The organism is Bordetella tumbae (assembly GCF_054780995.1).
In genome coordinates, this window is the sequence record NZ_BAAGVG010000023.1 from 1 (window position 1) to 458,580 (window position 458,580).

Here is a 458,580-nt window from a genome sequence, read left to right on the forward strand (position 1 = left end):
ATATAAATGGAGACTTATGCTCATCGATACGCCCTAACGTATCAAGATGGGTTGCCCGGACGCTAACCATACGTGTCCATCATTTTGAACTGCACCCCAAAAGCTGCAGGTCAATCCGGCTATTCAGATGCGGGGGCAGACGCTGCAGAATGTCGCGCAGGCAGTCGCACGGATTTAAGCATTGAGTTTGGCGGCTTGGATCACGCTCATAATGCATAGCAGCCGCGCGTTTTCCGGCGCGCAACGAGACGCAAAACCCAGTTGGCTCTCCCAACGTTAACTGGCTTGATTCGCTGTTCGTAAGCACGGATCGCAAGGGTATAGTCGAGCGATACGACAGAAATAGAACACAGTCCGCTGATGGGTTCGAATCTCACGCTGGCAAGTACGTTGGAGCTGAAGGGTACATATGGAGCTTGTAACAAAATAAATGGGAAGAAACTTATGGAATTTTGGTACAACTAGAAAACTTTTGACGTCGTCAGACTATTCTGGAGTTGACCATGATCCGATTTGTAGCTTCGAAAGGTTATACAGTGGAGCCTGGGGAAGATGGCCAATACACTGTCATCCACGCTTTCACCCCCGACAGCAACAATTATCTCCAAAGCGAGAATGAGCAATTCTTTATAGCGGGCGAGCGCGTCCGGATGTGGGGATTCGACGGCGGCGAATTTACAAATGGCACGATCACAGGTTTCGTCAACGAGGGCGTAATTGTTTACTTTGTTGACGACGCTGGTTGGCGCGGCCATATGTTGTTGACGACCAATTCCGTCGATGACTACGTTGTCGGCCAAGCGTTCCCGTACAATACGGATCCATTTCTGGGCAGTCCTCCCTGCTTCGTCAATGGAACGTTGATTGAGACAGATAGTGGCCCAGTTGCCGTTGAGTCTTTGGCCGTTGGCGACAAAGTAATGAGTCTCACGGGCTTGCGGACGGTTAAGTGGATAGGCTGGCGCCACTATCAGGGCGCCGTATTACGCACTCATGAACAGCGAGCGGAGTCACTACCAATACGGATTTTGACAGGGGCTCTAGGGGCTAATCTGCCTAGCCAGGACTTGCGTGTTTCTCCCTGGCACCACTTATATATCGATGAGGTGCTGATTCGCGCAAAGGACTTAGTTAACGGTAAATCGATTTTTCAGGAAACTAACGTAATTGATTTTAGTTACTACCATGTAGAGCTGGATCGGTTTGATGTGATCCTTGCTCACGGGGTCTTATCTGAATCTTGGGCGGACGGCGGGAATCGCAGTTTCTTCCAAAATGTGGATGTCACTACTCTGCGTCCCAAAGACATGCAACGCCGCAGGGCGCGCAGACCGGGGTTTAAGGTGCTGAGAGAAGCCGATGAAATCGCCGTCATTCACAAACGAATTGCGGCGCGCGCCGAAGGCTTGTTTATCGAGCTGGCCTCAAAGGCAGCATGAAATCTATCAAGAAAACTTTGCTGAGAGCTCGAAGGACTTCGGACTCACCGCGCTCGGCACGGCAATGAATTGCGTCGCGGCATCACGGTGGATCGTCGTCGATGTTGCGCTGACATCGAGATGACCATAACGCTCGTGTTTCTGGAGTCAGCGGCGAACAAGATTAGCGTTGACGCCGTGATCCCGAGCAACCGAGGTCACGGAGATGCGACGCTGCTAACAGTAAGCAACGAGTCCAGCTTTGAATGGGGGGATCATATCGCCGGCGCCGTTGCACCGAATTTGATTCAAGAGGGCCTGATGGTCTTACGATCGTCGGCCTACCTCAAGGTGTGTTCCCCGAGCGCTTACTCATATGGTTCGTCAACATGGTTTTACCGGCCGCTTACAGCTATACGACAGAAATAGAACGCTGTTCGGTGGTGGGTTCGAGTCCCACGCTGGCAAGTGCGGTTGGGAGCGGACGGGCACACGTCGAACGTGTAACAAATAAACAAGTCGAATATTAAAAAAATTTGGTACAAAGAGAAAATTTTGACGTCAACCAACCGTACCGGAGTTGATAATGATCCGATTTACCGCTTCTAAAGGGCACGCATTGAGCATTGGTGAAGATGGGCAATTTACCGTCGAGCACCAGTTCACCATCGACCGCTACAATTATCTTCAAAGCGAAAATGAGCAGTTCTTTATCGCGGGGGAGCGCGTCCGGATGTGGGGAGTGGTCGGCAACGAATTTGAATCTTGGACGGTCGTAGGTTTCGTTAACGAGGGAATGATCCTTACCTATCCTTCCGAGGAGGGTGACACCTTGTATACAATGGTCACCACCAGTTCCGCCGATCAATATGCCGTCGGCCAGACGGTTCCATACAATACGGATCCATTTCTGGGCAGTCCTCCCTGCTTCGTCAATGGAACGTTGATTGAGACAGATAGTGGCCCAGTTGCCGTTGAGTCTTTGGCCGTTGGCGACAAAGTAATGAGTCTCACGGGCTTGCGGACGGTTAAGTGGATAGGCTGGCGCCACTATCAGGGCGCCGTATTACGCACTCATGAACAGCGAGCGGAGTCACTACCAATACGGATTTTGACAGGGGCTCTAGGGGCTAATCTGCCTAGCCAGGACTTGCGTGTTTCTCCCTGGCACCACTTATATATCGATGAGGTGCTGATTCGCGCAAAGGACTTAGTTAACGGTAAATCGATTTTTCAGGAAACTAACGTAATTGATTTTAGTTACTACCATGTAGAGCTGGATCAGTTTGATGTGATCCTTGCTCACGGGGTCTTGTCTGAATCTTGGGCGGACGGCGGGAATCGCAGTTTCTTCCAAAATGTGGATGTTACTACTCTCCGCCCGAAAGACATGCAACGCCGCAGGGCGCGCAGACCGGGGTTTAAGGTGCTGAGAGAAGCCGATGAAATCGCCGTTATTCACAAACGAATTGCGGCGCGCGCCGAAGGCTTGTTTATCGAACCGGCCTCAAAGGCAGCGTGAAATCTATCAAGGAACTTTGCTGAGAGGAGCTCGAAGGACTTTGGATCGCGTTTTGGCGCAGGATGCCGCCATACACAGGAATGACTGCGGCATGCCTATCCGTCAGTATCCTCCGGTAGCCTCCACTAGGTTAGGATTCGGCTAACTTCCACCGTCCCTCGAAACCATCTATGGTAACGATTCCGATGCTCACCGGACCCAGCGCCTGAAGCTCGCGCAACTCGATCGGGTTGCCATCCAGCCAACGGTTGATTGCCAATTCGGTCAATTTCATGTCTGGCACAATGTCCGAGATATAGCGAAGCGCGACCGCACGCCCACATAGGATGGCAGCGACGGCCCACTCATCGCCGTCATGGGTGTCCTCTAGGCATTCAGGGATGGGGTAGGTTGCCATGCCGGAATGATACCCAGCATTTCAATCCCTATTCGGATAAATGATCGGCTCCCTTTGTTTCCGCCATTCGGTAAGGAAGGGCTCTTCTCCAATCTCGGATTTCAGGCAACTCGCAATCAGCCGCTCAGCGGTGACACGGGTGATGCTCATAGATCGGTCCCAAAGTCCAGGTTCTGGGAAGGAGGCTCCCGAAGAGCGCGGCCATCAGACAATAAGCCCCACTTTAGCCCGGGGTAAAGCCCTTGTGGTCGGCCTGCTGGTGGTTTAGCACAGTTAACCCAATCCAAATCGAGTCCGGATTTCATCACCGCAATTGCGCCCGTTCAACGAGTAGCGGTCTCCGATTTCGGCGCATTCTTCTGCTATCGACAGGGCGAATGCCATCAAGGCTGTGGGTTCAATTTCCTCAATCCCGGCAGCTTCCGCGAAAGCCGCCAGCTCATCGGCGCTTAGGCCCAATTGATCGGAATCCCGCGTTTTGTCATCGTTCTGGTCCATCGTCGTGTCCTCACAAGGAATCTACGGCGTGCTCTACGAGGAGCGCAGCTTCGGTGCTCCACATGAGTCTTTTTGTACTTACAGTGTACGCGTTCAGGCGAAAAACGGGGCTTTTCATGGGCCCCGCATAATTTTATTTTGTCTCCAACGCTGCTACGCGCGACTCCAATGCATCCTGAGCTGCCACGATGCCCCGCATGATGAATGCACCAAGCTCATCCCAACGGAATGAATAGACATCACCAACCGGCCGAGCAGGGCGTACGACGATATCTTTCCCGGTCTCGTCATCGGCATACCTCACCTCAGGCTCAGCCTCATACTCGTCATAGCAGATCGCTCCATAGGCAAATGGATCTAGGTCGTGGGATTTAAACACCTCAATCGCGCGTTGAACTGTCATGCCGAAATGACGGCGGGCGGCGGACCCCTTGTCAGCAACTTGTTGGAGCCATTGATACCACCCGATTTCGCGAGCCAGCGCTTGTGCGCATGTGATTTCTGCGGAGGAGAGCGGGGCCACCTCCGTCTTTAACCGCGCATCTGATGTATTGATCGCACCTGTTGCCGCGTATACCTCAGACCAGCGGTAAGTCGCGGATCCCAGTTGGCGGCTGTTGTCCACGCCAGGGCGAAAGCCTCCCCCGGTTATACGAGCGATTTCAAATACTTCGTCTGTTGCGATGGTCGACGAATCTGTTGCCAGAAAAGCGATACCAGTCTGGCTGGCGTTGGCGCCATTCTGTACTGAGGCGATCGCGGCTTTACGGCGCTCCACGCCGATACCTCGAAATGAAATCGACCCTCCATAGTTGCCTTGGCCGGTCGTGCCGGCGCAACGCAGCGCCAAGGTTCCTAGGGACCCTCCGCCATTACCTGGCACAAAATTGTTCAGATCGAGAACCGCCATGCGATTCACTAGCCCAAGATTCTGTGTCGCGTCTTTTGCCAGCAGGCTTACATTGACGCCAGGAGTGTTGTTTATGTTGTTGACGTAGGTATTGTTGGTTCTGGCTACTCCATTGACCGAGATAGGCCCGGTAAGAGGAGAGGGGACGTCTACGGTAATGATGTTGCTGGCGGGGGAGTCGATGTCCGAACCGGAGACGTGGATGTTTCCTATGCCGATATCCGCGCTGTCGCGGACGTTGATGCAGGCGCCAACCGAGTTCCGGACGGTGAATCCGTTGAAGTAGATGTCGTGGCAAGGGACGGGCGTCGAGATTCCGGTTTCCTTGTCGACGACGAGTTGAGTCGCAATTTCCGTTCCATTCACTGCAGGAGTGTCAACGTAAAAACCATTGATGTAGACATTCGTGGATCCGGCTATTACTGCGCCGACGTTGCATGATTGTGCCTTCAGGGTTTTCATAACGCGATAGCCCGAAACGAGCACATCCACGCATTGCTCTAGCCGCAGGCCATCCTCGTTTGAACCCGTAAGGTTGCCGGTCGCGCAATCATTGACGACGATGCCGTTGATACTCAATGCGTGGTATCCGCGGACCTTTATCCCACATTGACCAGTATTCTCCAACGTGATGTTGCTGATCCTGAGCCCGCGAGGTTGCGCAGCGGGATTTGAGAAATAGATCCCATGTTCACCAGATTCGTTAATGTAGATATCCGAAATACTGCACCCGTTGCCGGGGGCTCCACCAATGGCGTTGTAGCCTGGGTTTGTCTCAGCGTTAGGCGATTTACCAACAAGCGAACCAGAATGGATGCGTGAATTGGTCACACTCGAAAAGATGATGCCCTTCCCATACGACGTAATCTTGAATCCTTCAATCTCCACATTGTCCGGGATGAAATCAGGGTGGTAAAGCCTGATAGGAAGGTCCCAGTTATGGATCTGCAAGTTGCGCAAGCGGACGTTATTGCGGAATGCCCATATGCACGCGTCTTGGTTCTTCTCGCCGAGAGGCTGTTGATCTGCACTGGAGATAGTGAGCCCATCGGCTGAGGCCCCCTCGCCGAATGTCGCAAATCGTCGAATGACAAATCCGCTAGGAACGTGGAGGGTCAGGTTGAGCACACGCGTGTAGTCGCCGAAACTGAATTGGGTGTTTTTGCTCGCGTCGGACCGTGCGTAAGTAATGGTCGAACCGTTACCGTAGAGGGTCACACTCGGAGGTAACGGGACAAGCTGTTGCGTAATGAGGTAGTTTCTACTCTGCTCAAGCCATAAGGGGCGAGGGGCCGTAGCCAGGGCAGCATAGGCAGCTTGAAACGCGGCAGTATCGTCCGTAACGCCGTCACCTACTGCACCGAAGGCCTCGATTCTTAAGGGAGTACTGCCCAATTGGGCAAACACGGTGTCATCGGGCGACGACCCGGTGCCTCCGTAATATCCAACTAATGCAGCACCCTTCGTCGGATCGGTAGCGTTAGCAAGATCGCCGCGCAGTGCATCATCTGCCATTTAAGTCTCCCAGTTTGAGGTGGTTGCACTATGGTGGTTAAGTTACGATCATCCGAGACAGTTCCGCCCACTGGCTGCCCGTGCTACTTACGGATATCAGGGTGAGCGTGGAGCCCGGAGCTGCATTGTTATACGCTCCGTTTAAACGAATTGTCGGTGGGTTGTTCGCCACAGTGAGTGTTCCCGGCCCATCGTTTCTCAGAACAATAGTCTGAGAGCGTCTGCCAGACGATAGCGAAGTAATGTTCGCGTTAGTCGTAGGGTTGAGATTTATCATCCCCATCTCGCCTTTGATGTAAACAACCAATTGTCCGTCCAGATTGCCGCGCGTTACGCTCGGACTCCAGGTGTTGTTCGACTCCCAGAATACCGCCCGTTGTGGATCGCTGTGCAGTCCGCTCACTTTAGTCGCGGTCTCTTCGCCAACATGCACGCAGTTAGTCACGCAGCACGACTCGTCGAATAATGTTCCTTCGCCCCTGACGTAGTATGTATTGACGTCCTTGAACGTTACACCGTCAACGCGAACATTCGAGATGATTCCGCCCGGTTGAACACCCAGGTGCCAAATGGCCCGATTTGTACCCTCTATGGTTCCGCCTTGGATGAGGATGTTGCTAGCCTCTATTGGGGGAGTATTACCCAAGCCAAAGCAGTAGCCACCATATGTTGCGGTAGGATCTGTGCCCTTGAAATTCGCGGTGATCTTTACATTGGATAAATACTGGCCGAATGCGGACAATGCGTTGCGGGATTCGATATACGCGTCGCACTGAAAGCGATCCCAACTAGTGGTGGCATGAACTCCACGACTGCCGGCGATTAGCCGTGTGGTGGCATCAATGATGCAATATCCGGCGTTGATTGGATATTTCCACGTGCCTACGTCTTCAAGGCCGGATGAGCCTAGGCCAAGGACCACACCAACTTCTTGTACTTGGAAGTCGCAGCCTACAAGGCGTGTGTTCTTACCTCGATTGTGCAAGCCCGTACGCGTGTTTCTGGCAATGCAGCCGATCGCGGTGACGCCATGTGCCATGTGTCCACCAAAGGCGGTATTGGCATTTCTGCTTATGCCACCGAGGATCTGGATATGTTCGGTTTGCACTTCTTCGCGGTTGTCCGTACCCCAAGGGCGATACGAGCAGTCCCAGTCCTGCATGCGACGCCCAAAGGCGAAGTCCCCGTTGATGTATGCCGCGTGACGAACGCTGAATATTCGATTGCCTGCCCAGACAGATCGATAGACGTTATTTTGCAGAGTCACGCTATCGGCGAAGTGTAGCTCGGTTCCGCTGGTCTGGAAGGCTCTAATATTAAGACCAGATTCGCGGTATCCGTGTAAGTATCTTCCGAATAGAAAACCGGGACCAGCTATTGAATCGGGTTCGAAGTCGATGTTCTCTTTGGGGCCGATGATGGTTAGATCACAAATAGATAGCGCCTCGAGCATTCGAAGTGCACGGACATTAACGGTGTACGAGATTGCGTCAAACACGTCGTAGTTGGAACTTTCGTCGAGTGCCATATGCGTACTGTCGATGATCTTGAGAACGCGACGCAAACGGCCTCGACCCACTGAGCGAAAACCTTGGCCAGCGCTACCACCCCAGTATTCGTCGCTGGTAATAGTTACGTGGTCTCCTGCGTTAAAGCCTGTCGTGGACGCCACCGTGATAGCGATGTCGGAGCCGTCTGGGTTGTACGTTGTACTGTCATCCCAGTTCTCGGTGAGTGTGGTGGCTGCCCCCGTAAAGCCCGGGCCTTCGGCCCAGAGCAGGAAAGTCCCATCGGTCATAGGCATACCCGAGCAATCCAGCGTTCCCCGGCCACATAACATGACGTTGTCGCGCGTGAGGATTACGGGGCAGGGTTGCGTGAATCGGTAGTAGCCATCAAAACGGACGACACATCCAGAGCTGCGGCTATTTAGGTAGGTAATCAGGCGTTCGAGTGGAGCGTTGTCAGTGGTGGAACTGCCTGCACCGAACTGTTCGAACGTGACTACATCACTCAGGTGTTCTCTGACGGTCTGGTACCCGTTATACGACACTAATGTCGCGCCCTTCGTCAGGTCAGTAGCGTTAGCAAGATCACTTCGCAACTCGTCGTCGGCCATAGAGACCTCCCAGTTTTGGTGTGTCGTGGATTGGATAGTCAGTAATTACGCAGATTGTGAGGTGCTGCCGCTGCAGTTGACGTTGCAGTTGACGCGCATTGCACGTGGAGGAGGATAGTCGACATTCCTCCCTAATAATATTCGGCTAGGTCACGCGAATTTTGATAATGCTATCTGTCCGGTACAGACTGCCAATTGCTAATCCGCCTGCACTGGCAGCGGCATCATCGGCATACTCAGGCACTCCATTGGGAATGCGCCATGTTTCGCTGGAGGAGGAGTATAAAAGCTTAACGTTGGCTTGAGATTGAAGAGTGATATCTCCGGTTGACCGCATAGTTAAGGCATTGGCAGTCCTGCTTCCCCCAGGCATAGGGAAGCAGAGTGTCGAATCCCACCGGGTATTGGCAGCGTTCCAAACAGGGTTCGGCAAGTCGCGCATATCTAGGACACGCGGGAATGTCGCTTCGTTGATGGAGTTTATTCGAGCCTGAATATTGGCAAGGCCGGATGTTCTATTTGGCCCGCCCATAATGTTTATCTCGTTACGAGCCGCAGATCCATTGTTAGAGAACAGCCACAAACCGCTGTTGTCGTAGCGGGAGATGTTGAATTGTTGATCTGGAGAGCCGCTATAAATGGCATTGGCATCAGCTGGTGTGTCGTGAATTACCAAGTCATATGTACACCGTGTGTTGAACCCCGCAATTGCCAGCGCACCGCTTGTCCCAGAGCCGCACCCAACCATAGTGACGGACGCATAAGTCCCACTGGCCTTGTTCGTGCTCATGGCCGCACCGCAGTTATACGCCGTTCCCGTAATTCTGGAGTTCTTGGCGCCAATACCAAAACCACTACTGCTATCGTCTGATAGCACAACGGCAATTCGGCAATTTGTGGCGATGAAATCAAGGATGGAGCAATTGATGCAATTGTTTTTCAGGTCGAACGTATAGGCAGTGTCGTCAGAGGTCCCGGTGTTGTTCTTTGCTGTCGGCCGAATCATCATGGAGTCGGAGAGGTTCGCAAACAAGAACGATGAGCTAGCAACTCCTGCTCCATCGGTGCCGCAATCGATGATGAGGTTATTGCTGCAATCTGTAGCGGAGTCTCGGTTATTGTTGTACCAGAGGAGAGCAAACCCCCTTGTGTCTGTAAAAAATAGTCTATCGGCAATACAGTTTTTAGGACTTGCGAATGAGATACCCTGCCCATCTGTCGCGGCAGCATTGCCTGTTAACCCAAGCTGTCCGCCCTCAATCCTGAAGTTGCGAAGTTCTACGTCGTGGGGATTGGCACCGTTGATTAAATTGGCAGTTCCGCCGTATCTACGAAATCGTAGAACGCCACCATCTCCGATGAAGCGAATGCCTTTCGCATTAGAGCCAAATGACAATACATTTTCGCCGAATACGTAGATCGAGTCTGTGCCTGGGCAATATATAGTCAGGCCTCCCTTTGTCTTGCCCAGATTCAAGGCAGCCTGGAATGCCGCCCAATCTAGCTCATCACTCAATGCGGTGGCATGCGGATAGACTTGCTGGGCAAGTGCTAGTGTCGCGAATATGGTTGACAGTGGACGGCTAACACCATCACCGATAGCTCCAAAATCAAGAACACTAACTCGTTCAAGGAGTTTGTCGGCGGTCATACGCCCGGTCGAGCCGTTGAGTAGGGGAATATATCCCACCAATGCTGCGCCCTTGGTGGGGTCACTAGCGTTTGCGAGATCACTGCGTAGACTGTCATCTGCCATTTTTCAATCTCCCAATTTACGGCCGCTATGGTGTGGCGGTTAATTATTGCGCTGAAAAAATGATCTTGAGGTGACTTTACGGTGACGCTGTTGTTACCGGGAAGCTGATGGACTTGGCAGTTAAGGGTCGCAACTGATCCCATATGCACGCATGCTTCTTTCATGAACGGTTATATACCGCGGAGTGAAGTTAGGGCAAACTACTGCAAGAATTGAATCACTGTCCGACGAGGTCGTCTTGCCTTGTTAAATGGGCTTCGCGACTTCTAAAGTGTCACGATACATTAGGAGAGCATCAAATGGTGGACGATGCATTACGAGGTGACCTTGCCAACGTTTCCGACGCTGAAAAAGGCGCGGCCCTGGTAGGGTATTTGTCATCAGGGCAGGGGGCTATCGGCAATACGGTTTCCGACAAGCTCAACGAGTGTATCTCCGTTCTGGATTTTGGCGCGCGTCCGAATAATGCTCTTGATCCTGTATCCGTTTGGCTGAGCGGCACGGAGCCTCGCTTTGCCTCGTTTGCGGATCTGCAGGCTGCATATCCCCACGTGACGTCGCTCACACAGAGTGTCAACTGGGCTGCCTTCCAAGCCGCGGCAAACTATTTCAATCAGCGTGGTGGGTATGGCGAAATCATCATTCCTGCGGGCCGCAATGGATACCTCTATCACTTGGACGACGAGGTAGTGATCCATGTCAGCGGGGTTACCGTGCGTGGCACAGGCGGAAAAATCATTACGCGATTTCCAAACACCAGCCAAAAAGCTTTTTTTCGGTTTGAGTCTCCAGTTGCACCCGGCGAATGGTCTGAGGTGAATGCTGTTCCAGCTCTATCTAACATTTTCAATGAAGGTCGCCGTACGTTGACAACGGCGGTAGCCACGGCTCTTCAACCGGGCGACCAAGTTGAGATTCTCTCGTCGAACTACTTCAGTGGAATAGCCGGGCAGTCAGGATACGCTATCAAGCCGAAAGGCGAGCATAGTGTTATTCAATCAGTCTCGGGTAATACGGTGATTCTGAGTGAGTACTTGAAAGACACGTATGTAATAGGAGACGGTGAAACCTTAAGGATCAGGAAGGTAACACGCATCACCGATTGTGCTATTGTCGGATTGAAGGGTAAAGGGAGTGGCGTCACGCCCGAGCATCAAACGCAGAACGCCTATGGCGTTCGTTTTTTTTATGCAAACTATGTTGATAGATTCTCCGTCTGCGACAACGATGGCGAGGGATTTAGTCGATTTTTTGGTCAAGCAAACAACTGCCTGAACGTCATAGGGCACAACAACAAGATGCATGGATGGAATTTGACGCTCGAGGGAGATCGCCCAGCGGGAACGGTGTGGTTTACCGGTATAAATCTGTCAGGATGTGAATCCGTTTCCATCCGAGGCAACACGGCTACCAACATGCGCCGTCCATGCGATATGGATAGTGCGATGGAGGCCGGAGTGGGGTATACGATGCCGACGCGTTCTATCACCATTGAAGGCAATACATCGGTGCGCTGTCAGAACGTGATTGGCGGACATTTCGCCGTCGACATCACGATCATAGGAAATACCGGGGTTGGTTGTGTACACGGCATCGGTTCACGTGGGTACAACGTAACCATCATCGGGAATACCGTTGGTCGAGTGTATGGCACGGTCATTGGTGTCGGTCAGGCCCCTGACGATATGACGTACACAGAGAGTCCAACCGCCGGGAGAGTGACGATTATTGGCAATCGCGGTTCCGGGGCCAACGGGGTGTCTGTCAGCGCTCAATTTGATTCGATGCTTATCAAAGACAATACATTTTCCGACATCTATGAGTACGCAGTCGGCTTTCATTCAAAAGTGATTCGAAATGCGCTCATTACTGGCAACGTGTTCACTTCGAATGCCAACGTTCCAAACGCTCAACTGGGCTTCGCTCAGTACAATCCGTTCTCTGAGGCAACGAGAGAAATTCGCGGGCTGGTGATTGCAGACAATGTTTTTAACGGGTTTCCGAAGGCCGTCATCATATCGGGCTGCGCCAAATCATCCCCTGCCGAAGATGTCATCATCGAACGGAATCACTTTAATGACACGGTAAATCAGGACATAGAGCTTGGAACGAGCCAGGCTGGCGTTGGCGGGTGGTTCGGGCGGAACGTACGTATTACGCGCAACTATCTATCCAAGTCTGTCTTTTCAAGTGGAATAGGCATCAACCGGGTCGCCTCCGACAATAGCCTCAGATTCGCTCTTGAGCCCCGATTAGAAGAGAACATCGCACGTCGAGATAACGACAACGACATTACGTTGGCCGGATTTATCCAAGCTACGACTATTGGTTTCGCGAATGCCACGTATCCGCGAGGTGCCCGGCTGCGTGCGTCCAATCCGGCTGCCGGTGGGGTAATCGAGCAAGTCTGCGTTATGGCAGGTACTGTGGGAGCGCTTGCGGCTACGACAGGGTCGATTTCTTCAGGAAGTAATCAGCTTACATTGAACAATCAGGCCTTATCCATCGGAAACCATATTTCCATTGCAGGAGCAGGAGCCAGCGGCGGGATCCTGAACACGCGTGTTCTTGCCGCGGCAGGAAGCGACGTAACGGTCGCCAATAATGCGTCAACGTCAGTCACTGACGCAGAGGTATCATTCATCGCACCTGTATTCAAGTCGGCGGGGACGCTCGAAACCTGATTGAATGTGGACTTCCTTAGTTACATAGGACTGACAGATAGCGCGCCATTTGAAATCGTCACTCTGTATTACTGTGGGAATCCGGCGGCTATCGGGCAGGGTTGGGGGGGCTGCGGCTATACCGCCGTTCGGACGATGCGGTATTGATCCTTTATCTGCAGCTTTTGTTTCAAGCTTGGGATCAACCTAGCTCTACGGGATTCAAAAGTTTGTCACGGCAACGTGGGCCGGATATCTTGCTGACGATCGAGTCGCCGCAGACGCGGCGTTTCCTGCTCCTGGATCATGAGCAATTTAGGGTGGGTACGTTCGAACTCGCGCCAGAGCTTGAGGATTCAGCGTTAGCGGTGTGCTTCGGGCGGTTTTTGTTGGGTTAGAGTCTCGTATCGCCTGAAACTCTCTCGTTCAGACAGCATGCAGTCCAGCGAAAATAGGATACAGAGTCCCCCCCAAGTACCGAGTCGAATTGATTGATTGAGAATCGCGGTAAAGACTAGGGCCAAACCTAGAGCGATGAGCATAGCGCTAACGATCCAAAGACGCAGCCCCAAGATGTTTTTCATCGGATCGCGGAACGCCCTTGTCATTGTCGCCCAAATTATCATCACTGCAGTGGTAGCTATCCACAATGACACTGCAGATTGGACTGTTTGAGTGATGGAGCTGCTCGGCCAAAAGCCCAGCCCAATTGCAAGTGCGGCCGCAAAAATGTAGGCAATAACCCGTTCACGATAGATGCTCACATGTTCTCCTATGTCGGAATGCGCTAATGAGAGAACGTCGCTCACGGGCATATCTCACGAGGATTATCGATTCGGGGGGACGCTTTGCTACCCAGGTCCTTACAACCGACGCCAACAAGAGCTGCCGCAGCTGATCCCAACAAGGAGTTTCCCGACAGGCCGGTGACAGTAATGCCGATACCCGTTGTGGTCATGAAGCAAGCTAGGCCCACGCCTGTGTTGTAACTCCAGACGGCCTGTCCTGAGCTGCTCAGTAGGAAAATGGTGGAAGACCCATTGGGCTCATTAACAAAGTCCAGGTACATGTCCGATCCTGAGGCGCTCGGGTGCTGGAAATACTGTTGAAGCTCTGCTCCATACACAGCAGAGAGTTCTGAGGTGCTCAGTGGGCGCATAGTCAATCCTTTGATAGTGAGGCTCGCAACAGCACGAAAAGTCGGATCAAATCGACTTCTTGAGGCTCGAACCGTAATAAAAATTCATCGCGTCTTCGATGGTTGGATATCTTCTCCATTGAGAATCGGACTACTTGCCGGCGATATCACGCGTCAGATTAGACCTTTGATTGCGTTGAGCGATGTCAACTCAAACTAGCCCAACCGCAAATCGAGTGCGGATTTCATCACCGCAGTAGCGTCCATTCAACGCGTAACGCTCCCCGATTTCGGCGCATTCCTCTGCTATGGACAGGGCGAATACCATTCGCGCGCTCAGGGTGTATTGGAACGAAATTTTAAATTACGTCACTACACCCTCAAGCCAACCCCCAGCGCCACCAGTGCGCACAATCCCCATGCGCAAATCCGATTTCGCAAAGGCTGCCTTACTACCCCCATATCGAGCCACCCGCTGGTACCACGCCGTCGAACAATCCATGATGGAGTTCGGAATCATCTCACCCCTCCGCGCCGCGATGTATATCGCCACCCTGGGCCACGAATCATGCGGCTTCACCTACACCCGGGAAATATGGGGTCCCACAGCGGCGCAACGGCGCTACGAGGGACGGGCAGGGCTGGGTAATACTCACCCCGGTGACGGATTCCGATACCGCGGGCGCGGCCTGATCCAGATCACCGGACGCGCCAACTATCGTGCGGTGTCGGACGGATTAGACGTTGACTATATTACCCACCCTGAATGGCTGGAACGCGCCGTGGACGCGGCCAGAGGCAGTGGCTGGTGGTGGCTGAACAATGGATGCAACGAGATCGCCGATAGCGGCGATTTTTTGCGTCTGTCCATACGAGTCAATGGCAGGAACGCCAGGGGCTTGCCTAATGGATGGAGTGATCGTAACCGCAGGTATGCCGCGGCGTGCGCTGCGTTGCGAGTATGACTCTGCTCGTAGCATCATCCGGTGCAAATCACCAAGGAGGTTTGCGGCAACTACGCATGGACATAAGCATTCACTGCATCTTTCGAGAATCTGTACTGAAGCCGATAGTAGAGGGCTTATTTGATTGCCCTGATGGACCTGCTATATGGCGCGACGCGCAGACTACGACAGTGCGTGGAAAGACGCATTGTCTGCGTACTTTCCGGAATTTTTGGGGATGTTGCACCCCTGTGTGCATGCGCGGATTGATTGGACGCATATGCCGAAATTCCTGGATAAGGAATTGCAGGCGTTGATCCGCGGTACGGTGCGCGGCCGATTGCTCGTGGATAAACTGGTTTCGGTACGATTGCTGGATGGCCAGGAGGCATGGCTGTTGATCCATGTAGAGGTGCAAGCGCGATGTGACTCGGAATTCACTCGCAGGATGTTTGACTATCACGTTCGATTGAAATCGAATTATCCCGAGAGCCGGTTACTGAACATGGCAGTATTGACGGGCAGAAACAGCCACGGCCTGGATCGTCTGCAGGCAGGCGTGGGCGCGATGTGTTACGCCTACGATGAGGCCGGCTGTGAGCTGCGTTTCACGTTTCCGGTCATTCGTCTGGAATGGTGGCGCTCGCGTATGGCAGAGTTGAGGGAGTTGGCCGAAAATAATCTTTTTGCCGTGGTGGTATTGGCGCAACTCGAAGCAACGGCAAATGGCCATGCTCGAGATCGTCTGTTACGCAAGATTGAGTTGGTGCGGCATTTGGAGCAATGGAAGGTGCCGCGCGATAATAGACGGACGTTATTTCGTGTGATCGATGCGATGTTGTATCTGCCGGAGGAACTGGAACCGGAATTTGATGCTGCCATCACGACAATCGAAGAGGAACAGAAAATGGCTTATGTAACGAGCATCGAGCGAGTCAGATCGAAACAGGCGCGCGCTGAGGGGTTGAAAGAGGGGTTGGAGCGGGGGCGGGAGCAAGGATTTGAGCAGGGTCAGCGCCAAGGGACTGCTAAATCTTTGACCACGCTCGTCATGGCGAAATTTGGTGCACTGCCCGATTGGGCTCAAGTTCGTATCAACGAGGCCGACGAGGCATCGTTGCAAAAGTGGATGCTGCGTCTATTGGATGCTGAACGCATCGAAGACGTGTTTATTTGACCGCTTTCTGGAATGCGGCCCATAAGCGACGCCCTATCGAGTTCGCTCAGGATGCCGCAGCGTGCGCGGCCTTGGGGGTGTGACACCAACCTGGTTGGCACGCAGAGTCGGCACGTTGCCTACCTGCAAGGGATGGGCTTTTGGTGGACAATGGAAAGGACGGCGTAGTGCCGGACGGCTCCCGCCCGACACATGTCTCTCGCCGGATTCGCAGACGATTTCCAGGAAAGCCCGTATGACGCTCTCGATAGGAATAACGGCAATCCTCGTAGGTATCATCGCCTACGGCATGGGCAAGCTCAGCGTTTACGTCCAACAGGACAACGAGCGCGATCCGGCGCTGCCCGACGACCCTGCGCTGGGCTGGGGGCAGCGTCAGTTCGAGCTATGGAGCCAGGCTCAGGAAAATGCTGTGGCGTGGGAACGGGAATTGGCAAAACTGATCTCGACGCTGTCATTGGCCGGTATCGCCGGGGTGGTTGCATTGGGCGAACTGAAAATCATCGGCACTACGGGTATCCGTGTGTTGATTTCGGGCTTTCTGCTGCCGGTGTTTTGCTGCGTTGCCAATTTGCAAATGCGCCAATCCTGGTTCCACAAACGCGCACGCCGGATCCAGGAGGCCCTCGATCAGGGGCAACCGGCACATCGTTTGCTGCGTGATAGAGTGGGGCATCGTATCGCTTCTGCGATGTCGACGATTGGAGCGCTCCTGTTCGCTATTGCGTTGGTGTCGATTGCACTGATCGTGGCCGCTGGCAGCACTGATTGTGCGGGTCCAATCGCCAAGTACAGCCTGGAGCCGCTGTATTGCAGCGTTCCCATTCAGGAATTGGTGCACAAGGACTGATGGCACTTTGCTGGTGGCGTTGGCGCGTGCCTTGACTGTGTTGGGGACGCGGATGGAATTTATGTTGGCTCGCCGAGCAGGTCAAGACCGACTCGGACGAGACCGCATCGCGTCAGCCGCCGCTACTCAAGCTTGATTCCCGCATCCTTCACCACCTTCAGCCATTTCTCAATCTCCGCTTGCAGCGAGCGATTGAATTCCTCTGGTGTACTACCCACGGTTTCGATGCCGTCCTGAGCCAGCCGTTCCTTTAATGCCGGATCGGCCAGGACCTTGACGATAGCGGCTTGCAGCGTCTGTATGACTGGCTCGGGCGTGCCGCGTGGCGCCAGTACGCCATGCCAGGCAGAGGCCTCGTAGCCGGGAACGCCTGCCTCGGCCACCGTAGGCACATCAGGCAGCAGTGGCGAGCGGCGCGCGCCCGTGACTGCCACGGCTTTTACGTTACCCGCCTGCGCCTGTTTCGACGCCGAAGCGGCGTCGCCGAAAGTCATGTCCACGACACCGCCTACGACATCGAGCAGGGCAGGGCCTGCGCCTTTGTAAGGCACGGGAATCAGCGAAATGTCAGCTTGACGCATAAAGAGCTCGACTGCCAGATGTGCAGAGCTGCCTTGGCCTGCTGTAGACAGGGTCAGCGTACGAGGCTCACGTTTGGCGAGTTCGATCAGTTCTGCCAAGTTGTTGACGGGCAATTGTTTCTTCACCGCCACGACATAGGGATAGCTGGTCAATTGCGTGATGGTCGCAAAATCCCGGCGTGCGTCATAGGGCAGTTTGCTGTAGACCGAGGGGTTGATCGCATTGGGGCCGCTTTGCCCCAGCAGCAGGGTGTAGCCGTCGGGGGCGGCTTTGGCGACGGCATCGGTGCCGATGATGCCGCCGGCGCCGCCGCGGTTGTCGATGATGAAGGGCTGGCCCAGCTGCTCGCTGACGCCTTTGAATACCAGGCGCGCCACGATGTCTGCACCACCGCCGGCGGCGAAGGGTACGATGACCCTGACTGGGCGGTCAGGGTAGGCAGCCTCGGCGTGGGTAGCGCCGAGTGCAGCGAAACATATAGCCAGCGTTGGCACGAATGCCTTGAGAATGCTGCGCATGAGGAGTCTCCTGTGTTGTTCTTGTAATGTGATGGCTTATGGCCTGCTGGTAGCAGGAACGCCGCCAGCATAGGTGCGATAGCTGACACCGCTGTTCCAGCCGGCATCCACTGGCAAGAGCACGCCGGTGATCAGGCTGGCCTGTTCCGAGCACAGAAACGCGACGGCGTTGGCGACGTCGTCTGGCACGGGTAATGCCGCTAATGCATGCACGGACATCATCTGTGCCAGGTCGCGCTGGCCGCCGTCTATTCTGGCCTGCAGGGCAGGTGTCATGACATAGGTGGGGGCAACGCTATTGACGCGTACGCCGTGCGGCCCGAGCTCTTGTGCCAGGATTTGCGTCAGGCGGGCGATCGCTGCCTTGCCTGGGTTGTAGGCGGGCAGGGGCAATGGATGCAGGCTGTTGATGGAGCCGATGGTCACGATGTTGCCATGTCCCTGCGCACGCATGCGTACGCCGAAACTGCGGCATGCGTGTACGGTGCCGTGGTAGTTCACGCGCCACATGCGGTCGTGCGCCGACAGATCCATGTCCAGCACGGATTCAGTGTTGGGGATCAACGCGGCGGAGGTAACCAGTACTGTCGGTTCACCCAGGTCCGCGCTGATGGTATCGGCGCAGGACTGCACCACACCGGCGTCGGCGACGTCGCAGGGATAAAAGCGGGAGCGGGCGCCCTGGCCGCGCAGTTCGGCGGCGAGTGTTTCGCCAGTCTCGTGCGTGACGTCCAGGATGGCTACCGCGAGCCCCTGGGCGGCAAAGCGTCGTGCGCATGCGGCGCCGATACCGCTGGCGCCTCCCGTGATGACGGCAACGCCGGTCGCTGTGCTCATGCCTGGCCCGTCGCCGCTTTGCCGCGGACTTGTACGCCTGCGCTGTCTTCGACGTAGCGAATGATTTCGGTCAGGTCTGCGTCGCTGCCCAGTTTGTCGCGTGCGTCGTTGAGCAGTTTGCGCGCCGCGTCGCCGACTCGCAGGGGTACGCCGAGTTGCTCGCTTTCTTCGAGGCAGAGGCGTACGTCTTTGGTGGACAGGCCTATTGCAAAACCGAAGTCAAAGCTGCGCGTCAGCACAAATCGTGGGATTTTGTCCTCAGAAGCGTTGGTGCGGCCCGAACCAGAGTTGATGATTTGCACCATGACGTCTGGATCCAGACCGGCCTTGACGCCCATCACCATCAGTTCGGAGGTGATGCTCAGCGCGGTCACGGAGATGAGGTTGTTGATGACCTTCATGGTCTGGGCCATGCCAGGTTTTTCACCAACGTAAACGGGCTTGCCCAGCACGTTGAAGACGTCCTGCAACTGCTCGAAACGCTCGTGCGGACCGGAGATCATGAGCGCCAGGGTGCCGCGTGTGGCGCCTGTGACGCCGCCGCTGACAGGGCAGTCGATGCTCTGGATATTGGCTGCGGCCAGGCCATCGGCCAGGGTACGTGCAGCCGCCGATCCGCTGGTGGATAGATCGATCACGGTACGTACGGCTTTGCCGCGCGCCAGGCCCTGTTCGCCCAATGCCACGACAATGACGATATCGGGGGTGGGCAGCGATACCAATACGGTGGTGGCGCTATCGGCCACGGCTTTGGGAGACTCCGCGATGATCGCGCCTTTGTCTTTCAGGGCCTGCAAGGCTTCGGGCTGGGTGTCGTAGATGGTCAGGGTGTAGCCGGCATTCAGCAGCCGTTCTGCCATCGGGGTGCCCATGCGGCCGATGCCGACAAAGCCTAGATGTTTTTCCGTCGTCATGATGTCTGTCACTCGTACAAAAGGGGGGAAAGGGTTCAGGCGGCTGTCCAGCCGCCATCGATGGGTAACGTCGCGCCGGTGATATCGCTGCCGGTATCAGCGCAGAGAAAACAAATCAGGGCAGCCACGTTTTCCAGGGCCACAAAACGGCCGGTGGGCTGGCGTGCGGCGAGATAGTCGCGCTCGGCGTCCTCGACGCTTTGGCCGGACTGTTTGGCGATGGCGGCGATCTTGCTGACGATGGCTGGAGTGGGGGCGGTGCCGGGCGCGACGGCGTTGCAGGTGATGCCGCTGCCGGCCGTCTCGATGGCCAGGGCGCGGGTCATGCCCAGCAGTGCCGTCTTGGTGGTGATGTAGCCGACACGATTGGGCGCCGCGCCGCTGCCATAGACCGAGGATAGATTGATGATGCGGCCCCACTGCTGGGCGAGCATGCCGGGCAGGGTGAGGCGTGCCAGGTGAAAGGGGGCAGAGAGATTGACGGCCAACCCTTCGTCCCAGTGGTCACGAGGCAGTTGATGGGCCGGCTCGAAATGCCGGATCACGGCGTTGTTGACCAGGATGTCGATGCGGGGAAATCGTGCCAATGCCTGGGCTGCCATGGCCTCGATCTGGTCTACGTCGCGCAGGTCGGCTTGCAAGAGCTCGACGTGGGCGCCATGGCGGTCTGCGATGGTGTCGCGGGCCTGGCGCGCTTGGTCGTTGGCTGCGAGGCTATGCATCACGACGGATGCGCCGGCGGCTGCCAATTGATCGGCAATGGCGTATCCCAGGCCGGCCTCTGCGCCTGTCACGAGTGCGTGGCGGCCCTTCAGCGGCAGGCTCATGCGGCGTCCCCGGCAGCCTTGGCCGGCATGACGTCGAGCTGTGCGATCTGGCCTGCCAGCTCAGGCGAGGGCGCGGGGTAGCGCTGCATGACCTGCGGATCGTGTCCGGGAATGATGTGGTCTTCGGAATCCGCGAGGCTGCGCACGATGCGATAGCCCTCGAGCATGTCGCCTACGTTAAAGACGATGGGAAAGGGGGCGTTGTTGCCGATGTTTCCGTATAGGTGGGTGGCATCCGAGGCCAGCACGACCCATCCGCGCTTGGTCCACACGCGCACGATCTGCAGGCCGGCAGTGTGTCCGCCTACCAGGTGCACGGATAAACCAGGGGCGAGTTCGCTGCTGCCTTGGTGAAAGGTCACACGGCCTGCATAGAGCCGCCGCACGTACTCGACGATGTCCTCGACGTAGTAGGGGTGGCGCAGTGCGCCATGGCACATGCAGCGCCCGGTGGCATAGGTGGGCTCTGCGTCTTGGACGTGAAAGGTCGCGTTGGGGAAGTCGGTCAGTGTCCCCGCGTGGTCGTAGTGCAGATGGGTGAGGATGATGTTGCGGACTTGATCGGCATTTATGCCGAGCAGCTTTAGCCCTTGGGCCGGACGCATGAAGAGTTCGCGTCCACGTTGCTGTGCGGCTGTTTCGCCAAAGCCGGTGTCGACCAGGTAGATCTCGTCGTCACGGCGCAGCACCCAGACGTAATAGTCCAGATCGGACTCTGCATCGTGAAAATCCACGGGGCCTAGATAGTTGTCGGCTGAAGTCCGGCCGGAATGGTGCGCGTAGCGAATCGCGTACACGCTGAAAGGGGCGTAATCCATGGTCTGTCTCCTCCTGATCGAGGTGTTGGTCTTGTTCAAATACAATAGGATTGTATTATAGTAATACATCGTGCGGTGGCAAGAGGATGGTCCGGCGCCGCATTTAATCCCTGGAGAAAAAATATCATGGCATTGAGGCCCGAATTCCAATCCGAGCAGTTCCAAAAGGGGCTGGAGGTGCGTCGAGCTGTTGTGGGTGACGCCTATGTCGAAAAGTCGCTGAATGGGGCTGACGACATGAGCGCCCCGCTGCAGAAGCTGGTGACGGAGTACTGCTGGGGGGATGTGTGGACCCGGCCCGGGCTGGAGCGCAAGACCCGTAGTTTTCTCAATCTGGCGATGCTGATCGCATTGAATCGGCCGAACGAGTTGCGGCTGCATATGCGTGGCGCGGTCAATAACGGCGTGACGAAGGAAGAGATCGTCGAGGTGATTCTGCAGGCCGCTATTTATTGCGGTGTGCCGGCTTCGTTGGACGCGATGAAGGCGGCGCGTGAGGTGATCGCCGAGATGGAAAAGGAAGGCGCATTACGGTGAAGCATAGTCGCTGATGCAGATTGCCAGATGCGTGCCGATGGCGACGGACTATCGGCATGCCATAACGAGGAGACGTGGATATGAAGAATGAATCGATTGCGTTTATCGGTCTAGGGGCGATGGGCCTGCCGATGGCGCGTAATCTCGTCAAGAACGGGTTTGCGGTGACGGGATATGACTTGAATCCGCAGGCGCTGGATGCGCTGGTGCAGGCGGGCGGCAAGCGCGCGGCGAGTGCGAGGGAGGCTGCGGCCGGTGCAGGGTTGGTGATCACGATGTTGCCGACGGCGGCTCACATTCGTGCCGCGCTGGAGGGCCCCGATGGCGCGTTGCAATCGCTCTCGGAGGCGTCGTTGCTGATCAATATGTCGACCATCTTGCCGCATGAGACGGATGGCATTGCTGCGCTGTTGGCGGCGCGTGGCCTGAGGATGCTGGATTCCCCGGTGGGACGCTCTGCGATGGAAGCAGAGCGAGGGACTCTGCTGATTCTGGCCAGTGGCGCAGCCAACGACAAAGCCCGGGCAGAGGAGGCATTACTCTGCATGGGCAATCAGATCATTGATTGCGGCGAGGTAGGGGGCGGCTCCCGAGTGAAGGTGATCAACAATTTCATGGGGATCTCACTCAATGCCTTGACGGCGGAGGCGTTGACGCTGGCCGAAGCCTGCGGGCTGAGCGTGGAGCTGGCGTTGCAAGTGATGCGCGGGACCATCGCGGGCCAGGGCCACATGAATATCACGTATCCGAACAAGGTGTTGCGTGGCGATTTGTCGGCGGGTTTTCAGGTCGATCTCGCGCATAAAGACCTGGGCCTGGCCCTGGAGCTGGCGTCGCGCAGCCGTGCGTGTGTGCCGATGGGTAGTGCCGCGTATCAGTCGTATACCGCGGCGCGGGCGCAGGGCAGGGGCGCGCAGGATTACAGCGCTATTTATCCCTTGATGCGCAGCCTGGCTGGACTGCCTGAGGCCTTGCCGTATACCGTGGATACCCCGGTGAATGCCGATCCCTTTGGAAAGTCGGCGGCGTGCTGAGTGGCGCCGACGGTTTTTAGGGCGATCATCGTCCGTGGGCTCTGATCGTTATCGGCTCTGTTAATCCGCTTGGTTAGTCCGCGCTCTCGGACTGTAGCGATTCCTGCAGGATTTTGATCGCGACGTCGGCGGCATTGCGTACGTGACGTCGCGCCGCTGCGCGTGCGGCCTTGCCGTCACGCGCCTCTAGTGCCTGCAGCAGCTCGGTGAGCTCGGCGATGCTGTGCTTGGATCGTCCAGGAGCCTGGATCGAGGTCGAGCGCAGCAGCATGACGCGGGAGTTCAGCAGGTGCAGGCTGTTGGTCAATGCCTCGTTGCCCGCCCCATCCAGCAATTGCTGATAAAAGGCGTTTTTCGCGGCCAGCTGCTGCAGAGCGGTGCCACGGGGCAGGGTGCGTTTCATCGCCTCCAGCGCCTTGCGCAGTGCGGTGAGCTGCGCCTGCGTGGCGTGCTCGGCGAAAAGCTCACAGGCCAGGCCTTCGAGTTCTTCGCGTACTTGGTAGATGCCGCGCGCTTGTTCAGGCGAGAGCCGGGCGACGACGGGGCCGCGGTGGGGAATGACGAGGATCAGGCCTTCGGATTCCAGCTGGCGCAAGGCCTCGCGGACCAAGGTCCGGCTCACGCCGGTCATCTCGCACAGGTCGCGCTCGGGCAGTCGTTCACCGGGCCGGAACCGCCCGACCAGGATGGCGTTGCGAATGTTCTCTGTCACGCTGTGCCTCAGTACTGAAGCGACGCGTTGGACCTTGAAATCGTCTTGTGGCTCTACGTGGGCAGTCATGGGCGTAATGCAAAAGGTATCCAGGGTATGTCGAGCGCCCCGGATACCGTTGGGTGCGCCCGTCGATTATTGCGTTTTGCCTAATACCTTTCGTACACGATCAAGGTAGGCAGGGCCATCGAATCCAACTTGCTGGGCACGTTTGTTCCAAGCATCGTACGCGGATCCTATGTATTGCGGCTGCATTAGTTTAGCCCTTTCTTCATCCGGTGCGACCCAGAAGGTCACGCCGTTCTTTTCCATCGCCTGGCGTGCATTGGTGACAAACTGGTCGTATTGGGTAAAGGCGTCGTGTTGTACGCCGTCCATGGCGCTTTGGACCTGCTTCTGGACGTCGGGTGGCAGTTTTTCCCAGCTGTCGGGGTTGACGAGTATGGCCCAGCCGTTGATTGGGCCCAGGCTCCAGTTCTGGACGTTCTTGGCGATGCGCCAGAATTCCAGCGATCCGCCTACGCACATCGAGATGAACAGGCCGTCGATGACGCCACGCTCCAGCGCGGGGAAGATCTCGGTGGTGGGCATGGCGACCGGCTTACCGCCCAGTGCGTTGACGACTTCGGCGGTCTGGGGGTTGTGCACGCGCAGGCGTTTGCCCTTGAAGTCCTCGATTTTGTGGATGGGATCCTTGGAAAACAGCTGTTGTGTGCACCAGGTGCCCTCGGCGAGCACGATGGCATTCCATTTGTCTTTCCAGATCTTGCGGGTGTCTTCGCACCAGAAGGCGTCGCAGACCTGTTTGTACTCTTTGATGTCGTTGATGAGGCCCGGCAGGTTAAAGATGCCCATGCGCGGCTCGTCGGCCGCCAGGTAGGTGTGCAGGGCTGCGCTCATGTCCACGCGGCCTTCGCGCACGGCAGTCGCCATTTGGGCGGGCGGCACCAGTGAGTCGCTGACGGTGACTTTGACTTTGCCGTCGGTGGCTTTGGCGACGCGATCTGGCACTGACGCCGTGAGAATGGAATAGCCGTCGCCGGGCGAGGTGATGACGGCCATGGTCAGGTCATAGGTCTGTGCCTGCGCTGCGCCGGCCCATAGGGTGACACCGATGGCGGCCGAGAGCGCCAATGACCGTAGCCGCGAGGGCGGGCGAGTGGGGTAATGCATGTTGTGCTCCTCCTGGATGGTGCGCGGTGCGCTGTGTGAAATTATGATCATTCGATCATACAATATGCCTATAATATCGTCATAGCATTTCTCTGGCGTTAGCTCTCGATCAGGGAAAACACCATCGCGCGCACAGCGCCGAGGAGACAAGAATGAGCAGCATTGATATGCCGATGCAGGCGCCGGCAGAGGCCGCCATATCGCCAGGCGCATCGCCTTATCCATTGGGCGGCAGCGCAGACTTCAGCCTGATTCGGGGGATGGTTGGTATCACCCGGTGTTCCGGAGCGCTCGCGACGGCGGCGTTGCTGTTGATGGCGTTGTCGATGTGCTACGAGATTTTTTCGCGCTACGTCTTTAACTCGCCGACGTCGTGGGCTACGGAAATCTCGGGTTATCTGTTGGTGGCGACGGTGTTTTTCGGATTGGCCGCGGCGCAGTCGGCGAATGCGCATGTCCAGGTGGAACTGTGGATCGACCGGGTGTCGTCATCGACGCGGGTGCAACTGGAACTGTTGGGCCAATGGTTGGCGTTGCTGTTCAGTGTGGTGCTGGGATGGCAGATGGCCAGCTTTAATTTTCGCGAGTATGTGAACGACACGCGGGATTGGGGTTTGCTGTCGACGCCGCAATGGATACCGCAGTTGTCTGTGTCGCTGGGCATGCTGACTTTCTGCCTGTCGATTCTGGTCGATATCTATCGGTTGCGTCCGCCCGCAGAGCATTGGCGTCGTTGGTTGGCGCCCGTTGTGTTGGCCGTCATGGCGCTCGCGCTCGTGGCTTTGGGACCCAACTCTGTTTCTATTGCCGGCAGCCGGATCGACTGGGGAATGGCGGTGATCGCCGTGGCGTTCATCATCGCGATTGGGGCGTGGAGCGGCAAGGCTACGCTGGTGCAGTCGCTGATTCTCGTCGGCGGATGCGCTGCCTTGTATGCCTTGGCACGCGGACAGTCGTTGGGTTGGGTGGCCGCGCTGTTGGTCGCCAGCATGATGCTGTTGTTATTTCTTGGTGTGCGTATCGGTGTGGCGTTGGGGATGGTGGGGTTGCTGGGCGTGTACTTTCTATTGTCGCGTCCACAGCTTTCATTGCTGGCCGAGCGAGCCTGGAGCAGTACGAATACGTTTACGTTGACGGCTGTTCCCATGTTTATTTTCATGGGCGGGCTGTTGCTGCGTAGTGGGATTACGTCCGGCATGTTTGACGCATTGGTGCGCTGGTTCGGCCGTGCGCCGGGTGGCCTGGCGCATGCCTCCGCGGGGGCTTCGGCGATCTTTGCGGCGGTGTCGGGATCCAGTCTGGCTACGGCTGCGACGTTGGGGAAAGTCGCTTGCCCGGACATGATCGAGCGTGGCTACAGCCCGCGATTGACGTATGGCGTCGCGGCGGCGGGCGCTACGCTGGGCATTCTGATTCCACCTAGCATTCCGATGATCATCTATGGGACGACGGTGGGGGCTTCGGTGACTCATCTGTTTCTCGCGGGGATGATTCCGGGCCTGTTGCTGATGGGCGTCTTTATGCTGGGAGCCCTGGTATGGGCGCTGACGGTGCCGGGGTCGGCTCCGCCTGCACGTGCCTACACCATGCGCGAAAAGCTCTCGGCCTCGCGCGGCATGGTGCCGTTTGTCGTGATCATCGGTGCGGTGCTGGGCTCTATGTATGCGGGGATCGCCACGCCGACCGAGGCTGCCGCTATTGGCGCCGTCAGCGCGTTCGTGCTGTGCTTGTTGCGCGGCAAACTCACTTGGCGCGCGCTGATGGAGATCGCCTATGACTCGGCCAAGGTCACCGCCTTGTTGTTGCTGATCGTGGTGGGGGCGGGCATCTTCAGTTGGGTGTTCGACTATCTGAGGTTGCCGCGCGAAGTCGTCAACCTCATTCAGGGAGCGGATTTCTCGCCCGTCGTCGTGATGGGAGCGATGGTGTTGATTTATCTGGTCCTGGGCATGTTCGTAGAGTCGATCGCGATGATGCTGATGACGCTGCCGGTGACCTATCCGATCGCCATGGCTCTCGGGCTGGATCCCATCTGGTTCGGGGTTTTTCTGGTGTTGATGATCGAGGTGGGCCTGATTACACCGCCTGTCGGCATGGTGCTGTTCGTGTTGCGCAGCATGAATGATAAGGCCCGGTTTGGTGACATCCTGCGCGGCGCGCTGCCGTTTGTGGTGATTATCCTGCTCTTTTTGTGCCTGATTTACGCTTTCCCGCAGATCGTAATGTGGCTTCCTCAACAAGTGAAATGACATGAATCAAACTGCTGTTTCCGACGCAATTTCTCCGTCTATTCAACTGTCGCGTTTCGTCGCCGAGTCGCGGTGGGAGGATGTGCCGGCAGAGGTACGGCATGCCGCACGCCGGGCTATTTTGAATTTTTTCGCCGTGGCGATCTCTGCGGCACGTACGCCGTCGCTGGATATTGCGGTGCGCACGTATGCGCGGTTTTCGGCGGGACCGCAGGCGAGCCTGGCGGGCCGGCCGGATCGTGTGGATGTGTTGAGCGCTGCCGCATTGAACGCGATGGCGGCGAATGTGTTCGACTTTGACGATACGCATCATCCGACCATTATCCATCCCTCGTCGCCGATTGCGCCGGTCTTGTTCGCCCTGGCCGAGACCCGGCCCATGAGCGGGCAGGAATTGCTGCATGCCTTTGTGCTGGGTGTTGAGGTGGCCTGCCGTATCGGCAACGCGATCTCGCCGGAACACTATGCACGCGGCTGGCATATCACTTCGACGTGCGGGGTGTTTGGTGCAGGGCTGGCGGCGGCGAAGACGCTGGGCTTGGATGCGCGGCAGAACGTTCATGCGTTGGGTATCGCTGCCGTGCAGGCGGGTGGCCTGGTGGAGGCGCTGGGCACCGGCGCCAAGAGCGTCAGCGTGGGCAATGCCGCGCGAAATGGACTGCTGTCGGCCTTTCTGGCTGCAGATGGTTTTGATGGACCGGCGCTGCCGTTGGAAGGAGAGCGCGGGTTCTTGAGAGTCGTCGGCGACAGTCCGCGGCTGACTGCGATGACAGAACGGCTCGGGGATAGTTGGGAACTGTTGAATAACGCCTACAAGCCGTATCCCTGCGGCGTGGTGTTGAATCCGGTCATCGATGCCTGCCTGGAGCTGTCGTCGGATCCTCGTATTCAGGACGGGGGATGGGGCAGTATTTCCCGTATCGAGCTGACGGGGCATCCCTTGTTGCGCCAACGGACAGATCGTCCCGATATCAACAGCGGGCGTCAGTCTCAGGTGTGCGCGCAACACGCTGTGGCAGTGGCATTGGTACGCGGCCGCGCCGGACTTGCTGAGTTTTCTGATGAGGCAGTGGCGGATCCTGTTCTACGCACGCTCGGTGCACGGCTGGTGTTCACCGACGATGCGGCCATGTCAGTTGACGCGGTCAAGGTGCACGTCGAGTTCAACGACGGCGCAACGTTGCAGCGTGAAGTCACCGCGCCGCGCGGCTCGTTGGCCCGTCCGCTGGAGGACGACGCTATCGAACAGAAACTGCGTGACCTCGTGCGTTATGCCGGCGTGGACGTCGATGCCGGTCGTTTGATTGATTCGGTCTGGTCATTGGAGACAGCTGGCGATGCCGCGCTGCCTATGCGCCTGGCTGCTACTCGTAAATAGGAGACATTGCGTGAAAAAGAAAATCATCGGGGCCATGATGGCTGCATTGTTGATGGGCAGCGCCGCTCAAGCGGAATTTCCCGACAAGGCGATACGCATCGTTGTTCCGTTCGCGGCTGGTGGCGGTGTGGATACGCTGGCCCGGCCGTTCGCAAAGGAACTGGGTGAGATTCTCGGTCAGAGTATCGTGGTCGAAAACAAGGCCAGCAATACCGGCCAGATCGGTGCCATCGATGTTGCTCGATCGGCTGCTGATGGCTATACGTTGCTGTTGAGTTCGGCGGCTTTCGGTACGACACCCGCGTTTTATCCGCAGGTCCCGTATGATCCGATCAAGGATTTCAGTCCAGTGATGATCATGGCGGCTGCACCGCAGGTGCTGGTGGCCAGCAACAAGTTCAAGGCAGAGTCCCTGCAGGATGTGTTGGCTCAGGCCAAGCAGTCTGACAAGATCAATTTTGCCTTGTCCGCGAGCACAGGGATTCAGGCGTTGGCCACGGCAATGCTGGCCAAGCAGGGTGGTGTGGATTTCACGAAAATCCCGTACAAAGGGGCTGGCGCTGCCTTCGTCGACCTGATCAGCGGCGAGGTGGATCTGATGATCGATAATCCCGCGTCGTCATTGGTGCATGTGCGTTCGGGAAAGCTGCGGTTGTTGGCCACCACGGGCGCACAACGGATGAGCATTTTGCCGGATGTACCGACTGTGGCGGAAACCCTGCCGGGCTTTGAGGCCCGCAATTGGTTCGTGCTCGCGGCCCCGGCGGGAACGCCACCAGCTGTCATCGACAAGCTGAACGCAGCCTCGCGCACGGCGTTGAATACGCCGGCGATGAAAGAGCTATTGGCGCGTGACGGGGTAGACCTGGTCGCGAACAGCCCAACGCAGGCATCAGAGTTCCTGCAGGCGGAAGCCAAAAAGTGGGGCGACCTAGTCAAGGAGTCGAATCTGCAGGTGCAATAGGCGTGACGGTCTATTCACGATGCGGCAATTGGGTCTCGCCGTCCGGCCGGGCCCACGGCTGACTGGCGTAGCATTGCGCGAGATAGTCGATGAAAGCTTGCACGCGGGCAGGGCGCTTGCGTCCGGGCGGGGTCAGGATATGCAATGCAATGGGTTCGACCTCCCATTCGTCCATCACGGTTTCCAGCCGGCCTGCCTCGATATCCTGCCAGACCAGAAATTCCGGCTGTAGTGCCAGGCCGAGGCCGGCTGTCAGCGCGTGCGTCAGGGCTTCGGCGTTGTTGACGCGCAAGGGTATGTGCATGGTTTGGCTGAATTCGCCGTCGCGCTCATGCCGAAATCGCCAGCTTGGTCCTCTGGGGGAATAGGCATACTGCAAGGCACGGTGCTCGACGAGTTCGCTCGGGTGCTGTGGCCGGCCATGACGCTCGAAATAGCCGGGCGAGCCCACCAGCAGGATGCGTACGTTGCATAGACGTTTGGCCAATAGGCTGGAATCAGACGGATTGGAAATGCGCACGGCGACATCGAATCGGTTCGCAACGAGGTCCTTTTGTTCGTCGCTGAATTCGATGTCCAGACTCACATCGGGGTGGGCTTGCATGAATGGAGGCAGGATCGGCGCCAGATGCGAGAGCCCGAAGGACATCGGGGCGGTAACGCGCACGAGACCGCGCAGGGCGGTGGCCTGTTCGGCGAGGTCTGCCTCGACGGCTTCGCCTTCCTCGAGAATGCGGGTGGCGCGCTCCAGCGCGGCCAGCCCGCTTTCGGTCAAGGTCACGCGGCGAGAGGTGCGGTGAAACAGCATGGTTTTCATGCGTGCTTCTAGGCGCGTGATGGCTTTGGACACCGTGGCCTGCGACAAGGCGAATTCGCTGGCGGCGCGGGCAAAGGATCCTGTTTCGGCGACCTTGGCAAAGATGGCCCAGGCTTCGAGGTCTGGCAGTCTATTCATGTGACAGGCGAATGAGTATGTTGTGCTTGATTCTACTGACCACATGGAGGTGGGGGCAATGCGTCGCAGCCCGTTTGCCCGGCTGACAGGTATCTACTGATTGCTCAGCAAAGAGGCTGTTCCAGACGCGTGTGAGGAACGTGGCCTCGGTGTAGTGACTCGTCCATATCAATTTTGGAAAGGATGCTTTTCCAGTTTGCCCCTTCTGATGACATCGTTGGAGTCCTACACTGCTGCGCTGCGGCACTTTATTCGATCATCAATGAAGGGAGCAATGCGATGTCCAAGTATCTCGAAGTCCTGACCCCCCAGAATAGCCAGATCATTTTCATCGACCAGCAGCCGCAGATGGCCTTCGGTGTCCAGTCGATCGATCGCCAGGTGCTAAAGAACAATGTAGTCGGCTTGGCTAAAGCTGCGAAAGTATTCGATATCCCCGCTACCATCACCACGGTCGAAACGGAAAGCTTCTCCGGCTTTACGTATCCGGAGCTGTTGGCCGTTTTCCCGGATCACTCGATTCTCGAGCGCACGTCGATGAACTCGTGGGATGATCAGAATGTGCGTGATGCGCTGGCCGCGCATGCTGCGCAAGGCCGCAAGAAAATCGTGGTTTCTGGCTTGTGGACCGAGGTCTGCAATACGACTTTCGCATTGTCATGCCTGCATGACACGGATTATGAGATTTACATGGTGACCGATGCGTCGGGAGGCACCTCGGCCGATGCGCATAAGTACGCGATAGACCGCATGGTACAGGCCGGTATTGTGCCGGTGACGTGGCAACAGGTGTTGCTGGAATGGCAGCGTGACTGGGCCCGCCGTGATACGTACGACGCGGTGATGGAAATTGTCAAAGAGCATTCCGGCGCTTATGGTATGGGTGTGGACTACGCCTACACGATGGTGCACAAGGCTTCCGAACGTGTGAAGCACGGCGAGCGCATTGGTCCGAATCCGGCCAAATAACTCGACGCCGGCCGAGAGTAGCCCCAGGCCTGTGCGTCTGGGGCGCCGCTTATGCCTGCCGTCGCTCATCGGCGGCCTCAAGAAAAGCTCCACAACGAGGAGAAAAGCGTGACAATGACAACTCGTCGAAAGATTCTCGGCGCGGCCACCACGCTGGCTGCCACGGCAGCGTTCAATGGCGCATTGGGCCGCAATGCAGCGGCCGAGGCACTCCGGAAAGGAACGTCAACCGTGTCCGATGCTAGTCCCGACATCATTTTCCATAACGGCCAGATCACGACGCTGGATCGTGCCAAGCCGGTGGTCAACGCCGTCGCGATCAAGTCCGGCCGTTTTGTCGCCGTGGGCACCAACGAAGAGGTCACACGGCTGGCGGGATCGAATACCCGCCTGGTGGACTTGAAGCGCCGGCATGTACTGCCCGGGCTGTTCGACAACCACACGCATGTGGTGCGTGGCGGTTTGAACTACAACATGGAGCTGCGCTGGGATGGCGTACGTTCGCTGGCCGACGCGCTGGAAATGCTAAAACGCCAGGTCGCCATCACGCCCGCACCGCAATGGGTGCGTGTGGTGGGCGGGTTTACCGAGCAGCAATTCGTCGAGAAACGCCTGCCGACGATCGAGGAGATCAACGCGATCGCGCCCGATACGCCGGTCTTTCTGTTGCATTTGTATGACCGTGCGCTGCTCAACGCAGCGGCGTTGCGTGCGGTGGGCTACACCAAAGATACGCCGGATCCGTTGGGCGGGCAGATCGTGCGCGATGCCAATGGGAACCCCACGGGTTTGCTGCTGGCAAAACCCAACGCCACGATTCTCTATTCCACCCTGGCCAAAGGCCCGAAACTGCCGCTGGACTATCAGATCAATTCGACGCGCCATTTCATGCGCGAACTGAATCGCCTGGGCGTCACGGGGGTGATCGATGCGGGGGGCGGTTTCCAGAACTATCCCGAGGACTACGAGGTCATCCAGAAACTGGCCGATGCCAACCAGATCACGGTGCGGCTGGCCTATAACCTGTTTACGCAAAAGCCCAAGCAGGAAAAGGAAGATTTTCTGAACTGGACCAAGTCCGTCAAGTACAAGCAAGGCGATGACTATTTCCGTCACAATGGGGCGGGGGAAATGCTGGTGTATTCGGCCGCGGATTTCGAGGATTTCCGTGTCGAGCGCCCGGATATGCCGCCGCAGATGGAAAGCGAACTCGAAGAAGTCGTACGCGTATTGGTGCAGAACAAGTGGCCATGGCGTTTGCACGCGACGTATGATGAAACGATTTCACGTGCGCTGGACGTGTTTGAAAAGGTCAACCGGGATACGCCGCTGGAGGGAATCAACTGGTTCTTTGACCATGCGGAGACGATTTCCGACAAGTCCATCGATCGTATTGCGGCGCTGGGCGGTGGTATTGCCGTGCAGCATCGTATGGCCTACCAGGGTGAGTATTTCATCGAACGCTATGGCGCAAAGGCCGCCGAAGCCTCGCCGCCGGTCAAGCGTATTCTGGAAAAGGGCGTCAAGGTGTCGGCTGGCACTGACGCTACGCGGGTCGCTTCCTACAACCCCTGGGTGTCGCTGTCGTGGATGATCACGGGCAAGACCTTGGGCGGTACGCAGATGTATCCGCAACGCAATTTGCTCGATCGTGAGACGGCATTGCGCATGTGGACAGAGAATGTTGCGTGGTTTTCCAACGAGGAAGGCAAGCGTGGCCGGATTTCTGTCGGTCAGCTGGCGGACTTTATGGTGCCGAGCAAGGATTTTTTCAGCGTGTCGGAAGACGAGATCTCGTTTTTGACGTCGCACCTGACGGTCGTGGGCGGACGGGTGGTTTATGGCGAGGGCGAGTTTGCCCAGCACGACGATAATCCGCTGCCGCCGGCGATGCCCGACTGGTCGCCCATGCGCTTGTTTGGCGGCTATGCGGCCTGGGGAGATCCGGAGGGTGCAGGCAAAAATTCGCTGTCGTCCTCGTCGTATCGGCGTTATCAGGCGGTGGCTGGTTGCGGTTGCGCCAGTGCGTGCGGGATGCATGGGCATGACCATGCAAATGCCTGGGCATCGAACGCGCCTGTGTCGGATTTGAAAGGCTTTTTCGGCGCGCTGGGTTGTTCGTGCTGGGCCGTCTGATCGTCGATATGAGAGCACCCATGCCTACGCCTGATGTTGTGACGGGTCACGGTGTGACTGCCGCGGTGCGGCCGGTGTTTGCGAGCCGCGCCGCGCGTTTTCTTGCTTATCTGGCCTTGTGTTCGGCCTATCTGCAAGGCGGGCTCGTGAAGCTCACCGATTTTTCCGGTGCTATCGCCGAGATGAACCATTTTGGCCTATCGCCGGCTCCGCTGTTCGCGGGGGCGGTGATTGTGCTTGAATTGGGGGCTTCCATGATGATTCTCACGGGCCGGTTACGGTGGCTGGGAGCGCTCGCCCTGGCAGGGTTTACCTTGCTGGCGACCGGTATGGCCCTGCGGTTTTGGGAGTTGCCGGCCGGACCAGCGCGTTTCATGGCCGCTAATTCGTTTTTTGAACATCTGGGTTTGGTCGGCGGCTTTTTGCTGGTGGCCTGGCTGGATTTGAGGGAGCGGCGGGCATGACGCATACAGACGAACCCCCATCAGGCAGTTTTGCGCCGCTACGGCAGACGCTGTTTGCGGTGTTGTGGGTGGCAACGGTCATTGGCAACACCGGCAGTTTCGTGCGCGATGTCGCCAGCGCGTGGCTGATGACTGACCTGTCTTCATCGCCCACTGCGGTGGCGATGGTGCAGGCTGCGGCGACGTTGCCTGTGTTCTTGCTGGCGATTCCTGCGGGTGTGTTGGCCGACGTGCTGGATCGACGCAAGTTTCTGGTTGGTATTCAGTTCCTGTTGGCAGGCGTCAGTGTCACGCTGATGCTACTGTCGGCTGCGGGTCTGCAATCGGTGGCATCGCTGGTGGCCTTGACGTTTTTGGGCGGTATCGGCGCGGCGCTGATGGGGCCGACCTGGCAGGCCATTGTTCCTGAGCTGGTTCAAAAGAAAGATCTCAAAAGCGCGGTGGCGCTCAATTCGCTGGGCATCAATATCGCGCGTGCCGTGGGCCCCGCGTTGGGCGGTTTGATTCTGGCCAGTTTCGGCGCAGCCTTCACGTATGGCGTGGATGTCATCAGCTATGTGTTTGTGGTTGCCGCGCTGTTGTGGTGGCCGCGGCCGCAGGCGGCGGACGATGAGCTGTCCGAGCGCTTCGTCGGCGCTTTTCGTGCCGGACTGCGCTACGTTCGCGCCAGCCGCGAGTTGCATGTGGTGTTGCTTCGGGCGTTTTTGTTTTTCGCGCTCGCCAGCTCGATCTGGGCTTTACTGCCTTTGGTCGCACGCCAGTTGTTGGGCGGCGGCGCGGGTTTTTATGGCATTTTGCTCGGGGCGGTCGGCTTGGGCGCGATTGGCGGTGCAGTCGTCATGCCGAGCTTGCGTGCGCGCCTGGATGCGGATGGATTGCTGCTGGTGGCGGCGTTGGTCACAGCGGCGGTGATGACGTTCCTGTCTTTCGCGCCGCCACAATGGGCTGCGGTGACTGCGTTGCTGGTGCTGGGAATGGCTTGGATCACCGCGTTGACGACGCTCAATGGGGTGGCTCAGGCAATCTTGCCTAATTGGGTGCGTGGACGGTCGTTGGCGGTGTATCTGACCGTGTTCAACGGTGCGATGACGGTGGGTAGCCTGAGCTGGGGCGCGGTCGCGCAATGGACCTCGGTACCGGTAGCGCTGTTGGCCGGCGCGGCAGGACTCGTGTTGGTTGGCCTAATCGCGCACCGTATCAAGCTGCCTGCCGGTGAGGCTGACTTGGTGCCGTCGAATCATTGGCCCGAGCCGCTGACCGCGGCACCCATTGAACATGATCGCGGGCCGGTGCTGATCCAGATCGAGTACCGCATTGCTGCGGCCGATCGTGCTGACTTTCTCAAGGCGCTGGCGCGGCTCTCGGCAGAACGCCGGCGCGATGGCGCCTATGCATGGGGCGTGGCAGAAGACTCCGCCAATCCCGAACTGATGCTCGAATGGTTCCACGTCGAGTCGTGGGCCGAGCATCTGCGCCAGCACAAGCGGGTGTCCAAGGCGGACGCCGACGTTCAAGGGGAGGTCCTGCGTTTCCATCAAGGAGACCAGCCGCCTGTCGTGCGCCATTTCCTGGCGTTTAATCGTCCGCATCAAGGGCGGGCGTAGGCCGGGGCGGCGAGCGTCAAAACTCGGATATACGTCATTGACGTATATAATCGAGCATTCCATGTATCGAAAGCGCAGTGTTGCGTCGATTGGCAAAGGAACTGCGACGATGAAGAAGGACAACGCTGTATTTGACGAGTTGCAAACCAGTCTGAAGCAGGCGGCTGCCATTCGTAAAGGCGCGATGAAGCCGTCGCGCGTGTTCAAGGTCGATGTGATCGATGTCAAGGCGACACGTGAGAAAACCCATTTGTCTCAGGCCGAGTTCGCCAAGGCGATTCAGGTCAGCGTTCGTACACTGCAAAATTGGGAACAAGGCCATCGCAATCCGACGGGCCCCGCTGTTGCGCTTTTGAAGATCGTAGCGAGTGTTCCTGATGTGGCCGTGCAGGCACTGCTGCGGGCGTGACAGAAGATTTGGCCATGCAGCGAGCCATTGATGACGCTCGTAGTCAGGGAAACGCCGCGATCCGATAGCCGTATCCTGTGCGGACTGGGGATGTCCTGAGCGTTTCCATGATGGTGTTGCCCGTCTACCGATTCTTACGTTTCGCGTAGGAATCCATCTCGGAAATTGGTGTTTCGTCGCGCTCCGCGCGATGAGACACTCTTACGCACAACGAGAACGACGGAGACAACGATGAGGAATGCTGCTTTATGCGTGCTACCTCGTGCCGCTCGCGCCTTTGTGCGCTCTGTGGGTATCCTGGCCGTGGCTCTGGGCGTGACAACGCCTGCCCAGGCCCAGGACTACCCGGCGGGACGACCAATCAAGCTGGTGGTGCCTTGGCCTGTGGGCGGTGTGACAGATGCGGCCAGCCGTATTCTGGCCACACGGCTCGGAGAGCAACTAGGGACCACGATCATTGTCGAGAATCGCAGCGGTGCGAATGGCCGCGTCGGGACGGACTATGCGGCGTCTGCGCCTGCAGATGGCTACACGCTGTTCGTTGCCAGTGCCGAGACGCATGCTATCAATCCGCACGTCTATTCGACCTTGTCTTACGATCCGATCAAGGCGTTTACGGGGGTGGCGCCGTTTGCTCTCAATCCGTTTGCGTTGGTCTCGCGCGCTGATTTAAAGGCCGGGACGCTGCAGGAGGTGATCGCGTTGGCCAAGGCTCGTCCCGGTGAGTTGACCTTTGCGTCATGGGGCGTGGGCAGTACTTCGCAGATCGGTATGGAGATGCTTAAAGGCCAGTACCAGTTGCAGATGCTGCATGTTCCGTTTCAAGGCGAGGCGCCTGCGGTGAACGCGTTGATGGCCGGGCAGGTGGACTTGATGGTGTTGCCCGCGGCGCGCGCCAAGGCGCTGAGTGCGGATGGCAAGATCAAGGTCTATTCGATGATGACCCACGATCGTTTTTTCGTGTTGCCCGATACGCCTGGGATGGATGAGTTGGGGATCAAGGGCATTAATGTGGTGAATTGGTTTGCTGTGGTGGCGCCTGCCAATACACCGGAGCCGATTGTGCAGCGCGTGGCGGGGGCCATCAATTCCATCATTCAATCGCCTGACGCCATCGCGAATTTCCGGGCGCTGGGGGTGGACGTGCACCCTGTGATGAGCCCCGGCGATCTGCAGCATTTCATTGAATCAGAGACGCAGCGTTGGGGGGACGTGATTTCCAACGCCAATATCAAGCTGGACGGCTGAGCGCGTCTGTATTCCTGTGCGTGGTTGCGAGCCAGGCGTGTTCGATATTTCAGGCGCGCTGGGCGTAGCCGTGGGAAGCGTCTGCGCTTCTGGTTCACCTTCAACATCAAACAAGAGAGGATTCGTTTTGAACGCTATTTATCTGGTCCTGGACATGCAGAACGACCTGGTCAACCCGGAGGCGGGAGCCATGCCCAGTCCGTTGGTGCAAGAGGCTCGCGACAGGGATATCGTCGCCCGGACAGCTCGTGCGATAGAGGCCGCTCGTCGAGCCGGCGTGGCTATTGGATTTGTACGTGTGGGTTTCTCCAGTGACTATCATGAGTGTCCAAAGGGCTCGCCGATTTTTGGCGGCGCGCCTGACGCGGGATTGTTCCGTTTGGGTACCCGAGGGACGGAGATCCATCCTGATCTGGGGGCACGTGATACGGACGTGCACGTCGTTAAACACCGTGTCAGTCCGTTTTATGCGACGACGCTGATGGCGCAACTGAGAGCGATGCGGATCGAGCGTATCTATTGCTCGGGCGTGTCCACGCAAGCCGTGGTGCAGGCTACTGTGCGCGACGCACATGACCGCGATTTTGATGTGGTCCTGCTCGAGGATTGCTGCGCCGCGCATTCTGCCGAGGAACACGCTCACTCTGTCCAATCGCTGGGCCGGTTTTGTCGAGTTGTGAACTCCAGCGATGATGTCTTTGGAGCCGGAGCATGATCTTGTCGGCGGAAGTGGCATTGATCACTGGGGCGGCACAAGGATTGGGACGGGCGATTGCGCTGGCCTATGCACACGCGGGTTGTCAGGTGGTGGTCGCGGATATCAATGAGACTGGGGCACGAGAAGTGGCCGTGGAAATCCAGGCCAACGGCGGGCAGGCCGAGGCGGTATGCCTCGATGTGGCGGATGTGCATAGTGGCCAGGCGGCTGTGCAAGCGGCGCTGCGGCGGTTCGGCAGACTCAGTGTGCTGGTCAACTGTGCGGTCTTTGCCAAATATGGTCCGTTGGCTGAGGTGGAGAGTGCGGTTATCGATCGCATGCTCGCGGTGGGCCTGAAAGGGCCGCTGTTGCTGAGTCAGAGCGTGGCCGAGCCAATGCGGCAGGCTGGGCGCGGCGTCATTATCAACATCTCGTCTGTTGTCGCGCTGACCGGAGTGGCATATAGCAGCGCCTATGCCTCGCTAAAAGGCGGGTTGGACGCGATGTCCCGCGCGCTGGCGGTGGAGTTGGGCCCGATGGGTATCAGGGTGAATTCCCTGGCGCCGTCGGCCATCCCTTCAGCGATGTCGAATGCCAATCTCGATGCCGCTGGATGGGAGGAGCGGCGGCGCCGTACTGCGCTGGGACGTATCGGCACCCAGGACGATGTGGCCGCCGCCGCAGTGTTTTTGGCGTCTCCTGCCGCGGCGTTCATGACTGGCGTGGTGTTGCCGATTGATGGCGGTTTCAGCATCGCCGGCATGGTGCCGGGTGTGGATCTGGCGACGGTGGGCCGCACGCGGCGTTGATATGTCGGGGTTAGGTGCAGACCTGTGATTCAGTACCGGGAGAAAGACGAATGATTGAAACTCATGATTTTGATGTGGTCGTTCTGGGGCATGGTATCGCCGGGCTGTCGGCAGCCGTCGCCGCCATGGAGGCGGGCGCGAGGGTAGCTGTACTCGAACGTGCCAGCGAAAGCGAAAGCGGCGGCTGCACGCGGTACACGGAAGCCTTTCTGCGGCTCAAAAGCGAAACCGAGCTGTCGGACGATTTTGATGAGGCGATGGCAGAGGTGGCCAGCGCCAATCCTGATCCTGGGTTGGTCGCCGAGATGGATAGCGCCTCGGAGTCGTGGGGCAATGTCGTGCGTTCGATGCCTGTGACGGATACGGATTACTTGGCGGCGTTGTCGCGCGAGGCTGTTCCGACGATTCAGTGGATCAAGGGGCATGGGGTGCGGTTCATTCCCACGATGCTGCCGCAGATCACGTTGGCGCCTATGACCATGATCACGCCCAGCGGGGGTGGTGCGGCGATGCTCGAGGCGTTGGGCAATGCGGCGCGCAAGGGTGGCGTCCAATTCTTTTACGAAACAACGGGACGCCGTCTGATCGAATCCGAGGGTGTTATCTCCGGTTTGCATGCGGTTGCTCGGGGGAACCGCCCCGTTGATTTTTTGGCAAAGGCAGTGGTGTTGGCCAGCGGTGGATTTGAAGGATCGCCGGAAATGCTGGCTCGTTATGTAGGCCCTGGATCTGCGGGTATTCGTCCCGTTGCGCGCGGCGCGCATTACAACCGCGGCGAAGGCATACGCATGGCGTTTGACGTGGGCGCTGCACCCGCTGGCGATTTTGGCGCCTATCACTCTACGCCTGTGGATGAGAGATCTGCACGGGCAGAGGCCAAGGTGCTGATTTTTCCTTTCGGCATCGTGGTCAATCGACTGGGTATGCGTTTCTGCGACGAAGGCAGCGGCGCCGATTACAACAATTATGACCGGATCTGCTGGGCGATACAGAAACAACCCAATAACGTCGGGTATGCCGTTCTGGATGCCAAGATCAATGATGTACCGAACTACGTCAGAGCCGTGTTGAGTGATTTGCCGCCCATAAAGGCCGACAGCCTGCCGGATTTGGCCCGCAAGCTCGATGTGCCGCTGGGTGCATTGGAGGAAACTGTAGCGGCATTTAATGCGGGATGCCGGGCAGGGCGATTCGTGCCTTCTGAGGCCGATGGTTTATCGACGGTCGGTGTTGTGCCTGCCAAGAGTAACTGGGCCCGTCCCATCGATACACCGCCGTTCATTGCGTATCCCCTTATTCCCTCCGGCATTATTACGTTCGGAGGGGTGAAAACCAACGCCAGTGCACAGGTGCTCAACAGTGACGGCGATGTGATTCCGAATCTGTACGCCGCGGGCGCGATGACTGGCATCTACTATCGGCGTTATCCGGCTGCGACCTCGGTATTGCGTGGCGCTACCTTCGGCCGGATCGCGGGGGTACACGCTGCGGGATTGCGCGGATCGGAGGGGTAGGGGGAAGCAAGGAGAAAGATGTCTTTCAACGGATAGTGGCGTTATCATGCCCGGCATGGACCTCTTTGGCGCGATTCGCACCTTTGTCACGATAGTGGAAGCCGGCGGGCTCGCCCCGGCGGCGGAGCGATTGCAGATCTCTGCTGCTGCGGTCAGCCGCCATTTGGCATTGCTCGAGAATCATCTCGAGGCGCGCTTGCTGGACCGCACGACGCGCCGCCATCGGTTGACCGAGATTGGCGAAACCTGTTTTGAACGGTTCTCGCGTATCCTCGCCGAGCTCGAGCACACCGAGCAACTGGCAACCGCCGGCACGATCGAGGCAAAGGGTGTGTTGCGCGTGGCGTCGACCATGCATTTCTGGACGTGGCGGGTTGCTCAGGTGTTGCCGGATTTCATGCGCCAACATCCCAAACTGGATGTGCAAGTCAACTTGAGCGAACGATTGGTGGATCTGGTCGAGGAGAACTACGACGTCGCACTGCAGTTTCATCCGCCGGTCAGTCAGTCGGTAGTGGGGCGCAAAATCACGACGTTGCATCGCGTGGTGTGCGCGTCGCCAGAGTATTTGCGTCTGCAAGGCGTGCCGCAAACGATAGACGAACTAGCCACCCGTGAATGTCTGTTGTATGCCAGCCGGGACGAACTGGTCGAATGGCGTTTCCGTACCGCTGAAGGCGAGCGTACAGTACGGGTGTCAGGGCGTTTACGATCCACGGACGCAAACACGCTGCGCTTGGCTGGGATGGCTGGCATCGGCATTATCCGATCGCCGTTGTTTGTCGTGGAGAAAGACCTCGCCGCCGGTCGTTTGCAGAGGATTCTGCTGCATGCGGAGTCGGTCGATCCTGACCTGTTGGCCGTCTATCCGAGCCGTCGTCACTTGCCGGCAAAGGTACGAGTGTTTGTTGATTTTCTCTGTGATCGGTTTGGACGGCCTGCGCATGCTGATCACGTAAAAGCCGCGATCCGATAGCCGATATCCTGCGCAGCCTGGCGTATGGTGCGGGCGATTTCGATTGAATCCGGTGTGTCGCTGTGCACCAGGATGGAGTCCACCGGCATGTCGAGATCCGTTCCGTCGATGGCGCGGACTTTGCCTTCTTGCAGTACGCGTTGCACGCGTTCGCGTATGAGGGCGGGATCGTGAATGACGGAGCCTGGTGTTTTGCGGCTGACCAATACGCCGTCAGGCGTGTAGGCACGGTCGGCCAGGAATGACGCGACAATATCCACGCCCAGTTTCTGCGCCACGCGGTATGCGGCGGTATGGGGCAGGGCCACGAATTTGAGCGTCGAGTCAAAGGCCTTTACCGCGCTTAATGTGGCGAGGGAAACGTCCTCGTCGATAAAAGACAGATTGCCCAGTGCACCGTGAAAATTCGCATGGGTGAGCCGGGATCCTGCGTGCTCCGCGATGGCGCTCAGCGCGCCGAGCTGATATATCGTCATCAGCTCCAGTTCCTTGGCGGTATAGGCAATATGGCGGCGTCCAAATCCCTGGATATCTGGATAGCCGACGTGGGCGCCGATACTGACGCCGTTCTTGTTTGCCAGCACTGCCGTCTGATGCATCGTCATGTAGTCGCCGGCATGAAAGCCGCAGGCGACGTTAGCCGATGTGATGAGGCCCAGAATCGCAGCGTCGTCGGCCTTGGCATAGTCGCCATAGCCTTCGCCCAGGTCGGAATTGATGTCGATGGTTTTCATAGTGGATGTTCAGTGAAAGCGTCGGCGCGTCAGCTCGCAACGCAACGCGATGTCGTCCAGGAATTTCTGATGGCGTGTGGTGATCGCTGCAGCATAGGCGATATCGCAAACGGCAAACCGCACGGGCGTGCCGGGTCGCAGTTGGGCGAACATGTGCAAGTCCGCCTCGATCACCGTGGCGATGACGGGATAGCCGCCGCTGGTGTTGCCATCGCAGAGCTGGACGATGGGCAGGCCCGAGGGGGGCAATTGCACGACACCAGGCATGATGCCGTGCGAGCGCATTTCGTGCCGTCTCTCCATTGGCAGCGTGGGGCCTTCCAGCCGGCAGCCGACGCGGTTGCTTTGGGGAGAGACTTGCCAGGTGGCGTTCACTAATTGCTGCTGTGCGGCTGCGGTCAGGTCTGGCCATTGCGCTGCCGGCAGAATATGCACCAACGGAACGACGCTATCGCCGTCTGGGGGACTGTGATCCAGACGGTCTCCCTGATGCGCGTAGGGAGCGCGTTGCATGACGGGCAAACCAAAACCGGTATTGCGGTTGCTCAAAGGAGGCGTGGGGCACAGGTCCAGTGTGTCGCCGTTTTTGAGGGGACGGCCTTGGATACCGCCAAATCCGCCTTTCAGGTCTGTAGAGGTGGATCCCAGTACCGAGGGCACTGCCAGGCCGCCGCGAACGGCCAGATAGCTGCGCACGCCGGCGCTGACTGCACCCAGTTTCAATTGCTGGCCGGCTCGTACGCTCAGCGCCCACCAGTTGGGTAATGGCCGCCCGTCGAGGGTGGCATCGACGGTGGCGCCTGATAACGCGATTTCAGTGTCGGTGTGAAACGTCAAGCATGCATGGCCCATGGTGATCTCCAGGCCGGCTGCGTCAATGGCGTTGCCCAGCATCAGATTCGCGACTGACAGCGCGACGGGATCCATGGCGCCGCTCAAGCCGACGCCGAGATGGCGCCACGATTTGCGCCCGAGGTCTTGTACCGAGGTATAGAAGCCAGCCTGATTGATTTCAATCATGGCAGGACCTCCTGGATTTCGAAGCGCACGGTATCGCCGGGCGTGAACAGGGCGGGACGGTCCTGAGTGTGGTCAAAGCAGTTGAGTGTGGTCTTGCCGATGATGTGCCAACCACACGGTGTGGTGCGGGAAAGGATGGCGGCTTGGCTGCCGCCTACGATGACGGATCCGGCTTGCACACGGGGCCTGGGTACATCGCGTCGTGGCACGGCCAGGCGGGGATCCAGTCCGCCTAGATAGGCGAATCCCGGTTGGCTGCCCAAGGCATAGACCACATAGGTGCCCTGCGCATGCAGGTCGATATAGTCTCGGGTCGTCAATCCAGCGTGACGCGCCACGAGACCGAGGTCTTCTCCATCCTGTCCGCCGTACACCACCGGCACGATAATCTGGCGGCCAGGGGATGCGCTGGCCCCGGCGGTTTCCCACGCGTCGTGGATGAAAGCCTGGCAGGCATCGAAGTCGTGCTGGATGTTGCGAAAAATCACCAGCAGGTTGTTCATGCCGGGCACGACTTCGAGCACGTCTTCGCGAGCCGACAGGCAGGCGGACATGCCCCAGACTTTCTGCTGCACGGTGAGGTCTGCGGTAGACGCGGTGGGCATGCCGAGGTCGCACAGGATGGCGTATTCGCCTTGCCTGGAGCAGATCGGTTTAGCGGCAGGACGGGTCATGTGGGCAGCGTTGGCGTGCGCAGATGCCACTGTGTACGCGATTGATAGATTTCGCCGATGTCGAGGATGCTTTCTTCGCTGTAAGGACGGCCGATGATCTGCAGTGACAGCGGCAGACCGTGCTGTGTGACGCCGTTCGGCACCGCGAGGGCCGCTAAATTGAAGAAGTTGGCAAACCGCGTGTAATAGGCGGGGGTGGAGTTCTGGTCGACTTCCGTCAGCGGCAGTGGTGCGGTGGCGGTGGTGGGTGTCAGCAGGGCATCGACCTGTTCGAAAATGGATTCGAGCTCGCGCTGCATGGCTTGCCGGCGCCGTAGTGCGTTCAGGTAATCTGCCGCCCGCACGGTGCGGCCTTTTAGCAGACGGGGACGCACGTCTTCGTCCAGGGGTTGAGAGGGATCGTCGACGAGTTCGGCGTAGAAACTATAGCCCTCGGCATTCATGATCAGGCTATTGAATTCGGCAACCTCGGCAAAGCCATAGGGCAGCGTGATGTCCACGATGTCGGCACCGGCTGCACGCAACACCTCGAGAGAGGCGTCGTAGGCGGCCAGGACTTCTGCCGTCGCAACGGCGCGCTCGTTATCTGGCAGGCGGGCCAGGCGCAGTCCTTTCAGGTCGTTGTGCCGGCGTGCCTGCACGATCCGTTGTGCATGGTGGGTGGTGTTGGCGCGGCCGCAATCGTCGTGCTCTCGTAATGCGTGATAGAGCAGGCGGGCATCGCTCACGGTACGAGTCATCGGGCCTGGGGTGTCCAGTGTGGTGCTCAGCGGCAGTATGCCCTCGGTACTGATTCGTCCTGTGCAGACTTTCAGGGCGGTCAGGTTGCACCATGAGGCGGGCAGCCGCACGGATCCCCCTGTATCGGTGCCGATGGCCCACGGTGCGAGGCCCGCCGCGACGGCCACACCCGAGCCGCTGCTCGATCCGCCGGGCGTGCGCGGGACGTCCAGATCCCAGGGATTCAGTGGTGTCCCCAGGCGAGTGTTGGTACCCCATCCGCCGGTGGCAAACTCGACGGTGTGCGTTTTGCCCAGGATGATCATCCCTTGTTGCCGAAGGCGGTGCACGAGGGCCGCCGTGACAGTGCTGCGACGGTTCTGGTTGGCGGCGCAGCCTCCCATGGTGATACGCCCTTCGATCTCGATCAGGTCTTTGAGGGCGATGGGAATGCCGTGCAATGGACCGAGGGAGCTGCCCGCTTGGCGGGCGAGGTCGGCGCTTTGTGCGAGCTGACGGGCTTCCGGCGCGTAGGTGTCGATAAACGCGTGCAGGCGGTCGTCCTGGTCTGAGATGCGTTGCAGATAGTGCTCTACCAGGGTTGCGGATGATAGCGTGCCTGCCTCGAGCTGGGCAGAGAGTTCAGTGACTGTCGCGAATGGGTTGGATAATGACATTGCACGGTTTCCCTGTTCAATGTTGCGCCAAGTGCTGTGCGATGATTGCCGAGGTACCGAGGATATCAGGGTATTTCTCGCCGGCATCGACACGTTGCAGGGTTTGTTTTTCCCCGGTTTGCAGGCCGACGGCTTTGTTGGCAGCAAATTCGATGAGTTCGGGCCGCAGGACGAGGACACCGTTTTCATCCGCCAGTATGGCATCTCCGGGGGATACCGCTACGCCGCCGCAGGACACGGGGATGCAGAATTCCCCACCTATGCCCAATGTTTTTACGGTAATGGTGGTGAGTCCTCGCGACCAGACTGGCAAGCCATAGCGTCGCAGTTCTTCGATATCGGTGACGACGCCGTCCACGATGATGCCTACGACCCCGGCCGCACGCGCGGCGTAGGCTAGCGCGCCGCCGAGGCTGGCGTGACGCTGGTCGCCGCAACGGTCGATGACCAGGATATCGCCCGGACGGGCCTGGCCCACGGCGTAATGCGCCATCGCGCCATCGGGGCCGGGGTAGCGCACGGTCACTGCGGTGCCTGCTATACGTTTGGGCGGCAACATTGCGCGGATGCCGCTATCCATGAAACCTGTGTGCAGAAAATGGCCGATCGTGGCAGGCTCCGCGCGACTGAGCAGGTCAATACGTTCGGGGGCGATGGGTTCGGGAAGCGATTTCAACAGGTACATGAGAACTGTCTCCAGATTCAGGTATGGGAAAGCCGATGAGCAGGTTGGTCGAGCTTTGAGAAAGCGAGGGTCTATCGATACCAGAGGACGACTTCGGGCCAGACGATGATGATCCCGACCAAAGTCAGCAGTGCGAGCAAATAGGGCGACACGCCAATGAAAACGTCCATGAGCGAGCCGCGTCCGCGTGTGGCTTGGACGACGTAGCAGTTCATGCCGACAGGTGGTGTGATGAGGCCGGCCTCGGTGACGAGGATCACCATGATGCCGAACCAGACGGGATCAAAGCCCAGTTTGGCCATGATGGGGGCGAGTACGGGTACGGTCAGGACTGTCAGTGATAACCCCTCCAGAAAGCAGCCCAGGATCAGGTAGATGAGCACGACCAGCAGGACTAGCGCGTATGTGCTGAGATTCAGGTCGAGCACAAAGCTCTCGAGCAGGCGGGAAAAGCCGATCATGCCCAGCGCAAAATTCAGCAATGCGGCAAAGATGATGATGATCATCAGAATGGCATTGGTCTTTGCCGTGGCAAATAGCGCTGAGTTCAGAATGCCGAAAGACATCCGGCCTCTGACGAGTGCCAGGACGACGGTCGCAATGACCCCCAGCGCTGCGGCCTCGGTTGGCGTGGCAATGCCAGCATAAATGGAACCCACTACCACCAGGAACAGCCCCAGGGGCGGCAGCAGCTTGGGCAGCGTGGCAATCCGCATGCTCCAGTCGGTCTCGATCGGCTTGCCGCTCCATTCGGGCCGCAGGATGCACAGTATGGTCGTCACCAGCATGAACAGCGCGGTCAGAATCAAGCCTGGCACAATGCCGGCCAAATAGAGCTCGGGAATGGATGTGTTGGTGATGCTGCCGTAGACGATCAGATTAATAGAAGGCGGAATCAGGATCCCCAGCGTGCCGCCTGCGGCAATGCTGCCCAGAAATAGCCGTTCGTTATAGCTGTGCAATTTGATTTGGGGAATGGCGATCGAGCCGATGGTGGCAGCGGTGGCGAGGCTGGATCCCGATGTGGCGGCAAAGATGGCACTGGTGGCCACATTGGTTTGCATCAATCGACCAGGCATTTTGTTGAGCCATGGCGCGACGGCATCGTACATTTCGCCGGCAATGCCGCTGCGCACGAAGATCTCGCCGAGCATGATGAACAACGGCACCGAGATCAGCACATAGTTTTGCGACTGGGCCCAGGCCGTCATCCCGAGCGAATCTACGATAGGGGCTGGAGAGATCAGCCCGACAGCGAGAGCGCCCAGGCCGATGACTGAAAAAATGGGCAGGCCTGCAAAGAAAAGAATGAATGCGCCCAGGATGAAGGCAATGCCGATGGTCATAGCGTGTACTCCCCGGACTGTTCGTCTTCTTCGATGAGGCTGATCGTTTCTTCATACTTGCCTCGCAGGGCAAGACCCAGGCTTTCCAGCAATACCAGCAAGGCGGAAATCAGAAAGAGGAGAACGCCGGCCAGGAAAATGAATTGAGGTATCCACATAGGCACGCGCAACGGTGTGTTTGATACCGCATCAAACGTCCATGAGTCGAAAGCAAGAATCCATATTTGCCACGCCAGGATGCCGATCAAGACGACTGTCGTCAGCACGGCCAATACGTCGAGCCAGGCTTTGGTGCGTGGCTGCAGTGTCATGTGCAGAACGTTCACCCGTATATGACTGCCTTGGAAAAACGCGTACGACAAGGCCCAGCTTGTAGCCAGGGCAAGTGCATAGCCACCGAGCTCGTCGGCGCCGACGAAGGCGACGCCAAATACTTTGCGAACCACGACGTCGGTGCTGACTAACAGCGTCGTGGCAAACAGGACGTAGAGTCCAGCCAAGGCTGCCATGCGAGACAGGCGCTCGAACAGAATTCGGGCACTGGTGAGATAAGACATGTTCTCTCCCGTGCTGGCCGCCTGTCCCGCGTACCTCAGGGACAGGCGGGCAGCGTGTAGGGTTGGGTTATTGTGCTGGAATCGTCATGTCGACGGCTTTGCCGACGGTGTCGTTCCACGCTGTGGCGCAGTCTTTGCCGCATGCCTTGCCATATTGGGGCAGCACTTTTTGCTGAACAACTTCGCGCACTTTGGCCAGGTCTTCTTTGCTGGGCTCGACCAGTTTCATATTGCCCGGCGTGACGCCGGCTTTGCCGATCATCGTGCAACGCTTGTCGGCGGTGTTGCACCAGATGCCTTCCTGGACATTCTTGGTCTGAATGGCGTCGCTGATATTGCGGTAGTAATAATCTATCGCTTTGGTCAGCCATGCGCGTTGGGTCTCGTCCAGCTTGGCCAGGCTCTTGGTGTTGATGACCTGAATGGTGGGCGCCCAGCCTGCGATCAGTGTGAACATGGTGTCGGAGACTTCATAGAGCTTTGCGGTATTGCCGGACATGGTGCCCGTGATCACGCAATCGATCACACCGCGCTGCAGCGCAGGGACCAGTTCGCCGAAAGCCATGGTGACGGGGGCGGCGCCCAGGCCTTGTACCAACTCGGACAGCGTGCTCGAGCTGACACGTACTTTTTTGCCTTTCAGGTCATCGACGGTTTTGATGTCACCCCTGCAGAAAAAGGTTTGTGCGCCCGACATGCCGGCGCCCAGCAGATTGACGCGGTAGCGCTTTTGCAGCGCGGTCTCGGCTGCCGGCTCGTAGGCGGCCAGCACTTTCTTGATGGAGTCTACTGAGGTGGCTACACCGGCCAGATCGAAACCGTCCAGGGTCGGAACATCGCCCGAACCATAGTTGGCGACCATGTTGGCCATGTCGAAAGTGCCCTGAGAAATGAGTTGCAGCGCATCTGACGGTTGGGCGTTGATGTCGGTGACGCTATTGAGCGTCGCAGTGACCTTGCCGGCGCCGAGTTCCTTGACGGTTTCGCTCCAGAAGGGTTTTACGACGAACGACCATTCCGACGTGCCCACTGGTGGCCCCAGCACGCGCATGGAAAACGGTTTCATTTCCTGTGCGAGAGAAAGCAGCTCGGCTTTGGTATCCGTTTGTGCGCGCACGGTTGTGGCAGCCAACGCGGTGACCATCACTGCTACGGCGGAAAGAAGTTGTTTGTGGATCTGCTTCATGTCAACCCTCTGTTGTGTAGCCGCGTGCGCGAGGCGACGCGGCGGAGCCAAGTGAATAACAGCAGGAGCCAAGTGGCTCTTATGCAATCTAGATCAAACGCAATTGTTCGACCGGGACATCGCCGATCAGCATGTGGCCTGGGGCGTGAGTAATCAGGATCGGGGGTTTGGCGAGGAGTGCCGCAGCCTGTGGCGTGACACCACAGCCCCAGAATACGGGGACTTCGCCAGGCAGGATGTCGGTGGGCTCGCCTTCGTCGGGGTGATGGACATCGGCGATGCCGATCTCGGCGGGGTTGCCCATATGGATGGGCGCGCCGTGTGCGCCGGGCAGGCGAGCACAGACTTCGTAAGCGATTCGGGCCTGTTCAGGCGTATAGGGCCGCATCGATACCACCATCGGTCCATGAAATGCGCCGACGCGTTTGGTCTGAATCGAGCTGTGATACATCGGGACGATTTTTCCTTCGTCCACATGCCTGACGCGCAGGCCTGCTTGTTCGAGAGCATATTCGAACGACAAGGAGCATCCCAACACAAAGCCTACGAAATCGTCCTGCCAGAGGCGGGAAACGTCATCGACTTCATCCACGAGCTGTCCATCGCGCCAGACGCGGTAGCGTGGCAGATCGGTTCTGAGGTCGATGTCAGTGCCTAGCATGGGCACTGCAGGATCACCGGGTTGGGTCATCCCGATCAAGGGGCAGGGCGTGGGGTTGGCCTGGCAGTAACCATAGAAATCCTCGGCCCAGCTTCTGGGCAGGATCACCAGATTGCCTTGGCCATAGCCCGGCGCCATGCCGCTGGTGTTGCCGTTGAACAAGCCCTGGCGCGCTTGCGCGCGAACACCCGCTGGTGTGGCGGCCCATGGCGGTAGTTGAGTTTGCGTATCGATGGATGTCATTGGGCGAGGTCCTCCGAGAATAAACGGCCGGTCGGCGTTGCCTGTTCGAGGCTGTCGATGGCATGTAAAGATGCCCATATCGTGGCCTGGTTTGACGTGACGACTGGCACGTTCAACGAGGCCTCCAGCGTCTGTACGCACTCCAGCGAGCGCCAGGCGGTACACGAGCAGAACAGCGCCTGTGCGCTGCCGTCGAAATGTTCGAGGGCAAACTGCGCGATTTCTGCAGGGTCCTGATCATTGATGGCCCGATGGCCGTTTGCGGCAGCCCGTACATCACCGTGCACGCCTTTGACGTCCATGCCTTGTGCGGTGTAGTACTCGGCGAGTTTTCGGTTCGTCCAGTCGGGATAGGGGGTCATGACGGAGATGGCGCGCACGTTCAATGACTGGAACGCTTTTGATACCGCGGTACTGGTGGTCACGCACGGAATGCCGGTGCGCTGCTCGATGGTGCTCCTGACCTGTTCGTCCCAATCTGCTCCGCGGTAAAAGCTGCCCGAGGTGCAAGCGTAGGCAATGACGTCTATCTTTGCGGTGGCCAGCAGCGCGGCTTTTTCCTGCAGATCCCGATTCATCAGGTCTAACGACGCCTCAGTCATCGTGCCATCAGGAATGTACAAGCGTTCGCTGTGCACGGTCACCGCGTCAGATAGCAGCCGCTGAAAATCGGCTTCGACGGATGTGTTGGTCGATGGAATGAGAATACCGATACGCTTTGGAATCATGCCGTTCCTTTCCCCGGATCTGTGTTGTGACCGCTTTGGTACACTTTTATGTCACTGCCACTCCCATCCTATATGGCATGTCAGGGGTGAGGGTAATCAAAATTCCTAAAGGGGCTGCGGTCAATTTCTATCATGGTGATATCCCTTACCCAGATAGAGACTTTTTACTGGGTTGCCCGGCTAAAAAGTTTCCATGCGGCCTCCCGGCATCTGCATTTGACGCAGCCGACGGTGTCTACGCGCATCCACGAACTCGAAGGCGTAGTGGGCTACCGGCTTTTCGAGCGCGACGCAAAGGGCGCGGCTCTGACGCCTAAAGGCGCATCGTTTCTGAACAAGGCGACGCAGTTGCTCAAGCTCGCCGACGATGTGTTGACCGAGGATGTGGTGCCGATGCGCGGTCTGCTGCGATTGGGCACTAATGAGTCCGCTGCGCTATCTGGATTAGGGGCGTTTCTTGCCGGCCTCAGCGAACGCTATCCCTCGTTGCAAGTGGAACTAAGCGTAGACGTCGGCTCTATTTTGCGCGGCAGATTGTGTGCGGGGGGATTGGATTTCGCCATTTCCACCGATCCTGGCGCTCATCCGCATATTCGCGACGTGTTGTTGGGTGATTCTGAAATGTGCTGGGTCGGTGCAAAGGGAAAGGTCAAACAGACTGCGCCCCTGACAGCGGCCGATATTGCGCGCATGCCTGTGCTGACGGTGCCGGCGCCGTCTGCGTTGCATGCGCTGAATATGTCGTGGTTCGCTGGCGCACGCGTTTCGCCTCCACGAGTTAATTCGTGCAATTCATTGGCAGTCATGGTGCGCCTGGTCGTGTCTGGCACGGCAGTGGCGATCTTGCCGCGCGCCATTCTGGAGCGCGAGTTGGCCGATGACAGTATCGATATCCTGACGGTTGACCGGCCAGTGCCGCCGCTGGCTATTTATGCGTCGTTCCCGCTCATCGGCGACATACGTATATCGGAAAGCATCGCAGACATGGCGCGCGAGGCGTTGTTGGATTCGCAGTTGATTCAGAGGGTAGGCTGATTTGCTGCTGTTGCATTATTAAATGTTTGTGGTGCGCGATGAAATTCAGTGCCCGCATATCAGCTGAACTGCCTCTGTCAAAGTCATATCTAGCGAGTCTGACTGCCTAGTCGTTTTGAGACTTCCAGGCTACATGCGCGCACGGCCTTTGCCTGCGGTCCGTTCCAATCCGGGTTAAAGGACTGGGATCGTCCCATGAGGGTGATTCCCAGGACGATGTTACCGGAATAGTCGAATACGGGTGCGGCAAACGAACAGACACCTGGCGTGGGGTTGTTGACCGCACGAGATACGCCATATTTGCGTACGTCTTTCATCATGTCGTGCAGTTCGTCGGGATCGGTTGGTTTGGCAATGTCCGGCCCGAGACGCCGGGCGTCTTCGAGGAGAGATTCCTCTATCAGCTTGGCTGGCAAATAGGCCGCGAACACCCGGCCCGTGGCCGTGCCAGCCAGGGACATGACCGTTCCTGTACGGATATTCGTGTGCAGAGGATAGATGGCGTCAAACAGGAACACCACCGTCGGGCCATGATTGCCCCAGACGGACAACGCGACGCTGTGTCCTGTGTCTCTGGCCAGGGCCTCTGCGAAGGGCGTTGCTTCACGCACGGGATTGAGCATACGCAGTGTCACCAAGCCGAGTTGCATGGCGGTGGGGCCGAGCCAGTAAAAGCCCGTAGAAGCCTCCTGCGTCACCAGCCCCAGTTTGGAAAAGCTCACTAAGTAGGGGTGTGCCTTGCCCGGCGCCATGTTGGCAGCTTTGGCGAGCTCGCGCAGCGGCATTGGACGGCCTTGTGTTCCCAGTGCCAGCAGTAATTGGCCACCCGTTTCTATGGATTGAATGCCGCGGCGTTCTTTTTCCAAGTTCGTGTCGTTGTTGTCTTCATGGGGTGCCTTCATAGGGGTCTCCTGGTCGGCAGATTCTAGCAACTTCGCTATTAGCCAACGTCCTATGAAATTAATCAATATCGATCGAATAATATTAGGGTAAATCATTAGATAATAAATAAAACGTTATCCATATACTAACGTCACAGCGAGACGAGAAATTACAAAGGAGCGTGGGCATGAGTGAGCAGGAGACGGAGTACGACGTTCTGGTGATCGGCACGGGAGCGTCGGGCATGTCGGCAGCCGTGACAGCCGCATATCAAGGGCTGAACGTGTTGGTCATCGACAAGGCTCCGCTTTTTGGGGGCACAACTGCTCGATCAGGAGGGTGGCTGTGGATCCCTGGGACCAAGCTCGCCAAGGAGCAGGGAATCAACGAACCTCCTGGCGCGGCTCGAGCCTATTTGCAGCATGAGGCAACGACGCATTTCGATAGCGCGCGGGTAGATGCCTTTATCGAAAACGGGCCTAAAGCCATCGATTTTTTTACGGAGAAGACCTGCGTGCAGTTTGATATGCCGCCGGTGTTCCCTGACTATCATGCCGAAGCGCCAGGTGGTCAGCCTGGCGGACGTTCGATGGTGACTCGGCCTTTTGACGCCAGGGAGCTGGGAGCGCGAGTCGCGCAATTAGCGCCTCCTGTTCCGGAGTTGACGGTATTCGGGATGATGCTCGGCTCTGGCAAGGAGCTCTGGCATTTCCTGCGCGCGTTCAAGTCGTTCGAATCGTTCTGGTATGTGGTCAAGCGCTTCGGCGGTCACCTCGTGGATGTGATGAAGTATGGACGCGGGATGACGCTGACCAACGGTAATGCGTTGGCAGGCCGGCTTTTTAAAGCGGGCATGGACCTGAATATTCCAGTGTGGCTGAGTTGTCCCGCCAGCCGCCTGATCGTCGAAGGCAATGCGGTCGTCGGCGCATCGGTCATGCGTGAGGGCAAGCCGATCGATATTCGCGTGCGCCGAGGCGTGGTGTTGGCGTGCGGGGGATTCCCCCACGATATCGAGCGTCGCAAGCAACTGTTTCCCCATGCACCTACCGGCCAGGAACATTTCACGCCTTCGCCTGCGTTGAATACGGGTGATGGGTTGCGTTTGGGCGAGTCGGTCGGAGGATGGGTGGATCCCAGTATTCCGAATGCGGCGGCATGGTGCCCGACCTCCGTGACAAGGCGCAAGGACGGTTCTCAAGGGGTCATGCCCCATTTCATAGACCGGGCAAAGCCCGGTGTCATTGCGGTGACGGCAAAGGGGAAGCGGTTTACCAACGAGGCGCTGTCGTATCACGATTTCGTTCAAGAGCTCGTGAAAGCGTGCAAGGACGATGCCGAGGTGGCCTGCTGGCTTATTTGTGATCATGAGCATTTGCGGGAGTACGGATTGGGGGCGGTAGCTCCGTTTCCCTTGCCTATCGGCAAACACCTGAAAAACGGTTATTTGAAGCGGGGAAGCAGCCTTCAGGAGCTGGCCCAAGTCATTGGCGTGCCTGTCACTGCCTTGCAAGAGGAGGTCGAAACATTCAATCGGGATGCTTCGTCGGGTGTCGATACGCAATTCGCCAAAGGCAGCACCGCCTACAACCGTTACCAAGGCGACTCACTGGTCCAGCCCAATCCTTGCATGGCGCCGATTCGCAAGGGACCTTTCTATGCGATCAAGGTTGTGGTCGGCGAAATCGGTACATTCGCCGGTCTCGCGACGAATGCTTCTTGCCAGGTGTTGACGAAGGATGGCCAAGTAGTCAGAGGTCTTTATGCCGTGGGCAATGATGCAGCCAGCGTCATGGGTGGCAATTATCCGGGCGCGGGTATTACGCTCGGGCCGGCAGTCACCTTTGGCTATGTCGCAGGCCAGACTTTGACCAGGCAAGCCGATTTGCAGATCGCTGAACCGCAGCGTGTATCTGCCTGAGCATTGAATGGAAAGGACCGAAGAATGAACATTTCTGAATGCATGGCACCGCAGATTTTGCGTGGACGAATTGCACTGGTGACGGGAGCGGGGCAGGGTAATGGCAAGGCCATCGCCAAGGGCTTGGCAAAGGCTGGGGCTCGCGTGATCGTGACAGACCTGAATGAGACCAATGCCAAGGCCGTTGCCACCGAAATTGGCGTGAGCGCAGTGGCCTATCAATTAGACGTGACATCGCGCGAGGCTTGCCTGGCATTGGCGCAGACGGTGGCGGTTGACATAGGTCCTATCGATATTTTGGTCAACAATGCAGGCATCATCATCCGTGAGGGATTAGACAGTCCTGAAGTGGCGTCAAACCTCGAACGCACACTGAAGGTGAATGTGATGGGGAGTTTCCTCCCCACGCAGGCCTGGCTGGGCGCGCTCAAGGCGACCAAAGGCGTGATCATCAATGTGGGTTCGATCGCATCGAGCGCCGGCATTCCCAATGTGGTTGGCTATTCGCCGTCCAAAGGCGCGGTCAAGCTGATGACACAGGCCCTGGCCGTGGAGCTGGCAAAGGACGGAATCCGTGTCAACGCGATCGCGCCGGGTGTGATCGAGACACCGATGACGTCATACACGCGACAGGCGCCTGAGCGGCTCGAAAAATTCATGCTGCGCACCCCCATGGCCCGTGTCGGCCAGCCTGAGGAACTGGCAGGACCCGTGGTGTTTCTGGCATCGGATATGGCCAGCTATGTGACAGGCGTGACGCTGCCTGTCGATGGCGGTTTCCTGGCGGCCTGATTTCTGGGTCGCCCAGTGGTAGTTCCACATATTGAATGCGTCGAGTTCAACAAAAAATACGAGGAGACATCTATGAGCATTCCCAAGCTCTTCAAGCAGGCGATTCTGATCACTAGTCTTGCCGTTGCCGCCTCGGCGGGCGCACAAGACATCAAGCTGGGATATAACGGCGACTTGTCCGCTTCCCCCTCTGCGCAGAGTGGCCAGGCGGCCGTATTGGGTATGGCTGCTGCGATCGAGGATATCAATGCCGCAGGTGGTGTGTTGGGCAAGAAGCTGGTGTTGATTACCCGTGACGACGTCTCTTCGCCGCCGAAGTCAATCCAGAATATGAGCGAGCTGATCGATAACGAAAAGGTCGCCGTGGTCTTCGGCCCTACGAATTCCGGCAATGCGATGGCGTGGAAGCACATCGCCAATCAAAAGAAGATCCCGGTCATCGGCAACGTGGCATCGGGTTCTGACATCACCAAGCCGATGCGCCCTGGCGCCGATAACTATATGTTTCGTGTCTCGATGCAAGATCGAGAACAGGTTGCGGCATTGATGGGCTATGTGAAGAAAAATGCCGAGGCTTCAAAGGTCATCGGCTTGATGGCCGAGACCACGGGTTATGGTCAAGGCGGCTTGAAGGATATGCAGGAAATCGCCAAGCTGCAGGGTATCGACATTGCCGAGACAGAGCGGTTCGGCGTTGCCGATACGGATATGACGTCTCAACTGAACAAGATGAAGTCGGCCGGTGTGGACACGATTGTGGTCTGGGCACAAGGCACACCGATCGCGCAGTTGGTTCGCAGCATGGAAAAAATCAACTATTTTCCATTGGTGCTGTCGTCTTGGGCGGCCGACAACATCACGTTCTATGATGCGGCCGGAAAGACATTGGCCGAAAAGCCAATTTTCATGCGCACGGTTTCCGATACGTTTACCCCTGCGCAGCAAAAGCTGTTTGATCGTATTGGTTCCAAACTGAAAGCGCCTGGCTCTTTTTCGTTCGCACTGCATGGTTACGACTCGACCATGCTCTATGCTGCCGCTGCAAAGCAGGCTGGCAGCATCGACGGCCCGGCCATTCGTGCGGCGCTTGAGGACCTGACGACTCCCGTGCAAGGTTTGCTCAAGACTTATGACAAGCCGTTCAGCAAGACGGATCACGAAGCATTGCGTGCCAAAGATTTTGTCTGGATCCGCTGGAAAGACGGCAAACTCATGCCCTACACGGATGCGGTGATCGGTTCGCTGGGTGACGCGGATATCAAGAAATAAAGAATGACGCATGGCTTTGACCTGGGATGCTGACGGCGGCCAGGTAAAGCATCTCGGAGGCAATGATGGCAGAGGCGCTTTTGCAGGCGATTCTCAGTGGCCTGGCCGTGGGCGGTGCCTACGCGTTGGTCGCACTGGGGTTCAGTATCACCTTTACGACGACTAAGACCTTGAATTTCTCGCACGGTGAGTTTGTTTCTGCGGGGGCATTCATCGGCATGAGCGTGCTCTTCCTGGCGCTTGGCTTGCCGGTAACGTCGACTTCGTTCGGGCAAGCATTGCCGGGGACGGGAGCCCAACTGTTGGCGCTTGCCGCGGCGCTAGGGGTCATGGGGATATTGGGATGGGTGCTTTACTCGATTGGCGTTCGTCCATTCGCGGGGCGCCCAGGTATGGCCTGGGTGATGAGTACGCTGGGCTTTGGGGTGATTTTGCAAAGCGTTGGCTTGGCCATATGGGGGCCAAAACCGGTTGTGGTCCCCGCGCCTGTCGGCGATGCTGTTATCCGAGTGTTCGGCATCGGTGTTCGCCCGCAAGAGCTCTTGATGTTGGGGGTGGCCGTCGTGGTCATGATCGGATTCGATTTTGTCATGAACCGCACGATGGTGGGCAAGGCCATGCGCGCAGTGGCGGCTAATGGCAGCATCGCCAGCCTGATGGGCATAAATACTAATACAGTCATGATTGGCGCATTTGTAGTGAGTTCCGCACTGGCAGGGCTGTCGGGATTCTTATTGGCCCCGATTGCCCAAGCCTCTATTTTTATGGGGCTGACGGTGGGGTTGAAGGGTTTCTCCGGAGCCATGATCGGCGGGCTCAGTAATCCTCGAGGTTGCGTCATCGGCGGGTTTGTACTGGGCGTTCTCGAATCACTGGTGAATCTATGGCAGGCGCAATGGCGCGAGGTTGCCGTGTTCGTCTTGGTGATTCTGGTTCTGGCCGTACGCCCAACGGGCTTGTTCGGAAAGAAAATGGTGGAGAAGGTATGAAAGACCGCCTACATTTCCCGCTAGTCGTGCTGGCCGCAGCGATCTTGGCTGGTGCGATGTCATTCGTCGGCAACGATTACTACCTGCGCATTGTTTTCATGATGTGTGTCTACTATCTCTGCGCTGCTGGCATGAATGTGTTGGTAGGGTACGCGGGGCAAAAATCTCTCGGCCAGGCAGGGCTGTTCGCCGCCGGCGCCTATGCTGTGGCGCTGATCACCACGGGGACTGAGGTCAACCCTTGGCTCGCGCTGGTGATCGCTGCAGGTATTTCAGGCTTGTGTGGCGTTTTGATTGCCTTGCCATCGTTGAGAGTCAAGGGTCCCTATCTCGCAATGGTGACCTTGGCTTTCGGTATTGTGGTTGAGAAAATCGTCGGCGAATGGACCGAAGTATTTGGCGGAGCCACGGGCATTTACGGCATCAGACCGCTGACGTGGGATGATGAGCCCTTGACGTCGCAGCAGTGGGTGGGATTTGGAATTGTTCTCTGTGCTGTTACGCACTTGTTGTTGCGTAATCTGCTGCGAGGCCGTTTTGGCCGTGCGTTTCTGTCGTTGCAGGCTGATGAGATCGCGTCCTCGTCGGTAGGAGTACGGGTCTATCGCGCCAAGGTGATCGCATTTGTGGTGGCAGCGGTCACCTGCGGGATCGCGGGAGCGCTGGTCGCGCAGCAGAATCAATACATTAATTCTGACTTCATCACATTCCACTTATCGATTTTTATCCTGTTGTTGGTCCTGTTTGGTGGCGCGGGGTCGCAATATGGGCCCTTGGTGGGTGCAGTCATTTTGACGTTGATTGATGCTCTCCTGGCACGTTGGCCTTCGGTACAGCATTTTCTGTACGGCTTCTTGTTGCTCTTTGCGCTCTATGTGATGCCGGGAGGCGTAACGGGATTATTTGCGAAGTGGTTTCGCCGGCCGGCACAGGCACTGCAGACCGGCAGCGCCGGTAGTGAGTCGACGCGAATCGGTCCCAAAGGAGAGGGCGAACTACTGATCGCGCAAGGTGTTACTAAGCACTTTGGGGGAGTGAAGCCCGCACAGAATGTGTCGTTTCAGTTGCAGCGCGGGCATATCCACGCCTTGATCGGGCCAAATGGCGCGGGCAAGAGCACCATGATTAATATGCTCACGGGCTTGATCCCTCCTAGTGAAGGCTCCATTCGGTTTCTTGGCCAGGAAATTTCGGGACGTCCGGTGTATTCGATCTGCTGCATGGGCATGGGGCGGACGTTCCAGAACCTGCGATTGTTCGCAGAGCTTTCTGTGCTGGATAACGTCATGCTCGGCCGGCATAGCAGGATGACGAACGGCTTTTTCGCATCTATGTTGATGCTGCCAAATGCCAGGAAGCAAGAAGTCGCCACACGTGACCGGGCGCTGCAGTTGCTGGATCTGGTGGGATTGTCGCATTTGGCGCATCAACCGGCCGGCAGTTTGCCATATGGGTTGCAGCGTAGAGTGGAGCTCGCGCGAGCATTGGCGACTGAGCCACAACTGCTGTTGCTGGATGAGCCGGCTGCAGGTTTGAACCCGCAGGAGACTGCCGAGCTAGGGCAATTGCTGGTGCGTGTCGGGAAATGCGGCGTGAGCATTCTGATGGTCGAGCATCACATGGATCTGGTCATGTCGATCTCTGATCATGTGATTGTGCTGGACTACGGGGTCAAGATCGCCGAGGGCAAGCCCTCGGAAGTGCAGAGTAACCCTCGCGTGGTGGAGGCTTACCTGGGTGTCGACGAGCCCGAGGGCGCAACTGCTACCGCTTAGCCTGGGAGGCCTAAATATGTTGAAACTCGATTCAGTCAAGATCGCCTATGGTGCGATCCAGGCCGTCAAAGGTGTGTGCCTGGAGGTCCGTGCGGGAGAGGTGGTGACGATCATCGGCGCAAACGGCGCGGGCAAGAGCACGTTGCTGAAGAGTATTTGCGGCCTGGAGCCTGTCGCCGAAGGCAGTATCAAATTTAACGGAGCTGATGTGACAACCGTAAAGGCTCATGAACGCGTGTCGCTGGGCGTGGCAATGTCTCCAGAGGGGCGCGGGATATTTGCGGATCAGACCGTACGCGAGAACTTGACCCTCGGCGGGTATTGCCGGCGCAAGGATCCCGCTGCGGTGGAGGCGGCTATCGAACGGGAGTTCAAACGATTCCCGCGCCTGCGCGAACGTCAGGATCAGCTTGCTGGAACGATGTCTGGCGGCGAACAGCAGATGCTGGCGATTTCTCGCGCGTTAATGAGTGAGCCTCGGTTGTTGTTGCTGGATGAACCCTCGCTCGGTTTGGCCCCGTTGATTATTAAGGACATCTTTAATGCGATTCGTCAGTTGCGTGAATCGGGGTTGACCATTTTGTTGGTCGAGCAAATGGCCAAGCAGGCGCTGGGTGTGGCCGATCGCGCCTACGTGCTGGAAACCGGCTGCATTACGTTAGAGGGCACGGGGCGAGAGCTGCTGAACGATCCGAAAGTCAAAGCGGCGTATCTCGGTACGCATTGACGAATTGATGTGCACGAAGGTGCCGCAATGTATGGTCTTTTGATCCAGGAGCTTGAGTTTTGACTTCTACTGAACCTCTGCTTTTTCAACCGATCAAGCTTCGCTCTCTGGAGTTGAAGAATCGAGTGGTGATTTCGCCTATGTGCCAACATGCGGCGGAGGCAGGCCACGCGACACCTTGGCATTTGGTGCACTTGGGAAAGTTCGCGTTGGGCGGCGCCGGTTTGATTTTGACTGAGAGTACGGCGGTCGACCCTCGTGGGCGCATTGGGACGGCCGATCTGGGGCTGTGGAGAGACAGCCAGATCGCGCCGCTGAAGTCCGTGGTTGAATTTGTCCACGCGAATGGTGCGGCCATAGGGGTCCAGTTGGCGCACGCTGGTCGAAAGGCGGGCAGCGAGCCGTTATGGGAGGGCGGTGCCGCGTTATCGGAATCCCGCCTGGCTGGGGATGCCGAGCCATGGGAGCGGCTCGGACCAAGCGCACTGGCGGCCGGGCCGGGATGGTCGGCTCCGCAGGTGCTCACTGCAGACGGGATCGCCGGGGTAATACAGCAGTTTGTCGAGGCTGCTGTACGCGCGGACCAGGCAGGTTTTGATGTGGTGGAGTTGCATTTTGGCCATGGCTATCTGGTCGCAAGTTTTTTATCACCGCATTCGAATCATCGAGATGACGAATGGGGCGGAGATCTGGCAAGGCGGATGCGGCTGGCACTCGAGATTGCTCGTGCCGTCCGCACGGTATGGCCGCCAAACAAACCTCTTTTCTGCCGGCTGTCGGCCGTTGATGGCAGTGTGGACGGTTGGAGCTTGGACGATTCGATTGCGTTATCTCGAGAGCTCGCAGCCTGCGGCGTCGATGTGATTGACTGTTCGTCGGGCGGCTTGACAGAAGAGACGCGTGCGCTGCCTGTGCCTCGTGGCTTGGGATTTCAAGTGCCGTTTTCAGAGCGAATTCGCAACGAGGCCAACGTGATAACGCAGGCCGTCGGCATGATCGTTGATGCAGATCAGGCCGAAGCCATACTTGCTGAAGGCAGGGCTGATCTGATCGCACTGGGACGCGAGGCACTATTCGATCCGTACTGGGCGCACCACGCGGCATTGACGCTAGGCGTAGATCCTCGTTATGAGCGTTGGCCAGTCAGGCATGGCGTTTGGCTGGCCAAACGTGCACCAGGGCTGGCTCGTGCGCGAGCGGCCGAAACATGAGGTGATCGTTTGCGAAATTACTGTTGCCAGCCTTCTTGAGCAGACGGCAGAGGTTATTTTTGCTCGTTGAATAAAGCTAGGAGTCGCGATGAATGTCAGGATTGGATTAATTCGCAAGAAAACGGATTGGGCTTTTGACGCGTTTGACGCCTATTGGCGCGATAGTCACGGAGCACTTGCGGCACGCGCGCCCGGTCTGCGTGAATATTGGCAGAACCTGGTGGTAGACCGCGAGCAGCGAGGCATTGATTTTGAGCGGGGACCATGGGACTTTGATGGTTTCTCGCAACTCTGGTTTGATGACGTACAACAATCAGCGTTCGCGTTTGGCAACAGTGCTATAGCAGAGGATCTGGTCAGGGATGAACACCATTTCCTAGGGGATCTGCATATCGTTACGGCGCAGCAGTCTGTCGTGATTCCGTTGACCGATCATGAGCGCGCAAGAAACCTGAAACGTATCTCTCTCCTGCGCCGGCTGCCGACGTTGAGCGAAGAGGACTTTAAACGCGAGTGGCGTATTCATGGTGAACTCGTGAAAAAAATGCCCGGCGTGAGTGGCTATCGCCAGAATGTGGTGATAGCGCGAGAGCGCGACAAAGGCACGCCGTGCGATCATGACGCGTTGCCGATCGATGGCATTGTCGAGTTGTGGTTCAAGGACGAACAAACACTGCAGGATGCTTTTGCCTCATCTGCAGGGCAGACCACTATGGCCCATGCGAAAACATTTCTGGGGGACATCACGGCGTTCTTGGTTGCTGAGCGCCGGATTATTTGAGACGCAGCAGGATAGGGTGGTCCGACTGCGAGGCTGGCAGTTCGACGTTAATGCCCGTTTTGCAACAACGCACTCAATGCCGCAACTGTACGCGTGAGTTGTGCTTCGGTATGCAGGCACGAAATAAAGAACCGCAATCGCGCGGATTTTTCCGGCACGGCTGGGTACAGGATGGGCTGTACGTTGATGCCTTGTTCGAACAACGAGGCCGACAGGCGCGCGGCTTTTAATGAACTGGCGGTGATGGCAGGCACGACCGCATAACCCGTACTGCTGCCGGTGTCGATGCCGGCGGCCTGTGCGGTTTCCAGGAAATAACGGCCACGTGCCTGCATTGTGGCAACGCGTTCTGGCAGGTCCTGCATGCGGCGCAACGCGGCCAGCGACGCGGCGGCGACGCTGGGGGGCATGCCCACGCTGTATAGAAAGCCCGGCGCCAGGAACTTCAGGTGCTCGATCAGAGCATGTTCACCGGCAATGTATCCTCCGCAGCCCGCCAGCGTTTTGCTGAGCGTGCCCATCCAGATGTCTACGTCTTTACCGGCCAGGCCAAAATGCTCGCGAATGCCATAGCCGCGTTTGCCCATGACACCGAGCGAATGCGCCTCGTCCACCATCAAGAAGGCTTTGTGGCGGCGTTTGATCTCGACGAAGCGGGGCAGGTCGGGGTAGTCGCCATCCATGCTGTAGATGCCTTCGAGCACAATGAGGACGCGTTCGAATTGGTGGCGTTGCTCGGTCAGAATGTCGTCCAGGGCCGCCCAGTCGTTATGGGGAAAGGACAGGCGGCGGGCGCCGGATAGCTGTGCACCCTGCAGGATGCTGTTGTGGATGAACTCGTCGTGCAGGATCAGGTCGCGCGGGCCGAACAGGTAGCCGATGGTGGATACGTTGGTCGCATGGCCGCTGACGAATGCGATGGCCTCGTCGACTTCGTAGATATTGGCGAGGGCGCGCTCGAGCTCGCGATGGATGGGGCGTTCGCCCGACACTAGCCGGCTGGCGGATACGGAAGTGCCATAGCGCTCCATGGCCTGGCGTGCGGCGGCCTGGACCACAGGGTCGCCGGACATGCCCAGATAGTTGTAGCTGGCGTAGTTGATGTAGGACTTGCCGCCAATCTGGGTGTCGGCACCGGCGGTGCCTTCGTGCAGCTTGAAAAATGGGCTGCGCACGCCCATGCGGGCGGCGCCTTCGTTCATGATTTGCAGCTGACGGTATCCCGGATGCAGATCGAATCGATAGAACTCTTCGGGAATGGCATTTTTGCGCGCGGACGATTGGAATAGCGTCCGCGACGGCGGCTCTTGCCCGGCTTGGCGCAGCTTGCGTTCCAGGGCTTGCTGGATCAGCTTGTCTTTGATGCTGGCTGAGAGGCCGGGCAGGCCTTTTTTAGTGAGGCTCACGGTCAGTGGATCATGCGTTTGCTGTTGATGTTCCCTGATTTTAGTTCATCGGCGAATTTGGCCATGGCTTCGGCCGGGACTTCGTCGGTGTGTTGTGAGACAACTTGCTCGACTTGGGCCAATACCGTGTCCTGTTCGGCATGGTCGCCCTCGCCGCGCAGCAGTTGGATCAAGCGGTCAGCCAGCTTGGACAAGGTGGGGCTTTCGTTGAGCGCCATGACCGGCAGACGGATGCCAAACCGGTTTTCCAGGGCGACGACCAGCTCGACGCCCATGAGGGAATCGAGACCCATGTCGTAGACCGAGACGTCGGGATTGATCTTGTCGGCAGATACACGCAGGATTTCGCTGACTTCGGTCTTGAGCATCTCGACGAATACGGGATGCAAGGCTGCATCGTCCATGGTCGCCAATAGATGCGAGATATCGCGGGCGTCGCCGTCGTCGTCGCCGCTGTCGCTGCTGCGTCGGGCCAGGACGCTGAATTTAGGTGTGTTGGCGCTGGGCAGGAAACGGCGCAGGGCGCGCCAGTCCAGTTCCAGCACGCCCAGGCCGCTGGCGTTGGCCAGCAGCATGTCTTCGAGGGCGTGCAGGGCTGCGTCAGAGGCCAGCGCTGCGCCACCCATGCGGCTTTGCAGGGCGTCCTTGATTTTCTTGTTGCGCGCCAGGTAGCCGACGTCGTCGATCGCGCCCCAGCGTACGCAGGTGGCCGGACGGCCTTGGGCGCGGCGCTGGCGGGCCAGGCCCTCCAGCCACATGTTGGCAGCAACGTAGTTGGCTTGGCCGGGGTTGCCGAACAGCGTGGTGCCGGACGAGAACATGACAAAGAAATCCAGCGCCAGGTCTTGCGTGGCGGCGTCCAGATGCTGTCCGCCCAGGACTTTGGGGGCGAGCACACGCTGGATCTGTTCGGCAGTGGCGTTGCGGATCAGGCCGTCGTCGATGACCATGGCGGCGTGCACGATGCCTTTTAACGGCGGCATGGCGCTTTGGATATGCGTGACCAGGTCGTTGACGGCCTGTGCATCGGTGACGTCGCAGGGCGCGGCGTGGACGGTGACGCCGCGGGCTTGCAGCTCGGCGATGGCCTCTTGTGCCGTCTCGGACGCAGGGCCGCTGCGGCTGACCAGCGCCAGATGGCGGGCGCCTTTGTCGGCCAGCCATTGAGCGGTGCGCAGGCCAAAGCCGCTGAGGCCACCGGTGACCAGGTAGGTGGCCTGCTCGGGCAGTGTCAGTGTGGCGGCATCGGCGGTCGCGGCGGCGGCGTGCGTGTGACGGATGCCGTTGCGATAGGTGATGACGATTTTGCCGATCTGGCGCGCCTGCTGCATATACCGGAAGGCATCGACGATGTCGTTGGCGTCGAATTCCTGATAGGGCAAGGGATGCAGCACGCCCTGGGCAAAGAGCGCCATCATTTCGCCGAACAAGCGGCGGGTCAGGGCGGGGCGCTCGTGCATCAGTTGGTCGGCATCGATGCCAAAGTAGCTGATGTTGTTGCGGAACGGGCGCAGGCCGATGCGGGTGTTTTCGTAGAAATCGCGTTTGCCCAGTTCGAGGAACCGGCCAAAGGGTTTCAGGACACGCAGGTTGCGGTTGACGGCTTCGCCGGCCAGGGAGTTCAGGACCACGTCTACGCCTTGGCCTTGGGTGTCGGCCAGGATGTCGTCGGCATAGGCCAGCGAACGCGAGTCGTAGATGTGCTGCACGCCCATCAGGCGCAGGAAGTCGCGTTTTTCTTCAGAGCCTGCGGTGGCATAGATCTCGGCGCCGCGGGCTTGTGCAAACTGGATGGCGGCAATGCCGACGCCGCCTGCCGCGCCATGGATCAGGACTTTTTCGCCTTCTTCGAGCTGAGCCAGGTGGTGCAGCGCGTAGTAGACGGTAAAGAAGGTGCTGGGGATCGTCGCCGCTGCCTCGAAGGAGATGCCTTCGGGGATGTGGGCGATGGCGCTGGCTTTGGTAAAGACGCGGTTGGAGAAGCTGGCCGGGCCAAAGCCCACGACCGAGTCACCGGGCTGGTAGTCGCCTTCGGCCTGCGGGCCGACGCGCCGCACGGTGCCTGCGAATTCCAGGCCCAGCGTGGGGCCGGCAAAGCCGTTTTCGATGGCTTCGTCCGACAGCAGGCCCAGGGCGTACATCACGTCGCGGAAATTCAGGCCGGTGGCGTGGACGTCGATTTCCAGTTGATCCTCGGCCAGTTCGGCCGCCGGACCGGCTTGCCAGCGCAGATTGCGCAGCTGCCCCGGGAATTCAAAGCCCAGGCTGATCTGGTCTGCCGTGTGATCCTCTGCAGCAGCGTTGGACGGACGCGGCAGGCCGTGCAGGCGGGGCGCGTAGCGCTCGCCATTGGCCGTCAGCGCCGCCTCTTGTTCGGCGTCAGGGTGGCACAGCTCGCGCACCAGGGCGTTGATCAATACGTCGGTGGGCTCGGCATGGGGCAGATCCAGCAGGCGCACGCCGTAGTTGGCGGCCTCGTTCATCATCGTGCGGCCAAAGCCCCACAGCGGCGTATCGTTCAGGCCGGCGGACAGGGCATCGGGCGCGGCCAGATGCTGCGCAGCGCCTGCAGTGATGAGCCAGAGGGTGGCTTTGCTATTGCTGCGTTCGAGCGTCTGAGCGGCGGAGGCGGCCAGGGCGCAACGGCGGACTTGCGTCTGCAGTTCGGTGGTGTGGCTGGCCGCACTCGGAATCAGACCGTCCAGGTGGATGACGCCATGAATGGCGCCCAACTGGCTGGCGGCTTGAGCCAGCAGTACATCCAGATTGGCGCAATCGACGTCGCGTTGGATCAGTGTGCGATGGCCTGCTGCGTTCAGGGCCGTGGTGATGGCCCGGGCCAACGCCATGTTGGTGTCTTGAGATCCCGCGAGCAGCAGCCAGCCCGGCTGTTCGGGCTGTGAAGCCGCTTGCGTTGCGGCAGCCGGAGCAGGGACCACAGGCTGTACGGTGGCAGACGCCGCGGTGGCGACCGCGCTCAGCAGATAGGGGCCCGACAACGACTCGGGAACGAACTCCAGGACCGGGCCGCAGGTATAGCCTTGTTGTGTCAGCATGTCCTGCCACAGGCGGGCAGGATACTGGCATGAGGCACGCAGTCCGTCGGCGTCGGCCGGAGTCCACCAGGTGGCTTGCGCACCAGCCACGAAATCCAGCCACGCGACGGGATGATGGCCGAGCAGCAGCAAGGTGCCGCCGGTCTTCAGATGCACTCGGGCATACTCCAGCGAGCGCAAAGCGTCGTCGGGGCTGGTGGTGTCGGCATGCAGGACGATCAGGTCGTAGTATCCGGATTCATCGGGTTGCGAGGAGCCGTCGATGAGGCCGCACGAGGCATCGGGATACGCATCGAGCAGGCGCTGCGCGTGTTCGATGGCGGATTGCTGCGTGGAAACGTAGCGGTAGTCGGCCAGATCGAAATCCAGCGCTGTGCAGCAATGCACCGCAAAGGCCGGTGCGTAGGCGCTGATTTCCAGTACGTTCAACCGTGTACCGGCAGGCAATTGGTTTTGTGCCTGCGTCAGCAGGGTTTGCAAGCTGGCACCGATGCGCTCGCGAGCCTCGGTGCCCAGGATCTGGTGCGTCAGCGCGCTGGGGGAGGCGTCAGCAGGGCAGACACTATCCAATGTGACCTGGCCCTGCAGGAGTCGGCCCAGATGCAGGCCAACGCGGCCGACGGCATGCACGATGTGCGCATAGTCGGGATATTCGCGCAGCAGGCTGTTCCAGATGTCGATGACATCGGGCGCGTTGTCTTCCTGGACAGGGATGCCCCAGCCCGAGGGCGAGCGTTCCAACAGGCCTGTGTCGGTGGCGCGCGCCAACAAGTGGTCCAGCAAGGCAGCGGCATCGGGCGACGCTTGGCGGCAGCGCTCGACAGCGTCGTTGTACAGATGGTGGCCGTTAGGCGCCAACGAGGTCAGCGCCCGGACAAAGAAATGGTCGCACAGGCTGTCCAGCAAGGGCTCGATTTCGTGGGCGTAACGTATATGCGTCTGGTCCTGCGCGGCGCTGGCGGCCAGGGCAGCCCAGGCCTCCGAAGCCGCGTCGGCATCCAGCGCACTGATTCGGCTGCGCGGATCCAGGGCATGTGGGCGAGGCACGCCTGCGTCGTCGACAAAGTCCAGCGTGTCGCCAGCCGTTTTGGACAGACGGATGCTCTTGAAGCGGGCTTCGCGCACAGCGGCGATTTGTTCGCCCGCGGCGTTGTAAATGTCGAATTCGGCCGTCAGCGAATGCGGTGCACGGCGCAACAGGCGTGCGCGCACGAAATGCGGCACATCGGTCTCTGAGCGCACGGCCAGTCGCCCGATCTTTGCGGGCACGAAGGCGACGCCTTGACCCATGGCGGGGTCGTCGCGCAACAGTTGGATGATCAGCTGGAACGTGCAGTCCAGCAGCGCCGGATGCAACAGGCTGCGTGGTAACTGGTCTTGCAGGACCGCCGCAGGCTGCAGGACAGCCAGCACGGTATCGTCGGATTCTTTCCAGCCATGATGGACGGCACGGAACGCATCACCGTAATCCAGGCCCACCGCGCGAGTCAGCAAGGCATGACTGTCGGTCGTGAAGTCGTAGGGACGCTCGAGTGCTCGCACAGGGGCGCCTGTAATCAGGGCGTCGCTGGCCTCGCGCAGAATGCGGGCCGAGGCGTGCAGGGTCCATGGCTCGGGGCTGCCTACGTCTTTGGCTTGAATCCGCATGCCGCCGTCAGAGGTATCGACCGTCACGCGGGTGCGTTTGGACGGTGAGGCGGCCAATAGCAGCGGGGCGCGGATCTCGAGCTCTTCGATTTCCAGCCATTGGGCCGGCTGCCATTGCTGTGCCGCGGCCAAGGCGATCTCGGCGAATCCGCTGCCAGGAAATACGGTAGCGTCGCCCACGATGTGGTCGGCCAGCCAGGGATATAGCTTGGTATCGAGCTGGTTTTCCCAGATGCCTTCGTGCTGGCTGAGCGGGTATCCCAGCAGGGGGTGGACCTTGGCGCGCTGCAACTGGCCCAGCGAGTCGGCGCTGGTCGGGTGCCAATAGCGCTCGCGTTGCCAGGGGTAGGCGGGCATGATGACGTGGCGGCCTTCCCAGGGGAACAGGTCTTGCCAGTCGATTTGCGCGCCGCTCAGGATGGCCTGGCCAGCGGTGTCATGAATGCGGGCGGGATCGTCGTTGCCGCGGCTGGCGGTCAACAGGACACGGCCCTTGCGTTCGATGCTGTTCAGGGCGTCGTTGACGTACGAGCGCAGCACCGGATGCGGGCCGACTTCGATGTAGACGTTGTCGCCTCGCTCGACCAGAGCGTCGATGGCCTGGTGAAAACGTACCGGTTCACGGACGTTGCGCCACCAATAGTCTGCGCCGAGTTTTTTGCCGTCCAGCAGTTTGCCGTCTACTGACGAATAGAACGGCGTGTGGCCTGCCTTGGGTGCCAGGCCGGCCAGGGCTTGTTGCAGGTCTGCCTGGATGGGGTCCATGGCAGCACTGTGAAAGGCATAGTCCAGATCCAGGCGCTTGTAGAAGATCTGGCGTTCGGCCAGGACAGCCTCTACGGTGCCCAGCGCGGCTGGGTCGCCCGCCAGGGTGGCGCCGCGCACACTGTTGTAGCCGGCGACGCACACGGCGTTCGTGAGCTGCAGTTCGGTCAACAGGGCGAGGGCAGCGCCGCCGTCTATCCCGACGGCAGTCATGCAGCCATGGCCCTTGGTGCTGCCTTGCAGGCGGCTGCGATGGAATATGACCTGAACTGCGTCGGCCAGGGTCAACGCGCCGCATGCCCAGGCGGCGGCGACTTCGCCGACGCTGTGGCCGATAACGCCGGTTGGCAAGATGCCGCGCTGCGCGAGCATGCGGGTGATGCCCACCTGAATCGCGAACAAGGCCGGTTGCGCGACTTCGGTGCGTGCGTATTGGTTGGCGCTGTCGGTGCGTGCGAGTTCGTCGCCCAGGCGATAACCGGACAGGGGAGCAAACAACGTATCGATTTCGTGGACAGCTTCGGCAAAAACCGGATCGGCCAGCAATTGGCGGCCCATGCCGTCCCACTGTGAGCCGTTCCCCGAATAGACGAATACCGCGCCTTGTGCGTCGGGCACGGCGCTGCCGGACGCCACGCTGTAGCGGGGAGCGTCGCCATCGGCGAATTGGGTCAGGGCCTGTGCGACTTGTTCGCTGTCGGTGCCGTAGACGACGGCGCGTTCGGCGTGCCATTCGCGGCGCATGGCGGCGTGGTAGGCGACGTCGTACAGGGCGCGTCCGGGCTGACTTTGCAGGACGCCCGCCAAGTCACGGGCGGCGGCCTTCAGTGCCTCCGGCGTTTTGCCGGACACGATCACGGGCACCGCTGCGGTGTTGGCCAGCTTGTCGGCGGGATCGTTGTCGGCTTCGGGGGCGCTTTGCAGAATGACGTGGGCGTTTGCGCCGCCAAACCCGAACGAGTTGACGCCGATGGTCAGCGTGCCGCTGGCGGGCAGGGCATAGTTCTCGGTGGCAACGGAGATATTCCAGCTGTCGAACTCGATGGCCGGGTTCAACGTCTTGATGCCGATGGTGGCGGGCACGACGCGGTGTTGCAGGCTGTAGATGGCCTTGACCAGGCCGGCGACGCCAGAGGCCGCCTCCAGGTGACCCAGGTTGCTCTTGACCGAGCCGATGGTCAGGGGCTTGCCCGCGCCGCGGGGTTGGCCCAGTGCCGCGCCGATGGCACGTGTCTCGATAGGATCGCCGACGGCGGTGCCGGTACCGTGGGCCTCCAGGTAATCGATGTCGGTGATGTCGATTCCGGCGCGTTCGTACACCTGCTGCATCAGCGAAATCTGTGCATTGGCGTTGGGTACGGTCAGGCCGGATTTGCGGCCGTCGGTGTTGACGGCGCTGCCCGCGATGACGGCCAGGATGTGATTGCGGTCGGCGACTGCCTGGTCGTAGTCTTTCAGCAGCAACAGGCCGCCACCCTCGGAACGGACGTAGCCGTCACCCGCGGCGTCGAAAACCTTGCAGCGCCCTTCGGGCGACAGCATCGAGGCTTTGGAAAACGTGATGAAGCCATAGGGGTGCAAGTGCAAGCTGATGCCGCCTGCGATGGCCTGCGTGGTTTCGCCCGTCATGATGGCGCGGCAGGCCTGGTGCACAGCGACCAGTGCCGACGAGCACGCCGTGTCCACGGCCATGCTCGGGCCGTGCAGATCGAACAGGTAAGACAGGCGGTTGGCCGCGATACTGGACGTATTGCCCGTCGCCATCGAGGCGTCGACAGCGCCCATATCGTCAGACAGGCGATAGGAATAGTCGGCGCTGGCGATGCCGATATAGACGCCGCAGTCGCTGCCGCGCATGCGCGAGGGCGCTATGCCGGCGTTTTCGATGGCTTCCCAGCACAATTCCAGCAGCATGCGCTGCTGCGGGTCCATCAGAGAAGCTTCGCGCGGCGAGATGCCAAAAAAATGTGCGTCGAAACCGGAAATATCCCCCAAGGATCCAGCAGAGAAGGTATAGGCAGTGCCGGGGTGGTCTTTGGCAGGGTGCAGATAGGCGTCTTGCTGCCAACGGCTGGCGTCGACTTGGGTGACCAGATCGCGTCCGGCCATCAGGTCATTCCAATATCGCTCGGTATCCGTTTGCGGAAACCGGAACGAGAGCCCTACGACGGCAACACGTTTTGCCATGAATGAAATTCCTTCAACAACAGCTCTTGAGAGCCTTTTGATTTTGTTTTGCTGGCAGCCAGTAGCCGCACAACTGATACACCAGCCCACGAGGCGCTGGACATACTGGCTGCGCCTGCCAGTAATCGCCCAAGCCGCGCCGATTATCCGACGGGTAAAGCCAGACTATCTGCGATGAAGTGGAAGACGGTGTGCCCGCTGCTTCTCAAGGCAGGGCAAACCGCTAACATACTGATACCTATGCCATAAAAAAGAGGCTCGGCCATTATGAAGGGAGTATCCGTAGAGTTCGAGTTCGCAAATTTTACTGTTTATATTGTGTCTGCAAGATCGTAAGGCGATATGTAGAAAAATATAGATACAATTCGCCCTGTTATCGCCGCTAATGCGGACAAGAAAACAGCTATTTCTCGGGAAATACGGGAAATCCTCTTTGTTATCTAGCCGGTAATTGCTGCATTTGTTATTAAATAAATGAAAATTATGTAACTAAAACAGCGGTTAATTATAATTCACGGCCGATTAGACATTTCTTGTTTCGTGATGTGGTTTCTATACGAAACTTTGAAAATAATTGTCAAGACTGGGGAAATTGTACGGAAATAAAGCAAAACGGGGCTCCGAGAGCCCCGTTTATGTGACCCGGATATCCGGGTTTTTGATACTAATGAGCGCTTGAGTTACCTGATGGCGATCAGGCGATATTACTTATAGGCCGTCTTGCTGCCGTCTTTGTGCCAGGTAAAGACCTGGAATTCGAATTCGTTCAGATCGCCTTGTTTGTTCCATGACGTTTTGCCGATGGGAGTCTGGAAGGTATTGGCGTGCAGGTATTGAGCGACCTTGGTCGGATCGGTGCTGCCCGCGCCCTTGATGCCGTCGGCAATGACCTGAGTGGCCGCATAGGCGGTCAACTGGAACGCGCCGCTGGCGTTGCGCTTTTTGCTTTCGAATGCTTTGACGATATCGGCGTTGGCCGGATTTTGTGTGAAATCGGCGGGCAAAGTCAGCAACATGCCTTCGGCGGCAGGACCGGCGATGGCGTTGATGTCCGGGTTGCCGACACCCTCGGGGCCCATGAATTTGGCCTTGACGCCTTGTTCGGCGGCCTGGCGCAGCAACAAGCCCATTTCGGGGTGATAACCACCGTAATAGACGAAATCCACATTATTGGATTTCAGTTTGGTGATGACGGCGGAATAGTCGCTGTCGCCTGCGTTAATACCCTCGAAGACCGCGACTTTGGTGCCGGCCTTTTCCAGATCGTTTTTAACGGCGGTGGCGATACCCTGACCGTAGGATTGTTTGTCGTGCAAAATCGCGACGGTTTTGGGCTTGAGCGTATTCAGAATGAATTTCGCGGCGGCGGGGCCTTGTTGGTCATCACGGCCTATGGTGCGGAAAATAAACTCGTAGTTTTTGCCGTCGGTCAGGGCAGGAGAGGTGGCCGAGGGCGTCACCATCACCACACCCTCATTGTTGTAGACGTCGGCAGCCGCGATCGTGGCGCCCGAGCAGACGTGGCCGACGACAAAACCGATTTCGTCATTGACAATGCGGTTGGCCGCGACCGGCCCTTGTTTGGGCTCGCATCCATCGTCGATGATGACGGTTTCCAGTTTTTTGCCATCCACGCCGCCGGCAGCGTTGATCATCTCGACGGCTGTATCGACCCCCTCGCGCACCATGGCGCCGTATTGAGTCACCGGACCTGTAGTCGGGCCGACGACGCCAATTTTGATGCTCTCTGCCTGCACGCCTGCAGAGACCGTGAGGCCTGCCGCGAGGCTCAGCGCAGCCAGTACCGGGCTGAGGCGAAATGTTTGTTTCATGAGGGATCTCCTTGGCTTCATATTTCGTATTCAGGCGGGGCAGACCCTGGTCTGTGCACCCGCTCAGTGCACGGCAAGCATACCTGAAACAAGCCCCGCTTTGAGGCGCAAACGGGGGCGTAAGCCCCCTCGCAAAGGGGAGGGAAATCCCGTATCAAAGCACAGGGCCCCGCTGTTTCCGCGCTGCGCCGGGGCAATCGCGTCAACAGAAAACGCGGAACCCAAGGGGCGGATGACGGCCGTTTCTATATGCAAATCCGTATATATACAAAAGACGATTTATTCGTTTGCCATCATAAGACTGCGCGGCATCATATCCGCCATGAGATTCCAACCGATTATCGTTCCGGGCTGGAAGGATTCCGGCCCCGGCCATTGGCAAACGCGCTGGGCGCACTGTCTACCGCATGCGCAGCGTGTGCAGCAGCCTGATTGGGACAATCCCGATCCGGCGGTCTGGCATGCGACGGTGGCGGCCTATGTCGACCGCGCGGCGTGTCCTGTGCTGTTGATCGCCCATAGCCTGGGGTGCCTGGCATCCGTAAGCCTGCCGGTTCCACTGCGAGCCAAGGTCGCGGGCGCGCTGCTGGTGGCGCCGCCTGATGTTGAACGCCACAGTGCGCCGGATGGCATACGCGCATTCGGCCCGGTCCCATTGCATTCGCTGCCATTCCAGTCCGTCGTTGTTGCGAGCGACGATGATCCGTATTGCCGGCTGGATCGTGCCCATCAGTTTGCGTCGGCGTGGGGAAGCCGTATCGAGGTGCTCTCTGGCGCCGGGCATATCAACACGGAAAGCGGCTTTGGCGATTGGCCCTACGGTCTGAAACTGCTCACAGCCCTGCGCCGTCGAGCTATCTGGCGTGTCGCTGCGCCGTTACCCCGGGTATCGCCTGTGCAGGAGTCTGTGGCGTTGCCTTGATGCTGGGATTGAGTGCTATTGGACGTCGAAGCGGGGCAGTGACCGTGTTGGCGCTTCACGGAGTCGGTCGGCCGCCTGCGCGGCCGACACCGCTTCGTCAACCTCGTCGCTACGCTCCTTCGGTTTCCCTCGCTCGACTCCGAGGCGCGCCAACACGGTCACTGCCCCGCTTCGACTCACAGCATCTCTGATTCCCTCGTCGCTGGCACGAGCGGTCTACGTAGGCTTCGTAGGCGATGATTTCTGCAAGGACGAAGATCTTGCAGGGCGGCTATTCATTGGCGCCTACGGGCGCGCCAATGAATAGCGTTCGTGATCTGCATGCGAGGGCTTTGGCGTTGGTGGCAAACAGGAGATCTCTCGAGCAATGGGTTCTCGTAGGCCAGTAGGCGAATCGTTGATTGCTCTGCTAATAACGATCAATTAAGATGGTTTCACACTATCACAGAGCGTCTGTTGTTATTTCAAAATGAGGGTGCAAGTACACATTGCGCCCCTATCGTAGCTGACCGGATCCGGCATCCGCCGGGCATTCCACGAAGGACCTGGAGACAATACGATGAGGAAACACCGCTTACTTGGATGGGCGTTAGCGCTGTGCGCTTTTTCTCCGCTGGCATACGCGGATTGGCCTGAAAGGCCTATCACGATGTATGTGGCGTGGGGCGCTGGAGGAGGTACCGATGCCACAGCGCGCATCATCGCCTCGCTGCTGGAAAAGGAATTGGGCCAACCCGTCAACGTCGTCAACCGCACGGGCGGCAACGGGGTCGTGGGACATGCAGCGATTGCCAAGGCCCGGCCTGATGGCTATACGTTGGGCATGTTGACGGTCGAGATCGCGATGATGAAGCACCTGGGCCTGACGTCTCTGTCGCCCGCGGACTATACGCCGCTCGGGTTGATGAACGTGGATCCTGCTGCGGTTTCTGTCAGCGCCTCGTCTTCGTACAAGACGATGGGCGATTTGATGGAGGCGATCAAGGCGAATCCCGGCAAACTCAAGGCATCAGGCACGGGTCAGGGCGGTATCTGGCACATTGCGATCGCCGGTATGCTCAAGACCGCAGGTCTGGACCCAGCGGCGGTCCCGTTTGTGCCATCCAACGGCGCGGCACCGGCCATGTTGGAATTGGCCTCTGGCGGTATCGATATCGTGCCGACCTCCTTGCCAGAGGCGCGTCCGATGATCGACGCCGGTAAGGCGAAACCATTGGCGGTGATGGCCGACAAGCGCGAGGTGCTGTACCCCGATGTGCCAACGTTGAAAGAATCTATCGGCGTAGATTGGAAGATCGGCGTGTGGCGCGGCATCGCAGGTCCCAAGGGCCTGCCCGACGATGTCACCAAACGGATGGTGCAAGCGCTCGACAAGATCAATCACAGCAAGGAATACCAGGACTTCATGAAGCAGCGCGGCTTTGGCATCGGCTGGGCCGGCGGTGCCGAGTACGGCACATTCATGCAACGTTCGATGGATGATTTCGGGCAAGTGATTTCTGCTATTGGCATGGCGCGCCCCGCGCCGCAGTAGCCAATCGGCATCGTTGCCGCATCGCATTCCCCGGCCTGTTGTGTTGGCCGGGGTGTCGAACCCTCATTTAAAAGAGGTCCCATGAAATTCGACGATATTCGAATTGGGATTGTGCTGGGCGTTTTCTCTGTATTTACTTTCGCCGTTGCGCGCATGTTTCCCGTGATTCCTGGCCAGCATTTTGGCGCGAGTCTGTTTCCGACGCTGATTTCAATAGGTCTGTTTATTTGTTCTGTGTTGCTGGTGATCCAGGGATGGCGTGCGCGCCGTGCGGGCGCTGCGCGCGGCGGCTGGCCTGCGTGGTTGCGCGATCCGCTGGCGGTGCTGCGTTTTCTGATGGTGCCGATTTCCCTGGTGTTTTATTTCATGGCGGCTGATTGGCTGGGATTTTTGCCTTGCTCATTCTTGTTGCTGCTGGTGATGCAACGCCTGTTTGGCGTGCGCTGGGTGCGCGCGTTGATGGTGGCGCTGATTGTCTCGCTCGTCATTCATGTGATGTTCTACAGTGTGCTGCACGTGCCATTGCCGTGGGGTCTGCTCGAACCGTTGGCGTGGTGACATCATGGCATCTGAACATATCTATCAGGCATTGCTGCAGGTAGCCGACCCGTTTGTGCTGGGCGTGATTTTGCTGTCTGCGATATTCGGTCTGTTTGTGGGGGCGGTGCCCGGGCTGAGCGCGACGATGGCAGTCGCGCTGCTGGTGCCCATCACGTTTTTCATGGACCCGATCCCCGCTATCGCGATGATGGTGACGGCCACGGCGATGGCGATCACGTCCGGGGATATTCCGGGGTGTTTGTTGCGCATACCAGGCACGCCGTCGTCGGCAGCCTATACCGACGAGGCCTACAGCATGACGCGGCGGGGCTTGGCGGATCAGGCCTTGGGCGCGAGTATCGTGTTCTCGTGTATTGGCGGGCTGTTCGGCACGTTTGTGTTGATCACGTGCGCGCCGATGCTGGCGGATTTTGCGTTGAACTTTACGTCGTACGAGTTTTTCTGGCTGGTGGTGCTGGGCCTGTCGTGCGCGATATTCATTTCGCCATCGAGCACGCTGCGGGGCTTTGTGTCGTTGCTGATAGGGCTGTTGCTGGCCTGTGTGGGGATGAACAATCCTGCGGCGTATCCGCGTTTCACGTTCGGCAACGATGACATGCTCAATGGGGTGACGCTGTTGCCGATGATGGTGGGGATGTTTGCGGTGTCCGAGGTGCTGCGTTACGCCACGGATATCAGTCAGCGTCCGGTGGATATCAAAGGGCGCATCGGGAATATTTTCACGGGCATGGGCGGATTGATGCGCAAGTATCCTGCCAGTGTTGCGCGCGGCAGTGTGCTGGGAACCGTGGTGGGTATTCTGCCTGGGGCGGGCGCTGACATCGCGGCCTGGATGTCGTATGGCGTGAGCAAGCGTTTTTCGCGCGAGCCAGAGAAATTCGGCACCGGCCATGTGGAAGGGATCGTCGAGGCCGGGGCCGCCAATAATTCCGCATTGGCCGGCGCGTGGATTCCCGCATTGGTGTTCGGGATTCCGGGGGATTCCATTACGGCGATCGTGATCGGTGTGCTGTATATGAAAAATATGACGCCGGGACCGATGATTTTTACCAACAGCCCGGTCGAGATGTATGCGGTTTTCGCCGTGTTCGTATTGGCGAACCTCATCATGTTGCCGTTGGGTTATCTGGCGGTAAAGACGGCAAAGCAGGTGCTGAATGTGCCGCGCAATGTGTTGATGCCTATCATTCTGCTGTTCTGCATCGTGGGGACTTTTGCCATCAACAACAGCGTGTTTGATGTGCTGGTGATGTTGGTAATGGGCGTGCTGGCGTATCTGATGGAGGAGAATGACTTTCCGATCGCACCAGCTGTGCTAGGGGTAGTGCTGGGCGGGATGCTCGAAGAGCATTTCGTTTTCTCGATGATCAAGGCCGATGGGAATTTCTGGGCGTTCTTCAGCCGTCCGATTGCTTGCGGCCTGGGCGTTCTGGCAATCCTGGTTTGGTTGATACCGCTGTGCAAAGGCGTATATCGCATGTCGATGCAGAAAAGGAGCGTGACGGCATGAGTCATGATGAGGTTGGGGTGTATGAAGCTGGCGCGCTACGGGAATTTGCCGAGCGAGTGTTGGTGCAGGCCGGGATGCGTACAGATATCGCGGCTACCGTGGCCGATGTCTTGGTCGAGGGCGATTTACTGGGACATACGACGCATGGCCTGGCGCTGTTGGCCCCCTACGCCGCGGAACTGCAGCAAGGCCGCATGGCCAATGACGGCGAGCCCGAGGTCTTGTCTGACAAAGAGGCCGCGGTGTTGTGGGATGGCCGGCGTTTGCCTGGTCCCTGGCTGGTGTGCCGCGCGATTGATGAATTGCTGCCGCGTGCGCGCCGTTTCGGTTCGGCAACCCTGGTCATCCGGCGCAGCCACCATATTGCCTGCCTGGCCAGCTATCTGTTGCGCGCGGTTGAACAAGACATGTTGATCGTGTTGGCCTCGTCCGATCCAGCGGCACGCAGTGTGGCGCCTTTTGGCGGCACGCAGGCAGTGTTCACACCCAATCCTATTGCCGCAGGCATCCCCGCGGCATCACCGTTGTTGATCGACATCTCCGCGTCGATCACGACCAATGGCATGTCTGCACGTCTGGCGCAGCAGGGCAAGCAGTTCGACGAGCCCTGGTTGATCGATGCGCAGGGTCATCCCACGCGTGATCCGTCGGTATTGTTTGCTCAGCCGCCGGGCACTATCTTGCCCGTGGGCGGGATTTCCGCAGGGCACAAGGGCTATGGCCTGGCTTTGCTGATCGAGGCGCTGACCGGCGGGCTAGGCGGTTATGGCCGCGCCGACGGCGCCCAGGGGTGGGGGGCTACGGTGTATTTGACGCTGCACGACACAACGGGTTTTGGTGGCAAAGAGGACTTTCATCGGCAGATGGATTGGCTGGCTCAGCAATGCCGCGAGAATTCGCCTCGGCCCGGCGTGGACGCGGTGCGATTGCCGGGTGATCGGGGGCTGGCGCTACGGGCGCGGCAGCTCAGTCAGGGCGTGTCCTTGGACCCCACGATTGTGCCGGCGTTGCACAAGTTGTCCGAGACGTGGTCCGTGCCGATGCCGCCAGCGATTCAGGTGCGTGCAGACCGCAGCGTTTAGAGGTTGATCACGCCACGCTGATGGATTCACCGCATCATCAGAGTCGCCGGCCAGTCTCTACGTCGAACCAATGCAAGGCATGCTGGCCGTCCGAGTCCAGATGAATCGAATCGCCGGGTTTGAGCGGTGTGGCGGCCAATAGGCTGGTGGGACAGCGGACGACGATAGGCGATTGACCGCAGCGGGCGTGCAGGAGCTGTTCCGAGCCCAGGGTTTCGATCATTTCGACTTCGGCGGGGATGCCTTGGCCATTGAGATGGATGTGTTCGGGACGTATGCCCAGGATGACGGGTCGGCCACGCACGGCGGCGGGGACTTGGTCTGCGGGGATTTGCAGGGTGATGCCGTCCTGGGTCTGGACGCCGCCGTCGGCGCTGGTGTTGACAGTGATCAGGTTCATGGGCGGTGAGCCGATGAAGCCTGCGACAAAGGTGGAGGCCGGTTTTTCGAAGACCTCCATGGGAGTGCCGATTTGCTCGGGGACGCCCTGGTTCATGACGATCATGCGGTGGGCCAGCGTCATGGCCTCGACTTGATCGTGCGTGACGTACAGGCTGGTGGTGCCCAGGCGCCGATGCAGTTTCATGATTTCCAGACGCATGGCCACGCGCAGTTTGGCGTCCAGGTTGGAGAGGGGCTCGTCGAACAGAAAGACTTTGGGTTCGCGCACGATGGCGCGGCCCATGGCGACGCGCTGGCGTTGGCCGCCGGACAGTTGGCGCGGGCGGCGGTCGAGCAGCTTGTCGAGTTCCAGGATCTTGGCGGCGGCGTCGACGCGTTTGCGTATGTCGTCCTTGGAGAATTTGCGGATTTTCAGGCCGTAGGCCATGTTGTCGAACACGCTCATGTGCGGGTAGAGCGCATAGTTCTGGAACACCATGGCGATGTCGCGTTCGGCCGGCTCGAGTTGGTTGACGACTTTGCCGTCGATCAGGATCTCGCCGCTGGTGACAGTTTCCAGTCCGGCGACCATCCGCATCAGTGTGGATTTGCCGCAGCCGGATGGGCCGACGATCACGATGAACTCGCCGTCTTGCACGTCTGCGTCGATGCCGTGGATGACGGCGACGTTGCCGGCATAGGTTTTCTTGACGTTGCGAAAGCTCAGGGTTGCCATGAGATGTTCTTTGCGTAAGCGGCTGCCCAGGTGGTGGGCGGCACGGTTATTTTTCGGTATCGACCAAGCCTTTGACGAACCACTTTTGCATCAGGATCACGACCAGTACCGGCGGGATCATGGCCAATAGCGCGGTGGCCATGGTGATGTTCCACTCAGTGACACTGTCGCCGCCGCTGATCATGCGTTTGATGCCGATGACCACGGGATACATGTCTTCCTGGGTGGTGATGAGCAGCGGCCAGAGGTATTGGTTCCAGCCATAGATGAACTGGATGACAAAGAGGGCGGCGATGCTGGTGCGCGATAGCGGCAGCAGCACGTCGCGGAAAAATCGCAGCGGGCTGGCGCCGTCGATGCGCGCGGCTTCGACGAGCTCATCGGGAACGGTCAGAAAGAACTGGCGGAACAGGAACGTCGCGGTGGCTGAGGCGATGAGCGGCAGCGTCAGGCCGGCGTAGCTATTGAGCAATCCCAGATCGGCGACGACTTTGTAGGTGGGCGCGATACGGACTTCGACAGGCAGCATCAGGGTGACGAAGATCATCCAGAAAAAGAACATGCGCCCCGGAAAGCGGAAATACACCACGGCAAAGGCCGAGAGCAATGAGATGGCGATTTTGCCCAGCGAGATGACCAGTGCCATGATCAAGCTGACGTACAGCATGCTGCCCACGCCAGCGTTGGTCAGGGCGCGCGTGTAGTTCTCGACAAAGTGCGGGCCGGGCAGCAGCGACATCGGTGCGGCGGCGACTTCCTGGGCGGTCTGGGTCGAGGCGACAAACGTCACATACAGCGGAAAGGCGACCAGAGCCACCCCGCACAGCAGGATGATGTGAGCCAGGATGTCCAGCCAGGGACGGCGTTCAACCATGATGCGTAGCCTTTTTGATCAGTACTGGACTTTGCGGTCGATGTAGCGGAACTGCACGACCGTGAGTGCGACGACGATGACCATCAGCACGACGGACTGTGCCGCCGACGACCCCAGGTCCAGGCCGTTGAAAGCGTCGCTGTAGACTTTGTAGACCAGGATGGAGGTGGACGTGCCGGGGCCGCCTTGCGTGGTGGTGTCGATCACTGCAAACGTATCGAAGAACGCGTAGATGACGTTGACGACCAACAGAAAGAACGTGGTCGGCGACAGCAGCGGAAAGACGATGGTCCAGAATCGGCGCGTAGGTGACGCGCCATCAATCGCGGCGGCCTCGATCAACGAGCGCGGAATGGATTGCAGGCCGGCCAGGAAAAACAGAAAGTTGTACGAGATCTGTTTCCACACTGCGGCAATGAGCACGAGCATCATGGCCTGATCGCCATCCAGGCGCGGATTCCAGCCAATGCCCATTTTGCCGAGTGCGACGGCCAGGATGCCGACCGACGGCGAAAACAGGAACAGCCACAGCACGCCGACGACGGCAGGCGCAACGGCGTAGGGCCAGATCAGCAGGGTTTTGTACAGACCCGCACCGCGGATGACGCGATCAGCCATGACGGCCAGCAGGAGCGAGACTGCCAGCCCGACAAAGGCCACCAGCGCCGAGAACACGGCGGTGACGCGGAAAGATTCCAGATACGCCGTCTGGTTGAACAGATCAACGAAATTGTCCAGGCCTACGAATTCGGTAGATAGGCCGAAGACGTCCTGCAACTGGGTTGACTGCCACAGGGCCTGTCCCGCAGGCCAGAAAAAGAACACCAGCGTGACCGCAATCTGCGGCGCCAGTAATAAGTACGGCAGGGTCTTGTGTCGAAAGACGACGCGTTTTTCCATGAGGCAAGCCCTGGTCAGCTAGCAAAAAGTACTGTCAATGTAATTTGGAAATACGTATAACGGCAAAAAAAAGCCCCCACGCTGCGCCTTTGGCTTGCTGCCCCCCGAGGGGGCGTTTTTACCTTGGGGCGGCCCGGCGGTAAAAAAATACGGCGGCCCTCACCGAGAAAGCCGCCGTGATGACAGGTTTTACTTCACGCTTTTTTCGAATTTCTCGAGCAGCTCGTTGCCGCGCGTGACCATGGTCTTGATGCCGTCCTGGGCGCTGGTCTTGCCGGAAACGATGCGTTCGATTTCCTGGTCTTCGATTTCACGGATTTGCGGCAGGTAGCCCAGGCGCAGGCCGCGGGATTGCGCGGTGGTCTGGACGTTCAACTGCTTGACGCCGACTTCCGTGCCCGGGTTCTTGTCGTAGTAGCCGGCCTTTTTGGTTTGCTCGTAGGCGGCGACGGTGACGGGCACGTAGCCGGTCTGTTGGTGCCAGCGGGCAGCGATCTCGGGGCTGGCCAGGAAATGGAAGAACTTTGTCACTCCCTTGTAGACCTCGGGCGATTTCTTGGCAAAGACCCACAGCGATGCGCCGCCGATGATGGTGTTTTGCGGTGCGCCTTTGACGTCGGCGTAGTAGGGCAGGGTCGAGGTGCCGAATTCGAATTTGGCGTTCTTGGCGATGTTGGCGCGCAGACCGCTGGAACCTGTGATCATCGCGCATTTGCCGCCGATGAACAGCGAGTTGGGCTGGTCGCCGCGGCCGCCGTACATAAAGATGCCTTCTTTGGCGAGCTTGGCCAGGTTGTCCAGGTGGCGCACGTGCAGCGGCGTGTCGATCGCCAGGCGGGCGTCCAGGCCGCCAAAGCCGTTGTCTTTGGTGGCGTAGGGTACGTTATGCCAGGCTGACAGCGTTTCCAGCTGAACCCAGGACGGCCAGGACGTGGTGTAGCCGCATTCTTGGCCAGCGGCCTTGAGTTTCTGACCAGCGTCGGCGAGTTCTTCCCAGGTCTTGGGCGGTTTTTCGGGATCGAGGCCGGCTTTCTTGAAGGCGTCCTTGTTGTAGTAGAACACCACCGTCGAGCTGTTGAACGGCATGGAGATCAGCTTGCCGTCCTGCGACGAGTAGTAGCCCGCAACGGCGCCGATAAAGGCTTTCGGATCCAATGGCTCGCCGGCTTCTTCGGACATCTCCTGGACCGGTTTGACGGCGCCCTTGGCGTACATCATGGTGGCCGTGCCGACCTCGAACACCTGCAGAATATCGGGGGCGTTGCCGGCGCGGAACGCGGCGATGCCGGCGTTCATCGATTCGCCGTAGTTGCCTTTGTAGACGGCATTGATCTTGTAGTCGGGGTTTTTCTGGTTGAATTCCTGGACGAGCTCATTGACGCGTTCACCCAGCGCACCTTCCATCGAGTGCCAGAATTGGATCTCCGTCGCGGCGTATGCCGAGGTCGCGGCAAAGGCCGTCATTAGTGCGGCAAAGGTGAGGGCTAGGCGTTGCGGTCTCATGGATTTTTTCTCCGGGTTGCGTGCGTAGTGTGGCCAATGGTATTGGGCCGCAATGAACACGACACCTTATGTATGGGGTGTGACAGAGTTGTGACTTTTACACCACTGGGGGGCGCTGTCAAATATCTGTAGTAGCTTGAATGACACAGCGCTGCGAACGGCGCCGCGAGGCAGCCGCCGCACGGCGCGAAAGTGTCAGCAGGCTATCGAACGCCGCAGCCCGGCTGATCGCAGCCCGGCCTATCGCGGCCCGGCCGATCCAGAGGCTCGGGCCGGGCTAGATTCCACATGAGTGCGCGGAACGGAGCCAGCATGCTGACGTTGACGACCAGCTTGATGGCCAGGTCGCCGAGCATCCAGGTTATCCACGGCGTCCCGGTCGCGGCAAAGGCCACGCTGAAAAACACGGCGGTATCGAGCAGGGCGCCAACGGTGCCCGACAGCAGAGGTGCGCGCCACCAGCGCTGATCGCGCAGCCGGTCAAAGACCTGGATATCGGCCAATTGCGCGCAGATATACGCCAGCCCTGATGCCAGAGCGATACGGGGCGAGGCCAGCCAGATCGATACGGCGAGTGCGACGGCAAAACCGACCCAGGCGACGCGGCGCGCAGCGCTCGGGCCAAAACGGCGGTTCAGGACATCGGTGACCAGAAACGCGATCGGGTATGACAGTCCGCCCCAGGTCAGCCAGTCGTTGAGCGGCACCTGGACCAGGATGTTGGACCCGACGACGATCAGGCCCATGCAAAAGACGGCCACGGCGAACTGACCCGGCGTCATGGCCTGGAAATGGCGGGGTGTTGGTGAGCCTGGGCTGATGCTGGCCGAACCAGGCTTAGGGGTATTGAGGTTCATTGCTTGCATGGAGGGTATCTGACATCGGGATGTCAGATACCCCCTGGGGCTTATTTGCCGAATTCGTCGGCGAGCTCTCGCGAGCGCTGCGCTGCGGCTTCGAGAGCCTGGCGCACGGTGCCGCGCAGGTCGGCCTGCTCAAAAACCTGCAACGCAGCGGCAGTGGTGCCGCCTTTGGAGGTGACGCGTTCGCGTAATACCGAGGGCGAGTCGCTCGCCTGCTCGGCGAGCTTGGTGGCGCCAGCCAGCGTGCCCAGGGCCAATTGATGGGCCTGGTCGGGGCTCAGGCCAACGGCCACGCCGCCTGCAATCAGGGACTCGAGGAACAGGAAGACATACGCCGGGCCGCTGCCGGACAGGGCGGTGACCGCGTCCAGGGCGGCATCGTCCGCCACCCATACGACCTGGCCTACCGAGGCCAACAGGCTTTCGGCCAAGGCGCGGCCCGCATCATCGACGCCGGGCAGGGCAGCCAGGCCCGAGACGCCGGCGCCGACCAGCGCGGGCGTGTTGGGCATGCAGCGCACCAGGTTTTGCCAGGGCCGGCCGGGCTCGCCCAGCCACTCGGCCAAGGTGTCGGCACGTATGCCTGCGGCCACGCTAATAATGAGGGTGTCGGGCTGTAACCACTGACGTGTCGCGGCGACGGCATCGCGCAGTTGTTGCGGTTTGACGGCATAGAGCCAGACTTTGCTGGCTCGCAATGCCTCGTCCGGCGCGCCTGCAGCTGTCGCACCGCGTTGGCGCCAGGCGTTCTGGATGTCGGCATTGGGGTCGACGACATGCAGGTTGCCGGCGGGGCAGGTTTTCCCGGCGAGCCCGCTGGCCAGCGCCGAGGCCATGTTGCCGCCACCGATAAAAGCGATAGAGAGGTCGTGATTCATGGCGTGATTGTAGCTGGCAGCCAGGAAAATGGGCGCGAAACGTCAGTGTTTTCCAGGAGTATTTATCATTTGCAAGCTTGACGTAAGTAAGTTGATGAATACTTGCCCGCCTCTTTTTCCCAGGGCAGCGGGGGAGTTCGGTCATGAAGCGGCTGCGTGCGCAATGCCTTGCAAATAGGCGGCGCACCATGGCGAGATTGCTGCGATGCGTCCCTGAATATTGGGCATTACACGATATTGGGGATTACACGCAGTGACAGGGTGTCAGGCAGCTTTCAGAATACCGCCCACGCTGTACTTTTGCCCAAGAAGCCGGCAATGCACGTCTCTGGGGCCGCCGGGTATCCCCCGTCGATGCCAAAGCCGTACAACGCTGTCCATCCTATCGCCGGAGAATATCGAATGAAGCTTCTGCATCGCGTTAACCCCATCGCTTTGGCCCTGGGTTCGTTGCTGTTGGCTGGCGCTGCCCATGCAGCCGACACTATCAAGATCGGCATGCCCCAGCCCATGACTGGCCCCAATACTCAATACGGGACGCAGATCCAGGCCGGCGCGCTGACCGCCATTGAAACCATCAACGCACAAGGCGGTGTCAAGGGCAAAAAACTCGAAGCCATCCTGATCGATGACGGCTGCGAGCCCAAACAGGCCGTGCCTGCCGCGAACCGCGTAGTCAACTCCGGCGCCAAGTTCGCCGTGGCGCACGCGTGCTCGGGCGTAACGGTGCCTGCTGTGAACGTCTATGAACAAGAGGGCATCGTCGCCATCACCCCGGGGGCGACCTCGCCGCTGGTGACGGACACGACCAAGCCGCATTTCTTCTTCCGTACGATCGGCCGCGATGACCAGCAAGGTCCGTTCGCTGCGAATTACATCGCAAAAACGCTCAAGCCCAAGAAAGTCGCCGTGCTGCACGACAAGCAGACCTACGGCTCGGGTGTGGCCTCGCAGGTGAAGGCCTCCCTGGAAAAAGAAGGCGTGAACATTGCCCTGTACGAGGGTATCAACGTTGGCGATAGCGACTATTCGGCCGTGATCACCAAGCTCAAATCCGCGGGCGTGGACCTGGTCTATTTCGGTGGTTATCACCCCGAACTCGGCCTGTTGCTGCGCCAGTCGCGCGAGCAAGGCCTGAACGTGCAGTTCATGGGCCCCGAGGGTACCGCCAACCAGGATCTGGTGGCGATCGCCGGCCCGGCTATCGAGGGCTTGCTGGTCACGTTGCCGGCTGACTTTACCAAGATGCCCGGCAACGAAGGCATCGTGAAGGCCTTCAAGGACGCCAAGCGCGATCCGGACGGCGCGTTCCAGATGCCGGCCTATGCCGCCGTGCAGATCCTGGCCAAGAGTATCGAGGCCGTGGGTGAGGATCCCGCCAAGGTTGCAGACTATATGCACAGCCATTCGTTCGATACCGGTATCGGTAAAGTCGAATACGACGCCAAGGGCGACTTGAAAGACTTTGAGTTCGCCGTATTCAAGTGGGACAAGGACGGTAAGAAAACCCAGCTGTAAACACGCGAGGCCTTGGCTATCCGCCGAGGCCTGTCCGCACGCCCAGGTTTCCGGCTCCGGGTTGTTGTTACCGGGGCCGGTGCCATTTGGAGCATAGGTAATTATTCATGTCAGACCTTATCCCTCAACTTACCCAGCAGATCTTTAACGGTCTGTCTCTGGGCGCGATTTACGCGTTGATTGCCATCGGCTACACAATGGTCTACGGCATCATCGGTATGATCAACTTTGCTCACGGCGAGATCTATATGATCGGCGCCTATGTGGGCCTGGTCACATTGACCGCGATTGGTACAGGCAGCGGTTTGCCTTTGCCGTTCATGGTGGCTGCCATGTTGTTGGTGGCGATTGTGGTGACCGGTATTTATGGTTTCAGTGTCGAGCGCGTGGCCTACCGGCCGGTACGCGGCAGCCAACGGCTGGTGGCGCTGATTTCCGCTATCGGTATGTCGATTTTTCTGCAGAACTGGGTCGCATTGGGCCAGGGCGCACGCGATATGGCGGTGCCGTCGCTGGTGTCGGGATCGCTGCAGTTCCACATGGGCACGGACTTTGATGTCACGCTGCCGTATTCGCGCATCATGATCATTGTGGTGACGGTGCTGTTGATGATCGCACTGTCGCTGTTTATCAAGTACTCCCGTATGGGCCGTGCATCGCGCGCTTGCTCGCAAGACATGCACATGGCCAATCTGCTGGGTATCGATACCAACCGGGTGATTTCGTTCACCTTCGTTCTGGGAGCGATGCTGGCGGCGGTCGGTGGCGTGTTGATCGCCATCACGGTCGGCAAGCTCAATCCTTTCATCGGCTTTCTCGCCGGGATCAAGGCGTTTACGGCGGCAGTGCTGGGCGGTATCGGCAGCATTCCCGGCGCGATGTTGGGCGGGGTGTTGCTGGGGCTGGCGGAAACGCTGGCGGCAGCCTATATCTCGTCGCAATACAAGGACATCGTGGCTTTCGCGCTGCTGGTCTTGATTCTGCTGTTCCGCCCGACCGGGCTGCTCGGCAAACCTGAGGTGGAAAAAGTCTGATGGCTAATAACACGCTAAAGAACGCTTTTATGGCGGCCGTGTTGACGGCTGTCATTGTGATGCCGGTGTTTGGGCTGCAACTGATTCGTCAGGGCGCACAAACCCATCTGGAATCCCGCTGGGACTTGGTGGCACTGGCCGCCGCAGTGGTGTTCGTTTTTCAACTCTTGCGCCCATGGTTGGCGGTGCCGTTCCGGCGTCTGAAAACCAGTGTGCCGGTATTGCCGGCAGCACCGACCAAAGGCCGTAAATGGATCTTTGTCCTGCTGATCGCGGCTGCCGTGATCTGGCCGTTCTTCAGCGGCCGCAGCTCGGTGGATATCGCGACGCTGGTGTTGATCTACGTGATGCTGGGCCTGGGCCTGAATATCGTGGTGGGTTTCGCAGGGCTGCTGGATCTGGGCTTTGTGGGCTTTTATGCGGTGGGGGCGTATACGTATGCCTTGCTGTATCACTGGGCCGGATGGGGTTTTTGGGAGGCGCTGCCTTTCTCGGGGGCCATGTCTGCGTTGTTCGGTTTCGTCCTAGGATTCCCGGTGCTGCGCTTGCGCGGGGATTATCTGGCGATTGTGACGCTGGGGTTTGGTGAAATCATTCGCCTGTTGTTGATCAATTTGAATTTCTTCACGGGCGGACCGGACGGGATTTCGGGGATTCCGAAACCGACTGTGTTCGGCTTTGAAATGACGCGCCGTGCGAGCGAAGAAGGCACTCAGACATTTCATCAGTTGATGGGCTGGACGTTCGATAACCAGCACATGGTGAACTATCTGTATTTGATGGCGCTGGCGCTGGCATTGGTGACCTTGTTCGTGTCCACGCGCTTGATCCGTATGCCGGTGGGACGCGCGTGGGAGGCCTTGCGCGAGGACGAAATCGCTTGCCGTTCGCTGGGGTTGAACCCGACGCGGATCAAGCTGTCGGCCTTTACGCTGGGCGCGATGTTTGCCGGTTTTGGCGGCGCGTTTTTTGCGGCTCGCCAAGGCATGGTGAATCCGGAGTCGTTTACCTTCATCGAGTCAGCACTGATCCTGGCGATCGTGGTGCTGGGCGGTATGGGGTCGCAGGTGGGCGTGATTCTCGCGGCGATTCTGTTGACCGTGCTGCCCGAGGTGGCGCGTGAGTTTGCCGAGTACCGGATGTTGATGTTCGGTCTGGTGATGGTGTTGATGATGATGTGGCGTCCACAAGGGTTGTTGCCCATGAAGCGTCCCCACGTGGAGCTGGATAAATGAGCGAAGCCTTGTTGAAAGTATCTGGCCTGACGATGCGGTTTGGCGGGCTGTTGGCCGTCGACAGTGTGGGGTTCGAGGTCAAGCGTGATGAGGTCTTTGCCATCATCGGTCCTAATGGGGCGGGCAAGACGACCGTATTCAACTGCGTGGGCGGCTTTTACAAGCCGACCGGCGGCGAGATCATCATGGATGGCAAGCCCATCACCGGTTTGCCCAGCCACAAGGTGGCGCATCATGGGTTGGTGCGCACTTTTCAGAATGTGCGTTTGTTCAAGCAGCTGACGGTGTTGGAAAACCTGTTGGTGGCGCAGCATACGCAGGTGGAATCGCGTCTGTTGCCAGGGCTGTTGAAGCTGAAATCGTACCGGCAATCCGAGAAAGATGCCTTGCAGCGCGCCGCGCAATGGCTGGATTTCATGGGGTTGCGTGAGTACGCCAATCGTGAGGCGGGCAATCTGGCGTACGGCCACCAACGTCGTCTGGAGATTGCGCGCTGCATGATTACCAAGCCGCGCTTGTTGATGCTGGATGAGCCGGCCGCGGGCTTGAATCCCCAGGAAAAGCGCGATCTGCAGCATTTGATCGACCAGTTGCGTCGGGAGTTCGGTGTGGCGGTGCTGCTGATCGAGCACGATATGAGCCTGATCATGGGCATCTCGGACCGGATTCTGGTGATGGAACACGGCAAGCCCATTACCACGGGCACGCCGGATCAGGTGCGTAACGACGAACGCGTCATTAAAGCGTACCTGGGGGAAGAATGATGCTGAAGCTGGACAATATTCATACCTACTATGGTGCGATTCAGGCGTTGAATGGTGTGTCGGTCGAGGTCAATCAAGGTGAGATCGTCACGTTGATCGGCGCGAACGGCGCGGGCAAGACGACGCTGTTGATGACGGTGTGTGGGAATCCTCGGGCGAAATCCGGGACGATCACATTTGAGGGCGAGGATATTACCCACAAAGAAACGCATCACATCATGCGTAGCGGGATCGCGATTTCGCCTGAGGGCCGTCGGGTGTTCAAGGACCTGACGGTGGCGGAAAACCTGATGATGGGGGGCTTTTTTGCTGACCGTCATGCGATCGAGGCGGGGCTCGAGCATGTGTACAAGCTGTTCCCGCGTCTGAAGGAGCGGGCTGCGCAGCGGGCGGGGACGATGTCTGGTGGGGAACAGCAGATGCTGGCGATCGGGCGGGCGTTGATGACGCAGCCCAAGTTGCTGTTGCTGGATGAGCCTACGCTGGGGTTGGCGCCGCTGATTATTGCGCAGATCTTTGAGATTATCCGGACGATACGCTCTGAGGGGGTGACGGTGTTCTTGGTTGAGCAGAATGCGAACAAGGCGCTGCAGGTGGCAGATCGCGGGTATGTGCTGGAGAACGGGAAAGTCGTGCTGCAGGATACGGGGGCGAACTTGCTGGTTAATGATGCTGTGCGGAAGGCTTATCTAGGGGCTTGAGGTCTTGAGGGCCTGACGTTTGGGTGCTTAATGGTGACTGTCGTTTGAGTTCTTAAACGTGCCTGCCGCGTACCCGAATGGCGTGCCAGCCCGTTCGGCCGGTCTGGACGCCTGCGCGTCCAGACTGCCCTTCGGAGATCACGTCAGACGGGGCGGCTGGGCAAACTCGCTCCGCTTCGCTCCACTCAAACATGCCCAGCCGACTACCCCCCGTCTGACGCAATCTCCTCGGCGGCCTCAACGGGCCGGCACGCCATTCGGGTACGTGGCAGGCACTTAGCGTAATGGCAATACGGCAGGGCGCCCCGCACACATGTCTAACTGACTATCTTCCGTGTGACGTGATTTCCTCGGGGGCTTCAACGGACCGGCGCGCCATTCGGGCACGCGGCACGCAGTTGCAATGTTGCGGGCAAAGGGCAGAGCACGCATCGCGTTTAGCGGTGAAAGATGATGCTCCGCCCATATGTTGCAGCGATGATGAATCGCGCTTCGCTTACAGGCCTTCGGCTTTTAGCGCGGCTTGCACGCCTTTGTCGGCGTCCATGCGGCTCGAGAATTCTGCCAGGTTGTTCAGGCCGGATAGGTCGATGTTTTTGGCCTTGGCCCAGCGCAGGACGACGTAGAGGTAGGGGTCGGCGATGGTGGGGGCCTTGCCTGCCAGGTAGGGCTTGTCCGCGAGTTGGGTGTTCAGGATGGTGAACAGGTTGCGCAGGATGGCGGCGGCGGAGGTGCTGAGCTCTTGTTGGGCGGCCTCGCTGGCGACGAAGCGTTGCGGGCCGAAGACCAGCGAGAAGGTGCGGTGCAGGTCGGAGTTGATGAATCCGAGCCAGCGGCGGACTTCTGCGCGGGATTGGGCGGTGCCGTCGCCCAGCAGGTTGAGCTGAGGGGCTTGTTCGGCCAGGTATTCCAGGATGGAGGCATTCTGGGTCAGCGTGTAGCCGCCGTCGCTGAGGACGGGGACGGCGCCCATGGGGTTGATGCTGAGGAATTCGGGTTGTTTCAGCGCGTCGCGCGCGATGGCTTGGGTCTCGTAGGGCTTGCCGATCCATTCTAGGACGATGTGGGCAGCCAGCGAGCAGGCGCCAGGCATGTAGTACAGTTTCATGGTGTGCTGTTCTCCATTAGAACGATATGGCATATTCAGTGCCATTCGTGTTTGGTATGGTACGCCAGTCTGACATCCTCCCTCCAGCTGATTCATCGAGAGATCCTATGCCGGATTCGTACTCCCGTTTCGCCCAAAAATCTGCCATGCGTGCTGTTGGGTTGCTGCGCGCAAAGCCCGCTACGCTGGCTGTTGCATGGTTGACCACAATGTCCTGGGCGAGCGCGCCCGCTGTGTCGCAGGCCCAAGCGCAAACCCATGTATCTATCGAGGCGCCTGCTTTTACCGAGCGCAAGGCGCAGGTGACGACTGTGGTCGAGGGGCTGGAGCATCCGTGGGGACTGGCGTTTTTGCCTGAGGGCGGCATGCTGGTGACTGAACGTGCTGGCCGGTTGCGTGTAGTGAGCGCGCAGGGGGCGCTGTCTGAGCCCTTGCAGGGAATTCCCAAAGTCTTCGCATCGGGGCAGGGTGGTCTGCTGGATGTGGTGCTGTCGCCCGATTTTGGTAATGACCGTTTTGTGTATTTGTCCTATGCCGAAGCGGGCGAGGATGGCAAGGCAGGTACGGCTGTCGGGCGTGGCCGTCTGGCCAAGGACGCACGTGGCCTGGAGGATTTTCAGGTTATTTTCCGGCAACAGCCGAAGCTGTCTACTGGGCAGCATTTCGGCGGCCGCTTGGTGTTCGGCCACGATGGCCTGTTGTTTATTGCACTGGGTGAAAACAATCAGCGTCCCACGGCGCAGGATCTGGACAAGCTGCAGGGCAAGATCGTGCGGATTGCCGCAGACGGTTCGATTCCCAAGGACAATCCGTTTGTGGGCCGCGCCAATGTGCGCCCCGAGATCTGGACGTATGGAATGCGTAATCCGCAGGGGATGGCGCTGAATCCGTGGACCGGCGAGTTGTGGGAACACGAGCACGGTCCGCGCGGCGGTGATGAGATCAATATCATCAAGCCTGGTCAAAACTACGGCTGGCCGTTGGCGACGTACGGGATTAATTATTCGGGATTCGCGATTCCCGAAGCCAAGGGCAAAACGCTGGAGGGCGGACAGGGACCGCTGTATTGGTGGAAGAAGTCGCCCGCAATCAGCGGCATGGCTTTCTATACGGCGGATCGTTTTCCGGAGTGGAAGGATTCGCTATTCATTGGCGCGCTAGGGGCACAGGCATTGATTCGCCTGCAGTTCAAAGACGGAAAAATCGTCAGCGAAGAACGCCTGCTGCAGGATCTGAGCGCGCGCATCCGTGATGTGCGTCAGGGGCCTGACGGCTACCTGTATGTGCTGACAGACGCGGGCGATGGCCAGCTATTGCGGGTGGCGCCGGCGGGCACCGGCTCTTGAGGGCAGCGCCAAGCGAATGCAGATTGTCGTGGTCAGTGAGGCTCAGGCCGAACGCCATGCTGCCCAGGCCACCAAGGCCCACGCGACCAGGAAGGCTACGCCACCTATAGGCGTCACCGCGCCCAGCCATTTGGTGCCGGTGATGGCCAGCAGATACAGACTGCCGCTGAACATGACAATGCCGGCGAACATGAGGATGCCTGCTGTCGAGAACAGGCTGGAGCCGTAATGGGCGGCTAGCAACGCGACCACGAACAGGCCCAGGGCATGGATCAGGTGATACAGGACGCCGGTTTGCCAGACGGCAAGCAGGTCGGCGCTGATCATTTGTTTGAGGCCGTGTGCGCCAAATGCACCTGCGCCGACGGCGGCGATCATGTTTAGGGCGGCCAGGATGATGAGTTGGCGTTCGGTCACGGGTATATCCTTTTGATCAAGCGAAGGAGCAATAGACCTGCATTATCCACGCGGAGGCACGGATCAAACCGGCAATTGCGCCGACCATTTTTTGCGGAGCGACAGGCTGGCATTATCTGCGCTGCCACGGACCGGCATCATCCACGCGAATGCGCTGGGCGCCGGATCAGGGTGGATTTGCCGAACAGGCTTTGTACCAGCTCGGTTGCCAGCATCGCGGTTTTGTTGCGTATGTCCAGCGCGGGGTTGAGCTCGACAATGTCCAGCGATCCCAGGCATCCGGTGTCGGCAATCATCTCCATGCACAGTTGCGCTTCGCGATAGGTGGGGCCGCCGGGAATGCTGGTGGCAACAGCAGGCGCGATTTCGGGATCCAGAAAATCCACGTCGAAGCTGACATGCAAATGGGTATGTGGCGTGAGATCGGCCAAGGCGGCCTCCATGACTGATCGCATACCGATCTCGTCGATGGTGCGCATGTCATAGACTTCGATGCCGGCCTCGGCGATCAGGTTTTTCTCTCCCTCGTCCACGCTGCGTATGCCGATTTGGCGGATCCATTCGGGGTGCAGCGCGGGAGTTTGGCCGGAGAGCGTGGTTAATGGCTCTGGACCTTGGCCGCATAGGCACGCTACGGGCATGCCATGCAAATTGCCCGACGGGGTCAGCGCCTGGGTATTGAAATCGGTATGCGCGTCCAGCCACAACACACGCAGCGGTTTGCCGACATGGTGGCAGTGCCGGGCGACCGCACTGATAGAGCCCATGCCCAGGCAATGATCGCCGCCCAGTGTGACAGGCAGTCGACTGCGTTGCAGTTCGGCGTAGACCGCGTCATGCAGGGTCTGATTCCACGCGATCACTTCTGCCAGGTGACGATAGCCATTGTCCGGCGGCAGCATGGGGTTCGCAGGGCCAATCAGATTGCCGGCGTCTTCCACGTCGTATCCCAGCGCCTGCAAAGCAGGGCCGAGCCCGGCTACACGCAGTGCCTCCGGACCCATGGACGCGCCGCGCGAGCCTGCGCCGATATCGGTGGGCACGCCGATCAATGTCAAGGCACGGACGGCGGGGGGCGGATTGGATATCAGCACAGAGCAGGCCTCGTAGTTTGGGGAAACGAACAACGTTATGTTGTTATTTACGACAGATGCAGAATGACGGGATTCCCGCTAAAGCATTTGCATCGTAGTCAGCGGTTGCCATGATTGCGTTGATGATTATTATCTGCTGAAGTGACCATAGAGGAAACTGATCGATCCCTCGATCACTGGCGCTACACGTCTATAACAAGTAACATCCGTAGCCCAAAGCCGCCTCTACGGCCGCGCCACGTTGTTTTCACCGGATTCCATGCACTTCAAAGACCAGATCTTCCTCGCTAGCCAATACGCTGCGCCGCACCATTTGGTGTCGCGTTTGATGGGGTTGGCCTCCGATTGCCGCACGCCTGCGGTCAAAAACTGGATGATCTCGCGTTTCGTGCGTCGCTATGGGGTGGATATGACCGAGGCGCTGGTCGAGGATCCGCTGGCATACGACACGTTCAATCAGTTTTTTACGCGGGCATTAAAGCCCGATGCCCGCCCGCTGGACGCCGAACCGCACAGCATTTTGTGTCCGGCCGATGGAGCGATCAGCCAGCTCGGACGCATCGAGCATGGCCGTATTTTTCAGGCCAAGGGGCATTCCTATAGTCTGACTGCATTGTTGGGCGATGATTCGGTCAGGGCGGCGGAGTTCATGGGGGGAGATTTCGCGACCGTGTATCTGTCGCCGCGCGATTATCACCGCGTGCATATGCCGTGCGATGGCACCTTGCGCGAGATGGTGCACGTGCCGGGACGCTTGTTCTCGGTCAATCCTCTGACTGCCGGTCACGTGCCCGAGTTGTTTGCGCGTAATGAGCGGGTGGCCTGTCTGTTTGACACCGAATATGGCCCGATGGCCGTGGTGCTGGTAGGCGCGATGATTGTCGCGTCGATCGAAACGGTCTGGGCCGGATTGGTGACGCCTCATAAACGCAAAGTGCGTACGGTGCGCTACGGCGATTCGGCTCGTGCGCCGATTCAGTTGGCGAAAGGGGCCGAGATGGGCCGTTTCCTGCTGGGCTCTACAGTCATCGTGCTGTTTGGTCCCAATCGCGTGCGTTGGACGGATACGCCGTCGGTACGTGGGCCGGTGCGTATGGGCGAGCTGTTGGCGCTGCCTGCGTAGGTGGTTGCCGTCACCACGGAAAATCAATCAAATCGCCATATAGCTGGCGCAGCTTCGCCTTTACCTCGGGCGATTGCTGATAGATCTTGATGAACTGCAGCAGCCGCGGGTCTTGCGCATGCTCGGGCGTCGTCACCCAGCGAATGGCATAGCGGCGTACGTTGTCGGCATCGGTGTTGTCGAACGCCAAACCGTCTTTTTCGTCGATGCCGGCATGCTTGGCAAACGTGGTGTAGGTGACCGAGGCGGTCACGTCGTCAAACGTGCGCGCGGATTGCGATCCCTCGACCTGAATCAGGTTCAATCGCTTGGGATTCGCGACGATATCCTGCAGTGAGGCCTGGTGATCCGTACCGGGACGCAGGGTGATCAGACCCATCGATTGCAATAGCAGCAGCGCCCGGCCCGTGTTGACCGGGTCGTTCGGGATGGCGATCTTTGCGCCTTGTGGAATAGGGTCGCCGCGTTTCAGCTTCTTGGAAAACAGGCCGATCGTGGTCGAATACCCATAGGCGATCGGCGTCAGCTTTGTGCCGCGGCTCTGATTGAACAATTGCAGAAACGGCGCATGTTGAAAGAAATTGGCGTCCAGTGCACCTTCGGCAACGCCGGTATTCGGCATGACCCAATCGCTGAATTCGACCAGCTTGACCTCGATGCCTTGCTTGGCGGCTTCGGCGATGGCGATCTCGGTAGCCTGATTCGCCACACTGGGAATGACGCCGATGCGCAGAGGCTTGTCCTGCGCGGCCTGTGCGCCGCTGGCCAGCATCAGAGCACTGAGCAAGCCAACCAAAGAGAATTTCAGGAAACGATTCATTGTGGGACGCCTAGTCCAATACCGCGATCAGAAAAGCGCCATTGTGCCGCAGGCTGGCCGGTTTTCGGAGGATGCCCCTGGCGTCGAGTGGGGCTCCTCTTTACGACGGCGGCTTTACTATGGCTTTCCTGTGGCCAGCAATGCCACCAGATGTGGCAAGGTAGTCTGCGGCGGGGTATCGTTTGCTCCCTCCTTGAAGAGCTGCTCGATGGCGTCCGCCGCACCATGCGCAGCACCCGTTTCCTCGGCCATCGTGGTGTAGTACCCCAGGTCCTTGTGCGCATTGGACAAGGAAAAGCGCAGGCCCGAATCGTCGCCGGATTCGATAAAGGGACGCAGGCGCTCCAGAGCGACGCCAGCGCCGCCGCCTTTGGCCAGGATGTCGATCAGGATGGGAGCGTCGATGCCCGCGCGTTGAGCGCAGGCGGCAGCCTCGGCGATGACCGCGGCGCAGCCCAGCGAGACGTAGTTATGGATCAGTTTCATGCGGTGACCGGCGCCGATCGCTCCGACATGGGTGATGTTCTCGGCGTAGCAACGCAGTAGCGGCAGGCAACGATCGAATAGGGCGCGATCGCCACCCACCAGGAGATTCAGCCGGCCTTCGGCCGCCTCTTTGGGCGTGCGGGTCATGGGGGCATCCAGGAACAGGCCGCCGGCCTCGGTGACGGCCTGGGCGATGCGCACGGTCGAGGAGGGGATGGCCGTGGAGCAATCAATCACGATGGTGCCCGGACGCAGGCCTTGCAGCAGGCCGTCAGGGCTGAACAAGACGTCTTCGACCTGCGGGGTGCCAGTGACGCACAGAATGACCACGTTGGACTGCCGAGCCACCTGTGCCGGGCTGGCGACTTTGGCCGCGCCAGCGGCCAGCAGTTGATCAACGGGCTGGTTGCCGGGGTGATCCAGCAGCACCAAGGGGTAGCCATGTTTGACGATATTGCTGGCAATGCCGTGGCCCATGAGGCCGACGCCGATCATGCCTACAGTGTCTTTCCCGGTATTCATCAACGATTTACTCAACAAAAAGCCCCGATGCTTTTGCCGTGGACGGCCCGACAGCAAAAATAGTGACGGAACGGATGCCTGTTCCGAACAGGGTAAATGATGGAATACTGATCATACAAGTTACGAAAATTTAAGTTTTTTGTAAGAATTGCGGTCAGGTAATGTTCAGGTTGTTGTAAGAAATGCTAAAACAACGCTTTGACGATTAATACCAACACGGAGATTGCATGCTCGAGTTTTTGCAGACCCTTAGCTGGGCCGCAGTGTTTCAGATCATTCTTATCGACATCCTCTTGGGTGGCGACAATGCCGTGGTTATCGCATTGGCCTGCCGCAACCTGCCGCCGAAACAGCGCATGCAGGGTATTTTGTGGGGTACCGCCGGGGCTATCGGCCTGCGCGTAGTGCTGATCGCGTTCGCGTTGACACTGTTGACGATTCCTTACCTGAAGATCATCGGTGCGCTGTTGCTGTTGTGGGTGGGTGTCAAACTGTTGATCCCCGAGGAAGACGCCCACGGCAATATCAAGGGCGGCGTTTCGGTGTGGGCCGCAGTCAAGACCATCATCGTGGCTGACTTTGTGATGAGCCTGGACAACGTGATCGCGATTGCCGGTGCTGCGCAAATGGCCGACCCGTCGCATCAGATCGGTCTGGTGATCTTTGGTCTGGTGGTGAGTGTGCCCATCATCATCTGGGGCAGCACGCTGGTGCTGAAACTGATCGACCGTTATCCGCTGGTCGTCACGTTCGGCGCGGCCTTGCTGGGCTGGATCGCGGGTGGCATGCTGGTGACCGACGTGGTTGTGGTTGAGCAGTTCGGCGAAGTCTCCGGCACGGTCAAGGTCGCGGCGGAAGTCATCGGTGCGTTGTTCGTGGTGGGTCTGGGCCGCTTGTTCGCGGCTCGTAAAAAGGCCAATAGCGCCACGCCGCAGATCAGCAGCCAAGAGAGCTGATCGCATCATCTAGAGTGTTAGTCACTGTGGGAGGCCAGCTGAAAAGCTGGGCCTCCCACAGTCATTTAGCGCGGCGCTGCGTCGAGGTCTTCCAGTGACCACAGCTTGCGCAACAGCTCGCTGGCACGTTCCTCCCCGAGGACGGGAATCACCAATTCATTGAATTTGCCGCTCAGATCCGCATCGCTCAACGGCAGTTCCGGATCGCCCTTGCGATGAGGTTGCAGATAGGAATCCTGCGTGCCGTTGGTCAGGCGCATATCGACCCGCGCGGCACGCTGACCTGGAAAGAGGCCATCGAGGGTGGGCTCTACATGCAAACGGATACGCGACATCAGCCGGCGCACCGCAGGGTCTTTCAGACGCGCATCGTCAAAGGCTGCCAGCCGCACGCTGCCATATAGCACCGCAGAGGCGACAACAAACGGAATACTGAAACGCGCCTCGGCCGCGGTGCGCGGATCGGGATTACCGGCCACGTCCAAGGCGGGGGCATAGGTGTGCACGTCGATCCGCTCAATATCGTCCGGTGCAGCCCGGAGCCGGTCTTTCAAGACTAATGCAGCGTCGATGGGAGAAAACGTATGGCCGCAACACGCATGATTCTTAAAGGTCATGCGCGTGATATTGAAAGTCTCGCCCAGCGTCGCCAGGAACGGCTGCCAGTCCGGGCCGTTGCTCATGGCGTGTGCCAGGCCTGCGGCGCCATCCAGCACGTCCAGCGAGCCGGTGACCCCGGCTCGCGCCATCTGGGCGGCAGCCAGGCCGCCCTCGGCTGCACGGCCTGAATGCAGCGGCTTGGACATGGAGTCCATGCGGAAGGCCTGCTGCAGCCCGCTGGCAAAGGTGGCGGCGGTCGCCAGCGCGTGGGTGAATGGTTTGGAGGCCAAGCCATACAGGCTGCCAGCTGCCGCGGCGGCGCCAAAGGTGCCGACCGTCCCGGTGTTGTGCCAGAACTTGTAGTGGGTCCGTCCCAGCGCGGCGCCGATGCGTGTAGAGATCTCATAGCCCACGACCACGGCCCGAAGAAAATCGCGGCCGCTGGCGCCGGTCTCTTGCGCTGCCGCCAGGGCGGTGGCAATGGTCGGTGCGCCAGGGTGATAGATCGCGTCCTTGAAAATGTCGTCGACTTCGGCGGTATGCGCGGCCGTGCCGTTGATGAGCGCTGCCGCGCGCGAGGTGGCGGGCTGGCCTAGTGCGAGACGGGACTGGCCGCGCCCGATGTCCTCTGCGTACGCTTGTTCCAATAGCGTCGCGGGCGGCAGCGCTGCGCCTGGCAGCAGAGACGCATACCAGTCCACGACCGCGCGTTTGGCATGGTGCAGGACATCCTCGGTCAGGTCCTGGTTGCCCAGGCGGGCGCCAAAGGCGGCAAAGGTTTCTAGTGCAGTCATTGCTTTCCTGAGTGTGCGGCAATAAACGATATGGCGATATGGTCGATCTTGCGGCGCGATTTCACCACTGTCTATTTTGCGCGTTGTCATGCCATTTGGTCATGTCAATGCCACCTTTGCAATGACTTTTGGTCATGGCAATGGGCGCAATACGAAGTTTTCTCGGCAGGCCAGGCAGGCGATGATGCATCCATCGACACATCCACCGCAGGAGTAATAGATGGATTTTGAATTGAACGAGGAACACCGGGCCTTTGCCGACTCGGTACGGCGTTTTGCCCAGGATCGTCTGGCCGCGGGCGCACTGGAGCGCGCACACTCGCCCGAATACCCCTGGGAAACAGCCCAGATGTTGGCAGAACAAGGGCTGCTGGGCATCGCGTTTCCGGAGGAGGACGGCGGCCAGGGCGGTTCGCTCATGCACGCGGTATTGGCGATCCAAGAAGTCGCGCTGGTTTGTCCCAAGAGCGCCGATATCGTACAGGCGGGCAATTTCGGTCCGATCCGGACCTTTGTTGAATACGCCACCCCCGAGCAGAAAGAACGGTTTCTTCCCGATCTGCTGGGCGCACGCAAACTGATTTCGCTGGGAATGACCGAGCCGGATGCAGGCTCGGCCGTGACTGAGTTGAAGACTTCCGCGCGCCAGGATGGCGACGATTACCTCATCAACGGCAGCAAGATTTTCTCGACGCATAGCCCGGAAGCCGAACTGTTTCTGGTCTATGTGCGCTTTGGCCCGGGCCTCGATGGCATCGGCTCGGTGCTGGTCGAACGCGGCACGCCTGGCTTTACGGTCGGCAAGCCGGCGTCTTTCATGAACGGTGAACAGTGGTCGCAGTTGTACTTTGAGGATGCGCGCATCCCGGCAAAGAATGTGCTCCTCGGACCTGGCGGATTCAAGAAGCAGATTTCCGGTTTCAACGTGGAACGCTTGGGCAACGCCTCGCGGTCCTTGGCGCTAGGCCGCCACGCGTTCAATATCGCCCGCGAACACGCGCTCACGCGCAAACAGTTTGGCCGCGAATTGTGCGAATTCCAGGGGCTGCAATGGAAATTCGCGGACATGTGGATGCGTTTGGAACAGGCGCAATTGCTGTTGTATCGCGCGGCGTTGGAGGGCGAGCATGGCTTGCCGTCCGCGCAGAGCACCGCCATGGCCAAACTGGCCTGCAACGAAGCGGGCTGGTTTGCAGCCAACGAGGCATTGCAGGTCATGGGCGGCATGGGCTTTAGCCAGGAGGCCTTGGTGGAATACTGCGTGCGCCGCATTCGGGGTTGGATGATCGCAGGAGGCTCTATCGAGATGCTCAAAAACCGTATCGCGGAAGGCGTGTTCGGGAAATCGTTTTCCCAACGCCCGCCCAAACCCAAAGCCTGACTATCAAAAGAGTGGAAGGAGACAGTATGCGTAGTTTGATTTGTGCCGCCGTGGCGACCGTTGGCATGATGACCTGGGCTGGCACCGTACATGCCGAAGACGATGCCTATCCCAGTCGAGCGGTCAAAATCGTGGTCGGATTCCAACCTGGCGGTCCGACCGACGTGGTGGCCCGCCTGGTGGCAAAGGCCTTGCAGGAGGAACTCAAAGGCGCTTTTGTGGTGGAGAACAAACCCGGCGCCACGAGCAATATTGCCTCAGAGTCGGTAGCCTCGGCCAAGCCGGACGGTTATACATTATTGTTCGCGGCCTCGCCCTTGGTCATGAACAAGTTCACCTACCCGATGCAAAAATTCGATCCCATCAAGAGTTTCGAACCCATTTCAAAGATATCCTCCGCACCGGGTGTACTGGCCGCGACCAAAAAGCTGCCGGTCAAGGACTACAAGGCGTTTGAAGCGTTGGCCAAAAAAGAGCCGGGCAAGCTCAACTACGGTTCGACGGGCAACGGGGGCACGCAACATATGGCGATGCTGAAATTGCAGGCATTGACCGGGATCGAAATGGCCCATATCCCATACGGTGGCGGCTCTGGCGCCATGAATGACTTGATCGCTGGGAACATCGACGTCGCGTTCATGACGGCGACGGGCGCGATGCCGGCCCTGGTGGCTGGCACTGTGCATCCGTTGGCAGTCGCGGGTCCGAAGCGTTTGCCGGAGTTGCCTGATGTGCCGACCTTCACCGAGCTCGGTATTCCTGAAATGAAATCTGACTCTTGGAATGCGCTCCTGGCACCCGCCGGAACACCCAAACCTATCGTGGACAAGCTTGCCGCTGTCCTCGAAAAAGCGGTAAAGACCAAAGAGTTCTCGGACGTCCTGGGGCCGCAAGGTGCGATGCTGATTGGCAATAGCCCCGAGGAGTTCAAGGCCGAACTGATCGCCGAGGACGCATACTGGAACGAACAATTCAAAAACGTAAAGCTGGACAAGTAAAGGCTATGTCATCGATCACCACCCCTGCATCCTCCGTCTGTCAGGTATTGCTATATCCCAAGAGTATTGCACTGGTCGGCGCCTCCGACGATGTCAAGAAAACGGGCGGGCGTCCTCTGCAGTTTCTGCGCCGGTCGGGCTTTCAAGGCAATATCTATCCCATCAATCCGAAGCGTGCCGAGGTGCAAGGGGAAAAAGCGTGGCCTAGCCTGGCGGCGTTGCCGGAGGTGCCCGAGCATGTCTTTATCTTGTCTCCGACCGATACGGTAGTACCCGCTGTGCAGGAATGCGCCGACCTGGGCGTCAAGCTCGTCACCATCCTGGCGGCCGGGTTTTCCGAGTCGGGCCCCGAGGGTGTCGAACGCGAGGCTGCGCTGCGCGAGATCAGCCAAAAGAGCGGCTTGCGTATTCTGGGGCCCAGCAGCCTGGGGGTCGTCAACCCTGGCAATGGATTGGTTCTGACGGCCAACGCAGCGTTTGCCGAGCCCGATGTGCCGCAGGGCAATGTGTTTGTGGCATCGCATAGCGGCAGCATGATCGGCGCACTGGTGTCTCGGGGAAAAGCGCGTGGCGTGGGTTTTGCGGGCCTGGTGTCGGTGGGCAGCGAGGTCGATCTCAGCGTCGGTGAAATCTGTATGGCGACGCTGGACGATCCTGCTATTCAAGGGTACGTGCTGTTTCTCGAGAGCCTGCGCCATGGCGATGCCATCCAGGCATTTGCCCGCGAGGCGGCAAAGCGCGGCAAGCCCGTGGTCGCGTACAAGCTTGGGCGGTCGAGCGCTGCCGCGGAAATGGCGGCGACGCACACGGGGGCGCTGGCGGGCGAAGACGATATTGCAGACGCTTTCCTGAAGGACCTGGGTGTCGTTCGCGTGGAAATGCTGGAAACGCTGTTCGAGGTGTTTCCCTTGGCCAAGAAATTGCCGCTGGGGGCTAAGCAGGGCAAGCGCGTCGGGGTCGTGACCACAACGGGTGGCGGCGCCGCCATGGTGGTGGATCAGCTCGGGGTGCGCAATGTGATCGTAGAGCCTGCGTCCGCAGAGACCGTGGCTCAGCTGCAGGCGGCTGGGATGCCCGGCAGTGCAGGGCGAGTCCTGGATCTGACCTTGGCAGGCACCAAATATGAGGTCATGAAAAAGGCCCTGGACATCATGCTGGAGGCGCCGGAATTTGACATGGTCGTCGCCGTTGTGGGGTCGTCGGCGCGCTTTCAGCCCGACCTGGCAGTCAAGCCCATCATCGATAGCGCGGGCCACGAAAAGCCTTTGCTCGCCATGCTGGTGCCCGATGCGCCCAACGCATTGGCGCAGCTCACGTCGGCTCAGATTCCGTGCTTTCGCTCGCCGGAAGCATGCGCCGACGCCATTGCTGCCGTGCTCGCGCGCCGTGCGCCGGGGCAACCGGCTACGGTCAAGGTCGATCACCAGCAGCCCGCCTCGACGATCAGCGAGGCCGATGCCTATGAGCTGCTGGATAAATTGAATGTGCCGCATGCGCCGGCAGCGACTTATCCGCTGGACAACCCGCCCCACAGCCTCCCATTTGATTATCCCGTCGTGGCTAAAGTCTGCTCTGCGCACATCCCGCATAAAACCGAAGTGGGTGGCGTGGTTCTGGGTATCAAGAATGCCGAGGAACTGTCGCGCGCCTTTGCCACCCTGCAGCAGAATCTGCGCCAGAAGGCTCCAGGCGTCGACTGCCGGGAAGTGCTGGTGCAGCCGATGCGCAAGGGACTGACAGAAGTGCTCGTGGGCTATCGCGTAGATGTGGATGCCGGTCCCATCATCATGCTGGCCGCCGGGGGCATCTGGGCAGAGGTCATGCGTGATCGCAGCATCCGTCTGGCGCCAGTCTCTGTGCAAACTGCCAGGGAAATGATCGAAGAGGTCAAGATGCTGAAAACGGTCTCCGGCCTGCGCGGCAAGGAAAAGGGGGATCTGGATGCGTTGGCCGTGGCGATTTCGAACTTGTCCAAACTCGCGGTCACGCCTGATTTGCCTGTGCAGGAGGCGGAGGTCAATCCCCTGATGGTGATGCCCGAAGGCGAAGGCGTCATGGCAGTGGATGCGTTGATTATGCGGTCGTGACAAGCGCATTCGCACAAAAGATGAATATGGGTCAACAAGGTCTGTGATGCAGGAATTTTCTTCAGCAGCGATCGCCGAGGCTGACGCTGCGCTGGATAGACTGGACGCCAGCGCCATCCGTCATGCCTTCGATGTACAGGGCTATCGAATGGTGTGGCGCGAATGGGGCAGCGGGCCTGCCCTGGTTCTGATTCATGGCGGACACGGCTCGTGGATGCATTGGGCCAAGAACATCGACGCATTGGCGCGGCATTTCCGCGTCCTTGCCCCCGACATGCCGGGCTTTGGGGATTCCGAGGATTTCGATATGCCGCCGTACGATCCGGACAGGGTCGAACGCCTGTTGGAGAGCTTGGCGCAAGGCGTTGCCCGATTGGTCGGGACGGCGCCTGTGTACCTGACGGGGTTTTCATTCGGCGGTGCGATCGCGGGCGCGTTGGCGCCTCGTCTGCCCGGTCTGCAGCGACTGGCGTTGTTGGGTAGTGCCGGTCACGGGGGACCGCGTCGAGACAGAGAGTCCTTGTCAGACTGGCGGGCCGTCACCGGAAAGGAACGGGAACAGGCATTTGCGCAAAACCTGCAAGCATTCATGCTGTCATCGCGGCATGCCGTGAGCGCACTGGCGTTGCAGATTCACGCACGCTCGTGCGAAAAGACCCGCTTTCGCAGCAAATCCATTTCGCGCAGATCGTCGTTGCGGGATGTGCTGAAGGATTTCGACAAACCGATACTCATGGCCTGGGGCGAGGACGACGTCACGGTGGTGCCCGAGGAGGCCGGACCCATGTTGGCGCAGGATCATCCATCGAGACAGTGGCGCGTCGTCGCTGACTCGGGTCATTGGGTCCAGTTTGAACAGGCCGATGAAATCAACGGGTTGCTGATACGCTGGTTCGCGCCGCCAGAGGCGGTAGAGGGACGCCTATCCTAGCTGCGGGGATTCTTGTGGGCCACAGGCCAGCGCTTCGCGCTCGCGCGCCGCGGTCTCGAGCAGCCAATCCCGAAAGACGGACACGCGGCGCGAGAAACGCTGCTCCTGAGGGCGCAGCAGATAATAAGACATCGAGCGCTGCAGCGGCCGGCGGAAAGGGCGTACGAGTAGCCCTTTGTTGAACTCGGTCTGCAACAGGACACTTTGGCCAATTGCCATTCCCAGGCCATCCAGCGCCGCCTGCCAGGTCAGGATCGAGGTACTGAATGCCATGCGTTCGGAACCCGCTGCCGTGGCAGACAGGCCGTTGGCATCAAGCCAGTCGGTCCAGTCGGTCTTGCGGTATTTCGACACCAGCAGGCGTCCTTTGAGCAAGTCCTCCAGCTTTCCGTGGCGGGACATGTTCTTGTCCAAGAATTCCGGCGAGCAGACCGGCTCTATTTCGTCGGTAAAGAGGAAATCCTCCTTGACTCTCGGCCAGCCTCCCAGGCCGAACTGGATGGCCACATCGGCGGAGTCCCGATCGAAATCCACCTCGGATACGCCATTGCTCACGATGACTTCGATGTTGGGATGGCGGGCATGAAAGTCCTCCAACCGCGGGATCAGCCACTTTGCCGTAAACGTTGTGTACGTCCTGACCCGCAGCACCCGATGCGACATATTCTGCAATAGGCCGTCGGTGGCGGCAGCGATTTCCGCGAAGGCCGGTGCGACGCGCGCGGCATAGGCCGCCCCGGCCCGCGTGAGCGTCACGCCCCGGTGTTCACGGCGGAACAGCTCCACGCCGAGATAGCCCTCCAGCGTCGCCAGCTGTCGGCTCACCGCCGATTGCGACACGTGCAGCTCTTGCGCTGCCAAAGTGAGGTTTTGCAAGCGGGCGACGACTTCGAATACCCGTAGCGGGTTCAGGGGAGGAATACGCAATGACACGGCGGGAATTCGTGAAAGCAATTGGGCCGGGAGAAATGACTTTTCAGTATACCTTTGCGTGCCGTTCCGGGCCCCGTGGGCTGCATGGACAGCGCATAACGACATATCGACTAAGTATTTTCCAGATGGGCATGAGGAGGCCAGAATGACTGCATTCCTGGTTATATACAGACGGAGCGGTAGTCCCCATCATGACGATTCTGACGTTGGCTGGCAGTCCCTCACAGAACTCGCGTTCATCGGCCTTATTACGTTATGCCGCAGAGAGATTAGCGGCGCGCGGTTTGACCAGCGACGAATTAGGGCTGCGCGATGTGCCCGCCGTTGATTTGATCGAAGGCAATTACGGCGGATCTGCCGCCAGCGCCTTGCGTAAACGCGTCAATGCCGCGCAAGCATTGTTGATCTCAACCCCGGTCTATAAGGCGTCCTTTGCTGGCGGACTGAAGGCGATCCTGGATTTGCTGGATGAAAAGGCGTTGGCAGACAAAATCGTGCTGCCCATCGCCACGGGGGGTAGCACCGCCCATCTGTTGGCGCTGGAATACAGCCTGAAACCCGTGTTGTCGGCCTTGGGCGCACGCCATATTTTGGCCGGCGTTTATGCGACAGACCGGCAGGTCACGGTGCAACAGGGACACGTCGCGATCGATGACGACGTGCGCGAACGGCTGGATACCGCCGTCGATCGCTTGGCCAAGCACGTGTCGACGGCGCCGTTATCACAGGGCTATGACCTCGGCTATCTGGCATTGAACGCCAGATTCAGTGTTTGAGAAATAGAGAGGGCTTGTCATGCAGAGCCCGAATGCCTCACGCAATAACGATCTGCACAACGACTGATACATAGGAGCATCTCCATGCACAGGATGCATTCGCGTTTCCTGAGTTGGTTCCGTTTTTCCCGGCTTGCCGTCGCGGGTGTGATGACCTTGAGCGCTGCGATGCTGACGTGCGCGACGGCATCGGCGCAGGACGCCAAGACCTTGCGTATCGGCTTTCAGAAATACGGCACCTTGACCATTCTGAAAGCATTGGGCTCGCTCGATAAAAAGCTGGGCGAACAAGGCATCGCCGTGAAATGGGTCGAGTTTCCCGCGGGGCCGCAATTGCTCGAGGGCCTGAATGTCGGCTCCATTGATTTTGGCACCGTGGGCGAGGCGCCGCCGATTTTTGCGCAGGCGGCACAAGCGCCATTGGTCTACGTCGGCAATGAGCCGCCAGCGCCGACGAGCGAGGCGATTCTCGTGCCGAAGGACTCGCCGATCCAATCGGTAACCGATCTCAAGGGCAAGAAAGTCGCCTTGAATAAAGGCTCCAACGTGCATTATCTGCTCGTCAAGCAGTTGGAAAAAGCCGGTGTGCCATACAAGGACGTCAACGTCTCGTACCTGACGCCGGCCGATGCGCGAGCGGCGTTTGAGCGCGGTGCGGTCGATGCCTGGGTCATCTGGGATCCATTCCAGGCCGCTGCGGAGAAACAGTTGGGCGCACGTGTATTGGCCGATGGGACTGGTGTGGTCAACAACTATCAGTTTTTCCTCGCGTCTCGCGATTACCTGGACAAGCATCCCGACGTGGTTAAAACCGTGTTAGAGGAAATCCGCAAAGGCGACTTGTGGGCCAAGGATCACCCCAAGGAAGCCGTGGATCTTTTGCAGCCGGTATTGGGGTTGGAGCGGCCAGTGGTAGAGCTGGCGGCGCAACGTCTGGCCTACGGTGTAACGCCAGTGACGCGCGAGGTATTGCAGCACCAACAAGAGATCGCCGATGCGTTCTACGCGCTGAAGCTGATCCCTCGCAAACTGGACGTGCAAGAGGCTGCGCCGGCCGAATTACGCTAACTCTAGATTTATGAAGGCCATTTGCTGATGAACGTTTTCTGGTTTATCCCCACCCATGGCGACTCCCGTTACTTGGGCACCACGCAAGGCGCACGCGCGGCGAGTCATGACTATTTCCGTCAGATCGCCGTAGCGGCCGATACGCTGGGCTATGACGGGGTCTTGTTGCCGACGGGCAGGTCTTGCGAGGATGCATGGGTGGTGGCGTCGAGCTTGATCGATGCGACACGCCGGCTGAAATTCCTGGTGGCTATACGGCCTGGCGTCAGTTCACCGCAGTTTGCCGCGCGCATGGCTGCGACCTTCGATCGCATGTCGGGCGGCCGTCTGTTGGTCAATGTGGTCACCGGTGGCGATCCCTCAGAGTTGGAGGGTGACGGCGTATTCGTCAGCCATGACGAACGTTATGCCGTGACATCGGATTTTCTGAAAATCTGGCGAGGCATTCTTGAGGCCAGTCATCACGGGCAGGCGTATGACTACGCCGGCGAGCATCTGGTCTCAAAGGGCGGCAAAGTCATTTACCCCCCTGTGCAACAGCCGTATCCGCCGCTGTATTTCGGCGGGTCGTCAGAGGCCGCGCACGAGTTGGCAGCCGAGCAGCTTGACGTCTATCTGACCTGGGGAGAGCCACCCCAGGCCGTGGCTGCCAAGATCGAAGACATGCGCCGTCGCGCTGCCCAGCATGGCCGCACACTGAAGTTCGGTATTCGTCTGCATGTGATTGTGCGTGAAACAGATGAGGAGGCGTGGGCCGCGGCAGATGCGCTGATCCAGCATCTGGACCAAGACACGGTGGCCGCTGCGCAAACCGCATTTCAACGCATGGACTCTGAAGGGCAGCGCCGTATGGCGGCATTGCACGGCGGGCAATTGCATGACGAAAAGGGTGGCCGCTCGCATCTGGAAATCTCGCCCAATCTCTGGGCAGGCGTGGGCCTGGTGCGTGGCGGTGCGGGAACCGCATTGGTGGGCAGTCCCGAGACGGTGGCGGCACGCATGCGTGAATATGCTGAACTGGGGATCGAGACCTTTATCCTGTCCGGCTATCCGCATCTGGAGGAATCGTACCGGTTTGCGGAGCTGGTGTTCCCGTTGTTGCCTGGGAAAGCGGTGGCGCAGCCCTCTGGTGGGCTGCTGAGCGGGCCGTTTGGCGAAGTCATGGCGACAGAGATTGTGCCGGGGCGCAGCAACAAACAGACGGTGCCTGCATGACCTCGGCGTCGTTCGGATCCCCGTCAACGTGGCGTCGCCGTGCGCTGCCATGGCTGGTGCCGTTGTTGATTCTGATTGCGTGGCAGGGATCTGCGCAATTGGGGTGGTTGTCCTCACGGGTATTGCCCGCGCCATGGTCGGTGGCCAAAGCAGGATGGGAATTGGCCGTTTCGGGCGAGCTGTGGGAACACCTGCGCATCAGTGCACTGCGCGCGCTGTGGGGGCTGTTGCTTGGGGGCGGACTGGGATTGGCATTGGGACTGTTGAATGGCGCCTCGCGTGTGGCCGAGACCTTGTTGGACACGACGTTGCAGATGATCCGCAATATACCGGTGCTGGCCCTGATTCCACTGGTGATCCTGTGGTTCGGCATTGACGAGGCGGCGAAGCTCTCCCTGCTATCACTGGGCGTGTTCTTTCCTGTGTACCTCAATACGTTCCACGGCATCCGTTCGGTAGATCCGGCGCTGATCGAGATGGGACGTTCATATGGGCTGTCGGGATGGGCACTGTATCGCGACGTGATACTGCCGGGGGCCTTGCCGTCCATCTTGGTAGGACTGCGTTTTGCCTTGGGCCTGGTGTGGGTCATCCTGATCGTCACGGAAACGATTTCTGCGCAGTCGGGTATCGGCTACATGACGATGAATGCGCGTGAGTTCCTGCAGACGGATGTCGTGCTGCTGGGCATCTTGTTGTATGCGCTGTTGGGCAAGGTGGCGGATTGGTGTGCGAAAGGCCTGGAAACGCGATTGTTGCGCTGGAACCCGGCTTATCGACCGGCCTGAGGCCACGACTGTTTTTCGGAGCCGACCATGTATTTGAGTCCGTATAACTGGGAATTGAGTGAGTTCGCGGTGCAACCGTTCGTGCGCGAGACTTATGACACTGAGCCCGTCGCCGAGGCCCAGCCACCCGTGCATGTCACGCTGCGCGACCTGAACAAATATTACGGCGAGCGTCACGTCCTGAAAGGGCTGAATATCGAGTTCGCGCCGGGCGAGTTCGCTGCCATTGTAGGACGCAGCGGTTGCGGCAAAAGCACGCTGCTGCGGTTGTTGGCTGGTCTGGAGTCCGCGACACCCGCCGCAGGGCAGCGAGGCGGCAGCACTGCGATCCGCTTTGATGGCGAGGTGCAAGACGGCGCCGATGACCGTGTGCGCATGATGTTCCAAGACCCGCGGCTGTTGCCTTGGAAATCGATTCTGGACAATGTCGCCATCGGTACGCCGATCCGTCAGCGTGGCGAGGCCGCATCTGTGCTGCGGCAAGTCGGGTTGGGCGAACGGGGCGGCGAATGGCCTGCCGCATTGTCGGGCGGTCAAAAACAACGTGTAGCGCTTGCCCGAGCACTGTTGCATCGGCCGGGATTGCTGCTGCTGGATGAGCCGCTCGGCGCATTGGATGCGTTGACGCGCCTGGAAATGCAGCAATTGATCGAGGACCTCTGGCTGCGCGATGGGTTTACTGCTGTACTGGTGACGCACGATGTGAACGAAGCGATCGCCTTGGCGGACCGGGTCATCGTGATTGATGAGGGCAATGTGATCCTCGACCAGCGTGTAGCGTTGCCGCGCCCCCGTCAGCGCACGAGTACGGCATTTGCTGCGCTGGAGGCACGTGTGCTCGACGCAGTATTGAACAAAAAAGGCCCCCACGCTGCGCCTGCGGCTTGCTTGTCCACCTCGCGGCTGGCACGCCGCTCGGATTCGCCAGGCACGGAACAGTCCGCAGGGACTGTCCCGTGTCCGGGCTCATCCCCCACGGGGGCGCCTTTTGTCTTGGGGCGGCCCGGCGACAAAAAAGATCCCACCCCGGTGGATACCCGTCCGCTGGCTCAGGTTATTTCCATTGGCCATTTGCGGCTGGCAGTCTAGAGCCAGACATTTTTTATACAGGAGCAATATCATGAGCATTCAATCCATCAACGCCCGTAACCAATTTCGCGGCCGTATCAAGGAAATCATCCTCGGTCCGGTACTGTCCGAGGTCGATGTCGATACTCCCTCCGGTATCGTCACGTCGGTGATCACGACACGCTCGGTCAAAGAACTCGATCTGCAGGTCGGTACCGAGGTGCTGGCGTTTGTAAAGGCTACCGAAGTGTCGGTGGCGAAACTGTAAGGTCGAGAGCGAGTAGAGGCGGCACGTTCGATTCGGTCGGCGGATTCGAGCGACGATCGACGACTGCTGTTCCCTCTGGAGTTGGCCGCGGCGGTTGTCGGACGTCCTTGAAGGCCTATATCATGATGGCGGCGCCCCAGTAATGGGGCGTTGCGTTGTCGCGGCCTGCGCTTTAGTGGCCGCACACCGTCTCGTCAAGGAGGCCGCCACGTGGCTTTGCAGATCCGCACCGCCCAATCTCTCGGTATGAACGTCAATCCGGCACTGTCGCGCGCGCGATGGGCGATACCCTGGGTGGTGCAAATATGCTTCGCCATGGCGATGTTATTTGGGTTGTTCCTCAGCCAAGGGGCGCAAGCGGCGGTTGCGATTCCCGGCTTGCCGTCCGCTGCCGACAAACCCGCTGCCGAGGCGCCGGCTGCGGACTTGACGCCTGCCAGGTTGGCAGACCTGCTCGACGATCCCGCTGCGCGCGATAAGCTGATCGAGCAACTGAGGGCCCAGGCCGCAGCGCCAGCCCAGGCGGCGGCCGGTACGGATCCGGCTGCGGCGCGTCCTTCGCTGCCGACGCGCATTGCGACTGGCGCACAGGATTTCTTGGCGACGATGGGCACGAATGCCCAGACGGCCGTCGACGAATTGACGGCCGTGGTGCAGAACCAGGGGATGGCCCCGGAGCGGCGTGAGCGGCTGATCTCGACGCTGGTGAGGCTTGCCATCGTCGCGGCGGCGACGCTGATCGTGTTTGGCGTATTGCGAGCGATTGCGGCCTTTGCCTACGCCCGGATAGACAAATGGGCAGCGCGTCCGTTCTTGTTGGCCCCGGGGCCGCTGCGGTCGGCAGCCAGGGCAATGTTTGCCCGGCGAACAGGAGCAATCGTTGGTGCTTTGCTTATCGATCTGGCCATTGTGTTGCTGGCCGGTATGGCAGGCTATGCCACGGCAATGTATGCAGAGCAGCCTTACGGCTCTGTGACCACGGCGCAATCATTGTTCGTGAATGCGTTTGTGGCGGTAGGAATTACGCGAGCGGTGATCCGTGGGATATTCGCAACGCGCTATCCCACACTGCGCCTTTTCACGATGGCTGACGAGACGGCCCAGTACTGGAATGTCCGCTTGGGACATATCGCCGCGGTCGTGGGCTACGGTTTGCTGCTGGTCGAGCCATTGGCGCAGTCTCTGTTGTCGCCCGCATTGGGTGAATTGCTTGGCTTGGTCATCATGGTGATGGCCTATATCTACGCGGTACGCATCATTTGGCGCAATCGCGCCCTGTTGCGAGACCATTTAAAGCAGCGCGCCGAGCGTGCCTCGATCCATTCATTTGGCACGGCGCTGCGTCTGTTGGCGCGCAGTTGGCATGTCCTGGCAATCGGGTACTTCACGGTATTGCTGGTAGTCAGTCAGGTCGACACGCAAGAGGCCTTGCCATTCATGGTGCATGCGACGGTGCAATCGGTCGTGGCACTGGCCGTAGGATCGCTGGTGATCATGTTGCTGGCCACCATGCTGGCGCAGCGCATCCGTCTGCCCGAGGATGTGCGGCGCAAGCTGCCCATGCTGGAAGCGCGCGTGAACGCCTATGTGCCTGCAGGGTTGCGCGGCGTTGGCGTGCTGGTACGCATTGTGGTGGCCTTGTTTGTGCTGGACGCCTGGCGGGTGTTTGATCTGTCCAGGTGGATTTCGTCGGCCGCGGGAGCAAAGGCCATCGGCGTTGTCGTCCATGTGGCTATCGTGCTGCTGGTCGCGGCCGTCGTCTGGACCCTGATCGCCAGCATCATCGAGCACCGGCTCAGCACGCATGAGGGCCGCAGCCTGCCCACCGCACGCGAGCGCACCTTGTTGGCGCTGTTCCGTAATGCTACCTTGATTGTGATCATCACGATGACGGTGATGGTGCTGCTCTCGCAGATCGGCGTCGATATCGGTCCGTTGATTGCGGGTGCCGGGGTGGTCGGTCTGGCGATTGGTTTTGGCTCGCAAAAGCTCGTACAGGACATCATCACGGGGATTTTTATCCAGCTGGAAAACGGCATGAACCAGAACGATGTGGTTCAGGTCGCGGGGATTTTCGGAACGGTGGAAAAGATCACGATCCGTTCTGTGGGCATTCGCACGCTGGATGGCGGCTATCATCTGATCCCGTTTTCATCCGTGGATGTGGTGTCCAACCATATGCGAGATTTCTCGTATCACTTGGGCGAATACACGATTTCGCATCGGGAAAGCGTGGACGACGCGATACAGCATCTGCGCCAGGCGTTTGATGAACTGATGCAGGACGAGCTGCTGGCCCCTGAGGTTCTGGAAGACGTCAGCATTCCGGGTGTGACGGCACTGAACGAAAAGGGTGCGACCATCCGTGTGCTGATCAAGACCACACCGGGTATGCAGTGGGCGGTGCAGCGCGGCTACAACCGATTGGTCAAGAAACACTTCAATGCCGCCGGTATCGAGCTGCCGTACCCGCACACGGTGCTGTACTTTGGCCAGGACAAGAATGGCTATGCCCCGCCGGCCAATGTATTCATGCAGACAGAGCGGGCCGCGAATACGCACAATGCGCGCGCGGCAGGGCATACGCGCCGTCAATTATCCAAGGAGCAGGGCGAGGCGTCGGAAGACGTGTTGGGTAATGAGCTGGAGCGCACGGCCGAAGCAGACGATGAGGCCGCGGCGGATTCTGCGGCATCGCCAGTGGCGGATGCTGGCCAGCCACCCGAGGTCGCCGAAAAAAAGAAGCCGACATGACATGAGTATCGGCGAGTAGCCATGGCCGGTTAACGTGCAGAGCAAGGCGTTCGCGCACTCGCGTTAACCGGCTGGCGATCCAAGATAGCCGGCGACTGACTATCTGGCAAATGTCATTTTGGCGTGCTGCCTGAGCCCAGGTCCCAATACAGTCCCGTCATCAACGTCAATGCCTCGCGCAACAGCTCCGGTGGCAAATGCTCGTTCGGCGCATGTTGCGAGCATCCCGGGTATGAATGCGGAACCCACACCGTCTTCAAACCCAGCACGTCGGTAAAAATATCGTTGGGCAAGGACCCGCCCAGGTTCGGCAGAATGGCGGTTTTCTTGCCACTGGTTTTTTCGAGCGATGACACGGTCCATTTGACCCAGGGATCTTCGGGGTCGATGCGGGTCGCCTTGAACATGGTTTCGCGCGTGGTTTGTATTTTCACCATCGGAAAGCCTTGGCGATCCAGGTGGCTGCGTAAAGCAGGCAATAAATTGTCGGGATCGACACCGACGACGAAACGTAATTGGCATCGCGCCCAGGCACGTGGCGGGATGGCATTGACGGGGGTTTCCGGATTGCCGGTCTTGTAGGCCAGGACTTCGAACGAGCACCAGCCGAATACGCGTTCCGCGGGCGAGAGCCCGGGTTCTCCCCATTCGGGTTCAATCACAGGGCCGTCCGATCCGCCGTCAACCTCGCAATCCACCAGTGCGCGCCGTACGGATGCCGGCAGTTCCGCAGGTACCCATTCCGGGATACGAATCTGCCCCGTAGGGGACGAAATACTGGCAATGGCGTGTGCCAGCTGGATCCCCGGATTCGATATCAATCCGCCCCAGTTGCCCGAGTGATGGCCGCCTTCGCGCGCCTCGATGCTGAGATCGATATTCAGGCTGCCGCGTGCGCCGAGAAATACCGTGGGGCGCTGCGGACTCAGGCGTGGGCCATCCGAGGCGATGAGCAGATCGGCGCGGAAACGATCCTTGTGCTGCTCACATAGCTCGCGCAGCCCGGGAGACCCGGTTTCCTCGCCCATCTCGATCAGGTATTTGACGTTAAAGCCCAGCTTGCCTCGCGTTTCGAACACGAGACGCAACGCCTCCATGTTGATGCTGTGCTGGCCCTTGTTGTCGGCGATGCCTCGTCCATACCAGCGGCCGTCTCGCTCGGTCAGCGCCCAGGGCGAAAGGCCTTCGTGCCATTCCGGTTCGAGCCCGCGAATCACATCGCCGTGACCGTAGCCCAATACGGTGGGCAGGGCAGGATCTTCGATGCGTTCCGCATATAGAAATGGGGCGCGGGCCTTGGTATGGGTCAAGGTCTCGCAGCGAAAGCCCATTGCCTCAAAGGCGGGTTGCATCTCGGTGGAGAGATAGCTTGCCAATGCCTCGGCGCGATCAGGGTTCTGGCTTTCGGTGGGAATGCTCAAGCGACGGCTCAGAACGGATCGAAAGGCGCCCGAATCAAAACACTGTTCAGCGTTGGCGATGGCTTGTTCACGGCTCACGATGATTTTCCTTGAAAGAGATGGCAACTCCGCACGTTGCTTCGGAGAAGGACCTCAGCTGCGCGCGGCATGGTGTTTGATTCCGAGTTTCCTCAGTTGAGTTTTGTCTGTTCATGGCTATAGTACGCAGTCTTCAGACAACGGCATTTTGTTGCGAATACGACGGATACAGATGGCAAGCGACTTGCGCCTGACCTTGTGTTTGCAGCGCAGGCCGTTGTTGTTTGCACTGTGGCATCGCGTGCTTGCAGCGCGGATGAAACGGACAGCCGGTGGGCGGATTGATCGGATCGGGAAAGGATAGCCCCAGCCCCATATCGGGTATGCCCAGCCCCGGTTCGGGCGTGAGCACCGAGGCGAGCAGGGCTTGCGTATAGGGATGGCGCGGCTCATGAAATAACTCGGCGGCAGGCGCGGATTCGACCACACGGCCCAGATACATCACGGCGACGTGCGTGGCAATGTGTTCGACGACCGCCAGGTTATGACTGATGAACACATAGGTCAGATTGAATTCCTGCCGCAGCGTCATCAACAGATTCATGATCTGCGCCTGCACCGATACGTCCAGTGCAGAGGTCGGCTCGTCACAGATGACGATTTCAGGGTTCATTACCAGGGCACGCGCAATCGCAACGCGCTGGCGTTGGCCGCCAGAGAGCTGTCCGGGCGTGTTGTTCGCCAGCCGGGAGGGCAGGCCCACGCGCTCGAGCATCTCGATCGCTTTGTGCTGACGCGGATTGGCGATGCCGTGCACCTCCAGCGGCAGCGACACGATGGAGGCGATGCTGCGGCGCGGGTTCAGGGACGAATAGGGGTCTTGAAACACGGGTTGGACTCGCCGCGCCAGATCGCGCCGCGACATGCTGTGTATGTCTTGCCCTTCGATGCTGACGCTGCCGCTGGTGGTCGGGATGAGCCCCAGCATCAGGCGCGCCAGGGTAGATTTGCCGCAACCGGATTCTCCGACGACGCCCAGCACGCCGCCGCGCTCCACCTGCAAATCCACGCCATTGACCGCATGCAGCGTGCGGCGAGGCTGAAACATACCGCTCTTTACCGTGAAGCTGCGGCTGACGTCTTGAGCTTGGATCAGTGCGCTCATGCGTGGGCCTCCGTGCGAATGCAGCGCCATTGCCGGCCGGGTGCTTCGTGAACGGGAACGGTCTGGTGGCAAACGGGCTGCGCATAGCGGCAGCGATCATGAAACGCACAGCCGTGCAGATCGCCGACCAAGGCCGGTACGACGCCGGGAATAGTGCCTAACGGCGTGCCGGGCGGGGTGCGGCCCGGGACCGGGATACAGGCCAATAGTCCCTCGGTATAGGGATGGCGCGGTGCCTGAAATAGCTCGGATACGGGGCCTTGTTCGACAATCTGCCCCGCGTACATCACGGCAACCTGGCGCGCGATGCGTGCCACCACGCCGAGATCGTGCGTGATGAGCACCATGGCAATGCCCAGTTCCGCCTGCAAATCTGCCAGCAAACGCAGGATCTGGGCTTGAATGGTCACGTCCAGCGCCGTGCTGGGTTCGTCGGCGATCAAGAGTTCGGGCCCGCACATCAATGCCATGGCGATCATGACGCGTTGGCGCAGCCCCCCAGATAACTGGTGTGGATATTGCCCCAACCGCTGCGCAGCCGAGGCGATGCCGACCTTTTCCAACAGCTCGACAGCACGGTCTCGAGCCTGATTCGCGTTGGCGTGCCGATGATGGCGATAGTGTTCGGTGAGTTGATCGCCGATGGTATAGGCGGGGTTCAAGGCGGTCATGGGCTCTTGAAAAATCATGGCCATCTTGTTGCCGCGCAGGGCATTGACGCGGCGGCGGCTGGCGCGAGACAGGTCTTCTCCCAGGACCGCCAGGCGCGAGGTGCTGCGTTTCGCGGCCCTGGGCAACAGGCCCATGATGGCCAGCGAGGTCATGGATTTACCGCAGCCCGATTCGCCCACCAGGCACAATGTCTCGCCGCGCCGCACCTGGAATGAAATGTCGCGCACCGCATGCAGCTGACCGCGTGGCGTATCGATGTCCACACGCAAGTTCTGTACGTCTAATACGATATCGGAGTCGGTCATTGCGTCAGGCCTTGTCCTCGGGCGTAAGCCACTGGTGCAGGCCGTCGCCTGCCAGATTGATGGCGAAAATCAGCATCGCCAACGCACTGCCGGGGATGGCGATCAGCCAGAATGAAAAGAACATATAGGCCTTGGCCTCGGAAATCATCAGGCCCCATGAGGGCAGCGGCGGCTGCACGCCCAGTCCCAGGAACGACAATGCCGCCTCCAGCAAAATGGCGCTGGCGGCCTCCAGTGTGGCGATCACGATCAGATGCGGCACCACGTTCGGCAGGACCTCGCCACGCACGATGCGCCAGGTCGATGCGCCGGCAGACTGGGCGGCAGCGACGTATTCCAGGGATCGCACCTGTTGTGTGGCGCTACGCATCACCACGGCAAAACGGTCCCATTTCAAAAAGCCCAGCACCAGGATCACGACCCAGAGCGAGCCCCCAACGATGGCAACGGTGGCCAAGGCCACCAGAATCACTGGCATGGACAAACGCGTCGTCACCAGAAACGAGACGAACATATCCACACGACCGCCAAAATACCCCGCGGCCATGCCTAACGCTGTACCGATCAATCCGGAAATAACCGCGACGCTGATCCCGATCAATAGCGAAATCCGCGCCCCATAAAACAGGCGTGACAAATAATCCCGGCCCAACTGGTCCGTGCCCAGCGGATGCAGCCACGTTCCTTTCTCATACCAGACAGGCGGTGCCGTGCGATAAGCCAGGTCCTGAAAATAGGGATCATGCGGGGCGATCCACGGCGCGAAGATCGCAACCAAGATGATCAGCAGCAAGATGCCGCCGCCTACCAGCAGCGCCTTGTTCTGTCGCAAACGCCGCCAGGTCAGACTGCCCGCAGGTGCAGTCACGTTCGGTACTGGCGCATTGGCCGTCATCGGTGAGCTCGGTACAGTCATGGTCTACGACACCCGGATGCGTGGGTCCAGCCACGCGTTGGCAATATCCGCTGCCAATGTCAGCAGCACATACAGTACGGATAACAGCAGCACGATCAACTGCATGACGGGATAGTCTTTGAACGTGATGCTTTGATAGGCCAGATAGCCGAGGCCATCCAGGGCGAAAACGGTTTCGATCACAACCGAACCACCCAGCAGATAGCCAAGCTGCACCGCCGCCAGCGCTACCACGGGCACGATGGCGTTGCGCAAGGCGTGTTTAAAAATGACCTTGCTGGCGGGCAGCCCCTTGGCCCGGGCGGTGCGGATGTAATCGGCGGCCAGGACTTCGATCATGCCGGCACGTATCAGCCGCATGAACGCCGGGGCGACGTAATAGCCCAGCGCGATGGCGGGCATCACGAAATGCTGCCATGTCCCGCTGCCCGATACCGGCAGTATGCGCAGCGATATCGAAAACAGCATGATGAGCAGCAGCGCGAAAAAGAAATTCGGCAGAGCCTGGCCCAGCACCGCCACGGCCAGGCAGATGCGATCGGCAATGCCGCCTTTGTAGAGCGCCGCGATCACGCCCAGCGGAATGGAAATCAGCAAGGCCACAGCCAACGCGCTCAGGCCCAGCATCAGCGTGGTCTGCAGCTTGGACAGGATCAGCGGCCCGGCAGCCGTCTTGAAATACACCGAGGTGCCGAACTGGCCCTGCACAATGTGCCACAGCCAATCGGCGTACTGCACGACGACGGGACGGTCCAGCCCATAGGTTTTGCGCACCATGTCGATGTCCGCCTGGCGCGCGCCTTCGCCTGCCAGCGCGACGGCGGGGTCCCCCGACAGATGCAGCAGCATGAATGCCAGGACGGAGACGGTCAGGGCGACCATCACCGCCAGTCCCAGCCGCCGGATGATGAATGCAAGCATTGAATGGCTCCGTGCACCGCCACGTCGCCGTGGCGGTTATCAGGGTTATTTCCAGCTCATGTCCCAGAAACGGACCAGCTCATCCGGATAGGCTTTGAACTCCACGTCCTGGCTGGCGACGTAATACACCGGCAACGACCAGAGCGGCACGGCGTAGGCGTGTTCCGCAATCATGGTGAGGGCTTCTTTATAGGCCGCATTGCGGGCAGCGCTGTCGATCGTCACATCGCCTTTGTCCAGCAATTCGCGGACCTTGGGATCACGCGTCACGTCGTCATTGCCAAACGCAAAATACACCGGCGTCGACGCCGACACATCGTTGACCAGATTCGAGCCCCACGTTTGGTGTGTCAACGAGGCCTTGCCCGCACGGATCATGTCGCGCATCGCGGCATATTGCAGAAAATTGAGTTTGGCGCGGATGCCGACTGCCTGCAGATAGTTGATGATGGCTTCGGTCTGATTGCGTTCGCGATAGGCGACGATATCAATGTCAAAACCGTTGGGATAGCCTGCCTCGGCCAGCAGTTTCTTGGCCAATGCGGGGTCGTATTTGTAGACGGGTGCGCCTTCGTCGGTGCAGCCGACTTGAGAGGGCGTGCAGATGGTGTTGAGCAGCTCCGAGCCTTCGCCGACGATATTCTTGATAATGGACTCGCGATCGATGGCGTGCAGAATGGCTTTGCGCACGCGCTCGTCTTTGAGTTGCGGGGCAGGCGTTTCGTCGCGGATATTCATTTGCATGAACGCGATCCGCATGGTGTTGCCGCTTTTGACTTGCAGCTGAGGCATGGATTTCAGTTGCTCGGCTTGGTCCTTGGGCACGTGCATGATGAAATCCTCACCACCGGAAATCACCTCCGCCATCTGTGTCTGGCGATCCGGGATGAATCGGATCACGACCTTGCCGATCTTGGGCTGGGCTTTGGGCGAGTCTTTGAAATAGTCCTTGTTGGCCTCCAGCGTGATGGACTTGCCGGGCACGTATTCGACGACCTTGTATGGGCCGGTGCCCACGGGTTTCGCGTTCATCCCCTGCGGGCCGACTTCGGCATAGTATTTTGCGGGGTGGATGGCAACGGTCGTCGACAGATATTCTTTGGCGCCGGGGAAAGGTTCTTTGGTCGTGAGCCGTACTTTGTACTTATCGATCTTTTCTACTTTATCGATCCAGCGCACGTTCTGCTGCGTCGTAGCCTTGTTTTTCGGGTCGGCGACGAAATTGAGCGTATAGACGACCGAGTCGGCGTCGAATTCCTCGCCGTTGTGAAATTTGACCCCTTCGCGCAGCTCGAATTCCAGTGTCTTGTCGTCGATCTGTTTCCAGCTTTTCGCCAACTGGCCCTTGTATTCGTTGGTCAGCGGATCGCGATAGAGCAACGTGTCCCAGACGTTGGCCGCGATGATCACGCCGATGCGGACATTGTTGTAATAGGGGTCGACGCTTTCGGGGGCCTGGTCATAGGCCATGCGCAGCGTGTCATCCTGTTTGTTGGCCAGCGCAGGCGACGTGCTCAGCGCCGTGCCGGTAAAGAGCAGCGCGGCGGCCAGCGCCTTGAGACGAGGCAGGGCTCCATGGTGTTCAGGGCGATTCAAATGCAGCGGTGCAGCCAATCTAACGCGATGTTCCATGATGGGCTCCTGTCGAGCGTAATCGGTTAAGCGGAATACTGCGGGTGATTCGGTGACCCCTGGCTGGGTGTATGTTGTGCCAGATATTTCAGCGCGGCCTCGTATTTGCACTGCAAATGCGTACGCATGATCTCGGTCAGGCGCACGGTATCGCGGGCAGCCAGCGCCTCGGCGATGTCGATATGCTGGCGCATGGAACGGTCCCAGTTTTCGTGATTTTCGTTAGACACGAAACGCAGGTTCTGAATGCGGATGTTTTGGGTCTCGTACAAACGTGTCAACAGCGTGTTGTGAGCGGCCTGATGGATGCGCGCATGGATCTCGCGATTGCAGCGATAGTACGTGGGCAGATCGCGGCGGGCATGGCTGGCCATCATTTCGAACGTCAGCGCGCGGATTTCGGCGATTTCCTGGTCGGTTGCGCGTTCACAAGCATAGTGACAGGCGAGAGTCTCGATACCGCCGATGACCTCAAACGTCTCGCGCACATCGGTTTCTGACAGCTCGACGACTTGTGCGCCTCGATTGGGTTCGATGTGTACCAATCCGTCAAAGGCCAAGAGGCGCAGCGCCTCTCGTAATGGTGTGCGGGATACGCCGAGCAATTCGCCCAGCGTGCGTTCGTTCAAACGGGCTCCTGGTGGGAATTCGCCCTCGATGATGCGTTCACGCAAGCGTTCCGCGACGCTGGCGGGCAGCGTGCCGCCATTGCCCGGCACCCGGGGCGGGCGCCGGGCGGGCAGGGCGTCGGATACTGCGCTGTTCGAAAGCGTAGGGGGATCGCTGCTCACTTGTATACCAAATGGATTTGATCTTTTATTCACTATAAAGCACGTCATCCACGCCTCATCATGGGGGATTACCCTGCAATTTCCCGGTAAAACAAGGGCGTACGGGTAATCGATGATAGGGGGGCTCCGGAGAGGCGTTGCGGCGCGCGAGGTCGTTGCGTATGATTTGAAACAGGAAATTTGCCGGTGGTATACCATTTGGATCGGCTACGTCCGTCATAGGCGCCTCTCGAAAACCGATGAGGCAGTGCGGTCATTGGCCATTCGTTAACGACAATTGGGGGCTTCATGCAAGACGCATTGATGCAGCAGGCGATTCAGTTTGCGCAGGACCACGAAACCACTTGGGACCGCTCGGTCGATGGCGTCTTTGGCGTGCATCAGCAGGATCCTCCGCCATGGAACCGTTTGCTGGGACCGGTGCATGATCGCGGCCCCGTGACAGGGCTGGTCGTGGTCGATGGCAAGACCGTGGCATCCTGGGGCGAACCTCAGCGTGCAGACCTGACGTTCAGCGTGGCCAAGATGTATCTGGCGTTGGTGGCGGGCGTGGCGCACGATCGCGGCCTGTTGCCGGATGTCGACGAGCCGGTGCGCGCCCGCGTGCCGGGGATCGGATTTGATGAGGGCAATAACGCGCTGATCACCTGGCGTCATTTGCTGCAGCAGATCAGCGAATGGGAAGGCGAGCGTTTTGGCGTGTCGGATCAGGCGGACCGGTATCGCGCGGTGACGTTCGGTACGCCGCCCGATGGCAAGAAAGGCGATCCGCGTCCGCTGCAAACGCCAGGGACGTACTGGGAATATAACGACGTCCGCATTAATCAGTTGTCATACGCGCTGCTGCATCTGTTCCGCAAGCCGCTGCCAGAGGTTTTCCGTGAGGCGGTGATGGGCCCGATCGGGGCGAGCGAGACCTGGAACTGGGTTTGCTATGACAATGCCTGGGTGAACATCGATGGGGTGTTGATGCCTTCGGTGCCCGGTGGGTCGCATTGGGGTGGCGGGATGTCGATCAGCAGCGAGGATCAGGCCCTGATCGGTCAGATGCTCTTGAACGATGGCCGTGCATGGGATGGAAAGCAGGTGATCTCGCAGGAATGGCTGCGCGCCATGCGCACGCCCAGCGAGCTGGCGCCATATTACGGCTATCTGATCTGGTTGAACGATGGGCAAAAGATGTTCCCTAGCGTACCGGCATCGAGTTTCTTTGGTGTCGGGGCCGGCAGCTCATTCACCTGGGTAGAGCCCGAGCGCCGCATGGTCGTGATTGTGCGCTGGCTGAATTCGGCCTACGCGGATGGCCTGTTCGGCAGGATACTGGCGGCAGTTGATGGTTGAGTGTGTTTGCTAACGCTCGTACGGCTTTATTCGATAATGCTCCGACACGCTTCGGCCATTTATACCGAGGGGGGAAGGAGCGTGGCCTATGGATGCTGGCAGGATCGGTCCGATTTGAATTGAAGGCTGTGTGTTTATCCAGTAATTTGATTCGGAGCGGATAGCATTTCGGGCATGCAAACTCAACGTGCCTATCGTGTCCGATTCCATCTAGCGCCAGAGCGGACGATAACGCCCGTTCTGACGGCGCGGCCGACCAATGTGGCCTCAGAGTATCGTCCGTGGCGGCGGGCTGCCATCGGACAGTCGTCGCGGCTGTTAATTCGTATTTTGTTAGATTATTCACTAAAATATCTATCAAAAATCTTGACAATCAATCATGAGTACTTCTCGATCCATCCGTGAACGCATCGCCTCGCATCTGTCGGGGGAACCTTTTACTCCCGCCTTGTTTGCGGGCCTAGGGTCGCGCGCCGCCATCGATCAGACGCTAATGCGGCTGACGAAGGCGGGTACTATCGAACGCATAGGCCATGGTTTGTACGTAGTACCCAAGACTGGACGGTTCGGTATCAAATCCATGCCCGCGGCAGAGCAGGTGGCGCGAACGGTTGCTCAGGCCGAAGGGGCAATGATCCAGATACACGGGGCAGAAGCCGCACGACGCCTGGGGCTGTCTACGCAGATGCCGGCACAGGCCGTTTTTCACACCACGGGCTCCTCGCACCAGATCCGGCTGGGCAAGCTGATTGTCCGGCTGCAACACGTGGCTCCGCGCAAGCTCGCATTGGCTGGCCGGCCTGCAGGACAGGCGCTGTCGGCCCTCTGGTATCTGGGACGAGATCAAGTCACACCAAACACCTTCAGGCAGATCGCAAAGAAACTGCCCGCTGACGAGTTCGAAGCACTGAGTCAGGCCAAGGCCTTGATGCCCGCGTGGATGGTGCAAGCCCTCATCAGCTACGAGCGCAGTGAGCCTGCTCGTGTCTGAGTCTGTCGCACACTACTTCGATTTGTCGTCGGCCGAGCAGGCTGAACTGCTGCATGGTGTGGCACCGGTGCTGGGTCGACGCGCTGAGATTCTGGAGAAGGACATCTGGCTGTGCCAAGTACTGGGGATATTGTTCGCGCTGCCAAATCGCAAGCCCATGGCGTTCAAGGGCGGCACGTCTTTGTCCAAGGTCTATCAAGCGATCGAGCGTTTTTCAGAGGACATTGACGTCACCATCGACTATAGGAGCTTGGTCGTCGATGTGCCCGAACTTGCGATGCTTTCCAATACGCAGCGCCGAAAGCTGTCCGATACGCTTAAGAAGGCTCTGATTGAGCATGTCACCGAGGAACTGGTCCCGGCATTGAGAGAGGCACTGACGCAGGCGCTTCCAATGCACCACCTCGACATCGAAATCAGTGACAATGCAGAGAGACTCTGGTTGTACTACCCCAGCGCCGTTGAGAACACGGACGCTTATCTGCGGCCAAGCGTGCTGATCGAATTCGGTGGCCGCAATGCGGCGCTGCCGCAAGACATGATGACAATAGTGCCCGACGTGACCGCGCACGTGCCGCAGTTGGCGTTTCCCAGCGCGCAAGTAGTAGTGTTGTCGCCAATGCGTACATTTTGGGAAAAAGCGACCCTTATCCATGTTGAGTGCCATCGTCCGGACCTGCGCGTCGGTGCGGAGCGCTTGTCGCGACATTGGTACGACCTGGCACGTTTGGCCGACCATGAGGTGGGGTAGAAGGCTTTGGCTGATACCAAATTGCTAGCCGACGTGCTGAATATCAAGGAGACCTTCTATCGCAGTGGATTCAGCCACTATGGTCTCTGTCAGGCTGGTGGTCTGCGGCTGATTCCCGATGAGATGTTGATGAGGGCGCTACAACGAGACTACCAGACTATGCTGGATGCGCAGATGTTCTATGGCGAGAGCCTGGATTTTCAGCGAGTCATAGAGCGCCTGTCCGTATTGGAACGGGATATCAATCGCACCGTATCTATGCAAAGAACGTAGAACAGTTCTGCAAATTTCTGGAGTAATTATTGATGACGATCGACCGTATCATTGGCGTCTCAAAATTTGAATTACTCATGACGCGCCCGTTGTCATAGCCTGCTCTGAGGGCCAGTGTTGCACTGGCCCTGGACTGTGGTCCGCCTCAGTCTGTAATCGGCATGCGGCTCGTTCTTGAGTAGAGAATACCTAGGAGGAGCACACATGCCCAATGGCAAGCGCAGGGGACTCATCGCGCTCGCAGCCAGCACAGCGCTGGCATTCGCGTTTCCTGTTTCCGCTCGAGCGGACAGCGACAAGCCTATCACCATTGTGGTTCCTTATACGGCGGGTGGCACCAATGATAATTTCGCCCGTATCCTGGCCGAGGGAATCAGCAAAGAGCTTGGCCGCCATGTGATTGTCGAAAACAAGCCCGGTGCGAACGGCATCATCGGTGCGTCGTATGTGGCACGGGCCAAACCCGACGGGACGACGCTGCTGTTGGGTGGCACCGGTCCTATTTCGTTGAATGCCATGCTGCGCCCATCGCTGCCATATCGGGTAGACAGTTTCGAGTCCGTGGCGCTGTTGTTCGATGGTCCGCTGACGATTACGGTGCCGACATCGATCGGCGTAAATTCGGTCGACGAATTGATCCGCTACGCCAAGGCGCAGAACAGACCCCTGTTGTACGGCACACTGGGTCCGGGCAGTGTCACGGATCTATTCGGTCTCCTGGTGTCAAAGACATTCGGTTTTCCGATGACGCCTGTCGCATACAAGGACAATAACTCTGCGCTGATCGATCTGATGGACGCTCGTGGCGATATGAACTACGCCACGCCCATTCCCATGATCCAGAACTCCAAGAAACTGAAGATACTGACGCTGACGAGCGACCAACGCGATCCGACCTTGCCCGCCATTCCCACGGTGGGAGAGTTGGGCTATCCCCAGCTGAAATCCACCTATTGGACGGCATTGCATGCGCCCAAGGGAACGCCGCGTGAAATCATCGACAAGATTGCCGCAGCAGCCATCAAAACGGTCAAGACGGATACATTCCACGAGGTGCTGAAGCTCAATGGCCAAACCGAACGGGCCGCGGGGCCAGAGGCGCTGGACGCTCAGCTGGAGGCCGACCGGCAGCATTGGGGCACAGTGATTCGCGAAAACCACATCGTGATCAATTGATATGGCCGAATTGAACCAGGCATGGCTCGGCATCAGTGGCCGCGTCGTCGCGGTCACCGGCGCAAATGGCGGAATCGGGCGCGCGACGGTGCGTGCGCTGCTGGAACAGGGCGCTCGCGTGGCGATGCTGGACAGGCAAGCGTTGCCGGCAGCGGAGCTGGACGCATTGGGCGCCGATACGCAGGGGGAATGCATATCGATCGCCTGCGACGTGGCAGACGATCAACAAGTCGCCGCAGCCGCTGCGGAAGTCGGCCAGCGCTTGGGCGATTGCTATGGCCTTGTCAATAACGCTGCCATGACCATGCCAGGGCACTTGAAAGACGTCGCCATTGCCGACTGGAGCCGTCAACTGGATGTGAATCTGACGGGGTATCTGCGATGCGCGCAAGCCTTTGCAAAACCGATGCTGGCCAAGGGGGAGGGGACGATCATTCATGTCGCTTCCGTTGCCGGCCACAACCCGCAGGCCTACAGTTGCGGCTACAGTACTGCCAAGGCCGCCATATTGATGCTGTCCCGGCAGCTGGCTTTCGAGCTGGGGCCGCTGGGGGTGCGCAGCAACGCCATTAATCCCGGGCTCATCAAAACGCCGTTGACCGAGGCCTTTTACGCAGATTCCCAACTGCGCGAGCAACGTGAGCGAGCCGTGCCGCTGCGCCGTATCGGTACGCCAGAGGATATTGCAAATATTGCAGTCTTTCTGTTGAGTGAACGATCTGCGTATGTCAACGGCGCGGAGATCACGGTAGACGGTGGCTTTACCCAGACGCTCATGAGCCACATCCCGCGTCCCGGACGTACCTGATCGGGAGTGGCACCGTCTGTCGCGGGATGCGACGGCCCCGAACGTACCCGCCGTATGCATGGGCCTCCCCGCGTATGGGCGCGGCAGGGTGGCTTCAGGCGTGAGTCAGACTGGCTATAATCATCGATTCGGCCCCTGATTGGCCCTGTCTATTTTTATTGCTTCGCGCTTTTTAGGCGCCTGACTCCACCATGAAAAAACTGACCGCTGCTCTCCTGGTCTGCGCTACGTCGTTGCTCGCGGCCTGCGGCCAAAAAGATGAACCGGCTCCGCAAGCGGCCACTCCGGCTGCTGCGAAAAAGGTCATTGTCGGCCTGGACGACAATTTCCCGCCGATGGGTTTCCGGGACGACAAGAACGAATTGGTCGGTTTTGACATCGATATGGCCCGCGAGGCGGCCAAACGCATGAGCATCGAGGTCGAATTCAAACCCATCGACTGGAGCGCCAAAGAAGCCGAACTCAACGGCAAACGGGTCGATGCATTGTGGAACGGCCTGACCATCACCGAAGAGCGCAAAAAGAACATCGCATTTACTGCCCCCTATATGGCCAACCACCAGATCATCCTGGTGGCGCAAGCCTCGCCCGTGCAGACCAAGGCCGATCTGGCTGGCCGCGTCGTCGGTGCACAGGACGGCAGCAGCGCCGTGGATGCCATTAAAAAGGACGCTCCTGTGGCCGCCAGCCTGAAAGAGGTCAAGCTGTTCGGCGATAACGTCACCGCGCTGATGGACCTGTCGGCAGGCCGTCTGGATGCCGTGGTGGTGGACGAGGTCGTGGGCCGTTATCTGGCCAGCAAACGCGAGGGTCAGTATCGCGTGCTCGAGGAAAACTTCGGCACCGAAGACTACGGCGTCGGCCTGCGCAAGGAAGACACCGAGTTGCTCGCCAAGCTCGACGAAACCCTGACCGCCATGAAAAAAGACGGCTCGGCTGCCCGCATTGCCCAGCAATGGTTCGGCGCCGACATCATCAAATAAGCCCGCCGCAAGTGATCGGCTGACGAGAGCACCGCATGGATTACATCATTTCCCTGCTGGGGCCGATGGCGCAGGGCGCAAAAACGACCCTGACCTTGTTTTTCGTGACGTTCGCGCTGGCAGTGCCCTTGGGGCTGGTGCTGGCGCTGGCGCGCATCTCGCACTGGCGGGTATTGAGCCAGCTGGTGAACGCCTATATCTGGCTGATGCGGGGCACGCCGCTGATGCTGCAGATGTTGTTCATCTATTTTGCATTGCCGTTCGTGCCGGTGATCGGTGTGCGGCTGCCTGATTTTCCGGCAGCGATCGTGGCCTTTGCGTTGAACTACGCCGCGTATTTTGCCGAGATCTTCCGCGCGGGGATCCAGTCGGTGGATCGTGGCCAGTACGAGGGCAGCAAAGTCCTGGGCATGACGTATTTGCAGACGCTGCGCCGCATCGTGCTGCCGCAGATGGTGCAGCGCGTATTGCCGCCCATGAGCAACGAGACGATTACGTTGGTCAAGGATACCTCGCTGATTTACGTGTTGGCGCTCAATGATATTTTGCGCACGGCGCGCGGTATCGTGCAGCGCGATTTCACGACGACGCCGTTTCTCGTGGCGGCTGCGTTCTATTTGATCATGACGCTGTTGTTGACCTGGTTGTTCCAGTACATGGAAAAACGCTATGCCAAGTACGATCAGTAATCCAGCAGCGGGTGACATGTTGGCCAATGATATGACGTTGAACTCCAGTGCAGATCCGCGCCCCGTCATGATTGCTGCCCATCAAGTGGGCAAATCATTCAGTGGCGTGCGCGTGCTGGATCAGGTATCGCTGACGCTGCGCAAGGGCGAGGTGGTGGCGGTGATCGGGCCGTCGGGTTCGGGCAAGAGTACCTTTTTGCGTTGCCTGATTCATCTCGAGACCATCGACCAGGGCAGCATCGAGATCGAGGGCGAGACGCTCGCCTCGGCCTCGCCGGATGGCGCGAGCCACTATGTGCGTGATGCGGAGGTCCGCCGGATCTGCCGAAAAATGGGGATGGTGTTTCAGTCGTTCAACCTGTTTCCCCACAAGACTGTCCTGGAAAATATCATCGAAGCGCCGATTACCGTACAGCGTGTGCCGCGGGACCAGGCCATTGCCAAGGCCGAAGACCTGCTGCGCAAAGTCGGCCTGTTGAACAAGCGCGATAACTATCCGGCGCGCCTGTCCGGCGGGCAGAAACAGCGGGTCGCGATTGCGCGGGCCTTGGCGATGGAGCCGGACATCATGCTGTTCGACGAGCCGACCTCTGCGCTGGATCCCGAGCTCACCGGTGAAGTCCTGCGTACGATGAAGCAACTGGCCGACGAACACATGACCATGCTGGTCGTGACGCACGAAATGGGCTTTGCACGCGAGGCTGCGCATCGCGTGATCTTCATGGACAACGGCCGCATCGTCGAAGAATCCCCCACCGAGGAATTTTTCCGTGCGCCCAAGCAAGAGCGGGCGAGGGCGTTTTTGGGGCAGATGCTGTAACGGAAACGAGGCTGGCCGCGAATCTTCTATTGCGGCCGTGCCAGCTTCAATCCTGCCTCAGGGGCTTGCGCACGCAGGATCGTCCCCGTAGTGGATTCCGTGCAATACAGGGTCTGACGATCCGCTCCGCCGAACGCGATATTCGTCGTCGACATGCCTTTACCGCTGCGCCAGACTTTGATGGGCTCTGCCCGAGCGTTCAACAGCCAGACATAACCCAGCCCAGGGTTCGCCACGACCAGGTTGCCTGACTGATCGACCGCCAAGCCATCCGGACCGCTGGGGCCGTATGAGGTAAAGAACTGACTGACTTTGGATACGCTGCCATCGGGCAATAGCGGTACCCGCCAGACACAATTGCCGCGCGTCACCGCCAGATAGAGAACCTTTTCGTCGGGCGAAAGCGCTACTCCATTGGGGCTGGGCACGTTGGCCAATAACAAATCCAGCTGGCCATTCGGTCTCAAGCGATAGAGCCGGCCACTGGGATCGTGCAAACCGCTTTGGCCTTGGTCGGTGAAATACAGGTTGCCCAGGCTGTCGAAAATCAGATCGTTGACGCCGCGAAACCGCTCGCTATTGCGCCGTTCTAAAAACGGGCTGACATGGCCGGTATTGATATCCAGCTGCATCAAGCCGTTCTTATAGTCCGTGATCAACAGCGTCGTGGCGTTCAGCCATTTCATGCCATTGGGCTCACCGTCGTATTCGGTGACCAAGGTCCATTGGCCTGTCGGATCAATACGGAATACTCGGCCCCAGGGGATGTCGCTGACGTACAGATTACCCGCGTCGTCGAACACCGGGCCTTCTAAAAATGAATCCGACACGGCGCCGCCCCGGTTGGCGTCGGCCCACGCGCTGCGTTCAGGCTTTCGCAGCGCTTGCGGCATGGTGCTGAATACATCAAAGGCGATTACGTCGGGCGGAGAAAGCAGAAACATCGTGGGCTCCGGGAAATTCTCGTTATTCAGGACAGGCAGCGCGTACGTGTATTACTCGGATTTCAATCCCAGTTCGCGCGCCATGTCAGTGTAGTTAGTGACCTCTTGACTCAGTTGCGTGCCGAACTTTTCCCCGCAAGTATTTTGCGCTTGCATGCCTAGCGATTGTAATTTGCTCGCGGATTCAGGCGATTTGGAAAATTCGGTAGCGACTTTCTCAAGCGCAGCCAAGACGTCGGCAGGCGTACCCGCCGGGGCGAGCAATCCATACCACGCATCGGCGCTGTAGTCTTTGACGCCTGCTTCTGCGAACGTGGGAACATCTGGCAAGAATGGCGAACGGCTGGGCGACGCGACTGCGATGGCATGCAGTTTCCCCCCCTGCAACTGCGGCAGTACCGATCCCAGCGTAGCGAATGAACTATCGACTTGTCCGCCCAGCAAGTCGGTGACTGCCTGCGCTGCACCCTTGTACGGGATGTGGTTCATCGAGGTGCCGGTCAGTTTCAGGAACTGTGCGCTGGCGAAATGTCCGGAGCTGCCCGTACCCGGGGTGGCATAGGTGCGCATGCCGGGTTCGGCTTTGAGTTGCTGCAGGAATTCGCCCACGGTTTTGACAGGCATGGACGGTCCCACTACCAGTACGGTGGGGCTGATGGCCAGCGTGCAAACCGGCGCAAACGATTTCAGCGCGTCGAAGCCGATTTTTTCGCTGTACAGCGCGGGAATCATCGTGTGATTCGTCGCGCCCAGCAGCAGCGTATAGCCATCAGGTTTGGCGCTGGCGACGGCCTTGGCTGCCAATGTGGTGTTGGCGCCTGGTTTGTTTTCGACGATGAAGGTCTGGCCCAGCGTACGCGTGGCTTGGTCTGCAAAAGCACGGGCCACTACGTCAGTGGGACCACCAGCCGAAAATCCGACGATGAGTCGAACGGGATGGTCTGGATAGGCGCTATAGGCGCTACTGACGGCCAGGGCGAGCGCTATGCCGCATGCGAGCGTCGAGCGTTTCATGGTTTGTCTCCTGTGGGTTCGCGCTGCCTCGCGGTGACGAGGTGATCGTTGACGACGTTCACCGCAATAGCTGGCTGGCGGGGATTTCTTAACGTTTTTCAGACATGGTGATGTCTTGCTCTATTGCCTTGATATGCTGGTTTTCGCCAGCACCGCCAACAGATTTTGCGCCGCTGCCACGCCCATGTTGACGTATGCTGCGCTGGTGACGCCGCCGATATGGGGGCTGAGGATAATGTTTTTCTCGCCCTGAAAGGGATGGTTGGCCGCCATGGGTTCCACGGCGAAACTATCCAACGCCGCCATTTGTACATGGCCGCTGCGCACCGCGTCCAGTAATGCCGTTTCATCGATCAGGCCACCGCGCGCCGTATTGACGATGATCACACCGCGTTTGCATTGAGCCAGTGTCTGCGCATTGATCAGTCCGCGATTGTCGGCAGTGAGCGGGCAGTGCAGCGAGATCACATCGGATTCGCGCCACAGGGTCTCCAGATCGACGGATTGAATGTAGTCGGGCAGCGCTTTAGCATAGGGATCAAAACCGATGATGCGCATGTCCAGCGCGGCGGCCATCTTGGCGGTGCGCAGGCCGATCGCGCCCAAGCCGACCAGGCCCAATGTTTTGCCGCCGAGCTCCAGGCTTTTGTGTGTAGCCTTGTCCCAATGACCCGTGTGCATGCGGGCATTGAGCTCGACGACGGATTTGGCGCAGGCCAGCAGCAGGGTCAATGCTTGTTCAGCAACGGCAGCCGCATTCGCCCCCACGGCCGCAACGACCTCGATGTTGCGCGCTTGCGCAGCGGCTTTGTCGATCGTGTCGGTCCCGCTGCCATGTTTGGAGATCACGCGCAGCGCCGGCGCAGCGTCCATGGCGGGTGCAGCGACTTTTCCGTATCGCACGATGATGGCCACGGGGTTGTGATCGCGGCACAGCTCCACAATGTCTTGTTCGCTGGGGGTCTTGCCGGCATAGACAATGCGGTAGCCGGTCAGCAACGCCAGTGCTTCATCCGCCAGATCTGCGCCCGTGATCAGGATTGCAGGTTTGGATTGTGGGGCCGAAGCGAGGGCGTCTTTCGGGGAATCGAGCGTAGCGGCATTCACAGCGTTTCCCCTTCTTTCAGCACACCGGCAGTGCGCAGCGCCGAAGTCAGCCATTTGGCGGCGGTATCGCCGGTTTTGATGGCGGCAATGCGTGCGGCCTCGTCTTTCACTTTCTTTTCGGCGGCAGGCAACAGGCTTTCGATCTTGTCACGCTCGACGACGACCACGCCATCGTTATCGCCAATGATGAAATCGCCAGGATGCACCGTCACGCCGCCGACGCTGACGGGATGGCCGATTCGGCCGCCGACGTTCTTGGTGGGGCCGTTGGGATTGGTACCGGCAGCAAAGACCGGGTAGTCCATCTCAATGATTTCCAGGCTGTCGCGCGCTGCGCCGTCGATCACGACACCGGCCAGGCCGAGCTGTTTGCAAGCGGTCATCATGATGGTGCCCATTAGGGCCGAGCTCAGGTCTCCTTTGCCATCGATGACCAGTACATCACCGGGTTTGGCCAGCGAAATGGCGGCGTGGATCATCAGGTTGTCGCCGGGGCGAACCTCCACCGTGAATGCGGTTCCCGCGAATTTCATGCTCGAATGCAGCGGACGGATACGGCCATGCAAGGCGCCACGGCGGCCAGCAACGTCAGCCAGAATGGCGGGCTGCAGCTCAGCGGCACGCCGGACGATGTCGGTGGAAACGCGGGGGAAATCTTTGATGATGTCGGGGTTGCTCATGATGATGTCCTGTAGGTTCAGTCAGAAGAAATTGAAAAAAAACGTGGGCGTCAGGCGGTAATACCGGCATCGCGGATCACTTGACCCCACTTGACGTAGTCAGCGCGGCGCATTTTGTCGAGCGCGTCGGGACTGCCGCCCACCAGCGTGATGCCGAGTTTGTCGGCCAGTTCCTTTAACGCAGGCGTCTGCAGCGCGCTGGCGATGGCCGTGTTCAGTTGCTGAACGATGGGGGCTGGGGTTTCTGCCGGCGCAAACACGGCCTGCCATTGTTCGACGACAAAATCATCAAAGCCGGATTCGCCCATCGTCGGGATATCGGGCAGCGTTTTCAGCCGCTGTGCAGACGTGACAGCGAGGGCGCGCAGGCTGCCGCTTTGTATATGGGGCAGGGCAGCCGCGACGGGGGCGAACATGAATTGAACTTGTTCGCCCAAGGTGTCCTGTAATGCAGGCGTGTCACCTTTGTAGGGCACATGAACAAGGCGGATGCCTGTTTTCTGCTGCAGCAATTCGCCTTGGACGTGCAGCACGGTCCCGGTACCGCCCGAGGCATAGGCAATGCTGCCAGGTCTGGCGCGGGCGGCCTCGACCAGGGCTTGTACCGAGGTATAGGGTTGATGCTTGCCGATCACCAGCACGTGCGGAATGGTGCCGACGATGATGACGGCGGCAAAATCCTCGACCGGGTCGTAAGTCAGCTTGCCCATCACGTGAGGGGCGATCGCTTGCGGACCGATCGACGTGCCCAATACGGTCAAGCCGTCGGGCTCGGCGCGGGCCACGCGGGCGGCACCGATAGTGCCGGTGGCACCGGGCCGGTTGTCGACGATAACGGTGGTCTTGAGCAGCGTGTTCAGTTGTTGGGCAATGGCGCGTCCCAACACATCGGTGCTGCCGCCTGCTGGGTACGGCACGACCCAGTTGATCGCTTTGCCATCAGGCCATGCCGCTGCGCGGCTGGTCTGCGCAGCGCCTGCGGCGAGCAGCGCGGCACCGGCGAGGAATCGGCGGCGGCTGAACTGAATAGGGATATTGTTCATGTTCACGATGTCTCCTGTAGATTGGCTAGCGATGGGAGCGGGGTGTGGCTCGTGAAGCCATAAAGCTGTTCGGGATTGCGCACGAGGATTTGTTCGAATACCTCGCTGTCCTGCGCCCAGTGGGCCAGGCGGTCTATCTGTCGTGCGTCATCAGGCATCGGGTGCAGCCCCGCAGAGGCTGTAGCGTGCGGCCAATCGCTACCCCACAGCACCCGATCCGGCGCGGCCTGGATATAGCTGCGCGCCAGTGGGTCGATCGCGGGGTCCTCGGTGCGGCCGCTGGCGCTGACGATATAGCCGCCGGACAGCTTTACCCATGCGCGGCCGTTACGCAGCAATTCCAACACCAAGGCATGGGCGGTATGGCTGAATGCCTGACTGGGTTGCAACCTGGCCATGTGATCAAAGACGATCTGAACCGGTAATCGCGTCAGGATTTCTGCCTGCTGGGCTAACTCATCAGGAGGCATCAACAGTTGCAGATGCCATCCCCACTGCGCAATGCGGGAGGCGAGCGGCACAATCTGGTCGATATTGCCTACGACACCTCGCGAGAGATTCAAGCGTATGCCCCGAACGCCCGCCTGATGCAATGCCTGCAAAGCGGTATCGCTTTCATTGCCGCCGATCACCGCGACGCCGCGCACCTGATCCCCCATCGCTGCCAGCCCGGCCAGCATGCTGCGGTTGTCCGTGCCGTAAGTCGACGGGGTGACCAGGACGGCGCGAGATGTCCCCAGACGCGCCTGCAACGCCTGATACTGCGCAACCGAAGCATCAGGCGGCGAGAGCGTTGCCCCGGATACCGCCGGAAACTGCGCGTCATAGACGTGGATATGACAATCGCAGGCGTGCAGAGGGACTGGGGACACGGGGTGAGCCGTTCCCGAGGTATAGGCGAGGGCAGCCATCGTTCAGGAAATATCAGGTCGTTCGAAACTCGACGGTGTCATGCGTGTTTGTCGCAATCCGCTTGGGTCTTTATTCCACCCGCGCACCGGATGCCTTGACGATGTCAGCCCAACGCAGGCGATCGTCATGGATCAGCTTGGCGAATTCCGCAGGGCTGCTGGTCAGTACGTCTGCACCTTGTTCGCGATATTTCTTCTGCAGATCATCAGTCTTTAACGCCGCGTTGAATGCGGTATTGAGTTTGTTGACGATGTCCTGCGGAATGCCGGCCGGGCCTGCGATACCGAACCAGGTGATGGCTTCGAAATCCTTGAAGCCCGATTCGGCGACGCTGGGCACATCCGGCAGATCCGGCGTACGCTGCAAAGAGGTCACGACCAGGCCGCGCATCTTGCCGTTGCGAATGTGGCCGATCAAGGTCGGCACTGACGACATGTACATCTCGATTTGTCCGCCGATCAAATCGTTGATCCCTTGCGCGGCCCCTTTATAGGGAATGTGGGTGAACGTCGCGCCAGTAGCCTGTTGCAGTTTGACGGTGGCCAGATGGCTGACAGTGCCATTGCCGGACGATCCGTAGTTGATCGCTGACGGCCGGGCTTTGGCGTCTTTCACGACATCGGCCAGCGTTTTGTAGGGCGACTGCGCCGAAATGGCCAGCACCAGCGGCGCGCTGGCGATCAGTCCGATCGGCGCCAGGTCCTTTTCTGGGTCGTAGGGCAGTTTGGCGTACAGCGTGGGGTTGATCGCCAGATTGCTGGTCTGGCCCAGGACCAGGGTGTAGCCGTCCGGGGCAGACTTGGCCACGGCGTCCACGCCGATATTGCCGCCGGAGCCAGGACGGTTTTCCGTCACAATGGTCCAACCGGTATCGGTGGCGACTTTGTTGGCGACTTCGCGCGCCAGGGTGTCGGTGCCGCCGCCGGGAGGGAACGGCACGATCAGGCGGATGGGCTTGGTCGGGAAATCCTGAGCGATGGCAGGGGCCAGGGCGCAGGCGAGGGCGATGCCGGCTAGGACACGAGGTAGGACGTTCATTCTGTCTCCGGTATGGATCTGGTTTTTGGTGAGTGCATTGTGCTGAGGTGTTCCGCACATTACAATGCTGTCTTGTCTGGCGCGACATGTTCTATCAAATGAAATATTCCAAACCCGATACAGAAGACGATCCCGATGCTGGCGAAGGCGTCGTTGCGGTCCGGCGCGCGATGCGCATCCTGGGCGCTTTTGGCGTCGACGATTCCCATTTGTCCTTGGCAGAGCTCAGCCGCCGCACGGGCTATCACCGGTCGACGGTGTTGCGGCTGGCCCGCACGCTGGCGATGGACGACTATCTGGCGCAGCGCGTGGATGGCACCTGGCGATTGGCGCGCGCAGCGGGGTGGCTAGGTGCCTGCTATCAGGCCACGTTCAATGTGCATGACGTCGTCGAGCCCGTGCTGCGCGAGCTATCCAACGCCACCGGCGAGAGCGCTACGTTCTATGTACGCGAGGGCAATCAGCGCATCTGTGTGGTGCGGGTCGAGGGGCCCCGGTCTATCCGCCACCACGTGCGGGTAGGGGCAGCGTTGCCTTTGGATCTAGGCAGCCCTGGCCGGGTGATTCTGGCCTTTTCCGGCGAGGCGGGAGAGCCCTATGAGTCGATACGGCGTGCCGGCTACATGATGTCGCTGGGCGAGCGCGATGCCGAGGTATCCAGCATCTCTGCGCCGGTTTATACGTCCAATTGGACCTTGCTGGGGGCGATCTGCATATCAGGGCCTCTATCCCGCTTGACCGAAGAAGCCATGAACGGGCACAAGGAAACCGTGCTGGCCGCAGCCAGCCGCTTGTCGCGCGCGATGATGGGCGTGCACCAGGGCACGTCTGTGTCCGGCCAGCGTATGACCCATTTCTGATCAGGACTGCGTGTACCGTATCGCACTGTATCTATCAGGGCCGTCGCGGTTCCGAAGCCGTAACGCAGACAGAACTACTTCGTTACCGTCTTGTGATTGCCGGCAAAGGCGGCGGCGATGCCGAGTCCGATCAGCATCGCGCCGCCCAGATAGCGATCCAGATTCAGATAGGTGCGGCTGGTGCGCAGCCATTGGCCTGCCGCACCGGCAGCGATGGCATAGCAGGCGTCACTGATGAAGCCGACGACGATCAGCACCGCACCCAGGAAAACGATCTGCGAGGCGACGTGCCCACGGCTGACGTCGACGAACTGCGGCAGGAATGCCAGAAAGAACAGTGCGGTTTTGGGGTTGAGCAGATTGATGATGAAGCCGTCGCGATAGAGTTTGCGATAGCGCCGTTTGACGGTTGGCACATCGGCACCGGCCGCGGTCGGACGCGTACAGATTTTCTTCAGTCCCAGCCAGACCAGATAGGCGGCCCCGGCATATTTGACGATATCGAAGGCGAGCGCAGAGGAGGCCAGCAGCGCGGACAGGCCGAGCGCCGCCGCAATCACATGCACCAGCGTGGCAGTGTGGATACCCAGATCCGAGATGAGGCCCGCTTTTTTCCCTTGTTCGATGGATTGCGCAATGATGTACAACACGGCAGGGCCCGGGATGACCAGGAGTACTATCGCTGCACTGATGAACAACATGATATTGGTACTGCTGGGGATGACGAATTCCATGGTCTGCCTTGATGTGATAGGTATTTGACGGCTGGATCCGGTGCATGGGGCGGCGTTTGCTGATATCGCCTGGACACGTTGTAGACTCGGGGCAAACCCGAGACAATCAAGTGTACTCTCGGTGAGAGCTTGTCTGGTTTTTATCGCGGCAAATGCAGGCGTTCCCTCCATTTGCCGTCCTTCACGTAGCATGGGCTGCGTGAGGCTGGTTTCAAGCGCTTTTTATAAGGAATGTTGATGTCTGATAGCACGTCCACCGTCCAAGCACTGGCCGCACAACTGATTCAGGCATGGCCTGGCAATCGCACGCAGGTGACGCTGGATGCGTCGCTGATCCCGGCCGAGGAATCGCAATCCTATGCGGTACAGGATCGGATCATTGCGTCGCTGGAATCTCCGATTGCGGCATGGAAGGTCGGATCGAAATCAGTGGATGGTCCCATGCAGGCAGCGCCATTGCCAGGCGCAGGCGTGCAGCCGGGGCCGGCGGCGATTCAACGCAGCGCCTACGGCGTTCTGGTACTGGAGCTGGAATTGGCATTCCGCTTTAACCGTGACTTCGCGCCCGGCGAACAGGCCTACGGCGATGCCGAGGTATTGGACGCCATCAGCCATACCGTGACGACGATCGAGATCGTCTCCAGCCGCTACGCCGGCTGGCCGGTCGACAAACTGGCCATGTTGGCAGACTTGCAAAGCCACGGCGGCTTGGTGGTGGGCGAGGCAGTGCCTTACGACGCCAGCTATCCTTTCGAAAAACCCTCGTTGACCTGGACGCACGATGGCCGCAACGTGGCGCCCGAGACAACCGGCAATCCGGCTGGCGATCCGCGCCGATTATTGCCTTGGCTGGTGAATCACGCCGCACGCCGTGGGGTCGGCGTGCCTGCCGGGACGTTGATCACGTGCGGCACTTATACCGGAATGTATGCACCCAAAACCCCCGGTACGATTGTGGGCCAATTTCAGGGTCTGCCTGAAATCCGCCTGGCGATTGCCTAGTGGACCGCAGTGCATGACGCTCGCGATTTTTGTCGTGATCGTGGTGTTGGCGATAGGCTGTGCGGCGTTGACATGGCGCCGCACCAGCATCTCGCTTTATGTTGTCGCGGCGGTCGGCTTTCTGGCTGTGGGGTGTGGCCCGATTTCAGCCTGGTTGCTGGGCAAGCTTCAGTCGGACTACGAGACCTCGGCTCCCGTGGCTTGGGGCGCACGCAACGCCATTGTGCTGCTGGGCGCAGGCACCGAGCGTGTGGCGGGCAGGGTAGAGCCTGGCGTGTTTTCGTATCCACGTATCGTTGTCGCCGCAGAACGGTATAACGACTGTAAAAAGTCCTCGGCCTATTGCAAGGTCCTCATCAGTGGCGGGGATGCTGCGCGGACGGGCTCCTCAGAGGCGTCCGTCTATCGTGATGTCTTTGTGCATCTCGGCATAGATCCGGCCGACGTGCTGCTCGAATCCGAAAGCATGAATACCTGGCAGAATGCGCAGTTCTCCAGCGCGTTGCTGCAGCGCGAGCATGCCGATCATGTCGTGCTCGTGTCGTCGGCCGCCCACATGCGGCGCAGCGAATTGTATTTCGCGCATTTCGGGGTCTCGGTAACGCCTGCGCGCGCGGATTATCTGCATGCCATCAGGTCCGTGCTGCCACTGTCTTACAACTTCACCTTGGCGGATGTCGCGTTGCACGAATACCTGGGCATCGCCCGGTACCACGTGTACAACTGGATGGGCTGGAATCCCGCCCGTCATCGTCCTGGTCAGGCGTAAAAGATTGCTTGTAAACTCGACGCTTCTGCGTCAGCTCTGGAGGCCTGGATGGCCGGAAGCAGCTTTTTTGCCTTGTTCGACGATATCGCCACGATCCTGGACGATGTCTCTGTCATGACCAAGGTCGCCGCCAAGAAAACGGCGGGTGTGCTGGGCGATGATCTGGCGCTCAACGCGCAGCAGGTCACCGGCGTGGCGGTCAATCGCGAGTTGCCCGTCGTCTGGGCCGTTTTCAAGGGATCGCTGCGCAATAAATGCATTCTGGTGCCGGCCGCGTTGCTCATCAGCGCCTTTGCGCCGTGGGCGGTGACGCCATTGCTGATGGTGGGCGGGGCATTTCTCTGTTTCGAGGGCGCCGAAAAGCTGATTCACCGGTTTTTGCCGCATGACAGCACGCCCGCGGGCAATCACGAGGCCCGGGCTCACGCCTTGCAGGACCAGCGTGTCGACATGGTGGCGTTCGAGCGCGAAAAAATCAAAGGCGCGGTTCGCACTGACTTTATTCTGTCGGCAGAAATCATCGCGATTACCCTGGGGGCTGTGGCCGGCGCGGATTTCGTGCGTCAGGCAATCGTGGTGACCACGATTGCGCTGGCGATGACGATCGGCGTCTATGGGTTAGTCGCGGGAATCGTGCGCCTGGACGACCTGGGCCTGCATCTGCGCAGCAAATCGTCCGCCGTGGCGCGTGGCCTGGGCAACGTGATTGTGCGGGCTGCGCCGTATTTGATGAAAACACTATCCGTGGTCGGTACCGCCGCCATGTTCATGGTGGGTGGTGCGATCCTGACGCACGGCATCGCGCCCGTGCATCACGCGATTGAACAAATAAGTCACTTGGCCTCTTCGACAGCTTGGGTGCAAGCCACGGTGTCCACCGTGATAAACGCCGTGTTTGGTGTGGCCGCCGGTGCAGTGATAGTCGGGGTAGTCTCGGGGATCAAGCGTTTGTTGCGGCGTTGAATGCCTGCCTGTAAGCCGCAACAAAAGCCTGGGCGTCCCGCGCGATATCGGCCACCGGTTTGCCGGGCTTGTACAGTGCTGAACCCAAACCGAAACCACTCGCACCAGCCTCGACAAAAGGTGCCATATTCTGCGGCGTGATGCCGCCGACCGGCACGAGCCGGATGCTGGCCGGCATGACCGCGCGCCATGCCTTGAGTACGTTCACACCGAGCTGCTCGGCGGGAAACATTTTCAGTACGTCTGCGCCCGCGGCCAGGGCGGCAAAGGCCTCGGTGGGCGTGGCCACGCCTGGGCAGCAGGCCATCTCCGCAGCCTTGGCGGCTCGGATGACTTCGGGATCGCTGTGTGGCATCACGATGATCTGGCCGCCTGCATAGGCAACATCGATGCAGGCCTGGGGGGACATCACAGTGCCGGCCCCGACGACGCAATCGTCTGGCAAGCCATCGCGCAGGGCGCGGATGCTATCGAGGGGAGAGGGGGAGTTCAGGGGAACCTCGATCAATCGGAACCCTGCCTCATAGAGCACCTGGCCCGCAGAGAGCGCCTCGGCCGGTTCGATGCCGCGCAGGATGGCAATTAATGGACATTGAGACAGGGCGTTTTCGAATACGGAGAGAGACATGGATAGCTTTCCTGAGAAATTGGAATGTCAGGTGGTCGCTGCAGGGACCAACCCCGCAGCCTGAGCCAGATGCCATAGGCCAAGCTCGGTGGCATGAGGGGCGAGCTCGGGTTTGTCGGCGCCATACAGGCGCAACGCCTGGACGTATCGTTGGCAGAGCGCATCCTGGCCGCACAGCACAATATGAGGCAAGGCACCTCTGGCGCGATGCAATGCCAGAACGCTTGCCACCTCGTAGCCGATCAACAGGCCGGATAGATAATCGGGTTGTGCATTGCCATCGAGTTGGCCTGTCAGCCCCAACGCACGCGTGCTGAATAATGTCGATAGCAAACCCGCGCGGCCCTCGGGGAGGCTGGCCACCGCCAGGCCGCGGGCAAAGCCCTGCGCATCGGCGGGGGCATCGCTGTTCATGGTGCGGCCGAGAATCGTGTGATCACGCAGCGCGGCGTAGACTTCGCCGGTCATGTACGTGTCGAAATGGTTCACCTGGCCGTCGTGCACGTGAACCCATTTGGAATGCGTGCCGGGCAGGCCGATCAATAGATCGGCGCCATCAGATGGACGCATCGCCAGGATGCCCGCGATCTGGGTTTCCTCGCCGCGCATGACGTTGGGCAGCTCGCCGCGCTGGATCAGGCCGGGCACGATATGAATCGTGGCCTGACCGGCGCGCTCGATCTTCGTCATCAATTGAGCAACCCCGGATAGCCCCACAGGTACATCCAGGTAGGCCGCCTCGCGCCAGCCCTGCGCACTGCCGACCATGCCGCACGCGATCACAGGCAGGGCGGGTTTTTCGCGCAGCCAGTCGCCGCAGGCTTCGTTGAAAGCGATCTCGAAACCGGCGTGGGGATGGGCAGAGGATTTTTCGCCGGGCCGGGCCTCGGGCAGGCGCATGATGCCCCAAGGCAGCGGCCGTACGCACAGCGTGCGGCCAGTTTGATCAAGCAGATAGGCGCGTAGCGACGATGTGCCCCAATCCAGTGCGATCAGCGCGGCAGGCGTAGCAGTGTTAAGAGTCATCGATCAAATTTTCCCGCATGTAGGCATATATAAGAACATACCAAAGATGTATTTCATCGTGTGGTGCACGTCTGACAGAATCAAAGGTTCCTTTTTGACGAGCGCCTTTGCCTCTCTGCCCCGGAAACGGCTTGCCATGAATTTTCAACAACTGCGATCCATCCGCGAAGCAGTACGCTGCGATTTTAATTTGACGGACGTGGCCGAGAGCCTGCATACCTCTCAGCCAGGCGTCAGCCGGCAGATCCGCGAATCGGCGTGGCCATCGAGGCCGTGGCGGATTACGCAGGCCTGGTCAGTGTGCCCTGTTATCGTTGGAATCACAGCGTGATTGTGCCTAAAGGGCATGAGCTGGAGCGAGTTTCCGGCGCATTGACGCTCGCACAACAGGCGCGCTATCCCGTCGACCAGTGAGTCACTGGTATATGTTGCGGTTAATCGTGTATGACAGCGCCATATGACATGACCGGGCATCACGCACTCTGAATTTGTTCAATCGCCATGCAAGGCTTTACGTACATCCGGGTCGGGATCATCGAGTTTCGTCTGCAAGGCGGGCAGGGCGCGAACATCGCGGATCTCTCCTAATGCCTAGGCGGCTTCTTTGCGCAGATTACTTAAGTGCTATGAATGACAGTGCGGTCACCAGATCGGGATGGCGCGGCCTGTGGAGTGCCAGCGGAATTTCTTCGATGATCCTGCCCGGCCGCGGACTCATGACCAGAATGCGATCCGCCAGGAACAACGCCTCATCGATGTCGTGAGTGATGAACAGAATGTGTGAGCTTGTCATAACAGGTCTTGACTGCTCCCTTCCCAAAAGGAAAGGGATTCCCACTTCACCGAACCGAGCCGTTGCACATCATCATTCATGTACTCAGGTCTTACCGTTTCTCCATGGGCTAACACCGCCAGCCCGGCGGCTAATACGTTATGCGCCGCGTTGATGTCGCGGTCGTGGCCGGCGTTGCATTGCCGACAGGACCAATGTCGCACGCTCAATGGCAGCTTTGGTAACACATACCCGCAAACGTGGCAGCGCTTGCTCGACGGGTACCAGCGATCTACCCGCACGAACTCACGTCCATACCAATGGGCCTTGTATTCGAGCTGTCTCAAAAATTCCGCCCACCCGGCATCGCCGATGGACTTAGCAAGGCAGCGGTTTTTCTGCATGTTGGACACAGACAAGCTTTCTACGGCAATCACTTGGTTCTCGTGGATCAACCGGGTAGAAAGCTGGTACAGGAAATCTCTGCGAGTGTCTGCGATCTTTGCATGCAGCTTGGCGACTTTCAGTTTGGCCTTGGCACGACGAGCCGATCCCTTCTGCTTCTTCGCCAAGCGGCGCTGTAGCGTAGCCAACTTAACTTCATGCTTACGAAAGATCTGTGGCGCATCGACTTTTTCTCCTGTTGAGAGCACCGCAAAATGAGACAGGCCCAGATCAATCCCGACACAGGTCGACGTAGGCGCTTTCTGCGCCACAACGTCGTCGCACAGCAGACTGACAAAGTATCGGCCCGCTGCGTCTTTGCTGACCGTGACGGTGGTGACCTTGGCGGCTTTAGGAATCTGACGGGACCAGCGGATGGGAAGTGCCTCAGCCATCTTCGCGAGCTTGAGCGAACGGCCATCCCATTTAAAGGCACTGGCGGTGTATTCCGCCGATTGCGGGCCATCCTTGCGTTTGAAGCGGGGATATCCCGTTCGCTTGGCAAAGAACCCGGCAAACGCCGTTTGCAAATGGTGCAGTGTCTGCTGCAACGGAACACTGCTGACCTCGTTCAACCAGACATACTCCGGCAGTTTTTTCAGCGCCGTCAGGGTTGCAGACGTCGCGTGATACCCCAGCCGCTCCTGTCGCTCAGCCCAGGCCAACGAACGAAGGCTAAGCATGTGGTTATAGACCACACGCACACACCCAAACGTGCGAGCCAGCGTGATGGCTTGCTCGGGCGTCGGATAGAACCGGAATCGGTAGGCACGTTTGGTTTGCATGCCCGAGAGACTATCCACGCCCAATCAGAAAACTGGATATTTATCCAGCTATCAACTCAAATCAGACCAATCTTGCAGCCTTACGGCTGCGCCCCTTTCTCCCCCGGCAGGAATGCCGAGGTTTCTCGGAGCAATGGATGACGACGATGATGCTCATGCTAGAGATGGCGGTGCAGATTGAGAACGAACGAATTCGCGCATCGTTATGTGAAAAACGAAAATGGCGCGACAGGCACGAGACTTGCGGCATGTATTTCAAAATGACTGTGCGGGTGGCATGCATCCGCACCGATCGCCATCCGATCAGCAAACAGGAGGTTGCCATGCCCGATCGAACCGCGAAAAAACAGGCCGAGGCCGACCGCAAGGCCGGAAAATCACCCTCGACACAGGCAGGCCATTTTGTCGAGGCGGAGATAGAAGCCAAGCGCAAGCACAAAGGGCCAGCGAAATCGAACAAACAGGCTGTTGCTATCGGTTTGTCAAAGGCACGCAAAGCAGGGGTCAAGGTCCCGGCCAAACCGAAGTCGCATTGAAACTTGCTTTGCGGCGGAAAACGCAGTAGCGTGACGCGAGATGCTAAGTAACAAGAATCGAGTGCGCAATCCCTGGACAGATACGCTAGCCCGATTAGAGGACGAGCGTGTGATGTTGCAGCGTATCGCCGCTGGGGTCCCCCTGGCGGATGTGCTGCTGTATGTACTACATGCTGTCGAGGCACAATCCAGCGTGGCATTGCGTACCGCCATCGCGTTCGTTGATGAGTCGGGCAAACATCTGGTGCACGGGGCCGCTCCCAGTTTTTCCGAGAGTTACCGGCAGGCCGTCAAGGGGGTGCCGATCGGCCCGCATATGGCTTCATGGGGCGCGGCCGCCTATTTCGGAACGGCGGTCTATGCTAACGACGTGATGACCGATCCCAATTGGTCCGAGTGGCGCGAGTTTGCGATAGAGCAGGGCATACGCGCCTGTTGGTCCACGCCGATCAAAGGGACAGACGGCCAGGTACTCGGGGTATTTTCCAGTTATTACGCCACGACACGTCTGCCGTCGCCGCAGGATATCGATGCCACTGCCTTGGTGACGCGTACGGCCGCTCTGGCTATCGAACGATCGCAGTACGACCGGGAGCTGGAAAAGCGGGTGGAGCTGGCGATTGCCGAACGGGACAGGATCTGGCGCTTGTCGCCGGAGTTGCTGGCGGTCGTCAATGCGGAAGGACGCTATGTCAGCGTCAATCCCGCCGTGTGGGACATTCTGGGCTGGACGCCAGAGCAGTTTTTGGCTATGCCTCTGGCTGATCTGGTACACCCGGACGATTACAGGGCAACTGCGCAAGTCCTCCTGCCGGCGGCAGAAGGCGCTCATGAGGCCCGGCATCTGGAAAACCGGATGAAGCACAGTTCCGGCAGCTATAGCTGGATCACGTGGACGATTTCCCGATCGGAGGGTGATCTCTATATGGCGGGGCGGGATGATACCGATCTGCGCGTGCAGGCCGAGGCCTTGCGTCATACCGAAGACGCGCTGCGGCAATCGCAAAAGATGGAAGCCGTCGGACAGTTGACGGGTGGCATCGCCCATGACTTCAACAATATGCTGCAAAGCATATCCGGCGCGCTATACCTGATACGGCGCAAGCTGGCTACCGGCAACCTCGAGGCGGCGGAGCGCTTTATCGATACGGCGACCGAGTCGACTGAGCGCGCCGCGCGGTTGACACAGCGGCTATTGGCGTTCGCCCGCCGGCAGCCTATTGCGCCTGTGCCGTTGTGCCCTGTACGCGTGCTGCAATCGATGGAGGATTTGTTTCGACGCTATATCGGCGAACGCGTGCAGTTGATCCTGCATACGGATCCCGTTTCATGGCCAGTGTGCTGCGACGCAAATCAGCTCGAGAACGCATTGCTCAATATGGTGATCAATGCGCGAGACGCGATGCCTGATGGCGGCCAGTTGACGCTACAGGCGACCAATAGGGTGTTGGATCAAGCGTCGTTATTGCTGAACGCCGAATTGACGCCGGGTGATTTCGTCGAAATTTGCGTGTCGGATACAGGCTGCGGCATGCCCGATGACATCAAGAATCGTGCGTTTGAGCCTTTTTTTACGACCAAAGCGCTGGGCGAGGGCAGTGGGCTGGGTCTCTCGATGATCTATGGTTTCGCGCAGCAGGCGGGAGGTCTGGTGGGGTTGGACAGCATCGTTGGTCAGGGGACGAGGGTGCGGTTGTATCTGCCTCGTTATGAAGGTGCGATGCCGCCTGTAGAGTCGGAGACGCCTAGCGTACCTGTCTCTGTCGATGAGAGCCTGCAGCCGGCAGTGGTGGCCCTGGTAGAGGATGATGCTGCCGTCCGTCAAATGGTGTCTGAAGCATTGACGCAGCTGCGTCTGAACGTGTTGGTGGCAGCAGACGGTATCGAGGGCCGCACGCTCATGAATCAAACGGAGCACATCGATCTGTTACTGACCGATGTAGGATTGCCGGGCTTGAACGGTCGGGAACTGGCCGATGAGGCGCGTCAAGTGCACCCGGATATCAAGGTGCTGTTCATGACGGGCTATGCGCAAAGCGCTGCTGCGGCGCAAGGGTTTCTGGATACCGGGATGGAACTCATCGTGAAACCCTTCAAGCTCGAGGCGCTGCTCGAACGCGTGCGCCGCATTTTGCTGATCTAGTACCGGCGGCGCAATTCAGCGGCGGGCAGTTTCAGTTGCGCACGGTATTTGGACACGGTACGCCGCGCGACCACGATGCCATCGTCGGCCAACCGCTGCGCCAGCGTGACATCGGACATCGGGTCGCTCGGGTCTTCGTTCGCGATCCATTCGCGGATCAAGGCCTGGACGGACGCCGCCGAGCAAGAGCCGCCCGTAGCCGTCGCCAGCTCGCGTGAGAAAAAATGCCGGAATTCATACAGACCGCGCGGCGTGACCATGTATTTATTGGCCGTCGCGCGCGATACCGTGGATTCATGAATCTCCAGCACGTCCGCGATTTCCCGCAATAGCAGTGGCCGCAGCGCAACTTCGCCATATTCAAAGAAGCGTTGCTGGCGTCGAACGATAGCCTCGGCCACGCGCTGGATAGTGGTGTAGCGTTGCTCGACATTGCGCACGAGCCAGCGGGCTTCCTGCAGTTCCTGGGCCAAAGGGCCGCGCTCGTCTTGGCGTACACGGCGAAACAGGTCGGCATAAACGCGGTCCAGACGTGCGCGCGGCATGGCGTCTCGGTTGGGGTATACCTGCCACTGGCCTTGCTGTTTACGCACGATGACGTCCGGCACAACATAGACGGGAGCCTCCTGGTCATAACGCCGCCCGGGTTTGGGGTCCAGCGCACGGATGCGTTCGCAGGCCAGGCGCAATTGTGCTGGCGAGCTACCGGTCTTATGCAGCAATGCGTTCCAATCATTGCGGGCCAGGACGTCGAGGTGAGTCCGAACGATAGCCAGGGCCAACGCAGTCGACTCATCGTCTTGGCACGGCTCAGCCTGCAGTTGCAGCGCGAGGCATTCGCTCAAGTCGCGCGCCGCCAGACCGGGGGCTTGCAAGTGTTGCACCAGATGCAGCGCTGCGGCCCACTCGGCGGGATCCGGGGCCGGCTCGAAGTCTCCCTGTCCGGCCAATGAATCCAGCGGGGTGCGAACGTAGCCATCGCCGTCCAGGGCATCGATGATGTACTCGGCCAGCAACTGATCCCGCTCGGACAATGGATGCGCACATAGCGCTTCGCGCATGCGGCTTTGCAAGGAGGGCGGCGCGGCAACCCAATGTGAAAGATCGTGATCGGCGTTATCGGATAGAGACTTTCGTTTGGTCGGATAGTCTCCCGAATATGCCGAAGGGGTGGTGAATGCCTCTTCCTTATCGTGATACGGTTCTTCTGACGAAACCTGCTGATTGGAGGCAGGGAGCAGGTCGGGGTCGTTGGAGGGTGACTGGGCGCCAGTGCTCTGTATGTCCTCGTCTTCAAGGAATGGATTGGTATTCAAGGCATTTTGGATCGCGACGCTGAATTCCAGCGCAGACAACTGCAGCAATTGCACGGACTGCTGCATCCTGGGGGCCAGGGTGGTTTGTTGGCGTAGACGCAGTTCTGGCGCGATGTAAGGCACTGGAGCTCTCCTCATAGGGGTTTGACTCGGGGGCAAGCGATGCTGCCTTATCTCCATGTTCATGCAAATTCCGTGCCACGCCATGAGGTGCGTGCCGACCCTGGGCTCGCATGAGGCCTGCCGGGGGTGATCGCCTGGTCGTGTTTACATGCGCCGGTAAATATTACCCAGGCCGCGGGCCGTCTTGCGGTCTTGATGTCCCCGTAAAAAAACGGTTAGCCGGTGCCGCTTCATCGTTGAATACGAGGAGTAGTGAAACGAGAAGTTTTGAAATCTTTATTGAATCGTATCTGATGTTTACGTTTGTCGGATATCGAACGGGTTATGCTGCAAAATCAAGCTCATGAAACCTCACTTCCGGGATAGGTATGCCTCATCTTCTGATCGTTGACGATGATGATGCTGTGCGTGACACCTTGGCTGAAATCGGTAAGGACAGCGGTTATACTGTTTCACAGGCCAGCACCATCAAGCGCGCCGTAATTGAATGGGAACGGCATGTTCCCGACTTATTGCTATTGGACGTACGCCTCTCAGAGGGCAGCGGAATGGATCTCTTTGATCGCGTCCCTCTCGGCCACGCAGAGGTCGTGGTGATCACCGGTCACGGCACGATGGATTCCGCCATCGACGCCCTGCGGCTGGGGGCCACCGATTATCTGGTCAAGCCCATCGAGATGGAGCGCCTGCTGCGCATACTGAATCGCGTGGCCGATGGTTTTGGCGACGCGAATCCGGGCCAGCCCGTGAAAGCGCCGGGCCGTCTGGGCAAGATGCTAGGAAACTCCGAGCCGATGGCGCGGCTCTTTGACCAGATATCCCGCGCCGCGCCCAGCGAGGTGACAACGCTGTTGGTCGGCGAGAGCGGCACGGGCAAAGAACTGGCCGCACATGCGCTGCATCAGCTCAGCCCACGCAGTCAACAGCCGTTTGTGGTTGTGAATTGCGGCGCGATCGCTCCGAATCTGATCGAAAGCGAATTGTTCGGCCATGAGCGCGGCAGTTTCACCGGCGCCGACCGTATGCACAAGGGCTATTTCGAACAAGCAGATGGCGGGACCTTGTTTCTGGACGAGGTTACGGAAATGCCCTTGGAAATGCAGGTCAAATTGCTGCGTGTGCTCGAGTCGGGATGTTTCGTGCGAGTGGGTTCGCACCAGCAGATATCGTGCGACGTGCGGGTGATTGCCGCGACCAACCGCAATCCCGAACAGGCCGTGCAGGACGGCAAATTCCGCGAGGATCTGTATTTCCGCCTGAGCGTGTTTCCCGTGGATCTACCCGCATTACGCGAACGCGGTGACGATATTCTGATGCTGGCCGATCAGTTTCTCTCGGCGCTGAATGCCGAGCACGGCACGAACAAAACCTTTAGCGAGCAGGCACGCCAAGCCATACAGAATCACGCATGGCCCGGCAACGTGCGCGAACTGAGGAATTTCGTGCGCCGCGCGTTTATTCTGGCTGATGGCGACGAAGTGACGGGCGACACCTTGATACGGCAGGCGGGCCCGGTCGATGGTGGCAAGCGGTCGACACTGATGCGGGTGCCCGTGGGGGCGACGTTGGCTGAGGCCGACCGCCAGTTGATCCTGGCGACCTTGGAACGCTGCCAAGGGGTCAGGAAACAAACGGCGGCTGTGCTGGGCATCAGTCCCAAGACCCTGTACAACAAACTCGAAGAATACGCCCAGGCCGGGCACGCGGTGCCGGGGGGCAATCCTGCGGCAGAGGATTATGGAAAATCCGGTCACTAGCGGCGTACTGCAGGCATGATCCTTGCGCTCCCATTGTCAAAATGGGAGCAAGCTCATGTCAAATCAGCATCGACGCCGCGAACAGACTGACCATCAAGGCCAACCAGATCGCGGCCGCCAAGAGCACACCCGGGAGTCCGGGCGATGGGGGGCCGACGAGCCTGACTATGGCCGGCGGCGTGGCGAGCGGCCCGAGCCGGAACCTCATACGGGGCCCAATCGCCATGGGCCGCAATACGAAGAAGGGGGCCGCTATCCGGGTACACGGCAGGGCAACGAGCACCCGCCGCTGCGCAAGGAGAATGCCTCATGTCATTGATTGTCGCAGCGCGATATCAGACGTTTGATCAGGCAGGTGTTGCCGCACAGCATCTCGAGCGGCATGGGTTTGCGGGCGACCGGGTCCACACGTTCTACGTGAATACTGCGGGCTCGCATGACCGTTATCCGGTCGGCGGGGACCGCCGCGAGGACCCTGATGCGACGGGCGGTGTGATCGGGGTGCTGTTTGGGGCGTCCATATTGGGCGTGCTCGGTGCGGCGCTGACGATGTTGGCGGTCCGCAATTTTCAGTACTCCAGCTTGATTGTCATTGCGGCTGGCGGGGTCGGTGCCTATGTGGGTGCCTTGATCGGCGCCATGGTGGCCGTCGGCCGCGTACACCGGCGCCGGATTCGGCGCAATGGCGCAGCGGTCGTCGAGGAGCATCCGCCGGTTCGAGCAGCTGGTGTCCTGTTGGCAGTGGCTGTGTCCTCGGACAAGGAGGGCGAAGTCACGCGTCTGTTGCGCGAGTCGGGCGGTCAGGATGTCGAACGTGCAAACGGCCGTTGGGAAAACGGTAAATGGCAGGATTTCGATCCACTGGTGCCGCCAGAACCCGAGCCTGCCGCTCGCTGATCAAAGCTCGAGGCGATCCATCATGCGTTGCGTCAGCACGGTGCGGCGAGCGGCATAGTCCTGCCAGGGATCTTCATGGGTTTGCACGTGATCGAGCGCATTGCGTACGTTGAATGCCGCGGCTCGCAAGTCATTGTGAAAGTCCAATGCGTCCCAGGGCAGGGGCATCGAGACCGGCGCCTCGGGCCGTGCCCGCACGGAGTAGGCGCAGATGGCTGTTGCTCCGTTGCCGTTTCGTAAGTAATCGACAAATATCCGGCCACGCCGCTGGTCCTTGGCCATATTGGCGGTGAAGCGGTCGGGCATGGCGTTCGCCAGGCGTTGGGCGAGGTGGTGGGCGAGGAATCTGACGGTTTCCCAGGAACGGGTTGCGCGGATGGGGGCGACGAGGTGCAGTCCTTTGCCGCCAGTGGTCTTTAAAAAGGGTGCGAGACCGACTTCGGTCATGAGTCCATGGGCCAGCTGCGTGGCTTCGACCAGGCCCCGCCAGGATATGTCAGGGCCTGGGTCCAGATCGAGCGTGACGCGATCGGGATTGTCGTGTCCAGGGGCACGGGCGCCCCATGTATGGAACTCGATGACGCCCAGCTGTACCAGCCCCAGCAAACCCTCTATGGATTGAATCTGCAAGTGTCCCGCTTCGCGGGAGAGCCCTGTGGGCAGCGTGCCAGTCAGATGTTTTTGAAAAAAGCAATCTTCGTCGGCGCCGTCAGGACATCGCAGCATGGCGATACGGCGGCCTTTCAGGTGCTCGAGCATATAGGGGGCGATAGACTCGTAATAATGGGCCAGATCGGACTTGGTGGTCTTGGGTGGGCGCAGGACGGTGCGGTCTGGATGGGTGAGGGTGACGTGGCCGATGCGCTCTGGCGTGTTGCTTTGCATACGGAGACTGGTCATGGCGTGTTCCCGAGAGTCAAAGGTGGGATATGGGGTTTGCTCAGGTGCGCTTGATTACACTGATGTTGCCGTCCGCTTCGATATAGGCGCGGTGTACCTGATTGACATCGTCGACGCCATGCTGGCGTAGCTCGCTCAGTAGTTCGTCTTTGGTGATGAATTCTTTGCGCAGGCTGCGCAGGCGGATCTGGCCGTCTTGAACGAGACAGACGCGATCCGCGGTGAGAAGCCGCCCGATAGGTTTGACGTAATAGGCGAGGCGGTCGATGGCGACAGTCCAGCCGATGATGGTCGCGACCAGGATCATGCCATCGGTGATGGACTGGTATTGGCCTGCCATGCCGTTTTGTGCCGCGTCGGCGATCAGGACCAATACCAGCATGTCTGCGATTCCCACTGAGCCTACGTCTCGTCTGCCTGCCATTCTGAGCAGTAGAAAGATGAACCAATACATGAGGCTGCCGCGGATGATGATCTCTACCGGCGACATCGAGAGGGAAAACATGGTCGTCCAGTCGGGCTGCATATTCTGCTCTTTCAGTATGTAGGTATGTGCGGGGAGCAAGTTTCGGGCCTGAGGAAAAACTGCTTTGCATTGCTGCATTCAGGCGGTAAGGTGAGTCAGGCCGATGACCGGGGCATGCGGCTTGCGTACGCCGGTCGGACGTCTTTGCTTTTCAGGAGAACGTAGTGAGTCTAAGCATGCACGTTCCGCAGCCCCCGCATCCGAATCCCGGCCGGCCGACCATCCCGCCAGAGATTCCCCCGGAGAACCCACCAGAGATCCCACCCGACGGTCCTCCTGACACGCCGCCTGGCGAACCTCCGATCACCCCGCCTCATGAGCCGCCGACGGATCCGCCACGCGAGCCGCCCACTCAGCCGCCACAGAACCCCGAAACAGACGAGCCGGAGGTGGATCTTCCTCCTGCGGAATCGCCGATCCGGCATCAGGTGTCGCAGGGCGGCATATCGACTGCATTGCGCGTCAATGGCGTGAATCACGCGTTGACACTGGACCCCCGCGCCACGTTGCTGGACACCTTGCGCGAGTCCCTCCATCTGACGGGCACCAAAAAGGGCTGTGACCATGGTCAATGTGGCGCCTGTACGGTGCATGTCGATGGCAGGCGGGTCAACGCCTGTCTGGTGCTGGTGGTGACCCTGCACGGCCGGGACGTCACGACCATCGAGGGCCTGGGCAGCGCCGAGTCGCTGCATCCGTTGCAGGCTGCATTTGTCGAGCATGACGGCTATCAGTGCGGCTACTGCACGGCAGGGCAGATCATGTCAGCCGCCGCGTTGCTGCACGAGCCCTGCGGTGACAGCGACGGCGAAGTGCGTGAGCTGATGAGCGGCAACATTTGCCGCTGCGGAGCGTATGCAAACATTGTTGCCGCCATCCAGGACGTCCGCGGAAAAGGGTAGACGCATGCACCAGTTTCAATACACACGCGCGGCCGATATCGATGCTGCGCTGCGCTTGTTGGCGACACAAGGGGACGGCCCGCCGCCGCGATTGCTGGCGGGCGGCACGACGCTCGTGGATCTGATGAAACTCGATGTCGAGACACCGGCACATATCATCGACATCAATGGTCTGGGCCTGAACGAGATCGAGGTATTGGCCGACGGACGCACTCGCATCGGCGCCCTGGTGCGCAATGCCGACCTGGCGCGCGATGATCGCATCACGGCCCACTATCCCGTTCTGTCGCAGGCGCTGCTGTCGGGCGCGTCGGCGCAGTTGCGTAACATGGCCACCACCAGCGGGAATCTCCTGCAGCGTACACGCTGCGTTTATTTTCGTGATCGGGCGGCTCGCTGCAACAAGCGTAATCCGGGTAGCGGCTGCGATGCCATCGGCGGTCATAACCGCAATCTGGCGATTTTGGGTACCAGCGAACATTGCATCGCGAGCAACCCGTCGGACATGAACGTTGCCTTGATGGCGCTCGATGCCACCGTGCACGTGCAGGGCCCGGATGGCAGGCGTGATATCGCACTGCGCGATTTTTATCTGCTGCCCGGCGATACGCCTCAACGTGAGACAGTGCTGCAGCCTGATGAGCTGATCACGCATGTGAGTCTGCCCGCCAGCGGTATGGGCGGGCATTCTTGCTATCTGAAACTGCGCGACCGCGCTTCGTATGAGTTCGCGCTGGTGTCGGCCGCCGTGGTGCTGCACGTGCGTGATGCACGTATCCTGGCCGCGAGTATTGCGCTGGGTGGTGTGGGCACACGGCCATGGCGCTGCCCGTTGGCGGAGCGGGAACTGGTGGGTCAGCTGCCCAGTGCTGCGCTGTATCAACAAGCCGCACAGTCGGCCTTGCAAGGTGCAGTCGCGCAAAGTGAGAACGGTTTCAAGATCGAGCTCGCGCGCCGTTGCCTGATCCACACTCTGTCCACGGCTCTGCCACCGCAATAAGGACACGCATAATGGTTCAATCTATGTTTGCCCATCCTGATGCCATCGGCCAGCCCAGCGTGCGCATCGATGGGCCGCTCAAAGTCAGCGGCACAGCGCGCTACGCCGCCGATTTCATGCTGCCCGATATGCTGTACGCCGTGCCCGTGTGCGCCACCATCGCGCATGGCCGCGTTGCCGGACTGGATGCACAGGCCGTCGAGATAATGCCTGGCGTGCACGCGGTCATCCACCATGGCAACCGGCCACCGCTCTATCGCGCCACCAGCGGCACGATAGACGAGGCCCGTCCACCGCTGGATGACAATGTCGTTCGCTACTATGGTCAATACGTGGCGCTCGTTGTCGCCGATACCCTCGAGCAAGCGCAGGCCGCCGCCAATGCGGTTCATGTCAGTTACGACGCCGATACGCCTGATGTCTCGCCGCCTGGACAGGGAGACATCTCGGCGCAGAGCGATGAGGCGTCTCGCTCGGTCGGCGTCGAAGGCGAGGCATCTCTCACCATTGAAAGCGAACGAGGCGATGCGCCAGCCGCCTATGCAAGCGCCGCGGTGCAGATCGATGCGGTCTACACCACGCCGGTCGAGACCCATAATGCGATGGAGCTTCACGCCTGTGTTGCCGCATTCGATGGGCAGGCCTATACGTTGTACGAGTCCACGCAGGGCGTCGTGAACCACCGCGATGTGGTGGCACAGATGCTGGGTACCGGCAAAGAAAACGTGCGGGTGATATCGCATTACCTGGGCTCTGGGTTCGGAGGCAAGCTGTGGCCGTGGCCGCACTCATTGCTGGCGGCAGCCGCCTCGCGTTTACTGGGCCGGCCCGTCAAGGTGGTGATCAGCCGCGCGATGACGTTCCAGAGTGCCGGGCATCGTCCTTATACTCACCAGCACATGCGGCTGGGTGCGACGCGGGAGGGCAGGCTGGTGTCGGTACAGCATCACTACCTGAGTCAGGCATCGATGCTGGATGACTACCGGGAACGGTGCGGCCAGGCAACGCCACGCATGTACAGCACGCCCAATCTGCAAGTGTGCTGGGGATTGGCGCGACGCCACGTGGGAGCACCCACCTCGATGCGGGGCCCGGGCGCCGTGCCGGGAATGTATGCGTTGGAATCGGCCATGGATGAATTGGCTGTAGCGCTGCAGATCGATCCGGTGGCGTTGAGGCTGCGCAATGAACCGCAGCACGACGAAGGTACTGGCCTGCCGTTTTCGTCGAGGCACCTGCGTGAATGCTTGCAGCAGGGGGCCGAGCGATTCGGCTGGCATTATCGCCAGCCTGCAGTAGGCGCCATGCACCGCGGCGACGAGGTGTTGGGCTGGGGCATGGCCGCATGTTCATGGCCCGGTTTACGCATGCCTACGGATGCCAGCGTCAGTTTGCATGCCGATGGCTCGGCCCGACTGGTCTGCGCGACGCAAGATATCGGTACTGGCACGTACACGATCCTGGCGCAACTGGTGAGCGCCGAGACCGGCATCGCGCTGGAGCGGATACAGGTCGGTCTGGGCGATACGCAATTTCCGCCGGGACCGGTATCAGGCGGATCGGCCGCCACCTCGTCGATTGTGCCAGCCGCGCTCGAGGCTACGCGCAAAGCGGTGAGGGCGGCCTGCCGCTTGGCTGTAGACACAGAGGGACCTTACGCCGGTCAGGCGGAACAGAGCTTGACGATGCGGCACGGCCGTATCTGCGTTGCTGATGACAAAGCCGATGCGGGTGTGCCGCTGGCTCAGGTATTCGCGAGGACTGGCGTGGCCAGCGTGGCGGGCGACGGCCATGGCGGCAGCGGCAAGGCACTGAAGAAGCAGTACTCGATCAGTTCGTATGGCGCACATTTCGTAGAGGTCGCGTGGCATCCGGCGACGGCGCGTCTGCGCGTCGCTCGCGTCGTGACGGTCATCGACGGCGGACGCGTTGTGAATCCCCGCACCGGCCGCAACCAGATCGAAGGCGCCATCGTCATGGGCGTAGGGATGGCGATGTTGGAACAGACGCATTACGACACGCGGTCGGGCGCGCCTGTCAACAGCAACCTCGCCGACTACATCATGGCAACCCACGCCGATGCGCCGCAATTAGATGTCAGTTTTCTGGATTATCCCGACCTCATCTGGAATGAGGTGGGCGCACGTGGTATCGGCGAAATAGGCTTGGCTGGGATAGCCGCCGCCATCACCAATGCGGTCTACCATGCCACCGGCGTACGGGTACGCAGCCTGCCGGTGCGTATCGAAGATCTACTGTGAGGGCGCTATGCGCACGCGCTGGCACGCGACATGCGGGTAAGACGACTCCTACTCAACAGGAGGTCATTATGAAGTTAAGAATGTTTGCGTTGCCCATCATCGCCGTCGGCCTGGTGCTGGGGGGCTGCAGCCATCGTACTCACGACGGCGACAGCACCTACGACCGTCCGGGGTATCAGAACTCCGCACCACCCCCGCCGCCCGCCACCATGCCGGACAACAACAGCAATACTCCGAGCCCGGCTTACCCCTCCTCGGGTGGCTCACGCTGAGCCGCTATGCGACACGACCGCCCGCCGAGAGCGGGCGGCTCGCGCGTATCTCGTTTCCAGCTCGATCAGCGATTTGCCGTATAGCCCAGCATCCGACTGATGGCCTGGGCTTCTCGGCGTACCGCCTGACCTATTACTCCGTCCGGGGAGGGGTCGAATCCGCCGGATGCGCCTAAAGCGGTCAGTACCGCACGAGGGCGGCCCGTATAGTCGTAGAGGGGGGCGGCGACGGCGCTGATACCGGGCAGATTGGTATCGCGCACCGACGCGCAACCAGCATCCCGCACGGATTGACGCAGCACCTCGATAGGATCGTCGGCGTCCAGCAGCGCGCGCTGTGCGGGCGTGGCTGCCTGTAATTCTGAGCGGACCATTGCCGATACCTCGCGGTCATTCAACGCAGCCAGCAACGCGCGGCCGGTGGCCGACCAGAGTATGGGCAGTACAGAGCCCACCCGCACATTGACGGTGACGGGCAGGCCGGGCTCTTCAAAGCGAACGATGGTGGGCCCTTTGTTGCCCATCACTGCGACAAAGCAGGTGACCTCGAGCTCCTCGCGCAACCGTATCAGAGAGGCCTCCGCCATGCGGATAGGGTCCGCCTGCCGCATCGCCGCCAATCCCAGCAGCAACGTTTCCAGGCCCAGAAAATATTGCTGGGTAGAAGTGTCCTGGTTCACCAGGCCGCCTTCCGCGAGGCTCACGAGATAACGGTGCACTTTGGCGGGGCTTTCGTCGATATGCGAGGCGATCAGTGTCAGGCTCGCGCGTCCTCCCAGACTGCCTAACGCCTTGAGGATGGCGGTACCGGTTTCGGCAGCCTGCACCCGTTGGCGGCGTTCGCGTGGGCGGGCGGAGGCAGGGGCAGCGGACGGAGGGTTCATAGGGAGCATAGAGGGGCAGAGGACACGAGGACAGGTTATCCCGTATTGACGATTTACGCATAGCGTATAGAATTTACGCAAAATAAGCTACGCCTTGCAGCCACAACACAACGGAGACAATCATGCCCTTTGGCCGTTTCACTCGCGCGTTCGCCTGTTCCCTTCTCACATTGACGGCGGCGGCGCCTGCGCTTGCCGACGGCTATCCGTCCAAGCCGATTCGTTGGATCGTGCCGTATGCCGCCGGCGGCGGCTCGGATTTTCTGGCGCGTACGATCAGCCAGGGCTTGTCGCCGAAGTTGGGGCAAACCATCGTGGTGGACAACAAGCCGGGCGGCAATACGGCGATTGGCGCTTCGGAAACAGCACGTTCGGCACCGGACGGCTACACCATGCTGTCGGCTGACAACGGCACCCTGGTTTTCAATCCGGCCTTGTACGCCAAGCTTTCCTACGACCCTGAAAAAGACTTGGCGCCTGTGACGCTGCTGGGGAAATTCCCGATGATTCTGGTCGCGGGCCCGGCGCTGAAGGCCACGGATGTAAAGGGCTTCCTCGCCGAGGTAAAGGCCAGTCCCAAGGGCATGGATTACGCGTCGGCCGGCGCCGGCAGTCCGCATCATTTGGCGATGGAGTTGCTCAAGGTGGAAACCGGCGCGAATCTCGTGCACGTACCGTATCGAGGTGCCGCACCATCGCTGGCGGATGTCGCGGGCGGGCAAGTTCCCGTCATGATGGTCGATTTGGCTGCTGGCGCCGGTTTCATCAAGGGTGGCAAGGTCCGCGCCCTGGCAGTGGCGAACCCGACCCGTTTGCCGCAGCTGCCTGACGTGCCGACCTTTGCCGAGCTGGGCTACAAGAATGTCGAAGCATCGGCTCAGGTGGGTATCGTTGTCCCCGCCGCTACGCCGAAGCCGATCATCGACAAGCTGAACCAACAATTGGTAGAGACGATCAAAGATCCCACGATTCGTCAGAAACTCGTCGATTTCGGAATCGAGCCGGTGGGTGATACCCCCGCAGAGTATGCCGCGCTGCTGAAAGACGAGCGCGTTCGCTGGCACAAGCTGATTCGCGATCTGAATATCAAACTGGATTAATCGCCGCTCGCGCATTACCGCATTACAGGAACGACGTTATGTCATCACGTTTCAATCAAGGACAAACCCAGGTCGAGGGGCAACGCCCAGAGCCCCGTGATACGTTGGGTGCCATGTATTCCCAAAGCCAGAACCCGGCATCTCGCGGGGGCTGTCCCGTCCATCAGATGACTAACGCCGCTCCCTCGGGCTGCCCCGTACACGTGAGTCCGCGTGCCGCCGAGTTCGACCCGTTTGGCGACGCCTATCAGCAGGATCCGCCGGATTATGTCCGCTGGGCGCGCGAGCAGGAGCCGGTGTTTTACAGCCCCAAGCTCGGCTATTGGGTCGTGACGCGCTACGAGGATATCAAGGCGATCTTTCGCGACAACATCACGTTCAGTCCATCGATTGCGCTTGAGAAAATCACGCCGACAGGGCCCGAGGCGAACGCCGTGCTGGAATCCTATGGCTATGCCATGAACCGCACGCTGGTCAACGAGGACGAGCCGGCGCACATGCCGCGGCGTCGCGCATTGATGGAGCCTTTCACACCAGAGGCCCTCAAGCACCACGAGCCGATGGTGCGTCGTTTGACGCGCGAGTATGTGGACCGATTCATCAACGACGGGCGTGCGGATCTCGTTGACCAGATGCTGTGGGAAGTGCCCTTGACAGTGGCGTTGCATTTCCTCGGTGTCCCCGAGGAGGACATGGATCTGCTGCGTCAATATTCGATTGCGCACACGGTCAATACGTGGGGCCGGCCCAAACTGGAAGAACAAGTCGCGGTCGCGCATGCCGTGGGAAATTTCTGGCAATTAGCGGGAAAAATCCTGGACAAGATGCGCCAGGATCCCGATCAACCGGGCTGGATGCAATACGGGATACGCAAGCAAAAGGACTATCCCGATGTGGTCACGGACTCTTATCTGCATTCGATGATGATGGCTGGCATCGTCGCGGCACATGAGACGACGGCGAATGCATCGGCGAATGCTTTCAAATTGCTGCTGCAGCACCCGGACGCGTGGCGTGATATCTGCGAAGACCCCTCGCTGATTCCCAACGCCGTAGAGGAATGCCTGCGTCACAACGGCTCTGTCGCGGCATGGCGGCGGTTGGTCACGCGCGATACGAATATTGCGGGAACGCCGATTACCGCAGGTTCGAAGCTATTGATCGTCAGCTCGTCGGCAAATCATGATGAACGTCATTTTGCCGATGCGGATCTGTTCGATATCCGGCGTGAAAACGCCAGCGATCAATTGACCTTTGGCTATGGTTCGCATCAATGCATGGGCAAGAATCTGGCCCGCATGGAGATGCAGATATTCCTCGAGGAGTTCACGCGCCGTTTGCCTCATATGCGGTTGGCCGACCAGGCATTTACGTATGTGCCGAACACGTCGTTCCGGGGGCCGGAGCATGTGTGGGTGGAATGGGATCCTCGTCAGAATCCAGAGCGTGCGCAACCCGAGATTTTGTCGCGTCGCCAAGCGGTGCGTATTGGCGAGCCGTCTACGCATGCGGTGACGCGGCCGGTGGTGGTGGAGCGCGCCGATCCGGTCGCTGAAAATATCGTGATGCTGACCTTGGCCTCGCCTGATGGAAAGGCGCTGCCGCGCTGGACGCCTGGGGCTCACATTGATGTCGAGTGCGGCGACACGGGGATGTCTCGTCAGTATTCGCTGTGCAGCGATCCTGCAGAAACTGGCCGTCTGCAGATTGCGGTATTACGAGAAACAGAAAGCCGCGGTGGATCTGCCTGGGTGCATGAGTACGCGAAGCCGGGTACGCGTTTGCGTATTCGTGGTCCGCGCAGTCATTTCCGATTGGATGAGACGACGCCTCGTGCGGTCTTTATTGCCGGTGGCATAGGTATTACACCGATCAGCGCGATGGCCCGCCGTGCGCGCGATCTGGGCATTGATTACGAACTGCATTACAGCGGCCGCTCCCGTGACGGCATGGCGTTGTTGGCTCAACTGCAGCAGTTGCACGGTGAACGTTTGCGTGCCTATGTCTCGGCAGAGGGCACGCGCAATGATTTCGCGGCATTGTTGGCGCAGCCTGTGGCTGGCACACAGGTGTATGCGTGTGGTCCGGAGCGCATGTTAGAGGCTTTGAAACCGGCCTGCGCGCATTGGCCGGAGGATACGCTGCGGGTGGAGCATTTTCATTCCACGCTGGGGTCGTTGGATCCGTCTAAAGAACAGGCGTTTGAGGCGGAGCTCAAGGACTCTGGGTTGGTGGTTACTGTGCCGGCGGATCAGACGCTGTTGACGGCGCTACGGGCGGCTAATATCGATGTGCAAAGCGACTGCGAAGAGGGTCTCTGCGGGTCGTGTGAGGTGCGGGTGTTGGCGGGGGATATTGATCATCGGGATGTGGTGTTGACTCGGGCTGAGCGTGAGGGGAATGGCAAGATGATGAGTTGCTGTTCTCGGGCTCGGAGCGGGGGGCGGATTGTGTTGGAGTTGTAGGTAGCTTGGCTACGCGATTCCACTAAGAATTCGCCCCGCGGCGCTAACCCCCCACCAAGACGCTTCTTCAAAAACCGAATATCCAGACAAATCGGCATGGGCAAACAAGACAGCGCCGTCGGTCTCTCGCAACGCAGCCAAGCCAGGGTTATTTAAATAACCAGGCACAGGCGTTGCCATTGCATGCCCCCGCACCGTGACATCGAGCCGTCGAGTGTGTCGCCAGAAGTCATCACCATAGACCGTCAGCAAGTCAGTGGCGGCCTCGACACGTAAGGCTTCGGGGCTGGCCTGGGTTAACCACTCCCGTGCTTGATCAGGGGTGAAGCGGCTTAACGCTTGATAAGCAGAGAAAACGGTACGTGGAGACGGCGCTACGCGCAGCAGCTGATGTGTCGAGACCACGTAGCCGAGTGCATTGCCCTGGTAGACCACGTTATCCCAGGACAATGGTTCGCCTTCTGCCTCTTTGGGATAACCGTCCATCACAAAATTCGAGACCAACCAAGCCGCATGTGGACTCGTGTGAATAGCAGGGTCATATCCATACGCGCGAATATCGGGCAATAGACGCTGGGCGACAAACAACGGCATTGCACAGACAACGCGTTGTGCATGAATGGTATAGGCTGATTCATGGCCATCGAGACACAAGATTTCCACCTTGCCACGAGTCTCTATGATACGGGCTGCCGTCCCAGGCAATAGCCAATTCGTATGGCCCAGTTTGCGCGTAATCGCATCGCACATCAGCCGGGATAGCGTTGCCAGACCATCCGGCCACGTCAAAACAGCGCCATCGGCGGCGTTCGCGGCATGGCCATCGCGGCTGGCGAAATAGTGCAGGCCGGCCCACGCCGAGACACTGTCGATACCAGCACCGTAGTCGTCGCGCGTGCAGTAATTCAAGTACCAAAGCAAGGCCGGCGACGTGTAGCGTTCGCGGTCCAGCCATTGGCGGAACGTAAGCGTGTCCAGTTCGCGCCAGACAGGATCCTGCGACGATAACGACAACGGGATGGCAAAGACCTTGCGTCCGTCCCGCCCGCGTGAGGTGCGCAGCGTTTCGGTATAGGCAATAAAACGGTGATGCTGCGCGACATCGGCCGCGGGCAGGCCAGTCATGGGCAGCAGGTCGCTTTCCCAACGGCCATGGCGATACAGACGTTCTTGCGGCGAGTGAGCCAGTATCGACTCATCGTAATAGGGACGTTCGGTATCCGCCCCGTGCTGAATGATCCCGAAATCCGCCAGCATCTCGCGAACGTGAGCGGATTCCAATGACGGCAGTGGTAGGTAATGGGCGCCGGTCGGATAGACCAGGTCTTCGAATTGCCCGCCAGCGGCATTCCCTGTGAATTCAGGGCCCTGGACCACGACGAAATGGGTGTGCCCTTCGCGGACGAGTTTCCATGCACAAGATAGACCGGCGATGCCTGATCCGAGAATCGCCACGTCGTGATACCGGTCGGCCGCGGATGACGGTAACGCAGCGCCATCACGCAAGCGGTGGCCGGTTTCCATGCCAGGATAGTGGACCTGCGCCGGGATCTCCACAATGCGAGACCGGTAATAGCCCGCGACGCCCGCCACAGCCGCCGTCGCGGCGCTTATCAGAAAGCTGCGCCGCCGCATTATGCGGGCCCACTCAGGATGGGCGCGCGGGAAATCGAGAGGATCCCATCACGATGGGGTCGCCCAAGCGCGATATCCTGTTTCATCACCGTATGACCTGACGCCAATCTTCGTCGAAGTAACGCACGAGAGATTGCTCGTTCAAACGATTCGGCGGCATCGCCAGCGCGGGCATATCCGCTGGGAAATGGAATAGCTCCTTTATCGCGGCGCTGTCCAGGTAGCGCGTGGGGACAGTCAGTTTTTCCGGGACAGTGTAGTCCTTGCGCTTGCTCGCCAGGATAAAGCCCCAGTCACCGAAGGACGGCACGTACACATGATAGGGCCAAGTATGCAGGCCGGCTTCTTTCAATGTGGCGTCGATGCTCCAGAACGAACGGGGCGCGAAATAGGGTGAGGTGGACTGGATCACCATATAGCCGCTTTCTGCCAGATGCCGGGCCATCAGGTGATAGACCGGCACCGAATACAAACGGCCCAGGCCGAAATTCGATGGATCGGGAAAATCGACCACAATGAAATCGTAGACGTCCGCATGGCTTTCCAGCCAGCGGCCTGCGTCTTCGTTGATGACGGTCACGCGCGGATCGTTCAGGGCATTGTGATTCAGCTTGACGAGCGGTTCTGAGCGCATGAACAGCCCCGTCATGGCTGGGTCCAGATCGACTAGCGTGACGTGCTCGATCTGCTTGTGCTTGAGGATCTCGCGCACGGCCAAACCGTCGCCGCCGCCCAGCACCAGGACATTGCGTGCCCAGGGCAGGGCCTCCAGACCAGGGTGTACCAGCGACTCGTGATAACGATGCTCGTCGCGCGAGGAGAATTGCAGGTTGCCGTTGATATACAAGCGCAAATCATCATGCCAACGCGTGATGGCCAGCCGCTGATACTGGGTGGTTTCCGCGTGGATGATTTCGTCGCCATACAGGCCTTTCTCGGCCCATGCCGTCATGTGGCCAGAATAGGCAAAACCCAGTGTCAGCACGCCCAGTATCACCGAACAACGTAGCGCACGTTCTGCGGGCCGGCGTACCTCTGTGCGAAACAGCCACGTCGTCCACAACGCGACACCGGCATTGAGCATGCCAAACAGGAAACTGGTGCGCAGCAACCCTAGACGAGGCGCTAACAGCAGCGGGAAGACGAGCGAAACAGCCAGAGCGCCCAGATAATCGAAAGTCAGCACACGGCTGACGATTTCGCGAAACTCGGCTTTGCGCTGGTTGAAAATCCGCATGACCAGCGGAATTTCCATGCCAACCATCAATCCAATAATGAAGACCGCGGCATACAGCGCCGCGCGAAAAGGCGCCGACAACCAGGCAAAGACCAGGAACAGCGCCGCCGCGGAGACGCCGCCCAGCAGGGCGACCAGCATTTCGACATCGATAAATCGATTCAAAACGTCTTCATCTTTTACATATTTTGACAGCCACGAGCCGATGCCCATCGCAAACAGATAGCATCCGATGACGGAGGAAAATTGCAGGATGGAGTCGCCGAGCAAATAGCTGGCCAGGGCACTGCTGATGAGCTCGTAGCCTAGGCCGCAAGAGGCGACAATCAGGACTGACAGGATGAGGACGCGGTCGCGCATGGGTATTCCGGGGCAAGGTGCGCGCAGTATATCCAACCGCGCTATATACTGCGCACAAACTAGGAAAAGGGAAGAGATGGAACTGCATCCTGTGCTGCTCTATTTGGTGTATATCGTTTCGGCTTTGGCCATGCTCGGGGTCTTTACGGCGATCTATACGGCCATCACCCGCTATAACGAATTCGCCTTGGTGCGCGCCGGCAATATCGCGGCCCTGTTGTCGTTTGGCGGTGCGTTGCTGGGATTCAGTTTGACTGTATGCGTCAGTATTGCGGTGCACGCCACCTTTGTGATGTTTCTCGTATGGGGTTTTGCCGCGATGGCGGTGCAGATCGTTGTCTATGCCGTGGTTTCGCGCGGGATACGCGGGATGAATGAGGCCATCGAGGAAAACAACATCGCCATGGGCGGCCTGTTGGGCCTGATTTCGCTGTCGGCAGGCGTAGTGAATGCTGGGTGCTTGACCTGATAGGGAATATCGCCGCGCACTGACACGCTGATTGGGGTGTTGTGCGGTGCACGATATGCCCGGCATGTTTTTATCTTTCGGAAAGGAGTCTCGTATGGGTCTCGGTTCATTTATCCGCAAACAGTTTATCGACATCCTGCAATGGAATGAGGACACCGATGGCGTGCTCGCCTGGCGTCATCCCATGCAGGATTTTGAAATCCAATACGGCGCCAGCCTGACCGTGCGCGAGTCGCAGATGGCGGTGTTCGTCAACGAAGGCCAGATCGCGGACGTGTTCGGTCCCGGTATGTACAAGCTGACGACGCAGACGCTGCCGGTGCTGACGTACCTGAAAAACTGGGACAAGCTCTTTGAGTCGCCGTTCAAGTCGGATGTGATTTTCTTCAGCACCCGGCTGCAACTGGGACGGCGCTGGGGCACTGCGCAACCGGTGACGATACGCGACAGCGAGTTCGGCATGGTGCGGCTGCGCGCCTTTGGGGTGTATTCGTACCTGATTTCCGACCCGGCCAAGTTCTATCGCGAAATCAGCGGCACGCGCGATGTCTTTACCGTCGATGATCTGGAACTGCAACTGCGCAATATGGTAGTGGCAGCCATGACGACGGCGCTGGGCGGATCGAACGTCGCTTTCCTGGATATCGCGGCCAATCAGGGCCTGATGTCACAAAAAATCGCCGAGGCGCTGGGGCCGGTGTTTGACCGGTACGGCGTCAAGCTCGATAACTTCACCGTCGAAAACGTGTCCCTGCCCGAGGAACTGCAAAAGGCGCTGGATACGCGGATCTCGATCGGGATGACGGGGGATCTGGGCAAGTACACCCAATACCAGACTGCCAGTTCCATTCCGATGGCGGCGCAGAACGAAGGCGGTATTGCAGGCATCGGTGCTGGCCTGGCCGCGGGTGCGGCGTTGGGGCAAACCATGGCGCAGGGGCTGGTTCCCGGGGCTGGTGCAGCGGCGCCAGGTACCGCAGCCGGCGCCGGCGCAGCAGCCGGTGCTGCGGCAGGATCCGCTGGCGCCGATCCAGTCCAACGCCTGCAACAGCTGAAGGATCTGCTGGACAAAGGACTGATCACCATTGCGGACTACGACTCGGCCAAAGCCGAGGTGCTCAAGAAACTCACCAGTTAATACACGATGCAGCAGGTTCTGTGTCCGCAGTGCGGCGCACCGGTCAAATTTACCTCCACGGCTTCGGTCATGGCGGTGTGCGGGGCATGCCGCAGCACCTTGCTCAAAGACGCCGAATCGGTCAAGCGGGTCGGCGAAATGGCCGATGTGCTGGAGGATTATTCCCCGATCTGTCTTGGGGCCGCCGGGATCTACGACAAAAAGCGTTTTGACGTCATCGGACGCATTCAGATGCGCTACGACGACGGCTTTTGGAACGAGTGGTATATCTGGTTCGACGATGGCACGGACGGTTGGCTGTCGGATGCTTCGGGCCAATATGCGGTGACACACACGCGGCGGACAAAGAACCCGCCAGAGTTTCCATCGTTCGACAGCATCAAGCCCGGCGGCGTGTTCAAACTGGATGGCCAGATTTTTGTGGCCTCTGACGTCCGCACTTGCCGTGCGACGGGTGCGCAGGGCGAATTGCCCTTTGTGCCCGGAGACGGCTGGCAAGCCCGCGTTGCCGATTATCGCAGTGTCAATGCCTTTTTGACGCTCGACTATTCCGACGGCGACACGCCCGCACTCTATGTAGGCAGGGCGTTTGAGCTGTCGGACATGCAGGCAGCATCGTTGCGCAGCGACGCGCAGGTCGAGGAGACAGCAGGGCGTTTTCGCGGCAAAATCCATGCGCTGGACTGTCCGAACTGCGGGGCACCGATCAGCTTTGTCGCGGCGATGGCGACCCAGGTGGTGTGCCCGTCCTGCATGGCGGTGGTGGATTGTGCCGAAGACACGGCCAAGGTCATCGAGCAACAACGCAAGCTCAAATCCATCAAGACCACGTTGGCCCTGGGCGCAAAGGCAAAGATCGATGGCGCCGAATACACCTTGATCGGTTTGTTGAAATGCGAAGATCCCGATCCAGAGGAGCCCTCCAACTGGATCGAGTATTTGCTGTTCAATTCCCAAAAAGGTTTTCTCTGGCTGGTCGAATCCGAGGATGGCTGGGAGCGCGTGCATGTCTGCGACACCTGGCCCACGCGCAACAACAACAGCAGCGTCAATTGGCTGGGCAAGCCCTACCGGAAACTATACGACTATACGTCCAGGGTCACGCTGGCCTTGGGGGCCTTCAATTGGCGCGTCAAGGTCGGTGACACCACCCAGATCTCGGATTACCAATCCGGTGGCCGCAAATTGACGCGTGAAGAATCCCAGAACGAATTAGGATGGTCCGCGTCGTCGCCGGTCAATCCGGTCACATTGGCCGAATGGTTCGGTCAACCCGAACTGGCCAAGCAGAAGGCCTATTCCTCGGGCAGCAGCGTCACGGGTTATCGAACCTGGGCCGGCCGCGCCACGATTGCCATGCTGTTCTTCAATTTCTTTGATATTTTCACTGGCAAGCTGCCTTTCTTGATCATGGGCGTGATCATGTTGTGGATCCCCGCCGTGTTGGCGGACAAGTTTTTCGGACAGGGCGACTGATCGATGGGAAAGGTTCTGTACATTATCTATGCCGCCTTTGTCGTGCTGACAATGTCCATCGGCCCCACCACATCGAGCGGCGGGTCCAGTTCGTGGGGTGGGTCCAGCGGTTCCGGCTGGTCTTCTGGCGGCAGTCATAAATGATCGTGCATGCGACCTGCGGCCGTCATGTGCTGGCTGACCTGCGTGGGATAGCTGTGCCGCTATTGACGGACGCCGAGGCTTTGCAAAACGCCTTGATTCAGGCAGCGCAACATGCCGGCGCGCATGTACTGGGTGCGCATTTCCACCATTTCGGCGAGCAAGCCGGCGTCACCGGTGTGGTAATGCTGAGCGAATCGCACATCAGTATCCATACCTGGCCCGAACATGGTTTTGCGGCGTTGGATATATTCATGTGCGGCCAGGCGCAACCCGAACTCGCATTGCAGCATATCCGCGAGGCGCTCAGGCCCGGCAGCGAGCATGTTACTTCTGTAGAGCGAGGCTGAAGGCCTGCACGCAACGGCGGCTGTTGCAGGGCGGGTCCGTGATGCCAGCCGTTGAACGCAGTGCCCGTCTGTGACGACTACTGCGCCTCGGCGTCGTAGATCACCGCAACGCGGGCAAAGTTGGCGCCGTGCTGTTTGACGTCGAATTGAAACGGCACGCTTTCGCCCGGCTTGAGCGCCGGCACGCGCAGTTCCTCATAGCGTGCACCCGTCAGATGATCTTTGGCATCGTACAGGCTGACCCATACGCGGATCTCGTCGACGTCGCTTTGTGACTCATTGAGCACACGGCCGAACACCGTCACATACTTGTACTGATAGCGGTACGTAAAATTCAAGGTGCCACCGCCAATGCCTGCATCGGTTTTCTCGATGGTGACTTTCAGTTTGGGGCGCGGACCGGGCAGGGCGGCGCGTTTGGCCGGCTGCCAGTTTGCCTTGATTTCGGTGATCTTGTTAAAGCGTTCGCCCGTGAACACCATGGGCACGTGCTCGCCAGGATAGATCGTGCTGGGCATCGTCCACTCGTGACGCAACCCGATCGCCGTCGATCCCTCGAAAAACGCCATCGTCACGTTGGGATCGACCATGATGGTGTCTTTGCTGGTGTTGACGAACTCCAGATACAGCTGCGAACGCCCGATTTCATTGGGCAACCGATGCGGATCGACGACAGTCATGGCTGAACTGTCGAAAAACTTGAAGTTCTCGTCCAGCAATTCTTCGGTACTGAGGCGCAAATGGTCGATGACCCGTACATTGGCCGGGTCGACGCGAATGATGCGAGAGGGACTGGGTGTCGGTGGGACCTCTGTCGCCTGTGCAAACACCAACGAGGGAATCATGCCGGCCAGCAGCGCGGCGGTGTAGCGGCTAGCCTTCACTTTGCACCATATAGTCATAGGACGCGACTTTCTCGTCGCTGAACATGTCGCAACGCACGTCGAACGGCGTGGCGGCATTGGGCCCCAGCTCATTGGCGACGCCATAACCTGAACCCACGCCAATGATGCGGCCGTCCTTGCCGTACAGAGTGACGACAATTCTGGCGCTGCGCGCGGTGCCCATCTCGATGTTGCGCGCCAGACCCACCAAACGATAGGTGCCGTCATTGAGGACGAGCTGCACCTTTTCGGCCACCACGGCGCGGCTGATACGGCTGGTCGGCGAGACGCGTTGGACTTTCAATTCGTAGCGCGTAAACGGCTCGTCGGGCATCGACAAGCGGACAGGCGCATATTCGCCAGGCAGCAGCGTGTTGGCGATCGTCGAGCCCGAGGTGCTGCTCAGCGTCAAGGCATCCCGGTAAAAGGTCGCCGATACGTTCGGTGCGCTGATGTCGCGGCCGGTGTCGTTGTGCATGAGCATGACCAGCTCGCGGCCGCGATTGGTCTTGATGTCCTGTACATCGGTGAGCTTGACCAGACCTGGATCGATGGGCTTTTCAGGCTCGTACCGGGGGGTGGGCGTACTCGAGTCGTGCAGCAGCGTCATCACCAGCGGCACCAGAAAGATCGCCGCCACGGCGACGATAATGATCGCAATCGCAGCCGGCTTGATTTGCACCGGCGTTGGCTGCGGTTGCTGCATGCCTCGCAGGATTTTTTCCAGGCGCTGGGCGACATCGTCCTCGACCAGCGTGACGGCCTGGCAGTGATTGCAGCGATACTCGTTGGTCGCGAGCTTGGTGAACTGGCTGCTGCCACAGGTGGAGCAGGTCAGTGTGATGGTGTTGATGGTGGTGCGTTTGGTGGGCATGCGCGCGGCCCCGCTTGGCGCGGGCAGGGTGATCATCCTGGGGCGCAAGGATAACCCGGGACGCAGAATGTCGCGGGGCGCGCTCGCATCAAAATATTACAAAATGCGAATAAAAGCAGGGCACTATCGTAAACGGGGTGTCTTGGCATATGCGCTATGCGACGGTTATAAGGGCAATTCAGTGCCTCTCGCCACTAGCCCCAAGGAGTGCCCGCATGTTCACACGCCGCCGCTTTCTGCATGGGTTGTCCGCATTGGGTGTCGGAGCTCAACTGCCCGACATGGCGATAGCGGCGGATACCGCGATAAACACACGGCGCATTCCTTCATCTGGCCAGACGGTTCCTGTCATCGGAATGGGAACGGCAGATAGTTTTAATGTAGGCGATAGCGAACCAGAACGAGCACCGTTGCGCGAAGTGATGCGCCGATTCTTCGCCGCTGGGGCCTCGGTGATCGACACGGCGCCCAGCTATGGGCAATCGGAAACCGTGATCGGCGATTTGTTGGCCGAGCTCGATCTGCGCGACAAGGCGTTTCTCTGCACCAAGATCGGTGCATCGGGCCGCGAGACGGGCCAGGCCCAGTTTCAGGAATCACTGCGTCGTTTGAAAACGGACAAGGTCGAGCTGCTGCAGGTGCATAACCTGCGGGATTGGCGCACGCAATTGGCGTTGATCCAGGAGCTAAAGGCCCAAGGCGCCGTCCGTTATTCGGGTCTGACTCACTATTACGATGGAGCGCACGATGAATTGGCGGATGCAGTGCAGGCCTCGAAGCCCGATTTTCTGCAGATCAATTATTCGGTGATCACCACGGGTGCGGAAAAGCGTTTATTTCCCATGGCGCAAGACCTAGGCATCGCCGTATTGATCAATCGTGCCTTTGAGGATGGCCGATTGTTTCGCGAAGTGGCTGGTAAAGAATTACCCGGCTGGGCCGCCGAGGCGGGCATCACATCATGGGCGCAGGCCTTTTTGCGATTCGCGATCAGCCCGCCCGCCGTGACCGCGGTGATTCCGGCGACCAGTCGCCCCGATCGGCAGAGCGATAACCTGAAAGCGGGATATGGGCCTCCATTGACGGCCGAACAACGCCGATCGCTGCAATCGATGTTCGCCTGATAGAGCGTAACGTGACATCCAGCACTATGCCCATAAAGGCGAGTGTGATTCGCCTACTGAACCTGCGCGAAGGAGAGGGCGTTGCGGTGGCCGCAGGCCTGGGCATGTTTTTTCTATTGTTCTGCGCGTATTTCATGCTCCGGCCCGTGCGCGAGACCATGGGCGTGGCTGGCGGCGTCGATAACCTGCAGTGGTTGTTTACTGGGACGTTCGTGGTCACTTTGATCGCCATGCCGCTGTTCGGTTGGGTAGCTTCGCGTGCGCCACGACGGCATATTCTGTCGTGGGTATATGGGTTCTTTGTCGTGAACCTGCTGGTGTTTGCCGTGGTGTGGTGGCTGCAGGCCGACATCGTATGGACCGGGCGCGTGTTTTATATCTGGTTGTCGGTGTTCAATCTGATGGCGATTTCACTCGCCTGGAGCGTGCTGGCCGATGTGTTTGCCGGCGAACAGGCACGCCGCTTGTTCGCGTTGATGGCGGGCGGCGCGAGTTTGGGCGGACTCGCAGGGCCGTTGTTGGGCGCGTTGCTGGTCGAGCCGTTGAGCCATAGTGGTTTGCTGGTATTGGCGTCCGCGCTCCTGGCTGCCAGCGCGGGCTGCGCGGCGTGGCTGCATCGCTGGCGTGACCGGCATCCTGACGAGGCAGAGGACGCCAATGACCGGGTCGAGCGTCATCGACCTTTGGGCGGTAATCCCTTTGCAGGTGTGACAGAGGTATTGTGCTCGCGCTATTTGCTGGGCATTGCTTTGTTTGTGACGCTCCTGGCCAGCGTCAATACCTTTATGTACTTTGAGCAGGCGCGAATGGTGGCCGAACATTTTCCGGACCGTACACGCCAGACGCAGGTCTTTGGTTTGATTGACGCGGTGGTGCAGGGCTTGGCCATCCTGACCCAGGTGTTCTTCACGGGCCGGATCGCACAGCGGCTGGGTGTGCGAGTGTTGCTGACGGGCGTGCCGCTATTGTTGGTAGCGGGCTTTTTGTGGTTGGCGTGGTCTCCGGTGTTTGCCGTGTTTGTCGTGGTGATGGTGGCGCGCCGTGCGGGTGAGTATGCCCTGGTGCGTCCAGGCCGCGAAATGCTTTATACGGTGCTGCCTTCGGAACAAAAATACAAGGCCAAGAACTTCAACGACACGGTGGTGTATCGCGGTGGTGATGCGCTGAGTGGCTGGGTGAAACGTGGAGTAGACCTGATGGCGGACCAGCCGTCTTTGGCCTTGTTTTTAGGGGCCGTGATTGCGTTGGCCTGGGCCGTGACGGGAGGATGGCTGGCGAGGCAATATGGGCGAAGATAGCGTGCCCGCTGCGTAGATACCAGCGGAGCAGATATCGCTACGAAAGCAGGAATCAGCGAATTTCACCGATTCCATCGGCACTTTCGTCGAAAAAATCTCGCTGATAGTGCAACTTTTGGCTATTTTTTGTCGGTCTACGATAAGAATATCGAGAATCGCCATGTCACGAGTTCGCATCGCGCAGCCCCCACGGTTGTTACGCAAGACGGTATTAACGATGAGCCTGGGCATGGTGTTTGGCCCCTGTTTCGCCCAGGGCGTGTCCTTGAGTTGCGACCCCAACACGCAATGCGTCAAGCTCGATGATGGGGCGACTTATACCCAGGGTGTCAGTGTCTCCACCGATGGAGAAAGTGGCACAAGTGATTCTCACAATGGGCAAACACCGGTCGGCGCCGAGATGCTGGACCAAGGGGCGATCTTCACTCTGAACCCGCAATCGGGAGGCGGAACGTGGTCAAGCGATTACGGCGTGATCACTGCGCTTTCCTACGGCGGCAATAGTTATGAAGAGGGTGACGCCGGCGACGGTGGTGGCATCAGGCTCGATAGCGCGGGGCAGGTCGATCTGGCTGTGTCGTCGAGCAACGAAGTCTCCTCCGTGTTGTATGCCAGAAGCCTGGGAGGCAGCGGGCCGGCTGACAATGGCAACAATGATTCCGACGGCGGCAGCGGCGGCTGGGGAGGCTCAATCAGCGTCGTCACCTACCTAGGCAGCCGTTATCAGGTGGTGGGGGATATTACGCAGGACATGTCCGGCATCTTCGTGGCGAGCCTGGGTGGCTCGGGTGGCGCCCAGAACTCGGGCACGGGAGATCAACTAGGCGGCGCGGGCGGCGATGGCCATAGCGTGACGATCGATAGTTCAAGCGACATTCTGTTTGGAATCCCGGCACAATCGGGCAACGCTGCTCAGCCGGTGACGATAGCGTCGGGCGCGCTGGTCGGGCTAATACGCGGTGATTCAAAAGGCGGTGACGGCGGCAAGGGCAATGGTGATGCCGGCGCTGGCGGCGACGTCACGATTCATCACAATGCCGGACTGCTGCAGATCGTCGCCGCTGAGGGCGATGGCACCCAGACGGTGTATGGCGTACGTGCCTCGTCCGAGGGGGCCACGGGTTACGGGTCAACCGATGACTCCGACCCAGGCGGTACCGGCGGCGGCTCGGGAAACATGACCGTCGACGCGTATAGCAGTATTGACCTGCAAACGCCGGGCATGATGGGCGCGGGCATTCAAGCCGAAACCGAAGGCGGACAAGGCGGCGAGAGCCCGAGCAAAGATGAAAGTGGCGGCAGCGGCGGCGTAGCCGGCTCCGCTACGGTGACGGCCGGCGATATGAGCAGCGGCAACACGTCCGCCCCGTTGACCATCAGTACGACAGGCTCGACGATGTTCGGCATACAGGCGGTTTCGAAAGGCGGGTTTGGCGGTGACGGCGCCGACAGCACCGTGCTGGCCGGCGAGGCGGGCGGTGGCGGGTTGGGCGGTAACGCTGGCGTGGTCACGGTCAATGTCGGCAGTAATGCGACGGTCACGACGTCGGGCGATTACTCCTCGGGCGTGACGGCGTGGTCAGTCGGCGGTGGCGGCGGCACTGGTGGCGATTTCATCGCTATTCTGGGCGGATCAGGCAGTAAAGGCGGCGATGGCGGCGAATCGAAACTCGTCACGGTCACCAACAATGGAACGATCAACACCACGGGTGACCAGGCGTTTGGCATTGATGCGCAGTCCAATTCGGGCGGCGGCGGTGCGGGAGGGATCGCCGATGGCCTGATTGTCGAGCTCGGTGGCGACGGTGGCATAGGCGGTGCCGGCGGCGGTGTGACGATCAGAAATACCGGTACGATCAGCACGACGGGCAGCGGCGCCACGGGTATCAGCGCGCAGTCCAACGGCGGTGGTGGTGGCAATGCGGGCGGTGCAGGCGGCATCATCGCGGTGGGAGGCAATCCGCGCAACAACGACCTCGGCGGAAGTTCCGGCGACGGCACGGGCGGAACGGGCGGCCTCATCAATATCGCCAATATCGGCACGATCACCACCGTCGGCGATGCGGCCGAAGGCATCCTCGCGCAGTCCATTGGTGGTGGTGGCGGCAAGGCCAGCGATACGATCAATGGCATCGTCGCCGTTGGCGGCAGCGGCGCTGCGGCGGGTAATGGCGGCGGGGTGTATTTCATTGCGGACACGCAAGGCACGATTTCGACTTCGGGCGACTATTCGTACGGTATCAACGCCCAGTCTATCGGCGGTGGTGGCGGCAATGGCGGCAGCGCCACCGGCGTGGCGGCAGGTGTGGGCGTTGCTGTGGGCGGCAATGGTGCCGCTGCAGGGAATGGCGGCTATATTCAGTTCAATATGTCGGGCGATACCGCCTCCAGCGTCACGACGCAGGGCGATAACGCGCACGGCATACTCGCTCAAAGCATCGGCGGCGGAGGCGGCTCAGCGGGCGATGTGCTCAGTGTGGGAGCGTCGTTTGTCGATATAGTCGTGGGCGGCAGTGGCGCCGCTGGCGGCAATGGCGGCCTCATTGATTTCGACTGGAGCAATTTAAGCGTCACCACCAGCGGCATCGCCGCGCGGGGCATCATGCTGCAATCAGTCGGCGGCGGTGGCGGGACCGGCGGCGGGGTACGCGGTGACAATCTGTCTTTATTGGGTGAGCTCAGCACCCTGGTCGGCGCCGATGGCGGTGACGGCGGGTATGGTGAAGACATCAACGGGACGATCTTGTCTTCGACCATTGTGACCGGTCTGGCGGTCCCCGGCACACAGACGGCGTCCAGTACTCAGGCGACCGATGACGATGATGATGACAGTTCACCGAGCACGAATGCCCTCACTACGGACGCCTCGGCGATATCGATGCAATCCATAGGTGGTGGTGGCGGCGCAGGCGGATCGGTCACGAATCAGGTGCTGAACTATGGCCCCCCCGTTTTTGCCGGCGGCGCGGCGTCGATGACCATGGATTTTGCGGTCGGCGGCCGTGGCGGCGAGGGTGGGCATGGCGGCACGGTGGGTCTGACCGTGGCGGGCACCAGTGCCAGCACGGCGGGACAGTTTGCGCATGGCGTCTTTATGCAATCGATAGGCGGCGGCGGTGGCGACGGCGGTTCGGCTCAAAACTACATGATTCAGGTGGATACCGGCGACGTCAGCGTGGGAGTAGAGGCAGACGCCGCGGTGGGGGGGCAGTGCATCAGGGTCGGCAAAGCGTGCGCGGGCGGCGATGGCAACCAAGTGACCGTCAACCTGAGCACGAATGGCTATACGGACGCCACGATATTGAATACCAGCGGCGACTATAGCAACGGCGTGCTGGCGCAATCCATCGGTGGCGGCGGTGGCGATGGCGGGTCGGCGGATAGCTATGCCTTCGGATTTCAAACCGGTATCGCGGCCTCGGTGGCGGCCACCACCTCGGTCGGATCCAAGGGCGGCGCCGGAGGCGGTGGCGGTACCGTGACCGTCAACACGGGCGCCAACGCGCAAATCAAGACCACCGGATCAGGTGCGCGGGGCATTGTGGCGCAGAGCATAGGCGGAGGCGGCGGCACAGGACAAGGCACCTCGGCCTATTTATCCGGATCGGAGCAAGCCACCAAGGTGCTGTCTGTCGGCCTGACGCTGGACGTGGGCGTGGGCATGAAAGGCGGCAGCGGCGGCGACAGCAAGATGGTCACTGTCAATCAGGCCGGCGAGATCGTGACGACGGGACGCGACAGCGATGGAATTCTGGCGCAGGCAGTGGGCGGCGGCGGTGGAATCGGCGGATCGATGGGGGCCGACCCAGAGGACACGCTGGACGTGATTTCCAATGCGTTGCAAACCCTCAAGGATCACGTCGAACTGCAAAACATCTCGGCAGAGGTGCAAGTCAGCGTCGGTGGCCAGGGCGGAGACGGTGGCGTGGGCGGCACGGCAGTGGTGAATAATTCGGGCGTGATTCACACGTTTGGGGAGTATGCCGATGGGATCGTCGCGCAATCCATCGGCGGTGGCGGTGGCACCGGTGGTGGGAGCACCTCGCAGACCTACGTAGACTGGTTCGACGCGAACGTCTCGGTGGGCGGCAGCGGCGGTGTGGGCGGCGACGGTGGCGCTGCGACCGTGAATCTGCAAAGCGGCGCGCAAGTGCGTACAGTGGGTTATCAGGCCTACGGCATATTGGCCCATTCGATTGGTGGTGGCGGAGGCCAGGGCGGCAACGGTACGCTGGCCACCAAAGGTCGGATAGAAATTGGCGCGGGCGTCGGTGGCGGCGGTGGCGAAGGCAGCGACGGTGGCACGGTCACGTTCACCTCACAGACCGACAAGGCGATCCAGACCAACGGCAATGCCTCGCATGCGGTGGCCTTGCAATCCATCGGTGGCGGCGGCGGTATTGGCGGGTTGACCCTCGGTACCGGTGGCGATCGCATCGGTTATTCCCTGGATATGTCCATGTCGATCGGCGGCTCGGGGGGCAGCGGGGGCAATGGCGGCCAAGTCAACGCCTGCACCAATAATTCGTGCAAATTGACGCAAATCAACACCACCGGCCATTCGGCGACGGCGCTGCTGGCGCAATCGGTGGGCGGTGGTGGCGGCGACGGCGTTGTCGGCATACCGGACCAGAATGCGATCGCCGCAATTGGCCTGAATCTGGCTGCGCTCTTGGGCGGTGGCGGCGGCGACGGTGGAGATGGCGGCAATGTGAATATCGGCGGTCAATATGATATCGAGACATTCGGCCCCTTCGCTCACGGTATTGCGGCGCAATCCATCGGCGGTGGCGGGGGCATGGCCAGTTCTGCCGATACCGTGAGCGAACAGATCGGAATTTCAGGTGTGACGCCTGCCATTCAAGTGTTGTTATCCGTCGGCAGTGAGGCGTCGGGCAGTGGCGGCAATGCCAACGCGGTGGATATCGATGCGTCTGGCAGTGTCGTCACCGTAGGTGATGGCTCGCATGGCATCGTGGCGCAATCGATCGGTGGCGGTGGCGGCCTGCTGGGCACGACCTTGTCTGACGAGAATCTCTTGCCCGAGCCGCCGCAACCTGATCCGGATGATCCGAACAATCCCAATGTGCCGTGGCTGCCGGGTGAACGTTATCTCACGTTGGGCTCTACCGTCGACGATCCCACGGATAACTCACATATCGGCGATAGCGGTGTCGCAGGGTCAAGCATACCTGCGGTGAGCATCACCTACGATGGTGTCGTCCAGACAATGGGCGATTGGTCCATGGGCGTGCTGGCGCAATCCATCGGTGGCGGGGGCGGAGCAGCCCACTCGGGGGTGACCCCGTACGGTCAACTGGGGGCCGGCGCTGCCACCATCAGGGTCGGCAGCCCGAATATGACTGGCGCTGGCGGCGATGTCGCACTCATGTTGTCACCGGGACAGAACGGTATCGTCACGGCAGGCAATGGTAGCTATGGCGTACTCGCGCAATCGATCAGTGACGGGGGTGGTCTGGGGACCGGCATGGTTTTTGATAGTGCCGCACAGATGCATATCGGCGGTGGCTCGTCGACGCTCCCCTCGGAGGCGGTCGCCGCTGGCCATGTCGGCGTGCAGGCGCAGTCGCAGATATATACGTTAGGTACGGACGCGATAGGTCTGGCCGCGCAGGCGATCGGTGGTGGTGGCGGCGTCGGTGGGGTATTGGCATGGGAGGGCACGACGCTCATGGGCGCCGAGCTGCGCGTGGGCGGCTATTGGCCCGGCCAGGGAGGTGGCGTATCGATTGACACCAACCAGACGATCAATACCAAGGGCAATCGGGCGTACGGCGTGGTGGCGCAGTCCATCGGTGGCGGCGGCGGGATCGGCGTGATTGGCGTGTCCGATGCACGCGCCCCAGACGGACTGACGGTGCAAATAGGTGGCTCAGCAGCCGACGGCTCCGAGATCGACGAGGACGACTCTGATATCTGGGTACAAGGCGCCGATGCCGGAGGCGTGCAATTCGATCTGGACGGCACGATCGCCACGGCAGGCCGCGATGCCGACGGTGCGCTGATCCAGGCGATTGGCGGCGGTGGCGGCTTGAGTGGTGCGACGGGTGATCAGTCCGGCGCACTCAACCCGAGCATCACCCCGGCTGCGGATACCGCGTACGCGCTGAAACTGATCTTGGGCGCAGACAACAATTATGGCAATGGCGGCAATATCGGCTCTACGCAGCAGGCGGCGCGCATGGCGGCGCACACCACGACAACCGGTGATTTTGCAGACGGCCTGGTGCTGCAATCCGTCGGCGGCGGCGGTGGACAGGGCGGGGTGGCTGCCGCTGGCGGCACCATTGTCAGCGCGCTGACGATGCAAGTGGGCGGAGGATTCAGACCCACGGCTGACATGGCTGACCTCTCTACCCAAGGGGGACCGATTGTGCTGGCGTTCAACGACGAAGGCGACGGCACGTCTGTACATACGAAGGGTTATGCCGCCAATGGCGTGGTTGTGCAATCCATTGGAGGGGGCGGCGGTATCGCGGGCGCGAGTGCGCCGCAGGGCACGGGAACGATCCAGGTCGGCGCGACCAACGAGGTGCAAGGCAATGGCGGTGACATCCAGATCACGCCGGCCAGCTATCTCGCGTTGAGCACACAAGGAGACAGCGCGCATGGGCTGGTTGTGCAATCGATCGGCGGTGGTGGCGGGATCGCCACGGTCGATAGCCGCACCAGCGATGCCACCACAGGCGTGGGGCAATTCAAATTGGCCCTGGGTGGCAGCGGAGGTAATGGCGGCAACATCGAACTCTCGACCGGCGGTAATTTCACCACCGCGGGGCAAGGCGCGATTGGCATGATCGCCCAGTCTATCGGTGGCGGCGGCGGCATCGCGACCACAGGCGGCGCAGCGACTCTGTCAGACGTGACGCTAGGCAGCTCGCTCAACGCCTCGTCTGGCGATGGTCAAACCGTCACCGTCACGTTGCAAAGCGACGGGATGATCTCTACCTCAGGTGCGGGTAGCCATGGCGTGGTGGCGCAATCCATCGGTTCGGGAGGCGGGATTCTCGGTGATCTTACGCAGACCGTTACGACGAGCAACAGCGACGGATGGGATTTGGTGACGGGCCAGAAAAATGGCAGCGGCGGCGAGGTGACTGTCACGGTCAGTAATGTCACCACCACTGGTATGAATGCGTTTGGGGTGATCGCGCAATCGCTCGGCGGTGGTGGCGGGTTGGGCGGCTCGAAGGCGGGCGGTTATGCGGGTGAGACGAATGGCGATGAGTCGGAATCGACCGCGCATGCCGGTAACGTGTCGGTGACGGTCAATGGCACCGTCAGCGCGACAGGCGAGAACTCGACCGGCGTATTGGCACAGCGGCAAGCCTCTAGCAATAGTGGCGTGGACGGCTCTATCACGGTCAATGTCAATGGCATCGTGCGGGGTGGGAGCGGCAGTGGGGTGGGCATATGGGTATCGAACGGTGCCTACAGCACGTCGCCCGATGTCATCAACGTCGCAGAAAACGCGCAACTGTCCGCGGTATCCGACAACGCGTTACGCAACGATGGCAGTTCTCCATTAACGACGAATAACGCAGGGAATATCCAGGGTAATGCCCTGTGTGAGGAAGATGTCTGCATCCTCAACAGCTCCCTCACAGGCACGCTGACCCATGCGGAAATTTACCAGGCGGACGTGACGACTGCCGGCAAGTTGATCATCGGCCGCCCGGGGAGCTTTGGCCACCTCACGGTCGCTGGAGATTTTGCACAGACGAGTACGGGCATCATATTGGCCGATGCCGATTTCCTGGGAATGCGTGCTTCGAACATGACTGTAGAGGGCGATGCACAGTTAGATGGGCGCGTCGGTTTGAATGCCGTCACTCTCTTGCCGGATCGCGAGTTGACGTTGGTAAACGTCCAAGGCAACTCCACCGGCGAGCTTCACGCGGTCGATACGCCGATCTTCGATTTTGATATACAACAAGCGGGCAATGAGCATCGCGTCAGCGTCAAGAGCGCAGACTTCAATGCCAGTTCCATGGACCTCGCACGCAATCAAAGCCACGTGGCAGGATCGTTGCAGGATATCTGGGATCGGGGCGGCAATGCCGAGATGGCGCCTTTATTTGCCGTACTGAACGATGCCGCGGCACAAGGCGCAAGCGCATATAACGATCGACTGTCCGATCTGTCGCCTGGCGTCGCGCTGGCACCGGCCGCGCAAATGGCCGTGGGCATGGCACGGTTTACCGAATCGATGATGTCTTGTCCCGCGATGGATAGCGTGGGCACGGACGGACGCGAGCGGGATTGTGTATGGGGGCAAGTCACGCGCCGCAGCACATCGCAAGACGCGGCAAACGGAACATCCGACTTTTCGTTCGACAGTACGACGTATCAGGTCGGCGGACAGTTCGAGTTCAAGCCCGGCTGGTTCGTGGGCGGATCGTTGGCCTATCAAAACAACAGTTTGCGGGGCAAGGACAGCCGTGCCAGCGGCAACGGCGATGCAGGTTATGCCGGCGTCGTCCTGAAATATCAGGATGGCCCGTGGGTGTATTCAGGTGCGATCGGGGCAGGCTACGGTTCTTACGATATGAATCGCAATCTGAACATTTCGGGCTATGACCGCGAGGCAGGCAGCGATCCCGACGTTTACAGCGCGGGGGCCCGCCTGCGCGCGGCGCGCCATATCGGCCTGAGCGATCAGTTCTATCTGAAACCCTATGTCGATCTGGATCTGATCTATACCCGCATGCCGAGCTATACCGAATCGGGCGATGCCCTGAGCCTCAAAGTCGACAGCAGCGATCAGTTCCAAGTGGGCCTGTCGCCGATGCTGGAGATCGGCGGGCGAGTCGATCTGCCCAACGGCGCCACGATGCGGCCGTATGCCTATGCAGGGGCATCATTTCTGAGTGACGATTCGTGGGATGCCAGTGCGCGATTCAGCGGCGCACCGGCGGGTAGCGATCAATTCAGCTCCACATTGGCGGGCGACCATGTCGTCGGCCGTGTGGGAGTCGGGATGCAAGTCAACAATCGTTCGGGGTTGGATTTCCGCTTGCAGTATGACGGAGAGTTTTCGAGCAAAGCAACGAGCCACGCGGGTCAGTTGAAGGTGATGTATCGGTTCTGAGCTTGATACCTAATCTCCCGCGGTCCCTGTCACGGGCAGCACAATACCCGTGATATAGCTAGAGCAGCACGGCGCCGCCAAAAAGACATACGCTGGCGATAGCTCCTCCGGCTGGGCGGCGCGGCCCATTTGCGTCTGTTTGCCGAATTTTTGAACGTCTGGTGCAGCGTTGTCGGCAGGGTTCAACGGCGTCCAGACGGGGCCGGGTGCGACGGCGTTGACGCGAATACCGCGAGTGGCCAGATTGGCTGCGAGTGCGCGGGTGAATGAATGGATGGCGCCCTTGGTCGCTGAGTAGTCCAGTAAATGAGGACTGCCGCGCAGGCCGGTAACCGAGCCCGTATTGATGATGCTTCCGCCCTCCGGCAGGTGAGGCAGCGCGGCGCGCGCCATATAGAAATAGCCGTAGATGTTAGTGCGCAGGGTTTCGTCCAGGCGCTCGTCGGAAATGTCCTCGAGCGAATTGGCATGCTCTTGAAATGCCGCGTTATTGACCAGAATGTCCAGATGCCCAAAGGCGCGGACGGTTTTGTTGACGGCTTGCTGGCAAAACTTGGGATCGCGCACATCGCCGCTGATGGTGATACACCGTCCGCCTTCGGCTTCGACGGCTTTTTTTGTTTCGGCGGCATCATCGTCTTCGTTCAGATAGGCCACGGCAATGTCTGCCCCCTCGCGGGCATACAGCACGGCGACGGCACGCCCGATGCCGGAATCTGCTCCGGTAATCAAAGCCACTTTGCCCTCCAATTTTTCGCTGCCTCGATATCCCGGCGCAGAATACCGGGGAGCCGGATTCAGATCCGATTCCCGGCCCGGTTTCTGCTGGTGCTGAGCGGGTTGCGGCGGTTCAGGCTGACGGCGATCACCGGCCTGGGCAGGGCCTTTCGATCCGCTCGACTTGGACGATTTTGCATCGCGTTGATCTTGATCGCGTTGAAGTTCGCGTTGGCGGCGGGCGGTGGCGTCGGCGTCTTGATCGCGAGAACGGTTCGTCATCTGCTTCTCCTTGGCTATCAGGCACCCGGACGGGCGTAGGAAGCTTCAGCCTCGCAATTTGCATTCCCGACTGAGCCGGGCATGCAAATTGCTGTACGAAACAGGTACGGGGCCGATGGGGCTCTGGACGCGATTCCGGAGGAGGACTGCCGTCATGTCGACCATTCTGCTGATTGTGCTGATTCTGTTATTGGTAGGTGCCTTTCCTGCGTGGCCTCATAGCCGCGGCTGGGGATACTATCCCAGCGGTATTTTGGGCATTTTATTGATCGTTCTTATCGTCATGCTGCTGACGGGCCGTCTGTAGCTGAGGGCTTAGTCAGCACTGACGCAGAGCGCAACAGGCCAATCCTGAAATAGCGTATCAAGTGCGATTTCGCCTGTTGTGCTCAAAGCGAGCTCGCGTTGGCTCAGCAGGTCTTTCCAAACGAGGCCCGGCAATGAGGGCACGCGTAATGTCGTACCTTGCCAGAATTGTCTTGCAGCCTCGGCCTCATCTCTCGCATACCCTGCAATACGGCGTGCGCACAATCGCGGTACGACAACCAGGGCAGTACGCCGGCCTGCGCCACGTAGAAACGCCACGACATGGGCGGCCCGAGGACCCTGCGCACATAGGGGCCGATAGGGGCCGGCTAACAGTTCAGGCTGCTGCGCACGCAGTTGCAAAGCCGTATGGATGAGGGACTGCTTGACCGCGCCATTGCGCCAGTGTTTTGACCCGGGCCGCGTGATGATTCCTGACGACAGCAGAAAACGGCGGCGCTCGTAATCGACCGGCCGGCGATTATCCGGATCGACCAGGCTGTAATCCCACAGTTCTGCACCCTGGTACAGGTCCGGCACACCGGGACAAGTATTACGCAGCAAGGTTTGAGCGAGACTATTGATATGTCCTGGCTCGATCAGAGATTGCGCCAAGGCTGCCAGCGTGCGCAGCGGCTCGCGATCATGCCCCTCGGGATCGAGGATATCAATACAAGCCTGAGCCGCAGCTTCGTAATGTTCGTCGGGATCTGTCCATGAGCTATGCAACCCCGCCTCACGCAATGCTTTGCGCTGCCAGGCGCTGATCCGCGTCAACCATTCACGTAGGAGCAATGGATCCAGTGTCTCGCTGGCGCCAGGCCAGTCTGCCGGCCAGGCGCCAATCAGCGCTTGCAGCAGTATGTAGCGGTCCGGGTCGCTGAATGCATTGGCCGGGAGCAAGGCCAGCCACTCTGCCGCCATGTCTGCCCACCGCGAGGGCATCTCCGTCAATACGGCCAGGCGTGCGCGGGTGTCTTCGCCGCGTTTGTGATCATGGGTCGCCGTGGCCAGCAGAGAGTGTGGCATGTGCCGGGCACGCCAATGATTGCGGGCATGAAAGCCTTGTGGCCCTAACGCAAATCGTTGCGGCCAGGCGCCCACCTCGTTGCGGGACAATAAGGTGCCTTGACGGTAATGAAGGGTGTCTTCGAGCGATTTCGCTGCCAATGGCGGCGTGACTTGCTGCAGGCGTTTAAGCGCGTTGAGGCCGTCGGGGATCGAGGATGTGTAGAGCTGGTGCAGCAATTGATCCAGGTGTGCACTGTCCGATTCAGCTAGCATGGCGCGCGCACCCCGGGTGGCCTCATCCCAATGCGTCCGGTCTGCGGCAGATGGACCGCCATCTTCGGCGTAACTGCGATAGACCGGAAACGCCGTCAGCCATGCACCGAGCACACGATCCCAGGACGCCTGGTCTTCGGCTTCATGCGACGTGAGGCGTGACCATGCTGTCAGCAGCCCGTGCCGTTCATGCGCCAGGCGCCGATCCAGCAATTGTGCACGGATAGTGTGCAGTTGGTGTTTTAATCCACTCGAATCGCCGCCATGCGCATACCAGCCAGTCAATAGCGGACGGCGGGCGGAAGGGGAATGCAACAACGCGCTGACGTCATCCATAAAGTCGTAGCCCGTGCTGCCCTCGACAGGCCATCGATGGTCGAGCGCCTCTTGTGGCGCCAGAATTTTTTCCACGACGATATACGGTTTGCGCGCCGGCGCGGCATTGCGCATAGCGGTACGCAGCCGGCGCAAATAGGCGCCTGGCTCTGCCAATCCGTCTATATGATCGATGCGCAGCCCGTCGATCCAGCCCTTGCGATATAACGCCAGAGGCAGCATATGCACCGCTTCGAATACTGACGGATTTTCGACCCGCACGCCCACCAGATCGTTGATGTCGAAAAAACGGCGCCAATTCAGTTGGTTCGTGGCCGAACGCCACCAGGCAAGGCAATAACACTGTTGTTCCAGCAGCGCATGCAGCGCGGCCGTGCGTTCTGCATGATCCGGTGCGTCAGCGTAGCGGGCCAGCGCCGCAAAGACCGACGGGCCCGATATCGGCAGCGCTTGGCCGCCGGCCAACACGACCGGTTCGCCGTGCTGTTTGCCTAGTTGAACATCCCCCTTGCACAGGGCCGAACCATAGGGCTGGCCGAGAATGGGCAACAGGACTTTTCCCGAGTGCATCTCCCAATCGATATCGAAATAATCAGCATAGGTACTGGCACGCCCATTGCGCAGCACATCGCGCCACCATGGGTTGCGCGCGTCGGCGGCCATGTGGTTGGGTACGATATCCAGCAGCAATCCCATCCCGCGCGCCTTGACGGCAGCGGCCAGCCGTTCGAGCGCCGGCTCTCCGCCCAGGTCGGCACTCACGCAGGCGGGGTCCAGCACATCGTAGCCATGCATTGAGCCGGGACGGGCCTGCGTGATGGGTGACAAGTAGAGGTGGCTGACGCCCAAATCGGCGTAGTAGTCCAGTTGTGCGCGTGCCGCATCAAAAGTAAAGTCGGCATGCAATTGCAGACGCGCAGTGGCGCGTAGTGTCATTGGCGGCTCCATGCTGATGTACGGCTGAGATGCCTCTCCTTTATGGCGCACCGGTCAGGGAAGGGGTAGTGCCGGTGCGTGCGCCCATGACCATTTCCGTGATCCAGTTCACCAGCACCGATGTGTACGCCCGCTGCGCAGTCTTTTGCGTCAACGCATGGTCTGCGCCATCGATAATCCGGTGAGTCATGGAGTGGGCGCGCCGAAACGCCGAGCGATAGCTCATGATGGTGGAGTGCGGAATGTAGTCATCCTGTTCCGACTCCACGATGAGTACATCGCCCGGGAACGTGGCGCATGCAGACAACGCACGATTGGTCTCCGGCGCAACGTAGTCACTGCGATAGGCTCGTAGTACTTCCCGATTGAGTTGGTGCTTGGGCTTGAACCATTCATCGTCGAGATACAGCGCGGGTACGTGCAGGGCCAGCCATCGTACTTTGCGCAATTCGGTCAAAATCGATGCCAGGTAGGCGCCATAACTGCTGCCGACCACGGCGATTTCACCTGTTTCCACGGCAGGATGCGCAATCAGACGATCATAGGCAGCCATGACGTCGTGCAAATTATCATCGCGGGATACGTGTTCCCGTTGGGTTTCATTCGCGGCATGCCCTCTGAGATCAAAGGTCAGGCAGACGCAGCCCAGGCCGGCTATTCCCTCTGCCCGTTTCAGGTCAAAGGCTTGATCACCGCCCCAGCCGTGTATGAAAAGTATTCCAGGAATTTTGCTCTTGGGCGTCAGCAGCGTGCCCGCCAGGACATCATCTGCGACGTTGATGTCTATCGCGTCGCTATGTGCCACCATTGTTTTCCCTCACTATGCCACCTGTCTTTGTCAACCATCCCACCCGGCTGTCTTGCCCGTGGAACACGAGATCGCCGCTGTCCGGCTGCGCGGACGCGGATCCGTAACGTTCTAGCGTGTAAGCGTTGATTTCGCGGCAGTCAGGATGATGCGCGAAGTGGAGCAGGGCGGATGCCTCCGCGATACTCGCGCCTCCAGCACGCCACGATTGTTCCAATACCCCGGCCCGCCATGCCCCGGCCGTAGACTGTCCGAGCGCAATATCGTAATTGCGGCGTGACGCGATCAACGATGGATACGCCTGGTTCACCGCAGCGTCATAATGCAACGCCAGCGTGACGGCGTGGCGTTCGTTCGGCGTCATGTCCAGCGACGTGAGCGCAGTCGGCTCATCGAGAATACAACGCAGGTTCGATCCGCCATAGACGTCCTGGCCACTATTGTCCGGGGTCAGCCCCTGTGTGCCTACATAGGACAATGTATAGCCGCCGACGCGGCACCATCCTACGCTGTAGGTTTCGACGTCGGCCAGGTTTTCCTCCAGTACGACGCCTCGTGCTATTTCCGTCATCTCGGCGATGGCGCGTTCCAGTTCGTTCCCGTCCTGAATCACGCGTTGCCCGCGTCCAGCATTGGCGTAAACGGGCTTGATACGTATTGGTCCACGACGCAGCAACGCGCCGCCGGCTTGTCTTGCATCCTCGGGAGAAAATGCGGTGTAGCCGCTGAGTACGGCGTCTGCCAAGCGTTCGGCCAGGGTGTGAGACCATCCGTCGGGGGCAGCGCTACGCCGGCGCCATAAACCGTGCGTAATCGCTTTACTGGCCACGAAGTCGTACGGCACCATTCCTCCGAAAAAACGGGCTTCGTCGCTGATACCGAGTTCATGCGCGTGCAGGGGACCAATCAGGGTTTGATCGGGAACGTAATAGTGCGCCGCCCCGGGCTGCGCGCTATCGGCCTGATAGGGCTCCAGTACCTGGCACTGCAGCAATTCGGCGAGTTTACGCGCCAGGCATAACTGCGTGGCGACTTCGTGCTGCGATGCATTGCTATCGCGGGGATAGGCCACCACGCAGGCAGGAGAGAATCGAGAAGAGTGCGTCATGGCACACCTGCCGCAAGCGCCGTGCCTGGCCTCATTGCGGTGTGGGCCGGGATACGCGGCGCCGGATGGACCATTTGGCCTCGACCACACCGAACGCCAGCAACGCCAGCGCCAGCGGCAGGAGGAAATAGACGGCGCGATAAGTCAATACCGCGCCCAGAATATCTACGGGAGGGAGATACTTCCCCAGCGCGGCGACGGTAATGGCCTCGGTGGTGCCCAGTCCGCCCGGCACCCGCACGACCAATGCCGCGACGCTGGCATACAACAGCACCCCTAATGCCGCCGCATAGGGAACCCGCTCCTGCAGCACAACATACAGCACCAATCCCATCAGGCCCCAGGACAGTATTGCGCTCAAGCTCTGCGCTAGCGCCATCCGTGCGCCGGGCAACACGATACGCCACCGGCGCACCATCCAGGTCCGCCCCGGGTATTTCAGGCAGGCCAGAACATAGGCACCAGACAGTGCCAGCAGCACGACGCCAACTATTCGCAATCCATCTTGTCCCCAGTCGATGGTCTGAGGCAGAGGGACGGCACCGCTGACAAACAAGGCGCCGGCCACCCAGCCGAAGCCGACCCAGTTCGATAGGGCGGAGAACAGCGCCACGCGAGTCGGCACCGACTTGCGGCACCCCATGCGCAGATAAAGCCGCAAGCGCGTTGCAAAACCACCGAGCAGCATGCCCAGGTTCAGATTGAGGGCATAACTGAGCATGGCGATCCCTGCGACGCTGAACAGCGGCAGTTTGTGGCCGATGTAGCGACGTCCCAGGATATCCATGAACGAGTATGCGAGATAGCCGCTCAGCGCGACGGCGATCGCCATGGCGATCGTGGGCCGGGGAAGCGCGCGCACGGCTTTCCATACACCAGGCCAGTCCACGTCACGGGCCAGGTAATACAACATGCCCGCCACGACCCCTACCACGAGCACGGCCAGCCACCTGCCCAGAGACCGTCGGACGCGGGGGCTGATCCGAGTCCAACGCCGCCTTGTCGTACGTATCCGGAATGTGTCCATGGGGATCCTCATTCTTGCGCCGGCTGATGGCGGTCTATAGATTCTGCCGCTATGCGCTGCAGGCGAGGCTTATGGGCAGGCAGACTGCCCACCCAGTTAGGAAAACGCCGTAATACGTGGAATACCATCACCCCGGCCCACAATCGGCGCAGACGCCGTGTGCCGATTGATGAGCGGGGTATTCGCTCGCAGTCCTCTTGCAGCAGGCGTTCCAGACGCTCGCGCAATACGCGATTCAGCGCCCGGTCTCGCATGATCACGTTGGCCTCCAGGTTCAGGGCCAGGCTGAACGGATCCAGATTGCTCGAGCCCACTGTGCTCCAGTCCTGGTCGAAGCAAGCGACTTTGCCATGCAGAGGACGGCGGCAATACTCGTAGATCTCCACACCTGCGTCGATGAGATAGTCATATAGCATCGTGGCGGCGAGCCGGGCGATGCGCATATCCGGCTCGCCCTGCAATATCAGGCGCACGCGCACGCCTCGCCGGGCGGCACCTGCCAGGTCATGCAGCAATCGGTATCCGGGAAAGAAATAGGCATTGGCGATCAGTACATCCTCGCGGGCCGAACGCAGGCTGGCGCGATACAGGCGCTCGATATCCTGTTGATGCCGCGCATTGTCGCGTACCACCAGCTTGCCGGCTCCGTCTTCGTCGGGCACCGGGGCAGGGTCTGATGCTGGCAACCTACCTGGCGCAGCTCGCACAGCCGCACGCATATAGGCAGCGATATCGGCACACAACGGACCGCGCACGCTGACCGCGTAGTCCTGCTTGGCCTGATCGCCATATTCGGTCAGATGGTCTTCCGAGAAATTGATGCCGCCGACGAATGCCAATTCGTTATCGATGACGATGAGTTTGCGATGCAGGCGCCGGAACACATGAAACCGCATACCGAACAGGCGCGGTTTGGGGTCGAATATATGCACACGTACCCCGGCAGTGGCCAGCTCGGCGAGAAATGCGGGCTCCAGTGGATCAGAGCCGTAGCCGTCCAGCGTCAGTACAACCGAGACGCCGCGTTGCGAGGCTGTGATGAGCGCCTGCTGCAATGATCTCCCTACCGGATCGTCAAACAGAATGAATGTCTCCAGGAGGACCTCTTTGCTCGCTCGCGCGATAGCCTTTTCGACTGCAGGGAAAAAGGCATTGCCGTTCTCAAGCAGTTCAAAGCGATTCCCCGTATGCCAGCCCGTACTCATAACGAGATCTCTGCGGTCAACGGCACATGGTCGGATAGGCCGGCCCATACGCGCGAGGTTTGCGGTTCGGGGCGCGAGGTGTGGACGCCCCGTACGTAGATCCTGTCCAGGCGCAGGACCGGGCACACAGCGGGATAGGAGCGAGCCGGTCTGCCGTAATGCTTCGTAAACACCTCTTGGGCATCGCAGCCGGCCATGACCCGGTCGGCGCGTAATCGCCAATCATTGAAATCACCCGCGATCAGTAGCGGCTCATCCGTGGGGATTTGGCGTTGGGCCAACTCGCACAGCAGGTGCAGTTGGCGTTGCCGGTGCCCCTCGCGCAGACCCAGATGCACACACACCGCATGTAGCGGATGCGCCAATTCCGGCGGACGCAGCACGCAGTGCAGCAACCCACGCGGCTCAGGGCCTGCAATACTGACATCGTGGTTGGTATACGTCGCGATGGGGTAGCGCGACAGGATCGCATTGCCATGATGACCGTCCGGGTAGACGGCATTGCGCCCGTAGGCATAGTCGGACCATAACGTGTCGGCCAGGTATTCGTACTGCGACAGCGCCGGCCAATCAGGTAATCGCTCGGCATGTCCCTGATGCGCCCCGACGACCTCTTGCAGAAAGACAATGTCGGGCGCCGCGGATCGCAACGCCTCACGCAGATCGTGCAGCATGAAACGGCGGTTGAAACTGGTAAACCCCTTGTGCGTATTGACCGTCAGCAACCTGAGGGCGAAGCGACTCCCACTGTCGCGCTGTGATTGCATGCTGCCTCCCTAGCCTGGTAGATGTGGCCATACTGCAAGCGGCATGCCCAGGGAGTCAGATCAATGTGTTCGGCCGGCCGTTTATTTCGTTTTTTGGATAGCGTTTGTTTCGACTTCGTACTATTGTAAATACATCGCAAGGGCGAACTAAGCATATGGCGAACAACTACCAGCAGGTCAGATCGCACATACGCACTCTCGAGGCCGAAGCAGAGCGTCTGCGGCGGCGAGAGTTACGCGGTGTCTTGTCAGATATCCGATGGAAAATCAAGGAATACGGGATCACCTCCGAGCAATTGTTCGGGCCGGATCTGTCAGATTTCGTGAGATACCGCGACCCCGAGACCGGACACACCTGGAACGGGGTAGGGCGACCGCCCAACTGGATCAAAGGCAAGGACCGCGGTCTGTTTCGCGTCGACTGAGTATTCATGGCGCCGGAAAAAACGTACGGCAAAGAGGAGAGTGCTTTGTTGCCAGCGTTCGTCGCCTTGTTTCGGCGTGCCAGCATGGTGCGTCTGCTAGGTCTGGTAGCGATGGTCAGTGGGGCCACTTGCATGGGGCAGCCCACTGGGTTCACGGATCCCGAGGATGGCGCATTTGATCTGAGCGATTATCTGCTCAACCGGAAAGGCATATTTCCCGTCCCGGTGATCATTACCGAGCCCGCCGTCGGGTACGGAGGCGGCGCGATGCTGATGTACTTTTCAGAATCGCTCGGCGAGGCCAGTCAAAAGGCGAAAGAGAGTGACTCGTCACTGGCCCCCCCCCAATATCACCGGCATTGGCGCGTTGGGTACGGAAAACGGATCACGAGGTGCAGGCCTGTTCCACTTTCACACGTGGGGCGCCGACCGGTTCCGGTATCTGGGCGCATTGGCACAGGGCAAGGTCAATCTCGATTATTACGGCCCTCTCAATCGCGGGCACAGCTACGAACTGAAGGGTACGTTTCTGGTGCAGCAATTGCTCGCGCGTATAGGAGACAGCCGCTGGTATGTGGGACCTCGCTATACGTACTTCAGATCCGATACGCGCTTTACCGGTGCAGAGAAAAATCCTCTTGGATTATTGGATGATCAGAAACTGAGTGTCGGCAAATTAGGCCTGGTGATCGACTACGACAATCGCGATAACATGTTTTACCCGACTAAAGGCAGTTATGCCGAGTTCGAGGCGCAGTTTGCACGCAGCGGATTCGGCAGTTCAGCGTCCTTTGAAACTTACCGCGCGCGTGGCTATACGTGGTTGCCTGTTCATCCTAAATGGACATTAGGGCTGCGCGCCGATGCTCAGACCACCAGCGGTTCGGTGCCGTTTTATGCGCTGCCCTATGTCGATTTACGCGGTGTATCGCGCGGCCGGTATCAAGACCGGACCGCCTTGGCCGCGGAAGTCGAAATGCGTTGGGCCGTCACACCGCGCTGGTCGCTATTGGGCTTCACGGGGGTGGGTAAAGCCTATGGCCGATGGAAGTCATATGGCGAGGCCTCCAATGTGAATAGTGTCGGCGTCGGATTCCGGTATCTGATCGCCAGAAAATTGGGTTTGGCAATAGGCATCGACGTCGCCCACAGCAAGGACCAGAATGCTTTCTACATTCAGGTGGGGAGTGCCTGGCGATAGAAATTGACTGCGATATCCCTGCGGTCGCGCTACGAGCCCGTCACTGCTGGCGTGTACGCTTTAGCGTTTCGCTTGGCAGCTCGCCGAAGGCATTGCGATAGTACTGAGAGAATCGGGACACATGTCGAAATCCCCATTTCATTGCGACCTCTGAAACCGTCCCATCCTGTTCACAGTTGAGCAAATCACGCAGCGCGCCATTTAACCGTGCCGTCATGAACCACCGCCCAGGCGTCATACCGACGCTGCGGCGAAATATCAGCTCCAGTGAACGCAGGCTATATCCGCTGCGCTTGGCAATTTCGGCCAGCGCAATGTCCGTGTCTTCGCCCGAAACGACGAGCCGTTCGCAAGCGGTGATCAATTGGTGATGGCGTATCTCTGTCGCAGACTTTTCTGGTTGATTCAATGGGGTTGAGTCGAATATCTGGTCCACGTAACTCCCCAAAAGCGAATGGTAGATTTCCGCGCCTAATTCGGAACTAATTCCGCCAACTGGCTCAAGTCGGTGAGCCAGTCCCAGGGCATCGTCAGTGATTCGAGTCAACGCGTGCCTGGCCCCGTTGCGTAAACGCATCGAATACGCCGCGTGCCTGGATAAATGAATGGGGCGTCCTACTCGCGCAGTGGCGAACGCCTGTAAGGATTCCTCCGGCACCACAAAATTGACCCAACGGGAAGGGCCTGATGCGTGATAGAGGAGTTCTACTCCCGGCGGATAGATTTGTATTTCATTGCTCTCCAAGGCCATCGTATTGCATCGCGTGACCTGTTCTCCTTCAGCCATGAATCCTATGCAAACCTCTTTCTTGGGCATACAGCCTTGAGCAACAACAGGGAAGTTGTAGCCGCCAGTCTCCAGTCTGATGTCACCGATAACCAGCCGTTGGTGTGCCATGGTTGCTTGCTTGGCGGACAGGAGACGATGCTCGAAGGTGGTGCCATAGACGACATCAAATGCCTGGCATGGCTCGAAGCCGGAGTAGAGGTGCCGCATGTACATCGGCTGATACATCATGGCAAAAAGTTCCTACAAGATTTCGCTTTTCGGATAGCGCATGGTGCTGCTTCGTAATAACTTTACCAAGAACGACGTATATGTAAGCAGAATATTGCCCAAGAAATGAGAAAAAATGCGAAATTTTCCTGAGTTTCGCATAAATGTATCGAAAAGTTGTAATGGGATGATGGGTATAAATGGCGGCAACACTTTGCCGTAATAGGGCGTTTTTTATTTCTTGAGGAGGCTCGGCGCGACAGCAGTCTGGGTTTTTGTCTGGTTCTTTTGGCGATGCAATCAACTGGAAGAGGATTGAGATGGCGGATATCAGCTTGACTCCCGACGACCCCACGTGGGCCTGGACCGATACAGAAACGGATACTGAGTTCAACTTTGCGCTCGGTGTCGACAATGGCGCAGTGGACTTCACCAATGCAGGCTCTGTGACCGCCAACTTCGATGGCGCACACCCATTTTCTATTTATGCTGAAAACACCAATCTGCTGATCGGCAATCTGAATGGTGGCGCTGGCGATCAACCCATCACATTGCAGGTGGGCCCGGATTCGACGACAGGCTTTTCGCAGTTTCAACCTCAGTGGCTGGACAACCTCACCATCGATTTTTCCCAAGCCCAAGGCACGGGCACGGTGGCGATGAACGTGGACAATATCACCACTAATCCTGGTGACGTGCTGCATATCACGGGCGTAGAGGGCGGGGCTTCTTTCACATTCGTAGGCGCCACGCCGGATCACGCTGGACTGGACAACGGCATCCTGACTTTTTATGACGCGGACAACCAGCCTATCCTGCAAGTACAAGCCGATAACTTTACGCAGGAAGACCTAGACAGTTTGAACTTCAACGGTAATAACGTTTCGTTCGCCTGCTTTATGCGCGGTACCTTGATTGCGACTCCGGATGGAGAACGTCCTGTTGAGACGCTGCAGCCAGGCGACAAAGTCAGTACAGCCAGCGGTGGCGTTGCCACGGTGAAGTGGGTGGGACATCGCACGCTGTACGGAGCCCATATTCCCGAAGAGCATGCCATTCGCGCTTTTCCGGTCCGCATTTCCGCTAGTGCACTTGGACCGAATATCCCAGCCCGAGATCTCTATGTGTCGCCGTACCATCACATGTATTTTGATGGCAAGCTGATTCCAGCGATGTTGCTGGTCAACGGAAAGACGATTGTTCAGGATTTTTCGCAACAGGTCTTCGAGTACTTTCACGTCGAGCTGGATCGTTTCGATATCCTGCTGTCCGAAGGTGCGGCATCGGAGTCGTATGTCGATACCGGCAACCGATCGATGTTCCAGAACGTGAATGTGGTCACGTTATTGGCAGATTTCGGGCCTGCCCCAGGGCGTCCGACCATCGAAGGAATCGAGGTGTTGCGCAAGGGGCCGGCAGTGGCTGCGGTGCGCCGGCGTTTGCTCAAACGTGCCGAGCAATTGACTCGATCCTTGAGAGTGTCTGATCCGAATCTGCGGGTGCAAGTCAATGGCAAAGTGCTTGCGGCCCAGGCCCATGATTCCGGTGAGTCCATTGTTCGATTCGAGCTGCCAGTTGATGCTGATGCAGGAGACATTCATCTCCTTTCGCGTTGCGCGATTGCCCGCGAGACGGCCTCGGATCCCCGCCGAGACCTGCGCACAGTAGGTGTGGGGCTGGCTCGTATCACCATCGAGGACGACGATGGCCGCCGGGATATAGCGTTGTCTGCATCTGAACTGCAGGGACTGAACGCACCGCAAGACGTGCACGGCGTAACGATGCGTTGGACCGATGGCCATGCCACGATTCCCAAGGCGCTGCATCGTGTCAGAGGAAAGGCGACGCTCGAACTCCATGTATTGCGCACCCATTCCTATTGGGAGAGCGCAGGAACAATGAAGCAAGCAGCCTGAGCGCGACACCGGGGCCTTTTATTCATTGAGGCCCCGGCTGCAGTTTGCACGACTTGGCAAGGCTGGACGGCTCGCGGTGTTTCCGCGTGATCCGAATGCGTTACGTGTGTTGGAACCGGTGGTGAGGTGAGCGCGTGAAACAGCAAGTGAAGATCGGATTGACGGCAGTAGCGATTCTTGTGGCGGCAGCAGCATTAGGCGCCTACGTGGGTGGATGGAACGTTTCCGATTCCTCGGCGCGTGAGGTCAAGCTGGGCGATGGGAAAAATGGGCCCGCGGGCATGGCGTGGATTCCCGGATCGCAATTTCTCATGGGTAATGAGCACAAGCTCTCTCAACCTAATGAACGGCCTGCTCATGCGGTGCGTGTCAGCGGGTTCTGGATGGATGTGCACGACGTGACCAACGCCGAGTTTCGCCGGTTCGTAGAGGCCACCGGTTACGTGACCACGGCGGAGCAGAAGCCGCGCTGGGAAGATCTGGCCCCGCAACTGCCGCCTGGTACGCCGCGTCCAGATGACAGTGTGCTGGTGCCCGGCGCCATGGTTTTCGTAGGCTCCGAGAGCGAGGTCTCATTGCGAGATTACACGCGCTGGTGGCGATTCATTCCGGGGGCTAATTGGCGCCATCCGCAAGGTCCGGGCAGCAACATCCAGGGCAAAGACGATCATCCCGTTGTGCAGGTATCTTATACAGACGCTGAGGCCTATGCGAAATGGGCCGGCAAGCGGTTGCCTACCGAGGCGGAGTGGGAGTTCGCCGCGCGCGGCGGGATAGAGCAAGCCGACTATAGCTGGGGCAATGAGCTCAGCCCGCAAGGCAAGCCTATGGCGAACATCTGGGATACGCAGCAGCAACAGCCTTTCCCCGTCGTCAAAGACGAAAAAATTCAGGTGGGTACGACACCGGTCGGCAGTTTTCCATCGAACGGCTACGGGCTGTATGACATGGCCGGCAATGTGTGGCAATGGACGGCGGACTGGTATCGCGCCGATGCCTTTGCGATCCAGGCTCAATATCGCGAGCCGCCGCAGGACCCAGCGGGCCCCGCCGACAGCTTTGATCCCGATGATGGCAATGTGCCGGAAAAGGCACCGAAACGCGTCACGCGTGGCGGCTCGTTTTTGTGCAGCGATACCTATTGCATTAGTTACCGCGCCAGTGCCAGGCGGGGTGCAGACCCGCTGAACAGCATGTCGCATCTGGGTTTTCGTACGGTGATGACCCAGGAACAATGGAAATTGGCTCAGGCTCATAAGAATAGCGTCGTCAGCCGTTGAGTCCACCCGTGCGCTCACCGGACGAGCGCACATGAAAGCATCACCATGGAAGGCAAGAGCATGGCGAATCGCGATGGCGTTCTAGCGTTGGAGCAAGCTGTTTCTGCGACGGTCCTGGGTCAGTCGACAATCATCCGTCACGTGCTGATTGCGCTGTTGGCCGATGGACACGTGCTGCTGGAAAGCCTGCCTGGCTTGGCCAAGACCCGCACCGTCAAGGCGCTGGCAGCGCATATGGCGGCCACGATGAGCCGTATCCAGTTCACGCCGGACCTGTTGCCCTCGGACATTACCGGTGCCGAGGTGCTGCAGCAGGATGCCTCGGGAAATCATCGAATTGAATTCCAGCAAGGTCCATTGTTTGGCAACCTGATTCTGGCCGACGAAATCAATCGTGCCCCGGCCAAGGTGCAATCCGCCTTGCTGGAGGCCATGGAAGAGCGGCAGATCACCGTGGGCGGCGTGACTCGGCCCATGCCGAAGCTGTTCATGGTATTGGCCACGCAGAATCCTATCGAACAAGAGGGCACTTATCCATTGCCTGAGGCGCAGATGGATCGTTTTCTGATGAAAATCCGGTTGGACTATCCGGCGCCGGATGATGAGACGGCCATGCTCGCCTTGTTGCGCGATACCGCTACGGTAAAGGCCGAGGAGGCCGAGCGTCTTTCACAGGAAATATTGTTTGCCTGCCGTGACGAGGTGGCGGCAGTGCATGTGGCTGCGTCCGTGGATCGCTACATTGTCGATCTGGTAAACGCTACGCGCCGCCCCGCCGATTACGATAGCGATCTGCAACGATGGATCCAGATCGGGTCCAGTCCGCGTGGCGCGATTGCACTGGACAAAGCGGGCCGCGCGCATGCGTGGCTGGCCGGTGCAGATTTCAGTTCGCCTGACGATGTGCGCGCCGTCGCCCATGCTGTCCTGCGTCACCGGCTTCACCTGACATACGACGCCGTCGCGGATGGCGTCACGGCAGAACAAGTCATTGACCGATTGCTGGATGTGGTGGCCGTCCCGGCATAGGAATCGCCATGGCGCACCCACCACATCCCGTTCATCCGTCGTTGGCGGAATTGATGGCTATGGAAGGCGCGGTAGGCGGCCTGTCGTTTGTCGCGCACCAGCCCTCCACCAGCGTCCTGGCCGGTCAACATGGATCGCGGTTGCGCGGGCGCGGCCTGGATTTTTCCGAATTGCGGCGTTATGTGCCCGGCGATGATTTACGGCAACTGGACCCCAGGGCATCATTGCGTTACGGCAAGCCGTACGTGCGCTCCTACACCGAAGAACGCGACCGGCCGGCGATGATCATCGTGGATCAGCGCATGAGCATGTACTTTGGCTCTGTCAAGTTTTTCAAATGCGCGGTGGCTGCTCGGGTGGCGGCCGCGACGGCGTGGATGGCTTTTCGTGCAGGGGATCGCGTGGGAGGCCTGGTGTTCGACGATGAGCGCGTCAGCGTTCAAAAGCCGTTGCGCAGCCGCCAGCAGGTGCAGGCATTGTTGGCATCGGTGGTGCGCGCCAATAGCGAGCTGTCGGCCGACAAGCCAGACCGGGCGGCGGGCCCCATGCTCAATGCGGCATTGCGCCAGGCATTGGGTTTTGCCAAGCATGACTATCTGGTCTGCATCATTAGCGATTTTGCCGGGGCCGATGACGACACGCTGCGAGCATTGAGACAGTTATCTGCGCATAACAGCGTTGTGGCAGCTCTGGTCTACGATCCCATGGCGCAAGATCTGCCGCGGCAAGGGCATCTGGTGGTGACGCAAGGCGAGTTGCAGCTCGAAATCTCCGTCGGAAAGGCACGAGAGCGTCAACCTTTGGCCGATTTTTTCAGTGGCCGTCTGCGGCAAGTCGCGGACCTCTTGCGCCGCAGTCAGGTGCCATTGCTGTCCATCGATACGACCACGGATCCATTGACGCAATTGATGAGTGAGTTGGGACACCGGCAAGAAGAGAGGCGGCCATGAGTGATACGCCTGTCCTCGGCCTGGATCAATTGCAGGAACTGGCGTTGCCTGCGCCGCCTGCTTATTGGCCGCAGACCTGGGGGTGGGCTGTGGTGGCGGTATTGCTGCTGCTCGGCATCGGATGGATGGCGGTATGGGGTTACCGGCGGCATCGGCGCAATCTGTATCGCCGTCAGGCACTGCGCGCGTTGGAGCAGTTGAACAGAGAGATTGCCGCCAATCCCCTGGCAATACGCGAACTGCCGGGTCTGCTCAAGCGGACCGCGTTGGCAGCCCAGCTGGATGGGCAACGCACGCGCGTTGCCGCATTGCACGGTGATGGTTGGCTGAACTATCTGCAGGAGAGTGCTGGACAGCCGGTGCTTCCCGACGGCAGTGGCCGCGTACTGCTCGCGCTCGCTTATGCCCCGGACGAGACGGTACGGTCATTGGATGGTGAAACCTTAAAGGGCTTGATTGCGGCAAGCCGGCTATGGATGGAGCGTCATCATGTGGCGGCTTGAGTATCCGTGGCTTTTTTTGCTCGTGCCCTTGGGCGTGCTGGCGTATCGAGCGCTGCCGGCCTATTTACAGACGCGGCAGGCCTTGCGTTTGCCTTTTTTCGACACGATGGCGACCTTGACCGGAAAGTCGCCGACTCGCCCTGGCGTGCGCGACCGCCGGGGGCAGCTGGTGTTGAATATCGTCGTGTGGTTGTTGATGGTATTGGCGTTGACGCGGCCTCAATGGGTAGAGCCGCCGTTAACGCATACCGAGCCGATGCGGGACATTCTGCTGGCGGTCGACATTTCTCAATCGATGGACAGCACGGACTTTCGTGATCCGCAGAACCGGCCAGTGTCGCGCTGGGACGCTGTCAAATCTGTGGTGTCGGATTTCGTGGACAAACGTCCTGACGATCGGCTGGGATTGATCGTTTTCGGCACGGGCGCCTATCCTCAGGCGCCGTTGACACGCGACCACGCATCGCTGCATTTTCTCTTGGACCAGGCGGCTGTCGGCATGGCGGGTCCCCATACGGCTATTGGCGACGCCATCGGCTTGGGCATCCGTATGCTGGATAAAGCCGATGAGCGCGACAAGGTGTTGATCTTGCTGACCGACGGCAACGATACCGGCAGCGCCATCCCGCCGGATCGTGCTGCGGCCTTGGCGGCACGCCATCATGTGACGGTACATACGATAGGCATAGGAGATCCCCAGGCCACCGGAGAAGAGCGGGTGGATTTTGACGCATTGCGCGAGATTGCGCGGACGGCGGGGGGAAAATTCTTTAGCGCCAATGATGTCAACGCACTACGCGAGGTGTATGCCACGCTGGACCGCATTACACCCAAAGAGGTCAAGTCCCTCAGCCACCAGCCGAAACGGGACTACTTCTGGATCCCCCTGGGTTTGGCGCTGTGCTTGCTGTTGTTGTGGCATTGCATCGCAGCCTTGGGCGCTTGGCGTGGTGTGCATCGTGCTGACCATGCAGGGCAGGCGCCGGCGAAGGAATCGGTATGAATATCGATCTCAGCGCCTTTCACTTTCTGCGGCCCTGGTGGCTGTTGGTGATACCGCTGGCCATCGTGTTGTGGTGGGGCCGGCACCGTGATCTGGCCAAGCCTGGTCGAGATACCCGCATTGCGCCGGACCTGTTGCCGTATTTGACCGTTCGGTCAACGGGTAGCCGGGGGCCGGCGCCGATCGACGTACTGGCGTTGATGTTGATACTAGGTGCGCTGGCAGCCGCAGGGCCCACTTGGCAGCGGGACGAACCCGCGTATCTGGACAATGTGGCGCCGCTCATCGTCGCCGTGGATCTATCTGCCTCGATGGATGGCGCTGACATACCGCCTTCGCGGCTGGAGGCGGCCAAGCATCTGCTGCGGGATCTGAGCGCACAGCGGGCCGGTGCGAAGACCGGGCTGATTGCCTATGCAGGCAGTGCGCACCTGGTGGCGCCTCCCACGGATGATGCCAGTTTGCTGGATCTGTTCGCTCAAGCCTTGTCATCCGATCTGATTGCGCGCAAAGGCCGGGATGCGGCCTCCGCGATCGATCTGGCCTCGCGTGCGCTGCAGGCGGAGCAGGCGGGCGGCACATTGTTGCTGGTCACCGATGGGGTCGATACGGGGCAGCTTGATGCTGTGAAAGATCGGGCTCGGGCAGCGTCGAATATGCAGGTGCTGATCATGGCCGTGGGGCAGGTGGGGTTGGATGTCGCTGCCTTACGGAATCTGGCGGATGCCGCCGGTGCGCCCTTGGGCAGCTTGACGGGCAGCCCCGATGATCTGGATTGGGTGACATTGCACGCCCAGCAACATTTTCGCGCGGTACAAGACGCGCAAATGGGTGTTGTTCATTGGAAAGACGTAGGGTATTGGCTGTGCTGGCCGCTCGGTCTGTTGGCATTGTTGACGCTGCGGCGCGGTTGGAATGTGGCATGGCTCGGAGGCTTGCTGTTGGCCGCCACGTTCAGCACCGCGCCAATCGCGCACGCCGGTGCGCTGGCAGATGCGTTCTTGACCGCGGATCAGCAGGGTCGGATAGCGTTTGAGCAAGGCCACTATGACGAGGCTGTGCAACGATTCCACGATCCCTATTGGAAGGGACGGGCCGCGTATCAGGCGGGAAACTACGCCGTCGCTTTGGCGGCGTTCTCCTCGGTTCAAACGGCCGAAGGGTATTTCTATGTAGGGAATACCCAAACTCGTCTGAGGCAATACGACGCCGCGCTGGACGCCTACGATCAGGCCCTATCGATGCGGCCAAACTGGAAACCGGCGATGGTCAATCGCGACATCGTGTCACGATTGATCGACGACATGAGCCAAGAACAGCAAGGCGAGCCGGCTGATTCGCCGGATCAGACCATCGATGACAAGACGGCCAAGGCCGGCAAGATGATTCAGGTGCCCGTGGCGAAAGCGGCCTCGGAAGACGCGTGGCTGCGCAACCTGACCGTATCGCCGGCCCGCTTTCTGCGCAGCAAGTTCGCCATCGAGGATGCACGGGCGGGAGGCAAGCCATGATGTACTGGCGAAGGTTCCTCCTGGGCACGGTTGTGAGCGTAGGCATCATGTCAGCGGCCTGGGCCCAGGACACCGCTGCATTGCTGGTCACTGCGCGTTTGCAAGGCTCGAGCGAAGTCCAGGTGGGGGCAACGGTGGAATTGGAGTTGCAAGTCACGACTCCAACGTGGTTCACGCAGCCGCCGCAACTGCCGGTGTTGAACCTGCCAGGCGCGATGGTGACGCCTCCATCGGGACAGGGCGTCATTGTCCGGGACCAAAAGGACGGGGTGGTCTACAACGGTTTGCGTTACACCTATGTGCTCAGCCCGACCACGTCGGGCAGACTGCAAGTGCCTGCGTTGACGGTCAGTGCCAAGGTGGGACCCGGGGGAGAGACCGCCTCGGCCAGCAGCCAGCCGTTCTCGTTCACAGTAGCCGCAGAAAAGAGTGGTAGCGACGAAGGCCCAGCGGCAAATGAAATAGCCATTACCCAAGACTACGATTCAGCGCCGGACCCGTTGGTCAATGGTGGCCGCGTGACACGCACCATCATCCAGCGTGCGATGGGGGTGCAAGCGATGCTGTTGCCCGAGGCTTCCTTGGGCGAGGTGAAGGGTTTCAAACGCTATTCACGAGAACCGGAAGTCACGACCTTGACCGATGGCCGAGGTGGTTTTGTGGGCGGGCAGCGCATCGACAGGGCGGACTATGTCGCCCAGCAAGCCGGAGCATTGAGCTTTCCCGACGTGACCATGCATTGGCGCGATAGCGAGACCGGCGAGCCGCGGTCGCAGACGTTGCAGGGGCGTACTTTTGAGGTGGCGGCCGCGCCTGTCGTCGATCCGCCGTTTTCCTTGACCGAGGATTTGGCGCAGTTGCGTCATGGCTTGCGTTGGGTGCCTGCCTCCTGGCTGCTGTTCTCGATTGGCGTCGTCGTTCTCGCGCTGGCTTTGTGGCTCACATGGCCGTGGTGGCGCAGGGCAGGCCGACAGCTCAGCCAATGGGCGCATTTGCAATGCACGCGCTACCAAGCAAGCGAGGCCTGGCATTGGCGGGCCTGGCGGCGAGAAGCGCAGCGCGATGTTACGTCGCTAAGCGCCTTCTATCGATGGTTGAAAGTCGCCAGCGGCGCGGCCGATGTAAGCGCCGCTACGGCCCAGTTGCCCATAGCGGTTCGCAGCGCCACCCAGACGGTATTGGGCACCAGAGTCGCGGGCAGTGGGGCCGACAAGACGTGGCGGACAAGCTTGGTCCATCTATCGCATCAATGGCGTCTCGCCTGGCGAACAAAACAGCGGCGGGCGTCCGCGTACGCCTTACCGGTCAGATTGAATCCCCCTCAGAACAACGGGAATAACGGACTCCTCCGAGAACCAAGGGAAAACTCATGAAGAGCATATCGACTACAGCAGTACGACGTTGCGCCGCATGGCTGGGAATGTTGACCGTCACGCTGTTGATATCGGCGTGTGCGGGACATCATGCGGATTCTCGGCATGCCGGGTTACCTTCGTGGAATGACGGCCCCTCGCGTCAAGCCATTGTCGCGTTCGTGCAAGCAGTGACCGATCCGAAAAATCCCGATTTTGTTCCGCCGGAGCGCCGCATCGCCGTGTTCGACAACGACGGTACGCTCTGGAGCGAGCAGCCTATGTATTTCCAGGTCATGTTTGCCCTGGACCGCGTCAAGGCGATGGCGCCAGAGCATCCGGAATGGGCGCGGCGTCAACCGTTTAAGGCGGTGATCGAGGGGGACAAGGCCCGATTGGCCAAGTCCGGGGAATCAGGACTGCTGAAAATAGTCGGCGCGACCCACACCAATATGAGCGTCGACGATTTCACGCAAAGCGTGTCGGACTGGTCGGCCACGGCGCGTCATCCCCGCTTTAACCAGCGCTACATCGATATGACTTATGCCCCCATGGTCGAGTTGCTGAAGTACCTGCGCGATCAGGGCTTCAAGACCTACATCGTTTCCGGGGGAGAGGTCGAGTTCATGCGCGCCTGGGCGCCTGCGGCCTACGGTATCCCGCCCGAGCAGATTATCGGCACCACCTTTGTGACGACGTTTGAGAATCGTAATGACGCTCCCGTGTTGTGGCGTCAGGGCAAGCTCGAATTCAACGATGATGGTCCGGGCAAACCGGTAGCCATACAGCGCTACATCGGTCGACGCCCGATCTTTGCCTTCGGCAATTCGGATGGTGATCTGCAGATGCTGCAGTGGACAGCAGCAGGCGACGGCAAGCGTTTTGCGGGCCTCGTACACCACACAGACGCACAGCGAGAGTGGGCATACGACCGGGATTCCAAAGTCGGCCGATTAAATAAGGCATTGGACGAGGCCACACGCCAGAACTGGACGGTCGTCGATATGCAGTCGGAATGGCGGCGGGTGTATTCGTTCGAACCGCTGCAGTAGGTTCAATAGTGGGACGTAACCGCCCGTCAGGGCAAGGAGAGCAGCGATGAAAGCAAGACGATGGCTGGGGGCGGCGATGTTGGCCGCGAGCGGACTTGCGATCACGGGCGGCGCGCCAGCGCAGGCTCAGAACTCGCAATCTAAACCGGCGGCAGAGGCCTCTGGCAAGAAACCCAATATTCTGGTGATCTTCGGTGACGACATCGGTCAAACCAACGTCAGTGCCTATGGTGACGGCGTGGTCGGCTATAGGACACCGAACATAGATCGCATCGCCAAAGAGGGGACGAGGTTTACCGATTACTACGCTGAGAATAGCTGCACGGCGGGCAGGTCTACGTTTATTACGGGGCAGGTGCCGCGTCGTACCGGGCTGTCCAAAGTGGGCATGCCGGGTGTTGCCGTTGGATTACAAGACAGGGATATCACGATTGCCCAAGCCTTGAAGTCCCATGGCTACAACACTGCGCAGTTTGGTAAAAATCATCTGGGCGACCGTGATGAGTATCTACCCACGAATCACGGGTTCGATGTGTTCTTTGGCAATCTTTACCACTTGAATGCCGAGGAAGAGCCCGAACGCCCGTATTGGCCAAAGAACGTAGCCGACGCGCCGAAAGGACAACCGGTAGCGCCTCCGCCCCGGGGTGTCATCAAATCCTCGGCTGACGGAAAGATCGAGGACACCGGTGCATTGACCCGTAAGCGAATGGAGACTATTGACGACGAAACTGTCGGTGCTGCGTTGGATTATCTTGACAAGAATGGCAAAGGCGACAAGCCGTTCTTTTTGTGGATGAATACCACGCGCATGCACGTCTATACCCACATCCGCCCCGAGCATCAGGGTAAGGCTGGCATGCCGGGCAATGCTTACGCAGATGGCATGTGGGAGCATGATCAGGATGTCGGTAAGTTGTTGAAGAAAATCGATGATCTGGGGATTGCGGACAACACCATTGTTATTTATACGACCGACAACGGGCCCAATCAGTTCAGCTGGCCGGATGCGGCGACGACTCCGTTCCGCAACGAGAAAAACTCGAATTGGGAAGGCGCCTACCGGGTGCCCGCCATGATTCGCTGGCCGGGACATGTTCCCGCAGGGGCGGTCAAAACGGGAATTGTCTCGGGGCTTGACTGGTTCCCCACGCTACTGGCCGCAGTCGGAGATAGCGACGTCAAGGAGAAATTGCTGAAAGGTTGGACTCCCAACGGCAGCAACAAGAGCTACAAAGTCCATTTGGATGGCTACAACCAATTGGACTATCTGACGGGCAAGAGCGACGACAGTGCTCGCCAGGATTTCTACTACTTCAACGACGACGGCTTGTTGGTCGCCATGCGATACAACAATTGGAAAGCGGTCTTTTGCGAGCAGCAGGCACCGGGTGGATTTAATGTGTGGAAGGACCCGTTTGTATGCTTGCGTGTACCTAAGCTGTTCAATTTGCGCATGGACCCGTATGAGCGTGCAGATGTCGTATCCAATCAATACTATGACTGGCTGGTGAAAAACGACTACCTGGTGCTCATGGCATCCATGAAGGCAGCCGAGTTCCTGCAGACCTTCCTGGAATGGCCGCCCAGCCAGCGTCCGGCGTCCTTCAGTGTTGATCAGGTACAAGCCGATGTAGACCGACAGGTCGAGCAGTATTTCGAAGATCAAGCCAAGAAGCAAGGCAAGTAAGAGAGGGAGTAGGGGGCGCAGCAAGCATGCTGCGTCCCCTATCTAAGTATTTCGCATAGGGTCTACCTCAAACGATATGAGTTCGTCTACACGCTCACTGCACGATGTATCTGGAGCCGCACCGGCCGCGGTGCGCACGGCGAGCCTGGCGACGCCAGCCATTCTGCTGGCGTTGTCTGGCATGTCTGCGTTGATTTTTCAGATTATCTGGATCAAGCAGCTGTCCTTGATTGTTGGTGTGGAAGTGCATGCGATTGCAGTAGCAATCAGTGCATTCTTTTTGGGGCTGGCGGCGGGCGGTTGGTGGCTGGGACGCAGAGCGGACCGCAGCGATCGGCCTGTGCGGGCCTATGTATGGATCGAGATGGGCATCGCTGTTGCAGCGATGGTTGTGACACAGATACTCGCACACGGGGCATTACCATTCGCCCGCGTGGAGCAACACAGCGCCTTCCTGGCCTGGTTGGCTGTAGTGGTGGTGATAGGTGTGGCACCGTTCCTGATGGGAGGCACGCTGCCCGTGCTGTTGCGCGCGGTCGGCGCAGGGCGCGTAGGGCGAGCGGGCGGTGTGCTATATGCCGCAAACACTACAGGAGCGATTCTCGGTGCATTGCTACCAGCGTTCATTCTTATCCCTGCATTGGGCGTGCAACGCACCGCTTGGGTAGCCGCAGGATTGAACGTGGTTGCCGCGATAGGCGCATGGCTATGGGGACGCGATGCGCGGCTGGGTATGGAGCCGGAGCGAACGCAGGAATCGCTGACAGGTTCTCCAGCATTGCCGTCGCGGGCGTGGTTGGCCATAGGCTTGTACGCGGTGGCCGGAGGGGTTGCGCTGGGCTATGAGGTGTTGTGGTCGCAGATGATCGTGCCTTTCATGAGCACGCGCGCTTTCGCCTTTTCTATCGTGCTGGGCGTTTATCTCGCCGGTTTGGCTATAGGCGCAGCGGTGTATGCGGCCTGGGAGCATCGGCTTGGAAATCCGTGGCGAGTGTTCGGGCTCTTGATCGCTTGTGCAGGTGTTTTGGCCTTGCTCGAGCTGGCGCTGCTGGGCCGCTGGCTAGTCAATGCGCAAAGCGTGGCGGAAACCGTGATTCAGGGGTGGACGCAAAGCAGGCTCGCCGGGATGAGTGCGCGCTTTGCGGTGGCGGCTGGCGTTATCGTGTTGCTGCCTACATTATTGTTGGGTGCGGCATTTCCCGCAGTGTTGCGCATCGCCGTGCCGTCCGCTCAACGTGGCCGGGGCGCAGGTGCGGTGCTGGCGGCCAACACGTTGGGGGGCATCGCAGGGACGGCGATGACGGCATTTGTTCTATTGCCGGCGCTGGGCACGGTTCGCAGTTTGGTGCTATTGGCATTGATGGCCTGCGCAGTCGGGCTGATCGCAGTCTGGCAAGCCCGGCCTGTGGCCGCCATGGCTCGTACGGTGACGGCAGCGCTGGCAGTTGGCGTGTTGATCATTGGATGGTCTCTCGCGCCGAACCACCTCGCGCGACTATTACCGGGTGCTCAAGGCAATGATCTCGTGTTCTATGAGGAGAATCACGGCGGCACTGTCGCCGTCGTGGAAAGCGGCAGCGGTGACCATCGATTCCATCGGCTTTATATCCAGGGCGTGTCGAACTCCGGTGACGCGATGCCGTCCTTGCGCTATATGCGGCTGCAAGCGCTTTTGCCGCTGATTGTGCACAACGCAGAGCCGCGATCGGCGCTGGTGATCGGCTATGGCACGGGCATTACCGCTGGTGCATTATCGCGTTATCCTTCATTGGACCAACGGGTCGTGGCCGAACTATTGCCTGGTGTGTTGCACGCAGCGCCTTTTTTCAAAGGTACTTATTCCGCCGCCGAGGATCCTGGCCTGGATGTCCGATTGCGCGATGGCCGGCGCGAGTTGCTGGTCAGTGACCAGCGTTATGACTTGATTACGCTGGAGCCGCCTCCGCCGTCTGCGGCAGGGGTGGTGAATCTCTATTCCCGTGATTTCTACACCCTGGCGGCAGATCGTCTGAATCCCGATGGCATCGTGGCCCAATGGCTGCCGTTGCCTACACAGAATCTGGACGACACACGCGCGCTGGTCGCGGCTTTCATCGATGTCTTCCCTCATGCCTCGCTCTGGACCACGGAGTTGCATGAGATGCTGCTGATCGGCTCGATAAAGCCTTTGTCGCTGGACGCTACCCGTATCGATGCGCGTTTTTCGCAACCCAAGGTGCGGGAGGCGTTGACCGAAGTGGGTGTTGCCTCGTCAGCGGCGCTATTGGCGACCTGGGTGACCGATCGAGAGGGCCTGGTGCGCTTTGTCGATCAGATGCCGGCAGTGACGGACGATTTCCCCGCGATCGAGTATGCGCCGTGGGTACGGCAGCGTGAGATCACCCGGACATTGCCAGCATTACTTGCCTTGCGTAAGGACCCGCCGATACAAGGAGCCGATTCGACTCTGATGGCCGAAATTGATAACGAGAGAAGCAAGCTCGACGTGTTTTACAGGTCGGCCTTGTCCGCGTATCAAGGCGATCGCCAAGGTTGGGCGCGAGAGGCCAGCGCATTAGGGCAGGCGGCTCAGGACAATGCCTATTTGCGTTGGTTTGTCGGCGGTCCGGGGCAGTGATTTCTATACGGCCTTCCATTCACTTCAATGTACAGGAGATAAACGGCGAAATCTGACGGTTTAGTTTGACTTTCCCTGCGTGTCATTTTTGGTCCTTTTCGGTCCTTTGGGTGCATGGTGACCTATGAGCTATTCCTTGATTCTCGTCAGCCTTGTTGTAGTGTTCTTTTGTGTGTTGTATGGCGCCATTCAGGTTGGGCGTTATGTGGGTAAACGCGATCACTCGGATGAAGGCGGCAGCCGATCTGGTGCGGCGGCTATCGAAGCGTCCGTTTTCGCGCTATTGGGTTTATTGGTGGCTTTCACCTTTTCGGGTGCCTCCCAGCGGATGGTGGAGCGCCGCAACCTGCTGGTCCAGGAGGTCAACGCCATTGGCACCGCCTGGCTGCGTATCGACATGATTAATGCCGCGGACCAGCCCGGGCTGCGCGAACAGTTTCGGCGTTACGTGGATGAGCGCATCAACTATTACCGGAACGTCGCCGATCTGGATCAGCGTGACGTGATTGCAAACAACGTGGGCGCAATACAGAAGGAAATCTGGGCCTCATCCATGCAGGCCGCAACGCGCAGTACACCGCCGTTTGCTGCGGCGTACGCCAGTGCAGTGAACGAGATGTTCGATGTGTCCACGGCACAGACTGTGGCTCAGAAAGTGCATCCGCCAATAGTGACCTATCTGTTTCTGGCCATTCTGGCTGTGGTTTGCGGCTACTTTGTCGGCCTGAATCTGGCAAAAGGAGGGCGGGGCGGATTTATCCATCAAGCGTTATATGCCTTGGTGATGACTACCGCGCTATACATCATTATTGATTTCGAGTTTCCCAGGATTGGAGTCATCCGTATCGATCAAAACGATGCGCTGTTAGTTGCACAGCGCGACTCGATGAACGATCCCCCTGGGCAGTCCCAGCAGCGGTGAGATTGGTAGCTGAAGCCATGATCAATCAGTATCTTGTGAGGCAGCAGTGAGAGCGAGATATTTGTTCGGAAAGCCACGGATGGCCAGGGCAGCGATTCAGTTCGCGAGCTGGGGGCTCGCGTTATGCTCCTTGTCGGGGGGAACATTGGCGACGGCGCAATCGACCGTGCGGTTGACGAAAGACGATCTGCAAAAACGGGCTAATGGCGTCCTGGCGTTGATGTCGTTTTCGATCGTTCCCGACATCACGACCAGCGCTTTGTCGATAGGCAGTGGTAGTGCTGGAACGTCGGGTTCCAGCGATTTCTATATGACACAGCTGGGCGGTGGCGACACGCTGTCTCAATCGGTGCCTATCTACATGGAAGGCGTCCTGGCGGCCAGCCGCTACGATCCGACTTTTGTGGCAACCCAAGGCGCTGAGCAGCGGCGTATTCCTACTAAATGGAACAGTTTATCGGCTACCGGCGGCATTGGTTGGGATTTCAAACTGACCGATGAGTTGAAATTTCGGCCGATTTTCAACTTTGCGCTCGGTAACGTGACGAGTGATTTGCGCGCCGCCAGCTGGTATGTAGGGAGGCGAACCGGACGTGATATTGACTTTCTGGATAGAGGATCCCTGAATGCCTACGGCCTGGGTGGGTCCGTCATGTTGGACTATGAACATTATCGGCCCGGCTACGAGGTGGATGTCGAATTGCGTTATTCCGATATCAGGCTCAAGAGCTTTGCCAGCTCTGCGGCAGTGCAAGGCAGAGCGTCGGCACGTTCAGCGAATCTGTGGGCGAGATATCGCGCACCGACGGGAATGATGCTGCTGCAACGGCCACTGCGCTACGTGTTGGAGCTGACGCATTCGGAGTTTCTCGGGGACCAGCGCGGTGTGCTGGGGTTTGACCGGCTGACATCCGTGGGAGCGGGGCTGGAGTTGGACTCGAGCGCTTACAACGTCGTCGTTACGCGTACCCGGCTGGTGGGGCGTTATGTGTTTGGCAACAATGTCTCGGGCTTTTCCGTCGGGTTGGCAGTGAGCTTTTGACTGAATCGTGCCGGTCAGGTGCACCGGCGATATGACACGGTAGTCTGTGTCGGTGTGGTATCCCGGAGGTGGATATGGGGACGACGCAATTGAGGGAACGTGACGCCGAGCCATTTTCGCTGGTGCGCGACGACCTGTTTTACCGGTTGCAGCGCCGGATCGGGCTGATTCCTGCTCATGGAGATGGGATCAAGCGCCGTGCGCTTGTGTATGCCTTGGTCGCATGGCTGCCGTTGGTCATCGCTTCGTGGCTGGCAGGTACCGTTGTCGAATCAGCAGGAATTGCCGAGCCTCTGCTTGGGCACATAGGTATTCATGCGCGTTGCTTGATTGCGATTCCACTGCTTGTGCTCGCAGAGGGACTGGCGCAGCAGATGATCCCTCTATTCATGCGGGAGTTTCGCCGGACAGAGTTGATAGGAGACGGTCAGCGCGAACGCTTTGAAAAGGTTCTCGTCGATGTAATCCGGCTGCGTAACCGGGCGTTCCCCTGGGTGATCATTGTGGGCTTGGTCTCAACCTGGACAGCTGCATTTTTCCTCACCCCCAATCGAGACGAAATCGAGTGGGCAGGGGCAAACAGCCGTAGTCTGGCCTTTGGTGCATGGTGGTTCCTGCTGGTGACGCGTCCCATTTTTTCGATATTGTTGCTAGCGTCAATATGGCGATTGGTCCTGTTAGGGATCTTGCTGTTTCGCATCGCCCGGTTGCCTTTACAGCTGGTGGTCATGCATCCGGACAGGTTTGCAGGGTTGGGGTTCTTGGATCGTCTGCCGGTGATCTACAGCCCCTTCATTCTGTCTGTATCAGCCGTGATGGCGGGTGCATGGGCTCATGGTGTTTTCTATCATGATGTGGCGGTGCCTTCCCTATATATACAGATGGCGGTGCTGCTGATCGTGCTGGTATTGATCGGGTTGGCGCCATTATTGGTGTTTTCCCCCATGTTGGTCAGGGCCAAGAAAAAAGCATTGCTTGATTATGGCGTGCTGTTGGCCAAACATGGGCGGGCAGTGGATGCACGCTGGATCGCGCAACGTGAAGTACCCGATTTGCCGATGCTGAATGCGCCAGAGTTGGGGCCTGTCGCGGATATCCAGGCGCTATACCAATCCGTTGCATCGATGCGGCCGGTGCTCGTGAACAAATCCATTTTGCTCAAGATCGTAGCCCCTGCCGCATTGCCATTATTGCTGTTGGTGGCGACACAATGGCCGCTCAAGAGTACGCTGACTAAATTGTTGTTCACCTTGCTGTAAATCCGGAGGCCGTTTGGCGCAGGTGTGGTCTGTCAAGATTATTGTGCCGTGATTGAGAGAGTTCTACGAAGCGATTCACTTTTCTGGCGGGAGACTTCCATGAGATGGCTATTAAGGTATTGCATTGCTTTATTCGCGCTATTGTGTTTGAGTCCGCCGGGGTATGCGCAGTCCAGACTGAGCAACGAGCAGCTTGACCAAATGCTCGCACCGGTGGCGCTCTATCCCGATGCCTTGCTGTCGCAAGTGCTGATGGCGGCTACCTATCCCGACGATGTGGCTGCGGCCGCGAAATGGTCTGCGCAGCATACGAATCTCAGCGGCGATGAGGCGGTAAAAGCTGTCCAGAACCAGCCCTGGGACCCCAGTGTGCTGTCGTTAGCAGCGTTCCCGTCAGTACTGGATATGATGGGCAGGCAGCCGGACTGGGTTAAATCGGTGGGTGACGCCTTTCTGGACCAGCCAGATGACGTGATGAACTCCGTGCAGCGATTGCGATTGCAGGCGCAAAAAGCGGGATCGCTGAACAGCAATGCCCAGCAGACGGTGACCACGTCCACTCAAGGCGGATCGACGGTTGTCAGCATTGCTCCCGCGTCGCCGAGCGTCGTGTACGTGCCGACCTATAACCCCACGACCGTCTACGGCACATGGCCTTATCCCTCATATCCCCCGGCGTACTATCCGCCGCCGCCAGGGTCCGTATTCGCTTCTGCGCTGGTGTCGGGATTGGCGTTTGGCACAGGTGTCGCCATTGTCGATTCGCTGTGGGGCGGTTTTGATTGGGACCACCATGATGTCGATATTGACGTGAATCGCTACAACAATATCAACGTCAACAGGAGACTAGATGCCAGCCGTTCCAATGTCAATTGGAATCACGATCCATCACGCAGGGGAAATACGCCATATCGAAGCGCAGACACCAGACAGCGTTTTGATGATCAACGCGTTCGCACCCAGCGAAATCAGGGCGACCGAACGCTGGGGACGGCTGCCAGACCGAGCGGGGGACAGCAAGATCGCCGGGAACATGCGCAGGCCGTCATGCGTCAGCATGAAACCTCCAATGCGGGGGCACGAGGGGCCGGCCATCGGCAAACAGGAACCAATCGTGCGCAGACCGGTGGTGCCCATCACGCACAGAGTCGCGGCAATGCACAGGCCGCTGCTATCAATCGGTCCAGGGACAACAATCGGGACAACGCTTTGCGTGGCGTTAATAGTCCTGCGCACACGCGTAACGCGAGCAATGCGCGCACTGGCCAGGCCAGACCGGCCGTGCATCACGAGCAGCGGCGCATGTCAGCCCCATCGCATCAGGGTGGCGCTCTGCGCGGAGGCGGTCAACATGGACGCGGAGGGATACGGAGATGAAACGGATCAGCCAAAACATTATTCGCCAAGCCACCTTGAGCGTGGGCCTGGCCACCGCGCTGGGAATAGGAGGGCAGGTGTTTGCCCAGGCGGTTTACCCGACGGCCGACGCGGCTGCCGAGGCCTTGGTTTCGTCTATCGCCACGGGCGATCAAGACAAGCTCAAGCACGTGCTCGGCGCGGACTTTCACCGTTATGTCCCCCGAGATAGCGTGTCACAGGATGACGTGTATGCCTTTTTAGCCGCATGGTCGCAGCGTCATGAAGTGGTCGGCACCAGTGAGACGTCTGCGGCGCTCGTCGTGGGACAGCACGACTGGTCCTTTCCCGCGCCTATCGTAAAAAGCAGGCAGGGGTGGCGATTCGACGTGCGCGAAGGCGCCAGGGAAATGCAGCATCGGCGTATTGACCGCAACGAGTTCGCGGCAATACAGACCCTGCAGGTCCTATGCGCGGCGCAAGAGCGTTATCGCTCTTCGGTGGGCCAAGGCAAGGCGGCTGAGAGAATCGTCAGCCGCGAGGGCCAATATGATGGATTGTATTGGGACCCTGCGGGGCAGTCTTCGCCGCAAAGCCCGCTCACTGACGATGCGCTGGTCATGGGGCCGGACGTCCCTGCCGATGCGGCGCTGCACGGCTATCGGTACGCGATCCTGTTGCCTGCTGACGAAACGGGATGCGCTTTTGCCGCGTGGCCTGCCAGATATGGACAGTCCGGTGTGAACAGCTTTGTGATCGGCCGCGATGGGACCATACGCGAAAGAGATTTCGGCAGGGCAGCAACGATCAAGGATTATCAACGAGTGGGGCAGGCGAACTCCAGTTGGACGCAAGCCGTTCCCTGATCGAGCGTCGGCACAGACTACAATGAATCATCAACGTAGGAGAATCACGATGAAAGTATCCCGTCGCAATGTAACGCTATCGGCAATGGCGCTTGCAGTGCTATTGGCCGGTGAGGGCGCTTGGGCGCAAGCCTATAGCGCGTTTTCCACCGACACGATTTACGGTTCGTTAAAGCACGAAGAAGCCGTCTCGTTCAACAAAGCGGCGGTAGGTGTTCTTGAAAACACCCAGGACAATGCGACGACCTTGTGGAGCAGTCCCACCAAACGCCGAACACCCATTACGGCAAAACTGAATGCAGACGGTGTTCAGCAACAAAACGGTATGCCATGCCGCTTGCTGCATTCGCGTTTGGAGCGGGGGCCAAACCATGAAAGTTGGGAATTTCTGTTTTGCCAGAAAGACGGCCAATGGAAGGCGGTTTCCCAGACGTTGCGATGAATCGCGTTAGCGGGACGGCGAGCTGATCGGATCTCGGTTAAGTATCAACCACCCGGCAATGCCCAACATGGCAACGCCCAGCAGGCCGTCCTGCACACGCATAAACCACGCATTGCGGGTCAACCAGCCCCGGATCCGTGACGCGCCATACGCGTAGATCGCGCCCGTCACCAGCCCCAGCATTTTGGAAAACACGCCCAATACCAGCATCTGCACCCATACCGGGCCGCGGGCCGGGTCGGTAAATTGCGGCAGAAAGGCGATCATGAAGATGAACACCTTGGGGTTGAGCAAGTTGGTCATGAATCCCTGCCAATAGGCATCGCGGGCGCTGCCTGGCTGGGCGGTGAGGCTGGTGGCGGTGGCCCGGGCACAGCGGCGCAATGCGCGAATGCCCAGATAGACCAGATAGATTGCGCCCAGAACCTTGACCGCGGCAAACAGGGTCTGAGATTCCTTGAAAATCGCCGCCAAGCCCAGCACGACCAGCGGCACCTGCACAAATCCTGCCGACCAGTTTCCCAGCACGCTGATCCACGCCGTGCGAAACCCTTGTGTCATACCCCGCGTGAGCGTCAACGCCATGTCCGGGCCTGGGGTGAGTTTGAGCGCCAGATCGGCGGCCAGATACAGCAGGAACACGTGCAGGGTGGGCATGAGGGCGGGAATGCGGTGCTGGATGGGGAGCCGCTATTATGCGCCATCCTGCAATGGCTAGGTCAGCTCAACGCAATGCCGCACCGGCATCGTGGCGCGCCCGCGACGGCCGAAGGTTTCCTGGCGCCCCTTATGAAGGCCCTTAGGAGAAATGCACGGAAATGCTGCCCAATGGGCCGTAATCGGCATGCAAGGTATCGCCCCGTGCGACGGCCACGGTACGAGTGAACGAGCCCGCGAGCACAATGTGACCAGCTTGGAGGCCGGTGTCGTGTTGTGCCAGTTTGTTGGCGAGCCAGGCGACGGCCAAGCCAGGATGGCCCAGTACCGCAGCGGACACGCCGGACTCTTCGATAACGCCGTTTTTGAGCAGCAGCCCAGCGACCCAACGCAGATCGACATCGAGGGGTTTGACAGGGCGGCCCCCCAGCACAATCCCGGCGCAGGCGGCGTTATCGGCGATGTTGTCGACAATGCGGCGAGGGTACTGGCTGCGGCCGTCAATGAGTTCCAAGGCGGGCACCACATAGTCGGTGGCGTCCAGCACATCGAACAGGCTGACATTCGGGCCGCTCAAGGGCTTGCCCAGCACAAAGGCCAGTTCCATTTCGACGCGGGGGACGATGAGTGTTTCGGTCGGGATGGTTTCACCATCCTGATAGAACATGGTGTCCAGCAAATGGCCATAGTCCGGTTCGTTGATGCCTACCGTACTTTGCATGGCCTTGGATGTCAGGCCGATTTTGTGGCCGCGCAGGACTGCGCCGCGGCTAAGCTTGTCATCGATGATTCTTTTCTGGATCGCATAGGAATCCGCGATGTCGATATCGGGAAAAAGACGATCCAGCTGCTGGCAGGGGACACCGCTGCGTTCGGCCTCTATCAGCAGTGTGGCGGCGCGCTCGCGGTCGGTTGCGTTGAGCATGTCGGTTCCTTAAGGATGAGAGATCAATTCGTCGGCCACCGGATTCGACAGCACACCTATGCCCGAGACCTCGACCTCTACCACGTCACCAGGTTTCAGAAACCGCGGGGGAGTAAACCTCACGCCCGCACCGATAGGCGTCCCGGTAGAGATGACATCCCCCGGCTTCAGAGTGGTCCAGATCGAGATATAGCGAATCAATTCGGCAAAAGGGAACATCAGATTGTCCGTGCGGTCTTGCTGGCGCAGCTCGCCGTTGACACGTGTGCGGACTTCGAGAGGCGCATTGGGATCGAATTCATCGCTTGTCACCATCCAGGGACCCATTGATCCACTGGCGTCGAAGTTCTTGCCCTGGGTGACGTTGAATTTGCCGTGTTTCAGCCAGTCGCGTACGGTGCCTTCGTTCAGGCAGGTCAGGGCGGCAATATGATCCCAGGCATTGTCGGCCGATATGCGGCGGCCCGCTTTGCCTATGATCAGCGCGATTTCTCCTTCGTAATCGAGCTGCTCGGACTCGGGCGGGCGTAGCAACGGTTGGCCATGTCCGACAAAAGATCCTGGGAACCGCGGAAATACGCTGGGATAGGCGGGTGGCGCGCTGCCGTCCTTGTATTCTTCGTTGCGATTGCCATAGTTGACACCGACACAGATGATTTTTTCCGGTGCGGTGATGGGCGGCAAGAGACGGACTTGGTCCAGGCGCAAGCTCGCGGCTCGCTCGGCGGCCAACCGTTGCAGTATGGGCAAGGCTTGAGCAGTCAATACGTCTTTCAGGCTGTCATAGCCTAGATCGTCCAGCGCCACGATGTGCTCGCTATCACGCAATGCGCCAAAGCCGATACGTCCTTGGTGTTCGTACGAAAGCAGTTTCATTGATTGAATCCAAACAGGCGGGCCGGATTGTCGACCAGGATTTTTTGCAGCATGGCGGCATCGCCGGCATAACGGGCCAGTTGATCCACCAACTGTCCTTCGTCGGGAGTCGCCTTGACGGAAACGGGGTGAGGCCAGTCGCTGCCCCATACAATGCGGTCAGGGTTGGCTGCGATGAGCGTACGGGCTAACGGCACGACGTCATCCCAGGGGTAGCCCGTCTTGGACAGCTTTTCCGTGAGCGACAGCATGACCCAGAAATTGCCGCGCTGTAGCAATTCCTGCAGCTTGCGCAACGTCGGGTCGTTGGCGCCGGCAGCCGGATCTGCGCGCCCCATATGATCCAGCAGTACGGGGATATCCAGATTTTCGAACTGCTCGGCTTGCGCCATCATGCCGTCAGGTTCGGGCTGGAATTTGGCGTACCAGCCCAGTTCTCGGATGCGACCAATCGCCCGGTCAAACACCGCGGGCTCCATACTGATGCCCAGGCCCTGGCGGCTAAAGCGTGCGCCTCGGACACCGGCATCGTGCAGCTTGGCAATATAGGCATCATCGCGTTCTGCCAGGACAGCCGCGTTGGCGCAGCCTCGATAATTTGGCCCGGCGGCAGCCAGGCCATCGAGTACGACTTGGTGATCGGCGCCATATGTGGTGGCTTGCACGATGACACCGCGTTCAATGCCCAGCAACTTGTGCAAACGCAGTGCGACGTCGATCGTGGCGCTGGGCATTTCGTAGGCGGCACCAGCGCGTACGGGATAACGCTCGGCCGGACCGAACACATGGAATTGACTATCACACGCGCCGCGCGGCAGCGAGGTTCTGGGCGCAGTGGGAGAGGGATGAAAGACCTGATATTGTGAGCTCAACGTGTGGCCTCTTTGTCATTCAGTATCGCAATGAAGTCGCATTCGATCAGCTTGTCGCCGTCCAGGTCGGCTTGCATCGTGTGGCGGGCGGGCCGGTTTTGGGGATCAGGAAAATCACGCAGCCACACCGCGTTCAATGCCGCACGTTGGCTGCGATCCCGCATCCAGACGGTCATCTTGATGATGTTGGCGAGCGATCCGCCACCGGCCTCGACGATGCGGCGCACATGGTCGAACATCAGTTCGCATTGGCGCTCGATCGTGCTGCCATAGGCGCCTGTGGCAGGGTCGGTGCCTTGGATGCTGCCTGAATACAGCAGGTTGTCGATGCGGCTGGCCGCAGGAATGGGATTCTTATGGCTAAAGCCATCGGCGTAGATACTGCGTCGTGTCATGGAGAAATCCAGGAATCGATGTGGGGATTAATTCGCGGTGATGCCCGCGCGTTCGATGATCGGGGTCCATCGCGCGTCTTCGGCGGCCAGGTATTTCGTGAATGCCTCAGGCGTGCTCGCGCGTGCTTGAGCGCCGAGGTCGTCAAAGCGTTGAATGATGGTGGGATCGGCCAGGACCTGGGTCAACGCGGCGCTGAGACGATTCAGAATGTCGGGTGGCGTGCCTTTCGGGGCCAACAATCCCGTGAATGTTGCCGCCTCCATGCCGGATATCCCGGCCTCGGCAAAGGTGGGCACGTCCGGCATCGACGGCACGCGCTTGGCTGTCGTGACGGCCAAGGCGCGCAAACGGCCCTCCTTGACGTATGGCAAGGCGACCGAAATCTGATCAAAGTTGAAATCCACTTGGCCTCCGATCAGGTCGGTGGTAGCGGGCGAATTGCCTTTGTAGTGGGCCGTCGTCCAGTGCGCGCCGGTCAGCGACTGCAGCAGCTCGCTCACCAGGTGATTCGTAGTGCCTGCGCCGGGCGAAGCCATGGTGAGCCTGTTGGGATCCTGCTTTGCCATTGCGATCAGATCGCTCATTGTCTTCACCGGCAATTTGGGATTCACCTGCAATACCAGCGGGGTGTACGAGATCGAACTGATAGGTTCGAAATCGCGGTCCCATTTATAAGCCTGGCGATTGAAAATCAGCGGACTGAACAGTAGCGGTCCATTGGCTGCCATGAACAAGGTGTAGCCGTCCGGCTCAGCGCGGGCAACTTGCTCGCCGGCGATCATGCCGCCTGCGCCGGGCTTGTTGTCGACGATGAATGGTTGACCCAGCGCGGCTTGCAATCCCGGCGCAATCAGGCGCGCGGCAACGTCCACATTGCCACCGGGAGGATAGGGAACCACGATTTTTACAGGTTTGTCGGGCCATGCCGCGACGCTGAGCGAGGCGTATGCACTGAGCGCGATCGCAGCGCAAGTTCGCAGGATGAGTGGGAAATGCATGTCGGTCTCCTGGTTCGTTTTTGTCGTGTTTCTGTTGTGTTGGAACTCTAAAAACTTGCTCCCTAACCGACAATCGAGAAATTCGAAAAAAGTCCGAATATTGGACTTAATCAGGAATCTGCCAGAGCAGCATCGCAAACCACATCCGCAAACCCGGGAGAATATCGGTACTTTGTAGTTCAATATACGGACTGAAAAAGAGACGTCTCATGCGCATTTCTGCCCCCGACCTCAACCCCGAACAGATTTACCGGCTCATGAGCGGCATCGTGGTGCCGCGACCGATCGCCTGGATCAGCAGCCTGAACGCCCATGGGCAAGTCAATCTGGCGCCTTTCAGTTGCTATACCTTTGTGTCCAATACGCCCCCCATGATTGGCGTGAACATCGGGCGCAAGGCCGGCACACGAAAGGACACTGCCAACAACATCGTCACACACGGCCATTTTGTGGTGAATATCGGCGACGAGACGCTGCTTGATGCAATCCATATGAGCGCCGAGGAACATCCGCCAGAGGTGAGCGAGGCGCAGCTGTTGGGACTGTCGGTCCTGCCGGGCGAGGCCATTGCCACGCCGCGTATTGCCGAGGCGCCTATCAGCCTGGAATGCCGGTTCCATAGCGCGACACCCTATGGCTACACGGGGGCCGAGTTTTACGTAGGCGAAGTGCTGGTGTTCCATATTCGCGATGGGTTGCTGCAGGACGGCAAGATCGACACCACACAATTGCGGCCGATCTGCCGTATCGGCGGCCCGAACTATGCGTCGCTGGGTCCCATCGTGACCAAACGTGCAATACGCCAGACGGCCAAGACGGTGATGGCGGGGGATTCCACATGAGCACGACCTCGACGGAAGATTCGGCAGGCGGCGCGCAGACGGTGCGCCGCGCATTAAGCATCCTGCGTCTGGTGGCCTGCGGCCAGGAACGTGGCGTCAGGTTGATTGATCTGGTGCGTATGTCCGGATTGAATCGGCCAACGGTGCATCGCTTGCTCAAGACGCTGATCCAGGAAGGCGCCGTTGAGCAGGACACGGATACGCGGCGTTATTTGATTGGGCCGGAAATCAGTTTGCTGGGATTGGCGCGGACGCGGCGTTTTCCATTGTTGACGGTGGCGGATCCCTATCTGCGGGAGCTCGCTGACGAAGTGGGCGATACGGTGTTCCTGAGCATTCGGCATGGACACGACTCGATCTGTATCGGGCGCCATACAGGACATCACCCGATTCAGGTGCTTTCCATCGAGGTCGGTGTGCGGCGCCCTTTGGGGCTTGGGGTGTCCGGGGTGGCATTGCTCGCTTGTCTGTCTCCCGAGGAAAGCGTTTCTTTGGTACAGCAGAATGCTACGCGTCTGGAGGTGCAGGGTGAACACGTCCATGACGTTCTCGCCAGTGTCGAACAGGCGCGTGCGCTGGGCGGCCTGGCGCACAAACCCGCCGGGTTGATGCCGGGCACGAGCGCGGTAGCCGTTCCCATCACGGGCACAGATGGCCAGGCGTTGGGGGCCGTTACCGTGACGGCGATGGCCGAGCGGCTGGCCGAACAGCGCTTTCCTATGGTGGTGGAGCGTATGCGCCAAGCAGCGGCAGCTATTGCAGCGCGTCAAGCGCGCGTTTCCGATAGGCACCTCGAGGGGCAGCGATCACGCTCAGTCTGATCCCGCATCGAGTCCGCCCGTAACCGCTACACCAGGCATGTAACTTGCGCCGCCCCGGTTATTTCGCATTCACGCGTAATTGGGGGCAAGCATGGCAAAGACAGTAGCGGATTTTGTGCTGGCGCGACTGGCAGAATGGGGCATCGACCGCGTGTTCGGTTACCCGGGCGATGGCATCAATGGTCTGATCGGCGCATTTGGGCGCGAGGGACAGGCCATGCGTTTCATCCAGTCGCGCCACGAGGAAGAGGCTGCCTTCATGGCATGCGCCCATGCCAAATTCACGGGGCAGATCGGCGTGTGCCTGGCAACGTCGGGTCCAGGCGCCATTCATTTACTCAATGGCTTATATGACGCCAAACTGGATCACCAGCCCGTAGTCGCCATCGTGGGCCAGCAGGCGCGATCGAGCCTGGGTGGGGACTTTCAGCAGGAAGTCGATCTGGCGGCCTTGTTCAAAGATGTCGCCCGTGATTTTGTGCAAGTCATGAGCACCGCCGAGCAGGCCCGTCATCTGATCGATCGCGCCATGCGGATTGCGCTGGAGCGGCGCGCGGTCACATGCATCGTGATCCCGAATGATGTGCAGGATTTGCCAGCTGTGCCGCATCCGCCCCAGCGGCACGGCATGATGCATACCGGTATAGGGGCAGTGTCACATTCGCATGTGCCGGGCGAGGATGCCTTGCACAATGCCGCGTCCGTATTGAACCGCGGACGCAAGGTGGCGATCCTGGCAGGCGCTGGCGCCTTGGGGGCATCGGACGAGCTCGCCCAGGTTGCCGAACGCCTCGGTGCAGGGGTGGCCAAGGCGCTGCTGGGCAAAGCTGTGCTCTCGGACCGTTTGCCATATGTCACCGGCAGTATCGGGCTGCTGGGCACCGTGCCTAGCTGGAGGCTGATGCAGGATTGCGATACCTTGCTGATGGTCGGTACAACTTTTCCGTACACGGAATTTTTACCGCCCGAAGGGCAGGCCGGTGGCGTGCAGATCGATCGCGACGGCCGTGCGCTAGGCCTGCGCTATCCGATCGAGGTCGGCCTGGCGGGCGATGCGAAGCAAACCTTGGCCGCACTGCTGCCGTTGCTGGAGCAAAAAACCGACCTGGACTGGCGTCATGACATCGAAAAAGACGTCGCGCGCTGGCGCGAGGTCGTGGCGGCGCGTGCGCAGACCCGAGGTGAATTGATCAACCCGCAACTGCCGTTTCTGGAACTGTCGAAACGCCTGCCTGACGACAGTATCGTGACATGCGATTCGGGGTCGGCGGCCAATTGGTATGCGCGCGACGTCGACGTTCGTCCTGGCATGCTGGCGTCGATATCGGGCGGGTTGGCGACCATGGGGTGCGCCGTACCTTATGCGCTGGCGGGCAAACTGGCCTGGCCTGAACGTCCCGTGGTCGCGCTGGTCGGCGATGGGGCGATGCAGATGAATGGCATCAATACGCTCATTACCGTTGCGGATCGCTGGCGTGATTGGAACGATCCGCGTTTTGTAGTGCTGGTGCTCAACAACGGCGATTTGAACCTGGTCACGTGGGAACAACGCATCATGGGGGGTGACCCTCGATTCCGCGATTCGCAACGATTGCCGCCGTTCTCGTATGCGGAATATGGCAAGCTGCTGGGCCTGGAAGGCATCCGGGTAACGGATAGCGAAGACGTCCCTTCGGCCCTTGATCGCGCATTTGCCGCGGACCGCCCTGTGGTGCTGGAGGTCATGACAGATCCCGAGGTGCCCCCCATGCCGCCACACATTACGTCCAAGCAGTTTGGCGCCTATATGCAGGCATTGCGCAAGGATCCGGCAGGCGGTGCTGCGTTGCGTGCCACATTGAAACAGTGGTGGGCGGGCTGAACGGCTCGTCCCGTGCGATAGCTGCAATCCCTGGCACGGGACTTGCGGCGCATGAGGCCAAGCACGGCATTCTGCGCGTGCAGAGACGGATCAGGAGGCGATATGCATAAGCAGCATCACAGCGACGACACCCGCGATCATGACAGTGGCACACTGAGCAAATTGGTGCATAGCACCGAAGAGCTGCTGCGCCGGACTGCAGCATTCGGTGGCGCGGACGTCGAGGCCGGACGCGATCGTTTAAAACGTGAATGGGATGCGGCCAGTTCGCGTGCGTCAGATTGGCAGGATGCCGCAGGCGCCGGAATCAGGCATTTTTCCCGAGCAGCAGATCGTTGCGCGCATCGCCATGCGTGGGAATCCATAGCGGTAGCAGCCGTAGTCGGCGCGGTGATCACGGCGTGCCTGATGTCGAAGTCTACGCGGCGGTAAAACGAATGCGAGTTCAGCTGGAGCAAGCACGCGAGAACCACAGTAGTCAGTCATAGACAAGAGCCGAACCCGACGCCGGCTCGACAAAACCGAAAACCGATGGGCCCCGGATGCACCGGGTCCCATCGGATGATTTTTAATTACGTATCGACTCGGCCAGTCCAATCTCAAGCTGCACTTTTTTGTGCGGCTTTTTCGTTGGCGCGGCGCAGCGCCAGGGTATTGAGTTTTTCATCGGCGCCTTTCTCCTCGGCTAATGTCTCCTTCAGGAGTTTCACCGCTTCTTTGTGGCCCAACTGATCGGCAAAGGTGCATAGCGTGCCGTAGCTGGCAATCTCGTAGTGTTCCACTTTCTGTGCAGCGCCAATCAGCGCAGCATCCAGGACTGGGCCTTTTTTTATCTCGTCAATGATGTCACGGCCTTCTTCGACCAGACCCTCCATCGCGGCGCATTTGATGCGTTTGAGGCGTATGCCCAGGACTTCGACAATCTGGTCGATACGCTCGACCTGGCCTTGCGTTTCCTCGAGGTGATTGGTAAAGGCCTTGGCAAGCTCGGGATCCTCTGACGCGCGGGCCAATTTGGGCAGTGCCTTGGTGAGTTGCTTTTCGGCATTGTAGATATCGGATAGCTCATGCACGAACAAGTCTTGCAGGGTTTTCTCAGCCATGAATTTCTCCAAGTGGTGATGTGGCGCAAGATCGCGGCACATCACCACATTCAGCAAGTCGCGTGCCGTGAGATAGCTGGGCGCGCCGTATCGCTGCTGCTATCCAGCCGGCTCGACGATCACGCTTGTGCGGGAGTCAAAGCGCCCGACCGCATCAGTCTCAACGCCAGCGCTCCCAACGAGGCAACCGTAGCCAATACGACAACCCCGATCCAGCCATAGTGAGCCAGCGCCACGCTGCCCAATGCTCCGCCAGCCGCCATGCCGATGAACATGCCTACCATCAATACGGCGTTCAATCGGCTGCGTGCGGCGGGGTCCAGGCTATAGACCAGGCTTTGATGTGCGATCAATGACATCTGAATGCCCAGGTCAAAGCCAATCGTGCTCACCGCGATCAGCACCAGTGCTGCTTGCGCAGGCAACATCGGGACAACGGCCATCAGCGCAAACGAAACCGCTGCCAACAAGGCTCCACGACGGCTCACCACGGCCGGGCCGTGGCGGTCTGCTGCGCGTCCGGCCAATGGGGCTGCCAACGCGCCGGCGGCTCCGGCCAGGCCGAACGCACCTGCCGCCCCCGCACCGAGATGAAAGGGCGCAGCGTGCAACATGACGGCCAAGGTGGACCAGAACGCGCTGAAGGCCAGAGACAACAAGCCCTGTGCGAACACCGCGCGGCGCAACTCGCCATACTGCCGCCACAACGAGCCGAGCGAACTCAGCAAGGCGCCATAGGGCAGGGTGGTCGTCGGTGCAAAACTGGGCAAGCCCCGTGATAGCGCGGCCCCCAATACGACGATGGCCACGGCAGCCGCCATGAACATGGCGCGCCAGCCAAACTGCTCGGCCACCAGTCCGCTGACCACCCGCGACAACAAGATACCCAAGAGCAGCCCTGTCATGACCGAGCCGACGATACGGCCTCGATGTTCGGCAGGCGCCAGGGTGGCCGCGGCCGGCACGATGTCCTGAGCGAGCGTGGCCGCCAGGCCGACGGCGAAACTGGCCGCTAACAAGGTGCCCATGCCTGGGGCCAGTGCCGCGAGCAACAGCGCCAAGGCCAGCGCCGCGATCTTGCCCAGCATGATGCGTTTGCGGTCATAACGATCACCCAGCGGCGCCAACAACAAGATACCTACCGCGTAGCCTAATTGCGTCAGCGCCGGGATCCAGCCCAGCGTGGCATCCTCTGCGCCGAAATCGTTGCCCAGAATCCCCAGCATGGGTTGGTTGTAATACAGCGAGGCGACTGCGAGCCCTGCACCCGTCGCGAGCAACAGCACGCGACTGCTCGACAGGCCCGGTTGGGCAGGAGAAGAAATGGAATGACTGGTAGTGGCCGACATGATGATTTTCCCGTGTGAATACCCGGTTCGAAGGGCATGGCGGCATTCTGGACTTGCATGATACGTATTGGTAGTGGCCTAAAATGCAGAACGGTTATACGATAAACGTATGAAAGAACCTATCTTCGGGGCAGACCGCTTCCAATTGCTGGAAACCTTCGTCCGCATTGTCGAGGCGGGCAGCCTGTCTGCGGCGGCGGCGCAAATGGGCGCGACACAGCCCACGGTGAGCCGCCGTCTGCAGGCGCTGGAACGCGCGTTCGGCGTTCGGTTGATTCAGCGCTCTACCCATGCGATGGGCCTGACAGAGGAAGGGCAGCGCTGTTACGAGCGCGCGCTGGAACTCCTGAAAGCCTGGCAGACGCTGGAAGGCGATGTGCATGGCGCGAGCCAGCAGCCCGCCGGCACGTTGCGTGTCGTGGCGCCCCATGCATTTGGCCAGGACCAGTTCATCGAGCCGTTGGCCGATTATCTGAGCCGCTATCCCGACATGCGGGTCGAATGGTTGTTGCATGATCGCCTGCCTGACTTCATTGGCGAAAATATCGATTGCGCGATTCGGGTAGGGCATGTGCTAGATCCGTCGCTAGTCGCCATCAAGCTGGGAGAAGTCCCGCGTCTGGTCGCGTGCGCACCGGCATTATTGCAAGGGCGTACCGTGCCTGAACACCCTAGCGAACTGACGGATCTGCCATGGGTGGCGTTGCGTACGTTCTACCGCGAAGACATTGAGTTGATCCACCGCCAAACGGGCGAACGCGTCCGTGTGGAAATCGCGCCGCGGCTGTCGACGGACGGTCTGCGTGCGGTAGCAAAGGCCATGCGATTAGGCTTGGGGGCAGGGGCGGCCTCGTCCTGGGCGTTGGTACAGGACTTGACCGCGGGCAAGCTCGTTCACCTCGTCCCCGAATGGATGGCGGAGCCGCTGCCTGTGCATCTGATTTATGCGCCGTCCCGTTTGCAACCTGTCAGGCTGCGCAGGTTTATCGACATCATGAAAGCGCACCTGCCAGCAGAGTTGCAGGCGTCGCAAGCAACGGCCGGCTCAACTGCCGCGTTCTAAACGCTGCTGGTAGGCGTTGTAATAACATGCGGCCGCCGCCCGCGCATGCGTCAGCATGCGGGTACGCACCAATTCCGCATCGCCGGATAGAAACGCCTGATACAACCCCTGCATGCCATCCAGAATGAGTTCCCGTACCTCGGAATCATCCATCGTCATCAAACGCACGACTTGAACATGATCGATATACCTCGAGATGGCGTCGGCCAATTGGCGATTGGGCACCATGGTCAGCCAGGCCCATCGAAAACGCGCGTTATCGCGCATGAATTCATCGATGTCGCCAGTCTCGTGGGCATGTTGCGCCTTTTCTAACGACGCGCCCATTTCTGCCAGGCCTTTAGGCTGCGCATGCAGCGACGCCGAGGCCGCTGCCGGCGGCTCCAGCAAGGTGCGGATTTCAAAGATTTCGTTCATCTGCGCGAGCGTATAACGGCGCAACACAAATCCGCGTGCGGTGCCCTCGAGCAGGCCCTCGCTGGTCAATTGCATGAGAGCCTCGCGCACAGGCATGCGCGAGACATGCAGCTCGCAAGCGATGTCATGGTCAACGAGACGGTCTTCCAGACGGATCTGTCCCATCTGGATGCGCTCTCGCACAATACCGTAGACGCGTTCGCGCAGATTGGGTTTGCGCGGGGTTTTGCTATGTGTTGTTGTCGTCATGTCCACTGCCATTTTTACACTAGGCCACACCCCGTCAGGAAAGCGCAAAAGGCAGCAGACCGTAGACGTTCCTAATCGGTTTGTGCCTGAAAGACGCACTGTGACGCCCCCATGCACGCACACTGTGTTTCATGCACGCTTGCGGCTTTGCCCAGCACGAGCGCCGTCACGGCCTCGAGCATACCCGCAATGGCGTGGCAGACCGGGGCGTCGCTTGATCCGGCAGCACTGGCGAACGGGCTATTGTGTACGGTCAACGTCAGCGCCTCTGCAGGTGTCCAATCAAATCGCCACACGCCCCAGCCTAGATCTGCAGCGGATTCTGCCATGACTTGCAAAAAAGCCTCGGTGTCTGCCGTCCCGCTCGCCCGATAAGCACGAGCCGATGCGCCGCCTCGGTTCCGGACCGACGCACGCAGGCTCTCGAAGGCGCGTTGCCGGTCGGCGGCGGGCAGGGCGGTGAACAGCCCCATCAGCACATCCGCTCGCATCATGACGTAGCGGCGATCGGCATCCAGGATCTGCCCAGACGCCGTATCCCAATTCAATCGTTCGTGTAATTGTCCCATCGCCAGGCCTCGGTTTGTTCTAGAAATATACTCTTTTGATGATGGTAAGTAGATGAAGTTAGGGTAAATAATTAGTTTAAAGCTCAACTAATCGTGTTTAAATTCAAAACAATATATTCTTTTCCATGCCCAGATTGGGGCTCCCGAAATCATTCCGGCATCGGAGGCCGTATGAGTATCGCGAGGTTGGTAAGATGGTCTGCCAGGTCTCTGGCATCTTGTTTGTTCGTCACCTGTGCCAGCCTGGCGGCAAGCGTTGCCCAGGCCCAGACGCCCGCGGCCGAAGAAGAACTGAAAATCGTCTATCCCGTCGACGTGCCATCCTGGGACCCGACGGCGGTCACCTTTCCGGCGGGACAGTCGGTGTACAAGGCGGTGTTCGATTCGCCACTGTTCATTGATGGCGATCTGAAACTGCAGCCGTCGTTAATCAAAAGCTGGAAATGGGCTGATGACAAGAACACGCGGCTGACGGTTGAACTGCGCGACGACGTGACCTTTCATGACGGCAGCAAGCTCACGACCGAGGATTTCAAGTACAGTTTTTTTGACCGGCCCAAGAAAGACAAAAAGCTCGCGATCAATGGGTTCTTTGGTTCATTGAAAGACATCGAGGTCGCCAGCCCGACCGAGGCCACGATGGTCTTTACGACGCCGACGCCCACGGCGCCGAATTACCTGGGGTTCCTGACTTCGTATATCTTGCCCAAGGCCTACATCGAGCGTGTGGGCGAGGACGCTTTTCAAGCGAACCCGATCGGCGCCGGCCCGTACAAGATCGTGCGCTACGAGCGCGGTTCGCGCGTGATTCTCGAGGCCTATGACAAGTATTGGGGCCCCAAGCCTGCCATCAAGCGTGTGGTGTTCGAATTTGTGCCGGACGCCTCGGCCCGCGTAGCCATGCTGGAGTCGGGCAGGGCAGATGTATCGGTGCAGATCCCGCTGCGCGAAGTGAACCGTCTGGCAAAAAATGCCAACCTCACGGCCAAGATTTATCCCTATAGCGAGATTTTCATTTTGCAGATGCCGAGCTACGTGGAGGCGTTTCAGAATGAGCACGTCCGGCGTGCTCTGCACATGGCGATCAATAAACAGGCCATTTCCAAGGCGTTTTACGGCAACGTGGCCAAGCCCATCTCGGTGCTGGCTACGCCCGGATCCCCTGGCGATGTGCCGGGTTATGAATTCAAATTCGACAAGAAGGCTGCTCAAGAAGAACTCGCCCGCGCAGGCTACGGCCCCGACAAGCCCCTGAAAATCCAGTTCCTCTCGACCAACAACGCCTTTCCGAGCGACTACGAAATGGCCCGGGCCATCGTGCAGATGTGGTCGCAGATCGGAGTGCAAGCCGATTTGCAGGAGATCACGCTGGCGAAATATCTGGAACTGAGCCATTCGTCCAAGGTGCCTGGTGTCATGCTGTATAGCTGGGCCAATGCGACTGGCGATCCTGAAATTTTCGCAGGCAAAATCCTCGATCCACGCCTGCGTTTCTCTACCTGGAAAGAGCCTGCGCTGGCCAAGACGATTGATGATCTGGCTGCCTTGGGCGATCCTGCCAAGCGTTTCGAGGGCTATCAAGCCCTGGCACGCGAGTCCACCGAACATGCCTGGAGCCTGCCGTTGCTGCAGTCGGTGGCGACCATCGCCTACAAGAAAAACCTCGACATCAAGGTTTACCAGACCGCCTACATCCTGCCCGCCGAATACCGCTGGAGCAAGTGATGCTGGCTGCGCTGCTGTCCCATTTCACACGCCGGCTGATGGTGGCGGTGCCCACCATGCTGGCCTTGTCGGTCGTCGTGTTTATCGTGCTGCGTCTGCTGCCCGCCGATCCGCTGGGCATGATGCTACCGCCGAATGCGACGAATGCCGAGGTCGAGGCGCTACGCCACGCGATGGGATTGGATCGATCGTTGCTGGTGCAGTATGGCATCTGGCTGGGGCACGTATTGCAGGGTGATCTGGGCCGGTCTATCAGTTCCGGGGTTCCTGTCACGCAGCTCATTGCCCATACCTTGCCCGCCACGCTGGAGCTGTCGTTCGTGGCGCTGTTCCTGGCGCTGTTGATCAGCGTGCCGGGCGGATTGTTGCTGTATGTGCTGCACGACCGGCGTGGTGAACTGGTGGCTGACGCAGGCCTGGTGCTGTTGATCTCGATCCCCGGCTTTCTGTGGGGCATTTTTCTGATGCTGGGGTTCGGCGTGTACTGGCCGGTGCTGCCGTTTTCAGGGCGTTTCAGTTCTGATGTGGTCGCGGCGGGTCCGACGGGATTTGTGCTCGTCGATTTTTTGCTGCGTGGTCAGTTGGGGAATTGGGTGGACGCTTTGTCGCATCTGATTTTGCCGGCTACCGCATTGGCCCTGGGTTTCAGTCCACTGATTGTGCGTGTATTGCGCGCCAGCTTGCTGGAAGTCAGTCATGAACAGTACGTCACGGTCGCGCGTTTGCGTGGCCAGCCGGAATGGCGCGTGATCTTGCGCCACATGTTGCGTAATGCATTCCTGCCTACCTTGACGCTCATCGGCGTGCAGTTTGGTTTTCTGTTCGGTGGCACTTTGCTGATCGAAATGATTTTTTCATTTCCAGGACTCGGCAACATGATGGTGCAGGCCGTTCGCAACCATGATTTGCCCTTGATCCAGGGGATTTCGCTGGTGTTTTGCGCAGTCATTCTGCTGATCAACGCCAGTGTTGATTGTCTATATGCCGTCATTGATCCCCGCCTGAGAACGAGCTGATGTCGACTTTGCCTATCTCTACGCGCCCGTGGCGTACGGGTTTGTCTCCGCTGAAGGCGGCAATGCGCGCATCGCCCAAGGCGACCATCGGCGGGGCAATCGTGCTGGTGCTGGTCCTGATCGCCATATTTGCGCCCTACATTGCGCCCAATGACCCGCTGGAACAGGATCTATTGTCGCCACTGCTGCCTCCAGCCTGGGCGGCCGATGGCATGGCGCAGTTCCCGCTAGGTACCGACAGCCTGGGGCGCTGTGTATTGTCGCGATTGATTTTTGGCACCCGCATTGCGCTATGGGTGGGGCTGTGCGCCGCGACCGGCGCCACGCTGGCCGGCTGTGTGCTGGCGCTGATTGCCGCCTATTTCGGTGGCCGTGTCGATCGCGCCATTGGGTATCTGGTCGATCTGTGGATGTCCTTTCCGCCGGTTGTGCTGTCGTTGATCCTGATGGTGGGCCTGGGGACTGGGGTAGGGAATGTGATCCTGTCGATCATCTTGGTGGACTGGACGCGGTTTTGCCGGGTCGTGCGCGCCGAGGCCTTGAAAATCCGGCGCAATGACTACGTCACCGCTGCGCGCTTGATGGGATTCGGCCATTTGCGCGTGATTCTGCGCGAGATGCTGCCTGGACTCGTTCCGCTGATTCTGACCTTGTTCAGTCTGCAGATCGGTATTGCCATCATTGTCGAAGCGATTTTGAGCTTTGTTGGTCTGTCGGTGCCTGCCGATGTGGTCGCCTGGGGCGTCATGATCGCCGATGCCCGCAGCACGATGCAGGAGGCCATCTGGACATTGATTGCGCCGGTCGTCGGCATCGTGTTGACGGTCTTCGGATTCAATCTGCTCAGTGACGGACTGCGGCGAGCGCTGGATCCGCGTCAGCGTGCGAGGAACTGAACCCATGTCCTTATTGCAATTGAGCCATTTGACCTTGACCGTGGATGTTGCGCTGGACGATGCCGGCAACACCGCGCCCGCCGATGTGCTGCGCGATATCACGCTCAGTGTCCCGGAGGGGCAGATGCTGGGCCTGGTCGGGGAGTCCGGCGCGGGGAAAAGCATGATCGGCCGGATGGTCGCGGGTACCATCCCCGCGGGTTTTCGCATCAGCCAAGGGGTGCTCACATTCAAAGGGCAGGATCTCAATCAGATCAAGCCCGCTCGACGCCGCGAACTGCTGGGGCGGCAGATCGCTTTTATTCCGCAGGAGCCGCTGTCGGGTCTGAATCCGGCGCTGACCGTCCGCCAACAGCTTTTCGAGCACCTGCGCCATGTGGGGATTCCCGCCGCGCAGCGGGAAAGCTATGCCAGCTCGCGGCTGGCCGAGGTCGGACTGACCGATGCGAAAGCCATGCTGGCACGCTATCCGCATCAGATGTCGGGCGGTCAATGTCAGCGCATCCTGATTGCGATGGCATTCTGCGGCGACCCTGCATTGATCTTTGCCGACGAGCCTACCACGGCGCTGGATGTGATTACGCAGGCGCAGATCATGCAGGTGCTGGCCGAACAGCAAAGGCGACACAAGACGGCGGTAGTGCTGGTGACGCACGATTTGCGCTTGGCTGCACATGTGTGTGATTCGATTGCAGTGCTGTACGCGGGCGAGATCGTCGAGCTGGGGGCGGCGCGGCAAGTGCTGGACGCGCCCTTGCATCCCTATACGCGCAGCCTGAAAGAGTCCGCTCCAGGGATGGGGAAATCGACCCGGCTGCTGCAGGCCTTGCCGGATTTCATGCCGGGGTTGAAAGATTTTGCGCGCATCCAAGGCTGCCGCTTTGTCTCGCGCTGCCCGATACGCCAGGACGGCTGCGCCACGCATCATCCTGCATTGTCATCGCGAGAGGATGGGCGCGCCGCGCGGTGCCTGGATCATATTCCTGCCTGGCCGGTCAACGAGGCCGATGGCATCGATGCGCTCGCGGCATTACGTAGCGGCCCGCCACCCGGCAGTAGGTCGTCCGTCGTGCAATTGCGCGATGTCGCGCTCTGCTATCCCGGTCCGGCTCGTTTGTTCCGGTCCAGCGAGTCCATCCAGATATTGGAACCCTTGAGTGTCCACGTTGAGCAGGGCGAATTTCTTGGCATCGTCGGCGAGAGCGGCAGTGGCAAAACAAGCCTTGCGCGCCTGATGGCCGGCATGGTCGCGCCGACAGCGGGGCAGATTGAGTACCCCGGTTCCGCCAGCGGCAACAGGCGGCTCGGGACGAACATTCCCCTGGCAGATCCGCGCGATGTGCAATTGGTGTTTCAGAACCCCGATTCGGCATTGAATCCCCGGCGTCGTGTTGGCTCCCTCGTCACGCAGATCCTGGAGGTCAGTCAACAGGCCCGCCTGCGTGCGGGTGCCGCCACTCAAGACCGCAACCAGATTGCGCAGCAATTGCTGGCCTCGGTGGGCCTGCCGCCCGAGGCGGTGGACCGGCTACCGTCGCAGCTATCGGGTGGACAGAAGCAGCGCGTCAACATCGCCCGCGCCCTGTGCGTGACGCCACGGATGATTGTGGCCGATGAAATCGTGTCCGGCCTCGATGTCTCGGTGCAAGCCTTGATCCTGAATCTGTTGCTGCAACTGAAACAAGAGCTGGGGATTGCGCTGGTGTTCGTATCGCACGACCTGGCCGTGGTGCGCTATCTCTGTACGCGTGTGCTGGTGCTGCACAAAGGCCGCATCGTCGAACAGGGACCGACTGATGAGGTGTTCGAGCAACCCAGCCATCCCTATACCCGCGCACTGATCGCGGCAGTTCCGCCAGATTCTGCTGCCCAGGCATGGAGGCCCGCGGTCCGGGATGCAGACGCTGCGTTGCACGCAACGCCTGCCGTACAGCGTGCGGCTGCCTAGATCACGGCTCAGGAGTTGTGCCGCCAAGCCGTCACTCGCGTTTATCCCCCAGCCGTATAGTTTCGCGGCTGGATCCATTTCTGTTCCCGGCAACGTACCGGGTTATCCGGAGCAACCAATGCGTGAGTTCTCATCCACGACACCACTGCGATCTCTGATCGAGCCGGATCGTGTACACCGGGATCTATACGTGGATCCCGATCTCTATCGGACCGAAGTCGAGCGCCTATGGACGCGTGCCTGGGTGTATCTGGGACACGAGAGCCAGATACCGAACGTCGGCGACTACACCACGATCGATATCGTCGGGCAGTCGCTGATCATGCTGCGCAAAAGCGCCGCCGAGGTGGTCTCGTTGATGAACCGGTGCGCACACAAGGGCAGTCAACTGGTACACGAGCGTCAGGGGAATTGTGGGAAATTCCTGCGTTGCCCTTATCACGCGTGGACCTACAAGCTCGATGGTTCGTTGTTGTCCGTTCCCCTGAAAAATGACTACGAGGGCACGCAACTGTCGAGCTGCCCTTCCGGGAAAGGCTTATCCAGCCCCGGCGCGACGATCAATTACAAAGGTTTTGTGTTTGTGCGCCTCAGTGATGAGGGGCCGGATTTCGAGTCCTATTTTGGCGAGGCGCTGGCCACACTGGACAACATCATCGCCCGTGCGCCGGAGGGTGGGGTAGAGGTGTTGGGTAAACCGCTGCGCAACATCATTCGCTGCAACTGGAAACTCTATCTGGAGAACGTGAACGATACCGTGCATCCGATCTCCACCCACGAGTCCGCAGCCAGCGCGGCCAAACATGTCAGCGAACACTTGCCTGAGGGCAGCGATACCGTTTTGGCGATGGAACAATTACTGCCGTTTGGCGCGGGCTACAGTTTCTATTCGGAAATGGGCGCTCGCGTGCTGCCGCACGGCCATAGCATTCTGGGCACGAAGTTCAGTATTCACACGGGCTATGCACCGTTGCCGGATTATCAGGCCTCGCTGGAGTCCCATTATGGCAAGGACGAGGCCGAGCGCATTCTCAGTTTCTCGCCGCAGAACACCGTGTTTTACCCGAGCCTGGCTGCGAAAGCCTCGCCGATGGTGTTGCGCGTCATCCGTCCGTTGTCGGTGAATGAGACCTTGATCGAAGTGTGGGCCTTTGCGCCAAAAAACGCGTCGGCCAGATTGCGCCAACGCGCTTCGTCGTACGCGCGGCTGGTGTTTTCGCCCATGTCAGTGGTGGCGCATGATGATGTGCATTTGTTCGAGAGCCAGCAGCAGGGGCTGCAATGCTTGGGTAACGAATGGCTGAGCCTGCATCGTGGCTACCGCGAGGGCGAGATCGACGCGAGCGCTGTTTCGTTAGACAGCGGCAATAATGAACTGGTGATTCGCAATCAACATCGCGGGTGGCTGGGGCTGATGGAGGATGCGTCATGAGTCAGGCTATTGCGGATGGAGAGCCGATCGTGAATCAGGTCATTGCGCCAACAGCATTGGAGACCGCAGCTGCGCATGCCTCATTGACCAACTTCGTGTATCACGAGGCGATGCTGCTCGATACGCGGCAGTATGAGGCGTGGCTGTCGTTGTTCACGCAAGACGGTTTGTACTGGATGCCGCTATCTCCTGACGACGGTGTGACAGACTCCACGCCACCGGACGAGTCCCCGGCTTTGTTGTACGAGGACTTATTGCTTTTGCGCCTGCGCGTGCAGCGATATGCCAATCCGCGCGCTCATTCGCTGCATCCGGCGGTGCGAGGGCTGCGGGTGTTGCAGGCGCCTGCGGTCATCGATGCCGACGAATCGTCCGGCAAGTTCCACACACGCACTCCGTTTATGTATGTGGAAACGCAAGGCGATACGCAGCGTGTGCTGGCGGCCACCGCCTATCACACGTTGGTTCGTGAGGCGGGACAATGGCGGATACAACGAAAGAAAGTCGTCTTGCTTAACGCAGATGCGAGTTTGCCGGCGATACAGTTGTTGTTGTAGGTGGCAGTGAAATCAATCGCCGCTGATTGAATTGGCGGCTGGGTGAGGGGCAGGGGCCTCGCTGAACTCGGAATCATTTTCCAGCAAGCGCCCGGCCTTGGCAGATAGGGCCGCCCCGGCCCGGTGATAGCCCACGACGCTGACGACACTCGCATGTCCCGTCATCGCCATGGTCTCGCCGAGCGGCAGCCCCTGACGGCCGGCCTCGGTGACAAAGCCCGACCGCAGGCTATGGGCGGCGTAGTCTCCGGACAGCCCGGCCAGGGCGGCACGCGCCTGTACGATCTTGCGCACGGCCTCGGCTCCCAATCCCTCGCCGATCACGCCCCCGCGCCGCACACGGCGAAACAACGGCCCTGATGTGATCCCGGCGGCACTCAACCATGCCTCTAAGGCGATCGCCGCGCGGCCTACCACGGGTTTGTAGCTGTCGGCGCGTTCGACGCCTTCCTGGTTAGTCTTGGAGTGTCCCATCGTGTAGAGAAATCCCTCGGGGACGCGGCGTGTGTTTTCTATTGTGGCGCGTACGATTTCGGAGCGTCGCCGGCCGCCGCTGGCCCATCCAAACAGCAGCAGGGCGCGATCACGCAGCCCGATGAGCGAGTCGTCGCAGGTCGCCAGGAGCTGTTCCAGTGGCTCTTTGGTCAAGGCGTCTTTGCGCGCCGGGCGGTCGCCGCGTTTTGCGTAGGCGCTGCGCACGCGCTCCAACAACATCTGCACGGCCCGGCTGCGGCAGGGGTTGGGCAGGTCTTGCGTTTCATGCGCCTCGGACAGGACCGCTAGGCGGTGGCGGACCGTCGCGAGCTTGAATGGCCCTGGTTTGCGTTTGACCCTGGCGGCCACCAGGGCCGCGTCAACGTCAGCAGGCAAGTCATGCGCCAGCCCCTGATTCGTGACGTGCTCGACATGATCGGCGATGAACTGCATCACCGTATTGACCGGCACGGGCAGCAGAAAGGGCGTACCCAATCGCAATTGATGCCAGGCCGCCCAATATTGAATGGCTGATCGATAGGCGGCGAGGGTGTTTTCCGAGCTGCCTTCACGCAGCAGCGCTTGAATCGATGCGTCGCTCGCACCAAGGCTGTCTTGCAGCGTTCCAGCAGCCTGGGCGCGTTGTACAACAGCTCGCGAGGGGCCAAATCGCGCATTTTTCACTGAATTTCTCGCATAAACATAGAATGTGTTCTATATAATATGTAGTACGTATTAAATAATACAGAAATATTGAATTAGGGCGGATAACTTTTAATTATCCACCCTAATTTGCCAGAAACAGGAGCCAGCGCCAAGCTGGCCGCGAACAGAGATCCATCATGGCGATAGGCGTTCAAGAAGCAGACGTGTGGGCAGCAGCAGATGCGCTGCTGCAATCGGGCGAACAGCCGACCATCGAGCGGGTGCGTCTGCATCTCGGGCGTGGCTCGCCCAATACGGTGGGGCCTCATCTGAAGGCGTGGTTTCGCGGTCTGGGCGAACGTCTGGTGTCAGGGCAGAGCGCAGACAGGGGTATTCCCGATCTGGTGACAAAAGCGGTGACGCAAATTTGGGAAACGGCCTTGGCAGCCGCCCGCGAGGGGTGCGCTACTGAGGCGGCTGCACAGCGCCGGGAACTCACCAACGCTCAAGAAGCGCTGGCTGCCGATCGCGAGGCGCTCGCGCAAGACCGAAACCGGCTGCGAGCTCGAGAAACGGATCTCCAAACCAGTGCTCAGGCTGCTCACGCACAGGCGGCCGCGACGGAGGCTCGTCTGCAGGCTGCCGAGGCACAATTACGGGAAAGCGCACAGACCGAGAAAGCGCTCAGCGCCGAGCTGGCATCGGCTCACGATCAGATATCAGCATTGCAGCAGTTGTCGCAACAGGCGCACGTCTCGCAACAGCAGGCCTTGGAAGCCGCCGAAATGCGGCACGCCGCACATGAACGGCGTTGGCTGATCGAGGTCGACGAGTTGCGGCAAGCGTTAAAAAAGGCGCAGGAAGACCAGGAGCGCGCACGTAAGGCCGCCGACGTCTCGGCGTTGCGTCATCAGCAGGCGATGGAGCAGGCCCGTGCGGATACGGACGTTCAGCTTCAACGGGCAATGAAGGCCGAGGCTGCCGTGCAAATATTGACCGCGCAGTTGGAGGCGGGCACGCAGGCCACGCTGGCGGCGCAAATACATTGGGAAAGCACGGTGGCGCAACTGTCGGCGCAGATCAACGCCTTGAGTGAACAGATACAGACAAAGGATCGGCAACTGGAGCTCGTGATGCAAGCCGGCCCGCGTCGCCGTCGCGCCGCCAAGGCCCCGTCCGAGAAGGAATAGCCGCCAGTGCCAGCGCTGCGCTTGCCGAGATGTTGCGCGATATGTTCTGCAAGAAAATATCTGTTTATTGCGAATCGGTAATCTGTGGGCGGCTGATCTGCAGCCCATTCGAGGTAGTGAATGTCTCAAAATGCCAAGAACTAGTAAAACGATGGCATTGTTGTTAAAAATTACTCTACAATTTGCGACAAGCCTATATTTGGTTACGACGGGCCCATGATTTGACGCGGTTTGCCTTTTTGCAGTGTTGTTAAAGCGGAGGGCTTGATGGCAGCAAAAGGTTGGGGCAAGTTCATTTCGAATGTGTGGGTTCGTGTGACGGCACCATCCCGCCATTTCGGGGCAGGGTGCAAGAGACTTACCATCGCGTGCGTCGGGCTCGGCGCAGCATTGTCGTCAACGTCCAGTTGGGCTACCGAAGGTGCCCTGGGCCGCCAGATCACCGGTACTAATGTCTTGCCTAACGCGGGCATCGTCGCGCCGGAACCTATCACCGCGGTCAATCTCACTCAAATCTATTTTGACGGGTCGATTGGTGCCCATCGAGACGTGCCCATTGCGGGCAAGACCTCGCTGGGCCTGGACGGCAAGATCTCTTTTACGCTGCTGTCATTGCTTAAGACCTGGGATACGGACACAGGCAAATGGAATTTTGCCTCCGGTATCACCATCCCCTACGTATGGACCAAGGTCGAAGCCTCATTGAGCGGCTCTCAACGAGGCGCGAGCACGAGCGATATCGCCTCGAACCTGTTCGATTTGTACTTCACGCCCATTGTGGCCGGCTATCACTTTTCCGAAACTTCGCATATCGCTTTGAGCCTGAATGTCTGGGCGCCGACAGGGAAGTATGACGAAGACGATATGGCGAACCCCAGCCTGAACAACTGGACATTCATTCCGCAGGTCGCCTATACCAAGATCTTTCCCGAATCGAAATGGCAGCTCGACATGGTGGCGGGCCTGCAGATCTATACCAAGAATCGCGCGACCGACTATCGCAATGCGCCGCTGTTCAGCATGGACGTGATGGCGCGCAGGAAATTCGACAACGGCCTGAGCGCCGGTTTGATCGTTGGGACCCAACAGCAGTTGGGCAACGACAGCGGCCCCACGGCGGATCGCTTGAACGGTTTCAAAGGACGTGATTGGGCCTTGGGTCCCATCGTCACGTATGACAGGAAGCTCCCTGGCGAGCGATCGTTGTCGTTGAGTTTGCGTTGGGTGCCGACTATCAGCAGCAAGAACCGGTTGGATAGTAATGACACGGTCATGGCAACTGCCGCATTGATTTTTTAGTTAGCTAAGATCGGCTCTGTTAAGCCATCTTTAGTCCGAGCGTGCCGGATATATAGCGCGTACCGAGTGATGAAAGTGCATTGTTGCGGGTCTTTGTTTCAGATGAAGAGGAGTAAGCAATGAGTACGACCGGACGGTTAGGCGCTATATTCGCTGTGGGCTTGCTGGCCTGCGCAGCGGGTTGGCAAGCACAGGCTCAGCAGGCTAGCGCCGGCGATGCCAACAGCAAGAAGCCCAATATCCTGGTGATATTCGGTGACGATATCGGGCAGGCCAATATCAGCGCCTATAGCCATGGGGTGATGGGGTATCACACGCCCAACATCGACCGCATCGCCAAGGAAGGCATGATGTTCACCGACTATTACGCCGAAAATAGCTGCACGGCGGGGCGGTCGTCGTTCATCACGGGCCAGACGCCATTGCGTACGGGCTTGTCCAAAGTGGGTGCGCCCGGCGCCACAGTCGGGCTGCAAGCGGGCGATATCACCATTGCCCAGGCCTTGAAGGCACGCGGCTATGTGACGGCTCAATTCGGCAAGAACCATTTGGGCGATCGGGATGAGTATCTGCCGACCAATCACGGTTTCGATGAATTTTTCGGCAACCTGTATCACTTGAATGCCGAAGAAGAACCCGAACGTCCGTACTGGCCTCAGGATCCCAATGACCCGTATGTCAAAAATTTCTCACCACGCGGCGTAGTCAAGGCGTCGGCCGACGGCAAGGTCGAGGATACGGGTGCGTTGACCAAAAAGCGCATGGAGACGATTGACGACGAGACCGTCGGCGCAGCGATTGATTACATCGACAAGCACGGCAAGGGCGACAAGCCGTTCTTTGTGTGGATGAACACCACGCGCATGCATATCTATACGCACGTGCGCCCCGAGTATCGTGGCAAGAGCGGGATGCCCGGCAACGAGTATGCCGATGGCATGTGGGAGCATGATCAGGACGTGGGCAAGCTGCTGAAGAAGCTGGACGATATGGGCATTGCCGACAACACGATCGTGGTTTACACGACGGATAACGGCCCCAATGCCTTTACCTGGCCAGATGCCGCCACGACACCGTTCCGCAGCGAAAAGGACTCGAACTGGGAGGGCGCGTTCCGTGTGCCCGCCATGGTTCGCTGGCCGGGGCAGATCCCGGCCGGCAAGATCCAGAGCGGCATCGTTTCGGGGTTGGATTGGTTCCCGACGCTGCTGGCTGCGACAGGCGATACCGATATCAAGGACCGCCTGCTCAAGGGATGGACACCACCGAATGGCAAGCTCAATTACAAGGTGCATCTGGATGGTTATAACCAACTCGCTTATCTGACCGGCAAGACCGACAAGAGCGCCCGCGACGATTTCTTTTACTTCAATGATGATGGGAAATTGGTGGGTATGCGTTTCGGCAACTGGAAGGCGGTGTTCTGCGAACAGCGCACGCCGGGGAATTTCAATATCTGGCAGGATCCCTTTGTCTGCCTGCGGGTGCCGAAGATCTTCAACCTGCGTATGGACCCCTACGAGCGGGCGGACATCACCTCGGATCAGTACAACGACTGGCTGGCCAAGAACTCCTATTTGACCGCGATCGCTACGATGAAGGCATCGGAATTTCTGGAGACTTTTGTGACGTATCCGCCTAGCCAACGCCCGGCGAGTTTCAGCATTGACCAGGTCGAAGAGCAGGTGCACAAGACCATCGACAAGCATTTCGAAGAGCAGGCCAAGCAAAAGGCGCAGTCGAAGTAGCACTGTCGCATTACTTATCGTCCGTGGTGCGCGGACATGCCGTTCTGACGACGGCATGTCCGCCCCGGTGTTCTCGTCTGCGCGGCTTTGCGCGCTTTAGAAAGGTGCCAGAATGACCCAATCTAATTTGCTATCGACACCGTACGACCAATTCAATATCGAGGTGCCGGAAGACCATTTTCCGGAGGACGGTATGTCCGCCCGCGCCGCTTATGCACTGGTGGTCAGCGACGAGTGGATCGACACTAATCCCATGTTGAACATGTCGTCGTTCGTGACGACGTTTGCCGAGCCGGAGGCCGTGCGCCTGGCCGAGCGAAACATGTTCAAGAACTATATCGACCACGACATGTACCCGCAGTTGTTCGCCATGGAAAATCGCATGGTGAAGTGGCTGCATCGGCTGTGGAATGGCCCGGCCGATGCGATGCCGTACGGGACGGCTACGGTGGGATCCTCCGAGGCATGCATGCTGGCCGGCCTGGCGCATAAATGGAACTGGCGTCAGCGCAGAGAGCGCGAGGGCAAAGACGCCACGCGTCCCAATATGGTGACAGGCGGGAATGTACAGATCGTCTGGAAAAAATTCCTGCGCTATTTCGATGTCGAACCGCGCATCGTTCCGTTGAAACCCGGCCAATATTGCCTGACTGCCGAGGACCTCGATAAGTATGTCGATGAGAATACGATAGCAGTGGTAGCCATCGCCGGCCAGACGTTCACGGGCGAGGATGACGACATTCAGGGCATTCACGATTGGTTGGATGACTATGAGAAAAGAACCGGGGTCTCTGTGCCTATGCACATTGACGGCGCGTCCGGGGGCTTTGTGAATCCTTTCTTGTATCCGGATTACAAATGGGATTTTCGTCTGCCGCGCGTGCTGTCGATTAACGCGTCGGGGCACAAGTACGGCCTGACACCGCCGGGTCTGGGATGGGTGGTGTTCCGGGAACGCAAGATTTTCAACGAGGATCTGGTGTTCTATGTCAATTATCTGGGCGGTGAAATGCCTACCGCGACATTGAACTTCAGCCGGAATTCTTTCCAGCTGGCAGTGCAGTACTACCAGTTCCTGCGCCTAGGTTTTGAGGGGTATCGCCGCATCATGCAGCGCACGCTCGATAATGCGATAGCCTTGCGCCAGCGCCTGGTCGATAGCGGCTATTTCACAATCATGAACGATACGCAACGTATTCCGGTGGTTGCGGTGACGCTGGACAAGAAGATCAAGAACTTCAACGAGTTCGACGTTTCGAACAAGGTGCGCGAGCGCGGCTGGGTGATTTCCGCCTATAGCATGCCGCCTGATGCGGAATCGGTGCGCAGTCTGCGCGTTGTGGTGCGCCCGCACATTAATCACAACGTGGCCATGACATTGGCCACCGACATCATCAACGCGTGCAAGTATCTGGAGCAGCATGGTGGCACGGCGACGCCACCGGAACTGCATGATCCGCACAAGACAAGTCCGGCGAAATGTTGATGCAGGCATGGATCAATCGTCGCTAGGTTGGTCATGAGTTGGGGGCGTCGCACGGCTTCCCGTGCTGGAGTCGTGCGGCGCGCTTTGATATCCGCGTTTCCAGGGTACACATCATGCAAGCTTCCATGCATTTCCTCGGGGACAATCCCTATATCTTGCTATTTCTGACTATTGGTTTGTCTGTTTGGGTGGGCAAGTTTTCGGTGAAAGGCTACGGCCTGGGCGCGGTGGCGGCCGCCATTATTGTCGGTTGCCTGATGGCCACGGTGGGATCGCTTTATGGGGTCAAATTCCATCTGGATGACTTCGCCAAATCGCTGCTGTATTACTTGTTCATGTATGGGGTGGGACTGCGCGTAGGGCCGTCGTTTCTGAATGCATTGAACAAGGAGTCCATCAATTACGCCATTCTGGCCGTGATTGCGCCCATCCTCGGGTTGGGGATCGTGGTGTTTGGCACGCGTTTTTTCGAGCTGCCGTTAGGGGCGGCTGGCGGTATGTTGGCCGGATCGCAGACCATGTCCGCGGCGATCGGCTCGGCGGAGCAAGCGGTCAGCTCCGGCGTCATGTCGATGGGGGCAGGCCAAACGCCCGAGCAAGTCAGTGCCATGATCGCCTTGTCCTACGGTATTACGTACATTTGGGGCACCGTCGGCATCATTCTGCTGTGCAAGTACTTGCCCAGGATTTGGGGGGTCGACGCCAAGGCTGCTGCACAAGAATTTGAAAAACAACACGGCGTGCCGAATGTGGATGATGCGGGCCTCACGGCGTTTCATCCTTTTGATCTGCGCGCCTACCGTGTAGAGAATCCGGAATCCATCGGCAAGACTGTCCAGCAGTTTCGCGAACGTTTTCCGCAGTATCAGGTCGTCAATGTCGAGCGCGGCGACCAGATGCTGGGCCCCGGGACCGACACGCAATTCCAGCATGGTGACATCGTGGCGCTGGGTGGCCGCCTGGAGGAAATGACGGCCAATATGGGCGTTCTCGGACCCGAGGTCCCTGATGCGAAGGTCCTCACCATTCCGCTGGATCAAGCAGAGATACTGGTGACCAACAAGGAGGTCACAGGACGGCCGTTGAAGACGTTCCGAGGCTCGGAGCTGGCAGGTCAGATCCAGCTGCAGCGCATCGAACGCAGCGGCGTGCCATTGCCCATCGGTTTGGAAACGACGCTGCAAAAGCGTGATGTGCTGTTCGTCACGGGACTGCAGTCGGCGGTAGGCAAGGCCGGAGAGATCTTCGGTACTATCGCGCGCCACAGTTCGGCGACGGATCTGCTGACGCTGTCGTTTGGCATGATTCTGGGATTCTTGATCGGCCTCATCGAGGTACCGGCTTTTGGCGCCAATGTCGGCCTGGGTAATGCCGGGGGGCTGCTGCTGTCCGGCATTATCGTGTCCTCGATCTCGTCGAGACTGCGCTTTTTCGGCAATACGCCGAATGCCGCGCGCAACATCCTGGAGGATCTCGGCCTGATCGGTTTTGTGGCGATTGTCGGCATTAACGCCGGCGCTGATCTGCTGAGTCAGTTGACGGGGGCGATCGCGCTGAAGATCTTTATTGTGGGCTTTCTGGCTTCTACGATTCCGCCCATTATTGTGTGGGCCATCGGGTTCCACATCATGAAGATCAATCCGGCCTTGCTGATGGGGGCTACCGCTGGCGCGCGCAGCCACTCGGGACCGGCGCGAGAGGCGGCCAAGGAGGTGGGGTCCAGCGTGCCCTGGCTGAGCTTTCCGGTGGGATATGCGGTGTCGGGCGTATTGCTGACGGTGTTCGGTTATTTCGCCATGATTCTGGCGGGTTGAATGCGCCCTGGCCGGGGTGAGCCGATTCATGCGGCTCACCCCGGCGTCGTCGTTGCAAGCGAGGTTACATGCAATTCGAGCAACTGTTTGAAGTGGTCCGTGCGCATCCAGAGTTGGCCTTGTTCACGACGATCGTCGCGGGCCATTTCATCGGCCGGGTGGAAATACGCAAGGTCAGCCTCGGGACGGTGGTGGGCACCTTGATCGCCGGCATGATTCTCGGTCTGTTGTTCAAGCCCGAGATCCCAGATTTGCTGAAATGGGCTTTTTTTGACTTGTTTTTGTTTGCGGTCGGTTATTCCGCCGGCCCGCAGTTTTTTGCCAGCCTGAAGCGTGAGGCATTGCCGCAGATGGCGCTGGCTGTGGTGGTCTCGTGCACCGGCTTGGCTGCGGCGATTGCGATGGTGGCACTGTTGGATTTCGACCCGGGCCTGTCCGCCGGCCTGGTTTCCGGCTCGATGACGCAGTCCGCGGCATTGGGCAGCGCGCTGAGCGCGATTTCGGCGATGGACCTCGATGAGGCCACGCGCAATGTGTTGATGGCGCATGCGCCGCTGGCTGACGCCACGACCTATATCTTTGGCGAGATAGGGCTGATCCTGTTCGTGACCGTACTGGCCCCGCGATTGCTGAAGATCGATCTGAAACGGGTTGCGAAGGAGGGCGAGGCGGAACTGCGGGATCAGGCGGACGCGGCGGACGACGGCGAATGGGATAGGGCGCCTTTATCGTTGCGCACCTACCGGCTGGAAAATCCAGAGCTCAATAACACGACGGTCCGTGAGTTCGAAAGCCGTTATGCCGCAGGGCGGTTGACCATCATGGCTATCCGTCGCGGTGGGGAAATCCATCGTGAAGTGCGGCCCGGCACGTCATTGGCACTGGACGACGTCGTGCTGATCGCCTCGCGGCGCGCAGGCATCGTCGGTGCGGCGGGGCAGATCGGAACCGAGGTAGACGATCAGGAATTGTTCCAGGAACCCATGGTGGAGGTTTCCATTGTGTTGACGCGCTCCGAGCTCGCCGGCAAGACGCTCGGAGAGCTGGTGCGTGGCGCCGCACGAGGCGCCTTTCTGGAGTCCCTACGCCGGGGACCCAGCACGTTGCCTCGTGCGCTCGGCACGCGTGTTCAACGTGGCGATGTTTTTCGCTTGAAAGGCAGCCGCACCGCTATCGCGATCGCAGCAAAGAATCTGGGCTCGATCGAGCACGACCCGGGACACACCGACCTCGTCTATTTGGCGGGCGGCGTGGTGGTCGGCATTCTGTTCGGTCTGTTGCAAGTGCATTTGACCGGCGTGCCGCTGGGGTTGGGGACGAGCGGCGGTGTGTTGGTGGCAGGTCTGCTGGCGGGTTGGTTGTACAGCCGCTATCCCCTGGTCGGCCATATACCGGAGCCGGCATTACGATTGCTGTCGGATGTGGGGCTCATCGTCTTTATCGCCGCCATCGGCCTGTCTGCCGGTCCGCACGCCATACAGGCTGTGCACGAGGGGGGTGTGACGCTATTTGCCAAGCTGCTCGGCGCCGGCGTGATCGTGACGTTGGCAGGGCCTGTGGTCGGGCTGCTCGTCGGCCGTTATGTGCTGCGGCTTCCCCCTTTGCTGTTGTTGCCCGGCCTGGCGGGAGCTCAGACTACGGTGGCCACGCTCAACGCGTTGAAAGAGCGCGGAAACAGTGATGTCTATGCCATAGGGTTTACGGTGCCGTTTGCGGTCAGCAATGTCTTGATTACCTTGTGGGGGCCCATCATCGTTGCGTTTTCCGTGGCTCTGGGATAGTTGATCTGGATCAATACCGCGTATAGCTGATCTGCTATCCTGAAATGGCGGCATCCATTCACCTCTTTTTATGGAGCAGCTCATGTTCAAGATACTAGTTCCCGTAGACGGCTCGGAATCCGCGCTGCGCGCACTGAAGACAGCCATTGCCATGGCGGGCCAGCACGACGAGGCGGAATTGCATTTGCTGAATGCGCCGCCGCCCATTCTGTCTGGCCATGCCAAGATGTTCCTGGACAAGCAAGTTGTCCAGGATTACTACAACGAAGAGGGCGAAAAGGCGCTGGCTGACGCCCGCAAAGCCGCGGAAAACGCCGGGGTGCGTTTTGTCACCGCCATCAAGGCGGGTCAATCGGCGCAGACTATCGTCGACTATGCGCATGCGCACCAATGCGCGCATATCGTGATGGGCACGCGCGGCCTGAGCGCTTTGCCAGGCATCTTGCTGGGTTCGGTGGCCAACAAAGTCATTCACCTCGCGGATGTGCCCGTGACCCTGGTGAAATAGGGCTCGCTTCCGGATTCGAAAAAAGCACGCTAAGCCGGCCGCAATGGCCGCTTGGCCTGTTTGCAGTCTCGGCTCGTCCCATCTGAACTACCTCGAATGCCGCCGCTATCGTTCAGATAATAGGACGCTGAGACGCGATTTAGGCCACTACACGTAATATCGTCTCGAAATTATGCTTCTCCCATCAGTGCAAACAACATTTTGCCTGGGCTGACCTCTCTGGGTCGGCGGACATTCCGGTGCCATGCACCATTGAACCCTGAAGGAGAAAGCTATGAGCACACCCGCCAATTTCAACGGCCAGCGTCCCGTCATCGACGCGAGCGATGCTGTCATGTTGCTGATCGACCATCAAAGCGGCCTGTTCCAGACCGTAGGCGACATGCCGATGACAGAGCTGCGCGCCCGCGCCACTGCGCTGGCCAAAATAGCCACACTATCCAAATTGCCGGTCATTACCACGGCGTCCGTTCCGCAGGGCCCCAATGGCCCCTTGATTCCCGAGATTCACGAGAATGCACCGCACGCTCAGTACGTGGCGCGCAAGGGCGAAATCAATGCCTGGGACAATCCGGATTTCGTCGCAGCCGTGAAGGCCACCGGCCGCAAGACGCTCATCATCGCCGGCACCATCACCAGTGTTTGCATGGCTTTCCCCGCCATCAGCGCAGTTGCGGAGGGCTATAAGGTGTTTGCAGTAGTCGATGCCTCCGGCACCTACAGCAAGATGGCTCAGGAAATCACGCTGGCCCGCGTCGTGCAGGCTGGTGTCGTACCCATGGATACGGCAGCTGTGGCCTCTGAACTGCAAAAGACCTGGAACCGCGAGGACGCCCAGCAATGGGCTGAGGTCTACACCAAGATCTTCCCGGCCTACCAGTTGCTGATTGAGAGCTATACCAAGGCGCAGGACGTGGTGAAGAACAGCGAAGTGCTCGATTCTGTGCGCCAGTAATCACTGATACCTTGTTCCGGCAACGGCGGGCGCAATGCTCGCCGTGTGGCTGATAGCTCCGGGACGGTTTAGCAGAATTGCCGAATTTCCATTATTATTCAGCTTTATGTCAGCTAAGGGCGCTGCCTGGCCGGCTGTGATCAGCCGGGACGTGTGCGTCCTCTTTTATGAGCAACGAGCCTCCTAGTACCACCGCGCCGTCAGCGATCCAGCCGCGGCGCTTCCCCCTGAGGGCAATGCCCCTCGCGCAGATTTTTTCCTCTCACGAGGCACAGGCTTGGCCATGGCGCCAAGTACGGCGGCCGTTCGTGCATCTCTTCCTCTATCGAGACCGGGGCTTGGCTCCGCCCGGCGCCGTTGCAGCGCCCGCCCGGGCTCGCGCATGTTGACCCCGAATTTGTCCTCTATCACGGCCGCATCGCGTCGTGACGACGGCTATTGCCTTTTCCTTTACTAGGATCTCTGCATGTTTTTTGACTGGATGGCCGACCCCACTGCGTGGTTGGGTCTGGCGACACTGATTATTCTGGAAGTTGTCCTGGGTATCGACAACTTGGTCTTTATCGCCATCCTGGCCGATAAATTGCCGCCTGAGCAGCGCAATCGTGCCCGTGTGATCGGCCTGACGCTGGCGATGCTGATGCGTCTGGGCCTGCTGGCGAGCATCGCCTGGGTGGTCACGCTGACCGAACCGCTGTTTACCGCATTCGGCGCCGAGATTTCCGGCCGGGATCTGATCCTGATCCTGGGTGGCCTGTTTTTGCTGTTCAAGGGCACGATGGAACTGCATGAACGGGTCGAGGGCAGGGCGCACGGCGGGAGCCAGAAGGTGCAGCACGCGGTGTTCTGGCAGGTGATTCTGCAGATTGTCGTATTGGACGCGGTGTTCTCGCTGGACTCTGTCATCACCGCCGTGGGTATGGTTCAGGAATTGAGCATCATGATGATTGCGGTGGTGATCGCCATGGCAGTCATGATGCTGGCCAGCCGTCCGTTGATGGCGTTCGTCAATCGCCACCCGACGGTAGTGATCCTGTGTCTGGGCCTGCTGCTGATGATCGGTTTCAGCCTAGTGGCCGAAGGCCTGGGTTTTCATGTGCCCAAGGGCTATCTGTATGCCGCCATTGGCTTTTCGGTCGTGGTCGAGGCCTGCAATCAGCTGGCCCGACGTAACCGCAGCCGGCGCACGCAGAATCTGACCGGGCGTCAACGCACGGCTCGGGCAGTGTTGCGCTTGCTGCGCGGCGGCAAGAGCCCGGCAGATCAGAATGCCGTGGAGGACGTCGCAGCCCTGGTTGATGGCGCAGGTGACGAACCCGGGTTTGGTCCGGAGGAAAGCCAACTGGTCGAACGTGTGTTGGGTATAGGCACGCGCAACGTGCGATCCATCATGGTGCCGCGCGGCGAGATGATCTGGCTGGACATCAAAGATCCCGTGGATGCCATCGTCAAGAAATTCTCGGCCGGCCATGCGCGTATGCCTCTCTGCGACGGCGATCCTGCCAATGTGATTGGCGTTGTCCACTTCAAGGATTTGCTGCATAAGCTGCAGTTGCCCAGCGCTATCGATCTGGTCGAGTCGGCACGTAAGCCTTATTACATCCTCGAAAGCACGCCGGTGCTCAAGGTGCTCGACGTGTTGCGCCAGTCGCGCGAACACATGCTGATCGTCGTGGACGAGCTTGGCGGCTGCGTGGGCCTGGTCACGCCGCTGGACGTATTGGCGGCGGTGGGAGGAGATCTGCCCGAAGACGCGAACGAGCCCCCGCAGGCGACTCGACTCGCCGATGAGGTGTGGCTGCTGGACGCCGCCATGCCGATCGAGGAGGTACGGTTGCTGCTGGCGAGCCCGGAAATGCATCAACCGCTGCCCGACGCTACCCTGGCGGGGGCGCTGTTGAGAGTGGCCGAGCGGTTGCCGGAGGTGGGCGAGACGATTCGCTGGGGAGAGTGGGCCTTTGAGGTCACCCAGCGTGACGGTTGGCGCATCAGCCAGGTCCGGGCAGACCGGATCGCCGGCCAGGATGAGCAGACATGATGCGTCGGCGAGGCCGCCGGCGTGTCAAAATAGCGGCTACCTCTGCGCCATTGTCCTGAGGTGCATTAGGAGAGCTTGTGAACAATTCCAACGAAAGCGTCAGCATGGCGCTTTTCTGCGACTTCGAGAACGTCGCGCTCGGCGTGCGTGACACGAAGTACCAGAAATTCGATATTCGCCCCGTGCTGGAGCGGCTGCTGCTCAAAGGCAGCATTGTCGTTAAAAAAGCCTATTGCGACTGGGAGCGTTACAAGGAGTTCAAGTCTCCTATGCACGAGGCGAATTTCGAGTTGATCGAGATTCCACATCTGCGGCAGTCGGGGAAAAATTCCGCCGACATCCGCCTGGTCGTGGACGCGCTGGACTTTTGCTATACGAAGTCGCACGTCGATACTTTTGTGATCATCAGCGGCGACTCCGATTTTTCGCCGTTGGTATCAAAGCTGAGGGAAAACAACAAGAAGGTCATCGGTGTGGGCGTCAAGCAGTCCACGTCCGACCTGCTGGTCGCAAATTGCGACGAGTTTATTTTCTATGACGATCTCGCCAGGGAAGGCCTGCGCAAGGCGGAATCCCGTCGAGACAATCGGGGGACGCCCGCCGCGGGTCAGCGCCGTACGCCAGAGGAAGAACGCAAACGGAAGGAAGAGCTGGAGCTGCGCAAAACGCAAGCGGTTGAAATGGTCGTCGAGACCTTCGAGGCCCTGATGGCCGAGCGCGGGGATAGCGGCAAGATCTGGGCGTCCGTGCTCAAAGACGCACTCAAACGCCGCCGGCCCGATTTCAACGAATCGTATTATGGCTTTCGCGCCTTTGGAAACCTGCTGGACGAGGCGCAATCGCGTGGGTTTCTGGAGGTCGGCCGAGAGGAAAATTCCAGCGCTTATGTGTATCGCAGCGGCGGCGGGGCGTCTACCGCTGTGCAGGACGAGCCACGTGCCAAACTAGCGCGCAGGACTCGAGGCGGCCGTAGAGCCGAAGGCGCCGGCAAGGAAACGGGACAGCAGCCTGTTCAACACGCCGATCAGAGTCGTATGTTCAATGATGCCGATGCCGGCCATCAGGAACGTACGGCAACTGAGCCCGGCGCGCCGCTGATCGAGCAGCCAAAATATCCCGATGTCCTAGAGCCGCGAGCAGCAGCCAAACCAAGTGCCGGTGAGGCTGCGGCGGTCGCCGTTGAACAGCCGGATGATCGTGGCACGGCCGCATCCGCCGCGGTCAAGCGCAGTCGCTCACGGACTCGTCGAGCCAGCAAAACGGCCGATGCAGGGGAGGCTGTGCCTCAAGGCAACGCGCCTCAGGAGGCCCTTGTTCTCGACGCCGCAGCGGGATCTGCGCCAGAGGTCGAATCGGCCTCGGCAGTGTCAGAGGCTCCCAAAAAAGCGGCGCGGAAAACTTCTCGCAGCACAACGACGCGCACGCGGCGTCCGCGCAAGACCGCCAGCACAGAGGTTTGAACGTGGGGGGAGCGGTTCCAAGGATATCGACGCGCCAATCATAGATATCGGTTTATTCCAGTTAAAACGATATCTATGACTGATCGGAGACGCGCCAGGAACGGTGCTTGCTCAGGTGTGTGGTCTCAAACCCGAGCAAAGGAATCTGTCATGCCGTCTGTCCCTCTCGCTGCCTACTGGGATCGCGATGCCGCGGTTCAAGCCGTGCGTCTGGCGCGGCCGATGTTGGATGCCGCGTTGTCTGATACAGGGGTAGGAGAAAGCGGTTTTTTACACGTGGTGGTCATGAACCCCTTGGCCAAGCCCGGCGGGTGCGATTTTGCCGACGCGATCCTGTATGAGGAAAGCATAGGCAATCCGGAAGAATGGGACGCGGACTATGGCGCGTTTGCGCGGGGTAAGGCCAGGCTCAGCTGGCGCACGGGCTTGCCCAGCCACGAGGTCGTAGCGCTAAAGCCGCATTTGTTGCAGGCGAAAGACGGCACCGTGTGGGGCAGTGTCTGCCTTGACGGCATTGTGGTGGGGGTGAGCGGCGCCAACCCGTGGTTCGATGAGGCATTTGCCACGGCGGTGGCGGCGCTGTTCAAAGCGGTGGTTCATGGACGGCGCGATGAGGAAATGGTCCCTTAGTTCAAGCGTCGCGTCTGACGTACACCTGCAGGATATAACGCCGGCTGCGGGGTAGCTATGCGTACCCGGCCCTTTGCTATACCCCTCGGTAAAAAGTACAGAAATGGCACTAGCTGGCTGCGGCATTGGTCAACACAGGCATCTGGCATGGCACTTGCGACGCGCCAAGTCTCAACCCGATAAGGACACTGACGATGAAGCAGCCACAAAGTAAGCCCAACCCGTCCGAGGACGATACGGCACGCGAAGCGCAAAGTAGCCATCGCGATACACAGAATCGCAGCAAAAAAGAAGGTCACGCCACCCAGATCGGTACGGGTCAGGATCAGCAGAGCCAGCGCAACCGTGGGTCCGGCGCCCGAAGCAAGCCTTAATGACGGCACGCCTGGGCGAGGCCGTAGAGCTATTGAGGTTCGGACAAGGTGGTCAGGAACGCCGCGATGTCGCGCGCGTCCTGATCACTGATGCTTAAATCCGGCATGGCCGTGCCGGGCTTGATCGTGGTGGGCGCCATCAGCCATAGCCGCATGTTGTCGGGATTGTTCGATAGCACGCCAGCAATGAATGGCCGGGTGGCAATACCGGCCAACGACGGGCCTACATGGTGAGACGCGCCGGCCACATCGGGAATGACATGACAGGTAGCGCATAGATATTGCTCCACCGCTTGACGCCCCGCGGTCGCGTCGCCGATCCGTGACGTGCTGGTTGGGGCGGAGGCAGACGATGCGGACCGGGGCAACCCATTCGTCGATTTTTCGTCCCATTGCCGATAATCCACGGGTGACAGGGCCGGCAATATCCGCATGAAGGCCACCACGTCCCACATCTGGGTGTCCGTCAACCGGTATTTCCAGGCTGGCATGCCGGTCATTTTGATTCCCTCTCGGATAATCCAGAAGATCTCCGTCGCCGGACGTTCCCGGGCGCTGGCGACCAAGGATGCCGGAACGGGATTCAAGCCCAACGCGTAGGGTGCGGGAGCCACACCGGGGGCACCGTGACATTGAACACAGTGCGTGCGAAACAATTCAAACCCATTTTGAATACGTGCCTCACCATTCAGGTCCGGTTCTCGGATCTGTTCGGCGCGCACGGCGACCGAGCGTGCCAATCCTATATCCAGCAATCGATGAACCAACTTCGTATGCGGCCGGGTGGCGCTGACGTCGTACCAGCCGATATAGACCAGCAGGCCCGCGGCCAACAAGGCGCATACCGCCAATCCGGCAAGGGTGAGGACCACAACGCGTTTGCAGCTTTTCATGTTGCCATTGCTCAGGGTAACGAGATTAAGAAGGCGGCAATGTCCTCGGCTTGCGCCACGCTCAATCCCATATTTGGCATGGCGGTTCGAGGATTGACGGCGGGCGGGTCCAGCAACCACTGCACCAGGTTTGCCGGGGTGTTGGGCAGCAAGCCGCTCAAATAGACTTGGCTTCGTACGTCAGTCAATGGCGGGCCGACGGTCGACACGGGGGCGCGGATCTGCGGTACGACGTGACAGGCGATGCAGCCTTTCTCGGCGATCAACCGGCGGCCTCGGGCTGGATCGGCCTGATTCAATAGGCGTGCAGTAGAGGCGTCTTGAGCCAGCGGCGGCTTCGCGTCGCCGCAAGCCGCCACGCCACTCAATCCGAGGATCGCCAGCAAAAAGAGGGTGGTGCGGACGGGCTCGCGCAAGGTCTTCTGCTCCTGATCCTGATGGAGGTACCTAGGCGCAAGTTTCGTACCTGGGGTGGGTACGGCGCATGCTCCTCGATCGGTCCCTGCTATTACGCGCCGATCCTGCTTCCCACATGTCTGGTGCCGCTCATTTTCTGGTGTTTATCGTTTGGGCCGCTTTGATGTGGCCGTCGCTGGCGCGAGCGAGGCCGACACGCGACGGACTGCCGCACAGTGAAACCGCGATGCGGACCGCCGAAATCAGTGATGTGCTGTTCGTGGGCGCCGCAGTCATTTTTGTGGTCATGGTGGTGCTGGTGGTGATTGCTGCCTTTGGCCCGGTACGCATTCGTCATCGGCTGGCGCGGCCCGCACTCATCCACGTTGCCGGCATTGCCTTTCCAGTGATCGTGTTGACGCTATTGCTGTCCTATACCCTGGGCGCGCCGGCCTCGTCGAAACAAGGGGCAGCCCCAAAGCTGCGAATCGAAGTCGTCGGGGAAATCTGGTGGTGGCGGGTACGTTATCTCGATGAGTCGGGCTCGCTATGGTTCGAGACAGCCAATGACATCCGTATTCCCGCCGGCGTACCAGTGGACCTGGTGCTGAAGTCGGACAACGTCATTCACAGCTTCTGGGCGCCGGAGCTGGGTGGCAAGCTGGACATGATTCCGGGCCACGTTAACCGCATGACGATGCAGGCTGAGGAACCGGGCGTATTCCAGGGGGTATGCGCTGAATATTGCGGGGCACAGCACGCGAAGATGCGATTCACGGTGCATGCATTGGCGCCAGAGGTGTTCGATGCATGGATGTCCGCGCAACGCCGTCCCGCCAGAGAGGCCGGGCCGGCGTTGCAACCCGGGGCCCAGCGGTTTCTCCAAGCCTGTGCAATGTGTCATACCGTGCGAGGCACGCCGGCTGCGGGGACGTCTGGCCCGGACTTGACGCACGTGGGCAGCCGACCGTCGCTCGCAGCGGGAACCTTGCCTAATAACGTGGGGGCGTTGGCAGGGTGGATCGCCGCGAGTCAGCGCATCAAGCCAGGCAATCCCATGCCGTCGTTCGATCACTGGTCGGGAGAGGATTTACGCGCCGTGGCCACCTACTTGGAAAGCCTGAAATGACGACACCTGTTCCCGTATCCGCGCCGTCGCAGCCACTGCCAAATCCGGTTCCGCGACCTCCGGGAGAACTCGAGCTATTGAAGCAGGTCTGGCGGCGTCCGAGCGGAATCAGATCGCTGACGGTCGTCAACAATACGCACATAGGCTTGCTCTACATCGGCACTGCACTGCTGTTTTTTGTGCTGGCCGGGGTGCTGGCGTTGCTCATGCGCACACAGCTGGCCGTGCCGGAAAGCGGCCTGATCGGTCATGAACTGTACAACCAGTTGTTCACGATGCATGGCACGGTGATGATGTTTCTGTTCGCCGTGCCGGCAGTCGAGGCGGTGGCTGTGCTGCTCTTGCCCAATATGCTTGGGGCACGCGATCTGCCATTTCCGCGATTATCGGCCTATGCGTATTGGGCCTACGCCGTAGGCGGGGTGGTGTTTTTTTGCAGCCTATTTGCAGGCCTCGCGCCGGATGGCGGGTGGTTCATGTATCCGCCGCTCACCAGTACGCAGTATTCCCCCGAGGTCAATGCAGATTTGTGGTTGCTGGGAATCGGCTTTATTGAGATTTCGGCTATTGCCGGTGCCGTGGAGCTGGCGGTAGGTATTCTCCGCACGCGCGCGCCAGGGATGTCATTGGAAAAAATGCCTGTTTTCGCTTGGGTAATGCTGGTGTTCAGCGGGATGGTCATCATCGCGTTTCCGGCGGTGATCGTGGCTACGGCATTACTGGAATTGGAGCGTGCATTTGATATGCCGTTCTTTATTGCCGAGCGTGGTGGCGACCCGCTGCTGTGGCAGCATTTGTTCTGGTTCTTTGGTCACCCTGAGGTCTACATTATTTTTCTGCCGGCGGCTGGCATGGTGTCGATGATCGTCCCTGCTATGACGGGTACACCGTTGGTGGGCTACCGCCTGGTTGTGCTGGCGATCATAGGCACCGCATTCCTCAGTTTTGGGCTGTGGGTGCATCACATGTATGCCACCGGGATTCCCCCGTTGTCCTTGAGCTTTGCGTCAGCGGCGAGCATGGCAGTGTCCGTACCCACCGCGATCCAGGTGTTTGCCTGGGTCGCTACGATCGCTGCCGCGGTACGCCTGCGGCCGATCAAGACGCCCATGCTGTTCATCCTGGGATTCTTTTTCATTTTCATATTGGGCGGACTGACCGGTGTCATGGTGGCCGTCATTCCCTTTGATATGCAGGTGCATGACACGTACTTCATCGTCGCGCATCTGCATTACGTCTTGTTTGGCGGCATGGTGTTCCCCTTGTTTGCGGCCTTTTATTATTGGATGCCGTTCGTCAGTACGCGTGCACTGTCTGAACGTCTCGGCCGCTGGGCATTCTGGTTGATGTTCGTCGGATTCAATGTGGCGTTTTTCCCTATGCATCTGACGGGGTTGGCAGGTATGCCGCGCCGCGTTTACACCTATGCAGAGAGTCAGGGCTGGGGAACACTCAATATGGTATCGACCATTGGCGCATACCTGATCGGTGCCGGGGTGCTGGTGTTCCTATGGGATCTGGTGCGCAACTTTCGACCCAGCAGCGAGCACAATGCCGGCAACGTGTGGAACGCAGGCACGCTCGAATGGCTGCCGGCGGCGAGTTACGGGCTGCGCAGCATTCCTGTCGTCACCACGCGTGAACCGCTATGGGATCAGGCTGGTATCGATGACGATGTGTCGGCCGGGCGCTACTTTCTGCCTGACGCGCCGGCAGGACTGCGTTCGACGTTGGTGACAAATGCACTGGATGCAAGGCCCGAATATGTGTTGCCATTGCCGGGGCCAGGATGGTCGCCGTTCGTGGCGGCGTTAGGGACGGCGGGCTTTTTTTTGTTGCTGACTTTCAAACTGACTTTGCCCGCCGGGGTCTGTGGTGTGCTGGCGATTGCGGCAATATGGCGTTGGCTATGGGACTCGGACAGGGCGCCTGACATTCCGCCGGTCAGTATTGGGGCAGGCATTCGGTTGTCAATGGGTTGTTCAGGACCAGCGTCTCATGCCTGGTGGGCCATGATGCTGCTGATCATTGTCTGCCTCAGCATCTTTGGCGCGTTGATTTTTGCTTATCTGTTTCTATGGGTCACGTCCCCAGAGGTCTGGCCGTCTGCGGCATCGCTTGTGTCCCCGGCTTGGCCAGGACTGTCTGCCGCGCTGCTAGTGGGGGCGTGTGTCGTAGCGATACATGCCGCGCGAAAGCTGCGTCGGGGCGGAGTAGGGGCCTTAAAGGGTTATCTGCCCCTGGGTATTGCACTGTTGATAGCGGCAAGCGCCTTGGATCTGTACACCTATTGGCAACATGGCCTGCGGCCTCAGGCATCGGCGTATGCGGCTGTGGTGTTTGCCCTGATCGGCTTGCAAGCCACATTCACCCTGTTGACCGGTTTGATGGGGATATTTACGGTCGCGCGGCTATTGGCAGGCAGGTTGAGCGCGGTGCGGCGAGCGTGTGTCGATTCGACTTTGATTATCTGGCACTACACCGTGGCGCAGGGTTTGATCAGCCTGGGGATCGTTCATGGGTTTCCACGGCTGGCGGCGGGGTAGCAGGCGATGCGAACGAGATTCTGGGTCGAACTGTTATTCTTGATCGCTGGTCCGGTGATCTGGCTGGCGCATTACCTGTTTATTTATATCGTCAATGCGTTGCACTGCGCCCGTCCTCAGTCCTGGCTGAGCACGGTTTGGCTGGCCCTGCCGATCTCGTCGTGGATCATTCTGGGCGCCAGTGCGCTGGCATTGACCTTCATGGTATGGACTGCCATACGCCAGCGTCGACGTGTCGCAGCCTATGGGCTGCCGAGATTTCACGCCAAACTGACCGCTGCGTTGTGCCTGTTGTCCGCGCTGGCTGTCGTTTGGCAGACCCTGCCGGTTTTTATGGTTCCGGAATGCGAATGACGCGTTTGGAATGATCAGCGACGCGGTGCGAGTGTTGCGCACGGCGTCGCTGTCATGGCCTATCAGGCCTCCGAATCCAGGTGCACTTGAACCGTACCGGTGCCATACGTCACCGTGGCATTGAAGCCGTCGACGGTCACGCTATCGAATTGGCCATGCAGGCCTTTGGCATTGAGCACGGTCAAGGTCTGGCCTACGGCAGGGGTGTAACCCTCGGCGAACTGGACCTGCAGCGTACCGCCCAATGCGGCAACGCCTGTCACCGTGAGTTGGCCTGCGTTTCCGCTGCCCAGATTGACCGACAGCGTACCGGTGCTCAGTTGGGTGTAGGTGGCTTTCACTTGCACGGCATCGTGGGCGTTGACCTCCAGCGTACCGCCATCGATATAGACGGCGCCCGTGCCCAACGCTGATTCGGAGTCGGCGCGTAGCGTGCCCTCCGAGACCTCAGTGCCACCGCTGTATTCGTTTGCCCCCGTCAATGCCAGCGTGCCGGTGCCTGCCTTGGTCAGCTTGCCTTCGCCGGTGATGTCGTTATGCCAGCTGTCCATGGCGTTGAAGCCGCCTTGGCTGGCATCCATGGTCACGGTGACGTCGCCGTTGAATGCGGCATAGCCGTCGGCGGCTGCGAATAGGTTCAGACGGCCATAGCCTTCTTCATCATCCAGCACGGGGTAGCCTGCGGGCACGGCCGTGGTCTTGAGTACGACGCGGCGTTGATCGGCGCTCAGATAGGGCAGGCGGGTTTCCAGCACCACTTCGGCGCCCTTGGGTACGACGGCGTCGCTGTCTGCATCGCTGGTGCGCTCGAAATCCCACGTCAGACGATAGCGATAGGTTTCCGAATTCACTGCATGATCGGCAAAGCGGTCTGCCGACAGGTCTTGCGAATGGGCAAAATGGTAGAAATCTTCTTCGGTCGCTGCGCCGACGGCAGCCTGCAGCGTGTCATGCGCCTGCGTAAAAGCAGCCAAGCGGACTCCCGAGTCGCTGTTGTAGATATTGGCCACTGCCGATGCGGTGCCCAAGATGCGGCCACCCGTCACATCCAGCGGCGAGTGCATGCCGGCCATGACGCGGTTGTAGCCCAGCTCCATGCTGCGCGCGATCATCTCCTGGAAACGTTCGGGTACGACATAGGCCATGGCGATGGCGTTGCGCACGGCTTCGGCGGTGTGGCCGCTCGGATAGCCGCCGTCGGTTTCGGGTGTGCTGCTCTTGGCGGCCTCCAGCGAGGGCGCGATGATGACATCGCTGCTCCAGCGCCACGGACGTCCGTATTTATAAAAGCGCTTGCCAGGTTCGGTCGAGGCGTCGGCGCCCATGCTCTGCACAAAGGTGATGACCGTGCCGAACGATGGGTTGGCATCACCTGCCACACCGGTGTTGTTGCCTGAGTCGTTCAGGTTGGTGGTGTAGGCTTCGGCGGGGATCGCGGTGGCGCCGGCAAACGTCGAGGTTTGCTGCGCTGCCGTGCGCCAGTAATCGGTCAAGGGACCCATACCGTCGGTCACGCTGTAGTTTTTGCCGCGGCGGTCATCGAGATAGGCGGCGAGTTCCTGCGCGGCCGTACGGTTCTGGGTAGTGCGTGCAGAGAACCCAATGTTTTCGGCATGAACGTCGGCATTGAGGATTTTGCCATCGGTCGCGTCGCCGGGAATGCCGCTCCAGTCCGACGCATCGAAACCTGTGCATCCGTTGCTGGCTTCAGCCGACACGCCCGCGTCGACGAGACGGGTGCTGGGCTCCCAGACTTTCAGAAAACCTTGCAGTACACGCACGCCCGCGTTGGTTTCAATCGTGGCATGGCAAGCATCACCACGCACATTGGTCGCTGCCGTATCGACAAAATACTGAATGCCGGATGGCAGTGGCGCGCTGTCTTCGTATCCGAGGCCCGCCGGTGCAGCAGGAACGACATAGTCGCCGCCGGAAGAGACATCGTCGTCGTCATCATCGCTGCCGCTGCCGCATGCAGACAACGCCATCATGACGGCAAGGGTGGTCAGGCGCAGTGCGTAGACAGGAAACGGACGGGTAAAAGGAAGTTTGGCGTGCATGGCGCTTATCAACGGTTGAAAAGCCCGCCATCCTAAGAACCAATTGTGTAGCCTTGATGACGTTTCCTTTTTACCGAGCCTGTTTATTCCTTCGGCAACGCGGCGATGTGTCGGTGATTGACCCTGTAATGAGCTTGCCATATGCTCGGATACCGCATTTCCCATACGCTCCACGACTGCTGAGCCCAATCTGACAATGAACGACAGAATCGTGACGAAACTTTTTTATCATCCCGGCAATGCCAGCATGGCGCCGCATTGCGTGCTCGAAGAAATCGGAAAACCCTTTGAGCTCGCCTTTGTCGATCGCGCGCACAATGCACATAAATCTGCGGATTATCTCCAACTCAATCCGAACGGTCTCATTCCCGTGTTGGTCGATGGCGATCTGGTGCTATACGAAACGGCCGCGATCTGTCTGCATCTGGCCGACACGCACCCGGACAAGAAACTGGCGCCTGAGTTGGGTACGCCAGAGCGCGCACAGTTCTATAAATGGCTGATGTGGCTGACCAATACTCTGCAGAGCACGCTGATCGCCTATTTCTATCCGGAACGATGGGTAGACGCGGGCAATGTGGCCGGAGCCGCGCAGGTAAAGGCCCATGCCGAGGCAAAGGTGGCGGGCCTGTTGGATCAATTGGAAGAGCATCTGAAGACAAACGGTGGCCCATGGTTTCTGGGCGATCAATACACGGTGCTAGACCCGTACATCATGATGCTGGGCCGGTGGACGCGAGGTCATGCCAGACCTGCGCGCGATCTGCCTGTGCTGGGACCGTACCTGCAACGCGTATTGGCTCGTCCGGCCATTCAACGTGTCCTGAAAACCGAGGGTTTGGCACAGCCTTGGGTGTGAGTCCCGTTATTCGACAGGCATGAAAAAAGCCGGTGATTCGCAAAGAGTCACCGGCTTTTATGCCGATTGTGGCGGGCGAGCCCGCCACATCAGGCCTGGCGCGATCAGCCGATCGAGGACAGGACCTGGTTCAGCGTGGCGCTGGGGCGCATAGCGGCGCTGGCCTTGGCTTCGTTGGGCTGGTAATAGCCGCCGATGTCCACGGGCTTGCCTTGAGCGGCTTTCAGTTCGTCCAGGATCTTGGTTTCGAACTCGCCGAATGCGGTGGCCGGGGCCTTGAACTGCTGGGCCAACTCGGCATCGTCGGTCTGCGAGGACAGGGCTTCGGCCCAGTACATCGCCAGATAGAAGTGGCTGCCGCGGTTGTCCAGTCCACCGACCTTGCGTGCCGGCGACTTGTTGTTGTCGAGGAATTTCGACGTGGCCTGATCCAGGGTACGAGCCAACACGCTGGCGCGCGGGTTGTTGTAGGCACGGCCCAGATGATCCAGCGATTCGGCCAACGCCATGAACTCGCCCAGCGAATCCCAACGCAGGAAGCCTTCTTCGACGAACTGCTGCACGTGCTTGGGCGCGGAACCGCCTGCACCGGTCTCGAACAGTTGGCCACCGGCCATCAACGGTACGATGGACAGCATCTTGGCGCTGGTACCCAGCTCCATGATCGGGAACAGATCGGTCAGGTAGTCACGCAGCACGTTGCCGGTCACCGAGATGGTGTCCTTGCCTGCGCGGATGCGTTCCAGCGAGAAACGGGTCGCCTGGACGGGATCGAAAATATGCAGTTCCAGGCCATTGGTGTCGTGGTCGGCCAGGTATTTTTTTACCTTGACGATCAATTGGGCGTCGTGGCCGCGCTTTTCGTCCAACCAGAAGACGGCGGGCGTCTTGGTCAGGCGGGCGCGGGTGACGGCCAGCTTGACCCAGTCTTGTACCGCGGCGTCCTTGGTCTGGCACATGCGCCAGAGGTCGCCGGCCTGAACCGCATGTTCCAGCAAAACGGTGCCGGCCGCGTCAGTCACGCGCACGGTGCCGTCGGCGGGAATCACGAACGTCTTGTTGTGCGAACCGTATTCCTCGGCAGCCTGAGCCATCAGGCCGACGTTGGGCACGCTGCCCATGGTGACGGGATCAAAAGCGCCGCGCGCCTTGCAGTCCTCGATGACTGCTTGGTAGACACCGGCGTAGCAACGGTCCGGAATCACGGCTTTGGTGTCTTGCAGTTCGCCGGCGGCGTTCCACATTTTGCCGGAATCGCGAATCATGGCCGGCATCGATGCGTCGACGATCACGTCGCTGGGCACGTGCAGGTTGGTGATGCCACGATCGGAGTTCACCATCGCCAGCGCGGGCAGGTCCTTGTAGGCGGCGTCGATGTCAGCCTTGATCGCGGCTTGTTGAGCCTCGGGCAGGGCGGTGATCTTCGCGTACAGGTCGCCGATCCCGTTGTTGGGGTCGAAACCGACTTGTTTCAGCGCGTCAGCATGGCGAGCCAATACGTCTTGGTAGAACACGGACACCACGTGGCCAAAGATGACGGGGTCGGAGACCTTCATCATGGTGGCTTTCAGGTGGACCGAGAACAGCACGCCCTTGGCCTTGGCGTCGGCGATCTGGGCTTGCAGGAAACTGCGCAGCTTGGCTGTGGACAGCACCGATGCGTCGATGATTTCACCGACCTTGACGGGGGTCTTGTCCTTGAGCACCGTTTTGGTGCCGTCAGCGGCGGTCAGCTCGATCTTGACGTCACCGGCGGCTGCCAAGGTGACCGACTTTTCGCTGCCGTAGAAATCGCCGTCGTCCATGTGGCTGACGTGCGATGTGGAATCAGCGGCCCAGGCGCCCATCTTGTGGGGGTGCTTGCGTGCGTAGTTTTTGACCGACAGGGGTGCGCGGCGGTCGGAGTTGCCCTCGCGCAACACGGGGTTCACGGCGCTGCCCTTGACTTTGTCGTAGCGCGCTTTTACGTCACGCTCGGTGTCGTTGGCGGGCTCGTCGGGGTATTCCGGCAGCTTGTAGCCCTGGGCTTGCAGTTCCTTGATGGCAGCTTTCAGCTGGGGCATCGAGGCGCTGATATTGGGCAATTTGATGATGTTGGCGTCGGGGGTAACGGCCAGGGCACCCAACTCGGCCAATGCGTCACCGATTTTCTGGCTATCGTCCAGATAGTCGGGGAACACGGCAATAATGCGGCCAGCCAGCGAAATATCGCGGGTTTCGACCGTAATGCCTGCGGATTTAGCGAAAGACTGAACGATCGGCAGCAACGAACGGGTAGCGAGCGCCGGGGCTTCGTCAGTGAGGGTATAGATAATCTTCGGAGTTAGAGCCATAGTCTTCGTTTTTGCCCGGGCGCCAGGCGCAATCCGGACATGCGTTGCCGGACACCGTTGCCGGTGTCATCGTAGGGTGGGTGAAACGGGAGGGCGCACGAGGCGTCTACCCGTCATGCCGGTAATCCCCCCGTTATGGACTGCTTTGGGCGGGTATTGCCGTCATGAAGACCCTATTGTAATCCCGACAAAGGCAAATGTGGTGAAAGTCTTATAGAAGACTCACATATTTTTAAACGAAAGTCTTATATAAGACTCGAAGGGCCGTGCACTGTGCCAAAACCTGGGACATGGGAAAAAGCGCCGGTGAATTAAGGGCCAGATTCACGCAACAGAGTCCTTTGCGTTGTTCGCTAAAGTGCTTTGCCCTCGCTTGCATTGTTGTGGCGGCATCAATTCATTACCTTTCATGGACTAGTGATTTCAATTGAAAGGGGTGCACATGTTGGATCTGAGCGGTAAGGTAGCGGGCGCAGGGTCGGTGGAGGACGGCTGGAGCAATGGGCGGGAGATGGCGGTGCTGCGCGCTCGCCATTGCCGTCGTGTTTCTGGCCAGCGACGAGGCGGGTTACATCACAGCGACCAAACTGATCGCGGTGTCACGGCGTCACGGTCGGGCCCGCAATGAGCGGGCCGCGATCCCCGCACGGCTCGTCCTCGCAGGCAAATCAGTCGCCTACGCATCTGCCCGTCAGAAATGACTGGCTGAACCTGCAACGCGAAGCGCCATTGGAGCCTGAACATCCTGTCATCGATGCGCATCATCATCTCTATGACCGGCCGGGTTCACAGTATCTGTTTGATGACTATTTGGCTGATCTGGGTACTGGGCATAATGTCCGGGCGACGGTTTTCCTGCAGGCCAGGGCCATGCTCAGAGCCCATGGCCCTGAGCACCTCAAGCCGCTGGGCGAGACCGAGTTTGCCAATGGGGTCGCGGCCATGAGCGCCAGCGGCATCTATGGAGCGACGCAGGTCTGTGCCGGAATCGTCGGTTTCGCAGATCTCACACTGGGCGACGGCATCCGCCCGGTACTGGAGCGCCACATTTCCTTGGCCGGCGGCACCACGGTGTCCGGCGGGCGATTTTGTGGAATCAGGCAATCGTTGACGTGGGATCCGGACGCCACCCTGACCAATCCGCTGTATCCGACATCCGAATGCCAGATGGACACCACCGCCTTTCGCGCCGGTTTTGCCCATCTGGCGCCATTGGGCTTGAGCTTTGACGCCTGGGTCTTTTTTCATCAATTGCGCAGGCTGGCGGTGCTGGCGCGCGCTTTTCCCGAGACGTCCATCGTCGTGAATCATTGCGGCGGCTTTGTGGGTATCAAAGGGTACCAGGGCCGCGGCGATACCGTTTTCCAGGAGTGGCGTCAGGGAATTCTGGAATTGGCTGCGTGCCCGAACGTCATGATCAAGCTGAGTGGCTTGGGTATGCGGCTGAGCGGCCTGACATTCGAGGGGCAGGATAGGGCGCCGAGCTCCATGGCGTTGGCTCAGGCATGGCGTCCGTGGTTGGAGACGTGTTTGACTGCCTTTGGGGCCCATCGGTGCATGTTTGGCAGCAATTTTCCAGTGGACAAAGGCAACCACAGCTATGGCGTCGGATTGAACGCGCTCAAGCGCGTGCTCGGCACATCGACGCCCGCGGACAAGGCCAACGTACTCTGGCGCTCAGCAAAGACGTTCTATCGACTGCCTATCGACTGTGCTGCGCCCCTTTCCTCCGGCATGAATGCCGACGTTTCTCGGAGCAACGGATGAACCATGACAACCACGCTGCCGGTGATTTCGACACGGTTTTTCGCAGTGCGGCGGTTGCTGAGGCGCTTGCCCAGGCTGCTCCGCCTCTACACGAGGCCGCATCCGCGTTCTGGCAATCGGCAATGAGCCAGGCTGCGCTTTCACCACGGATGAGAGAGCTGGTACTCGTGGCGCTGCACAGCACCGTGACCTCGTTGAATGCGGAAGGTACACAACGGCATGTTCGCCGTGCCTTGGAGGCGGGGGCCGAGCCGGCCGACGTATTGGACGTGCTCGTGACGATCGCGCCGACTGCCAATCACGCACTCTATTTTGCGGTGCCGGTCTTGATGAGGGAACTGAAGGCAGCCGGCATGGACGCCGAATATCCGCCGCCTACAGCGCAAGCGCAGCAGATCAAGGATGACTTTATCCGCTCGCGCGGAGTCTGGCTGGAACAGCGCGAGGCCATATTCCGATTGATGCCCGAGTATTTCGCCGCGCTTTCGAAGCTCTCGACAGCCTCGTGGACGAAGGGCTCTCTGACCCGAAAGGAACGCGAACTCATCGCGATCGCCATCGATTGCGTGGTGACCCATATGTTCGAGTCGGGTCTGGCGATGCACATCCGTTGCGCGCTGGAGTATGGGGCAACACGGCAAGAGATCCTGGATGTTTTTCAACTTGCCGCGTTGATGGGCCTGGAGACGTATATACAGGGCGCAGAGGCGCTCTATGCTGCTGGGCTCAAGCCGTCCACCAACGCCACGCTGCAATCAACAGGGCGATCCATATTGCCACGATGACCACCGCTGCGGCCCAGTTGCGAGGTTTGGGCTCGTTGGCATTCAATCGGGCTTCCGCCTGAGCCCGGCATTCTTGCAACACATCGCTCGGCAGCATCTTGATCGCCAACCAGATCAGACCCGGTAATAAGATCACATCGTCGAGATACCCGAGTATGGGGATGAAATCGGGTATCAAATCGATGGGGCTGAGTGCGTAGGCAACGACAAATACTCCCAAGGCCTTGGCATACCAAGGCGTGCGCGGATGCTTGGCGGCAAACCATAGCGTCAATCCGTCTCGTTTGATACGCTTGGCCCATGCCTTCAGGCGGCCATGCATGGGGCTGGCGGGGATAGGCATGATACTTGCTTGGCCTTGTTGCAAGCCCTGAGGGCGCTCGGTAGATTGGCTCGACAGTTTACTGTTTTCACTGCCAGGGAGGATCGCTTATGGCCACGCGCACCATCTGGAAAGGTGCCATCACGTTCGGTCTCGTCCATATTCCGGTCGGCTTGCACACGGCGACCACGGAATCGGGCGTGGACTTTGACTGGCTGGATCGGCGCTCGATGGATCCGGTGGGATACAAGCGCATCAACAAGCGCACCGGAAAAGAAATCGAGTCCAAAGACATTGTGAAAGGCGTGGAGTACGAGGATGGCGAGTACGTCATCGTCTCGCCCGACGAAATCGCCGATGCCTACCCGCGCACGACGCAGACCATAGAAATTCAACAGTTTGTTCGTGCCGAAGAGGTGTCATTCGTCTTTCTGGAGCGTCCTTATTACATCGCGCCGATCAACAAGGGGCACAAGGTGTATGCGCTGTTGCGCGACACCTTGGTGAAAACGGGAAAAATCGGGATTGCCAAGGTAGTGATCCAGACGAAACAGCATCTGGCAGCGTTGATCCCATCCGGAGATGCGCTGGTGTTGAATCTCATGCGTTGGGGCGACGAAGTGAAATCGCTGGACGGCCTGGATCTGCCAAAATCCGGAGACAAAAGCATGTCGCCGAGTGCGTCGGAGCTGAAGATGGCGAAAATGCTGGTTGACGAGATGTCCGAGGATTGGGATCCAGAGCAGTACCAGGATGAATTCAAGTCGGCCATCATGCATCTGGTGCAGAAAAAAGTGAAGGCCGGCAAAACCGAGACCGTCATCGAGCCGCAGGAAGAGGCCCCCGCTTACGCAGATAACGTGATTGACCTGACTGAGCTGCTGCAACGCAGCCTGGGGCGGGGCGGAGCAACGAAAACGGCGCGGAGCAAGACCGGCTCCACGGCAGCAAAAAAGACAGCCCGCAAATCCCCAGCCAAGAAAAAGCCGGCAATCAAGACCGCAACCGCTCGAAAACGCGCTAAACCGGCGCGAAAGGCAGCCTGATTATGGTGGACAGCCTCAAAAAATATCGGGAGAAGCGAAATTTCTCGGTGACGCCAGAGCCCTCGGGCGGCGGAGACACCAACGAGGGCGAGTTGGTATTCGTCATCCAGAAACATTGGGCCAGCCGTCTGCATTACGATTTCCGGCTCGAGCTGAATGGGACAATGAAAAGCTGGGCGGTGCCCAAAGGTCCTTCTTTTGATCCGTCGGTAAAGCGGATGGCGGTGCAGGTCGAGGATCATCCCATCGCGTACAACCAGTTTGAAGGGACCATACCGAAAGGCCAATACGGTGCCGGCAAAGTCATCATCTGGGACGAAGGACGCTGGAGCCCCGTTGGAGATCCCCGCCGGGGATATCAGTCGGGACACCTGAAATTCTCGCTCGCGGGCCAGAAAATGCGAGGGGGATGGGCGCTCGTGCGATTCAAAGGGAAATCCTCTGAACGGCAGCCTCCGTGGCTATTGATCAAAGAAAAAGACGAGTACGCTCAACCCGAATCCGAATTCAGTGTGGTGGACGAAATGCCGGACAGTGTGGTGCCGTTGCGTGACAAGAAGCCGGCCACAACGTCTTCGGCCAAGAGCAAGTCGCGAAAAAATGGCTCGACCTCGTCTACAGAGTCGCTGCCCGGAAGATCAGCAAAAATCCCTGCGCAGATGAAACCGCAATTGGCCACGCTGGTCGACGCCATGCCTCGCGGCGCGCAGGACTGGCTGTATGAGATGAAATTCGACGGATATCGGATTCTGGCCAGGATAGAGGGTGCAGAGGTCAAGCTGTTCACGCGAAATGGGCACGATTGGAGCGCCAAGATGCCGCATCTGGTGCGCGAGCTGAGCGCCTTGCAGCGCGATACGGGCTTTGGCAATGCATGGCTGGATGGCGAGATCGTCGTGCTGTCCAGCGAGGGGATTCCCAGCTTTCAGTCTCTGCAGAACGCGTTTGATACTGAACGCACAAAAGATATCGTTTTCTATGCGTTTGATCTGCCTTATATCGCCGGTCGAGATATCAGCAGCGAGCCGCTCACATTGCGCCGCCAGTTGCTGCAACAACTGATCGAAAAATCCAAAAAGGACTCTCATCTGCGGTTCAGCGAGGCTTTTGACAAGCCGATTTCGGACTTGGTCGCGTCCGCGTGCAAGCTCGGGCTCGAAGGCGTGATCGGTAAACGGCCGTCGGCGCCTTATGTATCACGACGGTCAGACAACTGGATCAAGGTCAAATGCGGGCGGCGACAGGAATTCGTGATCGTGGGTTTTACCCTGCCCAAGGGAGAACGCACGGGATTCGGTGCGCTGCTGCTGGCCGTCCATGGCCGTGACGGTGGCCTGCGATACGCCGGCAAGGTGGGAACCGGTTTCGATGATTATCTGTTGAATGACCTGCACCGGAAACTGGTGCGGATCGAACAGCCGGTGTCGGCGATCAGCGAGGGACGTCCTCCGGCGGGCCGAGATATTCGATGGGTGCAGCCGAACCTCGTCTGCGAAGTCTCGTTTGCCCAATGGACCAACGGCGGTCATGTGCGCCATGCGACGTTCAAGGGGCTGCGTACCGATAAACCCGCTGAGGAAATCGTGCGGGAAAAGCCGGTCCCTGCAGCGAAAGTTGCCGGCAAGGCGAACGCAACGCGGCGCAGGCGAACCGAGAGCCAGGTCCCCACTGCCAAAGCGCTGAAACTCTCGCATCCAGAACGGGTGATCGATCCCTCGTCCGGCCTGACAAAACTGGACCTGGCACGCTATTACGCACTAGTCGCGCCGTTAATGATGGAACACTTGCACCGGCGGCCTGTCTCCTTCATGAGAATGCCGGCAGGCATACAAGGGGAGCACTTTTTTCAGAAACATTCTGATTCTGCCATCGCCGGCGTCACGATGCTGCCCGAGCGCTTGCAGCCTGGACATCCTCCACTGATGGAAATCGCCAAGGCCGAGGGCATTCTGGCGGCAGCACAATTGAACGTCGTCGAGTTCCATACCTGGAATGCGATCAAAACGACGATCGCTAAACCAGATCGAATGATATTGGACCTGGATCCAGGCGAAGGAATGCAATGGCAGGGCGTGCAGCAGGGCGCAGAATTGGTGCGCGTGCTGCTGCACGAACTCGGCTTGCAAAGCTGGCTGAAAACCAGCGGCGGCAAGGGCTTGCACGTTGTGGTGCCGATCCGCAGGCAGTATGGCTGGGATACGGTAAAGGATTTCTCGGCGGAGATTGTGCGACATCTGGCCCGCACGATCCCACAGCTTTTTGTTGCCAAAAGCGGCCCGCGCAACCGGGTAGGAAAGATCTTTGCCGATTATCTGCGAAACGGCTTCGGCAGTACGACGGTGGCGGCGTGGTCCGCGCGTGGCAGGCCTGGGCTGCCGGTGTCGGTGCCTGTGGCGTGGGACGAGTTGAGTGCGCTCAAGAGCTCAGCGCAATGGACGATCGCCACCGTGCATCAACGGCTGGATGTTGGAAACGATCCCTGGGCGGACTATGCCCCGCAAGGCATTGCCCAGGCGATGAAGGCGCTCGGTTTCGATCCGTCACGATAGAGATACGGGCAAGGTAATTGGACATAAGGAGCGTTCACGATGAAATTCACAAAAGCGACCGGCGCGAAAGCGCAAGGCGATGCGGTGATCTTCAATATGGAAATCTCTGGCGTCACACGGCAGTTCGAGATATCGGGAGACGCATTGCGCCGAAACTTTGGCGCACTGGATGACAATGCAATCGAGCTATTACAGGCCTTTGAACGCGGGGCAGACGCCATACGAGAGGCCACTCACCGCGTCCGCTCAACGCCCACCGACGGCCGTGTGCTGTTGGGGGCAGGGGATTTTGACTAGGAGCTGAGCGTGCCACGGGGCTGGCTTATGCGTCCTGGTCTGCTGCTTCTATGCAGTTGCATAATCGATCAAGCTCCAGCGCAACCTCATGCCATACCCAGCGAATCAGCTCGACAGCTTCCAGTTCTGCAGCGTTGAAAGCGTTCTCGCGCATAGCACTTTCTACGACCCGGTTCAGACGGTTGAATGGCTCGCTGGTATGACAGCCGGGCGATTCGCTTCCTCTGTCGCGTACGGCTCGGGCTAATCCGTCGATCTGTTCTTTTGCCGCGGCGGCCAGCTCGTCCAGCGCTGGGCCCAGGCGTCGACAGATATTGTCCGATAGCGCTAGGCCGCCGACACGCTTCATCAGGGGTACCGTACGCCATAATCCGTCGAGGTCACTGATCAACGGATGCGCGGCATTGCGTTTCCAGAAAGAGATGGGAAATGCATGCGATTGATACGCCATATCGTTGGCGCGCCAGCGTGCGTGCTCCATTGCAGGCCTGTCACTCACATCTGGACGCAGCCGCCCCTCATTCATGGCGGCTGCCCAGTCGACGAGCAGGTCGCCATATATCTCGATCGACGTTGCCAGATTGGATCGCATGCTGAGGTGGGCGGACAAAGGCAGCACGGCGACGGAGGCGGCGACACCGGATAGCGAACCGATGACAATCGCGATGGACTTGTGATACGCGCCGCTGAGGATATCGTTATCGGGCGCGACGGTGAGAATGGTGACCGTGACCAGACTATAGCTCAGCGTGTTCCAACGTGCCGACAGGTAGGCCCCGATGCCGACGCCGATCAGAATGCCCCCGAGCGGAGACATCGTTGTACTGCGCGATATGAGCACGAGTGAAACGCCGAGCGCCACACCGATGAATGCACCCATGAGCCGTGCTACGGCTTCGCTCACCGTCCCTTCTACGCTCGCGCGCACGACGAACAGCGCGGAAAATGCGCCCCACGCGATCTCGGGATAGCCTTGCCATGTCATCCAGGCGTAGGCCAACAATACAGCGGCAATGTTCTGTAAGGGTAGACGAACGCCGTCGCGCGTCACGGCCGCGGGACCGGAGGCGGCATAGGTGAGGACACGAGAGCACGATTGAATCCAAGCGTGAGGTAGATGAACAGGCACGAATCACCGAAAGAAAGGGAGGCTCATCAGATGTCCATCCCGCAATATTCATGCCGCCGCAGTGTCGGCGGCAGCGATCGCTCGGCAGTTCGAGCCCAGACCGCTGATCGATAGCCGTCGAAAATCGTCCATTGTGAGATACGAGGGAGGCAGCGCTGACTATACCCATCAGGTACAGCACTTGCGCTGATAGGTGCGCGGCGCCGACATCGGAAGCATCCGTTGTTCGTTTTCAAAGCGCCTGTGTCCTGCGCGGCAAACCGCGGCAGAAACCAGAGAATGGATTGGAGAATTTCATGGGTCCAAAGACCAAACGTCTGCTCGCTCTCACCGCAATGGCTGTCGCGTTCGCGGTATTGGTGGCATTGGTGCCCTGGTAGAACTCTGACGTACGGCGGCGCAAACAGCACGGGAGCACGGGACGGCAGACGCTGAACGTACCGCTACGCTCAGCGTCGCATGCCCCGATTCACGCATTAGAAGAAATCAATCTTCTTCTTCGCCGCCGAGCGAGCGGCCAGATGCGGGAGGCAAGCCGCCGTTGCGCTCCGGATCGGCCGGGGCGCGCGACAGGCCGGCCTGGTCGGCATTGACTTCTTGATCGGTATCTATGTCGCGGCCAACGTCATCCTGGATGGTCGGAGGCTCGGCCGAGGCACGTTCGCCGGTGCCCGCCGCATCGCTGTCGGCAGGCTCCGCGGGCCGGTCATTGGCTGAGTCCGATGAATCACTCGGACCGTAGGGGTCGGGGGAGGTAGCAGGTGTCGTCATGATCGAGCTCCGGCAAGGATTGAAAATCACCCGTGCCGCAAGCGTCATTCCTAGGACGATACTGATGTGTCTTGATCGCGCAAGAACGCCAGAAAGCGGCGCTCCGCCGGGCTCAGCCCCTTGGGCGAACGCGGTGCAGGTCCGTTGCTGCTCAACGCGGACGCCTCGTGCGCCTGGAGCACCGCTGGGTGTACATAACAGTTGCGGCAGACGGCCGGGGTGTTAGCCAATGTACGCGCTACGGCCTTGATCACGTCAGGCGGTGAGGCCGCCGGATCGTTACGCAGCAGCTCAAAGGCCAACACCGACGCTGCCCAGGTCCGGTAGTGCTTGGTGGTGAAATCGCCTGCGCCCGCCGCGCGCAGGTAGTCATTCACCATGCTGGAGTCAACGGCATGGCGCACACCCGATTCGTCCTGGTACTGAAACAAACGCTGGCCTGGGATTTCCATGCAGCGTCGTATCAGGCGAGCCAGCCGCCGGTCACGCAGGGTGACATCGTGCACGATGCCACTTTTACCGGTAAAGGTCAGGCGTATTTGGCTGCCTGCCACGGTGGTGTGACGGCGCGACAGGGTAGTCAGCCCATACGATCTGTTTTCACGCGCGTACTCGTCTGAACCGATACGGATCAGGGTGCGTTCCAGCAAGGTGACGATCAATGCCAGCACGCGTTCCGGCGGCAGGCCTGGCCGCGCTAAATCCTCTGCGACCTGGCGGCGAATTTTCGGCAAGGACGCCCCGAACAGCGCCAACTGCTGGAATTTTCCGGCATTGCGATCGGCCGTCCAGTCCGGGTGATAGCGGTATTGTTTGCGCCCGCGCGCGTCGCGGCCCGTTGCCTGTAGATGACCGGCAGGCGATGGACAGATCCATACCGCTTCGTAGGCCGGCGGTATCGCCAGCGCCCGGATACGGGCCAGTGTCGTTTCGTCGCGGATCAAGCGGCCCTCGGTATCGTAGTAGCGGAACTCGCCATCTTTGTCACGTTTGCGTCCTAGTCCTGGCTGGTTATCGTCGTAGTAGATCAAGCCGGGAGGCGTTGCGCTTTCGCCCTGGTGGACAGGCACACTCGTCCGAGAGCGATCGGTGGACATTGAGCTGGCGTCGAGTTGTTGGCGTAAAGCCGCGCGGCGCGTCATGAGCGTTCCCGGGTCTGACGCAGGGCTAGCAGCCGGTCACGCCATGGAGGCGAGTCCATCGCGGTCATGGTATTTCCTGGCAATCGCCTCCGCCAATTGGGAAACTCGACCGTTGTGCCCGGCACGTTGGGGCCCTCATCCAGCCCGGCAATATCCTCCAGCGAAGCCAGCGCCAGCGCACACGGGGCACTCGCTACAAAGGCAAGCATCGCAGGCAGAGGGGCACTGGCCGGCAAGGGCGATCCATCACCGAAGCAGCTCCATAGCGCGAGTTTGTCTGCCTGGCGCTCTGTCAGCAGCTGTGTTGCCGTCTTTTCCGGGCTCAACCGGCCGGCGTCTCGGCGCTGGTGGATGTCTGTACCGTGCCACCATCCCATCAGGGTCGGTAAATCATGCGTGGTGGTCAGTGCAGCAGCATCGCGCGGCCACTGCTCAGGGGCCATGAATGGCGCCGATTCTGCTTCGGAATCCCGCATGAACCACAGCACATTCATCCCGCCGATACCGTGATCACGCAGCCGGTCGTCAAAACCGGCGGGCACGGTGCCGAGATTTTCACCAATCACCAAGCTGCGATGGCGCCAAGCCTCCAGCGCGATCAAGCCGAGCAACGCATCGACAGGCAGGTGCAGATAGGCACCATCAGCCGGGTCGCCGTCCTCGGGCACTAACCAAAGGCGCTCCATACCCAGGATATGGTCTATGCGCGTGCCGCCGGTACGGGCCAATGCCGCACGCAGCACGCCGATGAACGCGTCATAACCGCGGCGCTGCATGGCGGACGGAGACAACGCCGACAGCGCCCAGGATTGACCACGCGGTTGGTGAATATCCGGGGGAGCACCGATCGATACACCGTGCAGAAAGCTATCAGGATCGCTCCAGACTTGGCTGCCGGCAGGACTGACACCCACTGCCAGATCACTCAACAAGCCGATTCCCATGCCCGCATTGCGGGCAGTGGCCTGAGCATGAGCCAGGCTCGCCATCGCCAGCCATTGGGTAAAACAATGGAAATCGACATCCTTGGCATGGTGATCGGCGAAATCCCGTACGTGGCGGGATCGAGGATCACGCCATGTTTTGTCCCAGGTCGTGCATGGCTGTATCTGGCCCGCCGCCGCGATATGAAAGGTGTGCAAGGCCTCGAAAACAGCATGATCCCGCAGGGGTTGCCCCTGTTGCTCGCAGAAAGACCGATAGTCGCGCTGCAGCGACGCATCCCTCGTCGCAAACTGTTCGTGCAGGCGGCGAAGCACCTGCAGCCGGGCCGCAGCGGCACGAGGCCAATGGATCTCAGCGCCTTGGTCCAACGCGGCCCAGTCCTTGGGCGGCAATGAGTCCAACGCTTGACGCACAGCAGCCTCGCCCAGCACCTGAGCCGGCGCAGCGTAGAGCACATTGAGAAACAGCCGGTTTGACGGAGAGTAGGGACTGCACGCGGCAGGATCGGCGCTGAACATGGCATGCAGTGGATTCAAGGCCAGCACATCGGCGCCCGCGCTGCCCAGGCGTTTTGCCAAGCTCGCCACAGTAGCCAGATCGCCATGTCCCCAGGTGCGGAGTACGGGATCGAGGTGCGTTTCTCGCAGGCTGTAGACCTGCGCCATGACGCCCCAGCTGCGCGGTTCAGAGCGTCCCAGCAGGGCATCCATATCTGGCGCTCGAGGTGTGACGGCCAGCCGCTGCGCTGCTTGCCCGGCCTGCCGCAGCTCGTAGTAGCCCGGCTTGATCGGTAGCCGCAGCTGCGCTCCTTGTGCGTGTGACTCAAGGGTGACTGGATGCACGTCTTCGTCGGCTCCGGAAACCAGATCGGCAGGCCCGTCTCGCCATTGCGGTAACGGCAAAACATAGCCAGCACGCGCGACGAGCAGGGCAGGCGTACCTCGTTGCGTCGCGTCCAGGGCAGCATGGGCGGCCGCCACATCGTCAGCACTCTCGCAATGCACCCCCAGCGCGCGAAGCAGCCGGTGCAGTTGCTCTGGCCCGACGCGGCGCGCCTGCCGGTGGGCATCTATCCAATGCTCCTGCAGTCCGCAGCGACGGGCCAGAGCGGACAGGTCTCGCGCGGCTGCGTCGCTCACTTCGGTTCCTCCAGTAAACAGAGTGTGCAGCGGGCGGGTAGCTCACCGATAGCCGCCTGGGCCAAGCCGCCGTCGACGCTTTCATAGCGCAACGCCTGGCGTTGCGTAGCCGAGAGAGCCTGGGGCAGGCGGCATGGTTCTGATCCCAGATTAGTCAACAGGGTCAGCAGCGCGCCATCACCCAACCGCCATTGCGCTTGAACGGCAGCAGGGCCGAGGACTATGCTGGCTTCGCTGCGCGAACCCGCCAGGCAGGGTGACAGGTACCGTTGGCGCAAATCGAGCAGGTGCTTGTAATAGGTCTTCCATGCGTTTTCAATGCTGTTTTCGGGCCATGGACAGCTGCGTTGATAAGTGTCCGGCGAGTTCGGGTCAAGCAGATCGGCCACGGCCGCCAACGCCTCGAACTCACGCTGACGGCCATGCCGCACGGCATCGGCCAGCGCCTCATCGGTGTGGCTGGTGAAGTAAAGAAAGGGCGCATTCGATCCGATCTCTTCGCCCATGAACATCATCGGTATGCTTGGCGACAAGAGTTGCAGCGCCACTGCGGCCTGTAACGCCTGCTCGTCGCATAATTGAATCAATCGCTCGCCGAATGCGCGATTGCCAGTCTGATCATGATTCTGCAGAAACCAGACGAAAGAGGAGGGGGCCAAATCGTCGCTGGCCTCACCGCGCGGTTTGCCGTTTCGAAAACGTGATGCCTGCCCTTGATATTGCCAGCCTTGTGCCAGGCAACGGCTCAGTACGCGGGCGGGGGACTCGGCATAATCGCTGTAATAGCTCGCGGTCTCTCCAGTCAGCAGGTGGTGCAGGACATGATGGCCGTCGTCGTTCCACTGCGCGTCAAAGCCGGCGCGCAGCAGGCGGGATCGATTCTTATCATCCTCGATCACGAGATAGACCCGGCGTGGTGCGAGGCGCTCTCGCAGTCGTTGCGGCAAAGCCAGCAGCCAGTTCTCGTCCTCGATGGCATGCACGGCGTCCAACCGTAGACCGTCAAAACGATATTCATCGAGCCAATAACAAGCGCTATCTTCAAAAAAACGCATGACCTCTGGCCGGCGAAAATCGATCGCTGCGCCCCAGGGTGTGGTCACACCCTCGCGAAAAAAAGGCTGTGCGAGCCGAGGCAAGTAGTTCCCGTCCGGGCCAAAGTGGTTATAGACCACATCCAACATCACGGCGAGCCCCAGCCCATGGGCGCAGTCGATCAGGCGCTTCAGCTCTGTGGGTGTGCCGTAGGCCGTGTCGGGCGCGTAAGGCAGCACACCGTCGTAGCCCCAATTGCGCGGACCTGGGAAGTCAGATATCGGCATCAATTCAATAGCAGTGACACCCAGCGCGGCCAAATCGGCAAGCCGTTCGCGCAGACCGTTGTAGCCGCCCGCGAGCCCCACGTGCACCTCATAAAGCACAGTGCGTTCCCACGGAGGCGGCTGCCACGAAACGTGGCGCCACAAATAGTCGTCCTGTCCCATCACAATGCTGCAATCGTGCACATCGCCATCCTGCAGGCGCGATGCGGGGTCCGGCACCCGGGTTCCATCACCCAGGCGATAGCAGTAACGAGTGCCTGCAGGGCAATCAGGGACACGATGCTCGACCAAGCCATCCAATTGCGGCTGCAAATCGATCGGCGCGCGGCCTGAGATTTCCAGACGCAGGCCCGGCCCCGCAGTAGGGGCCCAGAGTCTGAATACTGCGCTGCCGTCAGGCTGCACATTGGCCCCAAAATACGGACTCATGCAGCGCCTCCCGCATGCGTGGCAGACAGCAGCATTGCGCTGTGTCCCTGGACCAGCACCTCACCGTTTGGCGGCTCGCTGGCGGACGCCAAATCTGCGGTGTCCAGGTCCAGTGTCCACGTCAAATCCGGTGCCGGCAACGTAAAGGCCAGCGGCTCGGCTGTCGGGTTCAGTATCAGCAAAGTGACGTCCACTGCACCATCGGTACGCACCGCACATCGGCGCAGCGCCAATGCAGCACCGTCGTCTGGCTGTTCCAGGTATTGGCCGCCAGGCTCAAACCAATCTATGCGACGTAATGATGGCGCCAACTCCTGGCCTGGATCGCCATACCGCTCGGCACGCAGGCTGGGATGCGCCCGGCGCAAGGCCGTCAGGCGTGATACGAATTGGCCGAGCTCGCGTCCCTCTGCACTGTCTGCCTGTGCCCAGTCCAACCACGATAGCGGATTGTCCTGGCAATAGGCGTTGTTATTCCCGGCCTGACTATTACCGAACTCGTCGCCTGCCAACAGCATCGGTGTGCCATCGGCACATAGCAGCGTGGTCAATAATGCACGGGTCACCCGCAATCGGGTTTCGCGGATTTCTGGCTCATCGGTGGGGCCTTCAGCCCCCCAGTTATGGCTGAGATTATCGGGGTGACCATCCTGGCCGTCCTCTCCATTTGCCTCGTTATGCCGCTCGGCATAGCTCACCAGATCTGCCAGCGTGAATCCGTCGTGCGACGTGATGAAATTGATGCTGGCCCAAGGCCTGCGATGACGGCGGTCAAACAGCGGCCGCGAGCCCGTGAGCGCATCCATCATGGGGCCGCGCTGGCCCGCATCACCGCGCCAGTAACGCCGTGACGTGTCGCGGAACACGCCATTCCATTCCGCAAAGCCCGGAGGATGATTGCCCAATTGATAACCATCGGGGCCGATATCCCACGGTTCGGAAATCAGCTTGCAACGCGCCAGCAGCGGATCCTGCAGGATGGCATCGAAAAATCCGGACCCGGGATCAAAGCCCGTGCCTTCGCGTCCCAGTGTCACGCCCAAGTCAAAGCGGAACCCGTCGATACCATATGACTCGGCCCAATAGCGCAGCGAATCCACGACCATCTGCAGCACACGCGGATGCGACAGATTCAGGGTGTTACCGCAACCGGTATCGTTGATATAGTGCCGTTCCTCCCCGGGAATGAGCCGGTAATAGCTCGCATTGTCCAGCCCGCGCCAGGAGACTGTCGGACCCCATTCATTGCCTTCGCACGTGTGGTTGTAGACGACATCGAGCCAGACTTGAATACCGGCTGCATGCAGACGCCGCACCGCCTGGCGCAGCTCGTTGGCGCCTTGCGGCGTATAGGCCGGCTCGGGCGCGAAATATGACAATGTGCTGTAGCCCCAATAATTGCGCAGGTCTTTTTCGATCAGGAACCGGTCCTGCAGAAAGGCATGCACAGGCATGATCTCCAGCGTGGTGATGCCCAAGCGCAGTAGATGATCAATAAAGCGCGCGTCGCCCAGTGCGGCAGCCGTACCACGTATCGGCACGCGCAGATCGTCGCGCTGCATCGATGCACCGCGCAGATGCACTTCGTAGACGACGGTATCCTGCCAGCCAATCGCGGGTGCACGTGAGTTTCCCCAATTGAACGGCACGTCGGCAGTGACAATGCCCTTGGGCATTAACGGTGCACTGTCACGACGGTCCAGCGTCAGGTCGCCGCGAGGATGCCCCATACGATAGCCGAACAGGGCGTCCCCCCAACGCAGCGGCGCATGCAATTGGCGCGCATAGGGATCAATCAACAGTTTGTTCGGATTAAAGCGATGGCCATGCTGTGGATCATAGGGACCGTGTGCGCGATAGCCATAGATCAGCCCCGGCTGCGCATCGGGCAAGTAGCCATGCCAGATTTCGTCGGTGCATTCGGGCAATCGCACACGCCGCAATTCCTTGCGGGCCTTTGTGTCGAACAGGCACAGGTCGATCTGCGTCGCATTGGCAGAAAAGACGGCGAAATTGATGCCCAGGCCATCACTGGTCGCGCCCAGCGGGTAGGGGGTTCCGGGCATCAAGGGCGTTGAGAGGGTTGCATCCATGATGAGTAGGTCTCCTCGTCAATCCACAGGTTTGAGCACCAGCGTCGTCAGGCCAGGCAAGCTCAGGCTCAAACTATGAGGATGGCCGTGGGCCGGGGCCTCTTCAGCACGCCAGCTCTGGCCGTCGGACTGCAGGTGTCCGCCGTATGCCACGTCGCTGGTGTTGAGCCGCTCGAGCCAGTTGCCGCCACGCGAGACGCCGACGCGGTAGCCATGGCGCGTCACGGGCGTCAGATTGCAGATCACCAGCAACGGCAGGCCATCGCCGCTGCGCCGCTCAAAGGCCAGTACGCTATTGTCGGCATCGTCACCGATCGTCCAGGCGAAGCCAGCAGGGTCGCTATCGGCACGGTAAAGCACAGGTTCGTCGCGGTAAAACTGGTTCAATGCGCGCACGAGGTGCTGCACGCCACGATGCGAGGGCTGATCCAGCAGGTCCCAATCCAGCACGTGGTCATGATGCCATTCATGCGGCTGCGCCAGCTCGCCGCCCATGAACAGCAGTTTTTTTCCGGGGTGCATCCACATATAGCCAAAGTAGGCGCGCAGATTGGCGATGCGTGCCTCTTCATCCCCGGGTATCCGGGTCAATAGCGACCCCTTGCCATGGACGACCTCGTCATGCGACAGGGGCAGAATGAAATGCTCGGAATAGGCGTACACCAAACCGAACGTCATGTCGCGATGATGATAGCGGCGATGTATGGGATCCTCTTTCATATAACGCAGCGTGTCGTTCATCCAGCCCATGTTCCACTTATAGTCAAAGCCCAGCCCGCCGCCAGCGGTGGGGCCGGTCACGCCGGGCCATGCCGTGGATTCCTCCGCTACCGTGATGCTGCCGTCCTCACGCTCGTGAACACTGTCATTGAGCGCCCTCAGAAAGTCGATGGCCTCCAGATTTTCTCGCCCGCCATAGCGGTTGGGGATCCACTCGCCCGGTGCCCGGCTGTAATCGCGATACAGCATCGACGCTACAGCGTCCACACGCAGCCCATCGACATGAAAACGGTTCAACCACTGATGGGCACTGGCCAGCAGCATGGCGCGGACTTCGTTACGCCCGAGGTTATAGACGCAGCTGTGCCAATCCGGGTGATAGCCCTCGCGCGGGTCGGCATATTCGTACAGCGCTGTGCCATCGAAGCGCGCCAATCCGTGCGGATCATCGGGAAAATGTGCCGGCACCCAGTCCATGATCACTCCCAGTCCAGCGGCATGGCAGCGATCGATGAAGCGCACCAACGCTGCCGGCGGCCCATACCGTGCAGTGGGCGCGAATTGCCCTAGAGGTTGATAGCCCCAGGATCCGCCAAACGGATACTCGGCCACCGGCATCAACTCCACATGGGTAAATCCCATGGCGCTGACGTACGCGGGCAAGCGGTCGCTCAGGCTGTCCCAGTCTTTCTCATCGCTCCAGGAGCCTGCATGCACTTCGTAGATAGATACTGGCCGTTCGGGTGTGGCGTTGCGCGCCTTCATCCAGGCGCCGTCCTGCCACTCGTGCGATTGCGGGTCCGTGATCACAGAGGCAGTAGCCGGCGGGCATTCGGCCTGCTGGGCGAGCGGATCGGCTTTCCAACGCAATTGTCCCTGATGATCGAGGATGGCGAACTTGTAGCGCTGACCGGCCTGAGCGTGCGGCAGAAAGAATTCCCACACGCCGGCTTGATGGCGTAAACGCATACCATGACGATGCGCGTCCCAGCCGTTGAAGTCGCCCGCCAGCGATACACGGCGGGCGTTCGGCGCCCATACACTGCAACGCAATCCAGGCACGCCCTGGCATTCGTCCAGCCTCGGCAGCATGTCAAACACCGCGCGCCAATCGCTCTGTGAGAACGCTGCCAGCGTCTCGTCCGACAAGCACGAATCGAAGGCATAAGGATCGAACAACACCTCTTCGCTATCCGGCCAACGCACGCGCAAGCGGTAGCCCAGCGGCCCGCGTGCTCTCAGGTCAGGTACCTGGGCATGGAATAAGCCACCTTGTCCGGACAGAGTAATCGTGTCGCCGTCAGTCAATTCAGCATGCACGCTGACCGCGCCAGGCATCAACACCCGCAGGATATCTCCATGCGGGCCGAGCACCGAGAATGGATCACCATGAGAGCCATCCAGCAAGGCGCGGCGATCATCGTCCGAGAGACGGTCATTGTTCATCGCGGTTCCTCCCCAGGGCCTTCTTTGCGCAGGGCTGCGGACAATAGCAGCTCACGTCCCAGCTCAGCCAGCGCTGCCAGTGGCACTGGCAGCCAGTCGGGACGGTGGGCCGCCTCGTAGCACACCTCGTACGCGGCCTTCTCGAGTTGAGCCAAAGCCAACAATGACTGTTCCTGATCGGACGGCAATGCCGCGCCATCCGATCGCGCTTCGCGATAGCCCGCCAGAAAAGCCGTGGTGGCCAACGCGCGGAAACGTCCTAGCAGCACGTCATGATGGCTAGATACTGTGCCGGCCAATGCGTCTGAGGGTGGAGCACCCGGCCCCTCGGGCGACATGGGCGCCAAGGCGGTGGCGCGGGCCGCGACACTCGCTGCATAGTCAAATGAACGCAACATGCCCGCCAAATCCTTGTAGACCGTACTCGGCGCCTGGCGTTGCCCGGCATCGCGCAGCGGTTCACCCTCGAAATCAATCAAATAGGCGTCCGTCTGCACGACCAGCACCTGACCCAGATGAAAATCACCGTGCACCGATTGGCGGGGTACACCATGTTCGGTTACCGCCAATTCTCGAATGCATGCTTCCAGGCGAGGGGCATGTTCAGCCAGCCACTGGCCGCTGGATTGCAAGGCCGCAGGCAAGCTGGCGTGATGGTGATGAATCACGTCCACCGCCATCCGCAACTGCGCCAACACACGCGTCGCCGTTTCATCGCTGTCGCTCGGGTGATCGCTGGGCTCATGCAGCGCGGCGTGCATCTGCGCCAGCCGCTGCCCGATGACGCGAACGAACGCGTTATAGCCCGCCAAATGTTCTTCGAAGGCATTGACGTCTTCGTCAGCGACCAAGGCCGCATCCAGTACGCGTCGCAGATAATCGAGGGTCCACGTCCACGCATCGCCCTCATTGGGCACGTAACGATGAAACAGCGCCAGCGTCGTATTTATGCCATCGCGCTGACACTGCAGCGTGCCCAACAATGCGGGCGTATTGTCGAATCCCTTGGCAGCCAGCCTGCGCCCCATCTCTGCCTCGAGGGAAGGGCCCTGCGGCGGTGCACGCAGCACCTTGACCATCACCTGGTCATCGACAATGGCCGAACTGTTGCTTTGCTCAACGTTCAACCAGCGCACCGTGGGCGTCTCGGCATCGGCCAATTCCCGGGCCGCAGGCTCGGCATTGAAAACCAGGGGGCCGCCATCGCCTGCGCCTTGGCGCAATCCATCCACCAGTGCCCGGACGAACGCCTCCTGTAGAAATGCATCAGCCAGGTAGCCTGTCACGGCGCCACGCCGCAACCGGGCCGCGGGATAGCTGACGTCGACCGTGTCGTCCCATATCAGGGCCAGCGGTAGCTGCAGATCAGGCTTGTCAGGCGCGTGATGGACGGCGAGCCAGTAGTACTGTCCCTCGTGACCCGGCAGCGGCAGGACGGCGCTCACGCTTAAATCTCGTGCAGTACTACCCGGGTACCAGCGCTGGCGGGCGAGATACTCGGGCAGGACCTCGTTTTCAAAGGCGCGCCGGGCACCGTCGGTCAGGGCCAGATCGCCGCGCGGTTTCAGCACCAGCGTAATCAGTTCGGGCATCTGCTCTGGCGCCTGGGCATGCCAGGCCGGAACACTGGCGTCGCGGCTCAGCTCGAACCAATAGAATCCATAAGGCGGCAGGGTCAGCAGATAAGGCAGCTCCCCAATCGCCGGAAATGCCGAGCCTCCCAACAACTCGACCGGCACCGTACCCGCGTATGCCTGCAGGGGCAATTCGACCGGCTGCGCGGCTGCCGACAGGTTGGCCACGCACAGGATGCTGGTGTCCTGCCATTCGCGCAGGTAGGCCAATATCCTGCGATTGCCTGGCGAGAGAAAGCGCAGAGTGCCGCGGCCGAACGCCTGACTCTGGCGGCGCTGGGCCAACATGCGGCGCGTCCAGTTCAATAGCGAATGGGGATCGCGCTGCTGGGCTTCGACGTTGATGGCCTCATAGCCATACAGCGGACTCATGATCGGTGGCAATTGCAATCGTTCCGGATCGGCGCGCGAGAACCCGCCATTACGGTCCGCGGACCACTGCATCGGCGTACGCACACCATCGCGGTCGCCCAAATGGATGTTGTCGCCCATTCCTAATTCGTCACCGTAGTAGAGCACTGGCGTGCCGGGCATGGACAGCAGCAGACTGTTCATCAGCTCGACCCGGCGGCGATCACGCTCGAGCAGTGGCGCCAGCCGCCGGCGGATACCCAGATTGATGCGGGCACGTGTGTCCGCGGCGTATACCTTCCACAGATAATCCCGTTCCCGGCTGGTCACCATTTCCAGCGTCAGCTCATCGTGATTGCGCAGAAAGATGGCCCACTGGCAGTTTTCCGGGATGTCCGGCGTCTGGCGCATGATGTCGATGATGGGGAATCGATCCTCCTGGGCGATGGCCATATACATGCGCGGCATCAGCGGAAAATGAAAAGACATGTGGCACTCATCGCCCTGGCCAAAGTATTCCTGCGCGTCCTCCGGCCATTGATTGGCTTCGGCCAGCAACATGCGTCCCGGGTATTCGCGTTCAATGACAGCCCGTATTTGTTTAAGTACCGTATGAGTCTCCGGCAGATTTTCGTTATTGGTGCCTTCTCGCTCAACCAGATAGGGCACCGCGTCCAGGCGCAGTCCGTCTACCCCCATATCGAGCCAGTAGCGCATGACGCTGATGACCTCGCGCAGCACCCGCGGATTGTCGTAGTTCAGATCAGGTTGATGACTGTAAAAGCGATGCCAGTAATAGGCCTGGGCGACAGGGTCCCAGCTCCAGTTCGATGTCTCGGTGTCGCAGAAAATGATGCGAGTATCGGCATAATCGCGGTCAGAGTCGGACCACACATAGTAGTTTCGGGCCGCCGAACCCGGTTTGGCGCGCCGGGCGCGCTGGAACCATGGGTGCTGATCTGAGGTATGGTTGACGACCAGTTCGGTAATCACGCGCAGGCCACGCTCGTGTGCAGCACGGATCAAGCGGCGCAAATCACTGACCGTGCCATAGTCGGGATGGACAGTTCGATAGTCTGCGATGTCATATCCGTCATCGCGACGCGGCGATGGATAGAACGGCAACAACCAGATGGCAGTCACCCCCAGGTTCGCCACATAATCGAGCTTGGCCAACAGGCCAGGCAGGTCGCCCACGCCATCGTCGTTCGAGTCGAAGAACGACTTGACATGCAACTGGTACACGACGGCATCCTTGAACCAGAGCAGATCGTCGATAGGTGTCTGAGTCATGTGGCGCTCCTGCAGGGTTCGGCCGGTAATCTCCAGATAGAGTAGGGGGCCTCGGGCGTGAGCCGGATGTGAGCAACGCCGCCGTGCCAGGCTTCGTGCCCACCCGTCAATAGATCTTCGGCCTGAGCGACAGGCTCAGGCAGTCGTACTTCGGCCGTTGTGCTCTGTTGAGGGTCGAGGTTGATGACGACCAGAATCACATTGGCGCCGCCAGACGCGCGTTTGATATAGGCCATCACTGTGTCGGGCCACGTATTCAATGGCTGGAAACCGCGATGCGTTTGCAGGGCGGGATTGGCGCGGCGGATGGCATTGAGCTGCGTAATTTCCGTGCGGATGTTGCCCGTCATGTGCCAATCGCGCGGTCGTAACTCGTATTTTTCGGAGTCAAGATATTCCTCGCGCCCGGGCAATGCAGCCGATTCACACAGCTCAAAACCGCTGTAGATACCCCATAGCCCTGATCCGGTTGCCGCCAGTGCGGCGCGCGTCAGAAATCCCGGGCGGCCATGCGACTGCAAATAGTATGGATTGATATCCGGTGTGTTGACAAAGAAATGCGGCCGGAAAAAACTCGCTACCGGCTCGCCTGATAACTCAGTGAAATACTCCGCCAGTTCCTGCCGGTGGTTACGCCACGTGAAATAGGTGTACGACTGCGTGAATCCGATCTTGGCGAGCCGGTACATCATGGCGGGGCGCGTGAACGCCTCTGACAGGAATAGGATATCGGGGTATTTGGCATGTACCTCGGCAATCAACCACTGCCAAAAAGGCAGCGGCTTCGTGTGGGGGTTGTCCACGCGGAATATACGCACGCCGCGCTGCGCCCAGAACAGCACGATGTCGCGCAAGGCCCGCCACAACGAGGGCTTGCGGCGCCACGGCGGTGTGCTCTCGTAAAAGGCAACGTTGACGATGTCTTCGTATTTCTTTGGCGGATTCTCGGCATAGCGCAGACTGCCGTCGGCCAGCCACGAGAACCAGTTTGGATGGGCCTTTAGCCATGGGTGATCAGGCGAGCACTGGATAGCGAAATCCAGGGCCATTTCCATCCCCTGTGCATGGGTCGCCGCCACCAGACGGTCGAAATCCTCCAAGGTGCCCAATTCAGGTGCCACCGCATCGTGTCCGCCAACGGCCGAGCCAATCGCATAGGGACTGCCGACGTCGTCTGGACTAGCCGTCAAACTGTTGTTGCGGCCTTTTCGGTTGCGCTCGCCTATAGGGTGAATCGGGGTGAGATACAACACATCAAAGCCCATCGCTCGAATATCCGGCAACCGGTCGATGACGTCGTCAAAGCTGCCATGACCGGTCGCAGCCTGAGAGCGTGGAAACAGCTCGTACCAGGCCGCATGGCGGGCGCGGTTGCGATCTACCCATAACGGATATACAACGCTGGCACGCGCATGCGGCCGTTGCGCCGTTTCTCGTATGGCCCCGGCCAACAAAGGGTCCGTTAACTGCTGTAGAGCACGATCCAGCGTCACACCGCCATCAAAGACCTGCTTCAGGGTTTTCAGGGCGCGCTTGAGCCGGGTACGGACCTCGGCCGGCACATTGTCACGCTCGGCCTTTGCGATCGTGCGCGTCAGCCATTGTGCGCCCTCGCGCAAGGGCATGTGCAGGGACTGGCCCGCCGCGTGCTTGCTGTGCCATTCATGACAGTATCCAGCCCAGACATCCTGCCATGCCTGCACCCGATACTCGTGAGCCCCGATACGTTGCGGCGCGAACGCTGCCTCCCAACGGTCGTTGCCGAGTAATTGCATGGGAACGCGATGCCAATGACGTTCGTCACAAGCGCGCCAGCACAAATCGGCAGCCAACTGATCGTGACCGTCCATGATCAATGTGGCTTGCACCATCAATTGTTCATGGGCTATGCACTTGATGGGCAGGCGATCAGGTTCCAGAGCCGGTTGTACGGATTCGATTGCCAGTCTAGGCGCCTGCGGCTGGCGTTCGTCGGCTGGCGCACGTGCGTCTGACTGCACCTCGGCCGGCTCTTGCCAGAGCAGCAGGGAACAACCGCTGGCGCCGACAGCGCCATGACGGGCGCGCAACGCCGGCGGCGCATCCTGCTCGGCCAAAGAGCCGGCCGGCAATACTCCCGCCGACGGCGCCAGATCGATGGCACTGGATGACTCGTCGTGTGGCGTGACGGCCATCCCCACCATCGCATCGTCCTGCGACTTGCGCAACAGCAACGTTGCCCGCCCGGCCTGTCCACCGACGACCGTCAGCGGGCCTGAAAGACCGTTGCTGGCATGCCATTGCAACGCCGCAAGCACCTCACTCGTGGGCGTGGCACCATTGCTGGCGTCAACCAGCAATCCATCGCCGCAGAACGCCGCCAACCACGCCTGGCGGGCGTCTGATTGTGCGTCCAGCGGCGCCAATACTGGGGCCACGGCGCGCAGACGAACGTCTTCTTGCGCGAACCAGTCGTGCCGCCCATCCCACCAGGGCAGCGAATTGACTGTCCAATCGAAGCCGGTGTGCGTGTGCTGCTGCAAATCGTGCGTTGTCATGCCCTGCGTGGCCGCGATATAGCGTGCTTCAGGATGCGTGTGGCGCAGTTTGCCCAGCAGCGCTGCCCAGACGTCAGGCGAGAGGCCCTGAGGCCGTTGAAGATAGTAGCCATCGATTCCCGCACTCAACCATTTACCGAGGCGTTCGCTCCAGGCACGCAGGAAATCTTCGCCGTTGCCTCGTACTTGCTGCGACGACAATGCGTCCAGCGGCCGCCGTGGATCCAGCTCCGGCAGATCCTGATCCACGGCGAGCCAGTCTGCATGTACCGTCGTTGCTACGGCATCTCGCGCAACGCGATCCAGTATCACATCAACATAGCAGGCCAGCCCCATTGCGTGCACATACTCGGCCTGGCGCGCGACGATGTCAACGGCCGGCTCGCTGCCGTCGGCGGCCAAATCGGCATCATGCGGAACATTTCCCGCACCAGCGCTGCGCCACGGCGCGGGCAGCAGGACGGCATTGACACCTGCGCGCATCCATGGCGCGAGCGCGTCACGCTCGAGTTGCGTCGTGCGCAACAGCCGCAGGGTAGGGGAGTGGGGCAGCACCATCCTCGTTTTACGCTGACACGGCTGATTGAGCCCGCGCCGCCTTGCCCGGCCGTATTTGTTCGGAACGCCGCTGCGCAATCGTCAGGCGACTACCTGTCAGCGCAGCGAACAAGTCCAGATAGTTCTGAACGGCATGCGACCATCCGTGCGAACCCGTCATGGCGTTGCGTTGCATTCGGCGCCATACCGCATCATGCGCCCGTAAATGCGCAGCGCGTGCCAGGGCCGTCATCACACCGTTTGCGTCCTGACTATCCATTACCAAGCCATTGGCGTGCATCATGGCGGCTTCCCCGGCATGCGGGCCAGGATCTTGGACCGAATCTGCCAGTCCCCCAACTGCCGTCACAATGGGCAAAGTGCCATAGCGCATCGCGTAAAGCGGCGTCAATCCGAAGGGTTCAAACCGGCTCGGGTGCCACAGCACGTCCGCGCCCGCCAGCAGGCGGTGGGCGACGGCCTCGTCATAACCGATATGCACCCCGCAACGTCCAGGATGTTTCGCTGCGATCTGTCTGAACGCCTCTTCGAATCTCTGGTCGCCTTTGCCCAGCAAGGCAAACTGCAATCTCGGGTGTGCCGCGAGTGCATCTGGCAACGCATGCGCCGTGAGGTCGGCCATCTTCTGTTCCGTCAGCCGGCAGCACGACACCACCAGCAAGGCACTCGGAGCCGGGTCCAGGCCATAGGCTCGCTGCACATGATCTTTCCAGCGGGATTTATTGCCCAGATTATTGACACTGAATCCATTGGGTTGCAGATGGACATTCGTGGCAGGATTCCACAACTCGTCGTCAATCCCATTAGGCAACGCCACCAGCGCATCGCCCCGAAACCGCAGTGCGCCGTCCAATCCGCAACCCCGTTCGGGTCCCAGGATTTCGCGCGCATAGGTATGACTGACTGTCGTGACGCGATCGGCATGCAGAATGCCGGCTTGCAGGAAATTCAGACGTCCCCAGGCATAGAGTCCAGCCGCTTCGCGTACACCGGCCGGCAGGCCGAGATGTCGCACTTCGCCGGGATCGAATGCTCCCTGGAACGCCAGATTATGGATGGTGAGTACCGTTTTTACCGATCGCAGTCCGGCGCCTTTGATGAGCAGCGGCGTCAATCCCGCGTGCCAATCGTGAGCATGTACGATGGCGGGTCGTTCCAGGCCCGGCAGCCCTGTCGCCACGGCAGTGGCAGCATGCGCCAGCGCTGCAAACCGGCAAGCATTGTCCGTGTAGTCGTGGCCGGTCTCGTCGATATAGCAACCGGCGCGATCAAACAGGGCAGGGTTGTCCAGAAGCAGGCAGGCCAGGCCCGTGGAGCGGCAATGACCGGAAACCAGGCGGGCAGGGCCCCCGGGCAGACCATCGATCGGCCAACTGGCGTCGATACGGACTTTGTCCAACACGCCACGATAGGCCGGCAACAATATCCGTACCTGAGCACCCGATTGGCTCAACGCCTGGGCCAGCCCCGTCACAGCGTCGGCCAAGCCCCCTGTCTTTACCAGCGGATACGCTTCCCCAGCGACAATCAGTACTGTGCTCGACATATTGGCTCCTTGTTATGGACCTTTCATTTCTTTCAGGAGCAAGTAACGTGCCTGGCCAGATCTCCGCGTTTTGAACCGCATGCCTCATACTGTGCATACAAGTCAGGCAAACTAATCATCGTTATTTCCGCGCTCTCGAGATGCCAGCCATTGCGCGTGATAGTGCTGAATACGCTGCAGTGCATACTCGGCCGCCATCTGCCTGACCTCGTTGCGACTACCGGAAAACTGGCGTGTCTCGGTGTAAATTCTGGTTGGGATACCGGGCGCGCGCAGCAGCCAGGCATAGCATTGCGTACCGGCCTCGACGCCTTCGCCGCCATCATCGGCCACACCGGTGTTGGCGATGATCACCGACGCGCCGCACCGCTCAGAGGCGCCTTTTGCCATGGCGCACGAGACCTCGGTGCTGGTCAGGTTGTATTGACGCAAAATCTCGTCGGAAACACCCAGGCAACTGCGTTTGGCGGCAGGCGAATAGACCACGAACGCACACTCCAGTAAGCCGCCCGCACCCGGCACCTCGGCCAGTTGAGCCGCAATCAGGCCGGCCGTGCAGCTTTCAGCCGTTGCCAGCGTCAGACTGCGACGGCGCATGTAGTTGGCAACGTTCTCGATCTCAGTCATTTGATCGTCCTCCGGCGGCGATTTGTGCGGATCGAATCAGGAATCGGGCAGGGGAGGTATTCATGCTGGCGCAGCAGCAAGCCTCGTTCCTGGTTGGGTACGCGACTTGCAGTATGTGTCTATCCCACCTCATCAGCCCTCAGGGAAATTCCCATGCTCGAATCGCTCTCTCAGTACTCGGTCACGCAATCGGCATCAGTTCCGCGCCACACCTACCCAGCGGCGATCAATCGCCAGCGCGTTTATTTGCCTGCAGAGCTGGGACGTCGCGTAGCCGAACGGTTACAGGTTATGCGGGCGCAGCGATGGGTATCGCGGTTATGGGCAGGCGACGCCAAACTATGGACCGATACTGACGAGAGCAATTGGATGGGATGGGTCGACCCGTCACGGCAGGAACCTGTGATACGGCGTTATCTGGCTCAATGTGCGCGGCTGAGAGACAACGGCTGCGTCAACGCGATCCTGATGGGCATGGGCGGTGCCGCCCTGGGGGCACATGTCCTGCAAAATGCCTTGGGTAGCACAGCGGGCGGTTTACGCTTGCATGTACTTGACTCGACCGACCCGGACCAAGTGGCGGCACTGCAGCGCCGGGTTGCGCCGGAAAGCTGCCTGCACATTGTGGCCAGCAAATCGGGCACGACAATGGAATCAACACTGCTCGCCCGGCACTTTTATGAAGTTGCTCGCGAGAGTATCGGTGATAGTGCGGGCCGGCACTTTTGCGCCATTACCGATCCGGGTTCGCCGTTGCAGGCTCTTGCAGAGGAGCAAGGGTATGCCGCCATTTTTACCGGTGATCGGACAGTGGGAGGACGCTACTCTGTGCTCTCGGCCTTTGGCCTGGTGCCGCTGGTCCTGATGGGCCACGACCCGATGGAGTTTCTACGCAATGCCAAGCTGCTGCGTAATCACTGCGGGCCGCGAGTTCCACTGAACAACAATCCTGCCGCTTTGTTAGGGGCTACGCTAGGCGAAGCGGCCCTCGCTCACCGCGACAAGGTCACTATCTGGGCTGAACCTGAGCTCGAGGGTCTCGGCGAATGGATTGAGCAGTTGTTAGCCGAATCGACAGGGAAGCTTGGCGGCGGCTTGATCCCTGTCAATCAAGAGCCGATAGCGCAGGCGAACCGGTATTCATCAGACCGCCTGTTCGTCATATTGCGCCATGGGACCACCATGGAGCGGCAACGGGATGCCTTGCGATCGGCCGGCCAAGCGGTCATCGATGTGGAAATCGGCGACGGCGCCGCATTGGCGCAGGAGTTCTATCGCTGGCAATTCGCCACCGCCTTGGCGGGCTCCATCCTGCAGGTCAATCCCTTTGATCAGCCGGACGTGGAGGCCAGCAAATCGCGCACGCGCCGATTGCTCGGTGCCCCTGTGACGCCGGCAAACGGGCAACGTTACGGCAGTCTGATTGTTGACACCGGCAGTAAACAGGACCTGGGCGAATGGCTGCAGACGCAGGCTGCGCGCTATTTCGCGTTGCTCGCTTACGTTCCGTGCAACTCCCGTAACCGCGCGTGGCTCTCGTATTGGCAAGGCCGGCTACGAGACCTGTCCGGTACTGCGGCCACCGCGGGATTCGGGCCACGTTATCTCCATGCCAGCGGCCAACTGCACAAGGGCGGCCCAGCAGGCGGTGCTTATCTTTTCATCGGCCGCCAGGCCTGCGACGCCAACGAACTGGGCAGATGCCAAGCCGCCCAGGCGCAGGCCGACTTGGCAGAACTCCGTGCCCGCGGCAGACGTTGCGCCGCCGTCTGGTTCGCCGCAGATGCCGTCCAGGGGATGCGCGATCTGGGGGCACTGCTGGAGCTGGCTCTGGGCGTCACAGGCGCCATCGCCGCGGATGCAGCCCTGACCTAGTGGCGACGTCGAGCCAGTGCCGTGCCAACCAACAGCACCGCACCCGTCCCCAGCCAGAACATCCCTTTACCGCGCGTGTTGACTTCCGTGTAATAACTATGGCGCCGAACCTTTGAGGGCGACGGCGTTGCGGTTCGGACGCCAGGTTCGTATAACCCATCGCCGCCTTCGCTGGCCGGGACGTTGCTGCGTTGATGCCGTGTCAGCCAGCCTCCCAGCGCGTCCATCAAGCCCGGTGCGCGATGGCCAAGGGAAGCCATTATCTTGGCTGCCGAGCCGACATACAGATCACGCTGCGGTTTGTGGGCTGCATACAGAATGGCCTGCGCTACCGCTTCCGGCGAATAAATGGGAGGCGGCAAGACGGGCTCGACATCCATATAGTTACGAGCGCGGCGTGTGTAGTCCGTATCGATGGACCCGGGCTTGATCAGCGTCACGCTCACTGGCAGGTTTTCATGCATCAGCTCCATGCGCAAGGCATCGGTAAATCCTTTCACCGCATGCTTGGCGGCAGAATATGCGCCCTGCATGGGAATCGCGCGGTCAGAGACCTCGCTGCCCACATTGATCAGCGCACCGCCTCGCTCTCGCAGATAGGGCACGGCCGTCAGCGAGCCATACACCACACCCCAATAGTCCGTCTCGAAGAGCTTGCGTTGATCTTCAATCGGCACACTTTGCAATGGTCCAAAAATAGACACGCCGGCGTTGTTCACCCAGGTATCGACCGAACCATAGGCTTCCAGCGCGGCCTGCAGTAATCTGTGATGATCTTCCTCGATCCCGACGTCCATCGTTACGGTCGTGACCTGACCGCCTTCAGTCCGGATCGATTCTGCCACCTTGTCCAATTCAGCCGCATCGCGGCCAGCCAAGACGACCCGAGCACCTGCCCGGGCGGCGGCGCGGCCGGTTGCCGCCCCAATACCGCTGCTGCCCCCGGTGATGACGAGCACTTGTTCAGCCAGCGGTTTCAAGTTCAATTTACGCATCGTGACCTCCCTGTGAAAGCAGGGCAGGCCAGCAAGACACATGCCTGGATGGGCTTGCCTCTATCGCCAAATGCGTGAAAAACCGCGCGCGACGAGTTAGGCCATGGACTCGTCACACCGATCGCGTCAATCCGCCATCGACTCGAATATTCTGGCCAGTGATGTACGCCGCGCCTTCGCTGGCCAAGAATGCCACCGTCGCAGCAATCTCATCGCTCGTGCCATAGCGTTTCAATGGCACGTTATCACGGCGCTCATCGCGCTGCGGCAAACTGTCGATCCAGCCCGGCAAGACGTTATTGATACGAATATTGTCCTGGGCATACGTATCGGCAAAAATCTTGCTGAACGCTGCCAACCCGGCGCGAAACACCGCCGACGTCGGAAACATATCGCTAGGCTCGAATGCCCACGCGGTGGAAATATTGATGATCGCGCCGCCTTTCTGTTTCTGCATGACCGGGGTCACCAGGCGAGTCGGGCGGATCACGTTCATCAAATAGGTGTCCATCCCCTTGTGCCAGTCATCGTCGCTGATCTCCAGAATCGGCGCGCGCGGTCCGTGCCCGGCGCTATTGACCAGCACGTCGATCCGATCCCATTTTGCGATGGCCGCATCGACCAGACGGCGCAGATCGTCATTGGACTGATTGCTGCCCGTGACGCCGATGCCGCCCAGTTCCTGGGCCAATGCCTCGCCCTTGCCGGACGACGACAAAATCCCCACCTTGAAACCGTCCGCAGCCAGGCGTTTGGCTGCCGCCGCGCCCATTCCGCTGCCGCCTGCGATGATTAGCGCTACTTTTTCTGCTGTCATTGTGGGTGACTCCTGATGTTCTAGACCCTATATCGTAAAGGGTAGGGGGAGACTCGTGATAAATTCCCCCACCATCCACATGTTTCGCGACCTTTTTACTTGGCGATGTCAGTGACTTCTAAATCCAGTAATCAACCCGTTCGGCAGTTTGCAGCGACTATCGGTGCGTTTTGCGTCGGTTTGACCTTGATGGTTTCTGCCGCCAATAGCCTCGCACAAGCAGCAGCCGGCGCTGAAGTCGCACAGACGCTCTCGTCCATGGGCCGTCCGGCACCAGGTACCGACACCTTTGGGCAGCCGCAGTATGTACTCTCCGGCGAGCCGATCGTGCCGCCGCGCGATTACAGCAAAAGCATCGAGGTCCCGCAGCCGCAGGACTACGATCCCCGGGCGGTCGGCATCATCTACGACGTCTGCTTCCTGGGCATCGAAGACGGAAATATGCAGTTCGAGATCCGTGGCTTTTCCGCCGAGGACCTGGATTTGCCCGAAAGCGGCCAGACCATGGAGTTTCCTGCGGATCAAAAAACCATTGTCATCCGCGACCTGACGATCGAAATCGATGAGGTACTGCCGGGCAGTTTGACGTACGTGGTTCGACGGTCGTGATCGCTCAGCGGCTGCATGCCGCGGCTGCATGTCGCAGTTGACCATCAATCGTTGAACTACGTATACTGCTCGGGCTGCTTGCCAATCAAGCAGCCGTAAGCGTTACCGTCATCCAACGCGTCCTTTTCCGAGAGGAGTCCAGCTGGACAGTTCTCGGTTAACCTGACGCCGTTTCGATGACAGCATTTTTCATCTGTCCGGGCTCCAGCCGGACCCGAACATTTCCCCCGATTTCATTGGCGCCTTTTGGTGATTTTCATCGCCGATGGCTGCTTTCGCGCGGCTATGTCCTATACGGCATACCCGGGCAAAGCAGGGGAGCAGCAAGATTCTGTCGGTCTGATGCGGCTTCAAAAGCAACTCACTCATCAAGACTTAAATCATGAACCTTACTGATAACACCTTTCCAGTCCAGTGCAAGGGTCTGTTGAATCATCTCAGCTTTCCGACGACAGACCCGATGGCCACCGCTGTTTTCTTCCAAAAGTATTTTGGATGCGAGATTGTTGCCGCCGGCGACGCCATCCTGCTCAAGCGCGATGGCATGGATATCGTGCTGGACCACACCTCGAGTCCGGTCCAGTGGCCGGGCAATTTCCATTTTGGCTTCGAGGTCGCTACGCTGGACCAAGTACGCGAGCTATATCGCGTCTTTAAAGAAGACGGCGTCAAAATGGAGACCGAAGTCTTCAACAACTCCCGCGGATCCCGCTTTTTTTGCTGCACTCCCGAAGGCATCCTGATCGAAGTAAATACCCGAGAGGACAAGGAAGACGATTGGCGTAAGTTGTTTTAGAAAGCCCAACGGTTGAAAGTTAGAGACAACCACGGTCGCTAGGCATTGATCCGTGTCATGGGCACGGATCAATGCAAATAGCCTCGATCAAATAACTGTCACATTTCTGTCGTAGCATCGGCACCCGACGCAGGGGCAGTACGCGCTCGCGGCGTAAAACTGTATCCAGATGACACGACCGGGGAGGGCACATTGAAAAGGAAATCGTGGCGCAATACCGCCGGACTTTTCATCGCCGGTTTGATCTTGCTGGGGTTGCCGCCCACGGCATTGGCCCAGACATCGAAAACCAAGGCGAAAACAAAAACAACGGCCAACAAGCACCATGCGCCCGCACCACCTGCCATGCAGATCATCGAAAACGGTATTGTCGTTGCCGAGATCAACCTCCATGGCGGTGAGCTGGTGTTGTCGTATCCGGCGCCTACAGTAGCAAAAACCGCTAAAGCCGCTAAAACAGCGCCCCGGCAACCGCCATCGCAAGCGATCCACGACCCAGTCCGGCTCTATGATCCGGTGATCCGAGAGGCCGCATGGCGTTACGGTATGGACCCCGACTTGCTGCACGCGGTGATCAAAGTGGAGTCCAATTACAACCCACATGCGGTTTCGCCCAAGGGCGCTACGGGTTTGATGCAAATCATGCCGGCCACGGGTGTCGAGCTGGGTTTCGCCAATCCGCGCCGGGATTTATTGATTCCGGCCAACAACATCGACGCGGGAGCCCGGTATCTGGCATGGCTGAAGGATCAATTCGACGGCGATCTGAGTCTGGCGCTCGCCGCCTACAACGCCGGCATAGGGGCCGTGGCGCGGAACCAGGCGCTGTCCAATTATCCCGAAACTAGCAAGTACGTCAGGTCTGTCTTGGACCTGTACCGTCAGGCTGAGCTGACCGCCTTGCTGCGTGCACGCTATTAAAACGATTCTAGGAGCCTGAGTCCTCGAATCCTGGGCAGGGCGGTCGCATAGTCACGCCGTAGCAGGCCTGTGCATGGCCTTGCTGCTCCTCCTGGGACTTGGCGGTGCAGGTGTCTACGCCAAGCCGCGATGAAATGCGCAGCGTGCGCATGGCGCGTGCGGGCGCTAGCGTCTGAGAGAAGGTATAGTGATGCGCCCTCAAGGTTCGCGCCTTTGCGGCGAACCAGGATTTGTCTTTGATTCAGGAAGTTTGCATGACCATGACCGCCGAACAGTTTCACGAACGCATGTGGGAGATCCTGGAACTCGTGGACACTGACTATTTCGAGGCCCTGTCCGCACCCGCGCCCGACGCGAAAGCGATCGCCGGCCTGGAGGCCGCTGTCGGTTTTCCGCTGCCGGCGGCGTTTGCGGCCTTCTGCCAGCGCAGCAACGGTCTGTCCGTGATAGCGCGCGAAGAAGTCTGGCCGTATGCGCAGGAATTCGAGGTGGGCCCCGCCTGGACTTTCTGGCGTGGCCTGGTGCTGCTGGGTATCGATGCGCCGGAGTTGCCCGAATGGGCCAGCATTTCGGCGCATCAGCGTCAGCTCGCCGAGGCCGGTTTGCCCGGCATCCTGCCCGTGCTGAAGATCGTCGGCGACGGCGGCCGGATCTGGGGGGTGGATCAGAAGGGGACAGTCGTCGTGATTGATGACTTGACCGATCCAGAGCCGCTGACGGGTGACCTCACCGACCTCTACGCCGAGCAGATCGCCGATCTGGTGCAACGCCAGCAGGATATGGCGCTGCGATTGACCGAGCGCGCGACGCGCAAGAAACCCAGGTTGCCGGGATAGCGGGCAGCAAGTGGTTGGGCGCACGGCGCCGGTCGACAACAGTATCCAATCAATCTGGGTTTTCATCAGGCCTGTCATTGCGCCATGACAATCATGCCGCGTGGCTTATCTTTTGAGCTCGACCAGCTCGCATGCCGATGACCACCGCCAGTAGCGCCAGCACAGTGCACAGTCCAAGCGGAACGTCCCACCCGCCCAGCGAGTCGTGCAGTGCACCCATGGCCATCGGGCCTGCTGCGGCCAGCAGATAGCCGATACACTGCGCCATTCCAGACAAAGCTGCCGCTTGCTGCGCGGTAGTCGTGCGCAGACTGATAAAGGCCAAGCCAAGAATGATGCCTGCGCCAGTGCCTATACCGAACAGGACCGACCACACGAACGCGAACTCGGGTGCCGCCATGAAGCCGGCAAGCGCGATGGCCGAGCACAGCGCAACCACCGCCGCCGCCAAGCGCTGGTCCCGCATTCGACGCATGATCGGTGCGAGCAGAAAACCAGGTATTGCCGTGGCCAACTGCAATACGCCATGCAAGGATCCTGCCTGGTTTGGCGACATTCCCGATTCCGTCAGGATGGTAGGCAGCCACCCAATCGCCACGTAATAAATCGTCGAATTCAGGCCAAGGAACAGCGTGACCTGCCACGCCAGGGCGGAACGCCAGACCGTGCCGCCATGAGGCGGGGTGGCTGTACCTGGAGCGGGCCGCGAATGCCCCGCCAATTGAGCGGACCACACGGCGATCGCCGTCACCGGCAGAATAAGAAAAGCCAACAGGGCCGTGTTCCATCCCCACGTCTGTGCGAGAGGAGCAATAGCGGCTGAGCCTAGCGCGGCCGCAACGCCCATTGCGAGCGCATACGCGCTCGTAATCGCCGTGACATTGTGCGGAAAATCGCGTTTGACCAAGCTTGGCAGCAACACGTTTCCGACAGCAATACCCATTCCGATGATCCATGTGCCGAGATACAGGCTCCAGATCGACCCGGCCGACCGGATCGCGATGCCGGCGGTGACCGCGATCATCGCACCGAACAACGTGCGCTCTAACCCGTACTCACGGGCAAAAAGCGCGCTGAAGGGTGAAAGCAGGGCGAATGCGAGCAAGGGAAGGGTGGTGAGGGCGCCGGCGGCCGTCGTGCTCAGTCCCAGGTCGGTGCGAATCGCGTCCAGGAGCGGAGGCAATCCCGTGATCGGCGCGCGCAGATTTGCGGCAATCAAGAGGATTCCGATGAACAGAATAGGGTACGTTGAGGCTCGACTGCGTGTTGATGTCGTCATGGAGTTTCAAGGAAACACTAGGGAATTCCCTGACTCTACCTCCCAAGACAGTGATCATAATAGAGAATGAATGACAATTAATCGCTAAAACATGACAACTCGTGCTCCGTTAGATCAGACGCTATGCCATTTCGACCCAGACGAGAGCGACCGGCCTGTCATTGCCTGGCGCATCGAAGTCGAGCAAAACGATGCCGAACAACCCGTGCATATGCATCGCAAAGGTCAGCTCATCATGGCATTGCACGGTGGCGTGACGTGCGAAGTCCCACAAGCGATGTGGATGGTTCCTCCGCATCATGCGGTCTGGATACCGGGCGGAATGCCGCACAGCAATCGGGCTACCGACAATGCTCGGATCTACTTTCTATTCATCGAGCCGGCAGCTGCCCGAATGCCGCAAGAATGCTGCACGGTGGCAATCTCTCCGATGGTGCGGGAAATGATCAAGTACCTCGCGGATCTAGGGCCCGACTACCCAGACGAGGGTCCGACCGCCAGATTGGTAGCAGTGCTGCTTGATCAGATTTCGGTGGCGCCTGTTGAGCAACTGCATCTCCCGATCTCGCGACATCCCAAGATCCGGCGCATTACCGATGCGCTGGCCACAGATCCGTCTGATCGGACGACTTTGGCAGATTGGGGTGACCGATTGGCGATGAGCGAACGAACCTTGGCGCGTTTGGTCATCCGAGAAACAGGGCTAACGTTCGGGCGCTGGCGACAACAGCTTCATCTCATCGTTGCCTTGCGTCAGTTGGCGGCAGGAGCGACAGTGCAGCAAGTTGCCGGGAATCTCGGCTATGACTCGGTCACGGCGTTTATTACGATGTTCAAGAAGGCTCTGGGGCAACCGCCGGCGCAGTACTTTTCTACGTTGCGGTAAAAGCAGGGGCGCGTGGCTTGGTCTATCGTTACAGATCAAATGCTCAGATGGATTGTTGGTTCAGCCGCTTTGAGAGTGCAGCGGACGTTTCTTTACGTTCGCTATAACGGTCCAACAAATACGGTTCGATATCGCGTGTGAGCAAAGTGAACTTCATCAGTTCCTCGACGACGTCGACGATTCGATCATAGTACGGGGACGGCTTCATCCGCCCGCTGTCATCGAATTCCTGATAAGCCTTGGCCACGGAAGATTGATTGGGAATCGTCAACATCCGCATCCAACGCCCCAGCACTCGCATCTGGTTCACGGCATTAAAGGACTGCGAACCGCCCGACACCTGCATCACCGCGAGCGTCTTGCCTTGAGTGGGGCGCACGGCGCCGGCTGACAACGGTATCCAGTCGATCTGCGTCTTCATTAGCCCTGTCATGGCGCCGTGACGTTCGGGTGAGCACCAGACCATCCCTTCAGACCACTGGGCCAACTCGTGCAGTTCTTGTACCTTTGAATGCCCTTCGCTGGCAGCGTCATCTACCAACGGCAAACCTGAGGGATTAAACAACCGGGTTTCGCCGCCCAAGGCACGAAGCAACCGCCCGGCTTCCTCGGCGACGAGGCGGCTGTAGGAACGCTCGCGCAAGGAACCGTACAGCAACAGAAAACGCGGAGCATGAGTGGCCCGTTGCAGAGGAAACAACGAGGCCTCGTTTGGTGCTTGGAACAATGAGCCGTCGACGTTCGGCAGATCTTTCAGGGCATCAGACACGTCGTCCCTCCGCGTCGATGACCGGCTCACCGTCTTCTTTGTTGAAAGCACCGCGTTGCGGCTGGGGCAGGATGTCCAAGACAGCCTCCGAGGGCCGGCACAGGCGGGTTCCCATCGGCGTGACGACAATCGGGCGGTTGATGAGAATAGGGTGTTCGAGCATGAAATCTATTAATTGCTCATCGGTCCACTTCGGATCCGACAACCCCAACGCATCGTACGGCGTGCCTTTTTGGCGAAGGACATCGCGTACGGGAGTGCCCATGGCAGCGATCAACGCCCTGAGCGTTTCCCTGTCGGGCGGGGTTTTCAGATACTCAATGACGTGTGGCTCCTCGCCACTGTTTCGAATGAGGCCCAATACGTTTCGAGAGGTGCCACAGCCGGGGTTGTGATAAATCGTGATTGAACAACTCATAAAATGCCTCTTGTTTCAAAACTAAAATTTCAACGCTGTGCTGATGAACCATGTCGAAGCGAAGACAAAGGCGAGGAGGGGGGTTGGCAGTGTTTGGGCTGTTGCCCACGTTGCCAACGTCACGAACAGGAGCAGCGCGCACAAATCAATTCCGCTTGGCGCCGGCGTCGTACCAGTCTTTGCTTTGGTTGACGATCCGCACGACGAGCAACATGACAGGAACCTCGATCAGCACGCCCACGACGGTCGCCAGGGCGGCACCGGACTGGAAGCCGAACAGGCTGATCGCAGCAGCGACGGCCAGCTCGAAGAAGTTGGACGCTCCGATCAGCGCGGATGGACACGCGATGCTGTGCTGCTCTCCGACGCGGCGATTGAGCCAGTACGCCAGGCCCGAGTTGAAAAATACCTGGATGAGGATGGGCACAGCCAGCATCGCGATCACCAACGGCTGGCCAATGATCGCCTCGCCCTGGAACGCAAACAACAGGACCAGCGTCAGCAGCAAGGCCCCCATCGAGAACGGTCCGATGCGTGCCAATGCTGCCTCAAAAGAGGCTTGCCCTCGACGTAGCAGTGCACGGCGCCACCATTGGGCAAGGATGACGGGAATCACAATGTACAGTCCCACGGAGACGAGCAGCGTGTCCCATGGCACCGTGATGGCCGATAGGCCCAGCAACAGCCCGACAACCGGCGCAAAGGCAAACACCATGATGGTGTCATTGAGGGCAACCTGGGACAGCGTGAAGACTGGATCACCACCCGTTAATCGGCTCCAGACGAAGACCATGGCCGTGCAAGGAGCAGCAGCCAGGAGGATCAGACCTGCGATGTAGCTATCCAGCTGGTCGGCAGGCAACCACGGGGAAAAGATCTGCCGGATGAACAGCCAGCCCAGAAAAGCCATGGAAAACGGCTTTACGGCCCAGTTGATGAACAGCGTCACGCCGATGCCGCGCCAGTGTTGTTTGACCTGTCCCAGCGCGCCGAAGTCCACTTTCAACAGCATCGGAATAATCATGACCCAGATCAGAATTCCGACCGGCAGATTGACCTGGGCGATTTCTAGACTCCCTATCGCTTGAAACACCGTGGGCATGAACTGCCCAAGGACAACGCCCAACACGATGCAAAGAAAAACCCACAACGTGAGGTAGCGTTCGAAGGCGTTCATGTGGGAAGGCTGGCGTGAAGCGATTGCTGCTTGTGCACTGGAAGACATCGACTTATTCCGGGGTTTTGCCGATGCCGCGCAGTTGGGACTGGAGTGACATGGGAACTCCTAGCAGCAACGGGTGGTGGAATTGACCATCGGAGAGCAGCAACTGGTTGGTGCCGGGATTTGGGCAGGCGTCGGACAACAGGCACTTGTTGTTGGTGTGCCTGCGGACTCCTCGCGCGACTGGCCATACACAGGGATCGTGCCGAGCGTGTGGAAATGTTCCCACGCCAGGCCCTGGGGATCAGTGACCCAGTATTTATCACTACGGGCGTAGCAACATGACGCCATTCCCTGGTCTTCCAGAACAAGACTCGCCGCCTCTGCCCGAGACTTCAGCTCAGCGAGTTCGTCCGCGCTCTCAGCCTGTATCCCGAAGTGATCCACTCCGTAGCCCGACCCTCTGGTGGATATCGCGAAATTCACGGGGGGATCGTCGAGCATCCACTTTGCGTAATCTGACTCAACCCGAGCAGGATCCCGGGAGAACAATTGCGAGTAAAAGCCGATGTTCTTGGCGAGATCATCGACGTGCAAATGGACATGAAAACGCTTCATGGACAACTCCTCATCAGCAGGAAGTGCAGGCGCCGGGATCGGACGCCTCACATGGCGCACCTTGACAGCAGTGCTCGGTGAGATAGCCGAGCAACCCGTTCATCTGGGAAAAATCGGCGCGGTAGATCAGGTTGCGGCCCTGTTGTTCCACCGTGATCAACCCTGCATGCGATAGCTCCTTTAGATGAAAGGACAGAGCATTACGGGCGACGCCGAGCTGATCAGCCAGGACGCTGGGAGTGAGGCCAGACGGACCCGCTACGACCAGGGCGCGAAATGTGCGCAACCGTTGGTTGTGAGCCAGGGCACCGAGTGCAGAGATAGCTTGATCTTCATTCATAATTCAATAATACATCAATCATTGAATTATAGGGAAAGCTTGTTTCAGTGTTGAACGACACGCGAAACTAGGGGTGCAAAGATGGGCCTGACCCAGGTCAGGCCGGTTCAGCGCCGCCGTCAGGCGGGCTGAAGGATGCCGGTGGCGAACTGCTGTCGGAAATTAACCCGAGTGCGGGCGCTTGCCGGGATTTTTCTTGTGGTGGGTATGCGAGCCACGCTCCAGGCTGCTACGCTGGCCGCCGCCTTGTTTCTTAAAGGTCACGCCCTTGGGAGCGGCGGGAGCGGGAGTGCGCTTGCGGTCGGCTTCCGTAACGATCTTATTGCCCATGGAAATCTCTCTAGTTTGGTAAAACCCGCTATTGTTCCACATTCAGTCGGTTTTTTCTTGCGAAGCAGGAAACAAGGCAGCGGAAATCATTGCGGTTTGTCTTGAGCGTGCAAACGGACGGGTGTGGCTGGCGGGGTTCCCGATTCCGTGCAAATTCATTACTTTACATAATATACATTATGCGGTTATTAGATAGGCATAAAGCCGACCTCATTTCGACCGCCTGAAATCATCTGCCGTGTCCCTTTTGACTCGTTTTCGTGCAGATCCTGGCCAATACCCGGCGCACTATAAAAAACCGATCCAACGTCCCGCAACGATGGCACCCAGCCAGACAAACAGCGACATAGCCGCGTGCAGCCTGACTCTTGCTGGTATCGCCTCGCTTTGCAAGGCCTGACTCCATAGGCCCCCGTAATGCAGCCACAGAGCATTAGCGATTCCCAAGGCCAGCAATCCCAGCTTTGCGAGAAACGCAGAATTATCCAGGTAGTTCTGAGGATTGACGGCGAACAGGCACACCCCTGTTAACAGCGCCGCTACGAGCCCCGCAGCCGCCAAGCGCGATAGATAAGGCCCTGCCGTGGCCAGTGGCAGCGTGCGTGCAGCCCCCAACAAGCGCAAATCCAGCGCCGCGACAGCGCCAAAAAGCAGGCCAATCGACGCGACATGCCCTGCGTTGACCAGCAAATAGGCGGTGCCGGAACGACGCAGCATCCCTGCCAGGGGCCAGCCAGCAATCCAGTCCAGCATTATTTTTTAATGCGGTCCGGATAGATATCGTAGGTTTTGCCGCCTACGGTGATTTGCACTGCCTTCATGCGTTTTTCCGCATGGTCCTGCGCGCGGTTGCCTGTCGCGGTAATAGCATCGCCTGGTTTGGCGGATGATTCATCAAATCCGGCGCGGCTGGTCTGGGTGGGATTGCCCAGCTCTACGCGCCACAATCCATCCTGAGTTTCGACATCCAGCCAAGGATGCGGCGGCGCGACCTGCACTTGCTTGACCGTACCATCCAGCTTGATTTGCTCGGCGTCGGCCCATGACCAGCCGTGGTGCGCCAGCGCCTGTGGCGCGGCAATGAAGACGGAGACAGCCGTGCACAGAGTGCTGGCTGCGATGAGGCGGTGAGACATGACGACACCTTTGACGTTGTGCTCCACTATCCATCAACTGGCAATAAATCGTCGCCAGCCGGCATGTAAAAGACTATAGCGCAGTCTTTTTTGCCATTGCGTTTCAAGGGGGCACGGCCAAATGGCAGGAGGACAACTCCCCTGCCCTTGTCCGCCATTTCCTGGCAGTCGTCAATCTGCCGGCTGGTCGCCCAGGTGGGCCATTCGAAATCCGCTCGGCGTAGTCCCGTATTGCTTTCTGAACGCGTGATTGAAATTCGATATGTCATTAAAGCCGCAGGAATACGCGATCCTGGAAATCTTTTCACGCGAGCATATGAGCTGGGCACGCGCCGCCGTCAAGCGCTCTGCCAACAAAACACTGGAAAAACTGCTCCTCGATTCTTGCAAGATTTTTTGGATCGATCGGCCTGACGTCTTCAATTGCGCGGCAACATCATCCAATGACAAATCGGACTTTGTCGCGTTGCGGCGAATGAATTGAATAATGGCATCGCGTTGAAATTCCCGCGGCGTCATGCCTATATTCTGGCCCCGTGCAGTGATCTTTAGCAGGTTGCAGACGTTCTCGATGAGCAATTCCACATCATCGGCTTGCAGCTCATGTTGGCCTGTGGCCAGCTCCGTCAGATAGGTGTGGAACATCGCAGCGTAGGGTTGCTCTGGCGACAATGGCAGGCTACGAACGCGCTGCAGAACGGGTAAAGCTTTCTCGACCGTCGCTGCAGGGAGGTTCGCCACAATGCGGCGCACATCCTTGTTAAACCGGACCCGCATCGACTCCCGGCCATCGATGACTGTCAGATCACCGGACCGGGCTAGGATGCGGCGGCCTGCCTGCGTAATCTCTGCCGTGCCTTCGATCTGCCAACTGACTAGATAACCTGACGCGCCGGCGTTGGCGAAAGATTCCTTTTTTCCAAGCACATCATGGGGTTTTGACCAGAAGGACGCGCAACGGATGCCGTCGTATTGCCTAGCGTCTATCTTGGCTGCGAAATCCGTGTCAGACAGCCTCTCAACCGACACGCTATGGATGGTCCGCGAAATGAATTCCCGCCAGGACTCCGCGCGTACGGCGGCCGGCATGGAATCGGTAGAGAGGCTGATGACATTCATTGGGGCCTTTGCCGGAGGAAACGCTGTAATGGGATCGGTAAAAAAGCCCCCCATGTTACGTGTCGTTTTGTTTCCGAGGCAATAACGCTCAAGCGCGCATAAATGTCGCCTGCGCGCCTGAAATACGACCCCTGCCCTCAGGCGCTCGCCGTTTCCGGCAGCTTGGCGATCACCTTGATTTCGAACTGAAAACCGGCCAACCAGGTAACGCCGACAGCCGTCACTGTCGGATACGGCGCCTTGCCCCAGTATTCTGCGACTACAGCCCAAGCTCGTTCGAAATGCGTCTGCGGGTCCACCATGAACACCGTCACGTCGATGACATCGTCAAAAGTGCAGCCGGCCTCGGTGAGGATCGCATTGAGATTTTTGAACGCTAGCCGAACCTGGTCATCAAGATCCGGCTCGGGAGAGCCATCGGGCCGGCTACCGACTTGGCCAGACACGAACAACAGGCCGTTGGCTCGGATGGCGGGGGAATAACGATGCAATTCGTACAGGGCATGGCGTTCGGGCGGGGTAACTACGTCGCGGGTGGTCATCTGACAGATTCCTTAAAGTGGTTGCAGGTGCAGTCACTATATAAGTCCGTCATTCATGGATAAATATCCAAAATTAGAAAATATTATTCTCCTCATCGGGATAATAAAGGCGTCCTGCGGCTGGGGCATAGCACCCGTAGCAAGGTCTTCGGGACGAGGAACGGTCTGAAAAGCACACCATTCTGAGCGCGCAGGCCTAAGAAAAAACTAAATTTAGACTAAACCAAGTCCACGGCACCCGACAGGATCGCCATCAAAACCATGAAATGGTCCACCCAAGTGAAACCCATCTCGTATCTCAAGAGGCACGCTGCAGAGATCGTCACGACGCTTACCGAGACGCGTGAGCCTTTGCTGATTACGCAGAATGGCGAGGTCAAGCTTGTCGTAATGGATGTTCAGAGCTACGAACAACAAAAACAGACAATAGCCCTGCTCCAATTACTGGTCCAAGGTCGCAACGAGATCGAAGGAGGCCGAATCACCCCCGCATCGGAGGCATTCGCGCAGATTGACGCGCTGGATCAGAAGGACGCCGATAGAGATCGGGGCGTCATGCCTTTCAGGCTGGCGCATGCGCCGCCCCGAAGCCCCGATCATTTCGAACGATGAACGACACGCAGCTTGCCGCTGGCGCCACCACCGCAAAAGAACTGACCGTCCTTGCCCGCCTCTAGCCCCGATACGCCCGTACCGGCCGGCATAGCCAACACGTCCATGACTTCCCCAGTATCGGGATTGACTCGCCGAACGTCGCTTTCGTCGTTCTCCCATGTCCCGTGCCAGAGTGCGCCATTGACCCAGGTGACGCCAGTGACCATACGCGTGGATTCGATCGTACGTAGGATGTCGCCCGTCTCTGGATCAATCTGATAGATCTTGCGCCCCTCATATTGCCCCACCCAGAGTGAGCCTTCTGCCCAGGCCAATCCCGAGTCGTCACCTTTGCCTGGCGCGGGGATGACGGAGAGCACTTCGCCGCTCGCCAGATCGAGTTTCTGGATACGGCCGTCGGCGATCTGGAAAAGATGCTTGCCGTCAAACGCGGTTCCTGCGTCCGCCTTGACATCAAGGGTGCGTACCATTTCGCCCGTCTCCGCATTGAGGGCGAGCAGCCTGTCGTCCGTGGCAAACCAAACGAGACTGCCATCGAACGTCACGCCGTGAACCCGGGGTGCCCCCGGAAACGGGCCATATTCCTGCACAATTTCAGCTTGAGCGTGTTTCATTGCGTGTTCCTCCCTACGCGATCTATCACGTTTGAGTTGCCCGGTGGACAGTGTCCGTCCGGAATCGAGAACCGTTAGACACAGTCTAGTCGCCTGCCAATAAACCGGGGAGTAACAAGGTTGTCGGGAATCCCGGCACGGATGCCGCCATCCAGCGTCGCGCGCGGCCGGCGCCAAAATACTGCGCCTTGCCGGCAGTGGCGAGTTGTTCCAGTGCTCGCTGCACCGTCCGTGGGCTCGCATTCAGGGCAATGGCCAAGGCTGAGCTCGACCACGCCTCACCATCGCCCAGCAACGTCAGAACAGCCGCATTCCTCTCGTCAGCGATGGGCGCCAATACGATGACCTGCTGTGCGTCATGCGGCACCAGCACGAAGCCTCGGTCGGTCGCGTGCACCTGCGCAACGTGGCGAAGCGCCGTGCGCACACGCCCTATTTCCACGCGCAATCGAGCGCGATGAGACTCATCGGTGTGTCTGGCCCGAAATGCGCGTAACAGCAGCGTCTCTCGGGGGACGTCACGCGGTGATGCTTCGCCCAGGCAGCGGATCAAGGCGAACAGCACGGGACGTGTCGCGAGTTGGATCGTTGTCCGGCCACCCTGCACAACGTTGCGGCATGCGTCGATCACGAGCGCATTGGATGCCAGCAGCGTTTGCACGTCCTCGAGCAGCATGAGGCGCTCGTGGCCACCGTCGATGGCACGTGCGGTGGGTATCTGCAGAACGCGAGCCGCGGTTTCGACTTCGATGCTTAGAGCGGCAATATTGGCTTGTCTGGCTGAGTCGGCCGCCCGATCGAAAGCCGCGCGTGCTTCGTCGATCTCTAAACGCCGGATGGCAATGCCGGCGAGCGTCAACTCGTAGGCCGCTCTTGAGGCGGGCGGCAACAATGCAGGGGAAAAGCCCGCCAGCAGTTCCGAGGCCTCGTTCACCCTGCCGATCAATAACAAACGCCGGGCGGCCAGATTGCGTGCATGGGCGGCGTTTGTGGTGTCGCCATGCCGTTCCAGCGTCTGCCAAGCCGTATCGAGCGCATGGACAGGCCAATTGAGGTCGCGTGAAACCAGTGCGATCTCGGCCTGTGCAACGACGCAGCGTGCACGAGCCACTTCGGCCTTTGGGCCGAATGCTCGCTCTGCGCTTTTGAGTAGCGACTTGGCCCGTTGGAAATCCCCCAGTTGGGCCATGGCGATACCGCGCAGCGCCAATGCGGGCGGGTCGTCGCGTAACGCAACGTGCTTGAGCGCGTTGAGCACGTCGCCGCCGGCCAATGCTTGCGCGGCTGCCTTGATCGGATGCTGATCGCTAGGTGGGCACATGTTTGGCATTGTTACCCGACGGGAACCGGCAGGCAACACACTGACCTAGGAGTCAATGCGCATCGATCCATTGCCGTAGCGCATCATCCCGAATCGAAAGCAGCTCAAAACAGGGTTGATTGACGTTTTGTGTAGAAAGCCTATGCAGTCTGATCGATATATGGGGTACGGATCTTCCCCATGCCGCCAGCCCCGGGTTGATCAATTAATAAGCAAGTGCACGCCCTGGCGGGGTAATACGGCGTCCGTCATCGGTACCGCCCCGGCCCGACGGAAACGAAGCCCGCCCGCGATGGTTTATTATTTCGCGCAGATCTCTCTCTGCTCTCTGGAATGTTTCCGCGTGAAAACCATCGACAAATCCTCCAAGCTCAATAATGTTGCATACGACATCCGCGGCCCCGTTCTGGACCGAGCCCGCGAGATGGAGGAAGCCGGGCAGCGCATCATCAAGCTGAATATCGGTAACGTCGCCGCGTTCGGGATTCAGCCGCCCGACGAAATCGTGCAGGACATCATCCGTAATGTGGCGGATGTGGCAGGCTACACCGACAGCAAGGGGCTGTTCGCCCCGCGCAAGGCGGTGGTGCACTATATGCAAAGCAAGGGCGTCAACGGCGTCGACGTCAACGACGTCTATCTGGGCAACGGGGCATCGGAACTCATCTCTATGAGTATCAACGCCCTGCTCAACGATGGCGACGAACTGCTGATCCCCTCGCCCGATTTTCCGCTATATACGGCCGTGACCGGTCTTTCTGGCGGCCGCCCCGTGCATTATTTGTGCGACGAGGGCTCGGACTGGATGCCCGATACCGCGGATATTCGCGCCAAGATCACGCCTCGCACCCGCGGCATCGTCGTGATCAACCCGAATAATCCTACTGGGGCTCTGTATTCCCGCGAGGTATTGCTGGACATCATCCAGATCGCGCGCGAACACAATCTCGTTATCCTGTCGGACGAGATCTATGACAAGACGATCTACGAAGATCTGGCCCACGTCAGCATGGCGTCGTTGGCCGATGATGTGCTGATCCTGACCTTCAACGGCCTGTCCAAGAACTATCGCTCCTGCGGTTACCGTGCGGGCTGGATGGTGGTCTCGGGTGACAAGCGGCCGGCGCAAGGCTATATCGAGGGGCTTAATATGCTGGCCTCGCTGCGCCTGTGCTCAAATACCCCGGGCCAGCTCGCCATCCAGACGGCGCTGGGTGGATACCAGAGCATCAATGAATTGGTCGGCCCCACCGGCAGACTGCGCAGGCAACGCGACCTGGCCTATGACCTGCTCACCCAGATTCCGGGCGTCAGCGTGATGAAGCCCAAGGGCGCGCTGTATCTGTTCCCGCGGCTGGATCCGGCGGTTTACCCGATAAAAGACGATCAGCAGTTTGCGTATAGCCTGTTGGACGAGGAACGTGTCTTAGTGGTCCAGGGGACTGGCTTTAATTGGGCCAACCATGACCATTTCCGGATGGTGTTCCTGCCGAATGCCGAGGACTTGACCGAGGCCATCGGCAGGATTGACCGGTTCCTGGGGCGGATGCGCAAGGGCGGCGTCTGAGGATAGGTATTTCTCTATCCTGATTCAATAATAAATCCATCGAGAGGAGGCATCGGACGCCATGCGCCTGCAAAATTGCCACAATTTTCACGATTTTCGTGAGCTTGCAAAACGTCGTCTGCCCGGGCCGATTTTCAATTACATCGATGGGGCGGCGGACGACGAAGTCACTTTGCGACGCAATGCGGCGAGCTTTGAGCAATGTGATCTCGTACCCAATGTGCTGCGCGGCGTAACGGATGTGGACCTCTCGGTCACGGTAATGGGGCAGAAACTGGCGATGCCGGTATATTGCTCCCCTACCGCGCTGCAGCGCCTGTTTCACCATGATGGGGAAAATGCGGTCGCGGCCGCGGCGTCGAAATTCGGCACGATGTTCGGCGTGTCGTCGCTGGGTACGGTCAGCCTGGAGCAGATACGCAAGACCTATAGCGGCCCGCAGGTCTATCAGTTTTACTTTCATAAAGACCGTGGCCTGAATCAGGCCATGATGCAACGAGCGAAGGATGCGGGCGTCAACGTCATGATGTTGACGGTCGATAGCATCACGGGCGGCAATCGCGAACGTGATCTGCGCACGGGTTTTTCGATTCCATTCAAGTTGAACCTGGCTGGTTTGACGCAGTTTGCAATGAAGCCGGCCTGGGCGCTGAACTATCTGACACACGAGCGTTTTCGGCTGCCTCAGCTCGACGAGCATGTGGACATGAGCGGCGGCGCGATGTCTATTGGGCGATATTTCACCGAAATGCTGGACCCGGCGATGACCTGGGACGATGTGGCCGAGATGGTGAAACTCTGGGGCGGCCAGTTTTGCCTGAAGGGGATCATGTCCGTGGAGGACGCCAAGCGTGCGGTAGATATCGGCTGCACGGGCATCATTTTGTCCAACCACGGTGGACGTCAATTGGATGGATCTCGTTCGGGCTTTGATCAGCTGGCCGAGATTGTCGATGCGGTCGGTGACCGGATCGACGTGATGATGGACGGCGGTATACAGCGCGGCACGCACGTGCTGAAGGCGCTGTCATTAGGCGCCAAGGCCGTGGGTATTGGCAGGTTCTATCTCTACCCTCTCGCAGCGGCCGGGCAACCGGGGGTGGAGCGTGCGCTGGGTCAACTGCGCACCGAGATCGAGCGCGATATGAAGCTCATGGGATGCACGTCAGTGTCGCAGCTGACGCGCGAGAATTTGCGATTCCGTTGAACGATAGCTCCGCGTCTCGTGTGCGCGAATCCGCACGGTCTACGTTAGTCGCTAACGTAGACCTGCTCGGTAAACCTCAAGCGCTGTGTCTATCCAACGAGTCGCGTTTTCGCCGATACGCCATCACGTCGCGTCAACATCGATCCGCAAATAGGTTTCCACCAGACGGCTCCAATACGCCGCACCGATGACCAAGTTGTTGTCGTTGAAATCGTATTTCGGGTTATGCAAGCCGCGGCCGTCAGTCGCCGGCCCATTGCCCAGCCGCACGAGCGCACCGGGGCGGTGCTGGAGCATGTAGGCGAAATCCTCGCTGCCCATTAAACGCTTGGTTTGAGGCACAACCTGGTCAGCGGGCAACACCATACGTGCCACCTCGATCGCCAGATCATTGGCAGCGGCATCATTTACCAATACCGGGTAGCCCGCGACATAATCGATGTCTGCCGTGACACCCTGCGCGATGGCTGTGGACTGCACGATCTCGATGATGCGTTTCTTCAGCAGCGCGCGCACGTCCGTACTGAATGACCGGACGCTGATGCCTATTTCGGCGGAATCCGGAATGACATTGAGCGCCTGGCCAGCTTGCAGCCGGCCCACGGTGACGACTGCCGCCTCGTCGGGATCGACATTGCGGGAAACCACGGTCTGCAACGCCACCACGATGTGCGCCGCGGCGACCAAAGGATCTGCTGCTTGATGCGGCCGGGCAGCGTGGCCCCCTACTCCCTTTACCTTGATGAATACCCGGTCGCCGGCCGCCATGAAGGGGCCTTCGCGAAACAGCATCTGCCCTTGAGGCATGCCCGGGTGATTATGGATCGCAAAGACATAGTCGCAAGGAAACCGCTCAAACAATCCATCGTCGAGCATAGCGGTTGCGCCGCTATCAAAGCCACGCTCTTCAGCCGGCTGGAAAATGAGATGCACGGCGCCGTCAAAACGGCGAGTCTGCGCGAGGTGCTTGGCCGCACCCAGCAGCATGGTCGTATGGCCGTCGTGGCCACAGGCATGCATGACGCCATTGTGTTGACTGGCGTACGGCAGACCAGTTTCCTCGAGGATAGGCAAGGCATCCATGTCGGCACGAATGCCGATACTGCGAGCGCTGGAGCCGGATCGCAGGGATCCCACCACACCGGTTTTGCCGACGCCCGTGGTCACCTCATAGCCCCACTCTTTCAGTTTTTCCGCCACCAGCGATGCCGTCGCCTGCTCGTTGAAAGCGAGTTCCGGATGTTTGTGAATATGGTGCCGCAGCGCTCGCAACTCGTCGTCAAATGCATTGAGGTCTGAGATCTGGGTGGAATTTTTGATAGTGGGCATGGAAAGGACTTATGGCGATGAAATCGTTGTTTAGGTTACTTCCAGACGGTATCTGGTGCAAAACAGGCTGGAACTGAAACACTTACCGTTCACGCAAGTGAACTGCTATCTTTGGAAATTGACGGGTGGCACTGCATCCTTTCATCATTGACGCCCATATCGCATTCCGGAAAGAAACACAATGACCCAAGACAGCCCCACCGGCGCAGGCCCCCTGCTCTTTCAACCTATCTCGATCAACCAACTGGACCTGGCCAACCGGATCACCGTCGCACCCATGTGCCAATACTCGGCTACCGATGGACTGGCCAGCGACTGGCATCGCATGCATCTCGGCATGCTCGGCAGCAATGGGGCCGGACTCGTGATGCTGGAGGCAACGGCGGTGACAGAGGACGGCCGCATCAGCCCTGGATGCTTGGGTTTGTGGGGAGACGATCAAGGCCGAGCCCTGACCGCTACGCTCGAAGCGAGCCGTAGATTCTCGACAGGCGCTTTCGGGATTCAGCTGTCGCATGCGGGACGCAAAGGATCTACCCAAGCCCCGTTTCACGGTGGTGCCCGTCTGGATCATGGACAAGGGGGCTGGAGCACGCTGGCGCCTAGCGCAATACCCTCCCGGCCCTCCGATACTGTCCTGCCTGTCGAGATGACCATGGACGATCTCGCCGAGGTGCGTAAAGCATTCGTTCAAGCCGCTCGTCGTGCATTGGCTGCCGGCATCGAGCTCATCGAACTGCACATGGCGCATGGATACCTGCTGCATCAGTTCTTGTCTCCCTTGTCTAATCAGCGGTCGGATCACTATGGCGGCTCGTTGGAAAACCGCATGAGATATCCGCTCGAGGTCTTTGATGCGGTACGTCAGGCAATTCCCGCAGAGATCCCATTAGGCGTACGTGTGTCGGCAACTGACTGGGTTGACGGTGGTTGGAACGAGGATGAAACCGAGGAGCTATGTCAGCGATTGCTGCCCATGGGTTGCGATTTCTTTGATATTTCCTCCGGAGGATTATCCTCCGCGCAAAAAATCACGGTGCATCCGGGATATCAAGTCCCGTTTGCTGCGCGCATCAAAAAATCCGTATCCGTTCCTGTCATCGCAGTCGGCATGATCACCGAGCCGCAACAAGCAGAACAAATTTTGCAAGAAGGCAGCGCCGACATGGTGGCACTGGCCCGTCAAATGCTGTTCGAACCGCATTGGCCGTGGCGCGCAGCCGCGCAACTGAAGGGACAGCTGCAGATCCCGCCGCAATATTTACGCTCATTGGCCTCTGCGCCAGATATTGCAAAAGCATAGGCCGTTACGCCATCACGTTACGGCAATGCTGGCTGGCAGAGACATTCTGCCAGCCAGCATTCGCATGATGGATGCCAGTGATATCCCGGGTGCCGAGTCAGGAAACGCCAGTAGCGCCAACCAGTTTCACCAACTCGCCCCACTTTGCATACTCACTCTCAAAGAAGGCTCGCGTTTGTTCCGCCGTCATCGGCGCGTAGGCAGGAACACCCTCATTTTCTACGCGTGCATTGATGGTCGGATCTCTGAGCGAGGCTTGAATCGCCTCCCTCAATTGGGCCGCGATTTCGGCTGGCAGACCGGCCGGCGCTACGTATGCATTCCACGTGACGACATCAAAATCGGTATGCAGCAGTTCCTCTACTGTCGGTACATCCGGGGCGGCCTTCAGGCGCGCTTTGCCCGACACCGCCAACGCAACGAGACGCCCTGATTTGACCTGAGGCCCGACCACCGACCACGCGTCGAACGCGTAAGTCAATTGTCCGCCTGCGAGGTCCGTCAGTACCTGGGGACCTTGCTTGTACGGTACATGCACCGCCTTGGGTACCCCCAATTTCTGGGCCAGCACGTGGCACGCGATGTGGCTCGAGGTCCCCGTGCCACTGGATCCATAGGTCGCCGTGTCGGGATTTTTCCGCAAATGCGCGGCCAGCTGATCGAGGGTCTTGATGCCGGACTCGGCTGTGACAACCAATACGACGGGCACCTGAATCGTGACCGCCAGCGGCTCGAACGCCGTGCGCGGATCAAATGGCAAACTCGAGTACACATGCGGATTGATAGCGAACGAACTGGCGGTGCTATACAGCAAGGTGTAGCCGTCGGGTCTGGCCCGTGCTACGGCGGCCGCGCCGATGTTGCCGCCGGCGCCGGCTTTATTCTCGATGACCAGGTTCGCGTCGAGCTGTTTGGACAGCGTCGTCCCTATCATGCGCGCGATGATGTCCGTATTGCCGCCAGGTGCGAACGGAACGACGATGGATACCGGTTTGTTCGGATACTTCGAGGCCGCTTGCGCGCCGCGCCACGGCATCATGGCGCCAGCCCCCACTATCGGCAGACTCGCTAGTTGCGCACAAAACGTGCGGCGTTTTACGTTCATGGATTCCCCTTTTTTTGGTTACTTGCTCACGCTGGGGGCAAATCGCCCCACATGCGCACTGACATCGAAACGATTGGCATTGGCAGACGAACGGTGATACTCGGCAATCTCCATCGGCGTTGCCCACCAGACGTCTTTCGCTGCCGAGATATGCGCGAAAAATTTGTCCAACAGCCGCAGACGCTGTGAACGGCCCGAGATCCAGTCATGGACGGTGATCATGCAGAGCCCGCCCCACTCCCGCGTTCCCTCGAACTCTTCGATCCAGCTTTCCAGAACCGCGTTGGGATTGGCAGGATGGGTTTTGTCGCGAGGCCCGTTCGTATAGCGAAAATACAGCGCATCGTCGATGGTCCAGGTCACGGGGACTTGCACCAGGCCATTGATCGTGTACGGGTGATCGAAACCCATCAGCGAACTGTCGTAGGCGAGCTTTGCCCGTCTCAACGCGGCGAGGCTCTCAGGCGAGTGCTCAAATGAAGGTGCGCGATAGCCACGCACGGCATCACCGGTTTGAGCCCGAAACACCTCGATGCTGCGATTCAGGTAATCGTCCAGCAACGCATCATCGAGCGTATCCAGCCGCTCGTGGAAATAACCGTGATACCCGACTTCATGGCCTGCCTCCAACAGCGTGGGCAACAGATCAGGATAAGTCGCGGCGACGACGCCGGGCACGTAGAAGGCGCCCTTGATATCCCATTTTTTTAACAACGCCAAAATGCGCGCCACCCCTTGCCTGGGGCCATAGCGGCGCTGCTCCAGCTCACCCAGAGACTTGGTTTGCTGCTGTCGTGTTACCCAGAAATATGGAGACTCGGCATCCAAGTCCAGCGTGAAAGCGACGGCGCTGCGCTTGCCCGACGGCCAGGTGTAGTCCGGAAAAGAAATGCGACTGTCGTCGTGCATGTTCACGCAGGTCTCGTGCACGTTTGCAGGGCTCGGTGTGCTATTCATGGTTCACTCCTCAGTGATGCATTTGCTCGGATCTGGGCGTCGATTGATCCCGCCACCGCCGTCTACGGAGAGCACCTGGCCTGTCGTGAACGACGCCGCCTCGCTCGCGAGAAAAAGCACTGCGCGGCTCAGCTCTCCGGGCTGGATCATGCGGCCAAGCGGAATGGCCGCGGATAGTGTCTTCAGATGTTCGGCAGGCAATGCCGGGCTGTTCATTCCCTGCGCCAGCCCGGGTCGAACGGTATTCACGCGAATGCCGTGAGGCGCGAGCTTCACAGCCAGAATACGGGTCATCTGCTCGAGCGCGGCCTTCGATGGCCCGTATATCGCGCCATTGGGCCGCGCCACCTCGGCTGAGGCCGAACTGATATTGACCACGGCCCCGCGTATGCTGGCAGCGATCCAGCGTTTGGCCAGCAGTTGAGTCAGCAGTAACGGTGCCAGTACGTTCACTTCCAGGATGCTGCGGCACAGATCTGGCGTCGCGTCCAGGATGTCTACAAAGGGAAATACGGCAGCGTTATTGACCAGCACACGGGGCAATGCCTCATCGCTCCAGCTGGCGACCAGTTTCTCGATAGCGGCAGCATCGGTGATGTCTGCCACCACGGTTCGAATAGCCTGGCGCGCCTGAGCCGAGTGCTCACGGTCGATGCTCGTCACCGTGGCGCCCTCTGCCACGAATGCCTGCGCCAACTCCAGTCCGAAATGGCCATTCCCGCCCGTCACCAGTACGTGCTGGCCCCGATACGTCTCGTTCATCACACCACCCTCTCCATGAGTTCGTCCAGATTGGCATTGCCAAAATCACGGCGGCCCGCCTCCATCTCTCGGATCATGGCGATCATGTGCGTGACAGTCGGGGTCTGAATGCCGGCAGACTGGCCATGCGCAACAATGTCGGTAATCTGCGGGTCGACCTCTGTCGCGCGTTTGCGCACTGCCAGGTCGCGCCATACGCCACTGCGGGGCTTTCCGACCCAGCGGCGGCAATGATCGGTGATCTGCTGCATCTGGGCCCAGGCGTCGTCCTCGCTCGCCTGGGCGGTGAACGCCTCGGGGGCAAAGCCGTCAAACGGCATGGGTTGAACGCCATTGGCGTTGGCCACCTTGACGACTTCGCCGCATAAAGCGCGCCACAACGGCAAATAGTTGCGATTGCCCAGCTGTTCGACGATGGTGTCGTTGGAGAGCGCCGTCGTGAACAGCAGCGCACCGATAGCTACTTTGCTCCACTTGTAGCCGAGCAAATGCGCCGTCCAGCTCGATTCCGGGTCTACCTGCCGCACCAGTGATTCGGCGTCTCTGGACCGCGTCGTGTCACGGCCGTCCAGCTCACCGACCCGGATACATCCCTTGCCACCGAACTGAATCCGCCCCGGCCCTAGATAATCCGAGGCGAAATTCACCAGTGCGCCCATGGTGTGCTCGGCGCCGATCAAATTCACGATGATGGATTCTGTCAGGCCATTCTGTAGCGCCAATACCCAGCCATCATCACGCAGATGCGGGCGCAGCATGGTGACGGCGTCATGGGTATGCTGCCCTTTGACAGCCAGCAATATGCGCCCGTAAACGCCGTCGATGTCCGATGCTAAACAAGCGTCCATACGAGAAAACGTGCTGCTGCCATCTGGTCCGACGATTTCCAGGCCATGGGTGCGGACAGCCTGAACGTGCTCGGGAACCACATCCACCAGTAGCACCGCCTGCCCGGCATCGGCGAGCTTTGCCGCTACGACGCCTCCTATCGCGCCACCACCCCACACAACGATTGGTTCCTGACTCACTACCACTCCCTGATTTCGATAATGCACCGCATGGCGCGTCCCAGACCGAAATTCTGAAGTGCCAAAACATATAATTCAATTTCTTAATTTGGCCATTTACTTGCGTGAAACGTAAGTAACATTCCAGGACCAGCAATATGAATTACCGCGCTTTCGAGGCGCTTCACGCCTTTGTCGAGGGTGGCAGCATTGCGCAAGCCGCGATGCGGTTGAACCGCACACAACCCCAGATCAGCCGCCTGCTCAGCCAACTGGAGGAGGACGCGGGATTTGAGATCCTGACTAAAGTCGGTCGCCGGCTCGAGCTGACGGAAGACGGTCAAGCCCTCTATCAACGGGTCTATGGACTGCTGCGCGCCCAGGATGCCGTACACGACTTTGCGGAAGACATGCGGCACGGCCGCAGAGACCGGGTCCGCATCATCGCAGCCAATCACATCATCGACGGTATGGCGGCAGAGGCTCTAGGCCACTGCCGTCTGCAGAATCCCGGCTTCTCGGCGGCGCTGACGGCACGGATGCCCGCGGAGCTGCAATGGTGGTTGGCCCAGCAACAGTTTGACGTGGCGTTGGTACAGCTGCCGCTGGAACACCCCGCCATCGAGACAGAGCTGTTCTGCCAAAGCGAGATCGTAGCGGTGATGCATCCGGATCATCCTTATGCGGACCGCGCACATATCGAACCCAAAGACATCCAGACCGAACCCTACATCAGCCTGGGGCGTCGCAGCATCCTGGAGCAACGCTGTCTGGCTTCCTTTGAGGCCACCAATGCCAGCGCCAACAGCGAGCTGGAGGTTTCTTTCAGCACCACCGCAATCCAATTGGCGGCGATGGGATGCGGCATTGCTCTCGCAGAGCCCATGGCTGCGCTTGCGCAGCGGCATCTGAATATCGTCGTGAAAAAATTCCGGCCGATTGCGAAGCTGCATTACGGCATGGTGTTTCCGAGGGGAAAACGGCGCAGCCCCGCCACTGAGATCTTTGTCGAAGAACTGCGTCGATGCGCGGATCGGAAAGCGCTGGAAATGCAAGAGCTTTTGGCGGGCACGTAGTGCGGGATACGCATGGCGCTGCGGCCGCTCGCGCTGCATTCAATCTATCGGAGACGCCTTGTCCAGGATCCGTGGCAAGCTGAGCTCCAGCCAGTCCACCAAGCCTCGCACTTTTTCCGCCGCCTCGACGCCGATCGGCGTCAATGAATACTCCACATGGGGTGGCACGGTATTGAAAGCACGCCGATTCACCATGCCGTCGGCTTCGAGCCATTGCAGTGTCTGGGCCAGCATGCGCTCGCTCACGCCGCCGATCTGACGGCGCAGATCGCTGAATCGAAGGGTCCCCGATTGGAGAGCAATCAATACGAGTACCCCCCATCGGCTCGTCAGATGCTTGAGGATCGGGCGTGACGGACAGCCCGCGGCCATCACGTCGCCTCGACGCAGTTTGGCCGAGAGCGATTCCGCAACAAGGGATTTGGAGGAACGGGGCTTAGACATTCAGGTGATGAGTTCACAACAACATAATGAGTTTAGCGCCTTAACTAACATTTTTGTACGTACTTACTAAAAATAAGTATTGGCTCTATAGTGTGTTCACCGCACATCTCTTGGAGTCGCATCATGACCATCGCAATCACTGGCGCTACAGGCCAGCTCGGACGTCTCGTTGTTCAAAAGCTGAAAGAAAAAATCAATCCTGGCGATATCGTAGGCTTGGTGCGCAGCCCCGAAAAAGCCGCCGATTTGGGCATCGCGGTGCGCGCCGCGGACTACACGCAGCCCGCCACACTGGAGGCGGCACTGCAAGGGATAGATACCCTGCTGCTGATCTCGGGCAATGACATCGGGCATCGCACGGCACAACACGCTAACGTCATTAACGCGGCCAAGCAATCCGGCGTGAAGCGGATCGTCTATACCAGCCTTTTGCGTGCGGATACATCGCCATTGAGCCTGGCGCCAGAGCATGCGCAGACTGAAGCGCTCTTGAAGCAATCCGGACTCCTCTACACCATCTTGCGTAACGGCTGGTACACCGAAAATTACACGGGTGCTATTCCCCCTGCCCTCGCCCACGGCGCGCTGTTTGGCAGTGCAAAGGACGGCGAAATCTCGTCCGCGCACAGAGCTGACTACGCGGATGCCGCGGTGGCGGTGCTCACGGGTACTGGGCACGATGGGAAAGTGTACGAGCTCGCGGGCGACACGTCGTACACATTGACCCAACTGGCAGCAGAGGTCTCCAGGCAGACGGGCAAGGACATCCCTTATCGGGACATCCCGGAAGCCGACTACGCTGCCGCGCTCAAGGGCGCAGGTCTGCCCGAAGGGCTCGCGGCCGCGATCGCGTCGTGGGATGTGGGCGTATCTCACGGAGCGCTATACGACGATGGCCGGCAACTCTCGACACTGATCGGCCGGCCCACGGGCTCGCTGCAGGATGCGGTTGCCGCAGCGCTGAAAGCCTAAAGCCCTCGATCTGGCGCGCATCGACAAATCATCGTCCGCCCGCTGACCTGCCCTGCCAATGGGACATCAGCGGGCGACGTATCGTGCCGCAGCAACGCTGTCGTTACTCCACCTTCGTCCCGGTGGATTTCACCAGATCGCCCCATTTCGCGATTTCCTTTTTCTGGAAAACCGCGAAGTCATCTGGCGACATCGCAGACGGTATGACGCCCATTCCCTCTAGACGCGCCTGCATATCGGGTGAATGGATAATCTGCGCGAGTGCTTGATACAGCTTGTCCACGATGGGCCGCGGCGTGCCGGCAGGTGCAAAGATCGCTTGCCAGGCTTGTACTTCGTAGTCTTTAACGCCAGCCTCTTGCATCGTGGGCACCTCGGGCAGGCTTTTCAGGCGCTGAGGCGACGTCACGGCCAGGGCGCGCAGGCGCCCGCCTTTGACCTGCGGCACGACCGTCGGTCCCTCGAACATGAAGTCGACCTGTTGCCCGATCACGTCCGGGATGGCCGAGCGGCCCGAGTATGGCGCGTGCACCAGCTTGATGCCCGCTATCTGTTCCAGCAATACGCCCGACAGATGTTGTGTCGTACCAATCCCGGACGACGCATACGAGATCGTGCCGGGTTTTTCGCGCGCGGCGTCGATGATGTCCTGGACCGATTTGAATCGGCTTTCGTTGGATACGACCAGCGTATTCGCATTCATGCCAATGATCGTGATCGGCTGAAACGATGCAACCGGATCGTATTGCATGTCTTTGAACAAACTGGGATTGATCGCATGAGTCGCAATGCTGGCGCCCAATAGCGTATAGCCATCAGGCGGCGCCTTGGCTACATAGGCGGACCCGATCATCCCGGTCGCGCCGGCGCGATTTTCCACCACGACATTGTCCTTGAGCGCTTCGCCCAGTTTCTGCGCCATGATGCGGCCCAACACATCGCTGTTGCTGCCGGGAGCAAAAGCAATCACATAGTTGATTTGTTTACTGGGCCAGGTGTCTACCGAGGCTCGGACGGAACGCGGGGTGATACCGAATGCACATGCGACTGCACTGGCGACGCCGGTCAAGCCGGCCGCCACGAAAGTTCTGCGGTTCATGAGGTGTCTCCTCCCGGATCTCGCTCCGGGTTGGTGTTCAGGATGCCGGCGTCGTCCTCCGGCCTCAGGGGTGATACGTGGACATTTTGCTTTTCTGATGGATGCGCTACTTGGGTAATGCCAGTGTCTGCACGCCCGGGATTTCAAAATTCACAGATGCCAGGCCATCCTCTAGCGACACGCGTTGTGCCGCCGTCAACTCGACGAGCGGAGGCCTGACCGTGGCCCAGCCCTCGTCACCCGCTCGTTGCGCAATGGCGGCCTTCATCGCGGGAATCATGGGGAATTTTTGGAACACATTACGGACGGCATCCAGGCCGGCCTGCAACGCGTCGGCGTTATCGCCCTGCCATTCCCGATACAGCGCAGCGATAGGGCCGGGATTCACATTGCCGGTGGCAGTGATGCATCCGACACCGCCGCCCCGCAATGTACGCAACAGGAATGTCTCGCTGCCCGCGAATACGTCAAAGCCCTGCGGCTGGAACGTCTTTAGCATGGCTTCTGTGTTGGCCCAGTCACCGGAACTGTCCTTGATACCGGCGATATTCTTGGGATAGGCCTTTAACAAGCGCTCGATCAACCCCATACTGATACCGACCTGCGCTACAGGCGGGATGTGATACAGATACACGCGCAGGTTCTCGTCGGCGACTTGGTCAATGACCTGTGCGAACGCACGGTACAGCCCCTCGTCGCTGACGCCCTTGTAGTAGAACGGCGGCAGCATCAGTACGCCTGCGCATCCCGCTGACACCGCATGCCGGGTCAGCTCAATCGCGTCGGGTAGCGCGCATGCGCCGGTGCCAGGCATCATGCGGCCAGCGGGCAGCCCTGCTTCTAACAAGGCATCTAGCAACGCTCGTTTTTCGGCAACGCTGAGCGAGTTTGCCTCCGAGTTGGTGCCGAATATCGCCAGACCCACGCCCTGTTCCAGCAGGTTCCTGCAGTGAGCCACAAACCGTGGCGCCGAGGGTGTGTAATCAGGATTGAACGGTGTCAGTACGGGAGAAAGCACGCCACGCAAACGCGGCGTGTCAGGGGTCAATGCAGGCATGATCGAACGGGCTCCATTGCAAAGTTAATCGTGAACCGTCAACGAACGGTGCGCCATTGCCCATAGCGCTCGACCATGGGCTCATCGAAATCAAAGCCCAGACCGGGGTCTTGCCGCAACAGCACGCGGCCGTCTTTGTGTTCGAGCTGACGATCTACCAGCTTGCGGAAATTCAGCACCTGGTCGTCCCAGAAAAACTCGACGTACCGCGCGTTGGGCATGGCAGCGACCAGCGGGGCATGCAGATCGTGGAACCAATGCGGACATACGATGACGCCGTAGCTCGCGGCCGTTGCCGAGATGCGCCGCCATTCGGTGATGCCGCCGCAGACGGCCGCGTCATGCTGCAAAATCGCCGCGGCGTTCTTGTCCAGCAGTTCCTTGTGATACCAGCGGCCATAGCCGATCTCGGCGGTCGCCACGGGAATGTTGGTGAGCCTGGCCAATTTCGCATGGCTGTCCACGTCGTCGGGCGAGAACGGCTCCTCGATGAAATACGGGTTGTATTGCTCAAAACGGCGCACGTACTGCATCGCCTGCGTGGTGTCTACCCAGGCATTGTTCATGTCCATCATGATTTCGACCTCAGGACCCACTGCCTCGCGCGCGGCGCGCAAGCGGGCTTCTTCTTCGGCAGGCGATAGACGGCCGGATTTCATTTTCACGGCGTTGAAGCCCTTGGCCACATAGCTGGCCATTTCCTCGCCCAGCATTTGCGGGGTCTTGCCGTCCAGGTAGTAGCCGCCGCTGGCGTAGGCCGGCACCGACTCCAATTCGTATGCGCCCAGGAATCGATGCAGGGGCAATTGCGCAGTGCGCGCATTCAAATCCCACAACGCCGTGTCCAACGCACTGATGGCACGCATCACAGTGCCGGCACGCCCCTGTAGTAGCGATTCCTGATACATGTTCTGCCACAGGCGCTCGACGGCGTGCGAGTCCTGGCCGATCAGAACCGGCGCGAGCAGTTGCTCGACGGCATTGACGAACAACTCGCCCGCTGCGCTGCCGATATAGCAAAATCCGATGCCCTCGACACCATCTGTCGAGCGCACTTTGACCAGACCGTAATAGCGGGTGCTGACGGTACGGGTGGAAAACGAAGTGACTTTGTCCAGCGGGACGGCGGCGGCGCAAACGTCGACGGAAAGAATCTTGGGCACGTGGGGCTCCTCAGGGTGGACATACAAAAGAAAGCGTATGGATGTATTCTGGGCCTGCCAAAGAAAAAGAAAAATAATGTTCTGGCATTTTGTGAAGTTATAAAATCCATCTTTTTAGTCGATTCGATATCGCCTCGCGCCCCATGGACACACGATTCCTGCAGAGCTTTATCTATGTGGTGGAAACCGGATCGATCGCCGGTGCCGCCCGCCGGCTGGACCTGACGCCGGCATCGGTTGCACAGCGGATCAAGGCGCTGGAGGCCGACGTAGGCAGCCAATTGATCGTGCGCGCCGGACGTACGGTCAAGCCCACACTGGCCGGCAACCGCATCCTGCAGCGCGCGCATACGGTATTGAGCGAAGTCCGGGATCTGCGCTCTGCCGCCTCGGAAACCAATTTGCCGGCGGGCCCGCTACGACTGGGAGCCACGCCGACGGGCTTGACGCACATCCTGCCCGGGGTGCTCAAGCAGTGGGTGCAGGCCCATCCCCACATTGAGATCTACATCGAACCTGCGCCCACCACCGTGCTATATCGACGGGTGCTCGATGGCCAGTTGGACGCGGCCGTCATGGTGCATCCCTTGTTCGACCTGCCCAAGAGCTGTGCCTGGCACGGACTGCGCAACGAGCCTTTGACCTTGGTGACGCCTGCCGATATGCGCGTGCGAGATCCAATCAAAACACTGGCGGCTGAGCCTTTCATTCGATACGACCGTCAAGTCGTCGGCGGCAAGCTGGCCGATGATTATCTGCGGCACCACGGCGTGCGCCCACGCGTGCGTTTTGAGCTCGACGGCATTGAATCGATAGGCAGGCTCGTGGCCGAGGGGCTGGGCATTTCCATATTGCCCGACTGGAATGTCGGGGGGCCGCCTGATATGGCGATCAAACGCTGGACGCTGCCTGCGCCCCGGCTGGAGCGGCAGGTCGGCATCGTATGGACGCGCGCGAATGTACGCGCGCAGCTGGCGCAGGCGTTGGTAAATTTAGCCGCGCCGTTGTTTCCCGCCAGGCCTTAAGCCTTTAGCCGTTCTTCGGTGGCTGTCCATTTCTCGTATTCGAATAGCGACCACAACTGCCGGTGCGACAGCATCCTGTCGGCCGAGCCTGCCGTCGTGCCCGTGGTGGCCAAGTCCCGCAACATCTCCGTCCCTGCATACGTAAAGCAACGCGTAATCGCGTTGGGATAAATCGCCATCGCAAAGCCCAACTCGCGCAGACGCGCCGCTGGCACGATCGGCGTACGTCCGCCCTCGACCATATTGGCCAATACGGGGGCGTTGACGCTACGGGCGACTTCGGCTAATTCCTGTTCATTTTCCGGGCTCTCGACAAAGATGACGTCGGCACCCGCCTCTACATAGCTCGCCGCCCGATCCAGAGCAGCCTGCAAGCCATGGTCACTGCGTGCATCGGTACGGGCAATGATGGCCACATCCGGATCAATCCGCGCATCGACAGCGGCTTTGATACGCCCGATCATTTCCTGTGTGGACACCAGGTTGCGCCCGCCTTCGTGCCCGCATTTCTTGGGCCAGGATTGATCCTCGATCTGTATGCCGGAGATACCTGCGCGCTCGAAAGCACGCACAGTGCGGATCACATTCAACGGCCCACCGTAGCCCGTATCCGCATCGACAATCACCGGGATGGACACCACATCCGCCACGCGCGCCGCGCGATCCAGGACCTCGGAGAACGACATCAGGCCGACATCGGGCGCGCCGAGTGCGGACATGGACATGCCCGAGCCCGTCAGGTACAGCGCCTGAAAGCCTGCCTGCTCGATCAAACGCGCGCCGACGCAATCGTAGGCGCCTGGCGCTACCAACACCTCTGGCGCTGCGATTTGCCGCCTCAGCGCGGCGTTGCGGCCGGTAGATTGACGCAGGCCCAAGGGATAGTCGTGAGGATCAGGCATGGGGGTGAGTGCTCCAGAATAAGGGGAATGAACAACGCGTGTATGAAAATCGGTGGGAATACGCAGTGGCCGGGAACTACGCAATGCCACCGCGATTGCTTGAATAATTAAATTTTATCCAATAGAATTAAGTTCTTTTAAATAGAATATGATCTTCGACCCTTGATTGTCAAGGACGAGGATCGCCGCGCCATGCCCCGCTACCCTGTCCGCGAACCTGATCCTTCCCAAGTCGCCGAGGGCGGCGTCGCCGCCGTTGATCGTGCCTTGGCTGTCCTGACTGCCTTTCGAGCAGAAGACACTGGCCTGACCTTGCGCGAGATCAGCGACCGGGTGGCATTGGTGCCCAGCACAGTCCTGCGGCTCTTGGCCTCGCTCATCCATGCGGGTTTTGTGCAACGTCATGCCGATGCCCGCTACACGCTCGGGCCCGCTACAGCGCAACTGCATCGCGTATACGCCGCCTCGTTCAGCCTGCAGGACGTCGTCCTCCCCACCCTGCGCGCGCTGGTTGATCAAACGCTGGAAAGCGCGTCTTTTCATGTGCGCCAGGGCGATCAACGGCTATTGCTTTATCGCGTCAACTCGCCTCAACCCCTGTCGGATCAAAGCCGCGCGGGCGATTTGCTGCCGCTGGACAAAGGCACGGGTGGGCACGTATTGCAGGCGTTTTCCGGTGCGCCAGGCGCTCACTATGAGCGTATTCGACAAGATGGCTATATGAGTCTGCCCGTCAGCGATCGCTCGCGTGACCTGGCGGGGATATCTGCGCCCGTGTTCTATCCAGGCGGAGAGCTCGCCGGTGCATTGACGCTGACCATGCCGGCACATCGTTTTCGCAAGACCCACGTTCCTGTGTTGCGGCGTGCCGCCAAAGCGCTGACAGAGGCACTTGGCGGATAATTCGCCCGCAGCTTGGGGGCACGCCTCTGTTCCTGCTTGCAGGGGTTTCTTGGAGCAACGAATGAATCTGGCCTTCTTCGCTACCTTGAACGCTGTCATCAAGTACGGCAGTTTTGCCCGCGCGGCGCTGGAGGTGAATCTGTCGCCCAGCACGGTGAGCCTGCAGATGAAGCGTCTCGAGGAATACTACGGACAACCGTTATTTGATCGCAGCGCATCGACCATCAAGCCCACTCCCCTGGCTCATGAGGTGGCCGGCCTGATCAGCGGTACGCTGGAACAAATGGAATCGTTGCGGCGGCGCGGGTCCTCCGTGATCGAGGGCTGCGTTGCGCTGGGCGCCATCGAGAGCATGCAGGCCCATATCCTGCCCGAGGCCATGCGATATCTGCGCGAGCATAGCCCTCGGCTCACGGTCAGGCCCGTACGGGATACGAGCCACGACCTGTTGAACGGCCTGAAAGAAGGCACGATTGATGCGGCCATTGTGGCGTTTGCCGACGATGAACGTAACAAGCGGCTGGATTGGTATCCGCTCTTGCAAGAGGAAATGGTGCTGGTTGCGCCAAAGGACGTGGCGCAAGACAACGCTGCAGCCATCTTGCAGGCTCATGACCTGATCCGCTATGGACGGGGGTCCAATATTGCTGTGGCCATCGATCGGTACTTGGCAGCGTCGGGCAACACGGCCCGCGGGACGCTGGAAATGGATTCCACGCATGCCATTCTCGCCATGGTTTCGGCGGGGCTCGGGGTCTCCATTCTGGCCTGGCCTGACCGTCGCGCCTTTGTCGGTTATCCGGTACGCGAGGTACGGCTGGGTGAACACGCCCCGCGGATGCATTTCTCGCTCGTGACCCGCCGCGGCGAGACCTCTGACCGCGTGCTATCGGTCATAAAAGATGCGGTCGTCCGCGCCGCCAATGTCGCAGCGGGCCGCAATCGCTGGCTCTAACGTCTCGCACGGCATTCGATTTTCCTCATTTGCAAGTGTGAAATCCTCGCTGGAGGCTGGCTCGCCTCGTCCCTAGAATGATCGGCAGCAGTTTTCAAGAGCCGGACGGCGGCTGGTCGCACACCAGCGCCATACCGGCACGGAACAATCCGTACAAGGGGAAAACATGACTGTTCTGTTCAAACGCGTGGCTCTCGCTGCGATGAGTATCACCATGCTGTCGGCCGCATCCGCCGTCAACGCGGACACCTATCCCAGCAAACCCATTACATTCGTTGTCGGATATCCGCCAGGCGGCGCCAGCGACGTCATCACACGCCTGATTGCCGGCCACATGCAGACGGCTCTGAAGCAACCGGTCATTATCAAGAACCAACCCGGCGTCAATGGAAATATCGCCACCGAAGAGGTCGCGAAAGCGCCGGCCGACGGCTATACCCTGCTGTTGGGAACCATCGCCAACGCCATTAACGCCAGCCTGCTGAAGAACATTCATCACGACGTGAACAAGGACTTCATTCCCGTCGTACAGTTCATGTCCTCGCCCAGCGTGCTCGTCGTCACCGCCAAGCTGCCGGTAAAAACCGTGGATGAGCTGGTGGCGCTCGCCAAAGAAAAGCCGGGAGCGCTGAGCTATGCCTCGACGGGGTCCGGCAGTTCTCCCCATTTGGCAGGCGAATTATTCAAACTGCGCACGGGCACCGATCTATTGCATGTCCCCTACAAGGGGGCTGCGCCCGCCTTGACCGACGTCATTGCCGGACACGTCCAGACAGGCTTCAAGACAGCATTGTCTGCGTTGCCCAGCATGCAGGACGGCAGTATCAGGCCGCTGGCGGTGGCTGACAAACAGCGCATGCCCGATCTGCCTGACGTTCCTACGATGGCCGAGGCCGGCTATCCCGATTTCGAGGTGCTGTCCTGGAATGGCATCTTTGTGCCGGCCGGCACGCCGCCCGAGGTGGTGCAACGATTGAATGCCACGGTCAACGAGATCCTCAAAAACCCCGAGATCGATAAACGTATCCGCGGCATGGCCGGCCGTCCTGGCGGAGGCACGCCGGAAGAATTCCGCGCCCTGGTGCAGTCGGAAACCGAAAAATGGGGCGAAGTCATTCGCAAGAACGACATCACACAACAGTGATCTACGCCCAGGCAATACCGCAAACAACGCAGTCAGGAGCAATGGATGGACAAGCTGGAAAAATGGCGTGGCTACGTGCCGGACGCAGAGTTGGAAACCTATCGTAAAGGGGGATTCGCCAATCGCCTGGGCATCGGCAAGCGGCCGGCGCTCGTGAATATCGATACCACGCATATGTTCGTGGATCCCTCCTATTCGTTCTGCGGCGCGGCCATGCCCGAACTGATGTCCGCACTGGAACGCATCACCGCCCTATTTCGCCAGTTGAATCTGCCGATCTACTACACCCGCCGCGATGATCGTTCCCTGCCGTCATACCGCGGTGCGTGGAACTGGAAACTGGCCAAGCCCGACGATGTGCAATTCGTCGCGGACCCCAAGGCAGATGAATGGCCCGAGGCATATGGCCCTCGGCCAGGCGATCGCGTCGTCATGAAAAACAAGCCATCGGGATTCTTCGGCACCATGCTGGCAGATTTTCTACGCTATGACGAAGTCGATACCGTGATCATGGTGGGGATTTCCACCTCTGGTTGCGTGCGCGCATCGGCCGTGGATGCGTTCTCGCACAATTTTCGAGTCGTTCTGGTAGATGATGCTTGCGGCGATCGCAGTCCGCAGGCACACAAGGCGAATATGTTCGACCTGGACATGAAATTCGCAGACGTCGAGTCATTGGATTACGTCCACGATGCATTGGTGGCGAAGTTTGGTTGATCGCGATTAACCGATTATTGTCTAGCCACAAAAAAGCGCTGATCGAACATATCGATCAGCGCTTTTTTTTGCCACTGGGCTGCCATGCCCCTCGGGGGCAACAAGCCGCAGGCGCAGCATGGGGGGGATTTTATATCCCGAGCTGATTGCCGGTTGGATTCGGCACTATGTTGATTCACGCACCGGTCAACAGCAATCAGCACTTAAGCCATTATTTCTCGACTTTCTTGCGCGCTGAGGCCGCCAGTTTCTCGTACAGCACGAGCTCCCGATCGATGGTCTTTGCAAAATCTGCCGGCGTATCCTGCAGCACCGGCATCATTCCCATTTCCAGGACTTGCTTTTTAAAATCCTCGGATATCACCAGCTTGTCCAGCGAAGCCTTCAGGGTATCGATGACCGCCTGAGGCGTGCCGGCCGGCATCAATAATCCCGTCCAGGAATCAAAGCGGAAGTCCGGCATGCCCGACTCAGCGAACGTCGGCGTATCCGGTAATAGCGCATAGCGTTCGGGTGATGCCACCGCCAATACTCGGACCTTGCCACTCTTGATGTGCGGCAGGACGGACCCCAATGTCGCAAACGACATGTCGACGTGCCCGGCAATCAAGTCCACCATCGCCGCTGCCGCACCCTTGTACGGTACGGGCGTGATTTGGGTGTTGGTCAACTGCGTGAACAGCTCCACAGCCAGCAATGGCGATGCGCCTTGCGCGGCCGCGTTGTATTTGTTTGGCGCCTGGCGCACTGCCTCGACAAACTCGCTGAAATTCTTGGCCGGAAAGTCATTACGCACCACCAATACCGTCGGCGCAATCGCCACTGTGCGTACCGGCATCAGGTCTTTGCGGCTGTCTACATCCAATCCCTCGGTCATCCACGGATTGATCGTCAGGTTCAGGCTGGCCACCAATCCCGTATAGCCATCGGGCCGAGCGCGAGCCGCGGCCTTGGTGCCGATATTGCCGCCCGCACCGCCCTTGTTTTCAACGATGAATTTCTCGCCCAGATCCGATCCCAGATGTTGGGCAATCAATCGCGCGATCAGGTCCGTCGGTCCCCCTGCTGGGAAGCCTACAACCAAATTGACCGGTTGGCTCGGGTAGGTGTTTGCCATGACGGCGGGCGCGGCCATCATGCCCAGACACAGCGGAATCAAGGCGACACGCCGCAAAAGAGTCGAAAGCTTCATGGTTGCGGCTCCCTCAGAAAACAAACAGAGCGTTGTGACGCGTATAAGCTGACGCGTCATCAAGTGTGTGAGATATAACGTCGCGAATGCACTGCATGATTTTCCTCTTGAATCGTTATCGTGCCGGGAAATATTCAGCCGTGCTCTTCCGGCAGCAGAACACGTGGTGTGGTTCACAGATGGCTAAGGATCATGTTTGTCCAGTGCCTGCTTGCACCTCGATGTCGTGCCGGCGTCCCGTCATGGGCTGGACGGTCTTATCCGCCACTCTCGGGATATCGCGACCCGCCGCTAATGCACGACGCAGGTTCGCCGCGGCGCGTGACAGCTCTTCTCCCACAGGCGGCGTCTGACCGCATTCCTGCCAGATAATGCGTACTGCCGACTCCAACGCGGCAAATTCGAATTCGGATGTAGACATAATCAGACCGGGCTGTGTGCCGAAGAAGTTTATCGAGATACCACCTGCGCGCGCCTGGGCTGCGGGGTAAAGTGGCGTTCTACTGCGCGGGCGGTACGCATCAAGCGCGCCTCCTGCAGAAATCCCGCGGCCAATTGAACGGCGACAGGCAGCCCGTTGTCGTCAAAACCCGCAGGCACGGACACGGCAGGATGCCCCGTCAATGAAAACGGGCTGCCTGCCGAGCGCGCGGTAAAGTCGATCACGGCCTGCTCGTCGGTGAGTGCCGGCGCAACGCGATCCGTCATGGGCAACAACAGCACATCGACATCGCCAAATAACGCATCCATACGCGCCACCAGCTCGCGCCGCTGCCGCAATGCCGCGAGGTAATCGGCCGCACGCATATACATGCCGATTTCCAGCTTTTCACGCAAAGCGCGGCCCATCAGGGTGCGATGTTCCAGATAGTCTTGCTCGTGAATCGAAAAGCTTTCGCTGCGGTTGATGGGCAATGCAATCGCCCGAAAATCGGCTGGCGCAAGCGGCAGTTGGATGTCGCGTACTTGCGCGCCCTGGTCGCGCAGCATGTCGCAGGCTTGATTCAAGGCCTCGTCGATGGCGGGCTCTACGCTATCGGCCGGGTCCAGGCGGCGTACCACCCCCACTCTCAGGCCTGCTACGCCGTCATTCAACGTAGGCAATAGCGGTTGCACGCCACAAGCCAGACTGGCCGGATCGGCGGCATCATGCCCCGCAATGGCCTCATATACGAGACACGCGTCTTCGACCGTCAACGCCAGAGGACCGGGTCCATCAAAGCTCCAGCAATTCGGCATCACACCATGGCGACTGATACGGCCAAAGGTGGGCTTCAGACCGACGACACCGCACGCGGCGGCGGGCAATCGCACCGACCCGCCTGTATCGGTACCGATCGCAAAACACGCCGTACCGGCAGCCACCGCCGCGCCGGAACCACTGGACGATCCGCCGGTGAAGTGACGAGGATTCCACGGGTTGCAAGCCGGTGGGTTCTCCAGATCGAAGTGCACGGCGCCAGTCCCCGTGCCGTACTCCCACGTGTTCAGCTTTCCCACCAGGATGGCGCCGGCTGCCTGCAGCCGTGCGACCAAGGTCGCGTGCAGCGACGGATCGTGACGCTGGGGCACTCTCGATCCGGCGGTCGTTGCCAGCCCTTTGGTGTAGATGTTGTCCTTGACGGCAAAAGGGATTCCATCCAACGGGCCGATACGCCGCCCCTCGCGGGCTCGTGCCGAGGCCGCCTCGGCCGCCGCCAGTGCCGACTCCCAATCATGGCGCAGATAGGAATAAATGACGCCGTCCACCGCCTGAATACGATCCAGGACCGCTTGCAGGAGGTCCGTTGATCGCAACTGTCCGCTGGCCAATAAAGCGCTGGCCTGGGCAATAGACAGCGCGGCCGGATCATCCGAGGAAAGGAAATTCAAACTCATATGTTTGTATAAAACAATCGTTTCAAATTAATGTTTAAATTATCATGTCGAGCAATCCCATGGCGCAAGACGTTTTTCCTCCGGGGAAACCCGAGTACGCCAAATATGGGGAACAGCCCCCGGACTGGACACCATGCAAGAATTCGCAGACACGGATAGCCGTAACAGCCCCAAACGCCAGGCCATCCTGGCCGCCGCCAAAGAGTTGGTGGCACGGAAAGGTCCAAACGGCACGACCGTGCGCGACATCACCGCCGCCTCGGGCGCCAATGGCGCCGCGGTGAACTATTACTTTCAATCGAAAGACGGGCTGGTGAACCTGGCTCACCGGGAGATCACGGGGGAAGTCAACCGCGAGCGTTTGGCCAGGCTCGATGCCTATGAGTCCAATGCCGCCGGACAGGCACTGGCGCCGCGCGACATCCTGGCGGCGCTGATCGAGCCTATCCTCACGATGTCGCGCTCAGCGGACGGCGGCAGCCTATATGTCCGCAGTGTGTTCCAGATGCGTATTGACGCGCGCACTGGCTACCATACCTTCGATATCAATCAGCACGTGGCGCGCCGCTTTATGGACGCGATTGCCAAGGCATTCCCGCAGCTCAACCGGGAAGCCGTGATTTGGCATTATGAATTCGCGCGCGGGTCAGCGATTCATATGCTGGCCAATCTGGACCCGGTCTCGCGCCGGTTTGAGTTATTGGCGAAAGAACCCGACCAGAAGCTGCCCGAGGCGCCTGCCTACGCGTTGGATCAAAAGCAGATTGATCGGGTCATCGCGATGATTCTGGCGGGGTTTGGCCAGCCGCTGGAGTGAGCCCGCGGCACTGACAAATCCAGACTCGAAGCCGTGTTTCTCGAGGCTGGTACGGGTCTCTGGTGAATTGGCGGAGGCTTGTATGGCCTCACGATTTCGGCAAAATGAACTCCACCCGGCGGTTTTGCGCGCGTCCGTCGGGATTGTCGGCCCCCTGGATCTCGTTGGGCGCGACCGGTTCAGACTCGCCACGTCCTTCCGCTTTCATGCGAGAGGCCTTGACACCGTTCTGCGTCAAGTATTTGACGACGGTCTTTGCCCTATCCAACGATAGCTTCTGGTTGTAGGTGTCAGCGCCACGCGCATCGGTATGACCGACGACTTTGACGGACTGCTTCGGCGTCTCGTTAAGCTTTTTGGCGACCTCGGCCAAGGTGTCTTGCGCCTGGCCGGACAATTCGGCGCTATCGAACTCAAACAGCACATCGCTCGCCACCGCAATGACCACACTATCGGCGGTCTCATGCACCGTGATACCTTTGGTGGCCTCTTGAGCGTCCATGTCGCGGATATTGACCTGCAAATCCCGGATATCGGAAACCAGCGGCCGAATCTCCGCCACGGTGTCCGCGCTCTGAGCCTCAACGTGAGCGGACAGGCTCATAGCCATCGCGATCAGCGCGATGTTAAGAACTTTTGCCATGATGCTTACTCGGCAGGCACGGCAAAAGGGCCCAGCGGTTCGACACCGGAGAGATAAAGCGTCACCTTCTGTCCCGCCGGCGGGGCCGGGAATACGCCGCTCCACGTTGCTAGCAACGGGCCGCTGCCACGCAGAGACACAGCGTTAGGAGCAAGCGGTACGCCTTTGGAATCCTTCAGCAGCAGATATTTCTTGTCACCGGAAAGCAGATAAAAACTGTTCTCATAGGTCTGGTCCGTGATGCCGGTATAGAGGACTTGCGACACCGACTTCCCCTCCTGCGTCGGCTTGAATCGGACTTTGATGGTCAGCTTGTCTCCGTCCCGAATGACGCCACTCACCTCGGCCATCGCGTTCCCGGTTGAAATCAGGCCGGTGGCCAACGGCTCATTGGCAGCGCCTTGTGCATATGTCATGGGTGACGCCAAGAACACAAGTGAAACGGTGGCAGCGACGACGGTAGCGCGGATATAGTTCATGTTGGGCCGACCTTCCTGACTGTATTCGGAATGGAATCGACGATCCTAGAATAGATCCCTGTTCTGCGCTATGAACTGCATCTGTAAAGACGTAGGGAATTGTTAGCAGGTGTCTACAACCATGGGCGCTGTACTCCGATAATCGTGATCACTTCAGTGCAGCGAGAATCGCCGGCACGCTCAATACCGCGGTGTAAAACCCCATACATTGCACACCCACTCCGAATCCCAGTGCGCGATTGAGGAATCCGCCGATCACGCCCATGGTGAGCGTCACCAGCAAGCCAGTCATTCCGCCTTCCCAGATGCCGATCACGACCACCAGCCCCACAAAACCCGCGATGATGGCCTCGTGGCACACGCGGCTCATCACGAATTTTGCTGCACGATGCGCGAAACGAATGGCAAAGGGATAAGCAATCAAGCAGGCAATCGCGACTGCCAGCAAGCCGTATCCCAGGAATTCCCAGACGTTCATCATGCTGTGCAGATTGTTGATCTGTCCGGTTGCCGTATCGATGGTGAAACGCGGCGGCGCGTTAAATAGGGGCGCGGCTGGCCCCACCGCGACGGGGCTCAATGGCAAACCGAACGCAATCAACGGGATCAGGGTCTCTGCAATGTAGGTCGCCTCGGTGACGCCATTGCGCACGGAGATCATGGAGGTCAGCCGATGGTAGGCCTGCTTGGCGCGGGTCGCTACCATTTCTCCCATGATGACCGTCATGGCCACCGGGCTGAAAACAAAGGTCGCGCTCGACACCACTGCGGCCGCCGTCGTCCAGCGCGTCTGGGTGCTATCGAGCACCTTCAGCGGATTGGGCAGATAGCCTCCCGAGGACTGCATATCCGGCGCCAGCGAGACGGTTCGGTAATCACTGCGCCGCATTTTGGCGCGTTCCACCGGGGACATCAGCCGTACCAGGTCGGCAATCAGCGGCCCGACGGCAATACCGAGGAAATAGCTGACGTTGACACTAGTACCCTGCGCTGTGGTGAACGACCGCAATGCGGCGATCACCATGACGAACGGTACCAGTGCAATCACCGACGCCATGCGCCCTGGAGAAAAATACGCAATGACAATCGACGCACACAGGAATATCCACGGCGACCAAGCTTTGATGACATCAGCATACGGGCTGAGAATGACGGCGAACAGCACCGCCAAGGGCAGCGACACGAAAGCCGCCACGGCAGCACCAGAGACCATTTTGCGAACGGCGATGTGCGGAACGCCCAGAGCCCGCAGCAAATTGGCTTCACGCATCAATGGCATGGCCATCGTATCGCCGGGGATGCCCAGCAATGCCGTCGGAATGGCATGCGCCATATGTTTCGCCACCGCTGCTGCCATGAAAAACGCGAATACGCCTTCCGGAGGAGCCCCCAGCAACACCACGAGCAAGGTCAAGGGTGCAATAGTTGCTGTTTCGTCACTGCCTGAAACCAAGCCGATTGCCGTAAAAATCACGGCACCCAGCAAGGAGTAGACGAGCGGAACCAATAGCATGGAAGAAAAGAAATCCATGATCAGGCCTTTTGATAGTTGCCGGTGGATGCGCTGCCTGGCTGTGTAGGCGAACGGGGAATTTGCTGCCGAGACGATACGCCGTCGAGAGCCTGAGCCTCCTGTTGCTCGGCATCGAGAAATAGCTGGTACAAGCCCAACGCCTTCATTTCCTCAATGGTGGCCGCTGGCGCCAGGCTGAGCTTGCCCAAACCGCCCACATCGAGTTTCAACTCGTCGATAGCATCCTGGCGGGTACTGGACTGCGAAATTTCTTGAACGATATGACGCTTCGGTTTGAATAGACGTGCACATATCATTGCACTGAGCAAGCACGCCAGCAAACCCACCAGCATGGCATAGGCACGTGCCACCTCGGCCGGTTCGATCCATCGTTGAAAAAGCGTACTGGCTGCCAAAAACGCACCCGCGCTCAAAGGAATACTCAACAGCAGCGAACGGCCCAGGTGGCGAGTGTCTACGGTATCGCTCCACACCTCGGCGAGATAGCGAGCATCGTCTGGCACAACATCGTTGATGCCTTCTACCCTTTGAGCGCTGGAAACATTCGAGCTCATCAGCGCGCCTCCTCATTCTGGCCCACACGCAGCGCACTCCCGTCGTTGTGCCCGAATTGATCCTGCACGCAGTACTGCTCGACGTTTTTATAAAACCGATCGTAGGGCATCAAGCTATTCAAGATTCCCTCATCAAAGCAGTATTCCTGCAACTTGGTCGCATCCTGCCCTTTATGAAAGGCCTCGCAGACCTGCCGGACCGCTTTGGCCGCCGCGAAGATAGTCAAAGGCCAATACACCGCCATATTGGCCCCCGCGGCTGTTTCCTCGGCAAGCGAGTCCTGGAAATCCACACTCGTCGTCACCAGCGGACCGTTGATACGCGCGCGAAACGCCTTGAGCGACTTGATTGAGCCTTTGAAAACGATAAAACCCGCGTCTGCCCCGGCAGCCAGATAGGCGTTGATGCGACGTACGGCGTCCTCCATATCGTCATTCAGATACAGCGCATCGGTGCGTGCAATGATCATGAAATTTTTATCGACGCGCGCATCGCAGCATGCGCGAATGCGTTCGCACATGACATCCGTGTCCAACAACACCGCCTGATGTGTCGTGTGCTTGCCAAACACGGTGTCTTCGATATGGATACCAGAAGCACCCGCTGATTCGAACTCGTGCACCGTGCGCCAGATATTGGCCGCGTGATACCAGCCTGTATCCGCATCGCACACAATTGGAATGGATGTTTCTTTGGCGATATCGCGCGCCAAACTCAACAAGTCGTGCAATTGCACGAGGCCAACGTCCGGTAATGCACCACGGCTGGCGCCCGTCACCAGGCTGCCGGTATAGACGACCGGAAACCCTGTCGACTCGACGATCTTGGCACTCAATACGTCATAGGCGCCCATCAGCGGGGTGCAAGCCTCTTGCGCCAACAGCTCACGCAGGCGGATTCGCTTTTCATACATGTTCATTGTGTTTCCCTCATTTCATGTACATCCCGCCATTGACGTCCATCGTCGTCCCCGTGACGTACGCGGCGTCATCGCTGGCCAGATACAACGCAGCGGCGGCGATATCATGGACTTCGCCATAGCGCCGCAAAGGAATGCCGTCTTTGACCGAGGGCGGATACTGCAAGACATCGGTCATCGCAGTCTGAATGGCGCCAGGCGCAATGGCATTGACCGTAACGCCATGCGGGCCCAGCTGTTTGGCCATGGCCTTGGTCAGGCACAGGACGGCGGCTTTGGTCACGGAGTAAGTAATTTCGGCGCTGACGCCGCCGACCTCGCCGGCCACCGATGCCATGTAGATGATCCGGCCGTGCTGGCGCTGTTTCGCCATAGGTGCATAGGCTTGCGTCGCATATACACACCCCATCAGATTGACGTCGATCACCTGCCGCCATTGCTCTGGCGTAATGTCTTCGATAGGCCGCGCGGGTCGCACGATGCCGGCGTTGCAGACCAGCACATCGACCTGACCGAACTTTTCTTGCGCCAACGCCAACATGGCCTGATTGTCGGTTGCCGATGCGACATCCGTACGAATGGCATGAGCAGCGTTGCCGTACTGTGCCGAAATCTCCTCGGCGGCGGTACGCGCACCGTCTCCGTCTATATCTGCGAGTACGACAGAGGCGCCTTCACGAGCATAGATCTCGGCAATGCCTCTCCCTATTCCACGTGAGGCACCCGTCACGACGGCCACCTTGCCTTCCAACTTCAATGGGGATAGACGCATCCCGATCTCCTTTCTTATTCATGCTGCCCACCGAAAACAGGATTCGACTGCGGGCCTTATGGGGCGCTAGTGTAGGGGGAGATTCAGGAGACTGTCTGGTACAGTTAGGCAATTATTTCCCAGTACCGTACCAATAGAAGGCTTGGTACAGTTGCAGGCCGGCCCTTATGTCCAAAGTCCATTACGTCGTGCAGAGCATTCTTGCCCGCATCCAGACCGGTGCGCTTGCGCCAGGCGAGCGTCTGCGTTCGTTACGCGAAGAAGCGCAGGTCATGGGGATATCAAAGAACACGATCGTCGAGGCCTACCTGCGTCTGGTTGCCCAGGGCATACTGCATTCAAAGCCCGGCTCAGGCTACTACGTGGTCAGAACCGCGCCACGGCGGCAGCAGATACCCGTATTGCCGTTTGCCGGCATCACCGACGGCGAAGCCCTGCTGACCGAGCAGCTCGAACGTCGCTTGCCAATACGCCCCGGCGACGGCCGGCTGCCACCCGAATGGCTGGGAGACTCCAAGCTGCGCAGCAGCCTGTCTTCGATAAAGCTGCTGTCATCGGATGCCTACAACTACAACAGCGCCTGGGGCTACCTGCCGCTGCGTGAGCGGTTATGCGGGGCCCTGGCGGAGCGCGGCATTACCGTACAGCCCGACCGCCTGCTGATGACGCAAGGCGCGAACCATGCCATGGACCTGGTGATACGAGGCTATGTCCAACCCGGGGATGCCGTCCTAGTCGAGGAGCCGGGTTATTACCCGCTGTTTTCCAAATTGAATTTGGCCCGCGCCCGTATCGTTGGTGTTAAACGCAACCAGGACGGGCCATGCCTGGACGACTTGCAAGAAAAGGCCCGCATCAGCGGGGCTCGCCTGTTCTTCACGCAGCCCCTGGCGCACAACCCTACCGGCGGGTCCATGACACTGGGCAATGCCTACGGGGTGCTACGCGTCGCAGAGAACCATGACTTATTGGTCGTCGAAGACGATCCCTTTGCCGACATCCTGCCCTATACCCTGCCCCGCCTGGCTGCGCTGGACCAGCTGCAACGCGTGATTTATATCGGCTCCTTTTCCAAGACCTTGGCAGGCAGTTTCCGGGTCGGTTACGTCGCCGCATCAAAGGCCCATGCTACCGAGTTGAGCCGGCTACTGGTGGCGACCTTGGTATCGACATCGGCTCACAATGAGCGGCTGGTCTTTTCGCTGATCGACCAAGGCCAGTACCTGCGCCATCTGCGTGCGTTGCGCACGCATGTCAGCCAATCCACGGAATGCGTGCGTCGTGCATTGGAATCTATCGGTTTGACTGTGCCTCACACCATGGAAGGCGGATTCTATTTATGGGTCCGCGTGCCGCCTGCATTGGCAGATGCCCGTGCCGTCAGCCATGCGGCGGCCCACGGGATATTTATTGCGCCATCAATGGCGTTTGCCGCAGGAACACCGCTCGAAAGCGCCATGCGCGTCAATGTGGCCCATGGCGCCAATCCCCTGTTTTTGCAGTGGCTGCAGAACTACGCAAAGGAGTGCGGAGTGGGATTGCCCTCTGCCTGAGACTAGGCCTGTTCCGGCACCCCGAGCAGTTCGGCGTAATCGTCAAAAGCCAGAGCCTGTGGATACTCATGTACCAGCTCGCCGCCATACCCCGAGCGGAACCACAAGAACGGCACCCCTGCGTTGTTCGCGCTCATCGCGTCCACGTGAGTGTCACCCACATACGCACCCTGCGCAGGAGCGACACCCATGGCCTCGAAGGCCTTCAGCAATGGCTCAGCGTCCGGCTTGGGACGGCTGACCGAGTCACTGCCCAGTACTACCGAGAAATACGGCGTCAGGCCTTTTTGTTCCAATGCTTTCAAGGCCGAAGCGTGCAGTTTATTGGTGCATATGGCCAGTTTCACGCCGCGCGATTGGCAATCCTCCAGGAAATCGATCACCCCCGGATACGGTTGCGAATTGCGGTGAGCCAAGTAGGCGTAGTGCTTGGTATAGGCCTTTATCACCGCATCCAACTCGGACAACGGCACGTTCCTGTCCTGCATGACGGCCACCAGCACTGCGGGAAACGCCCCATGCAGATTCGGCATGAGGTAATCCTCTGGCAGCTCGCCGTGGCCACAATCGCGTAGTGCCACGCTGACGGATGCGCGGATGTCGTGCATCGTGTCGAGCAATGTGCCGTCCAGGTCGAAAGCGATGGCTTTGCAGTCAGCGAGCAAAAAAGGTGCGGTCATGGCGGGATATTCAGGCAAATGAAAGTTAAACGTGTAGGCCGATTGAAACACGTCTACAAGACGAGCGCATTGCACGGGCGTAACCCGCGATGAGGTGTCATGCCGGCTCGTGAGGCTGAGGACCAGGGCAGGCGCCCTTCCCAGCGCTATTTTTCGCCCAACTGCTGCGCCAGCTCGTGGACTTGCGCGGCCTCCATGGCCATGATGTCCTCGAGCAGATGGCGCGTGACGGGATCTTTTTCACCCAGGTAATCGACCATCTCGCGATAACCCGCGACCGCTATCCGTTCGGTAGCCAGGTTCTCGTTGAGCATGTCGGTCAGGGTAACGCCCTCTACATACTCGGATTGGCTGACATGGATCAGATGCTCGGTCGAGGCGAGCGATCCGCCGTCCAACTGTGCGATACGTTGCAGCAAGCGCTGGGCATGGTTGTGGGCATCTGCTGCATGGCGTTCCAGTTCCTCTGCGACCGCGGGCGCGTCCAGGCCGCGAGCCAACACCGCCTGACTCTGGCAACGCTGCGCGCACATGACTTCCATGGACAAGGCCTCGTTCAACATCCGCAGCGCCACTGCCCGGTCCGCAGAGGACAGCTCCTCGGCGGCAGGACTGACGGCGCACAATGCGGCATCACGGGGCGAAACAACGTCCGGTGACGCAAGGTTCGACTGCTGAACTAGGATGGAATGATCCATTTTTTCTCCTGAGTCAGACTGGCGGATAAGCGCCCTGCCCAACCATAGGCGCAGGGGATACCCATAATCCAACTGACGCAGGCAGTGTATCGAGGCACGAGCCCGTATTCTGTATCGAAACCCTGTTGCGTTGCAACAAATATCTAGCGGAACCCTTCGGTTCGTTACATGCTCGCCCAATACATGTCTTTCCCGGCTCCTATATCCGTGAGGCGCCTTTACCTATCCCGGCGGATTCTCGGCGACGCATCTCGTCACATAGCCATCCGGAATGAATAAAAATGGAATAACCATATCCACAGCCCTCCCCTCCGGCTGAACACGCCCAGTCAGGCGCTGGCCAAAGAACTGCTGCATACCGGCTCTTTTTGAGATTCAGCCAAAAAATAGGCCACCGTGCGAGCGATGCCGTCGGCAGGGCTTACCTTGGGATGCCATCCCAGACAGTGTTGGGCCAGCGAAATGTCGGGACACCGATGGGCCGGATCATCGACTGGCAGATCCTGATGCGCAAGCGGCACTTGTGCCCCTGTTGACGCCAGCACGAGATCCGCAATGTCCAGCATCGAGAGCTCCACGGGGTTGCCCAGGTTGACGGGTTGCGAGATCTCTGCCGGGCTCTCCATCAGACGCACCAGGCCATCAATCAAATCATCGACATAACAGAGCGATCGCGTCTGGGTACCATCCCCGTAGATAGTCAGCGGCTTGCCCGCCAATGCCTGGCTAATGAAATTGGAGACCACCCGGCCATCATTCGGCGACATCTTTGGGCCATAGGTATTAAAGATCCGCGCGATCCTGATCTCTACGCCCTCTCGGTGTTCATATTCCATAAACAGCGTTTCGGCGCAGCGTTTCCCTTCGTCGTAGCACGCCCGTGGACCAACCGGGTTCACATGCCCCCAATAGCCCTCGCGCTGTGGATGTTGCAAGGGATCGCCATACACCTCGCTCGTAGAGGCTTGCAAAACCCTTGCACCAGTACGGCGTCCGAGTTCCAGCAACTGCATGGCTCCCAGCAGGCATGTTCGCAGCGTTCTTAACGGATCAGCCTGATACTGCGCCGGCGAAGCCGGACACGCCAGGTTATAAATGCGTGTCACACCCAGATCGCCCAAGGGTTCGACCACATCGTGACGCAGCACAGTAAACCGGGGATGATCGGCCAGCGCCGCCAGATTGCTGGCACGTCCCGTCTGGAAGTTGTCCACGCATATGACTTCCCATCCATCCACCAGCAGCCGCGTGCATAGATGAGAGCCCAAAAAGCCTGCACCGCCTGCCACCAAAGCGCGACCCGTTTCTGCTATATCGTTTTTCATCGGTGCTCCGTCACTGTATCGAATACGTTGAGCCATTCGGCGATATAGCGCTCCATGCCAAACCGCTGCAGCGCTTTTTCCCGTGCTGCCCTGCCCCATGTGCGGGCCAATTCAGGGTCGACGATCAGCTCGCGCGCCACCTCAATCAATCGTTCCAGCCGCGTATCGACATAGCCTTCTTTTCCGTTGGTGATCACCGTGGGCAGCTCCGTCGTGGCATACCCCACGACGGGAAGGCCGCACAGCATCGCCTCGACGAGCGACAAGCCGAGACTGGCGTAACGGATCGGGCTGAAGAAATAACGATAGCGAGCCATGTGGGCTGCGACTTCGAGATTGGGAATCTCACCCAGACCACCCAATGCCTCGGCGTCCATGCCGATCAATTCCAAAGGGGTATGCAAACGCATATGCTCGAAAATATCCCGCCCTATACGCCGGCCACGACGAGCCAGATGATTGACGACGACGATTCCTCGCGCCAGGCTGCCGTCGTACGCGACCTGAGGATCAGGTACCGCGTGTTCCACGATCCTGACAGGCATGCCGCCACTGTTCCACATCACTGCATTGAAAGGCGTGACGTGGACCGTCAGGCCCCGTGGGTGGCGAAACGGATGCTGCGTATCCGTAGGATGCGGCTCCGGGGGATTGTGTTCCAGATAGATGCTGGGTAGCGCGCGCTGTTGATCGGTCAGCAAAAGGCGCGCGTCTTCGATATTCTGCCGGGACTGATACAGGATGCAGTCGAACTGCAAGTGCCGCAACTGCTCCGCCGGCACCTGGGTGAGATTACTGCCCCATGGGATCCGATTGCCCAGCGCACCATAGCCCGGCATGGCGTGATCCAGGCCCGGCACCACGAAATCATGAGGGACATGATGCAACGCGTAGAGATAATTGCCATGGACATGCCAGGTCAAAATACGCAAACGGCGCGAGGGCTCGCGAGGGGGAACTGTCATCATGCTGTCACCTTCTCGCCCGCATAGAGCTGACCCCTCGCCGCCGCCAACACTTCGGGCACGGTCACCTGTAGCGCACAAGGGTGTCCAATCGGACACACGGGGTGCGCGCAAGGACGGCATGGCACCTCTGCGGACAGCACACGATGCCGCTTGCGGTTCAGCGGCGCCCAGCGGCGTGTGTCGCTGCCGCAGGCCACCACGACGCTGGCAGCCTGCATCGCGGCTGCGATATGGGATATCCCCGTATCGTTGCAAACCAGCAAGCGACTCACCCGCACCAGCGCCGCCAGACTGCCCAAGTTGGTCTGGCCCGATAGGTCTGCCAGCGGGATCTGAGCCAGCCGCTGCAGCTCAGCAGTCATTGCGCGTTCGCCGGAGGTGCCGGTCAATGCGACCTGCCAACCATCCTGATGCAGACCCCTTGCGATGTCTGCGAAACGCGCTAATGGCCAGCGGCGCGACGCAAGGCGAGCCCCCACATGGATGAGCACGAGCTTGCGAGGATCCAGATTCCATTGACGTATCAGGTGCGTCGCGTCCCGTTCGTCCGCGTGGGAACATGGGAACTCCAGATGCTCATCGTGTACGTTTTCCAGGCCGGCAAAACGCAGCAGCGCGAGATATCGCAGGACCTCAGGCAGATGGTCCGGCCAGACCAAGCGTGCGCCGGGCACTTGTTCATCGCTAGCCGGCACAAAGCCAACCCACTGCCGCGCGCCGAATTGACGCACTACCTCGTTGGACTGACGCCCGCTGCCATGCAGCTGCAATGCGACATCGGGTTGCCAGGATCGTATGCGTTCAAAGAACGCAGGCAACACCGCCTCGTCAGGCGGTTGCTCTGGAAAGGCCGGGTTTCCAGGGAATGGCGTCAATTCATCCACATAGGCATGGAATCTGTCGACGAACTCACGCGCGCCGGGCAATCCTGCCAAGACAATCTGCGCACGGGGAAAGGCTTGCCGCAACGCCCTGAATGCAGGGACGGCGCACAACATATCACCCAGTTGCAGCGCACGGAATACGATGATGCGATGCGGAGGATGCAGGGGATCCAGTACTGCCGTCATACCGCCGCCCTCTGGAATCGAACGAGGCCGACCACACGCCATAAAATGGACAGCAGCGGGATACATATTGAAGTAATCATCAAGTCCGCGACTGCCTGCAGCGAGCGGCGCGTGCCTCGGAGACGGCGCAGAAAGAATATGACGGTCAGCATCAACCATATCCCTGCGGCCACACCGGCCAGGGGATACTGCCCAGCGACGGCCAAGACGGCCGCCGCGAGAAACGACCCGGTCACGTACAAATAAAAGCTAGGCAGCCGATCGCGAATATGCTTGCGATAAAGAAACGGATATTTCCGCCGCAACAACATATCGAACATCACTTTTTTCTGCATTCCCAGGCCCGCCGCAAAGCGAAACGGCCTCACCGGATGCAATACGCGGGCCAAGGGCGCAGCCTGAACCGAGAATCCACGATCCAAGAGCGCAAAATGCAAATCGGAGTCCTCTCGCCAAGCCATGGTATAGCGTGTATCAAAGCCCCCGACCGTCTCTAATGCGGACCGTCGGACGAAGCAGTTGGCGGTAATAAAGGCCGAGCGGGTCAAGCCTGCCGCATCGCGTTCATAATCGCTCGGAGGATCGGGCAACGGCATTTCCGTAACACCGGTCACCGCCGCCACGCTCGCTGTCATTGCCTGTACGCCCTGCCCCAGCCAGTCCGGTGCCGGGATCGTGTCATCGTCGGTAAAGGCGATGATGCCGCCGCGCGCGTTGCGCCAGCCCATATTGCGGGCGGCGGCCGGGCCTTTCTCGCCCACCACGGCGAGATACCGTATCGCAGGTCTATCCTGTTGCGCACGTTGCCATTGACCGACCTGTCGACGCGTCGCATCACTACGCCCATCGTCGCAGACAATGATTTCATAACTATCGCGGGGAAAGTGCTGGCTGACCAACGCCCTCAGGCACCGTTCCAGCAGATCCGGACGGCGATACGTCGGCACGATCACCGACACCAGAATGGCAGGTCCAATCGTTGCGCTCATCGCGGTTTCTCAACCAGATAAGATCCAATCACCAGTGCATCCAGCGGCGACGTCCAGAAACACTCCAATGCGTCGCGCGGGCTGCACACCACAGGCTCACCCCGCGTATTGAACGAGGTATTCACCAGCACGGGCACACCGGTCCGCTTTTCGAACGCGGCCAACAGGTCGTAATAACGCGCGTTCTGGTCCCGCCGTACCGTTTGTACGCGTGCGGTTCCGTCGATATGCCTCACTGCGGGAATCTGTTTTGCGCGATGCGGCAATACGTCATAGACAAACAACATGAACGGCGCGCAGATCGACGCAGCACCACGGCCGTCGAACCATGCTGTGGCGCGATCCTCCATCACCACTGGCGCGACGGGTCTGAAGTCCTCCCGGTCTTTCAATCCGTTCAAGCGTGCTTGCATCGCGCTGTCCAATGGCGAGGCCAGAATCGATCTCGCGCCCAACGCGCGTGGACCGAATTCCATGCGCCCCTGAAACCATCCCAGTATTTTTTCCTGGGCCAGCAGTTCTGCGGCCTCCTCCGCCACATCGTCCAGCTTGCGAAACGCCAATCTCGACTGATAGAGGAACCGCTCGATTTCCTCGTCCGTATAGTCCGGGCCCAAGTAGGCATGTTCCATGGCCCATTCACGCGGACCGCCCCGGCGCTGATAATCGACATATAGCGCCGCGCCTAACGCCGTACCTGCGTCACCCGCCGCAGGCTGCACCCACACTTGTTCGAATTCGCCGTCCCGTGCGATACGCGCATTCATGACGCAGTTCAGTGCCACGCCACCCGCCATGCACAGCCGCGACGACCCGGTTTGCTTGCGCAGCCAGTGTGTCATGTGCAGTGCGGTTTCTTCCAGGACATACTGCAAGGAACTGGCAATGTCCTTGTGCCGTTCATCGAATGGCTCGCCGCGATGCCTGGCCGGGCCGAAGCGCTCAGTCAACTTCGCTGGATGCAAGGCATATCCGCCCTGATCCTCCAGACTCAGAATCTCGCGAAACTCCTTGCGATACGTCGGTTTTCCGAATGACGCCAACGCCATGACTTTGTATTCGTCAGAGGAATGCAGGAACCCCAGGTAACGGGTGACTTCCTCATACAGCAGGCCTAGCGAATGCGGCAGATCGATCTGTTTGATGCGGTGGTATTCGCCTCGTGAAAAATGGCCGAAACTCGTCGTCGTGCGTTCACCTCGGCCGTCCATGGTCAACACCGCAGCCTCGTCAAACGGCGCGGCCAGAAACGCACTCGCCTCGTGCGACAAGTGGTGATCCAGATTGACCCACCGGTCTTTAATGTGATCCAGTGTCAGGCCATCCAGCCGGGGCGACCTGAGATGATGCGGAACGCCATCCAGCAATTGCCGCGGCGCATTGACCAGATAAGACACAAACAAGGGATCCCACGGCGACTCGCCATCAGGTCCAAAACCGGCTTTCGATGGCTCCAGGGGCAGCACGATATTCGGTTCGGTGTTATCCGCCGACATCAACAGCTTTGGGTCGTAGGCATAGACGATATGATCGACCTGCCCCAGATGGGCGCCGGCTTGCGCCAGACAATAGTCGATCGCGTGATATGGCAATTGCCAGGCGGTAAACGGCACGGGGCGTTTGCCATGCTTTATCCGGGTAAAGCGCTCTTCTTCCGCGGCGGCCAACACCTGACCGTCTCGCACCAGTGCCGCGGCGCAATCGTGATAAGCGGCATTGATTCCTAAGGTAAGCATGAGACATCCTCCGCGTGACGTGAAACGACGCTGTCGTCGCGTCCATGCCCCAGCAATTCCCGTGCCGCGGCCGTGACACGGCGTGGATCTACGCCTGCGAGACAAGCATGATGGCCTTGCACACATACACTGCGATAACAGTATTTGCACGGCACATCGTGATAGACGACGCGAGCGGCGGTTTGCCACGGCGTGTGTTGTGGATTGGTCAGGGCGTAGAGGTCCACGATGGGAGTCTGCAAGGCGGCGGCAATATGCGCAGGGCCGCTGTTATTGCAGATCATGACGCCCGCGCCCTCCAGCGCAGCACCCAGTTCGCCCAGCGTCAATTGGCCGGACAGATCAATTAAACCGGGCAACAGCGCGCGATGATCGGCCAAGGCCCGCGCCAAGGCGGGATCTTCATGTCCACCCAGTAGGAGAATGCGGCGCCCTTCTCCTCGCAGCCCGACCAAGGCCTGGACCATCAATGCGGGCGGATAACGGCGCGAGGCAGCGGTGGCGCCCGCATGCACGCAAATCCAGCCCTCCGATTCGCTCACGCCCAGGTGCACGAGTTTGTGCTTGAGCGAAAGCCGATCGCCATCACGGACACGAAATGACAACCGAGTCTCTGCGCTATGCGCACCTACATGCGCGACGAGATCGAGCTGCCGTTGCACCTCATGACGGATGCCGCTTTGAGGTTCGGTATCATGTACCCAATCCGATAACAAGCGATACGGATTCTCGCGGCAGTGCGCCAGGACGCTCGGTATGCCGGCCAGATGGCACATCAGCGCTGCGGGCAAGGCACTCTGACTGAAAGAGGTAAAAATCACCGCGGCGTCGGGTCGCAACGCGCGCAGTCTGCCTATCATGTCAAGATCGTCGTCCCGGCCTGACGAGTCGTTCTTGACCCAAGCGGGATCATAGGCCAACACCGCGTCGATCTCAGGAATATGGGTCGCCACCCGGGCACCGGCAGCAGAAGCCAACAACGATAGGCGTGACGCACCAGACTCGCGCAACGCGCGCATCGCCGGGCTGCACATCAGGACATCGCCCATATTGTCCAGGCGTACACATAGGACATGCCGAGTCGCAGCCCAATCCCATGCCATGTTCAGCCTCCCTGTGCGGCGGCGTCATTTGCCATGGCATTCAACACCAGACGAGCGGCCTCATAGAGATCGGCGGCGCATCGATCAGGCTCGCGACCCGGCGTCATGCGCCATTCCGTTTCATGGCCCACGTCCAGCAGCACACTGCGGCACCCTGCCAGATGACCGGCCTGCACATCATCGAGAATGTCACCGATGAACCACGATGCCTCCAGATCCAGGCCAAGTTCCCGCGCGGCCCGTAACAGCAAGCCGGGCTGAGGCTTGCGGCAATCGCACTCGATGGCGAAGTCCGGCAGTATCCCCGACGGATCATGCGGGCACCAGTAAAAACCATCGAGCTGCGCACCCGCTGCACGGAACATCTCGGCCAACCTATCGCCCACCGCGGTCAGGGCATCGGGATGAAAGTATCCTCGAGCGATCCCTGCCTGATTGCTGATCACGACCAATGGCAGTTGAGCAGCCGCCAGGCACGACAACGCCTGAACGGCGCCCGGCGCATAGCTCATACGATCGGGATCGACGTTATAAGGCTCGTCGACAAGCACGGTGCCGTCTTTATCCAGGAATACCGCTGGCCTCAGGGCCATGATGTTTCCTTCATCGGCAACACCATCACTTCGGGCACGACGGTTTCTGGCGGCTGGGTCAAGATAAAGCGCACGGCGCGTGCGACGTTAGCGGGATCTTGCAAGGTGCCCACGTCGATGTCCGGAAATCGATCCAGCAGAAACGGCGTGCGCATGCCGCCGGCGATGACCGCGCTGACCTTCAGTCCCGCCCCGCGCAGCTCTGCATGCAAGGCATGCGACAGGCCCATCAAGCCCCATTTGCTGGCATGATAGGCGCTGGCATTCGGCCAGGCACGCCGGGCGGCCGTGGAGGCAATATTCACAATGTGCCCGCCGGGACTCAAACGATCCTTTCCCATTTTCGCCATCAGAAATGGACCCGTCAGATTGGTGCGCAGGACTCTTTCCCACACATCGGTATCCAGCGTGTCGATCGGCGCGGTCACGTCCACGCCAGCGCTGTTGACGATGGCGTCCAGCTTGCCGAACTGGCCGACCACGGTATCCAGCCCGTCGCGTACATCCACCACCACGCCGACATCCATGCCGCAGGCGATGGCCTGGGCCCCGGTTTCCTTCAACTGTCCGGCCAGCTTCATTGCGCGTTGTTCATCAATGTCTGCCACCGCAACACGGGCCCCCTCTGCCGCCAGCATCTGACACAACGCCGCGCCCAGGCCGCTGCCGCCGCCTGTCACCAGAATCGCCCGATCCTTCAATGTTTCGAATTCATGCATCATTCGCTCCTTTACGCCGCAATCTGAACGGCATGACGAGTCCGGCCGGCCCTGCCCGCTTCGAGGCGCTCATAGACCGACAGCAAATCCTGTCCCACGCGCTGCCATGTATAAAGCCGTCTTGCACGCAAGCGGCCTGCTTCGCCCATCCGCTCGCATAGCTCGGGATTCGAGGCCAGCTGCGCCAGACGCTCGGCGAGCTTGTCGGGATTTTTGGGTGGCACCAGGAATCCGGTTTTGCCATTCACGACGGTCGTGCGAATGCCCCCGGTGTCCGCACCAATCACAGGCCGGCCGCATGCCATTGCCTCGACGGGCGTGATACCAAACGGCTCATACCACGGTGTCGTCACAAAGACGTCGCTGGCACTGTAGTACGTTGCCAGCTGGTCGCGATCGCGACGGCCCGTAAATTGCACCGCGGGCGCGACGCCCTCTCGTTCTGCAATGCCGCGCAACCGTCCGATTTCAGGGGTGGCGGTTTCGCTTGCGTCTTCCGAGTTTCCGCCGACGACCAGCAGCCTGGCCTCGATACCGTAGCGGTGGCGTAATCGACCCAATGCTCGAATCACGTTGTCGACGCCTTTGCGCGGCACCATACGTCCCAGCTGCAGCAAGGTAAAAGTCTCGTCGTCCCAGCCGAGTGCGGCGCGCGCAGCGGCTTTGGATTGCGGCTTCATTTCCCCTGCATCGTAGCCGCAGGGCACGATGTCGATATGTGTCGGATCAGCCTCGTACAACTCCATCAGATCGCGCCGATCTTGCGGACATTCTGCAATGATGCAGTCGGCATGCCGTACGATTTCGTCTTCGATGTCGAACCGGCTATCTGGAAAACGGTCTGCTTCCTGCTGATAGCGCCGGCGCACTTTGCCTAGTGCATGAAAGGTCACCACCATCGGCACGCCATACCGTTGCGATACGGGTAATGCCGCCAACGCTGACATGAAAAAATTGGCATGAATGACATCGTAGCCGCGACGTTGCCGTGCGAAGTACCGTTGCAAAAAGGCGCTGAATTCGTCCATATACGGCAGCATTTGTTCCTTTGGCAGATAGCTCGCCGGCCCTGCCGGAACGTGCACGATATTCACACCGTCCATCCATTCCTGTTCTGGTGCCAACAGGGGGTCGTCCTTGCGCGTAAAAACATCCACTTGAATCCCTGCGCGCGCCAATTGACGGGCAACCTGCGCCACATAGATGTTCTGTCCGCCGCTATCGACGCCGCCAGCCAGCGCGAGCGGCGACGCATGCTCGCTGATGAGGGCAATCTTTCTCATAATGAAGCTCCGTTTTCTAGCCAGCGCTCGACGGGTGACGCACGCCGGTATCTTGTTATGAAGCAAGTGCTGTGCCGTAGAGGCGCACATACGGCGATGTATGCCGGTACAACAGGGAAATCGACGCGATGCGGCACTTCTTACCGGCAGGCGTAAGAAGTGCCGCGCAACGAAAAAAGCGTGGAAATTCCTGCGATTCAGGCGCAATCAGCTTTTTTCCTGATTGCCGCCGAAGCTGGCTGGCGCAGCAGGCAGCAAGGCTCCCACCGTCGCCAACAACTCCTGTGTATTGACCGGTTTGGCCAAGTGGATCTGGAACCCGGCCAGCAAGGTACGCAATCGGTATTCGGGCTCTGCAAAACCCGATAGCGCAATAGCGGGCAGGCGATGGGCGAGCGCAGCGCCTCGTTCAGCCTCCATAGCCCGCACCCGGGCGATGACTTCGTAGCCGTCTATCTCACCCAGGGAAAGATCACAGATCAATACGTCGGGCCATTGATCCGCGGACATGGCCTTGAACGCAGCCAATGCCTGTTCACCGTCAGCGTATTCGGTCACACGGGCGCCGTTGTCTTTGAGCACCTCGGCAATCATTTCGCGTGCCTCGTCCTGATCGTCCACCACCATGACCGACACATTCTGCACATCGGCACGCTGCGCATCCCGCCGTGTCACAGTGGGCTCGACGGCCCGAATCGGAAAGTCGGCCGAGAACGTCAGGCCGCCCACATCGGCTGCCGCACTATGAAAGACTCCGCCTTGCCGTTGGACCTGTGCAGCCAGCTGAGCCGGGTCCAACGCCGCCGCTCGACGCAACGCATCGGAACCATCCTGTCCCGTCGAGGACACGAGGTCCGAACGCCCATCGGTCACTGCCAGATGCGCCATGGGACCATTGCGTTGCAGCCTTATTTCGATGCGTCCGCCGGGTGGCGTAACCGCGATCGCATGCAAGCATAGATCCCATACTAACTGTTGCAAGGTACTGGGATCGCCGCTGATCCGCGCGGCCTCGTTGCCGATGAGGGTATACAGGTTTACCCCTCGCTCTAATGCGACCTCTCGTATTGCATCCAATACCCCTGCTACAACCGCTACCAGATTCACGGGCTGACGAGTCTGGCGGTCCTGGGCCTGTTCCAGTTCGGACTGCTGGCGCTGCAGCGTCCACATTTGCGCGTACATGCCCTGCTGCGCCAACAGGTCTTTATGCTGGCCTTGTTCGATAACGCGACCTCGATCCAGCACCACAATGTTGTCGGCATGCACGATCGTCGATAGGCGATGCGCGATGATCAGGGTGGTACGGCCGCGCGAGAGGCGTTCCAGCTCGGCCTGAATCGCACGCTCGGTACGCGTGTCCAGCGCCGATGTCGCCTCGTCGAAAACCATGATGGAGGGATTTTTGAGAATGGCTCTGGCGATGGCGATGCGTTGACGTTCGCCGCCGGACAGTTTGATGCCGCGTTCACCGACCGGGGTCTCATAGCCGCTGGGCAAGCTTTCGATGAACTCATGTACTCGCGCCCCACGTGCTGCCTGCACGATCTGATCGCGAGTCGCGCCGGGCTGACTGTAGGCGATGTTGTAGGCAATGGTCTCGTTAAACAACACGGTATCCTGCGGTACGATGCCCAGGGCTTTGCGAATACTGCGTACGTTGACCGTGCGCAGGTCCTGGCCGTTGACGCGCACGCTGCCGTCGCTGGGATCATAAAAACGGAATAACAGGCGCGCCAATGTCGATTTGCCTGAACCACTGCCGCCCACGACGGCCAGTGTCGTTCCCGCGCGAACCGTCAGATCGATGTCCCACAATATCTGGCGACCGGCTTCATAGCCGAAATTAATCTTCTCAAATCGGATTTCTCCCATACCGGGGTCCAAGTCCGGCAGTGTCGCGTCGTCGCCCGTTTCCGTGGGCTTGCGCAATAGGTCGCAGACTCGCTCCGCATTCACGAAAGCTTCTTTGGCTTGGCGAAAGACCAGGCCCAGCGTATTCAAGGGCAGGCAAATCTGGATGATGTATGCGTTGACCAATACCAGATCCCCGACTGTCATGCGCGTGTCTACCACCTGCTCGCCTGCCAGCAACATGACGGTCGCCACACCGCAGGCGATGATGGCGCTCTGCCCCACATGCAGCCGCGATAACGACGCTTGATTGCGTATCCCCACGTCGACCCATGATCCCAACACATGGCTCAGCCGCCGGGACTCCAGCCCTTCGTTCGCGTTGAGTTTGACGGCCTCGTAATTCAAAAGACTATCGACAATCCGGCCGCCGGCGCGTGAATCCAGATCATTCATTTGGCGTTGGTAGACCACCCGTTTACGCACCAGGATCACCGTATAAACAAAATAGGCCGTGAACGTGGCGGCCATGGCCAGGGCAAACCACGCGCTATAGCCCATGATCAGGATCAACACTACGGAGACCATTTCGACTAGCGTCGGCAACAGCGTAAAGAGCGCAGTCCCGAGCAGGAATCCGATACCGGCGGTGCCCCTTTCTACGTCGCGCGCGAGCTTGCCGGTCTGCCGCGTACCGTGAAATCGGGCCCCTAAACGCTGCAGGTGGTCAAAGACCCTCAACGTGAAATCGGCCACCGCCCGCTGCGCCACACGCACGAACACCACATCACGCAACTCGGTGAACAGGCTGCCGCCAAACCGGATCAGCGCATAGCCCAAGAGCAAAAACACCGGCAAAACCAGCAGTCCGGGTTCGCTCAGCCTATCCACGATGGACTTCAACAGAAACGGGACCAGCACCATCAGAAGTTTGGCGGCAACCAGCAGTGCGATCGCAGCCCCGGTTCTGCCCCGATGTTTCCACAACGCGCGCAAGATCGTGCGCGTGACCTCTTTACGCGCAAAGCTGTCGGCTGTGACGTCCTGGTCCAATATGCCTACGGATTCGTCTGCCTTGCCGTTCATAGGCTGGGCACCGTTCCTTTGAGCCCAGCGGCACGCGATCGCGATACTCGCTCGACCCTTGCACAAACAGAGTCACTGACGCAACGCCGATGACGCCATACCGCAAGAACCCCGCTCAACACATCCCCCGACAACTGCAGCCTGGCGAGCAGCGTGGGCGTGTTCTTGAGTTCCTCGATGCTGCTGCGCAGGGCCATTGGCACTGGCAATCGCAGCCATGCAGTCCAGATACTATTACGCGCCATCAAACGACGCCGCCGGCCGTTGTCGCGCAACGTGGATGGCCAATGATGCGTCACTACGCTCGGTGCATAGACGATGTGCTGACCCTTTTGCAGAATATCCAAAGCCAACAGTGCCTCTTCGCCGCCGATGAACAGGGGCGGCCAATAACCACCCGCGTCTCGGAATGACGCAGTACGCATGACACAGGCGCCTGCCATAAATCCGATCAGTTCCGGGCCAACATCGTCCACCTCAGCCAGGGGGCTGGCCGCCATGACATCGCAAGCGGGGTCGATCCGAGCCTCGTTGCCGACCAGGATCTGCGCATTAAGTACAGCGATGTGCGGGTGCGCATCCAGAATTCCCGCCGCGGTATCCAGCGCCGTCGGCGACCACGCGGTATCGTCGTCGCTAAAGGCAACGTAAGGCGTGCGGACGCATTGCACGCCCAGATTTCGGCCTGCCGCGCCTAGATTGGTCTGCGACACGATCAATTCGACATCGGGATATTCGTCGGCGATGCGCTGCGCGGTGCCGTCTGTACTCGCATTGTCCACCACAATGATGGGCGGCGGACCGGCTGCCGTGGATAGTCCTTTCAAACGCGCTAACGTTGCACACACTTCGTCCTGACGGTTATAGGTCAGCAAAACGATCGACACGCGCGGCGTGACAGACTGGTCAGAGGCAGTCATGGTCCGCCTTCCGATGGCGTCAATCGCCAATAGCCTTCGGGGCGAATCAGATCGTCCGGGCAAGCGCCAAATCCTCGCAACTGGCTGCCATATGCCCACACGGCGCGGGACTTCCGGTCGGAACGGCATGGCGTCGCCACCCGCGATGCCTCTATGCCGCGCTGCCGGATCACAGACAGCCGTTGCGGTACGGCATCGGGGCGCGCACGATAAGGCACATCTTCATATGCCATCCAGACCGCGGCTGGAAACAGGTACAGCAACGAGAGCAATATGTCCGACACACGGATGTGATCATCGTGGAACAAGCCCAACGGCATCACCACTTGACGCGGATGCAGACGCGCGAGTGCATTTTTCAGCGACTCGCGCAGTAGCGGAATAAAAGGCTGCCAGTTGTGCACGTATTGGCTATCCGGCAGGCCGAGCTCTACACCGTCGCTGCCCAATAGCCTCAGTGCCTCCCGGTTTTCCTCCAGACGCTCCGTCAACGCCGCCCGTGCAGTCGGAAATCCGCAGCGCTGATCCCACGAGGTCAAGCGCGCGGGATTCTCCGGCAGTCCTGTGCACACCGTGATGACCGTACTCAGGCGGCTGCGGGCCAGGAGATCTCCGCAACTGAATACTCCATCGTCCAGATGCGGAGACACCACGACGAGTGCGTTCTTTTCACGCGTCAGCATGCTTTTCTACCATCATGACGGGGCAACCGGAGGCATGTTGCCTACTGCTTTGCCGGTGCGATGGTCTGCTGCAGCTTGCGGGCATCCTCGAGATGATGCTTCAGGCTGGGCAGTGTTTCTATAGCAAACTGTTTGACATCGGGGTCCTGGGCCTCGGTGGACGCTTTCTCAAACAGTTTGACGGCGTCCTCGTGTGCCGAAACACCGATCTCTTTTACATAGGCTTCGTCAAAACTGTCGTCACGTACATCCAGCGCCTTGAGCCTGGCCTTTTGCATCAAGGAGGGATCACTCGGGATCTCATATCCCTTGCTCTTGGCCAACTCCGCCAATTTCTGGGCGACCTTGGTATGGTCGTCGATCATCTTTTGCGCAAAGGCCTTGACGTCGGCGTGACGCCCCTTTTTCAGCGCGAGTTTGCTGGCCTGGATTTCCAATGCGCCAGCGTGGGCGGCATCATTCATAAATTGCCGATCGGTACTGTCCAATTTGGTAACGGGCTGGCTAGGCTGCGGCGTGGTGGGCGCCTGCGCGCCGCTGACACCAATCATGCCCAAGGTCAGTACGACCGCCAGACCACTGTGTACAAAGCGATTCATCATGCTTATCTCCTGATGTGCGCGGCACATATTCCGCTGCGGCGCCGCGAGAGCGTGGCGCCTGTATGTCCATCAGCAAGTCGCATGCCGCATGCGCCCCTATCCCGGGGCGGCAATCACGCGTTTTCAAACCCTTCTTGAATCGGACCGGACGGTACGCCGGATATTCGGTTTTGCCGCCGTCGGACCGGCAGAAAAAAATGGCAATGTGTTGTTTTAATGAAGTTTTTGCTAATATCGCAACACTTTTTGTTTCTTTTGATTAGCCTCCACCCCATGCCGGCACTCCGAAGATGGCAGTCCCTCTCTGGCGCAGTCATCTTTACGATGCTGGCGGGCCAAGCCATCGGACCGGGCGCGGCGCGGGCATCGCAGTCCGAAATCATTCTGGACCCGGCGGTCGATCCGGCAATTGCCCCGCACGAAACCTATCCGCACGTCTCGGGCCAGTTCATCGGCTACATCGAAAACGCCCATTTCTATGATGTCAAAGGCCCTGAGGGCTCGGGTCTGCCGTCGTCGTGGAACACGGTAGACCCCTTTATGCAGGGCGCCATCGTTGCACGGCTGACGCCCACGCTGGCGATATCGGGATTGGCGGAATTCCGCTCATTTGCCACCGCCCCAGAAGATCGCGCTTTTGAACAACTGGACGGACAACTGCGCAATCTGTTTGTGACCTACGACGCCGGTCACACCACGCTGTTTGCGGGGAAATTCGAGGTGGGCTATGGCGAGGCCTGGCAGACCGTCGACGGCATCTATAGCGGGTTTTCCGGGGATTACAGTTACCCCGGCTCGCTGGGTCTGGGCGCGCGATGGTCGTGGAAAAACGCGGACTCGGCGCGCCACACACTGACCTCTATTGTGTTCAAGCGCGACAACACGGTATTTGGCCATACCTGGACAAAAGACTATCCCGCCCTGCCCCAACTGGAAGACGGCGGACCGGGCAATACCCATGGGTTGCAGTCGGGTGGGATCGCCTATGACATTTCGGATATTCCTGGCCTCCCCGGCTTGCGCGGCGGTATCGCAGTGGGCCGAATGGCGCGCGGCGACGGCGAGGCGGACGAGCGCAGCGAAACCGGCATGTCAGTCACCGTCAATTACGACACGCCACTGTCCGAGACGTGGGGGCTGCGATTGTTTGCCGAAGCCGTGTATCTGCGCGGCTATATGGGACGCCAGGCAGCCGCCACCGATACTGTGCTCTCGGCCAGTCTCAGCCACGGCCAGATGCTGTACACGCTCACCGCGGCGCGGCGCGATCTGAACGCTGTCCAAGGGAGTCTGGCCGACCAGGGCTTTGTCGACAACAACGATTGGGGCTGGTCAGCCACCGCGGCCTATCAAACAGATTTTGGATTGATCGTACAAGCCGGATTTCTGCGCCAGCAGGAGCAAGGCGTGGCGTTCAATCAGGCGTTGCTGAGATTGATTTATCAAACCGGGTGGCAATAGCGAACGAGCCAGATCGATCCTCGAGCCCCGCAAAGCAGGCACTACGTTGCAAGACAACCGAATAGGGATTTGTGATGAAACAGCTATTCCCGTGCTATCGGCACTGTGTGATATCCGCCGCGATTACCGCGGTCATGGCAGTCGCCGGCGTGGGCAGCGCCCACGCCTATAACCTGGACACCAGCGAGGCCGCGGCCGCTCGGGCGTTGACCACAGAGCAAGTCGCACGAGTCCTGCCGGCGTTTGAAGCCTATGCAAGCGATCTGCTGGCGCGCAGTGGGTTGCCGGGTATGGCGGTAGGCATCATTGTGGACGGCAAACCCGTGCTGGCCCGCGGCTATGGCGTGCGCGATGCCCGCAATGGCAAACCGGTCGATGCCGATACGCTGTTTCCTCTGGCCTCGGTGTCCAAGGTGTTTGCCGGCGCGTCGGTCGCGGCGCTGGTGGGCGATGACGCTGTGCAATGGGATAGCAAGGTGTCGGATCTGGCCAGCGGCATCCGTTTTCAGGACCCTTATGTGACCAGCGAAATGACCCTGCGCGATTTGCTGTCGCAACGCACGGGCTATGCGTCGTTCTACGGTGACGATCTGGAGGTGATCTTCAGCTATCCGCGCGCCGAGGTGTTCAAGCGGTTGCGATATTTGCCACCGGTCACGCCCTTTCGTACACAGTATGCCTATTCCAATTGGAATCTCACGCTAGCTGGCGAAGTCGCCGCACAGGCCGCAGGCATGTCGTGGGAAGACCTGGTGCGCAGCCGGATCATCAAGCCTCTGGGGATGAACCGCACCGTCGTCACACACGAGGAATTCCTGGGCGTGGAAAACCGCTCGGCAGCCCACGAGATCATCAATGGCAAGGCGGTCGCGACCGAGGTCAACTCGCACAACGCCGAAGCCCCTGCGGGAGGTGTGTATTCGACGCTGAATGACATGCTGCGCTTTATCGCATTCGAGATGAATGCCGGTCAGTTGGACGGTAAACAGATTGTCTCCGAAGACGCCATGCACGAAACCCAGACGGCGCAAACCATCATCAACCCCGCATTCCCGTCGCTGCATTATGGCCTGGGGCTGGAGGTCCGCAACGATAATGGCCGCAAAGTGCTCGAGCATAACGGCGCGTTCGAGGAAGGCATCAATACGCGCGTCTCTTTTTTGCCCGCGCAGGGCCTGGGTATCGTGATATTGACCAACACACCGCCGATGGGTGTACCGGATGCGCTGGAATATAAACTGATGATGCTGCTGTTTAACGATCGCCCGGATCAGGATATCTGGCCCGATCTGCGGGATAAATGGCATGAGGCATTGGCACAATTACTGGATCGCCCAGGCCGCCTGCACGGCACGCCGCCAGCCGGTTCGGGCCAAGCCATCGATGCGAAACGCTATGTGGGCCGCTATACGCACCCCTATTATGGAGACATCGTGATTCGACAAGAAGGCAGCGGCCTGCTCATGGTCGCCGGAGCCTCCGCGCCCAGAGCCATGCAGCATTGGCAAGGCGATACGTTCCGGATTCCCATGCTGCAAGATGCCGCGATGAATTTTGTCCCAGGCGCGAATCAGATCAGCGAGGCATTGACTCTGTCGGAGATTGACGACATCCCCGATGCGCTGTTTGTGCGGCAACCCTGACAGCGGGAATGAGTCGCGGATTCCAGACTGGCGGGGCCAGGGCGGCAGCGCCGATTGACGAGGCGAGCCCCCCAGGCCTAAGCTTTGCCGATCATTGATTACACAGCGACGGGAATGGAGTCTGCGACAGCCGCGACGCATCGGTATACTGGCATCCTGCTGGCTGCGGGTGAAGGTATGCGCTATCGCGCCGCCGTGCCGGCAGCCCCTGGTCACGAGATGCACAAGCTCCTGGCCAAGCTGCCAGACGGCCGCCATGTTGTTCAGGCGAGTGCGCAAACCTTGCTGACGGTGGTGCCAGATACGATCGCAATCGTCGCCGGGCACCCGGACGCCTTATCGGCGATACTGTCCGATGCAGGCTGCCAGATTGTCGATGTGCCGGACAGTCCTCGCGGCATGGGAATCTCGCTGGCGGCAGCCGCCCGGCACCTCATCCAGCGGCCGAATGTCCAGCCGGATACAGCAAACACGGAACCCCAACCGACAGCCTGTGTCGTGGCGTTAGCCGATATGCCCTGGCTGCGGGCCGACACGCTGAAGCGATTATTGGCGCACGCCGCCCCCGATCGCATTGTCGTGCCGGTGTACCAGGGCCAACGCGGGCACCCTGTTATATTCGGTACGCAGTTCTTGCCCGAGTTGGCCGAGCTCGGCGGTGACACAGGCGCCCGGGCATTGTTGGTGCGCCACGGCGCACTCGAAATCGAGTGTGATGACGTTGGTGTTTTGCGTGATGTCGACGTCCCTGCCGACTTGTTGAACCCGGCCTGAGTAGCGCTTCTGATCAACGTTTTGATAACCCTCACACAAGACTCAGCTCCAATGAACTCGCTGGATATGGATGTGCTGCGCCAAGCGCGCGAATGGATTCGGGAAGGCCACGCCGTGCATTTGGCGACGGTGGCCCAGACATGGGGGTCTGCGCCCCGCCAGGCGGGCGCGCTGATGGCGTTGCGTGCCGATGGCCGCATGGTGGGATCAGTCTCCGGCGGCTGCGTCGAAGACGATTTGATCGCTCGCGCCCAAGCAGGCACGCTGCCGGATCGGCCCGATCGCATTACCTACGGCGTGACCAGCGATGAGGCAGCGCGTTTCGGGCTGCCCTGTGGTGGCACGCTGCGCCTGGTCGTGGAGCCGCTGCCAACGCCCGAGTGGCTCGACGTCGTGCTGACGGAGATCACCGAACAACGGCTGGTTGCGCGTACGCTCGATCTGCAGACTGGCGCCTGCACGCTGGCGCCGGCCAATCCCGCTGACGGCCCGGATTTTGATGGCCGGATTCTGCGTGCGGTCTACGGGCCGCAATGGCGTTTATTGATTATCGGCGCCAATCAGACTGCGCGAGCGCTGTGCCACATCGCCACGATGCTGGACTTTCACGTTCTGGTCTGTGACCCGCGCGAGGAAATCTATGGCGGATGGGATGTGCCGCAAGCTACGCTGCTGACCACGATGCCTGACGATGCCGTGCTGGAAATCGGCGTCGATGCACGCACCGCCATTGTGGCGCTGACGCATGACCCGAAACTGGACGATATGGCCTTGCTGGAGGCGCTGAAATCGCCCGCCTTTTATGTCGGTGCATTGGGGTCTCGGCCAAACCAGGCAAAACGGCGCGAGCGTCTGAGCCAGTTTGACTTGACTGACGAGCACATTGCCCGTCTGCGTGGCCCGGTGGGCCTGCCTATCGGCAGCCGTACCCCAGCGGAAATCGCCGTGGCCGTCGCGGCCGAATTAGTTCAGGTCCGGAACTCCCTCAGTGCGGCGCAAGCGCCCTCTGCCGGCGCGGCACATCCTGTATCGGGTTCAACCTTGTCATTCACCAAAGATTTGCAATAATGAGCGCACCAGCCGTGTTCAATGAATAGGTTTTGCGGGCCATTTATTTATTAACGGGTGTACACCTACAAATCAAAGAGAATCCAAATGATCAAATCTGATGACACCGGCAAGCTCGTTTTACGCCTCAGCCTAGGCATTCTGGTGCTGTTGCACGGCATCATGAAACTCTCCAGCGGAGTGGGAGGCATCTCCGGCATGCTGAGCTCGCATGGGCTGCCGGGCTTCTTCGCCTACGCCGCCTATCTGGGCGAAGTCGTCGGTCCCTTGTTGGTCATCCTCGGGTTCTATAGCCGTCTGGGCGCACTGTTGGTCGTCGTGAACATGATCGTGGCCATCATGCTGGCGCATACTGGGCAGCTCAGCAGCCTCAACGCCCAAGGCGGATGGGCGCTGGAGCTGCAAGGCATGTTCCTGTTTGGCGCATTGGCGATCGCCTTCATGGGTGCGGGGCGCTTCAGCCTGGGGGGCTCCGGCGGCCGCTGGAACTGAACTGAGGCCTGAGACTTGAGCGACTTATGCTGAAACGTACTTTGACTTTGCTGGCCGTGGCCACGGCCCTGGCCAACCCATTACTGGCCCGTGCCGAATTACCGGTCGGCGCAGCAGCGCCCGATTTCTCGGCGCCGGCGTCCTTGGGCGGCGAAGTCTTCACGTTCAAACTCGCCGAGGCGCTCAAGCAAGGCCCTGTCGTGCTGTACTTTTATCCCGCAGCCTTCACGCAAGGCTGCACGATCGAGGCACGCAATTTCGCGGAAGCCACCGACGACTACAAGGCCCTGGGCGCCAGCGTGATTGGCGTCTCGGCCGACGATATCGATACGCTAAAGAAATTCTCGGTCAGCGAATGCCGCGGCAAATTCGCGGTCGCTGCCGACGAAGATCAGGCCATCATGAAGGCCTATGACGCCGTCCATGACCGCCGCCCTGACTATGCCAAACGGGTGTCGTACGTCATCCTGCCGGACCATAAAGTCGGCTATGCCTATACCGACATGAGCCCCGACCGGCATGTCGCCAACACCCTGCAGGCGCTGCGGGACTGGCGCGCCAGCCATCCGCAGACCTCGAAAAAATAGCCTTACGGCAAAATTTCCTTGACCAATTCGGCGGGGCGGCAGAGACGCGCGCCTTGCTCGGTCACGACGAATGGGCGATTGATCAGGATGGGATTTTCAATCATCGCATCCAACAACTCGTCGTCGGTGACATCGGCTGCGCCCAGGCCCAGTTCTTCGTACAGGGATTCCTTGGCGCGCACGGCCTCACGCACACTCAAACCCGATTGTTGAATCAGCCCGGCCAACGTCGGACGGGACGGCGGTGATTTGAGATATTCAATAATCGTGGGTTCGATACCGGCGTCACGGATCATCTGCAAGACGTTGCGCGACGTGCCACAGCGCGGATTGTGATAAATGGTCGTAGACATGCGAGTTCCTATGCAAAAACGAGAGTCTACTCTCAAGATAGCGTCAGGCTGCTCCAGATTTCTTGCATCTATGTGGACGGGATGATATCCGGTCCACACAGCAACTCAAACACAGCGAAAGCGATAACGCTGCGTCAATTAAACGGCCAGACCGTCGGGTTCGTCCCCGGAGGAACGGAGGGTCTCGTCCAACGAGCAGGGGTCAATGAAAATTGCGCGGCGTGACGCACCGCAGTCAGTTGGCCGAAACCCGAAGGCGTCGTCTCCAGATAGCTCTCTATCGGCGGCATCGGACACTGCAATCCATCTGCGACCCGCCCCAACGAACGCAGCCAGCGCGCCGTCTGTGCCAATGACACGCACACATGCCAGCTGCCGCCTTCTGTCGCCTGGCGGGCCAGGGCGACTTGCGCCCCAAATGCCATCAAATAACCCGAAGCATGGTCGAGAATCTGCATAGGCAATGGTTTGGGACGATCGATCCCAGCCGCCTGTGCCTCGGCATGATTAAAGCCCGTCGCGGTCTGCACCAGCGAATCGAATCCGCGGCGCTGTGCCCAGGGGCCGCTATCACCATAGGCCGACAGCGAGACATACACAATGCCCGGCCGTATGCGGGCCACGTCCTGCGGGCCGAACCCCACCGACTGCAGCGCCCCCGGGCGATATCCCTGTACGAATATGTGCGCGCTGCGCAGCAGATTGGCCAAGGCGATACGGCCGTCGGCTGTTTCCAGATCTGCATGCACAGACAGTTTGCCGCGGCTGGTTTCAGCGATGGTCTCGATATTGGGCAGATGAGGCGAATTGACCAGCATGACATCGGCCCCATACGCCGCCAGGGCTCGCCCGCACACCGGGCCGGCAATGATGCGCGTCAAGTCCAGGACGCGTATGTCCTTCAGCGGACGCGCCTCCTGAGAATACTTAGGCAAGGGACGGGGATCGGCTTCACCCATACGGGTCACAGTCAGTACCGGCTGGCCAGCGACCGCCAAGCCCTGAGGGTGACGGTCCCATTCGTCAAACGTGCGCATGGCGGTCACTACCAGCCCTGCCTCGGCCGCCTGCTGCTCGACATCCAACGCGCTGCGTGTAGAGAGCGCCCGCTCCACCATTTCCCGGGTGGTCTCAGGTCCGGTCGGACATCCCAGCAATGCCAAGGCGCCGTCCCGATGATGAGCGAAATTGGCGTGAATACGCACCCACCCGCCATCGCCACAACGGTACACGCCGGTGATTTTGTCGTGGACATCCGTCTCGATCCCGTCGAGCGTGAAATAGCTGCGGCATTCCTGTGCTGCGTGCAGCATGTTGATCGAGACGCGCTGCCGCGTGCCTCCTCGCAGATGCCAGATTTCGGCAGCCGCCAGCGCCGCGGCAGCCATACTGGCCTGCGCCGCAGTGCCCACGGCAAATGATGAGGGGAACACTGGTTCCGCTCCCGTCAGCTCGACGACGTCCATCGCCTCGTCAGGCATATTCAAACCACGCCATAGCGATTGCAATGCATCGCGCGCCGTCTTGCTGTGGCGATCCGGCCCATTGGCATAAGGGGATCGTAAATCTATTGGTTTGCCCATCTCAGCGTTGACCTCTATCACTCTCGTCCATGTCTTCGATTACAGAACCGAGCCACTACAGGCGTCAATAGCCATGCCGGTTTTGCCGGGGTTCGGGACACATCTCCTTGTGGCTTTTACATTTGGCTGGCGCGATCCAGACGTTTGATAAATACCTGTAATTCCTTGATGATCTGTTGATCGCCGCGCGATTGGGCGGCTGCAATGCCGCTTTCCCATGCCTGTCTTGCGCCAGCGAGATCGCCCTGCCCCTGCAATGCCTTGCCCAGCCATTTCCACGCGACTGAATATTGTGGATCCAGCTCTAACGCGGCTCGCAGATGGGGCGCCGCGACATCGAACTGGTCCTGTTCGGTATAGGCCTTGCCCAATGACAAACGCAACATGGCGTTGTTCTGGCCTTTAGCCAGCATGGCTTCGAGTCGTTTCACTAAATCGTCCATGTGGGCTCCTATACGATATCTGTGTGAGTGCCATACCCTCCATCATAGGCGGGCCGGCACGAAAATCATGGTGAAACCGCAGGCGCGGCAAGGACAAATGAGCGGTGTCCGGGTGTTTTGGTATGCAACGCTGCATATCAATCTGGATTTGCTGTCCGTATGGCTCCTGCCAACGCCGCGCTACACTGAGTTGAGAGACCGCATCACGAGGCCCATATCACGCGGTATGAACGGTCTCGTTGGAAACCGAACGACGAGAGGTCGCCATGAGCACAATCTACGATTTTTCCGCCACAGACATCCAGGGCAATGAACAAGCGCTCGAGGCATTCCGCGGCCAGGTGCTGTTAGTAGTGAATGTCGCCTCGAAATGCGGATTCACGCCGCAATATGCGGGGCTGGAGACGCTGTACCGTGATTACCATGCAGCGGGACTGACCGTGCTGGGCTTTCCCTGCGATCAGTTTGGCCACCAGGAACCCGGCGACGAGGCTGCCATCCAGAATTTTTGCTCGACCGAATACGGCGTGACCTTTCCGATGTTCGCCAAGATCGAGGTCAATGGGCCGAATGCTCACCCGATCTATCGCTGGCTCAAAGGCGAAAAGCCCGGTGTGCTCGGCACCGAGGGCATCAAATGGAATTTCACCAAGTTTCTGGTGGGTCGCGACGGCCAGGTGATCAAGCGCTATGCGCCCACGGACAAGCCTGCCTCGCTGAAGGAAGACGTTTTGCAAGCCTGCAGTGCTGAAGCTTGATTGAGCAAAATCGCGCCCTTTTGGCGAGGCGCGCTATCCAGGCCGTACTGATTGCAGCGGCGGCAGCCTGCGGCGTACCGTGCTGCTTTTCACTATCGCGGTATTCGTTTCGGCAAACTCGGTGATCCTGTCCAGGACGCCATCGAGTTGGGAGATGGATTTCAATACCAGGCGCGCGATGAAACAATCGTCACCAGTGACCTTGTCGCATTCGATCACCTCGCCGATCTCGGCGATGAGCTTTTCGACTCGCCGCAGTTGACCCGGCAAGGGGCGGATACGCGCGATCGCGGTCAAGCTATAGCCCAATGCGGCAGGGTCTACATCCAGCGTATACCCCCGCACGACGCCCGATTCCTCCAGGCGCCGCAAGCGGTCGGCGACGCTGGGCGAGGACATGCCGACTTGGCGCGCCAGATCCGCCGTCGTGGTGCGCGCATTCGCCGTCAACAGTTGCACCAGACGGCGGTCGATGCCGTCCAGAACATCATTTTCGATTTTTAGGTCGTTGTTCATAAATACCCCAAAAAAGAAGGCAGCCATCTAAATCTGGTGATTTTTATGCATATTATCCGCTTTATCTCCCTGGGATAATTTTTCTCATCAATGGTGCAGTGCTGGCACCTCAGGAACAGGGAGCGATCAAATGAAAACCGGCAATCAAAATGCAGGCGTGGCCCAGATGGCCATGGCCATGACGATCTCGGGCACGGTAGGGATTTTTGTCCTGGAATCCGGCCAGAGTGCCTGGAACGTGGTGTTCTTTCGCTGTGTGTTTGGCGCGTTGGGGCTGCTGGCCTACTGTCTGGCGCGCGGTCTGCTGCGGCCTGGCATTTTTACGCGCACGACGCTGGCCTGGGCCATGGTGGCGGGCGTCGCCATTGTGTTGAACTGGGTGTTGTTGTTCTCGGCCTATCACTGGGCGTCGATTTCGCTGTCGACGGCGGTCTACAACTTTCAGCCGTTTTACTTGATTGCGCTGGGAGCGGTGTTTCTGCGTGAACGCCCGACGCTCGCCAAGCTAGGCTGGTCGGTATTGGCGTTTGGCGGTTTGATACTGGTATTGCGTATCGAGCCGGCAGAGTTGGCCCAGGCCGGCGGCTATGTCCACGGTTTGTCCTTGGCATTGGGAGCGGGTGCGCTGTATGCGGTCACCTCCATCATCGTCAAGCGGCTCAAGCATATTGCCCCGCACGTGCTGGCCTTGGTGCAGGTCAGCCTGGGTGCCCTGCTGTTGCTGCCAATGGTGGATCTGCATGCCCTGCCTGCGGCCCCAGTGCAATGGGGCTACCTGGTCGCGATCGGTCTGGTGCATACCAGCCTGACCTATATCCTGTTGTATTCGGCCATTCAGAAACTGCCCACGACATCGACCGCAGCCCTGGCTTTTATTTACCCTGCCGTGGCGATTTTGCTGGACTATGTCGTCTATGGTCAGCAACTGGCCTGGTCGCAAATCGCCGGGATCAGCCTGATTTTCCTGGCTGCGGCGGCGGTCAGTCTGAATTGGGGATTTCGGCTCGTGGGTCCTCAAGACATGTTTGCACGATGGGCCGGAAAGCGGAAAACGCAGTCAGAAGCCTGAGCCTCAGCTCCAATTGTCCGCCAGGAGCACTATGTCAGCCCCTGGCGGCAAGCGGGTTTGGGATAACCCGATTTGATGGCTATCATCACATCCGAGCAGCAGCCGATCCAGAAAAAACCCGCATCGACCATAGGAACCGTTCATGTCTCAGCCCGCCCCATTACAGTTTCGTCGCGCCGGCCGGGCCGACCTCGATGCCATCATCGCGCTACTCGCCGACGATGTGCTGGGCAGCCAGCGCGAGGATGCCTCCATCCCCGCTGCACAGTGTTATGCCCGAGCCTTTGAGGCCATTGAGCGAGATCCAAATCAGTATTTAGCCGTGGCAGAACGCGACGGCGCAGTGGTGGGGTGCCTGCAATTGAGCTTTATCCCCGGCCTGTCGCGCCGCGGCCTGTGGCGCGGCCAGATCGAGAGCGTGCGAGTGGCGTCAAACGAGCGTGGCGCCGGTACGGGACGGACCTTGTTCGAATGGGCCATCGAGCAATGCCGTGCACACGGCTGCGGTATGGTTCAATTGACCACCGACAAGGCGCGCGCCGACGCGCGTCGATTTTATGAGTCGTTAGGCTTCGTGGCGACGCACGAAGGCATGAAACTGGAACTCGCCATCTAATTCGGAGTCCGATATCGCCATGCATGGTGAATACAAAGTACCCGGCGGCAAACTTGTCGTCGTCGATCTGGAAATCAAAAATGGTGCGCTCAGCGACGTGCGCCTGAGCGGCGATTTTTTCCTGGAGCCCCCCGAGGCGCTGGATGTCATCAATGCCGCCCTGACGGGCCTGCCCGCGGACGCGGATGACGCGCGTATCGCAGCAGCCGTCGAGCAGTCCCTGCCCTCCGAGGCCGAGCTGTTCGGATTTTCTCCCGAAGCCGTCGCAGTCACGGTACGGAGGGCGCTAGCGTGAGCGAACGTACACAGTGGAGCGACTACCAGTGGGAATTGCTGCACGACGGGCCTCAGGCGCCTGAATTGCACATGGCGCTGGATGCAGTCATCACCGACGAGGTCGGTGCCGGCCTGCGCCCCCCGACATTACGGATCTGGGAATGGTCCCAGCCCGCCGTCATCATCGGGCGTTTTCAGTCACTGAAAAACGAAGTCGACCCAGAAGGCGCGCAGCGCCATGGCGTCAAAGTCGTGCGACGCGTCAGTGGCGGCGGCGCGATGTTTGTCGAACCGGGCAATACCATTACCTACTCGCTCAGCGTCCCGCAGGCACTCGTGCAAGGCATGAGTTTTCAGCAATCGTATGAGTTTCTCGACGCCTGGGTGATCCAGGCGCTGCACGATCTGGGCATCAAGGCCTGGTATCAACCGCTGAATGACATTGCCTCGGAAAGCGGCAAAATCGGTGGTGCGGCGCAGGCGCGGCGCGCGGGAGCGGTCTTGCACCACGTGACAATGTCATACGATATCGATGCGGAAAAGATGGTGCAGGTACTGCGCATCGGTCGCGAAAAACTCTCTGACAAAGGCACCACGAGCGCGAAAAAACGCGTCGATCCACTGCGCAGTCAGACGGGCCTGGAGCGTGACGTTATCATCGAACGCATGCTGCAAACCTTTCGGGGACTGGCATCACTGACGCCGATATCCCTGTCACAGACCACGCTGGAAAAAGCGCAGGTCCAAGCGCGCGATAAATTTTCAAGTCAGGAATGGACTGGCCAAGTCCCTTGAATGCTATGAGATTGAACCTATCTGCTTTTCCTCGCACCCGTCGTTTTGCGCCTGCTGGCATGTTGTCCATGCTGGTATTGCTGGCGGGCTGCGCGAGCTCGACTCCCTCGAACATCACCCTGCCCTCCAACGTCCCTCAACCTGCCAAGACCGAAGACAAAGTCGCCGGACTGGAGGTCGAGAAAATCCAGTGGCAAGGCACCAAGCCCGGCTGCAAAGGACAATGCCCCACCATCGATATCGACAGTGTAGGATTCCCTGGCATCCCGAAACTGACGGCATTGGTGGACCATGTCCTGGCCTATATGACGGGCGTCGATCCCGGCCGTCCGCGTCCGTATCAAACGCTGTCGGAATACACGCAGTATTTCTGGCAAACCGCACAGTCCCGTGACAGCACCATTTTCAAAGCCAGCGTCAAGGACGTCAGTCCTCGGATCATCGCCATTGAGTTGCACACCGGCCAGTACCTGACCGGCGCAGCGCATGGCATTCCCGCGACCCAGTATTTGAATTGGCAACGCGATCGTGAGCGCGTCCTGGCGCTCGACGAAGCCCTGCTGCCGAATCAGCACCCTGCCTTTGTCGAGGCTTTGCGGCGTGCCCACCAGGCGTGGCTCACGCGTAATGAGGATGCGCAACGCGACCGTGCCGCCTATGACCGCATGTGGCCGTTCCAGGAAAGCGATAATTTTGCGTTGACGCGCGAGGGCGTGGTTGTGAAATATGACGCGTATTCGATCGCGCCGTACTCACATGGTGAACCGGAGTTGCTGATTCCCTATACGGAACTGCATGGCGTCCTGCGGCCCGAGTTCGTGCCCGCTGCTTGAATTCGGAGCGGCCCGGCGATAGGAAAACGCCCCCACGCTGCGCCTGCGGCTTGCTGCCCCCCAGGGGGGCGTTTTTATCTTGGGACGGCCCGGCGATAAAAAAGGCCCCCACACTGCGCCTGCGGCTTGCTGCCCACGGCGATAAAAAACGCCCCGCATGATTGGCAATACAGCCAAATCGTGCGGGGCGTTGTTCCGTCCTTCAGGCCTAGCTAGGCCCGAGAGATCGTCAGCCGCATCACGGATACAGGCCGCGCACTTGGCGAGCTTGCAGAATGCGCGTGCAAGCTACGATAAACGCGGCTGTGCGTAGCGTGACGTTGTGCTCCTTGGCCATTTGAGACACGGCGGCATAGGCCTCGCGCATCAGGCGTTCGAGACGATTGTTGATTTCCTCCTCGCTCCAGAAGAAGCTCGAGAAATCCTGCACCCACTCAAAATAGCTGACAGTCACGCCGCCGGCGTTGGCCAGAACGTCGGGAACCACGTAAACGCCGTTCTCGCGCAGGATGTCATCGGCGATCGGTGTCGTCGGACCGTTTGCGCCTTCGACCACGATCTTGGCCCGTACCTTGCCGGCATTGGCCTCGTTGATCTGCCCTTCGAGAGCGGCGGGGATCAGGAACTCCGTTTCCAATTCCCAGAACTGCGCGTTGTCGAGCACCTCGCCAGCGCTGAAACCACCGACACCGCCTTTTTGCGACACGTGAGACAAGAGCTTGTGCACGTCCAGGCCGGCTGGGTTGTACACCGTGCCGGTGTGGTCCTGAACCGCGATCACTTTGGCGCCGGTCTCATGGAACAAGCGTGCTGCCGTGCCACCCACGTTACCGAAGCCCTGCACGATCACACGAGCGGTGCTCACATCGACATTGCGATCGCGTGCAGCCTCGCACGCCGTCACGAACACGCCGCGTCCCGTTGCCTCGACCCGGCCCAGGCTGCCGCCCAGCGCGATCGGTTTGCCGGTCACCACACCTGTTGCCGTCGCCCCCTCGTTCATGGAATACGTGTCCATCATCCACGCCATGGTCTGCGCGTTGGTGTTCACATCCGGTGCGGGGATATCCTTGGACGGCCCGATGATGACGCCGATCTCCGAGGTATAGCGGCGCGTCATGCGCTCGAGCTCGGATTGAGACAGCACACGCGGATCCACGCGGATCCCGCCTTTTGCGCCACCGTACGGCAAATTGACCGCCGCGTTCTTCACCGACATCCACGCGGCCAGCGCCATGACTTCGGACAGCGTCACGTCTTGGTGAAAACGTACGCCCCCCTTGCCTGGACCTCGAGACGTATTGTGCTGAACCCGGTAGCCCTCAAAATGCGCGATGCTGCCGTTATCCAGTTCGATAGGCACATCGACAATCAACGCACGTTTGGGGCGTTTCAGCGTTTCCACCCAACGCGCCAGTGGACCTAGATACGGGGTGACCCGATCGACTTGTTGCAGATAGATGCCCCAGGGACCGAGGTGCTCGGCATCCAGGTACGACGGCAAAGCATGAGTGGGTTTGTCCGACATGAGAGGATCTCCAGGCTAGGATCGGCATTATTGTAGCCACAGATTTCGTAGCGTCCCTATTTAATTTAAACAAAATAAATTAGGGACATATATAAATGCAGGTTTCATGCAAGTGGAACTTCGTGTCTTTCGGCGGCCTAGCAACTGTCAGATTGCCCTGCCGACGACCTTTAGGGCCTAATCGCCCATGCGGCCTGTCGTGCGCTTAACCCTCCTCATCAGCCGTCGCAATTTGCCAATTTGTTTTACTTCATCTCGTTGCTTGCAAATACGAGCACGCGGTGCGTTTTCTACCGAACAAGCAAGCCGATACCACCAGTACCGGCAGCGCAGCCAGCTGCCTGCTCGGTATTACCGACAACACAAGGGCAATGATTTATACGAATAGCCTGCAGCCGATGAGATGGCTGCAGGCTCACAAGGGCCTCTTACTCTGCGATTCTAGGTTTCCCGGATTTTTAAAATTACTAGGGAAATCCTGCAGAAGTCAGTCGTAATTGTTTAGTCGCACGCCCGACACGCCGCCAACAGAGGAGCCGTCTCCTTCTGATGTAGCTGGTGCGGAGCTCTCGGCAGGCTTGGACGCAGGCGCTTCAGACTGTACTGCCTGAGGGACTTGCTGCGGTTCGACGGGGGCGGCTGCCGGGGTTTCCGTGACGGGCATTGCCGTCGTACCGCCCTGCTTCGCACGTTGCGCCGCGCGTTGTTGCTCGGCCTTTGCGATGATCTTGGCCAGCTCTGCGCCCAGCTCGTTACGCTTGGCGGCGTAGGCCCAATCGGACGCGTTTTGCCCTTTGAGATTGCGGGTGGTGATATCGGCGCCTGCATCCAGCAGCAGTTGCACCATGTACATACGCCCCGAAAAGCCGGCCATCATGATCGGCGTCGTCCCCTCGGGGGACGGTGCATTCACCATGGCTTTGTTGGCAAGCAGCAGCTTCGCTGTGTCCATCTGAGCCTTGGACGCGGCATAGTGCAATGGGGTCCAGCCCAGGCGGTTGACCTGTGCACCCCGGGCAATGAGCTTGCGGGCTCGTTCAGTTTCCCCTGCCACGGCCAGGTACATCAGTGCAGTCTCGTTGGCGGGATTGACGGCGTTGACATCGGTGCGGGGATCGGCAGCGAGCACGTCAAAGACTTTCCATGCGCCGTCGACCACTGCACGCATCAAGGCGGGCTGGCCGTTTGTGTACCGCACGTTGGGGTCTGCGCCCTTGGCGAGCAGCGCTTTGAGATCCGAGGCTTTGTCGTTATGGACATACACCCACCAGTTTGCCGGTGCGCTATCGGCGTGAGCGGCAGGCGCTATACCTGCTGTCGCCGCCGTCGCTACGGCCAATGCCGCCAGGAGGCCACGGGCTTTTACGGGAAAGGATGCATAACGTTTCATGGCACTCTCGTCACAAGCCCGCTTCTCGTGACAGCTGCCTTTAACGCACGAGGCCAAGCGCTATCGAAACCGGGACTTCGTATTGTAGAAATCACTTTAAGAAAGCTAGAAATTACTTTAAAAAAGTGTTGGGTCGCCCAGATTTATATACAACATCAAAAAAATCACACAACCAATTGATTTTAATCAGTTAAATATAAATTCAATCTAGATATCCAATAAATTACTTTAAATAAGTCAATTTAAATAAATTTCTTTAAATTAACGATCTACCTTATTGAATAATTTGAAAAAGTTCTCAGTAGATGCATGTGCCACCTCGGCCACAGGAATGCCTTTCAGGTCGGCGATCTTTTCAGCCACATGGATGACTTTGGACGGATCGTTGCGCTTGCCGCGATAAGGCACTGGGGCTAAATAAGGCGAATCGGTCTCGATCAATAGGCGATCCAGAGGAACTTTGGTCGCAACCTCATGCACGATGCCGGCGTTTTTAAAGGTGACGATGCCTGAAATGGAAATATAAAAATTCAGGTCGATGGCAGCCTGGGCCATTTCCCAAGACTCGGTAAAGCAGTGCATCACTCCTCCGACCTCGGCCGCGTTCTCCTCGCGCAGAATACGCAGCGTATCCTCAACGGATTGCCGCGTATGGATAATCAGCGGCAGGTTCGACTGCCGCGCCACGCGGATATGACGGCGGAATCGCTCGCGCTGCCAGTCCAGCGGCTCGCTCAGCCGGTAATAATCCAACCCGGTTTCGCCGATGGCCACGACCTTGGGGTGCCGCGACAATTCCAGCAGCTCTGCCTCGGTCGGATCCGAGGTCGCCTCGTAGTCCGGATGCACGCCAACCGACGCCCACAAATGGCGATGCGGCTCGACTAATTCGATCAAACCCGGCCAGTCGGGCATATCGACGCTGACGACCAGGGCGTGAGTGACCTGGTTCGTCGCCATGCGTTGCAGGATATCGGGCAAGTCTTGCGCGAGATCGGGGAAATTCAGGTGGCAATGAGAATCTACGTACATACGGAATCGTTAAGCTTGGCAGGATGCCGCCACGCGCTGCAGGGTGGCATGTGCAAACAATTTGGGGCTGAGCGGATGGGTCGCCAGGCGGCGCTGCTGGGTGAGCCAGCGTGCACCCTCTGCCAGTCGTACGGCATCAGCACGCAAGGCAGCCTGCCCGACCAGCCGAGCCAGCGAGGGAAAATATCGCACCGGCGCCCCGACACCTGCCAACATCAGGTCGGCATACAGGCGCTGCAAGGTATCAATCCAATCAGCAGGCGAGTTCTTTTCCAGGCTTTCGGCCAAGGTCCCGATATCGGGCGTTTGGCCTTTGGCCAGCGGCTCGATCAATTTCGATAACCAGTCCGGACAAGCCTGTTCGCCGCTCTGGGATAAACGCAACGCCGCCAAGGGCGCACCTCCCGCTGCCGCGAGCCAATCCTTGGCCGAGGATACCCCCTGCTCTGTCAGCCATTGTAGAGCGGCATCATTGCCCGGCGCCGGCAACGGCAGGCGGCGGCAGCGCGATACCAGTGTCGGCAGCAGCCTGTCGGGTGCGTCAGCGACCAGCAGGAATACGGTATGAGGCGGAGGTTCCTCCAAGACCTTGAGCAAGGCGTTGGCGGAAATCACGTTCAGGGCCTGAGCGGGATACAGCAAGGCAACACGCCAGCCGCCTCGATGGGTCGCCGTGTTGAACCAAGGCTCCAGTGCACGAATCTGATCGATGCGGATCTCTTTGGAGGGCGCCCGTTTGGCCGTGCCGGTTTCGCCCGCAGAGCCGGCCGTCTCGTCGGTGCTCTCTGCCGTGGCCGCACCCTCTTGCAGCGCTACCGCTTCGGGCCGAATGCGCCGCAGATCAGGGTGGTTGCCACTGGCAATCCAAGTACAGGCCGGACAATGGCCGCAAGCCAGATTGTCAACGGGTGATTCGCATAACAAGCTGGCCGCTGCCGCCGCGGCAAACTCGACTTTGCCGATGCCTGCCACGCCATGGACCAGCCATGCGTGCGCAAAACGATCCCGCCCAGCCAACCAGCTCTGCGCGATCTCGCGTTGCCACGGCAAAAACTGGGCGACGCTCATAGGGCTCGCGAGGCCTGTACCAGGGCCTTCAGTTCGGATTCCAATTGGGCGCGCACCTGGGCCATCGGCTGACTGGAGTCCACGATACGAAAGCGTTCGGGCTGCGCCTCGGCACGGGCATGATAGGCTGACCGCGTGCGCTCGAAAAACGCCGCCTCTTCCCGCTCGAAGCGGTCTGGCTCACGGGCGTCGGCCAGGCGTGCGCGGGCCAACTCCAGCGGCACATCGAACAACCAGGTCCGGTCGGGCTGCAATGAGGGCTGCATCCATTGCTCGAGCACCGCGACCCGTTGTGCGCCCAGTTGGCGCCCGCCGCCTTGATAAGCGTAGGTCGCGTCGGTATAGCGATCACAAACCACCCAATCGCCACGAGCCAACGCCGGCTCGATCACCTGTGCTACGTGTTCGCAACGCGCAGCAAACATGAGCAGGGTTTCCGTATCGAGCGTCATGGATTCGGATAGCACCAGACCGCGCAGGATCTCGCCCAGCGGCGTGCCGCCCGGCTCTCGAGTCGCCACCACGCTGAGCCCCGACGCGCGCAGCGTATCTGCGATCCAGGCGGCATGGGTGCTTTTGCCTGCCCCATCCACGCCCTCGAGGGTGATAAAACGTCCACGTGCTGTCATTGCGTCCTGCCCAGGATGTAGCGCGCCACGTTGCGGTTGTGTTCGGACAGGTTAGCCGAAAACTCGCTGGTGCCGTTGCCGCGCGAAACAAAGTACAAATATTTATGGCGCTCCGGCTGTACCGCAGCCAACAGCGCGGCACGCCCGGAGGCGGCGATCGGTGTCGGCGGCAGGCCGGCGCGAGTATAGGTATTCCAGGGCGTATCGGCCTGCAGGTCTGCACGCCGGATACGGCCTTGGTAGCGTTCCCCCATGCCGTAGATGACCGTCGGATCAGTTTGCAACATCATGCCCAGACGCAAGCGATTCACGAATACGCCCGACACCCTATTACGGTCAGGGCCGTGGCCGGTTTCTTTCTCGACGATCGAGGCCAGGATCAGCGCCTCGTACGGTGTCTTTAGCGGCAGATCGGCCTGGCGTTGCGCCCAGATCGAGGTCAGCACCTGCTGCCCCTGTTGATAGGCCCGACGCAGCAGGTCGAAATCCGTCGTTCCAGGGGTAAAAACATAGGTGTCCGGGAAAAACATCCCCTCTGGCGCCGTGATCGAGGCGCCCAGTTTCTCCATCAGGGCCTCGTCGCTGATATCCCCGAGCGTCTGCTTCACGTCGGGATTGGTGCGCAGCGCCTCGCGCATTTGCTGATAGGTCCACCCCTCCAGCAAAGTGACCTGCCGTTGCACCATTTCGCCGCGGGCGAGACGATCCAGCAGCGTCCATGGCGAATCGCCTCGGCGTGCTTCGTAGCCGCCCGCCTTGATCAGTTTGTCACGTTCGGACAGCCGCGCCATCCAGGCAAAGCCGTCTTCCCAGATAGGAATGCCGGCCTCGTTCATGGCGCGCGCCATCGCGCGCGGGGTGCTGCCCGGCGTAACGATGAATTCGACCTTGTCGGCCGGCAAGGCAATCGCACGGTTCATCCAATACCACGCGCCACCGGCGGCTGCGCCTGCCAATACGAGTACGGTCAGACAGAGCAGCAGAAAATAAAGGAAAAGCTTTTTCATAGATGTACGGAGTTTAATGGATCGCGGGCATTTGATCTGGCGCTGGCTGTGTCTCGTTGTGTCCGCAAAAGTACTCAGTCTCACGGGTGGGCTTCGTCTGCGGCCTTTCCCATAGGCAATGAGCGTGCCCGGAGAGCCCGTTTCCCCTTGAGCAGACCAGGGTTTAAGCATCGCCGTACGCTCCGTCCGGGTATCATCACAGCATCGGACGCCGTCGCGGCGCCCCACTCTATCGCCTGGCTACAACATGTCTGCTTTTTTTGATTCGCTGTCACCGAATACCACAGGCACGGCCTATGCTGCCCCGCTGCCCGACTACACAGTCATCTCTGCCTCGGGCGCGGATGCCTTGTCCTTTTTACATGGGCAATTGACGCAGGACGTGACAGGTCTGGCACCTGACGTCGCCCGCCTGGGCGGGTATTGCACGGCCAAGGGCCGATTGCTGGCCACGCTGGTGCTATGGCGAGCGCAGGCGGTCGGCGAGGCATCGGAAAACTCGGATAGCCCCCAACTGTATGCCTTGGTCCGCCGAGACCTGACCGAGGCGCTGGTCAAACGCCTGTCGATGTTCGTCCTGCGCGCCAAAGCCAAGCTGGCGCCGGTGCCGCTGCACGTGAGCGGCGTCTGGGCCGAGCCTGCCGATATGGCGAAACTGGAGGCCGCTGCAGGCGGCGCCTTGCCCGCCGCACCCTGGCAACGCACCGAGTTACCTAGCGGGACCTGGATTGCCGCGCCATCGGTTAGCGGCGGCCTGCGTTGGTGGTGGATCACCAGTGAGGCGCAACAGGCGGACGCCACGGCGCTGGCTACGCAAGTACAACGCGGCAATAGCGACCAGTGGCACGCTGCAGATTTGGCTGCGGGCCTGCCTTGGATTGGCACAGCAACACAGGACTTGTTCATTCCTCAAACGCTGAATCTGGACCTGATCGGCGGCGTGAGCTTTACCAAGGGCTGTTACCCCGGACAGGAAATCGTCGCGCGCAGCCACTATCGTGGCACCGTAAAGCGCCGCACCGCGTATGGTCAGTGGGACGCCATGATCGAGCCGCCCGCCCCGGGCACCGACATCTACGATGCCAAGCAACCCGATGAGCCTTGCGGACGCATCGTAGACGCCTCGCGTAGTGGCGCACTGTTCGAGATTGCCTTGGCGTCGCTGGACGATGGCGATCTGCGCGTCGGCACGCCTGACGGCGCAAAAATCACCGTGACGCCACTGCCATACGATTTGGCCGACGGCGGATTCAAGCGATAAAGGCTTGCCCCGACCTTCGTTTCCCTATCGCGGCTGCACACGAACGGCGGTCATCAGCCCCACGACACATAGCGTGGGCTGATCGCCGCGATAGGCATGAACCTCAACCTGGCAGATGGACAAACGCCGCCCAGGCTTGAGCACGCGCCCCGTCGCCACAAAACGCTCGCCGTCGGCTGGCGACAGGAAATTCATCTTGAATTCAGAGGTCAAGACGTCTTCGCCAGGCTCGAACAACGACAGCGCTGCATAGCCACCCGCACTGTCCGCAATGGTCGTGGATATTCCCGCGTGCAGATAACCATTCTGCTGGCACAGGTCCGCGCGAAACGGTAACTCGATATGGACCAGCCCCGGCTCGAGGCGCGATAAACGCGCGCCGAACAGCGTCATGATGGTTTGCCGGGCAAAGCTGTCGCGCACGCATTGAATGGCAGCGCTTTGTGTGGGTTCAGAAGACACGGTTGCCCCGTTTACGAATGCTGGTGACACGCAAAATAATCTGGTGAACGCCGCGTACGTACAGACCTGTCAGCCAAGGGGGCTCACAGGTGCAGCACGTACGCCTACCGATCGACGATCACTCTCAGGGTGTCTTGTGCGCGTACAGATTGACGATGCTGGAAAAATCCAGCTTGCCACTGCCGTCGCCGCTGTGCAGCGAATACAGATTGCGTGCGAGCTCACCCAAGGGAATCGACGACCGCGAGGATAACGCCGCCTCGGCGGCCAGCCCCAGATCCTTTAGCATCAGGTCCACGCCAAAACCGCCGACATAGCCCTTTGATGCTGGCGTGTTTTCCATGACGCCCGGCCAAGGGTTGTACAACTCGGTTGCCCAGTTACGGCCAGAGCTCTTGGCGATGATGTCCGACAGGACTTTGGGATCCAGGCCATTGGCTACGCCCAGGGCCAAGGCCTCTGAGGTACCGGCCATCAAGATGCCCAACAGCATGTTGTTGCAGATCTTGGCCACCTGCCCCGCTCCGGCCGGGCCCGCGTGGAAAATATTCTTGCCCATGGCTTGCAGGACCGGCATGGCACGCGCCAGATCGTCGGCCTCGCCGCCGACGATGAACGTCAGCGTCCCTGCGGCCGCACCTGCCGTACCGCCAGACACCGGCGCGTCGATCATCGCCAGGCCGCGTTCCTGAGCCGCTGTGGCGACCTTGCGCGCCGAATTCGGAGCGATCGTACTGCACTCAATCACCAGTGCGCTGGGATCGATCGCACCCAACAGGTCCTGGCCCAGGTACAGGGCCTCGACATGTTTGCTGGCAGGCAGCATCGTGACCACGACTTCGGCCCCTTGCACGGCGTCAGCAGCGGAGCTCGCCGCACGCGCGCCGGCATCGGCCAAGCTATTGACCGCACCAGGCACCAGATCGAACACCGCCAACTTGTGGCCGGCCTTGATCAGATTGTTTGCCATGGGCGCACCCATATTGCCCAGACCGATAAACGCAATACTGCTCATGTGGGGGTCTCCTCGTGTTTGTTGTGTATGCGCTGTCTGAAATCAGATTACTACCGAATTTAAGCCTCGGCACCCAGGTCCGCCAATGGATGAGCCTGCCCCGCCGGCCAAGGCGCCTCGAAAAAGCGCTGTACCCACGCCTCGGATGCCTGCTCCAGTGTGGCCGGATTCCATTTGGGTTGCTTGTCTTTGTCTATCAACAAGGCCCGGATGCCCTCGGCAAAATCGCCCTCGGCGGCGCATGCCAGCGCCGCGATGTACTCGACGCGGAACACCTCGGCCAATGAACTGAGCCGCGTACGGCGCAACAGGGCAAAGGCCAGGCGTGCCGAACCCGGCGAGCCTGCCAGCATCGTCGCTGCGGCGCGCGCCAGCCAGGGGTCCTCGTGTGTTTTCAGTTCGGAGATGGCGTCATAGATCGCGGTCAGATTCTCGCCGCCACACAGAGTATTGATCAGTGCCGCATGCTGACGCAACGGTCCGGGAGAGAGCTCGGATTCAGGCTGATGAGTCAACAAGACCTGGCGCAACAGGTCGTCGTTTAGCGAGCGCGACGACCGTCCATCCTCTGCAGCCGACGCCGTCCAAGGCGTTTGCAGCAATGCCTCGACAAACTGCGGCCAGCCCGACGAGTCCAGACGATAATCGGCAACGCCGGCATACAAGGCATCCGAGGTCGTCAGCTGCGCACCCGTCAACGCTAAAAACAGCCCGATGCGCCCTTGCATGTGATTCAGCATCCAGCTGCCGCCCACATCGGGAAACAATGCAATCGAAATCTCCGGCATGGCCAGGCGCGTCGTTTCGCTGACCACCCGATGGCTGGCCCCCATCATGAGGCCAACGCCGCCCCCCATCACAATGCCATGCCCCCAGCACAGGATAGGCTTGGGATAGGTATGAATCTGATAGTCGAGCCGATACTCGCGCTCAAAGAAATCTCGCGCCAATGGATTGGCCCAGGCCCCCTGGCCCTGGTGTTCCTGCATGCTGTGATACAGGCCGTGCAGATCTCCACCCGCGCTAAAGGCTTTGCCGCCTGCGCCTTGCAGCACCACCATCGCCACGCTGTCGTCCTGCGACCAGGCCGTCAGGCGCTCGGCCAGCAAATCGACCATCTCCAGCGACAGGCCGTTGAGCGTTTGCGGCGCGTTCAGCGTGGCAAACGCCACACGCATCCCATTGGTGGCGGTTTTTTCCTCGAACAGCACGGGGGCGGTCATCTGATATCTGCTCCTTTTTCCAGCAATTGGCGGGCCACGATCACACGCATGATTTCGTTGGTGCCCTCAAGAATCTGATGGACACGAGTATCGCGCACGAGGCGCTCCAAGGGATAGTCCCGCAAGTAACCGTAGCCGCCGTGAATCTGTTGCGCGTCCAGGCAGATCTGGAAACCCATATCGGTCGCAAAGCGCTTGGCCATGGCGCAATACGTGCCGGCGTCAGGCGAACCAGCGTCCAGCTTGCACGCCGCCAATCGCACCATCTGCCGGGCTGCCACTAAATGCGTGGCCATGTCCGCGAGCTTGAACTGCAAGGCCTGAAACTCAGCCAGGCGGCGGCCGAATTGTTTGCGCTCGTCCATGTAGCGCCGGGCAGCATCCAGCGCGCCCTGGGCAGCCCCCACCGAGCAGGTGCCGATATTGATCCGCCCACCGTCCAGACCCTTCATGGCGATCTTGAAACCTTCGCCCTCCTGGCCCAGCATATTGGCCGCCGGCACCCGCACGTTTTCAAAGGTGATGGGCCGTGTGGACTGGCTGTTCCAGCCCATTTTTTCTTCTTTACGGCCGTAGCTGATGCCGGCGCTGTCGGCCGGCACGGCAAAGGCACTGACGCCGCCAGGCCCCTCGCCGCCGGTGCGGGCCATCACGACCAGCAGATCCGTATCACCGCCGCCCGAGATGAACGCCTTGGCACCGTTGAGGACAAAATCGTCACCATCGCGTTTCGCGCTCGTGCGCAGGGAACCTGCGTCTGAACCTGCGCCCGGCTCCGTCAAGCAGTAGGACGCGAGTTTTTCTCCGCTGGCCAGCAACGGCCCCCAGGCCTCGCGCAACGCCGGTTGACCCCATTTTCCGACCATCCAGGTCGCCATGTTGTGAATCGTCAGAAAAGCCGTCGTCGACGGATCGACCGCAGCCATTTCCTCGAACACCAGCGTGGCGTCCAATCGCGGCAGCCCCAGGCCACCGATATCCTCGGACGCATAAATCGCACAAAAGCCCAGTTCGCCGGCCCGGGCAAAGGCCTCGCGGGGAAAGATGCCCTCGGCATCCCAGCGAGCGGCATTGGGGGCGAGCTCGCCTTGGGCGTAGTCGCGCGCAGCCTGCGCAAAAGCCTGCTGCTCGTCAGTCAATTCCAGATCCACAGCGTTGTCTCCTGTTGGTTGGTCTAGCTGGCGTCATGGCTGTCTCGTGAACGGCCACACCTACCATCCGTCCATTTTGCATGACGTTAACGTAAACGTAAATCTACAGCCGGTATCTTACGCCGGAATCCAGAGACAATTTTGTCCTGCCGATGACTTTTGGCGCGACAGGAGGCGAGCTCGTTAGGGAATGAGATCTACAGCAATCCCGCAGGGCGCTCGCGGCCGTTGCGGGCCGCCGTGGCCTTGGCGCGACGGTGATCAGCCCTGCGGCGGCGCGACACCATGGGATCGAACGTCAGCGGACGATAGATCTCGATCCGATCGCCATCGGCCAATGGCGTCTCGGTCTGGCATTGTTTGCCAAACACCCCGACGCCCTGCCCCCAGGGATCCACCCCAGGAAACTCAGCCTCAAACCCGCTCTGGCGCAACGCATCTGCGGCCGTGGCGCCGGCAGGCAACGTCAGCTCGCGCTGCCACGTCGCCGATGGCGTGGGATAGCAGACACAGACTCGCAGCACCGCAGCCTCATTCCCCATAGACCGCCTGCGCCCGTTTGGTAAAGGAATCGATAAAACTGGTCGCAATCCGGTTAAAGACCGGCCCCACCACCATCTCGAGGGCGCGATTGGAAAACGCGTACTCCAGGGTGAACAAGACCTTGCACGCATCCTCGGCCAGGGCCTGGAATTCCCAGTTGCCCACCAGCATCGAAAACGGGCCGTCCACGAGCTCGAGCTGAATCCGGTTGGGATACTCATGGGTATTGCGGGTGGTGAATCGCTGCTTCATCCCCGCGAAACTGATCATCACAGAGGCTTGCATCCCGTGTTCGTCGCGAGACTGGACCTCCGTCCCGCCACACCACGGCATGAATTCCGGATACTTTTCCACGTCGGCAACGAGGTCGAACATCTGTGCTGCACTATAAGGAACCAGGACAGATCGCTGTACTTTATGCATCGGCTATCGCAAATCGCTAGAATGGTTGGATTTTACCGGTAGCGCAGCTACCGCCGCATTTTTCGCCGGATTACTGCCTGATCAGCCTTTATGAGCATTATCGACAACCGCAAGGCCACCCACGATTATTTCATCGAAGACCGCTACGAGGCCGGCCTGGTCCTGCAAGGCTGGGAGGTCAAGGCGATTCGTGACAGCCGTGTCCAGCTTAAAGAAAGCTACGTCATCGTGCGCGATGGCGAGCTGTTTTTGCTGGGCATGCATGTCAGTCCCTTGCCCACTGCCTCCACGCATATCCATCCCGATGCCATGCGTACGCGCAAGCTGCTGCTCAAAGCCGAAGAAATCAGCAAGTTGATCGGCAAGGTCGAGCAACGTGGCTACACCCTCGTCCCGCTGAATCTGCATTACAAAAATGGCCGGATCAAGCTCGATTTCGCGCTCGGCCGCGGCAAAAAGCTCTACGACAAACGCGACAGCTCTCGTGAAAAAGACTGGCAGCGCGAGAAAGAGCGCATCATGAAACACGATACCCGCAGTTCGCGGCGCGACGATTGATTGACGGCTGACCGCGCTGTGGCCTCGTCAGGCCAGATGAGGCTGGATAAACCCGGTCCATCGCGACCTGAATCGCGGCGATACCCGTGCATGGACGCCTTTGCCGAGACCCTCGAGGCTAGTTGAAACTGGCCGTCTGCTGGATACAGAGAGAGCGTCCTGAGCCAGACCAGACTGCCATGCGTGATTCTGGCAGTCTGGCGCGTCCGCCACCGCTCTGTGTTAGACCGGCTTGACGATCGCCATCGCGGATGCGATCAGACCACCCACGCCTGACATCCGTGTATTACACCTGCTTGTTCGTCTTGACGATCGCCATCGCCGACGCTATCAGACCGCCCACGTCCGACAAATTGGACGGCAGGATCAGGGTGTTGCCTTCCTTGGCGACATTGCCGAAAGCGTCCACATAACGTTCCGCGACCTTCAGGTTGACGGCCTCCATACCACCTGGCTGACGCACCGCCTCACCGACTTGCATGATTGCTTTCGCCGTCGCTTCGGCAATGGCCAGCACGGCCGCCGCCTCACCCTGGGCCTGGTTGATCTGCGCCTGCTTTTCACCCTCGGAGCGCGCGATGGCGGCTTCGCGCTCGCCCGTCGCGATGTTGATTTGCTCCTGACGGCGGCCCTCCGAAGCAGCGATCAGCGCACGTTTTTCCCGCTCGGCGGTAATCTGCGCCTGCATCGCACGCAGGATCTCATTGGGCGGCGTCAAGTCCTTGATTTCATAACGCAAGACCTTCACCCCCCAGTTCAGCGCTGCCTCATCGAGCGAGGCCACGATCGTGGCGTTGATGAACTCGCGTTCCTCGAAAGTACGATCCAGCTCCAGTTTCCCGATCACCGACCGCAGCGTGGTCTGCGCCAGTTGGGTAATGGCCGAGATGTAGTTGGACGAACCGTACGACGCACGCATCGGATCCGTTACCTGGAAATAAAGCACGCCATCGACCTGCAACTGCGTGTTATCGCGCGTGATGCAGACCTGGCTCGGAACGTCCAGGGGGATTTCCTTGAGCGAGTGTTTGTAGGAAACCCGCTCGATGAACGGGATCACGAATCCCGCGCCTGGCGAGAGCACCCGGTCGAACTTGCCCAGCCGTTCGACGACCCAGGCGTGCTGTTGCGGCACGATGGCAATGGCCTTGATGATGATCAGCAACGCCAAAACGACCAAGACGATCAGGGCGATGGTGGAAGGTTCGAGCATCATGGAAGTGGTCCTGCGTGGAATGAGAGACGACCGCACCCATCTCGGGCGGCCACGAAATCAGACAGACAAGCCTGGACTGTAACGTACTCGGGTACGCGGCTCACACCTTGCGCGTCAACACCAGCCGCGGACCACGGATCTCACTGATCACATACAGACCCGGCTCACGCGGTTGCCCGGCTGCGAGCTCTGCTTGCCAATTCGCACCACGATACCAGACGCGCGCAATTCCGGCGTCCGTCCAGCTTTCGACCTCGACCGTCTGGCCGATGTCGAGATGCACATCGGCATTACTCTTGGCATCGACTTCACGTTTTTTCAGGACGCCAGTACGGCGCAACACGATTAATCCGACCAACGCTACGACAGCGCAGGCCACGAGCTGCCATTCCAGGCCTGCGTCGAACCACGCTGCGACACCGCCCGCGACCAAACCGAGCGCGACCAGCAACAGGTAAAACGTGCCGCTGGCTACCTCACCGATGAGTGCGACCGCTGCCAGTCCAAACCATATCCACATCATCCATTGCTCCGAGAAACCTCGGCATTCATGCCGGGGAGGTAAGGGACGCAGCCGCAAGGCTGCAAGATTGGTCTGATTTGAGTTGATAGCTGGATAAATGTCCAGTTTCTGGGTCTGGCGTGGATAGTATCCCGGGCATGCAAACCAAACGTGCCTACCGATTCCGGTTCTATCCAACGCCCGAGCAAGCGCCGCAACGTTTGCGGATATGTGTCACCGAGGCTGTCGTTGAGCGTGCGACATTGACCCTGTCCGCAATGCAACGCAGACCACGACCGCGACGTCAACGCGGCGCATAACGTATTAGCCGCCGGGCTGGCGGTGTTAGCCCATGGAGAAACGGTAAGACCTGAGTGCATGAATGATGATGTACGACGGCTCGGTTCGGTGAAGTGGGAATCCCTTTCCTTTAGGGAAGGGAGCAGTCAAGTGATGCCTTATTTGAAAAACCCGGGGCTGGGCTCTAGTGGCCCAGATTCCCTCGGAGGCCAAGGAAACAAGGGGCGGCCCGGCACCCCCTGTGCAACAGAATATGGCTCGATTGTACGGATTTCTGGGCCATGACGATTTATCATCATGCTATTGACTGCGTTTCGCGCCGAACAGCGAGCTCCCTGGATAGTCCATGAATACTGCTGCCCCCTACTCCGACGGCCTATTGCCCGTTCTGATTCTGCACACCGGCGATCCCGACGAACCCCTGCGCCAGTCGCATGGCGGCTATGCCGAGATGATGCGCCATGCCGCTGGCCTGTCACCGGATGGGGTGCACATCGTAAGGGTGTATCTGGACGAGGAGCCTTTGGCGCCCTCAGCCTATCGCGCGGCGCTCATCACGGGGTCGCCCGCCATGGTGACGGACCTCGAGCCCTGGAGCGAGCGCACGGCTGCCTGGATACGGCAGGCAGCCGCCGAGAACCTGCCTATGTTCGGCGTGTGCTACGGCCATCAATTGCTGGCGCATGCGCTGGGTGGCGTGGTGGACTACAACGCCAAGGGCCGCGAACTCGGCACGCAAACCATAGAGTGCCTGCCCGATGCCACGGGCGACGCCTTGATGACCGGATTGCCGACCCGGTTTCCTGCCCAACTGCTGCACGCGCAAAGCGTCACGCAATTGCCCCCCGGCGCCGAGGCACTGGCCCGCTCGGATATGGATCCACATCAATTGATCCGCTTGGCGCCCGCGATTTATTCCGCTCAATTCCATCCTGAATTCGGGCCGGAATTCATGGGCGACCATTTGCGGCAATACCATCGCGTCTACCTCCGCGAGGGGTTGGATGTCGACGCCTTAGCGGCTGGACTCGGCCCGACGCCGACAGCGGCCAGCTTGATCCGGCGGTTTCTCGGGCTGTGCGAACGCGCGGGCACGCGATCGGCGCAACGGACGGCGTAACGCAGGCGTCGCCGCTTATGCCATTCCTATCGTGATGGGCATGGTCGATGCGCTTGGCACTACTGGATTGCCATGGCCGGTCTCGACCAAATCGCGCTATCGATTAAGCCGGAGTGCCACATCGGATACGCCTAGGTCGCTCAGCACCTCGGTCTCTGCCTCCGTTAGATCACGATAAGACTGCAATCTCGGGCGTGGCGATGAGATCGAAGCATCAGGTTGCCACTCTTCGCCGACCTTGACGGCGCCCGAAACAAACGACGAACGCGCCATCGCCACCTCTTTCTGTTCTTGATTCGCCTTGTGTTCTCGCCGGGCTGCCTCACGGAGCGTATCCGTCAGTGCCTGTAATTGTGTTTTCATTTTAGCGGGCGCCGAATCCGAGACCGCTGTGGCAGGCTGCATAGCATCAGATTGAAAATAAGGAAGTTCCGCCTCCGCCATTAACGCCCTCTCCCCAAAATCGACGACGGCATAAATACGGTTTCCAAACTCTCCCGCCACCTTCGAAAGCAGCATCTCTTTCGACTCCAATGGCAATGGAGCGATTTTTATTTCCGAATTCGCCGCGCGCTGATCCTTCGTCTTGGCATCAGTGAGCGCATTATCGATCAGCGAGCCTGCCTCGAGTCCGGATGCCGAGATATTTTGCAGCACAGCATAGACAGCGCGAGCGTCTTCGTTGCGAAAGGCGTCTTCAAGATCCATTTGATATTTCACAGACAGCAGCGTGTCTTTGTCTTTCGGACTCACGTAGTCAAGGATATTGCTATTGCGATAGATTTCGGTGTCTCCAACGGTAAGACTGCATCTAAAAGACTCATTAGGATTCTGAGAAAAATCGAATTTGAATTTGTCACGATATTCGGGCGATACAAAGTCCCGCAGTTTGAAAAAGCACTCCAATCGGCCCATTTCATTGCGACTCTTGGAGTCTCTGTTGATTGTATAAATCTGATTGCACAAGGCGTGGATCGCTTCGTGTTGTGCCCCGCTCTGAAACCAGTCAATGATTTTTTCTAGAAACGTCAACTTGGACGCTTCTTCGTACGACGGCGCTGCGGCGACGCGTGAAATCTGCGCCAGGCTTAACGTGGAAATGGAACTGGGATTGGACATAGTGAGGTGTCCCCATGTGATTTAGGATTTCAGTCATGATTGTCCGAAGCATGGGTAACGCTCTACTCATCCTGGTTCCACCCACGAGACTACTGCCGGCCATATCGCACCCGCGTCCGACCCTTACGCCATCTAGTGAGCGCAGGCGCACCAACTCTAGCCCTGGATCTTTCCCAGATCGAATATCACACGCGTGCTGTCTTGCTTCGCTGCATTTTCTTCGGCGAGGCGCTCCATGGTTACGGTGAGCGTTTCCGTCAGCGCCTGCAGCAGCTGCCTGTCGTTATCGCGCGCCTCCACCATCAGGCCAAGACCCAGGTCCTCGGTCAGCTTTGACAGCAGCATGGCTTGAGCCCCCGTTGATAGGGGGCGCATCAGCAAGGACAGCGCTTCAGGCGACGGCTGTGGCGTGCTGTCGATATCTGCATTGTCCATCCCCGACGCCGTGCGTCGCACCTCGCCCGAGACGGCCTTCAGCACGTCGCGTATTGAGTCGGTATCCTCGTTGCGAAACGCGTCCTCAAGATCCATACCGCACTTGCCCAGCGTGAGCTCGAATCGTTCGTGTGAACTCGACGGCCCGCTGATGTCATTATTTCTATAAATTTCCTCACCGCCAATCCGAATCGCGCATCCGAATGTCTCCGGCGAATCGCCGCTGAAAAAATCATATTTAAATTGATCACGATGTTCGGGCAACGCCAACTGTCGAAGCTCGGCAAAAGCGTTCAGCCGAATATTCTCCGTATGAAAATTGGATTCGTGTGACGACGCAGCCCCACCCTTAACCTCAATGAGCTTGTCGTACATCTGTTCTAATTCGGCGCGTTGAACACCGCTTTTGAACCAATCGATGATTCTGTCCAACAAACTCATTTTTGTAGCTTCTTCCCGCGATGTCGCCTTGGCGACCTGCAAGATCTGTGCGGAGTTCAGGTTGGAAACAGGATTGGGCATGGTGACTACCTCTCGTGAAATTTATGATTGCAACAGTGGCAATTGAGTTGTGTGTAACACTCACGATGACGAAGTTCCCACATGAAACAAGCCCTGCATCCGGTGAAGGATGCAGGGCTTGTTCACCGCGCGCAGGCGCGGCCAATCGCTCAGATCAGCGAGCCAGACGCTGCCACGTATCAACCACCGTGTCCGGGTTCAGCGACATGGACAGAATGCCTTCGTCCTTGAGCCACTGAGCGAAATCCGGATGGTCGCTGGGGCCCTGACCGCAGATACCGACGTACTTGTTGGCAGCCAGGCAAGCCTTGATCGCACGGCTCAGCATGAACTTCACCGCATCATCGCGCTCGTCGAAATCGGCAGCCAACAGCTCCATACCGGAGTCGCGATCCAGACCCAGCGTCAACTGCGTCATGTCGTTCGAACCGATCGAGAAACCGTCGAAATGTTCCAGGAACTGGTCGGCCAACAACGCATTGGACGGGACTTCGCACATCATGATGAGCTTCAGGCCGTTTTCGCCACGCGCCAAGCCACGGGCGCCCAGCAGGTCCACCACGCGTTTGGCCTGGCTGACCGTACGCACGAACGGGACCATGATCTCGACGTTGGTCAGGCCCATTTCGTCACGCACTTTCTTCAGCGCCTCGCATTCCATGCGGAAGCACTCGGCGAAATCCGCAGCAATGTAGCGCGACGCGCCGCGGAAGCCCAGCATGGGGTTTTCTTCCTCGGGCTCGTAACGCGAGCCGCCCACCAGTTTGCGGTATTCGTTGGACTTGAAGTCCGACATACGCACGATGACCGACTTGGGCCAGAACGCGGCGGCAATGGTGGCAATACCTTCTGCGAGCTTTTCGACAAAGAAGGCGCGCGGGCTGGCATAGCCACGGGCAGCCGACTCGACGGCTTTTTTCAGCTCGCCATCGACATTCGGGTAATCCAACACAGCCTTGGGGTGAATGCCGATGTTGTTGTTGATGATGAATTCCAGGCGAGCCAGACCCACGCCAGAGTTCGGGATTTGCGCGAAATCGAAAGCCAGCTGAGGGTTACCGACGTTCATCATGATCTTGACGTCGATCGGCGGCATTTCACCGCGGCGGACTTCTTCGACCTCGGTTTCGATCAGGCCGTCGTAAATACGGCCCTCGTCACCCTCGGCGCACGACACGGTCACGGCCTGGCCTTCTTTCAGGACGTCGGTCGCTTCACCGCAGCCCACCACGGCCGGGATACCCAGTTCACGCGCGATGATGGCCGCGTGGCAGGTACGGCCGCCACGGTTGGTCACGATAGCCGAGGCGCGCTTCATGACCGGTTCCCAGTTGGGGTCGGTCATGTCGGTCACCAGCACATCGCCGGGCTGCACACGATCCATTTCGGAAATATCGGCCACGACGCGCACGGGGCCCGAACCGATTTTCTGGCCAATGGCGCGGCCGGTGATCAGGACCTGGCCGGTGGCCTTCAGGCGGTAGCGCTGCTGGACGTCGTTGCCAGTTTGCTGCGATTTCACCGTTTCGGGGCGAGCTTGCAGGATGTAGATCTTGCCATCGACACCATCACGGCCCCACTCGATATCCATCGGGCGCTTGTAGTGTTTTTCGATGATGACCGCGTAGCGTGCCAATTCGGAGACTTCGTCATCGGTCAACGAATAGCGGTTGCGCTCGGATACCGGCACGTCCACCGTGCGCACGGCACGGCCTTCGGGGCGCTCGGGATCGAATTCCATCTTGATCAGCTTGGAGCCGATGCGGCGGCTGACGATGGGATAGTGGCCCTGTTCCAGCGTGGGCTTGAACACGTAGAACTCGTCGGGGTTCACGGCGCCTTGCACCACGGTTTCACCCAGGCCGTAGGACGACGTGATGAACACCACGTCTTGGAAGCCCGATTCGGTGTCGATGGTGAACATCACGCCGGCGCTGCCCTTGTCGGAGCGCACCATGCGCTGCACGCCTGCAGACAACGCGACTTCGGCGTGGGCATAGCCTTTGTGCACGCGATAGGAAATCGCGCGATCGTTGTACAGCGACGCGAACACGTGGCGAATCTTGTCCAGCACGTCGTCAATACCAACGACGTTCAGGAAGGTCTCCTGCTGGCCCGCGAACGAGGCGTCAGGCAAATCCTCGGCAGTGGCGGACGAACGCACGGCGAACGAGCCCTTGCCGTCTGCATCCAGCGCGGCAAAGGACGTGCGGATCTGCTGCTCGAACTCGGACGAGAACGGGGCATCAACGATCCATTGACGGATCTCGGCGCCAGCTGTCGCCAGCTCGCGAACGTCTTCGGGGTTCAGCGTGCTGAGTCGCGTAGCAATGCGCGCATCCAGACCGGAGGCTTTGAGGAAATCACGGAAGGCTTCAGCAGTCGTAGCAAAACCGCCCGGTACGCGAACACCCGCGCCCGACAACTGACTGATCATTTCACCTAGTGATGCGTTCTTACCTCCTACCGAGTCCACATCCGTCATGCGGAGCTGCTCGAAAGAAACGACGTACGACATTTAAGTCACCTTTTACAATAGAGAAAGCGAGTTTGGTCAAAACACCACGATGCACTGACCAAACCAGCCTGAGACCGCTCTTGGGGTGACTGATTGGGGTCGAATTGTACCCGGTCGGGCGCTCCAGCCCTCCCCTTTGGTTGGAATATTTTACATATGGCTTCGTCCCCTATCGAACGTACTGTCTATATCGTCTCGGACAGCACCGGCATCACCGCAGAGACATTTAGTCACTCCGTGTTGTCCCAATTTGAGCAAGTACGCTTCAAGCCGATCCGCCTGCCCTTTATCGACACCCTGGAAAAAGCCCAGGAAGTCGCCGAGCGCATCGACCGCAATGCCAACGAAACCGGCCTGCCGCCCATCGTTTTCAGCACCTTGGTCGACCCCCACAGCATGGAATGCGTCCGCCGCGCGAATGGGATTTTCCTGGACCTTTTTGGCACGTTTGTCGGGCATATCGAGCAGGCCTTGGGGATGAAATCCAATCATTCCGTTGGCCGCTCGCACATGGCGGCCAACTCTGAGCAGTACCGGAATCGAATTGACGCCATCAATTTCAGCCTGGCACATGACGACGGGCAATTCATCAACCAACTGGATCAGGCAGATGTCATTCTGGTGGGCGTGTCCCGCTGTGGCAAGACGCCGACCAGCTTGTATCTGGCCATGCAGTACGCTATCAAAGCGGCCAATTTCCCGCTGACGCCCGACGATTTCGAGCGAGGCACGCTGCCCTCAACGGTCGCGCCGCATCGATCCAAGCTGTTTGGCCTGTCGATTCAGCCCGAACGCCTGTCCGAAGTCCGCAACGAGCGCCGTCCCAACAGCCAGTACGCGACGCTGGAGCAATGCCGCTACGAGGTGGCCGAGGCTGAACGCATGATGCGCCGCGAGGGGATTTCCTGGCTGTCCACGACGACCAAGTCCATCGAGGAAATCGCCACGACGGTATTGCAAGAGGTGGGCCTGGATAGATCGAATTAGGCCATCCCCTGGCGGCGCTGCTCAAACAGGCACAGCGCCGTCGCCACCCCGACATTCAAAGACTCCACCGAGGGGGCGTGGTCGATGCGCACCCGCAGCGTGGCGGCAGACTGCAAATCGGACGAAACCCCCTGCCCCTCGTGGCCGAATACCCAGGCGCAGGCCTTTGGCAACGCGGTTGCATAGAGATCCTGGGCATTTTCCAGCGTCGTGACGGCAAGTGGAACATCCAGGCGGTCCACACAGGCGATCAGATCTGCCTGCTCGTGTATGGACAGCGCAAAATGCGCGCCTTGGCCGCCACGCAGCACTTTGGGCGACCAGGCTGCCGCGCAGCCCGGCGACAGCAACACGCGGGAGACGCCCGCAGCTGCGCATATCCGCAAGATCGTACCGACGTTACCTGGGTCCTGCACCCGGTCGAGCCATACCATGGATTCGCCCAAGCGCGCAGGCAGCGCTGGCGCTGGCGGATCGACGATGAACAGCACGCCCTGGCCGGTTTCAACGGTCTCCAGATGTTTCAATAGCTGAGGCGTCAGCGCCAAAATCTGCCGCTCGGGTAAGACGGCCTGCACGGCAACCAACAACGCTGCCAGCTCTGGACGGTCCAGCCGGTCTGCGTCGAATACAGCCAAGACCGGTTTCGCCGACGACGCCAACCAGGCCTGACACAAATGCACCCCCTCCAGGATCGCGCCCTCGCCACGACGCCCGGCATGCTGGGCCAGACGCTGCAATTGCTTGAATTGAGGGTTGTCGCGGGACGCGATGTGTTTCATGGCAGGGACAGAGGTTGGAATACGCGGTGCACGATACCCGTGCGAGAAACACTATTAAATCGGATTGAATCCATTCAGCCTGCACCGCACAAGCCGGACATCGCCGGACGTAAACAGAATTTTATGGCGCTGGCATCAGCAACTCGCGCACAGGCGCAAAGCTGCGCCGGTGTTCCGCGCAGGGGCCATGCTCGCGCAGACGCGTCAAATGCAGCGCAGTGCCGTAGCCCTTGTGCTGATCAAAGCCGTACTGCGGATACTGTGCATGCAAGCGCAACAAATCGGCGTCACGAGCTGTTTTTGCCAGGATAGAGGCGGCCGAGATGGCCGGCACCAGTGCGTCGCCCTTGATCACGGTTTGCACCGTGCAGCGGAGCTTTGGCGCCTGATTGCCGTCGACCATCGCCACCTGTGGCGCATGGGCCAACCCTTCGACGGCTCGTTGCATGGCCAACAGTGTCGCCCGCAAAATGTTCAAACTGTCGATTTCATCGACACTGGCGCTGGCAATGCACCAACTCAATGCGTATTCCCGGATCTCTATGGCCAGCGCCTCGCGGCGGATTGCCGTGAGCACCTTGGAATCGGCCAAGCCGTCGATGGGCTTCGCGGGGTCCAGGATCACGGCCGCTGCGTAAACAGCCCCCGCGAGCGGTCCCCGGCCGGCCTCGTCGACGCCGGCCATCGTCACGCCCGAGAAATCAGGCGTGGTGCAAGCAAAAAGGCTATGTTGATCCATGAGCCACATCGAGAATTGCGCGTGCCGCCAAGCTCGCCGTATCGCGCGTCAGATCGTGATGCATGGCGGTAAAACGCGTATGTATGCGTGCGGCATGGGCCTCGTCGGTCAGGGCAGCCCAGGTCGCCTCGGCCAGCTTATCTGGCGTTGCATCGTCCTGCAATAGCTCCGGCACGGCGAAATCGCGCAGCAACACGTTGGGCAGCCCAACCCACGGCAAATACGGCCGCTGCTGGCCGGATTTCCAGGCCATGATGCGGCGCATCCATGGGGACAGATAATAGGAAATGACCATGGGGCGTTTGAACAAGGCCGCCTCCAGGGTAGCCGTGCCACTGGCCACCAAGACCGCGTCGCTGGCCTCCAGCGCAGTCCACGCCACTGGCGCGCTGCCCGCCGTTGTCAGATCAGCGGCCGTCACGCAACGCAGCCCCGGGACGGGATACTGCGCCAGAATGGCGTCGAACTCTCGGCGTCGCTCGGCATTGACCATCGGCACAATGCATACCAAACCGGGATCCCGCTGGCGCAGTTGTTGCGCCGCCTGCAGAAAACGCGGCGCGAGGATGCGGATCTCCGACGAGCGGCTGCCTGGCAAGATAGCCAAGACGCGCGCATTGTCATCCAGGTTCAGGCGGCGCCGTGCCGCCTGGCGGTCGGGTTGCATCGGAATGGCATCTGCCAACGGATGCCCGACATAGGTCACCGGGATGCCTTCTTTGCGGTACAGGTCTTCCTCGAAAGGAAACAGCACCAGCATGTGCGACACCGCCTCGCGGATCTTGTGAATGCGCTCGTAACGCCATGCCCAGATCGACGGGCCGACAAAATGCACTGTGGGCGTACCCGCCTGGCGCAACTGCAATTCGAGCTTCAGATTGAAATCCGGCGCATCTACCCCGACGAACACTGAGGGAGGTTCGGCCAGCCAGCGGCGCTTGACGTCACCGTAGGTGCGCAACAATCCCGGCAGACGCTTGAGGGCATCCACGTAGCCGAATACGGTCAACGCATGCATGGGATGCCAAGCCTCAAAGCCGGCGGCGTCCATCGCGGGCCCGCCGATGCCTTGGCAATGCAAATCGGACTCGGCCTGATGCAGGCCGGTTATGACACGGCTGGCCAGCAGGTCGCCCGAGGGCTCACCTGCCACCATGCCGATAGTAGTGGTCATGGCCGGATGATGCCCCGGTTCGAGGCATCAAAGAAATCCAGCAAGGTCTGCAACGCCTCGGTCGCATCAGGATGCGACTGCTGGCGCGCGCGCAGCTCTGCGCGTGCCTCGTCCAAGGACAAACCACGGCGGAAAACGATCTTGTACGCCTCGCGCACACTGGAAATCACTGACGCGCTGAAACCGCGACGGCGCAAGCCCTCGACATTGACACCAACCGGGCGGCAAGGATTGCCAGCGCCCAACACAAACGGCGGCATATCCTGCATCAGAGAGCTATTGCCACCCGTCATGCTGTGCGCCCCGATCTTGCTGAACTGGTGCACCCCGGTCAGCCCGCCCACAATGGCCCAGTCGCCAACGTGGACGTGTCCCCCCAGTTGTACTGAGTTGGCCAGAATGGTGTTGTTACCCAGATGGCAATCGTGCGCAACGTGCACGTAGGCCATGATCCAGTTGTCGTCACCCATGGTGGTCACGCCACCGTCCTGGACCGTGCCCGTATTGAACGTGGTGAATTCCCGGACCGTATTACGGTCACCAATGACCAGACGCGTGGGCTCAGCCGCGTACTTTTTGTCCTGAGGCATGCCGCCGATCGAACAAAACCGGTAAAACCGGTTATCTCGGCCTATCGTCGTCACGCCGTCGATCACGCAGTGAGGACCGATCTCCGTCCCTGCACCGATAGTGACATCCGGGCCAACGACACTATACGGCCCGATCCGCACGCTGCTGTCGATCTGAGCGCTTGGGTCGACCAAGGCGGTGGGATGGATATTTCCTGACATTTACGCTTCCAGGCTACGGATGGCGCACATGAGCTTGGCTTCGGCCACCACCTGGCCGTCCACCAATGCACGCCCTTGGTATTTACAGATGGCGCGGCTGAGCCGCTCGGCCTGTACTTCCAGACGCAATTGGTCGCCCGGCACGACGGGGCGGCGGAAACGCGCCTCGTCGATCCCTACCAGGTAATAGGCGGTCTTGGCGCTGTCGCATTTCAGGCCGCCGTCGTCATCGGTGAAAGAAAACAGCGCGGCCGCTTGAGCCATGGCTTCGGTGATCAACACACCGGGCATCACAGGGTGATGCGGGAAATGGCCTTCGAAGAAAGGCTCATTGATCGACACGTTTTTAATGGCAACGATGGATTTGCCCGGCACGATTTCCAGCACGCGGTCAATGAGCAGCATCGGATAGCGATGCGGCAAGCGCTCCATGATCGCCTTGATGTCGAGTTCCATTTCGTAAAGATTCCTACCGTATTGAATGATGACGCCGTCACCGCAGGCTGCGGTGACAGGTCAGGCTTTTTCGAGTGCCCGCAGCCGGCGGCGCAGCTGCGACAGTTGTTGTATCACGGCGGCGTTACGTTGCCACTGGCCGTGTTCAGCGTAAGGATACACGCCAGTGTAACGGCCTGGCTGGGAAATGCTGGAGGTCACCGCCGTCCCCCCCGAAATATGGACGTCATCGGCCAAGGTCAGATGCCCGGACAGCATGGCCGCGCCAGCGATCGTACAGCGCGCGCCTATGACCGTCGAGCCGGCAATGCCCACGCAGGCAGCCACCGCAGTATGGGCGCCGATACGCACATTGTGCGCCACCATGATCTGGTTATCGAGCTTGACGCCGTCACCGATATCGGTGTCCTCAAGGGCGCCGCGATCGATCGTGGTATTGGCGCCGATCTCGACGTCGTCCCCGATGCGCACACCGCCCAACTGAGCGATTTTCCCCCAGGCACCCTGCCCCAGCGTCGGATCCGGTGCAAAGCCGAAACCGTCAGCGCCGAGGACCGCGCCGCTATGCACGATGGCTCGTGCACCGATGCGTACATTGGCGTACAACGTAACACGGGCATAAAGCACGCAATCGGGCCCCACACTGGAGTTCTGTCCGATCACGCACCCAGGCCCCAGTGTAGATCCGCGTCCGATACGAGCGCCCGACTCGACCACACAATGCGGACCAATACGCACGTCATCCTCGATGACGGCATCAGGCGCCACAACGGCCAGCGGATGCACGCTGGCCGGCTGTTTCGGGTGACGCGCAGCGTCGAACCACTGCGCCAGACGGGCGTAAAGCAAATAAGGATGCGCACATACGACCCGGATACACGACAGACCGTCTGCACCAGCCGACATGGCTTGCGCCACATCCGGCGTCACAATGACTGCGGCGGCCTGTGTGCCAGCCAACTGGCCCTGGTAGCGCGGATTGCTCAGAAAGCTGATTTCTTCCGGTCCAGCTGATGCCAGCGTACCGATACCGCGGATACGGGGCAATGCCGCGCGCAATGCGGCGGCGTCACCTTGTTCCGTATCACCGAGGACGATACGTTTGACATCCCCCGCTGCGCCCGTCTCGATACGCAGGTCCAGCCCTTGGGTATTCACCGAAGCCAGCAGCGCATCCAGGGCTGGCGCGCGGGCGGTATCCAACAGGATCGGCATGCGACCTCGGCGATTTATTTGCCGAGCGCCTGAATCACCTTGTCGGTGATGTCGATACGCGGGTTGACCGTCACAGCGTCTTGCACGATCAGGTCGTAGTTTTCTTGTTCGGCAATTCTCTTGATGGCCTGGTTGGCCTTGGTCACGATCGAGGAGAATTCCTCGTTGCGGCGGCGGTTGAAGTCCTCTTGGAACTCGCGGCGCTTGCGTTGCAGATCGGTATCCAGGCGCGACAGGTCACGTTGGCGGTTGACACGGTCCGACTCGGACAGGACTGGGGAATCCTTGTCGAATTTTTCAGCTTGGCTGCGCAGATTGCCGCTCAGACGCTGCAGTTCGTCGTCGCGCTTTTTGAATTCCGACTCGATCTTGCTTTGCGCAGTCTTGGCCGGGCCGGATTCGCGCAGGATACGCTCGGTATTCACGAAGCCGATCTTGGTGCCTTGTGCATGCGCAGGCAGCGTCACGGCAGAGCCGAGGAACAGCGCACCCGCCAGGGCCAGCGTACCGCGCAGTTTGCCGACGCGCTGGATGCGCGACGGGCTCGAGGTTTTGAGTGCGAAATCAGACATCATGAAAATCTCACCTTCCAATGAGGTAAAGCAAAGCTGCTATTGTGCCACTAATCCAGCAAATACCGCGTTGCGGCGTCTTGCTAGTGTGATTATGCGTAACCTATCCGGTCACGGCACTGTTTAGAAACCAGTACCAATCTGGAACTGGAACGATTGCAAATCGTCACCCGACTTGGAGTTGAGCGGACGGGCGTAAGACAACTGCAGCGGTCCCAGCGGCGACTGCCACGACAGGCCGATACCTGCCGAGAAACGCCAGCCGCAAGGATCATCCACCTCGCTGCCCGGCTCACCGCCCGTGCATCGCATCCCGCTGCCCGCCGAGACTTGGCCCGCATCAGCAAACAGGAACCAACGCAGCGTACGATCTTTGGAAGCGCCCGGGAAAGGCAGATACAACTGCGCATTACCGACGATACGACGCGCACCACCCAGGTAATCGCCTGTGAGCGAGTCACGTGGGCCCAGCGACGAACCGTCATAACCACGTACCGTGCCGATGCCGCCCGCGTAGACGTTCTTGATGACCGGGAAGTCCTTGCTGCCGTAGCTGAAGCCGTAATCCACCATACCGTTAAAGGCCAGCGTGTAACTACGGCCCAGCGGAACATAGTACTGCTGCTGAGCCGTCAGCATGTAGTACTGGAGATCCAGCGTGGATACGTCAGCCTTCAGGCGGGTGTACGAACCCTTGGTCGGGGCCAGCGCACTGTCACGCGTGTCCTTTGACCAGCCAGCGTTGAAAATCAGCGCATTCGTGCTATCGCCATACTGGTCAACGAAGTCGCGATAGGCCTGCGGCGAGTTGTCGTACAGATCGATCTGGTTATGCTCGAACGTGCCGCCCAGGAAGATCCGGTCATATTCCGAAATCGGCACGCCGAAGTTCATCCCCAGACCGAGCGCCTTCACCCGGTAATCCCCGTCGCCAGAGCCCGTCTCGTACGGCTCAGTCACACGGTAATAAGCCGACGTCGTACGGCTGATACCGTCTTTCGTGAAATACGGATCCGTGTGCGACAGCACGACGGCGCGGTTGCTCTTGCTGGTGTTGAATTGCAGCGTCAGGTTGGTACCGCTGCCGAACACGTTGTCTTCGCTGATCCCTGCCGACAGAATGGCTTTTTCAGACGAACCGTAACCTACACCGAGGTTGATCATCCCGGTGGGCTTTTCTTTGACGTCCACGTTGACGTCAACCTGGTCGGGCGAACCCGGGACCGGATCGGTCGAGACGTTGACCTCGTTGAAATAACCCAGACGGTCGATACGATCGCGCGAGATCTTCAAGTCGCCCGAGTCGTACCAGGCGGCCTCTTCTTGGCGCATTTCACGGCGCACGACCTCGTCACGAGTGCGGGTGTTACCGCCGATCTGGATCCGGCGCACGTAAACGCGGCGGCTGGGATCGACGTAGAACGTTACATCGGCCTCGTGTTTGGCACGATCCAGCGTGGGGTTCGGATTGACGTTGGCAAACGCGTAACCCAATTCGCCCAGATAATCCGTGATCGCCTTGGACGAATCATTTGCCTGGGCCGCCGAGAAGGTCTCGCCTTCTTTGACCTGCACCCGGCTCTTGATCTCCGAATCCAGGCCCAGGAGGTTGCCGGCCAGCTTCACGTTGCGCACCTTGTAAGGCTCGCCCTCGTGAATGGTGACCGTGATGTAGATGTCTTTGCGGTCGGGGGAAATCGTGACCTGCGGCGGCTCGACCGAGAACTCCAGGTAGCCCTGATCGAGGTAGAACGAACGCAGTGTCTCGATATCGCCTTCGAGTTTCTCGCGGGAATACTTGTCCGAATTGGTGTACCAGGTCAGCCAGCCGGGCGTCGACAACTGGAACAGATCCAGCAGGTCACCCTCGGAAAAGGCCTTGTTGCCCACCACGCTGATCTGGCGGATCTTGGCGACCTCACCTTCGAACACGTCAAAGCTCACGCCCACGCGATTACGCGGCAGCGGTGTCACGGTCGCAGTGACCTCGACGCCGTATTTGCCCTTGCTCAGATATTGTTCCTTGAGCTCGAACTCGGCACGTTCCAGCATCGACTGGTCAAATACCCGGCCCTCGCCAAAGCCCACCTGCATGAGCGACTTGGTAATGGCTTTGGAGTCGAACTCGCGCATGCCGTTGAAGGTCACCGAAGCGATCGTCGGACGCTCCTGTACGACCACAACGACCACATCGTTGTCCGTCTCGATTTTGACGTCACTGAAAAAGCCCGTGCCATACAGGCGCCGAATGGCTTCGGTCGCCTCGGCCTCGGTGAATTGCTGGCCGACTTTGACGGGCATATACCCGAACACGGTGCCCGCGTCCGTACGTTGAATGCCCTCTACGCGGATATCCCGCACGACAAAAGGTTCGAACGCATGGGCTAGCGCCGGCATGAGAAGCGCGGCAAGCAGGCCCGGCATCAAGCCCTTTTTGTGATGAAACATCCGAGAAAACATGTGCTTGGCTATCCTAGGTCGAGCAAATGGCGAAAGATTTTATTCTATTGTCTGTCACGTGAACAGGCGGGCGAAATCATTAAACAAGGCAAGCCCCATCAGCCCCGCCAATACGCCGATACCGGCGCGTTGCCCAATGTCTATCCATCGGTCGGGCGGAGGACTGCCTCGTACAATTTCGACGAGATAGTACAGCAGATGGCCGCCATCCAGCATAGGGATCGGCAACAAGTTCAACACGCCCAGGCTGATACTGATAAGTGCCAAGTAGGCAATATAGGCGGCAAACCCAATACGGGCGGTCTGTCCGGCGTAGTCCGCAATCGTGACGGGACCGCTGATATTGCGCCAGGAAACTTCGCCGATCACCATGCGGCCCATCATGCGCAAGGACAGCCAAGCCGTATCCCATGTGCGCACAGCCGCGTGACCAATGCTTGCAAACATACCGTAACGTACCGTCACCATGGGGAGGTCTCCCCCAAGCTGTACACCGATACGCCCGATGGTTTGGCCATCTACCGTTTCCGCCCGCGGCACCACGGTCACCGATCGCTCGCTCCCATCGCGAACCATGGTCAGCGCCAACGGTGCGCCTGCATGCCGCTGAATGAGCTGCACCAGCTGTGCGGTATCGGGATCGATCAAATCGCCCGCACGGATAATGCGATCACCATCGATCAAGCCGGCGCGCTCGCCTTCGCTGCCTGTGACCACGCCACGCACGATGGGCTTGGGCTGAGCCAGCCGCAGCCCGGCATCAGCCAATGGATCACCCTGCTGCGGGTCCATCCCACTGGCAGTCACCTGCAATACGCGGTGCTGCGTCGCCCCATCGGAGGTACGGACCTGTACTTGTGCCTGTCCGCCCGTGGACAGCACATCGATCAAGTGCCAACGCGCATCATTCCAGGACACAACCGGGCTGCCGTCGATGGCCACGATCTGATCACCGCCGTGAAACCCTGCCCGTCCGGCCGGTGTTTCTGCCGCAGGGGGCGCGATGATGGGTGCAGGTTCTTCGGTACCCGCGAGATTCAACCCGGCATACAGCGCCACGGCCAAAATCAGATTGAATACCGGCCCTGCCGCAACGATCGCGATACGCCGGCCCACCGGCTGAGTATTAAAAGACTGCGCGGCCTCTGCGCGAGTCGCTCCTGCTGGCGGGTCGTCTTGCATCTTGACGTACCCACCCAACGGAATCGCCGACAGCGCCCATTCGGTGCCATGCTTGTCCCGCCGGCGCAGCAGCACCCGGCCAAAGCCTATGGAAAACCGCAACACGCGCACCCCGCACAGCCTCGCCACCCAGTAATGACCCAGCTCGTGAAACGTGATCAGGATGCCCAGGGCGACGATGAAAGCAAGCAGGGTAAAAAGCATGTGTCGTTAGGGCGAAGAAATCAGGCCAAGCCGAGATTACCCGTGTAGGCTCGTGTTTCAGCATCGAGCGCCAGCACGTCGGCAAGATTATTGAGCGTAACAGAAGACCGCCGTTGCTGCCATTCCAGAGCCGCCGCAATCACCCTGGGGATCCAGGTATAACGCAAGCGCCCGGCCAGAAACGCCTCGACAGCGACTTCGTTGGCGGCGTTCAGCGCGATACAGGCCCCCTGCCCGCTGCGCAAAGCGTCAAATGCCAGCTTTAGGCACGGGAAACGCTCCAGATCGGGCGTTTCGAATTCCAGACGCCCGCATCGGGCCAGATCCAGCGGACTGACGCCGCTCGCGAGCCGATCTGGAAAGCCCAGGCCATAGGCAATGGGCGTACGCATATCAGGCTGTCCCAACTGCGCGAGGACGGAACCGTCGTCATACTCCACCATCGAATGCACGACGCTTTGCGGGTGTATCAGGACCTCGATACGATCCGCAGGCATGGCAAACAGCCAATGAGCCTCAATGACCTCGAGCCCTTTGTTCAGCATGGTGGCCGAATCGACCGAGATCTTGCGCCCCATGCTCCAGTTGGGATGCGCGCAGGCCTGATCGGGCGTGACGTCGTGCAGATCCTCGGGGTCCTGGCGCCGGAACGGCCCGCCCGACGCCGTCAACAGCAAGCGCCGTACGCCGCGCGCCGGCTCGGTAGGCGCACCGGCGTGTTGCCCTTGGGGCATACATTGAAAAATAGCGTTGTGTTCGCTATCGATCGGCAGCAGTTCGGCGCCGTTCTCGCGGACTGCCTGCATGAACAGGCCGCCTGCCGCCACCAGGGCCTCTTTATTGGCCAATAAGATCCGTTTACCTGCCCGGGCCGCAGCCAACGCCGACGGCAGGCCTGCCGCTCCGACGATGGCAGCCATCACGGTATCGCATTCGGCGTCTGCGGCGGTATCCGCCAGGGCCTGGGCCCCTACCCGGATGTCCGGAGCGGATTGTCCGGCCGGCCACGCGGCCAAAAAGCGGCGGCGTGCCGCGTCGTCCGGCACGACGACCACAGCCGCCCGGCTCGCCAAGGCCTGCTGGGCCAGACGTTCCATACGGCTGTGCGCAGACAAGGCATAAACCGCCAACCGGTCAGGGTGACGGGCAATCACATCCAACGTGCTTTCGCCGATAGATCCCGTAGCGCCGAGAACGGCAACGCGTTGAAAACGGCTCAAGACAACACTCCAGACAGCAATAACGCAAACGGCGCCACCGGCAGGATCGCATCGATGCGGTCGTAGACACCGCCGTGACCTGGCAACAGGCCACTGGAATCCTTACGACCGGCACGGCGCTTGAGCAAGGACTCAAACAGATCGCCCACAATGGAGATTGCGCCCAATAACACAGCGGCAAGCAAAGCCAGCGGCAAAGACAAACGCTCGATCAGCGCCTGGCCGAAGCTGCCATCCCAAAAACTCGAGATCCAGACCCAGATGACGGCGCCCGTGACGCCGGCCACCGCGCCGGCAATCGTTTTTCCGGGACTGACCTTAGGAGCCAGTTTACGCTTGCCGAACGCCCGGCCGGCAAAATAGGCAGCAATGTCGGCGACCCAGACGAGCGCCAGCAAGGACACGACAAACCAGGCGCCGCGCGTCATGAAGGTCAATGCCAACACCGACCATGCTGCGAAAACGGCCGGCACGCTGAATATCGACCACGGCACACTGGCAGGCGGCGCATCGGATCGCCCGCGCACCACAGCAGCCGTCGCACCCACCAGCCATATCAGTGCCACAACAGGCACCAGGCCCCGAACGACCGCCGCCTGCAGCGCGCCACTATCAGGCGTGCCGTATAGCCAAGCCCAGCTTGCGTATAGCATCACGGCCAGCAACCCCACCGCTATCCCAACGCTCAATACGCTAGACGAGGCTGACGCGATGGTCAGCCGCAGCCATTCCCAGCATGCGCAGGCCGCCCCTATCGCCAGCAACACCATGAACCACCAGGGGTTTGCCACAGACAGCGTCAGGGCCAGCACGGCCAGCAACACGACGGCGGTGATAACGCGTTGAACGAGCATAGAAATCTCCGGTGATCTCAGCGCGCCGCATCATTGCGCAACTGTTCGCTGGTACGGCCAAAACGGCGTTCGCGGGTGCGGTACCACTCGAAAGCCGCCTCGAGTTCGTCCGCCCCGAAATCCGGCCAGTAATGATCAGTGAAGTACAGCTCGGTATACGCCAGTTGCCAAATCAGAAAATTGGAAATGCGTTGCTCACCGCCAGTGCGGATGAACAAATCGGGCTCTGGCGCCCACGACATGGACAAGTGGCTGCTCAGATGCGCTTCGTCGATGCGCTGCGGATCATTGGCCAATTCAGGGTGTTGGGCAAGCATGGCGCGCGTTGCCTGCAGTACGTCCCAGCGCCCGCCGTAATTGGCGGCCACGGTCAGATGCAGACGATCATTATGCGCCGTGCGAGCCTGCGCATCGGCGATCAACGACTGCAACCGCGGCTCGAAATGCGACAGATCTCCGACCACGTGCAGACGCACTCCCTGATCATTGAGCTTGTCGACTTCGCGCTCCAATGCCTGCACAAACAGACGCATCAACAGGGAGACCTCTTCGACAGGACGTCTCCAGTTTTCAGAGCTGAAGGCAAACAATGTCAGATAACGCACCCCGCGTCGCCCACACGCCTCGACCACGCGCCGTACGGCTTGCACGCCCTTGGCGTGCCCGGCGGTACGCGGTAAATGCCGGCGCGTCGCCCAGCGGCCGTTGCCATCCATGATGATGGCGACGTGCTGCGGAACTGCCTGCGTGGCGGGAATCGCCTGGGTGGAACTGATTGCCATGTAGGAAACGAGTCAGGCCTCCGGGGCCTTGTCTGAGCTGAAAATCAAAAAAATCACGCCGCTACACCAGCACCGTGCCGGCCATGCAGCAGCGGTACGGCGCAAGCGGCGCGCGTGCGAACAATATCTTGACCCGATTATACGGTCATGATCTCCGCTTCTTTGGTGGTGACCATTTTGTCGATCTCGGTCACGCTTCGATCGGTCAGCTTTTGCACGTCGTCTTGGGCGCGGCGCTCGTCGTCCTCAGAGATTTCCTTGTCCTTGACGAGCTTCTTGAGCGACTCGTTCGCCTCGCGGCGCAAGTTACGCACGGCGATCTTGGCGTCCTCGCCCTCGCTCTTGACCACTTTGGTCAGATCACGGCGGCGTTCCTCGGTCAATGCCGGCATCGGAACACGGATGGTGTCGCCCATCGAGATGGGGTTCAGGCCCAGATCGGATTCACGGATGGCCTTTTCGATCACCGCAGCCATGGGCTTTTCGTAAGGCTGCACGCTGATGGTACGCGCGTCGACCAGATTCACGTTGGCCACCTGGCTGACGGGCACCGGCGAACCGTAATATTCAACCTGAACGTGGTCCAGGATACCCGTGTGGGCACGGCCCGTACGGATCTTGGACAAGTTGACTTTCAGCGTTTCCAGCGACTTGGCCATGCGGGATTCGGCCGATTTGCGGACTTCTGCGACGCTCATGAAAATATCCTTTGCTTAAACGTGTACCAACGTGCCTTCGTCTTCGCCGCTGACGACACGCTTGAGTGCGCCGGACTTATTGATCGAAAACACTTTCAGGGGCAGCTTCTGGTCGCGGCAAAGCGCGAACGCCGTCGCATCCATGACTTCGAGGCGGCGCACAATGGCCTCGTCGAAGCTGATGCGGGTGTAACGCGTCGCCGTGGGGTCTTTGTTGGGGTCAGCGCTGTAGATGCCGTCGACCTTGGTAGCCTTCAGCACGATTTCAGCGCCGATTTCAGCGCCGCGCAACGCGGCAGCCGTATCGGTCGTGAAGAACGGATTGCCCGTACCCGCCGCAAAAATCACGACTTTGCCCTCTTCGAGGTAGCGCAGGGCCTTGGGGCGGATGTAGGGTTCGACGACCTGATCGATATTCAGGGCCGACTGCACGCGGGCGTCGACGCCTTTGTTTTTCAGCGCGTCCTGGAGGGCAAGCGCGTTCATGATGGTCGCCATCATGCCCATGTAGTCGGCCGTGGCGCGATCCATGCCCTGGGCGCCGGGTGCGACGCCACGGAAAATATTGCCACCGCCAATAACGATGGCCAGTTCGACGCCTAGCGCCGAGACTTCTGCAATTTCATCGGTCATGCGCACGATGGTGCTGCGATTGATGCCAAAAGCATCATCGCCCATCAGCGCCTCGCCGGAAAGTTTGAGAAGAACCCGTTTGTATGATCTGCTGCTCATAGGTGATGTCCCAGGGAACAATCCGACGAAAGTGTAAGACAAGAAATAGGGCCGGACTAGATGTTTATCTAGCCGGCCCCGGGTACTACGACTACTTAGGCGCGGCCAGCGGCGGCGGCGGCGACTTCAGCGGCGAAGTCGCTGGTCTTTTTCTCGATGCCCTCGCCTACGACAAACAGCACGAATTGGCTGATCGAGGCGCTCTTTTCCTTGAGCATCTGTTCAACCGATTGCTTGTCGTTCTTGACGAAGGGCTGCGACAGCAGCGTAACTTCTTTCAGGAACTTCTGCACCGACCCTTCGACCATCTTGGCGACGATTTCGGCAGGCTTGCCGGACTCGGCGGCCTTTTGTTCGGCAACCGAACGCTCGGCGGCGATGTCAGCAGCAGCAACGCCGTCGGCGTTCAGCGCCTTGGGCTTGGTCGCAGCGATGTGCATGGCCAGGTCTTTACCGATTTCTTCGGTACCCGTGTATTCGACCAGCACGCCGATCCGGCCACCGTGCACGTAGCTAGCCAGCGCGTTGGGCGTTTCGATGCGCTGGAAGCGGCGCACGGAAATGTTTTCGCCGATCTTGCCGACCAGGGCGGTACGGGTGGTGTCAACGGTACCTTCGCCCAGGGGCAGCGCCGACAAGGCGGCCACATCGGCGGGATTCTGGGTGGTGACCAGCTCGGCCAGCTTGTTCACAAAAGCGACGAAGTCGTCGTTCTTGGCAACGAAGTCGGTTTCGCAGTTGACTTCGATGACAGCGCCTTGCTTGGCGTCAGCCGAGATGAACAGGCCGATCAGGCCTTCGGCCGTCACGCGGGCGGCAGCCTTGCTGGCCTTGTTGCCCAGCTTGACGCGCAGGATTTCTTCGGCACGAGCCAGATCGCCTTCGGCTTCGGTCAGGGCCTTTTTGCACTCCATCATGGGCGCGTCGGTTTTCTCACGCAGTTCCTTGACGAGGGCGGCGGTAATTTCAGCCATGATTGCTCCAATTTCGCTAAGACATGCCCCGGCGCAACCGGGGCATATGGTTTGATTCGACAAGACGCCCGCTTTCAGCGGGCATGAGACGGGAGCCCGTCTCGAGACATCCGATGGCGGTTGTAACAGACCCGGCTGTCACAAACCACCACCGGATCAGGCATTAGGCCTGGTTGTCCTGCACTTCGACGAACTCTTCCGAACCTTCGCCGGCTTCTTCGACGATACCGTTCAGGTTTTGCTCGCGGCCCTCGAGGACGGCGTCAGCGATACCCTTGGCGTACAGCGCGATGGCCTTGGCCGAGTCATCGTTGCCGGGGATGATGTAGTCCACGCCGTCGGGCGAGTGGTTGGTATCAACCACGGCCACCACGGGGATACCCAGCGTGCGGGCTTCGGCGATGGCGATCTTGTGGTAGCCAACGTCGATCACGAACAGTGCGTCGGGCAGACCGTTCATGTCCTTGATGCCGCCGATGGACTTGTTCAGCTTGTCCAGTTCGCGTTGGAACAGCAGGCCTTCTTTCTTGATCATGCGCTCGGCGCCGCCTTCGGCGACGACGGTTTCCATGTCCTTCAGGCGCTTGACCGAGGTCTTGACCGTCTTGAAGTTGGTCAGCATGCCGCCCAACCAGCGAGCGTCAACGAAGGGCATGCCGCAACGGGCGGCTTCGGTAGCGACCAGTTCGCGAGCGGCGCGCTTGGTGCCGACGAACAAGATGTTGCCGCCACGGGCAGCCAGTTGTTTCACGAACTTGGTGGCTTCCTGGTACTTCACCACGGTCTGTTCGAGGTTGATGATGTGAATCTTGTTACGGTGACCGAAGATGTACGGGGCCATCTTGGGGTTCCAGTAACGGGTCTGGTGACCAAAGTGGACACCGGCTTCCAGCATTTCGCGCATGAGGGACATAATGTTCTCCGAGGGTTGGTTCTTGCGTTACGCCTGTACCGGCTCGTGCATGGCACGGCTAGCACCCTGGGTGGCATAACGCGCGATTTTTCGATGGCCACCTGGCCACCAAAATGGTCTAGCCCTGAACCCGGCCGGCCGATCACCACAGAAAAACACCCGCTATGGAGAACAAACCCAGACGACCGTAGCAGCATAGGGCCTACAATGCATTCACAGTAGACCCGGGCCACCGGCAATGCCTAGAAGGAACCCTCGCGATCAAAAGGCTTCTACGCATAGAAGCGCCGCGATCAGCGGTCGGTTAACCCAAACATTGCCCCCGGTTTTCAGGCAAGCCTATAATTCTACTATCTTTCTATCCACTTACTCAAGCCAAAGACACTTCGCCATACATGGGACTCGTTACCAACCCCGCCGATCTGGACAAAATGCGCGCCGCCTGCCAGGACGCCGCCAAAATCCTCGATTTCATTACCCCTCACGTCAAACCAGGTGTCACCACGGGTGAGCTGGACCGCCTGTGCCTGGAATACCTGACTGACGAGCTCAAGGTGAAATCGGCGACGGTGGGCTACGCGCCTCCGGGATATCCGCCCTTTCCCGGCGCGATCTGTACGTCGGTCAACCACCAGATCTGCCACGGCATCCCCGGCGACAAAGTCCTGAAAAATGGCGATTCGCTCAATATCGACGTCACCATCATCAAAGATGGCTGGTTCGGCGATACCAGCCGCATGTATCACGTCGGCGAGCCCAGCATCCAGTCTCGCCGCCTGGCCGAAGTGACCTTTGAGTGCATGTGGAAAGGCATCCAGCAGGTGCGCAATGGCGCCACGCTGGGCGATATTGGCCACGCCATTCAAAAACATGCTGAATCCAACGGCTATTCCGTGGTGCGCGAATACTGCGGACACGGTGTCGGCCGCCGCTTTCACGAAGATCCCCAGGTCCTGCACTATGGCAAGCCCGGTACGGGCGTGCCGTTGGTGACCGGGATGATTTTCACGATCGAACCCATGATCAACGCCGGACGGCGCGAGATTCGCCAATTGTCCGATGGCTGGACGGTCGTTACCCGCGATCACAGTCTGTCGGCACAATGGGAACATACCATTCTGGTCACGGACACCGGCTACGAAGTCCTGACGCTGTCGGCCGGCGTGCGCCAGCCGCCCGACTTCATCGCCGACCGGCTCGTATTGCCGGCTGCCTGATCGCAGGCGTGCATGGCACGATAGGGCGCCGTCCGCGCGCCCTGACGACCAGCCTGGCATCAGATGTCAGCCAGACGCCGGGCTGAATGAGCGTCTGGCGACATTGCGTTTTGTTATGTACACCTACAGGGCAGGTCTGCCATGAACGCCACCCCAACCAGGCTATCCGATCTGCGCGAACGCCTCCAGGCTGCCCGCCGTGCCGCTATTGCGCAGTTTCGCCAGCATCGACGGCCCGATACGCTCCTGACCGATCTGCGGCGCCTTGTCGATCAGGCGCTGCGCGACTTACTCAAGCTGCATCCTCTGCCTGCTGGCGCCACATTGGCGGCCGTCGGCGGCTATGGCCGTGGCGAGCTCTATCCCCACTCTGACGTCGACCTGCTGATCCTGTTGCACCATGCGCCCTCGCCTACCGATGCCGAGGCCATTCAGGCGCTGGTTGCCGCACTCTGGGATCTAGGGCTCGAGCCAGGGCACAGCGTGCGCACCCTCGAGGACTGCGTCCGCGAAGCCGATGCCGACATCACTGTCCAAACCTCCCTACTCGAATCGCGTTGGCTGGCCGGCAGCCGCTCGCTCATGAAACAGTTCGAGGCCACCATCCAACAGCAGATGGACGCGCCGGCCTTTTTCCAGGCTAAACGCGTGGAAATGCAGCAGCGTCATGCTCGCTATCAAGACACCCCGTACGCACTGGAACCCAATTGCAAGGAATCTCCGGGCGGGCTGCGCGACCTGCAAGTGATCTTGTGGATGGCTCGCGCGGCGGGCTTTGGCGGCACCTGGAAAGCCGTCGCACAGGCGGGATTATTGACGCCCTCCGAGGCACGCGATTTGCGCCGCGCCGAGCAGGCTTTCAAACGCCTGCGGATTGAATTGCATCTGCTGACAGGCCGTCGCGAGGACCGGCTGCTGTTTGACCTGCAGCCCGGGCTGGCGGAGGTCTATGGCATACAGGCCACGGCCACACGCCGCAGCAGCGAAATATTGATGCAGCGCTATTATTGGGCTGCACGCCTGGTGACGCAGTTAAACGCGATCCTGGTGCCCAGCATCGAGGAGCGCCTCTACCCTCGTCCCGACACCGACGCACGCGACATCGACGAAGATTTTCGCAACGTGCGCAACCGTCTGGACATCGTGCGTGACGACGGATTCGAACGCAAACCGACACTGTTGCTGCGCGCATTCCTATTGATGCAGCAGCACACTGAGTTGACCGGCATGTCGCCGCGCACCCTGCGCGCCATCTGGCACTCGCGCGACCGCATCGATGCACAGTTCCGGCGCAACCCGGTCAACCGCAAACTGTTCCTGCAAATCCTGCAACAGCCGCGCGGCATTGTGCACGAACTGCGGCGCATGACGATGCTGAACATTTTGCCGCGCTACCTGCCGGTATTTCGGCGCATTGTGGGGCAAATGCAGCACGACTTGTTCCATGTCTATACCGTCGATCAACACACCCTCGCCGTCGTGCGCAATGTTCGTCGCTTCACCATGCCCGAGCATGCCCAGGAGTACCCCTTGGCCAGCCAGTTGATCGCGAACCTCGAACGCCATTGGCTGCTGTATGTCGCGGCATTGTTTCACGACATCGCCAAAGGCCGCGGCGGTGATCACTCGGAACTGGGCGCGCGCGAAGTGCGCCGTTTCGCTCACGATCATGGCCTGGATCCCGAGGATGCAGAGTTGGTAGAGTTTCTCGTGCGCCAGCATCTGCTGATGTCTGCCGTGGCGCAAAAACGCGATCTCTCCGACCCTGCCGTGATCGCCGATTTTGCCGCCACCGTACGCGATGAACGGCATCTGACCGCACTGTATTTGCTGACGGTGGCCGATATCCGCGGCACCAGCCCCAAAGTCTGGAATGCCTGGAAAGGCAAGCTCCTGGAGGACCTCTATCGCCTGACCTTAGCGGCGCTGGGGGGATCGCCTGCCGACACGCACACCGTATTGACCGAACGCAAAGAAGAAGCTGCACGCTTGACGCGTTTGGCAGGTCTGCGAGACGACGCCCGCGAAGCATTCTGGAATCAGTTGGACGTGGCATATTTCCTGCGCCACGACGCGTCTGATATCGCATGGCACACACGCCATTTGTACTATCAAGTCGCACCCGATGGCCCGGTCGTACGTGCCCGCCCCACCGAGCACAGCGAAGGACTGCAGATCATGGTGTACACGCGAGATGTCGCAGAGCTGGTGGTTGCGATTTGCGGATACTTTGACGCCAAGGCGCTGAGCATTCAAGATGCCCGCATTCACACTACGCGGCACGGCTGGGCATTGGACAGTTTCATCGTGCTGCCGCCGGAGGGCACGTCGGATCTGCGTGCGCAGGCGACGTTGATTGAACACGAACTGACGCAGCGTTTGCGCCAGTTGCAGGATGGCACGAGCGCTTCGACCACATACCAGGTGGCTGCGCAACGGCGTCAATCCCGCATTTCGAAGGCCTTTCCAGTGCTGCCTCAGGCTGAATTGCAGCCCGATGAACGTAGCCAATCATGGCGTTTGTCTGTGACGGCGACGGATCGCCCCGGGTTGTTGCATGCGTTGACGCGGGTGTTTTCCAAGCACAAGGTCGAGGTCAGTATGGCGAAGATCATGACGCTTGGCGATCGTGTCGAAGACGTATTCATTCTCACGGGATCGACGCTGGAGAAGCCGCGTAGTCAGATGCAGTTTGAGCGGGCGGTGTTGGATGCGCTAGCCGGGGATGAAGAGCAAAAGCGGGCGGCTTGAGGGGTTATGTCGGTGTTTGTGTTGTTGTGAGCGTTGTTGGTTCTTTTGACGCTGGCGGCCGGGGTGCGAAGGCGATGCTGGCCTAATCGCAACGGCTCGGCGCAAGACCAGGCGCCGAGGTCCGCTTCGCGGACTGCCCGTCGCTCAAAAGGCCAGCATCGCCTTCGCACCCCGGCCGCCAGCTGCATTAGAGATTAACGACGGCTGTCAAAACAATCTCCAGATTGCCCACATCCAGTGCTAAAGCCGTGGTTCAACGATTCACCTGCTAAAAATCCTGACGCATGCCAGACAGCGTCCGCGGCATTTCCTCATTGTGAGTTCCAGCTGGGCGCCTGAAAGCCGCGCCGGGCCGTTGAGCCGCGATTTAGCCCGCGAAGCGGGCCGAGGCCCCTGGTCACGGGCCGAGTCGCGGCGATAGGCCCGGCGCGGCTTTCAGGCGCCCAGCTGGAACGCCTAAAGAACGACAACCCCGCAACAGCAACAGCAGTATCCGCAAACACAATAGTCGAATCAAAGCACTTTGCTCCGCCGAACCCTAACTTCAGCAAAAGCAAATAGTCACCACAAGCTCCACCGGTAACACTCTATCCGTGCCGCACACATTGCGACCGAGATACCAATAACGTCGGAACATCAAGACATCCGGCGACCGTGGAGACTTTCATGATCAAGAACGTACGACGTCTTGCGATGGTGTGCGCGTTGGCTGGCGCCGCTCAGGCAAACGCGGCCTGGCCCGAACACCCCATCACCATCATCGTCCCAGCCGCCCCAGGCGGCACCACAGACATCGTGGCCCGACTCGTAGGCGAAAAACTCAGCACGGCGTTGAAACAGCAAGTCGTCATAGAAAACCGCGCCGGCGCCGGAGGGATCATTGGCGCACAGCTTGTAGCCCGAGCCAAGAATGACGGCTATACGTTTCTCATGGGCAATATCGGGCCCAACGCCATCAACTATTCCCTGTACAAAGCGCTCCCCTACAAACCCACCGACTTCACGCCCGTGACCCAGGTCATCATGGTGCCAAACATCCTGGTCGTGAACGCCAAATCGCCCTACAAGACTGCCGCAGACTTGATCGCTGCCGCAAAAAAAGAACCCCTCACTGTTGGGTCCTCCGGCACAGGCCAATCGCCTCACATGTCCGCCGAGATGTTCAAACAGCGCACCGGGATCGAGGCCACTCACGTCCCGTATAAAGGCGCCGGCCCCGCTGTCGCCGCATTGCTCGGATCCCAATTCACCTTCATGATCGACAACCTTCCGAGCTCGCTGGGCTCCATACAGGATGGAAAATTTCGGGCGCTGGCTGTGACCAGTGCAAAACGATCGCCCGTGCTGCCCGATGTTCCCACCATGGAAGAGGCCGGCGTGAAAGACATGGTCGTCACCGCTTGGTTCGGCCTATTCGCCCCTGCAGGCACCGATATGAATATCGTGAACCAACTGCAGCAAGCCACCAACAAGATCATCCACGACGGTCCCATCGCCGAACGTTTTCGTGCATTGGGTGGCGAGCCTGGGGGCGATACGCCCAAAGACTATGCGGCGTTCGTGGAGCGTGAACGTACGCAATGGAAAGACATTGTGCAGAAAGCGGGCCTGAAGCAGGAGTAGCCGGTGATCAACAAAATATGCCCTTCCCTGCGGGACGCCGTCTCCGCCATCCAAGACGGCGCTAGCATCATGATTGGTGGGTTTGGTGACGCCGGTGTCCCGATGCAATTGATGCAGGCCTTGTTGCAACGAGGCTCGCGGGACTTGACGATCATCAGCAACAACAGCGGCACATTCGATCGCGGCATTGCGGCGCTCATCCAGGCCCGGCAGGTGAGCAAGGTCATCTGTTCGCACCCCCGCCCGCCTAATTCCGAGGTCTTTGCCGCCGCGTATCGCGCAGGCCAAGTTGCACTCGAGGTCGTGCCGCAAGGCACGCTGGCCGAACGCATTCGCGCGGGCGGTGCTGGATTAGGACCATTTTTTACACCTACCGGCTATGGCACGCCACTGGCCGAGGGCAAGCAGACTTGCGTCATCGATGACATCGGCTATGTGCTGGAACAGCCGTTGCGCGCTGACTTTGCATTGGTGCGCGGCCATCTCGGTGATCGCTGGGGCAACTTGACCTATCGGTTTGCGGCGCGCAATTTCAATCCCGTCATGAGTTCAGCCGCACGGCACACCATCGCCCAGGTCGACGAGATCGTAGATCTAGGCACCATTGCACCTGAGCATGTCATGACCCCGGGCATTTTTGTAAAGACCGTGGTACTCGCCAAGGATCCTCAATGAGTCAAGCGCTATTGCCTCCACGCGAACAACGCTTATCCCGCCATCACATCGCTCAACTCGTGGCCGGTGACATCCCTGACGGCGCTATCGTCAATCTAGGCATTGGCATGCCCACGCTAGTGTCGAATTATCTCCCGCCCGATCGAGAAATCGTGCTGCACAGCGAGAATGGCATTCTGGGCATGGGCGCCGTTGTCGAGGGCGCGCAGGCCGATCCCGATCTGATCAACGCCAGCCGCGAGACGATCTCGCTCTTGCCGGGCGCATCCATCTCAGAACACACGGTTTCGTTTGCCATGATGCGCGGCGGCCATCTGGACTACACCGTGCTGGGCGGATTCCAGGTCGCGGCCAACGGGGATCTGGCCAATTGGATTACCGATGCACAGGACGCCATTCCCGCCGTGGGCGGTGCGATGGATCTGGCAGTAGGCGCGCGCAAGGTCTACATCACAATGGATCATTGCACACGCGAAGGCATGCCGAAGCTGTTGAACCGGTGCAGCTATCCGCTGACCGGCTTAAAGGTGGTGGATCGCGTCTACACCGACATGGCTGTGGTCGACATTACGCCCCAAGGAATGGTGCTCTACGCCATTCTGGACGGGATCAGCACCGCCACGCTGCAATCCTTCACACAAGCCACGCTGCACACGCCGATCCCGCCGCGCCTCATCGAACGCGTATCCGATGATCGCGTGCAATATCGAGCATGATCGACGCCTTGGATCGACGTTGCTCGAACGCGATTGGATAACGGACATCGCTGACCGTAACGAAAGCAAATCCGAGGACGACAGCCTCATCACACACCAGAAAGCAGGAGACGTCATGACGACCACAGCGACACTGAATCGACGTTGGGCACACCTGATTGGCGCTGCCGCATTGAGCTTGACGAGCGCTCTGAGTTACCTGCTAACACCCGACATCGCGAACGCGGCATCCGATTATCCCGACAAGCCGATTACGCTGCTGATCCCCTACCCGCCCGGCGGCAGCGCGGACATGCTGGCACGCCCGCTGGGCGCGGTGCTGCAGAAAGAACTGGGCCAACCCATTGTCATCGAGTACAAACCCGGTGCGGGTGGCTCCATTGCGACAGCCCAGCTCGCGCGCTCGGCGCCAGACGGCTATACCGTGCTGATGGTGCTGGCCGCGCACGCGATCAATCCCAGCCTGTATTCCTCATTGCCATATGACACGCGCAAGGATTTCGCGCCGGTATCCTGGGTGGCGAATCTGCCGCTGTTGGCGGTCGCGCCGACAGCAGCGCCGTACGACACCTTGCCCGACATGATTGCGTACGCGAAAGCGCATCCCGGCAAGATATCATTCGCGTCCGCCGGCAACGGCAATACCAGTCACCTGGCGGTCGAGTTGTTCAAACGCAAGGCCGGCATCGAGCTGCTGCATGTGCCATACAAAGGCAGCGGCCCGGCCGTGGTGGCCTTGATAGGCAACGAAGTGGGATTGATGTTCGACAGTATTTCCACATCATTACCCCAGGTCAAAGCCGGCAAACTCAAGGCATTGGCGGTGACGGGCAACACACGTGCAGCGGTATTGCCCCAAGTCCCCACTGTGCAGGAATCCGGCACGCCTGATTTTGTGGTCAATGGCTGGTACGGCATCATTGCTCCCGCAGGGGTGCCCAACGATGTCGTCGACAAACTCAGCAAAAGCATAGCCAACGCGGTAAAACAGCCCGCATTACAGCAGCAACTGGCCGGCTATGGCTACGAGGTCGTGGGGTCGACTCCCGCGGAGTTCGGTAAACACATCGATGCCGAACTCGATACGTGGCACCAGGTGATCACGGATGCCCAGGTGAAACTGCAATAGGCATTCGCGATCATCTCTGTGCAGGCCGAGCCTCATTGGCCGCACAGAGATTAAATCCGTCCGCCGAAGATCCGCTATCACGCAGCCGCGCGCAACGGCGTGGCATCGGCGCGTGCCAATTGCGCCGCCGCATCGCGCAACGCCGTACGCAAGCCTTCTTCCACCACCGGGTGATAGAACGGCATGTCGAGCATTTGCGCAATCGTCAGCTCTTGCTGCGCGGCCCATGCCAGCAAATGACCAATGTGTTCGGCCGAAGGCCCGATCATCTCTGCGCCCAGGAAACGTCCCGTGCCGATCTCTGCATAGACGTGCAACATGCCTTTGTTCTTCCGCATGACGCGCGAGCGGCCTTGGTCGCCGAAATCCACTTCGCCCGTGACGTATCCGTTCTGCGGTAAACGGCTGTACGGCGTTCCCACCAACGCGATTTGCGGGTCCGAAAAAACCACGCCTAACTGCGCCCGTCGCAAACCAGGCTGCACGTCGGGATACCGCGCGGCGTTCTGGCCCGCAATGCGCCCTTCGTCAGCAGCCTCGTGCAACAACGGCACGTCTGCATTCGCATCACCAGCGATAAAGATCTGCGAATTGCCAGACTGCAACGTATGCCGGTCGAATTCCGGCACACCGCGCGCATCGCGTACGAGGCTGGTGTTTTGCAGATCCAGTTGATCGACATTCGGGCGCCGGCCAGTTGCGACCAACGCATAATCGAATGTCTCGGTACGTTCGGTGTTATCCAACGCGATGTAGCGCACCTCCACCTGATCGCCGACACGCGTGGTCGACAGGACACGCGCATCCGGATCCAGATAGAACTCGTCCTGGAATGTGCGGCGCGCACGCTGGCGCACGGCGGGATCACTCAGTCCACCCAGACTGCCGCTCACGCCGAACACCCGCACGCGCACGCCCAGACGCGACAGCGCTTGCCCCAGCTCCAGTCCAATCACGCCAGGACCAAAGGCCGCCACACTGCTGGGCAAGTCGTCCCAATCAAACACGTCATCGTTCACTACGAGGCGATCACCCAACCCCTGGAACGGCGCAGGCACCACGGGACGCGAACCCGTCGCTATCACCACGCTAGCCGCCTGAATTTCGATTTGATCGTCGACGTGCAATACCGTGTCTGAAACGAACTTCGCGTACCCAGGGATTTTGTCCTCGGCAGGAATGTTTTCAACGCCTTCGAGCACGAATCCGACAAAGCGATCACGCTCGCGGCGGACACGCGCCATGACTTCGCGCCCATCAACGCGGATCGGCCCATCTACATGCACACCGAACGGCGCCGTATGGGCAGCATGATGAGCAGCCTCGGCTGCGGCGATCAAGAGTTTGGAAGGCATGCATCCGACACGCGCACATGTCGTCCCATAGGGACCGCCCTCGATCAATAGCGCCCGTTTGCCAGCCGCTCGCGCCGCACGATACGCCGCGAGCCCCGCGGTGCCAGCGCCAATCACCGCAACATCGGTATGCAGAATCTTCATCATTGTTCCCACTGAATCTTACGTTGCGCCCTAAGCAAGGCGAACGCGACTAAAAAACCCCACGTTGCGTCTTCAGCTTGCTTCAACAGCGTTGATGCAGCAAAGCGCATGACATCCGTAAATGGCAGCCATTGCGAGCAGGAGGTCGGCGTGTAAAAGCCCCGCCGGGCCGTTGAGCCGCGATTTAGCCCGCGAAGCGGGCCGAGGCCCCTGCTCATGGGCCGAGTCGCGGCGATAGGCCCGGCGGGGCTTTTACACGCCGACCTCCTGCGCCAAAAGAACTCCGCACTACGCATGCCACAGACAACAACCCTGGCCAAAACCCCACGCCGCGCCTTTCGCTTGCTGCCCCCGGCGACAAAAAAAAACCCACGCTGCGCCTTCGACTTGCTGCCCCCCAAGGGGCGCTTTTTGTCTTGGGACGGCCCGGCGACAAAAAAGCCCTCACAGCCGCCGTAACGGCTGGCACGAGCGTTTATTTATGAAAAACGGTTCAAGGGAGGCCAGAAACTCCCAGCCCCCCCGTGGCCATCAGGCGAAATGCGCCTTCAGATCTTCCAAGCCACCAATCAGCGTGCCGTTGATAAAGACCTGCGGAGCAGTCCCTTTACCCGACACCGCGCCGATCACACGGCCGCGCACCTTGTTTTCCAAGGGGATTTCGATGGCGTTGTAGCCTTTCTCATCCAACAGGGCCTTGGCTTCCACGCAGAACGGGCAACCCGGCTTGGAGAACACGACGACTTGATCGGGCTTCTTGGCCTTCGGGGCAAAGTAAGCCAGCATCGTGTCCGCATCGGACACCTCAAACGGGTCGCCTTCTTTTTCCGGCTCGATGAACATTTTTTCCACCACGCCGTCTTTCACCAGCATGGAATAGCGCCAGCTGCGCTTGCCAAAGCCCAAATCGCGCTTGTCGACCAGCATGCCCATGCCCTCGGTGAAATCACCGTTGCCATCGGGCAGTAGCGTGATGTTCGCGGATTCCTGGTCCTTGGCCCATTCGTTCATCACGAACGTGTCGTTCACCGACACGCAGACGATGCTATCGACGCCTTCGGCAAAAAATGCAGATGCCAGTTCGTTGTAACGCGGCAGGTGGGTCGACGAGCAAGTCGGCGTAAAAGCGCCAGGCAGGGAGAAGACGACAACAGTCTTGTTCTTGAAAATATCGTCGGTCGTCACCTGTTTCCAGTCATTGCCCTCGCGGACAGGGAAAGTGACGTTAGGGACTCGTTGGCCTTCGCGGTTTTGCAGCATTCGTTTATCTCCAGATGTGTTGAGAGGTCCTCAGCGACCATGTGGAAATAATAAACAATAGCTATTAATTTATCTAATTTAATTATTTAAATTAATTGATAGATAAATTCAATGAACAATTGAAAATCAAAAGACAGTACTAATTAAACAACAAAAGCGCACTATCGAACCAGCACGGAAGCCAAGCCGCCTGCATATCGTTCTGCAGCACGGCCTGTGCCCATGGCGCCTCAGGCCAATTGCGCCTCATAACCCGCCTCGACAATCGCCTGCCGTACTTCCTCTACGTCAGGCGCTCCGTCGACGGTGACGCGATGCGCGCCCAGGTCCGTGGTCACGGTGGCGCTAGGCACCGCTTCTTTCACAGCCTTGGTAATCGTACTCACACAGTGGCCGCAGGTCATGTCGGGAACGTTGAATTGGAAAGACATAAATGCTCCTTTTAGGTAGTCGAAATCAGGTCCGCGCGCCCAGCGAAACATTCGCGTGACCCAGGACCGATTGCAACCAGCTTAAACCTTCCCATGATGTTAAGGTCAAGCCTATCATTGTGCCTCAACGATTCATACTAATTCCCTATCTGCCTATGTATACCTCCACATTTACTTTTGCCAAACGCGACTACGATGATGAATTCCACGCGTTGGACAGCGTCATCGCGCAGACCGCTAAATCGATTCCCGGCTATCTGGGGGAAGAGAGTTGGGAAAATCCGGCAACCGGGCTTATCTCGAATGTGTACTACTGGGAAACACTGGAAGCGCTCCAGCGATTGATTGATCACCCCGCCCATATCGCCGCCAAGCAACAGCAAGCACGCTGGCTCGACGGCTATCAGATCGTCATCGCTCAGATACTCAGAAGCTACGGCGACGGTGGGATTTCTCATCCACTCACTGGTGTGAGCCGCAGCTCATAGCACGTCCATTGTCGGTGCCCGGGTCATACGGCCGTTCCGTATAGCGGCTATGCGGTTGCCGACAAAGTGTGGCTTGCGTTTTTCCACATGCCGAAGTGCCGTGCAATATCAAGCGTACAATTAAGCTTGACCTTCCCATCATGTCAAGGTTGAGACTATCACCATTCGCTCTCAACTTTGACGGAGTTCAGCATGAACGCCTCCTCTCTCACCCAGACAGAGCTTGCCATTACGGGCATGACCTGCGCCTCGTGCGTCAAGCGTGTGGAAAAGGCACTATCGGCCGTACCAGGCGTGAATCAGGCCAGCGTCAACCTGGCCACCGAACGCGCGCAGGTGAATTACGACCCGATTGCCGCAGGCACCGACGCGTTGGTTGCCGCTGTCGTGCGTATGGGTTACGAAGCCCAACCTATCGTCGCCAACGACGGACATGAAGACCGCCAGGCCCAGGCCCGCGCCGAGGAGGCTCGTGCACTGCGCCGGGCCTTCACAGTAGCCGTTATCCTGACCCTGCCGGTTTTTGTATTGGAGATGGGCTCACACATCCTGCCGGGCTTTCATCACTGGATTCTCGACACGCTGGGCCGGGAAAATAGCTGGCGATTGCAGTTCGTGCTGACCACGCTCGTGCTGGCATGGCCCGGCCGTGTGTTCTTTACCAAAGGGCTCATCGCCTTATGGCGCCGCGCACCGGAAATGAACTCTCTGGTAGCAGTGGGTGCGGGCGCGGCGTGGGGCTATTCCACCGTCGCGACCTTTTTGCCGGACTGGTTGCCCAGTAACGCGCTGCATGTCTATTTCGAAGCGGCAGCCGTTATCGTTACGCTGATCTTGTTGGGCCGCATGCTGGAGGCTCGCGCCAAAGGCCGCACTGGCGCTGCTATCAAGCGTCTGATCGGTCTGCAGCCACGCACCGCGCGCGTGCTGCGCGAGGGAAAACTACAGGACGTCCCCATTGACCAGGTCTTGCGCGGCGAACATGTCGTCGTGCGTCCGGGAGAAAAAATCCCCATCGACGGTGAGATTATCGAAGGCCGCTCGTTTGTCGATGAATCCATGCTGACGGGAGAACCTGTTCCTGTCGAAAAAACAGTAGGCATGTCCGCTACCGGCGGCACCCTGAACACCTCAGGCAGTTTCACGCTGCGTGTCACGCATACCGGTGCGGACACCATGTTGGCACGCATCATCGGCATGGTGGAGGCTGCCCAAGGAGCGCGTCTGCCCATTCAGACCCTGGTCGATCAGGTCACCGCTTGGTTTGTGCCGGCCGTCATGGCCGCAGCGCTGCTGACCTTTGCAGCGTGGCTGATGTGGGGGCCGGCGCCTGCCCTGCCCTTTGCGTTGGTGAATGCGGTTGCAGTGCTCATCATCGCCTGCCCTTGCGCCATGGGACTGGCCACGCCGACCTCGATCATGGTGGGTACAGGCCGAGCGGCGGATATGGGTATCCTGTTTCGCCAGGGTGACGCCTTGCAGGCGCTGCGCGACGTAGAAGTGATCGCGTTCGACAAGACCGGCACCTTGACCGAGGGCAAACCTGCGCTCACCGATATCCATACGCGCAACGGATTTGACGAGACAGAGGTGCTGCGTTGGCTGGCTGCCGTACAGACTCGATCCGAGCACCCTATTGCCTTGGCCATCGTCGCGGCGGCCGAGGAGCGCGGCCTGAGTCTGCCAAAAGCCGACGATTTTCAGGCCTTCACCGGTGCCGGCGTACAAGCCACCATCGAAGGCCGCAAGGTCATCGCCGGCAATAGCCGTTTGATGTCCGAGCATGGCGTAGACATCACAGCAAAGCTCGATGTAGACCATGCCGCTACGCAGGATCCCATTGCCGCCTGGGGCGAGGCAGGCAAAACTCCCATCTACGTAGCCGTAGACGGGCAAATTGCTGCCATGGTCGCGGTCAGCGATCCGATCAAGCCTTCTGCCGCGCAATCCATCGCCACACTGCATCGCCTGGGCATCCAAACGGCGATGATTACCGGTGATAACACACATACTGCTCGTGGCGTTGCCCGCCAGCTGGGTATCGACGAAGTGCGCGCCGAAGTCCTGCCGGACGGCAAGGTCGCCGCGATTGAAGACCTGCGCAAAAATGGGCGCCGCCTGGCGTTCGTAGGCGATGGCATCAACGATGCTCCGGCACTGGCGGCCTCGGATATCGGCATTGCTATCGGCACCGGCACCGATGTTGCCATCGAAGCCGCATCGGTGGTCCTCATGGCGGGGGATCTGAATGCCGTTCCCGATGCGATCGCATTGAGCCGCGCCACGATGGCCAATATCCGGCAGAACCTGTTCTGGGCGTTCGCCTATAACGTTGCCTTGATTCCAGTGGCGGCGGGCGCGCTATATCCGGCGTATGGCGTAGCGCTCTCGCCCATGTTCGCTGCTGCGGCAATGGCCATGTCCAGCGTGTTTGTGTTGGGTAACGCGCTACGCCTGCGCCGCTTTCACGCTAGTTCACGACCTGCCGCTGTTTAGGAGATTGACGCCATGAATATTGGACAAGCTGCCACCGCGTCGGGCATCTCTGCCAAGATGATTCGCTATTACGAAAGCATCGGCTTGATTGACTCGGCCACACGCACGGACTCCGGATATCGCGTCTACGGAGACAAGGAACTGCACACCCTGCGCTTCGTGCGCCGTGCGCGGGATCTGGGATTTTCGGTGGAGCAAATGCACGAGCTGCTGGCCCTGTGGCGCGATCGTGACCGCGCCAGCGCGGATGTAAAACGCGTTGCGTTAAGCCATGTAGAAGGCCTGGAGCGCAAGGCCGCGGAACTACAGCAAATGGCCGATACGCTGCGGCATCTGGCCGAACACTGCAAAGGAAACAATCGGCCAGAATGTCCGATTATTGAGGAGTTAGGTGGCGTTGCAGTGACGCATGAGGGTTGAGGTCAAGTGCGATAAATTGGTCCTGTAGGCGAATTGTGCGGCCGACAGCCGCTCTCTAAGATTCAACTTCTGTCAGTTGAATGCATGTATCCCAAAGGATACAATCGCAGATGTTGAAGTTTCTACGTACCAAAGAGTTTGATATATGGCTGTCCTCAATCATCGTACGAGCAAAGAAGCTTTGGGCTGACATTCAGCGGAGCAATAAAATGGTTGAACTACGAGAATTCGACGCAGCAGAATACCTGGAGAATGATGAGGCTATCGCCATGTTTCTCGCCGAGGCGGCGAAAGATGAAAATCCAGATGTTTTTCTCAGCGCGCTTTCCGTTGCCGCGCGTGCTCGAGGTATCACAGAGATTGCAAAGAAGACAGGGCTCGGCCGTACCAGCCTTTATAAGGCCTTAGCCCCCGGCGCCAACCCAAGCTATCTCACGCTACGCAAGGTAATGAGCGCGCTTGGCGTCCATTTCAGTGCAACCACAGATCACCCTCATCACTCCGCGCATGCGTGACAATCTACCCTCCAGCCTTCTGTCGCCCCGCCCGGCGCGCATTGCGCGCCACCGTACGCCGGGACATTTCTGAGTCCAGGATCAAGCGGCCTTTCAGTTTGCCGTGCATGCGTGTCACTGACCGCATGCAGTCATGCATGTGATCGCTCATCAATGCTCGTACGCGCTCTGCGTCACGCTCTCGCGCAGCTTGCAGGATCTGCTTGTGGAATTTTGTGTTCGACATACCGAATCTTGCCTGTTCCTGCGGTGGCATCTCGTTGTCGAAGACGGTCAGTTGCCGGATCATCTGATTGATCATTTCGCAGCTGAAGCGCAAAAAAGAATTCGGGCAGGCCGCGGCAAAAATGTCGTGGAAGTTCATTTCCTCCTGCCGCTGCGCCAGCGGGTCCTCGACATGTTCCGCCATCGGGTCGCAGCATTGGATGTTGTGCTCCAGCGCGGCAAAGTGCGCATCGGTCAAATGCGCAACGGCGCTGGCGGCCAGTTCCGGTTCCAGCAGCTTGCGCACCTGGTAGATGTCTTCGATACGCACTTCCTTGAAAAACAGGTAGTTCTGCATTAACTGGAACGTGCGATCCAGCGGCACCTCGACCACCATCCCTCCTCCGCCTGGCCCGGTGCTGACCTTCACCAAGCCCTGTACCTCCAGGGACTTCAGTGCTTCGCGGATCGTGCTTTTGCTCACGGCGAACATGCTCTGCAATTCGCTCTCGCGCGGCAGCTTGTCGCCGGGCAACAGGTTCTTGGCGGTAATCAGCCGCTTGATTTCCTCAGCCACCAGATCGCTGCGTTTGGGTTGGCCCATCGCTGCCGTGGGCTGCATGTCCTGACTGTCAAAGTCCATAACGATCCTTTGCGCATGGGTCGCGTCATTGTCATCCTCACTGCTTTCGGTGCATCGGCCCGACCCAGGGTTAAACCTGATACCCAGATTCTTGACACCGATTGCTGCCCTGCACGATTATGATATTAATCCTATTTATCATGATAAATAGGGTCGCAGGCGCAGCATCAGTGGAAACACCAAGTCCACCTCGAGTCAGAGTCAGCCGTACAGGAATGCGCGCGAGCCGCGCATATAACGTCTATATGCCGCCGCCGATGCGCGCCGCGGCCAGGGAGAAAAATCTTGAATCGCCGTAACCTCTTGAAGATGGCTGCGTTGGGCGCAGTGCCGGGCTCTTTATGGACCGCTCGTTCCGCGCTGGCGCAATCCGCTGGTGCTATCCAGTTCGCCTGCCCGGTGCCTATGTCGGGCGCGTTCGCCGCGAACGGTAAATTCGCGGACCTGGGCATGAAACTCGCCTTGGAACAATACGGCAAGGCGTTGGAGCGTCCCTTGGCCTACACCGTGCTGGACACCGAAGGCAAGCCTGCCACCGCGGTCCGCAAAGTCCAGGAAATTGCCCAGCAAAAAGGCGCCAAATTCTGGGCAGGCGGCATCCTGTCATCCGAAGCATTGGCCATGGGCAAAGAAGCCGAGAAGGCAAATGCCGTGTTCATCACCACCGCGGGCGCCGATGAAATCACCGGCAAGGATTGCAACCGCGCCACGTTCCGCTGGTCAGTGCCCACCTTTGGCGCGATCGAGCAAACCCTGCGCCCGTTGCTGGCGGAAAAACCCGGCGCCAAGCGCGTCTACACCATCACACCGCAGTATGTATTCGGCGAAGGGCTGCTGAATGCCGCCAAGGCGATCCTCAAGGAAAAAGGCATCGAGCACGTAGGCAACAGCTATCACTCGTTGACCGAAAAGGAATTCAGCGGCTACCTGACCAACGCCATGGCCGCACAACCCGACGTGCTGCTGATTCTGAACTTTGGCTCACAATCGTCCGACACGCTGCGCCAGGCAGTCAGCTTTGGCATGAAGCAAAACTGCACCATCCTGATTGCCTGGGCATCGGGTCTGGAGCAATTCGAAAGCCTGGGCGCGGACCTATGCGAAGGCGTGTATTTTGGCGCGCAATACTGGCACGGTATCGATTCGCCGCTGAATAAAGAGTTGGTCCAATTGACCCAGTCCAAGCTGAAGATGAATCCCAACTACAGCCTGGCTGGTTCCTACATCTGCACGCGCATCATGGTAGATGCCATGATCAAGGCCAACAGCGATGACCCCGCGAAAGTCATTGCGCAAATGGAAGGCATGCGCTACGAGGGCCTGACCGGTACCGAAGAAATCCGCAAAGAAGATCACCAGGTGCTGAAAAACTACTACCTGCTAAAGGGCAAGAAAAAATCCGAGATGAAGGACAAGGACGATTACGCGACCATCGTCCATTCCGGACAATCGTTCCTGCCTGTTGCCGAGACTGGCTGCAAGATGTAATGTCCGCACGCCGCGACGCGCCTGATATCAGGCACGTCGCGGCTTCCGTCTTCGGACATATCCTCTTCTCTACGCACACTCCGCATGAATGTTTATTTGCTTCAGGTGGTCAATGGGATCGGCGTGGGCATGCTGTACTTCCTGCTGGCAGTCGGCTTGTCCATCATTTTTGGTCTCTTGCGCTTCGTCAATTTTGCGCACGGCGCGTTTTATCTGCTGGGCGCTTATTTCTGTTTTCAGGCCATTCAATGGGGCTTGAATTTCTGGGTCGCGCTGGCCATCGTGCCGCTGATTGTGGGCGCCTGCGCCTGGGTGGTCGAAAAGGTCGTGCTGCGGCATGTGTACGCGCAGCCGCATGAATTCCACATCTTGATCACCGTCGGCCTGGCACTGGTACTGCAGGAAGCCGTCATCGTGATCTGGGGACCACTGGGCGACAATGTCGCCGCTCCTGCGTCCCTGCAAGGCGTCGTGATGTGGGGCAGCTTTATCTATCCCAAATATCGCTTGTTCGTGATCGGCTTCACTGCCGTGTTTGCCCTGCTGCTGTGGTATGTGCTCGAGGGCACGCGATTGGGCAGCGCAGTGCGCGCAGGCAGTGAATCGACCGAGATGGTGTCACTGCTGGGGATCAATGTGTTCCGTGTCTTCAGCCTGGTGTTCGCGCTGGGTGCGGCCACCGCAGCGCTGGCCGGTGTGCTCGCTGCGCCCATTCGCGGTGTCGAGCCGTTCATGGGCATCGAGGCATTGGGCATCGCATTCGTTATTGTGGTGGTGGGCGGCATGGGCAGCTTTTCCGGCGCGTTGGTGGGCGGCTTGCTGATCGGCATCGTGCAAAGTGTCATGAGCACGCTGTGGCCTGAAGGGGCCCGCCTGATGATCTACGTCGCCATGGCTGCAGTATTGCTGCTGCGTCCGCACGGTCTGCTGGGGAGAGGCTGATGATCCGATTGAAATCCCACATGCAACTGGTGCTGGCGTTGCTGGTCGCGTTGATATTGCCGTTGTGCATGCAGTCCGGATCGCTCGCGACCGAGGTGCTGATCTACGCGCTGGCAGTGCTGGGCTGCAACCTGCTATTGGGTTTTACCGGGTTGCTATCGTTTGGCCAGGGCATTTTCTTTGGTTTGGGCAGCTATACCGTTGGAATTCTGCTGACGCGTTTTGCACTGCCGATGCCCCTGGCCTTGATAGCCGCCGTCGTCGTGGGCGCCCTCGCCGCCGCCTTTGTCGGCTGGTTTGCTATCCGGCAACGGGGTACGTATTTCGTCATGCTGACGTTGGCCTTTGCACAGATGTTTTATTTCCTGGCCTATAGCTTGCCGGACCTGACCGGCGGCGACAACGGCTTGCTCGACGTACCTCGCCCGCCCGTGTCAGTGGCAGGCGCGGAGCTGATGTCGCTCGCATCACCTTGGCAGTTCTATACCTTTGTGGCAGTGTGTTTCCTGATTGTGTTCTGGCTATTGCTGCGCATCACGAACTCCGTATTCGGACGCACCTTGTTGGCCATACGCGATAACGAGGCGCGCGCGGCTGCGGTAGGCTACAACGTAAAGATGTTCAAATTGGCCGCCTTTGCCATCTCTGGCGCGGTGACCGCGCTGGCAGGTGCGTTCCTGGCCATGATGACAGGCATCGCACCGCTGTCCAGCATCGAATACCACACCAGCGAAATGATCCTGGTCATGACCGTGATCGGTGGCACCGGTAATCTGTTTGCGTCAGTATTAGGCGCGGCGTTTTATGTCTTGTTTGCGGACTGGCTATCCACGCTATGGCCGCGTTGGCTGATGCTGTTGGGTTTCCTGTTGATTGCTGTCAGCCTGTTCATGCAGAAAGGTCTGTGGGGCCTGGGTGAGCGTCTGTGGCTGTCGGTACGGCGAGGCCCTGCCGCGGGCGATACGACGAAGGAGGAACGCGCATGACGACGCACGACGGTATTTCAGCCACGACGGCTCCGTCCGCGGCCCCGGCGCAGCCCTTATTACAGGCCCGCGGCATCATCAAGCGGTTCGGGAAATTCGTTGCATTGCATGGCGTAGACCTGCAGATCTACCCGCGCACCGTGCATTCCGTGATCGGCCCTAACGGCGCAGGCAAGACCACCCTGTTTCACACCCTCACCGGCACGCTGATGGCCAGCGAAGGCAGCATCGTATTCGACGGCCACGACGTCACGCGCGAAGCAGATCACCAACGCGTGCAACGCGGCATCGCCCGCTCGTTTCAGGTCACCAGCCTGTTCACGAATCTGTCTGTGCGTGAAAACCTGCGTCTGGCGGCCCAAGGGGTGCACCGATCAGGGGCTTTCGATTGCTGGCATCCGCCATCAGGCGCACGCGCACATGCCGATATCGTCGACACGTCGATGCAACGCATGGGATTGACGCGTCTGGCCGGCGTTGCCGCAGGCGCCTTATCACACGGCCAGCAACGGCGGCTCGAAGTCGGCATGGCGCTGGCCGCCAAGCCGCGGGCCATTTTTCTGGACGAGCCTACCTCCGGCATGGGTGTCGACGATCTGGATGAAATGAAGCACCTGATCCGCGGTCTGCGCGACGATCACACCGTGGTGCTGATCGAGCACAACATGAACATCGTGATGGACATATCCGACACGATCACGGTCATGCAGCAGGGCCGGGTCCTGGTCGAAGGCCGGCCCGACGTTATCCGCAATGACGAGCGCGTACGTGCCGCGTATCTGGGCAACATGATTACCGGAGGTCGCGCATGAGCCTGCAGATCGATGCCATCCACAGCTATTACGGCAAAAGCCATATCCTGCAGGGCGTGTCACTGAACGTACCTGAGGGTTCGGTGGTCACGCTGTTGGGCCGCAACGGCGCAGGAAAATCCACCACGCTCAAATCGATCGCGGGGGTGATTGCGCCGCGGGCAGGCAGCATTCGGCTGCATTCCCGCGACATCACGGGGCAGCCTGCGCACAGGATTGCCGCGATGGGGGTGTGCCTGGTGCCGGAACATCGCGGCATTTTCAAACTGCTGACGGTCGAGGAAAACCTGAAACTGGGCGCTCGCCGCCAATCGCCGTGGCAACTGGACGACGTCTACAAGATCTTTCCGCGCCTGAAGGAACGGCGCCGCAACGGCGGCGGACAGCTATCAGGAGGCGAACAACAGATGCTGGCGATCGGCCGGGCCTTGATGAACCATCCGCGCGTGCTGATGCTGGATGAGCCTGTAGAGGGCCTGGCGCCAGTGATCGTGGAAGAAATCGTGGCGCAGATCAAGCTGATCAAACAGGCCGGTGTCACAATCCTGCTGGTGGAACAAAATCTGGAAGTCTGCACTCAACTCGCAGATCACCATTTCATCATCGAACAAGGCGCCATTGTCTACGAAGGCACAAACGCAGCCTTTCTGGCCAATGATGACGTCAAGGACCGTTATTTGGGCGTGGGCGTATAACGCACGGCACGCTGGAAGGAAATCATCATGGAAATGACAACTTTAGAATCCGTCAGCGCCTTGCGCGTGGACGGCGACCGTCTGTGGAATTCACTGATGGAACTGGCGCAAATCGGCGCCACCGACAAGGGCGGCGTCTGCCGCCTGGCATTGACCGACCTGGACCGCCAAGGGCGCGACCTGGTCTCATCCTGGGCTCGAGAACTGGGCTGCACGGTGCGCGTGGACGCGATTGGCAATATCTTCATGCGTCGTGCAGGTCTGCGCGACGATCTGCCGCCCGTCATGACGGGCAGTCACATCGACACGCAGCCGACCGGCGGGAAATTCGACGGCAACTATGGCGTGCTGTCAGGCATTGAAGTGCTGCGTACCCTGCACGATCACGGTATCGAGACCGAGGCCCCCGTCGAAGTCGTGGTGTGGACCAATGAAGAGGGATCGCGTTTTGTGCCGGTCATGATGGGTTCCGGTGTATATGCCGGCGCCTTTACGCTGGACCATGCGTTGACTGCGGTTGACCGCGATGGCATATCCGTGCGGCAGGCGCTGAACGACATAGGCTACGCCGGCCCGGATGCTGTCGGCGGGCGTGACGTCGGCGCTTATTTCGAAGCGCACATCGAACAGGGCCCGATCCTCGAGGCCAAGAACATCACCATCGGCGCGGTCGAAGGCGCACTGGGCCAGCGTTGGTACGACATCGTCATCACGGGCCAGGAGGCGCACGCCGGCCCGACGCCGATGGAACTGCGTCGCGATGCCTTGTTGGTCGCCGCCGATGTGATCCGGGCGGTCAATCGTATTGCACTCGATCATGCGCCCCATGGCCGCGGCACCGTGGGTTGCCTGGACAATTTCCCTAATTCACGCAATGTCATCCCCGGCCGTGTCAGCCTGACCGTAGACATGCGCGCGGCGGATGACGCCACGCTGGATAGCATGGCCGCTGCATTGGCACGCACCGTGCAGGACCTCGCCGTGCCAGGAAAGATTGAGATCGAGTCAAAAGAAGTCGTCTATTTCCCGCCCCAACCTTTCGAGCCGCGTTTGGTGCAGGCCATCCGCGATGGCGCAGCGACACTCGGCCTGGATCACCTGGACGTGATCAGCGGCGCGGGGCACGATGCGGTATACATGGCGCGCGTCACACCCACGGCAATGATCTTCGTGCCGTGCAAGGATGGCATCAGCCATAATGAAATCGAAGACGCGCAACCTGATCACCTGGAAGCAGGCTGCAACGTATTGCTGCACGCGATGTTGCGCTGCTGCGGCACGATTCAAACGCGCGCGGCAAAGCAAACCGTTTGACTGCGCCCTCCCCTGAGTAAAGAAATTCCTCTCACAGACCCGAGCCGTTGCACATGAAAGTCTTGATTGCACGCATGAACCACGAGACCAACACGTTCTCGCCGGTCCCGACGCCGCTATCCTCGTTCGGTAACGATGGCCCTACCTACGGCGCTGACGCCTACGCAGAAAACAAGGGCAAGCGCACGGCCATGTCGGCGTTCATCGATTTGGCCGAAGCGCGCGGGGCTGAACTCGTCACCCCAGTGTCGGCGACGGCCTATCCCAGTGGCCGGGTAGATGCGCAGGCCTATCAGCAGATTTGCGATTGCATTGTTGCCGAGGCGGCGGGCTGCGATGCCATCCTGCTGGACCTGCATGGCGCGATGGCCGTCGAGACCACCGACGATGGCGAAGGCGATTTACTGGAACGGGTGCGGGCCGCTGCGCCGCGCACGCCGATCGCAGTAGCGTTGGATCTGCATGCGAACGTCACGCAGAAAATGATCGATAACGCCAACGTCATCATCAGTTTCAAGACCTATCCGCATATCGACATGTACGAAACAGGCGACCATGCGGGCCGCCTGCTGTTCGACAGTCTGGATGGCAAATGCAAGCCCGTGATCGCATGGCGCAGCCTGCCGCTGGTGTCGCATACCCTGCGCAGCAACACGGCCGAGGGCGCCATGCGGGACGCCGTGCAAGCGGCACGCGACGCCGAGGCCGCCGGCGCATTGGGCGCGTCCATCCTGGCGGGCTTTGGCCTGGCCGACATTCCGAACCCATGCCTGAGCGTTGTGGTGGTCGGCGATGGCGACGCGGCAAGCGCGGATCGCGTGGCAGCCGAGATCGCCGGCTCCATCTGGGCCAACCGCGAGGGATTCCTGTACGACAGCGAGCCGCTGGCTCAATCACTCGCCCGCGCAAAAGCGCTGGCTGAAACCGCAGACAAACCCGTCCTGCTGCTGGACCATGGCGACAATTGCATGAGCGGGGGCACCTGCGACACCATGGATGTACTGATGGCCGCGCTGGATGCCGGCCTGACGGGCATACTGGCTGGGCTGTATTGCGATCCAGAAGCGGTGCAAAGACTGTCTGAAGCTGGCGTGGGCGCCACAGTCGAATTACCGGTGGGCAATAAGCGCCCTATTGCGGAGATCGGCCGTAATACGCCGCCCGTGACATTACGTGGCACCGTGCGTGCCGTCACCAATGGCGAATACGTGATATCGGGCCCTACCTATACGGGGCAACTGGCTTGCATGGGGCGCAGCGCCGTACTGGATATCGGCGCCGCGCAGCTGGTGCTGACCGAACGCACGCATGAGCCCTGGGACCTGGGCGTATTCCGGAGCATGGGGCTGGAGCCCACGCAGGCCAAGTTCATTCTCGTGAAATCGCGCATGTATTGCCGGCCGGTGTTCGTGCCGATTTCCTCGGCGCTGATCGAATGCGACAGTCCGGGGGTGACCAGCTCGGACTGGTCGCTGTTCGACTTCAAAAAACGCGTGAGACCCATGTTCCCGCTGGAGCCGCTGAACAAGGACGCATACGATGCCGCCACGGGAAAGCTGGCAGTGTAAAAGGCCAGCTCCCCTCGGACCGCAGACGCACTGGTAAGGAGATCAGGCTGCGATCGCAGCATCCTCGATCTCTTGCGCCTTTCTCAACCGCGTCTGCTCTTGCACCGCCAGAACTTCCTCTGCCGACAACGACTCGAACACCGCGATCGACTCGACATGCCCCGTATGCGGAAACATGTTGATCACGCCAGCGCTCTTCACCACGTAGCCGCCTTCGTGCGCCATGATTGCCGCATCGCGCGCCAAGGTAGCGGGATTACAGGAAACATAGACGATACGGCGAGGACGCTCTTCGGGCGACAGCAATGCGAGGGCCTGCGCCACGGCATGCGCACCCTCGCGCGGCGGGTCGATCAACATGCGGTCAAAATATCCCAGGCCGCGCAGCCACTCGACATCCACCTCGAACAGATTCAAGGTGGCAAAGCTCGTGCGATCCGCCAGCCCATGACGTGTGGCAGCATCCAGCGCACGATCGGTCAATGCCTTGCTGCCCTCGACGCCAACCGCCTCGCGGCCCTGGGTTGCCAACGGCAGGGTGAAATTGCCCAGCCCACAGAACAGATCCGCCACACGATCGGTAGGCTGCACGTCCAGCAGCATCAACGCTCGCGACACCATGGCGCGGTTGATGGCGTGATTGACCTGCGTAAAATCGGTTGGCCGATATGGCATGCGCAAGCCGAATTGGGGCATGGTGTAGACCAGCGCATCCGCATGCTCGGGCTCCAGCGTGTGGACGGTATCGGGCCCCTTGGACTGCAGCCACCATTGCACATCGTGCTTTGCGGCAAAGGCGCGCAAGACCGCGATATCGCCATCGGTCAATGGCTCGAGATGGCGCAGCACCAGCGCCGTGACGCCCTCGCCTAGCGCGACCTCGATCTGCGGCATGCGATCGGGCTTGGACATCGAGGCAATCATCGCGCGCAACGGCATCAGCAGGTCACTGACGTGTTTCGGCAAGACATGGCACTCGCGCATGTCGGCGACGTAGCTGCTTTTACGCTCGTGAAAGCCCACCAGCACACCCCCCTTTTTAGGGACCACGCGTACGGACAGGCGCGCACGGTAACGGTAACCCCAGGTCGGGCCGTGCAAGGCCGGCAAAATGCGTTGGGGACGCAGCTTGCCGACATGCCAGAACGTGTCTTCCAGCGAACGCTGTTTGATGGCGACCTGGGCGCTGGGCTCCAGGTGCTGCATGGCACAGCCGCCACAGACGCCAAAATGCGGGCACCGCGGCGCCACGCGCAACGACGATGGGCGCAGTATGTCTTCGACGCGAGCGATTTCATACGACGGTTTACGACGCACGGTCTCGGCGGTGACGCGTTCGGAAGGCAGCGCGCCCTCGACGAACACCACCTTGCCATCGCGGCGCGCAATGCCCCGGGCTTCGAGGTCCAGGGATTCGATATTCAGTACTTCGGCCATTTCTTGTGCAATCCAGGCTGATACGAGCAACCGGGTATTGTAAAAGAGAAGCCGAAGACTGTTGATTGCGGCCGATACGGACCCGTTTTAGAACGCCTTGGCTACAGAAAACACCGCCCCCAAACGGCCAGAGGGATGGCCGTTTTTGGTGGGCAGCCAGTTGTCCTTGGAGGCGCCGACGGCCGCCAGGCCCAGCACCCAGCCGTTCAGATCCTTGGTCACGCCCAGTTTGTAGTCCACATAGTGGTTGATATCGTCGCCATCCATGTTGACCTGCTTCTTCAGCTTCTGGTAACCGACGTGCGCCACGAGGCCCCAACCGTCGCCCAGGTCAAAGTTGGCCGTGCCGTCCAGATACCACGTGCCTTTGCTGTCCGGCGTACTGAAAAAATCGCTCGGGGTATACGAATACTTCAAGGAATAGTTTTCGTAGCTCAGCCCTAGATACAGGTCCGTATTGTTGTAGTTGCCGCCTTTGGGCGACTTTGAGCCGGGGTAGTAGTAATACAGAGCCCCGACGTCCAGGCTCAATCCGCTGTCGCCCAACGCTCCTTTCCAGCCCCCGTAGAAATCCATTTCCAGGTTGCCCTCGGGAAAGACGAAATCAGAGACGTTGGAGTTCCAGTTTCCCAGGTAAAAGCCCGAGGTGTGCGACAAATCAAAACCGAGCTGAACGGCCGGGCGGAAATTGGTCTGTGAATAGCCACGGAACCGGTAGTCGCTGACGATAGCGGCGTTGCCGCTGAGCGAGAAACCTGCACCCAAATCAGTGGGTTCTGCATGGGCAAGAACAGCATAACTGGCCGAGAACGCTAGGGGCAAGGCGAGCAGCGTGCGTTTCATGGTGCGGATCCTGTGCGGAGAGAGAATAGATAACGGCGGAAATGCCAATACCAACGACCGGATTCTTTTCAGAAAAATGACACCGGCGTATCTCTCAAAAGCACTTTCCGTGCCAGGTTTTATTGCTGTATGAAAACCATCAATGACAGCGTCTTTTCGCCCCATACACACCACATTGGTGCATTCTCAATCGCAGACTGGCACTCATTCGGTGCCCGCAATCACTGGAACGCGCCATTTTGGGACAAAACACGCACAACGCGAAAGAAAATACCCCCTCGGGGGCAGCAAGCCGAAGGCGCAGCGCGGGGGCATTTTTTTTATCGCTGTTGGTGTTGGGGGCGTTTGCTGTTCGTGATTGTCTCTATGGAGGCGTCCCTGTCACGTGGCCAAACTGGACGCGAATCAATGGAGTCTGCTCAACAACGAGAGGAGTACGAACATCCGTCAATGGCAGACATTGCGAGCAGGAGGTCGGCGTGTAAAAGCCCCGCCGGGCCGTTGAGCCGCGATTTAGCCCGCGCAGCGGGCCGAGGCCCCTGCTCACGGGCCGAGTCGCGGCGATAGGCCCGGCGGGGCTTTTACACGCCGACCTCCTGCGCCAAAAGAACTCCACACTACGCATGCCACAGAACGTGGCTACTGCCCCTTATCGCTTTAGTCAGCAATAGAGATGAGGGCACGGCTGTAGTCCCTGCCGTGCGTTTCCCTATCATCAGTTGTTCAAAGAAGGCGGCGGTACGTCTGCCGGCACCGGCGGCGGCGGGGGCACATCGCCACTGGCTTTCTCACCCTTAGCCGCCTCACGCTTGGCAAGGCGCTCTGCCTTCTTGGCGCGATGTGCCTCCATCTTGGTTTGGCGCGCTTTGACCAAATCGGTCACTTGCTGCTGCTGCGTGCCATTCAGGCTATCCCAGGCGGCCAGCCATTTACCGCGGACTTCCTCGGATTGCTTGCGGAATTCTGCACGTTGCGCATCCTCGTTGGCCGTCAGGGCATGAGGGTCGAGCTTGCCGCTCTGGATTTGAGTCTGCAGCAACTCATGGCGCTTGCCGCGGTTCTCGCGCATCGACTTGAAAAAATCGCCCTGTGCCTGCTTGGCCGTGTCAAACGCGGCTTGTTGCTTGGCGTCGAGCTTGAGCGTAGCGACTTGCTCTTTGGACAGCGGGCCTACACCCGGCACCCAAAAGCTATCACGCAGTTCGGGACCGCCGCGACGATCACCATGCTTGAAATGACCGCCACGATGATCGCCATGCATGCCATCATGCTGTTTCGCAGAAGCGGCAGGCGGTGCGGTATCGGACGCGGCCAACGCGGTACCGGACAAGCCGGCGGCGGCAACGATGAAACCCAGGGCAGCCAGGGAAGAACGGATCGCGTATCGGGACATAGTGGTCTCCTGAAAAAGTAGAACGCGAAACCATTGTCAGTGCAGACCCGTTACGGGTGGATTTCGGATCTGTCGAGAATATTTCAGTCGATTGCCGCAGCTCAGACCGTGGCGTCCCAGGCAGCCAGATATTCCTGCCAATGCGGCGCATTGCTGGCCGCCAGCGTATCGCGTACGAGGTCGATCTCCGCCTGGTAAGACGCCGCGTCCAACTCACCCCGCAAGAATCGGAACCGGCAATACACCAGCCAGGTATTGACCACGTCGGTTTCGCAATAGGCGCGAACCTCGTCCGCGCGGCCGGCCTGCCAGGCGGGCCAGACCTGCCCGCCGTCCATGCCGAGCTTGCCCGGAAAGCCGCACAGCTTGGCCAACTCGTCCAATGGCGCATTGGCGCGCCCGTTGTACTTGGCCAGCAAATCCATCAGGTCGATATGACGATTGTGATAGCGGCTGATGTAGTTATTGAATTTGAACTCACGATCCTCATCACCGGTATCCCAGTATCGCGGCGCAGGCACACCGTGAATCAGGCTGCGGTAATGCAAGACAGGCAAATCAAAACCCGAGCCATTCCAGCTGACGAGCCGTGGCGTATAGCGCTCGATGGTTTTAAAAAAACCATTGATCAGGGTCGCCTCTGGATCGTCGGGCTGGCCCAGCGTCTTGACGCGAAAACCCTGATCGTCCCGAAACACGCAGCCGATGACGGCGATGCGCTGTAGATGCAACGGCAGAAAATCGTGTCCGACCGCCTCGCGGCGCGCCGCAAAGGCACGCTCGGCGACCTCGGCATCGGGGACGTCCGTCCCCCAGCCGTTCAGCTTGCGCAGCCCGTCGATGTCGGGCAGCGTTTCCAGGTCAAAGACGAGCGTCGGGGTCATCGTGCCGGCAGGTACTGCAACGGGTCTACCGGCGTGCCCTGGCGACGGATCTCGAAATGCAGGCGTGGCGAGGTCGTATCGCTCTGGCCGATCTCGGCGATCTTCGAGCCGCGCTTGACCGCCTGGCCGGTCTTGGCCAGCAGCGTCTGGTTATGCGCGTAGGCGGTAATAAAACCGTTCTCGTGATTGATGATGATCAGATTGCCCAGTCCACGCACACCGTTGCCGCTGTACATGACTTTGCCATCGGCCGCCGCTACGACGGGAGCGCCTAACGAGCCGCCGATATCGATGCCTTTGGAGGCCGTGGTAAACGTTTGCGTGACAGCGCCGCTGGCTGGCCAACCCCAACTGATCAAATTCGCATCGGCCGCGCGCTTGGGCGTAGACATCGAAGCTGTCGGTGCCGTGGCGGTGGTGTCTGGAGGCGTCGTACTCGGTGGCGGCGGCGTCGTGCTGGACGCAGGTGGCGTCGTGGTGGATGCTGCCCCAGACGCGGCTGCGGCTGCCGCTCCCGCCCCTGCGGCCGTAGACGTCGAACTGCCCGGCTCACCGAGAGGTACCGGCGTCGCAGTGGCCCCGGACGAAGCTGGCGGCGGTGCGCTGGCTACTGCGCTGCCGCCGGCTGAAAGCTTGAGCACCTGGCCCACGCTCAACTGATTGGCATCGTTGAGATTGTTCCATTGCCTGAGGTTGGCCACGCTCACGCCATTGCTGCGGGCGATCTGGTAGAGCGTATCGCCGGGCTTGACGACATAGCTGCCGCCAGCCGATGCCATGCTGCTGCCTGAGGGCTGATTGGATAGATCGACCACCGGCGCGCGCGTCGTCGTGCTTGAGCAACCATATATGAGGCTCAAACCCAGCGCGCCGGCCGCCCACATGGCGGGCCGAGTCAGGCGTGCAAATGACGCCTGAGGAAAATAAAGAGCGGTCAGTGGCAACTGCCCGTTGAGCATGTAATTCTCCTGTTGCTCAAGATTGTATTCCGGCCCGCAATGGGACGAAACGTACTGCTTCTAATTCGGTGCGCTTCCAGGTGGAAGTCCCGGTGCGTTCAACCAATACCAATCGCTGGTTGGACGTCCCCTCGGGGGCGATCAGACGTCCGCCTGGCGCCAATTGCATCAGCAGCGCTTGCGGAATGGCCAGACCGGCCGCAGCCACAACGATAGCATCGAACGGCGCTACGCCGGGCAAGCCTACCATGCCGTCGCCATGCACGAGGCGCACGCGCGTCGCCAGACGCAAAGCGCGCAGATTACTGCGCGCCAACTCGAACAGCCCGCGGATGCGCTCGATGGCATGTACCTCACGTACGAACTGAGCCAGCACCGCCGCCTGATAGCCGCACCCAGCGCCCACCTCGAGCACGCGCGTGGGGCTGCGGTCCTCGCAAACGGCCGAAATCATCCGCGCAACCACCCAGGGTTGCGAAATGGTCTGCGAATGCCCGATGGGCAATGCCGCATCCTCGTACGCACGGCTGGCCAGCGCCTCATCGACAAACACGTGGCGCGGCACTGCCGCCATCGCGCTCAGTACGCGCTCATCGGTAACTCCCTGGCTACGCAGGCGCTGGACCATGGCCTGGCGCAAGCGGTCGGAATTCAGGCCCAGGTTACTGACCTGCGAGGCCGTGTTACCGGCCGCAGCGGGTTTGGCCAAGGTCGCAGGCGAAATACGTGTATTGCTGTTGGTGGCGGTATAGCCGGGGGCCAGCCCCGTACTGCCGTAATTCGAGGTGGCTTTCGTGCGGCCCGGCGGGACGGGTGGGCTCACAGGCTTGCGCATAGCGGCTCCGCCCAGCCCCGGAGTTCATCCAGTTGGCTGTGTTGGGTCAAATCCAGGCGCAGCGGCGTCAGCGATACCCTGCCCTCGGAAATAGCGTGAAAATCCGTGCCCGGCGAGGCATCCGCGGCCACGCCCACCGGCCCGATCCAATAGACCGTATCGCCATAAGGCGTAGTCGTACGTACCACAGGCTGAGAAGGATGACGCTTGCCCAGGCGAGTGACCTGCAGCCCGCCCATCTGCTCGAAAGGACGGCACGGGATATTGACGTTCAGCAAGACCGGCGAGGCCAGAGGCTGCGCAAGCTGACGCTCGACCACCGAGCGTGCGGCCCGGGCCGCCGATTCGATATGTTCCCAGCCTCTTTCGACCAGGGAAAACGCGATCGCCGGAATACCGAACAGATAGCCCTCGGCGGCGGCCGCCACGGTGCCCGAATAGAGCGTGTCATCGCCCATATTGGCGCCGTTGTTGATACCGGAGACGACCAGATCGGGCCGTTCGTCCATCAAACCCGTGAGCGCCACGTGCACACAATCGGAAGGCGTGCCATTCACGCATACAAAGCCATTAGAGGCCGTGCGCACCGTCAAGGGCCGGTTCAGCGTCAGAGAATTTGACGCGCCGCTGTGATTGGTTTCGGGAGCAACAACGGTAATCTCGCCCAGCCCTTGCAGCGCCTGAACCAGCGCTTCGAGCCCAGGGGCGCTATAACCATCGTCGTTCGAAACCAGTATTCGCATTGAGCATCCCGCAAAATCAACAAAATGAAACGGGGTCGATTGTACCGCTGGAAGGTGACTGACAAATAGTTCTATGGATAACCCCCACACACAGCCATGCGTCCTGCGCGGTAGAATCCGCAGCCACGACCTTTCTGTAACGGACACTTTCTCATGGTGCAAACTGCCCCCTCGTTCTTCTTCAGTGCCGCGTTGATCGCGCTGGCTTATCTGATCGGTTCGATTCCGTTCGCCGTGGTCGTCAGCAAACTCATGGGCTTGCAGGATCCTCGCAGCTACGGATCCAAAAACCCCGGCGCGACCAATGTGTTGCGCACCGGTAATAAAGCCGCAGCGGCGCTGACCCTGCTGGGCGATGCCGCCAAGGGCTGGTTCGCCCTGTGGCTGGCGCAGACCTTGGCGCCCGGTCTGCCGTGGACGGCCTACGCGCTGGTCGCGCTGGCCGTCTTTCTGGGACATTTGTATCCGGTTTTCCTGGGTTTCAAGGGTGGCAAAGGCGTCGCAACCGCACTGGGTATCCTGCTCGCGATTCACCCCGGCCTGGCACTCGCTACTGCGGCTACCTGGGTCATCATTGCCGTATTTACGCGATATTCCTCGCTCGCCGCCTTGGTCGCCGCGTTTTTTGCCCCGGTGTATTACCTGTTCGGCTCAGGCGTGGCCTGGTATGCGCAAGGACCGGTGGGCATCGCGCTGGCCGTGATCAGCCTGCTGCTGTTCTATCGCCACCGCGCCAATATTGGCCGCCTGCTGTCGGGCAAAGAAAGCCGCATCGGCTCGAAAAAGAAATAAGGCAGCCATCGATCGATGGCCGTCCCAGGCGATCGGCCGTCGTTGCTACGTCACGGCGACACAGCGCCCTGACAAGCAATCATCCGGCTGCAACTCGCATGATATGCATACGCCTGCACCAACTCAGGCGGGCGTATCCACGCAAATATCGGCCAAATCCCAGCGCGGGCGTACCGTAAAGGCATGCTCGCCCGGTTTCAACGTGACCAAGCCTGCCTTGACCCGCTCGGAGGCCGCAAAGGCAATCATGGCCCCGTTGTCAGTACACAGGGCCAAAGGCGGAAAATAGGCCTGCGCACGCAAGGGACGCATTGCCTCAGCCAACTGGGCGCGCAGCAATTGATTGGCGCCGACGCCACCCGCCACGACCAAGCGTTTCAAGCCGGTTTGGCGCAGGGCCTTGACCGCCTTGGACACCAGCACGTCGACAATCGCCGCCTGCGTGGCGGCCGCCAGATCGGCGCGTGTCTGGTCGTCCAGCGACACCCCGGTCCGCTCCACCTCTTTCACACGCGTCAATACCGCTGTTTTCAGGCCGCTGAAACTGAAATCCAGATCGCCACTGTGCAACATCGGGCGCGGCAAGGTAAAGCGCTGTACGTCCCCCTTGACGGCCATACGGGACAGCGCTGGCCCGCCCGGATAGCCCAGACCCAGCAATTTGGCCGATTTATCGAATGCCTCGCCGGCCGCGTCATCCAACGTCTCGCCCAGCAGCGCATACCGCCCCACCCCATCGACGCGCATCAGCTGAGTATGCCCGCCCGACACCAATAGCGCCACAAAAGGGAATTTAGGCCGCGGCGTATCCAGCAACGGCGACAGCAGATGTCCCTCGAGATGATGGATCGGAATAGCGGGCAGGCCTCGCGACCACGCAAATGCCTGGGCGACACTGGCGCCGACCAGCAACGCTCCGGCCAGGCCCGGTCCCGCGGTATAGGCCACCGCATCCACGTCTTTCAACGTCAAACCCGCCTCATCCAGCACCTGGCGGGCTAGCGGCACCGCACGCCGGATATGGTCGCGCGAGGCGAGCTCGGGCACCACGCCGCCGTATTCCTGGTGCATGGCGATCTGAGAATGCAGGGCATGCGCGAGCAAGCCTCGCTCTGTGCAGACGGCCGCGACGCCGGTCTCGTCACACGAGCTTTCAAAACCTAGAATGATCATGGCCGCGAGTTTACATCTGGTGCGAAAATGGCGGCTTGATAACCCTATAAAAAACCAACCCGGGAACCTGCCATGCTGGAGAAGCTATTCCAATTGCGCGAACACGGTACGAATGCGCGTACCGAAATCGTCGCGGGTTTGACGACATTTTTGACGATGTCGTACATCATCTTCGTCAACCCGAACATCCTGTCCTCGACCGGCATGGACCGCGACGCTGTGTTTGTCGCGACCTGCCTGGCTGCCGCGCTGGGCTCGTTGATCATGGCGCTGGTGGCCAACTGGCCCATCGGCATGGCCCCGGGGATGGGCCTGAATGCCTTTTTTGCCTTCACGGTTGTCAAGACCATGGGCTACACCTGGGAACAGGCGCTGGGCGCGGTCTTTATCTCTGGCGTGATTTTCCTGGTGCTCACCATCACGGGCGTGCGGGCCTGGCTCATCAAAGGCATACCCCACTCGCTCCGCAGTGCCATCGCGGCCGGGATTGGGTTGTTTCTGGCCATTATTGCCCTGTCATCAGCCAAAATCGTGGTGCCCCATCCTGCCACCATGGTGACGCTGGGCGATCTGCGCGAACCGGGCCCTCTGTTTGCCATCCTGGGCTTTTTCGTCATTGCCGTACTGGACGCATTGCGGGTGCGTGGGGCCATCCTGATCGGTATCCTGGTGGTCACCCTGCTGTCGATGGCCACGGGCCACAACGAATTTCACGGCGTCTTCTCGACGCCGCCGAGCCTCGCGCCGACCTTCATGCAACTGGACATACTCGGTGCCTTGCATACGGGTTTTGTGCATGTAATCCTGGTTTTTGTACTGGTCGAGGTCTTTGATGCAACCGGCACCCTGATGGGCGTTGCCAAACGCGCCGGGCTTGTGCCCGAGGGCCGCCCCAACCGCCTGGGCCGGGCATTATTCGCCGATAGCACGGCCATCGTGGCGGGCTCGATGCTGGGCACCAGCAGCACGACCGCCTATGTCGAGAGCGCCTCGGGCGTCCAGGCAGGAGGCCGCACAGGATTGACCGCACTGGTGGTCGCGTTGCTGTTTCTCGCTGCGCTATTCATCTCCCCATTGGCCGGGTCCGTGCCGGCCTACGCCACCGCGCCTGCCCTGCTCTATGTCGCCGGCCTGATGATGCGCGAATTGATCGACATCGACTGGAACGATATCTCCGAGGCGACGCCCGCCGCACTGACCACGTTGGTCATGCCTTTCACCTATTCGATCGCCAATGGCTTGGCGTTTGGTTTCATCAGCTATGTCGTGCTGAAGACCTTCACCGGCCATTTCCGCACGATCCATGCCGCAACGTGGCTGGTCGCGGCTTTGTTTGTCATCCGCTACGCCTTCTTTCCTGGGTAGGGGACACGAGGCAATTGCATCATCGCCCACGCCGATATGTGCCGGGCACGGGTCTTGCGTATCGGCGTCATTGACGCTCGCTATCAACCCGATCAACCACAAGGTTGATCGGGTCTGAGCTTGATTTCACCGATACACTCCCCAAGTACTAGAGGAATGCCGGGCGTTGCCGACGCATTCCGCCCTACTATTTCCGGAGAATTTTCCCATGTCCCAGTTGGCCCGCGTGCCCTTTTCCGTGCTCGACCTTGCCCCTATCGTGCAGGGCGGCGACGCCGCAGGCGCATTCCGCAATACGGTCGATCTGGCGCAACATGTCGAACGTTGGGGCTATCAGCGATTCTGGCTGGCCGAGCACCACAACATTACGGGCGTAGCCAGCAGCGCGACTGCAGTCATCATTGGCCAGGTTGCCGCCCATACCAAGACACTGCGGGTAGGTTCGGGCGGCATCATGCTGCCTAATCACGCGCCGCTGATCATTGCCGAGCAGTTCGGCACATTGGAAAGCCTGTTCCCCGGACGTATCGATCTGGGCCTGGGCCGTGCACCTGGCAGCGATGGCGCCACACAGCAGGCCTTGCGTCGCGGTCCTCGCAGCGGTTTTGATTTTCCGGAGTTACTCGCCGAGCTGCGCGCGTTCCTTGCTCCTGCCGTGCCGAATCAAGCCGTACGCGCGATTCCCGGTGCAGGATTGGACATTCCGATCTGGTTGTTGGGCTCCAGTGATTTCAGTGCGCGGCTGGCGGCGGAGCTAGGCTTGCCGTTTTCCTTCGCAGGACACTTTTCACCAGAGGGCATGGCCGCGATGCGCTTGTATCGCCACCTGTTCAAACCGTCCGCAACATTGGAGCGGCCCTACGCAATGATCGGCGTGCCGGTCATCGCCGCCGACACCGATGAGCAGGCACGCATGTTGTCCACTACGCAGCAAATGAAGTTTCTGTCCTTGATCCGGGGCAACCGCCTGCAGCTGCAACCGCCGGTCGAAAGCATGGACGGCCTATGGAACGAATGGGAACAGCAAGCTGTGCATCAAAAACTGGCAGCCTCCATCGTAGGCGGCCCGGAAACTGTCAAGCAGGGTCTCGAATCACTGATCGCGCGCACAGAGGCCGACGAAGTCATGATCGTTTCGGACTTCTACCGTCACGAAGACCGCTTGCGCTCGTATGAAATTTTGGCGTCGTTGAAAAACCAGGGCAGCGCCTCCTGAACAATCCCAGGCAACCATACCAAGCTGGCCGCCCCACGCTCTGAAGAACGTGGACTTCCTTCACACAACCTTGCCTATGCATACTGAAAGCAAGGTCAATCGGAGCACCGTATGAGCAATATCGTTGAACTCACTCAAGCCTCTTTCCAAGAGTCCATCACGCCCGACAGCACTGTGATTGTCGATTTCTGGGCCCCTTGGTGTGGTCCTTGCCGCGGCTTTGCGCCCGTGTTCGAACAGGCGGCCGAACAGCATCCCGATGTGACGTTCGCCAAGGTCAACACCGACGTGGAACAAGAGCTCGCCGGCGCGTTGGGCATCCGTTCCATCCCCACCCTCATGGTATTTCGCGAACAGGTCCTGCTGTTCTCTCAACCTGGTGCGTTATCGGCTGGGCAATTGGGTGAACTACTGGAAAAGGTCAAGGGCCTGGACATGGAGAAAGTCCATCAGGATATCGCTGCTGCTCAAGATGCGGGAGATGATAAGCAGCAGTAAGCATTCGCGCTGATTCGGGTGCTGGTGTTTCGTCGTCAAATCACCAGCACCCGGCGCATCGCTGAGGGTTGTGTCACCGCACTGCCGACCCTCAGCACATTATCCCTATCGGTCGTTGTTCGCATTGTCAATGTATCAGCGCGATTCGCATCTCGCGTGGGATCGAAGCACACACCGACTGGCACGAATGTAGTCGTGTTAGTGCGGCTGCTATGGCTGCCGTTGCGCTCGCTGCTGGTACTGCCGGAATAATGCACACCAGAATGACCGTGAATCTGATCACGACAGTGCATCGCGTCCGATTTACGGGAGAGCCTTGGCAGTAAATCGTTATCGACGTATGTGGGTGGTACTTATCTTCTTGGACTACAAAGGAGAGAAGTACATGAACACAATTTCTACCCCTTCATCTACACGTCACACGCGTGATCGCATCGTCGCTTCAAGCTTGAAAAAAAACTGCCACGGTAAAACATGCTCGGTAACCGTACTAAGTTTGGCGCTTGCATCAGTAGGGGCAGCGGCAGCAGCAGACACTAGCAGCCCTCAATATCCAACCTTCGAACAGAGTCAAGAGCATCGTTCTTCTAGCTCGTGGAAGAATCTTCCCTATGACACATGGCATTACGTCACGACCGGAAAATTCGGCACCGCCCTCGCCTCTGCTGCTGCCAGCGTTATCGCCTATAAAGCAACTCGCTTTGTCGAACGTACTGTCGGCTTTGGCGACCCGCGTACTCGCTTCCTTCTCACTCCCGCGGAGGGGCTCGCAGCCACTGCTTTCGTCGGCACTGCTCTTTATGGAGCCGGTGCGTTTGGGAATACGGGGAGTGGAGAAGAAGAAACACCGCGACCGGGGGAGGACACATCGGGCGACGAAACTCGCACCGACGAGGCCACAACGCAAAACGGGGCTGAGTCTCTAAAAGAAGATAGACACGATATCAATAAAAAGCCCCCCACAAAAACGCTATTGGATGAGCTTGAATCGAACTCGGGCTCGCCCCCTGGACATACTCCTTCAAATCAAACACCACCGCGATCTGATGACCCGCCATCAGAAAACGGTAAAGGCGGCAGCGAGCCTCATCCCAGCGATGAAGAATCGATACGAGACAAGGCTGCTGCTGCTGTCAAGAATGCCAAGGATACTGTTAAAGGTGTTGTGGAGGAGGTTAAGGATACTGCTGGGGATATTGCTGAGGAAGCTAAGGGTGCTGTTAAGAATGTCGCTGACGAGATCTCTTCGAGCCTGACGGACGACGAGCCCCCACCTCAAACAGACACGCCGACATCAACGGAAGAAGACGGCCAGGAAACCACCACGCCAAACACAGACAGCGAACACCTCGCTGCGTCGGATGGAAGCGATACCCAGACGCCAGATTCCGAACAGGATGAGCTCTTGGAGCTGATACAAGAGCTTGCATCGATGCTGAACGAGTCGCTCTCCGTCACCGACACAGCCATCCGCCCAGCGGCAGGCTCGTACATGAGCAATGCCTGGGCAGCAAATACGATGTTCCAGATGAATCTGAACGATCGTCTGGGCAGCTATTACCAGGGTGAGGCCAGCCCACATCAAGGCAGCGCATGGGTCCGGTACAGCGGCTCGCGCGGCCATCTGAAAGACACCTCAGGTGAACTGCGTACGGCAGGTGATAAGAACACCGTCATGATGGGCGTGGACATACTGACGCAATCAAGCGATGCCCGCGACCAATTCACGGTCGGCATCATGGGTGGCTATGGTCACTATAGCGGTCATACCAAATCGAACAGCTTTAACTATTCCACCAAAGGCAAGGTCAATGGCTACAGTGTCGGGTTGTACGGGACCTATCAAAAAGACGTCGCCACCCAGCACGGCTTTTACGCAGACACCTGGGCACTGTGGAATCAGTTCGACAATCGCATCAAAGGCGGCGATCTGCCGGCTGAAAAATACGACTCCAAGGGGATGACCGCCTCGTTGGAGTTGGGCTACAACATCCCTCTGTCCGACGGCAATAACGTGAAGTATGTGCTGCAGCCCCACGCACAGGTCATGTATCAGAACGTGCGCAGCGACAACTTCCGCCAAGCCGACAACACCAGCGTCAATTTCTTGAATCGCTCGCGTGTGCAAACGGCGCTCGGGGTACGTGCCGCCGCACATATCACGACTGGCTTGACATCTGTCATCACGCCCCACATCGAAGCCAATTGGCTGCATGCGAATAAAGGCTATGGCGTGAACATGGACAACATCCAGTCGAACATGAATAGCGGACGCAACATCGGCCAAGTCAAACTGGGCGTACAAGGCGACATGAACCGCCGCGTCTCGCTCAATATCGAGCTATTCCATAACCAGGGGAATGCGGGCTATCACGAGACCGGAGGCAATGTGACAGCGAAGTATCGTTTTTAATAGCGTCATGAGCAGCGAGCCAAATCGCTGCACGTAGCATTAGCACAACGCGCGCACCATCGTCACATCACCTGCCATTCAGACCGGCCTCGGGTGATATCTGCGATGGTGCGTTCCAGTTCATTCAACACAGCACAAGGCACGGTCAGCGTCAGCATCGCACCCTCGCCATCGAAGTGTTCTGCATCGATCGCGGCACCCGCCTGGCTGATGCGCGCCTTCATCAACGGCAGCTCCGCGTAGTTGCACCGGCAGGTGACCGTACTGGTCGCAATGATCGGGGTACGCGGCCCCAAGCGCAGGCACTGCGCGGCACACCCGCTATAGGCGCGCACCAGTCCACCCGCACCGAGCTTGATGCCGCCAAACCAGCGCACGACCAGAACCGCCACGCGGTCGAGATCCTGCCCTTCAATGGCCTGCAGAATAGGCCGACCAGCGGTGCCGCCGGGCTCTCCGTCGTCGTTGAATCGATAGGCCTGACCGATGCGGTACGCCCAGCAGTTGTGCGTAGCTGCCGGATCGCTATGCTTCGCAAAAAAATCCATGGCTTCGCTCACGCTGGCCACAGGGGCAGCATAGGCCGCGAAACGGCTTTTTTTGACGTCCTCTTCGTAGGTGCACGGCGCGCTTAAGGTATCGCTCATGGGCCAGAATTGTAGACGACCCGTACACGGGCATTACCCGTCTGCCCAACCCCTCGCGTTTTCAACCGTGGCAGTCCGGGACCTCTTGATCCAGATAGACATCAAACGCCACATCGCGAGCCCATTTGTTCACCATGGCTTGGACGATGCCTTCGCGGCGCCATTGTTGCATGGCGTTGGTTAACCATGCTGTTGTCGCGCGATCATTCCCGGGTACCAACCAGACACGTTCAACACGCGGGCCTGCCTCGCTCAACGTAGAAGCAAACTTCTTCCACTCGGGAAATTTCATGAGCGGAGCCCAGGTCACGTCATCAACGAGCCCCACGTCACACCCACCCTCTCGTACTGCGACCAAAGCATCTGAGGGAACACGGTAAGGGCGTACCGTTGCCCCCCATTGCGCAGCCAGCGCTTGAGCCTGAAAAGCGGCGCTGGACATGCAAACGGTCAGCCCCTTTACGTCTTTCCAATGGCGCAGCTTGGTATCGCTACGGATGATCGCTTTCGGCCGAGCGGCATAGCCCGTAGAGACGGCAACCGCGCCCTGACCGTCTGATGCTGACGGGATCAAATTTGACCCGCCCAACTGCGTATCAGGACTCGCAGTACTCGAGGCGGGTAAAGCCTCTCCAGAACGCTTGGCCGCGCTCGGATCGGTCACGCGGTCAGCAATCAACACGTCGACGTCACCATTGGCCAACGCCGATACCCGCCGTGCAGGATCGATCTGTACGACTTTCACGGGCAGACCCAGTTGCTGGCCCAGGCGTTGTGCCATCACCGTATCCAGACGCTCGGGGGTACGAACCTTCGCCCCAGCAGCAGCCTCGGGCGCCAAATAAGGCACGCCCACGACCAAGGCGCCGCGCGCGCGGGCGCCGGCAAAAGCCCCATCCGATTGAGATGGAACGGCATCAGCAGCCTGGGCAAAAACGATCATCGGCGCCCATAGCGCAGCCAGCAGCACACGTCGGCCAGCGCGGGAAAGAACACTCAACGGATCCATGAGCCCAGATGCGAGCGGGCCACTGCCCGCCCTCTCCTATTACACGTACTGATAACGCAACAAGCGATGCTTGAGGTTTTCGAGTACGAATTGATCAATCAGTGCAGCGAGGATCGCAATAACCAGGATATTGGCCATCACGCCCGTCATATCGGCGATCTCACCGGAATAGGCCAACGAACGGCCCAAGCCTTTGCCGAAGCCGATCAGCATTTCCGCCGAGATCAAGGCACGCCACGCATTACCGAAAGCCAGCTGCGCACCGGTAATCAGCTCGGGCATGACCGCCGGCAGGTACACGCGCTTGATCAGCCCCCACGAAGTAGCCCCCATCACACGTGCCGCCGACACATGTACGCGCTGCACAGACTCTGTCGCGTTCATCACGCTGAGCGCCGCTGGGAAAAACGCCGCCAGCGCCACGACCACGATGATCGGCGCACTGCCAAAACCCATCACGATCAAGAACAACGGCACCCAGGCAATAGACGGAATCGATTGCAGAATGACGATGGCGCTGCGCAGGACTTCTCGAAAGAAATACAGCACCGCCGCAATCAAGCCAAAGCCCACGCCGGCCAACAAGGCCAACCCATAGCCTGCACCCAGACGCCCCAGCGTGCCCACCAGACTCTGATGAAAAGACGACTCACCCAGCTCACTGAACAAACGCTCAACGACGGCTGGCACACCCGGCATCAGAAAGTCTGGCAACACCCATGCTGCCGACTGCCACAGGAACAAAATAAAGACCACGCCAAGCACCCCGGCGAGGTGCTTGCGCAGTCCAGTTACACGAGTCGATGCGGTCAAAGCTTGCGAGCCTCTTGCCAGGATAGATCGATGATGCTGGACACATCGTACGGCTTGCCGTCACGCGTCTTCAGCGAACCCTGGGCTTGCAGAATATCCGCGATTTCCTGCATGCGGGCTGCGTCTTTGTCGGTCAGCTTCGGCGTGAACACCTGCGTCTTGATGGCATCGGTGATGATGGCCTCACGCGGCAGTTCACCCTTGTTCAGGGTTTTCAGCGTAGGCTCGGCGATAAAATACGATGCGATCAGCTTGGAGGCTTGTTCCGGATTGTTTTGCAACAGATCGATAGCCGCTTTCTGCGCATCCAGGGCCTTCCACACAGCGTCTTTACGCTTGGCCAGCACCTCGCCCGAGGTAATCACCACCATGCATGGGAACGGCCAGGATTGACCCACCTCGTAGATCTGTTTGACCGGCGCCACCAATTGCGCGATACGGTCATACGGTTCGAACAGAAACGCCGCGTCGACGCGTTTTCCCACCAATGACTGCACGGCAACCGCAGGACTCACGCCCATGATGTTCACATCCGAAGGCTGCAGATTGCCCTCTTTCAGGACCACGCCCTTCAGCACCACATCGGCCGTGCTGCCCTCTTGTTGCGAAGCCAGCGTCTTGCCCTTGAGATCAGCGATTTTCTCCACGCCTGCGTCATCGCGCACGATCAGCGAGTGGTAGCCCTGCTGCGCGCCGCCCACGACTTTGAGGTCGGCGCCCTTTGATGCCCAGGCTACCGCATTGGTAAAGCCCAATACGCCGATATCGGCCTGGCCACCCACGATGGCTTTGATCAGGTCCGTGCCCGACTTGAACTCGATCAGCTCGGTGTCCAGGCCCGCCTTTTTGTAGAACTCCCCTTCTTGCGCAACGATGGCTTGCGCATCGTCCATCACGCGCAGATAGCCGACGCGCAATTTTTCAGCGGCCATCGCCGGCGCCGCCGCCACCAAGGCCGCGACCAGCGGCAAGGACAACCATTGCTTCAATTTCATTTGTGCTCCCGGATAGGGCTATAGGTATAGGTATTAATGGACTCGAATGGCGCGCCTGAACAGGCGCATCGCATCAGGCAGCCAACGCAACATCGCCCTCGCTGTCGTCAGCGCTCTCGGCGACCTGGATGCCCAGCAGGCTCAGGATCTCCCGTTTTTCTGCTGCCAGGTCCGACAGGTCGTGAGTCTTGCGACGCTGGGTCAGATTGAATTCGCGCAGCACACGCGCCGGACGTGGGCTGAACACCACGATACGATCGGCCAGGAACAATGCCTCGTCTACATCGTGGGTGACCAGCAATACCGTGGGTTTTTCCTGCTTGATCAATTGGCGCAGGACATCCTGCAGGCTCAATCGCGTCAACGCGTCCAGCGCGCCAAACGGCTCATCCATCAGCATGGTCTGAGGCTGAGCAATAAAAGCCCGAGCCAGCGCAGCACGCTGGCGCATGCCGCCGGAGACTTGTTGCGGATAATAGTTTTCAAACCCGGCCAGACCCACGCGCGCCAACCAGGCAACGGCCTTTTCACGAGCCTCGGCCTTGGCGACGTTTTGAAACTCCAGTGCCAGCGAGACGTTATCGCGCAGTGTCAGCCACGGATATAGCGCATGCTCTTGAAATACCAGCGTGCGGCTAGGATGCGGGCCCTTTATCGCCTGGCCATCGGCCAGGACCTGCCCCTGACTGGGCGACTCCAAGCCTGCTGCCATGTGCAACAAGGTCGACTTGCCGCAACCCGATGGGCCCACCAAGGCGACTAACTCACCCGTTTTGAATTCGCTGGAGAACTCATCAACAACGTGCAATGCGCCAAAACTTTTGTGGACGTGATCGAAAGCCAGATTCATAGGGGGACTCGTGCACCGCGTGCTGAGGGAAAACAGCCCCTAATCTAACAATCTGTTATATGAATTCAAACTATATTTTTATCATTCAATAATTATTTTTAGTTATATAGCAATAACCAGAATGCGGGATCATGATCGAGGATCCCGCCGCTGGCCCCGCCATCAACCCTCGATGCCGCGCGAAGACAGGTAGTCTTCGTAGCCACCGCGATAATCCACGATTTCGCCGCCGGGCAGCACCTCAATCACGCGCGTTGCCAGCCCCGATACGAATTCCCGGTCGTGCGACACGAAAATCAGGGTGCCCTGATATTTTTCGAGCGCGAACTGCAGCGACTCGATGGATTCCATATCCAGGTGGTTGGTCGGTTCGTCCAGCAGCATGACGTTGTGGCGACCAAGCATCAAACGGCCAAAAGTCATGCGGTTTTTTTCGCCGCCCGACAAGACCTTGGGAGCTTTGGGCAAATCATCGGCCGAAAACAGCAAGCGGCCCAGCACGGAACGAATGGATTGATCGTCATCGCCCGGTTGACGGTAGTCGCCCATCCAATCAAACAAATTGATATCCGTTTGTTGGAATTGATCGGACACGTCTTGCGCCATATAGCCCAAATCGGCGTTATCGGACCATTTCAGTGAGCCCGAATCCGCTGCCAGATCGCCTGCCAACATGCGCAAGAGCGTCGTTTTACCGACACCGTTCGCACCAATAATCGCGATCTTTTCGCCCGCATCGATCATCGCTGAGAAATCGCGGATAACCGGCGCATCGTAGGACTTGGAGAGCTTTTCAATGGTCACTGCCAATCGGTGCATGACCTTGTTCTGCTCGAATCGAATATAGGGGTTTTGGCGCGACGAGGGCTTGACCACGACCTGTTCGGCCTTGATACGGTCGATCTGCTTCAGGCGCGAGGTCGCCTGGCGAGACTTGGATTTGTTGGCGGCAAAGCGGCGCACAAAGTCCTGCAACTCGGCGACACGCTCTTTGGCTTTGGCATTGTTGGCGACCAAACGCTCGCGCGCCTGCGTCGACGCCAGCATGTAGTCGTCGTAGTTACCCGGATAAATGCGGATCTCGCCATAATCCAAGTCGGCCATGTGGGTGCAGACCTGGTTCAGAAAGTGACGATCGTGGCTGATGATGATCATCGTGCTCTGATAGCCGTTGAGCACGTTTTCCAGCCAACGGATCGTATTGATGTCCAGGTTGTTGGTCGGTTCGTCGAGCAGCAACACATCGGGATTCGAGAACAGTGCTTGCGCCAGCAGCACGCGCAATTTCCAGCCCGGCGCGATCTCGCGCATGAGCAATTGATGCTGGTCTACCGCGAATTCCAGGCCCAACAGCAGTTCGCCTGCGCGCGCCTCAGCGGTGTAGCCATCGTACTCGGCGAACTTGGCCTCGAGCTCGGCCGCACGCATGTAATCGTCTTCGGTCGCTTCGGGGTTCGCGTAGATCGCATCGCGCTCGGTCATGGCGGCCCACATTTCGGTATGGCCCATCATGACCACGTCCAAGACGCGCAGATCTTCGAAAGCAAACTGATCCTGACGCAGCTTGCCCAGGCGCACGCCGGGCTCAAGCGAGACGTTACCTGCGGACGACTCGAGGTCGCCGCCGATGATTTTCATGAACGTCGACTTGCCCGAGCCGTTGGCCCCGATCAAACCATAGCGGTTGCCTTCCCCGAACTTGACGCTGACGTTCTCGAAAAGGGGTTTGGGACCGAACTGAATAGTGAGATTGGCGGTAGATATCACGGTGTTGTATGTAGGGCAAGAAGCGCCCGCAAAATGCGGGGCTAAACCTATTAGTATACCAAGGGTGTACTACAGAGGCTTATCAGCCGCGGTAGCCCAAGCGCTGCAGTATCCAACCCGACACTGACGGGTGGATGACAGAAAGCAGAAAACAACCCAGATTCAGCGGAAACGGAAAGCTGATGCGCGCCCGGTTGCGTGCCAGGCCGCGGCGAATGACGCGAGCCGCCTTGGCTGCCGGCCATAAAAAGGGTTTCGGCCCAGGCATGTCGAAACACATTTGCGACTCGACATAGCCCGGCATGATCACGTTGACTTTGATCCCCTGCCCGGCCAGGATGTCACGCATGGCCTCACCGTAGACCTTGACGGCGGCCTTGCTGGCGCTATAGCTGGGGGTTTCGGGCAAACCTCGCCATGCGGCCAGCGAGCTCAGCAGCGCAATCTGCCCGCTGCGCCGTGCCTGCATCGCAGGCAAACTGGCGTGCAATGTCGCCATGGCCGCCTTGACGTTGACGTCAAAGAGACGATGCATATCGTCCCAGGTTTCACCCTGTTGTTGCGAGCCGGTATTAATGTTGACGCCCGCATTGGCAATCACCAGATCGGGCGCCTCGGCCTGTCCGATCTCGGTCAGCCAATGACGCAATGCATCGTGATCCCGCACGTCCAGCTCGTGCACGATCACGCGCACGCCCATCGCGCTGCAATCCTGTGCCAGCTCGTCCAGGCGCGCACGATTGCGCCCCTGCAGGATCAGCGTTTTTGTACCCGCCCGGGCATATTCCAGAGCCAACGCCCCGCCTATGCCTCCCGTTGCACCGGTGATGAGGACAGAGGCGGGAACGCCGGGGGACAAACTAGAAGAACGGCTCATGCAAACCAGACAGATACGATTGAATGATTACTCGAGCAGGCTGCGCAGCATCCACGCGTTCTTTTCATGGATGTCCATGCGCTGCGTCAGCAGGTCGGCCGTGGGCTGATCGTTGGCCTTGTCGGCCTTGTCAAAGGCGGCACGCGCCGTTTTCGACACCGCCTCGTTGCCCTTGACCAGCAAACGCACCATCTCCAGGGCTTCGGGCACGTTGCCCGGCTCGGCAATCGAGGACAGCTTGGCAAATTCGCGGTACGTGCCCGGCGCATGCACACCCAATGCACGGATACGCTCGGCGATATCGTCCAACGCGGCCCATTCCTCGGAATACTGCGTCATGAACATGAGGTGCAGCGTGTTGAACAACGGACCCGTGACGTTCCAGTGGAAATTGTGGGTCATCAGATACAGCGTGTATGAGTCTGCCAGCACCTTGGAGAGCTCGGCCGCGATCGCCTCGCGGTCTTTGTCCGAAATGCCGATATTGATGCGAACAGCGGCGGTACTACCTGCTTTGGACGACTTGGCCATGTAGTGCTCCTAGTACGGGTTGTAGACAAGGTAAGGATACCATCGGAACAGAAACCACTCAGCTTTCTACCGCGGCCTCGTGGTCCAGCATCGTCACGCCCGGCAGTCCGCATTCGTACACGGCTTGGGCCAGCGCTTCGATAGCGGCGAGGCGGGGAAAACTGCGGCGCCAGGCCAGCACCACGCGCCGCTCTGGCGGACGGCCCTCAAAGGGCAAATAACGTAACAGCGCTTTGGGTGGCGGGGATTCAGGGATGGCGGTCACCGGCAGGACGGTCACGCCTATGCCGGCGGCGACCATATGACGGATAGTCTCCAACGACGATCCCTCAAAGGTCCGCTGAATACCGTCACTCGCGGCAGAAAAGCGCGAGAGTTCGGGGCAGACTTCCAGGACCTGATCACGGAAACAATGTCCCGTGCCCAGCAGCAGCATGGTCTGCTGTTTCAGGTCTTCGGAACTGATGGCTTTTCGGTCGGCCCATTCGTGATCGCGCGGCACCGCGACGATAAACGGCTCATCGTAAAGCGGTTGCGTGATCAGCCCCGCCTCGGGCAAGGGCAGCGCCATGATGGCGCAATCGATTTCCCCTTGACGCAGGAGCTCGACGAGACGCAAGGTAAAGTTTTCTTGCAGCAGTAACGGCATCTGCGGCGTCCGCGCAATCTGCGTCGGCACCAGATGCGGCAGCAGATACGGCCCGATCGTATGAATCACACCGACGCGCAGCGGGCCGGCGAGCGGATCATGGCCCTGACGGGCGATTTCCTTGATGCTGGCGCTTTCCTCGAGCACTTTTTGCGCCTGGGTCACGATGCGCTGACCGATTGCGGTCACGCCGACCTCGACGCCGCCACGCTCGAACAACGTCACGCCCAGCTCATCCTCTAGTTTGCGGATCGCCACGGACAAGGTGGGCTGACTCACGAAGCAGGCTTCGGCCGCACGGCCAAAATGCCGTTCGCGTGCGACGGCGACGATGTATTTGAGTTCAGTCAGAGTCATCTTCTGCTCCGGGAAACCGCGGCATTCATACCGGGAAAGAAAGGGGCGATGTTTGCCCTCAGGCGGGCCAGCCGATAAAAACGAAGCATGAAAGATTGCATGGCGCACAAGGTTTGCATAGGCACGGTCACGTCCGCAGAAAGTCTTCGCGGCCACGCATCCAGCGTGCCAAATGGGCCGCTACCGCATCGGGATGGTCAGCGCGCAGCCATGCGGCGGCCTCGCGCGCCTGCTCCGCAATACCCACATCGCTTTCGAGATCGGCAAACCGCAGCAAGGCCATACCTGATTGGCGCGTGCCGAGAAACTCGCCCGGACCACGCTGCTCCAGGTCGCGGCGCGCGATCTCGAAACCGTCATTGGTCTCGAACATGGCCCGCAGCCGTTGGCGGGCAATCTGCGACAGCGGCGTCTGATAGAGCAGCACGCAAACGGACTCGGCGCTGCCCCGCCCTACCCGGCCGCGTAATTGATGCAATTGAGCCAAGCCAAAACGCTCGGCGTGTTCGATCACCATGAGCGATGCCTTGGGCACGTCAACACCGACCTCGATGACGGTCGTGGCCACTAGCAAATCGATATCGCCATCACGAAAGGCCTGCATGACCGCAGCCTTTTCGGTTTGCGGCAGGCGGCCATGTACCAGGCCGATCCGCAGATCGGGCAACTCCGCGCACATGGCATCATACGTGTCGACGGCGGTTTGCAGTTGCAGGGCTTCGCTTTCCTCAACCAGCGGGCAGACCCAATAGGCCTGCTGCCCCTGACGTACGGCGTTGGCAATATGCGAGATGACCTCCTCGCGGCGATTATCAGAGACGAGCTTGGTCACCACAGGCGTGCGGCCGGGCGGCAGCTCATCAATGACGGATACGTCCAGATCGGCGAAAAAAGTCATCGCCAAGGTACGCGGAATCGGCGTGGCGCTCATGTTGAGCTGATGCGGGATCGTGGGGATCTGTTCTGCCTGACCGGGCGATACCTCGCCTTTACGTGTCAGGGCCAATCGCTGACCCACGCCAAAGCGATGCTGCTCATCCACGATCGACAGGCCTAGACGCTGAAACTCGACATGATCCTGAATCAGCGCCTGTGTGCCGACCAACAGTTGAATACTGCCGTCGGCCGCACCGGCAGCGGATTGGCGCCGGGCCTTTGCCGTCTGGCTGCCGCTGAGCCATGCGACGTTCACGCCCAGAGGCTGCAGCCACGACACCAGCTTGTGAAAATGCTGTTCAGCCAGGATTTCGGTCGGCGCCATCAACGCCACCTGTGCGCCGCAGGCGATGGCCTGAGCCGCTGCGACAGCGGCGACCACGGTTTTGCCACTGCCCACATCACCCTGCAACAAGCGATGCATGGGGTATGGCTGTGCCAGGTCGGCCGAGATTTCCTTGATGACACGCTGTTGCGCCGCCGTCAGCGTAAAGGGCAATGCTCGATACAGGCGCGCCACCAAATCGTCCGAAGCGTCGGACGGATCGGCCTGTAGAGGTAATGGCACTGCCCGAATGCTGCGTCTCGCCGCGCGCGCTGCAGCCAGCGACAACTGCTGTGCGAGCAATTCATCGAATTTGATGCGATGCCAGGCAGGATGACCGCGTTCGATCAGGTCTTGCTCGGATACGCCAGGCGGTGGCGCGTGCAACAGGCGGATGGCGGGCGCAAACGGCATCAGCGTATAACGTTGCAGGGCTTCTTCAGGCAGCGTATCGCTCAGGTCGGCCTGATCGAGGGCCTGGGCGATGGTCTTGCGTAATGATGGCTGAGTCAGCCCGTCTGTGCTGGGATAAACCGGTGTCAACGCCTCGGGCAAGGCGGCATCAGCACTGGTCATGCGCGGATGGACCATCTCGCGCCCAAACAGGCCGCCACGTACCTCGCCACGAGCACGCAGACGGCGGCCCGGCGTCAGTTGTTTTTGCTGGCTGGGGTAAAAATTCAGCCAGCGCAATTGCAGCTCGCCGCTATCGTCTGCCATGACGGCAGTCAACTGACGGCGGGGACGAAACAACACTTCACTGCGCAGGATTTCGCCCTCGACCTGCGCAGGGGCACCTGGACGCAACGAACCGATCGGGACGATGCGGGTTTCATCCTCGTAACGCAGCGGCAGATGCAAGATACAGTCGTTGGGCGTGACCAGGCCGAGGCTATGCAGCTTGCGCTGTACGTCGGTCAGCGACCGGGCCGGGCCGGATTTGGCGCCCGCTTTCGTCTCGGCTGTCACGCTGGCTGCCCTATCGGCAGCCACGTCCGCACCGGCGCGCTTGGACGCGCCAGTACGATTGCGGGCAGTGGCAGTTGCCGGCATATGCAAAAAACCAGGCGCCTTACGGCAGAACCAGAATCGCCTCGACCTCGAACTGCGCGCCCTTGGGCAGACTGGCCACACCGATCGTCGAACGAGCCGGGAACGGCTGAGGAATCAATTCAGCCATGATCGCGTTGGCGGCAGTGAATTTGTTCAAGTCCGTCAGGAACAGGGTCAATTTGACGATGTCGTTCAGCGTCCCCCCTGCCTCCTGAATCACGGCGGTCATATTGGAAAACGCCTGGCGCACCTGGGCGTCGAAGTTCTCGGACACGAGATCGCCCGTACCCGGCTCCAGCCCGATCTGGCCAGACAGATAGACCGTCTTGGCGCCCGTGACGGCAACGGCCTGCGAATAAGGACCAACCGCAGCCGGGGCCGCATCGGTATGGATGATTTGCTTGCTCATGAGCCGAATCCTTGAAGAATAATCAATCGTAATACTGGACTATTGAAGTTTAAACGGCAATAGGTATTTGCGAAAGCGAGGAGGCATCACGAATAGCCCCTGGCTGACTGGGACATTGTCGACAGCTATATGACAAGAATAGAGGCGTTCGCCGCTTTTTGGCTAATTCAACCTCATTTAAGCGAAATCAATCCCCCAATTCGCTCACATGCTCTCGCAACAGGTCATAGAGCGTTTGTGCGGCGACCGATAATGCGCGCCCCTCGCGGCGCACGAGATACAACGGGCGTGTCAGGGGCTTGCCTGCCAGGGGCTTGATCGCCAACTCGTCGCGCTGAAAATGAAACAGCGTCATGGCGGGAACCACGCTGATGCCCATGCCCGCCAGGACGAGCCCAGTCACGGTGGCCAGATGCTCGACTTCGAGCAGGGGTGGGGCCGCAACAGACCCCAAAGCCTCATCGAAATAGCGGCGCACACTGCTGCCGCGCGCCAGTTGGATCAAGGGCCAGCGGCTGAGATCACGCAGACGAACCTGGCGACGGTCGGCCAGAGGATGATCCCGTCGGCAAACGAGGAAAAACCGATCGGCGTGGAGGAATTCGCTTTCAAGGTCTGCCATATCCGCACGCTGCGCCGCCACGGCAAAATCCGCTGCACCGCTTTGCACCATATCCAGACATGGATCCAACAACGCATCGCGCAACTGCAAGGTAACGCCCGGATAGTCCTGATGAAAACGGGCCAGCAGCCCGGGCAGCCACCCTGCGGCTAACGATGGCAAGGCGGCAATGGTGACGTGCCCGCGGCGGCGTGCGGCGTAGTCACGCAGGTCCTCGACGACGAGATCGAGCTCCCCCAACAAGCGACGCGCAGAGGCATCCATCACCCTGCCCTCTGCCGTGAGTTCGACGTTACGGGTATTACGGTCGAACAGGCGCACGCCTGCCGCGTCCTCGAGGGTGCGAATGAGCGCACTGAACGCCGGCTGGGTCAGATGGCAGCGCTGAGCGGCACGAGTGAAGTGTTTCTCATCGGCCAGCGCCACGAATGCACGAAGTTGACGGGTAGACAGATTCATAGAAATCTTGGATGAATCGATCTTTTATTTCTATTTCACTTATTAAGCAAGCCTACCTATAGTGAAGCGACTTTGCACAGTCAGTGCAGGCGTAAAAAGAATTTGATCGCGAGACAACAATGACAGCGGCTCCCTTTTTGATCGGTTGTGCCACGGGTTTTTCCGGCGACCGCACGGACGGTGCGTTGCCGATCGTGCAAGCCCTGGCCGCGCGCGGTGGCGGCACGCTGATTTTCGAAACATTGGCCGAACGCACGCTCGCGCTGGCCCAGTTGGCGCGCAATGCCAATCCAGAAAGCGGCTATGAGCCTTTGCTGGATGATTTGCTGAATCCCATTTTGGCGAGCTGCCAGCAACACAATGTGCGCATCGTGAGTAATTTTGGGGCGGCAAATCCGCCGGGTGCCGCGCGCCGCATTACTGAGTTGGCGCGCATGCAGGGGTTGCCTGCCCCCCGAATTGCCGTCGTGCACGGCGACGCATTGACCACATCCGCGCAGCATGCCCTGCTGCGCGAGCGCCTGGGGCCGGCTTTTGACGACATGGACGTGGTCAGCGCCACAGCCTATCTCGGCGCGAGCGAGATTGCCTCGGCATTACAGGAGGGGGCACAAATCGTCGTAGCGGGACGGGTGGCAGACCCCTCGTTGACCCTGGGCCCCGCTATGGCGCATTACGGGTGGGCAGAGGACGACTGGGAACGATTGGGCCGCGCCACGATGGCGGGCCATATGCTCGAATGCGGCACGCAAGTTACGGGTGGCTATTTTTGCGTACCGGGCCTGAAAGACGTGCCCGACATCTATACAGCAGGCTATCCGATCGCTGAGATCGATGCGGACGGCGAATTCGTGATTACGAAACCCGAGGGCACAGGAGGCGTGGTTGACGCGCGCACAGTCAAAGAGCAATTACTTTATGAGGTACACGACCCTGCACGCTATTTGACGCCGGACGTCATCGCGGACCTGAGCCAGGCCTCCGTTCAACTGACTGGCCCTCATCGGGTAACCGTAACAGGCATCACCGGCCACCCGCGCCCCGATGAACTCAAGGTCAACGTCTGCCACCGCGGCGGCTGGCTGGCCGAAGCCGAGATCTCTTATGCAGGCGTGCAGGCCGAAGCGCGTGCCCGCCTCGCGGCGGACATGGTGCAAAAGCGCCTGGGCTCTGCCCTGAAAGTCCGCATGGATTTGATTGGCGTGGCCAGTATTCTGGGAGACGACAACGGTGGCATGCTGCAGGCGCGACCGCCTGGACACGCTCGCGATGTGCGCTTGCGCTTGGCCGCCGAACACACGGAGACAAACACAGTGGAACGATTGCTGCGCGAGGTGACTGCGCTCTATTGCTGCGGCCCTGCGGGAGGCGGCGGCGTCCGGACCTCGCTGCGGCCGCGATTGAATATGGTGTCCTGCACGATTCCACGAGACGCGGTGGAAAGTGGCTGGACGATGCTGGAGGCGCAACGATGACATCCGTGTCCCCTACTGACTCGCCCGCCGCCACGGTCTCGGTGCCGCTCTATCGGCTGGCGCACAGCCGCTCTGGAGACAAGGGCAATATTTCCAATCTCAGCCTGATTGCCTGGGATGAGGCGTGTTACGCCGTGCTCGTCGAACAGATCACAGCAGCGCGCGTGGCGCAATGGTTTGACTATCGCCATCCGACTCGCGTCGCACGCTATGAGATTCCGACGCTGCAAGCCATGAATTTCGTGCTGGAGGGGGTTCTGGACGGCGGCGTGAACGATGCGCTGAATCTGGACGCACATGGCAAGAGCCTGTCATTTCATCTCCTGGATCTGCCGGTCGAGGTGAGTGCGGAGCTGGCGCGACGTCTACCCGATGTGCCAGGCGACGCGTTGTCGACGGCATAACCTCTGGCCGCGCCTGGCTTGGCCAGGGCGTTAACTCACCTCGGCGGTGCTGCGGCGATGCTTTGTTGTCCAGACACCTGCCGCTTTCTGCAGCAACACACGTTTCACAGCAAACCACACACAACAACACACGGAGACTACGATGCGCTTGCCCCCCTTTAGCATGATTGCCGCACTATGCACGGCCCTGCCCTTATCCGTTGCGGCACAAAACTTCCCGAATAAACCGATCACCTTCATCGTGCCCTTTGCCGCAGGCAGCGCCACCGATCAGATCGGCCGCGCCATCGGTCAAGGCGTCTCCGAGCAGACTGGACAGTCCGTCGTCATCGAAAACCGAGCCGGCGCCAGCGCGATCATCGGCGCCCAGGCAGCCGCCCGGGCACCGACAGACGGCTATACGGTGTTGATCACCACCAACACCACGCACGCCGCCAACGAGCACCTATACAAAAGCCTGCCTTACGATCCGGTCAAGGATTTTGCTCCGGTCACCTTATTAGGCAAAGGCGGCCAGATCATGGTGATCAACCCCTCGTCTTCCGCCAAAACCGTGGGCGATTTTCTCGCGCTGGCCAAGCAGTCGCCAGGCAAGCTGAGTTTTGGCAGCGGCAGCTCCAGCAGCCGGATCGCTGGCGAGTTGCTGCAGCAGATGGCCGGCATCAAACTGCTGCACGTGCCGTACAAGAGCAATCCACTGGCAGTGACCGACTTGTTGGGCGGCCAGATTGACATGATGATCACCGACACGGCCACCGGCCTGCCGCAAGTCGCCTCGGGAAAATTGCGCGCCCTCGGTTTTACCGGCAGCGAGCGCTCTCCTCTCGCACCTGATCTGCCTACCATTGCCGAAGCCGGTGTCCCCGGATACGAAATGGGCTATTGGTTCGCCGCCTACGTCCCCGACGGTACGCCCGATGATGTCGTCGCCAAACTGCACGACCTGCTGGCCAAAGCCACAGAAGGCAAAGCCGCCAAGCACTTCTACGAATCCACCGGCACTGCGCCTGCCACGTCGACACCAAAAGAGCTCGCCGATTTTCAGCATAGCGAGTCGAAAAAATGGGGAGACATCATTCATAAAGCGGGGATAACGCCGGAGTAACTGTCCAGCCCACCACTGCCGCAAGCAAACACTTTTACAGCGAACCGCTCACAATGGGTAGACCACGTCCTGCCCATTGGATCGGCGCCAGACAATACTAAGACAGACGGAACGAAAAAAATGAAATCGTCACTTACATAACCTACGTCGACCATGTGAGCGGTGCGGGCCTCTTTTTGTAAATACCAACGGCTCATCTAGGCGACTTCCCATTGCACCCAGGAGCCTAGCATGGTCAACGAACTCAGTTCCTCGCAAAACCTGCCTTCGTCGCCGTCCGTCGAACTCGACACTACACTCGAAAGTCCTCAAGGGCCGACCATTAAAGAGAAGGTATTTCATGCCCTCCAAGCAGACGATTGGTCAACATTCGAAGCATTAGCACTCGGCGAAAACGCCGAGATCAATATCGCAACGGAACGATTCGATAACGGTCAAAATTGCTTTCATGTCGCGCTGAAATCCGGCGGCCATTCGATCGTCTCGAATCTCGCTAAGCTGAATCACGAATGGGTTCGCGATCTAGTCAATGGAACCGATCAATCTCGCCGCACCCCTCTCGTGTATGCCGCCGACACGCAAACCGATAATCCGGAATTGATCGGCGCATTGCTCAATGCTGGCGCGACTGAAGGCTTTTGGGACGCCCTGAGCATTGCCACAATGAAAGGCCATGCCGAAACAGCAAAGCTGCTTATCGACAATGACGTCGAAGACAACGCGCCATATGTGTTGGAATCCATCGTTCGGCTGCACTATGGCAAGCCAGGCATCGACGCTGCCAAGTTATTGATATCGCTAGGAGTCAACGTTACAGCGGCTCTTCCGGAAGGCGCACTGATTATTTTGAACAAGGAAGTGGCAGAGCGCTTGCTTTTGCTCGGAGCGAAAGGATCCGACAAACTGGCCGAGATCGCGGAATACCGCGACGCCGGCGAAGTCGAGGGGTACATCCTAGTAGGAGCAGATGTTCCGAGGGCGTTGGCAATTCTGGCAAACAACCCTCCTCACAAGCGTAATAGCGAGGCTATGACGCTCGTAGCCTCAACGGCAAGCAAGCTCAAGAAAAAACCAGAGTTGGAAATCTATGAATCAGGGCTGTTGAGTCTAGCCAGAAACAAAGATATTGCCGGGCTACAGAGATTTACTGCCGCGCTAAATGCCATTAACCCCGCTCATCTGAAGAACATACTCAATCGACTGACAGCAAATGGGGATTCCGGCACACTGAGCATGTTGACGGCAAATCCGGAAGACAAGCCGACCAATGCGGCGTTGGCAGGCGATGTTGCTGCGGCGAAAACATTGATCAACACCGATGTAAAGACATCCACGGTTCTGCAGCTCGATCACCTCATTAAGACAGGAGATCTACAGACAGCGTCCGCATTCATTTCTGTCCTGGAGAACAGAAACGAGTTACTGCTACACGCCGTGCAAGACGGCAATGAAACACTGGGGAAACTTCTCCTTTCGAGCGGTGCGG

At 59.5% G+C, this 458,580-nt stretch carries 409 protein-coding genes and 4 pseudogenes (1 of these 413 only partly in view); 200 read left to right on the forward strand and 213 right to left on the reverse strand.

What is annotated here, in order from left to right; genetic code table 11:
* Positions 1-503: 503 nt before the first annotated feature.
* A complete protein-coding gene (locus ACYVI2_RS22490) occupies positions 504-1,439 on the forward strand; it encodes a Hint domain-containing protein (protein WP_415821209.1) in 936 nt (311 codons plus the stop codon).
* Between the two features lie 565 nt (positions 1,440-2,004).
* Positions 2,005-2,940: a Hint domain-containing protein gene (locus ACYVI2_RS22495; protein WP_415821208.1), complete on the forward strand. Its 936-nt coding sequence runs from the start codon at positions 2,005-2,007 to the stop codon at positions 2,938-2,940.
* A gap of 130 nt (positions 2,941-3,070) precedes the next feature.
* Here ACYVI2_RS22495 and ACYVI2_RS22500 read toward each other — a convergent pair whose 3' ends face one another.
* The 5 genes from ACYVI2_RS22500 to ACYVI2_RS22520 form a co-directional block, all read right to left on the reverse strand.
* Positions 3,071-3,337: a hypothetical protein gene (locus tag ACYVI2_RS22500; RefSeq protein ID WP_415821207.1), complete on the reverse strand. Its 267-nt coding sequence runs from the start codon at positions 3,335-3,337 to the stop codon at positions 3,071-3,073.
* Positions 3,338-3,610: 273 nt separating this feature from the next.
* The gene (locus ACYVI2_RS22505) at positions 3,611-3,835 is read right to left on the reverse strand and encodes a hypothetical protein (protein WP_415821206.1); all 225 of its coding nucleotides are present in this window, start codon (positions 3,833-3,835) and stop codon (positions 3,611-3,613) included.
* A 133-nt stretch (positions 3,836-3,968) separates the two neighbouring features.
* Positions 3,969-6,260 carry a tail fiber domain-containing protein gene (locus ACYVI2_RS22510; RefSeq protein WP_415821205.1) on the reverse strand — a complete coding sequence of 764 codons (2,292 nt, stop codon included), beginning with the start codon at positions 6,258-6,260 and terminating at the stop codon, positions 3,969-3,971.
* A 37-nt stretch (positions 6,261-6,297) separates the two neighbouring features.
* On the reverse strand, positions 6,298-8,379 hold the full coding sequence (locus ACYVI2_RS22515) for a hypothetical protein (protein WP_415821204.1): 2,082 nt from the start codon (positions 8,377-8,379) through the stop codon (positions 6,298-6,300).
* A gap of 145 nt (positions 8,380-8,524) precedes the next feature.
* On the reverse strand, positions 8,525-10,135 hold the full coding sequence (locus ACYVI2_RS22520; RefSeq protein ID WP_415821203.1) for a hypothetical protein: 1,611 nt from the start codon (positions 10,133-10,135) through the stop codon (positions 8,525-8,527).
* Positions 10,136-10,434: 299 nt separating this feature from the next.
* Between ACYVI2_RS22520 and ACYVI2_RS22525 the strand changes: the two genes are divergently transcribed.
* From ACYVI2_RS22525 to ACYVI2_RS22540, 4 genes are all read left to right on the forward strand, one after another.
* On the forward strand, positions 10,435-12,819 hold the full coding sequence (locus tag ACYVI2_RS22525) for a right-handed parallel beta-helix repeat-containing protein (RefSeq protein ID WP_415821202.1): 2,385 nt from the start codon (positions 10,435-10,437) through the stop codon (positions 12,817-12,819).
* Positions 12,820-14,355: 1,536 nt separating this feature from the next.
* Positions 14,356-14,901 carry a glycoside hydrolase family 19 protein gene (locus ACYVI2_RS22530; protein WP_415821201.1) on the forward strand — a complete coding sequence of 182 codons (546 nt, stop codon included), beginning with the start codon at positions 14,356-14,358 and terminating at the stop codon, positions 14,899-14,901.
* Between the two features lie 145 nt (positions 14,902-15,046).
* A complete protein-coding gene (locus ACYVI2_RS22535) occupies positions 15,047-16,057 on the forward strand; it encodes an Rpn family recombination-promoting nuclease/putative transposase (protein ID WP_415821200.1) in 1,011 nt (336 codons plus the stop codon).
* A 235-nt stretch (positions 16,058-16,292) separates the two neighbouring features.
* On the forward strand, positions 16,293-16,907 hold the full coding sequence (locus ACYVI2_RS22540) for a hypothetical protein (protein WP_415821199.1): 615 nt from the start codon (positions 16,293-16,295) through the stop codon (positions 16,905-16,907).
* A gap of 122 nt (positions 16,908-17,029) precedes the next feature.
* On the opposite strand, the gene ACYVI2_RS22545 is transcribed toward ACYVI2_RS22540, so the two are convergent.
* The 5 genes from ACYVI2_RS22545 to ACYVI2_RS22565 are packed head-to-tail and all read right to left on the reverse strand — an operon-like array spanning position 17,030 to position 21,403.
* The gene (locus ACYVI2_RS22545) at positions 17,030-18,007 is read right to left on the reverse strand and encodes a Bug family tripartite tricarboxylate transporter substrate binding protein (RefSeq protein ID WP_415821198.1); all 978 of its coding nucleotides are present in this window, start codon (positions 18,005-18,007) and stop codon (positions 17,030-17,032) included.
* 36 nt (positions 18,008-18,043) lie between these two features.
* Positions 18,044-18,844 (reverse strand): SDR family NAD(P)-dependent oxidoreductase, encoded by an 801-nt coding sequence (locus ACYVI2_RS22550; protein WP_415821197.1) that lies wholly within the window; start codon positions 18,842-18,844, stop codon positions 18,044-18,046.
* Positions 18,841-19,758, reverse strand: coding sequence for an NAD(P)-dependent oxidoreductase (locus ACYVI2_RS22555; RefSeq protein ID WP_415821196.1), 918 nt, complete (start codon positions 19,756-19,758; stop codon positions 18,841-18,843). The genes ACYVI2_RS22550 and ACYVI2_RS22555 overlap by 4 nt, the downstream gene beginning before the upstream one ends.
* Positions 19,759-19,793: 35 nt before the next feature.
* Positions 19,794-20,585, reverse strand: coding sequence for an SDR family oxidoreductase (locus ACYVI2_RS22560; RefSeq protein ID WP_415821195.1), 792 nt, complete (start codon positions 20,583-20,585; stop codon positions 19,794-19,796).
* Entirely contained in the window at positions 20,582-21,403 is an 822-nt protein-coding gene (locus ACYVI2_RS22565; RefSeq protein WP_415821194.1) for an N-acyl homoserine lactonase family protein, read from the reverse strand. Before ACYVI2_RS22565 ends, ACYVI2_RS22560 begins: the two co-directional genes overlap by 4 nt.
* 126 nt (positions 21,404-21,529) lie before the next feature.
* Here ACYVI2_RS22565 and pcaC point away from each other — a divergent pair, with 126 nt between their 5' ends.
* Entirely contained in the window at positions 21,530-21,940 is a 411-nt protein-coding gene (gene pcaC / locus ACYVI2_RS22570) for a 4-carboxymuconolactone decarboxylase (RefSeq protein ID WP_415821193.1), read from the forward strand.
* 80 nt (positions 21,941-22,020) lie between these two features.
* Complete coding sequence (gene yihU / locus ACYVI2_RS22575) at positions 22,021-22,974, forward strand: sulfolactaldehyde 3-reductase (protein ID WP_415821192.1); 954 nt, start codon at positions 22,021-22,023, stop codon at positions 22,972-22,974.
* 73 nt (positions 22,975-23,047) lie between these two features.
* On the opposite strand, the gene ACYVI2_RS22580 is transcribed toward yihU, so the two are convergent.
* Positions 23,048-23,755, reverse strand: a complete 708-nt coding sequence (locus ACYVI2_RS22580; RefSeq protein WP_460490358.1) for a GntR family transcriptional regulator — start codon at positions 23,753-23,755, stop codon at positions 23,048-23,050.
* Between the two features lie 66 nt (positions 23,756-23,821).
* Entirely contained in the window at positions 23,822-24,859 is a 1,038-nt protein-coding gene (locus ACYVI2_RS22585; protein ID WP_415821190.1) for a TRAP transporter substrate-binding protein, read from the reverse strand.
* A gap of 152 nt (positions 24,860-25,011) precedes the next feature.
* Here ACYVI2_RS22585 and ACYVI2_RS22590 point away from each other — a divergent pair, with 152 nt between their 5' ends.
* The 3 genes from ACYVI2_RS22590 to ACYVI2_RS22600 are packed head-to-tail and all read left to right on the forward strand — an operon-like array spanning position 25,012 to position 29,450.
* Positions 25,012-27,108 (forward strand): TRAP transporter large permease subunit, encoded by a 2,097-nt coding sequence (locus ACYVI2_RS22590; RefSeq protein WP_415821189.1) that lies wholly within the window; start codon positions 25,012-25,014, stop codon positions 27,106-27,108.
* Between the two features lies 1 nt (position 27,109).
* Positions 27,110-28,486: an MmgE/PrpD family protein gene (locus ACYVI2_RS22595; protein ID WP_415821188.1), complete on the forward strand. Its 1,377-nt coding sequence runs from the start codon at positions 27,110-27,112 to the stop codon at positions 28,484-28,486.
* A gap of 10 nt (positions 28,487-28,496) precedes the next feature.
* On the forward strand, positions 28,497-29,450 hold the full coding sequence (locus tag ACYVI2_RS22600; RefSeq protein ID WP_415821187.1) for a tripartite tricarboxylate transporter substrate binding protein: 954 nt from the start codon (positions 28,497-28,499) through the stop codon (positions 29,448-29,450).
* A gap of 10 nt (positions 29,451-29,460) precedes the next feature.
* On the opposite strand, the gene ACYVI2_RS22605 is transcribed toward ACYVI2_RS22600, so the two are convergent.
* The gene (locus tag ACYVI2_RS22605) at positions 29,461-30,405 is read right to left on the reverse strand and encodes a LysR family transcriptional regulator (protein ID WP_415821186.1); all 945 of its coding nucleotides are present in this window, start codon (positions 30,403-30,405) and stop codon (positions 29,461-29,463) included.
* A 279-nt stretch (positions 30,406-30,684) separates the two neighbouring features.
* On the opposite strand from ACYVI2_RS22605, the gene ACYVI2_RS22610 reads away from it, so the two are divergent.
* The 10 genes from ACYVI2_RS22610 to ACYVI2_RS22655 all read left to right on the forward strand — a co-directional run bounded on the left by ACYVI2_RS22610 (position 30,685) and on the right by ACYVI2_RS22655 (position 41,231).
* Entirely contained in the window at positions 30,685-31,374 is a 690-nt protein-coding gene (locus tag ACYVI2_RS22610) for a hydrolase (protein WP_415821185.1), read from the forward strand.
* 231 nt (positions 31,375-31,605) lie between these two features.
* Positions 31,606-33,510 carry an amidohydrolase gene (locus ACYVI2_RS22615; RefSeq protein WP_415821210.1) on the forward strand — a complete coding sequence of 635 codons (1,905 nt, stop codon included), beginning with the start codon at positions 31,606-31,608 and terminating at the stop codon, positions 33,508-33,510.
* Between the two features lie 20 nt (positions 33,511-33,530).
* Positions 33,531-33,974 carry a DoxX family protein gene (locus tag ACYVI2_RS22620; RefSeq protein WP_415821184.1) on the forward strand — a complete coding sequence of 148 codons (444 nt, stop codon included), beginning with the start codon at positions 33,531-33,533 and terminating at the stop codon, positions 33,972-33,974.
* Positions 33,971-35,578 carry an MFS transporter gene (locus ACYVI2_RS22625; protein ID WP_415821183.1) on the forward strand — a complete coding sequence of 536 codons (1,608 nt, stop codon included), beginning with the start codon at positions 33,971-33,973 and terminating at the stop codon, positions 35,576-35,578. The genes ACYVI2_RS22620 and ACYVI2_RS22625 overlap by 4 nt, the downstream gene beginning before the upstream one ends.
* A 109-nt stretch (positions 35,579-35,687) precedes the next feature.
* Positions 35,688-35,987 carry a NadS family protein gene (nadS, locus tag ACYVI2_RS22630; protein ID WP_415821182.1) on the forward strand — a complete coding sequence of 100 codons (300 nt, stop codon included), beginning with the start codon at positions 35,688-35,690 and terminating at the stop codon, positions 35,985-35,987.
* A gap of 231 nt (positions 35,988-36,218) precedes the next feature.
* On the forward strand, positions 36,219-37,235 hold the full coding sequence (locus tag ACYVI2_RS22635; RefSeq protein ID WP_415821181.1) for a Bug family tripartite tricarboxylate transporter substrate binding protein: 1,017 nt from the start codon (positions 36,219-36,221) through the stop codon (positions 37,233-37,235).
* A 127-nt stretch (positions 37,236-37,362) separates the two neighbouring features.
* Positions 37,363-37,950 carry a cysteine hydrolase family protein gene (locus ACYVI2_RS22640; RefSeq protein WP_415821180.1) on the forward strand — a complete coding sequence of 196 codons (588 nt, stop codon included), beginning with the start codon at positions 37,363-37,365 and terminating at the stop codon, positions 37,948-37,950.
* On the forward strand, positions 37,947-38,741 hold the full coding sequence (locus ACYVI2_RS22645) for an SDR family NAD(P)-dependent oxidoreductase (RefSeq protein WP_415821179.1): 795 nt from the start codon (positions 37,947-37,949) through the stop codon (positions 38,739-38,741). Before ACYVI2_RS22640 ends, ACYVI2_RS22645 begins: the two co-directional genes overlap by 4 nt.
* Positions 38,742-38,791: 50 nt before the next feature.
* A complete protein-coding gene (locus ACYVI2_RS22650) occupies positions 38,792-40,255 on the forward strand; it encodes an FAD-dependent oxidoreductase (protein ID WP_415821178.1) in 1,464 nt (487 codons plus the stop codon).
* A 46-nt stretch (positions 40,256-40,301) separates the two neighbouring features.
* Complete coding sequence (locus tag ACYVI2_RS22655) at positions 40,302-41,231, forward strand: LysR family transcriptional regulator (RefSeq protein WP_415821177.1); 930 nt, start codon at positions 40,302-40,304, stop codon at positions 41,229-41,231.
* Here the strand turns inward: ACYVI2_RS22655 and ACYVI2_RS22660 are convergent.
* The 10 genes from ACYVI2_RS22660 to ACYVI2_RS22705 all read right to left on the reverse strand — a co-directional run bounded on the left by ACYVI2_RS22660 (position 41,207) and on the right by ACYVI2_RS22705 (position 50,462).
* Positions 41,207-41,965, reverse strand: a complete 759-nt coding sequence (locus ACYVI2_RS22660) for a LamB/YcsF family protein (RefSeq protein WP_415821176.1) — start codon at positions 41,963-41,965, stop codon at positions 41,207-41,209. The genes ACYVI2_RS22655 and ACYVI2_RS22660 overlap by 25 nt on opposite strands.
* A gap of 9 nt (positions 41,966-41,974) precedes the next feature.
* A complete protein-coding gene (locus ACYVI2_RS22665; protein WP_415821174.1) occupies positions 41,975-42,985 on the reverse strand; it encodes a 5-oxoprolinase subunit C family protein in 1,011 nt (336 codons plus the stop codon).
* Positions 42,982-43,659 carry a 5-oxoprolinase subunit PxpB gene (pxpB, locus tag ACYVI2_RS22670; RefSeq protein WP_415821173.1) on the reverse strand — a complete coding sequence of 226 codons (678 nt, stop codon included), beginning with the start codon at positions 43,657-43,659 and terminating at the stop codon, positions 42,982-42,984. The genes ACYVI2_RS22665 and pxpB overlap by 4 nt, the downstream gene beginning before the upstream one ends.
* On the reverse strand, positions 43,656-45,056 hold the full coding sequence (locus ACYVI2_RS22675) for an amidase (RefSeq protein WP_415821172.1): 1,401 nt from the start codon (positions 45,054-45,056) through the stop codon (positions 43,656-43,658). The genes pxpB and ACYVI2_RS22675 overlap by 4 nt, the downstream gene beginning before the upstream one ends.
* A gap of 16 nt (positions 45,057-45,072) precedes the next feature.
* A complete protein-coding gene (locus ACYVI2_RS22680) occupies positions 45,073-45,741 on the reverse strand; it encodes an RraA family protein (RefSeq protein WP_415821171.1) in 669 nt (222 codons plus the stop codon).
* Positions 45,742-45,812: 71 nt separating this feature from the next.
* Positions 45,813-47,087, reverse strand: coding sequence for a TRAP transporter large permease (locus tag ACYVI2_RS22685; RefSeq protein ID WP_415821170.1), 1,275 nt, complete (start codon positions 47,085-47,087; stop codon positions 45,813-45,815).
* On the reverse strand, positions 47,084-47,644 hold the full coding sequence (locus ACYVI2_RS22690; RefSeq protein WP_415821169.1) for a TRAP transporter small permease subunit: 561 nt from the start codon (positions 47,642-47,644) through the stop codon (positions 47,084-47,086). The genes ACYVI2_RS22685 and ACYVI2_RS22690 overlap by 4 nt, the downstream gene beginning before the upstream one ends.
* 67 nt (positions 47,645-47,711) lie before the next feature.
* The gene (dctP, locus tag ACYVI2_RS22695; protein ID WP_415821168.1) at positions 47,712-48,830 is read right to left on the reverse strand and encodes a TRAP transporter substrate-binding protein DctP; all 1,119 of its coding nucleotides are present in this window, start codon (positions 48,828-48,830) and stop codon (positions 47,712-47,714) included.
* A gap of 88 nt (positions 48,831-48,918) precedes the next feature.
* Complete coding sequence (locus tag ACYVI2_RS22700; protein WP_415821167.1) at positions 48,919-49,734, reverse strand: putative hydro-lyase; 816 nt, start codon at positions 49,732-49,734, stop codon at positions 48,919-48,921.
* Positions 49,731-50,462: a maleate cis-trans isomerase family protein gene (locus ACYVI2_RS22705; RefSeq protein ID WP_415821166.1), complete on the reverse strand. Its 732-nt coding sequence runs from the start codon at positions 50,460-50,462 to the stop codon at positions 49,731-49,733. Before ACYVI2_RS22705 ends, ACYVI2_RS22700 begins: the two co-directional genes overlap by 4 nt.
* Before the next feature lie 132 nt (positions 50,463-50,594).
* On the opposite strand from ACYVI2_RS22705, the gene ACYVI2_RS22710 reads away from it, so the two are divergent.
* Entirely contained in the window at positions 50,595-51,497 is a 903-nt protein-coding gene (locus ACYVI2_RS22710) for a LysR family transcriptional regulator (RefSeq protein ID WP_415821165.1), read from the forward strand.
* A gap of 89 nt (positions 51,498-51,586) precedes the next feature.
* On the opposite strand, the gene ACYVI2_RS22715 is transcribed toward ACYVI2_RS22710, so the two are convergent.
* Positions 51,587-52,399, reverse strand: coding sequence for an IclR family transcriptional regulator (locus ACYVI2_RS22715; protein ID WP_415821164.1), 813 nt, complete (start codon positions 52,397-52,399; stop codon positions 51,587-51,589).
* A gap of 167 nt (positions 52,400-52,566) precedes the next feature.
* Between ACYVI2_RS22715 and ACYVI2_RS22720 the strand changes: the two genes are divergently transcribed.
* The 8 genes from ACYVI2_RS22720 (at position 52,567) to ACYVI2_RS22755 (ending at position 61,844) form a co-directional block, all read left to right on the forward strand.
* A complete protein-coding gene (locus ACYVI2_RS22720; RefSeq protein WP_415821163.1) occupies positions 52,567-54,300 on the forward strand; it encodes an FAD-dependent oxidoreductase in 1,734 nt (577 codons plus the stop codon).
* Positions 54,301-54,324: 24 nt separating this feature from the next.
* A complete protein-coding gene (locus ACYVI2_RS22725; RefSeq protein WP_415821162.1) occupies positions 54,325-55,092 on the forward strand; it encodes an SDR family NAD(P)-dependent oxidoreductase in 768 nt (255 codons plus the stop codon).
* A 72-nt stretch (positions 55,093-55,164) separates the two neighbouring features.
* Positions 55,165-56,361 carry an ABC transporter substrate-binding protein gene (locus tag ACYVI2_RS22730; RefSeq protein WP_415821161.1) on the forward strand — a complete coding sequence of 399 codons (1,197 nt, stop codon included), beginning with the start codon at positions 55,165-55,167 and terminating at the stop codon, positions 56,359-56,361.
* 65 nt (positions 56,362-56,426) lie between these two features.
* The gene (locus ACYVI2_RS22735) at positions 56,427-57,350 is read left to right on the forward strand and encodes a branched-chain amino acid ABC transporter permease (protein ID WP_415821160.1); all 924 of its coding nucleotides are present in this window, start codon (positions 56,427-56,429) and stop codon (positions 57,348-57,350) included.
* Positions 57,347-59,125 carry a branched-chain amino acid ABC transporter ATP-binding protein/permease gene (locus ACYVI2_RS22740; RefSeq protein ID WP_415821159.1) on the forward strand — a complete coding sequence of 593 codons (1,779 nt, stop codon included), beginning with the start codon at positions 57,347-57,349 and terminating at the stop codon, positions 59,123-59,125. The genes ACYVI2_RS22735 and ACYVI2_RS22740 overlap by 4 nt, the downstream gene beginning before the upstream one ends.
* Before the next feature lie 16 nt (positions 59,126-59,141).
* Positions 59,142-59,852, forward strand: coding sequence for an ABC transporter ATP-binding protein (locus ACYVI2_RS22745; protein ID WP_415821158.1), 711 nt, complete (start codon positions 59,142-59,144; stop codon positions 59,850-59,852).
* Positions 59,853-59,911: 59 nt separating this feature from the next.
* Positions 59,912-61,063, forward strand: a complete 1,152-nt coding sequence (locus ACYVI2_RS22750; RefSeq protein ID WP_415821157.1) for an NADH:flavin oxidoreductase/NADH oxidase — start codon at positions 59,912-59,914, stop codon at positions 61,061-61,063.
* An 88-nt stretch (positions 61,064-61,151) separates the two neighbouring features.
* The gene (locus ACYVI2_RS22755) at positions 61,152-61,844 is read left to right on the forward strand and encodes an EthD domain-containing protein (protein ID WP_415821156.1); all 693 of its coding nucleotides are present in this window, start codon (positions 61,152-61,154) and stop codon (positions 61,842-61,844) included.
* Between the two features lie 47 nt (positions 61,845-61,891).
* Here the strand turns inward: ACYVI2_RS22755 and ACYVI2_RS22760 are convergent, their stop codons facing one another.
* The 3 genes from ACYVI2_RS22760 to ACYVI2_RS22770 all read right to left on the reverse strand — a co-directional run bounded on the left by ACYVI2_RS22760 (position 61,892) and on the right by ACYVI2_RS22770 (position 72,737).
* Positions 61,892-63,250 carry an aminotransferase class I/II-fold pyridoxal phosphate-dependent enzyme gene (locus ACYVI2_RS22760; RefSeq protein WP_415821155.1) on the reverse strand — a complete coding sequence of 453 codons (1,359 nt, stop codon included), beginning with the start codon at positions 63,248-63,250 and terminating at the stop codon, positions 61,892-61,894.
* A gap of 2 nt (positions 63,251-63,252) precedes the next feature.
* On the reverse strand, positions 63,253-70,905 hold the full coding sequence (locus ACYVI2_RS22765) for an SDR family NAD(P)-dependent oxidoreductase (protein WP_415821154.1): 7,653 nt from the start codon (positions 70,903-70,905) through the stop codon (positions 63,253-63,255).
* Positions 70,906-71,609: 704 nt separating this feature from the next.
* Complete coding sequence (locus ACYVI2_RS22770) at positions 71,610-72,737, reverse strand: branched-chain amino acid ABC transporter substrate-binding protein (protein ID WP_415821153.1); 1,128 nt, start codon at positions 72,735-72,737, stop codon at positions 71,610-71,612.
* 322 nt (positions 72,738-73,059) lie between these two features.
* On the opposite strand from ACYVI2_RS22770, the gene ACYVI2_RS22775 reads away from it, so the two are divergent.
* From ACYVI2_RS22775 to ACYVI2_RS22795, 5 genes are all read left to right on the forward strand, one after another.
* Positions 73,060-73,659 carry an RBBP9/YdeN family alpha/beta hydrolase gene (locus tag ACYVI2_RS22775; RefSeq protein WP_415821152.1) on the forward strand — a complete coding sequence of 200 codons (600 nt, stop codon included), beginning with the start codon at positions 73,060-73,062 and terminating at the stop codon, positions 73,657-73,659.
* 559 nt (positions 73,660-74,218) lie between these two features.
* The gene (locus ACYVI2_RS22780) at positions 74,219-75,193 is read left to right on the forward strand and encodes a tripartite tricarboxylate transporter substrate binding protein (RefSeq protein WP_415816525.1); all 975 of its coding nucleotides are present in this window, start codon (positions 74,219-74,221) and stop codon (positions 75,191-75,193) included.
* 81 nt (positions 75,194-75,274) lie between these two features.
* The gene (locus tag ACYVI2_RS22785) at positions 75,275-75,751 is read left to right on the forward strand and encodes a tripartite tricarboxylate transporter TctB family protein (protein ID WP_415816527.1); all 477 of its coding nucleotides are present in this window, start codon (positions 75,275-75,277) and stop codon (positions 75,749-75,751) included.
* 4 nt (positions 75,752-75,755) lie between these two features.
* Entirely contained in the window at positions 75,756-77,264 is a 1,509-nt protein-coding gene (locus ACYVI2_RS22790) for a tripartite tricarboxylate transporter permease (protein WP_415816529.1), read from the forward strand.
* On the forward strand, positions 77,261-78,346 hold the full coding sequence (locus ACYVI2_RS22795) for an Ldh family oxidoreductase (RefSeq protein ID WP_415816531.1): 1,086 nt from the start codon (positions 77,261-77,263) through the stop codon (positions 78,344-78,346). Before ACYVI2_RS22790 ends, ACYVI2_RS22795 begins: the two co-directional genes overlap by 4 nt.
* Positions 78,347-78,383: 37 nt before the next feature.
* Here ACYVI2_RS22795 and ACYVI2_RS22800 read toward each other — a convergent pair whose 3' ends face one another.
* From ACYVI2_RS22800 to proC, 6 genes are all read right to left on the reverse strand, one after another.
* Positions 78,384-79,463 carry a sn-glycerol-3-phosphate import ATP-binding protein UgpC gene (locus ACYVI2_RS22800; protein WP_415816533.1) on the reverse strand — a complete coding sequence of 360 codons (1,080 nt, stop codon included), beginning with the start codon at positions 79,461-79,463 and terminating at the stop codon, positions 78,384-78,386.
* A gap of 46 nt (positions 79,464-79,509) precedes the next feature.
* Complete coding sequence (gene ugpE, locus ACYVI2_RS22805) at positions 79,510-80,337, reverse strand: sn-glycerol-3-phosphate ABC transporter permease UgpE (protein ID WP_415816535.1); 828 nt, start codon at positions 80,335-80,337, stop codon at positions 79,510-79,512.
* Between the two features lie 18 nt (positions 80,338-80,355).
* On the reverse strand, positions 80,356-81,237 hold the full coding sequence (gene ugpA / locus ACYVI2_RS22810; RefSeq protein ID WP_415816537.1) for a sn-glycerol-3-phosphate ABC transporter permease UgpA: 882 nt from the start codon (positions 81,235-81,237) through the stop codon (positions 80,356-80,358).
* Between the two features lie 189 nt (positions 81,238-81,426).
* Complete coding sequence (gene ugpB / locus ACYVI2_RS22815) at positions 81,427-82,740, reverse strand: sn-glycerol-3-phosphate ABC transporter substrate-binding protein UgpB (RefSeq protein WP_415816539.1); 1,314 nt, start codon at positions 82,738-82,740, stop codon at positions 81,427-81,429.
* 203 nt (positions 82,741-82,943) lie between these two features.
* On the reverse strand, positions 82,944-83,522 hold the full coding sequence (locus ACYVI2_RS22820; protein WP_415817110.1) for a queuosine precursor transporter: 579 nt from the start codon (positions 83,520-83,522) through the stop codon (positions 82,944-82,946).
* Positions 83,523-83,647: 125 nt separating this feature from the next.
* Positions 83,648-84,481 carry a pyrroline-5-carboxylate reductase gene (gene proC, locus ACYVI2_RS22825; protein WP_415816541.1) on the reverse strand — a complete coding sequence of 278 codons (834 nt, stop codon included), beginning with the start codon at positions 84,479-84,481 and terminating at the stop codon, positions 83,648-83,650.
* Positions 84,482-84,883: 402 nt separating this feature from the next.
* Between proC and ACYVI2_RS22830 the strand changes: the two genes are divergently transcribed.
* The 5 genes from ACYVI2_RS22830 (at position 84,884) to ACYVI2_RS22850 (ending at position 89,733) form a co-directional block, all read left to right on the forward strand.
* Positions 84,884-85,999, forward strand: a complete 1,116-nt coding sequence (locus tag ACYVI2_RS22830) for a high-affinity branched-chain amino acid ABC transporter substrate-binding protein (protein WP_415816543.1) — start codon at positions 84,884-84,886, stop codon at positions 85,997-85,999.
* 107 nt (positions 86,000-86,106) lie between these two features.
* A complete protein-coding gene (gene livH / locus ACYVI2_RS22835; RefSeq protein WP_415807831.1) occupies positions 86,107-87,033 on the forward strand; it encodes a high-affinity branched-chain amino acid ABC transporter permease LivH in 927 nt (308 codons plus the stop codon).
* Complete coding sequence (locus tag ACYVI2_RS22840) at positions 87,033-88,268, forward strand: high-affinity branched-chain amino acid ABC transporter permease LivM (protein ID WP_415816545.1); 1,236 nt, start codon at positions 87,033-87,035, stop codon at positions 88,266-88,268. The genes livH and ACYVI2_RS22840 overlap by 1 nt, the downstream gene beginning before the upstream one ends.
* The gene (livG, locus tag ACYVI2_RS22845; RefSeq protein WP_415816547.1) at positions 88,265-89,032 is read left to right on the forward strand and encodes a high-affinity branched-chain amino acid ABC transporter ATP-binding protein LivG; all 768 of its coding nucleotides are present in this window, start codon (positions 88,265-88,267) and stop codon (positions 89,030-89,032) included. The genes ACYVI2_RS22840 and livG overlap by 4 nt, the downstream gene beginning before the upstream one ends.
* Entirely contained in the window at positions 89,032-89,733 is a 702-nt protein-coding gene (locus ACYVI2_RS22850; protein WP_415817112.1) for an ABC transporter ATP-binding protein, read from the forward strand. The genes livG and ACYVI2_RS22850 overlap by 1 nt, the downstream gene beginning before the upstream one ends.
* Before the next feature lie 496 nt (positions 89,734-90,229).
* On the opposite strand, the gene ACYVI2_RS22855 is transcribed toward ACYVI2_RS22850, so the two are convergent.
* Positions 90,230-90,841, reverse strand: a complete 612-nt coding sequence (locus ACYVI2_RS22855; RefSeq protein WP_415816549.1) for a glutathione S-transferase family protein — start codon at positions 90,839-90,841, stop codon at positions 90,230-90,232.
* A gap of 107 nt (positions 90,842-90,948) precedes the next feature.
* On the opposite strand from ACYVI2_RS22855, the gene ACYVI2_RS22860 reads away from it, so the two are divergent.
* Complete coding sequence (locus tag ACYVI2_RS22860) at positions 90,949-92,187, forward strand: PQQ-dependent sugar dehydrogenase (protein ID WP_415816551.1); 1,239 nt, start codon at positions 90,949-90,951, stop codon at positions 92,185-92,187.
* 42 nt (positions 92,188-92,229) lie between these two features.
* Here ACYVI2_RS22860 and ACYVI2_RS22865 read toward each other — a convergent pair whose 3' ends face one another.
* Both ACYVI2_RS22865 and rocF read right to left on the reverse strand, forming a co-directional pair.
* Positions 92,230-92,604 (reverse strand): DUF423 domain-containing protein, encoded by a 375-nt coding sequence (locus ACYVI2_RS22865; protein ID WP_415816553.1) that lies wholly within the window; start codon positions 92,602-92,604, stop codon positions 92,230-92,232.
* Between the two features lie 137 nt (positions 92,605-92,741).
* Complete coding sequence (rocF, locus tag ACYVI2_RS22870; RefSeq protein WP_415817114.1) at positions 92,742-93,692, reverse strand: arginase; 951 nt, start codon at positions 93,690-93,692, stop codon at positions 92,742-92,744.
* 265 nt (positions 93,693-93,957) lie between these two features.
* Between rocF and asd the strand changes: the two genes are divergently transcribed.
* Positions 93,958-94,821 carry an archaetidylserine decarboxylase gene (gene asd / locus ACYVI2_RS22875; RefSeq protein WP_415816555.1) on the forward strand — a complete coding sequence of 288 codons (864 nt, stop codon included), beginning with the start codon at positions 93,958-93,960 and terminating at the stop codon, positions 94,819-94,821.
* A 10-nt stretch (positions 94,822-94,831) separates the two neighbouring features.
* Here the strand turns inward: asd and ACYVI2_RS22880 are convergent, their stop codons facing one another.
* Both ACYVI2_RS22880 and ACYVI2_RS22885 read right to left on the reverse strand, forming a co-directional pair.
* A complete protein-coding gene (locus ACYVI2_RS22880) occupies positions 94,832-95,641 on the reverse strand; it encodes a MetQ/NlpA family ABC transporter substrate-binding protein (RefSeq protein WP_415816557.1) in 810 nt (269 codons plus the stop codon).
* Between the two features lie 117 nt (positions 95,642-95,758).
* Positions 95,759-96,649, reverse strand: coding sequence for an NAD(P)-dependent oxidoreductase (locus ACYVI2_RS22885; RefSeq protein ID WP_415816559.1), 891 nt, complete (start codon positions 96,647-96,649; stop codon positions 95,759-95,761).
* 227 nt (positions 96,650-96,876) lie between these two features.
* Here ACYVI2_RS22885 and ACYVI2_RS22890 point away from each other — a divergent pair, with 227 nt between their 5' ends.
* Positions 96,877-97,605, forward strand: a complete 729-nt coding sequence (locus tag ACYVI2_RS22890) for a TerC family protein (RefSeq protein WP_415816561.1) — start codon at positions 96,877-96,879, stop codon at positions 97,603-97,605.
* A 65-nt stretch (positions 97,606-97,670) separates the two neighbouring features.
* Here ACYVI2_RS22890 and ACYVI2_RS22895 read toward each other — a convergent pair whose 3' ends face one another.
* Complete coding sequence (locus ACYVI2_RS22895; RefSeq protein WP_415816563.1) at positions 97,671-98,999, reverse strand: MmgE/PrpD family protein; 1,329 nt, start codon at positions 98,997-98,999, stop codon at positions 97,671-97,673.
* 220 nt (positions 99,000-99,219) lie between these two features.
* On the opposite strand from ACYVI2_RS22895, the gene ACYVI2_RS22900 reads away from it, so the two are divergent.
* The 4 genes from ACYVI2_RS22900 to ACYVI2_RS22915 are packed head-to-tail and all read left to right on the forward strand — an operon-like array spanning position 99,220 to position 104,396.
* The gene (locus ACYVI2_RS22900) at positions 99,220-100,380 is read left to right on the forward strand and encodes an acyl-CoA dehydrogenase family protein (RefSeq protein ID WP_094820993.1); all 1,161 of its coding nucleotides are present in this window, start codon (positions 99,220-99,222) and stop codon (positions 100,378-100,380) included.
* A 26-nt stretch (positions 100,381-100,406) separates the two neighbouring features.
* Positions 100,407-101,378: a Bug family tripartite tricarboxylate transporter substrate binding protein gene (locus tag ACYVI2_RS22905; protein ID WP_415816565.1), complete on the forward strand. Its 972-nt coding sequence runs from the start codon at positions 100,407-100,409 to the stop codon at positions 101,376-101,378.
* A 5-nt stretch (positions 101,379-101,383) separates the two neighbouring features.
* The gene (locus ACYVI2_RS22910; protein WP_415816567.1) at positions 101,384-103,465 is read left to right on the forward strand and encodes an acetate--CoA ligase family protein; all 2,082 of its coding nucleotides are present in this window, start codon (positions 101,384-101,386) and stop codon (positions 103,463-103,465) included.
* A gap of 46 nt (positions 103,466-103,511) precedes the next feature.
* The gene (locus tag ACYVI2_RS22915) at positions 103,512-104,396 is read left to right on the forward strand and encodes an alpha/beta fold hydrolase (RefSeq protein WP_415816569.1); all 885 of its coding nucleotides are present in this window, start codon (positions 103,512-103,514) and stop codon (positions 104,394-104,396) included.
* Here the strand turns inward: ACYVI2_RS22915 and gcvA are convergent.
* Positions 104,388-105,329 (reverse strand): transcriptional regulator GcvA, encoded by a 942-nt coding sequence (gene gcvA / locus ACYVI2_RS22920; protein WP_415816571.1) that lies wholly within the window; start codon positions 105,327-105,329, stop codon positions 104,388-104,390. The two genes, ACYVI2_RS22915 and gcvA, sit on opposite strands and share 9 nt — an antisense overlap.
* Positions 105,330-105,520: 191 nt before the next feature.
* Between gcvA and ssuE the strand changes: the two genes are divergently transcribed.
* The 7 genes from ssuE to ACYVI2_RS22955 all read left to right on the forward strand — a co-directional run bounded on the left by ssuE (position 105,521) and on the right by ACYVI2_RS22955 (position 113,266).
* Entirely contained in the window at positions 105,521-106,105 is a 585-nt protein-coding gene (gene ssuE, locus ACYVI2_RS22925) for an NADPH-dependent FMN reductase (protein WP_415816573.1), read from the forward strand.
* A 150-nt stretch (positions 106,106-106,255) separates the two neighbouring features.
* The gene (locus tag ACYVI2_RS22930) at positions 106,256-107,173 is read left to right on the forward strand and encodes a sulfonate ABC transporter substrate-binding protein (RefSeq protein WP_415817116.1); all 918 of its coding nucleotides are present in this window, start codon (positions 106,256-106,258) and stop codon (positions 107,171-107,173) included.
* A gap of 27 nt (positions 107,174-107,200) precedes the next feature.
* On the forward strand, positions 107,201-108,388 hold the full coding sequence (ssuD, locus tag ACYVI2_RS22935; RefSeq protein ID WP_415816575.1) for an FMNH2-dependent alkanesulfonate monooxygenase: 1,188 nt from the start codon (positions 107,201-107,203) through the stop codon (positions 108,386-108,388).
* Positions 108,385-109,176, forward strand: a complete 792-nt coding sequence (ssuC, locus tag ACYVI2_RS22940; protein WP_415816577.1) for an aliphatic sulfonate ABC transporter permease SsuC — start codon at positions 108,385-108,387, stop codon at positions 109,174-109,176. The genes ssuD and ssuC overlap by 4 nt, the downstream gene beginning before the upstream one ends.
* A 27-nt stretch (positions 109,177-109,203) precedes the next feature.
* Positions 109,204-110,265, forward strand: a complete 1,062-nt coding sequence (locus ACYVI2_RS22945; protein ID WP_415816579.1) for an ATP-binding cassette domain-containing protein — start codon at positions 109,204-109,206, stop codon at positions 110,263-110,265.
* 31 nt (positions 110,266-110,296) lie between these two features.
* Entirely contained in the window at positions 110,297-110,512 is a 216-nt protein-coding gene (locus ACYVI2_RS22950) for a TOBE domain-containing protein (protein ID WP_094821002.1), read from the forward strand.
* 210 nt (positions 110,513-110,722) lie between these two features.
* Positions 110,723-113,266 carry a mechanosensitive ion channel domain-containing protein gene (locus ACYVI2_RS22955; protein WP_415816581.1) on the forward strand — a complete coding sequence of 848 codons (2,544 nt, stop codon included), beginning with the start codon at positions 110,723-110,725 and terminating at the stop codon, positions 113,264-113,266.
* 113 nt (positions 113,267-113,379) lie between these two features.
* Here ACYVI2_RS22955 and ACYVI2_RS22960 read toward each other — a convergent pair whose 3' ends face one another.
* The 7 genes from ACYVI2_RS22960 to ACYVI2_RS22990 form a co-directional block, all read right to left on the reverse strand.
* Positions 113,380-114,765: a M20 family metallopeptidase gene (locus ACYVI2_RS22960; protein WP_415816583.1), complete on the reverse strand. Its 1,386-nt coding sequence runs from the start codon at positions 114,763-114,765 to the stop codon at positions 113,380-113,382.
* A 133-nt stretch (positions 114,766-114,898) separates the two neighbouring features.
* On the reverse strand, positions 114,899-115,870 hold the full coding sequence (locus ACYVI2_RS22965; RefSeq protein WP_415816585.1) for an ABC transporter ATP-binding protein: 972 nt from the start codon (positions 115,868-115,870) through the stop codon (positions 114,899-114,901).
* Positions 115,867-116,847, reverse strand: a complete 981-nt coding sequence (locus ACYVI2_RS22970; RefSeq protein WP_415816587.1) for an ABC transporter ATP-binding protein — start codon at positions 116,845-116,847, stop codon at positions 115,867-115,869. Before ACYVI2_RS22970 ends, ACYVI2_RS22965 begins: the two co-directional genes overlap by 4 nt.
* 4 nt (positions 116,848-116,851) lie before the next feature.
* The gene (locus tag ACYVI2_RS22975) at positions 116,852-117,763 is read right to left on the reverse strand and encodes an ABC transporter permease (protein ID WP_415816589.1); all 912 of its coding nucleotides are present in this window, start codon (positions 117,761-117,763) and stop codon (positions 116,852-116,854) included.
* Positions 117,764-117,766: 3 nt separating this feature from the next.
* A complete protein-coding gene (locus ACYVI2_RS22980) occupies positions 117,767-118,684 on the reverse strand; it encodes an ABC transporter permease (protein WP_415816591.1) in 918 nt (305 codons plus the stop codon).
* Between the two features lie 45 nt (positions 118,685-118,729).
* Complete coding sequence (locus ACYVI2_RS22985) at positions 118,730-120,316, reverse strand: ABC transporter substrate-binding protein (protein WP_415816593.1); 1,587 nt, start codon at positions 120,314-120,316, stop codon at positions 118,730-118,732.
* A gap of 26 nt (positions 120,317-120,342) precedes the next feature.
* Positions 120,343-121,059: a GntR family transcriptional regulator gene (locus ACYVI2_RS22990; protein WP_415817118.1), complete on the reverse strand. Its 717-nt coding sequence runs from the start codon at positions 121,057-121,059 to the stop codon at positions 120,343-120,345.
* A 336-nt stretch (positions 121,060-121,395) separates the two neighbouring features.
* On the opposite strand from ACYVI2_RS22990, the gene ACYVI2_RS22995 reads away from it, so the two are divergent.
* The 9 genes from ACYVI2_RS22995 (at position 121,396) to ACYVI2_RS23035 (ending at position 128,939) form a co-directional block, all read left to right on the forward strand.
* Complete coding sequence (locus ACYVI2_RS22995; RefSeq protein WP_415816595.1) at positions 121,396-122,448, forward strand: serine hydrolase domain-containing protein; 1,053 nt, start codon at positions 121,396-121,398, stop codon at positions 122,446-122,448.
* Between the two features lie 379 nt (positions 122,449-122,827).
* Complete coding sequence (locus tag ACYVI2_RS23000; RefSeq protein ID WP_415816597.1) at positions 122,828-123,439, forward strand: DUF6088 family protein; 612 nt, start codon at positions 122,828-122,830, stop codon at positions 123,437-123,439.
* Positions 123,432-124,190, forward strand: a complete 759-nt coding sequence (locus tag ACYVI2_RS23005) for a nucleotidyl transferase AbiEii/AbiGii toxin family protein (protein ID WP_415816599.1) — start codon at positions 123,432-123,434, stop codon at positions 124,188-124,190. Before ACYVI2_RS23000 ends, ACYVI2_RS23005 begins: the two co-directional genes overlap by 8 nt.
* A 6-nt stretch (positions 124,191-124,196) precedes the next feature.
* Entirely contained in the window at positions 124,197-124,463 is a 267-nt protein-coding gene (locus ACYVI2_RS23010) for a hypothetical protein (protein WP_415816601.1), read from the forward strand.
* Between the two features lie 204 nt (positions 124,464-124,667).
* The gene (locus ACYVI2_RS23015; RefSeq protein WP_415816603.1) at positions 124,668-125,639 is read left to right on the forward strand and encodes a Bug family tripartite tricarboxylate transporter substrate binding protein; all 972 of its coding nucleotides are present in this window, start codon (positions 124,668-124,670) and stop codon (positions 125,637-125,639) included.
* A gap of 1 nt (position 125,640) precedes the next feature.
* Positions 125,641-126,447: an SDR family NAD(P)-dependent oxidoreductase gene (locus tag ACYVI2_RS23020; protein WP_415816605.1), complete on the forward strand. Its 807-nt coding sequence runs from the start codon at positions 125,641-125,643 to the stop codon at positions 126,445-126,447.
* Positions 126,448-126,638: 191 nt separating this feature from the next.
* Positions 126,639-127,430, forward strand: coding sequence for an amino acid ABC transporter substrate-binding protein (locus tag ACYVI2_RS23025; RefSeq protein WP_415816607.1), 792 nt, complete (start codon positions 126,639-126,641; stop codon positions 127,428-127,430).
* A 35-nt stretch (positions 127,431-127,465) separates the two neighbouring features.
* Complete coding sequence (locus ACYVI2_RS23030) at positions 127,466-128,119, forward strand: amino acid ABC transporter permease (protein ID WP_415816609.1); 654 nt, start codon at positions 127,466-127,468, stop codon at positions 128,117-128,119.
* Positions 128,120-128,186: 67 nt separating this feature from the next.
* The gene (locus ACYVI2_RS23035) at positions 128,187-128,939 is read left to right on the forward strand and encodes an amino acid ABC transporter ATP-binding protein (protein ID WP_415817120.1); all 753 of its coding nucleotides are present in this window, start codon (positions 128,187-128,189) and stop codon (positions 128,937-128,939) included.
* 26 nt (positions 128,940-128,965) lie between these two features.
* Here ACYVI2_RS23035 and ACYVI2_RS23040 read toward each other — a convergent pair whose 3' ends face one another.
* The 7 genes from ACYVI2_RS23040 to ACYVI2_RS23070 form a co-directional block, all read right to left on the reverse strand.
* Positions 128,966-129,883 (reverse strand): SMP-30/gluconolactonase/LRE family protein, encoded by a 918-nt coding sequence (locus ACYVI2_RS23040; protein ID WP_415816611.1) that lies wholly within the window; start codon positions 129,881-129,883, stop codon positions 128,966-128,968.
* A gap of 51 nt (positions 129,884-129,934) precedes the next feature.
* A complete protein-coding gene (locus tag ACYVI2_RS23045; RefSeq protein WP_415816613.1) occupies positions 129,935-130,897 on the reverse strand; it encodes a Bug family tripartite tricarboxylate transporter substrate binding protein in 963 nt (320 codons plus the stop codon).
* Positions 130,898-131,017: 120 nt separating this feature from the next.
* Complete coding sequence (locus ACYVI2_RS23050; RefSeq protein WP_415817122.1) at positions 131,018-131,938, reverse strand: NAD(P)-dependent oxidoreductase; 921 nt, start codon at positions 131,936-131,938, stop codon at positions 131,018-131,020.
* A gap of 62 nt (positions 131,939-132,000) precedes the next feature.
* Complete coding sequence (locus tag ACYVI2_RS23055; protein ID WP_415816615.1) at positions 132,001-132,684, reverse strand: RraA family protein; 684 nt, start codon at positions 132,682-132,684, stop codon at positions 132,001-132,003.
* A 50-nt stretch (positions 132,685-132,734) separates the two neighbouring features.
* Entirely contained in the window at positions 132,735-133,727 is a 993-nt protein-coding gene (locus tag ACYVI2_RS23060; RefSeq protein ID WP_415816617.1) for a Bug family tripartite tricarboxylate transporter substrate binding protein, read from the reverse strand.
* A gap of 2 nt (positions 133,728-133,729) precedes the next feature.
* The gene (locus ACYVI2_RS23065; protein WP_415816619.1) at positions 133,730-134,638 is read right to left on the reverse strand and encodes an amidohydrolase family protein; all 909 of its coding nucleotides are present in this window, start codon (positions 134,636-134,638) and stop codon (positions 133,730-133,732) included.
* Positions 134,639-134,708: 70 nt separating this feature from the next.
* Positions 134,709-135,677, reverse strand: coding sequence for a Bug family tripartite tricarboxylate transporter substrate binding protein (locus ACYVI2_RS23070; RefSeq protein ID WP_415816621.1), 969 nt, complete (start codon positions 135,675-135,677; stop codon positions 134,709-134,711).
* Between the two features lie 98 nt (positions 135,678-135,775).
* Here ACYVI2_RS23070 and ACYVI2_RS23075 point away from each other — a divergent pair, with 98 nt between their 5' ends.
* Positions 135,776-136,537, forward strand: coding sequence for an IclR family transcriptional regulator (locus ACYVI2_RS23075; protein WP_415816623.1), 762 nt, complete (start codon positions 135,776-135,778; stop codon positions 136,535-136,537).
* 74 nt (positions 136,538-136,611) lie between these two features.
* Here ACYVI2_RS23075 and ACYVI2_RS23080 read toward each other — a convergent pair whose 3' ends face one another.
* Complete coding sequence (locus ACYVI2_RS23080) at positions 136,612-137,271, reverse strand: LysE family translocator (protein ID WP_415816625.1); 660 nt, start codon at positions 137,269-137,271, stop codon at positions 136,612-136,614.
* Positions 137,272-137,508: 237 nt separating this feature from the next.
* Between ACYVI2_RS23080 and ACYVI2_RS23085 the strand changes: the two genes are divergently transcribed.
* The 3 genes from ACYVI2_RS23085 to ACYVI2_RS23095 are packed head-to-tail and all read left to right on the forward strand — an operon-like array spanning position 137,509 to position 140,005.
* On the forward strand, positions 137,509-138,273 hold the full coding sequence (locus tag ACYVI2_RS23085; RefSeq protein ID WP_415816627.1) for a 2-keto-4-pentenoate hydratase: 765 nt from the start codon (positions 137,509-137,511) through the stop codon (positions 138,271-138,273).
* Positions 138,274-138,286: 13 nt separating this feature from the next.
* On the forward strand, positions 138,287-139,042 hold the full coding sequence (locus ACYVI2_RS23090; RefSeq protein WP_415816629.1) for a YdcF family protein: 756 nt from the start codon (positions 138,287-138,289) through the stop codon (positions 139,040-139,042).
* A 48-nt stretch (positions 139,043-139,090) separates the two neighbouring features.
* A complete protein-coding gene (locus ACYVI2_RS23095; RefSeq protein WP_415816631.1) occupies positions 139,091-140,005 on the forward strand; it encodes a DUF808 domain-containing protein in 915 nt (304 codons plus the stop codon).
* On the opposite strand, the gene ACYVI2_RS23100 is transcribed toward ACYVI2_RS23095, so the two are convergent.
* Together ACYVI2_RS23100 and ACYVI2_RS23105 are read right to left on the reverse strand one after the other, a co-directional pair.
* Positions 139,983-140,633, reverse strand: coding sequence for a 2-dehydro-3-deoxy-6-phosphogalactonate aldolase (locus ACYVI2_RS23100; protein WP_415816633.1), 651 nt, complete (start codon positions 140,631-140,633; stop codon positions 139,983-139,985). The genes ACYVI2_RS23095 and ACYVI2_RS23100 overlap by 23 nt on opposite strands.
* A 27-nt stretch (positions 140,634-140,660) precedes the next feature.
* Positions 140,661-141,659: a 2-dehydro-3-deoxygalactonokinase gene (locus tag ACYVI2_RS23105; RefSeq protein ID WP_415816635.1), complete on the reverse strand. Its 999-nt coding sequence runs from the start codon at positions 141,657-141,659 to the stop codon at positions 140,661-140,663.
* Positions 141,660-141,795: 136 nt separating this feature from the next.
* Between ACYVI2_RS23105 and ACYVI2_RS23110 the strand changes: the two are divergent.
* A pseudogene (locus ACYVI2_RS23110) lies at positions 141,796-142,064 on the forward strand (hypothetical protein); the annotation flags it as partial.
* 208 nt (positions 142,065-142,272) lie between these two features.
* Here ACYVI2_RS23110 and ACYVI2_RS23115 read toward each other — a convergent pair.
* A pseudogene (locus tag ACYVI2_RS23115) lies at positions 142,273-142,437 on the reverse strand (ABC transporter ATP-binding protein); the annotation flags it as partial.
* Between the two features lie 11 nt (positions 142,438-142,448).
* Positions 142,449-143,660 carry an RNA-guided endonuclease InsQ/TnpB family protein gene (locus ACYVI2_RS23120; protein ID WP_415816637.1) on the reverse strand — a complete coding sequence of 404 codons (1,212 nt, stop codon included), beginning with the start codon at positions 143,658-143,660 and terminating at the stop codon, positions 142,449-142,451.
* A 137-nt stretch (positions 143,661-143,797) separates the two neighbouring features.
* Between ACYVI2_RS23120 and ACYVI2_RS23125 the strand changes: the two genes are divergently transcribed.
* Together ACYVI2_RS23125 and ACYVI2_RS23130 are read left to right on the forward strand one after the other, a co-directional pair.
* Positions 143,798-144,196 carry a DUF6496 domain-containing protein gene (locus ACYVI2_RS23125; RefSeq protein ID WP_415816639.1) on the forward strand — a complete coding sequence of 133 codons (399 nt, stop codon included), beginning with the start codon at positions 143,798-143,800 and terminating at the stop codon, positions 144,194-144,196.
* Positions 144,197-144,308: 112 nt separating this feature from the next.
* A complete protein-coding gene (locus ACYVI2_RS23130; protein ID WP_460490359.1) occupies positions 144,309-146,339 on the forward strand; it encodes a response regulator in 2,031 nt (676 codons plus the stop codon).
* Here ACYVI2_RS23130 and ACYVI2_RS23135 read toward each other — a convergent pair.
* Positions 146,336-147,778, reverse strand: coding sequence for an RNA polymerase factor sigma-54 (locus ACYVI2_RS23135; protein ID WP_460490360.1), 1,443 nt, complete (start codon positions 147,776-147,778; stop codon positions 146,336-146,338). The genes ACYVI2_RS23130 and ACYVI2_RS23135 overlap by 4 nt on opposite strands.
* 368 nt (positions 147,779-148,146) lie before the next feature.
* Here ACYVI2_RS23135 and ACYVI2_RS23140 point away from each other — a divergent pair, with 368 nt between their 5' ends.
* The 3 genes from ACYVI2_RS23140 to ACYVI2_RS23150 are packed head-to-tail and all read left to right on the forward strand — an operon-like array spanning position 148,147 to position 150,432.
* Complete coding sequence (locus ACYVI2_RS23140; RefSeq protein WP_415816646.1) at positions 148,147-149,535, forward strand: sigma-54-dependent transcriptional regulator; 1,389 nt, start codon at positions 148,147-148,149, stop codon at positions 149,533-149,535.
* Between the two features lie 55 nt (positions 149,536-149,590).
* The gene (locus ACYVI2_RS23145) at positions 149,591-149,854 is read left to right on the forward strand and encodes a hypothetical protein (RefSeq protein WP_415816648.1); all 264 of its coding nucleotides are present in this window, start codon (positions 149,591-149,593) and stop codon (positions 149,852-149,854) included.
* Positions 149,845-150,432 (forward strand): hypothetical protein, encoded by a 588-nt coding sequence (locus tag ACYVI2_RS23150; RefSeq protein WP_415816650.1) that lies wholly within the window; start codon positions 149,845-149,847, stop codon positions 150,430-150,432. Before ACYVI2_RS23145 ends, ACYVI2_RS23150 begins: the two co-directional genes overlap by 10 nt.
* Here the strand turns inward: ACYVI2_RS23150 and ligD (ACYVI2_RS23155) are convergent, their stop codons facing one another.
* Together ligD (ACYVI2_RS23155) and ACYVI2_RS23160 are read right to left on the reverse strand one after the other, a co-directional pair.
* Positions 150,433-151,332: a non-homologous end-joining DNA ligase gene (gene ligD / locus ACYVI2_RS23155; protein ID WP_415816652.1), complete on the reverse strand. Its 900-nt coding sequence runs from the start codon at positions 151,330-151,332 to the stop codon at positions 150,433-150,435.
* Between the two features lie 40 nt (positions 151,333-151,372).
* Positions 151,373-151,858 (reverse strand): DUF421 domain-containing protein, encoded by a 486-nt coding sequence (locus ACYVI2_RS23160; protein WP_415816654.1) that lies wholly within the window; start codon positions 151,856-151,858, stop codon positions 151,373-151,375.
* A 416-nt stretch (positions 151,859-152,274) separates the two neighbouring features.
* Between ACYVI2_RS23160 and ACYVI2_RS23165 the strand changes: the two genes are divergently transcribed.
* The 4 genes from ACYVI2_RS23165 to ACYVI2_RS23180 all read left to right on the forward strand — a co-directional run bounded on the left by ACYVI2_RS23165 (position 152,275) and on the right by ACYVI2_RS23180 (position 156,293).
* The gene (locus tag ACYVI2_RS23165) at positions 152,275-152,760 is read left to right on the forward strand and encodes a (2Fe-2S)-binding protein (protein WP_415817124.1); all 486 of its coding nucleotides are present in this window, start codon (positions 152,275-152,277) and stop codon (positions 152,758-152,760) included.
* Positions 152,761-152,764: 4 nt separating this feature from the next.
* Complete coding sequence (locus ACYVI2_RS23170; protein ID WP_415816656.1) at positions 152,765-153,760, forward strand: FAD binding domain-containing protein; 996 nt, start codon at positions 152,765-152,767, stop codon at positions 153,758-153,760.
* 11 nt (positions 153,761-153,771) lie between these two features.
* Positions 153,772-156,021: a xanthine dehydrogenase family protein molybdopterin-binding subunit gene (locus ACYVI2_RS23175; RefSeq protein ID WP_415816658.1), complete on the forward strand. Its 2,250-nt coding sequence runs from the start codon at positions 153,772-153,774 to the stop codon at positions 156,019-156,021.
* A gap of 68 nt (positions 156,022-156,089) precedes the next feature.
* Positions 156,090-156,293: a hypothetical protein gene (locus ACYVI2_RS23180; protein WP_415816660.1), complete on the forward strand. Its 204-nt coding sequence runs from the start codon at positions 156,090-156,092 to the stop codon at positions 156,291-156,293.
* Between the two features lie 65 nt (positions 156,294-156,358).
* Here ACYVI2_RS23180 and ACYVI2_RS23185 read toward each other — a convergent pair whose 3' ends face one another.
* The gene (locus ACYVI2_RS23185; protein WP_415816662.1) at positions 156,359-157,177 is read right to left on the reverse strand and encodes an IclR family transcriptional regulator; all 819 of its coding nucleotides are present in this window, start codon (positions 157,175-157,177) and stop codon (positions 156,359-156,361) included.
* A 122-nt stretch (positions 157,178-157,299) separates the two neighbouring features.
* On the opposite strand from ACYVI2_RS23185, the gene ACYVI2_RS23190 reads away from it, so the two are divergent.
* On the forward strand, positions 157,300-158,277 hold the full coding sequence (locus ACYVI2_RS23190; protein ID WP_415816664.1) for a Bug family tripartite tricarboxylate transporter substrate binding protein: 978 nt from the start codon (positions 157,300-157,302) through the stop codon (positions 158,275-158,277).
* Positions 158,278-158,390: 113 nt separating this feature from the next.
* A complete protein-coding gene (locus ACYVI2_RS23195) occupies positions 158,391-160,742 on the forward strand; it encodes a cytochrome P450/oxidoreductase (protein ID WP_415817126.1) in 2,352 nt (783 codons plus the stop codon).
* A gap of 9 nt (positions 160,743-160,751) precedes the next feature.
* Here the strand turns inward: ACYVI2_RS23195 and ACYVI2_RS23200 are convergent, their stop codons facing one another.
* Positions 160,752-162,377 (reverse strand): NAD(P)-binding protein, encoded by a 1,626-nt coding sequence (locus tag ACYVI2_RS23200; RefSeq protein ID WP_415816666.1) that lies wholly within the window; start codon positions 162,375-162,377, stop codon positions 160,752-160,754.
* An 85-nt stretch (positions 162,378-162,462) separates the two neighbouring features.
* On the reverse strand, positions 162,463-163,974 hold the full coding sequence (locus ACYVI2_RS23205) for a polyamine aminopropyltransferase (protein ID WP_415816668.1): 1,512 nt from the start codon (positions 163,972-163,974) through the stop codon (positions 162,463-162,465).
* An 82-nt stretch (positions 163,975-164,056) separates the two neighbouring features.
* Between ACYVI2_RS23205 and ACYVI2_RS23210 the strand changes: the two genes are divergently transcribed.
* The 4 genes from ACYVI2_RS23210 (at position 164,057) to speD (ending at position 167,548) form a co-directional block, all read left to right on the forward strand.
* A complete protein-coding gene (locus ACYVI2_RS23210; protein WP_415817128.1) occupies positions 164,057-164,443 on the forward strand; it encodes a DUF350 domain-containing protein in 387 nt (128 codons plus the stop codon).
* Positions 164,444-164,537: 94 nt separating this feature from the next.
* Positions 164,538-165,581, forward strand: a complete 1,044-nt coding sequence (locus ACYVI2_RS23215; RefSeq protein ID WP_415816670.1) for an SPFH domain-containing protein — start codon at positions 164,538-164,540, stop codon at positions 165,579-165,581.
* 6 nt (positions 165,582-165,587) lie between these two features.
* On the forward strand, positions 165,588-167,057 hold the full coding sequence (locus ACYVI2_RS23220; protein WP_415816672.1) for a DUF4178 domain-containing protein: 1,470 nt from the start codon (positions 165,588-165,590) through the stop codon (positions 167,055-167,057).
* Between the two features lie 140 nt (positions 167,058-167,197).
* On the forward strand, positions 167,198-167,548 hold the full coding sequence (gene speD, locus ACYVI2_RS23225) for an adenosylmethionine decarboxylase (protein ID WP_415816674.1): 351 nt from the start codon (positions 167,198-167,200) through the stop codon (positions 167,546-167,548).
* Between the two features lie 77 nt (positions 167,549-167,625).
* On the opposite strand, the gene ACYVI2_RS23230 is transcribed toward speD, so the two are convergent.
* Entirely contained in the window at positions 167,626-168,450 is an 825-nt protein-coding gene (locus tag ACYVI2_RS23230; RefSeq protein WP_415816676.1) for an FxLYD domain-containing protein, read from the reverse strand.
* Entirely contained in the window at positions 168,422-169,306 is an 885-nt protein-coding gene (locus ACYVI2_RS23235) for a hypothetical protein (protein ID WP_415816678.1), read from the reverse strand. Before ACYVI2_RS23235 ends, ACYVI2_RS23230 begins: the two co-directional genes overlap by 29 nt.
* A gap of 215 nt (positions 169,307-169,521) precedes the next feature.
* Between ACYVI2_RS23235 and ACYVI2_RS23240 the strand changes: the two genes are divergently transcribed.
* The 3 genes from ACYVI2_RS23240 (at position 169,522) to ACYVI2_RS23250 (ending at position 180,840) form a co-directional block, all read left to right on the forward strand.
* The gene (locus tag ACYVI2_RS23240; RefSeq protein WP_415816680.1) at positions 169,522-170,430 is read left to right on the forward strand and encodes an aldo/keto reductase; all 909 of its coding nucleotides are present in this window, start codon (positions 169,522-169,524) and stop codon (positions 170,428-170,430) included.
* Between the two features lie 11 nt (positions 170,431-170,441).
* Entirely contained in the window at positions 170,442-171,728 is a 1,287-nt protein-coding gene (locus ACYVI2_RS23245) for an NTP/NDP exchange transporter (protein ID WP_415816682.1), read from the forward strand.
* A 160-nt stretch (positions 171,729-171,888) separates the two neighbouring features.
* The gene (locus ACYVI2_RS23250) at positions 171,889-180,840 is read left to right on the forward strand and encodes a hypothetical protein (RefSeq protein WP_415816684.1); all 8,952 of its coding nucleotides are present in this window, start codon (positions 171,889-171,891) and stop codon (positions 180,838-180,840) included.
* 9 nt (positions 180,841-180,849) lie between these two features.
* Here the strand turns inward: ACYVI2_RS23250 and ACYVI2_RS23255 are convergent, their stop codons facing one another.
* Positions 180,850-181,839, reverse strand: a complete 990-nt coding sequence (locus tag ACYVI2_RS23255) for an SDR family oxidoreductase (protein ID WP_415816686.1) — start codon at positions 181,837-181,839, stop codon at positions 180,850-180,852.
* 154 nt (positions 181,840-181,993) lie between these two features.
* Between ACYVI2_RS23255 and ACYVI2_RS23260 the strand changes: the two genes are divergently transcribed.
* Positions 181,994-182,146 carry a DUF3309 domain-containing protein gene (locus ACYVI2_RS23260; protein ID WP_415816688.1) on the forward strand — a complete coding sequence of 51 codons (153 nt, stop codon included), beginning with the start codon at positions 181,994-181,996 and terminating at the stop codon, positions 182,144-182,146.
* 8 nt (positions 182,147-182,154) lie between these two features.
* On the opposite strand, the gene treY is transcribed toward ACYVI2_RS23260, so the two are convergent.
* From treY to ACYVI2_RS23290, 6 genes are read right to left on the reverse strand one after another with little or no spacing between them, the layout of a single operon-like run.
* Positions 182,155-184,701 (reverse strand): malto-oligosyltrehalose synthase, encoded by a 2,547-nt coding sequence (treY, locus tag ACYVI2_RS23265; RefSeq protein ID WP_415816690.1) that lies wholly within the window; start codon positions 184,699-184,701, stop codon positions 182,155-182,157.
* Positions 184,702-184,741: 40 nt separating this feature from the next.
* On the reverse strand, positions 184,742-185,509 hold the full coding sequence (locus tag ACYVI2_RS23270) for an alpha/beta hydrolase family protein (RefSeq protein ID WP_415816692.1): 768 nt from the start codon (positions 185,507-185,509) through the stop codon (positions 184,742-184,744).
* Positions 185,496-186,617, reverse strand: coding sequence for a DUF3182 family protein (locus ACYVI2_RS23275; RefSeq protein WP_415816694.1), 1,122 nt, complete (start codon positions 186,615-186,617; stop codon positions 185,496-185,498). The genes ACYVI2_RS23270 and ACYVI2_RS23275 overlap by 14 nt, the downstream gene beginning before the upstream one ends.
* A 31-nt stretch (positions 186,618-186,648) precedes the next feature.
* Positions 186,649-187,644: a lysylphosphatidylglycerol synthase domain-containing protein gene (locus ACYVI2_RS23280; protein ID WP_415816696.1), complete on the reverse strand. Its 996-nt coding sequence runs from the start codon at positions 187,642-187,644 to the stop codon at positions 186,649-186,651.
* 8 nt (positions 187,645-187,652) lie between these two features.
* Entirely contained in the window at positions 187,653-188,849 is a 1,197-nt protein-coding gene (clsB, locus tag ACYVI2_RS23285; protein WP_415816698.1) for a cardiolipin synthase ClsB, read from the reverse strand.
* Positions 188,846-189,616, reverse strand: coding sequence for an endonuclease/exonuclease/phosphatase family protein (locus tag ACYVI2_RS23290; protein ID WP_415816700.1), 771 nt, complete (start codon positions 189,614-189,616; stop codon positions 188,846-188,848). The genes clsB and ACYVI2_RS23290 overlap by 4 nt, the downstream gene beginning before the upstream one ends.
* A 155-nt stretch (positions 189,617-189,771) precedes the next feature.
* Here ACYVI2_RS23290 and ACYVI2_RS23295 point away from each other — a divergent pair, with 155 nt between their 5' ends.
* Together ACYVI2_RS23295 and ACYVI2_RS23300 are read left to right on the forward strand one after the other, a co-directional pair.
* On the forward strand, positions 189,772-190,041 hold the full coding sequence (locus tag ACYVI2_RS23295; RefSeq protein ID WP_415816702.1) for an H-NS histone family protein: 270 nt from the start codon (positions 189,772-189,774) through the stop codon (positions 190,039-190,041).
* A 111-nt stretch (positions 190,042-190,152) separates the two neighbouring features.
* Positions 190,153-191,242 (forward strand): annotated as a pseudogene (locus ACYVI2_RS23300) (BamA/TamA family outer membrane protein).
* 40 nt (positions 191,243-191,282) lie between these two features.
* Here ACYVI2_RS23300 and ACYVI2_RS23305 read toward each other — a convergent pair.
* Positions 191,283-192,260, reverse strand: a complete 978-nt coding sequence (locus tag ACYVI2_RS23305; RefSeq protein ID WP_415816704.1) for a helix-turn-helix transcriptional regulator — start codon at positions 192,258-192,260, stop codon at positions 191,283-191,285.
* A 299-nt stretch (positions 192,261-192,559) separates the two neighbouring features.
* Between ACYVI2_RS23305 and ACYVI2_RS23310 the strand changes: the two genes are divergently transcribed.
* The 17 genes from ACYVI2_RS23310 (at position 192,560) to ACYVI2_RS23390 (ending at position 213,029) form a co-directional block, all read left to right on the forward strand.
* Entirely contained in the window at positions 192,560-194,155 is a 1,596-nt protein-coding gene (locus ACYVI2_RS23310; RefSeq protein WP_415816706.1) for a Hint domain-containing protein, read from the forward strand.
* Positions 194,156-194,289: 134 nt separating this feature from the next.
* Positions 194,290-195,435 (forward strand): formylglycine-generating enzyme family protein, encoded by a 1,146-nt coding sequence (locus ACYVI2_RS23315; protein WP_415816708.1) that lies wholly within the window; start codon positions 194,290-194,292, stop codon positions 195,433-195,435.
* Positions 195,436-195,495: 60 nt separating this feature from the next.
* Positions 195,496-196,464: an AAA family ATPase gene (locus tag ACYVI2_RS23320; protein ID WP_415817131.1), complete on the forward strand. Its 969-nt coding sequence runs from the start codon at positions 195,496-195,498 to the stop codon at positions 196,462-196,464.
* A gap of 8 nt (positions 196,465-196,472) precedes the next feature.
* A complete protein-coding gene (locus tag ACYVI2_RS23325) occupies positions 196,473-197,414 on the forward strand; it encodes a DUF58 domain-containing protein (protein WP_415816710.1) in 942 nt (313 codons plus the stop codon).
* Positions 197,411-197,917 (forward strand): DUF4381 domain-containing protein, encoded by a 507-nt coding sequence (locus ACYVI2_RS23330; protein WP_415816712.1) that lies wholly within the window; start codon positions 197,411-197,413, stop codon positions 197,915-197,917. The genes ACYVI2_RS23325 and ACYVI2_RS23330 overlap by 4 nt, the downstream gene beginning before the upstream one ends.
* Positions 197,904-198,920, forward strand: coding sequence for a vWA domain-containing protein (locus tag ACYVI2_RS23335; protein ID WP_415816714.1), 1,017 nt, complete (start codon positions 197,904-197,906; stop codon positions 198,918-198,920). The genes ACYVI2_RS23330 and ACYVI2_RS23335 overlap by 14 nt, the downstream gene beginning before the upstream one ends.
* On the forward strand, positions 198,917-200,431 hold the full coding sequence (locus tag ACYVI2_RS23340) for a vWA domain-containing protein (protein WP_415816716.1): 1,515 nt from the start codon (positions 198,917-198,919) through the stop codon (positions 200,429-200,431). Before ACYVI2_RS23335 ends, ACYVI2_RS23340 begins: the two co-directional genes overlap by 4 nt.
* On the forward strand, positions 200,428-201,804 hold the full coding sequence (locus ACYVI2_RS23345; protein ID WP_415816718.1) for a BatD family protein: 1,377 nt from the start codon (positions 200,428-200,430) through the stop codon (positions 201,802-201,804). Before ACYVI2_RS23340 ends, ACYVI2_RS23345 begins: the two co-directional genes overlap by 4 nt.
* Positions 201,801-202,835, forward strand: coding sequence for an HAD family hydrolase (locus ACYVI2_RS23350; protein ID WP_415816720.1), 1,035 nt, complete (start codon positions 201,801-201,803; stop codon positions 202,833-202,835). Before ACYVI2_RS23345 ends, ACYVI2_RS23350 begins: the two co-directional genes overlap by 4 nt.
* 46 nt (positions 202,836-202,881) lie before the next feature.
* Positions 202,882-204,525, forward strand: coding sequence for an arylsulfatase (locus tag ACYVI2_RS23355; RefSeq protein ID WP_415816722.1), 1,644 nt, complete (start codon positions 202,882-202,884; stop codon positions 204,523-204,525).
* Between the two features lie 76 nt (positions 204,526-204,601).
* On the forward strand, positions 204,602-207,142 hold the full coding sequence (locus tag ACYVI2_RS23360) for a fused MFS/spermidine synthase (protein ID WP_415816724.1): 2,541 nt from the start codon (positions 204,602-204,604) through the stop codon (positions 207,140-207,142).
* A 124-nt stretch (positions 207,143-207,266) separates the two neighbouring features.
* Positions 207,267-208,064 carry a bestrophin-like domain gene (locus ACYVI2_RS23365; RefSeq protein ID WP_415816726.1) on the forward strand — a complete coding sequence of 266 codons (798 nt, stop codon included), beginning with the start codon at positions 207,267-207,269 and terminating at the stop codon, positions 208,062-208,064.
* Positions 208,065-208,143: 79 nt separating this feature from the next.
* Positions 208,144-209,106 carry a hypothetical protein gene (locus ACYVI2_RS23370; protein ID WP_415816728.1) on the forward strand — a complete coding sequence of 321 codons (963 nt, stop codon included), beginning with the start codon at positions 208,144-208,146 and terminating at the stop codon, positions 209,104-209,106.
* 74 nt (positions 209,107-209,180) lie between these two features.
* Positions 209,181-210,365, forward strand: a complete 1,185-nt coding sequence (locus tag ACYVI2_RS23375; protein ID WP_415816730.1) for a hypothetical protein — start codon at positions 209,181-209,183, stop codon at positions 210,363-210,365.
* Between the two features lie 99 nt (positions 210,366-210,464).
* Positions 210,465-211,742 (forward strand): DUF3300 domain-containing protein, encoded by a 1,278-nt coding sequence (locus ACYVI2_RS23380; protein WP_415816732.1) that lies wholly within the window; start codon positions 210,465-210,467, stop codon positions 211,740-211,742.
* Positions 211,739-212,587 (forward strand): DUF2950 family protein, encoded by an 849-nt coding sequence (locus tag ACYVI2_RS23385; RefSeq protein ID WP_415816734.1) that lies wholly within the window; start codon positions 211,739-211,741, stop codon positions 212,585-212,587. Before ACYVI2_RS23380 ends, ACYVI2_RS23385 begins: the two co-directional genes overlap by 4 nt.
* Before the next feature lie 49 nt (positions 212,588-212,636).
* Positions 212,637-213,029 (forward strand): hypothetical protein, encoded by a 393-nt coding sequence (locus tag ACYVI2_RS23390; protein WP_415816736.1) that lies wholly within the window; start codon positions 212,637-212,639, stop codon positions 213,027-213,029.
* A gap of 6 nt (positions 213,030-213,035) precedes the next feature.
* Here the strand turns inward: ACYVI2_RS23390 and ACYVI2_RS23395 are convergent, their stop codons facing one another.
* From ACYVI2_RS23395 to ACYVI2_RS23420, 6 genes are all read right to left on the reverse strand, one after another.
* Complete coding sequence (locus tag ACYVI2_RS23395) at positions 213,036-213,686, reverse strand: LysE family translocator (RefSeq protein ID WP_415816738.1); 651 nt, start codon at positions 213,684-213,686, stop codon at positions 213,036-213,038.
* Between the two features lie 142 nt (positions 213,687-213,828).
* Positions 213,829-214,611 (reverse strand): 2-oxo-hept-4-ene-1,7-dioate hydratase, encoded by a 783-nt coding sequence (gene hpaH / locus ACYVI2_RS23400; RefSeq protein ID WP_415816740.1) that lies wholly within the window; start codon positions 214,609-214,611, stop codon positions 213,829-213,831.
* Between the two features lie 9 nt (positions 214,612-214,620).
* Positions 214,621-215,487 (reverse strand): fumarylacetoacetate hydrolase family protein, encoded by an 867-nt coding sequence (locus ACYVI2_RS23405; protein ID WP_415816742.1) that lies wholly within the window; start codon positions 215,485-215,487, stop codon positions 214,621-214,623.
* Positions 215,484-216,359 carry an amidohydrolase family protein gene (locus tag ACYVI2_RS23410; RefSeq protein WP_415816744.1) on the reverse strand — a complete coding sequence of 292 codons (876 nt, stop codon included), beginning with the start codon at positions 216,357-216,359 and terminating at the stop codon, positions 215,484-215,486. Before ACYVI2_RS23410 ends, ACYVI2_RS23405 begins: the two co-directional genes overlap by 4 nt.
* Positions 216,356-216,754, reverse strand: a complete 399-nt coding sequence (locus ACYVI2_RS23415) for a RidA family protein (RefSeq protein WP_415816746.1) — start codon at positions 216,752-216,754, stop codon at positions 216,356-216,358. The genes ACYVI2_RS23410 and ACYVI2_RS23415 overlap by 4 nt, the downstream gene beginning before the upstream one ends.
* Before the next feature lie 27 nt (positions 216,755-216,781).
* Positions 216,782-217,753, reverse strand: a complete 972-nt coding sequence (locus tag ACYVI2_RS23420) for a Bug family tripartite tricarboxylate transporter substrate binding protein (RefSeq protein ID WP_415816748.1) — start codon at positions 217,751-217,753, stop codon at positions 216,782-216,784.
* Positions 217,754-217,962: 209 nt separating this feature from the next.
* Here ACYVI2_RS23420 and ACYVI2_RS23425 point away from each other — a divergent pair, with 209 nt between their 5' ends.
* The 4 genes from ACYVI2_RS23425 to ACYVI2_RS23440 all read left to right on the forward strand — a co-directional run bounded on the left by ACYVI2_RS23425 (position 217,963) and on the right by ACYVI2_RS23440 (position 221,709).
* On the forward strand, positions 217,963-218,595 hold the full coding sequence (locus ACYVI2_RS23425; protein WP_415816750.1) for a flavin reductase family protein: 633 nt from the start codon (positions 217,963-217,965) through the stop codon (positions 218,593-218,595).
* On the forward strand, positions 218,592-219,416 hold the full coding sequence (locus ACYVI2_RS23430) for an IclR family transcriptional regulator (protein ID WP_415816752.1): 825 nt from the start codon (positions 218,592-218,594) through the stop codon (positions 219,414-219,416). Before ACYVI2_RS23425 ends, ACYVI2_RS23430 begins: the two co-directional genes overlap by 4 nt.
* A gap of 91 nt (positions 219,417-219,507) precedes the next feature.
* Entirely contained in the window at positions 219,508-221,277 is a 1,770-nt protein-coding gene (locus ACYVI2_RS23435; protein WP_415816755.1) for a thiamine pyrophosphate-requiring protein, read from the forward strand.
* A 102-nt stretch (positions 221,278-221,379) separates the two neighbouring features.
* Entirely contained in the window at positions 221,380-221,709 is a 330-nt protein-coding gene (locus ACYVI2_RS23440) for a glycine zipper domain-containing protein (RefSeq protein WP_415816757.1), read from the forward strand.
* A gap of 167 nt (positions 221,710-221,876) precedes the next feature.
* On the opposite strand, the gene ACYVI2_RS23445 is transcribed toward ACYVI2_RS23440, so the two are convergent.
* Together ACYVI2_RS23445 and ACYVI2_RS23450 are read right to left on the reverse strand one after the other, a co-directional pair.
* Entirely contained in the window at positions 221,877-222,380 is a 504-nt protein-coding gene (locus tag ACYVI2_RS23445; RefSeq protein WP_415816759.1) for a YciE/YciF ferroxidase family protein, read from the reverse strand.
* 119 nt (positions 222,381-222,499) lie between these two features.
* On the reverse strand, positions 222,500-223,729 hold the full coding sequence (locus ACYVI2_RS23450; RefSeq protein WP_415816761.1) for an MFS transporter: 1,230 nt from the start codon (positions 223,727-223,729) through the stop codon (positions 222,500-222,502).
* Positions 223,730-223,838: 109 nt separating this feature from the next.
* Here ACYVI2_RS23450 and ACYVI2_RS23455 point away from each other — a divergent pair, with 109 nt between their 5' ends.
* Positions 223,839-224,792 (forward strand): LysR family transcriptional regulator, encoded by a 954-nt coding sequence (locus ACYVI2_RS23455; RefSeq protein ID WP_415816763.1) that lies wholly within the window; start codon positions 223,839-223,841, stop codon positions 224,790-224,792.
* Here ACYVI2_RS23455 and ACYVI2_RS23460 read toward each other — a convergent pair.
* Together ACYVI2_RS23460 and ACYVI2_RS23465 are read right to left on the reverse strand one after the other, a co-directional pair.
* Complete coding sequence (locus ACYVI2_RS23460; protein WP_415816765.1) at positions 224,775-225,458, reverse strand: GntR family transcriptional regulator; 684 nt, start codon at positions 225,456-225,458, stop codon at positions 224,775-224,777. The two genes, ACYVI2_RS23455 and ACYVI2_RS23460, sit on opposite strands and share 18 nt — an antisense overlap.
* A gap of 71 nt (positions 225,459-225,529) precedes the next feature.
* On the reverse strand, positions 225,530-226,027 hold the full coding sequence (locus tag ACYVI2_RS23465) for a V4R domain-containing protein (RefSeq protein ID WP_415816767.1): 498 nt from the start codon (positions 226,025-226,027) through the stop codon (positions 225,530-225,532).
* A gap of 222 nt (positions 226,028-226,249) precedes the next feature.
* Here ACYVI2_RS23465 and ACYVI2_RS23470 point away from each other — a divergent pair, with 222 nt between their 5' ends.
* The 6 genes from ACYVI2_RS23470 (at position 226,250) to ACYVI2_RS23495 (ending at position 233,601) form a co-directional block, all read left to right on the forward strand.
* Positions 226,250-227,752, forward strand: coding sequence for an ABC transporter substrate-binding protein (locus ACYVI2_RS23470; RefSeq protein ID WP_415816768.1), 1,503 nt, complete (start codon positions 226,250-226,252; stop codon positions 227,750-227,752).
* Positions 227,752-228,768 carry an ABC transporter permease gene (locus ACYVI2_RS23475; RefSeq protein ID WP_415816770.1) on the forward strand — a complete coding sequence of 339 codons (1,017 nt, stop codon included), beginning with the start codon at positions 227,752-227,754 and terminating at the stop codon, positions 228,766-228,768. Before ACYVI2_RS23470 ends, ACYVI2_RS23475 begins: the two co-directional genes overlap by 1 nt.
* Complete coding sequence (locus tag ACYVI2_RS23480; protein WP_415816772.1) at positions 228,768-229,664, forward strand: ABC transporter permease; 897 nt, start codon at positions 228,768-228,770, stop codon at positions 229,662-229,664. Before ACYVI2_RS23475 ends, ACYVI2_RS23480 begins: the two co-directional genes overlap by 1 nt.
* Positions 229,665-229,668: 4 nt before the next feature.
* Entirely contained in the window at positions 229,669-231,612 is a 1,944-nt protein-coding gene (locus ACYVI2_RS23485) for a dipeptide ABC transporter ATP-binding protein (protein ID WP_415816774.1), read from the forward strand.
* A 118-nt stretch (positions 231,613-231,730) separates the two neighbouring features.
* On the forward strand, positions 231,731-233,044 hold the full coding sequence (locus ACYVI2_RS23490) for an aromatic ring-hydroxylating dioxygenase subunit alpha (protein ID WP_415816776.1): 1,314 nt from the start codon (positions 231,731-231,733) through the stop codon (positions 233,042-233,044).
* Positions 233,041-233,601, forward strand: coding sequence for an aromatic-ring-hydroxylating dioxygenase subunit beta (locus ACYVI2_RS23495; RefSeq protein ID WP_415816778.1), 561 nt, complete (start codon positions 233,041-233,043; stop codon positions 233,599-233,601). Before ACYVI2_RS23490 ends, ACYVI2_RS23495 begins: the two co-directional genes overlap by 4 nt.
* A gap of 12 nt (positions 233,602-233,613) precedes the next feature.
* On the opposite strand, the gene ACYVI2_RS23500 is transcribed toward ACYVI2_RS23495, so the two are convergent.
* Positions 233,614-234,654, reverse strand: coding sequence for a site-specific integrase (locus tag ACYVI2_RS23500; protein WP_415817133.1), 1,041 nt, complete (start codon positions 234,652-234,654; stop codon positions 233,614-233,616).
* Between the two features lie 263 nt (positions 234,655-234,917).
* Here ACYVI2_RS23500 and ACYVI2_RS23505 point away from each other — a divergent pair, with 263 nt between their 5' ends.
* From ACYVI2_RS23505 to ACYVI2_RS23560, 12 genes are all read left to right on the forward strand, one after another.
* Positions 234,918-235,910 (forward strand): DNA-binding protein, encoded by a 993-nt coding sequence (locus tag ACYVI2_RS23505; RefSeq protein WP_415816780.1) that lies wholly within the window; start codon positions 234,918-234,920, stop codon positions 235,908-235,910.
* 267 nt (positions 235,911-236,177) lie between these two features.
* Entirely contained in the window at positions 236,178-237,209 is a 1,032-nt protein-coding gene (locus tag ACYVI2_RS23510; RefSeq protein ID WP_415816782.1) for a SphA family protein, read from the forward strand.
* 119 nt (positions 237,210-237,328) lie between these two features.
* Complete coding sequence (locus ACYVI2_RS23515; RefSeq protein ID WP_415816784.1) at positions 237,329-238,957, forward strand: arylsulfatase; 1,629 nt, start codon at positions 237,329-237,331, stop codon at positions 238,955-238,957.
* A 112-nt stretch (positions 238,958-239,069) separates the two neighbouring features.
* Complete coding sequence (locus tag ACYVI2_RS23520) at positions 239,070-240,443, forward strand: glutamate decarboxylase (RefSeq protein WP_415816786.1); 1,374 nt, start codon at positions 239,070-239,072, stop codon at positions 240,441-240,443.
* A gap of 113 nt (positions 240,444-240,556) precedes the next feature.
* The gene (locus ACYVI2_RS23525; protein ID WP_415816788.1) at positions 240,557-242,257 is read left to right on the forward strand and encodes an aspartate:alanine exchanger family transporter; all 1,701 of its coding nucleotides are present in this window, start codon (positions 240,557-240,559) and stop codon (positions 242,255-242,257) included.
* A gap of 68 nt (positions 242,258-242,325) precedes the next feature.
* A complete protein-coding gene (locus tag ACYVI2_RS23530; RefSeq protein WP_415817135.1) occupies positions 242,326-244,038 on the forward strand; it encodes an aspartate:alanine exchanger family transporter in 1,713 nt (570 codons plus the stop codon).
* A gap of 82 nt (positions 244,039-244,120) precedes the next feature.
* On the forward strand, positions 244,121-244,546 hold the full coding sequence (locus tag ACYVI2_RS23535; RefSeq protein WP_415816790.1) for a universal stress protein: 426 nt from the start codon (positions 244,121-244,123) through the stop codon (positions 244,544-244,546).
* Positions 244,547-244,820: 274 nt separating this feature from the next.
* Positions 244,821-245,501 carry a hydrolase gene (locus ACYVI2_RS23540; protein WP_415816792.1) on the forward strand — a complete coding sequence of 227 codons (681 nt, stop codon included), beginning with the start codon at positions 244,821-244,823 and terminating at the stop codon, positions 245,499-245,501.
* A 466-nt stretch (positions 245,502-245,967) separates the two neighbouring features.
* A complete protein-coding gene (locus tag ACYVI2_RS23545) occupies positions 245,968-247,539 on the forward strand; it encodes a TerC family protein (RefSeq protein ID WP_415816794.1) in 1,572 nt (523 codons plus the stop codon).
* A gap of 77 nt (positions 247,540-247,616) precedes the next feature.
* Positions 247,617-248,999 carry an NYN domain-containing protein gene (locus ACYVI2_RS23550; protein ID WP_415816796.1) on the forward strand — a complete coding sequence of 461 codons (1,383 nt, stop codon included), beginning with the start codon at positions 247,617-247,619 and terminating at the stop codon, positions 248,997-248,999.
* A gap of 150 nt (positions 249,000-249,149) precedes the next feature.
* Positions 249,150-249,629, forward strand: a complete 480-nt coding sequence (locus ACYVI2_RS23555; protein ID WP_415816798.1) for a hypothetical protein — start codon at positions 249,150-249,152, stop codon at positions 249,627-249,629.
* Between the two features lie 194 nt (positions 249,630-249,823).
* Entirely contained in the window at positions 249,824-250,003 is a 180-nt protein-coding gene (locus tag ACYVI2_RS23560) for a hypothetical protein (RefSeq protein ID WP_094821088.1), read from the forward strand.
* A 29-nt stretch (positions 250,004-250,032) separates the two neighbouring features.
* On the opposite strand, the gene ACYVI2_RS23565 is transcribed toward ACYVI2_RS23560, so the two are convergent.
* Positions 250,033-250,896, reverse strand: a complete 864-nt coding sequence (locus tag ACYVI2_RS23565) for a c-type cytochrome (RefSeq protein WP_415816800.1) — start codon at positions 250,894-250,896, stop codon at positions 250,033-250,035.
* 11 nt (positions 250,897-250,907) lie between these two features.
* Positions 250,908-251,312, reverse strand: a complete 405-nt coding sequence (locus tag ACYVI2_RS23570; RefSeq protein ID WP_415816802.1) for a c-type cytochrome — start codon at positions 251,310-251,312, stop codon at positions 250,908-250,910.
* A gap of 68 nt (positions 251,313-251,380) precedes the next feature.
* On the opposite strand from ACYVI2_RS23570, the gene coxB reads away from it, so the two are divergent.
* Genes coxB through ACYVI2_RS23585 form a run of 3 tightly spaced genes read left to right on the forward strand, consistent with a single transcriptional unit; the run spans position 251,381 to position 255,321 of the window.
* Positions 251,381-252,421 (forward strand): cytochrome c oxidase subunit II, encoded by a 1,041-nt coding sequence (gene coxB / locus ACYVI2_RS23575; RefSeq protein ID WP_415816804.1) that lies wholly within the window; start codon positions 251,381-251,383, stop codon positions 252,419-252,421.
* Positions 252,418-254,967, forward strand: coding sequence for a cbb3-type cytochrome c oxidase subunit I (locus ACYVI2_RS23580; protein ID WP_415816806.1), 2,550 nt, complete (start codon positions 252,418-252,420; stop codon positions 254,965-254,967). Before coxB ends, ACYVI2_RS23580 begins: the two co-directional genes overlap by 4 nt.
* A gap of 6 nt (positions 254,968-254,973) precedes the next feature.
* Positions 254,974-255,321, forward strand: coding sequence for a hypothetical protein (locus ACYVI2_RS23585; RefSeq protein WP_415816808.1), 348 nt, complete (start codon positions 254,974-254,976; stop codon positions 255,319-255,321).
* Positions 255,322-255,383: 62 nt separating this feature from the next.
* Here ACYVI2_RS23585 and ACYVI2_RS23590 read toward each other — a convergent pair whose 3' ends face one another.
* On the reverse strand, positions 255,384-257,381 hold the full coding sequence (locus tag ACYVI2_RS23590) for an acid phosphatase (RefSeq protein ID WP_415816810.1): 1,998 nt from the start codon (positions 257,379-257,381) through the stop codon (positions 255,384-255,386).
* A 211-nt stretch (positions 257,382-257,592) separates the two neighbouring features.
* Here ACYVI2_RS23590 and ACYVI2_RS23595 point away from each other — a divergent pair, with 211 nt between their 5' ends.
* Positions 257,593-258,240, forward strand: coding sequence for a glutathione S-transferase family protein (locus tag ACYVI2_RS23595; RefSeq protein ID WP_415816812.1), 648 nt, complete (start codon positions 257,593-257,595; stop codon positions 258,238-258,240).
* Positions 258,241-258,344: 104 nt separating this feature from the next.
* Here ACYVI2_RS23595 and ACYVI2_RS23600 read toward each other — a convergent pair whose 3' ends face one another.
* A complete protein-coding gene (locus tag ACYVI2_RS23600; RefSeq protein WP_415816814.1) occupies positions 258,345-260,573 on the reverse strand; it encodes an NADP-dependent isocitrate dehydrogenase in 2,229 nt (742 codons plus the stop codon).
* A 624-nt stretch (positions 260,574-261,197) separates the two neighbouring features.
* Here ACYVI2_RS23600 and ACYVI2_RS23605 point away from each other — a divergent pair.
* Together ACYVI2_RS23605 and ACYVI2_RS23610 are read left to right on the forward strand one after the other, a co-directional pair.
* Positions 261,198-262,340: an amidohydrolase family protein gene (locus ACYVI2_RS23605; RefSeq protein ID WP_460490361.1), complete on the forward strand. Its 1,143-nt coding sequence runs from the start codon at positions 261,198-261,200 to the stop codon at positions 262,338-262,340.
* Positions 262,337-263,125, forward strand: a complete 789-nt coding sequence (locus ACYVI2_RS23610) for a carboxymuconolactone decarboxylase family protein (protein WP_415816816.1) — start codon at positions 262,337-262,339, stop codon at positions 263,123-263,125. Before ACYVI2_RS23605 ends, ACYVI2_RS23610 begins: the two co-directional genes overlap by 4 nt.
* Here the strand turns inward: ACYVI2_RS23610 and ACYVI2_RS23615 are convergent.
* Positions 263,067-263,468, reverse strand: coding sequence for a YkvA family protein (locus ACYVI2_RS23615; protein ID WP_415816818.1), 402 nt, complete (start codon positions 263,466-263,468; stop codon positions 263,067-263,069). The genes ACYVI2_RS23610 and ACYVI2_RS23615 overlap by 59 nt on opposite strands.
* Before the next feature lie 89 nt (positions 263,469-263,557).
* Between ACYVI2_RS23615 and ku the strand changes: the two genes are divergently transcribed.
* The 3 genes from ku to ACYVI2_RS23630 are packed head-to-tail and all read left to right on the forward strand — an operon-like array spanning position 263,558 to position 267,339.
* On the forward strand, positions 263,558-264,493 hold the full coding sequence (gene ku / locus ACYVI2_RS23620) for a non-homologous end joining protein Ku (protein WP_415816820.1): 936 nt from the start codon (positions 263,558-263,560) through the stop codon (positions 264,491-264,493).
* 2 nt (positions 264,494-264,495) lie between these two features.
* Entirely contained in the window at positions 264,496-267,042 is a 2,547-nt protein-coding gene (ligD, locus tag ACYVI2_RS23625; protein ID WP_415816822.1) for a DNA ligase D, read from the forward strand.
* A gap of 39 nt (positions 267,043-267,081) precedes the next feature.
* On the forward strand, positions 267,082-267,339 hold the full coding sequence (locus ACYVI2_RS23630) for a DUF1488 family protein (RefSeq protein ID WP_415816824.1): 258 nt from the start codon (positions 267,082-267,084) through the stop codon (positions 267,337-267,339).
* 25 nt (positions 267,340-267,364) lie between these two features.
* On the opposite strand, the gene ACYVI2_RS23635 is transcribed toward ACYVI2_RS23630, so the two are convergent.
* From ACYVI2_RS23635 to ACYVI2_RS23685, 11 genes are all read right to left on the reverse strand, one after another.
* Positions 267,365-268,468, reverse strand: coding sequence for an FUSC family protein (locus ACYVI2_RS23635; RefSeq protein ID WP_415816826.1), 1,104 nt, complete (start codon positions 268,466-268,468; stop codon positions 267,365-267,367).
* A 486-nt stretch (positions 268,469-268,954) separates the two neighbouring features.
* On the reverse strand, positions 268,955-269,239 hold the full coding sequence (locus tag ACYVI2_RS23640; protein ID WP_415816828.1) for a MatE family transporter: 285 nt from the start codon (positions 269,237-269,239) through the stop codon (positions 268,955-268,957).
* Between the two features lie 50 nt (positions 269,240-269,289).
* Positions 269,290-270,336: a DNA topoisomerase IB gene (locus ACYVI2_RS23645; protein WP_415817139.1), complete on the reverse strand. Its 1,047-nt coding sequence runs from the start codon at positions 270,334-270,336 to the stop codon at positions 269,290-269,292.
* 41 nt (positions 270,337-270,377) lie between these two features.
* Positions 270,378-272,465 carry a 4-alpha-glucanotransferase gene (malQ, locus tag ACYVI2_RS23650; RefSeq protein ID WP_415816830.1) on the reverse strand — a complete coding sequence of 696 codons (2,088 nt, stop codon included), beginning with the start codon at positions 272,463-272,465 and terminating at the stop codon, positions 270,378-270,380.
* Positions 272,462-274,216, reverse strand: coding sequence for a malto-oligosyltrehalose trehalohydrolase (gene treZ, locus ACYVI2_RS23655; protein WP_415816832.1), 1,755 nt, complete (start codon positions 274,214-274,216; stop codon positions 272,462-272,464). The genes malQ and treZ overlap by 4 nt, the downstream gene beginning before the upstream one ends.
* Positions 274,213-276,309: a glycogen debranching protein GlgX gene (glgX, locus tag ACYVI2_RS23660; protein WP_415816834.1), complete on the reverse strand. Its 2,097-nt coding sequence runs from the start codon at positions 276,307-276,309 to the stop codon at positions 274,213-274,215. Before glgX ends, treZ begins: the two co-directional genes overlap by 4 nt.
* Positions 276,310-276,327: 18 nt before the next feature.
* A complete protein-coding gene (glgB, locus tag ACYVI2_RS23665; RefSeq protein WP_415816836.1) occupies positions 276,328-278,475 on the reverse strand; it encodes a 1,4-alpha-glucan branching protein GlgB in 2,148 nt (715 codons plus the stop codon).
* Positions 278,472-281,753, reverse strand: a complete 3,282-nt coding sequence (treS, locus tag ACYVI2_RS23670; protein ID WP_415816838.1) for a maltose alpha-D-glucosyltransferase — start codon at positions 281,751-281,753, stop codon at positions 278,472-278,474. Before treS ends, glgB begins: the two co-directional genes overlap by 4 nt.
* Complete coding sequence (locus tag ACYVI2_RS23675) at positions 281,750-284,848, reverse strand: alpha-1,4-glucan--maltose-1-phosphate maltosyltransferase (protein ID WP_415816840.1); 3,099 nt, start codon at positions 284,846-284,848, stop codon at positions 281,750-281,752. The genes treS and ACYVI2_RS23675 overlap by 4 nt, the downstream gene beginning before the upstream one ends.
* Positions 284,849-284,855: 7 nt before the next feature.
* Complete coding sequence (glgA, locus tag ACYVI2_RS23680) at positions 284,856-286,394, reverse strand: glycogen synthase GlgA (RefSeq protein WP_415816842.1); 1,539 nt, start codon at positions 286,392-286,394, stop codon at positions 284,856-284,858.
* Between the two features lie 111 nt (positions 286,395-286,505).
* Entirely contained in the window at positions 286,506-287,021 is a 516-nt protein-coding gene (locus ACYVI2_RS23685; RefSeq protein ID WP_415816844.1) for a CinA family protein, read from the reverse strand.
* Positions 287,022-287,174: 153 nt separating this feature from the next.
* Between ACYVI2_RS23685 and ACYVI2_RS23690 the strand changes: the two genes are divergently transcribed.
* The gene (locus tag ACYVI2_RS23690) at positions 287,175-288,896 is read left to right on the forward strand and encodes a hypothetical protein (RefSeq protein WP_415816846.1); all 1,722 of its coding nucleotides are present in this window, start codon (positions 287,175-287,177) and stop codon (positions 288,894-288,896) included.
* On the opposite strand, the gene ACYVI2_RS23695 is transcribed toward ACYVI2_RS23690, so the two are convergent.
* Together ACYVI2_RS23695 and ACYVI2_RS23700 are read right to left on the reverse strand one after the other, a co-directional pair.
* Positions 288,893-289,891 carry an SDR family oxidoreductase gene (locus ACYVI2_RS23695; RefSeq protein WP_415816848.1) on the reverse strand — a complete coding sequence of 333 codons (999 nt, stop codon included), beginning with the start codon at positions 289,889-289,891 and terminating at the stop codon, positions 288,893-288,895. The two genes, ACYVI2_RS23690 and ACYVI2_RS23695, sit on opposite strands and share 4 nt — an antisense overlap.
* Before the next feature lie 112 nt (positions 289,892-290,003).
* Positions 290,004-290,708, reverse strand: a complete 705-nt coding sequence (locus ACYVI2_RS23700) for an SDR family oxidoreductase (RefSeq protein ID WP_415816850.1) — start codon at positions 290,706-290,708, stop codon at positions 290,004-290,006.
* 111 nt (positions 290,709-290,819) lie between these two features.
* Here ACYVI2_RS23700 and ACYVI2_RS23705 point away from each other — a divergent pair, with 111 nt between their 5' ends.
* The 4 genes from ACYVI2_RS23705 to ACYVI2_RS23720 all read left to right on the forward strand — a co-directional run bounded on the left by ACYVI2_RS23705 (position 290,820) and on the right by ACYVI2_RS23720 (position 293,870).
* A complete protein-coding gene (locus tag ACYVI2_RS23705; protein ID WP_415816852.1) occupies positions 290,820-291,317 on the forward strand; it encodes a hypothetical protein in 498 nt (165 codons plus the stop codon).
* Positions 291,318-291,699: 382 nt separating this feature from the next.
* Positions 291,700-292,113, forward strand: coding sequence for a VOC family protein (locus ACYVI2_RS23710; protein ID WP_415816854.1), 414 nt, complete (start codon positions 291,700-291,702; stop codon positions 292,111-292,113).
* A 192-nt stretch (positions 292,114-292,305) separates the two neighbouring features.
* Entirely contained in the window at positions 292,306-293,034 is a 729-nt protein-coding gene (locus ACYVI2_RS23715; RefSeq protein ID WP_415816856.1) for a lytic transglycosylase domain-containing protein, read from the forward strand.
* Between the two features lie 254 nt (positions 293,035-293,288).
* Positions 293,289-293,870 (forward strand): SMI1/KNR4 family protein, encoded by a 582-nt coding sequence (locus tag ACYVI2_RS23720; protein WP_415816858.1) that lies wholly within the window; start codon positions 293,289-293,291, stop codon positions 293,868-293,870.
* 12 nt (positions 293,871-293,882) lie between these two features.
* On the opposite strand, the pseudogene ACYVI2_RS23725 reads toward ACYVI2_RS23720, so the two are convergent.
* Positions 293,883-293,957, reverse strand: a pseudogene (locus ACYVI2_RS23725) (arsenical resistance protein ArsH); the annotation flags it as partial.
* Positions 293,958-293,961: 4 nt separating this feature from the next.
* Positions 293,962-295,149, reverse strand: coding sequence for an MFS transporter (locus tag ACYVI2_RS23730; protein WP_415816860.1), 1,188 nt, complete (start codon positions 295,147-295,149; stop codon positions 293,962-293,964).
* A gap of 91 nt (positions 295,150-295,240) precedes the next feature.
* Between ACYVI2_RS23730 and ACYVI2_RS23735 the strand changes: the two genes are divergently transcribed.
* Positions 295,241-296,035: an AraC family transcriptional regulator gene (locus ACYVI2_RS23735; RefSeq protein WP_415816862.1), complete on the forward strand. Its 795-nt coding sequence runs from the start codon at positions 295,241-295,243 to the stop codon at positions 296,033-296,035.
* 43 nt (positions 296,036-296,078) lie between these two features.
* Here the strand turns inward: ACYVI2_RS23735 and arsH are convergent, their stop codons facing one another.
* The 10 genes from arsH to ACYVI2_RS23785 form a co-directional block, all read right to left on the reverse strand.
* Positions 296,079-296,804, reverse strand: coding sequence for an arsenical resistance protein ArsH (gene arsH, locus ACYVI2_RS23740; RefSeq protein WP_415816864.1), 726 nt, complete (start codon positions 296,802-296,804; stop codon positions 296,079-296,081).
* On the reverse strand, positions 296,797-297,222 hold the full coding sequence (gene arsC, locus ACYVI2_RS23745; protein ID WP_415816866.1) for an arsenate reductase (glutaredoxin): 426 nt from the start codon (positions 297,220-297,222) through the stop codon (positions 296,797-296,799). Before arsC (ACYVI2_RS23745) ends, arsH begins: the two co-directional genes overlap by 8 nt.
* A gap of 145 nt (positions 297,223-297,367) precedes the next feature.
* The gene (arsB, locus tag ACYVI2_RS23750) at positions 297,368-298,447 is read right to left on the reverse strand and encodes an ACR3 family arsenite efflux transporter (RefSeq protein ID WP_415816868.1); all 1,080 of its coding nucleotides are present in this window, start codon (positions 298,445-298,447) and stop codon (positions 297,368-297,370) included.
* 60 nt (positions 298,448-298,507) lie between these two features.
* The gene (locus ACYVI2_RS23755; RefSeq protein ID WP_415816870.1) at positions 298,508-299,002 is read right to left on the reverse strand and encodes an ArsI/CadI family heavy metal resistance metalloenzyme; all 495 of its coding nucleotides are present in this window, start codon (positions 299,000-299,002) and stop codon (positions 298,508-298,510) included.
* 13 nt (positions 299,003-299,015) lie between these two features.
* Positions 299,016-299,342 carry an ArsR/SmtB family transcription factor gene (locus ACYVI2_RS23760; protein WP_415816872.1) on the reverse strand — a complete coding sequence of 109 codons (327 nt, stop codon included), beginning with the start codon at positions 299,340-299,342 and terminating at the stop codon, positions 299,016-299,018.
* Between the two features lie 162 nt (positions 299,343-299,504).
* Positions 299,505-299,672, reverse strand: coding sequence for a hypothetical protein (locus ACYVI2_RS23765; RefSeq protein ID WP_415816874.1), 168 nt, complete (start codon positions 299,670-299,672; stop codon positions 299,505-299,507).
* A gap of 288 nt (positions 299,673-299,960) precedes the next feature.
* Positions 299,961-300,425, reverse strand: a complete 465-nt coding sequence (locus ACYVI2_RS23770) for a DUF6644 family protein (protein WP_415816876.1) — start codon at positions 300,423-300,425, stop codon at positions 299,961-299,963.
* The gene (locus ACYVI2_RS23775; protein WP_415816878.1) at positions 300,425-300,808 is read right to left on the reverse strand and encodes a DUF6152 family protein; all 384 of its coding nucleotides are present in this window, start codon (positions 300,806-300,808) and stop codon (positions 300,425-300,427) included. The genes ACYVI2_RS23770 and ACYVI2_RS23775 overlap by 1 nt, the downstream gene beginning before the upstream one ends.
* Positions 300,809-300,979: 171 nt before the next feature.
* Positions 300,980-301,927 (reverse strand): helix-turn-helix domain-containing protein, encoded by a 948-nt coding sequence (locus ACYVI2_RS23780; RefSeq protein WP_415816880.1) that lies wholly within the window; start codon positions 301,925-301,927, stop codon positions 300,980-300,982.
* Between the two features lie 137 nt (positions 301,928-302,064).
* Positions 302,065-302,469 (reverse strand): RidA family protein, encoded by a 405-nt coding sequence (locus ACYVI2_RS23785; RefSeq protein WP_415816882.1) that lies wholly within the window; start codon positions 302,467-302,469, stop codon positions 302,065-302,067.
* A gap of 261 nt (positions 302,470-302,730) precedes the next feature.
* Between ACYVI2_RS23785 and ACYVI2_RS23790 the strand changes: the two genes are divergently transcribed.
* Complete coding sequence (locus ACYVI2_RS23790; RefSeq protein ID WP_415816884.1) at positions 302,731-303,081, forward strand: type II toxin-antitoxin system Phd/YefM family antitoxin; 351 nt, start codon at positions 302,731-302,733, stop codon at positions 303,079-303,081.
* On the opposite strand, the gene ACYVI2_RS23795 is transcribed toward ACYVI2_RS23790, so the two are convergent.
* Entirely contained in the window at positions 303,066-303,698 is a 633-nt protein-coding gene (locus tag ACYVI2_RS23795; RefSeq protein WP_415816886.1) for a Vgb family protein, read from the reverse strand. The two genes, ACYVI2_RS23790 and ACYVI2_RS23795, sit on opposite strands and share 16 nt — an antisense overlap.
* 85 nt (positions 303,699-303,783) lie before the next feature.
* Positions 303,784-305,019, reverse strand: coding sequence for a helix-turn-helix domain-containing protein (locus ACYVI2_RS23800; RefSeq protein WP_415816888.1), 1,236 nt, complete (start codon positions 305,017-305,019; stop codon positions 303,784-303,786).
* A gap of 343 nt (positions 305,020-305,362) precedes the next feature.
* Here ACYVI2_RS23800 and ACYVI2_RS23805 point away from each other — a divergent pair, with 343 nt between their 5' ends.
* Both ACYVI2_RS23805 and ACYVI2_RS23810 read left to right on the forward strand, forming a co-directional pair.
* The gene (locus ACYVI2_RS23805; RefSeq protein ID WP_415816890.1) at positions 305,363-306,586 is read left to right on the forward strand and encodes a pyridoxal phosphate-dependent aminotransferase; all 1,224 of its coding nucleotides are present in this window, start codon (positions 305,363-305,365) and stop codon (positions 306,584-306,586) included.
* 61 nt (positions 306,587-306,647) lie between these two features.
* Entirely contained in the window at positions 306,648-307,793 is a 1,146-nt protein-coding gene (locus ACYVI2_RS23810; protein WP_415816892.1) for an alpha-hydroxy acid oxidase, read from the forward strand.
* Positions 307,794-307,916: 123 nt separating this feature from the next.
* Here ACYVI2_RS23810 and ACYVI2_RS23815 read toward each other — a convergent pair whose 3' ends face one another.
* Positions 307,917-309,122 (reverse strand): M20 aminoacylase family protein, encoded by a 1,206-nt coding sequence (locus ACYVI2_RS23815; RefSeq protein ID WP_415816894.1) that lies wholly within the window; start codon positions 309,120-309,122, stop codon positions 307,917-307,919.
* A 181-nt stretch (positions 309,123-309,303) separates the two neighbouring features.
* Between ACYVI2_RS23815 and ACYVI2_RS23820 the strand changes: the two genes are divergently transcribed.
* Positions 309,304-310,425 (forward strand): NADH:flavin oxidoreductase/NADH oxidase, encoded by a 1,122-nt coding sequence (locus ACYVI2_RS23820; RefSeq protein WP_415816896.1) that lies wholly within the window; start codon positions 309,304-309,306, stop codon positions 310,423-310,425.
* Between the two features lie 97 nt (positions 310,426-310,522).
* On the opposite strand, the gene ACYVI2_RS23825 is transcribed toward ACYVI2_RS23820, so the two are convergent.
* From ACYVI2_RS23825 to ACYVI2_RS23840, 4 genes are read right to left on the reverse strand one after another with little or no spacing between them, the layout of a single operon-like run.
* Entirely contained in the window at positions 310,523-311,530 is a 1,008-nt protein-coding gene (locus ACYVI2_RS23825) for a Bug family tripartite tricarboxylate transporter substrate binding protein (RefSeq protein WP_415816898.1), read from the reverse strand.
* A gap of 18 nt (positions 311,531-311,548) precedes the next feature.
* Positions 311,549-312,487: a polysaccharide deacetylase family protein gene (locus ACYVI2_RS23830; protein ID WP_415816900.1), complete on the reverse strand. Its 939-nt coding sequence runs from the start codon at positions 312,485-312,487 to the stop codon at positions 311,549-311,551.
* Positions 312,488-312,490: 3 nt separating this feature from the next.
* Positions 312,491-313,249, reverse strand: a complete 759-nt coding sequence (locus ACYVI2_RS23835) for an SDR family NAD(P)-dependent oxidoreductase (protein ID WP_415816902.1) — start codon at positions 313,247-313,249, stop codon at positions 312,491-312,493.
* Positions 313,249-314,277: a ketopantoate reductase family protein gene (locus tag ACYVI2_RS23840; protein ID WP_415816904.1), complete on the reverse strand. Its 1,029-nt coding sequence runs from the start codon at positions 314,275-314,277 to the stop codon at positions 313,249-313,251. The genes ACYVI2_RS23835 and ACYVI2_RS23840 overlap by 1 nt, the downstream gene beginning before the upstream one ends.
* Before the next feature lie 137 nt (positions 314,278-314,414).
* Between ACYVI2_RS23840 and ACYVI2_RS23845 the strand changes: the two genes are divergently transcribed.
* On the forward strand, positions 314,415-315,332 hold the full coding sequence (locus tag ACYVI2_RS23845) for a LysR family transcriptional regulator (RefSeq protein WP_415816906.1): 918 nt from the start codon (positions 314,415-314,417) through the stop codon (positions 315,330-315,332).
* A 39-nt stretch (positions 315,333-315,371) separates the two neighbouring features.
* Here ACYVI2_RS23845 and ACYVI2_RS23850 read toward each other — a convergent pair whose 3' ends face one another.
* Positions 315,372-315,776 (reverse strand): winged helix-turn-helix transcriptional regulator, encoded by a 405-nt coding sequence (locus tag ACYVI2_RS23850; protein ID WP_415816908.1) that lies wholly within the window; start codon positions 315,774-315,776, stop codon positions 315,372-315,374.
* 123 nt (positions 315,777-315,899) lie between these two features.
* Here ACYVI2_RS23850 and ACYVI2_RS23855 point away from each other — a divergent pair, with 123 nt between their 5' ends.
* Positions 315,900-316,748, forward strand: coding sequence for an SDR family oxidoreductase (locus ACYVI2_RS23855; protein WP_415816910.1), 849 nt, complete (start codon positions 315,900-315,902; stop codon positions 316,746-316,748).
* A gap of 103 nt (positions 316,749-316,851) precedes the next feature.
* Here the strand turns inward: ACYVI2_RS23855 and ACYVI2_RS23860 are convergent, their stop codons facing one another.
* From ACYVI2_RS23860 to ACYVI2_RS23870, 3 genes are all read right to left on the reverse strand, one after another.
* Positions 316,852-317,847 carry a Bug family tripartite tricarboxylate transporter substrate binding protein gene (locus ACYVI2_RS23860; protein ID WP_415805095.1) on the reverse strand — a complete coding sequence of 332 codons (996 nt, stop codon included), beginning with the start codon at positions 317,845-317,847 and terminating at the stop codon, positions 316,852-316,854.
* 106 nt (positions 317,848-317,953) lie between these two features.
* Positions 317,954-318,904 (reverse strand): dihydrodipicolinate synthase family protein, encoded by a 951-nt coding sequence (locus ACYVI2_RS23865; RefSeq protein ID WP_415816912.1) that lies wholly within the window; start codon positions 318,902-318,904, stop codon positions 317,954-317,956.
* A gap of 38 nt (positions 318,905-318,942) precedes the next feature.
* A complete protein-coding gene (locus tag ACYVI2_RS23870; protein ID WP_415816914.1) occupies positions 318,943-320,067 on the reverse strand; it encodes a mandelate racemase/muconate lactonizing enzyme family protein in 1,125 nt (374 codons plus the stop codon).
* 143 nt (positions 320,068-320,210) lie between these two features.
* On the opposite strand from ACYVI2_RS23870, the gene ACYVI2_RS23875 reads away from it, so the two are divergent.
* Positions 320,211-321,092 carry a LysR substrate-binding domain-containing protein gene (locus ACYVI2_RS23875; RefSeq protein ID WP_415816916.1) on the forward strand — a complete coding sequence of 294 codons (882 nt, stop codon included), beginning with the start codon at positions 320,211-320,213 and terminating at the stop codon, positions 321,090-321,092.
* Here ACYVI2_RS23875 and ACYVI2_RS23880 read toward each other — a convergent pair.
* Positions 321,089-321,994, reverse strand: coding sequence for an isocitrate lyase/PEP mutase family protein (locus ACYVI2_RS23880; protein WP_415816918.1), 906 nt, complete (start codon positions 321,992-321,994; stop codon positions 321,089-321,091). The genes ACYVI2_RS23875 and ACYVI2_RS23880 overlap by 4 nt on opposite strands.
* Positions 321,995-322,186: 192 nt before the next feature.
* Here ACYVI2_RS23880 and ACYVI2_RS23885 point away from each other — a divergent pair, with 192 nt between their 5' ends.
* The 4 genes from ACYVI2_RS23885 (at position 322,187) to ACYVI2_RS23900 (ending at position 325,713) form a co-directional block, all read left to right on the forward strand.
* Positions 322,187-322,897 carry an IclR family transcriptional regulator gene (locus ACYVI2_RS23885; RefSeq protein WP_460490362.1) on the forward strand — a complete coding sequence of 237 codons (711 nt, stop codon included), beginning with the start codon at positions 322,187-322,189 and terminating at the stop codon, positions 322,895-322,897.
* Positions 322,898-322,958: 61 nt separating this feature from the next.
* Positions 322,959-323,852 carry a LysR family transcriptional regulator gene (locus ACYVI2_RS23890; protein ID WP_415816920.1) on the forward strand — a complete coding sequence of 298 codons (894 nt, stop codon included), beginning with the start codon at positions 322,959-322,961 and terminating at the stop codon, positions 323,850-323,852.
* 166 nt (positions 323,853-324,018) lie between these two features.
* Positions 324,019-324,996 (forward strand): Bug family tripartite tricarboxylate transporter substrate binding protein, encoded by a 978-nt coding sequence (locus ACYVI2_RS23895; RefSeq protein WP_415816922.1) that lies wholly within the window; start codon positions 324,019-324,021, stop codon positions 324,994-324,996.
* 45 nt (positions 324,997-325,041) lie between these two features.
* Positions 325,042-325,713, forward strand: coding sequence for an isochorismatase family protein (locus ACYVI2_RS23900; protein ID WP_415816924.1), 672 nt, complete (start codon positions 325,042-325,044; stop codon positions 325,711-325,713).
* A 211-nt stretch (positions 325,714-325,924) separates the two neighbouring features.
* Here ACYVI2_RS23900 and ACYVI2_RS23905 read toward each other — a convergent pair whose 3' ends face one another.
* From ACYVI2_RS23905 to ACYVI2_RS23915, 3 genes are all read right to left on the reverse strand, one after another.
* Entirely contained in the window at positions 325,925-326,905 is a 981-nt protein-coding gene (locus ACYVI2_RS23905; protein WP_415816926.1) for a Bug family tripartite tricarboxylate transporter substrate binding protein, read from the reverse strand.
* A 190-nt stretch (positions 326,906-327,095) separates the two neighbouring features.
* The gene (locus ACYVI2_RS23910) at positions 327,096-327,326 is read right to left on the reverse strand and encodes a hypothetical protein (RefSeq protein ID WP_415816928.1); all 231 of its coding nucleotides are present in this window, start codon (positions 327,324-327,326) and stop codon (positions 327,096-327,098) included.
* 29 nt (positions 327,327-327,355) lie between these two features.
* Positions 327,356-328,783 (reverse strand): amidase, encoded by a 1,428-nt coding sequence (locus ACYVI2_RS23915; RefSeq protein ID WP_460490363.1) that lies wholly within the window; start codon positions 328,781-328,783, stop codon positions 327,356-327,358.
* Positions 328,784-328,916: 133 nt separating this feature from the next.
* On the opposite strand from ACYVI2_RS23915, the gene ACYVI2_RS23920 reads away from it, so the two are divergent.
* Positions 328,917-329,600, forward strand: a complete 684-nt coding sequence (locus ACYVI2_RS23920) for a TetR/AcrR family transcriptional regulator (RefSeq protein ID WP_415816932.1) — start codon at positions 328,917-328,919, stop codon at positions 329,598-329,600.
* A gap of 88 nt (positions 329,601-329,688) precedes the next feature.
* On the opposite strand, the gene ACYVI2_RS23925 is transcribed toward ACYVI2_RS23920, so the two are convergent.
* The 6 genes from ACYVI2_RS23925 to ACYVI2_RS23950 form a co-directional block, all read right to left on the reverse strand.
* A complete protein-coding gene (locus ACYVI2_RS23925; RefSeq protein ID WP_415816934.1) occupies positions 329,689-330,243 on the reverse strand; it encodes an OmpA family protein in 555 nt (184 codons plus the stop codon).
* 5 nt (positions 330,244-330,248) lie between these two features.
* Positions 330,249-330,722 (reverse strand): hypothetical protein, encoded by a 474-nt coding sequence (locus ACYVI2_RS23930; RefSeq protein WP_415816936.1) that lies wholly within the window; start codon positions 330,720-330,722, stop codon positions 330,249-330,251.
* Positions 330,723-330,870: 148 nt separating this feature from the next.
* Positions 330,871-332,253, reverse strand: coding sequence for a tripartite tricarboxylate transporter permease (locus ACYVI2_RS23935; RefSeq protein ID WP_415816938.1), 1,383 nt, complete (start codon positions 332,251-332,253; stop codon positions 330,871-330,873).
* Positions 332,254-332,255: 2 nt separating this feature from the next.
* Positions 332,256-332,810 carry a hypothetical protein gene (locus tag ACYVI2_RS23940; RefSeq protein WP_415816940.1) on the reverse strand — a complete coding sequence of 185 codons (555 nt, stop codon included), beginning with the start codon at positions 332,808-332,810 and terminating at the stop codon, positions 332,256-332,258.
* Positions 332,810-333,730 (reverse strand): isocitrate lyase/PEP mutase family protein, encoded by a 921-nt coding sequence (locus ACYVI2_RS23945; RefSeq protein WP_415816942.1) that lies wholly within the window; start codon positions 333,728-333,730, stop codon positions 332,810-332,812. Before ACYVI2_RS23945 ends, ACYVI2_RS23940 begins: the two co-directional genes overlap by 1 nt.
* Positions 333,731-333,740: 10 nt before the next feature.
* Positions 333,741-334,502 carry an SDR family NAD(P)-dependent oxidoreductase gene (locus ACYVI2_RS23950; RefSeq protein WP_415816944.1) on the reverse strand — a complete coding sequence of 254 codons (762 nt, stop codon included), beginning with the start codon at positions 334,500-334,502 and terminating at the stop codon, positions 333,741-333,743.
* 167 nt (positions 334,503-334,669) lie between these two features.
* On the opposite strand from ACYVI2_RS23950, the gene ACYVI2_RS23955 reads away from it, so the two are divergent.
* On the forward strand, positions 334,670-336,055 hold the full coding sequence (locus ACYVI2_RS23955) for an aminotransferase-like domain-containing protein (protein WP_415816946.1): 1,386 nt from the start codon (positions 334,670-334,672) through the stop codon (positions 336,053-336,055).
* Positions 336,056-336,057: 2 nt separating this feature from the next.
* Here ACYVI2_RS23955 and ACYVI2_RS23960 read toward each other — a convergent pair whose 3' ends face one another.
* The 15 genes from ACYVI2_RS23960 to ACYVI2_RS24030 all read right to left on the reverse strand — a co-directional run bounded on the left by ACYVI2_RS23960 (position 336,058) and on the right by ACYVI2_RS24030 (position 352,364).
* Positions 336,058-336,735: an HAD family hydrolase gene (locus ACYVI2_RS23960; RefSeq protein ID WP_415816948.1), complete on the reverse strand. Its 678-nt coding sequence runs from the start codon at positions 336,733-336,735 to the stop codon at positions 336,058-336,060.
* Positions 336,736-336,881: 146 nt separating this feature from the next.
* Positions 336,882-337,433 (reverse strand): ferritin-like domain-containing protein, encoded by a 552-nt coding sequence (locus ACYVI2_RS23965; RefSeq protein WP_415816950.1) that lies wholly within the window; start codon positions 337,431-337,433, stop codon positions 336,882-336,884.
* Positions 337,434-337,762: 329 nt separating this feature from the next.
* Positions 337,763-338,758 (reverse strand): UDP-glucuronic acid decarboxylase family protein, encoded by a 996-nt coding sequence (locus ACYVI2_RS23970; protein ID WP_415816952.1) that lies wholly within the window; start codon positions 338,756-338,758, stop codon positions 337,763-337,765.
* Positions 338,755-339,726 (reverse strand): glycosyltransferase, encoded by a 972-nt coding sequence (locus ACYVI2_RS23975; protein WP_415816954.1) that lies wholly within the window; start codon positions 339,724-339,726, stop codon positions 338,755-338,757. The genes ACYVI2_RS23970 and ACYVI2_RS23975 overlap by 4 nt, the downstream gene beginning before the upstream one ends.
* Positions 339,723-340,796 carry a glycosyltransferase family 9 protein gene (locus ACYVI2_RS23980; protein ID WP_415816956.1) on the reverse strand — a complete coding sequence of 358 codons (1,074 nt, stop codon included), beginning with the start codon at positions 340,794-340,796 and terminating at the stop codon, positions 339,723-339,725. The genes ACYVI2_RS23975 and ACYVI2_RS23980 overlap by 4 nt, the downstream gene beginning before the upstream one ends.
* A complete protein-coding gene (locus ACYVI2_RS23985; RefSeq protein WP_415816958.1) occupies positions 340,793-341,785 on the reverse strand; it encodes a glycosyltransferase family 2 protein in 993 nt (330 codons plus the stop codon). Before ACYVI2_RS23985 ends, ACYVI2_RS23980 begins: the two co-directional genes overlap by 4 nt.
* The gene (locus tag ACYVI2_RS23990; RefSeq protein ID WP_415816960.1) at positions 341,782-343,521 is read right to left on the reverse strand and encodes a carbamoyltransferase family protein; all 1,740 of its coding nucleotides are present in this window, start codon (positions 343,519-343,521) and stop codon (positions 341,782-341,784) included. The genes ACYVI2_RS23985 and ACYVI2_RS23990 overlap by 4 nt, the downstream gene beginning before the upstream one ends.
* Positions 343,509-344,624, reverse strand: coding sequence for a glycosyltransferase family 9 protein (locus ACYVI2_RS23995; protein ID WP_415816962.1), 1,116 nt, complete (start codon positions 344,622-344,624; stop codon positions 343,509-343,511). Before ACYVI2_RS23995 ends, ACYVI2_RS23990 begins: the two co-directional genes overlap by 13 nt.
* 2 nt (positions 344,625-344,626) lie before the next feature.
* Positions 344,627-345,217 (reverse strand): D-glycero-alpha-D-manno-heptose-1,7-bisphosphate 7-phosphatase, encoded by a 591-nt coding sequence (locus ACYVI2_RS24000; RefSeq protein WP_415816964.1) that lies wholly within the window; start codon positions 345,215-345,217, stop codon positions 344,627-344,629.
* Positions 345,208-345,936 carry an SDR family oxidoreductase gene (locus ACYVI2_RS24005; RefSeq protein WP_415817141.1) on the reverse strand — a complete coding sequence of 243 codons (729 nt, stop codon included), beginning with the start codon at positions 345,934-345,936 and terminating at the stop codon, positions 345,208-345,210. The genes ACYVI2_RS24000 and ACYVI2_RS24005 overlap by 10 nt, the downstream gene beginning before the upstream one ends.
* Positions 345,937-345,947: 11 nt before the next feature.
* Entirely contained in the window at positions 345,948-347,219 is a 1,272-nt protein-coding gene (locus ACYVI2_RS24010; RefSeq protein ID WP_415816966.1) for a glycosyltransferase family 4 protein, read from the reverse strand.
* A 207-nt stretch (positions 347,220-347,426) separates the two neighbouring features.
* Positions 347,427-350,159 carry an ATP-binding cassette domain-containing protein gene (locus ACYVI2_RS24015; RefSeq protein ID WP_415816968.1) on the reverse strand — a complete coding sequence of 911 codons (2,733 nt, stop codon included), beginning with the start codon at positions 350,157-350,159 and terminating at the stop codon, positions 347,427-347,429.
* On the reverse strand, positions 350,156-351,079 hold the full coding sequence (locus ACYVI2_RS24020; RefSeq protein WP_415816970.1) for a glycosyltransferase family 2 protein: 924 nt from the start codon (positions 351,077-351,079) through the stop codon (positions 350,156-350,158). The genes ACYVI2_RS24015 and ACYVI2_RS24020 overlap by 4 nt, the downstream gene beginning before the upstream one ends.
* Entirely contained in the window at positions 351,076-351,762 is a 687-nt protein-coding gene (locus ACYVI2_RS24025) for a PIG-L deacetylase family protein (protein ID WP_415816972.1), read from the reverse strand. Before ACYVI2_RS24025 ends, ACYVI2_RS24020 begins: the two co-directional genes overlap by 4 nt.
* A gap of 41 nt (positions 351,763-351,803) precedes the next feature.
* Positions 351,804-352,364, reverse strand: coding sequence for a DUF4142 domain-containing protein (locus ACYVI2_RS24030; RefSeq protein ID WP_415816974.1), 561 nt, complete (start codon positions 352,362-352,364; stop codon positions 351,804-351,806).
* A gap of 273 nt (positions 352,365-352,637) precedes the next feature.
* Between ACYVI2_RS24030 and ACYVI2_RS24035 the strand changes: the two genes are divergently transcribed.
* The 6 genes from ACYVI2_RS24035 to ACYVI2_RS24060 all read left to right on the forward strand — a co-directional run bounded on the left by ACYVI2_RS24035 (position 352,638) and on the right by ACYVI2_RS24060 (position 358,389).
* On the forward strand, positions 352,638-353,825 hold the full coding sequence (locus tag ACYVI2_RS24035) for a hypothetical protein (RefSeq protein ID WP_415816976.1): 1,188 nt from the start codon (positions 352,638-352,640) through the stop codon (positions 353,823-353,825).
* A 74-nt stretch (positions 353,826-353,899) separates the two neighbouring features.
* Positions 353,900-355,468: a serine hydrolase gene (locus ACYVI2_RS24040; protein ID WP_460490364.1), complete on the forward strand. Its 1,569-nt coding sequence runs from the start codon at positions 353,900-353,902 to the stop codon at positions 355,466-355,468.
* Positions 355,469-355,582: 114 nt separating this feature from the next.
* The gene (locus ACYVI2_RS24045) at positions 355,583-356,242 is read left to right on the forward strand and encodes a nucleotidyltransferase family protein (protein WP_415816978.1); all 660 of its coding nucleotides are present in this window, start codon (positions 355,583-355,585) and stop codon (positions 356,240-356,242) included.
* A gap of 51 nt (positions 356,243-356,293) precedes the next feature.
* Positions 356,294-357,310: an XdhC family protein gene (locus ACYVI2_RS24050; RefSeq protein WP_415816980.1), complete on the forward strand. Its 1,017-nt coding sequence runs from the start codon at positions 356,294-356,296 to the stop codon at positions 357,308-357,310.
* Positions 357,311-357,397: 87 nt separating this feature from the next.
* Positions 357,398-357,802, forward strand: a complete 405-nt coding sequence (locus tag ACYVI2_RS24055; RefSeq protein WP_415816982.1) for a DoxX family protein — start codon at positions 357,398-357,400, stop codon at positions 357,800-357,802.
* 26 nt (positions 357,803-357,828) lie between these two features.
* Positions 357,829-358,389, forward strand: a complete 561-nt coding sequence (locus tag ACYVI2_RS24060) for a peroxiredoxin (RefSeq protein WP_415816984.1) — start codon at positions 357,829-357,831, stop codon at positions 358,387-358,389.
* 2 nt (positions 358,390-358,391) lie between these two features.
* Here ACYVI2_RS24060 and arsC (ACYVI2_RS24065) read toward each other — a convergent pair whose 3' ends face one another.
* The 3 genes from arsC (ACYVI2_RS24065) to ACYVI2_RS24075 all read right to left on the reverse strand — a co-directional run bounded on the left by arsC (ACYVI2_RS24065) (position 358,392) and on the right by ACYVI2_RS24075 (position 360,768).
* On the reverse strand, positions 358,392-358,742 hold the full coding sequence (gene arsC, locus ACYVI2_RS24065) for an arsenate reductase (glutaredoxin) (RefSeq protein ID WP_415816986.1): 351 nt from the start codon (positions 358,740-358,742) through the stop codon (positions 358,392-358,394).
* A 134-nt stretch (positions 358,743-358,876) separates the two neighbouring features.
* Positions 358,877-360,325, reverse strand: a complete 1,449-nt coding sequence (locus ACYVI2_RS24070; RefSeq protein ID WP_415816988.1) for a CoA transferase — start codon at positions 360,323-360,325, stop codon at positions 358,877-358,879.
* Between the two features lie 116 nt (positions 360,326-360,441).
* A complete protein-coding gene (locus tag ACYVI2_RS24075; protein ID WP_415816990.1) occupies positions 360,442-360,768 on the reverse strand; it encodes a tetratricopeptide repeat protein in 327 nt (108 codons plus the stop codon).
* A 266-nt stretch (positions 360,769-361,034) separates the two neighbouring features.
* On the opposite strand from ACYVI2_RS24075, the gene ACYVI2_RS24080 reads away from it, so the two are divergent.
* Positions 361,035-361,526 (forward strand): glutathione peroxidase, encoded by a 492-nt coding sequence (locus tag ACYVI2_RS24080; protein WP_415816992.1) that lies wholly within the window; start codon positions 361,035-361,037, stop codon positions 361,524-361,526.
* A gap of 33 nt (positions 361,527-361,559) precedes the next feature.
* Here ACYVI2_RS24080 and ACYVI2_RS24085 read toward each other — a convergent pair whose 3' ends face one another.
* On the reverse strand, positions 361,560-362,042 hold the full coding sequence (locus tag ACYVI2_RS24085) for an Lrp/AsnC family transcriptional regulator (RefSeq protein ID WP_415816994.1): 483 nt from the start codon (positions 362,040-362,042) through the stop codon (positions 361,560-361,562).
* Between the two features lie 130 nt (positions 362,043-362,172).
* Between ACYVI2_RS24085 and ACYVI2_RS24090 the strand changes: the two genes are divergently transcribed.
* The 5 genes from ACYVI2_RS24090 to ACYVI2_RS24110 all read left to right on the forward strand — a co-directional run bounded on the left by ACYVI2_RS24090 (position 362,173) and on the right by ACYVI2_RS24110 (position 365,631).
* On the forward strand, positions 362,173-363,111 hold the full coding sequence (locus ACYVI2_RS24090; protein WP_415816996.1) for a DMT family transporter: 939 nt from the start codon (positions 362,173-362,175) through the stop codon (positions 363,109-363,111).
* A 142-nt stretch (positions 363,112-363,253) separates the two neighbouring features.
* Positions 363,254-363,727 carry a GNAT family N-acetyltransferase gene (locus tag ACYVI2_RS24095; RefSeq protein WP_415816998.1) on the forward strand — a complete coding sequence of 158 codons (474 nt, stop codon included), beginning with the start codon at positions 363,254-363,256 and terminating at the stop codon, positions 363,725-363,727.
* A gap of 19 nt (positions 363,728-363,746) precedes the next feature.
* Positions 363,747-364,022: a biotin--protein ligase gene (locus ACYVI2_RS24100; protein WP_415817000.1), complete on the forward strand. Its 276-nt coding sequence runs from the start codon at positions 363,747-363,749 to the stop codon at positions 364,020-364,022.
* Positions 364,019-364,798 (forward strand): lipoate--protein ligase family protein, encoded by a 780-nt coding sequence (locus ACYVI2_RS24105; protein ID WP_415817002.1) that lies wholly within the window; start codon positions 364,019-364,021, stop codon positions 364,796-364,798. The genes ACYVI2_RS24100 and ACYVI2_RS24105 overlap by 4 nt, the downstream gene beginning before the upstream one ends.
* A 59-nt stretch (positions 364,799-364,857) precedes the next feature.
* Entirely contained in the window at positions 364,858-365,631 is a 774-nt protein-coding gene (locus tag ACYVI2_RS24110; protein WP_415817145.1) for a DUF3298 domain-containing protein, read from the forward strand.
* Positions 365,632-365,869: 238 nt separating this feature from the next.
* Here the strand turns inward: ACYVI2_RS24110 and ACYVI2_RS24115 are convergent, their stop codons facing one another.
* From ACYVI2_RS24115 to mltG, 6 genes are all read right to left on the reverse strand, one after another.
* The gene (locus tag ACYVI2_RS24115) at positions 365,870-367,159 is read right to left on the reverse strand and encodes a Glu/Leu/Phe/Val family dehydrogenase (RefSeq protein ID WP_415817004.1); all 1,290 of its coding nucleotides are present in this window, start codon (positions 367,157-367,159) and stop codon (positions 365,870-365,872) included.
* Positions 367,160-367,646: 487 nt separating this feature from the next.
* Complete coding sequence (locus tag ACYVI2_RS24120; protein WP_415817006.1) at positions 367,647-368,549, reverse strand: ankyrin repeat domain-containing protein; 903 nt, start codon at positions 368,547-368,549, stop codon at positions 367,647-367,649.
* A 261-nt stretch (positions 368,550-368,810) separates the two neighbouring features.
* Entirely contained in the window at positions 368,811-369,581 is a 771-nt protein-coding gene (locus ACYVI2_RS24125; protein ID WP_415817008.1) for a TatD family hydrolase, read from the reverse strand.
* A 9-nt stretch (positions 369,582-369,590) separates the two neighbouring features.
* Complete coding sequence (gene holB / locus ACYVI2_RS24130) at positions 369,591-370,649, reverse strand: DNA polymerase III subunit delta' (RefSeq protein ID WP_415817010.1); 1,059 nt, start codon at positions 370,647-370,649, stop codon at positions 369,591-369,593.
* Complete coding sequence (gene tmk, locus ACYVI2_RS24135) at positions 370,646-371,278, reverse strand: dTMP kinase (protein ID WP_415817012.1); 633 nt, start codon at positions 371,276-371,278, stop codon at positions 370,646-370,648. The genes holB and tmk overlap by 4 nt, the downstream gene beginning before the upstream one ends.
* Positions 371,275-372,285, reverse strand: a complete 1,011-nt coding sequence (gene mltG / locus ACYVI2_RS24140; protein ID WP_415817015.1) for an endolytic transglycosylase MltG — start codon at positions 372,283-372,285, stop codon at positions 371,275-371,277. Before mltG ends, tmk begins: the two co-directional genes overlap by 4 nt.
* 247 nt (positions 372,286-372,532) lie before the next feature.
* On the opposite strand from mltG, the gene ygfZ reads away from it, so the two are divergent.
* Positions 372,533-373,546: a CAF17-like 4Fe-4S cluster assembly/insertion protein YgfZ gene (ygfZ, locus tag ACYVI2_RS24145; RefSeq protein WP_415817017.1), complete on the forward strand. Its 1,014-nt coding sequence runs from the start codon at positions 372,533-372,535 to the stop codon at positions 373,544-373,546.
* Positions 373,547-373,570: 24 nt separating this feature from the next.
* Here the strand turns inward: ygfZ and ACYVI2_RS24150 are convergent, their stop codons facing one another.
* From ACYVI2_RS24150 to ACYVI2_RS24175, 6 genes are all read right to left on the reverse strand, one after another.
* Positions 373,571-374,008: a PaaI family thioesterase gene (locus tag ACYVI2_RS24150; protein ID WP_415817019.1), complete on the reverse strand. Its 438-nt coding sequence runs from the start codon at positions 374,006-374,008 to the stop codon at positions 373,571-373,573.
* 124 nt (positions 374,009-374,132) lie between these two features.
* The gene (gene mmsB, locus ACYVI2_RS24155; protein ID WP_415817021.1) at positions 374,133-375,023 is read right to left on the reverse strand and encodes a 3-hydroxyisobutyrate dehydrogenase; all 891 of its coding nucleotides are present in this window, start codon (positions 375,021-375,023) and stop codon (positions 374,133-374,135) included.
* A gap of 59 nt (positions 375,024-375,082) precedes the next feature.
* Positions 375,083-376,246 carry an enoyl-CoA hydratase/isomerase family protein gene (locus ACYVI2_RS24160; RefSeq protein ID WP_415817023.1) on the reverse strand — a complete coding sequence of 388 codons (1,164 nt, stop codon included), beginning with the start codon at positions 376,244-376,246 and terminating at the stop codon, positions 375,083-375,085.
* Entirely contained in the window at positions 376,243-377,397 is a 1,155-nt protein-coding gene (locus tag ACYVI2_RS24165) for an acyl-CoA dehydrogenase family protein (RefSeq protein WP_415817025.1), read from the reverse strand. Before ACYVI2_RS24165 ends, ACYVI2_RS24160 begins: the two co-directional genes overlap by 4 nt.
* 197 nt (positions 377,398-377,594) lie before the next feature.
* Positions 377,595-377,939: an RnfH family protein gene (locus tag ACYVI2_RS24170; protein ID WP_415817027.1), complete on the reverse strand. Its 345-nt coding sequence runs from the start codon at positions 377,937-377,939 to the stop codon at positions 377,595-377,597.
* Positions 377,929-378,363 (reverse strand): type II toxin-antitoxin system RatA family toxin, encoded by a 435-nt coding sequence (locus ACYVI2_RS24175; protein ID WP_415817029.1) that lies wholly within the window; start codon positions 378,361-378,363, stop codon positions 377,929-377,931. The genes ACYVI2_RS24170 and ACYVI2_RS24175 overlap by 11 nt, the downstream gene beginning before the upstream one ends.
* A gap of 90 nt (positions 378,364-378,453) precedes the next feature.
* Between ACYVI2_RS24175 and smpB the strand changes: the two genes are divergently transcribed.
* Positions 378,454-378,921, forward strand: coding sequence for an SsrA-binding protein SmpB (smpB, locus tag ACYVI2_RS24180; protein WP_415804991.1), 468 nt, complete (start codon positions 378,454-378,456; stop codon positions 378,919-378,921).
* Between the two features lie 286 nt (positions 378,922-379,207).
* On the opposite strand, the gene ACYVI2_RS24185 is transcribed toward smpB, so the two are convergent.
* Positions 379,208-380,134 carry an SPFH domain-containing protein gene (locus tag ACYVI2_RS24185; RefSeq protein ID WP_415817147.1) on the reverse strand — a complete coding sequence of 309 codons (927 nt, stop codon included), beginning with the start codon at positions 380,132-380,134 and terminating at the stop codon, positions 379,208-379,210.
* A 103-nt stretch (positions 380,135-380,237) separates the two neighbouring features.
* A complete protein-coding gene (locus ACYVI2_RS24190; RefSeq protein WP_415817149.1) occupies positions 380,238-380,657 on the reverse strand; it encodes an NfeD family protein in 420 nt (139 codons plus the stop codon).
* 140 nt (positions 380,658-380,797) lie between these two features.
* On the opposite strand from ACYVI2_RS24190, the gene ACYVI2_RS24195 reads away from it, so the two are divergent.
* Together ACYVI2_RS24195 and ACYVI2_RS24200 are read left to right on the forward strand one after the other, a co-directional pair.
* Complete coding sequence (locus tag ACYVI2_RS24195; RefSeq protein WP_415817031.1) at positions 380,798-380,959, forward strand: helix-turn-helix domain-containing protein; 162 nt, start codon at positions 380,798-380,800, stop codon at positions 380,957-380,959.
* Between the two features lie 326 nt (positions 380,960-381,285).
* Positions 381,286-382,059, forward strand: a complete 774-nt coding sequence (locus ACYVI2_RS24200) for a glutamine amidotransferase (RefSeq protein ID WP_460490365.1) — start codon at positions 381,286-381,288, stop codon at positions 382,057-382,059.
* A 96-nt stretch (positions 382,060-382,155) separates the two neighbouring features.
* Here ACYVI2_RS24200 and ACYVI2_RS24205 read toward each other — a convergent pair whose 3' ends face one another.
* From ACYVI2_RS24205 to ppsA, 3 genes are all read right to left on the reverse strand, one after another.
* A complete protein-coding gene (locus ACYVI2_RS24205; RefSeq protein WP_415817033.1) occupies positions 382,156-383,178 on the reverse strand; it encodes a hypothetical protein in 1,023 nt (340 codons plus the stop codon).
* A gap of 156 nt (positions 383,179-383,334) precedes the next feature.
* Entirely contained in the window at positions 383,335-384,096 is a 762-nt protein-coding gene (locus ACYVI2_RS24210) for a hypothetical protein (protein ID WP_415817035.1), read from the reverse strand.
* 193 nt (positions 384,097-384,289) lie between these two features.
* The gene (gene ppsA / locus ACYVI2_RS24215) at positions 384,290-386,653 is read right to left on the reverse strand and encodes a phosphoenolpyruvate synthase (RefSeq protein WP_415817037.1); all 2,364 of its coding nucleotides are present in this window, start codon (positions 386,651-386,653) and stop codon (positions 384,290-384,292) included.
* A 156-nt stretch (positions 386,654-386,809) separates the two neighbouring features.
* Here ppsA and ppsR point away from each other — a divergent pair, with 156 nt between their 5' ends.
* The gene (gene ppsR / locus ACYVI2_RS24220; RefSeq protein WP_415817039.1) at positions 386,810-387,640 is read left to right on the forward strand and encodes a posphoenolpyruvate synthetase regulatory kinase/phosphorylase PpsR; all 831 of its coding nucleotides are present in this window, start codon (positions 386,810-386,812) and stop codon (positions 387,638-387,640) included.
* Here the strand turns inward: ppsR and ACYVI2_RS24225 are convergent.
* The 16 genes from ACYVI2_RS24225 to rpsB form a co-directional block, all read right to left on the reverse strand.
* Complete coding sequence (locus tag ACYVI2_RS24225; RefSeq protein ID WP_415817041.1) at positions 387,637-388,422, reverse strand: TrmH family RNA methyltransferase; 786 nt, start codon at positions 388,420-388,422, stop codon at positions 387,637-387,639. The two genes, ppsR and ACYVI2_RS24225, sit on opposite strands and share 4 nt — an antisense overlap.
* A gap of 121 nt (positions 388,423-388,543) precedes the next feature.
* Positions 388,544-389,161, reverse strand: a complete 618-nt coding sequence (rnhB, locus tag ACYVI2_RS24230) for a ribonuclease HII (protein ID WP_415817043.1) — start codon at positions 389,159-389,161, stop codon at positions 388,544-388,546.
* A complete protein-coding gene (lpxB, locus tag ACYVI2_RS24235; protein ID WP_415817045.1) occupies positions 389,148-390,335 on the reverse strand; it encodes a lipid-A-disaccharide synthase in 1,188 nt (395 codons plus the stop codon). The genes rnhB and lpxB overlap by 14 nt, the downstream gene beginning before the upstream one ends.
* On the reverse strand, positions 390,332-391,126 hold the full coding sequence (lpxA, locus tag ACYVI2_RS24240) for an acyl-ACP--UDP-N-acetylglucosamine O-acyltransferase (protein WP_415817047.1): 795 nt from the start codon (positions 391,124-391,126) through the stop codon (positions 390,332-390,334). The genes lpxB and lpxA overlap by 4 nt, the downstream gene beginning before the upstream one ends.
* Positions 391,127-391,582: a 3-hydroxyacyl-ACP dehydratase FabZ gene (gene fabZ, locus ACYVI2_RS24245; protein ID WP_094821232.1), complete on the reverse strand. Its 456-nt coding sequence runs from the start codon at positions 391,580-391,582 to the stop codon at positions 391,127-391,129.
* A 60-nt stretch (positions 391,583-391,642) separates the two neighbouring features.
* Entirely contained in the window at positions 391,643-392,797 is a 1,155-nt protein-coding gene (lpxD, locus tag ACYVI2_RS24250; protein WP_415817049.1) for a UDP-3-O-(3-hydroxymyristoyl)glucosamine N-acyltransferase, read from the reverse strand.
* Positions 392,798-392,811: 14 nt separating this feature from the next.
* Entirely contained in the window at positions 392,812-393,372 is a 561-nt protein-coding gene (locus ACYVI2_RS24255) for an OmpH/Skp family outer membrane protein (protein ID WP_415817051.1), read from the reverse strand.
* 120 nt (positions 393,373-393,492) lie between these two features.
* Positions 393,493-395,829 carry an outer membrane protein assembly factor BamA gene (gene bamA, locus ACYVI2_RS24260; protein WP_415817053.1) on the reverse strand — a complete coding sequence of 779 codons (2,337 nt, stop codon included), beginning with the start codon at positions 395,827-395,829 and terminating at the stop codon, positions 393,493-393,495.
* 54 nt (positions 395,830-395,883) lie between these two features.
* Entirely contained in the window at positions 395,884-397,215 is a 1,332-nt protein-coding gene (gene rseP, locus ACYVI2_RS24265; RefSeq protein ID WP_415817055.1) for an RIP metalloprotease RseP, read from the reverse strand.
* Between the two features lie 20 nt (positions 397,216-397,235).
* Complete coding sequence (locus ACYVI2_RS24270; RefSeq protein WP_415817056.1) at positions 397,236-398,435, reverse strand: 1-deoxy-D-xylulose-5-phosphate reductoisomerase; 1,200 nt, start codon at positions 398,433-398,435, stop codon at positions 397,236-397,238.
* Positions 398,432-399,289 carry a phosphatidate cytidylyltransferase gene (locus ACYVI2_RS24275; RefSeq protein ID WP_415817058.1) on the reverse strand — a complete coding sequence of 286 codons (858 nt, stop codon included), beginning with the start codon at positions 399,287-399,289 and terminating at the stop codon, positions 398,432-398,434. The genes ACYVI2_RS24270 and ACYVI2_RS24275 overlap by 4 nt, the downstream gene beginning before the upstream one ends.
* A 17-nt stretch (positions 399,290-399,306) precedes the next feature.
* Positions 399,307-400,071: a polyprenyl diphosphate synthase gene (gene uppS, locus ACYVI2_RS24280; RefSeq protein WP_415817060.1), complete on the reverse strand. Its 765-nt coding sequence runs from the start codon at positions 400,069-400,071 to the stop codon at positions 399,307-399,309.
* 137 nt (positions 400,072-400,208) lie between these two features.
* Complete coding sequence (frr, locus tag ACYVI2_RS24285; RefSeq protein ID WP_415817062.1) at positions 400,209-400,769, reverse strand: ribosome recycling factor; 561 nt, start codon at positions 400,767-400,769, stop codon at positions 400,209-400,211.
* Positions 400,770-400,784: 15 nt separating this feature from the next.
* On the reverse strand, positions 400,785-401,501 hold the full coding sequence (pyrH, locus tag ACYVI2_RS24290; RefSeq protein ID WP_094821240.1) for a UMP kinase: 717 nt from the start codon (positions 401,499-401,501) through the stop codon (positions 400,785-400,787).
* A 95-nt stretch (positions 401,502-401,596) separates the two neighbouring features.
* On the reverse strand, positions 401,597-402,475 hold the full coding sequence (gene tsf / locus ACYVI2_RS24295) for a translation elongation factor Ts (protein ID WP_415817064.1): 879 nt from the start codon (positions 402,473-402,475) through the stop codon (positions 401,597-401,599).
* Between the two features lie 163 nt (positions 402,476-402,638).
* A complete protein-coding gene (gene rpsB, locus ACYVI2_RS24300; protein WP_415817066.1) occupies positions 402,639-403,388 on the reverse strand; it encodes a 30S ribosomal protein S2 in 750 nt (249 codons plus the stop codon).
* Between the two features lie 395 nt (positions 403,389-403,783).
* On the opposite strand from rpsB, the gene map reads away from it, so the two are divergent.
* The 6 genes from map to ACYVI2_RS24330 all read left to right on the forward strand — a co-directional run bounded on the left by map (position 403,784) and on the right by ACYVI2_RS24330 (position 411,499).
* On the forward strand, positions 403,784-404,605 hold the full coding sequence (map, locus tag ACYVI2_RS24305) for a type I methionyl aminopeptidase (RefSeq protein WP_415817068.1): 822 nt from the start codon (positions 403,784-403,786) through the stop codon (positions 404,603-404,605).
* A gap of 141 nt (positions 404,606-404,746) precedes the next feature.
* Positions 404,747-407,356 (forward strand): [protein-PII] uridylyltransferase, encoded by a 2,610-nt coding sequence (locus ACYVI2_RS24310; protein WP_415817070.1) that lies wholly within the window; start codon positions 404,747-404,749, stop codon positions 407,354-407,356.
* A 666-nt stretch (positions 407,357-408,022) separates the two neighbouring features.
* A complete protein-coding gene (locus tag ACYVI2_RS24315) occupies positions 408,023-408,979 on the forward strand; it encodes a Bug family tripartite tricarboxylate transporter substrate binding protein (protein ID WP_415817072.1) in 957 nt (318 codons plus the stop codon).
* Between the two features lie 3 nt (positions 408,980-408,982).
* On the forward strand, positions 408,983-409,654 hold the full coding sequence (locus tag ACYVI2_RS24320; protein WP_415817074.1) for a 3-oxoacid CoA-transferase subunit A: 672 nt from the start codon (positions 408,983-408,985) through the stop codon (positions 409,652-409,654).
* Complete coding sequence (locus tag ACYVI2_RS24325; RefSeq protein ID WP_415817076.1) at positions 409,651-410,370, forward strand: 3-oxoacid CoA-transferase subunit B; 720 nt, start codon at positions 409,651-409,653, stop codon at positions 410,368-410,370. The genes ACYVI2_RS24320 and ACYVI2_RS24325 overlap by 4 nt, the downstream gene beginning before the upstream one ends.
* A 115-nt stretch (positions 410,371-410,485) precedes the next feature.
* Positions 410,486-411,499: a Bug family tripartite tricarboxylate transporter substrate binding protein gene (locus ACYVI2_RS24330; RefSeq protein WP_415817151.1), complete on the forward strand. Its 1,014-nt coding sequence runs from the start codon at positions 410,486-410,488 to the stop codon at positions 411,497-411,499.
* A gap of 77 nt (positions 411,500-411,576) precedes the next feature.
* On the opposite strand, the gene ACYVI2_RS24335 is transcribed toward ACYVI2_RS24330, so the two are convergent.
* From ACYVI2_RS24335 to ACYVI2_RS24345, 3 genes are all read right to left on the reverse strand, one after another.
* Positions 411,577-412,998 carry a dihydrolipoyl dehydrogenase gene (locus ACYVI2_RS24335; RefSeq protein WP_415817153.1) on the reverse strand — a complete coding sequence of 474 codons (1,422 nt, stop codon included), beginning with the start codon at positions 412,996-412,998 and terminating at the stop codon, positions 411,577-411,579.
* A gap of 531 nt (positions 412,999-413,529) precedes the next feature.
* A complete protein-coding gene (locus tag ACYVI2_RS24340; RefSeq protein ID WP_415817080.1) occupies positions 413,530-414,258 on the reverse strand; it encodes a glutathione peroxidase in 729 nt (242 codons plus the stop codon).
* A 230-nt stretch (positions 414,259-414,488) separates the two neighbouring features.
* The gene (locus ACYVI2_RS24345) at positions 414,489-414,689 is read right to left on the reverse strand and encodes a heavy-metal-associated domain-containing protein (protein WP_415817082.1); all 201 of its coding nucleotides are present in this window, start codon (positions 414,687-414,689) and stop codon (positions 414,489-414,491) included.
* Between the two features lie 155 nt (positions 414,690-414,844).
* Here ACYVI2_RS24345 and ACYVI2_RS24350 point away from each other — a divergent pair, with 155 nt between their 5' ends.
* From ACYVI2_RS24350 to ACYVI2_RS24365, 4 genes are all read left to right on the forward strand, one after another.
* A complete protein-coding gene (locus tag ACYVI2_RS24350) occupies positions 414,845-415,177 on the forward strand; it encodes an antibiotic biosynthesis monooxygenase family protein (protein WP_415817084.1) in 333 nt (110 codons plus the stop codon).
* 192 nt (positions 415,178-415,369) lie between these two features.
* On the forward strand, positions 415,370-417,673 hold the full coding sequence (locus ACYVI2_RS24355; RefSeq protein ID WP_415817086.1) for a heavy metal translocating P-type ATPase: 2,304 nt from the start codon (positions 415,370-415,372) through the stop codon (positions 417,671-417,673).
* A gap of 12 nt (positions 417,674-417,685) precedes the next feature.
* Positions 417,686-418,093 carry a Cu(I)-responsive transcriptional regulator gene (cueR, locus tag ACYVI2_RS24360; RefSeq protein WP_415817088.1) on the forward strand — a complete coding sequence of 136 codons (408 nt, stop codon included), beginning with the start codon at positions 417,686-417,688 and terminating at the stop codon, positions 418,091-418,093.
* 110 nt (positions 418,094-418,203) lie between these two features.
* Positions 418,204-418,608 carry an addiction module antidote protein gene (locus ACYVI2_RS24365; RefSeq protein ID WP_415817090.1) on the forward strand — a complete coding sequence of 135 codons (405 nt, stop codon included), beginning with the start codon at positions 418,204-418,206 and terminating at the stop codon, positions 418,606-418,608.
* A gap of 4 nt (positions 418,609-418,612) precedes the next feature.
* Here the strand turns inward: ACYVI2_RS24365 and ACYVI2_RS24370 are convergent, their stop codons facing one another.
* Positions 418,613-419,455: a FadR/GntR family transcriptional regulator gene (locus ACYVI2_RS24370; RefSeq protein ID WP_415817092.1), complete on the reverse strand. Its 843-nt coding sequence runs from the start codon at positions 419,453-419,455 to the stop codon at positions 418,613-418,615.
* A 285-nt stretch (positions 419,456-419,740) separates the two neighbouring features.
* On the opposite strand from ACYVI2_RS24370, the gene ACYVI2_RS24375 reads away from it, so the two are divergent.
* The 7 genes from ACYVI2_RS24375 (at position 419,741) to ACYVI2_RS24405 (ending at position 427,260) form a co-directional block, all read left to right on the forward strand.
* Complete coding sequence (locus ACYVI2_RS24375; RefSeq protein ID WP_415817094.1) at positions 419,741-420,943, forward strand: ABC transporter substrate-binding protein; 1,203 nt, start codon at positions 419,741-419,743, stop codon at positions 420,941-420,943.
* A gap of 84 nt (positions 420,944-421,027) precedes the next feature.
* Complete coding sequence (locus ACYVI2_RS24380; protein WP_094837984.1) at positions 421,028-421,885, forward strand: branched-chain amino acid ABC transporter permease; 858 nt, start codon at positions 421,028-421,030, stop codon at positions 421,883-421,885.
* Positions 421,885-422,871: a branched-chain amino acid ABC transporter permease gene (locus ACYVI2_RS24385; RefSeq protein ID WP_415817096.1), complete on the forward strand. Its 987-nt coding sequence runs from the start codon at positions 421,885-421,887 to the stop codon at positions 422,869-422,871. The genes ACYVI2_RS24380 and ACYVI2_RS24385 overlap by 1 nt, the downstream gene beginning before the upstream one ends.
* Complete coding sequence (locus ACYVI2_RS24390) at positions 422,868-423,683, forward strand: ABC transporter ATP-binding protein (protein ID WP_415817098.1); 816 nt, start codon at positions 422,868-422,870, stop codon at positions 423,681-423,683. Before ACYVI2_RS24385 ends, ACYVI2_RS24390 begins: the two co-directional genes overlap by 4 nt.
* Positions 423,680-424,378 carry an ABC transporter ATP-binding protein gene (locus ACYVI2_RS24395; RefSeq protein ID WP_415817100.1) on the forward strand — a complete coding sequence of 233 codons (699 nt, stop codon included), beginning with the start codon at positions 423,680-423,682 and terminating at the stop codon, positions 424,376-424,378. The genes ACYVI2_RS24390 and ACYVI2_RS24395 overlap by 4 nt, the downstream gene beginning before the upstream one ends.
* A gap of 27 nt (positions 424,379-424,405) precedes the next feature.
* Positions 424,406-425,692: a Zn-dependent hydrolase gene (locus ACYVI2_RS24400; RefSeq protein WP_415817102.1), complete on the forward strand. Its 1,287-nt coding sequence runs from the start codon at positions 424,406-424,408 to the stop codon at positions 425,690-425,692.
* A 53-nt stretch (positions 425,693-425,745) separates the two neighbouring features.
* Positions 425,746-427,260: a M81 family metallopeptidase gene (locus ACYVI2_RS24405; RefSeq protein ID WP_415817104.1), complete on the forward strand. Its 1,515-nt coding sequence runs from the start codon at positions 425,746-425,748 to the stop codon at positions 427,258-427,260.
* Positions 427,261-427,302: 42 nt separating this feature from the next.
* Here ACYVI2_RS24405 and rlmD read toward each other — a convergent pair whose 3' ends face one another.
* The 7 genes from rlmD to surE form a co-directional block, all read right to left on the reverse strand.
* Positions 427,303-428,697 (reverse strand): 23S rRNA (uracil(1939)-C(5))-methyltransferase RlmD, encoded by a 1,395-nt coding sequence (gene rlmD / locus ACYVI2_RS24410; RefSeq protein WP_415817106.1) that lies wholly within the window; start codon positions 428,695-428,697, stop codon positions 427,303-427,305.
* A gap of 87 nt (positions 428,698-428,784) precedes the next feature.
* On the reverse strand, positions 428,785-429,540 hold the full coding sequence (locus tag ACYVI2_RS24415) for a TorF family putative porin (RefSeq protein ID WP_415817108.1): 756 nt from the start codon (positions 429,538-429,540) through the stop codon (positions 428,785-428,787).
* A gap of 715 nt (positions 429,541-430,255) precedes the next feature.
* Positions 430,256-430,933, reverse strand: coding sequence for a hypothetical protein (locus ACYVI2_RS24420; protein WP_415819700.1), 678 nt, complete (start codon positions 430,931-430,933; stop codon positions 430,256-430,258).
* A gap of 101 nt (positions 430,934-431,034) precedes the next feature.
* Positions 431,035-431,817 carry a 3'-5' exonuclease gene (locus ACYVI2_RS24425; RefSeq protein ID WP_415819701.1) on the reverse strand — a complete coding sequence of 261 codons (783 nt, stop codon included), beginning with the start codon at positions 431,815-431,817 and terminating at the stop codon, positions 431,035-431,037.
* Entirely contained in the window at positions 431,814-432,776 is a 963-nt protein-coding gene (locus ACYVI2_RS24430) for a peptidoglycan DD-metalloendopeptidase family protein (protein ID WP_415819702.1), read from the reverse strand. Before ACYVI2_RS24430 ends, ACYVI2_RS24425 begins: the two co-directional genes overlap by 4 nt.
* A 16-nt stretch (positions 432,777-432,792) precedes the next feature.
* Positions 432,793-433,611 carry a protein-L-isoaspartate(D-aspartate) O-methyltransferase gene (locus ACYVI2_RS24435; protein ID WP_415819703.1) on the reverse strand — a complete coding sequence of 273 codons (819 nt, stop codon included), beginning with the start codon at positions 433,609-433,611 and terminating at the stop codon, positions 432,793-432,795.
* Complete coding sequence (surE, locus tag ACYVI2_RS24440) at positions 433,596-434,354, reverse strand: 5'/3'-nucleotidase SurE (protein ID WP_460490366.1); 759 nt, start codon at positions 434,352-434,354, stop codon at positions 433,596-433,598. The genes ACYVI2_RS24435 and surE overlap by 16 nt, the downstream gene beginning before the upstream one ends.
* Positions 434,355-434,507: 153 nt before the next feature.
* Between surE and plsY the strand changes: the two genes are divergently transcribed.
* Positions 434,508-435,146, forward strand: a complete 639-nt coding sequence (plsY, locus tag ACYVI2_RS24445) for a glycerol-3-phosphate 1-O-acyltransferase PlsY (RefSeq protein ID WP_415819704.1) — start codon at positions 434,508-434,510, stop codon at positions 435,144-435,146.
* A 123-nt stretch (positions 435,147-435,269) separates the two neighbouring features.
* Here the strand turns inward: plsY and tsaD are convergent, their stop codons facing one another.
* Entirely contained in the window at positions 435,270-436,319 is a 1,050-nt protein-coding gene (gene tsaD / locus ACYVI2_RS24450) for a tRNA (adenosine(37)-N6)-threonylcarbamoyltransferase complex transferase subunit TsaD (RefSeq protein ID WP_415819705.1), read from the reverse strand.
* A gap of 72 nt (positions 436,320-436,391) precedes the next feature.
* Here tsaD and ACYVI2_RS24455 point away from each other — a divergent pair, with 72 nt between their 5' ends.
* The 4 genes from ACYVI2_RS24455 (at position 436,392) to ACYVI2_RS24470 (ending at position 441,811) form a co-directional block, all read left to right on the forward strand.
* Positions 436,392-437,684: an NCS2 family permease gene (locus ACYVI2_RS24455; protein ID WP_415819706.1), complete on the forward strand. Its 1,293-nt coding sequence runs from the start codon at positions 436,392-436,394 to the stop codon at positions 437,682-437,684.
* Positions 437,685-437,892: 208 nt separating this feature from the next.
* The gene (locus ACYVI2_RS24460; protein ID WP_415819707.1) at positions 437,893-438,900 is read left to right on the forward strand and encodes an LLM class flavin-dependent oxidoreductase; all 1,008 of its coding nucleotides are present in this window, start codon (positions 437,893-437,895) and stop codon (positions 438,898-438,900) included.
* Between the two features lie 111 nt (positions 438,901-439,011).
* Entirely contained in the window at positions 439,012-439,398 is a 387-nt protein-coding gene (gene trxA / locus ACYVI2_RS24465; protein WP_415819708.1) for a thioredoxin, read from the forward strand.
* Positions 439,399-439,783: 385 nt separating this feature from the next.
* On the forward strand, positions 439,784-441,811 hold the full coding sequence (locus ACYVI2_RS24470) for an autotransporter outer membrane beta-barrel domain-containing protein (RefSeq protein WP_415819709.1): 2,028 nt from the start codon (positions 439,784-439,786) through the stop codon (positions 441,809-441,811).
* A gap of 62 nt (positions 441,812-441,873) precedes the next feature.
* Here ACYVI2_RS24470 and ACYVI2_RS24475 read toward each other — a convergent pair whose 3' ends face one another.
* The 12 genes from ACYVI2_RS24475 to ACYVI2_RS24530 all read right to left on the reverse strand — a co-directional run bounded on the left by ACYVI2_RS24475 (position 441,874) and on the right by ACYVI2_RS24530 (position 454,110).
* Positions 441,874-442,458, reverse strand: a complete 585-nt coding sequence (locus ACYVI2_RS24475) for an IMPACT family protein (protein ID WP_415819710.1) — start codon at positions 442,456-442,458, stop codon at positions 441,874-441,876.
* A 61-nt stretch (positions 442,459-442,519) separates the two neighbouring features.
* Entirely contained in the window at positions 442,520-443,467 is a 948-nt protein-coding gene (locus ACYVI2_RS24480; protein ID WP_415819711.1) for a substrate-binding periplasmic protein, read from the reverse strand.
* Positions 443,468-443,506: 39 nt separating this feature from the next.
* Positions 443,507-444,280 (reverse strand): ABC transporter permease, encoded by a 774-nt coding sequence (locus ACYVI2_RS24485; RefSeq protein WP_415819712.1) that lies wholly within the window; start codon positions 444,278-444,280, stop codon positions 443,507-443,509.
* Positions 444,277-445,275: an ABC transporter substrate-binding protein gene (locus ACYVI2_RS24490; protein ID WP_415819713.1), complete on the reverse strand. Its 999-nt coding sequence runs from the start codon at positions 445,273-445,275 to the stop codon at positions 444,277-444,279. The genes ACYVI2_RS24485 and ACYVI2_RS24490 overlap by 4 nt, the downstream gene beginning before the upstream one ends.
* 73 nt (positions 445,276-445,348) lie before the next feature.
* Positions 445,349-446,125 (reverse strand): ABC transporter ATP-binding protein, encoded by a 777-nt coding sequence (locus ACYVI2_RS24495; RefSeq protein WP_415819714.1) that lies wholly within the window; start codon positions 446,123-446,125, stop codon positions 445,349-445,351.
* 162 nt (positions 446,126-446,287) lie between these two features.
* Entirely contained in the window at positions 446,288-447,892 is a 1,605-nt protein-coding gene (locus ACYVI2_RS24500) for an ABC-F family ATPase (RefSeq protein ID WP_415819715.1), read from the reverse strand.
* Positions 447,893-447,974: 82 nt separating this feature from the next.
* On the reverse strand, positions 447,975-448,769 hold the full coding sequence (locus ACYVI2_RS24505; protein ID WP_415819716.1) for an SDR family NAD(P)-dependent oxidoreductase: 795 nt from the start codon (positions 448,767-448,769) through the stop codon (positions 447,975-447,977).
* A 27-nt stretch (positions 448,770-448,796) separates the two neighbouring features.
* The gene (locus tag ACYVI2_RS24510) at positions 448,797-449,300 is read right to left on the reverse strand and encodes a Dps family protein (RefSeq protein WP_415819717.1); all 504 of its coding nucleotides are present in this window, start codon (positions 449,298-449,300) and stop codon (positions 448,797-448,799) included.
* 58 nt (positions 449,301-449,358) lie between these two features.
* Entirely contained in the window at positions 449,359-450,306 is a 948-nt protein-coding gene (locus tag ACYVI2_RS24515; RefSeq protein WP_415819718.1) for a LysR substrate-binding domain-containing protein, read from the reverse strand.
* Between the two features lie 127 nt (positions 450,307-450,433).
* Positions 450,434-452,620 carry an ATP-dependent DNA helicase RecG gene (gene recG, locus ACYVI2_RS24520; protein ID WP_415819719.1) on the reverse strand — a complete coding sequence of 729 codons (2,187 nt, stop codon included), beginning with the start codon at positions 452,618-452,620 and terminating at the stop codon, positions 450,434-450,436.
* A 19-nt stretch (positions 452,621-452,639) separates the two neighbouring features.
* On the reverse strand, positions 452,640-453,029 hold the full coding sequence (locus tag ACYVI2_RS24525) for a Rid family detoxifying hydrolase (protein ID WP_415819720.1): 390 nt from the start codon (positions 453,027-453,029) through the stop codon (positions 452,640-452,642).
* A gap of 187 nt (positions 453,030-453,216) precedes the next feature.
* Positions 453,217-454,110, reverse strand: coding sequence for a LysR family transcriptional regulator (locus ACYVI2_RS24530; RefSeq protein ID WP_415819721.1), 894 nt, complete (start codon positions 454,108-454,110; stop codon positions 453,217-453,219).
* Positions 454,111-454,229: 119 nt separating this feature from the next.
* On the opposite strand from ACYVI2_RS24530, the gene ACYVI2_RS24535 reads away from it, so the two are divergent.
* The 4 genes from ACYVI2_RS24535 to ACYVI2_RS24550 all read left to right on the forward strand — a co-directional run.
* On the forward strand, positions 454,230-455,585 hold the full coding sequence (locus ACYVI2_RS24535; RefSeq protein WP_415819722.1) for an acyclic terpene utilization AtuA family protein: 1,356 nt from the start codon (positions 454,230-454,232) through the stop codon (positions 455,583-455,585).
* A complete protein-coding gene (locus ACYVI2_RS24540) occupies positions 455,582-455,989 on the forward strand; it encodes an AtuA-related protein (RefSeq protein ID WP_415819723.1) in 408 nt (135 codons plus the stop codon). The genes ACYVI2_RS24535 and ACYVI2_RS24540 overlap by 4 nt, the downstream gene beginning before the upstream one ends.
* 142 nt (positions 455,990-456,131) lie before the next feature.
* Complete coding sequence (locus ACYVI2_RS24545; RefSeq protein WP_415819724.1) at positions 456,132-457,094, forward strand: Bug family tripartite tricarboxylate transporter substrate binding protein; 963 nt, start codon at positions 456,132-456,134, stop codon at positions 457,092-457,094.
* A gap of 231 nt (positions 457,095-457,325) precedes the next feature.
* Positions 457,326-458,580 carry the 5' portion of a hypothetical protein gene (locus ACYVI2_RS24550; RefSeq protein ID WP_415819725.1) on the forward strand. It continues 665 nt past the right edge of the window, so 1,255 of the gene's 1,920 nt are visible here — the first part of the coding sequence; it begins with the start codon at positions 457,326-457,328; the stop codon falls past the right edge of the window.

Excerpts from the sequence above, each read along its gene's own strand:
- ACYVI2_RS22490 (WP_415821209.1), top strand. The coding sequence starts at position 504 with ATGATCCGATTTGTAGCTTCGAAAGGTTATACAGTGGAGCCTGGGGAA.
- ACYVI2_RS22495 (WP_415821208.1), top strand. The coding sequence starts at position 2,005 with ATGATCCGATTTACCGCTTCTAAAGGGCACGCATTGAGCATTGGTGAA.
- ACYVI2_RS22500 (WP_415821207.1), bottom strand. The coding sequence starts at position 3,337 with ATGGCAACCTACCCCATCCCTGAATGCCTAGAGGACACCCATGACGGC.
- ACYVI2_RS22505 (WP_415821206.1), bottom strand. The coding sequence starts at position 3,835 with ATGGACCAGAACGATGACAAAACGCGGGATTCCGATCAATTGGGCCTA.
- ACYVI2_RS22510 (WP_415821205.1), bottom strand. The coding sequence starts at position 6,260 with ATGGCAGATGATGCACTGCGCGGCGATCTTGCTAACGCTACCGATCCG.
- ACYVI2_RS22515 (WP_415821204.1), bottom strand. The coding sequence starts at position 8,379 with ATGGCCGACGACGAGTTGCGAAGTGATCTTGCTAACGCTACTGACCTG.
- ACYVI2_RS22520 (WP_415821203.1), bottom strand. The coding sequence starts at position 10,135 with ATGGCAGATGACAGTCTACGCAGTGATCTCGCAAACGCTAGTGACCCC.
- ACYVI2_RS22525 (WP_415821202.1), top strand. The coding sequence starts at position 10,435 with ATGGTGGACGATGCATTACGAGGTGACCTTGCCAACGTTTCCGACGCT.
- ACYVI2_RS22530 (WP_415821201.1), top strand. The coding sequence starts at position 14,356 with ATGCGCAAATCCGATTTCGCAAAGGCTGCCTTACTACCCCCATATCGA.
- ACYVI2_RS22535 (WP_415821200.1), top strand. The coding sequence starts at position 15,047 with ATGGCGCGACGCGCAGACTACGACAGTGCGTGGAAAGACGCATTGTCT.
- ACYVI2_RS22540 (WP_415821199.1), top strand. The coding sequence starts at position 16,293 with ATGACGCTCTCGATAGGAATAACGGCAATCCTCGTAGGTATCATCGCC.
- ACYVI2_RS22545 (WP_415821198.1), bottom strand. The coding sequence starts at position 18,007 with ATGCGCAGCATTCTCAAGGCATTCGTGCCAACGCTGGCTATATGTTTC.
- ACYVI2_RS22550 (WP_415821197.1), bottom strand. The coding sequence starts at position 18,844 with ATGAGCACAGCGACCGGCGTTGCCGTCATCACGGGAGGCGCCAGCGGT.
- ACYVI2_RS22555 (WP_415821196.1), bottom strand. The coding sequence starts at position 19,758 with ATGACGACGGAAAAACATCTAGGCTTTGTCGGCATCGGCCGCATGGGC.
- ACYVI2_RS22560 (WP_415821195.1), bottom strand. The coding sequence starts at position 20,585 with ATGAGCCTGCCGCTGAAGGGCCGCCACGCACTCGTGACAGGCGCAGAG.
- ACYVI2_RS22565 (WP_415821194.1), bottom strand. The coding sequence starts at position 21,403 with ATGGATTACGCCCCTTTCAGCGTGTACGCGATTCGCTACGCGCACCAT.
- pcaC (WP_415821193.1), top strand. The coding sequence starts at position 21,530 with ATGGCATTGAGGCCCGAATTCCAATCCGAGCAGTTCCAAAAGGGGCTG.
- yihU (WP_415821192.1), top strand. The coding sequence starts at position 22,021 with ATGAAGAATGAATCGATTGCGTTTATCGGTCTAGGGGCGATGGGCCTG.
- ACYVI2_RS22580 (WP_460490358.1), bottom strand. The coding sequence starts at position 23,755 with ATGACTGCCCACGTAGAGCCACAAGACGATTTCAAGGTCCAACGCGTC.
- ACYVI2_RS22585 (WP_415821190.1), bottom strand. The coding sequence starts at position 24,859 with ATGCATTACCCCACTCGCCCGCCCTCGCGGCTACGGTCATTGGCGCTC.
- ACYVI2_RS22590 (WP_415821189.1), top strand. The coding sequence starts at position 25,012 with ATGAGCAGCATTGATATGCCGATGCAGGCGCCGGCAGAGGCCGCCATA.
- ACYVI2_RS22595 (WP_415821188.1), top strand. The coding sequence starts at position 27,110 with ATGAATCAAACTGCTGTTTCCGACGCAATTTCTCCGTCTATTCAACTG.
- ACYVI2_RS22605 (WP_415821186.1), bottom strand. The coding sequence starts at position 30,405 with ATGAATAGACTGCCAGACCTCGAAGCCTGGGCCATCTTTGCCAAGGTC.
- ACYVI2_RS22610 (WP_415821185.1), top strand. The coding sequence starts at position 30,685 with ATGTCCAAGTATCTCGAAGTCCTGACCCCCCAGAATAGCCAGATCATT.
- ACYVI2_RS22620 (WP_415821184.1), top strand. The coding sequence starts at position 33,531 with ATGCCTACGCCTGATGTTGTGACGGGTCACGGTGTGACTGCCGCGGTG.
- ACYVI2_RS22625 (WP_415821183.1), top strand. The coding sequence starts at position 33,971 with ATGACGCATACAGACGAACCCCCATCAGGCAGTTTTGCGCCGCTACGG.
- nadS (WP_415821182.1), top strand. The coding sequence starts at position 35,688 with ATGAAGAAGGACAACGCTGTATTTGACGAGTTGCAAACCAGTCTGAAG.
- ACYVI2_RS22635 (WP_415821181.1), top strand. The coding sequence starts at position 36,219 with ATGAGGAATGCTGCTTTATGCGTGCTACCTCGTGCCGCTCGCGCCTTT.
- ACYVI2_RS22645 (WP_415821179.1), top strand. The coding sequence starts at position 37,947 with ATGATCTTGTCGGCGGAAGTGGCATTGATCACTGGGGCGGCACAAGGA.
- ACYVI2_RS22650 (WP_415821178.1), top strand. The coding sequence starts at position 38,792 with ATGATTGAAACTCATGATTTTGATGTGGTCGTTCTGGGGCATGGTATC.
- ACYVI2_RS22655 (WP_415821177.1), top strand. The coding sequence starts at position 40,302 with ATGCCCGGCATGGACCTCTTTGGCGCGATTCGCACCTTTGTCACGATA.
- ACYVI2_RS22660 (WP_415821176.1), bottom strand. The coding sequence starts at position 41,965 with ATGAAAACCATCGACATCAATTCCGACCTGGGCGAAGGCTATGGCGAC.
- ACYVI2_RS22665 (WP_415821174.1), bottom strand. The coding sequence starts at position 42,985 with ATGATTGAAATCAATCAGGCTGGCTTCTATACCTCGGTACAAGACCTC.
- pxpB (WP_415821173.1), bottom strand. The coding sequence starts at position 43,659 with ATGACCCGTCCTGCCGCTAAACCGATCTGCTCCAGGCAAGGCGAATAC.
- ACYVI2_RS22675 (WP_415821172.1), bottom strand. The coding sequence starts at position 45,056 with ATGTCATTATCCAACCCATTCGCGACAGTCACTGAACTCTCTGCCCAG.
- ACYVI2_RS22680 (WP_415821171.1), bottom strand. The coding sequence starts at position 45,741 with ATGTACCTGTTGAAATCGCTTCCCGAACCCATCGCCCCCGAACGTATT.
- ACYVI2_RS22685 (WP_415821170.1), bottom strand. The coding sequence starts at position 47,087 with ATGACCATCGGCATTGCCTTCATCCTGGGCGCATTCATTCTTTTCTTT.
- ACYVI2_RS22690 (WP_415821169.1), bottom strand. The coding sequence starts at position 47,644 with ATGTCTTATCTCACCAGTGCCCGAATTCTGTTCGAGCGCCTGTCTCGC.
- dctP (WP_415821168.1), bottom strand. The coding sequence starts at position 48,830 with ATGAAGCAGATCCACAAACAACTTCTTTCCGCCGTAGCAGTGATGGTC.
- ACYVI2_RS22700 (WP_415821167.1), bottom strand. The coding sequence starts at position 49,734 with ATGACATCCATCGATACGCAAACTCAACTACCGCCATGGGCCGCCACA.
- ACYVI2_RS22705 (WP_415821166.1), bottom strand. The coding sequence starts at position 50,462 with ATGATTCCAAAGCGTATCGGTATTCTCATTCCATCGACCAACACATCC.
- ACYVI2_RS22710 (WP_415821165.1), top strand. The coding sequence starts at position 50,595 with ATGGTGATATCCCTTACCCAGATAGAGACTTTTTACTGGGTTGCCCGG.
- ACYVI2_RS22715 (WP_415821164.1), bottom strand. The coding sequence starts at position 52,399 with ATGAAGGCACCCCATGAAGACAACAACGACACGAACTTGGAAAAAGAA.
- ACYVI2_RS22720 (WP_415821163.1), top strand. The coding sequence starts at position 52,567 with ATGAGTGAGCAGGAGACGGAGTACGACGTTCTGGTGATCGGCACGGGA.
- ACYVI2_RS22725 (WP_415821162.1), top strand. The coding sequence starts at position 54,325 with ATGAACATTTCTGAATGCATGGCACCGCAGATTTTGCGTGGACGAATT.
- ACYVI2_RS22730 (WP_415821161.1), top strand. The coding sequence starts at position 55,165 with ATGAGCATTCCCAAGCTCTTCAAGCAGGCGATTCTGATCACTAGTCTT.
- ACYVI2_RS22735 (WP_415821160.1), top strand. The coding sequence starts at position 56,427 with ATGGCAGAGGCGCTTTTGCAGGCGATTCTCAGTGGCCTGGCCGTGGGC.
- ACYVI2_RS22740 (WP_415821159.1), top strand. The coding sequence starts at position 57,347 with ATGAAAGACCGCCTACATTTCCCGCTAGTCGTGCTGGCCGCAGCGATC.
- ACYVI2_RS22745 (WP_415821158.1), top strand. The coding sequence starts at position 59,142 with ATGTTGAAACTCGATTCAGTCAAGATCGCCTATGGTGCGATCCAGGCC.
- ACYVI2_RS22755 (WP_415821156.1), top strand. The coding sequence starts at position 61,152 with ATGAATGTCAGGATTGGATTAATTCGCAAGAAAACGGATTGGGCTTTT.
- ACYVI2_RS22765 (WP_415821154.1), bottom strand. The coding sequence starts at position 70,905 with ATGGCAAAACGTGTTGCCGTCGTAGGGCTCTCGTTCCGGTTTCCGCAA.
- ACYVI2_RS22770 (WP_415821153.1), bottom strand. The coding sequence starts at position 72,737 with ATGAAACAAACATTTCGCCTCAGCCCGGTACTGGCTGCGCTGAGCCTC.
- ACYVI2_RS22775 (WP_415821152.1), top strand. The coding sequence starts at position 73,060 with ATGAGATTCCAACCGATTATCGTTCCGGGCTGGAAGGATTCCGGCCCC.
- ACYVI2_RS22780 (WP_415816525.1), top strand. The coding sequence starts at position 74,219 with ATGAGGAAACACCGCTTACTTGGATGGGCGTTAGCGCTGTGCGCTTTT.
- ACYVI2_RS22785 (WP_415816527.1), top strand. The coding sequence starts at position 75,275 with ATGAAATTCGACGATATTCGAATTGGGATTGTGCTGGGCGTTTTCTCT.
- ACYVI2_RS22790 (WP_415816529.1), top strand. The coding sequence starts at position 75,756 with ATGGCATCTGAACATATCTATCAGGCATTGCTGCAGGTAGCCGACCCG.
- ACYVI2_RS22795 (WP_415816531.1), top strand. The coding sequence starts at position 77,261 with ATGAGTCATGATGAGGTTGGGGTGTATGAAGCTGGCGCGCTACGGGAA.
- ACYVI2_RS22800 (WP_415816533.1), bottom strand. The coding sequence starts at position 79,463 with ATGGCAACCCTGAGCTTTCGCAACGTCAAGAAAACCTATGCCGGCAAC.
- ugpE (WP_415816535.1), bottom strand. The coding sequence starts at position 80,337 with ATGGTTGAACGCCGTCCCTGGCTGGACATCCTGGCTCACATCATCCTG.
- ugpA (WP_415816537.1), bottom strand. The coding sequence starts at position 81,237 with ATGGAAAAACGCGTCGTCTTTCGACACAAGACCCTGCCGTACTTATTA.
- ugpB (WP_415816539.1), bottom strand. The coding sequence starts at position 82,740 with ATGAGACCGCAACGCCTAGCCCTCACCTTTGCCGCACTAATGACGGCC.
- ACYVI2_RS22820 (WP_415817110.1), bottom strand. The coding sequence starts at position 83,522 with ATGACGCCGGGTCAGTTCGCCGTGGCCGTCTTTTGCATGGGCCTGATC.
- proC (WP_415816541.1), bottom strand. The coding sequence starts at position 84,481 with ATGAATCACGACCTCTCTATCGCTTTTATCGGTGGCGGCAACATGGCC.
- ACYVI2_RS22830 (WP_415816543.1), top strand. The coding sequence starts at position 84,884 with ATGAAGCTTCTGCATCGCGTTAACCCCATCGCTTTGGCCCTGGGTTCG.
- livH (WP_415807831.1), top strand. The coding sequence starts at position 86,107 with ATGTCAGACCTTATCCCTCAACTTACCCAGCAGATCTTTAACGGTCTG.
- ACYVI2_RS22840 (WP_415816545.1), top strand. The coding sequence starts at position 87,033 with ATGGCTAATAACACGCTAAAGAACGCTTTTATGGCGGCCGTGTTGACG.
- livG (WP_415816547.1), top strand. The coding sequence starts at position 88,265 with ATGAGCGAAGCCTTGTTGAAAGTATCTGGCCTGACGATGCGGTTTGGC.
- ACYVI2_RS22850 (WP_415817112.1), top strand. The coding sequence starts at position 89,032 with ATGCTGAAGCTGGACAATATTCATACCTACTATGGTGCGATTCAGGCG.
- ACYVI2_RS22855 (WP_415816549.1), bottom strand. The coding sequence starts at position 90,841 with ATGAAACTGTACTACATGCCTGGCGCCTGCTCGCTGGCTGCCCACATC.
- ACYVI2_RS22860 (WP_415816551.1), top strand. The coding sequence starts at position 90,949 with ATGCCGGATTCGTACTCCCGTTTCGCCCAAAAATCTGCCATGCGTGCT.
- asd (WP_415816555.1), top strand. The coding sequence starts at position 93,958 with ATGCACTTCAAAGACCAGATCTTCCTCGCTAGCCAATACGCTGCGCCG.
- ACYVI2_RS22880 (WP_415816557.1), bottom strand. The coding sequence starts at position 95,641 with ATGAATCGTTTCCTGAAATTCTCTTTGGTTGGCTTGCTCAGTGCTCTG.
- ACYVI2_RS22885 (WP_415816559.1), bottom strand. The coding sequence starts at position 96,649 with ATGAATACCGGGAAAGACACTGTAGGCATGATCGGCGTCGGCCTCATG.
- ACYVI2_RS22890 (WP_415816561.1), top strand. The coding sequence starts at position 96,877 with ATGCTCGAGTTTTTGCAGACCCTTAGCTGGGCCGCAGTGTTTCAGATC.
- ACYVI2_RS22895 (WP_415816563.1), bottom strand. The coding sequence starts at position 98,999 with ATGACTGCACTAGAAACCTTTGCCGCCTTTGGCGCCCGCCTGGGCAAC.
- ACYVI2_RS22900 (WP_094820993.1), top strand. The coding sequence starts at position 99,220 with ATGGATTTTGAATTGAACGAGGAACACCGGGCCTTTGCCGACTCGGTA.
- ACYVI2_RS22905 (WP_415816565.1), top strand. The coding sequence starts at position 100,407 with ATGCGTAGTTTGATTTGTGCCGCCGTGGCGACCGTTGGCATGATGACC.
- ACYVI2_RS22910 (WP_415816567.1), top strand. The coding sequence starts at position 101,384 with ATGTCATCGATCACCACCCCTGCATCCTCCGTCTGTCAGGTATTGCTA.
- ACYVI2_RS22915 (WP_415816569.1), top strand. The coding sequence starts at position 103,512 with ATGCAGGAATTTTCTTCAGCAGCGATCGCCGAGGCTGACGCTGCGCTG.
- ssuE (WP_415816573.1), top strand. The coding sequence starts at position 105,521 with ATGACGATTCTGACGTTGGCTGGCAGTCCCTCACAGAACTCGCGTTCA.
- ACYVI2_RS22930 (WP_415817116.1), top strand. The coding sequence starts at position 106,256 with ATGACCTTGAGCGCTGCGATGCTGACGTGCGCGACGGCATCGGCGCAG.
- ssuD (WP_415816575.1), top strand. The coding sequence starts at position 107,201 with ATGAACGTTTTCTGGTTTATCCCCACCCATGGCGACTCCCGTTACTTG.
- ssuC (WP_415816577.1), top strand. The coding sequence starts at position 108,385 with ATGACCTCGGCGTCGTTCGGATCCCCGTCAACGTGGCGTCGCCGTGCG.
- ACYVI2_RS22945 (WP_415816579.1), top strand. The coding sequence starts at position 109,204 with ATGTATTTGAGTCCGTATAACTGGGAATTGAGTGAGTTCGCGGTGCAA.
- ACYVI2_RS22950 (WP_094821002.1), top strand. The coding sequence starts at position 110,297 with ATGAGCATTCAATCCATCAACGCCCGTAACCAATTTCGCGGCCGTATC.
- ACYVI2_RS22965 (WP_415816585.1), bottom strand. The coding sequence starts at position 115,870 with ATGAGCGCACTGATCCAAGCTCAAGACGTCAGCCGCAGCTTCACGGTA.
- ACYVI2_RS22970 (WP_415816587.1), bottom strand. The coding sequence starts at position 116,847 with ATGACCGACTCCGATATCGTATTAGACGTACAGAACTTGCGTGTGGAC.
- ACYVI2_RS22975 (WP_415816589.1), bottom strand. The coding sequence starts at position 117,763 with ATGACTGTACCGAGCTCACCGATGACGGCCAATGCGCCAGTACCGAAC.
- ACYVI2_RS22980 (WP_415816591.1), bottom strand. The coding sequence starts at position 118,684 with ATGCTTGCATTCATCATCCGGCGGCTGGGACTGGCGGTGATGGTCGCC.
- ACYVI2_RS22985 (WP_415816593.1), bottom strand. The coding sequence starts at position 120,316 with ATGGAACATCGCGTTAGATTGGCTGCACCGCTGCATTTGAATCGCCCT.
- ACYVI2_RS22995 (WP_415816595.1), top strand. The coding sequence starts at position 121,396 with ATGCAAGACGCATTGATGCAGCAGGCGATTCAGTTTGCGCAGGACCAC.
- ACYVI2_RS23000 (WP_415816597.1), top strand. The coding sequence starts at position 122,828 with ATGAGTACTTCTCGATCCATCCGTGAACGCATCGCCTCGCATCTGTCG.
- ACYVI2_RS23015 (WP_415816603.1), top strand. The coding sequence starts at position 124,668 with ATGCCCAATGGCAAGCGCAGGGGACTCATCGCGCTCGCAGCCAGCACA.
- ACYVI2_RS23020 (WP_415816605.1), top strand. The coding sequence starts at position 125,641 with ATGGCCGAATTGAACCAGGCATGGCTCGGCATCAGTGGCCGCGTCGTC.
- ACYVI2_RS23025 (WP_415816607.1), top strand. The coding sequence starts at position 126,639 with ATGAAAAAACTGACCGCTGCTCTCCTGGTCTGCGCTACGTCGTTGCTC.
- ACYVI2_RS23030 (WP_415816609.1), top strand. The coding sequence starts at position 127,466 with ATGGATTACATCATTTCCCTGCTGGGGCCGATGGCGCAGGGCGCAAAA.
- ACYVI2_RS23035 (WP_415817120.1), top strand. The coding sequence starts at position 128,187 with ATGATTGCTGCCCATCAAGTGGGCAAATCATTCAGTGGCGTGCGCGTG.
- ACYVI2_RS23040 (WP_415816611.1), bottom strand. The coding sequence starts at position 129,883 with ATGTTTCTGCTTTCTCCGCCCGACGTAATCGCCTTTGATGTATTCAGC.
- ACYVI2_RS23045 (WP_415816613.1), bottom strand. The coding sequence starts at position 130,897 with ATGAAACGCTCGACGCTCGCATGCGGCATAGCGCTCGCCCTGGCCGTC.
- ACYVI2_RS23055 (WP_415816615.1), bottom strand. The coding sequence starts at position 132,684 with ATGAGCAACCCCGACATCATCAAAGATTTCCCCCGCGTTTCCACCGAC.
- ACYVI2_RS23060 (WP_415816617.1), bottom strand. The coding sequence starts at position 133,727 with ATGAACAATATCCCTATTCAGTTCAGCCGCCGCCGATTCCTCGCCGGT.
- ACYVI2_RS23065 (WP_415816619.1), bottom strand. The coding sequence starts at position 134,638 with ATGGCTGCCCTCGCCTATACCTCGGGAACGGCTCACCCCGTGTCCCCA.
- ACYVI2_RS23070 (WP_415816621.1), bottom strand. The coding sequence starts at position 135,677 with ATGAACGTCCTACCTCGTGTCCTAGCCGGCATCGCCCTCGCCTGCGCC.
- ACYVI2_RS23075 (WP_415816623.1), top strand. The coding sequence starts at position 135,776 with ATGAAATATTCCAAACCCGATACAGAAGACGATCCCGATGCTGGCGAA.
- ACYVI2_RS23080 (WP_415816625.1), bottom strand. The coding sequence starts at position 137,271 with ATGGAATTCGTCATCCCCAGCAGTACCAATATCATGTTGTTCATCAGT.
- ACYVI2_RS23085 (WP_415816627.1), top strand. The coding sequence starts at position 137,509 with ATGTCTGATAGCACGTCCACCGTCCAAGCACTGGCCGCACAACTGATT.
- ACYVI2_RS23090 (WP_415816629.1), top strand. The coding sequence starts at position 138,287 with ATGACGCTCGCGATTTTTGTCGTGATCGTGGTGTTGGCGATAGGCTGT.
- ACYVI2_RS23095 (WP_415816631.1), top strand. The coding sequence starts at position 139,091 with ATGGCCGGAAGCAGCTTTTTTGCCTTGTTCGACGATATCGCCACGATC.
- ACYVI2_RS23100 (WP_415816633.1), bottom strand. The coding sequence starts at position 140,633 with ATGTCTCTCTCCGTATTCGAAAACGCCCTGTCTCAATGTCCATTAATT.
- ACYVI2_RS23105 (WP_415816635.1), bottom strand. The coding sequence starts at position 141,659 with ATGACTCTTAACACTGCTACGCCTGCCGCGCTGATCGCACTGGATTGG.
- ACYVI2_RS23120 (WP_415816637.1), bottom strand. The coding sequence starts at position 143,660 with ATGCAAACCAAACGTGCCTACCGATTCCGGTTCTATCCGACGCCCGAG.
- ACYVI2_RS23125 (WP_415816639.1), top strand. The coding sequence starts at position 143,798 with ATGACGACGATGATGCTCATGCTAGAGATGGCGGTGCAGATTGAGAAC.
- ACYVI2_RS23130 (WP_460490359.1), top strand. The coding sequence starts at position 144,309 with ATGTTGCAGCGTATCGCCGCTGGGGTCCCCCTGGCGGATGTGCTGCTG.
- ACYVI2_RS23140 (WP_415816646.1), top strand. The coding sequence starts at position 148,147 with ATGCCTCATCTTCTGATCGTTGACGATGATGATGCTGTGCGTGACACC.
- ACYVI2_RS23145 (WP_415816648.1), top strand. The coding sequence starts at position 149,591 with ATGTCAAATCAGCATCGACGCCGCGAACAGACTGACCATCAAGGCCAA.
- ACYVI2_RS23150 (WP_415816650.1), top strand. The coding sequence starts at position 149,845 with ATGTCATTGATTGTCGCAGCGCGATATCAGACGTTTGATCAGGCAGGT.
- ligD (WP_415816652.1), bottom strand. The coding sequence starts at position 151,332 with ATGACCAGTCTCCGTATGCAAAGCAACACGCCAGAGCGCATCGGCCAC.
- ACYVI2_RS23160 (WP_415816654.1), bottom strand. The coding sequence starts at position 151,858 with ATGCAGCCCGACTGGACGACCATGTTTTCCCTCTCGATGTCGCCGGTA.
- ACYVI2_RS23170 (WP_415816656.1), top strand. The coding sequence starts at position 152,765 with ATGCACCAGTTTCAATACACACGCGCGGCCGATATCGATGCTGCGCTG.
- ACYVI2_RS23175 (WP_415816658.1), top strand. The coding sequence starts at position 153,772 with ATGGTTCAATCTATGTTTGCCCATCCTGATGCCATCGGCCAGCCCAGC.
- ACYVI2_RS23180 (WP_415816660.1), top strand. The coding sequence starts at position 156,090 with ATGAAGTTAAGAATGTTTGCGTTGCCCATCATCGCCGTCGGCCTGGTG.
- ACYVI2_RS23185 (WP_415816662.1), bottom strand. The coding sequence starts at position 157,177 with ATGAACCCTCCGTCCGCTGCCCCTGCCTCCGCCCGCCCACGCGAACGC.
- ACYVI2_RS23190 (WP_415816664.1), top strand. The coding sequence starts at position 157,300 with ATGCCCTTTGGCCGTTTCACTCGCGCGTTCGCCTGTTCCCTTCTCACA.
- ACYVI2_RS23195 (WP_415817126.1), top strand. The coding sequence starts at position 158,391 with ATGTATTCCCAAAGCCAGAACCCGGCATCTCGCGGGGGCTGTCCCGTC.
- ACYVI2_RS23200 (WP_415816666.1), bottom strand. The coding sequence starts at position 162,377 with ATGCGGCGGCGCAGCTTTCTGATAAGCGCCGCGACGGCGGCTGTGGCG.
- ACYVI2_RS23205 (WP_415816668.1), bottom strand. The coding sequence starts at position 163,974 with ATGCGCGACCGCGTCCTCATCCTGTCAGTCCTGATTGTCGCCTCTTGC.
- ACYVI2_RS23215 (WP_415816670.1), top strand. The coding sequence starts at position 164,538 with ATGGGTCTCGGTTCATTTATCCGCAAACAGTTTATCGACATCCTGCAA.
- ACYVI2_RS23220 (WP_415816672.1), top strand. The coding sequence starts at position 165,588 with ATGCAGCAGGTTCTGTGTCCGCAGTGCGGCGCACCGGTCAAATTTACC.
- speD (WP_415816674.1), top strand. The coding sequence starts at position 167,198 with ATGATCGTGCATGCGACCTGCGGCCGTCATGTGCTGGCTGACCTGCGT.
- ACYVI2_RS23230 (WP_415816676.1), bottom strand. The coding sequence starts at position 168,450 with ATGACTATATGGTGCAAAGTGAAGGCTAGCCGCTACACCGCCGCGCTG.
- ACYVI2_RS23235 (WP_415816678.1), bottom strand. The coding sequence starts at position 169,306 with ATGCCCACCAAACGCACCACCATCAACACCATCACACTGACCTGCTCC.
- ACYVI2_RS23240 (WP_415816680.1), top strand. The coding sequence starts at position 169,522 with ATGTTCACACGCCGCCGCTTTCTGCATGGGTTGTCCGCATTGGGTGTC.
- ACYVI2_RS23250 (WP_415816684.1), top strand. The coding sequence starts at position 171,889 with ATGTCACGAGTTCGCATCGCGCAGCCCCCACGGTTGTTACGCAAGACG.
- ACYVI2_RS23255 (WP_415816686.1), bottom strand. The coding sequence starts at position 181,839 with ATGACGAACCGTTCTCGCGATCAAGACGCCGACGCCACCGCCCGCCGC.
- ACYVI2_RS23260 (WP_415816688.1), top strand. The coding sequence starts at position 181,994 with ATGTCGACCATTCTGCTGATTGTGCTGATTCTGTTATTGGTAGGTGCC.
- treY (WP_415816690.1), bottom strand. The coding sequence starts at position 184,701 with ATGACACTACGCGCCACTGCGCGTCTGCAATTGCATGCCGACTTTACT.
- ACYVI2_RS23270 (WP_415816692.1), bottom strand. The coding sequence starts at position 185,509 with ATGGTGGCACATAGCGACGCGATAGACATCAACGTCGCAGATGATGTC.
- ACYVI2_RS23275 (WP_415816694.1), bottom strand. The coding sequence starts at position 186,617 with ATGACGCACTCTTCTCGATTCTCTCCTGCCTGCGTGGTGGCCTATCCC.
- ACYVI2_RS23280 (WP_415816696.1), bottom strand. The coding sequence starts at position 187,644 with ATGGACACATTCCGGATACGTACGACAAGGCGGCGTTGGACTCGGATC.
- clsB (WP_415816698.1), bottom strand. The coding sequence starts at position 188,849 with ATGAGTACGGGCTGGCATACGGGGAATCGCTTTGAACTGCTTGAGAAC.
- ACYVI2_RS23290 (WP_415816700.1), bottom strand. The coding sequence starts at position 189,616 with ATGCAATCACAGCGCGACAGTGGGAGTCGCTTCGCCCTCAGGTTGCTG.
- ACYVI2_RS23295 (WP_415816702.1), top strand. The coding sequence starts at position 189,772 with ATGGCGAACAACTACCAGCAGGTCAGATCGCACATACGCACTCTCGAG.
- ACYVI2_RS23305 (WP_415816704.1), bottom strand. The coding sequence starts at position 192,260 with ATGATGTATCAGCCGATGTACATGCGGCACCTCTACTCCGGCTTCGAG.
- ACYVI2_RS23310 (WP_415816706.1), top strand. The coding sequence starts at position 192,560 with ATGGCGGATATCAGCTTGACTCCCGACGACCCCACGTGGGCCTGGACC.
- ACYVI2_RS23320 (WP_415817131.1), top strand. The coding sequence starts at position 195,496 with ATGGCGAATCGCGATGGCGTTCTAGCGTTGGAGCAAGCTGTTTCTGCG.
- ACYVI2_RS23325 (WP_415816710.1), top strand. The coding sequence starts at position 196,473 with ATGGCGCACCCACCACATCCCGTTCATCCGTCGTTGGCGGAATTGATG.
- ACYVI2_RS23330 (WP_415816712.1), top strand. The coding sequence starts at position 197,411 with ATGAGTGATACGCCTGTCCTCGGCCTGGATCAATTGCAGGAACTGGCG.
- ACYVI2_RS23335 (WP_415816714.1), top strand. The coding sequence starts at position 197,904 with ATGTGGCGGCTTGAGTATCCGTGGCTTTTTTTGCTCGTGCCCTTGGGC.
- ACYVI2_RS23340 (WP_415816716.1), top strand. The coding sequence starts at position 198,917 with ATGAATATCGATCTCAGCGCCTTTCACTTTCTGCGGCCCTGGTGGCTG.
- ACYVI2_RS23345 (WP_415816718.1), top strand. The coding sequence starts at position 200,428 with ATGATGTACTGGCGAAGGTTCCTCCTGGGCACGGTTGTGAGCGTAGGC.
- ACYVI2_RS23350 (WP_415816720.1), top strand. The coding sequence starts at position 201,801 with ATGAAGAGCATATCGACTACAGCAGTACGACGTTGCGCCGCATGGCTG.
- ACYVI2_RS23355 (WP_415816722.1), top strand. The coding sequence starts at position 202,882 with ATGAAAGCAAGACGATGGCTGGGGGCGGCGATGTTGGCCGCGAGCGGA.
- ACYVI2_RS23360 (WP_415816724.1), top strand. The coding sequence starts at position 204,602 with ATGAGTTCGTCTACACGCTCACTGCACGATGTATCTGGAGCCGCACCG.
- ACYVI2_RS23365 (WP_415816726.1), top strand. The coding sequence starts at position 207,267 with ATGAGCTATTCCTTGATTCTCGTCAGCCTTGTTGTAGTGTTCTTTTGT.
- ACYVI2_RS23370 (WP_415816728.1), top strand. The coding sequence starts at position 208,144 with ATGGCCAGGGCAGCGATTCAGTTCGCGAGCTGGGGGCTCGCGTTATGC.
- ACYVI2_RS23375 (WP_415816730.1), top strand. The coding sequence starts at position 209,181 with ATGGGGACGACGCAATTGAGGGAACGTGACGCCGAGCCATTTTCGCTG.
- ACYVI2_RS23380 (WP_415816732.1), top strand. The coding sequence starts at position 210,465 with ATGAGATGGCTATTAAGGTATTGCATTGCTTTATTCGCGCTATTGTGT.
- ACYVI2_RS23385 (WP_415816734.1), top strand. The coding sequence starts at position 211,739 with ATGAAACGGATCAGCCAAAACATTATTCGCCAAGCCACCTTGAGCGTG.
- ACYVI2_RS23390 (WP_415816736.1), top strand. The coding sequence starts at position 212,637 with ATGAAAGTATCCCGTCGCAATGTAACGCTATCGGCAATGGCGCTTGCA.
- ACYVI2_RS23395 (WP_415816738.1), bottom strand. The coding sequence starts at position 213,686 with ATGCCCACCCTGCACGTGTTCCTGCTGTATCTGGCCGCCGATCTGGCG.
- hpaH (WP_415816740.1), bottom strand. The coding sequence starts at position 214,611 with ATGCTCAACGCAACCGACCGCGAGCGCGCCGCCACACTGCTGATAGAG.
- ACYVI2_RS23405 (WP_415816742.1), bottom strand. The coding sequence starts at position 215,487 with ATGAAACTGCTTTCGTACGAACACCAAGGACGTATCGGCTTTGGCGCA.
- ACYVI2_RS23415 (WP_415816746.1), bottom strand. The coding sequence starts at position 216,754 with ATGACACGACGCAGTATCTACGCCGATGGCTTTAGCCATAAGAATCCC.
- ACYVI2_RS23420 (WP_415816748.1), bottom strand. The coding sequence starts at position 217,753 with ATGCATTTCCCACTCATCCTGCGAACTTGCGCTGCGATCGCGCTCAGT.
- ACYVI2_RS23425 (WP_415816750.1), top strand. The coding sequence starts at position 217,963 with ATGCGCATTTCTGCCCCCGACCTCAACCCCGAACAGATTTACCGGCTC.
- ACYVI2_RS23430 (WP_415816752.1), top strand. The coding sequence starts at position 218,592 with ATGAGCACGACCTCGACGGAAGATTCGGCAGGCGGCGCGCAGACGGTG.
- ACYVI2_RS23435 (WP_415816755.1), top strand. The coding sequence starts at position 219,508 with ATGGCAAAGACAGTAGCGGATTTTGTGCTGGCGCGACTGGCAGAATGG.
- ACYVI2_RS23440 (WP_415816757.1), top strand. The coding sequence starts at position 221,380 with ATGCATAAGCAGCATCACAGCGACGACACCCGCGATCATGACAGTGGC.
- ACYVI2_RS23445 (WP_415816759.1), bottom strand. The coding sequence starts at position 222,380 with ATGGCTGAGAAAACCCTGCAAGACTTGTTCGTGCATGAGCTATCCGAT.
- ACYVI2_RS23450 (WP_415816761.1), bottom strand. The coding sequence starts at position 223,729 with ATGTCGGCCACTACCAGTCATTCCATTTCTTCTCCTGCCCAACCGGGC.
- ACYVI2_RS23455 (WP_415816763.1), top strand. The coding sequence starts at position 223,839 with ATGAAAGAACCTATCTTCGGGGCAGACCGCTTCCAATTGCTGGAAACC.
- ACYVI2_RS23460 (WP_415816765.1), bottom strand. The coding sequence starts at position 225,458 with ATGACGACAACAACACATAGCAAAACCCCGCGCAAACCCAATCTGCGC.
- ACYVI2_RS23465 (WP_415816767.1), bottom strand. The coding sequence starts at position 226,027 with ATGGGACAATTACACGAACGATTGAATTGGGATACGGCGTCTGGGCAG.
- ACYVI2_RS23475 (WP_415816770.1), top strand. The coding sequence starts at position 227,752 with ATGCTGGCTGCGCTGCTGTCCCATTTCACACGCCGGCTGATGGTGGCG.
- ACYVI2_RS23480 (WP_415816772.1), top strand. The coding sequence starts at position 228,768 with ATGTCGACTTTGCCTATCTCTACGCGCCCGTGGCGTACGGGTTTGTCT.
- ACYVI2_RS23485 (WP_415816774.1), top strand. The coding sequence starts at position 229,669 with ATGTCCTTATTGCAATTGAGCCATTTGACCTTGACCGTGGATGTTGCG.
- ACYVI2_RS23490 (WP_415816776.1), top strand. The coding sequence starts at position 231,731 with ATGCGTGAGTTCTCATCCACGACACCACTGCGATCTCTGATCGAGCCG.
- ACYVI2_RS23495 (WP_415816778.1), top strand. The coding sequence starts at position 233,041 with ATGAGTCAGGCTATTGCGGATGGAGAGCCGATCGTGAATCAGGTCATT.
- ACYVI2_RS23505 (WP_415816780.1), top strand. The coding sequence starts at position 234,918 with ATGGCGATAGGCGTTCAAGAAGCAGACGTGTGGGCAGCAGCAGATGCG.
- ACYVI2_RS23510 (WP_415816782.1), top strand. The coding sequence starts at position 236,178 with ATGGCAGCAAAAGGTTGGGGCAAGTTCATTTCGAATGTGTGGGTTCGT.
- ACYVI2_RS23515 (WP_415816784.1), top strand. The coding sequence starts at position 237,329 with ATGAGTACGACCGGACGGTTAGGCGCTATATTCGCTGTGGGCTTGCTG.
- ACYVI2_RS23520 (WP_415816786.1), top strand. The coding sequence starts at position 239,070 with ATGACCCAATCTAATTTGCTATCGACACCGTACGACCAATTCAATATC.
- ACYVI2_RS23525 (WP_415816788.1), top strand. The coding sequence starts at position 240,557 with ATGCAAGCTTCCATGCATTTCCTCGGGGACAATCCCTATATCTTGCTA.
- ACYVI2_RS23530 (WP_415817135.1), top strand. The coding sequence starts at position 242,326 with ATGCAATTCGAGCAACTGTTTGAAGTGGTCCGTGCGCATCCAGAGTTG.
- ACYVI2_RS23535 (WP_415816790.1), top strand. The coding sequence starts at position 244,121 with ATGTTCAAGATACTAGTTCCCGTAGACGGCTCGGAATCCGCGCTGCGC.
- ACYVI2_RS23540 (WP_415816792.1), top strand. The coding sequence starts at position 244,821 with ATGAGCACACCCGCCAATTTCAACGGCCAGCGTCCCGTCATCGACGCG.
- ACYVI2_RS23545 (WP_415816794.1), top strand. The coding sequence starts at position 245,968 with ATGTTTTTTGACTGGATGGCCGACCCCACTGCGTGGTTGGGTCTGGCG.
- ACYVI2_RS23555 (WP_415816798.1), top strand. The coding sequence starts at position 249,150 with ATGCCGTCTGTCCCTCTCGCTGCCTACTGGGATCGCGATGCCGCGGTT.
- ACYVI2_RS23560 (WP_094821088.1), top strand. The coding sequence starts at position 249,824 with ATGAAGCAGCCACAAAGTAAGCCCAACCCGTCCGAGGACGATACGGCA.
- ACYVI2_RS23565 (WP_415816800.1), bottom strand. The coding sequence starts at position 250,896 with ATGAAAAGCTGCAAACGCGTTGTGGTCCTCACCCTTGCCGGATTGGCG.
- coxB (WP_415816804.1), top strand. The coding sequence starts at position 251,381 with ATGCTCCTCGATCGGTCCCTGCTATTACGCGCCGATCCTGCTTCCCAC.
- ACYVI2_RS23580 (WP_415816806.1), top strand. The coding sequence starts at position 252,418 with ATGACGACACCTGTTCCCGTATCCGCGCCGTCGCAGCCACTGCCAAAT.
- ACYVI2_RS23585 (WP_415816808.1), top strand. The coding sequence starts at position 254,974 with ATGCGAACGAGATTCTGGGTCGAACTGTTATTCTTGATCGCTGGTCCG.
- ACYVI2_RS23590 (WP_415816810.1), bottom strand. The coding sequence starts at position 257,381 with ATGCACGCCAAACTTCCTTTTACCCGTCCGTTTCCTGTCTACGCACTG.
- ACYVI2_RS23600 (WP_415816814.1), bottom strand. The coding sequence starts at position 260,573 with ATGGCTCTAACTCCGAAGATTATCTATACCCTCACTGACGAAGCCCCG.
- ACYVI2_RS23605 (WP_460490361.1), top strand. The coding sequence starts at position 261,198 with ATGAGCGGGCCGCGATCCCCGCACGGCTCGTCCTCGCAGGCAAATCAG.
- ACYVI2_RS23610 (WP_415816816.1), top strand. The coding sequence starts at position 262,337 with ATGAACCATGACAACCACGCTGCCGGTGATTTCGACACGGTTTTTCGC.
- ACYVI2_RS23615 (WP_415816818.1), bottom strand. The coding sequence starts at position 263,468 with ATGCCTATCCCCGCCAGCCCCATGCATGGCCGCCTGAAGGCATGGGCC.
- ku (WP_415816820.1), top strand. The coding sequence starts at position 263,558 with ATGGCCACGCGCACCATCTGGAAAGGTGCCATCACGTTCGGTCTCGTC.
- ligD (WP_415816822.1), top strand. The coding sequence starts at position 264,496 with ATGGTGGACAGCCTCAAAAAATATCGGGAGAAGCGAAATTTCTCGGTG.
- ACYVI2_RS23630 (WP_415816824.1), top strand. The coding sequence starts at position 267,082 with ATGAAATTCACAAAAGCGACCGGCGCGAAAGCGCAAGGCGATGCGGTG.
- ACYVI2_RS23640 (WP_415816828.1), bottom strand. The coding sequence starts at position 269,239 with ATGACGACACCTGCTACCTCCCCCGACCCCTACGGTCCGAGTGATTCA.
- ACYVI2_RS23645 (WP_415817139.1), bottom strand. The coding sequence starts at position 270,336 with ATGTCCACCGATCGCTCTCGGACGAGTGTGCCTGTCCACCAGGGCGAA.
- treZ (WP_415816832.1), bottom strand. The coding sequence starts at position 274,216 with ATGAGTCCGTATTTTGGGGCCAATGTGCAGCCTGACGGCAGCGCAGTA.
- glgX (WP_415816834.1), bottom strand. The coding sequence starts at position 276,309 with ATGGATGCAACCCTCTCAACGCCCTTGATGCCCGGAACCCCCTACCCG.
- glgB (WP_415816836.1), bottom strand. The coding sequence starts at position 278,475 with ATGAACAATGACCGTCTCTCGGACGATGATCGCCGCGCCTTGCTGGAT.
- treS (WP_415816838.1), bottom strand. The coding sequence starts at position 281,753 with ATGACTCAGACACCTATCGACGATCTGCTCTGGTTCAAGGATGCCGTC.
- ACYVI2_RS23675 (WP_415816840.1), bottom strand. The coding sequence starts at position 284,848 with ATGGTGCTGCCCCACTCCCCTACCCTGCGGCTGTTGCGCACGACGCAA.
- glgA (WP_415816842.1), bottom strand. The coding sequence starts at position 286,394 with ATGTCGAGCACAGTACTGATTGTCGCTGGGGAAGCGTATCCGCTGGTA.
- ACYVI2_RS23685 (WP_415816844.1), bottom strand. The coding sequence starts at position 287,021 with ATGACTGAGATCGAGAACGTTGCCAACTACATGCGCCGTCGCAGTCTG.
- ACYVI2_RS23690 (WP_415816846.1), top strand. The coding sequence starts at position 287,175 with ATGCTCGAATCGCTCTCTCAGTACTCGGTCACGCAATCGGCATCAGTT.
- ACYVI2_RS23695 (WP_415816848.1), bottom strand. The coding sequence starts at position 289,891 with ATGCGTAAATTGAACTTGAAACCGCTGGCTGAACAAGTGCTCGTCATC.
- ACYVI2_RS23700 (WP_415816850.1), bottom strand. The coding sequence starts at position 290,708 with ATGACAGCAGAAAAAGTAGCGCTAATCATCGCAGGCGGCAGCGGAATG.
- ACYVI2_RS23710 (WP_415816854.1), top strand. The coding sequence starts at position 291,700 with ATGAACCTTACTGATAACACCTTTCCAGTCCAGTGCAAGGGTCTGTTG.
- ACYVI2_RS23720 (WP_415816858.1), top strand. The coding sequence starts at position 293,289 with ATGACCATGACCGCCGAACAGTTTCACGAACGCATGTGGGAGATCCTG.
- ACYVI2_RS23730 (WP_415816860.1), bottom strand. The coding sequence starts at position 295,149 with ATGACGACATCAACACGCAGTCGAGCCTCAACGTACCCTATTCTGTTC.
- ACYVI2_RS23735 (WP_415816862.1), top strand. The coding sequence starts at position 295,241 with ATGACAACTCGTGCTCCGTTAGATCAGACGCTATGCCATTTCGACCCA.
- arsC (WP_415816866.1), bottom strand. The coding sequence starts at position 297,222 with ATGAGTTGTTCAATCACGATTTATCACAACCCCGGCTGTGGCACCTCT.
- arsB (WP_415816868.1), bottom strand. The coding sequence starts at position 298,447 with ATGTCTTCCAGTGCACAAGCAGCAATCGCTTCACGCCAGCCTTCCCAC.
- ACYVI2_RS23755 (WP_415816870.1), bottom strand. The coding sequence starts at position 299,002 with ATGAAGCGTTTTCATGTCCATTTGCACGTCGATGATCTCGCCAAGAAC.
- ACYVI2_RS23760 (WP_415816872.1), bottom strand. The coding sequence starts at position 299,342 with ATGAATGAAGATCAAGCTATCTCTGCACTCGGTGCCCTGGCTCACAAC.
- ACYVI2_RS23765 (WP_415816874.1), bottom strand. The coding sequence starts at position 299,672 with ATGGGCAATAAGATCGTTACGGAAGCCGACCGCAAGCGCACTCCCGCT.
- ACYVI2_RS23770 (WP_415816876.1), bottom strand. The coding sequence starts at position 300,425 with ATGCTGGACTGGATTGCTGGCTGGCCCCTGGCAGGGATGCTGCGTCGT.
- ACYVI2_RS23775 (WP_415816878.1), bottom strand. The coding sequence starts at position 300,808 with ATGTCTCACCGCCTCATCGCAGCCAGCACTCTGTGCACGGCTGTCTCC.
- ACYVI2_RS23780 (WP_415816880.1), bottom strand. The coding sequence starts at position 301,927 with ATGAATGTCATCAGCCTCTCTACCGATTCCATGCCGGCCGCCGTACGC.
- ACYVI2_RS23785 (WP_415816882.1), bottom strand. The coding sequence starts at position 302,469 with ATGACCACCCGCGACGTAGTTACCCCGCCCGAACGCCATGCCCTGTAC.
- ACYVI2_RS23790 (WP_415816884.1), top strand. The coding sequence starts at position 302,731 with ATGAAATGGTCCACCCAAGTGAAACCCATCTCGTATCTCAAGAGGCAC.
- ACYVI2_RS23795 (WP_415816886.1), bottom strand. The coding sequence starts at position 303,698 with ATGAAACACGCTCAAGCTGAAATTGTGCAGGAATATGGCCCGTTTCCG.
- ACYVI2_RS23800 (WP_415816888.1), bottom strand. The coding sequence starts at position 305,019 with ATGTGCCCACCTAGCGATCAGCATCCGATCAAGGCAGCCGCGCAAGCA.
- ACYVI2_RS23810 (WP_415816892.1), top strand. The coding sequence starts at position 306,648 with ATGCGCCTGCAAAATTGCCACAATTTTCACGATTTTCGTGAGCTTGCA.
- ACYVI2_RS23815 (WP_415816894.1), bottom strand. The coding sequence starts at position 309,122 with ATGCCCACTATCAAAAATTCCACCCAGATCTCAGACCTCAATGCATTT.
- ACYVI2_RS23820 (WP_415816896.1), top strand. The coding sequence starts at position 309,304 with ATGACCCAAGACAGCCCCACCGGCGCAGGCCCCCTGCTCTTTCAACCT.
- ACYVI2_RS23825 (WP_415816898.1), bottom strand. The coding sequence starts at position 311,530 with ATGAACGTAAAACGCCGCACGTTTTGTGCGCAACTAGCGAGTCTGCCG.
- ACYVI2_RS23830 (WP_415816900.1), bottom strand. The coding sequence starts at position 312,487 with ATGAATAGCACACCGAGCCCTGCAAACGTGCACGAGACCTGCGTGAAC.
- ACYVI2_RS23835 (WP_415816902.1), bottom strand. The coding sequence starts at position 313,249 with ATGAACGAGACGTATCGGGGCCAGCACGTACTGGTGACGGGCGGGAAT.
- ACYVI2_RS23845 (WP_415816906.1), top strand. The coding sequence starts at position 314,415 with ATGAATTACCGCGCTTTCGAGGCGCTTCACGCCTTTGTCGAGGGTGGC.
- ACYVI2_RS23850 (WP_415816908.1), bottom strand. The coding sequence starts at position 315,776 with ATGTCTAAGCCCCGTTCCTCCAAATCCCTTGTTGCGGAATCGCTCTCG.
- ACYVI2_RS23855 (WP_415816910.1), top strand. The coding sequence starts at position 315,900 with ATGACCATCGCAATCACTGGCGCTACAGGCCAGCTCGGACGTCTCGTT.
- ACYVI2_RS23860 (WP_415805095.1), bottom strand. The coding sequence starts at position 317,847 with ATGAACCGCAGAACTTTCGTGGCGGCCGGCTTGACCGGCGTCGCCAGT.
- ACYVI2_RS23865 (WP_415816912.1), bottom strand. The coding sequence starts at position 318,904 with ATGCCTGCATTGACCCCTGACACGCCGCGTTTGCGTGGCGTGCTTTCT.
- ACYVI2_RS23875 (WP_415816916.1), top strand. The coding sequence starts at position 320,211 with ATGGACACACGATTCCTGCAGAGCTTTATCTATGTGGTGGAAACCGGA.
- ACYVI2_RS23880 (WP_415816918.1), bottom strand. The coding sequence starts at position 321,994 with ATGCCTGATCCTCACGACTATCCCTTGGGCCTGCGTCAATCTACCGGC.
- ACYVI2_RS23885 (WP_460490362.1), top strand. The coding sequence starts at position 322,187 with ATGCCCCGCTACCCTGTCCGCGAACCTGATCCTTCCCAAGTCGCCGAG.
- ACYVI2_RS23890 (WP_415816920.1), top strand. The coding sequence starts at position 322,959 with ATGAATCTGGCCTTCTTCGCTACCTTGAACGCTGTCATCAAGTACGGC.
- ACYVI2_RS23895 (WP_415816922.1), top strand. The coding sequence starts at position 324,019 with ATGACTGTTCTGTTCAAACGCGTGGCTCTCGCTGCGATGAGTATCACC.
- ACYVI2_RS23900 (WP_415816924.1), top strand. The coding sequence starts at position 325,042 with ATGGACAAGCTGGAAAAATGGCGTGGCTACGTGCCGGACGCAGAGTTG.
- ACYVI2_RS23905 (WP_415816926.1), bottom strand. The coding sequence starts at position 326,905 with ATGAAGCTTTCGACTCTTTTGCGGCGTGTCGCCTTGATTCCGCTGTGT.
- ACYVI2_RS23910 (WP_415816928.1), bottom strand. The coding sequence starts at position 327,326 with ATGTCTACATCCGAATTCGAATTTGCCGCGTTGGAGTCGGCAGTACGC.
- ACYVI2_RS23915 (WP_460490363.1), bottom strand. The coding sequence starts at position 328,783 with ATGAGTTTGAATTTCCTTTCCTCGGATGATCCGGCCGCGCTGTCTATT.
- ACYVI2_RS23920 (WP_415816932.1), top strand. The coding sequence starts at position 328,917 with ATGCAAGAATTCGCAGACACGGATAGCCGTAACAGCCCCAAACGCCAG.
- ACYVI2_RS23925 (WP_415816934.1), bottom strand. The coding sequence starts at position 330,243 with ATGGCAAAAGTTCTTAACATCGCGCTGATCGCGATGGCTATGAGCCTG.
- ACYVI2_RS23930 (WP_415816936.1), bottom strand. The coding sequence starts at position 330,722 with ATGAACTATATCCGCGCTACCGTCGTCGCTGCCACCGTTTCACTTGTG.
- ACYVI2_RS23935 (WP_415816938.1), bottom strand. The coding sequence starts at position 332,253 with ATGGATTTCTTTTCTTCCATGCTATTGGTTCCGCTCGTCTACTCCTTG.
- ACYVI2_RS23940 (WP_415816940.1), bottom strand. The coding sequence starts at position 332,810 with ATGAGCTCGAATGTTTCCAGCGCTCAAAGGGTAGAAGGCATCAACGAT.
- ACYVI2_RS23945 (WP_415816942.1), bottom strand. The coding sequence starts at position 333,730 with ATGAACATGTATGAAAAGCGAATCCGCCTGCGTGAGCTGTTGGCGCAA.
- ACYVI2_RS23950 (WP_415816944.1), bottom strand. The coding sequence starts at position 334,502 with ATGCGTCTATCCCCATTGAAGTTGGAAGGCAAGGTGGCCGTCGTGACG.
- ACYVI2_RS23955 (WP_415816946.1), top strand. The coding sequence starts at position 334,670 with ATGTCCAAAGTCCATTACGTCGTGCAGAGCATTCTTGCCCGCATCCAG.
- ACYVI2_RS23960 (WP_415816948.1), bottom strand. The coding sequence starts at position 336,735 with ATGACCGCACCTTTTTTGCTCGCTGACTGCAAAGCCATCGCTTTCGAC.
- ACYVI2_RS23965 (WP_415816950.1), bottom strand. The coding sequence starts at position 337,433 with ATGGATCATTCCATCCTAGTTCAGCAGTCGAACCTTGCGTCACCGGAC.
- ACYVI2_RS23970 (WP_415816952.1), bottom strand. The coding sequence starts at position 338,758 with ATGAAAAACGATATAGCAGAAACGGGTCGCGCTTTGGTGGCAGGCGGT.
- ACYVI2_RS23975 (WP_415816954.1), bottom strand. The coding sequence starts at position 339,726 with ATGATGACAGTTCCCCCTCGCGAGCCCTCGCGCCGTTTGCGTATTTTG.
- ACYVI2_RS23980 (WP_415816956.1), bottom strand. The coding sequence starts at position 340,796 with ATGACGGCAGTACTGGATCCCCTGCATCCTCCGCATCGCATCATCGTA.
- ACYVI2_RS23985 (WP_415816958.1), bottom strand. The coding sequence starts at position 341,785 with ATGAGCGCAACGATTGGACCTGCCATTCTGGTGTCGGTGATCGTGCCG.
- ACYVI2_RS23990 (WP_415816960.1), bottom strand. The coding sequence starts at position 343,521 with ATGCTTACCTTAGGAATCAATGCCGCTTATCACGATTGCGCCGCGGCA.
- ACYVI2_RS23995 (WP_415816962.1), bottom strand. The coding sequence starts at position 344,624 with ATGGCATGGGATTGGGCTGCGACTCGGCATGTCCTATGTGTACGCCTG.
- ACYVI2_RS24000 (WP_415816964.1), bottom strand. The coding sequence starts at position 345,217 with ATGGCCCTGAGGCCAGCGGTATTCCTGGATAAAGACGGCACCGTGCTT.
- ACYVI2_RS24005 (WP_415817141.1), bottom strand. The coding sequence starts at position 345,936 with ATGCATGAATTCGAAACATTGAAGGATCGGGCGATTCTGGTGACAGGC.
- ACYVI2_RS24010 (WP_415816966.1), bottom strand. The coding sequence starts at position 347,219 with ATGAGAAAGATTGCCCTCATCAGCGAGCATGCGTCGCCGCTCGCGCTG.
- ACYVI2_RS24015 (WP_415816968.1), bottom strand. The coding sequence starts at position 350,159 with ATGAACGGCAAGGCAGACGAATCCGTAGGCATATTGGACCAGGACGTC.
- ACYVI2_RS24020 (WP_415816970.1), bottom strand. The coding sequence starts at position 351,079 with ATGACTGCCTCTGACCAGTCTGTCACGCCGCGCGTGTCGATCGTTTTG.
- ACYVI2_RS24025 (WP_415816972.1), bottom strand. The coding sequence starts at position 351,762 with ATGCTGACGCGTGAAAAGAACGCACTCGTCGTGGTGTCTCCGCATCTG.
- ACYVI2_RS24030 (WP_415816974.1), bottom strand. The coding sequence starts at position 352,364 with ATGATGAATCGCTTTGTACACAGTGGTCTGGCGGTCGTACTGACCTTG.
- ACYVI2_RS24035 (WP_415816976.1), top strand. The coding sequence starts at position 352,638 with ATGCCGGCACTCCGAAGATGGCAGTCCCTCTCTGGCGCAGTCATCTTT.
- ACYVI2_RS24040 (WP_460490364.1), top strand. The coding sequence starts at position 353,900 with ATGAAACAGCTATTCCCGTGCTATCGGCACTGTGTGATATCCGCCGCG.
- ACYVI2_RS24045 (WP_415816978.1), top strand. The coding sequence starts at position 355,583 with ATGGAGTCTGCGACAGCCGCGACGCATCGGTATACTGGCATCCTGCTG.
- ACYVI2_RS24050 (WP_415816980.1), top strand. The coding sequence starts at position 356,294 with ATGAACTCGCTGGATATGGATGTGCTGCGCCAAGCGCGCGAATGGATT.
- ACYVI2_RS24055 (WP_415816982.1), top strand. The coding sequence starts at position 357,398 with ATGATCAAATCTGATGACACCGGCAAGCTCGTTTTACGCCTCAGCCTA.
- ACYVI2_RS24060 (WP_415816984.1), top strand. The coding sequence starts at position 357,829 with ATGCTGAAACGTACTTTGACTTTGCTGGCCGTGGCCACGGCCCTGGCC.
- arsC (WP_415816986.1), bottom strand. The coding sequence starts at position 358,742 with ATGTCTACGACCATTTATCACAATCCGCGCTGTGGCACGTCGCGCAAC.
- ACYVI2_RS24070 (WP_415816988.1), bottom strand. The coding sequence starts at position 360,325 with ATGGGCAAACCAATAGATTTACGATCCCCTTATGCCAATGGGCCGGAT.
- ACYVI2_RS24075 (WP_415816990.1), bottom strand. The coding sequence starts at position 360,768 with ATGGACGATTTAGTGAAACGACTCGAAGCCATGCTGGCTAAAGGCCAG.
- ACYVI2_RS24080 (WP_415816992.1), top strand. The coding sequence starts at position 361,035 with ATGAGCACAATCTACGATTTTTCCGCCACAGACATCCAGGGCAATGAA.
- ACYVI2_RS24085 (WP_415816994.1), bottom strand. The coding sequence starts at position 362,042 with ATGAACAACGACCTAAAAATCGAAAATGATGTTCTGGACGGCATCGAC.
- ACYVI2_RS24090 (WP_415816996.1), top strand. The coding sequence starts at position 362,173 with ATGAAAACCGGCAATCAAAATGCAGGCGTGGCCCAGATGGCCATGGCC.
- ACYVI2_RS24095 (WP_415816998.1), top strand. The coding sequence starts at position 363,254 with ATGTCTCAGCCCGCCCCATTACAGTTTCGTCGCGCCGGCCGGGCCGAC.
- ACYVI2_RS24100 (WP_415817000.1), top strand. The coding sequence starts at position 363,747 with ATGCATGGTGAATACAAAGTACCCGGCGGCAAACTTGTCGTCGTCGAT.
- ACYVI2_RS24110 (WP_415817145.1), top strand. The coding sequence starts at position 364,858 with ATGTTGTCCATGCTGGTATTGCTGGCGGGCTGCGCGAGCTCGACTCCC.
- ACYVI2_RS24115 (WP_415817004.1), bottom strand. The coding sequence starts at position 367,159 with ATGTCGGACAAACCCACTCATGCTTTGCCGTCGTACCTGGATGCCGAG.
- ACYVI2_RS24120 (WP_415817006.1), bottom strand. The coding sequence starts at position 368,549 with ATGAAACGTTATGCATCCTTTCCCGTAAAAGCCCGTGGCCTCCTGGCG.
- ACYVI2_RS24125 (WP_415817008.1), bottom strand. The coding sequence starts at position 369,581 with ATGTACGTAGATTCTCATTGCCACCTGAATTTCCCCGATCTCGCGCAA.
- holB (WP_415817010.1), bottom strand. The coding sequence starts at position 370,649 with ATGAGCGTCGCCCAGTTTTTGCCGTGGCAACGCGAGATCGCGCAGAGC.
- tmk (WP_415817012.1), bottom strand. The coding sequence starts at position 371,278 with ATGACAGCACGTGGACGTTTTATCACCCTCGAGGGCGTGGATGGGGCA.
- mltG (WP_415817015.1), bottom strand. The coding sequence starts at position 372,285 with ATGAAAAAGCTTTTCCTTTATTTTCTGCTGCTCTGTCTGACCGTACTC.
- ygfZ (WP_415817017.1), top strand. The coding sequence starts at position 372,533 with ATGTCTGCTTTTTTTGATTCGCTGTCACCGAATACCACAGGCACGGCC.
- mmsB (WP_415817021.1), bottom strand. The coding sequence starts at position 375,023 with ATGAGCAGTATTGCGTTTATCGGTCTGGGCAATATGGGTGCGCCCATG.
- ACYVI2_RS24160 (WP_415817023.1), bottom strand. The coding sequence starts at position 376,246 with ATGACCGCCCCCGTGCTGTTCGAGGAAAAAACCGCCACCAATGGGATG.
- ACYVI2_RS24170 (WP_415817027.1), bottom strand. The coding sequence starts at position 377,939 with ATGGGGAATGAGGCTGCGGTGCTGCGAGTCTGTGTCTGCTATCCCACG.
- ACYVI2_RS24175 (WP_415817029.1), bottom strand. The coding sequence starts at position 378,363 with ATGCATAAAGTACAGCGATCTGTCCTGGTTCCTTATAGTGCAGCACAG.
- smpB (WP_415804991.1), top strand. The coding sequence starts at position 378,454 with ATGAGCATTATCGACAACCGCAAGGCCACCCACGATTATTTCATCGAA.
- ACYVI2_RS24185 (WP_415817147.1), bottom strand. The coding sequence starts at position 380,134 with ATGCTCGAACCTTCCACCATCGCCCTGATCGTCTTGGTCGTTTTGGCG.
- ACYVI2_RS24190 (WP_415817149.1), bottom strand. The coding sequence starts at position 380,657 with ATGTGGATATGGTTTGGACTGGCAGCGGTCGCACTCATCGGTGAGGTA.
- ACYVI2_RS24195 (WP_415817031.1), top strand. The coding sequence starts at position 380,798 with ATGCAAACCAAACGTGCCTACCGATTCCGGTTCTATCCAACGCCCGAG.
- ACYVI2_RS24200 (WP_460490365.1), top strand. The coding sequence starts at position 381,286 with ATGAATACTGCTGCCCCCTACTCCGACGGCCTATTGCCCGTTCTGATT.
- ACYVI2_RS24205 (WP_415817033.1), bottom strand. The coding sequence starts at position 383,178 with ATGTCCAATCCCAGTTCCATTTCCACGTTAAGCCTGGCGCAGATTTCA.
- ppsA (WP_415817037.1), bottom strand. The coding sequence starts at position 386,653 with ATGTCGTACGTCGTTTCTTTCGAGCAGCTCCGCATGACGGATGTGGAC.
- ppsR (WP_415817039.1), top strand. The coding sequence starts at position 386,810 with ATGGCTTCGTCCCCTATCGAACGTACTGTCTATATCGTCTCGGACAGC.
- ACYVI2_RS24225 (WP_415817041.1), bottom strand. The coding sequence starts at position 388,422 with ATGAAACACATCGCGTCCCGCGACAACCCTCAATTCAAGCAATTGCAG.
- rnhB (WP_415817043.1), bottom strand. The coding sequence starts at position 389,161 with ATGGATCAACATAGCCTTTTTGCTTGCACCACGCCTGATTTCTCGGGC.
- lpxB (WP_415817045.1), bottom strand. The coding sequence starts at position 390,335 with ATGACCACTACTATCGGCATGGTGGCAGGTGAGCCCTCGGGCGACCTG.
- lpxA (WP_415817047.1), bottom strand. The coding sequence starts at position 391,126 with ATGTCAGGAAATATCCATCCCACCGCCTTGGTCGACCCAAGCGCTCAG.
- fabZ (WP_094821232.1), bottom strand. The coding sequence starts at position 391,582 with ATGGAACTCGACATCAAGGCGATCATGGAGCGCTTGCCGCATCGCTAT.
- lpxD (WP_415817049.1), bottom strand. The coding sequence starts at position 392,797 with ATGCCGATCCTGTTGGATACCGCCCGCGCGCCAGCCCTGGATGCGCTG.
- ACYVI2_RS24255 (WP_415817051.1), bottom strand. The coding sequence starts at position 393,372 with ATGATGTCTGATTTCGCACTCAAAACCTCGAGCCCGTCGCGCATCCAG.
- bamA (WP_415817053.1), bottom strand. The coding sequence starts at position 395,829 with ATGTTTTCTCGGATGTTTCATCACAAAAAGGGCTTGATGCCGGGCCTG.
- rseP (WP_415817055.1), bottom strand. The coding sequence starts at position 397,215 with ATGCTTTTTACCCTGCTTGCTTTCATCGTCGCCCTGGGCATCCTGATC.
- ACYVI2_RS24275 (WP_415817058.1), bottom strand. The coding sequence starts at position 399,289 with ATGCTCGTTCAACGCGTTATCACCGCCGTCGTGTTGCTGGCCGTGCTG.
- uppS (WP_415817060.1), bottom strand. The coding sequence starts at position 400,071 with ATGGCAATCAGTTCCACCCAGGCGATTCCCGCCACGCAGGCAGTTCCG.
- frr (WP_415817062.1), bottom strand. The coding sequence starts at position 400,769 with ATGAGCGTCGCAGAAGTCCGCAAATCGGCCGAATCCCGCATGGCCAAG.
- pyrH (WP_094821240.1), bottom strand. The coding sequence starts at position 401,501 with ATGAGCAGCAGATCATACAAACGGGTTCTTCTCAAACTTTCCGGCGAG.
- tsf (WP_415817064.1), bottom strand. The coding sequence starts at position 402,475 with ATGGCTGAAATTACCGCCGCCCTCGTCAAGGAACTGCGTGAGAAAACC.
- rpsB (WP_415817066.1), bottom strand. The coding sequence starts at position 403,388 with ATGTCCCTCATGCGCGAAATGCTGGAAGCCGGTGTCCACTTTGGTCAC.
- map (WP_415817068.1), top strand. The coding sequence starts at position 403,784 with ATGGGACTCGTTACCAACCCCGCCGATCTGGACAAAATGCGCGCCGCC.
- ACYVI2_RS24310 (WP_415817070.1), top strand. The coding sequence starts at position 404,747 with ATGAACGCCACCCCAACCAGGCTATCCGATCTGCGCGAACGCCTCCAG.
- ACYVI2_RS24315 (WP_415817072.1), top strand. The coding sequence starts at position 408,023 with ATGATCAAGAACGTACGACGTCTTGCGATGGTGTGCGCGTTGGCTGGC.
- ACYVI2_RS24325 (WP_415817076.1), top strand. The coding sequence starts at position 409,651 with ATGAGTCAAGCGCTATTGCCTCCACGCGAACAACGCTTATCCCGCCAT.
- ACYVI2_RS24330 (WP_415817151.1), top strand. The coding sequence starts at position 410,486 with ATGACGACCACAGCGACACTGAATCGACGTTGGGCACACCTGATTGGC.
- ACYVI2_RS24335 (WP_415817153.1), bottom strand. The coding sequence starts at position 412,998 with ATGAAGATTCTGCATACCGATGTTGCGGTGATTGGCGCTGGCACCGCG.
- ACYVI2_RS24340 (WP_415817080.1), bottom strand. The coding sequence starts at position 414,258 with ATGCTGCAAAACCGCGAAGGCCAACGAGTCCCTAACGTCACTTTCCCT.
- ACYVI2_RS24345 (WP_415817082.1), bottom strand. The coding sequence starts at position 414,689 with ATGTCTTTCCAATTCAACGTTCCCGACATGACCTGCGGCCACTGTGTG.
- ACYVI2_RS24350 (WP_415817084.1), top strand. The coding sequence starts at position 414,845 with ATGTATACCTCCACATTTACTTTTGCCAAACGCGACTACGATGATGAA.
- ACYVI2_RS24355 (WP_415817086.1), top strand. The coding sequence starts at position 415,370 with ATGAACGCCTCCTCTCTCACCCAGACAGAGCTTGCCATTACGGGCATG.
- cueR (WP_415817088.1), top strand. The coding sequence starts at position 417,686 with ATGAATATTGGACAAGCTGCCACCGCGTCGGGCATCTCTGCCAAGATG.
- ACYVI2_RS24365 (WP_415817090.1), top strand. The coding sequence starts at position 418,204 with ATGTTGAAGTTTCTACGTACCAAAGAGTTTGATATATGGCTGTCCTCA.
- ACYVI2_RS24370 (WP_415817092.1), bottom strand. The coding sequence starts at position 419,455 with ATGGACTTTGACAGTCAGGACATGCAGCCCACGGCAGCGATGGGCCAA.
- ACYVI2_RS24380 (WP_094837984.1), top strand. The coding sequence starts at position 421,028 with ATGAATGTTTATTTGCTTCAGGTGGTCAATGGGATCGGCGTGGGCATG.
- ACYVI2_RS24385 (WP_415817096.1), top strand. The coding sequence starts at position 421,885 with ATGATCCGATTGAAATCCCACATGCAACTGGTGCTGGCGTTGCTGGTC.
- ACYVI2_RS24390 (WP_415817098.1), top strand. The coding sequence starts at position 422,868 with ATGACGACGCACGACGGTATTTCAGCCACGACGGCTCCGTCCGCGGCC.
- ACYVI2_RS24395 (WP_415817100.1), top strand. The coding sequence starts at position 423,680 with ATGAGCCTGCAGATCGATGCCATCCACAGCTATTACGGCAAAAGCCAT.
- ACYVI2_RS24400 (WP_415817102.1), top strand. The coding sequence starts at position 424,406 with ATGGAAATGACAACTTTAGAATCCGTCAGCGCCTTGCGCGTGGACGGC.
- ACYVI2_RS24405 (WP_415817104.1), top strand. The coding sequence starts at position 425,746 with ATGAAAGTCTTGATTGCACGCATGAACCACGAGACCAACACGTTCTCG.
- rlmD (WP_415817106.1), bottom strand. The coding sequence starts at position 428,697 with ATGGCCGAAGTACTGAATATCGAATCCCTGGACCTCGAAGCCCGGGGC.
- ACYVI2_RS24415 (WP_415817108.1), bottom strand. The coding sequence starts at position 429,540 with ATGAAACGCACGCTGCTCGCCTTGCCCCTAGCGTTCTCGGCCAGTTAT.
- ACYVI2_RS24420 (WP_415819700.1), bottom strand. The coding sequence starts at position 430,933 with ATGTCCCGATACGCGATCCGTTCTTCCCTGGCTGCCCTGGGTTTCATC.
- ACYVI2_RS24425 (WP_415819701.1), bottom strand. The coding sequence starts at position 431,817 with ATGACCCCGACGCTCGTCTTTGACCTGGAAACGCTGCCCGACATCGAC.
- ACYVI2_RS24430 (WP_415819702.1), bottom strand. The coding sequence starts at position 432,776 with ATGCTCAACGGGCAGTTGCCACTGACCGCTCTTTATTTTCCTCAGGCG.
- ACYVI2_RS24435 (WP_415819703.1), bottom strand. The coding sequence starts at position 433,611 with ATGCGCAAGCCTGTGAGCCCACCCGTCCCGCCGGGCCGCACGAAAGCC.
- surE (WP_460490366.1), bottom strand. The coding sequence starts at position 434,354 with ATGCGAATACTGGTTTCGAACGACGATGGTTATAGCGCCCCTGGGCTC.
- plsY (WP_415819704.1), top strand. The coding sequence starts at position 434,508 with ATGGTGCAAACTGCCCCCTCGTTCTTCTTCAGTGCCGCGTTGATCGCG.
- tsaD (WP_415819705.1), bottom strand. The coding sequence starts at position 436,319 with ATGATCATTCTAGGTTTTGAAAGCTCGTGTGACGAGACCGGCGTCGCG.
- ACYVI2_RS24455 (WP_415819706.1), top strand. The coding sequence starts at position 436,392 with ATGCTGGAGAAGCTATTCCAATTGCGCGAACACGGTACGAATGCGCGT.
- ACYVI2_RS24460 (WP_415819707.1), top strand. The coding sequence starts at position 437,893 with ATGTCCCAGTTGGCCCGCGTGCCCTTTTCCGTGCTCGACCTTGCCCCT.
- trxA (WP_415819708.1), top strand. The coding sequence starts at position 439,012 with ATGAGCAATATCGTTGAACTCACTCAAGCCTCTTTCCAAGAGTCCATC.
- ACYVI2_RS24470 (WP_415819709.1), top strand. The coding sequence starts at position 439,784 with ATGAACACAATTTCTACCCCTTCATCTACACGTCACACGCGTGATCGC.
- ACYVI2_RS24475 (WP_415819710.1), bottom strand. The coding sequence starts at position 442,458 with ATGAGCGATACCTTAAGCGCGCCGTGCACCTACGAAGAGGACGTCAAA.
- ACYVI2_RS24480 (WP_415819711.1), bottom strand. The coding sequence starts at position 443,467 with ATGGATCCGTTGAGTGTTCTTTCCCGCGCTGGCCGACGTGTGCTGCTG.
- ACYVI2_RS24490 (WP_415819713.1), bottom strand. The coding sequence starts at position 445,275 with ATGAAATTGAAGCAATGGTTGTCCTTGCCGCTGGTCGCGGCCTTGGTG.
- ACYVI2_RS24495 (WP_415819714.1), bottom strand. The coding sequence starts at position 446,125 with ATGAATCTGGCTTTCGATCACGTCCACAAAAGTTTTGGCGCATTGCAC.
- ACYVI2_RS24505 (WP_415819716.1), bottom strand. The coding sequence starts at position 448,769 with ATGAGCCGTTCTTCTAGTTTGTCCCCCGGCGTTCCCGCCTCTGTCCTC.
- ACYVI2_RS24510 (WP_415819717.1), bottom strand. The coding sequence starts at position 449,300 with ATGGCCAAGTCGTCCAAAGCAGGTAGTACCGCCGCTGTTCGCATCAAT.
- ACYVI2_RS24515 (WP_415819718.1), bottom strand. The coding sequence starts at position 450,306 with ATGACTCTGACTGAACTCAAATACATCGTCGCCGTCGCACGCGAACGG.
- recG (WP_415819719.1), bottom strand. The coding sequence starts at position 452,620 with ATGCCGGCAACTGCCACTGCCCGCAATCGTACTGGCGCGTCCAAGCGC.
- ACYVI2_RS24525 (WP_415819720.1), bottom strand. The coding sequence starts at position 453,029 with ATGAGCAAGCAAATCATCCATACCGATGCGGCCCCGGCTGCGGTTGGT.
- ACYVI2_RS24530 (WP_415819721.1), bottom strand. The coding sequence starts at position 454,110 with ATGAATCTGTCTACCCGTCAACTTCGTGCATTCGTGGCGCTGGCCGAT.
- ACYVI2_RS24535 (WP_415819722.1), top strand. The coding sequence starts at position 454,230 with ATGACAGCGGCTCCCTTTTTGATCGGTTGTGCCACGGGTTTTTCCGGC.
- ACYVI2_RS24540 (WP_415819723.1), top strand. The coding sequence starts at position 455,582 with ATGACATCCGTGTCCCCTACTGACTCGCCCGCCGCCACGGTCTCGGTG.
- ACYVI2_RS24545 (WP_415819724.1), top strand. The coding sequence starts at position 456,132 with ATGCGCTTGCCCCCCTTTAGCATGATTGCCGCACTATGCACGGCCCTG.